This window comes from Bacillus cereus group sp. MG4 (genome assembly GCF_040460055.1).
GTDB lineage: Bacteria > Bacillota > Bacilli > Bacillales > Bacillaceae_G > Bacillus_A > Bacillus_A wiedmannii.
The window spans coordinates 230,686-692,058 of record NZ_JARVGZ010000001.1 but is presented as its reverse complement, the minus strand read 5'-3'; the positions used below and the strand labels follow the sequence as shown (position 1 = coordinate 692,058).

Genomic DNA, 461,373 nt, shown 5'->3' with positions numbered 1-461,373 from the left:
CCCCAATATGGATAAACAGTATGATCTGTTAAACTAGCATATTGAAAAATATTTTCTAAACCGAAAATTCCTATAATGACCGCCAAAAGAAATGCAGCTTTTCCCATAGTCGTATTACAATAGAGGGTAAATAAGTATATTGCACAAATAAGTGGTACGATGATTTGTAGTAAGAGTGTCATAATGAGTCCCCCTAGTTAATTTATAATTATATTATATACAAAATTGTAATAAAAAGGAATGCGAGTTGTTTAATACTAATAAGTCTTCTCTAATCATACTATTCTATTAAAAAGAATAAAAAGGGGTGTACAGTGAATTGACAAAAGTTAAGGTTCGTTTACGGCCCATCGTTCATAACTTAAATTTACCAACTGTAATAAAAACAGCTATACTTCCTGGTGAATCGGCTGACAGACTATTTATTGCAACCCAATTAGGAGAGATTTTTTACATAGGAGACGGAGATATAAAGACATTTTTAAATATTCGTCACCGAATTATTACATTAGGCACATTTGAAGAAGGTGTTTCTAGTAGCGGTTATGATGAACGCGGGTTGCTCGGACTAGCGTTCCATCCACAATTTAATCATAACGGCTTATTTTATCTTCATTATTCTATGGCCGGGTCACAAGGACCTGGTGCGCTTTCAGAACAATTTAAACCGAATCCTTGTGACCCGAAAACTTTAAACTTAAAGTGGATAAATAGAGATACTCAATATGATCATATTGATACAGTGGAAGAATGGGTTTTACAATCACACGGCCAATCTCAAAAACAAAGAACTTTACTTAATATAAGAAGACCATTTTTTAATCATAACGGCGTAAATAGTTTAAACTTTTCACCAGAGACTGGAAAACTTGTTTTTACAAATGGAGATGGCGGTTCGGGCTATGATCCATTTAATTTAAGCCAGGATGATTTAGAAATAGCAGGTAAAATAATTGAAATCGATGTAAGTAAAAATACGTCCATAAATAATCCTCCAGTAGTTACACGTTTTAATGAACTTCCTCTATCTATTCAAGAAACTCTTACATTAATTGCAAAAGGCGTACGTAATATAACAGGTATTTCATTTCAAAGGTTTTATAATCAATATATCAAATATGCCGGAAATGTCGGACAGGACATTGTAGAGTCTATTTTTTCTTTTGTTCAATACAAACCAATACCAGTTACCGAACTTGTTCAAACATATTTAATGAGAGATACTCTAGATCAATATGGATTTATTAATTTTGGTTGGAGAGGATGGGAAGGAGAATTACCAACTTCTTTTATAAGACACTGTTCTGAGAATCCTACTTTGGATGAAAGGATAACGGCTTATTATGATGAAACAATAGTAACATCAGTAAATCGTATTCAACCTCTAATTAGTTATTATCATAAAGATTCCAGACCGGATAAGTTTGGAGGAACTTCACTTACAGGAGTTCAACCATATATGGGGACTGCAATCCCAAATTTAACAGGTAGCGTCGTATTTACTGACCTTGCTAAGAAAGAAAAATCGCAGTCTTCAGTAAAGGGTACTTTAGCTTATTCTAGAGCTGGTACGCATGGTAAACATAATGACTTTCATGTTATTGAAATCGATTATGATTTTGGTACGCAAGCAGCTTATTATATGAGTTTGGGAACAAATTTAGATCAAACTAGATTATATTTAGGGGTCTGTGGTTCTATGAAAGTAACGGATTTTAACAAAGGTACTATTTTTGAAATCGTTCCTTGATATGATAACAACTTTCAGATACATTCTTTATATAATCGTCTATTGTATAATGGCTGATTCCTTTTAGAAGGTAACAAATAAACAATAAGTGTATGAATAAAAATAGAAAGTGATAAATTAGATATCTTTAGGGGGATTTTGATGAATCACTTTAGAAACTATTGGTATCAATCGATGATCGCGCATGATGCGAATTTTGTTCATAAAAGAAAGATGACGCCAGCAAAGAGGTTAGTCATTACAGCGTTACTCGGTTCACTTGCTGCTATTTTTCAATCTGCCGGGAACTTAATCCCTGGTATCGGCTTATTTATTAGTCCTTTTGCGACGCTGCCTATATTTTTCGCTATTTGTTATTCTACTCGCACGGGAATACTTTCTTACATTCTTACTATTCTCGTATTATTTATTATTGAGCCAAGTGAATTAATTGTCTTTCCTTTTACTACAGGTTTATTAGGTATAGCGCTAGGAATTTCTTTTATACAATTCAAGAGGAGGATTTTGATTGTTTCCTTTTCAGCAATATGTCTACTTCTAGGTATTATGATTGTACTTGATGTCTTTCGATTCCCTGTATTAGGTCCTACTATTCATACAACTTTGGATATAAAAGTTATTTTATCGATATTTATACTGAGCTTTCTATATTGTTGGATCTATGCAGGCCTTTGTAGAATAATGTTGAATAGAGTATATAAAGCATGGTCTTAACAATTTCTCATATATTTTTAAAGATTGGAGATTTAAGTCGTGTATAACGTTAAAATTAGAAGGCCGAATTCGGATGATTTAGATGAACTAAACTTGTTTTTTCGTCTTGTTATTACTCATACATTTAAAAATGAAGGGTTATCACAGTTATTAGATGACTTAGAAAATGAAATTAACACGAAAAAACAGTATTTGAAAAATGATTTGGAGAGTAACGGAGAAAATCGTTACTTTTTATTAGCAATTGATACAAGTAACGATAAAATCATTGGAACAATTGAAATCGGTCTAGCAAGTACATTGATTAATAGTTGTACAGGTGGTGTATTTAAAGATTTATATGAAATAGGAACAGTATTTGTACTACCTGAATATCAACGAAATGGCATAGGCAAGTTATTACTTAATGCAATGTATATTACGTTACTTAGCAGAGGAATAACTGAATACTGTTTAGACAGTGGATACAAAAAAGCGCAAAGTATATGGACGAAGAAGTTTGGAGAGCCTAGTTATGTACTGAAGGATTATTGGGGAGAATCAAGTGATCATATGATTTGGAAGAAGAGTTTACATGATCCACCTATAATATTTGAATTATAAAATGAAATATGCCTCTGAACGTAGCTTTTCTTACATATGTATGCTATTATTTATCTTTATAATAAAAGAGGACGTGAATGAACTTGATTAAAATTAATATTCCTGAAACTGATGTTTCAATTACTGAACGTAAACAAGTTATTAAAGGAGACGAGCCAATAATTACTCCAATTAATGGATTTATCGATTTCCACTTGTTCCCTAGAGATAAAGGCGGCATTTTTATGTTTTACAATATTAATGACGAACTTCTTTTCGTAGGTAAAGCTCGTAAAATTAGACAACGTATTAAAAAGCATTTTGAAGACAATGTTTCACCAATTAAAAATCACCGTGATGAAGTATACCGCATCGATGCATGTATCGTAGAAGATCCAACAGAAAGAGAAATTTACGAAACTTACATTATTAATGAATATAAAGCAAAATATAACGTTGATAAAGTATTCTATAAATAAGTAATAAAAAAACAATCCTAGCGCATATACTGGGATTGTTTTTTTATTTAAATTTAGTCCTCATATTTTTCTACTTTTTTTAAATGATTAGCAACAATAAAACAGCATACACCTATACATATAAGTACAATTCCAATCGATTTATGTTTTCCCTCAAAAAAAGGAATATCAGAAATAACATTTGTCATACATAACCCTATAAACACAAGGATAGGTCCTGTCCACAGTAATACATTGCCGAATTTCGTATGTTGCCACATAGTAACCCTCCTTACCTCTTTTTACATATATATCCATAAAATAAAAGTAAATTCATAGAGAAATATAGTTTTTTTCATATCGAAAATTTAACCTTCATATATTGGTACAAGCAAACGAGAAAGGGGACCATCATGAATTGGTTAGAAGCTTTTATATTAGGGATCATACAAGGTTTAACAGAGTTTTTACCGATAAGTAGTACAGGTCATCTTTATTTAGGAAGGCATTTGTTTCAATTAGATGAAGCAGGATTGTTTTTAGATACGATGCTGCACATTGGAACTTTGCTTGCAGTGTTTATTTATTACAAAAAAGAATTTATATATTTAATTAAAAATCCATTTTCAAAACTAATGTTACTACTTATTGTCGGGACGATACCCGCAGTTGTAATCGGATTGTTATTTAAAGACTTTTTTGAGGATATTTCAAAAACAGGTATTACGATTGGTTGGGAGTTTTTAGTGACAGGATTCTTTCTCTACATGGCAGATAAACAAAAGAATGGTCGTAAGAAAATGGACGACATTACATATAAAGACGCATTTATTATCGGTTCATTTCAAGCGGCTGCTATTTTTCCGGCAATTTCTCGCTCTGGTATGACAATCGTCGCTGCATTATGGAGGAAATTAGACCGCGAAACTGCTGCTTACTTTTCTTTTTTATTATCAACTCCAGCCATTGTCGGAGCTATTATTTTACAATTTGCAGATGTTTTTCAAGGGAAAGCAGAATCTATTTCTAGTACATCTTTAATTGTCGGAACGTTATCAGCAGCGTTTTTCGGTTATATAGCCGTTTCATGGATGATTCAATATTTAAAACGTCACTCCTTAAAAGTATTTGCGTATTACGTATGGGGATTAGGCATTTTAATTTTAACGTTGCAATTTACTCATGTGTTTTAATTTAGTAACTATTCGTTTAGATCCTGTTTCATTCATATAAGGCAGGGTCTTTTTTCATTAAGGGGGAAAATATGTTTAATAAGGCTATCGTTATTGGCGGAAGTATAGCAGGAAAACTCGCAGCAAAAGCATTATCCACTACCTTTAAAGAAGTAATCATTATAGAATCTGGTGAAAGATGGGATGGAAAGTCTTCGAGAAAAAGAGTCCCACAAAGTCATCATCCTCATGTGTTATTAAAAGGTGGAGAAAAAGCGATTGAGGAATTGTTTCCTAATATCACTAATGAATTAATCGAAGCAGGTAGTATCGTAAATAACTTTACTCGTGATATAAAATGGCATCAATTTGGTTTATGGAAACAGCAATTTATAGGAAAAGTACATATGATTCAACAAAGTAGGTTTTTGCTTGAATGGCATATTCAAAAACGAATTGATGATATTTCAAATGTTACCACTAAATTTGGAACATTAGTTGATGGGTTATTAGTAGACGGAAAGTTTAACAAAGTATGTGGAGTAAAAGCTAAATGTTTAGAGTCGGGCACACAAGTAGAAATTCAAGCAGATATTGTTGTTGATGCAAGCGGATTTGGTTCAAAAAGTATAGCGTGGTTACGTGAATACAATATTGAAGTGCAAGAAGAGAAAGTGCGCATTGATTTGTTTTACACAACTAGAATGTTTAAACTCAATGAAAATGAGAAATTAGACTGCTGTAATATGCTAATGTCTCCAAGTTTCCCTGACAATCCGTATGGTGTTCTTATTCAAACGATTGAGGATAATCGCTATTTTGTTACTTTCAGCGGATATGCAAATGAGAAAGCACCGCAAACAGATGATGAGTTTTATGATTTTGCTGAAAACCTATCAATTTCTAATGTGACAGATTTTCTAAATAAAGCTGAGGCAATTTCAAATATCAAAACGTACAAAATTCCTTATCAAGTACGTCGGCGATTTGATTTAGTTAATCATTTACCAGAAGGGTTGTTAGTAGTTGGGGATGCACATTGTCGTTTTGATCCTGTTTTCGGGCAAGGTGTTTCAGTTGCTGCTATGGAAGCTCACCAATTGCAGTTACTTTTACAAAGGAGACAAAAGCTTGATAAAACATTTACACAGCGATTTTATAAAAATACTGCTAATATCATACAAACTCCTTGGGAAATGACTACAACGGAAATATCACGTCATCCTCAGTTAAAAAGAAAATTAACGATAAAGCAAAAATTTCAGCTATGGTATACGAAACAAATATATCAACTATCTGCAAGTGACTCTGACGTTTATATTCGATTAGTAAGAGTGATGAATTTAATTCGTAGTCCATTTCACCTATTTCATCCGAGAGTACTACTTGCTGTATTACTGAAGCGAAAGAATTAGCAGGAAAATAATCGATTAAAAAGAATATATAACAGTTAGTATATATAGAAGGGGGAGGGGAGGCGAGATGAAAATATACATAGAACAATTAAAGAAACACGATGCTAAAGATTTATTTACGTTTGAACTTACGAATAAATCTTTTTTTGAAACAATGGTACCAAATCGCGGGTCGCAATATTTCGATTTTGAATATTTCCGAAAGCTACTAGACGATTTATTAATAGAACAAGCGGATGGAGATTCTTATTTTTATTTAATTCGTAATGAAGAAAATGAAATTGTAGGACGAATAAATTTAGTAGATATAGATACGGAAAATCGCAGCAGTTCGTTAGGTTATCGAGTCGGAGAAAAGTTTACTAAAAAAGGAGTTGCAACAGCAGCCGTAAAATTAATTTTAGACGTAGCAAAAAACAATGAAATCACTGAAGTTCATGCTAAAACAACTACTAATAATGTCGCATCACAAATTGTACTAGAAAAAGGCGGGTTTTCTTCTTATCAAAACGAAGCAGATACAACATCTGTAGTGTTAAATGGAGAACATGTGAATTTTGTACATTATATTTGGAGAAATACTTCGCGCTTATAATAAGGGGGACTTATTCATGAATGATTTACGTTATCCAATTGGGCAATTTACATACAAACGTCCTATAACTGAAGAAATGATTGATACATGGATTCAAGAAATTGAAGATTTACCTAATGAACTAACGAAGGCTATCAAAGATTTAGATCAGAAGCAGTTAGACACACCGTACCGCGTTGGTGGATGGACAGTTCGTCAGGTAGTCCATCATGTTGTTGACAGCCACATGAATAGCTATATACGTTTTAAATTAGCGCTAACAGAAAAGAATCCAACGATTAAACCATATAAAGAAGAGAAGTGGGCAGAATTACCTGATTCTAAATTACCAGTAGATGTTTCACTAGTAATGTTAGATTCATTACATAAAAGATGGGTTAACCTTTTATATTCTCTAGAACTACAAGATCTAGAAAAGACATTTAACCATCCAGAGACTGGTGAAACAAAACTTGCTGTTGCAATTGGACTATATGCATGGCATGGTCGTCATCATACAGCTCATATAACTTCATTAAGAAAGCGACTAAATTGGTAAGATGGAGATTACATTTGAGAAGGCAACAGAAAGTGATGCAGCAGTTTTATTTCAAATGCAAATAGACTCATTTAGCTCTTTATTAAATAAATATAAAGACTATGAAACAAACCCAGCAAATGAGTCTATTGAAAAAACTATTTTAAGGATAAATAATCCAAGCAACAACTTTTATAAGATGATAATAGATTCGAACCTTGTTGGAGCGATATGTATATCCCAAAAAGAACTACCTTATAAATTTTGGATCAGTCCAATGTTCATCCATCCAATCTATCAAGGGAAAGGGATCGCTCAAAAGGTACTTATTTTAATTGAAGAGATGTTTCCAGAAGCACGGAGCTTTGAACTTGCAACGATTTTAGAAGAAGAAAGAAATTGTTTTCTATACGAAAAAATGGGGTATAAAAGAACAGAAGTAATAAAGAAATTAAATGATAAAACTACACTTATTTATTACAAAAAAGAAAGGTAAAGCATTTAAAATACGCTTTACCTTTTTATGTTATTTTAGATTAAATATACAAAAACCATGCATATTCTTCCGAAATACTCGGGTTAGTAATTTTAAAAATGAATAAACATACGAAAAGGCGTTATTTCGTCGTATATGTTACTAACGCTTTTTGAATGCTTAAAACACTATCGTCACCTTTAAATTCCTTCGTAATTGGCGTACTCAAACTAGATACCCAAATTTTAAGCTCAGCATCTAAATCAAAATGCCCAGCTGTTTCAATGCTAAATTGTGTAATACTTTTATAAGGAATAGAATGATACTCTGTTTTTTTACCTGATATTCCTTGTTTATCTACTAAAATAAGACGACGATTTGTAAATACGATTAAATCACGAATTAATTTATAAGCATGTTCAACTTTCTCATCGTCTAACATAATCTTCTCTAAATCACGCTCTACACTTTCTGTACTCGCATTTGATGCATTTCCTAAAATACCGCTAAATAAACCCATAAGAAATTCCTCCTCCATTATTTGTGGAATGTGTTACTTATATTGTACCATGCTATTTACTAAGAAATTATGACATTACTTTAGTAGTTTCTGGTTATTATTGCAATTCGTTTATATAACCTCATCTTAAAATCTTGTGCTAACATGTAAGTAAGAAAAAAGAAGCAGAGGGATATAGCATGAAAAATATAGGTTTAGTATTAGAGGGCGGAGGAATGAAAGGGCTATATACTGCAGGAGTACTCGAATATTTTATGGAAAAGAACTTATTCTTTCCGTATGTAGTTGGCGTATCCGCTGGAGCATGTATGGGCGCAACTTATTTATCACGTCAAAAAGGAAGGAATAAAAAAGTAAATACAGAGCTAGTGTCAGATCACCGATATATATCTTATCGAAATTTGATTAGAAAACGTGAATTATTCGGGATGGACTTTTTATTTGATGAAGTCCCTAATAAAATTGTTCCATTTGATTTTCAAACTTTCCTAAATTCCAATGAGCAATTTGTCATAGGAACGACTGATTGTGATTCAGGAAAAGCAGTTTATTACAATAAAATAGAACATGGAAATGATATTTTAAAAATCATTCGCGCATCAAGTTCTGTACCGTTTATAGCGCCTGCTGTAGAATATGATAATCGAAAATTGTTAGATGGAGGGATTATAGATCCTATACCGGTTCTAAAAGCGCAAACTGATGGTTATCAAAAGAACGTCGTGATTATGACAAAGCCAGAAGGGTATGAGAAGCAGCGGAATAAATTTTCTGGTCTGGCTAAAATTTTATATAGTAAATATCCGAAAATCGCAGAACATTTAGTAGAACATTATCGTTATTATAATGAAACCGTAACTTATATGAATGGCAACGAACAGAAAGATAATTTTTATGTAATTCAGCCTAGCTCACAACTTCCTATAAGCGGAATAGAAAGAGATAAAGAAAAGCTAGTTAATTTATATAACCTTGGCTATATAGATGCTCAATATCATTATGAAAAATTATTAAGTTGGATAGAGAAATAAAGGGGTGGAAAGTTGCTATTAGGTAAAAAAGTTATTTTTAATGAATTGCAGAAAATGCATAGTCCACTACATAAACCGTTTCCGTCTCATGCTACAGGAACACTAACAAGACTTAAAAAGTAAATTTACAGATGAGGGCTGTATAAACGCTGATATAAATTATTATTGGATGCATACAGCAGCAACTTTAAGTTCTGTACTAAACGGAAATGAACAGAACATTACGCTTCAGCAAATCAAGTGGTTAAAGCAATCGTTTTTTGAGTGGTTTCCGCAATATCGTTTTATAGAGACAGAAATTGTTAAGTATCCCATTTTGTATAGAGATTTCATGAATTATGAAAAGATCTGAAAGCTATTACTTTATTATCTTACTGAATAAAAATTAAAACGTACAAGTGATGCTGCTTGTACGTTTTTTGTTCATAAAAAAGACAATATCTATCCCTTGTTTATATAGGGATTTTAATGTGCAGAAAGAAGTACTTATAGAATGATATAAAGGAGGAGGGAGGCGTTTAATTTCCATTTCCCTTTAATTTATTGTCCAACTCGAATATAGTTAGTTAATTATGTTAAAATATTTCGAGTAAAATAAAGCACTTATTTTAATAAACATTAAACAAAATAAGTCAGAAGGGACAACATTAACATGGAAATCGTATCAAATATAGATAAATTGGAATCAATAAAATCTTTACAATCGACAATTCGTAAACTTGAAAATGCACTATTACAGATGACTCAAAAAGGTGCAAATACCACATTAGTGAAAAAACGATTTAAAGCTGTTAGCGTAGGATTAGCAGTACTAGAAAACGTTTGGAATCAAGAAAGTCACCAGTATAGTCAAGAAGAGTTAGCAGAAGCTCGTAATGTCCTTGCTGGTTTACTTCCATCAATTGAGAGAGCCTATGATAAGTCTAAAGCTGGTAGTCCTCAAAAGACACTTTTAACAAAGAGGATAAAAGCATTGGAACTTTCTATTCAGGCAATTGATAAACTTTCTAATAAATAACTCATCTAAATACATATCATCCTAATCCTAATTTTTATAAAAGCAATCTAGTGAAAAGAAATACAAAGGAGGAAGATGGGTGACTTCAATAATTAGTCCTAAGTTAGAGGAGCTTAATAATCAATTAAAGAATGGAAATGAGACAGCTTTTTATACTTTTTTACATGAAATAAAGTCGAATAATACGCCACTAATAGAACAATGTCCTGTAGATAATAAGTATAAACTTATAACGTATATTTGGTTAGGGGACCGGAAAACTGAAAATGTTTATGTATTCGGCAGTTTTCCTGGTTGGGATCTGTCTGTAAATCAATTAAAACGATTGTTACAGACAGATATTTGGTATGAAACGTTTAGGACAGATAAGAATTTTATTACAACGTACTATTTTTCAGTAAACGATGTTTTCGAAAATGATTGGATAAAGCGTAGTGAACAGTACCAACTAGACCAATTTAATGGAAATACATTTGGAGAGGGTGCCAATAAAGCGTCTGTATTAAAGATAGGGATGGAAGTGCAGTATAGCAGTCGTTTTCCTTCAAACCATTATCCATCCGGAAAAATTGAAACATATTCTTTTTATAGTACGATTTTAAATAACACACGTAAAATTCATATTTATACACCTCATGATTATTCTCACACTTCACATCTTCAAGAACTTCTCATTGTATTTGATGGGAATTCATTCATTAATAACCTTTCAATCGCAAGAACACTCAATTATTTAATTTACGAAAAAGAAATCCCAACTTGTATTGCTGTTGCTATAGATCCAGTTAATCGGCTAGAAGAGCTAACTTATAACGATAAAATGAATGCATTTTTAACGGAGGAATTACTTCCGTGGATTCAGGCGAAGTATCGTGTGCATCAAGAAGCGAAACATACAACAATTGCTGGATTCAGTCTTGGTGGCTTAGCAGCTTGTTATGCAGCAGTTCAAAATCCACATATTTTCGGGAACGTGTTGTCAATGTCTGGATCCGTTCATTGGAAAAAGGATGGATATGAAAAAGAAATGCCTTGGATTGAAAATAAAATTTCAACTATAGTTTCAAATACAATTCAAACTCATTTTTACATTGCAGCAGGAGAACTCGAAAACATACCTCTTTTAACGGCTAATAGGCGCCTTTATAAAGCTTTAAAAGAAAAAGAGTACCAAATTACTTATGAAGAGTTTCAAGGCGGACATGACGGTGTTTGGTGGCGAGAAAAGTTCTTTGATGGGTTGAAAGCATTAAAACTTATAAAAACAACACTTTAAAAGAAAAAGGAGAGAGAGTCTATGAATCAAGAAGAACTGGATAAAAAACTAAAAAAGCAAGAGATATTAGTAAAAGATGAGAAAGTTTGGTCCTTTACATATGAAGATCATATTAGTTCTATCGTTAAAGAAGCAGAAAAGAAAGGGTCTTTTGATAATTTACCTGGTAAAGGGAAACCTCTTAATCTTGATAATGATCTTTCTTACAATCCTGAAAAGCAACTGTATAGAACGTTAAAGAATAATCATGTTTTACCTAGGTGGATTGAGCTTTCAAAGGAAATTGATGATTTAAAAGAGAGACTAAAAGAAAATACAAATACTGCAGAAGCAGCGGATTTAATTCGAACTATTAATAAAAAGGTTTTAGAACATAATCTACTTTGTTCACCAAGTGCGCAAAAAACGAGGATGAAAACGGACTTTTAACAATTTTTAATGAAGCTATCTCTTGCTATATAATTAAGTAAGGCATTTTCAATTCATTATTAAAAGGAGGCAAATGTAATGAAGAATACGTATCAACTTCAAATTCCGAAAGAACTAGAGCAGTATCGTAGTATTTTAGAAGATAGTGTGAAACCGTATATTAACGTGACTGGAGCGAAAGCAGAGACAACACTTTTTGAGAGTAAGTTTGGTGGTTATCCGTATTTACCTATAGATCAAGAGCATCCTAAAGATTCAAATGGACAACCTATGATGTTACTTGCACAGCTAAACTTTGAAGAAATGCCGCATGTTGAATATATGCCTCAAAAGGGATTGTTACAGTTTTTCGTAAGTGCTGATGATGAGCTTTACGGAGCAGATTTTGATCATCCAACAATCCAAAAAGACTTTCGAATTATTTATCATTCTACAATTATAGAAGATTTAAATAAGGTTATTACTGATTTTAGTTATTTAAACACTTTAGAATTAGAGGACTTTATCATACCTGAAGCAGCGAAACTAAAGTTTGAATTAGGTTATCAACCAGTAACACCAAGGGATTATCGATTTGAAAAGATGTTTAGTGAGGAAATTGATTGGGAAGAAATTGTTGATGAAGAAAATAATACCGAATTAGGCGAACTGTATGATGATTTATGTAAAGATCAAGGGCATAAAATTGGTGGTTATCCATTTTTCACACAGACAGATCCAAGGGAATGGGAAAAAAAATACCAGCAACATGACATGTTATTGTTGCAAATTGATACAGACGATTCATTGAATATTATGTGGGGAGATTCTGGTGTTGCTAATTTCTTTATAAAGAAAGACGATTTATTAAATCTAGATTTTTCCAATGTTATTTACAATTGGGATTGTTATTAAAAACATATAACTAAAATACTAGCAAGCTAAAAAATCTTCCTAAAGGTGAGGGAGATTTTTTTATGTTAAAAATAAACGTTATGTTAACTAGAATAAAAAACAATGAGTGTAATGAAAGTCAAGCGTAAATAACAAAATAACAACAAATAATGTAAAGTTGTAAAATGTGTGTAAATAGCAATAAATTCATTAAGTAAAACATAAAATAAAATTACTAATTTATATTTTGTATAGAAATAATTTTTCTGTATAAAAATTTCTTGCCGATCAAAAATGATTTTGATTCGATAATTCTCATTGGATTATTGATTTGAATTTGCTGTGATGGATTTATAACAATAAAACGATAAAAACTGTAGAAATTCGTTTAGATAAGATTTTATGTAAATCTCACTAAAAATCTCCGTTTCGTCTCATTAAGTATAGTTTACTTGGTTTTTGATACCTGATATCGCTTTGGTTTTATAACTGCCTATAATATATATTATGTCAACTAGTAAAAAGTAATAAACTTATTATATGTTAGCTATATGTTTTACACTTCCCTTTTCTTTATTAGTGATTAGTTCATTGTTTTTGAATTGATGTGATTTGATAGCTTTGGAATTCGTAATTTATATTCTTGTATATAATCGTTAATAAACAAAATAAAAGCAACTTGTTTAATCATTAATTTTAAACAAGTTGCTTTTTAGATTAACTAAACTATATTTATAATTAATTTGATTTCGATTAATAATTCATCGTAGATTTTACTTTTATAATTGAACTTGCTCGTAGATTAGTCGATCATCATGACATTATTCTTTTTGTTGAAAAATATTATATTTACGCTTTAAATGTAAACCTTTATCTTTATAAATCCATTGTGAAAATTTATTAACATTATTTTTACCACTTAGGTAAATACGATATTGTTTTTCTTTGTCAACAAAACTCAATCGGAATTTATTGTCCTCAAGGGTGTTTTTAAAAGAATTCATAAAATTATATGATCCTCCAACAAAGCTAACAAAATATTTATGGGAGTTTACATGACCATCCCCATCAAAATACCCACGAACAAAGTGATGTAAATATTCTTCTGGTACAAAAGGAAATTCAATGTTAAAAGATTTGCATGGATTAATTCCGTGTATGTTCATTAGATCGTCTTTTATTGTTTTGCTATTAATGTTTAGCATATATACGCCTGTTTTTTTATTTTGATAAAGTGGCTGATTAGTGTTTAGTTCCTGTTTTATATCTTCTAAAATGTAATTTTCTTTTTGAGATATACTGACACATTGATTTTCTTTCTGTATAACACCATCTGCTGCTATAAACCCTAATATATAAGACATGTTATTTGACCACGTTTTAAAATAATCTTCTGTTATGTCATACTTTCTCTTCCAACTCCCTATAGCGCGCCCTTGGAACGTTATTGTCTGTTAAAACCATACGAATATACCTAGCAGACACATTAGCAAGTGTAGCTATTTCTGAAGTACTCTTCCCTTCTGCATATAGCTGCGTTATTTCAGATTTTGATAGTTTACATTTTGACTTCTTTTTTCTCTCTATTTGCACGTACGTCCTCTCCTTCCTTTTAATAATTAGAGACCTATTTTCTTCTATAACATATAACGAAACGTATGTTCTTTGTTGATTATAAGAAGAAATTTACTAAATTTAAATAATTTACATTTACTTCATATTAGTTTCATCTGCTGCTGTTTGATTTACATTTTATATATAAGAATAATGAATTTGACAAATTTATGAAATGTACTGCATTTAAGGTGAAAGGTAAAATGATTTCGTTTAAACTACAATTAGCTACAATAACAACATACGTATATTGTTAAACGTAAAAAGGAGAACGAATGAAAAAGAAATATATAAATCAAATTCATACTGATGTAAGTTTTAAACCAAAAGATATTATAGGTTTAATGACTGATTACTTTAAAATGAAATCAAAGCTACGTCCTGTAAAGAATTTACCTATTGTTTTATCGGATAAAAATAATGAGTCTTTAGAGAGTGTGACATGGTTTGGGCACTCTGCTTCCCTTTTGAAAATAGAGGGTAAAAAATTGTTATTAGACCCGATGTTTGGAGATGCCTCTTCCCCATTTCCTGTGTTTACTAGTAAACGTTATAGTGGTGCTTTTTCTTTAGAACGTGAAGACCTTCAGGAAATTGATGCGATTATCATTTCTCATAATCACTATGACCATTTAAATCACAAAAGTATTATGCAGTTAAAAGATCGTGCAAAGCACTTTTATGTTCCAACTGGAGTTGCGCAATATTTAATTAAATGGGGTGTTTCACCTAGCAAAATTAGTGAACATAATTGGTGGGAAGAAATTGCGTTTGATAATATAAAGTTAGTTTGTGCACCTGCAAGGCATTTCTCAGGACGAAGTATGACAGATAGAGATTGTTCTTTATGGTGTTCGTGGCTTATTCTTGGTCAAGAGACTAAAGTTTTCTTTAGTGGTGATAGCGGGTATGCTCCTCACTTTAAGGAAATTGGTGATAAATATGGTCCATTCGATCTTACGTTAATGGAATGCGGACAATATGATCCGAGGTGGTCTGCTATTCATATGTTACCTGAAGAAACGGTTCAAGCTCATATTGACGTGAAAGGAGATCTACTTCTTCCGATTCATTGGGGTGCTTTTACATTGGCATTACATGAATGGAGTGATCCAATTAAACGAGTTACGAAAGAAGCAAAGCGTTTAGGAGTTAATATTGCAACGCCACAAATTGGTGAATCTATTACGTTAAAATCTACAGACTATCCTTCATCAGCATGGTGGCGAGAAATTTAATTTTAAATAAAAAAGAGCGAACCTTCTTATAAGTGATTCGCTCTTTTTCCGTATTTAAGTTTATCTCACTATGTTTGCCTTCTTGCTATCTGAAACTCTACTTTGAGGTGAATTCCTTCTTTTTACAATTGAATTATGTTATCTATAGAACTATTCTGCTTAATCAATTCTGCATTCCTATAATCTATTAATTCATGATTAGATAAAACAAAATTGTGCTCTAATATTAATTCATTGTGGAGTAAATCCGGTAAAAATTTAGGTATCATCTCTCCTACGCCGTAATTATAGTCACTTAGAATCCAAGAAATCTCTTTCCAATCTAAAATTCCTTCTGATACTTTTTTTGGAGTGTGATATGTAAATTCATTATGTAGCTCTACTAAATAAATATACATACCACCAGAGTAAGATGAGTCCTCCCACTTAATAATGCCTTTAAACTGAATTTGTTCATGCGTAACTTCTATATTAGTCTCTTCTTTTATTTCACGAATCGCATTTTCTAAAGGTGTTTCTCCCTTTTCTATCTTTCCACCTACCCCGTTCCATAATCCGTTTACAGGGTCATATTCTCTATTTAACATAAGTATCTCTTCATTTCTCTTTATAAAACATAAAGTGTGCTTGTACATAATGTGATTCCTTCCCTTGTTATTAATAAGCTCTTACTGGAAATATAAGATGTACTGCTGCAGATTGTGTTCCTGCTTCAATTAATATCGGTCTCATAGAACCGCTGAAGCTTAACGTAACCGTTTCTTCTTTTATCGCCCTTAAAGCATCTATCATAAATCGTCCATCGAAAGATATATTTAATTGTTTTTCACCTTGAATCGCATCTATCTGTTGTGTCTCGGATATTTTACCAATCTGAGAAGCGTTAGAAGAAATTTTCAATGTGGATGCGTCTATGATTTCTAAGTTGACATTGTTATTTGCCCATTCACTTGCTAATAAACTGGATCGATCTACACCTTGTAAAATCTTTTTTCTATCTACGTTAATGACTGTCTGAAATTCATTTGGAATTAAACTAGATATATTAGGATATTTCCCTTCAATTAATCTAGAATATAATGTAGTTGTGCCGAATGTAAAAATAATGTGACTTTCTGAAAGATAGATGTATACGAATTCGGAATTACTATTCATTAATTTTAGTAGTTCACTAATAGTTGCACTTGGTACGATACAACTCGCTTTCACATCTGTAGATATTATCGTTTCGCGTATAGCAAGTCTATGTGAATCAGTTGCTACACAAATTAATTTATTATGATCTAACTCTATATGAACACCGGCAAGAACGGGTCTAGATTCATTTTTAGCTACTGCAAAGACAGTTTGTTTAAATGCTTCAATCAATTGTTCGGTTTCTACTTGTATGTTTGCATGATCGTCTATAAGTGGTACATTCGGAAACTCATATGCTGGAAGTCCATTTAAGTTTAATGTGATTTCTTCTGACTGTATCGTAATTATTTGCTCATTCGTACTTTTTATTGATACATCGCTTGGCATTTTTTTTATAATTTCAATGAAATATTTTGCAGGTACTACAATAGTTCCTGCTTTTAATATAGTTGTAATTTGGTCGTCTTCAGTGGAACTAGGGATGAATTTTTCAATGAAAATATTTGAATTACTTGCGATTAAAGTAATTCCAGATTGATCTGCAATTATTTTTATACCAGATAATATAGGGTATTATAGCTTTAGTAGATACAGCTTTACTTACTTCAGAAAGTGCTTGAGTGAAATGTTTATGATTAACGATAAACTCCATTTTTTCCCCGCCCTACATGAAATGATAATGTTATGAAGATTGATGAACGATTGTTCCGTTAAAAAAGTAAGGTACCGTTTCTTTCCTTTGTAATATCTTTAATAAGTGTTCTGGTATACGTAAATACGGTGCTGCTCTATGTAATTCCATCCAGGTAATCTCTTCAATTTCTTTTGGCCTTGTTATATTTGTCTCTCCGTCAATTATTTCACCTAAAAAATTAAAGAAAATTGCATGATGACCTCTCTCTTCGAAAAAAGCTTCGCTAATGGAACAAATACCGTTTACAGTTATATGGAGCCCAGTTTCTTCTTTCACTTCCCGAATTACTGCCTCTTCTAACGTTTCTCCATATTTAACTGCGCCACCTGGTAACGTGTAATAAGAGCCATTCTTCCCTTTGTTTTTTACCATTAAGATTTTTTCGTTTGTTTTATCGTATAAAAGTGCATATGTAACATTTACCTTTTTCATACATACCTCCTCTGTTTTCAATAAAAGGAATTTTCTGTCTTTTTATTATTCTATCATTAACTCGGTTTAATAGTAAGTTCCCTAAGTATTAGAATAAAAATTGATTACATTAATACTAAATAAAAATGCCAGAATACCTCCAAAATTAATAAAAACCCCGCTCTAATTTTGAGACGAGGTTAAACTTATACAACAAATCGGATTCCAAATTAATCTTTCTTTAGATTAATTTGGAATGTATACATATGAGAGCTGTATTTTTTATTAACAACCAAAGATTTTTACTTCCCAATTTCACAAAGTAATTTTATCTCTTTGATTTGTTCTATATGACGTTGTTCATGCAAATAGATCAGTTCTATCCACTGATCAAGAAGTAATTCTCCAAGAGCTGGATGCATCACTGATTTAATCGTTAATATAGATTCATCTTCTATTGTACTAAGGAAACTCATCAATTCTTTTCTTGATTCGTTTAACATATCGATCATTTTCTGCACTTCAAATGGTTCTAAACTTGGTTCAATCATTTCTGGAGCTATAAATTTTATCGATCTATCTTGTAATATAGAACGGATTTCTCGACGCTCTTTTAGGGTACTATCAATCTTTTTTAAGCCAGATGAAATAACCTTTATGACCACTTTATCCAATAAAACTAAGTGATGACATACTTGTGCTATACTCCATTTATTCTTGTCTGGCTTACTATTGAATTGAGCCTCATCCAATATCATAATTTCCTCGAATAGATGTTTTCTCGTTTCATGAAACCTATCATTTACAAATGAATTCATAACATTTCCCCCTTCATCTGAATGCAAATATTTAGATGCCTATTTTAGATATATTCGCTATAAATAATTAGTTTCCCGTAACTAATACTCCACTTCGACCTTTTCTTGCTTTAGAAGTGCCTCTAAATATGAATTCACTCAAGATTCTCCTTTAAATGCATAATCCAAAAGGATAAATTTGTATTCAAAATACTAACGTTAATTCTATATACACTTTATAAACGTTTTTCTAAATAGTAATGATTATGTCCTTTCGGATGATCTTCACTTACTCCAATCACTTTATATCCATGCTTTTTATAAAAATCAGGAGCTTGAAAGCTAAAAGTATCTAAATTGATTAGCCTACACTCATTTTCAATTGCAAATTCTTCAATAAGTTTTATTAACTTGCTTCCGTAGCCTTCGTGTCTATACTCTTCAGAAACCCAAAGGAAATCAACATGTACGTGGTGCCAAAATGTAATTGCAGTTATTACGCCTACAATTTCTTCCTTTTCATTTCTCACTATAAAACTAATTTTTTCTGAAGGCTTTTTGTCTTCATCTGAAATATGTTTTTGGTTATATTCAATTACTTTTTCTCTTATGTAATTACTATCTTCTTGGACCCATTGTTTTACTATTTTCATTTTAATTATCACGCTCCTTTTAAAGTATCTATTCAATTTAATAATCGTAATATCCTGTCTAACTTAATAGTCGTAGGGCACTGTTTCATTTCACTAAAATAAATAAAAGCCCTACTACATTTCATCTGTAATAAGACTTTTATACACTGTATAGAATCAAATTAATCTAAAGAAATGTAATTATCGAAAATATTTATGTTGTTCGATTCTTATTAATTAAAACTTCCGTAAGTTCACACCTTAGTAGAATAATCGAATTGTATCACTGCGAAAAAGAATGAACACTCCTAAACCAATTAGAACGATTGGAACGATAATATGACAATTTCTCTCAAGTACTTTAGCTAAAATAGGAGCTCTTATCAATTTGTAGCTAATAAAACACCATATTGCTATCATGCAAAAAAAGATAATTAATGTAACAATATTTGTTTTAAGATTTTGACTAGCGAACATCGGTATATAAATTGAAATATTATCAGCTCCATTAGCTAATGTAATCGAAGCTACTTTAAATATTGAACCAGAAACGTTATCAATGACTTCATTCCTTTTATAAGAACGAAGCGACAATATTCCTTTCACTCCCATATAAATTGGTACGAATCCTAATAATCCGATCCACGAAACAGGAATGAAAAAAGAGCTTAAAGAACCAATGATGCTCAGAAAAACAATTAAACTAAATCCTAAATATTGTCCAATAACAATATAAAGTTCTTTCATCTTAGTTTTTTCTCGGACATTTCTACCTTCTTTCTTAATTACTTCTGTCCTTACTTGTGAAAATAAAACAAGAAGTATAAAAATATCATCAATATTTGTTGAAGTGAATGCAATAAAAGAAGAAATTATAGTTGTAACCAATAAAAGCCAACTACCTTTATAATAAAATAATGGTATACAAATGAATTGCCTATCTAATAACAAAGGTGGTTAATGTAGTTTTATAACATGATTTCAGTACCTTTATAAAACAATATGAATATTTTACTAATCTGCTACTTAGTTTGTTGAGAAATAAATCACTTTATTACTTTTCAAATCATTTCATTTTGAATTAAGTAACTCTTTTCTTCCTACACATTTATTAAAAAGGGGAAATCAAATATTTTGTAATATAAAAAGAGCCCTTTATTAGGACTCTTTTTCAGAATTAAGCTACTTTCCGATATAAATGTCGTGTTTCTTTTTTGTTTTCTGCTTTTGGTGGACGAATTAATATCGAAATAATGAAGGAAATAACGCTTAAAACACCGATTATAATAAAGGTCGGTTGAAATCCACCCAGTAACGCTCCAATGAACGCTCCTGCAAGTGCACCAAATCCGAAACCTTGATATACAATCCCGTAATTTGTACTATGGTTTTTTAATCCGAAGAAATCTCCAACAATGGCTGGGAAGATTGTGATATTACCACCAAAGCAAAAGGCAACACTTGCTACACAAGCGAAATAAATCCCGTAATTTAGTGGAATGAAACTTAAAGTAAAGACTGACAATCCAATAATAATAAACGTTGCAGAGACAATTTTCATTCGGCCAATTTTATCTGATAACGTTCCAAGAACAATTCTACCTACCGTATTAAAAATTGCAATCATTGCAACGGCGTTAGCTGCAGTTGCTGCACTAAGTCCAACGAGCTGTACCCCAATATCTTTTACCATACCGATTAAATATAGACCGCCCATACACGATGTGAATAACATAAAAAATAAAAGATATACTTGTTTCGTTCGCATCATTTCACGAGGCGTATAATCATTGTGTAATGTCTCAGTTACAGTATTACTCACTATTGCTTCACGTAAGAAGAACGATCCGGTTAATACTAAAAGTAAAACGATGATACCCCAATATAGAAATGCTTGTGATACACCAAGACTATCGATAAGACTTCCGTTTATATATCTAAAGATTAAGCTGCCCATTCCATATGCCGAAACAGATATGCCAGAAATAAGTCCTTTTCGATTTGGAAACCATTTAATTAAATTAGATAGTGATGTAATATTAGCAGTTCCATCTGCATAACCAACAACGACACCAGCTAATAAATATAGTAATGGTAAGGAAGAAACTTGTGAACTAAGTATTAAACCGAGTCCCAGAACAATCCCTGCAGTAGCGATGAGTTTACGAAGTCCTAATTTTTGCTGCAACTTTCCTGCAAATAAGGTTGAGAATGATAATGAAAAACTTGTTATGGAGAAAGTTATCGCTACGGAATTGAGATTCCATCCAAACTTACTAACAAGGGGTTGATTAAATAAACTCCATGTATAAATTGTTCCAAGGCCAATTTGAACAATAATTGTACCTAGAACAATTATTAACGGATTTATAGAAGTTTGTTTCATACTAACTGTCCCCTTTTTTTATCTTGACATGAATTTTCACAGTTAGTATAACCATCATAAAATGCAAGATACTGTGTGAAAAATGGAAATTAAGTTCATATACACAAAAAGACACTTCATAATGAAGTGTCTTTTTGCAGGTTATATTAGATTTACTTAAAGAAAGCTTTGTTAAGATAAGACATTTTCAAATGCTTATGTATATATGATACCAAAAGATTTTTGTTATGTGATGGGACTTAAGATGTATTTTTCATTCATCATATAGTCCGATGAATGAAAAATTAATATTCAATTTCATCAAAATCCTTCGGCTGCGGTACCGTTTGCATATTAGCAGCATCTTTAGGATCACTATAAATTGCATTTTGCTCTGTATTTACATCTTTTATATTTTGCTTTTTATTTTTGCTCACTTCATCTTTCACTTTAAATCACTCCTTTTTGTTATAGAAGTAATTATGCCCTATTACCGTTACTAAATGTATCAGCGACTAAATTACTAAATTCACGTAAATAATATAAGTAATTATCACCGCCGTAGTTATATCTTTTATTATACATTTTTGCAACAACTACATTATATTCAGGTATTACTAAAATAGTCGGTCCAGTAATCCCTAATATTTGATACGACCCTTTTGGAACACGTTCACCAAGTTCACTTAAAAGCGCAGGTTCATTTTGAACAAACCAAAACAACCCGTTTTGTGGTAGTTCATTGTTTGTAAATGTTGGACTTTGCAAACTCGTAGCAATTTTTATAACTTCTTTTGGAACAATTTGTTTTCCGTTTATCACACCTTGATTTAAATGAAGATTGCCCCACTGCGCAAATTCTCTAGCTGAGACAAATAGATTTTTTTCAGTACCATCATCTACTGTACCAATTTCATTAATTGCGTCTTCACTTGGATTATTAACAACTTTAACTAAGTTTTCATCTTGCTGAATTCTCCAACCTGTTTCTTGGAAGTTAGCTAAATCAAATACACGCTCCTTTAACAATTCAGGAAAACTTTTGTTATAGAGCTGATAAATAAGACGTGTCATCATTCTTACATTAATATCTCTATACGCCCACGCTTGTCCAGGTTCAAATTCACGAAAAATTGTCCCGTCGTGCGTTTCTCCTAAACCGTGCGAATGTGTTACTAAATGTCTTATCGTTGTTTTACCAAGTAATACAGGATTAAAGTCTTTAAAATACTTTATCGCTTCCTCATCAATAGAGTTTATTTCCCCCTCGTAAAGCGCATATGCTACCATTAAACCTAAATAACTTTTTCTTGCAGAAGCAACGTTGAATTGTGAAGATGCTGTTACTTTTTTACTTGTAGATGTATTTGAATGATGGCCACTATAATGCTCTAGTACGATTTTGTTATCTTTTATAATGCACAGTGTTGTAGCAGAACTATGATTTTCTTCTTTTATATTTTCTACCCAAGAAATTAACTTATCGTATGTATACAAATAAATCCCCCTTAAAACGAATAAAAAATTACAGCATGAAAGAAAAGTATAAAATAGTATTTACACCTTTCTTTCATGTGGAATATTATTGATTTTCTATACTTAAATGATCCACCAGTTCCAGCAGTTAAAACAACCGAAACATCCAGCGCAGCCTACACAACGTCCACCACAACGTCCACCACAACCTCCGCATCTTCCGCCACCACATCCACCACAGCGTCCACCACAACCTCCGCATCCGCCGCAACGACGCGCGTCATCTTGAATGTAATAGTATGGATATTGATTTTGTTGCAGTTGATCCCAATACACAACATTACCAGATTGATAATCATTAAGGTTTAATGATTGTAGTTCTTGTTGAAACTGATTCATACGAAACCCTCCATTTATAAAAATAAATTCCGTCCCAATGTTAAAGTTTATATATTTTTGCAAACAAAGTAGAAATAAGACTATAGACTAAATGCGTACATCAACAAAATATGAACTTACACTAGGTGATGTACCTTGTTTTTCAGCCTATTTTCTTAATCTCCTTTCGGTGGACGAATTTTTTAAAAATAGAGGTGTTTAAAAATTACTAATCCAACAGTTTACTAGTTCATCACTTAATTTTCTTTCTAGTAACTCTTTAACTGAAGGAACTGGCATGATTTTATACGTATGTAAAGCTTCTTGATTATAATCTATCCAGTGAAATGCTAAATGCGATTCTTTAGATTTTGGTATGAAATCAATATGTAACTCTTGCGAATCTACTTCAAAAATGTGATTGATTTCATGATGAATAACTTCTCGGTCTTCCCATTGGTTTTCTATGACTCCTAAAAAGTATTTTATACTACAGTTTACTCCGAGTTCTTCTCGTAGTTCTCTTATTAATGCATTCTCAGCTGATTCGCCAACTTCAACATGACCACCTGGTAAAAAATAATGATGGCCAATATATTCAGCCACTAACAATTTTTTATCCTTTATCATAACAGCTCGTACAATATGATGAAATTTATTTTTCAATCGCAATTCCTCCCAGTCATTTAATTGCATCTTTCATTTCACATCTTTACTTCGTAATACTTAAACGAACAAACGATATACTTGCTCACCATTATATTCATGTCCCAATTGTTGAAAACCGTAACATTCATATAGTTTCTTTGCAGAGATATTATCTTTATGTACTGTTAATCTAATTTCTTTACACGCCTTACATGTATTTTTTATTAAGGAAATACTTTCTTGTAATGCCGCTTTTCCAAAACCATTACCTTGCTGCTTTTGATCAATAATAAATCCATTTATCCAATACATATCAGTTGTTTCTTTTACAACAGCATGCATAATAAAACCAACCATTAGATTGCCGTCGTATATCGCAAATGGTATGTACTCTACATTGTCACCATCTGGTTTTATATACACTTTAGCTAGTGAAACTGCTACAGCTGGCACAAATTTCGTCTGATTTTCTTTAACTTGTAACTTTAAAGCATCTTCCCAATTATCTCTCGTAACAACCTTTAACTGGACATTCAATATTTTAAGCTCCTTTATAAAGAGAATGTATGTATATATTCAACATAGTAAAATAATTCCCTGTTTCGACAGCGACTTATAACATAGTTTTAATAAAATCTTGAATAAATTTTTCTTCATCTATTTCTAAAGCTATACTGGCTCCTTCTGATATAGAACTATGTCGAAAATCAGCAAATGTTTGTCCTTTCGTATCTCCGTATGTATCTACATTCACTGTACGATGCACAAATTCAAAAAAACTTGGATTTACTAATCCACTTATAGCAACCACATCATGAAGCAAAGGCCCTTCGATAGATGGATTAAGTTTTTGGTATGCAGAAAAATAGTAATCATATATTGGTTTCATTATCGTATGGAATGGATTCTTTGAATTAGCTTGGATATAGTTAAATACATTTGGTGTTAACACGGCTTTGTTTGTTACATTTAAAGGAAATATTAATAAATTCTTTGCTTGCTGAAAAACAATTTTACTTGCAATAGGATCTCCATACACATTTGCCTCTGCTAATGGGGTAACGTTTCCTACTTCTAAAAAGACACCACCCATGAAATATATTCTTTTTACATTTAGCATTAAATCATTCCATAAATTAAAAGCAATCGGTAACGAGGTAGATCTTCCTACATCGACAATTGTTAAATCCTTTGCGTACTTTACAAGAATCGAAGCAATACTACCAAAATTGTATATCGGGATAGACAATACACTTTCTGGCACATGAATAGGGCCTAATCCTTCTGGTCCATGAATTTCAGGATAATATGTTGTGATTTCTTCTGTAAGTGGTTTTGTTGCACCGCTAATCACAGGAATGTCTTGTCTATTTGCTAACTGTAAAATATAAGCTGCATTATGCGCAGCATGTATATGTTCAACATTTCCATATCCAGTTACAATGCCGACAATTTCAATTTCAGGATGCAGTAAACCATACATAATGGCAAACGAGTCATCAATACCTGGGTCTCCGAAAAATAATACTTTTTCCAAGAAATACTCTCCCCTCATAAAAAATAGATTTATCAATAGCTATTTATATGAAAAAAGCAAGTATATCTATGCAAAATTTAAAATGGATAGTGTTTTACAAGATATAAAAAAGGAACTAGCATATGCTAATTCCTTTTTCTAGGTAACTATTCTCAAATTCGATTATTTATCGTATCCTTCATACATTTCATCATTTATTAGATTTTGTGTTTTTTTATCATCAGGTACAGGCTTCCACCAATTTCCCGTAATAAATAGCATAGTTAATAAATTATAACTATCACTAAAGTAGCTTTCTTTCTTATTCTTCATCCAATCCCATCCACTATTTACCCACTTTTGATTATCGCTTTTCGTTGTACTTGCAGCAATAAACGGTGACACAAATACAGCAGTTGGATAACTACCTATATTTGATCCATTTAATTGATAACCATCCACTATTTTAGAAGGATTTCCATTCGTCTTATTTTGAATCCATGAAGAGACTTTGTCAGAGATAACTTTACTTCTTTTCTCTCCATACATCGCATAGTCCATTACAATCCTTAATGATACCCGACTAGCATTGTAATAGTATGCATTTGTATACTGTGACTCATTTAAGAAATCTTTAGGTGCTGGTTGTGGTGGATTTTTCACAACAAAATCTGAAATGAGCCCCGTATTTGGAGAGTATTTATTGCTAAATTGTGTATAAACATCGTACAAGTTATTAATAACAGTAAGCCAAGTTTTATCACCTGTAAATTCATAAAATGCTCTAAGGTGTGACATCATCCAATCTGATGGCCTTGTATTAAGTGAACTTTTAGAATCCCAATCTCCTAAATTTAGTCGGTTATTATTTGTAACATTACTAGCTTTAATACCTTTTGTAATCATGTCTTGTGCTTCTTTCAAATAATTAACCGATCCATTTGATCCCCACTGCTTATGAGCAAGAAGAAGGGAATACGCAATATCTAAATCTCCATCAGTGGCAGAATCAAAATGTCCCTGTGCTTTTTTACTATCTGCTACAACCCACCCCATTAAATTAGGATTTTGAGAGCTTTTAAAAGCCCTTGCTGTTTTAAATAAACCATCATAGATTTTTTGGGCATTCGAATCATAACCAGCCATTAATACAGTAATTACCATCCCATATCCTTGACCTTCTGAAGTTCCAAGTGGCTTAAACCCATCAGCATCACCGGTAATTTCTCCTTTTACATAATAACCACCAGGTAAAGAAGATAAATCATTTTTTAAATATTTCTTTTTCCAATTATCGTAGTAATTTATCACAGAAGCATTTAAGCTTTCCTGTGTAACATGATTAGGTTTTATAACACCTCCATAATTAACTTGCTGGGGAAATGGTTTCATTTCTTTTGCGATCGCTACTTGTTGATTAATTACGGGGATAGAATTTTGTACTGAATTGTCCGTTACATTTGCTGCAAAACTAGAATTAGAAAAACTAGCTAGCCCGATTCCTATAATAGAAATACATGTAAAAACTTTTCTTTTTCCATTCATTATGTTGTCATCTCCTTTTAAAATGCTTACTACATAAAATGTAACATACAATATTTAACTGAAATACAAAATATTATATTTATCAACATAAGAAAGAAACTATATAAAAAAGTATCATAAAATTATTTTTGAATTACATTATACTGATTAATTATTTGCTAGATTTCTGTGTTTTTCTTTTCTTAATACTGGTATATGAACAATCACAATTCCAAGTATAGTAATCCCCCCGCCAATGATTGAAACAACAGTTGGAACTTCTCCTAACCATATCCAAGCAACGAAACATGCAGTTACTGGAGTTAAATATAGAGAACTTGTTGCCTCAGCAGCACCAGAATGAGATATGATATATGCCAATGCGATATATGGGAGTACTGTTGGAAATAAACCTAAATATATAACGCTCAAATTCACTTCAAGAGGAGCTGCTAGTATTTCTGTATACACTCCTGGCGAGAAAATAAGCATACATACAGTGCTAGATAAAATTGTATATATTGTAAATGGCAAGAAGCCATACTTTTTCAAGTAAGAAGTTTGGAAAACGAAAAATAAGCTTTCTGAAATCGCTGCTAATAAATTAAGTAATCCTCCACTATTCAATTGAATAGCATCTCCTTGACTAAATGATATGAAAGCAATTCCTATAAAACTAATTACACCACCGATCCAACCATTTAATTTCATTTTTTCATTCAAAAAAAACAGATGCAAAAATAGCCGTTACTATAGGTGTGACTGAAACAATTAAACTTGCAGATCCAGCATTTACTGTTTTTTCGCCGTAGTTTAATGCAATGTGATAAATAGTAAACCCTAAAGCACCAAATATAAAAATTACTGGGATATCCTTTAAATCCGGCAGCCGTAACTTGTATATAAAGGAAAACAACAGAAGAATAAATGAAGCGATTAATAAACGTAGTAAAGTAAGGTGCTCAGGTGTATAAGATTCGAGCCCCATACGAATTGCCGGAAAAGCAGTCCCCCATATTAAAATCGTAAAAGCATGCGCACAAACAATCCGAAAGTCCCATTTTTTATAATTCATGTTTTTTTCTCCCCCTTCAAACCAACCACTTTATAATTACCAATTATTTCTTTTCATCATATTTAATAGTTGATACAATGTCTTCAACCAGTTAATTATTGTAAAAACCAACCACTTTGCATTTATAAAGTGAACGAGGGAGTTTTTTTGTGACAACTAATAAAAAACTGCCTAAGTATCGGCAGATAGTAGACTATATGAAAGAAAAAATTGAAAATGGAGAATGGCCTATTGGAAGTAAGATTCCTAGTCAACGGCAGTTAGCCAAATTATTTCATGTAAATCGAAGTACTGTAATAACTGCGCTAGATGAACTTATGGCAGATGGATTGATGAACCACCTCCAGCTCCTTTAAAGTCGATAGATAAACACGGACATGTATTATATGTTGGTAGTCTTTCTAAAACACTTAGCCCAGGACTTAGAATTGGATGGATCATTGGACCCGAACCAGTTATTGATAGATTGTCAGATATAAAAATGCAAACAGACTATGGATCGAGCTCTTTATCTCAAAGAGTTGCTGCTGAATGGATAAATAAAGGTTTTTATGAAGAACATGTTGCAAACGTAAGAATTCAATTAAAAGAACGAAGACAATTCATGATACGAGCTTTAAATAAGTACTGCGCAGATGTTGCATCGTGGGATATTCCTAGTGGTGGATTATTTATATGGCTAAAGATTGTACCTAACATTCCGATGAAGAAATTATTTTCAGAGGCGCTATCAAAAGGAATTCTTTTAAACCCAGGACGTATATATGAAGAAGAATCAGATCGGTACATTCGTTTATCATATGGATATGCTTCTCCAGAGCAAATGACTAGCGGAATTAAATTGTTGAGTGAATTAATCCGTAAACTGATGGCATAACAAAAACTCCTCTTTTATTTATAGAGGAGTTTTTGTGTATCATATTTACCACAATCTCATTTCTTGTCCCAATAAAATAAGTTCGTCATAAGGATCTCCGTCAATATTTAATACTTGAGCAAAAGCAGGTTCTGTTTTTAAACCGTTCTCTTTTAAGCGAAGAATTTCTTCCCTTATATGGGGATGCTGTATTAATAGCATGTGCTCTACTATCATATGTCTATATGCATTTTGGTTACGTACTGGCTTAGGCTGAGCAAATAATTCAAATTTAAAACCTTCAAATTCAAAATTTACCTTTATCGATTCTGTAGTTTTAATTTTTTTCTTTTTTATTTTGAATCCTTTATAAGAACCGTATAAAGATTTCATTTCCTGTTCAAAAACATCAAAGTTATGTACTTCCATTACTATATCTAAGTCAGATTGAAGAGTATCAATTCTAATAGGAATTGTCCCGCAAAGAACCGGACTATACAAAGTTAAATCCTCCATAATGTTAAGTTTATTCAAAACATCATACACTTTTTGTTGCTTCTCATTCCCAGATTGTAAATATGTAATAGATGTAAACATGGAAGTCTCTCCTTCTTTTCACGTAATACGTGTCTCGCTAAATTCAAGAAAAATTTGTCCGTTTAAATTTGTTCTAGGAGTACCTTTACTTCGATATATTAAGGCGAATAAACAATATGTTTCAACTTTCCTCCTATACTGCAATACTATAAAAATAAAGAAGGAGGAATTATTATGAGCATTTTTAACATCCTTTTAACCATTCACATATTATTTGGAACGATATGTTTAATCACCGGTATTGTAGCGATGGTTGCTCAAAAGAAGAAAGGAAAACATACGGAATGGGGTGAAATATATCATGCATCCTATGTTGTTATCACCGTTACTGCAATTATATTATCCATTATAAACTGGGATAAAATCGCATATTTATTTTATGTAGCAATTTTCTCTTATTCATTTGCGATATATGGATACCTCGCACGAAAAAAACGTTGGAAAAATTGGCTCCATCACCATATTAGAGGTATGTTAGGTTCTTATATTGGTGCCGTTACCGCACTTTTAGTAAACGTCGGTATTCATATTCCCATAATTAATTTATTGCCGCCTATATGGTTTTGGTTTTTACCTACATTAATCGGTATTCCTCTCGTAGCCAGTGTATCAAAAAAATATAAAAAGCGTAGTTAAAATTCATTACAATTTCGTTACTTTCTGATGGTAATTACAAAAAATCATACTCAATGTAATATTTTATTAAAAAATTCAAATTCATATTGCTTTAAGTTCGTCACTTAGAGCTAAATAAAAAGAATCCAATAAAAATATTGGATTCTTTTTCGGATTTCATTTCAATATCGGCTATATGTATTCAATGATGTTACCATTTGGATGACAAACTATCTTTGTATACTTGTGGGTACTTGTATTATTGATTCAGTGATAATTACACCATTATAGTTTAAGGTTGTAATAATGAATGTAAACGATCTGGGTAATTCGTAAACATCCCGTCAACGCCCCATAAAAGTAACTTTTTCATATCTGTTTCATTATCTACAGTAAATGGATGAACTTCTAAACCGTATTTCTGTATTTTCTTTACATAAGCTGAATCAATATATTTATAGTTCATCCCAAGACCGATACAGTATGTTTTATACTTTTTCATCTCTAATTCAGTTAATTGAGCTGCCTTTTTGTAAGGTATTAATTGTACTAGAGGTATATTAACATCTATACTATGAATCTTTTGTAGACTTGCTTCACTAAATGATTGAATAATAACTTTATCACTTATTTCGTAGTGCTTTATAATTTCTAATAGCTTTTCTTCCATACCAGGATATTCATCTGGCGATTTTGTTTCAATGTAATAATTAGCATTATGCCCAAACGTTTCAATAATTTCTTCTAGTGTTGGAACTTTAGCACCTTCAAATTCTTTCTTCGCTAAACTTGGATGCTTTTCATTAAAAAAAGAACCTACATTTAGTTGCTTTATTTCTTCTAATGTATGTTCCTTAACTAGCCCCGTACCGTTTGTAGTGCGGTTTACTGTTTCATCATGCATAGCTACTAAATGTCCGTCTTTTGTCATTTGGAGATCAATTTCTATATAATCTCCTTTCAATTGTTGTCCTAATTTATAAGCTGCTATTGTATGTTCCGGCGCATACGCAGAAGCGCCTCTATGTGCAATGTTTTTTATATGATTTAATTGATTAATAGCTTTCGTGTACTTAAGTTCATTTGCTTTATGAAAAACAAAAGTACCTATTACTATAAAGGTGCAAATGATTGTAACGATATATATCTTTTTCATAATGATGTTTTAACTCCTACATGAAAGCAATTTGACTTGGATGATTTATTCCATTAAATGTCGATTTTCAAAAACAGTCATTTGTCCTACAGATTGAAAACCAGCCTTTTTATAAATATTAATGCCATCAGGTGAAGCTTGTAATACGCATTGAGCAACTTTTAATTCTTTTGCTTCTTGCAGCAAGTAATTAAACATAGTGGAGCCAAATCCTCGCCCTCTCATTTCTTCTTTAGTTGCTATATCATAAATACCAATACTATCTTTTGTACATACTAATGAACCAACCGATACGACTTCTTCTTTATAAATTCCTAAGTACAGTTTCATTTGTTCACTATTCCATAAATCGAAAGAAGCAGTTTCATTGTAGAACGCTTGTACATGTGTACCTTCCTCTGATGTACCAAATAGATTAGCTAATGTTTCCCCAAACTTTTTAATTTGTCCTGACGAAGATGATTTTTGTATCGTAAAACCTTCTGGCATGTTTATTGTTGGATGAATTGTTTTTAAGTCTGCTACCATCGCGATATTTTGTTCTGCTTCTTTTAAGCCAAGTTTTATTAATTCGCTTTTTATAGTCCGCTCGTGCCTATCATCCCAAAACCAAACACTCATTGGAAATTTCTTTTGATTAAAGCATTCTACCTCCTTATATAATTTCTCGATCCCTTCCGTTACATTACTATTAAGTAGCGTAATGATATTAAATGTATCTGCTGGTAAACCACAGTCGACAGCAATGTAATCCTTCGTTTCTTTTACATCCATTCCATGTACCTGACGCGCAATATATGAAATTTTATATATAAAATTATCTATTAATAACTGTTTATAGTTCATTCATTTTTCTCCGTTCATAAAAATTTGCATTCAAATCCTTCAGTATTAAATATAACACATAAGAAATGTATCTATTTCTATAAAAATATCTCTATACATTACTCTTTTTGCCCTAAAAGAATTAAAAATGATATAACGTTGTCGGAATGAAAAAAGTGGTATATAATAAACAGTAACATTACTAGTAATTATTTTAGGTATTCCTAGAATAAAGGAGCGATACATATGAAAATTACTATTTATTTCGGAAGTCATGAAGATCAAGATGTTCGTACTATGGACTGTCATTTAGATGTAGAAGATGCAGAAGAGATCGTTTCTGTATCATAATATAAATAATTGGGATGAACCCTCTTCCCTACAGCGTTTAAGGCACCTTTTATAGGTGTCTTTTTTGTTATTTTTTCATCAAAAACCCTTTACTTTAGAGCGTTTTAATAGTAAAATATAAATATACGAACAAACGTTCTTTTTACTTTAATTGTACATGAAGGGATGATTTTTACAATGGCTCAAGCAAAGCACAGAGGAAGAAAAAAGCAAACACCTATTATTTCAAATACAGGCTTTATCGGTTCTGTCTTTATTGATACATTGGAGTTACAAAAGAAATCATATTATTTCGCTCGTAAAAAACTTCAAATTGTTCATCACGTACTTGATGGCCTCTCTGGAGCAACAAGTTCTCTATTTAAAGAGCATAACATTTCAGCATACATGTCATGTGTGTATTTACATAAACAAAAGAAAATCGGCTTTGTTCTTTCAACGAAACCATTTGAACAAAGTGATGGTGTTGCTTACTTTATAAATTATTTAATCGAAAAAAATTTTTACGGTAATGAAGAAGTAGAATATCAAGAAGTATTTAATACAGGTTTTATCGGTGTAGTATTCGCTGATTTATGTAGCATAGATCGCTTTAATTTCGAGTTTGAAATGGGTATGTTAACAAAATTAATGAAAGATATGATTATTCCGGTTAAAGAACTCTTTTTACGCCACAATGTACCGGCCTACATCTCCACTTCTCATTTAGAGGAACAAAACAAATTAGGTTTCGTTCTATCTGTAAAACCATATGATGAACGTGCAGAAGCAGATTTATATTTTGAGGCGTATTTAAAAGAACGCGGGTTATTTAATGGTGATGAAGAAGATGATATTGATAAGATTGTTATTAGAAAAACAGCTGAATTTCGATAAAAAAGCGCAGGATAATAATCCTGTGCTTTTTATAATTTATGAAACGGATTTACCAAATAAACGGTATTAGTTTTTTTGTTTTCTGTTTATACACCGTAAATTGTTCACCGTACTTATTCTGTAAGTAATCATCAGATTGCGGAATATAGTCAAAAACAAATACAAAGAATAGGCCTATAGGAATTAACAAACCATAAATTTCGTTTTATAGTATTTGCTTTTCTTAGCTTGAAAGAGGTAGCAGTATCCATTCTATAAATAATCTAAGAATCTACTAAGCACTATAATCTTTCGAATGAACCTCTAACATGAAACGATTTGATGAAACTTTAATTACTATTAAATATAAGAATCCCCCTACAATTGGAATGGTGTACGCTGGGATATAATTTAATAATAGACCGGATAGTGCCATTGCTATAGGGAGCATCATTTTACCTATACTTAATCCAATGCTGAGAACCCTTCCCCTGTATTCATCGGGAATCTCATTTTGCATGAAATAAATTAAAGGAATATCAATTAGCGCTATAATAAGCCCTAAAAAGATCATAACAACACAATACGTAATAACGAATACTAAATCATTCACTTCAAAACTTTTGAATAAAACTGGAATCCCTAAAATAATCATACAAACTGACAACATAGAACTTAGTTTTTTCAAAAGATAAGAGTAAGAAAAACGATCAGTTATCTTTTTTACTACAATTGCACCAATTATCATCCCTACTGGAAAAGTCCCTTGAATGATACCAAATTGCTTAGAACCAAGATTGAGTACTGTGTTAATAATGTATGGCAATGGAACAGTTACAGCAAAACCTAAGAAGAAATTAAACGAAATTAAAATATGAAACGTATTCTTTAAGCTTTCCTTTTCAAGTAAGTAAGAAAACCCCTCTTTTATATCTTTAATAAAATTAACTCCTCTTTTTGAATTTCCCTCATTTATGTTGTACTCGAACAGTCTAAAATGAATAAATAGTAATGCTATCCCTGAAAGAATAAAAGAAATACCATTTATAACTATAAAAGTCTTAATATTAAATATTGAAAAAACGATGCCCCCTAACATAGGGCCGAGAATTAAAGATACAGAATCGATAATTTTACTTATAGAATTAATACTCATAAGCCTCTCTTTAGAGACGATATTTGGTTTTGCAGCCTCTAATCCTATTCCAAAAAAGGTTGTAAACACTGTCATAAGAAAGGTTGTAGTATAAATGATTAATAAGTTTAATCCATAATAGCTGCTTAATATATAAACAGCTATTAATAAGCATCCACTTAGTAAATCCATACAAATAACTAGTTTCTTTTTATCAACCTTATCAGCAATTACACCAGCAAAGGGATTCAAAACAATCATTGGAATCGTTCCTAATATGAGCGTAATCGCGAAATTTAACGCAGATCCAGTTATTTGTAAAACATATAATCCTAGCGCGAAACTATACATAGAGCTACCGAATATTGATACTGTTTTTGCAATTGAATATAAACAAATATTTCTTAGTTCTTGGTTTCTTTTTTTATTTTCTATATGTAATCGTAAACTTCCCATCACTTTTCCCCCTGCCTAATTTTGTGTTACGTACATTGTAAGTTCTTGGGTCAACCCAATAGCAATATGTACTATTTGAAAAGTTTTCAGGGAAAATAAATAAAAGATGGGGTTAACCCCATCTTTTTCCGAAAAATGAATATGTATAAATTTCTTCTCCTTGAACAAAGAAATCCTCGTACTTTCCTCCTCGTTTCAAATAATTTGAAGTACTTTCATCGATGGATTGAAAGTGTAGATTTTGGATTTCTTTCGTTACTTTTGAAAGTGTAAAATTTTCTCGAAAGTTATTTGTAATTTGGCTATTTGAGCTGAAACTTTTAAATAAAATAAATAAACTTACTAAATAACAATCCGTTTTAAAAAGTGGATTTAATTCGCGAAGTAAAAAATCCTCATGCTCAAAACTATAATTGCTCGTACCAGAATGATCAATTACAATATCAACTGACTGATTCTGAATAGGGATATTCAAAAAATCAGCACAGATAAAGAGAATGTTTCTTTTCGGATTTCTTCTCGCTAATACATCTTTTAAAAATAAAAGTTTATTTAAATCTCGATCCACTGCAATGTATAGGCAATCTTCGGGAAGTTCTTCATAAATGTTTCTCAAAAAGAATCCAAGTCCCGATCCTAAATCTAGTATTAATTTGTTATTTAAATTTAAATGTATTAGTTTCTTTTTCGCCCATTCCCCTTCCCTATGCATATTTTCCAAATACGCATTATCAGTTTCATGAATATAATCCGAAATAGTATCTTCAAGTGACGTTTGCTCATTTAATTTAAATGATTTACCAGCAGTTATAATTCCTGAAGTAATAATGTATTCTTCACCACAATTACAAAGTAACCTCCCCTCAGTAATTTGATTGTTAGTAATAATTCCATCTTGAAGAATTAGTTTTTTGCTACAAATAGAACATGTAAGCAAATGAAGTACGCTTAAATCTATCCCTATAATTGAATTCGAAGTTTCATTTGTTAATAATAAATCATGTAACACTTCCTTTAATTTATCCCGTCTCTTCTCCAAAAGTTCTATTTCCTGTTCCATCTGGTCATATTTCAATTTAAATAAAGATTGGTAAAAAGTATCTTTTTTGTAATTCATAGATTTCGCTAAATTTTTATAAAAAAATAGTTCTTTAATTTCATTCAAGCTAAAACCTAGCTCTTTGTAATGTAATATAAGCTCTAAATCTATTTGACAATACTCGTCAAAAAAATTGTGACCGCCCTTTTTTTCAGGAATAATGAGGCCGAGATCCATGTAATGTCTAATTGTATCAATACTTATGTTATTTACTTCTCCAAACTTACCAATTTTCATAACATCCCTACCATTTGTATATATTTTTATATAGATTTCTATTTTTATCTTTAAAAATCCTTTTATCTCTCTATACAACAAAATTTAAGGTATGTATAGGATATTTCAATGCCACATATTTTGTAAGTGTATAATACATGTAAACGGATATCATCACCTCTCCTTTATTTAACCAGTGGAGCAGGACTACTATTCTGATGACACTTTTATTTCTATTTCTGTATGTGATGAATTACACCAACTTGCTCGAGAAAGTTAAAGATTCTCATTTCCAAATACATTACGAAGTTATTGCTAAAATGTTGATTTTGTAGAACGAATCGGTAGAAACTAAGCAGAAGGTTTAATTGATTTATATGTTTGGGTGAATTAAAAAATTGCTAACACCTCTTTCAAATGCATGGAATATACAGGGATTTATAACTTAATATAGAACATAAACAGGAGAAGGTCATCTTGTAAATAACGGGCCATACTTATGGAATTAGAATCAAATGTTAAAGCAATTGTTTTATTAGAAAAGTTAATTGGCACTGGTAACAACAGTAAGGGGTGGATTAGAAAATGAAAATTGCAATAGTCTGTTTTGATAACTTTACTGATATAGATGTTTTTCTACCATGGGATTTATTAAATCGTGTACGTTTAGTCGGCGGTATTTCTGATTGGAACGTTCAACTATTAGGAACGGGAAAAACTCATATATCCATGTCTGGCTTACGTATTCCCATGACAGGAAGCATATCTGATATTCAGTCTGCTGACGCTGTAATATTTGCAAGTGGTAAGGGTGTACAAAATTTATATAAAAATCAAGAGTATCTTAATAGCATTCATGTAGATCCTCAAAGACAATTAATAGGATCTATGTGTTCTGGTTCATTACTACTAGGAGCTAAAAAATTACTAACAGGTAAGAAAGCCACTACATATCCGTCCGTAGTAGAACAGCTTAAAGAATTTGATGTAGACGTTATTGAACAAAGTTTCGTAAACGAAGGAAATATCTCGACTGCTGCAGGCTGTTTTGCTGCTCAAGATCTTTCAGCTTGGATTATAAGAACCCTAATCAATGAAGAAATGGTCGATACTGTTCTAGAAACTGTTCAGCCAGTAGGCAAAGGTTTATATTTTTAATTTCAAATCAAGTTGAGGGATTGGTTGCTCCTCAAAACGATAAAATGAGCCTTTTGCTTGATGGTGACGTGATATGCCTCCAATTTCAATTTAATTAAAAGGAAAACCCGTGAATCATTCACGGGTTTTCCTTTTAATAACTAATTGCTATTGTACCTTCACCTGCATGAACCGCAAATGAAATTGGTAATGGATATAGTTTAAAGTCCATTTCAGGGAATGCTTTTCTAATATCTGAAATCCATTCTTCAGCTCCATCTTTATCGTTAGCATGGAACATATGAAGTACTTTTGGTAATTCTTTTTCGAGTTCATTTTTAATGTATTCTCGACATTTTTGGATTTTGCGAACTTTCTTTTCAAGTAAAAGCTCTCCACCTTTTACTTCTAATATTAAGTTGACACTTAATAAACTTCCAAGTAAAAATTGAACTCCCTTTACACGTCCACTTGCGTAAAGGCCTTTTAAACTTTTCGGGAATACGTGGAAAGGTCTTCTTTTTTCATCTACTAATGTTTTGTGTATATCTTGTAACGTTATACCATCATTGTATAACGATTTCGCTTTTCTAATTAGTTCATCCATTGGATAACTTGTTGTTTCACTATCCAATACCGTTAATGGGAAACCTGCCATGTCTGCAGCTAACTTCATGTTTTGATAAGTTCCACTTACTTTTCCGCTAATAGCAACTGCAAATCCCTCTTCATATTCTTCTTTGCATTTCGAAAATAACTCTACCATTTCCCCTATGTTAGGTTGTGATGTAGTGACAGTTTTACCTTCGTTTAACGCATTATAGACGCGCTCACGCACACCATCTTCACAATCTTTGTACGACACACCATCAATAATAACTTCAATCGGGATAACAAAGTTATCTCCTTCTGTTGTAAAACTCGCAGTTGTACTATCAGTAATCCAAGCAACACGCTTCATGTTGTTCCTCCCTTAATTCAATTCCTCTTTTCTGACTTTTCTATATATTTATGTTACGAAAAGAGAATATCCCTGTAATAGTAACAGGACTTTATTGTTTTGGCTATAGTAGATGGATATTAAATGTGAATATTTTTTGTCATTTTCACGAAAAAAAGAAGAAAATCGAAGTATTTGCCCGATTTTCTTCTTTTTATACATTATTTAAAAGTTTCATTATCTAAAATTACAACATAATCATTCGTCAATCGGCCAGCTTCCTTCGTATAACTAACAAGTCTTTGTACGTTATCACAGCAAAGTTTCGCTCCCCATACGAGTAACGGTACGCCGATGAAGTCGATGTGAAATCTTCTAGAAAACAGACCACCGAAAGTCATTGGTAAAGGCACTGTTGGTGATGTATTAGAAAAAACAATCTTTTCATGACTTTGATAATGTTTTTGCAAAATCTCTCCTAAATGTTTCATCGCAGGTACAACGACTTTTGATGCGCCGCATCCAATTGTATAAACCGGATTACCATTTTCGTCTATTCCATGAAAAATGATTTTGCCCATATCTTCTGTTTTTAATTTATTAAAGTAATCTACATTCAAAATTTCTTCTTTCGTTAACTTACGATCAGTTGGTAATTTATTTAAATGATAAGCAGCAGCGAGTGAAGTTGAATGTGTTCCACCAAAATCTGTATAAATGAATATCATATTATCATCCCTTGTTGTAAAAGTTCAATGTTATTTAGTATTACCGTTCACAGCATTGATAAACAAAGGATGAATGTATTTACAATTTTTTTGTTAATTCATTATATATTTTTCGATTATACTATAATCTATTTATTACAGTACATAATGTAATAGTCGTAAGCGTTATTAATAAAAATAAACAGACGTACTTTTGACTCGTACATCTGTTAGCATCTTTATTCAAAACAAACATATCTATTAACCCGTATGAACTGTCAATTATCAATAGATTCTACACTTTTAGAATTAGTCTTATTTAATACTTGAATATTAAATTTACTAGCTAGCATTAAAGTGATTTTATAAATAAAATATCCTACAATAGAACCTATAACGTTAAAAATCACATCATCAATATCAGTAATACGTCCCCATCCACTAAATAAAGACTCTGTTAGTTGTAATAATTCAATACTAATTGATATAGCTAAACCTAATAAAATAGTGTTTTTAATTTTTTTGAATTTATCCCATATAATTGGTGCTAAAAATCCTAAAGGCATTAATAATAAAATATTTCCACCTACATTTCTTACGATGAGACCAATCATAAATAGAACATCACCATCATAAGCAATTCCTATTTTACCAATATCTTCAATAATTGAAGCAAAGGGGATACTATTGATTGAAAGTCTTATATTCTCGATGCGCGTTGGAAAACCGATTGGTATAGGAAATAAAGTTATTGCAACAACCATACCAATATATATTACGAATAGAAAACTAATTAGTTCTTTCCACCAATTCACACCTTTTTTACTTTTCATTCCAATAAAAATACTTCGTACAATCAAATAACAGATAACTCCTACTATGATAAACACACTACCATTGATCATATACAAACTGTTAACACATCCCTTCATAGTAATATTTTATAAATATTTATATATAAATATGATGTTATTAAATTCACTTGTATAGAATTATATTTCATTCTAGAAAACATTTATTTATAAAATAAATGTTTTCTAGTTAAAATACTTTTCAAAACAAAAACAATCGTGAACTCGTTTAAATTGTTTTCTTATCTCTTCTTTATTTTCACCTGTATAATGAGCAAATGTTTGAACTGGATATAACTGATCAATATTACTTTTCATTACACCTTTTATCTCGTCTGTATGATCGGAATATACATGTAAATATGAATCTACGTTTACAAATCCGTTCTTTTCATACCATTCGTGAACCCATAAATTGTCCCTAGTCCACGCTTCCAATCGATTTAGGTTAAGTTCTTTCGCTAACTTTTCTGCCACATTTAATAGTTGATTAGCAATCTTCATTCTACGAAAATCCGGATGAACTGCAATATGCCAAATCATGCCGCCAAGACCAGTTCCTCTTGAACAAACTGCACGTTCTTCTAATTCATATTCGATATCTATTAAACCCACAATTTGATTTTCATATACTGCTACTAATTCAATAGCAGGATTTTCATATTTTTCTTTCTCTCTAAATACATTATCGTAATATGCTGTATCTAAAAAAGACAACACACGACAACGTACCCAACCAGCTTCATCCTCTTTTCTATACGCTCTAATTTCTATATCCATATAATGAAAAAGCTCCTTCTATTTCTGTCATTAATTTTTCGGGTCCTGCTCCTTTATTTGATGGAATAACTAATGTAATTCCTAAGCCTGGATATACGGCTGAGCGAAAACTGACTCCTGGATCATATCCCATTACATGATATTTGAATATCTTGTTTTCTCTTGTTTCAATCCATATTCCATAGCCGTAAGACTGATTATTATTTACTTGAATATGAGGAGTTAAAAGCATGTTTGTATATTCTCGGCTTATGATTTCATAGTTAAATAACGCTTCCCAGAACTTCAGCATGTCTGGCGCAGTAATAAAAGCACCACCATCAGAACCACCTTTTATTGGTATAGAGTAGGCGTTTGTTCTCCAATTTTGGTTAATTTCGTCTTTTATATATCCTAGAGCTGTGTGTCTTGGTAATCTATCTAAAGAAAAATAGCCAGAATCATTCATACCAATTGGATTGAATATGTTTTTTTCTATATACTCCGTAAATTTAAGTCCTGTCTGTTCTTCGATTATTAATCCAAGTATGATAAAACCTGCATTGTTGTAGTGAAACTTACTTCCAGGTGCAAACATCATATTTCTGTTTTGGAATAATGGTAAGAAGTCTTTTAAATTTTTTAATAGATACATAGGAGTTTGTTCCCAAAGATCTTCGAAGTTATCCATAATACTTTCATCAAAATAATCTGGAATACCCGAACTATGCGTCAAAAGGTGATGTATTGTAATATCTTCATTGAAGTTTGGAAAGTTTATACGTAAACAATCTTTTAACTTTGTTTGAAAAGTAATTATCCCCTTCTCAACAAGTTGACAGATACCGATAGCAGTGAATATTTTACAACCGGAGGCAATTCCAAACCTTGTTTGTAGCGTATTATTTATACATTCATTGCGATTTGCGTAACCAAACGCCTCTTCATAGACTAAGCCTTTTTCTTCTTTTACTAAAATTACCCCAGAGAAATCTATATGCTGATGCATTTCTTTTACAATGCTGTCTATTTGATCTTTTGTTTTCATTACAAAAACCACCCTCGTTTATCAATATTGTTCACCCTTCTTATATTTCCATATATAGGAGGGTAAACCCTCCTATTGAATACCGTAAATCAAAACCAAGATTACTATTTTGAATTGATTGACTCAGAGGAATACACTTTAAAATGTGAGGGCAATAAAGTAAATACACACAATATGATAGTTATAAGCAGCATTACCAATGAGCCTATAATAACCACAAGTTGTATAGAAATAAATTGAGTTGCGACTCCAAACAAAATCGTAATTAAAATGGTGATGCCCGCAATCACAAGCCCATATATACTCCCAATCCGTCCCATCATATGGACAGGGACATTATTTTGATAAAAGGTATAAAATCCTGTATTTGCATACGCCATAGAGAAAGATAAAATAAAGAATCCGATAGCAGCTATTAAAAATTCATTTGAAAAAGCATAAATTAAATAACCGATTGCTATGAATAATGATCCTATTCCAATTAAAAATGAAGGCGCTATTTTTTTGGATAAAATTGTATTTGTTATAGCTCCTAAAATAAACCCGGCTCCAGCGATACTAACTAAAAAGCCATATTCACTATCTGTTAACAATAAAACTTTTTTCGCAAATGACAATTCAAGTGAATCAGTTGCGGCAACTAAAACCATCATCCCTTGAAATAAGAAATACACAAAAACGATATATAAAGATTTTTTACTGAAATTTAAAACAATGTTCCAATCTTTTTTTAGTACAGCTAAAGATAACTTATCATTTGACGTAGTTATATCGGATTTTTTATCAAGATTAGGTAACAGCAATGTAATTACTCCTGATAAGAGAAATGCTATAGCATTTATATATATAGCAAACTCCGGTGTACTTGCTATTAACAATACGCCCGCTATCGCTGGACCAATTAAAGATGCACCAGATCCTATTAAACTACGTAATGAGTTGAAACGTTGTCTTTGCTCTACTGGTACTAATTTTGTCATATACGTCATAGCAGTTGGCTCATAAATCGCACTGGCCATACTTATAAAGAATACGAATACATAAACAATCCAAAGTGATGGAAGTAGAGGTAAAATAGCGATAAATACCGCACGATATATATCGAGGTGAATCATTAACTTCCGTTTATTTAAACGATCAATCATACTTCCTGACCAAGCGTTTGTAAATAAAGCGGCTAATGGTTTAATTACATATAAAGTAGCAACAGCTAAGGCTGATCCCCCCATATTATAGACAAGTACATTTAGTGCTATTAAGTAAATCCATGCCCCTAAATTCGCAATACCAACTCCAGATAGTAGTAATAATGGATATTTCCAATCTTTAAGTAAGTTTTTCATTTTAGGCCCCCGCTTTCCAAATTGTTTTGAAACAATAAAAAAATCCCACCCCCAAGACTTTTAGTCTTAGGGACGAGATTTATCATCGCGGTGCCACCCTAGTTTGTTAATATGTCGCCATATTAACCTTATCAGGTACTGCATTCTAATTCATGCTTATACCATAGCTCTATAACGGGAGCTCCCGTCACACTATCCCCTTATAAAAGGTTCCGATGTGCTGCTCAGAGGCTTGGTTCAATAAAGAATTTTTACTCCTTTTCAGCTAAATGGAGCTCTCTGTGAAAAATTCATTTTATTTACTCTTCTCTTCACTGCATTTGATTTTCCCCATATTATCACAAGTTTATTTAACTGTAAATATAAAATAATCAGATATTTACCGACATGTCACTGGTGATTATCTTATTTATTATTTTTTCAAAAAATTACGGTGCGTGAAATTACTTAAATCTATAAAAAAAGAGCCTATTGTATATAGACCCTTCACTTTGTCCGAATTAGTTTGTATTCGCCTCTGCTAACGGTTGTAACGGTGGTTCTAACTCTATTTCTAATGCATCGCCTTCTTGTATATCTTGTCCCTTTTCAATGCTCTGACTCGTTACATAGCCCGTACCTGTAGTTTTTAAATCTAATTTTAATAATTTAGAGAAATACATAACATCACGCATTGACCAACCTTGTAAATTTGGCATTATTGCGTTCTTTCCTAATAAAAATATACGATCCCCTTCACTCATTACTTCACCAGATTGCGGATATTGTTTTATTATTTTTCCTTCGCCTAAAATTATCGGTTGAAGCTTCTCTTTTTTCACACTATTCTCTACTGTATCCATTGATTGATTGACATAGTTTTGTACTTTTAATTGGGATCGTTTGGTTGCATCTGCCATTTGTTTTTCTGTATATGGTTTCACCTTTAAATATTCAAGGCTATTTTTCACAACTGGTTTAAATATTTCAGCAAGCGGCTGAGCTCCATACTTGTCTCCCTTTAACTTTGGCTGTTTAATAGCTAAGTATACAATTAACTCTGGGTCATCAATCGGAGCCATACCTAAAAATGAAAAAATATAATTTTCTTTCCCTTCCATATATCGTCCATTTTCAGGATTCGGAATTTGCGCTGTTCCGGTCTTACCTCCTATTGGATAACCATCCACTTTATACATTGTACCAGTACCTTTTGATGACGTAATAACACGCTCCATTAAATTCCTTACCTCGTTCGCTGTCTCTTTTTTTATCGGATTCCCAATTTCTTTCGGTTGATTTTCCATAATAACTTGTTTGTTTGTCGGATTTACAACTTTGTCAACGATATATGGTTGCATCATTTTTCCGTCATTTGCTATAGCAGTAGCTGCTTGGATTAATTGAATGGGAGTTACTGTAGAACCTTGTCCGAAAGAAGTTGTGACTTGTTGAATTTGTGTATTTAATAATAATGTGTTTTTACTTTCACCAGGTAAATCTATTCCGGTTTTTTGGTTGAATCCAAATTTATTCATATATTGCTTAAATTTATCCGGTTTCAATAACTGATCTTCTAAAATAGAAAAAGCTACATTGGATGATCTTTCAAACCCTTCATCAAATGTAATAGATCCCCATCCAAATCCACCGTTATGATCTTTTATATCAGATGAACCAACTGAATATTTTCCAGATTGGAAATATTCCTTCCCGTTATATACACCTTCATTAATTGCAGCAGCTAACGTAAATACTTTCATAGTTGAACCTGGTTCAAATGCATTTGCGATTGGGTCATTTAAAAAATATTCAATATCGCCTTTATTAGGATTAAAACTTGGTTTACTAGACATCGCTAAAACTTTCCCTGTCTTTGGATCCGCTATGATTCCTACTAACATAGAAGGATCATAGTGATCTTGTGCCTTATTCATCGCTTCTTCTAAAAAACTATTAATTTGTTTATCAAGCGTAAGGTACACGTTATTTCCATTTTTAGCGGGTTCTATTTTTCCTATATCATTTGTAAGGGGGATGCCTTTTCGTGCTCCCACATATTCTATTTTCCCATTTGTCGAGCGCAAATATTTATCCAGACTCTTTTCAAGTCCGAATTTCCCTTCTGTATTTCCTTTATCGTCAGGTCTAGCAAAACCAAGAATATAAGATGCAAAATCTTCATTTGGATACACTCTTGCTTTCTCTGGCATAAAAGAAACACCCGGAATTTTCATTTTCCCGATTTGTTCTTTCAATTCTCTAGATAAATTCCGACCAACTTTTCCGATTTCAACTTGCGTACGTCCATCATGAAAATTTTTTAATACATCCTCTTTATCAATTTCAAGCGCATCAGCTAATTGCCTTGCGGTTTCATCTTTATTTTTCACTTTATTTGTTCCTTTTAAATTCACAACAACACGATATGTTGTGGTATCTTGGACTAGCACTTTTCCAGCTTGATCATAAATCGTGCCACGATTTGCTTCCAAAACACCCTTTTTATTATGTTGTTCAGTTGCAAGGTCCTTTACATCTACATTATGGACGACCCCTACTGCTTGAATATAGAAAAAACGCAAAAGCATAATAAGAAACAAAACAATAAAAGCAACCATAAAATACCGCGCGCCTTTATTCGTTTGAAGTTTATGCATATTTATCCCCTTTCTTTCACAATTAACTACTGCAGAGGTGTGCTACAAATTATGTAATTTTTGCTTTCAATACTATATGTTTCGAACTTTTCCTTTTAATTCCTTTAAATCGTTCTGAAAGTAGCTGTTGTTTCTGCTGTTGTTTTGCTTTTATTTTTCTATTTACAGTACGGTGCGTGAAATTTACGAATATTATGGCACAAGATGGTTAACTTATACAAATTTAATAGGAACTTATGATGCTAATTCCGTTGTTCTTTCGCCACTCTTTTCATACGCATACCCTTATCTTGTGCATAATAAAAAAGTTCCCCTCTGGATTTCCAAAGGAGAACTTTTTAACAAACCTATAAATAGTTATTTATAAAAATTAAGCTATATGATTATATTTCGCTAAAAAAGGAATTCGTTTCGCTACCAATGCGTACATTTTAAATACAAATTTCGCTATCGGTTCAAACATACGTGCACTTTGCACTACTAAACCGCTCGTAATAAATGTTAAGAAAGCTGCACCAAGTATATCTAGAGGATAATGAACTCCTACGTACATACGTGATACACCAACTAATACTGCCCAAATAAGAGCGACATATTTAAGTTTTTCTCCTCTAAGCAAAAATACAAATGCGATGGAAAATACAAGTACAGAATGATCACTAACAAATGATGAGTCTGCTGCATGTGGCACTAATTGATGTACATTATGTGATACAAATGGACGCGGGTGGTAATATACCGCATGTATCACAACATTTACTAGTAATGCGATAATGACTGAAAGTGTCGTATATAACACTGTGTATTGTTTTTTTATGGCATTGACTTTCTTTCCATTATTAAACCATAAGATAAACATAAACAAAATTGCTACATATACAGCACTATTGGTAATAGCACTCATTAGCGTATCTAATAGTTTGGACGATCCAGCAAAACTATTAAACCATTGAAATACTGTGTAATTCATAATACTCTCTCCTTAAATAAAAGCATTCTTGATTTACACAGTATACAACATCAATATGAAAATGGGCTTAAACTTTTCTCATCTAATTCTCATTTTACTATTACTCATTTGACAATATTGACACTAATTATTACGGCTAATTATGTATAAAGCTGAAAAACCTTTAAAACAATACGAATTACATACTTTTCATATGTAGAATACATAACATTGTTACTTAAATATAGTAGTTGCGAAATCGTATTTTTAATACATACGAAGTGCGATATTACCAAATTGTTCTCCTTGTTCCATACGACTTAACGCCCCAATGGCTTCTTCTAACGAATATACTTTATCAATAATTGGTTTAATCTTATGTTTCTCAATAAACTTAACCATTTCATTAAATTCCTCACGGCTACCCATAGATGTCCCCATAATATCGATTTGGTTATAAAATAATGCACGTAATGGCAATTCAATTTTATCTCCTGAGCTTGCACCAAAATTAACAATTCTCCCATTTGGTTTTAATACATCAAAATATTGTAAGAATGTTGCTGGACCTATACTATCGATTATTAAATCTACTTTCTCTCCGCGTAAACTCTCTTCCCAATTTCCAGAACTATTAAAAGAAAAGTCTGCGCCATATGTTTCGGCAAACTGTCTTTTGTTCTCTACCCTTGATGTAACACTTACTTTTGCGCCAATTGCTTTCGCAAATAACATGGCAAATGTCGCTACACCGCCGCCTATTCCCGGAATTAAAACATGTTCTCCACACTTCAATTTACCCTTTGTAAAAAGCGCTCTATATGCTGTTAATGCCGATAAAGATAAAACTCCAGCCTCATCCCAAGTAAGGTATGACGGTTTTGCCACTACATTTTCAGCTGGCACAATAACAAATTCAGCAAACGTTCCATCTTTCGGTCCACCTAACACCTCTGGTAAATCTGGTACTTCGGTAATATTTTCCCATCCAATGCTAGGATTGATAATAACCTCGCTATTTAATAAATTATTTGAAACACCTTCTCCGATTTCTGTAACAATTCCTGAACCATCTGACCCTATTACTAACGGCAGCTCCATTTCTTTTCTATTGTATATAATAAATAAATCCCTATGATTTAATCCTGCAGCTTTTAACTTTACTTTTACTTCACCGGCATTAAGATTTGTTTCAGGTAAAAATTTATATTCTAATCCTTCTACCCCTTTTTTATATTGATGTACAATAGCTTTCATTGTTTAATTCCCCCTTAATATTTTCAATGTACTAGAAATATCGAAATAAATAAAATAATCCGTCTCCAATAATTAGAAATAATGTATATCGTTATGACAAAAGAAAAAATCCCTCCATATAAATAACGTAGGAAGGGGTTTTTTAAATTTTTCAGATAAGAATCTGTAGTTTTAGTTTTTTTGAGTTTTGGCCAATTCTAAAATTCTTTGAATAAACGGTGCTTTTTCCTTTGTATATGAAACACGATCAAAAGGATATGTAGTTGCAAGTTTCTCTTTTAATTCTCTATATTCTTTACGTGCCCATTCATGTTTTATTAGAAAGTCTCGAAATAAAAGATTGTTTTTCCATTCGTCACTATTATAAATATAAACATGCAAATGATGGGTACCAGCTCTCCATTTTCCCTTTCTAAAAAAACGTCGATTAGGTGTTTCTTTTGGAACATACTCATATCCAATATTTAATAAATCTTCAATCCACTTTTCAGTAATTTGTAAATCCGTTACGCCAATCATCATATCAATTAGAGGTTTCGCTCCTAATCCTTGTACAGATGTGCTCCCTATGTGTTCAATAGCGATACATTCTCCTCCAAATAATGAAATAAATTTCTCTTTTTCTATTCCATACTCTTCATACCAATCTTTTTCATATGGTTTAATAACGATTTGTTGTTCCATATTGTTCACCCTCTTATAAGTGTTTATTATTATATTTATAAAATTTCATGTGATTAACATAGGATTTTTACAAAATATGTCGAATACTGAAATATACAACTTAATTATAATAAATGTGAGGTATATTATGAAAGATATTCCAGTTGAAATTCAATTAAATCAAGTAACATTCCAATTAAAAGAACATCATAATTTTGATTGGCTTATGAAATTAGGAACCATATTTGCGGTTTTTGACCAGCAAGATTCAGGAAATCTATCTTTTGGTGTAGAAAAAGATGGTCATAAGAAATTTATTAAATATGCAGGGGCACATACAATTGCATATAACGGAAAGACCAGCGATGCAATTGATAGATTAAAAAATTCAGTTTCCTTATATGAAGAATTAAAGCATGAGTCACTTATACAATTAATTGAACATTTTCCCGTTCAATCTGGATATGTCTTAATTTTTGATTGGTTTGATGGCGAATGTCTTCATTCACATTGGAGTTTCCCGCCTCCTGAGAAATATAAAAATCCAAACTCTCCTTATTATAAATATAAGCATTTATCTGTTTTGGAGCGAATTCAATCCTTAAATTCTATGTTTTCTTTCCATACATATGTCGAAAAGGAAAACTATGTAGCAATAGATTTTTATGACGGTAGTATTTTATATAATTTCCATACAAATGAGACGAAGATTTGTGATATTGATTTGTATTCTAAAAAACCATACGTGAATAAAATGGGAAGATTATGGGGTTCCTCGCGTTTTATGTCTCCTGAAGAATTTAAGCTAAACGCTATGATTGATGCAAGAACAAATGTATTTAATATGGGGGCGATGGCTTTCGAAATTTTAGGAGGTGGAAAAGATCGTTCCTTTACAAAATGGGAAGCAAGTAGGAATTTATATGAAATAGCGTATCGTGCTGTAAATGAAAGCCGAGCTGAACGATATGAATCAGTTAAAGTATTTTATGAAGAGTGGATAAACGTGGCAAATGCTGAAAAGATATAACCTATATTATTAAAAACATAAAGTTTCTACTATAATCATGTATAATACATATAAAATGGAAATTCAAAATAACGAGGAAAATATTATGAACTTTGTTTATATTAATCAAAACGTATTAAATAATCTTCTTTACATTTTAAGTAGTATATTTATTTTTTATTTTATATATGATAGCGGACGCTATTTAAAGAAATATAAAAAATTACTTATTATCCTTTGTACGAGTATCCCTCTTATTTTATGTATGCGCTATCCAATCTATATGGATGAAAATTGTATTCATGATTTAAGACAAATACCAGTAATAATAGGCACACTTTATGGTGGCTTCCCTGTTGGTATTATTTTGTTTGCTATTTTATTAATTACAAGATTTTCATTTTATGGATTTAGTATGTTAACAATATTAGTTTATGGCACAATGTTTATCGTTACAGCATTCGCATCCGCAAAATTTAATAAGTATAATAGAAAAATTAAAGTAGCTTATGGAATGTTTTTAACATTTTTTCTAGCAATATTTACAACTGTAATTGTATTAACTTTATCAGATTTTGAAGTGAATAATTTGTACATTATTTATTTCATAATATTACCAACCATTTTGATGTTGTTTGTCATTTATTTTAATGAAGTTTTAAAAGATGCAGTATGTATGCGATCGAAGATGATTAAAATGGAAAAAATGGAGATTGTTAGCCAGCTTGCTGCTAGTATATCGCACGAAGTAAGAAATCCCTTAACTGTCGTAAAAGGATTTACTCAACTTTTAAAAACACCTAATTTAACTCCAGAATCAAGAGACGAGTATATTGAACATATACTTGAAGAGTTACATCGTGCACAAGGAATTATTGATGATTATTTAACGTTTGCCAAACCTGCTTCAGAAAAATCAGATCATATTTCAGTAGAACAAGAATTGAACCGAGTTATTAATATGATCTTACCATTATGCAATATGAATACAATACATATTACAAAAGATTTTTCCACGGCAACAATTGTAGGCAATAAACAGCACTTTCAACAATGTTTTTTAAACTTAATAAAAAATGGGATTGAAGCAATGCCTAATGGTGGTACTTTACATATCTCCTCATCTATTAGTAATAATAAAGTTATTATTCGGATTGAGGATAGTGGAATTGGTATGTCACAAGAGCAAGTAAATCGATTTGGTGAACCATATTTTAGTACAAAAACAAAAGGTACAGGTTTAGGTACAATGGTTGCTGTTAAAATCATTGAAACAATGCAAGGTAGTTTGAAAATCCGAAGCGTTATTAATAAAGGTACAACTTTGACAATTACATTGCCGAAATGTAATATGAACTCATCTGAAAACAAATAAAAAAGGAGCAATTATGCTCCTTTTTTATTTGTTTCGATACATAAGTATCTTCTATGTTTTTTAAGTTTACATTTGTGGAAACTAATTAGAAATTAGTACCCTCCGCCCCAGCAGCTGCATCCAACGATAATTAATAAAATAAATAACACAACTAATAACGCGAAACCTCCACCAAAACCACAAGAACCACCGTAACTCATATTTTCTCCTCCTTTTGGTTTGAAAACTAATAGGTAGTTGATCATTTTAACTGGTTCGTATTATACATTATGTAAATATCCCTTTTTTGAGCATGTCCACATAAAAATAAGTAAAAGCACTCATTTGAGAGTGCTTTAAAATGGATACCAAAAGTTTTGAAATACATGTAACTTTAAATACACTGCAACAATTAAAATAAAAACACCTACAAATAAAGCAATGAAATCCCCGCTTTTCGCTTTATTTGTATAAAACCAAGTTCGTGTATTCTTCTTTCCAAATCCTCTTAAATCCATTGCATTTGAAACTGTATCGATTCTATCTAGTGAATGAATAATTAAAGGCCAAAAAATTAAGACACGGTTTTTCATACGAATCCATAAACTTGCTTCTCCTTTTTCAAAAGCTACTCCTTTCGCCTCTTGCGCATGTTTAATAACTTTATATTCGGACTGAATATCAGGTATATAACGTAATGCAATATTTATTGCATATGTAATCTTATAATGAATTCGAAATTTACTTAAGCTACTCACAAATTTGCTTGGATCAGTCGTATATATAAAAATAAGTGTAAATGGTAATAACGTAAAATATTTTAATGAAAGTGTAGCTGCATAAAATAATGTTTCATATGTAATTGTTGCATATCCGATATGTAAAAACGAAGTATATGATTCGGTTAATTCAGATCCATGAGTTGGTGTAATAAATAAAATCATGACAGAATTTAATAAACTAAATGTAAATATAACAGTAAAAACAAGGCAAATTTTACGAAATGGGATTTTAGCAATAAGTAGTCCGATACATCCAATCATAAATACAAATAGCAATATACGAAAATCAAAAAACAAAAAAGTAAGTGTCATACAAAAAATAAATAACAACAATTTCACTGCTTCATCCATGCGATGAAAATATGTACTATACACCTTCCTCCCTCCTAATATCCTCAAAATAATGTTCCATAAACCTTTCAGGATATGAAATTCCACTAAATTTAACTAGTTTGAATAAAGAACTTCCCCTTAGGTTCGCCCTTTGTAACGTTTCTGTATCCCCTAATACAACGGACGCGGAATTATTCGCAATAATTTCCCCTTCATCTAGAACAATCGCTCTGTCTGCATATTCTAAAGCGAGATTCATATCATGTGTGATAAAAATAAAAGATATTCCCTGTACAGCTAGTTTTCTAATAAACGACATAAACTGTTTATAATGATAATAATCTTGTCCCGCTGTCGGTTCATCTAATATGATCAGTTTCGGATTTGCTATTAGTACAGATGCAATCGTTACTCTCTTCTTTTGTCCATAACTTAATGCCTGAATTGGCCAATTTCGAAATGGATACAAACCACAAAGTTTTAATGTTTCTTCCGCTCTAAGCTTAATTTCTTCCTTTGAAAACTTTTTTAATTTTAATGAAAATGAAACCTCTTCTATAACAGTAGGTTGTGTAATCATATGATTTGGATTTTGCATCACATAACATATAACCTCACCACGTTTACGAATAGACCAAGAATTGATATTTACTTCATCAAATACAATCCTATCATTTTTTGTTTTGTTTATGCCTATAAGACTATGAGCTAATGTTGATTTACCGGCTCCATTATGGCCCAAAAGTGCTACAATTTCACCTTCATATATGGAGAAATTTACATTGTCCAATACTTTTTGTTTATTAGGATAGGAGAATGACAAATTCTCTACTTTCAATAATTCTTTTTTTGTAGGAGTACCTTTAAAAGAAACTTGCTTCTCCATCCACTCATTTATTACGCTACGAACACTTTCCCTTTGAAGATTTTCAAGTGGGTAGTATTTTTCAAGTGGGTAGTATATTACGTCATTATTACCATCAAACTGCAATTTCTTTAATACTTCTACGTACATAGGCTCTCTTAAGCCGATAGATGGTAATATATTTGACGCTAAAATCTCTTCTGGTGTCCCTATCGCAACAATTTCCCCTTCATTCATTAAAATGATTTTATCTAAATCCAGGTTTAACATTTCTTCTATTCGATGTTCAATAATTACAATTGTTTTATTATATTGTTTATGTATGCCTTTAATAAGTTCTATCGTATGTAAACTACTTGCTGAATCTAAATTTGCTAACGGTTCATCGAACAATAATATATCAGCATTTGTTGTTAACAAACCTGCTAAAGAAACAGTTTGTTTTTGCCCTCCTGATAATTCATGTGGACTTTGTTTATGAAAAGCATGCATCTTTACCTTTTTTAATGAGTCCGAAACAATCTTTTTCATATCATCTTGATTTACACATTCATTTTCTAAATAAAAAGCTACGTCCTCTTCTACTGTAAGACCAATAAATTGAGCATCTTGATCTTGCAAAATTGTTCCTACCTGTTTACTCAGTTCAAAAACACTCTCTTTCCTCGGGTCTTTTCCGGCAATTAAAATATTACCAATACTAATCCCTTCATAAGAAAAGGGGATTAGCCCATTTATACAATGAGCTAACGTTGACTTCCCTGAACCACTTCGTCCAGCAATTAGTACTTTTTCTCCAGGGTATATATGAAATGTAATGTCTTTTACAGTAGGCTGCGCAGCATGTTCATATTGAAAGCTGAATTGTTCAAAAGAAATGATTGGTTGCATGTTAACATCCCTACTTTTCAATTTTTAAATGTGTATGTTTCTTATTAGATTTAGCTAGACCTATTGTAATTGGCAATCCAAGAACTAAAAATACAATAACATCAGCAATTGTTGCTCCTAATACTTGTATAATAATTTTGTCAAATGGTTCTCCCATCACAATAACATCGAATGCCCCAGCAAATATAATAGCAATGACAATACCAATTAACCCAGTAATAGCTAAATAAGAAATATCCCGCTTATTATACGTCCCGTTTTTCACACTAAAGCTAACTCTTTTTTGAATGAGTCCCATTGCAAAGCCAATAATGCCTGAACTAATAACCCAACCCCACCAAATACCCCATCCAGCGATTGTATCTGTTACGGTATGACCGATAAGTCCTATTAAAAGTCCTGCCACTGGACCAAATAACGCTCCAAAAACGGTTAAAATAGCTAATGCAGGTTTAATAAATGTATTGGGTGCAATAGAAAATCCCCAAAGTCCTAATATCCCGTATAATGCTGCTCCAGTTCCGATTGCTACTACTAACTTTGTTGATAATTTGTTCATTACAATCCCCCTCCCGTATTAGTCAACTTTTATTACTCTATATTTATTTTGAAAATGAATTATGCATCGACACTCCCTTTCTATACAACAAAAAATGACCCCTTACATAAGAGGTCATTTTCTTCACGTTCAAGAATCCTCTTATCTTCAAAAAAACACATCGTGTCCTCTGCGGAATTAGCACCTTCCTATAAATTTATATAGGGGTTGCTGAGGTTTCATAGGGCCGTTCCCTCCACCTCTCTGGATAAGTATTAATTTGTAATTCGTATTATGGCACTAATAAGTATAAATTTCAATACTTTTCTAATTATTTTTATTTTTCATTTAACAGTACATTTAAATCATTGTATTCTTATCGGAATTGTGAAATAATGAATTCAAAATAGTTACGGGAGGAATGTACGATGAAAGTAATCGGTTTAATTGGTGGACTAAGTTGGGAATCTACATCGTTATACTATAAACATATTAATACACTTACACTCTCTCAATATGATCAAAATGCGAAGCTTGTTTTATATAGCATGGACTTTGGTGAAGTAACTACTTTATTACAAAATCATCAATATGAAGAAGTGAAAAACGAATTAGTCACAGTTGCAAAAAAGGTTGAAAAATCCGGAGCTGATTGTTTATTAATGTGTTCCAATACGATCCATTTATTTGCTGAAGAAGTAGAAAATGCAATATCTATTCCACTTCTTCACATTGGTGATGTAAGTGCTAAAGAAATGGTAGAACAGAATATAAAGCGTATAGGACTATTGGGTACGAAACAAACGATGGAACAAGACTTCTATAAATCACGTCTAGCAAATTTTAATATTGAGACAATCATCCCGACTGAAGAGGAAAGAAATTTTATTCATCATGTTATTTTAAATGAATTAAGTAAAGGAATTATTTCAGAAACATCAAAAGAAAAACTTTTACAAATTACAAAATCATTAATTCAAAATGGTGCAGAAGGTATATTGCTAGGATGCACTGAAATACCATTGCTCATTTCCCAAAACGACCTTACTGTTCCTGTTTTTGATACCGCTTTTTTACATGCAAATACTGCTGTGCAATTTGCAGGATAATAATATAAAAGCATAAAGGTTAATCCTCTATGCTTTTATATTGTCCATACTATTTATTTAGAAGAGATTTTATAACTGCAATTGCTTCTTTAGTACCACCACATTCTAAAAAACTATCATTCAATTTTCGTATACCATTCTTATACTTTTCATTTGAAAGAACCTCTGTTACCGCATCTTGTAAAGTTTGCACATTAACATGTTCTTTCAATAGTCGATGTGCTGCTTCCAGCTCAGTTAATCTTTGTGCTATCATCGGCTGGTCTTTATCATGTGGAATGATGACAAATGGGACGTTAAAATAAATAGCATCGTGTACACTATTCATGCCGCCATGTGTAATAAAAACATCTGCTTCACTTAATATTTCTGATTGTGGTACGTATGGAGCAATTATAAAATTGTCTGGCGCCTTCTTAATTTTAGAACGATCGTTTCTATCACCAATTGCCATTACGACTAACCCTTCAAAATTTGAGAAAGCATCAATACATGTATTAAAGAATGGTTCTAGCCCTTCAAGAAGTGTTCCCATTGAAATATAAATAACTTTCTTATCTTTAAGTAATTCAAGTGGAAACTCTACATTTGTTTTACGATTTGAAATACTAGGACCAATAAAAATGTTATTTCTTCCAAATAAATCGCTATTAGGTTGAAAATAGCGACTTGTGTACGCAAGAGTAATATCTCCCTTGTTATGCATAAATTGAAGATTATTTTTAGGCGTTACTTCAAATTCATGTTCCATTTGATATAGTAACTGTTCAGAAATTTTATCAGGTTGGAATGGTATTTCTGCATTTGGATGAAAAGGTAATGTTTCCAAAAAATTTTGAGGAATTAAAAATATAGGAGAAGAAACTATGCCTGGAATATGTAAATACTCCTTTACTAACTCTCCAGCGCCAAATATATCATAAATTACGAAATCAAAATGTATGTTTTCACATAATTGTTTCGTAATTTCTAATATATATAAAGAAGTTTGAACATGTACACGAAAGAAAGAATTCAGCCCATCTGGAGTTTCAGAATCAATAGAAATCTCCTTTAATAAATCTGGATGGGTATATACAGTAGCTCCCAAATCTTCAATTCTGCCTTTAAATTGTTCTGTCGTAATATAATGTACGTGATCACCTCGTTCAGTATAGGCTTTGACTAAACTTAATGTAGGATTTACATGTCCCTCTGCTGGAAAATTAACCACTAAAATATTTAGCACTTATTTCTCACTCCTTACATTTCAATACTCTTATTAATCATACTGTAATTATTACCGTCAATCTTCACCTAATAGTCCTAATATGCTTGCGACTTTAGGTTGATAAATAATTGTTAGTGATTAAATTAAAAAAGGCATCTACATAAGTAGATGCCAAACCGTGATAAGGAGTGTTCTGTGAGGTTAGAATAAGCTTTTCAGCTTGTCCTATGCTATTAATATATGATTTAATTTATAAAATGTGAATAATTGATAGCATGATTTTTCCCTCTCTATCACCCATTTTGAATCTATTCCTAAATAAGGCGACTCTATTTTCTATAACATTTTATATGTTTAATCTTCTTTAGAGCTACCTATATTTGTAGTTTCTCCAGTCAATCGCTTATTTTTCAACTCGAAATAAGCATCTAGAACTTCTTTTCCAATATCAGAATTAATGCCAGATTTATCATTAATAACCCATGGCACAACTACAGAGAACGCTACTTCTGGATTATTATACGGCGCATATCCTGCTAACGTTAAATTATAACATTCTCTTCGCTCACCTTTTTCATTTCTTCCAATATCACTTTCTCCACCGTATACTGTCTGTGCTGTCCCTGTTTTACCTGCTGGCTTATAAGATGCTTTTTGGAACGCCCTTACTCCTGTTCCATCACCTTCTTGGAATACCTTTCTAAATCCTTCTTTTACTTGATTTATATATTCCTCTTTCATATCTATCTTATTTAAAACGATTGGTTCTACTGCATGCACCACTTTACCAATCTCATCTTTTTGCGACGTTTGCTCTCTTACCTCTTGAACAATTTGTGGCTTCATTCGATATCCACCGTTTGCGATTGTTGAAATATACTGTACAAGCTGAAGTGGCGTATAGGTGTCATACTGGCCAATTGAGTAGTCTAGTAAGAAACCAGGTTGATTATCTTTTTTACCAATTTGTCCAGCTGTTTCATTCGGTAAATCAATACCCGTTGGAACACCTAATCCAAATTGCCTGAAATAATACCTCATTTTATCAAAGTACTCCTGTTTAATATTTAATGAACTATTTTTCACATAATCTACACCTGCAATTTTTAATGCTGTATGAAACATATAAACGTTTGAAGAGACTTGTAACGCTCTTAAATCATCGATATTTCCAAACTCTTTCCAAGACTTTTTTTCCTTAGTTCCTTTAAACTTCATAGGTGCATCATAAAAATAAGTACCTGGTGTTATAGCTTTCGTTTCAAATCCAGTTAAAACTGTCGCACCTTTAACTGTTGATCCAAGCTCATAAGAACTAGTCATTGTGCCTAATGCATAGTCTTCAACTTCTGTTTTTCCGTCTTTTTCTACAAGTCTTTTCCCGGCCATGGATAATACTTGTCCGTTTTTCGGATTCATCATTACAACGAAAGCACGGTCCAACATGGATTCTGACGCTTTATATGCCTTTAATATTTTTTCAATACTTTCTTCTACTTTCTTCTGTAATTCCATATCTATTGTTAAAGTTAAATTCTTACCGCTCTTTCCCTCAGAAACGGTTTCCGTTCTAATTGTATTACCTTGTTTATCTGCAACGCTTCTTACTTCTTTTTTTGTACCATGAAGTACATCTTCATATTGCTGCTCGATATAACTTTTTCCAACCCTATCATTTCGGCTATAATCACGTACCAAGTAGTAATCTAATCGTTCACTTGGTAAGCCTTCATCGGAATTAGAAACATTTCCAAGAACAGATCGGAATAATCCATCATTTACATACACTCTCTCCCAATCCACCGATACGTCTACACCTGGGAGATTCGCTAAACCTTCACTAATTATAGTAAATTCCTTTTCACTAACATCTTTTTTAATAATCTGAGGAGCCATTTGATAACCAGAAGTCATCTTACTTTTAATAGCTAACACTTTTATATCTTTCTCTGTTAATTCCTGAAGATTTTTATCTGTAACCCGTTTTCTTTTTAACTCTTCTATTTTTTTATCTAGCTTCTTGCCGCTAATATCCTTTTCTCTAAATGTATCTATTTCTTTTTTCGATACTAGATTTTCAGCCAGTTTCGGATTTAATTGCATCCAAAAATCTTTCTTATCTGTCTCATTTAACTTATCTATATCTTCTTGCGGCATTTCAATTATGTCTACAAGTTGTCTTGCAGTTTTTAATATATCTTCTGATTTTACACCTTTCATCTTTGTGTACGTGATCGTGCGTAAAGATGTATTATCAACAACTGGATTCCCTTCTCGATCAAATATTTTTCCACGTGGGACAGATAGGCTCACAGTTGCATTTTCTCTCTTCTCTACTTCATTTTTATACGTCTCTCCATCAATAATTTGCACTTTACCTAACTGTATAATCATTGCAGAAAATAATAAAAATACACAAAGAAATAAAATATTTAACCGCGTCGGTATTGCTCTACCACTTTTTTTCTCATGCTTTTTCACCTTGTCATAATCTCCTCCTTACAGAATTCCTAATAATAATTGAATCTATATATTAAAAGTAATGCACATTTTCTATACAGTACTTTGCACAAATATTAATATACTGATAAAAACTTAATAGAAATTAAAACAAAGGTTAAGAAAAGGTAAAGTTTACTAAATTAAATATAAAAATCCCCAATAACCGAAAGCTTAACTTTTGGTTATTGGGGATTTAGTAATTTAAGAGTTAATAATTGCGTATTGATTCGAATCTATCATCATAATTTAATAGAGATTTTTCACTCTGAGCTTTCGGCAAGTAAATCGTTACTGTTGTCCCGACTCCAACTTCACTCATAATACTTATATTCCCTTGATGACTCTCGATAATTTTATAACTTAACATTAATCCGATACCGGTACCTTTTTCTTTCGTACTATAAAAAGGCTCACCTAATCTCTTAATTCTATCTTCAGGTATCCCTATTCCTTCATCAATTACATGAATAATGACACCTTCATCGTTTATCTCTTTAATATGAATTGTAATTTTCCCGCCATCTGGCATAGCTTCGATTGAATTTTGCAAAATATTAATAAACACTTGTTTCAATTGATTTTCTGAGCATTCAATGCTTATGTCTTTGTTGTCTGCATATAGTTCCACTTGAATATTCGTCATAATTGCTTTTGTATTCATTAACGATACGACATTATTATAAATTTGATAAATATTTTTTTGTTCTGTATTTATCTCATCTGTTTTAGCAATTGATAAAAACTCTTGAAGAATCGCTTCTATTCTTTCAATCTCAGAAAGCATTAAATCAAAATATTTTTCTTGATCTTCTTTATTAATTTGAAATAACTGTATAAACCCTTTAATGACAGTTAATGGGTTCCTCACTTCATGAGCCACACCAGCTGCTAATTGACCAATTGCTGCAAGTGTATCTGATTTATTTAGCAATTCTTCTGTCTTTTTCCGTTCTGTAATATCGCGTACAATGATCATAATTTTATCATGTAATAATGGTAAGCATCTAGCTTCAAAGAAATCAACACTCCCATTAATTGTAAGTAGATATTCAACAATTACATTCGTCCCTTTTTCCTTCACTTGATGAATTGCTTCCTGAAATTGCTGTGCTACTGGAGATGGTAATACTTCGAAAAACTTTTTTCCCATAAAAGCTTGTGCCGGTACGTAAAATTTCGAAGGGGATCCTGCTTTATAATCTATAATTGTGCCATCATCTTCTGTTAAGAAACATAAATCTGGTAAAGCCTTAAAAATTAATTCCAATTCAGACGTTTGTTGTTTTAACTGGTCTTCTATCGCTTTTAGATGTGTAATATCTACTCCGACAGCCCAGTAGCTATATCCTGTTACAGGAAACTGTTCTGATATATTGGACCACATGATTGTTTTTATTTCACCATTTTTACATGTTAAGTGCATTTCCCAATCCCTGAAATTTTTTCCACAAGTTAAAAATTTCGTTTGTATTTGGTGACGATAATTATGATCTGGGTACAATAATTGTAAGGCATTTGGATTCCCTATTATTTCTTCAGCTGTATAACCTGTTACAATTTCACACTCCCGATTCCACAAAACAAAATCTCCATTATAATCAAGCGCATCAACCATAACAGGCATGTTTTGTAAAATCGTATGCAGTTCCTCCTCTTTTCGAGAAAGCAACGTTGTATTTTTACTTTGAAATACCTTTGTTGCTCCATCTATAATTAGATTTGAAAGCATTTCAAAGTATTTTTGACAATTGAAAATGTCACTTTTGTTTGACCATACTACAAAAGATCCTAAATGTTGATTGTATAAAAAAATGGGGATTTCAATTTTGGGAAGTTTACATATTTTTATCTCATTTATTCCAAAAGAAAATATACATTCTTTTTCAGCATCAAGAAGTTGATGTGATATGTTGGTTAATTTATAAAACTGTTCTGCCATGGTTTCTATTGTACTCACATCAATAAGTTCCATTAGCCGCGCATTCATTCCTTTTTCACCTCAATATGTAAAATTAATACAAATTCAAAATTTATACTTCTCCATTATACGTAGAATGTGCCTTTAGGTATATAGCTGCAGAATAATTATTCGAATAAATTTTATTTTTCAATTAAAATAGAGAAGAATTTTCGTATAAAATGAAGCCTTAATCAGTACGTATTTTGTTCATCACATATTAATTCTGAATGTACAACCAACCTAAAACGGGTACTCATGCAGAAACCGAATTTTAATATCAGAATCATACACATCGATTTTAGTAGTATAAAAATACAAAAAATATAAAGTTCATAAAATTTTCACAATTAATATGAAAAATATAAACATTTATTCCAATATATTCTATATAATAAAAGTAATAAGGCTTCTATGAATCTCATAGAATACCTTACCCCTAATAAAAAGAAAAAAAGAATCCATTTGGATTCTTTTTTTCTTTTTATATTACATTACATATTTATATAAAGCATGTGCAACACCGTGTTCTTCATTTGATAAAGTTTCGTATTTACACATTGCTTTTATTTCTTCGACTGCGTTCCCCATTGCAATTGATATGTTTGCTTTTTCCATCATGGATACATCGTTTAGCCCATCACCTATCGCTACAGTATTTTCAACCGGAATATTCAGATGTTCTGCTAAAGTATATAAGCCATTGCCTTTTTGAGCATCTCGATGATTAATTTCTAAGTTATGCCAATATGAAGATGTAATTGCTAAATCAGTATTATGCAGAAACGCTGCTTTTAACTTTTTTAATTTTTCTATGTCATAAGAAAATGGTAAAAGCTTATGCACATGTATATCAGTTTCTACAATTGATTTACAACTTTCTGCACTATGAAATGCTGTATGCTCAAGGTATAAAGCTGCGATCGTTTCTAATTCTTTCAAGTCAAAATTTTCTTTTGAATTCTTCACATACTCGATTTCATTACGTACACTCTCTACTCCATAATCCGGTACATACACACCTTTATCAGTATAGAGCTGATAATATAAGCCATTCTCTTCAAGATATTCTACAATCTCAAGTGCTTGCATATTTTGAATTGGATATCTCTTCATCATTTTTTTATCTTTATATATAAGCGCACCATTTTCCGCAATAATTGGACACTCTAAATTAACTTCTAACAACAATCTTTCAATGTCGACGATAGAACGTCCTGTACAAATTGCTACAACATGACCCGCTTCCTGACATTTTTGAATTGCTTCTGCATTCTCTTTACTAATCATTTTATTCCCTGAAAGAAGAGTTCCATCTAAATCAATTGCGATTAATTTCATTATTTCTTCACCACTTTCTATAAATACACGAGTTCATTATAAACAAAAGGTATCGTTTTCATACTGATCTCGTGAAGTACTCCTTATTTATAATTTATGAAAAGCGTTTCAGGTCAAGAAATAATTAATAATAAAATCAAAAACTTTTCTTTTTAAAGAAAAGTTTTTGATTTTATACTATGAACTATAACTAATATATTTCGTCTCACACATGTACACATTCTTTTCATCAGTTGGGACATATATTTTAAACTTTTCTAAACGTTTTCCGTAAATATGAATAGTGACAACGCTTTCGTTTTTAGCTATTTCAAGAATATGACAATCAGCTGGTGGAATGACTTTATCTGTTTCTCCTTCTCCCAAATAAAGATTTCCTGTATGTGTTAAATAAACAAGTGAATTTTCAAACTGCTTCGTTTGTATAAAGTTTTGCACCATTATCCTCCTTGTAAAAACGCCTTCTACTCCCCATGTACCATCATGATCATGTAAAGGTGTAGATTGTCCATCTTTCCATACAAGAGCTAATACTTCAAAACGATTAAAAGGATCTTCATATAACAAATGTCGTGCGTATTGAGCCGAATTCGCCTTCTGTTTTTCTAACGGAAGCCATGTTTTCTTTTCTAAAAGTTCTTCTAGTAATTTTTCAATCGCACAAACAATTTGATCTTCTAATAAATTACTATCCATTAAATCCGTTACAGCTTTAATAAATGTTTGAAACGTTTTACTTCCATTACACGTTAACATAAGCGTCCTCCTCCATTCTTTTTCACACACCTCCATACTAAATAACTAACTAAAATTTTACAATTGAGAAATAAAGTGAAACTTTAATCAGTGGGGGTTTTGTTCATCTCCCACTGATTATTAGTTGAACCAATCGGACGTTTACGGACAGTTGATCTCCCACCTAACTTCTTTGCTCCAACTGAATTTTGAGGTGGGAGTTTTACTGTCCGTTAACGCGGGATAAAAAAACAAGGTACAGTAAATTTGTACCTTGCTGATCGATTTACCTATTATTCAAAAGAATAGGCAAGTAATTTAACGTTTGTTCATTTTCCAATAGACATTTTTCTAAATTGAACAATGGAGATAACTCTATTTTTTCAAAAGTATTTATGAAAGTTCTTAATGCAATCTCAGCTTCTAAACGTGCAAGTGGTGCTCCTAAGCAAAAGTGAGCACCTTTACCAAATGTTAAATGCTTTTCATTTCCTATTCGGTGTATATTAAATTTAGAGGCTTGCGAAAACTTTTTCTCATCTAAATTTGCTGCACTTACCCACGCAACAATCATTTGATCCTTTTTCATAAAAGGCCCAAATATATTTGTATCCTCTGTAATCCTCCTAGCTAATGTAACGGGAAAGCGATAGCGCAATACTTCCTCAATTGCCTTTGAAATTAATTTAGGTTCTTCTCTTAATTCTTTATATGTTCCAGGTGAATCCACTAAAAAGCAATAAAAGCTATTAATAATTAAATTAGTAGTTGTTTCATTGCCTGCCGCTAATAAACCTAAAGAAAAAATAACAATTTCTTCATCTGTTAATCTTTCGCCTTCATATTCAGCTCGTATTAAATCCGAAATAATATCATCGGTTAAATGGTATCTCTTTCCCTGAACAATCGGTAGAAGATATGCTTTAAATTCATTTAGTGCTATACCCTTTTCCGCATCCAGATCATTAAACTTTTCTTTACTATACGGCATAAATAAAATATCAGACCATGCTTTAATTTTTTTACGGTCCGTTGTTGGCACTCCTAATAAATCAGATATGACGGTAACAGGTAAAGGTGCAGCAAACTCTTCAACGATATTAACCTCACTATATTTCCCGATATGTTGTACAAGTTCATTTGCGATAGACTGATATGTAAATATAATAAAAGACGAATGATTAATAGAAATATTCTACGCCACTCGTTTTTTATCGGACTTCTTTTTACTGTACTTTTATTTTCTTTATGAGTTATTAGAAAAATAATTGTCTATATAAGTCTTTATTTTTTCAAAATCCTTTTCCATAAATAAGATTGCTGGTACTTCAATTATTGGAAGATTATTTTCATTATCAAAAGGTGGACACGGTTTAGGAACTACCAAATAGTCAACTGAGTTTTTATCCCTAATATAATTAATTGAAACATCATAGTACTTAGAAAAATATTCCTTCAAATCATCCTGATTCCTTAAAAATGGTAGAGAAAATATTGAACCATAATTTATACCAGCGTCGACAATTAATACAAAGCATATTTTTTTCATGATACACCCTCCTCGTATAATAAGTTTTAAATTAATAACTGTTCCTTGAAAATTAAATAGTTTTTATCTTCAAGAGCTACATCAAAAAAATGATGTATGGGTAAAATTTAGTCTTGGATAAGGTAACACTGATAAAAACAGGTTTCCTTTTTCTTTATATTCAATTAAATTATATCATTATTTTACATGAATTTTCAGACTTTGTTTTTTTTATTTTATTGGTAAACTTATGCTTAGCATGAATTGGAGGGATATATATGATAGATTATAGAATAATTTCAAGAGAAAACTATTCAAGTAAGATTGGAGAGCTTGTAACAATGCTTGAACATACAAGAGATGTTACACTGAGCGAAATCTCCAATTTAAACCAAAGTGATTTAGATTTCTTACCAAACGGTAGTTCAAACACTATTGGTTCTCTCTTATCACATATTGCAGCGATGGAGTTTGTTCATCAAGTTATCTCGTTTGAAAAAAGAGATTTAACTGAAAGTGAATATCTAAAGTGGCGAATTTCTTTAGAACTTGGAGACAAAGCAAGGGAAGGAATAAAAAAGCAATCTTTAGATTATTATTTGAATGAATTATCACAAGTTAGAGAAAATACACTAACATATCTGAAATCAAAACAAGATAGCTGGTTATTCGAGGAAAACAAGTGGGATAATGGTGTGCCTTATAATAATTACTACTTGTGGTTTCACGTTATGGAAGACGAAATTAATCATCGTGGACAAATAAGAACAATTAAGCGATTGATGGGAATGAATAAATAAATCTTATTCAACCAAAGGGTGCTTTACTTGAGAAAGTCACTAGAAGAGTCAAATGATAACTATGAACTGCCCCCAATTGCTAAGTTTTGTTTAACAATTGGGGGCAGTTCATTTATAGCGCATAGGTAATCAGCTTTTTGTTAATCATGAGGTAGATATTTTTAACTAAAAAACCAATTATAGAAATATATTACATATTATGACCCGTTTTTACACGTATCTCGGCTGAACCCCATAATACACTGTATCCCGCTCTTCGGCGCTTCGAAAATATGGGGGCTATAATTAAACAAATACATAAACAAGTCGGAAAGCCGAATCGAAATATGTACGACATAACTGAAACAGGAGAAGAAATTTTTTATGAAATGTTAAGAGAGTTTCCCGAAAAGATTGCGACAAATAACGCTGAATTCCTTGTGCGTATCGCGCTATTTGAAAAACTTGATTACGAAGGTAGAAAAGAAATTTTAACAATACGCCAAGACGTACTACATAAACAGCTTACTGCTATTCAATCTTTACGTGTTAGCTCATCTTTTATTACAGAAGTCATTGAATTTAGTAAATCACGTATTGAACACGAATTGCTCTGGATTACATCACTTATGAAGAAAATATAAAAATTAACAAGAAAAGTTAAAAACAATGAATGAAAATGAGATTTATTATCAATACTATAATTAATAAAAGGGCAACCACGATTTGGCTACCCTTCAAAAATTTATACTTCTGGATCGAAAGTTTTGCAATCTGTTTCTTCCGTAGTTGATGCATGTTTCCCTTTATGACTTACTACATAAATTGCATCTGCACTACATTTATTGCCGTTAGCCCAAAATTTACAGTTGTTTACTTCACATAAAACGTCTTGTGCCATAGTATCACACCTCCTTGTTCTATTATCATTAACAAAATTCGGAGGTATGATACTCTTTGTCATGCATTTTTTATTACCTTTTTAGCTTTCTTAATGGTTCAATATTTCCTTGTACAATAGCATCTATATTTTCTGTTATTTTTTCAATGTCAAAATGCCACCATTGAATTTGCAATAACTCTTCTACTATTGTATTTGTAAATCGTTCCTTTATTTTATTTGCAGGGTTTCCGCCAACAATTGTATATGGTGCGACGTCCCTAGTCACAACAGATTTAGCTGCAATGATTGCACCATCCCCTATTTTTATTCCAGGCATAATCGTTGTATCCATACCAACCCATACGTCATTTCCTATAACTGTATCCCCTTTGTAAGGTAAATCAGACAAATTAGGTGTATACTTCTCCCACCCATTCCCAAATATATTAAATGGATATGCCGAAAATCCATCCATCCGATGATTCGCTCCGTTCATAATAAAGGTAACTCCATTTGCAATACAACAAAACTTTCCAATAGTAAGATGATCTCCAAGAAATTCATAATGATGTAATACTCGATCTTCAAATGTTTCTCCATCTTTCGCATCATAATAAGAATAGTCACCAACAAGTATATTAGCTTTCGTTATTGTATTTTTTATAAAATGAACGTTTTGATTTCCTTCAATTGGGTATTTTACATTTGGATTAGGATTCATGTTGCACAGCACTTCCTTTACCATTTATTTCACTTTCTAACGCTATTACTGGCTTTAAATTGTATATAGGTAAAATAAATAATAATCCAATTATAAATAGTATAGCTGTGCCCTCATACATCGTACTTAATGACAACATCTCTTTTAATGAACCAGCAATACTCATTGTTACTACCATTGAACCGGTGAATAGTGGACTTAAAATGCCATTTACACGACCGATAAAATCAGTATCGCTGTTTTGAATAATGAGCGTATTAATACCTATTTGGATACATGGAAGAGCTAACCCACTAAAAAGTTGTGCTGTAAGTGTCACCCATAAGCTCGTCGAATAACCAATAATACCAATGCCGATCGCCTGACCGAGCATCCCTACAATTAACATCTTTTGCGGAGCAACATTTTTCGCAAATACCATCGCTAAAGCGCCGCCAACAATCATTCCTGCACCATTTACTGTTAGTAACCATTGCAAACTCTCTTTTGATAGTCCTAACTGCTCAGTTACAATAAATATACCAAGTGGCTGAATTAAACCGATACCGAGTCCTGCTGCCATAAAACAAAGCCCTAACAAAGTTAATGCTTTTTTCTTTTTTACGTATTTAATACCGTCTAGCATTTCCTGTAACAACGTGATTTCTTTTTTCTCATTTTTATTCTCAAGATCTTTCGGAAGAAATAACAACACAGCTGCTGCCAGTAAAAAAGCGATACCTGTTATGATGATTGAAATATAAATTCCAAAACTATGAAAGATAAATGTTCCAAGAATCGGTCCTAACACCATAAAAATCGCAAATATTGTTTGATATATAGACATCGCTAATTGGATTTGTTCCGTTGATAAATGCTGTTTAAACAATTTCATACCTGATGGTTGAGAAAACTGCGAAAGGATTGCAGAAATAAGCGTGACAAAAAACACGATTTTCCATGTTCCAAACATAAGTGTAATTAATACAGCGAATACTGAAATGGAACTTAACGTTTCACACCATATCATCGTCTTCTTTGGCTTCCACCTATCAGCAAAGGTTCCACCTATAAAGGAAAAGATGAAAATTGGAGCAAACTCAGCAACCGAAATCATTGAAATAGCAAAAGCATCACCTTTTGTCATTTCCATTACGTATAGTAATACCGCAAAGTTTCGAACCCATATTCCAATTTGTAAAAATAATGCTGATGCAAGAATTCCTTGCACAAACCGATTTTTTAATACTTGTGATACCCCATTGTTTTGTTTCGTTACTACATTTGTCGACATAAAAAAGCCCCCTATTTCATGTTCTGAACAGGAGGCAGCACAAATCATATAAAAAGACTATATATTCGCAGAGCGAAATACATCCCTTTTCTATAAATGCACAGACTAATCCTATTCAGAAGAATATTTCGTTTTTGAACGAAGATCTCTTACAAATAGAATTAGTTGATCATTGGGATGTTTTCACCCTTCCGTTTCGAATTTAAATAACACATACATACTCTATGTAAATCAATTTCGATGTATGCATGTCTCCTTTTAACTATTCTAGAAATTTAAAGGCAATTCCTCTAAAGAACGCATTAAATAATTACCTTGCCATTTAATATCTTCACGATTCCCTTTTATTTGTAATTCAGGCATTCGATTAAACAAAGTAGTAATAGCAATCTTTGCTTCTAACTTAGCAAGTGGAGCGCCTAAGCAGAAATGGCTACCATGGCCAAAGGCGATATGGCGATTATTTTCCCGAGTAATATCGAATACTTCTGGGTTTTCAAATACTGCTTCATCACGGTTGGCGGAAGCTAATGCAATGACAACCATATCTCCTTTTTGGATTGTTTGGTCATGGATTTGAAAAGTTTCATCTGCCCATCTTGAAGTTGTAACCTCAACTGGAGAATAATATCGTAACCCTTCCTCAATAGCTGCATCAATTAATTTTGGATTTTCTTTTAATAACTGTAATTGATCCGGATTTTCGAGAAGTGCTAATACCGTATTTGTTATTAAATTTACCGTCGTCTCATGTCCCGCCACAATTAGTAACATGATCATTGAATATAGTTCTCGGGCGCTAAGTTTATGCCCTTCACTTTCCGCAAGTATTAATGCACTCACCAAGTCTTCTTTTGGCTCTTTTCGTTTATTATCAACTAAATATTGTAGATATGTAATAAACTCAGATAGTTGCTTTTCAGTTTCTCTTATTTCTTCTGGTGTTTCTGGGTAAGCAATGACAGCATGAGACCAAATTCTAAATTTCGCCTGATCTTCTTTTGGAATGCCGAGCATTTCACTTATTACAATAATCGGTAAAGGGAACGAGTAATCATCAACAAGATTTAATGAACCTTTGCGCTCGACTTCATTTAACAAATCATCTGCAATATGCTGTATTCTTCCTTCCAATTGCGTGATCATCTTCGGTGTAAAAGCTTTTTGTACGAGTGATCGTAAACGATTGTGGTTAGGTGGATCTGAATTTAGCATGTGTGTCGTTAAATAATCACTATTATCAACAGTAAGAAAGACATTCAATGTATCTTGAGAAAATACATTGGCCGGATCTTTTTTTAAACGATTATCTTTTAAAAGTGGCAGAGCATCTTCATATCTTGTAATAAGCCACTCTGCACCTAATTCAGTTTTATTCACAAATAAGATAGGTTGCACTTTTCTAGATTCTTTATAAATTTCATACGCATCTTCTTTAAACTGAGCTAAAGCTAAATTAATACCATCCTCTATTCTCAACCCAACTTTGTTTTTCATTGACATCGTATTCCCTCACTCTCATTTGTTTTTGAAAACCAACCAACATATGCATTATACTCTAATAAAAACGAGAAAATTGTAAATTTTCATTCAAAATCTTACTTCGTATATTGAAAAATAAAAAGTGAGAGAGTAAAATCCTTCTACTCTCTCACTCTTATTTACGCAAAGCACATAAAATTACTAATTTGCTGATAGCGATAACTTACTTTACGACGGCGACCACCTTGCCAAGTGTAACCTGAAACCCCATTTCTCCTCACTTCAGTCGGAAAGAACCATAAGTCTCTTCCGAAAGGTCCAGGACGATGCAAACGTAAATAGCCCCATCTCCCTAGACAGTTACACATCCATGATTTCATATTCCCTGCTTGTGCTGGAGAAGCAAATGTAGATGGTAACGATGGCGCTTGTGATGGTGGTGGTGACGTTGGAGCATCTTCCGCATCATCTGGTCTATAATCTTCTTGTTCCAATTCTCTCACTTCATTTACAGACTCATACCCGTAGTTTTGTGGATTATAATACATCCCTTGATCATATGAATAATTTTGCTGGTTATACATATTAACAAATCACCTTCTTTTCATTCAGTACTTTTAACATTCATATGTGATATGCCCCCTATAGGAAGCTTATGTATAGCCTAAATTCATAAAAAATGTTGCAAACTACAAATAGAAGAGATCAAAAATAAATCTCTCCCAAAAGTACCAGGTATATTTAACCTTAAAAAGCCCCATCTTCCTAAACAATTGCACATCCATGATCTCATTTGAGATGTTGGTACAGGAGTAGCAAATGTAGAAGGTAAACTGGGGAGGTTCGATGGAGGTAGTAACTTTGGTGCATCATCTGATTGACATGAACAAAACTGATTGTTCAATGAAATATTCCTCCTAATTATTAATAAACTCTATATAATATATGAACTTTCTTTTTATATGAAACTTCCATAAAGGAAAAACTTCTCTTTTATTCCCAAAAAAATCCCCTTCTAATTCTTTATTAGAAGGGGATTTTTGTTTAATTGCTATTTCAACTTCACACTATAATAACGCATTTCATTTAACGAACCTTCAAATTCAAAAACTTCTTTTTTTATTAGTTCCTTTAAGCGATATTCTAAAAATGTATCGCCAACTAACTGATCCGCAAGACCGAGTGCCTCACCAATTACTCTAGGAGCTTTTAGGAACTCACAATCAGCACCTACACTTTTCGCACATTCAATTATAAATTGATCAAAATAATCTTCTTGAACAGAATGCACTTCATTGTCTGTCCAAACTCTTAAAAATTCCGTACTCTTTGATAGACTATCCCACTCATGTTCAAACTTCATTCGCTTCTCTAAAGTTATATACGGCAATTCTACAAAATTTTTTTGAATTAGAGCTAAACTTTCAGGCGCTAACTCTCCAGTTCCACGAATAGCATACTCTTTTTTTAATATTTCTTTACTTGCTTCAGACGTATTAATAACGCGAATATTTTTCTTATCTTTTAATTGTGCCATTACAAAACATAGACCTACATGTTCATGTGCGTTATTGGCTTTCCAAATTGTAATAGGCGTTTCAATAGGAATAGTGTGTAGTTCCTCCATAGTTTCTAAAAACCTTGGTAAATACTCTTCTTCAAAATAATTATCATACGCAGTTAAATTGTTTACTAACCATTTCTGTCTTGCAAGTTGTCCCTCGTTCATATGTAACTTGTTTATCGGTCCAATTGAAAAGAATTCCGAAAAAGCAACAACCCTCTCTTCCAATCGTTCTTCTTGACCAAGCATATGTTTTAAACATCCAGCTGTTGAATCACCAAAAGCAATATGAACATGTGAGCTTTCTTTTACATCTCTTTTATAAGATGTATTACTCGTTAGTTGTTTAGGAATATCCATTAAATTTTTAATGGTATCTTCACTATAGTCTTCTTCTAACAAATTTAACTGAATTAGAATACTTTGAAGTAGATGTTTCGCTTCATCCTCATACATATCCTCTACAACATTTTTGATTTTATCTATCACACAAATCACTCTATTCATTTCATAAATAACGTGTATTATAGTGTATCATTTTAGTATCATTCTTTTAAAGTTTTTTTAAAGTAAAAGCATTTATTATTCAGATGGCTACAACAATCCACATTTCCAACAAAATCTCTCCTACAATTCTTAATTACTACATATCTTTTGTAAATCCTATCATTCAAATGTATAATTATATGGAAAACAAAAAATATAGGAGCTATATGTATGGAGAAAGCGATTACTACTTATAAACATTATTTAAAAAATTGGAAATTTATATTTATTTGTATATTACCTACTATCGCCTTATTATATGTTGTCGATGTCATCTTTGAACTACTATTTCATCAAGATTTCTATTTATCAAACTTAATTTTTGCTATTATATTATTTTTAATATTTTTTAACGTTATAGATAAGTTTAAAATTGAAAGTTAACGAACAGGATAAAAAAGAGCACCCTGCAATTGGATGCTCTCATGTGATAGAGGTTTTTTCTGAGTATTAAGTAGGACACGAAGGTCTTGTCCTACTTAATATTATATGCTTGTACGTATTTTATTGTGCATCTATTTCACATCAAATGTATACGTATTGCTAAAAATCCTGCTCATATATTTATGTACACACTTTTAAGCTTCCATAAACTTAGCCGGTACACCAATTTTTTCAACTACAGAAGATATATTAGTAGGATTAATCATTACATTTTCAATACTAACTAATTTATTTTCTAATAGTCCATTCTCTGTAGTAATAAGTTCTTCAAATCGATCTAGAGTCATCGAGAATTTGTGTTCGCTTCCGCCATTCATACAGACTTTTACATACTTCATAGTGTCACCGCCTTTCATAATAATCTATATTTCGATAAGAAGACGCTTACATCCTTTTATTTCCTACTAAATTTCTCACTTTTACTCCTTGCTAATTCACGTTTATTTATTTTAAAGAAAGAAAGTACTATTTTATGTTCACGTTATTATTGCTAGTAAGAATAATAAAGATAAAAATGCACAAAGTGGTATATATAAAACAGTATCCATTCTAGCAAATTGAGTATCTTTTTTTCGCTTAAAGATACCAAAATAATGAAACTCTCCAATTACTCTTATGAAAAAAACAATCATACAAATCCAAGATCCCAATTGAACAAATATATTAGGAACTGCGAAATGAACAACGTTTGTTTGTTGTAATAAAATCATTGCTGCCATACTTAATAATAGCGCAATGAACAATGTCATCCCTGCACCTGGTATAAATGCCTTTTCTCCGGATTTTGTTGGAATGACACTATTTGTCGCCCACTTACCTCCGAAAGCCCAGTAGACATGTAAAAAGCTAACTAAAAATAATATACAGACAGAAATATATGTAATAATAAGCATTTTGTCCTCCCATTATTTTATTTAAGTCTTCAATTTTAGAGTATGCTATGAATTCCTAATTAGCAATCTATATTTAATTACATAAAAAACCCTTCAATGATAAATCATTAAAGGGTTTACTGAAATTTCTTATGCATTATGCCTGTTTCTACGACGTTCCATTCTCGTTTGTCCTTGAACAGTACCTTCTTTATATTGATGTATTTGCTCTGGCAGTTCATATGTTGCAGTTGCAGCTGGAGCTGGTTCTTTGTAATTATGCTCACGTATTTTTTCTGGCGTTTTTCGTTTTGATGCTTTTCCACCAAACTTAAATAATTTTATCTTTACTTTCGGCAATCTTGGAAGTGGAATCTTAAATGATAATTTTTTACGTTTCTTTTTTTGTTGAAATAGATTAATATTTTCTTTATTATTTTCTTCCTCTTTTCGGTGCAATAACATCGCAAGTAACCCACCTAATATAAGTCCCCCAATTAAAAGGAGAATATACAAGTAATGGCTCGTCATTAAACTCGACATACGTTCAAGTATGATTAATGACTGTACTTCTTTAATATCCCATAGTAAAGCGGCCCATAATGAGACTAAACCGAAAGTAAGTCCATATGTACGAAAACGGAATAGACACGGAATTAAAGCGACACATGCTGCAATTTTCGCGTTCGCTATTATCGAACTTATTGAAATATCTTGATACCAAATGACTAACAGTAGTGTTATAAATGGTGCATACGCTATCCAGCTACATATGCGTGAATATATTTTTTTTGCAAAATAACTACCGAAACTAGTAAAAAATAAAAGGCCTCCAATATATAAAGATTGTTCAAGTGGGATTTGCTTCATAATTCCTGCAACTGGAAAGAGGCCGCTTAATAGCATTAATAACACATCTAATTTCTTCACAATTCCTCATTCCTTTCAAATTTCTTTTGAATCCATTCATATTGCTTTTCCACATGGTGAAGTTTTTCATTTCTAAAAAACATCTTAATCCTGTATGGAAATAAAGTAAATATGTAAAAGAGAAGTTACATGACAAAAGATATCCTTATTTACATGAAAAAATGACAAATCCTGACCTATATAATGAGCAGGATTTGTCTATTATTATTTAAAATAGAATAATTGAATCTTTCTTTTCTATTTTTATAATATCTACATCCAATTCATCATCAAACTCTTTAAACTCTCTTGCATCTATATCCGTCATATAGCTCTTTATTACTTTCGCCATATGCATGGAATATGGCATGTGTATATTCTTTTCCAAAAGCATACTTGAATTACAGCACATATAATGTACCATTTTGGCAATATAATTCCTTTCTACAGCTTTTACACCTAGCGGTAAAATTTCGAGTATGTATCGCTGCAATGTTTCACTACCATTAAACGAATACTCACCAGTGCTATAATACATCCCTTTTTGATCTACATATAAACTTGTACCCTCAGGAACACCATCACGTTCTATCACACCGTATTTTGGTGTATCAAAAGCTGTATTTATTCTTATTACGTTTAAATTAGGAACCTTTAGCTCATCAGGAACAATCTCCGGTAAAATATCTACATCAATTTTTTTATTTTGTAACTCTTTTATCCAATATTTTCTTAAATCCGCATCTACAATGAAATACACTTGCTCATTTTTCTCTTTTGCACGTTGTAAAATTCCCTTTAATGTTTCAAAAACAAATTGTTTAAATTGAATTCCCATATCATTTCTTTTTGAAGGTTGCGGTAAAAAGGTATTATGTTTATTTATATTTAATAATAAGCGATCAATCGTTTGCCACTCTGTATTCCCATATAATTTATATGAAATTTCTTTTCCTTTTATTTGTGAAAAAATAGGTAAGAAATCAAATTTCGAGATTCGCTCAATTGATAAATTAACATATGTACAGGGTAAATTTATTTTATTCCAACTACGTTTCAAAAATCCTTTTTGTTCTAATAAACTAAGAATACAATTTATTATTGTTTTACGGGTTACACTTTGGCCTATAAATAAATTAATAAATGCTGAAATACGGTTTGTTCGTGCAAAGCCTTCTCTAACGATTTGCTTTGGATCAATTTTTTCACGCCCATCACAATTTTTCATTGCGATTAACGCCAATGTCGCATCATTGCGCTCGCCTGCAGTAGCATAAACCGCTTTCATAACATCCTCTACTAAATTTGTTTTGTATTTCTGGCAATATTGCATTTTATATGGATTTTGCAATACTTTTTCAATATTATATCTTACTATTTTTAACAATATTGGAGAATCTGCATTTAATACATATAATGACTCACCGATTTGAGCTAACACAATTTCACTTTCAAATAACGCTTGTTCAACTTCCAACGATATTTTTTCAGACCATATTTCTAACGTTATAGTCTCTAATCCCTTTGGTGCAATTAAAGGAAATAATTCATTTTCATTATTTGTTGCTACCTTTTTACAGTCTGGTAGTAATGTGAAACAAGAGAATTTTTGCTGAAACCCTTTAAATAGATACTCTCTTTCCTTTACTTTTATACCTGGTTTTATTTTAGTACCTTGAACTTTATATATTCTCTCATTGTATGGAAGCAACACCCTAAGGTTTGCTCCTAGCATATAATCTTTCGGATATTGAAGAATATGCTCTAATTCAACTTCTCCACCTATACGAAAATCATCTTTTAAATTTCTAAATATCTTAATCCATTTTATACCGTTTGTAGCTTGCTGTACTTTTAGTTTTACAAACCGAACTTTTTTATTATTCGATGCAAATTCTGGAGTAGAAATTAAAATCATGCCTCGTTTTCTTCTCAAAAGCAAAGGAATATCTGGATGGTTATATTCTTGATAAAACCTCCGAATTCCTATTGAAACATTTAATAACGGAATATTTTCGCCTCCGCGCGTGATACATTCAAACCGATATACATAGGCGAAATAATCTTGAGTTTTTTCATCTTTAATAGGCTCTGACATAGCCTCACAAATATTTTGTGATCTAAGAGGAGAAAAGTATATGTCTTCTTCGTTTATGTTTTCTAATTGTATAGGACGTTCACAAAAAATATGGGAAATTAAAGCGGGTACCCACTTAGAATATATTTCATTATCATGTAGTACTGTTAAATTAGAAATTAAATCGTAATGCCATTCATATTTTGGTGATTCTATTAATTTATTAGGTTTCCAATCATGAATAACCTCATACCAACTTTGGAAAATATAATCGAGCTGTTCTTTTCTAATAGGTTCTTTACATACAATCCATGGTGTATTTTCATTTAATACATACGGATTATGCTGAATAAACAATATATCAGAAAACATATCATATAATCTTTCATTCAACCGTTTCAACTTACTTGTTAATAAAAATGTCTTATAATGTATCTCTACAATATCAAGCCATTCAATAGGAAAATATATAAATGATACACTTTCATTTAAAAGAGGTTCTACTATATTTTCAAATGTTAACAACTTTAATTTTTCCATAAAATCATTACTTCCTTTCTTCATTTTTCTTGATTACAAAAAAACTAAAGTATTATCACATAATCTAATTATCTAAAAGAATAACAAATACCGCTTATCTGACTTACATATTAATGACATGACTCTGATAAAAGTTAAAAGAAATTATCATACATAGCCCCCTTTTAAATCGTAATTATATTACATTCGGATTATACATTATATGTTGCGTATTGTATTTGGGATTTACAATAATTTTACAAAAGATTATAAAAGAGGTATTGACCATACATATGTATATCAAAACCTCTTTTCACTATCCTATTACCTTTTTCGCTTCTGTATTCACTGGCCACTATTCTAATATTAAGAATGAATAAGTATATATAATTGAGCATAGAGAAGATAAAATGGGAAGAGGTTCCCATTTCCATACTGCAGATAATGAAAAAGGATACCCACTGGAAAAAAAAAGATATAATCAACACTCTGGACATTATCCGGAAGATTTTGAAGGATACAAGAAAAAAGGAAGAAATGAAGAAACTAAAGGTGTGAAAAAATTTGAGTAATATGAATAAAAGCCGAATCGAAATTCTAAAAATGAAAGCAAAAAGAAACGCTAGTAGAAAAGAACTGATAGACAAACTTTCTAATATTGTTACGATTTCTATAGACTCATTTATGGATGCCGAATCTAATGATTTATTTTGTAATGAATTATTTAATACGCTAGAACAAAATTCAAACATAAAAAATTTTGGTAGCACTGATTATGAAGAAAATAGAAGACTATCAATAGCGCTGTTAAAAGAAACAGCTAAAACTATTCAATTTCCAGTTAATCAAGGGAGACTCTTTTTCTCTAAGGGTGGTAAATTTGAAGCAGTTAAGCTAAACATTGCTGAAGTATTTGATAATTTAGAAGAATTATCAACCATATCAAGATTTCTAACTGGGTATGCTGATTTTATATTAGTTGGTGATGATTTAGAATACGGCGTATGTATCGAAAGAACAGAATATCATTATGAATTCAGTATGTGGGGAATAACGAAAATCTAAATTGCGAAAATAATCCAACTTCAGATTATGTAAATCAAATCCTATTGGATGAAAACAATTGGCTTGCATCTAAAAATAATTAATTAGAAGGAATTGGGATACCTGCCGCTACTTTGATTCAAATGAAATAGAATGGCATTGAAGATAGCTAAAAAGGTTCTCAGTTAAGAGAACCTTTTTCACTTCATATACACATAGACTTCATTTGCCGTTACATAGTATGTTTTACCTTTGCTATTTTGTACTTTATATTGTGGTGATCCATTGACAGTTACTTTCGCCTCAATTTTAAATCCTAAACCTGCAGCTACTAAACTAGCAACATCTTTTATCCTGCCAAGATGGAGTATTATAGAAACGTAGATTGTTAACTTAAAAAAAGGAATTCATCATGAAAATGATATAAAATTATTTAAACATGAATACTTTGAATCTCGATTTGAAGGAATTTTAAAACTGATTATGTAACAGCACATCGTAAGACAGTTGCTTCAGGACGACCATGGGATCTACCTGAAACTGAGCCAATTTTACCGATTCCAGGTACATTCCCTGTTTCAGTATATTGATATCGCATGGATAAGCTGGTTTGTTGCCACCATAACGAGGAATCCATACAAAGTCAGCTTTTACATTTGCCATACCAAAAGGAGCGTACACATATGATGACCGACATATAAACCAACTTTCTTAGCCCCTAAACGGTATAACTCATCAATGCCTGCGTTCCTGCTCTCATATCATCTATTGTTTTCACTTCTACATCTGCAAACCAAACGGTTGCGCTCTTGTCACCCCGCCCCCAGAAGTCTTGCACTCCTTTCTTTGCATCGGCAATGGAAACAAACGACAAAATGCATAGTTACCAAATGGAATGTTATGCTGCTTCATACTTTGTACATACCCTTTATATAATGGATCAACGTAATTTGAGCCATCCTGCACACGTGCAATTACAAAATCCAAGTACTGTTTTGCGACTGGCCAGTTAATGTTACCGTTCCATTTTGAAACATCTACGATTTGTCCCATTATTGACCCTCTCCTTTTTTCTCTTCTTATCTTTGTTTCCCACCTAAAATTTCAACCGCATTGGTTAGAGCTGAAGGTAAAGGGATTCCAATACGACCAACATTTTCTAACAATGAAAGCAATTCATTCCCGATGAAAAAGAAAATCGTTGCTTCACGAATTGCACTGTTTGTTCCCATAATTGGATCAGCTTGAGTGTCTGCTGCGACCAAAAGAAAAAGCACCACCTTTTTGACGATGCCTTTAAAACCAACTTTACTTTTCAGTTCTCCATTAAATCCTGCTGCGAATACACCGGTAATATAGTCAATTGCTTCCATAATACCAAGAACTTTCAACGTTGTATCCCATCCTCCCAAAGAGTATCCGCAGAAGCCACCGAATGAAACTATAAATGCTTTCAGTAATACATCGATACGATCCATCTTTTCACTCCTTATTTATAATAAAAAAAGAGAGACGCTTGTCCCTCTCTTAATAAGTACTTTTATTTTTATATTTTAAATCATCCCTTTTAATATTAAACCCAAAACTGACATAGTGATTGCGCTAATAATAATTCGCAAAATCCAAGTTGTATTCATGCTAATCTTTTCTAATTGCTTATTAATTGTTGTGCGGGTTTCTAAATTACGAATATCTCGCATGATTTCTTTTTGTTCTGCTTTTAAACTATCAATTTTCACATAAACATCTTCCAATACGTTCACATCCTTTTATCATCTTAATAAAGCAATCTTTACATGATATGAGACAACCTTATTCATGGTGAATTTATCGCAGGAAATCCCATACAAAATCCGTATTTTGTGCAAAATAAAAACAGCTTACGGCTGCTCTGATTTCTCATTTATTAATTTTCGAACTAACTCTTCTAACGTTGCTATCTTGTTGTTTATTAATGTAATCTCTTATAAATAAATTATGAATCGCCTTTAAATAAGGCGATTTTTTATTTTTTAAAATCAATAACAATCACATAAAAACGTTACTATTAATCGGAAACAATAAATTTCTTAACTTGATGGTAATGGATCATTATGTTCCTTTGACGAATTACGCTTCTTTTTATGCCGTTTCTTCACTTACTCATATCTTCTATTTTATGTAACTAAGCCAAATACTTTATCACGGTCTGGACTACGCTGTCTCGCCATCTACATTTCACCTGTCACCTCCCGTTCAAGTTTTTATATTTTCATGAGTTCACTACTTATGCTGATTGCTAAATAAATTTTATTTAAAAATATTTCTCGTTTATTTGTTACGAACTTCCTTTTGGTTTGTATATAGCAATGTAAGATAAAAAAGAGCTAAGGGGGTCGGGACATGAACCTTAAAATCAAAACACCAAACGGATTTAAATCATATTTTTACATTTCACCAGAATTTATTAGCACTATCGGATTATCCATCTTATATCTCCACCTAGCAGGAATCATTTGATTTTTGCTTTTCTTTTTCGTTCGTTTGTTTTGTTAAACGCTAAATCCAATTGAGACTGTGCCTTTCAAATTATTAAGTATTAAAAATCTTAATAAAAAAAGAGTGCTATAAAGATATGCACTCTTTTAAAAGACTTTACCAATCTCGACGATCATCACGATCACGGTCATGATTACGTCTGCGACGACACTCATCACAATCGCAGTCACGTCTACAATGACAGTCGTTAAAATCGTTTCTTCTGCGTCTACGACCGCATCCGCAAAATACTAAATCATCCCAAAATCTATTACAATCTCGAGAATGTCCAAAATTATTGTTGCATCCCATAGATATGATTCCCTCCTCTAAAAATAGAATTCATCATATTCTATGAATAAAAGTTGAAAACAGCTTGTTTACTAGCCTATGTTTTTTGTTTTACACTAATAATATTCCAATTTGCAAGTCTACCTCGCCCCTTATCTTTCCTTAACAACAAACAAGACGCCAACCAGATCATGGCAGCGTCTACGATAATTGATATTGGTCTTATCATTCGGCATCATTCCTATTTCTTAAATAAAACAGAATCAACGATTGTTAAAACTACCCAAGCTATTCCGAGAAACACTGCAATTATTGGCGTCAACCAGAAGTTGTGATACCATTTTGTGTAACTACTCATCTTCCACCATTCATGGAGTGGATTAAGCCCTATCATTTATAACAACCCTCCCCCATTTTGTTCAATAAAAAGAGAGCACCTGCGCCAGTAGATGCTCTTAATGTGATAAAGAGTTTCTTATGAGTATTGAAATAAGGTAGATACAAGCGAGTGAGCCTGTCCTACACTCTTCAATATATGTAAAGGGGCAAACGAAAAAGAGCAATCCCCTATATATAATTAAAGCACCTGTATATCAAACGTTTATACCACCAATCAACCCAGCAAATATACCAGGCTCAATAAGAAACACAAAAGCCACGCCACTCACACATCGTGGCTGACTATATAAATTCAATTGGTCTTTTCGTCCTTTTTGCGGATTCTTACCGCCCTTGCCCGTTCTCCGGTAACGTTTTGATAAAGGGGCTACGCTATCCCCACACTATTCTTCTTTCAAAGAACTGTATAGATATAGAGTAATATTGATTCTGTTTTGAGAAATCCCCGGAAACGTCCCCTTTTTATCGAAAAAAGGACCTGCATTTATGCAGGTCAAATATAAATTAGTGACTTTACTTAGATAAGATTACTGATGGATTTCATATCACTTATTCTGTTGGAGACGGAAATCTTGCAGCTTCAAAATGCGTACTATTTTCTACAGTAGAGATAACTCCAGCTACGCTACTTTGTGCAAAAACTTCGACTACATCCCCAGCATTCAATTGAATTATTGATGAAACGGCAACAACATTAGCAAAGTTTATTGGACCAAAAAAATCATTATCTATTGCAATTGCTGGATTTCCATTAACTCGAATTTCTACCCGCGCTCTATAGTTTACGTTTATATTATTGGGAATGAACGCAATTGTTCCAATAACAGAATAAACACCTCTTGTCTTTGGTATAAAAATGGATGTTGCAGGGTTATATTCATTTGCTAAATCAAATTGTTCATTTTGGAATAAGACTTTTACAAAAGTATTTGCTGGCACATTCTGATTAACTGTGCTCACAGCTCTAAAAGCAGACGCTCTTACAAGATTGTATTGGTTATCATCAGAACAACAATTCACTTTTACATTAACCCAAGGCTTTTCATCATGTTTTTTATCACATTTGTCATAACTCTTACTACTTTTATGACAATCATGATATTTCTTTTTGTTATCCTTACAATGATCATAGTAGGAATAAGACATACTAGATTCCCCCTTCAAATTTATCACTACATACTATGTAAGATAGATTAAAAAAGTTTGGACGAGCTGTTACTATTTTTAATAAAATAAAAAAGCCCCACCATAATGGCAGAACACTACTAAAGTAAAACATGTAAAGTAGAAAAATCTATCTCAACGGTACAAAAAGCCATAATTTTATTTTCACTAGAATTAAAACACATTCATATAATCCCTAAAGCAGTAGCTATCAAACGGATAGCTACTTTTTATTCTCATAAAAATTATCACGTCGCATCATCAACTCGTTATAAACATAGGAATCTTTGACTTTTTCATTCCTCAAATACTTTAACTCAATAATCTGTCGCTGCTCTTTATCAAGTGCATTCTGTAACGTCCGTTCAATTTGTTTAAAGTGTATCTCATGATTCATATCATCACCTTTCATTTTAGGAAAAAGAACAATGCCCTCAGCTTGAGCCTGTTCTTCTTGATTTTTCATTCGGACACACAATGCTTTGTAGTTTTTCAGCTCCTTCACCACAAGTCTTCGCATCTCCTTTTCATTGATGTCTTCAAAAAATAACAATTAATTCATACGATACGGTTCCTCTCAGTTCGATCTACTTACTTGAATGGTTCTCCTTTTTTGGCCAGACTATATTTGTATATCTAGATTGTCACCTTTAGAACGAGCAGTTAGCTTTTGCTAGCTGCACTTTGTTTGTAAAAAAAGAACTCAATTAACTGTACGCACATATAATATTCTGCGTTCCTTTCTTTATAAAATAGTCGTTACAAAATGAATCTCGTCACGAGAGCACTTTATTAAGTGCTCTTTTTTGATTTTTGAATACTTATCAATTAAAATCTTTGTTTGATTTATAAAATAAAACTGCTTGTCCATTTCAACCCATTCACCATCATATATTATCTAACCACTATGATCGTATAATTCTTCTTGCATTTTCCATTCACTTCGATACATTCTTTAATTCCTCTTAACAATCCTTACACTTCTAGATAATTGCATTCCAACTTCATGATTTGCTTTTTGCTACCTTTACCTCCTATAACGAGCAATCATAAGAGGTAAAGGAATGAATGAAGAAAATATTGTTTTACATGGAACTGCTATTAAATCAAGTTTAATCGATTCAACACTTCTATCTATTTTTCGTCATTCACTTTACCAACAGAAGCAACAGGAGAAACAGGTTCAACTGTATTGATTCAGGAATCGAATCTTCATATATATATTAAAAGATTTTTGGAGTGAACCCATGTTCCTTATATATTATGGAATGGGTTTATATTTGTGACATAAGGGCTTATTTTTTTATTTATTTTAATTTTCAAGGGCCTTTTTCTTATACTTGTGTGTTAACCAATTCATAAGTTGTAGTGTGTAAGTGGGTGAATGAGTGATAAGGATGGTGTAAAAATGAGTGAATTTAAAAAGAAATTTCATATTCCATGTGATTGTTTTCTCCCCCCTGTACCCCCACCTCAAGTTGGACCGACTGGGCCGACCGGAGCAACTGGACCAACTGGACCAACTGGAGCAACTGGACCAACTGGACCAACTGCTGTAGGATGTTGTCCATGTAATAATGTTCTCAACAACCCTGGATTTGACATACCACCTGTAGGAGTAGATCCAGTTCCAGGTTGGAATCAAGCTGGTTCTGTTTCAGAAGTAGGTTTTCCAAACGTTCATAGTGGTCGTTTTCTGCCAGATGGGTCATTTAGTCTCTTAGCTGCATCAATTGGTCCAGGTGGAAGTATTAATCAAACAGTTGATGTTGACGAAGGTTGTTGTTATACATTTTCATTTGCTGCAGATGTAAGGGATGGTGCATTTCTTATAGCTTCTGTATCTTTTCCAGAACTTGGGCAAACATGTCCCCCTGCCCCTGCAACTCTTGGTCCATCAAACATTCCACATATTGTACCAGTTATGAATCAACCACAATCTCTTTTCCAACATTATGTTCTTGTTGTGTGTATACCTGCTACTGTGAGTATAGCTTGTATTTCTTTCCAAAATACTGCTACAGGTGGAGAAGGCGCAACAGCTTTTGTTGACAATGTTGTATTTCAACCTACTGGTGGACCTTGTACCTCATGTTCACAAAATTTTTAATGTATTAATATATTTGAAGCTTTTCGTTTTTCTAGCGAATCCAATAACTATTAAAGAGGGCCTTCTGGCTCTCTTTTCACATTAGAAATCAATAAAATCCCGTTCCTCAACCATGAGCCTGCTCACTATATATATTCATTAATAAACATGGGTTACTCTTCATTTTATTCAAATATCTATTTTAGATTAAATCCGCACACACCTTAGAAGCATACATACGATATCATGTGGTATTCTTTTTCAATATTAGTTTTTATCCGAGTGCGCCTTGGATGGCGCTCTTTAATTTTCAAATAACATTTTCAAGTAATTACGAGAGCAAATTTTATAATTTTGTACAAGCACTAATTCGCTTTATTAAATAGACTATATAAACATCAAAAAGAAGGGAGCTATAAATTCATATGGCTGATTATTTTTATAAAGGTGGTAAAAAGTATTATAAAAAACAATCGTATTCTCACCATCAAAAAGATAACTGTTTTATCAAAACCCATACAATAACTGGTTCGAATACAGCTTTAAATTTCAACGTACCAGCTAACACTACAAGAACTGCTTTTGAAGATTTCACCAATAACCACAATAAAACATTACTTGATCTTCGCATTCCTGGTACTTCTCAACCAATTGAAGTAACTATCCGAACAAGAAGTTCTCGTCTGCCGATTACTGTAACATTAGTTGCAGGTGAAACCAAGGTATTCCAAGTAGAGGATTTTCATAGCCTCACTCTCACAAATAATACTAATATCAATAGTAACATTTCTATATTTATTCAAAAAACATTTTGTATCTGCTGCAATAATCAAAATGATTATTGTAAAAAGTATTATAATGAACCATCGTATTCTCATTGTCAAAAAGATAACTGCTATATCGAAACTCATACCATAGCTGGTTCAAATACCACCCCAACTGAAAATTCACCTTTAACTATTATCGTACCTCCGGGCGCTTCAAGAAGAGTTTTTGAAGATTTCACCAATAACCACAATAAAACATTAATTCAAATATCTGTTCCCAGTGATGTTAGCTCGATTGAAGTAACTATTCGAACAAGAAGGTCCCCCACACCAATTATCGCCACCCTTGTCCCAGGTGAAACAAGAGTATTTCAAGTAGAAGATTTCCAAAGTCTTACCCTCACTAATAATACTGAAATCCTTGATTTTATTGATATTTTGATCCAAAAAACTTTTTGCATCTGTTGCAATGATAAGAATGATTCGTACGATGAATATTACCATGAGTGCAAGTAATAGATTAAATCACCAGAAGAACTCTTTAAATAGAGGGTTCTTTTCTTTTCACTCCCCTGATCTCCCCTTATTTTATTAAAATAACTATTTTGTTCATTTTTTTGATACTTCACTTAACTCTTTTCGAAGTGCATCTTTTTCATCAAGAATGATATTTAATCGCTTATACAGCACCCCCTAAAATCTCGATTTCAATACATTCGAATTATATAATGCAATGTATTTATCATTTACAATAACTTTTACAATAAAACTAAAAAAGAACACCTTAAGTCAGTGCCCTTCTTGCAAATAACAACCTTTATGTAATTGAACATACAGATAAAACTAATCCCCCTAATGTAATTGCACCTAGTAATCCTAATACAAATCCAGTTATACAAACACAATCAGCAAGACAAATGGATGACTGTGATAACGGAACAAATGACCTACTTGTACTCGATCCATATTGTTTTATTTTCTCATAATTCATATTTAACATTAATTGTAGACATGCTATACCTTCCTCAATAGAATGAAGAGATTCTTTTTCTAATCGATCCAATAATTTACTATTAAAAGTAATTGGAAGAGGATACCGTTTATCTAATTTCATATGTTGATAAATTAATTGTAAACGAGATAATATATTATTTTTCTTTTTTTCACATGTTACTGTGTGTTTCATTTTATTAAATTCATTTAATAACAGTGTCAATTCATCTCTGTTTCCGTATAAATCCCTTGCTATTTTTCTCTTTAGTTTGTACGAATGGATAATAGATTTAAGTTCAATCATTTTAATACACTTCCTAATAGAATTTTACTTACCCCAATATTTTAAAAATAAACAGTTCTTTTAAATCTTATTTAAAATACACTCAAGTATCTTCATTTACTATCGATTAACATTACATTAACCTTACATAGTTGTAATAATTCCTTTCGCTACCCACTAATTAGAAGCAACAGATCCCTTATTTGATGGTAAAAATATAAAAAAGCAATGATTAGGTTTTAAGTCTAGTCATTGCTTTATATATCTTATCTTGATTTACAACTAAAAATCTAAATATCATTCTTTCACTTGAATGCTACATGTGTTTTTATTAAATTCTTTAATAAAAATTATATAATACTTCACTATTGGATTCCTTTTTTCTCTTATCAATATTCATATGTTACAATAGTACCAGTTGTATCAGTAGTACCATTAAAACCACTAAAACAATTGGAACAATTACCACAACTACCACAGCCGCCACAACCAAAACAACCGAAGCAACCAATACAACGGAATCCACCACAACGAAATCCACCACAGCGCCCTCCACAACCTCCACAACGACCACAACCGCCACAGCGACGAGCAGCATCTTCAATATAATAATATGGATATTGGTTTTGTTGGTCCCAATACACAATATTTCCAGACCGGTAATCATTAAGGCTTAACGCTTGTAGTTCTTGTTGAAACTGATTCATTTTCATGACCTCCGTTTATAAAATACAACCTCATCGATGTTTTCCTATATTTCTGTTCATTACATCTAAGTAGAAATAACGCTTTAAACTAAGTTCAATACATACACCAACAAAGTATGACTTACCACTTGATGATGCACCTTGTTCATATACCTATTTTTACTATGGGCTCATTTTTTAAAATAGAAATTATAAAACGTGAATTCTAGCGTCATATCCTCATGCTTACTAAGTTCAATTCATTTCTCAATAACCATGATGCCGTATCCTGTGTATTCCCGTCTGCAGCTTAGATTTTTCTGTAATGTAAATGCCTCTCGTTATAACACTTCCATATACTTTCTGAGCGTGCCATCACATATTCCTAACCTTGTATATACTTCACTATCCAAATAAACAATCTCGTCCGTAGTAGCTTCTAAACACCTATTAATAACAGGATTCAATAACGGTTAAGAAACTCCTACAAAAAAACCCTGATAAGGTTTTTTTTTTCATTTTTCCAGCAAGCACTCCATGAAATTGCTAATTGAAGAAAATTGAAAAAAGACGCATTTAGATTGATGCGTCTTTTTCTGATACCTCTTTTGTGAAATCATATAAAGCAATTGCACCTATAAGAACAAGTATACCTTGAGGAACATCTATCAAAATAGTTTTCCAAATCCCTGGAATTACCCATTCGATATTTGCTGCTGTTTCAAGATATGTTTGAAATATAGATAGGTATTATCCATACCTATCTATAACATTACTTCTATTCTTTATCCAATTACATCGTTTACTTCTTTTTCCACTGGCCACTTTTCTAAAGTATAAGCCATTTCCCAAAATGAATATTCATATTGACTACTAATAATAAAATGCTGTTTCATTCGCTTACGGTCAGACTCTGTCACCTTTTCAGCGATAGTATCTAATCGTGTAATTTGCTCTTCAACTAATGTGCGGAACCAATCAGATCCATAAGCAGAAATCCATTCGTTATAAATTTGCTCTTCTGGCTGACACTCTTTTAAACGCTCACCAATTTCATAATACAACCAATAGCAAGGTAAAATTGCTGCAATGATATCGCCTAAATGTCCTTCATACGCAGCACGATACATATGTGAAGTATAAGCGTATGCAGTTGGAGCAGGGATAAAATTATCTTTTTCTTCTTGTGTTATCCCTAGTTTCTTCGCAAAATTCTCATGTAAAGATAATTCCGCCTCGTATGTATTTCGAGCATGGTGTGCCATACGAGCTGTCGTTTCTAATTCCAGTGCTTTTGCAGCTCCTAAAGTTTGTACTCTAGCAAAGTGACTCAAATAATATGAATCTTGAAGCACATAATAGCGAAAACTAGCTAAATCTAACGTTCCTTCACCAAGTTGTTTTACAAAAGGGTGATGAAAACTAGCTTCCCAAATTGAATCTACTTCTTGACGTAATGATTGTGAAAATTTCATTTAAACCCCTCCAATAAATTATAAAATTTAAGTATTTATCCACAGTTATTAAATCTGTAAAATAAAAAAACTTTCTTTACAAACGTAAAGAAAGTGAAATTGACAGTATTTATTCATAAAATAGTAATGTCTTCCCACTTCCCTACGCTAGTATTAACCAGATCAGGTACTAAGAGTCTCAAATTTCCATTTGATCTCAGCCTATAATAGGCCCCCCTAGTGGATAAATATTTAATTTTCGTATTGTATTCATCATAACATACTTCATGTTACTGTCAAAAGTATTCATGATACTGCTACTTAAAACCCTTCTTCTTTTCTTACTTTTAATGAAGTTTCAATAATCATATCTAATAGTTTACTATAATGAATACCAGCTGCATCTGCACTTTTCGGTAGTAAACTTGCTTGTGTCATCCCTGGTAATGTATTAACCTCCATTACATATGGAATTCCGTCCTTTACCATCATATCCACCCTTGCATAAACGCTGCATTTCAATGCTTTATAACAAGCCAGTGACGCTTTGTTTACACGTTCCTTCAATTCTCCTGGAAGTTCGATAACTTCTTCAATTGTACTAACATCATCATATTTTGCATTGTAATCAAAGAACTCAGCTGCATGTCGGATTGAAATAATAGGTAACTGTTTTCCATCAAAAATTGAACATGTAATCTCATCACCTTTTATATACTTCTCTATTACTACTTCAGAATCCCATTCAAACATAGTTTCCAGCATTGAAATTAATTCATCTTTATCATATACAATCTTTACCCCAACACTTGATCCACCAGAGTTTGGCTTTACCACTAACGGAAATCCTAACTTATCTAGTTTATCAAGATTTAGATCCGCCATTTTTGTAAGTTCAATCCAATCGGGTGTTTCTATACCTTCATAGCGTAAAATCTTTTTCGAAATATTTTTGTCCATACATATACCGCTAGATAACATATTGCTCCCGCTATAAGGAATACCTAAACTTTCAAGCGTGCCTTGAACCGTCCCATCTTCCCCGTATTTCCCATGTAATGCGAGCAGCGCAAAATCAATGTCTTTCGCTTTTTCGATTAAATCCATTTTTTCATTTAACGTAATTGGTACGATTTCATATTTATTTTTATCTAAATTTGCAATCATTTCATTTCCAGTCATAATTGATACTTGTTTTTCAGAGGATACTCCACCCATAATAACGCCAATTCTCATTTCCTCAACTCCAAATTTCATTTTTTATTGTATCACCGATTATTTTGATTCCACGAACTATTTCTTCTTCTTTCAGACGTGAAAACCCTAATCGAAAAGTAGTCGCTCCTCCTCCATCAGAATAAAAAACATCTCCAGGAGAAAATGTAACCCCTTGCTCATAACACTTTTGTAAAAGTGTGCGGGCATGAATTTTTTCTTCTAACTCTATAAATAAATGAAGTCCACCATCACCGGTCATTCTTTGAAACGGAATGTACTCGTTACACGCCCCAACAGCTAACTCATATTTTTTCTTATATACTGATCTTGCCTTTTTTAAATATTTTTCAAAATATCCTTCATGTAAATATTGAAATAGAACAGCTTGATCTAACGTAGATGTGTGAATCGTTCTTGCTCTTTTTACACTTTCTAAATGATGAATCAGTTCTTTATCTGCGATAATCCAGCCTACACGTAAACCAGGGAAAAGTACCTTTGAAAAGCTACTAATATAAATTACATTATTACCAGCGCCAGCAAAAGCTAATAATGGCGCTAAATGTGAACCTGAATAACGTAACTCTTCATTAAATCCATCTTCTATAATAGGAACTTTATATTTGGAGAATAATCTCATCAGTTCCGTTCTTTTCTCCGAACTCGTAACAATACCGGTTGGATTATGATAGGAAGGAATTAAATATGCGAAATCAAACTCTTTTTCACGCAAACTTTTTTCTACTTCGTTCGTATCGATGCCATCTTCATTCATATTAATTCCGTGAACTTCAAGTCCATGTAAACGGAAAAGCTTCAATGCAGCATGGTGAGTTGGATTCTCACAAATAACCCGCCCTGATTTCTTCGATAACGAGGATAGTACGATGTCTAATCCTTCTGTAAATCCATTTGTAATTAAAATATCTTTGTTCGAAATATCTACACCTTTCATTTCCATATAATGAAGTAGATAATTCATTAAAGGTCTATAACCTTTTGCGTATCCGTAGTTTAATACGACATCCCCTTCAATGGACATACGAGTAAGAAAAGCTCTTTTGAAATTTTCCACATCAAATAGCTTTTCGTCCGGAGCAATGCTATTAAAAACAATCATTCCTTTTTCCCAGCGAACACCATGTTTCATTAAATCTAATTCATCCGCTAATAAGGTAACGGTATTAAGTTTATTTTTCCAATCTATTTCAACAGACGAAGTGTTCGATATATCAACCTTCTCTACAAAATTCCCTTTACCTTTAACTGCATAAATGAGTCCTTCTTGCTCTAAATCTGCATAAGCAGCGAGTACAGTATTTCTGCTCACACTTAGTAATTCACTTAGTTCCCTAGTTGAAGGGATTTTTTGATCCCCGAGCAAATGACCTTTCATAATCATCTTTTTCAAATAATCTTTCAATTGAATATAAACGGGACGATCTTTCACAACTTTAAAATCTTTAAACAATTCCTTACCCCCTGCAATCATTTTTGCATATTTATTTCTTTCTCAAAAGGTCCACTACATATGTATTTTTTATAAAGGGCGGTACGGTCTTATAAAGTGAAGGCTAGTAATCAATGAGGGATATTACCCCTCGTTAATACGGTACAAATCTTTACGATATAAGTTAATAATATCTTTTAAAGCTGCTGCTGCGGCTCCGCGTGGATTAGAAGCACCACCAATTGTAGTAACTTGCCCCATCGTATCTGTAAAGAACGTAATTCCTTTTTCTGTCCCATTTACTTTTGCTAGCGGATGATTTTTATCTATTTTGTACGGTTCCACATGAAGAGACACTTTACCGTCCTTATCCTTATATGCTGAAGCTATTAATTTAATATATTTTTTTTGTTCCTTAGCATTTCTAATTTGTTGTTTTGTAACATGTTCGATTCCTTTTATATGTATATCTGTAAGCGTATTTTCTGTTCCCATTAAACTGTTTGTCAAAAGTAACAATTTACATGCACTATCAGAACCACTTACATCTAATATTGGGTTCGTTTCAGCAATTCCTTTACTTTGCGCTTCTTTCAGTGCTTCTTCAAACGTAATATCTTCCTCATTCATTTTCGAAAGGATATAATTTGTAGTCCCGTTTAAAATCCCTTCTATTTTTTCAATATGGCAACCCGCTAAACTAAATTGACCAATATCAAGTGTCGGTAATGCGGCCGCAGTTGCACCACTATATCGAATTCGTACATTTGCAATTTTTGCCGCTTCATTTATTTCTCGCCAGTTTGTAACGAGTGCGCCTTTTGAAATTGCTACTATATCCATTTGTTTCTCAATCGCTTGTTTTATATATTGTTTCCCTGGATTTCCATCTTTAAGATTTGTAACGGTTGATTCTACTAATACAGTACCACATATGTTATCTGTTGCTCGTTCATTCGGATGATGTTCAATATATTCTTCAATTGCAGCACTACCGCCACCATACATTAATAAGTGCTGAATAGATAATCCGTCCTCATTATGTATTGCAATATTTCTACCTAATACGCCACTTACAACTAATTGAATCCCGTATGTTTCATATATATATGAATATTTTTCGTTTAATAATTTTACAAACTCTCTGCCAACTGTTCCATATCCTGATAATACAACTTGAATTCTCATAATATACCCCCATATTTTTCTACCATATCCCTCTTTCAATATAATATAAAGCGCCCTCGAATTCCATCGAGAGCGCTTTATTAATACCTATTTTGGTAAATGTGCTAGCTTTTCAGCAATTGTTCTATAAAACTCTTGAATGCTAGAAAAACCTAACGTATCTGAAACACTTAATCCTACCATGTCGAGATGGTCCCAATTTGCTTTCGTTTCAATATGATTCCATTTTCCAATCTGTAAAGACTCCTTATTATTTAGTGTAGCATTAGAAGATGGTGCAATCATAGAATTTGTATTTACTACACCGTCATTTTGCCACCAAGAAGTATTAATTAATGGCCGGTTTTCTTCATATCTTGCGTAAGAACCTAAGAAAAATGCATTACCCATTAACACTTTATTCATCGTTATATGAGGCAAATGTAAACCGGTTATTGGTGCAGCTTGCGATGCCTGTCCACTATAGGATAAGTAATATACATTCGATTGCGTCTTTACCCAATTATTTAACTCATTTGCACCATCAGTACTTAAATCCCATTGACTAATGTCTTTTGTATTTTTCCAAATTGAACTATTTAAAATACGATCAATATATTGGAATGGGGACTCTCCAGCATTCTTTTTTAACCCCCATTGATCCAATTTAAAATCGTATAATGATAAATTATTGTTTCCTCCTAAACTTGCAGCTGTAATGAGTAAATCTTTAACGAACGGCAGTAGAAGACTACCATCCGCAAGTGTTGTGCCATTGTGAGGAGTTGCTAATGTTGTCACACTATGAACATATGATTTCTCGCCCTCAAATAGTGGTGATATATTTGTATTCGGATGATTTTTCACATAATTTTTTTCTTCAAAACTGCCTTCTTTTAATAGCTGTACTAATGTTCTAATCGTTTGTCCACCCATGCTATGCCCAACTAAATGAACTTTATTTGTTTCACTCCAATTCGGTGCAAAACCACTATAAGTTCTGCCAAAACGATTATGTCCATGTTTTTCAGCATGTGCGGCACCGTAGTCTACTGTACCACCGTTAATTTGCGCATATAATTCACATGCACGATCCCAGTTACTAGACACAGGTCCAACAGCTGCGGTATGTACCGTATAACCTTTGCGTTTCAAATCTTCCTGTATATCATGAACACCACCCCAATATTTAACCCCTAACATTTCCTCTCTACCCCATCCGGCAAACCCGTTTACTAAAATGATAGGATAATTATTTTGTTGTCTCTCTTCAGCGTATGTTATTTTCGCCGCCAATGAACAAACAGTCACTAATGCAAAAAAACATATTTTTAAAAATAACTTCCCCATACTTTCTCCCCCCTAATTAAACGCTTTCATTTTCTTGAGAATAAATTGACAAAATCAGTTTTAAACTTAAACATAATGTAAAGTATTTTATATACGTTGTATATATAGAAAAGATACATAAATGTTGATAAATATTAATTCAAGTAAGCATTCACTTTTTACAATACAACTTGTAAATCTGATTATTTAAATTTATAATTAAATATAGTTTCCTTATATTAAACTAATCTATAACATTATGAAAAAACTATCTTCATTACATGAAAAGGAGGTAAAACGATATGCAAATCGGATTAAATACTCATACACTATCTCAATCTACTAAGTTAACTCCTACTACTCTTGAGCATAATACTATCTCTTCTACTAAACTTGAAGATAAAAAATCAAATGATCCTATCAAATTTGATATTCGTTCATCTGAAAAAGAAATGAAACAACCTGAGCATAAATTTAACGAATTAGATTTATGGAAGATGTTAAAGGATAAAGGCGTTCCTTTATGGATCATCCTTGAAATGCTACAAAAAGTTCGTAAAGAAAAAGAAGCTCAAAATAATTCGGTTCAAAATTCAAATGCGATTGAAGAAACAAACGAGAGTCGATTAAACGAAGTAATGTAATTTTGTTATATGAATGGTCAATAAATCAAGCTCCACTCCTCACAAATAGTGGAATAAACTAAAAAGAGTTCAAAGTTGATAATATTTCTATCAACCTTGAACTCTTTTTTTAGATTTGCCTCCAATCGTTACAAACTGAACTGATACTTCCCCTTTAAAACCTTCAATTAACTTTCTTACTTTTACTTTTTCATTAATCAACGTATTATCTGTCGATATTTTAGGATTTTCATCACCTAATGACTTTTTCAAGTGTAGAAGTTGCATATTCGTTTCATTTGCCTTTATTTCTTTATACACACTATTTTTCGCCACAATGATATACCATAGTGCTCCATAGTCACGTTTATTGCCAAGCCAAGCATCACTACCATATGTAACAGGTATCTTGCTTCCTTCTATTTCAATACTTTTTATATTCTTTTCTTCTTCATTTATAAATAATAAGGAACTTTCTTTTGGAAAATTCGGCAACGTATCTAACGTTTTGGAAAGAGATGCTTGATCACGTTTACGAAAAATCTTTGCATTAATCATCGCTTGTGCAGTAGATTCATTTATTATCAGAACCCTATTTTGATCAAATCTACCTGTTTTCACTGAAAAAGCTTCATGTTCTTTCGTGTTTCCCTTATAACGATTTATAATTGTTGAAGTATGATTCTCATCTCCAATGATTAATACGCCGTTAGCTGGAAATCTGTTTTCATTTTTAGAGCATGCACTTAAACTTATTAAAATTAATATACTTAATATGAAAATAGAGAGTGTTTTTTTCATCACAGTTCCTTTCATAACTCAAATTGTTTTTTTACATGCTTTTCTGCAATCTTACTTGCTGATATTCTCTACTGTTCCATAGTTTTATAAAGCTTTTGTAAGTAACGCCAACGAGTTATAAAGAAATATAAAACTTGTATACATATAAATGAAATTAAAATTATGATAGAGCTATTCATAATAGAAAAATCGACTAATTGTTGTAATGCCATATAAGCCACCACAGTATGAATCACTGCAACGATAATCGGTAAGAAGAACATTAATACTAATTGTCTTGTTACAACTTTTTTCAACTCTCGTTTACTTAATCCTATTTTCGAAATCATCTTATATTGCTGCTGATCGCGGTCCAAATCAGTATATAACCGGAAATAAATAAAACTAGCAGCGAAAGTAAAGAAGACGATTCCAACTAAAACACTTGCCATAAGTAATAACCCATTCGTTTGTTTTGCACTTAACAACTCTATAGTTAGTGCTCTAAATTCAAAATGTATGTCTCTAGGATCTTGATCGAATATGTCACTTAATTGGTTTGAAATCTCTTTCGTTTTTATCCAATCATCTACAACAAATCCATAAGTTCGATATTGAATAATATTTTCAAAATCTAGATTACTATTAAGCGGAATTTCATCATACACATGATCTTGAATCGCAATGTTAATCCCTTCCGTATCGTGTGGCAAAACTAAATTATCTACAGTTTTTTTCACATGAAATGTCTTTGTCCAATCGCCTTGAATGACTTCAATATTCTTTTTATAATCACCATTTTTAAACTCTTGTTTTTGTGATACGACTCCAGGGATTAATAACATTTCATCTTCTTTTTCAATCGTTTCTTGTTGGTACCCGAGTGCTCTCGCAAGTTCGTTATATTCACTTAACTTCATTACATTTACATTACTTTCTGTATAAATATCTGAAGTGGAAGCCATTCGATATGGAATATTAGAATCAGCAAGATGTTTTTTTATAATCGAGAGATGTTTATCCGTTATTTTATTTTTATCAGGAGCTGTATACAGAAATGTATACGGGTTTGTCATCCTTACCAAATCTTTATTTCCAAGAGCTGCTGTCGTGCCAATTGCTGTAAAAGCAACTGCTGAAATAATAGATACTATAAAAAACATTGTTGCATTATCTTTCATACGGTATATTAATTCTGAAAATGTTAATATATTGGTTCTCTTTAAAAAGAAAGATTCACTCCTTTTCACAAGATGCAATATATAAACGCTACACTGTGTATATAAAAAGTACGTTCCTATAATTACTAGGAGCACACCCATTCCGAGCGTAATAAAACTATAACTTGGGATAAAGCGAAATACTAAAATATAGCCATATCCTATACTAAATAAAGAAAAAATTGATAATAGAATTGACGATTTCGGTTCAGGCTTTGGCTTTTCCCCTGCTTGAATAAGTTCCACAAGTTCTGTTACTTTTATCATTTTAAAAGTAACTAGCGAAACAATTAAAAATAAGAATAGAAACGTGATGCCAGTTAATAATACCGCCTTCACTGGCATATAAAAAGGTAAGCCGTTACTAGGGTGTGTCTAAAAACTATTTCTATGATAGGATTACCTCAAATCATTTAGAGAGGGGTATTTTCTATGACGCCACGCCGCTACGAACTTACAAATGAACAATGGGAACAAATCAAAGACTTTTTCCCACCGTATTTTACTGGTCGTCCGCCTAAAAGGAGTAATCGTGAAATGTTCAATGCTATTTTATGGATAGCTAGGAGCGGCGCTCCCTGGCGTGATTTGCCGGACCATTACGGATTATGGAAAACCGTGTATGCTCGCTTCTGCAAATGGCGTGATGAAGGTGTCTTACTGACTATTTTTCAAGAATTAAATGCTGAACCGGATCTTGAAAACCTCAGCATAGATTCAACCAGTATCAAAGCGCATCAACATAGTGCTGGTGCAAAAAAAAGGCTGTAAATCATGAGTGTCATCAGCATATTGGCATGAGTCGCGGTGGAAAAACTACCAAAATCCATGCAATTGTTGATGGTTTAGGCAACCCCATTTTATTTCATTTGACTGGCGGAAATATTTTTGATAGCACTCCTGTTTGCGAGCTTTTGGATGAAATACCGATTAAGGGCAGCAATATTCTTGGTGACAAGGCCTATGGTTCTCATACGATTCGTAACTATATTACCGATCATGAAGCAACCTATACCATTCCACCCAGGTCAAATGCGAAAGCTCCTTGGAATGTGGATTGGTATTTATATAAAGAACGCCATTTAGTGGAGTGTTTTTTCAATAAAATCAAGCATTTCCGTAGAATCGCAACACGTTATGATAAGCTGGCATCTTCTTTTTTAGCCTTTGTGTATATCGCTGCCATTTTTCGATTAACACAATGAACAACAGTTTTTAGACACACCCTAATCATTAATACACTGGCACTTATTAATAAAACTAGTTTAGAAAATACGAGGCCGATAAGAATCCCAATACAAATCGAACCAAGTCCAATTAACATATTTTCAATTAACAATAACTTCTTAAGCTGTCTCATTGACATACCTTGCATCATTAAAATGCCAAATTCTTTCTTACGCGTTTTTAAAAACGAACTCACTGAATATAGAATGAAGAAGAATGAAAAGACAAAAATCAAACCTTGAGAAACTTCAAATCCTAATGTACCAAATGTACTTATTGTTTTACTTGTCGATTTCAACTCCCCCTGTAAATCAGGATGGAATAATAAAAGAGCATACGTAAAGAAAATCATTATAGAAAATGCACTACTTAAAAAATGGGCAGCATATGTACGCTTATTACGAAAAATATTATTAAATGCGAACTGACGAAAAGTCATGCCTTTTCCCTCCTAACAAAGAAAGGACATCCATAATCTTTTGATAAAATGCTTGCCTGCTTTCACCACAATAAATTTCGTTATATAATTGACCATCTTTTATAAATATAACTCTGCTGCAAAAACTCGCTGCATACGGATCATGAGTCACTAACATCATCGTAGCTTTTTCTTCCTTATTTAGAGTATCTAACATCTCCATTACATCATTTGAAGATTTAGAATCTAAATTCCCTGTTGGTTCATCTGCAAGTAATAATTGCGGCTTATGAACAATTGCACGAGCAATTGCTGTTCTTTGGGCTTGGCCTCCTGATATTTCAAACGTTCTTTTATTCAATATATCTGTAATATTTAATTTCTCTGCGATTTCTTGTACGCGTTTGTTCATTTCTTGCACAGAAACGCCATCTAATGTCATCGGCAATACGATATTTTCCTTCACTGTAAGCGTACTAAGTAAATTAAATGATTGGAAAACAAATCCTAATTGTTTCCTACGGAATAAAGCTAAATCTTCTGATGATAACTGGAAAGGATTTGTACCGTTTATTACTATTTCTCCTGATGTTGGAGAATCGATAGTAGATACCATATTTAATAACGTTGTTTTCCCGCTACCTGATGGCCCCATGATCCCTATAAATTCACCTTCTTGAATTGATAAATCAATATCTACTAATGCCTTAAAAGGTATTTTCCCTTTATATACTTTACTAATATTTTTCGCATGTAAAATTTCCATTTCTATTCTCCCTTCATTTGCACTTCTCACAATAGAGTGTAAATGAATTGTATTACTGCTCATATTGATTCATCTTTCATTTATCTTACACGCTTGTAAGATTTCTAAAAAAACTGATAATAAAACTATTTTCAAACTAAAATTAACGCATAACTATCTTATAATAATTGTATAGTGGCAGGAAATACAATTGTATATCAAATCTTTATTATAAAAACAAGAAAAGACCGATTGCTTTATCGGTCTTTTCCTTCCCAAAGTTATATTTTTATCTAATGCCTTTAGTTGAAATGTTTTTGAGATACCCTTTTTTATTGTCTTCCACTTTATAATAACCTCTACAAAAAATTGAGTTCTTCGGTTTAATCGCAATTAATAATGAATTATATATATCTGAAGCAGAAATGATTGTGTTTATCCAACATACAAATAATAAAATTGATTTAATATTTCCTGATACATACAATGATACAATAGTAGGAACGACCGATAGTACAATAATAGGCAAGCTCATAAAGATCCAAAATCTCGTTTTGGATAAGATTGCATTTGTATTTAGCCAAAAAAATATTCCACTACACGTCAAGCTAATATCACTTTTTTTATTTATAACAATAATATGTAGACATTCATGAACAATGAAAACAAAAATACCTATGATGATGAGATAAAAAATATTAATATGAGTAAAACTTGCTCCAAAATAATACGGTATTAGAAAAATACTGATTTGAAGTACATATACAAACTTCATATAATGTTTTCGGTGCCAATCATTTTGTATAAAAGGAGTCCATTCTGACAAATCCATACTTATTTGTGGTAAGTGACGAAACCAAATGATAATATGCTCTCCCCTCCCTTATTTAAACTATTCCATATTCCTAAAATTTGAAATCCACTAACACTCAACCGCTAATATAAAATGCAAACCTTCGCTTGCCTTCACGTTTGCCGTACATTCTTCTATTTAAGCCTAAAGTGGTTCATGTTTAGGATGATTTGAGTAAGAAATTAATGTTTTCATAGACATATACATTCGACAAAATCCCCCAAATACCTTTTAGATATAATGTTATGAAATAGTTCTCGCATGTACAACTTACTGCATTTGTTTTTGGCGAAAAATACATCCAGAATCTACACTTTAGTATGGTTAACTAGTACTTTAGAATGCAAAAAAGCTTAGAGTTTTAGCTCTAAGCTTTTTTTGCATTCTCGCTCCCCTTAAAGAGCACTATTTTTTATCCATCCGGATTTACTCAATACATAATGATTATAAATTTGATTTTCTATCATCTGTTGACCCAAATAAGTAAACCCGCATTTTTCAATAACTTTATTTGATGGCACATTTTTAATTAAAGCAATTGCGTTAAGGACATCCACATTTGTATTTTCAAATAATTAACCGATCAAGCCTTTTGTCGCTTTCGTTGCATAACCATTATTATGATACTCACTTGAAACAGCATACATAATTTCTCTGTTCGGTGCAGGGAGTTCATCTTTCATGCCTGTGCAGCACCATCCAATAAATTCATTTGTGGTTTTCTTAAATATTCCTAGTCTTAATATGTGATCATCTATGTTAGTCGTAGTTCTCACTGCATTAAGAAACGCTTTATTTTCAGGTATTTCATAATTTACAACCCAATTAACCCTTTGTTCTTTCGTTGATTTCCAGTCTGGTAAAAACTTTTCTATTTCCGGTTGATTTGCTATTTTATAAATACTCTCTGCATCTTTGACCGTAAACTCTTGTAGGTATATATCACCACAATCTATTCTAAATAACTTAGTCAAACTCTCTTCTCCCACCTTAATCCCCCTTCCTTACGTTAAAGCGCCTTAATCTGCTTCGTAAGTTCCATAAACCGTTCATCTAGTTCTTTATATTCTTTGTCTTTAGAAGTTAAAAAGCTTAATTTCCCTAATACTTCTTGTCTTTCTGTTTCTAACGTTAAACGTAGCTCTTCAATTTCATCCCTTGTTTTCGTAGGTTCTTCTAGCTGTTTTTGTATCGTATTGTTTAAAAACACGAGTTTTGTGTTAGTTGTTTTCTCCAGAAAATATCGATCGTGAGAAACGATAACGAGTGTTCCATTATACTCAGCTAATGTATTTTCAAGCTGTTCACGCGAAGGTAGATCAAGGTGATTCGTCGGTTCATCTAAAATAAGTACATCTTTTTCATCTAAAATATAAGCCATGAGCTTACATTTCACTCGTTCCCCCATACTCATATATTCAATCGGCTCTTTCCATTGGGAAGATTCAAATCCTAAATGTTTCATTAAATTTTGGACTTTTCCTCGTTCTTCAAATGTCTCTTTATAAAATAAATCTTCTGGTGTTTTATCAAGTGGTAAATCAAATACTTCTTGTGTTAAATAACCGATGTTTGCTGAAGGTGAAATCCATACGTCTCCTTCAGCAGCTTCTGTCCCCATAATCATCTTTAGTAACGTTGTTTTCCCGCTACCGTTTGGTCCAATAATCGCAACCTTCTCACCGTGCTGGATTGTAAAATTAACGTTTTCAAATAATGTACGTTTATTAAATTCTTTCCGTAATTGTTTTACTTCTAAGAAACGTTTTCCTACTTTTTTACTCGCTTGAATAGAAAATTCAACTGAATACTCTTCTTTCACACGTTCTACTTTCGTTTTCTCCAGCTCTTTTTCAAGACGTTTTCGTTTTGACTTCACTTGCGCATCCATTCGCTTCGCTTTTACACGATAAAATTCTTTCACTCCTTCTTGTTTTGTAGACTGCGCATGTGCCTTTTGTGACCATGAACTTAATTCTTTTATATGATTTTCTACTTGTTCTATCTTTTTTTGTTGTTTTTCATATTCACGTTGCTGCGTCATTCTTTTATGCTCACGTGCTTTCATATAACTCGTATAATTACCGCTATGGTCAATTAATTTCTTATCCTCAATCGACCATATTCTAGTTGCGACAACATCTAAAAAGTATCGATCATGCGATACGACGATAACTGTACCTTTCATATTTTTAATTTGCTTAATGAGAAATTCCGTACTCATCTCATCTAAATGATTTGTCGGTTCGTCTAATATTAAGACATTAGGATTTTCGGCAAATCCTTTTGCTAACCGAACTTTCAGCTTTTCACCACCACTTAACATATGAAAATCGTTCGTTGGCACGCCCCATTTCGCAAGAAGTTCTGCTTCTTTTGCAATCACATCGTTACTAACAAAAGATTCTATTTCTTGTTCTACATATGCGGTTGTCATATTCATTTGCTGCCATTCAACAATGCCTTTTGATGGCTCAATTTTACCATTTATTAATTGAAGTAACGTTGATTTACCAGCACCATTTTTACCGATTAATCCGATAACATCCCCTTGTTTTACTGTCAAATTCATTTTCTCTAACAAAGTATTTTCCTTTATATCAACATAAACATCATTTAATTTTAAAATTTCTTTCATAATACCGATCCCTTTCGTTAAGGGAGAATAAAAAAATCCTCCCAAATAAATTTGGCAGGATTAGTCATTACATTATTTATACCCAAATAAGCTATTGCGCAACATAAATAGCAATACTGTTGTATGGAAATTGGGCAGACTAATCCTATTTTTTATAAATTGAAATTTATTGAATTTCAACATTTAAAAATAAGATTAGTTAATCATCGTCCACCCATCATTCCTTTCCGTCGTTAGTAACCATATTGTACCATGATAGTACTGTATGAGTAAATGCAATTATATGTGCTATTATTATGATTGCTTTCTTCTAGGTCTATTTATCATTTCTTAGCTTTAAATTGAGCAAGCATACTTTACATTTGCTATACTACTTTTCCTTTAGATTTCCCTAGTAATAAACTTTTAAACACTCCCTCTTATATAATTTTTATATAACTGTATGATTAATTTTATATTATACATACTACATTTCAGTTTTTATAATAAAGTTATCATTTTTAAGGAGGGATTCTACAATGGAATATAGCAAACTCGGAAACAGTGGATTAACAGTAAGTAAGATTGCATATGGTAACTGGATAAATCATGGTGGAAAAGTAAATGAAGATATTGCAAATGAATGTGTGAAAGCCGCATTAGATGTTGGAATTACAACGTTCGATACTGCAGATGTTTATTCAGACACTATCGCTGAGGAAGTGCTTGGCCGCTCTTTGAAAGGTATACGCCGAGAAAGTATAGAACTTTGTACCAAAGTATGTCATCCGACCGGACCTGGAAAAAATGATCGAGGTTTATCACGAAAACATATTATAGAAAATTGTAATGCATCGTTACAACGGCTACATACAGACTACATTGATGTCTATTATGCACATCGATTCGATACAACAACACCTCTGGAAGAAACAATGTTAGCTTTCTCAGATCTTGTAAGACAAGGGAAAGTCCTTTATTTAGGCGTAAGTGAATGGACATCGGAGCAAATCACACGCGGTGCAGCACTTGCACGAGAATTGAAAATCCCTCTTATTGCTAGCCAACCTCAATATTCGATGTTGTGGCGAGTTATAGAAACTGATGTGATTCCAACATGTCAACGTGAAGGAATTGGCCAAATTGTTTGGTCTCCCCTCGCACAAGGTATTCTCACTGGAAAATATCAACCAGGTAAACCACTCCCCGCCCAATCACGTGCTAATTCAGATGCAGGAAAACCCTTTTTCAACAAACTCGTGCAACGTTGGATGAGTGATGATGTGCTTACCGCTATCCAGGAAATTAAACCTATCGCACAAGAAATTAACCTTACCTTATCTCAACTCGCAGTTGCTTGGGTATTACAAAATCCAGCTGTTTCCTCTGCAATTATTGGCGCTTCAGATCCAGAGCAAATAAGAGAAAATGTGATTGCTTCTAGTGTTACATTGTCACCTGAAATTATGGGTCAAATTGATAGTGTACTAAAAGGTTTCATTGAGTATGACCCAAGTAAAACAGGTTAAATCGTCAGTGACTTAACAATAAATATAGTACCTTTCCCAAATCACTACTGCCCATCCAATCAAGATGGGCCTTTACTTTTCAAATTCAAATTGTGAAGTCGTGTAAATCTCTCTAACAACTGCTAAGAAGTTCTCGAGCACGACAGACTTTTCATCCTGCCTCCATCCAGCGTATAAGTTTATTTCCGGTGTATGTTCCTCAATGTCTTTATATATGACTCCCGATTTTTTATAACTTTCCACCGATGATGGAACGACAGAAATTCCCATTCTTGCTGCAACTAAATTCACAATCGTTTGCATTTGAATTGCTTCTTGAACAATATTTAAACTTACTCCATGCTCCCAAAAGTAACTAATAATTAAATCATAAAAGTTAGTACCGAAATGACGAGGAAATAAAACAAATGGTTCATCTACTAGTTCTTTAATAGAAATATTAGGTAACGAAACTAATGCGTGATTTTCATGTAAAACCAATTTTAAACGTTCTTTAGAACAAACTTCGGAAGACAATATTTCATTATTCTGCTTAGAACGAATAAATCCAATGTGAATTTGTTTTTCATAGAGTGCTTTTATTTGCTGGTCTGTTGTCATCTCGCGTAATATAAGCTGTATTTTAGGAAATCGTTCTCGAAATGTTTTTAATATGTCTATAACTGTTTCTGTAGAATCGACAAAACCAATGATTAAATGCCCGATCTTCCCTTCATCCGCGAGCTGTGTTTCTTTAATGGCTCTATCTACTTGAAGTAACGTTTGTCGCGCACCTTCTAAAAAGATTTTCCCCGCATCGGTAAGTTCAACCATCCTTTTTGTCCTGTGAAGAAGTTGAACACCTAATTCTTCTTCCAACTTTCGAATTTCTTGACTTAAAGGCGGTTGTGCCATCATAAGCCGTTCTGCCGCACGACTAAAGTTTAATTCTTCTGCCACTGTTATGAAATATTTCATTTTACGAATATCCATTACAATCCCCCTATCATTCGTTTCAACCGTAACACAAATCAGATGGAGCCTTCTTGCCGAAAAGGATAAAAAGAAAATGTTATTCGTTATCCAATAATCACTTATTGTATTTCGATAAATTTTTATTGATTACTCCCCTGTAATAAGCTATTATATGTTTGTAGAAAATATTAATGTAAGGATTGAATTTATGGACAGGACATTAAAAATCACAAAGTTAAATATGTTTTTAAAGATTTTTCTCATCCCGATTATAGTAGGGATAATTGTTGGTATACTAACTAAATTGGGGCAAGGTATACTTCCAGGACATTGGAATTCATTAGCTAATCTAGGAAGTGTTTGGTTAGTTCCATCCTTTTTTGTGGCTAGCTTTAGTTATTCTAAGCGTACAGCTATACTTTCTGGTATCCTTGCACTACTCGGTATGGTATTAGGCTATTATGGTTATGCAATAGTTATTAAAAATGTAGCTCACTCTATTTATTTTATATCTGTATGGATTGTATGTGCATTTATAGGAGGAACTATCTTTGGAATTGCAGGTTTTCTATGGAAAGATACTACAAATCCACTTCATAAATTCGGAAGCGCGCTTATTAGTGGCGTTTTTGTAACGGATGGACTTCACATTCTTTTAAATTTTGAAGACTATAGTCACATGTTACCTGTTGGATATACCGAAGTGATAGTCGGCATTATCTTGATCCTTGTGTTAGAACGCTCTAATGCTAATCGCATTTCTTCTTTCTTAATGATGGTTCCTATCATTATTTTAGGATTAATTGGATATACATTATTAAGTTTGTTTACTTAATTAAAATTCATAAAGCTAGCTCTTTCAAAGGGCGAGCTTTTTTCTTACAAAAAACTATTTATATATTAATAAATTATTAAACCCCTCTCATTTAACAGCCTTATTTATTATTGTGTCATTACACATACTTACACGACCTTTTATTAGAATCATACCCGTCTTTTATATTATTTCATTTAATCGATATAAAGTAAGGCTAAAAAACTTATTTCAAAAGTTTTTTAGCCTAAATCATTTTTACACATTGAAAAATTTAATTCGTACAACGGTACCTTTACCAACTTCTGAATGAATTTCTACACTATGTCCTAATTGTTTCGTAATTTCATATACAAGATATAGCCCCATTCCAGTTGATTCTTTAAAATCTCTACCATTTTCTCCTGTAAAGAAAGGTTTAAATACTCTTGGTAAATCTTGCTTCGGTATCCCTACGCCATTATCGGTAATTTCAAGTATAACGTTATTACCTTCCTTACAAGCTTCCACTTTAATCTTTTCTCGACTACCAGATGAATATTTGATCGCGTTCGATAGTATTTGTCCAATTAAAAATTGTAACCATTTCGCATCACTTTCTACAGTAATATCCTTCTCAATTCTAAGCTCTGGATATACAAAATTCCGGATGAAAAAGCGTTTATGTTCATGTACGGAATCATTCACTATTTTATGTAGTTGTACTCTTTCTACATAAAAATCTTGCGTAAATGCCTCTAAACGTGCGACATACAGAGCCATCTCTAGCCCCTTTTTCAGCCTATCTGTTTCCTCATTTATACTTTCAAACCGTGGATCGACTTCATCTTGTGTAATTAATTCTATTACAGATAAAGGTGTTTTCATTTGATGTATCCATTGATTCATAAAAGTTAAATGATCATTATTTTTTCTCTCTTGTATTTGGAGCTGATTTTGATAATGGCGATATTGTACCTCAAGTAAGTCTTGAAGCGCAGTAGATAAAACTGCAAAATCTGATTTTTGAACAGAATCATCCAAAGAGTACAACGGATTTGCTAATCGTTCATAGAAAGTACGATGAGTAAAATAACGAAATACTAAATAGCCTACCATAAAAAAGACACCTAAAAACATTGCATATAATGCCGTTGCAATATGGTTATGCCCATCAAACCAATATACAAGAAATATGGCTAGTAATTGGATTGCTGTAAAACAAATAAGTGGTATATGATCACGAATAAATAATCTTATCATTTCTCCATACCAGTATCCCAAGTAATATGTAATCTATAACCGACACTACGAATCGTTTCAATCGCATCTTCAATCTGTAACGTTTTTAACTTTTTTCGCACACGTGTCGTATTTACACTTAATGTATTATCATCAACATAGGATTCGCTATCCCATAATTTATTCAACAACACTTCTCTACCCACAACACGCGGATAATTTTTCATTAACATTTCTAATAAAATGGCTTCGTTTCTCGTTATATCAATCTCTTGATTACGCAATTTCAATACAAGCCTTTCAGGATATAAACAAAGACCTTGTTGCTCAACCATCCGTTCTTCTACTTTCGGTGCATAATCTCCGTAAGCACGTCTTAAATGACTACGAATTTTTGCCATTACAACTTCGTAATGGAATGGCTTTGAAATAAAATCATCGCCACCGTTTTCAAGCGCCATAACTTGATCCATTGTGCCTTCACGAGCCGAAATAAATAATATCGGACATGTAGAAACTCCACGAATTTGACGACACCAATAGTACCCATCAAAACTTGGTAAATTAATATCTAATAAAACTAACTCTGGTTGTTCTTCTAAAAAAATGTTTAATACATTTTGAAAATCCGATACAATAATTCCTTCATACCCGTATTTCGCAACATGTGTTGATAATAGTTCTGCAATTTTCATATCGTCTTCTACAATCATAATTTTAACCATCATTTTACTCCTTTTTCGATCCGCAATCTTATATTCAATTATATAAAATAAATACTACCTTTTTTTATATCATTCGTAAATCAAAAAAGGATACTTTTATACAACAGCATCCGTCTTCTATTATTCTTATTTAATATGAAATTTACTCAAATTAAAACCTAGCTTCTCCACATAGTCCATATCTAGTTCCATTCGTGCTGTTTTAAGCGGGTCCACAACTTGGCATACTTTTAGATTACCTGCAGCTGATAATAAAAGTGTTGCATCCGCTTTAGACATTTCTAATTCTTCATGTAAAAATGTCACCATATTACGTACAGCGCGATTCGCTGTATCATCTAACAATTTTTCTGAAGCAATCGTCATAAGTTTTTCTTTTTGGATCGCCATTGGTAGTGGCCATTTCTTTCCTTTTATTATTCGAACTGTTACTGTTACCTCACCAGCAACCTCTACTCCACTAACACCAATTTCACCATCACCCATCGCTGCGTGTAAATCACCTAATGCTAATAGAGCACCAGAAACATTTACAGGTAATAATAATGTTGTCCCTTCTTTTATCTCTTTACAATCCATATTCCCGCCGTGATCATGCGGTGTGCCACATGAAATGCTCTCTTCTTTCGGCGCAGTACCAATTACACCAATCATTGGATTAATCGGGATTTGCAGTTCATTTGAAAATAAAACATGTTCATTATGTATCGGAACAATTTTCACTGTATTTTCATTTAGCTCTTCACCCATTACACCAAGATTTGCACCTGTAGTTAAAACGCCTTGCTCTACAATTTTAATTTTTTCAATCGTTACGGCTAATATATCACCAGGTTCTGCACCAATGATATAAACAGGTCCAGTCGCTGGATTAATTCGGTTCCAATCTAATTCTTGAAACGCAACATTTTCAGAATTAATTTGATTTTCAAAGCAATCATATGTTTCAAATACAAGACGACTCCCAATTTCTACTTCCATACATGGCTTATTATCTGGTGACATTGCGTATATAATATGTTCTTTATGAATGCGATACATTTTATCTCTCCCCTTTTATATTGGTCTACAATTACTAATTAGCTTTTTTCATACAAGCTCCTCTTCATATTTGATTATATTTGCACGTGAAAAAGCACCTAGCTTATTTTCATACATACACTCTTTACTATAACAGGTAAAGAAAGGTGGTAGCACTATGCCCCTTATTCCATATAACGAAAGTGATGTTGATTTACTAGCTCGTTTAATTCGTGCTGAAGCTGAAGGAGAAGGTCGACAAGGTGAACAACTTGTCGGTTGCGTAGTAGTAAATCGTGTATTTTGTGATTGCTTAGATTTTAAACAACTTCGATCTGTACGTGATGCAGTATATCAAAGCCCTGGCGGATTTGAAGCCGTACAATACGGATATTTTTATCAGCGTGCTCGTGATTCAGAAAAAGAAATTGCAAGAAAAGTTTTACAAGGTGAATAGCGCTGGCCAGCACGATGGGCTCTTTGGTATTTCCGTCCAGTTGGTGCTTGTCCACCTGAATGGTATAATCAGCCGTTTGTAGGGCAGTTTAAAAGTCATTGTTTTTATGAACCACGTGGTGATGAATGTCCGAAAATGTATTCACGGTAGCAAAATTTGAAACGCAAGTACTTAGCTGAGTACTTGCGTTTCCTTTATTTTTTTAAAAATCTAATAATGTGATAAATTTTTCGATACCTACTACATGTATTAATAACGGTATACGAGGGCCGCTGGACTGATTTATAATGAGCTCATATATAATAATAAATAATTGTTTTTGATTTTCTTTCATTATTTTTTTATTTTCATCATGACAAATCAAATACAATTGTTCCATTAAGTGAGAGTAATCTTTATTAGAACGAAGTATGGTGCAAGCTTCTACTAGCCACTCTTTCTGCTTTTCATCTAATATGTTGTAAAACTCTATATTTCTCTCTTGATTTACAGCAATTAATTTTTTAGTTTGAAAGTTTCTAACCCAATACTCTGCACGTTTGCTTATCGCTATCGTATCCTCTAATGCATAATTCCTATCTATTTTTTCTAACATACCTTGTAAAATAGATGCATCAAAATTTAATAGCGGTAACGTTCCAGCAACTTGATTAAACTTTGGATACTCTTTAAACCCGCTATCAACTTTAGAGAGTTTAATTGCATCAAATAAATCTTCATTTTTGAGCATTTTATTTTCATAACTTTCTTTTAATCGTTCATACTCTGTATAATTGCGAATCACATCTTCATCAAGACCGATATGAAAAGCTGCGTTTGGTCTATATTTAGCAAACATAAAAAGAATCACTTCGGGCAAATACACTTTTAACAGCTCGCTAGGTGTAATACTATTCCCTGAAGAACTAGACATTTTTTCATGATTCCCTTTAATGCCAATGAAATCATAAGAAACATAATGAGGAGCTTCACAATTGAATATTCCCATCGCAATTTCCTTTGATACATTATAACTACCCGTTTCTGATGAATGATCTCTTCCACCCGGTTCAAAAATAACATCCTCTATCATCCATCTCATCGGCCAATCGATTTTCCAATTCAGTTTCATTATATTTGTATTTAATACCGATAATTCATTTTGATTTCCACATTCACATTCATACCGTACTGTTTTTAATACTTCATCAAAATGTGTAATCGTTGTTGCATCTTTCCCGCATTTCTCACAATATAACGTAACCGGATAAAAGCTCTCTCGCTCTTCTTCACTACACTCTCCAGTTTTAAATCTCATTAATATATCATATATTTCTTTTCTTTTATATAAAGCCTCTAATATGTTTTTGTTATACCTTCCGCTTCTATATTCAACATGTTGATATATGAATTCCACTTCAATCCCAAATACTTGAAGCGATTTCTCAAACTCTTTTTCAAAATGCTCTGCATACGAGTTATGACAGCCATATGGATCTGGCATATCACAGTATGGCATACCAATATATTTTGCAAAAGATGGATCAATATTTTTAGGAACTTTTCTAAACCTATCATAATCATCCCATGAAAATATAAAACGAGTCTTTTTTCCTAAATCTTGAAGTGCTCTTACAACGAAATAAGTCGTTATTATTTCGCGAAAGTTCCCGATATGAATAGAACCAGATGAACTTATTCCAGATGCGCAAACAAAAGTTTCTTTGCTTGGATGTTTTCTTATTAATTCATGTGCTACTTCATACGCCCAATGCATATATTATTCACCTCAATTGATTTTTTATTTTCACGCTTTCAGTTTTATGCAATAAAAAAACTCCCACCCCCAAGATTATTCATCTTGAGGACGAGAGTTGTTAGCTTCGCGGTACCACCTCAGTTTGTTAATACGTCGCCATATTAACCTCTTCAGGTACGGCAAAATATGCTTATACCCTATCTCTATAACGGGAAATCCCGTCGCACCATCCCTAAGAAAATTAGTTCCTTGCGCAGCTCCAAGTCTTTTTTCGTCAAGATATATACTGCTCTTTCTCAGCAACCAGAGCTCTCTGTACGTATTCTTTCTTAACTACTCTTCTCTTCCATGCCATTTTAAATATTAGTTTTTTCATATGATAATTTATAACGCCTTTATTGTCAAACTTTTCCGAATAAAAATTCTATCTAAATAAATGCTTTATCGCTTCTAATTGAATTTTATGACTACATTCCTCGCAACAATATGTCCCTTTCGGTTTCTCTTTAAATCGCTTATATTTTTCACTACCTTCGTAAACACGAAATATATTTTTACAAGAAAAGCAAACAATTTCATAAAACATCATATGCATTTTCCTCTCCATGTTTATACATTTTTTTAATCACTTAAGAAAATCAGTTTTCTATAGTACAAATCTTAATATCCTCTGACTAAAAGGTTTACCTTCATTCTTATCGAATTATATAAATATCTTATAAAGCGAGGTGAAAACCTTGATCAGTAATATAGAATTAGTTTTAGATGCGAAAGCAAGTTTAGCTGAAGGACCATGTTGGAATGAAAAAAAGCAACTTTTATACTGGGTTGATATTGTGGAGAAACAATTGTACATATTTAGTCCTACTGCTAATACAAACCGAGTAATTGCTCTCAATCAACGAATTGGCTGTGTTGTTCCATATTTAGATGACGTACTACTCCTAGCTATGGAAAACGGCTTTTATTCTATTAATGTAAAAACAGAAAAACTAACACATATTTTTGACCCTGAACCACATTTATTTGAAAATCGTTTTAATGATGGAAAATGTGATCCAGCAGGACGTTTTTGGGCAGGTACTACAGATACATACGGTATAAATGCTGCTGGTTCCTTGTATTGTTTAAATAATAATTTAAAGGTAGAGAAAAAAGTTTCACATGTAAATACATCAAATGGCATAGCTTGGTCACCTGACCCTACATACCTTTACTATATTGATACACCTACTAAAAAAGTAGTTCGTTTTCATTATGATATATGCTCTGGAGTAATTCGTAATCCAAGTGATGTAATCATTTTCCCTGAAAATGAAGGTCTACCTGATGGTATGACATTTGACGAGGAAGGTTGTTTATGGATTGCTCATTGGGGAGGTTCAAAGATTACTAGATGGAACCCTTCAACTGGAGAACAAATATTAAGTATTCCAATTCCAGCGCTATATGTAACGTCTTGTACATTTGGAGGACCTAATTTAACAGAACTATATGTTACAACAGCCAGAACAAGAATGACGGATGACGAATTGAAAAAATATCCACATGCTGGTGGTATTTTTCGAATTCAAACAAATATAAACGGTTGTCCTACCCATTCATTTCGGAATAATAATATTGGAGCTGAAACTATATGAACCGTATCGATCACATAAGAAAGGAAGAAAAGAAATATCACGATCTTTGTTATGAACAATATAAACTATTTGAAACTGGCTCTTGGCTTTACAAACCGGTTAAAACAGTTATGGACTTAATGGAGTACTTTGAAGGACAAAATAACTTACAAGTACTTGATCTAGGCTCTGGCGTTGGAAGAAATAGCATTCCAATTGCACAAATAATAAAAAATAATAACGGCACTGTTACTTGTGTGGACTTACTGGATTCCGCTTTAACAAAATTACAAATTTATAGTAAAGAACATGATGTTTTTGAAGTTATAAAAACAGAACAAGCAGCAATTGAAAACTACTACATCCAACCTGATACTTTTGATTATATCGTTGCAATATCAAGTTTAGAGCATGTTCAATCAGTAGAAGATTTAAAAAACGTGCTCCATTCTATGAAAAAAGGTACAAAGACTGGTGGTATCAATTGTTTAATTATTAACTCGAACATACAAGAAATTGACTTACATACGAAAGAAGAATTAGATGCTTTAATTGAAATTAACCTTCCAACTGAACATATGATATATCTATTAAAAAGCATTTATAAGGAATGGCAAGAAATAAAAATTGCAAGAAAAGAATTAGCTTATAATATAGTCCGAAATGACAGACACATTCAATTAAAAACAAATGCCATTACTTTTGTCGTTCAGAAATAATAGTATAATAAAGAAGTGACTCTTTCTCTCAAATTCATTTTTATTGTACAAAATTTGTTACTTTATATATTTATTAATCAAAACACAAAAAACATGCTTCAGTATCATTAGAAACATGGTTTTTATTATTGATCATACTAAATTGCTTAGCTAGTTAATGAATTCATTAACTGGAAGAAATGTTCAGGTTCATGTGTCTTATTTAATTCATACCATGAATGGAGTGTATCTGGCGCAAATACATCTAATTTTTTCAGTACCTCCACTGCAAATTCCAAAGGAGCTACTCCAGATGCAGTAATAAGATTTTCACCAGACGCTACAGGTCCCATTTCATATAAATTTCCCCCTTTATATGTAGGACAAACCATTTTCATATAATCTAAACTATTACTTGTATGCTTTCTAGAATTTAAGTATCCGTAATTTGCAAGGCCTATTGTTGCACCACAAATTGCAGCCACAATAGTACCAATCTTTAAAGCTTCTTCAACTTTTTGCAATATGGGTTTATGTATGTTTTCAGTCCAAGTATTTCCTCCAGGTAAAATCAATAAATCATTACTCTCAAGTACACATTCATCTAGGGAAATATCTGGCTTTACGTTCAAGCCTCCCATTGAAATAACCATTTCTTTATTTATTCCAACTGTAACTACTTTAAAAGGTGCTAAACCCTTTTTAAAATATCTACCTGTATTAAGTTCAGCAATTAAATGTCCGTATTCCCAATCGGACATCATATGAAATACATATAAATAAGCTTTTCTAGTTTGCATTCAATAACACTCCATTCACAACTTAATCTAATCTAGTCTTTTCTAAAAGATAATCTATTTATTATTTATAATTGCTTGTCGAGCTTTTTCTTTATCATCAAAATGAATAGTCGAATCCTTTAAAATTTGATACGTTTCATGCCCTTTCCCTGCAATCAAAACAATATCATTAGAAGATGCCATGTTTATTGCATGTTTTATAGCCAGTTCACGATCTAATTCTACTTTATAATTCAAATAATTATTCTGTAAAAATCCTTTTTCAATATCTTTCATTATTGCCTGCGGGTCTTCCGAACGTGGATTATCAGAAGTAATATAAACAAAATCGCTATAACTGCCAGCAATTCCACCCATTATAGATCGTTTTTTTGCATCTCTATCTCCACCGCAACCGAAAACAGTAATAATTTTACCTTTTGAAAACTCGCTAATTGTAGAGAGGACATTTTCTAACGCATCCGATGTATGAGCATAGTCCACTATTACAAGAAAATCTTGATTTTCGTCTATAATTTCCATTCTACCTTCAATGCTCTTTATGTTACATAAGCTGTCACTAATGTCTGTAAGCGGAATACCTTCAACCAATGCAGCTGTTATTGCTGCTAATGCATTATAGACATTAAAGCGGCCTACTAGATTTAGAATGATTTCTATTTCTCCATTAAAGGAAGAAACTAAAAACTGAATTCCTTTTGAACTTAAAGTTATGTTCTTCGCTTGAACATCTGCAGCATTATTTATCCCATATGTAATCACTTCAGCAGAAGTAACTTTTTTAAAGTATTCTACCGATGGATCGTCTGCATTCAAAATAGCAATTTTTTTATCTGTAGCAGAAAAATCATTTCCTAATCTTGAAAAAAGAAGACCTTTTACGTGCTTATATTCCTCAAATGTTCCGTGATAATCCAAATGATCTTGCGTTAAATTTGTGAAAACAGCAATTTTAAAGTTACATCCTTTAACTCTCTCCATATGTAACCCTTGTGAAGTAACTTCCATAACACAATAATCTACATTTTGATTTTTCATCATTTGCAAATTCCGTTGAAGCGTTGGAGATTCTTGCGTATTAATATCAGTAGGATGCCATTCTGAACCAATTTTGACTCCGTTATTCCCCATAATCCCTGTTTGAAATCCATAATCAGTCAAAATTTTTTCAAGTAAATAGGATGTAGTTGTTTTACCATTTGTTCCTGTAATTCCAATTAGCTTCATTTCATTAGATGGGTAACTATAAAAATATGACGCAATAACTGCCATAGCATACCTAGCATCTTTAACAATTATTTTAGGTATTTCAATGTTTACATCTCTTTCTACAATTAACGCCACAGCGCCATTTTTTACTGCATCTTCAACAAATTGATGTCGATCTTCAAGAAAACCATCAATACCTGATACACATATAAAAAGATTTCCGCTAGTAATCTTTCTGGAATCCATTTCTAATCCCGTAATTTCTACATTCATATCTCCAATCGTTTCTTTAATCAATAACAAATCCGCCAGCTCTTTTAGTTTCAAATCCCTCGCCCCCTTACAAATTCCCCCTACTTATTTTACCACTTCATATAAAATAATGGTTTAAAATTCCATATTAGTCGGGCGAAATTTAATCATCTTCAATAAACAAAAAAATAAAAGAGCACTTGTTTCCGCAAGTGCTCTTTTTGGGGATTTCGAGATACCCTATTAACGAAAGTTACGGTTACTTAAAGTTAATAGGTAATTATATTATATGCTTGTCCTTTTTATTTGTGCGTAATCAACATATAAGAATTTATATTAACACTAAATAATTTTATTAATTACTGTTTTAGAATAAAGGTTATTCAACTCATTGCAAATAGGCTAAAAAAGATAAGCCAAAACTATTTTTAAAATATAAATTTAAAATCATACATTACTTGTTCAGCTACATTATCAGCTAATTGATTAACAAATTGATAAAACAAATACTAAATTTATTTTAAACCTAAATTCGGTAATATTGTGTAATTAATCCTATACCCTTCAAACCCTGATGGCTTCACATCGTATTCCCACTTATCGAAGCATTCTGTTAACATGTATCCTACTTTTCCTTTATTCTCGTCTGTATTATGATTAATATAGCCGCATTGTTGGTGCGAGGTAATGATATCCCCAGAAATTTTCTCCACATTCTTAAAACGGCTAAGATCAGGCGTCACATCTATCCAACTTTGATTTGTTACTTTATCATAACGAGCTTTTAAATGATAAATAATCCAACCATTTGGTTGTTTGGGTGCACTATTCTCTAAAGAGGCCTTACCTGAATAGTAAGTAACTACATCAATCTCAACTTCTTCTTTGTTTTTCATATCTTCCATAAATTGTACAACTTCACTATAATCTGTTTCTTTTAGTTCTTCCTCAAAAACACCAAGTGATACTAAAATTAGTATGGACGCTGTAATTGAAAATAAGGTAATGATTATCTGTTTTCTTGTCATGCAGTTCCCCCTAATTATATTAAACGCTACACATGATATGGCTTTGAATATATTCACTCTAGTGGTCTAACGTTTTTCCTCCATTTTAAATTTCACCAAAATTAACCACATTATTGTTTCTAGAAATACTAAATGAAAATCATATTTTCAACATGGTTAAACTTCATTTCAAACAGACAACAGATAAGGTATACCGCGCTCATTACGATATGACTACCTACTAATCTTTTTCATTTGTACAAGCAATTAATAGCCGTAATTTTCACAAAACATTTTGACGTATTACTTATTCCAATATAAAATTATATGCAAACAATCAAAATTAACCTAAAATATATAAAGGGTATACCATTCTAACAGTTAAATGCTTAGATTTGTCCTTTTCCATAATTAACAAGGATAGAGTAACATGAAAATAGAGAACGAGTACCGTTACTAATCACATGCAGGTTCTTTGAAAATTACATTTGCATACTATAAACATAAATAAAAGGGGTACATACGAAATGAACGGTTTAATGGAAAATAATTTAAGAACCTTGTTCCTTCTCTTTGTAAGTATAATTGTACTAGTATTTCAAACTATTATTTTTGTAAGAATAGTAATAAATTGGTTCAAGACCAAAAATATGGATAAATTAAAAGAAGATAAACAGTATATTAAAAAGCTAACTATATTATACATAGCAATTATGGTAATAGGCGCTATTACAAACTTACCTTTATTCGGATTTATATTGTTAGGCTTTATGTCTAATACTATTATATTAATGTCTTTAAAGATAGAATTGTCTAATACAAAATCAAGTCAGTTGAAAACTGTGAAGAACTCAAAGCTCATGTTATGGTTTGTAATGAACACTATACACTTAGTACTTTTCTTTGTTGAGGGGATAAAACTCATTAAAAGTATTTAAGGCGATACTTTGAGATAACGATACGACTTCTTATGCATCACTTAATTGCATTACATTGACAAATTTATAGAAGCGATCGTATCTTTTAAAAGAAACAGTCGCTTCTATAAACATATATGTATTAAGATTTATATTTTTTTACTGTACAAGGAATAGTTACGATATACAAATCTATAGCATAGATTGTAACCCAAATCCCTTTCCCTTCAGCTTTTAACTATTTATTTAGTTGAGATAAATGCTCTGAAACTTTTCTTTTCCCCCACCTTCTAGGAAATCATTTTTTCTCCTTTTCTTCTTTTTCTGACATTAAAACTCCACAAAAAATATCAAACACATTTTATTTCTAATTTTATCACTGTATTTCCCCATATTTTAAGCGCTATCTAATCTTGTTTCTCTAGATTTATCTCTATTAAGACTTCTAGTTCATTTATAATTCCTAGTATGTTTGCCTTTATTATTTAGGCAGAATACACAATCAATATATACTAATTTTTCACAGGTCTTTTCTACATTTTATCATTAAGAAATTAATTGAAGGTTTATTTTCTACATTCTTATTTGGTTCGTCAATTTCCGAAACTTGTACTAATCCATACTTATTAAAATCTTGTTTTATAGATTCAGAATCATAGAAGAACATTTTTACACCGTCCATTATCTCATAATAGTCTTTATCCAACTGGTTTCCTTTTCCATACATAGGAGCTTTTTTAGAAACTGTTGTGAAAACCATATATCCACCTGGTTTTAACTGATTATAACAATCTTTAATAAAATTCTCTCTTTCCTGCTCATTCAACAAATGAAGAAGTGCATGACTAAATATCCCATCATACAGTTTGTTATCAAAAGGCATTTCGTTTACCGAACCGTGATACATACTAACATCTTCTAGTCCGTTTTCTCTCGCTAAATCAATTGCAGTTTTTGAAATTTCAATACCAGTTACATTTATACCATTTTCGATAAATACCTTTGCGTTTCTACCATATCCAATACCCGGAACTAGTATGTCTTTAACGTTCTTTTGTAGAAAAAAATCTTTTGTCAAAATTGCAGATTCTGTAGGTTCAAAACCCCACATCGTTTGTTTCTCAATAAAGCTTGATTCCCAAAATTCCATTTTATTTTTATCTCCTTATTCTTATCTCATGTATAACATCACATGAAAGACCTATTAATTTTAACGCTGCTTTTTTCCCCACAGTCACTATAGGTCCATTGAATATAGCATATTAATAAGCCTATATCTAATTTAAAAATTGGTTTAAAATCCACCCCATATTAGTGTGTAAAAAAAAAAAAAAACCAATACTTCCATTGTAGTATTGGCTTTTCTTAATAGCAATTATCTTTTTATATTGTACTGATTTATTACCTTTTCTAACATTTCTAAAGTTATCGGTTGCGCCTTCTCTATTAATTGATAACCAATCCGCCCATTCGGTTCAGCTGTAACTTGCTGTAAACTCTTTAAATCATGAATCCCTTTTTCCCTTAATTGCATAAAAAGTTGTTGTTCTGACATTTTTGCCTGCTTCAACTTCTCTTTTACAATCTCTCCGTTTTCAACAATTATAATGCTACTGCCATTCAGGAGTTGTTCCACCTTCTTTGATTTCAATTCAAAGAAATGAATGATGAGAAGTATACTGGCAAATATTACAGCCACAAATATAGATGGGACTACTTTCCTACTTAATACAGGCTCTACAATAATACGTCCAATTGATACTACTATAATGATTTCAGCTCTTGTCATTTGGCTAACTGATGTACTACCTGTCATTTTTAATGCAATCATTCCAATGAGAATTAAAATAATGCTTTCCCAAATCATATTCATAATAGCCCGATCCTTTAATGGTGAATATTATTAGTATTCTAAATGAATTTTAATTAAACTTTTTTGTGAAAATCAAACTTACATATACTGAAAAAGAATCTATTTTGATCAATCTTTTTTCAACAAGGATTTGATGATTCATCTTCCATTGTCAAAAAAATAAAAAGCATCCGCATGGATGCATAGATTAGACTTATTCATTATTACTCTCTCCACTTTCATCATCAACTGACTTCGAGTCTAACATGCTGCCTATATCAGGTGGTAAAGCTAACTCTATACCAGCTACTGGTTGATTATCTTCATTAAACCATTGTTTTTTAAATTTACTCAATTCTTCATTTTTCTTATTTTCATCCATATTATCCCGCCTTTTATGTATGATATTAAGCACTTTACTTAATATGTACATTAAGAAAGATAATATACTATTTTTTCAACTCCCACACTACTTATACTATTTGTACAGAATGAAAGAGCAAAAAACCTCCTCTGTTTACACAACCCGTTGTACCTGTTAAAAAATCCCCGTACATGCTCCCCCTCATTCTGTTATCATATTAGTGATGAAATATATGTGAGCTATGTAACAAGTACCTGGTCATTTTGTTCATTATTAATATGAGACAAATACTTTTAAAGGGGTAATTATTCCTTGACTTAATTCCTCAAAACATTGAATGAGTTCTGTATATTGTATTTCATGTTGAAAAATCCCTTCTATCCATGTTGTTTGTTCTATTTGACTAAAAAACCAATCTGCATGTTTTTGATAATTATATCCGTCACTTGAACCAATAATCCGCAATTCTTTCTCATAAAAATCAGGGGTTAATGTTAGTTCCTCTAAATTCCCATCAGAAAGTATACATATTTCACTATTACTGTTAAGTACTTTTTGTAATGTATAAAACCCGATATTTGTAGGAGAACATTCGAAACCGTAATTATATGTTTCTATTATTTGTTCTTCTGATTCATATATGTTTTTCGCACCAAACTTCTTTGCAAAAACTCTTCTATTTTTATTAGGCTCAACACCTACATAATATTTCAAGAAATAACAAGCGAGTAAACCGATAACTCCCATTCCAGTTATAAGTACTTTTTCATCCTGCCGCAGATTTAGTTTTAATACTCCTTTAGCAGCATCACACGAAAGAATAGATAATAAAGCAACTTTAGGTTTTATATAACTAGGCACTCGAATTACTTTATCCCCCTTAACTATTCCTACAGTTTCATGTCCATAAAAAGAAACTACTTTATCACCTACATTTAAATTTGTTATATTATTCCCAACTCGAACAACTTCACCATAACTTTCATATCCAGTTTTTCTTGGATAAAAAGGATTAATATCTGTAACATCCGATTCTTTATACTGCGGTAACTCTGCTCCAATACTTATTGCACCTGCAATTGTTTTAACGATAATTTCATCATCCTGTATAAACTTAATTTCGCGTATTTTCCACTTAAGCCATTTTGGTCCTTCTAAAACTAATTTATTTTGTTCCATTTATAACCCTCACATTTTATAAAAATATTTTCTCACAAAATTTCAAACAATGTATAATAGATTCAACTAAAATTTAAGCTATAACGTTGGCTAGCACCCCACAGTGATAATATGATAATTGAATTTGATGGGTATGGAATAAATGAGTATGTTATTGGCCGTAACTGTTCTCTAAACGAATTAAGAACAATGTATTTAAATATAAAAAATGAAGTGATGTCTAATGAAGATTTTCTAAGCTTATTTTGTGTACAGTATCATTATGAACAAATTCAAAAGTTACTACAAGAAGACGTCATAAGCGATGTTGTCATTGATTTAGATACGGACTATATTTATATCCCTAATAGATAATAGTAAACTAGTTTGAATGAATAACAATTACGATTCTGCTAAATGTTTAATAAAATAAGTAATTGCCCAAATTAATGTCGCAAATTGAGTGACAAAATACATTGTCCATTCAAAACCAGTCAATTTTCTCTCTCGTTTCACCTTCTTTAAGTATCTGTAAAATATAAATGTACTTAAAAACATAAGTAACAACGATAATTGTTGTAAATCATCGACTATACGTACCGCCATAGACTCCATCACCTTCCTATTTAAAATAAATGCTACACTTTAAGGTTATCATTTATTGGTAGTTCATTTCCATTTAAATACTTATTCCCTAATTAAAAAGAGCACTCAGCTATTGAGTGCTCTAAAAGATATTAATTTAACACTGTTTCCTTGTAATGATTTTATGTAATTACCCTTACTTTTTATAACTCAGTTCTATCACTTTCGGTATATGCTTGCTATCATATTTCCTCGTATAGATTTCTCCATCTGAAGTAACAAATTGCAATACAATTTCACCACAAATACCATGTGGTATTTCAAATTAACCTTGTGCATTTGAAATACTGCGTTCCTTACTTTCAATAGAATCTTCATAAATTTTCACATTAGAAATAGGTTTGTTATTTTGATCTATGATAATACCTCTTGAATACTTAGCAACCGCAATGCATTGATCATCTTTTTTATAATATTTAATTACGACGATAGCTCCAATTATTATAGCGATACACACAAACAAGAGAATTATTTTGCGTCTCACAACAAACCTCCTTATCCATTTTATTCTTTTTTAAATTGAAAGGTTATACGTTCCACTTGTTTGATTTCCTCAATTACTTTACGAATTCCTTCTTCAATCTTATCTTCCTTCACATTCGATACGTTTAACTTTAATAGTCTTTCTTTTGGAAAACCCCTCACATAATTTTTATCAATCGTATCAATACTTATTTGCATTTCACCTAGTCTTTGTAAAAACATTTCTGAAATACTCGTTTTATGTAATTCTAAACAAGTGTGGATTCCAATTGCATTTTGCTTTGTATATGTAAATAAAAGCGGGTTTTCATTATGCATTCTTTCTAATGTTTCTGCTAGTTTTTTAGATCTATCGTGATAGGAAGATTTAATTTTATTTTTATGACGTTCAAACATGCCACTCTTTATATAAATTTCTAAAGCAGCTTGGGATATCATCGGACTATCGATATCTAAAATCTTTTTATATGTATGGAAAGTCTTCGCGATAACCGGTGGAATAATGGCTACACCAACTCGTAAACCTGGAAAAATAATCTTCGAATAACTTTTCAAATATATGACATGATTACCATGATCCAAGCTATATAACGGATCAGCTTTTGAATCCGTTTCTAAATCTGCTAAATAGTCATCTTCAACTATATATACATTATATTTCTTAGCCAATAACACAATTTTTTCTTTCTCATCTTTAGAATAAGAAGTTCCGAGTGGATGATGATATCTTGGTATTGTATAAAAGAATTTTATTTTACCTGTTTGAAAAATACATTCCAATTCATTTAAGTCAATGCCTTCATTCGTGCGTTTAATACCGATAACAGGAATTTTGTTTATTTCTAGATATTCAATATATAAATGATACGTTGGCTGTTCAATTAATATCGTTTCATTTCCATTTGGAAACGATATAGAAGTTAATATTGCTAGCGCCTGTTGTACACCTGACGTTATAAAAATATTTTCTTCTTTAGTGAAGACTTGATAGTTTGCCAGTTGTTTTTGAATAACCGGAATTAAAGACGGTAAACCTTTCGGCGTCCCATATACAAATAAGTCATTTTTATATGTATCAATGGCTTTATTAATACAATGTTGAAAATCTAAGTATGGAAAAACATCTGGATCTGGTGCTGAGGAAGCAAAATCAATTATCTCGTCGTTTTCTATAGCACTCCCTGATTTTCGAACAACGTAGTATCCACTTTGAGGGACGGAATAAATAATATGACGCTTTTCTAATTCATGTAGTGCCCGTATAACTGTCGCCTTATTGCATTCATATTGCGTAACAAGTGATCGTATAGACGGTAATTTCTTTCCTTCTTTTATCACTCCATGTCGAATCATGTTTTCTATATCATTAAAAATATGTAAATACTTATACATCATTACCACCTCAACATTTAATTTGTACCGGTACAGTTTGTGATTATTCACATTGTAGCACTAGATCATAAAGATTACTATGTACGTATACTGGCCAGTAAGAAATCAACTACTATGAGGTGAAATTATGAAACTTACAACAAAGGCATATTTATCTGCCTTACTCTATTCATTTATTATTGGATTCTCCTTTATGTTTGTGAAATTAGCATTAACCGTTACGAGCCCACTTGATACCCTTGCTCACCGTTTTACAATTGCTTTCGTAGTTGCAAGCATTCCCATTGTTTTCGGTTTCGTAAAGTTAAATATGTCATTTAAAAATATACTTCCCCTTTTACCACTTGCAATATTTTATCCAGCACTATTTTTTGCTTTCCAAGCATTTGGCTTAGTGTATACAAGTTCATCCGAAGCTGGAATTATACAAGCGGCTATTCCTATATTTGCGATGATGTTAGCTTCCTATTTTTTAAAAGAGTATACAAATACATGGCAAAAAATATCTGTACTCATTTCTGTTATCGGTGTCATTTATATATTTATCATGAATGGTATAAGGACTCATGAAACTAGTTTCATAGGTGTTATTCTTATTTTGCTATCGGCATTATCATCTGCTTTCTATAATGTGTTAGCTCGAAAAATGACGAAGAAATTCAAACTAATGGATTTAACTTACACAATGACAGTAATTGGCTTTATTAGCTTTAATTTAATCGCAATCGCCAGCCATATAAGCAAAGGTACAATAACGGCATACTTTAAACCGTTTACGAATGGAACATTTCTTATCTCCATCTTATATTTAGGGTTACTATCTTCCTTGCTGACGGCATTGCTATTAAATTATTCCTTATCATATATTGAAGCCGCTAAAATAAGTGTTTTTAGTAACTTATCTACACTTATTACAATTATCGCAGGCGTTATTTTTTTACACGAGCAAATTTCTTATTTTCATATCATTGGTACAATAATGATTATTTTTGGTGTAATAGGCACAAATTTTTTAGGTAAAAAAGGAATTACAGTGAAAAAGAAGAATATCTCCATGAATAAATAAAAAGTGAGGGATATGTCATGCAGTGCTTAAATACGATTGATATTAGTAACGTTCTAGAATTAGAAAACACTCTTTCTACTTTAGAAAATGAAGTGATTTCTTCAAAACTAGAGCTTGAAAACTGGTAAAAAAACAATCTATATTCATTTGGGAAATTGAAGAACAATTAAGATCACACTATATCGCCTTTCAATGTAATACAGATAATAAAGAAATAAAAGATACTTTTGAATATGATCAACAATTTGTCAGGCCTCTTTTGAAACGTTATCAAAATTCATTTGATAATAAATATTTAGAGTCCCCTTTTCGAATGGAACTTGATCCAAAAACGTATAGCTTACTAGATAAAAAAATAAAGAATGCCCAGACTTTATTTTGTGAAAAGAACATTGATTTAGAAATAAACGAAGACAAACTAGTAACCGAGTACTTCGAAATTACAGGTGGTTTAACTGCACTATGGGACGGTGAAGAAAGAACAATTACTGAACTACAGTCTTACTTACAAGATCCGGATCGTCATATTCGAAAAGAAGTAAAAACACTCATTTCTGAAACATTCTTATCTGTTGAAGATAAATTACAAAGTATATTAAATGAATTAATCGTAATCCGTCACCAAAAAGCGAAAAACATTCAATTAGATAATTATCGTGATTATATGTTTAAAAAACATGAACGTTTTGATTATACACCTGAAGATTGCTATGAACTTGCTGAATCTATTCGTAAATACGTAGTACCACTTATCGATAAAATATTTAATGAGAAAACATCTGAACTTCAAGTAGATAGTCTTCGTCCATGGGATCTAAAAGCAACCGCACCAAATCAAAAAGCATTAAAACCTATCGAAGACGCCAGTGAATTAATCGAAAAAAGTTCTCATATTTTACACAAACTAGATCCTGAATTTTCTAGATTACTGGACCGTATGCGTAAAAATAATTGCTTAGATTTAGAAAGTCGTAAAGGAAAAGGACCAGGAGGATTTTGCGAATATTTACCTGCTTCTCGATTATCTTTCGTTTTCATGAATCTCAATCATACACATTATGATGTTACTACTTTCCTCCATGAAATGGGTCATAGTATTCATAATGAATGTATGAAGCAGTTAGAACTTCAAAAATATTTGGAAATCCCTTCTGAATCAGCAGAACTCGCTAGCATGACAATGGAATTATTTTCAATGGAATATTGGGATGCATTTTATGAGGATAGAGAAGAATTTATAAAAGCAAAATTAGATTTCTTTAAAGATATCGTTAAGTATTTACCGCAAATGCTTATCGTAGATCAATTCCAACATTGGATGTATGAAAATCCTAATCATACTGCTAAAGAAAGAAATGAAAAGTATTTAGAGTTACATAACACTTACCAATCGAACATCGTAAATATTGAAGGTTATGAAAATTGGATCGCAACTGGCTGGTTACCTGTACTACACATATTCGAAATCCCATTCTATTATATCGAATATGCTATCGCACAACTTGGTGCGTTGCAAATGTATAAACAATATAAAGAAAATCCTAAACAAGCAATAGAAAATTATAAAAAGGCTTTATCATTAGGTAGCTCTAGATCTTTAACGGAAGTATATGAAGCAGCTGGAATTCATTTTGATTTCTCTGGTGAAAAAATTAAAGAACTAATGTTATTTGTAGAGGGCGAATTAGGGTCACTTGAACAACTGTAAGAAGGAAGCTGTTCCTATATTTTAGGTTCAGCTTTCTTCTTTATTTTATTTATCAGTTCTATGTACTGAGAATCACCATATCCGATTGTCGGAAAGAGTTGAAACAACTTTGTTAATAATTCTTGAGTTGATAAATCTTTATTTTTAGAGATGAATTTCATTACAGTATTATCTTCTTTTAGCATTTCTAAATATAGATTTATAGACTGATACATTACTGGCAGTAATTCAACAGAAGGTTTTTCATGAGTTACCAATACTTCTTTATATGCACAGTGATAGTTTCCTAACTTCATTTCAGTTTGACTTACTTTAAATTCATCTTCTCTGAAGCTATTAAAGTATACTTTCCCTTCATAGCAAGACTGTTCCAGGTATGAAAGTATAGTAAGTAGATTCATTTGGCAAAACATATCTTCACCAAACCATAAAACAATATATTTATACTTTTTCGTAAAAAGATTTTCTAACGGATCTATTACCTTTTTTGTATAACTTTCTACTGAACTGTTGTGTCCTTCTGCTCTTATATTAATAAAATCTTCATTAAAAACTTGTGTAGTAGCCGTATTTACACACATTGCTTCGTTAAATGGAGCATAATCAGACTCACCCATTAGCTTCTCAGCTTTAAATTCTTCATACATCATTTGACCATTCAATATGTTAAGTACGTCTTTATCAAATAGCTCACTATTCTTATTACGTAACTGTTCAACCTCTATTTTTCTAGAAAGATTCATCTTAAACTCCCCTTCTTTATTTATATTGAGTTTAACAAATGGTTGAATAGGCATTTTGTTAAGTTGGTATTCTCTTGGATTCATTCCAAAAATATTTTTGAAAGCTCTACTATAAGCCTCTTGCGAAGAATAATCATAATCCAATGCGATATCTATTATCTTTTTATCATTCGTCAGATCCTCAGTAGATAAATACAATCTTCTTAAAAGAATATAGCGTCTAATACTAATGCCTGTAACCTGGTGAAATTTAAAAGAACAGTAATACGGAGAATATCCCATATAACGGGATAATTCATTTAATGAAAATTCTTCTTTTAAATTGAGCTCAATCCAATCAATCATCCGCTGTATATGTTCATTCATTTTCTTCACTCCTTATTTAAAAGTATAGGAGAAATTCGTTTCTTTCTTTTGATATTTCTTGTGTTTTATAACATGAGCCATTCACTAAAACCCTTAAAATCTATATGTAAATATTAATTTTATGTTTTTTCATCTATCTTATTTTGTCATAACTTCTATTCATTTTTCAATTTAGCGCGAATTAGTATGACGGACACACCTTACCATTTTTTAAAAGTCAATTTACATCATATTTTATTTTAAAGGATTTCGAATATGAAACACGAATTTTGTAAAATGAGACTCTTTAAATTCTCTAATTAAAAAATTAAAGTTTGGAAAGGACATTACAATGAACGAGCTAGAAAAAGAAATACTTCAATTAATAAATGAACGATATCCATTAAATTTTATTAACATTAAATCCATAACGAATGAAATGTATCGTTGTCGCACAGAACAAGGTACTTACTTCATTAGAATTACAAACTACAAAACATATGAAGAACAGATAGAAGAAGTTACATATACAAACTTTTTATATCAAAATGGTTTAGCAGTTCCTCCAATATTACCTTCTCTTAATGGAAATTTAGTAGAGAAATTAACATTAGGCAAAGAGCTATTTGCTGTACTATATAAAGCTGCTCCCGGTATAAATCTACCAAGGCGCGAATGGAACTCTAATATATTTAAAAAGCTGGGTAAACAAATTGGACAATTACATCGTATTTCTAAAAGCTTTGAAAAGACTAAACAGGTTAAACATATAAACGACTGGTATGAGAATGAAGAATATAATTTTCTTAAGTATATCCCTAAAGAAGAAACTACTATAAGAGAAATTGCATCTAACGTTTTAACTTCTATAAATGAGTTGCAAAAATCCACTTCAAATTACGGCTTAATTCACGGCGATTTATGGTTAGAAAACATTTTAGTTGAAAACAATTCAAACTTAACAATGATTGATTTTCAAGACTGTGAAAAACATTTTTATATATTTGATTTAGCTATTCCTATTTATAGTGCGTTAGAATATTCATTTGCTGGAAATGGGAATATCGTTGACTATGAGCATTCTATTACAAAAGCAATATTTGCCGGGTATCAAGAGGAAAATGAACTACCTAAAGAGATGATAGACAAGTTTCCAATGTTTATTAAATTAAAGGAGATTTTTGAATATAGCTTAATGCATATGTACTGGGATAAAGAAGAATTAACTGAGGAACAAGTACGGATAATGAATCTCTATAGAATGAAGATCGAAAATAAATATACCTATATCAATATTTAAAAATGCTGTTGTTTAACTACAAGGAAACTTTAGTTAAACAACAGCATTTATTAATTAGCTACTAGACAACCTTTTTATTTACTTATAAATACTGAATCAATAATCTGTTTAAATACACTTCATTTTGCGGATTTACTTTCTCAGAAAATCTAGCTGTAATAATAATGAGAGCCCACTGAAAAACTTCATCTCTTGATAAGCCGGTACGACTGCAATATATATGTAAATACATTTCAGCTAATTCTAACGAGGATTGTGAGTACAACAAATATGTTCGAAACACATCTGCACGAAAATCACCCGAACTAGCATCAACCCAATCTATAATATTCACGTTCTTATTATTCAAAATTAGATTAAACGGATGGAAATCCCCATGACATAATCTAGGTTCAAATTTGATTGAATGTAACTTATTCAATATATTTCCCTTTTGTTTTTCATCTAATTTATGTACAGATTTAATTTGACGCTCTAGCCTTTTCCTCATTGATTCCATTTCATCCGTATTCACACGTATAGCATGAATCTTTTTTTGCTCATTAACACATATATTTATGTAATGCTCCGCCTCATTTAGATTATTAAGCAGGAGATCACCTATACTGTCCCCTTTTACATATTCCATAATAATTGCCTGTCTATTTTTTATCTTTGTCACTTCAAATACGTTTGGAACTGATAGTCCGCATAAATAAGCATATTTTTGTTTTTTTGCTTCATTAATAGACTCTGTATCAGGCAGATATTCATTAAATAATTTTACAACCTTAGTATCATAGAGATAGATTTCTGCTGTATTCCCTTTAGCTATCGGATTTCCTAAATTCAATTCATTTCTCTCCTTACTGTAAATTAAGCTGACACATTATACTCCCCTATAAATTCAGTGTAATTATGCTGAAACCCTTCTCCACAAAAATATAAAAAACTTATCACTTTCTATCCTTAAATAGAAAGTGGTAAATTTAATTTACTAGGAATATCGGAAAGGAAATTTGGTGTATGCACAATTGAAAATGCATATCCCTGCTCAATAAATGATACTTCATTATGTTTACTTTGAAATGGTACACTATTTTTCTTAAAGTTAATTTGGATTTGCTGTAAAAATGCTTGATCTGTTGTTCCGAAAGATACGTGTACTTTTAGTGGTAAAGCTTTCATCGCAATTGGAATCCAAGGTCGCTGCCACCAAGTTGCGACGACATAGGCAGTTCCACCTATAACAAAGTTGAAAATATCCCCATCTTCCATTGTTTTCATATCTAGATTTAATTTCAACCATTCCGTAAAAACAGGTACACTTTTAACGGGAAGACCGATTTCTCTTACATATAAAACGTTTAATGGTGAATGCGGTACTAATACATCTTCTTTAACATAACTATGTGCGATAATTTCGAGTAGATTTCCATCACCATCTCTGAAATATAAGTTGAATCGGCCGCTCTCTTCATCAATTGTATGACCATCTTTCCATTTCACAATGAGTAATCCAGACTCTTCAAGCCATCTTACAGTTTCATGAAATTTTGAATATGGAATCTCAAAAGCAAAGTGAGCAGGTGCAATTGGTTCGTATACTTCTTGAAAACTAATTGTTGTGTACGGTGTTACTTCAAATTGAATAAATGATGCTGTTTCTTTTTTTATTGGAAAAGATAATATGTCCTTATAAACTTGTTTTACCCCTTCTATGGAAACCGTTTGTAGTTTTATATCTGAAATATGTGTAATCACGTTACATTCCCCCTAATTTCTTATTATCTATTCGTATTGTATTACATTTATAAATAGATAAAATCAAACGGAAGGGTTGATTTTTTATTTAAAAACTACAACTTTAGTATGAATATGTTAGCTTCTTTCATTGTTAGTACAGTAACGTTTCAAAACAATTATCTTCCATATTTCATTTTTTTGATTAACACTTTACTTATTTCTATTTTTTCAAGTTACCCCTGCATTGTTTCTATATAAAAAAACTGCCTTTCCTTAAACGAAAAGCAGCTTTTACAATAAAATACATTAAGATTTCACAGCAATTATCATAAATCTTTTTGAATTCGTACGAATCCCTTTTTCAGAACGATTTGTGTCAATGAACTTTTGCAAAATAGTAAAATCCTCTTCCTCTTCTCCAAAATTAGGAATAATAGGCGTATGTTTTAATAAGAAAATGAGATCTTCAGGAGTACGGAAATAATCAGTAACATCATATTCACGTACTTGCACAAGTTCAAATCCTGCACTAATAAGTTCACTCATATACTTTTCTTTTAAAGTTCCATCTTTTTCACCTAAGCATTGTCCTCTACCAAATGCTTCTTTAAGGTTTAATTTATCATGTTCGCTAACTTGTTGTGTTAAGAAAAAAGCACCTTTTTTCATTACTTTTGATAATTCAGTTGCTACAAATGGTGCATGACAACTTGAAGCAATATCAAAATGCTCATGCGGAAACGCTAAAGCTTCAGAATCCATTTGAGTAAACTCAACGTTTTGCACAGCTGATTTTTTCAAGTTAGAATGTGCCGTTTCAATCATGCCATTAGAATTATCTATTCCAATTAATAATTTGGCTGAAGATGCTATGTTAAGTACATTTTCTCCTCCACCTGTACCAACATCAAGTAAAACGTCCGTTGATTTGCACCTTTCTTTTACTTCGCTATAAAAGTCCCATGCATCTCCTACAGTTTCGCATTTTATTTTACTAAAATCCCATCCATTTAATCTTCCTACTTTATCATAGAAGCTTTTATACTCTAGTTCATTCATTTTATGTGTTCCCCTTTGTTGATACTTATATATTAAAATGTATTATCAATTATTTACTCTATATTTGTAAGCCAAGTTTCATAAAATGCTTGAATAGTACGATACCTTTTATTTTTTTCTTTATGTAGCGCTTTTTTACATATATTATATAATTCTTGAGTGCTTTCCCATTTTTCAAAACTTTTATCATTTTTTCCACCGATAAAGGCAAAAGCAATTCCAGCTAACACATATACATTCGTTTCACTTGTAATTTGTGCATGCAGTTCATATTCCTCCGGTGCTTTGAAGCGACTTGTTCCCCAAAAATCCTCCCCAATTTCATTGAATACAGGTTTTTTTTTGAAAGAAATCAATATCATAAATCGTAAGTTTTGATTGCTCAAAATTAAATAAAATACTGCCGTCATAAAAATCAACCATGACATAGCCTAGTGACTCCACGTAGATTGCAAACTCAAAAATTTGTGTCAATATGTTAAGTCTCTCCGTCACGGATAATTGTCTTAGCTTAACAAAAGGCGAATTTGGTGCATGGTGCTTTTCAAACGGCGTAAAGTCCCAATGATTGTGCATGCATTCCCCATCAACCCAATGAAACCTTAAACAAAATCCATTTTGCATTTGAATAGAATTAATATATGAAACTAGTAAAGGATGTTGAATTTGTTCATACACTTCTTTTGCTTTCTTTAGTCGCTGGATTGCGTTCTCTACATTACCTTTGTACTCTAAATTACAAGCACCGGCATACTTCAAAAAGTACGGTGTCCATTTTCAATAATACCAAAGCTAATATTTCCTGAGTCTTGCTGATCAAAAACAGTAAATACTTCTACACCCTTTAACCAATCAAAATTATGATCCTCAACTAATGTTATTGGGTATTGATTTTTTCCTATTGTAATATTTATCATGCGCTGCTCCTAGCTTTGAACGAACGTAGTTTATAGAGGTATGATACGCATACTCAAATTATTTTTACCTCGTACTTTGTTTTCTTCTGTTTGTTCATAAAACATCACTCCTTTCAAATTAAGGTCGTTTATTCATTCAAAACTGACAAAATGTTCTTAATTTCTATTATATATTATAAAATACAAATTATAAGGAAAATATATTCCATGTGCACTAACAGTTTACATAATAAATTTATATTTCATTTATCTGTATAATCAATATCTCTTCTTCTTCGCCACTATCTAAAACAGTACGGACTGTTTTTACATAATCAAATAAACTATATTTAATGCAAAATACTTTTACTACAGGCAATATACTGTTTCATAATGGAGGATATACACTTAAAAAGAAATTATTTAAAACAAAATCCCCTTTTAAATTTTCCTTTTTGCTGCTAATTTAGAAACTGCTGAAATAATACAGGATCCTCTTTTAAAAGTTCTTCTAAAAACTTAAGTTGCGGGAAAGGTTGTAAGATTAACTCTTTATCCATTTTTTCTTTCAATATAGCCATTCCACCTTGCTTAATATAATCATTTAGTGTTATTTCCTTATTACAAATTAACTTAATATCACTTACTGAAATTAATAATAATCCATTCGTTTCAGAAGAGGGATTGGGTACATTTTTTGAATGCGCCATGTACATAATAGATAAAGTTTCATGTGGACTATCAATAATTAATATTGGATTGATTTCATTTTCTACCTTTATTTTCTTTGATTGTGCACTCCAATTCTTTTTGTAATATATACTTGGCGAACTCAAAATGGTAATATCGATAGCAGCTTCTTCTTTCACTTCTCTTTTAGCTGTTTCTACTGCTGTTTCATCCCCTTCTTTATGTCCTCCGAGCCTTACTACACCTAATGTATCACCTTTATTCGTTGGACCAACTTGAAAAACAAATAAATTCTTATATATTACATACGCACCAGCTGTTCGCACATTCTTATCTATATGTATCAATATTCCCCCTCCTAACGACCTTTGAATAAAATAGTTTACTATAATTTTATTATGTATTTAAATTATCTTCAATCCAACACACAGTATCAAGTAGGTTTTGCGCTATATAAGTAGGCGCCGTTTCTATCCACTAATTTCTATACTTTGTTAATGAGCTTTCTCCCCATCCTGTTCGTACCAAAATCTTTTTCATATTCGCCCTTTTAGCTGCAATCATATCCGTACTCCCTGTATCTCCAATAAGAAAACAGTCTTTTAAGCATAGATTATGTTCTTTCGCTGCTTTTAAAAGTAAATCTATATTCGTTTTTTGGCAGTCGCAACTTGTCTTGATATTTATGGATATATTTATAAAGAAAAAAGGCATATAATTAATGCCATTTTTTTTATCATCATTTAACTGGATAACAAACTTCTGTAACCCACTTATTAGGATCCGATTCCATCGCTGGGCTCACATGATAAATATTAAACATCGGGCCTGCTAATTCATAACCTTCTGACTCAATCCATTTTGCTGCAGCCTCATTTACAGCTGTCATTTGTTCATAACTTCCATTAACTGTTATAGAGGCTACATGAGTTGATTCAATATTTTTAAATGTAACATCATTTTTATTTTCATGTTTACCTAAAATACTTAACTGTATTTCTACATCTACATCATTTTCTTTGTATTCGCGATCATGGAAGACCGCAATACTATAACTCGGATGGGCAATACTAATATTTTTCATATAAATTTCTTGCATTAATATACTCCATACATCCCCTTCGCAATTATATGATGGAATAATCTTTCTAACACTAGCTACATTTCTTTTTGGAATTTCTTTTATTGAAACATGATAGTTCATCTCAACAGCATCCTCTCTCATCATTTTCATTGAGGTTTCGAGAAGACGTAATTGTTTTTGGAGGTTATTCATGTCTTCCATAATTTGAGCACTACGATTTAAAAATTGTTCCTTAATACCATCTATATTATCGGATTCTACTATTTCTTTAATTGTAGCAATATTAAATCCCATATCTTTTAACGTTTGAATTCGATTTACTTTCTTTAATTGGGCTGCTGAATAGTATCGATATCCACTTTGTTCATCAACTTTTACTGGTTGTAATAATTCCACTTTATCGTAGTGTCTCAACATTCGTATACTAATGGAAGATAATTTTGAAAAATCCCCTATTTTAAACATGTTTTCCTCCTATGAATTACATCTACTTCGAAGCTCAACTTTATCTTAAACAATGACATTGTGTGAGAGTCAACTGTTTATAACGCTTAAATTATATTTCTTTAATTATTTACCTTTATATCCTTTTCCTTCTTAAGGCTATAAAGATTGATATTAATCCGTTCACAGCTAATAAAATTACTATAATACTTATAAGTAAAGCTACATCTGCCGCAAAGATTTTAATCGTATGCCATGGTGATCTTGTACTATAAGTAAGAATTGGAATGAAAATAATAGATAATAGTAGGAATAGATTCCCTATAAATAACCAAGTTAGTCTTTTAACAGTTTTCTTATGTTTATATTTTTTAATTAACATAATTGATATAATGAAAAGCGCGAATATAACTATAGACATAACAATTTGTATAAATGGTATGTTTGTTGGAGGATCAACCGGTACTTCTCCATTCAAAATACTAATAATCCCATTTTTCAATACCGATAGTGCTGATTCTTCTAATACATGATTTTTATTTGTTAAAATCACACCACCCCAGCCACTTTTATTTAAAATAAATATTTCTGCACGAGCATCAGGCGTTGATCCTGAATGCCAAATCATCGTTTCGCTTTCATTTATATTTGTTGTTCTTAATCCAAAACCATAACTTTTTTCTGAATTTATTTTATAAAGTGGTGACAGATAAAGATCCATGTTTTCTTGCTTTAAAAATTGAGCATCCTCTGGCCGATTCAAAAACATAATATATTGAATCATATCTTCTAAATTTGCAGTAATATAGCCATACGGTGCCCCTGCATTATCATAGGACACTACACTTTTTCTTGGTATGCCAAACCACGACTGATAACCTGTTAAATAACCTTTTTCATATGCAGTTTCTTTACTTGCTGCCGCGCCATTCATATTTAATGGCTGAAAAATATGCTTTTCCATATATGATGAATATGTTTCATTTGTGACGGCCTCAATAAGCGCACCAAGTATTATATAATTCGCATTACTATATTGATATTTTTCACCTGGTGGAGCAGTTAATTTTATATTTGATAGTTTCATTACATTTTCTTGTAATGCTGTAGACTTTTCGGATTGCTTATCTGATAATGCTAAGCCCTCATATGTACTGATTCCGCTTGTATGAGTTAGTAGATGTTGGATTGTTATAGTTGAGGATATTTTAGGATATTTTAGTTTAAACCAAGGAAGATACCGTTGAACTGGATCCTCTAATTTTAATTTTTTATCTTCTATTAATTTCACTATAGCTAAAGCTGATAAAGATTTACTTATTGAGCCGATTGCAAATGGGGTTTTACTAGTTATCTTTTTTTCAGATTCTCCAGTAGTCCCCATCGTTTTTGTGAAAAACACATCTTTTTTATGTACAATTGCAACAGAAGCTCCTGGAATGTTCTGCTCCTTTATAAATTTTTCAATATACTTATCTAATGCAATTTTAATATTTTGCTGAGCATAAACTTTTGAATCTGTAATACATAACATTAATACACTACAAAGAATATAAATTAGAGACATTTTATAGATCGTATTCTTCATTATGCTTTAGACAGCTTTCGTCTTTTATAACTTACTAAACTAATAAATACTACTGCAGAGAACATAAAACTAATCATTATTAATAATGAATTCCACCATTGATTTTCTGAAATACGATATAAAAGATTATACTGAAATGTATTTTTACTATTAGTTGGATTAAATGATCTAGTTAAAAATATTGTGAATGTAGTTTGCGAGATGAGGTAAGTAATAATTGCGATGAATATGCCGCGTAAGATAGATGTGTTTAATTTCCCCTTTTCATTTTTAAGTTGTTTCATTTTAACTTGTAAATCAATCTCATTTATTTCTAAATAATCTTGAACAAATAACTGAGGTGTACCTAAATCATCTATACTATCTTCACCATGTTCACGACATTCTTGAATATGTTCTAATATTTGTCTCTTAACATTTTCCATTTCTTCTAAACTAATATCGTATTGCTTTAATTCCTTAAGTACATCTGTTAAAAATTGCTTTTCTTTACCTATCAATCTATTCCCCATTTCAGAAGGTCTCCTTTCAAACCACTTTTTAATAATGTTTGAATATCCGATTGCAATTCTAACCACTCGTTAATTTTCTTCTCAAGACGTATTTTTCCGTTTTCATTAATTTCATAATAAATCCTAACTTTACCATTGTCTGTTACTTCTTGATAAGTATTAACCCACTCTTGATTTTTCAACTTAGTTAAAATGGGATAAATGCTTCCTACTCCTTTCAATTTTAAATTGTTTACTTCAAGTTCTTTCATAATCTCATAACCATAACTTTTCTTTTTCGACAAAATAGATAATACACACATTTCTAAATGACCTTTAATTAAACTTGTTCTATCCATAGGATAAATTTAACAGAAATATATACTTCATTCAAGTATATATTTCTGTTAAATTTAAAAAATCAGATAATAAAACAAAAAGATTGATAAGTACAATGTTTACTTATGAACTGTTTTCACCTTTATTCATCATTTTTATAATATAATAATTACATAATATATCAACTATTTATCCCTATTAGTTTTTTATATCTCCTTACCTTCTTATTCTCTTAGTGAAAAATATCGTATGCGGGACATAAAAATAATAAAAGATCCAATTTCTTAATTTTGATATTAAGAAATTGAATCTTCTTTCATTACCTTGTATTAATCATACTGCGTTAATATATACATTATAAAGAATATACGTTTTATATAAGTTATGTTAATAACACATAAACTAATAAAACTTTACTGATTACTCTCAAGACATTCATAAACCGCCATCATATCTCGTTTATCCAATTCGCGAATGCGATTAAAAATTGGTATTTGCGCAACAACTTCTTTTAGTCCTTCGTCATTAATACCAGTTGCATTACAAGTTACACATGAGATTGTTAGTTTAAATACACCATCATGTAGATTATCTTCCGTTATAACTTTCTTTCCTTTACAGAATGGACATGGATTACTTTTTTTAATTTTATTAATTTGGGTAACTAACTTTTTGTATCCAAACGCTTCATATACATACGTAAGTTTTTTATATTTACCATTTGTGAAATACTTATCTATAATATTTTCTCTCGTTTCATAAACATTAGGGAAATCACAAACAGTTACTTGATTATTAACACTAATGGATTCGATATTTCCTTTTATTTCATCCCGGAATGGTAAGACATTTTGTAACACCATTTCGTAGTTTGAAAAGCTTGCCTGTTCTAATTCAAACATTTTCAGTGCAACTTGTGCTTTTCTTGGCAGTAAAGAAACATCTTCTGTCAATATCATATCGCCACTAACAATAGATTTTAATTTTTGAAGTGCAGGTAAATCACCGACTATCTTCAACACTTCATCAATAGGTTGATTGATAATTTCACGAATATCGAAGTTACCAAATTTAAGCGGTTTATGATGATTTAATACCGTCCCTTCACAAATTGGACATGTCATCTTTTCTTTAGAAGTCTTAATTTCTTCTTTAATAGCTGCTTTTGAAATAACAATATATCCACCAATAATCGTATTAAATCCTACCCATGTTCTGCGTGTCTTTCCTTTTTTATCATAAAATGATTTATCAAAATATCCGTACCAAAACGTATGCTTTTCTTCTTCTGACATATCATTATAGCTCTTTGATAAATCGTGACCAAGCTCATTTTTAATTTCTGCAAATAGAAATTCTATTTTTTCATATTGATAAAATTTTAATACTTTCATGATTTCCGGATCGAATAAACCGTCCCAAAATGGAACGTTTTTATCTTGAATTGTAATATCTTTATCGAAAACTTCAATTTGAAGACGTCCAGAACAAGATGGACAATGGTTGTCCTGTGAATAGAAATCAAAACTTCTCGTATCTTTATTAGTTGGATGAGCAGCTACAATATGATTAATTAATCCACCAATTTCATATAAGAAACTATATTGACTATATAAATGTCTTTCAAGATCAATAGCAACAACAGGTGCAATTGTATTAGATTCATATTCACTATAAATTAAACGGGCCATTGATGATAAACTTTTTAAAATACCACCCTTATAAATGTTTTCGGCATTTTTAAAATAGTGAATATGATTTTCTTCTAAATAGTGAACGCCTTCTTTATGCTTAAGTGCTGAAGAAATATGTATTTGCTCAGCATAATTCACACTGCTTTTTTGACGATAATAATCTTCATGACTTACTACATCAAGATGCTTTATAGATTCAAGCTGTCTCTTCCCAAAATCTACAATATAATCAGAGCTTTCTAACATGTAACTATTATGTTCAATCATAATGATAGAAACTGATTCATCTTGCAATATCCCTCTAACACTATCTATAAATTGATTTAAAATATTTTGTGATAACCCCTTTGAAGGTTCATCAAAAATAAATAATGTATGTGGATTTCTTGTGTTTGCAAATAACTCCGAAACTAAGTGAACACATTGAAACTCACCCGTTGATAATGTTTGTGTTTTTCGTTCTAACGTTAAATAGCCAAGTCCTAGTTTAATTAATAGGCTCAAGCGTTTATACGCAATATCTTCATTTGGAAGTTCATCAATAATATCTTCAATCGAGCGCTCGAAAATATCATCGATTTCTTCACTATACTTTGTGAGTTTCTTTTTAATATCTAGGAAAGTGGCTACAGTTGATCGACTTGTAATGGATTGATTTCGATCTTGTCCTACCATAACTAATTTATCTTTTGGATATCGTTTCAAGAAATCTGTAGCTAAACATTCATTGACAAGTGTAGATTTCCCGCATCCAGATTCTCCAGTAACTGTTACAAGCCTATTTTTAGGAATCTGAAACTCCGCCATTTGGATATTACGGCAATATAATTCTTGGAATGTATAATATTCTGTTGGTACTTCTTTATTTAGATCCGACAGTATTGGTTTTGGTCTTGGCGATTCTTTCACAATTTGTCCACCATATTTTCCGCTACCAGGTCCAAAGAACAATTGCTCATCTGTTGTATCCAGTACAGTATCTGAATGATCAATGAGCCAAATTTGATTTTTACACCCTAACTGCTTAATCTCTTCTAATATTTGTAATAATGTTTCATGATCAAGTCCAACTGAAATCTCATCAATAATAATTACAGCATTTTCGCTTACTGCCATGAATTCAGCCAAATATAGTCTTGTTAACTCTCCACCTGACAACGTACCCATAATTCGATTTAATGTTAAATAACCAATGTTCATATTAATTATATTTTGCAGTATATGTTGCTTTGCTTCACTAATATTTAACTCTTCCGCTAACGAAAGAATAGACTCAACACTTAAATCATTAATATTTGAAATTGTATGTGGTTTAGCAAATAAATCTATCGTATGTTGTTCGATTTCTTCGCTATAACGTTTTCCCTTACATTTTTTACACTCAATATTTTTAGTAGTACCTCGGCCTTTACAGCCAGTACACCAGCCTAACTGGTTATTGAATGAAAAAACCTCAGGTGAAAGATGAAATACATCAGCAAGTTTTTCGCGTACCTCTGTGAAAACACCAGTATGTGTACCGATTGTTGAACGTGGATTGGAAGAAATCGATGATTTTCCTAGAAAAAGAACTAAAGGCATATCTTCTATCTTAATAGCACTAAAATTCGTTTCCATAATGTTAGGAAATAAATATTGATATTCAGCCTTTGGCAATAAAGAAACTAATCGTTTTTTTGATTCTTCACCAATCGTTTGACAAAAGGTTGTTTTACCTGATCCTGATAAACCAGCGATTCCAAACGACTTATTAAATGGAATCACTGTATCTAATTTATTTATGTTATTAGCAATTAATTGATTTACTTTCATATTAACCTCTATTCTTATTTTTCTTTAAAATCATTTTTACAGTGTAATAATTACACAATGAATATAATCTTTTATACAATTATCCTCTCACTTCAAGGATCTTATCCTTATATGTTTCAAACCATTGTTGCCATTCATCTTTAGAAAATTCTTTTTCTTTTCCTTCTAGTACGGAGGAAAAAAGATTTAAGCAAATATGCCAACCAGCTATATCTTTCGGAGTATGATCTGTAAACTCATGAATGTACTCTTTAAGAAGTAAAAGAGTACCATTTTCTTCTTTATGTATTTCAAATCGGACACGATCTTTATCCCAACTAAATTCTAGTACTGTGTTTAGTTGACACTCTAAAATATCAATATTTATAAATGAACCGTCCATCATGTCGAACTTTATTATTCCACCCGTTTTAAGACTTTCAATTTGTAAATTAGACATCCATTTTTTTAGCTTACTGTTTTCTGTTAAAACAGACCAAACTTCCTCTATCGTATATGAAAATTGTCGTTCAAACTTTACAATATATCCATCAGTTACTTTTTTAATTTTAGCTACCATATATATTGCCCCCTACTCTTAAACAGAATATATGTTCTTCTTTTATTTTACCCGATTTTATATATAAAATAAATCTTTAATGAAGTATTAATTATCATAAATAATCTCTTACATATTACATACCAATAAAAAAAGCCGCATTTGCGACTCATGAAATTATAATATTAACCCTTGCTTTTATTGAATGACTTACCGCTTATTCGCATCAACAATTAAAGATGGAAAACCAAGCTTATCACCCTTATTTCTAGAATCATATCTTTTCGATCGGAAAATAACACCGTCGTTTGCATCCCATTCGTTGTAATAAAACTGACCATTTTCATCACAATATTCAAGTAAAACTACCTCAAATCCAGCAATTTCAAACATTTTCGTTAATGTTTTATAATTATGAACAATTTTATGACTTGCTGCTGGATGATCTTTCGGGCCAGGTCCGCCTATTTGAACTATATTTTGGTATGCTTCGTCTCGGAAAAATGCATCAGGAACACCACAACGAATATGTCCTGCTGGTTTTAAAAATTGATAACAAATTCCTGCTGCCCTTACACCTTCTTCAAACGTAAGGTGTTCCCATACATGCTCAGCTAAAATAGCTGAAATAGAGTTGTATTCAAATCTTTCTTCCCACGTAGCTTTATCTAGTAAGTTAAGTTCATCTTCTTGCGTTTGAATCCAACCTGGATTATTATTAAACACTCCAGCTCCGACTACTACTTTAATTTCGTCTTGTTTTATTGCCAGCACTTTCACCTCGTAAACATTTTTATTTATTAATATATTCTATGTTTACTATTATCCTTCCTTCTTCAACAAATTTAGTAGCATGAATCTAGTACAATACCGAACTCATGCTGGAAATTTTTCTAACCAAACGATTTTCTAACTTTATGGAATCAGTTCATAATACACAACTGTTTTTATACTATTTATATACGATTTTTCTTATATAAGCATAACACACCAAACATTAGCACAAAACCAATCACGTAAAAACTTGTTGTTCCGCTGCCACCAGTATTAGGAATTATCCAATTATTTTTCACATTTTTCACTGTTAGTTTTTGTGTCCTTACCGCTTCTGTAATTTCTATTTCTATTGGATCTCTAAGTAATATATATCCGTTTGGCGCTTTTATTTCTTTAATCATATACTTTCCAAGTACTAACTGGTTGGAAATCACCTTTCCTTTTTCATCCGTTGTTAATCTAGTAACTTCTTTACCTTCTTTATTTAATACTTGAAATACAGCACCTTTCAGCTTTAAATTAATATCCTTATCATCAACTTTCTCAATTTCAAATTGCCCAGTCGGATCTGGTAATTTCTTATTCCCTATTTTAATTTCTACTACTGTATCTTTTTCTATTTTTACAGCTATTTTATCTTTTAATAAGTCATAACCTTTAGGTGCTTCTGTTTCCACAAGAGTATAATTACCTATTGGTAATTTTTTTGATATCGCTTCTCCTTTTTCATCTGTTACTAACTCACCAACTACTTTTTTATTTGAATCTTCAATATGAAACTTTGCCCCTGCTAGCTTTTTATTTTTATCGCTCGTATCTACTTTTACTAACTTCATTTTCCCCATTGGATCTGGTAATTTCTTATTCCCTATTTTAATTTCTACTACTACATCTTTTTCTACTTTTACAGCTATTTTATCTTTTAATAAGTCATAACCTTTAGGTGCTTCTACTTCCACTAGGGTATAGTTACCTATTGGTAATTCCTTTGATATCGCTTCTCCTTGTCCATCTGTTACTAACTCACCAACTACTTTTTTATTTGAATCTTCAATATGAAACTTTGCTCCTGCTAGCTTTTTATTTTTATCTAACGTATCTACTTTCACTAGCTTCATTTTCCCCATCGGATCTGGTAATTTCTTATTTCCTATTTTAATTTCTACTACTGCATCTTTTTCTATTTTTACAGCTATTTTATCTTTTAATAAGTCATAACCTTTTGGCGCTTCTGTTTCAACAAGAGTATAGTTACCTATTGGTAATTCTTTTGATATCGCTTCTCCTTTTTCATCTGTTACTAACTCACCAACTACTTTTTTATTTGAATCTTCAATATGAAATTTTGCTCCAAGCAACTTTTTATTACCATTATTACTATCAACTTTTTTTATTTTTACTTTTCCTGTACTAGGCTTGTTCCATAGTTGCCAGTTAAATTTGAAATTGTGAAATTCAAATCCACCAGTTTGTTGTACCGTACTGACAAATGCTTGTCCATTAATTGAGCCGCCTTTTGTTTCTAATACAGCATTTGGAGCAAACACACTCCCAACAACACCATATCCCTCTGTTGTGATCTTTTTCGCATTAGGAAAAACCCAAATCACTTTCCCGTATAGCTCAGTGAACGGTGAATTAGGAGAATAGGGCTGAGATGTAGGAATTATATCCGTAGCCCTTCCAATATTGTTCGTGTCATATAGAATGGACCCATTTTTAAATGTAACCTCTATTGCATCCGAATACATAACAATAAAATCTTTATCCTTAGCATTGGGTAAAAATACATCTCTTATATCTAAATTGATTTTCCCGGTCAATTCTGATGAAACATAAATATTAGGATTGTTTATATCTTTTCCAATACCATAACTCATATTTGAAATTGGGGTATCCGTTTTATATTGACCTGCATTTTTACTGACTTGGTTGACTATGTTGCGAAATTCATTAAATTTCGCATCAATTTCTAGTTTTTCTTTATAAACGATACGATCATAAGAAGATTGTATGATACGATCTGGATCACTCTCTTTTGTCATTACGACTATTCCGTTTTGAATAATAAAAGATTCCTCTCTTGATTTTTTAAATTTTCCAGACAATAACAAGGATGGATATCCCTCATCACTCCATTTTTCACCTACTATATTAGATGTTCCTGCTGCTGCACCTACAATCGTATAACCTGATGCATCCATATCACCTTGAACTGCGATTGCTCCTTCAATGTCGCCACCTACTGCTATATGGTTACCAAAGACAACAGCATTATAACGCGATATATCCCCTAGACCTTCTAAGTTAGTCGTGGATCCATATGCTTCTTTTGGTGCATATACGACAAAACTTACACATAACATTAACAAAACCATAAAATGAATACTTACCAACTTTAATTGTAACCTCAATTCCTTTGTTCCCACCTTTACCGTATTTTTTCTACAGTCGAATAAAGTGAAACTTTTTTCAGTGAGGATTTACTTCATCCTCTATATACCCTCTTTGCTTATCTCTGGATTTTCGGTCCCACTGCCCATTAATACAGAATAAATAAATTCATTCTATCGAGTTAATTTTTTCTTATAAATTGCGACTAGTAACACACATAATAATAGGATTAAGACTACTACGGTCCACTTATTAAACATAAATATCTCTTTAAGCATTTTTTGTTTTTCTTTCTCGTTAAACTCCACACGCTCACCTCGAACTAGCAATCTATTTGTGTTTACTCCATAAGGCGTACATGTAATTAATGTTGTATAATCTTTATTTTCTACAATTTGTAGATCGTCTGTTTCGTGTGGTAAAACTACTTTAATTTGATCTACTTTATAAGCAAGAACTTTGTCTAAAGAGTGAATATAAAAACGGTCTCCTTCACTCAACTTATCTAAATCTGTAAATAATTTTGCTGACGGTAAACCACGATGCCCTGTTAAAATAGTGTGCGTATTTTCTCCACCTACCGGAAGTGAAGAATAATCTAAATGACCTACCCCGCGACTCAATACTTCCTCAGAGGTCCCTTGATAGATTGGCAGTTTTATATTAATTTTCGATATTTCAATATACCCCATTACATCACCTAAATTTAAGGCATCGGCATATGCTTGATGATTACTTTTTTCTTCAGAAAATGGATCTGCAAATGTTTTCATGGAAGTTTGAACTTGTTTATTATATTCGGCTGCTTCTTTTTCTCTTCGTTCGATTTCTTGCTTTTGTAGTGCTTTGATCTTCTTATCGTAAGAGCTAACCTCAGAATAATGTGCACGAGTCGCCAACCAATTACTAATAGTAGGATATAAAAAAATACCTAAACCAAATAAAAAAATACCTCCTAAAACAAGATTTCGTTTCATATTTCCACCTCTGTATATACTAAAATATCGAAAAGAGGGAAGCATTTTACTTCTCCCCTTTTCACATCACATGATTACATGTTCCTAAAACCTTAATTATTAGCAAACTTTTTTCTAAAGAAAACAAATGCCGCTGTAGCCATTAACGCAAGGCCTAGTACAGTAAATAGAGTCGTTCCGATACCACCCGTTAGAGGAAGAATCCATCCACTTTTATTATTTTCAATCGATAATTTAACCGTTTGATTATTTTCGCTAATCTTTACATCAATAGGGTCCTTTAATAATTGATATGAAGCTGTTGTACCATCTTCTTTTGTATAAGTTGGTGCTTTCGTTTCAAAAATTTGATAGTCTCCATACGGAATGTTAGTCCATTTAATAACACCATTTTCATCTGATACACCTGTGACTTCTTTACCTGCCACAACAACTATTTTTCCATTTTTATCTTTAAGTACAAACTCCGCACCTTTTAATTTCTTATTATCAGCACCATCAACTTTTGTTAACTCGATAATTCCAGTTGTCGGAACAACAACTACAGGTTTAGATTCCTTTTCTCCAATTACATCATTTTTATTTATAAAATCAATTTTTGCTGTATTTAAAATTTCCGAACCAGATAGTACGCCTTCTTTTACTTGTGATTTAATTTGTAAATGAAATTCTTTTTTACCATCTAACTTTGTGAAATCTTTTACTGTAGCTGTTACTTTTTGGCCTTCTACAGCTACCTCTACAATACTTGCATTTACTTCCGCTCCATCAATTTTCACGACTGGTTTTCCTTGAATCATTAAACGATTGTCTAAAGTATCTGTTACTACATATTTTTTGTATTCTTTAATGTCTTCTGGAATTAATGTTTTAATATCATAATTGTAATTAGTTAACGGATTAATTGGCAGCGCTTCCAAATTCCCGTTAATCTTTTTATCAATATTTGGTTCTTCATAGTTTTGCACTTCTACTTTAACTACTGTACCAGAAGTAATTGTTCCATCTTCGTTTATAGTTCCGGAGGTCTTTATAAAAAACTCGTGTTTAGTCGGATCTAGTACATACCCTTTCGGCGCTTTTGTCTCTTGGAAATAGTATTCCCCATACTCTAATCCTTGCACGCGAATATGCCCATTACCATCTGTCGCTAACTCTTTTTTCACTTCTGTACCATCTTTTTTAAATAAAGAGAATACTGCACCTGCTAATGCTTTTTCATTTGCACCAGTCTTTACTAAATCAACTGCACCACGTTTAATCTCATTTTTCGGATACATATGAACATTATAGTTTAGCACCTTACCCTCTTTATTCGTTAAAGGAATATCCACTGTATACGTATTTGGATTTAGGTTAACATGCGGAGGTCCTGCCACTTCTTTTACTTCATAACGTCCTAGCGGCAGTTCTTTTAATACAGCTTGTCCGTTATCATCTGTTACTACTTGAGTTGGAGTTGCTCCTATTACAGGCTTCACATCTTCTTTCACGATTTCCCCATCGTTTGAAATTTTTTCAAACGACGCAACCCTTTTCACTTCAAAGGTTACACCTTTTAACGGTTTCGCATTTGTTGGTACCTCTTGATTTGCAGAGCCATCACCTTCTAGCCCCAGTGCGCCATCTTTTTCTTGTTCATATTTATGAATCGTTAAAGTACCTTTGGATGGTGAAGCTGCCTTTACTAATACACTAGACCATGTAGAAAATGTTAAGAAAAATACTAAAAGCACACTAAATATTTTTTTCATTTCTCTTATCCCCTTTACAACTTCTATCATTTTAAAAATCCCTTTATTACTATTACCCTCTTAAAAGCAATAGTGTGCCAAGTACCAGATTTAAACGAGGAACCTAAAACATAGTCGTCCAACAATCCATTGTTTACAAACACTTATTCACTCTACTTATTTTCTATTATTACGTTGTTGCTCCGTATGATATATGTAGTTTTCCTCTGAATTACACTTATATCTCTACTTCAAAAATCGTTACACGTTTACTTCTATCGCTAATTTTCATTAATTACTTAACTTAAATTTAATTCATTAATCTCTCCCTTCCTATCCCTATTTAAAATCCAATCTTAATCATTTTTGATACATATAAGCAATGAACAACGAATAAGTGTGACAATTCATATTTTACGTTACTCCCTAAAACTATTACCTGTATATTCAAATAATATGTGCTATTCATGTTAAATTATGGTATTATTCTTAGAAGTTTATAATTTTTATAGATAAAGTTTTTCCGTTTCTACATATGAAAGAAAGGAATATATAAACATTCAACTAATACGCACAACTGTAAGGAGGAATAATATGACTAAAAAGCTCAGTCTAGTTGAGATAGAGTACATTTGTAATATGTTTTTCCGATATTTTGAAATTCCAGTTTGTTTTATAGATTGTAACAAAAATATTCTTTTAGAATTTACATCAAAAGATGATTCACATTCGTTTTATAAATCAAAAATAGAACAGTTACATGTGCTTTTTCAAAAAAATGATTCATATAATTCGCCTATCTTCAGAACTCACCAATATTTAGGGCACTTCATTTTAATTCACATAAAGAGCCATTATATGGTGAACGGTACTGTTATTATTGGGCCCTTGACACATCTAAATTTTTCTACAAGTAAAACGGATAGTAACCTTAATTTTATTTCGAATTATAAAAGAACAAGAGACCATTATTTTTCATTGTCAGTCAAAGATCAAAATTTCTTTGTAAATATAGCAATATTGTTCTATAACATTCTCTATAAAAAAAATTCAGATGTAAGTACCTTTTCAAATAACAGTGACTCATTTCATGTAAGTCATAGCAGTATCTTAAACGAGGATGTATATATTTCAATGCAAAAAAACAAATCCATCTGTCATAATTTGTATATAGAGAACCAACTACTTGGAGCTATAGAACACGGGGATAAAGAAAGCGTACTCAAATATTATTATAAATTCCAACAAGAGACTCTTTCATCCTTATCTTCATTCCATCAATTAAGACGTCATAAAAACATTTGTATTTCATCCATCACACTTGCTACTAGATATGCGATAAAAGGAGGACTTCCTTCCGGGATTGCTTACAAGATTTATGATCTATACATCCAAAAGACAGAGGATTTAAAAGACGCAGAATCTGTTTGGGATTTATTAAGGAATGTTTTCTATACTTTTGCAGACCGTGTAAAAGCACAAAAAGTACAGAAACACTCAAAGACTATCGCTATTTGCAAAAACTATATTTTCGAAAATATTTACAATCAAATATCTGTTAAACAACTTGCTAAATTTGCAAACGTAAATTCGGATTATTTATCTATATTATTCAAAAAAGAAGTCGGTATTACATTAATTGAATACATTCAACGTGAACGAATTGAAGAAGCAAAAAAATTATTAACTTTCACAACCTATCCCCTATCAGACATATGTGCTTCACTCAACTTTAGTGATCAAAGCTATTTTACTAAAATTTTTAAAAAATTCACTAACGAAACACCTGGTAAATATCGAAAATCTCATGTTGTCATATAGAGTTAAACTTTCATTAAAACAAAGTGTTTCTAGTAACTTATCAATGGCAGATTAGAATTACTTTCACACCCATGACCTTTTGAATTCAGGCTATTTTTAAAGCAAAAAAACACGTTACTATTCTTTTATTTGAATGAGAATAGTAACGTGCTTTATATGTAATGTAGGTCTGTAGGTAAAATAGCGTCCAAGCACAAATTTTTATAGAAGCAAAATACACTACTTAAATACTAAAATCTTATTAAGTAAAAAATTCATCTAATAATTATTGTGTGAGAAATAATCCCTACTATTATTTTTATATCTTTCTAAATTTGCGAGCCAAAGTGAGTACTGTACCTGCAATAACCATCCATATGCCCATTGTTGCACTGTTAGTTGTAATGGCACCGGTGTTGGGAAGCTCTTTATATGTAGATTCGCTAGATGTAACCGAATGAGTAAATTCATGGCCCGCTATGTCAAATGCTCTAACCATTGAATCACCATATATAAGCATACTAACATTGTTAACATTAGCACTACATGCATTATTCCAACTTTTAGGATCATCGGTTTCTCCAGAATCCCATGCATGTACAACTGATACTACTTTTTTCCCCTTATTATCAAAACTATTTCGCTTATATTTGTCTTTATAAAAATCATATACCTTTGTTGCTAAAAAATGAGCACTTACCGCCTTTGGATCATAAATGTTGTTGAAGTGCTAGTTGCTAATATACCAGGATAATATTTTTCTTCAAAACTAATATCTCTATAATTCACATCATATGTCTCAATTCCTTGCCCTCTTGTGTAATCTGCAAGCGCATATTTCCCATTACTTTGTTCAGAAATACCAAATGTGCGAGTTATCCCTAAATCATCTTTACCAGTTCCGGTTAATGATATGGAATTGCTTTTTTTAGTTTCCTTTAAAGATTCCACTTGCTCTTCACTTACTTTTAAGATTGACTCTTGCACCATATTTTTCAACATATCACCATTATGAGCATTTACTAAATAAGTTCCAGATACATAGTTTGGTGTTGCAGCGGCAAATGTAACTTGATATGCATTGCTAGCCTTCCCATAAATTCTAATTAACAAAAATAACTTCCTTAACTTCTGGCTCAGAAATAAATTTAATATCGTTCCCGTACTTCGTATAAATATATTGTTTTGCTTCTTCTTTTGATAAATTACTAGCATTCTTTAAATCTTCTTGTGTTAAATTTTGTGCACTTTCTCCTGAAATACTTTTAATAATACCCTTTTTATCTACATGAGCAGTCAATTGGTGTCCATATACTTCTTTACCTTCATGCATACGCACAAGTGTAGTCCCATCATAAGAACTACGTTTTTGAACAACGGTGTAATCTACCCCTTTGTCTCCACTAACTTGTTTTGGTGACAAAGCATGCCCGGTCTTTTCCTTAAGTGCATCTTTCACTACATTCTCTGGCGTCTTTTGTGATGGTTGTGTAAGTTCACCTGTACGGAACGAATCCTCTTGAATTTCAACTTGCATTTGATCCGTTTCTTCTGCATAAGCTACTCAATATGGTGTTACACCTGTTAAAACTAACCCTGTTGTTAATGCAACTATAGCTATTTCTTTTTTATTATTCATTTTATTTTCCTCGTATAATTTCCTAAAATATGAAACTGTTTAAATGTATTCCTATCAAAAATAGAAAAAAATAGAAAAAATAAAAAGTACATCACATTGTGCAAAACCGTATTATAAAAAGATGACTTCTGTCATCAACAAAAGTCACCTCTTCAATATGTCATATCCCTAATTTGTTTTTAATGCATACTTTCTATATGAAAAAGAAAAAGTATTCTTTAACGAGCGTTTTGCAATACTTTTATTAGGTCATTTATATTTTCAACTTTTTGCTGAAACTGATCAAGCCTGTTATGTAGCAATGAAGGATTCTTATCTTCAGTTGAAATAACTTTTTTTAATTCTTGTTCTAATTTATCATATGTATCAAAGAAATTATCAAATTCTACACTTATAAGTTCTTCATTTTCACGATAAAATCTTTTTGCTTCTATATAAGTCATATATGATTTATTTAAAAACCCTAATGAAATTAAATATTTAGAAGTGTTTTCTTGATAAATAGCAATATCACATGCTATTTTAATATCAGAATAAGTCTTTTGAACGAAACAATGCAATTCAAAAATCTTAAACTTTAATCCATTATTCATTTCATCCCCTCCCATCCTATCTATTCTACATAAAAAAAGAATATTATACAAAGTAAAATATCAATATGGCACAAAAATAAAAAGCGAAAGAATGACTCCTTTCGCTTTTTATAACAAAACATACATTTCATATTGTGCTAATGAATTCTTTTCAAATCCAGTTTTCTTTAAAAAACCTTCCAGTAAATTGTTGTTTGGAAACCCAATTGATAAACTTGTTAAATTTAACTCATCTTTTGCTATTTGTAATAATTTTGATCCAATACTACGATTTCTATAGTCTTTGTCTACGAAAATAAAACTAATTTTACCTTGTTCATTCAAACATATAGAACCCTTTAAATCATTATCGACATATGCGCCGTAAAATGTATTATTTGTTTTTTCGATATAATCCATATCATTTTGCCAATTTATATGGAAGTGTAACCATTTCTGAATTGCAACTTTGAAAGCTGGAAATTCTAATTGTTTTACTTCAATTCCCTTACATTCTTTAGTTATTATTTTAGTCATATCTTTTAAATTATAATAAGATAGATCATACACTTTTTCATAGCCTAATTTCGTATAAAAATGAATCGCTCGGTCATTGCCTACAATGACTTCAAGAAAAAGCTGCTTACACTCATTTTGAAGCGCCTCTTCTTTATGCAGTTCAAATAATTTTTGACTCACACCAATACCGCGGTAATTAGGATGAATCGCTAATGTTCCACAACGCATTGTTTTTATGTTTTCATAATCCTTTATCCCGCCAAGTATTACACCAACAGATTGGTTACCGTCTAAAGCAAGAAAGGAATGTTTTAGTGAATTCCCTTCTGGTCCCAAAAACCTTTTTATAAAATCTTCTTTTGAAACTTCCATTTTAATAATGTAATCTGAAAATCCATCTTTAAAAGCTTCATACACTAAATCTATACGTACTTCACTGCATCTTTTGTATTGAATCATATAAAATTCTCCCCCACTTACTCGTGTTAAACTTAGTATTCAAATACGTAAAATGTAATAGTTCCACTCTACCCATCATTCTTTAACATTTAATTTGAAATAAACGGGCACTTCCCTACATAACTCTCACTGTTAATTTGTTTTATAACAAATGGTGCAATATCACTATTTTGAATTTTGATTCCTGGCATATCTACTAAACTCTCTTTTATATTTCCAATGCTCTTCCCTTCCATAACAAATGGTAATCTAACAATTGTCCAATCTACATCACTACCTTTAATAGTTTGCAATTCTTTATATTTATCTTGCATCATCTTTGATAAAAATACTTTAAACAAAGTAGCTCCTATTTTATTTACAATTCCCTTTTGATCTCCTGTAACATCTAAAGAACCTCCAGAAATTAGTATATATCTTTTTATTTCAAATTCTTTCATTGCTTCTAAAATATGCTTCGTTACTGTGCTAAAAATATAAGATTCATTTTTTGGTTGACCTACCGCATTAATTACAGCTCGACACCCTTTAAGTAATTCCCGTATTGAAGCAAAATCACGTGCATCTCCATTAATAATCTCTAAATTTCCATTTGTTATTTTGATATTATTAGAATTTCTTGTTAATATTTTTACTTGATATCCCTTTTCTAACGCTTCGTTTACAAGGAATTTCCCGGCTTTTCCGTTTGCACCCAGAATAGCTATTTTATTTGTACTTTCCAATATTAACCCCTCTTACTATCTATTCTTTACTACATTAATCTCATGTACACGTAAAAAAGCAATTAAATGCTCGCACGCTCGTTCACACGCTAACATTTTAAAGATTTTTTGTTCCTCTTTCGTTTTATCATTTGCTTGATCTGATGCAGCTTTTAAACTAAGAAAAGGTTTGTTATTGATTTGACACACATAAGCAAAAGCTGCCACTTCTTGATCAACCGCTAATGCTCCATATACAGTATGGAGTAAATATCTCATTTCTGAACTACGGATACGTTGATCTCCAGATAAAAATGTACCATAATGAATCGGATCATAAGATCGTATCTTTTTTATTCTTCTTACAAGTGACTTTGTTGTTTCAATAGGTGCTGTCCTACCATTATATAAATTAAAAATATCTTCCCCTGAACCAGCAGCAGTAACGTCGTGTTGTATTGCATTAAGGGCTACTACAATATGTCCATTTTTCACCTTATTTGATAGACTTCCGCATATTCCTGTCATAAACAACTCATCTGGCTGAAACTCACTAATTAATAATTGCACACAACTAGCACAACTTACTTTCCCAACTCCAGTTATTACGGAGATAACTTCCATATTATTAATATAATGAAAATGAAATTCCCAAGCTGCTCGTTTTTCAATACGTTCACTTGGATAATATTGATGCAAATACGTAAGTTCTGGTTCCCATGCGGATACGATTGCAATACGTTTCATTACATGCTTCACTTCCCCTATTGTTATCATGTAAATACTTTATCTATACTTTCTCGTTCATAATCTGGAATCCACTCTTTATATTTCTCATATAAATTTCTTATTGTTTCTTTATTCTTCGCAATTACTTCACATCCTCTATCATCGTAAATAAACATGATAATATCTTTTGTTGCATTTATGAGAAATACATCTGGATAAGAAATTTCTTTTTTGCGTCCAAAACGAGGATAAAGATCTAGAAAATCTTCATGATTTGCAGCTTGAATAAGCGGTGTATACTTTATATCACAAGCAAAACATTTTAATGAAAATTGATAAGTACAATACAAGTCAGCTTCTTCTTCAAATAAAAAAGGTATTGTTTCTTGCCTTATATGATACTTTAAATCTCTATTATGAATAAAACGTCTATATATATTAATTTTCTGCGGATTTTTCACATTTTCCTTTTTAAATCGATAAACATTTGTTACTAAAAAGACTTCATCTTCTTTTGAAAATATATCTTCAAATAAGTGTTTATTATATGTATAAAGTTGAGAGAAATATTCCATATTTAAATCGTCGGTGCCTTCTAGATTTTGATGTTTACCTTTTCCAAAATCAAAATACAAATAATTTTCCCACTGAAAGGATATATGTGGTACTAATGTAACCCCAGGAAATGTTTCATTCATATATTCTTTTAATCGCATTCTTAATTCCTTTCTACTCTACAATTTCTTTTAACTGCCAATATGCTTCTTCTAGCCATGGATGTAAAACTTTCAACGTGTCTTTTCTATCCCACAAATATGAAATATATATAAAAGCAGCATGTTCTAAAGATTTTTCTAATTCTTTTTTTACTTCTACTAAATATGGTGGTGCTCCATTTTGATCCCATTCTATTTTATCAGCAACAAATAACACTAAATCCATTTTCGTTGCATGTTTACGTAGTGTAGTATGGCAGCAAATTGCATTTAAGATTTCTTCATCATCCACTTTAAATATTTCTTTTGCAATTACTTTCGATAACTTTTGATGAATAATCATTGGAAATTCTCGTTCTTCTTGTAATATCTCTATTCCAAATTGTTCAGCAACTGCAACCCGATCTTCATTTGGAAAGATTGCACTAATATCATGTAAATATCCTGCAATCGCTGCCTTTTCTTCATTTACATGATACGTACTCGCAATTTTACGGGCTTCTTTTGCCACCCGAATTGAATGTTTATAAGTAAGTTCTTTATTGTATTTTAATAGAAACGATTTTATATCATTTTCAATTTTTCCAGTTGGAGTAAATGAATATATATCCTTATATAACATCTCAAGTCACCTTTCTTCCTAACTTTCAATATAACGCTGTATTTAAATATCTTTTTTATTTGTATTCGTTATGAATGTTTTAATCCCTTTTTTATACGTTACATGAAATTTTATGGCGAATCATTGCTACAAAATACATAAATGTTTGATATTATAGTAATGTTAATGATTCGTTAGGAAAGGAACTACATAATGAATAAAAACATATTAATTATTGATGATGATAAAGATATTGTTGAGTTACTTGCTGTTTATTTGCGAAATGAAGGCTATAACATTTATAAAGCATACGATGGCGATGAGGCATTGCAAATGATTTCTACATATGAAGTTGATCTTATGATTTTGGATATTATGATGCCAAAGCGAAATGGATTAGAAGTTTGCCAGGAAGTTCGTGAGAATAATACTGTACCTATTCTTATGCTGAGTGCAAAAGCAGAAGATATGGATAAAATATTAGGTCTTATGACAGGTGCAGATGATTATATGATTAAACCATTCAACCCATTAGAATTAGTAGCTAGAGTGAAAGCATTGTTACGAAGATCATCTTTCCAAAATGCCACTTCCTCCAAAAATGAAGATGGTATTATTCGTATTCGTTCTGCTGAAATACACAAACATAATCATACTGTTAAAGTAAATGGAGAATATATTAAACTTACATCTATTGAATTTGATATTTTATATTTACTTGCGAGTAATACCGGAAGAGTATTTAGTTCCGAAGAAATTTTTGAACGCGTATGGAACGAAGATGGTTATGGCTCAAATAAAACTGTAATGGTTCACATTAGTAATTTACGGGATAAACTTGAAACAGGAATGAATGGAGAGAAATTTATTCATACTGTTTGGGGAGTAGGCTATAAAATTGAGAAATGAAGCATTTGATATATTAAAAGATATCCCAAAATGGAAGTTGATTTTTTGGTTTATGTTAGCCATCACACTTACTCCTATTACTGAATTAATTATATATCGCCTTGTTACAAGTGTAATTGAAAGTTCACTTACGTTAAGCGAGCTCGGAAAAGAATTCATTAGAATTTTTGGATATGAAAAATATAAAGGAATAAAGGAATCTCTATGGATGATGATTGTATCCTATTTGTTTTTATTTTCTATTTTCTCATCCTACCTATACATTTTTTATCGTCATGAAAGAAAGGTTTACTATGAAACTTGTATTAAAAAAATGATAGAAGAGATTCGTTATATTGCAGATGGAAACTTCAATCATAAAGTTTCTATCGTAAATCATAATTATCTGGAAGAATTAGCGACCGGAGTAAATCAAATTGTTGAACAATTGAAAGTCTCAATTGATGAAGAGAGACAAGCGGAACAAGCAAAAAGTGAGCTTATTACAAATGTATCGCATGATTTACGTACTCCTCTTACGTCTATAGTTGGATACGTGAATTTAATCCACCATGATAATTATAGAGATGAAGTGGAATTACGCCATTATATACAAGTCATTTACGATAAAGTAACCCGTCTTAACGCATTAATGAATGACCTGTTTGAATATACACGTGTTCAAAATAAAGAGTTAAGTTTATATTCTGTTCCCATTGATATTGTAGAGCTACTTGGGCAATTAACTGTTCAATTCCGCATACAAGTTCAAGAAGCTAATATAGAATGTCGACCTTCTTTCCCATCTCAAAAACTCATGGTATTAGCTGATGGAGACAAATTAGTGCGTGTGTTTGAAAATCTTATTATAAACGCTATCGCTTATGGAAACGACGGTGGATATATCGACCTTGCTGCCTATGAAAGCAATAATATGATTACTATAGATATAACAAATTACGGCCAACCTATTCCTAGTACAGATTTACCTCATATTTTTGAACGTTTTTATCGCGTTGAAAAATCTCGCTCTACAAACACCGGTGGATCTGGGCTCGGATTAGCAATTGCAAAAAGTATTGTCGAATTGCATAAAGGAACAATTGAAGTATATAGTGATGATAAAAAAACAACCTTCACTGTAAAACTTCTCCCGTATAAATGTTAATATTATAATTTTTCAGGTTCAATTTCTTACCATATAAGAAATTGAACCTTTTATTTTCCATTAAAAACCAAATTTAATAATCCTTTATAATTCTTTAGAAATTCTTTACCTTTTCTTTCTTCCTAATTAAGCATTCCTTTTTACAATAGTATTATTGATGTCATAGTAGGAGGATCGCTTATGCAATTCCTGAAAAAGTTCACAATTTTATTATTATCTTTTGTTATTACAGCACTTATCGTTTTATATTTTTACCTCTATGTAAATGGTCCAATTATTCAAGCTAAATCAGCTATTTTAATAGATGCTAATTCAGGTGAAGTTGTTTATAAAAAAAATGAGGAAATTCCTATACAATCAGCTACTTTATCTAAATTAATGACAGAGTATATCGCAATGGAACAACTGAATGAAGGCAACATACAGTTAGATGAATTAGTAAAAATAAGTAACGAAGTTTTCCGAGCAGAAACCAGTCCTTTACAAGTAACTTCGAAAGATCAAACGACAGTTCGTGATTTACTTCATGCATTGTTTCTGACAGGGAATAATCGTTCCGCACTTGCCCTTGCAGAACACATTGCTGGAAACGAAGATAACTTTACACTTTTAATGAATGAAAAAGCAACACAACTAAAGTTATCACAACCATCCCCGTTTCTAAATGCAACTGGAATGAATAACGATACGAATAAACAATCAACTACAACGGCAATAGACGTTGCTAAACTAGCAACACAATTAGTAACAGACTTTCCAGATGTATTGAATATTACGAAACTAACCTCTTACCAATTTACCTTCAAAGATTCCAAAGTTTTCAACACTAATAAAATGATTTATTCCCTTAATAAAAACATTAAACTCCAAGGTGTTGACGGCTTACAAACTAGTTTTTCAACTAATGGTAATTATAGTTTTGTAAGTACAGCAAAACGAGGAGATACTAGATTTATTTCTGTAATATTAGACTCAAGTGAAGAAAATAGTACCTTTATTGAAACAAAAAAGCTACTACAGTACGCTTTTGATCCATCCTCGTACTCTGCACTCCAAGCTTTTAAAGATGCAGTTACATCTTGGACAGTATTGCTTCAGTTTAAAAATTTAATCATACAAACATTGTTGATTTTCTTCATTATTACATTTTTAATGTTTTTACATATACGTCAGAAAAAATCCGAGGATTTCAACTAGGAAATCTTCTTATATATATAAAACGGCTTACATTTATAGTGCAAGCCGTTTTATACATCTATAGTCCCCTTCCAATTAAATTCGCTGAAACAGGCTGAAGATTTAACTCTCTTGCCCATATAGATAGCTGACCAATGTGATGAATTTCGTGTACAATTACATGTCTTAAAACTTCACCGTATGTATATGTTTTATCTGTCCACGAAGCTTTTAATATCTTATATTCTAGGCTAGATGACCATAACTGTAAAAAAACTTCTAATTCTCGTTTATATAAATCAGATAACGCTTTCACCTTTTGGATTGATTGATAATCTTTAAACTGCGGTTCATTATCTTCTTTTCCTTGAAGCGCATTAATCCAGCTGTATTCAACATCGACAATATGGAATAATGTTTCTAAAATACTTCCTACACCACCTACACGCTTGCAGAGCAATTCTTCCTCTGAAAGTTGTTCACACCACTTAAACCAGTCGTCCCTTACTTGCCAATTGTATTGAAATAAAGTGTACATATTTATCTCTCCCCCACCTCAATAATCCACTTAATAGCATCTACTACATAATATGGTTCATCTTTTTGAATATAGTGACCACTTTGTTCTGCAATTACAAATGTATTATTGCTTGATAATCGTAATAAATCTTCTTGCAATTGCAACCATTTCATTTGTTCATCTGGCGAATAAAAAGCTTTTTTACCAGCAGCTAACACGGCAAGTTGAATATTCCCCATTGACTGACAATGTTTATCTACTTCACCTAGACTAAACATAAACTCTTCATAAGAACTTTCATATACAAACTGTTTATTGTAAGCATCTTGAAATTCTGGAGACATGATTGGTAAAAAATCTTCTTTATAATTTTCCGGTGTCGAATCAACTAAAACTATTCCCAACATATCTTTGGGATAAAAAGTCGCAAATAAACGTGCATTTATACCGCCAAAAGAATGTCCTACAAAAATATAAGGTGGTTTCAATTGTAGTTACGCTAAGCAACACCTTAAATCTTTTACCATTTCAGAACTAATACGTCGCTTGGAACTCTTTCCACTTTCCCTAATCCCGCTCGATCATATGTAAGTACCATTCCATATTCAGTCAGCTCTTCAGCAATATGATTCCATGCCTTTGAATAATCGCCATAGCCTGCCTCCATTATAATAACTGGCTGCAACTTCTTTCCTTGGAATACTCTTGAATACATTTTAAAATCATCAACTTGTACATATTCCTCTATACATTTAACCATTGACGATCACTTCTCTCCGATTAAGTTCCTCTACAATTTGATTAATTATTTCATCGACAGATAAAGATCCATCCAAAACAATATCTGAATTTGGCTTTACAGTATGAAGTGCCTCCAAATAAGCTTTTCTAGCATATGTTATATAATTCTTTAAATCATTATGTATTTCACTCAATGTATCTTCCTTAAAATCTCGCATAATTCTTCTAGCCATCGCAATATCTAACGGCGTATCGATAAATATAGTTGCATCAATAAATTCTCGCATTTCACTATTTAAGTATGCAAAAGGATAATCTACAATAATATAATCTACGTTACCCTCTCGTATAAGATGCTGAATATCATGAATTAATGGCGTAAGCACCCAGTCATCATAATTTGCTCCATCATCAATCCATTTACAAATATCAGCAGGACAGTTATCAAAGTTATAACTATCAAAATATAATGCTTTTAAATTTATTAACTTTTGACTTAATCTTTCTGTAACAGTAGTTTTACCTCCTCCTGAAACAGCTGCAATTGTAATGACTTTCGTTTTTTTCATAATTCCTCACCATACCCCATTTAATTTACATAACATAATTATAGATAACTATTATTTTTTAACGCTCCATTCATATTCTAACATACTCATTTCCCATAAATTCCAATACATTTCCCCTACTTTTTTCGATTCTCTTAGTAAGTGTATTTGAGCTTTCTATATATTTTTCTAGTTGCTGTTCATTTAAAGGATATGTAAATGAATTTCCTGACCACTGTATTAAAAATTCTTCGGAATCAATCCAATTTATTAATTGTTTGAAATCGGATCTTTTAAAGGGTTCTAATTTAATCAACTTCATTCTCCTTTCATACACCATTCTATATATCCTCAAACTTATTTCTATATATAGAATATATTCTCCTTTTATACGAAATTAAAATAAAGCCATTCATAAGAATGGCTTTACAAAAAACATAGCCTAATTATGCTATGTTTCCTATGTTAACAATGGTTCAATCGCTTCAATTTTACAAACTGAAATAATTACTGTAACTACCCCAGCACTATTAGCAAGCTTTACAACATCACAAGTGACTGAAGAAACAGTTCCTGCATAATTATTACTTCCTGTTGTAATGCGCACTGATCTGTTTACTAACTTTCTCAGTTCATCTCTAATTCCTTGTACACAGCAACAGTCACATGCCTTATTTTGCTCTTCATGTTCTTTTTTACACTCTTCAAAAACATCCCAACAATCATCCTGTTTACATGAACACTTCTTTCTAGAATTACTATAACGATATCCCAAAATCTCACCCCCTAGTCATTTCTATTAATATAGTATGTCCACTAGCTTCAAAGTGTACGAGGCAAAAACATAAAAAAGAAAAAACAAACAATTGTACTGTATATTTATTTCATTATTAACTATAAAAACAGACTTCTAAAAATTAAAGGCATGCTTAATGAGGGGATTCGGATTTAATTCTGTTGAGTTTAATGTTTAGACACCACTTTCTCAAACAAATCTTTTTTATAGCCGTCTCCTTAAAGATGCACCAGCTTTTCCTATTACTTCACATATACATAGACTGCGTTTGCATTAACATAGTATGTTTTTCCTTTCCTATTGTGAAGTATACATTCAGTAAAGCGTACTCCAAAATAAGATATTATTTATAATCAGAATGTTTTCTTCAACAAGTGTTTATTGATAAATATCTTAACTAGTAGTTCTCTCCACTATCTCTTGAAAATTAGCATAGTTTGAATGAATTCTATACCTAGTAGAAAGCACTCTATCATATAAAGGTAAAATAATAGGTTAATAAACAAGCCACTTTATTATTAAAACATAGAATAATATGAATTCTATTGGAAGGAGGTATAAAAAGATGTCCTGGAAAAATGATTGCTGGAGTTCTCAGAAAAATCATTGTTGTGATGACTGGTGGAAATCTAAAGAAAAATCTCATTGTAATGATGATTGGAGTTCTAAGGAAAAGCATTGTAATGATGATTGGTGGAAATCTAAAGAAAAGCGTCATTGTGATGATGATTGGAGTTCTAAACGAAATAAGTGTCGTTGTAAATGTTTCTTTATTTGTTGCCATTGTAAAAGGAAAAATTGGTAATGTTTTCAATGTCAACTTAAAGGAAATAATATGTCTTTTGGAACCGATAAATACTAGAATGTATTACACAAAAAGCTGACTGAATATAGTCAGCTTTTTGTCAATGAACACGTAAAGATTTCAACAGACATATATATTTACTGATTGGGTGGGGTATTAAGAAAAAACAAGCTGACTCTTATAAGTCGATTTTTAATTACTTCACATACGTATAAAGCTTTATATGCTCTCATTAATTCAGCGAATTTACCAGTATTTTCACCAAAAAATTCATGGAATCTTTAATTAGTCGCGTATTTTCATTGTCTTCAGGAGCCCCACAGACAATCAGGGTTTCTTTTATTTAAATAAAGATTTTGTTTAAACTTTACAAAACTCACCTATATTAAAATATCTTCTAAAATCCCTATTGAACATTTATAATAATTTTAAACGGTTTAAATTCTACAATCAGTAATGGAGGCATTTTAATGGGAAACATCCCAAAAGTATCATCACACCAATCTAATTCTTATATACCCTCACAGCAAGTGAACCCTAATACCCAACAAGGTAATATAAAAAAAACAAGACGCCGTATTATAACTACTTTAGCTTTTATATTACCTATAATTTTTGTCCTTCAGTATTCTCTGAATAACCAACAAGAAATGATTAAAGAAAAACAAATCACGCTTAATACGGAGCAACAAAAATTATCTTCTGTAAAGAAGGATGGTCATTCCCTTAAGAATGATGTTAAGGCTTTAACAAGTAGTGAAGAAGAAATTTTAAAATTCGCAAGGAAACTGTATGGATTTTCCAAACCAAATGAAACTATATTTCAAGTAATTGAATAAAATTACACTGCATTACCCAAAAGGCGATTTGAAGATAATCGCCTTTTTATGTTTAATTTCTAAAGGAATCATACTAATCTCTCTTTCTATCATATAACTACTTTGTTTAATTTGTTAATTTCTCAATGTAATTTGTGTATATAATTCCATTTAGAGATACATAATACCCACGTAACTATTTAAAATCACTTCGTTTTTATATCTAAGTTCAAAAAGGAGCTACATAACATGGATAAAAAAAATATATTAAGTCAACAACCTGATCAAGTGTCATCAGATGCACTAAATACTCCTAGTAAGGCTCAAGAGCAAATGCAAGAAACATCTCAGCAGACACATACTTTAAACAAAAAGGACAGTACTCAATCTTTACATGTTGAAGATTTACCACATTAAAACGTATATAGAACAAATAGTAAATGTTAAGGGGAAAGATCTTAAGAACGGGTTCACTTAATTTCTTCCCTTTTCCTATTAAAAATCACTTTAATTGGAAACCTGTACACATTTTTGATATATCCACTATCACAATCCCCTGAAAATTTGCTATAATATTAATTTGTGAATACCTGTCCCCCAGGGATTTCTCTTTTTATTCATTACTTTTCTCTTCACTAAATTTCAGCCTTAACAAAATTTAATTACTCCAATGAATAAACATACCACAATATCGTATTTTGATAAAAACTATAAAACAGACATACTTAACACTAATAGTAGAATTTTGTTACTTCAATTTTACTTCTTTCCTCGTTTCTTTTATAAACATTAAAAATGAGCTCTATTTACATAGAGCTCATTCCTAATTTTATAATTTACTAGACTGCAATCCCTGAATAAATGGCACTACTTCAGGATTTACAAGTGATGATAAATCACCTAATTCTTTCCCTAAATAAGCAGCCTTAATGACACGGCGCATTACTTTAGAATTACGTGTTTTCGGTAAATCTTCTACAACGTGAATATCTTTTGGACATAATGCTTTTCCAATATGAGAGTTTACTAAACTCATTAATTCTTTCTTTAATTCTCCTGAGAATGTTACATTGTCTCTTAATACTACAAAACAATGACAAACTTCACCTTTTACATCATCTGGTACACCAATCGCAGCAGCTTCTATGACATCATTATGCTTCACAAGAATAGATTCATATTCAGCAGGTCCAATGCGTTTTCCAGCAATGTTTAACGTATCATCTGAGCGTCCTGTAATAATATATTGCTCACCATCATAAACCACCCAGTCACCATGAACCCATTTATTTTCAAAACGTGACCAATATGTGTTCACATAACGCTCATCGTCTTCCCAGAAACTTTTCGTCATACCAACCCAAGGTTTCTCTAAACATAATTCTCCAACTTCATCACGAATCGGATTGCCTTGATCATTGAGCACAACCGCTGCCATTCCTGGTAAAGATGCGTTAAAACTAATCGGTGCAATTGGTTTAATAAGGACGTTTCCGAAAATCCCACCAGAAATTTCAGTTCCGCCTGAATAGTTACAAATTGGTACATTATTTTTTCCAACTGTTTCAAATAGCCACATCCAAGGATCTGGATTCCAAGGTTCACCTGTTGATGCGAATACTTCTAAACTCTTGAGCGAATGTTTATTCACATACTCATCACCCTTTGCCATTAACGCACGAATTAATGTTGGTGATATACCGAGATGTGTAATTTTATATTTATCAACGGTCTCCCATAAGCGATCTGCTTCTGGGAAATCTGGAACACCTTCGTACATAACCATCGTTGCTCCATTAATGAGAGAGCCGAATAATAAAAACGGTCCCATCATCCAGCCCATATCAGTTACCCATAATACGCGGTCACCTTGTTTGATGTTCATTCCAAATCCTGCATCAAATGCAGATTTCAAAGGGAAACCAGCATGTGTATGTACTGTTCCTTTCGGTTTCCCAGTTGTACCTGATGTATAAATGAGCATTAACGGATCATCACTATTCATCTCTTCAGCATGTGTAAATGGTTTTTCTTTTTCTAGCGCACTCCATGGGAAATCATAATTATGTGGTGTAAAATCATTTCCTGCATGACGAACAATAACAACTTTTTCAACAGTTGGACAATGTTCGCAAGCTTTATCTACTTCGTCTTTTAATGAAACAACTTTACCTCGGCGTGAAAAACCATCTGCAGTAATGATCATTTTTGATCCTGCCGCTTGTACACGAGTCATGACTGCATCAGACGCAAATCCTGAGAATATTGGTGAAATAATTGCTCCGATTTTCATAACAGCTAGCATTGCAACAACTGTTTCTGGAATCATCGGCATATAAATTGTTACACGGTCACCTTTTTCAATACCCGCATGTTTCAAACCGTTTGCAACGCGACTTACCCAGTTGTCAAGCTCTTCATATGTAAATGATTTTGAAGTTCCATTTTCTCCCTCGTACTGTAATGCTGGTTGCGTTCTTGTTTCATCCTCTGCAAGCCAGCGTGATAAAACTGATTCTACAACGTTACATGTTCCGCCATTATACCACTGTGCAAACGGCGTACCATTTTCTAAATCTAGCACTTCTGTATAAGGCTTCATCCATTGATAGCCAACCGCTTTCTCAGCTTCTCCCCAAAACCAATCTGTTTCTTCAATAGATTTATTATAAAACGTTTCATAATCTTCATAGCCCAATGATTTCATCCAACCATATAAACGCGTTTTTTCTTTATACTCTTCTGTTGGAAACCAAACTGCTTGTTTCAATGTTTTCCCCTCCTTGACTTTTTGAGCAAGAAAGCCCTAAATAGGGCTTTAAACTGGATAAACAGGATGTTTACGGTCCGTAAATACTTGATATTTACTCATATACATTTCGAATCGTCCTTTTAACTCTTCTCTTAAATTGTTTGGATGAACAATACCATCAATGACCATCTCTGATGCCAAATGGTAAATATCAATATCTTTCTTATACTCTTCGCGTTTTTCAGCAATGAAGCTATCACGCTCTTTTTCTGGTAAAGCTGCAATCTTATTTGCATATACAGCATTGACTGCCGCTTCTGGACCCATTACTGCAATAGAAGCTGTCGGTAATGCTAGGCAGCAATCTGGTTCAAAAGCTGGGCCTGCCATTGCATATAAACCAGCACCGTATGCTTTACGAACAACGATAGAAATTTTCGGTACAGTTGCTTCACTCATTGCAGAAATCATCTTTGCACCATGACGAATAATACCAGCACGCTCTACTTTTGTGCCAATCATAAATCCAGGTACATCTGCAAGGAATAACAACGGAATATGATATGCATCACATAAATTAATAAATTTCGCTGCTTTATCCGCTGAATCGTGGAATAATACGCCGCCTTTCATACGCGGTTGATTTGCAATAATACCAACTGGCTTACCATCAATACGTGCCAAGCCTGTAATTAGTTCTTGAGCAAATAATTTTTTCACTTCATAGAAAGAACCTTCATCAATAACTCTATTAATGAGATCTTTCATATTGAAAGGAGCATTTTGATTTTCTGGAATGATTTGTTCTAACGTTTTTTCGAATTGTTTCGGTTCTTGAGGTGTAACCAATGGAGTCTTCTCTAAGTAGTTGTTCGGAAAATATGAAATGTATTGTCTTGCTTGTGTAATCGCATCTTCTTCTGTTTTACATAAAACATCTCCGCATCCTGATACAGAGCAATGCATACGAGCTCCGCCCATCTCCTCTAAAGTTACCTTCTCGCCGATAACCATCTCTGCCATACGAGGAGAACCTAAGTACATAGATGCATTTCCTTCTACCATCATAACAATGTCACAAAAGGCTGGAATATATGCGCCACCAGCTGCCGAAGGTCCAAATAATAAGCATACTTGAGGAACTTTACCTGATAATTTCACTTGATTGTAGAAGATTCTTCCTGCACCGCGGCGTCCTGGGAACATTTCTACTTGATCTGTAATACGCGCTCCAGCAGAGTCAACTAAATAAAATAACGGAACACGTAATTTTTCTGCCGTTTCTTGAATACGTAAAATCTTTTCAACTGTACGTGCGCCCCATGATCCAGCCTTTACCGTTGAATCATTTGCCATTACGCATGCAGTACGACCATGTATTTTACCCGTTGCCGTTATAACACCATCAGCAGGTAATCCTGTTTGTTCACAATTTGCAAATAATGCATCTTCTACATATTCACCATTATCAAATAAAAGAGCTAAGCGATCTCGAACGAATAGTTTTCCTTTTGCTTTGTTTTGTTCATGATACTTTGGTGCGCCGCCTTGTTTAATCGTTTCAACTCGTTCTTCAAATGTATTCGATTGTTGTTTTTGATCTAACATATTTACTCCCCCTTATACATTGGTGTGCGTTTTTCCTTGAATGCTTGTAATCCTTCTAATCTATCTTTCGTATGGATTACACCTTCATACGCTTGTTTTTCCATTTGTAATCCGGTATGTAAATCAACTTGAATACCGTTTGAAATTGCTTCTTTTGCTAATCGAACAGCAATAGGGCCATTACTAGCAATTTTCTCTGCTATTTCAATCGCTTTCTCTTCAAGTAAATGAGCTGGTACAACAAATTCTACTAAACCATATTCTTTTGCTTCTTGCGCTGAAATACGTCTGCCTGTATAAATTAATTCTTTCGCTCTACCAACACCAATTAATCTTGGTAAACGCTGCGTACCACCTGCTCCTGGTATAATTGCAAGTGTAGTTTCAGTAAGACCAAGACTTGCAGATTCAGCCGCAATTCTAAAATCACAAGCTAAACTTAATTCCGTACCACCACCAAGGGCGATTCCGTTTATAGCAGCAATAACTGGCTGTGGTAATTGTTCAACCATCTCCATAGTAGTGCGAATCATACTAACAGCATGGCGAACTTGTTCCTCATTCATACCAGCACGTTCTTTTAAATCAGCACCAGCACAAAACGCTTTTTCACCAGCACCTGTTAAAATAACTACACGAGTATTGGACTCTTCACTTATTTGAGTTAATATGTTTTGTAACTCTTCTAATAACTCTAAAGATAATGAGTTTGCTTGTCTTTCACGATATAACGAAATCTTTACAACGTGAGGTGTTACATAATTAACTGAAATGTTTTGTAGTTGTAGCATCTTCTCACCTACTTATCGTTTTATGTTGAAGCGCTCTATACACATGACTCGGTAATTGGATATTTAATTTACTTTGAATGAATTGACTCGCTTTCCATAACTTCTCTTCATCAATATTCGTTTGGACCCCTAACTTATGGAGCATATGAACTAAGTCATCGGTTGCAACATTGCCTGATGCTCCTGGTGCATATGGACATCCACCAAGACCACCACAAGAACTATCAAATGTTGTAATACCATATTCTAATGACTTAACTACATTCGCCAAAGCCATTCCATACGTATTATGGAAGTGCATTGCAAACTGCGAAGCATCATATTTCTTTAATAAATGCTCTAATACTCGCTCTACTTGTAGTGGATTCGCTACACCAATCGTGTCACCAAGAGATACTTCATAAATGCCGTATGAAAATAGTTGATTACATAATTCGTCAACTGCTTTGGCACTTATATCCCCTTCATAAGGACATCCAAATACAGTAGAAACATAGCCTCTTACCTTTTTCCCTTCGAATATTGCCTGTTTTGTTATATCTTCAATTACAACTAATGCTTCTTTAATTGATTTATTAATATTACTTTTATTATGAGATTCACTTGCTGATAAAAAAACATTCACCTCATCTACATTTTGCAAAAAAGCTCGTTCCAAACCATTTTGATTTGGAACAAGCGCTGCATAAGTAACATCGGGATCCCTTTTCAGCTCAGAAAACACATCATTTGCATCTGCTAATGCAGGGACCCATTTAGGGTGAACGAATGAGGAAACTTCAACGTACGATAATCCCGCCTCTGTAAGTAGTTGAATCCATTTTACTTTATCTTTTGTGCCAACAATCTTTTTTTCATTTTGTAAGCCATCACGTGGCCCGACTTCTTTAATGACAGCAAAATTAGGTAGTTTCAATTCGCTTCCCCCTATATCTCCCTATTCAATTTCTAGTAATACATCTCCTTCATTTACAAAATCGCCTTCTTGCACATTAATTTTCATAACTGTGCCAGCTTCTTCTGAAATGATTGGAATTTCCATTTTCATAGATTCCAAAATGACGACATCCTGCTCTTCCTCTACTGTATCTCCTACTCCTACAACAATCTTCCATACATTTCCTGCCATCGATGCATATACCTTCGTCATCATTTTTTCCCCCTTAATATTGTTAAATCTTATTTTTTAACAAGTTGTTTCGTTACAAAACCCGTTGTATAAATACCACTTTTGAACACATCGTCTTCCAATACTTGAAGTAGCATTGGCGTGTTCGTTTTAATACCTTCTACTTTTAATTCTTCTAAAGCATCATGTAATTTTGAAATTGCTTCTTCACGAGTTCCACCATGAGCAATAACTTTCGCAATCATTGGATCGTAGAAAGGTGTAATCGTGACTTGATTCTCCAAAAAGTGATCAATACGTACATTTGATGGAAGCGTTAAATTTGTAATTTTCCCAGGTGATGGGAAGAAAGTTTTCGGATCCTCTGCATAAATACGTGCTTCAATGGCATGACCACTACGTTTTACATCATCTTGTGTAAATGATAGTTTCTCACCGTATGCAATTAGAAGTTGTTGTTCTACAAGATCTAAACCAGTAATTTCTTCTGTAACTGGATGCTCTACTTGTAATCTCGTATTCATCTCTAAGAAATAAAAGTTCTTCTGATCATCTACAAGAAACTCAACTGTACCTGCATTTGTATAGCCTAGAGCTTTGGCAGCTTGTACAGCAACTTCTCCCATCGCCTTTCGCGTACCTTCATCTAAAAATGGTGAAGGTGCTTCTTCAATTACTTTCTGATTTCGGCGCTGCACGGAACATTCACGCTCCCATAAATACACTGTGTTACCATGTGTATCTGCTAAAAGCTGAATTTCAATATGATGTGCATCTGCAATATAGCGCTCTAAATACATTTCTCCGTTACCGAAGAAGTTTTGTGCTCTTGTTTTGTTACTTTCAAACGCTTTGGTGAGCGTTTGCTCAGTTTCCATCAACTGCATTCCAATGCCTCCGCCGCCTGCGGATGCCTTCAGCATTAATGGATATCCAATTTGTTTTGCAATTTCAATTGCTTCTTCAGCAGTTTCAATATTTGTAGTAATACCTGGAACTACTGGGACATCTGCAGCTTGCATTGCAATACGAGACTCGATTTTACTTCCCATTTTCGTAATGATTTCTTCTGATGGACCGATAAATACAATCCCTTCTTCTCTACAGCGAACCGGAAAAGACGGATTCTCTGATAATAATCCATATCCCGGATGGATTGCTTCAGCATTTGTCTTCTTAGCTATTTCAATAATTTTTTCAAGGTTTAAATAGCTTTCTTGGACACGCGGTCCGCCTACTAAGTAAGCTTCATTTGCCATTTTTACATGTAGGGCATTTTCATCCGCCTCAGAATAAATAGCAACAGTGCGAATGCCAAGTTTTTGACAAGTTTTCATAATACGAACTGCGATTTCCCCGCGATTAGCAATTAATATTTTTTGAAACATAGTGATTCCTCCTTTTTATCTACATCCTAAATGTCTTGCAATTACGAGACGTTGAATTTCAGAAGTTCCTTCACCAATTTCTAATAGTTTTGCATCACGAATATGTCGTTCCACTTCATATTCACGCATATAGCCGTATCCACCGTGAATTTGTACCGCTTGATTTGCAATACGACTAGCAGCCTCAGATGCAAATAACTTTGCCATAGCCGCTTCTTTACCGAAAGGTTTATCATTATCTTTTAACCAAGCTGCTTTATGTACTAAATTACGTGCAAGTTCTACTTCAGTCGCCATATCAGCTAATTTAAATTGAATCGCTTGGAAATTAGAGATTGACTTTCCAAATTGTTGACGTTCTTTCGCATATTGCAGCGCACGTTCAAATGCAGATTGTGCAATACCTACTGCTAATGCTGCGATTGAAATACGTCCTCCATCAAGTGTATATAAGAATTGTTTAAATCCTTTATTTACATCACCAAGAATATTTTCTTTCGGTACACGTACACCATCAAGTACGATTTCACATGTATTAGAAGCACGAACACCCATCTTATCGTAAGGACTTGAAATCGTTAATCCTTCACTTGTAGTCGGTACGATAAATGCCGAAATACGCTTTCTACCATTATCTTCAACACCGTTGATAGCGGTTACAATAATTGTATTTGCATACTCTGCATTTGTAATCCAACACTTTTCACCACTAATAACATACTCGTCTCCATCTAATACAGCTTTCGTTTGTGTACCACCTGCATCAGATCCAGCGTTCGGCTCAGTTAATCCGAACGCACCTAAAGTTTTACCTGATGCCATTGGAATTAAATATTTCTGTTTTTGTTCTTCTGTACCGAAATAATAAATTGGAGAAGCACCTAATGAAATTGTTGCAGCGTAACTTAACCCTGTCCCACCACAAGCACGACCAATTTCTTCAACTGCTAACGCGTACGATACAGTATCGCCACCTGAACCTCCATACTCTTCAGGGAATGGGATTCCTAATAATCCTAGTTCGCCCATCTTTTGAAATGTTTCATATGGAAATTCCGCAGTTTTGTCATAATATACAGCTTTCGGTGCGATTTCCTTTTCAGCAAAGTCACGTACCATTTCTTTAATCATTTGTTTTTCGCGAGTTAGAGTAAATTCCATTCCGCTACACACCCCTTATCGAATATTGAGTTTCGACAGCGTGCGAGTTTCTACTACAAACATTACGAATTAAAAGACACGAATATTAGTTAGATAATTGTTATAATTCTGTCATAACTTAATTTTAAAACAGATTCTGTACTAATGCACAAAAAAATTCCTACATTGTTCTACAACAACATAGGAGTTTTCTTGTCGAATTATGTAATCTTTTGTTTAATAATCTCTACCTTTTCCCGAATCAGAAATTTCTACTAAAGCTTCAGGATAAGGTTCAAAATATGTTTGTCTTAATAAATACTTTTCGTCAAACCGAATGGCCCATGATTTTAAAATTGCAAGTAAGCTACTAAGCGGGACTTTCTTTTCTATATACTTTTGTATCAAATCTAAAAAATGATCTTTTTCTTGTTTTTTCAGCTTAGTTTTAAAATATCCAAAAATATGCTCACATACATTTACATTCGATGTATAGCGGGGTGTGCGCATAAATAATTCATATAAAGTCTTCTCATAGTTTTCAAATACCACTTCAATCGTTTCATTTTTTTGATTTGCAATAATACGCCCCAATTCCTTCTGTTTCACCTGATTATATGCCATAAATAAATACTTATAGTCTGATTGAAACGATACGAGTTCTTTTATGTTTTTAGTATGTTTAATCATTTTGTAATGCGCGATTGTAAACAGCCTTGTAAAGAAATGTTCTCTAATAATAAAATTCGACAATCTACCCTCTTCTTCAATTGGAAGATGGGAAAAATTTTTTATTACTGCTCCGCCAAATAAGCCAGATCCCTTTCCTTTTGCTGGTGCTTTTTCAAAACCAGAATAAATTTTCACATCACGAGTACCACAACTCGGCGAACGATTCTTTAAAATAAAACCATCCACATCAGATATCGTTTGTAAAAAGACATTTGAAAATTGCTCCATTTTTTCAGTTACATCTTCTCTTGTCGACGGCTGTACAAGCCTATTCACACCATTTTCTTCTACAATTCGTATCGTTTCACGAGGAGTCCCCAATCCGATCTCGACTTCTGGACAAACAGGTATAAATGTAACAAATGGCTGCAAATTTCGTATTGTTACATCTGGTATCATCTCTGCATTATAACGACAGGCATCAAATTCTAAACATTTACTTACAACAATTGTTGGTTTTGCAAATTGCCGCATTTCATTACCTCCATGGTATCAATCCATACAATCTAAATTGTACTGATATTAGTATCTTAAGCAAAGTCTGTTTATATTGATTATTTTTATAATAACTATAAATTTAATGCTATATCAACTACAATTCAAATCTATTTCGTATATGTATTAACAAGTTCTTGTACAAACTTGTTAACACTTTTTTGTCTAAACACAATCCATCTTTACTAGCATAGTTACAGATTCTTTCCTTTCCTCTTTACATTTAAATTAAAATAAGCCTTAATATGAATTTTAATCCCAAGTTATTTAGAATATATTCTTTAAATTTGTACATTATAGACTGAGAAAGTATTACTTGTAGTTAGGGTGTTCCAAATGAATTTTAGAAACCTACTTTCTTTATTACGGAACATTTTCAGAAGTATTTTTTCTTTGGTAAGAAATATTTCAAAAAATCCATTCAGTTTAAGGAGGCATATTAAAATGGGAGTATTAAGTGGTAATCCCCAAAATGAACCAATGCATTACGGAGAAGTCTTTGCAATTTGGAGTTATCTTGCAGGGGCACAAGGTGCAATTGCTGGTTACCAAGTTCTTGTCAATCATACTGGAGACGAGGACTTAAAAAAGTTTTTAGAAAATCTTATAGAAAATGATATCCAATCAGAAGTTGAAGAACTAAAAAACTTGTTAAAATCAAACGGTGTGGCATTACCACCAGCACCTCCAGAGCGTCCAGTTGCATCTATTGAAACAATCCCTCCTGGTGCTCGTATTAATGACGCAGAAATTGCAGCTAAAGTTTCTATGGATCTTGCTGCTGGACTAGTAGCATGTAGCCAAGCGATGGGACAATCACTTCGAGAAGACGTAGGAATGATGTTTGGACAATTCCATATGAAAAAGGCACAAGCAGGTGCTACTTTACTACGGTTAAATAAGAAAAAAGGCTGGATTATTCCTCCCCCTTTACATGTTCTTCAATCTGATCAAGCATAACATGGCATAAGCGGTTAACTTTTGTTAACCGCTTCGTTGTATTTACCTGTCCTTTTAATAATGGAGATTAAAGATAGTTCTAATAATTTTAAATTTATGATTTAGATACTGTGATACGAATAATGTACAAAAGCAATGGAGAAATTAATACATAAGAAAGGAGGGGAAATTTATGAAGAAAAAATTATCATCTATTTTAAGTGTTTTAGCACTATCTATTATGTTTTTAGGCACATCTGCCCAAGCTGAATACGATGGAAATCATATGAATAGAGTTAATAACACTGATATGTCAACTCGAGTTAATGACAATAACTTGAACAGAGTTAATAATGATGTGAGAACTCGAAATGTAAATACGACAAATGATTTAAATAATAATCGTGATAGAAATAATAATTGGGCTTGGCTCGGTTTATTAGGTCTAGCAGGATTATTAGGTCTTAGAAGAAGAGACAAAGAAACACGCTAATTCAAAATATTTTTAGTAAACAAGTACTTATTTATCAAAATTGTATAATGAATATAAATCGCCTTTTTAAAGGCGATTTATTATTTGCTTAAAATAGTATATGTAATTCACACATCAACATATTTTTACTTATGATTAAACCTATTAAATTACATTTATTTAAATACAAAAAACCAAACCCCTAAAATGTTGTTATAGTTAGATTCGTGGCGTTAATCCATACAATATAAATTGAATCGTATTTTCAATTTCCACTTCATCATCCCATTTTTCTTCAGGCAATAATAAAAAGCGTGTTAATAATAAACCTAATACAGCTGATAAAGTAAGACGTAATACAGAAGATGGTGGTATCTCAATAATTTCTCCTTTTTTTTGAAACTTCACAATCAACTTTTTGAAATGTGAAAACAGTTCCGTTTCTACTAATTGTTGTATTTCATTTTTTAGCTCTGGTTGAAATGGTACTTCTTGAATTAATATTTTAATCATAGGAAGGTGCTTTTGAGCAAATTCAAATCTATTATGAATGACAACTCGTAAAAGTCCCTCATATGATTCATACTTCGATTTAAATATTTCCTTTGCAAAGGCTTGTACGAAAAATGGTGCAGCAAACTTTGTTAATGTCGGCATGACGACTGCTAACAATAAATCTTTTTTCGTTTTATAGTAGCGGAAGATTGTTCCTTCCGCTACACCAGCACGCTTTGCAATTTCACTTGTAGAAGTTGATGCATATCCTTTTTCTCCAAACATATCAACAGCTGCCTCTAAAATACGCATTTGACGTTCATTTCGTTTATCCGTACTAGTTGCGGCAATTAATTCTTCTAGCCAATCCTTCTTCATCTATAATGCCCCTTTGTATCATCATTATATTTTCCGATGTTTCTTTAATGCAAATACATTCCCTATTGCAAATAATAGAGAAAAAAGTAGTAATACAGTAAGATCTAATGCAATCTCTGTAAATCCCTGATTTCGAATCATCACTTGTCTCATTGCGTCAGCTCCATATGTGAGCGGAAATAATTTCCCTAACATTTGGAGCCACTTATTCATAGATTCAATTGGAAACAACCCAGAAAAGAAAATTTGTGGCACAATGACTAGCGGTATAAATTGAATCATTTGAAATTCATTATTCGCGTATGCTGATAAAAACGTCCCTAAAGTTAATGCCGTTAAAGAAAGCATGCATGTAATAAGTAGCGTTAGCCATGTGGAGCCAGCTACATACAAGTCTAAAATATAAACTGAAAAATTCACGATTATAATTGATTGTATAAATGCAAAGATTCCAAAACCAATAATATATCCTACAACTATTTCCCATCTTCTCACTGGAGTGGACAATAACCTCTCTAATGTACCACTTAAACGTTCTCTAACAAAGGAAACTCCAGACAATATAAATACAAAGAAAAATGTAAAGAAACCAATCAATACGGGACCAAGCCCATCAAACATTGTAAAGTCTTTAGAGCCATGTAAGTAATTTACTTCAGGCTTCATAACTGATACTTCATTCTTTTCTGTACTCTTTTGTAAAACTTGAAGTACAGCACGATTTTTTGATGAATCACTTCCTTCTAATAAAAGATTCATTTTCCCATTCTCTAAATAAATTACTGCATCTACCTTTTGCTGTTCTAACTCTGAAATTGCTTTCTCTTTGCCGTATTCATAAATTGAGGCTTCTTGAGTTTTCATTGTTTTTACAATAGGAGTAGGCACATCAACTACAGCGATATGCGGTACATAGTCTTTTTGTGTAAACACTAGAGACAATAACCAAAGTAATAACATTGGTGCCCCAAACATCATCGCTAACGAACGTTTATCTCGAAAAAATTGGCGAATAATACGAATGATTACACCAGTAACTCTCATGATAGGGCCACCTCTTCCAACAAAAAGACATCTTCAATCCGTCCTGATGATACCCGTTTTTTCAATTCTTCAGGTGTTCCAGTCGCAACTAGCTTTCCTTCTCTAATCAACCCTAGACGCTCACAAAACTCAGCTTCATCCATAATGTGCGTCGTTACAATAATAGTTGTGCCTTTCTTTTTCAAATCATAAAATTTTTCCCAGATTGTTTTTCTAAGAAGTGGATCTATCCCCACTGTTGGCTCATCTAAAATTAATATTTCAGGTTCATGAAGGAGTGCTATCGCTAATGATAAACGCTTCTTCATCCCACCTGAAAAATGCTGCACTTGCTGTCTTATATGTTGTGATAATTGTACAAGGTCAAAAACCTCTTCGATTCTTTCTTTTTTATGTTTTCCCTTTAATCCATACATCGTTGCAATAAAATCTGCATTTTCATATGCTGATAGTTCTTCATATAATGCATCAGCCTGAGCCATATAACCAATTCTTTTCATTTCATTTAAATTAGGCATGTTCGTGTTGTATACAAGCACTTCACCTTTCGTTGCCTCATTAATACCTGCAATCAATTTAATAAGAGTCGTTTTCCCTGAACCTGAAGGCCCAACTAAACCAAATATTTCTGCTTTTTCAACTTGCAATGAAAGATTGTGTAACACTTCTTTTTTCCCAAAACTTTTTGATACAGTCCGTAAAATAATGGCAGGTTGCTGCACGTATTCTTCCCCCTTATCTAAAATGAGTGAGTACTCACTTTTATTTTACTCTTGCGTAATTATATGTCAAACTTCATTGATTAGTATGTATTTTCAATCTTAAACAATGAAACAGAGTCGACATTAGAATATCATTTCTTAAAGTCGACTCTGTTTCATTTAAATTATATATTTTATTTTACGTTTTCAAATTCATATATTTCCTAATTCTAGCAACATCTAAAGAATATTCGATAACTAATTGCTGTAACGGTAAAATAACTGTGTCAGGATATAAATGTGCATATTGTAATGTTTCTGCATATTTTTCTAACCTTTTTTCTAAATACTTTATAATTTGATCAGGATGACTTACTAATAAACATTTACAATAATAATGTATTTGTTCCTCAATCGCCGTATACTCTTCAATTTCATATTCTTTATGCATGTGTACACCCCTTTATGTTTTTATACAGATTCCTTATCACACTTTTCACTCGACTAATTTTTAATTTTTTTGATTATTTACACTATAACAAACTCTACGGGTCAAATTTTGTTACTTTATGTAACGTAGAAAATTTTTAACAAAATTGTAATGTTAACTTGTATAAAATGCGTACAGCCTTTTTATTTGTTCTTTACATAAAAAAGCCGCACAGTTCAATTTAACTGCACGACTACGAGTTCTGGCCTATTGAAAATTCTTTGCGGAATGATACTATTGCCTAATCCTCTACTCACTACCATTGAAGTATTTTGTTTTTCATATAAACCGGCTGTATATGTAGGGAATATTCCTTGATTCGGAGCAACTAACCCTCCGATAAATGGCAATCTAACTTGTCCTCCATGAGCATGCCCCGATAACACTAAATCTACTTGTTCATCAGCATAGGCTTCTAAAAATTCAGGCCTATGAGATAGTAATACCTTAAAACCATCTGAATTCATTCCATCTTTAGCTTTCCTAATCTCACTTTTAACAATATGTTCTTCATCACGATTTCCACTAGTAAATCCTGGATCATCAATACCTAGCAAGTTTATTTCTTGCCCATCTTTTTGAATGCTTACATGCTCATTTCTTAAAACAGTAACATTGTATTTCTTCAATTCTTTCTCTAAACTATTATATTTCCCTGACCACTTCTCATGATTCCCTGTCACAAAATATACTGGATACACCGTCACAAGTTCTCGTATTACTTGCAAACTAATTTCTGCATCATATGATTTACTGTCAATTAAATCACCGGTAATAACAATGATATCAGGATTCAAGTTTTTTACCTTTTTAATTAAAACGTTTTGATTTTCACCAAATTTTTTATTATGTAAATCTGAAATTTGGAGGATTTTAAATCCTTTAAACGCGGAGGGAATTTTACTGGAGGTTATTTTAACCTCAGTTATACTTATTAAATTGTTCTGTAAATATAAAAAGATACTACTACCTACTAATGTAGCAATAAGTAATATAATTCTTTTAGCCTTCTTGTTCATATTTCCTCCTAAAATTTTGATCAGTACTACAATTCTCAATAAACATTCCGTGCCCTTCGAATTCAGAATAACTGAAACTTTATAATTGCTTTGAAGTATTTTCATAGTGTTATACGTCTCTAATAAACACTTAGCTGTTTTCCAATCCCATTCGTATTAACTGCTATAAAGTGGAGCTTTAATATCCTAGGTTTCCTGCATGAGTGTATGATATCATGCTCATTTTCTATTGAATTTATAGCGAATCACTGGAAGCTCTTCATCATATGATCATTTATCTTACTTAGTTTAATAACGATATAATGATAATTCCTATAGTTTTTTATAAAAAAATTGTGTATTTTTCTCGAAGTATATACGACATTTGCTTGCAAATATATTATTATCACTACTATTTTAATTTATTTAAAACGTACATAGAGAGAATTGAAACACTAAATTCACTTATGAAAAGTGATTATCACAACATTTATTAGAAAATTGAAATAATATGTGTAGATAGATATCATTGTAAATGCATATATAATTGATTTTAATTTTCTGACATGTTTTCACATAATTTTTAAACTAATTTTTGTGTACATTATGAAATAAAATAATGCACCGTGTCAGTCTTTAAAAGATTATATATCATAACTTAAAAGGAGGAAGAAAACTATGAAGAAGAAAAGAAAAGTCATTATGACGACTGCACTTGCAGCTACATTAGCTACAGGTGCACTACCTACTACGTCGGTGTTTGCTGCAGAAAAAGAGGCTCCTATCCAACAACAAGAGGCACAAATGAGTATTCAGCCATTAGCACAAAATAATTTAGAAACAGCTGTTAATGCTGCCTTAAATGGTCCAGAAGTCAAAAAAATAAAAGTGTTTGAGCATGAATTTAACGTAAAAGAAATAGAAGTAGTAAATCTAGGTGCAGGAAAAAAATATGTTAAGGGACAAATTTCTCATCATTTAAGTTTCCGTCCAGATGATCAATTTTATTATGAGTTTACTGTGCAAGATGGAAAAGTAGTAGATAAGCCTGTATTTAATATTGATAGAGGTGGTTGGACACCATTTGCTGCTCCGCTTTTATCAATTCTTGCTGCGTATAATGGAATTCCAGTTAATCCAAATGATTTAAATGCACTTGGTCAGCAGATTGGTATAGTTATAGATGGAAGCTGGGAACATGCAGCTCAATCTATCGCAACTGTAGTTAGTCTAAGTTTTAATGAGTAGAATGTTTTAATTTTTATTAGCATTGTAGAGATCCGCTTTTTGTAATCAGCCTTGTTATAAGAGATTCTGAAACAGCTATAAATAGATTTTTACCACTCAGTCACATTATCTTGATTTGTTAACCACCTTATCATTCATTATATGTCACAAAATAGAAGTCTTTTTTAAGACTTCTGTTTTGTTTGTATACAGTACCGCTGAAAATTTGTTTTTCACCTATCTATGCTTCTATTCTTTAAGAATCCGTTTGGCTATTAGATACAATTTATTACTTTAAGAATGAAAACAATAAATATAATAAAAAATCATTTTATTTTATAATATCTATTATTTAAAAGTCAGGAGAGATAAAATGAACAAAATAAAAATGAGAAATTTCTTTAAAATTAGTATCCTCACTTGTTTTACACTAGCAAGTTTAAGTACACCATCTACTATTTTAGCTGATAGTCATCCAGGTTATTCCTATGAATCCAATATAGGATATCAAAATCCATCTTGGATGTCGAAGGTAGCAGATTCAACAAAATTAAGTGAACTATCTATTCCAGGTACTCACGGTACAATGGCTTTACATGGAGCAAGTTTTCTTGATGAAAATTTGACAAGAAATCAAACTATGAGTCTACCCCAACAATTAAATTCTGGAATTCGATATGTAGATATGCGTGTTAAACGTGTAAAAGATTCTTTTGCAATGTACCATGGGATTGTAAATCAAAAAGCAATGTTTGAAGATGTATTAAAAGAGGCAATTCAATTTTTAAAAGATCATCCTACAGAAACAATTTTAATGCGCTTAAAAGAAGAAACTACTCCTGAAAGCGGCTCACTATCATTCGAAGAAATACTTAAAAAATACAAAGACCTTAATTCCTCCTATTTTTGGGATCCGAGTTCTGTACCAACTTCAAAAAGAAATAATCCTACTCTAGGCGATATCCGAGGGAAAATTGTAATCTTGCAAAACTTTACAGCCCCTCAGCAATATGGCATTAATTACGATAGCTTAAATATACAAGATACATTTGAAATTGAAAACGGACCAGACGGAATGTATGAAAAATGGAATGCGGTGAAAACCCACCTTCAAAATACAAATAATAATTTTAACAATGATAAAATCTATCTTAACCATTTTAGTGGCACAGGTGGTGCTGCTGCATTATTAAATAATGTTTATCCTTGGTTTGTTGCAAGTGGTAAAGAGAGCAGAAATACTGATAGTAACTCCAAAATGATTCAAAAAGCTATAACTAATGCGTGGGAAGATTTCCCTCGTGATATAAATGGTCAAGTATTTTATGGTGGAATGAATACACTTGGTACTGAACTCTTACAACAAGGTGGAATTAAACATACTGGTATCATTGCAGCTGATTTTCCTGGACCAGGTTTAATTGATAGTATCATTAAATTAAATGGTATACATTCGATTGAAAAAGAAATATTAATTTCACAAATTTCATCTGAGTCTAGTCCTTTATCCGGACAAAAAAACCGATCCAGTCAAAACTTTAAAATTGATAGCTTACCTATAGGTACCAAGGAATTAAAATGGGTTATTGATCCTTCAGAAAAAGAGCATCCTTCTACTATTTCTTTCAATGTAATGATTGATGTTTCCCTAGGTTCAGATTCTATTCGTTGGAAAAACATTTCACATGGATCTAGGACTGAAGCTTACACAAATACTAAATATTATATTGCAAATCCAAATGGTGCCACTAACAAATTTACAGTGAAAATATATGCTATTACAAATTAGAAAATAAAGAATCCCAATGAAATTCCATTGGGATTCTTTAATAATTTCATTTCGCATATATTGAGATGGAGATTAAAAACTTCACCCCTGTTTCGGTATTGCACATAGAATTAGTGATAACTACCCTTCCACGCTTATCATTTATTCAAAACTGGCTTCCAAAGCGATAGGGCAAAAATCCAATTTGAGTCGCCATTTCCTTGATGATTTTGAACCGCTTCATACACTTTTCCTTCATGTACTACTCTATCACCTTTAGTATATGCCTTTCTTGCATCCCATTTTTCATATGTGGAATCCTCTGACTTTGTCGTTACATTCAAAACATCACTTCTACTAGATTCATTTCCAGCTAAATCAACCGCCGTCACTACATACTTATACGATGTATTACTTTTCAAATCTTTATCCATAAAGGATGTATTATCAGCTGCCCCAATTTTATTCATAACCCCAGCGCTTTCTCTATATACAATATAATGGTCAACACCTACATTATCTTCAGATGGACTCCACATCAAATCAACAGTTGTCGCTGTTGTACTCATACTATGTAATCCTTTCGGTTGAGTCGGAGCTTCTGTATCTGGAGTTTCATTTGTTGTCTTAACCTTTAGTTTTTCACTTTCTTTTGATATGTTTCCAGCAGAGTCTAATGCCTTTATAGTATAGGTATATTCCGCATTTGCTTTTAGTTTTTTATCAGTAAAAGTTGTACCTGGTACCGTATCAATTACTTCTCCATTGCGTAACACTTGATATTCTTTTACACCTATATTATCAGTAGAGGCCTTCCATGTTAGTGCAACACTATTGGCAGAAACTTTAGACGCATTTAATCCAGTTGGTTGACTTGGAGCTACTGTATCGGGAGTTTCATTATTTACTAGATTTACATCAATTACATTATAAAACGCATTTGACGTATCTGCTACATCCCATACAGCTAAAATAACATGATAACCATTTCGATCAGTTGGTACATTAATTGTATGTGTTAAATTATTTGATGCGGCCGAACCGTCATGGTTCACAGTTCCAATTGGTTCTAATTCAGCACGTGTTAATGGTTTATTAGGATCCCATCCCTTTTTTGTAATGTAATAATGCCATTTACTTGTAGAATGTGCCGCTGTGTATTTCCATGTAAATGTATTTGCTCCCCCCTTTATTGTGTTTTTGAACCAGCGATTTGATGTTTGTTGGTCAAGAATCCCTCCAAACAGTCCTCCTGCCGAAGCGATTTTGCCATTAATCGGTCCACCCTCTGGGAATCCTTTAGGCGCTTCTAGACTTTGAGGTTCGTACATTACATTTCCACAATTTAAATTTAATGCTCCATAATTCTGACTACATAAAGCAGAACGACTACTTGGTTTTTCAACAAACCCATGTGCATATGTACTTTGAGGAATCATTGTAATTGCCATCACCCCTGCAGCTAAAACACAAGCGCCAATTCCTTTTTTACTTTTTCTTAATCTTTCTAATTTAGATGTTAATTTCAAATTCATTCTTATCCCCCCAATATATTGTTTACGCTAATATAATAGCAATATAAGAATAAACGAACAAATTACCTACTAATATATTAATAGTTCAATAACATAAACACATTTAGTTTATTTATTGACTTGCTATGGGGCTAAAATTAGGCAAATTAATTCTATTTTGTAACATTATGTAGTAAAGAGTTAAAAAAAAAACAATAAAGATTCACAAAAAATCCAAATTTTGATTGCGAAATTATTTACAACCACATCTGACACAATTAATACCATGTTTAAACAAATGATGGCCACCAGCATCGACCTGAACTGGAAAGTTAAAAAGGGTATGGAAAATACAGGCGAAAAAACGCCATTTAACTTACTTAAAAAATTTGAAAAGCATACGATGGCAGGAATCTGTCAGTTCATAAATCAAGAAGTATTGCTCCTCGCTGGTGAAGACGATCAGTACGTTCCAATTAGCCGATTACCGCAAATCGAATCGGAGCTATGTAATGCAGCCACCACCACTTCTGTAGTTTTCACTAAGAAAACTGGCGGTGAACAACATTGTCAGTCTGGTAATCGTCACTTAGCTTTTGATGAAATTAAAAGATTTTTGCAACATAAATTATATTGAGAAATATAAAGCGTTTTAGCACTTTTAAAATTTTTCTTTTACTAGTACATTAGAATATGGTGGCACTCTCGCCCTTCTTATAGTGTTCATGGTGACCATCGTATCACTCCTCAAAAAGACTGATATTATTTTCATAAAAGAAATCCCCCACGTATTTGTGGGGGATTATTCTGCGTTTTACTTATAATGAAATGTTTGAAGTTTTGTTTATTTACAAACCTAAAATTCCAACAATCTGAATCGCCTTTAGATTAGTAATATAATACATCTCTAAACCTTTTTTTTAGCCTTTAGCACCTTACCCCTCATTTTCGATAAATGTTGGGAAACAGTGGATTGTTGCATTTTTAAAAGCTTCGTCAATTGTGTAACATTACATTTTTTATACTGAATTAACTCGTTTATAATTTTACTAAATCAAACAAAAAATTTGAGTAGCCCCCTATTTATTGCACTAATTATAACTAGAGCTAGCCCTTTCCTTTTCTTTAAATTCCTACTTTAACTAGAAAATACGGACGTTAAGTGACATGAATTTTTTATAATGGGGGAATTTTTCACCTTTTCTAAACAACTTATTATATTATTTTTATCTAATAAGGCACAGAAACAAATTAAAAAACTTTAGTGCTTCTGAGAAAATCTCTTGAGGAAAAACGTTTTTAGGGTGAAACGTTTTTCAGGGTACTTTTATACTGAGTCTTTTCCTTAAAATGTTTCTGTGCCTAATATTTAAATTAACTTATGTCAAAATATTTCGCAATACAAGTGCTAAATGCTACATGGATATATAGAAAATGACACTTTTATAAGCATCCCCCATCAAATACTTATATTAAATATAGAAAAGTCACCTTACTATTATTAAATTTGTTAAATTAAATAGTGAAAATGGAGAATACTAACTTTATAATTGTCACAATTTAATTTATATATCTACTCTTTTATTACTCATAAAAATCATTTGATGATTCCTTCAATATTAATTTATGAAATGCAGAGATCATCTAAAGCAACAATTTTCTTACATTTGATTGTTTTTCCATCTAATTTATTTTGTCGAAAAAAGTCGATATTTTCATATTTTTTTCATTTAATTATTGTACATTTGCACATTTAATGTTAGGATTATGCCTATTCAAATTAGATCCTATTGATTCCTCTTTAAGATTTCTTTATTTTATTTGTGAAAATTAGTTACTTTCTAGTAAATTCCCAGCAATAATACAGCAAACTACACTAATAATAATTCTAAAATTATATTTTCATCTCGTAAATTCATAACAAGGAATTTAATTCAAACTATAATTTCTATCTGTGTATATTCATTCTTTATTCAAACATGATTAATTATAAGTTCTAACTCGTTAATCAAATTTAAATAACAATTTTGATTCTAAAATAAGTTCAAAATCAAAATAAATATATTGTTATTTTGAAATAATGTTGTAAACTATCTTTAGAATGGAAAGATTTATGTAACAGCATGTTAAGGGGTTACAGGGGGAATAAAAATGAGAAATTTTTTCGATGACAAGTATAAAAATATTGAATTAAAAAGGAGACTATTAAATATAATCAGTGAAATTAGTGAATTAAAAGGAAAATTAGCTGCTTATCAGGAACAAAATCCTGATATATTTACTAGCTTAGAAAAAACCATACCACTTCATTACATAAAAAACTTTACTACTACCTATGAAGATATAAAAGTCCCAAATAAAAGATTAAAAGAACTTATTTTAGATGATATAGTACCTCAAAATATCTCGGAAGATGCTATCTTTTGTTTTTATCAAACACTTACTTTTGTGCATAAGAATTCCTGTGATTTATTAATCAATCCGGAGACTATACAGGAATTACATTTTCAATTAATACATTACATTACCTCTGACAGTGCCAAATGGCGCGAAAAACCGTTTACTATTCCAGGTATTCCTGAAAACGGAATGCACTTAAATAGTTACCGCATTCTTCCACATGAGCTTATTCCACAAGTAATGGAACATTTATGTGATCAATATAACTCATTAAATTCTAGTAAGGGCCATCATTCACTTTTATTAATAGCTCGTTTTATATTTAATTTTTATTGCATAGTCCCTTTTAATCAAGGAAACGGCAGATTGGCACTTATGTTAATGCAATTGCTATTAATTAAGAGTGGAAATACATTTGTAAAATATGTATGTCTGGATAAATACATTAAGAAAAATGAATCTGAATATTACAATTCGATTTATAAATCTTCGGTAAATTGGTACTGCGAGGAACATAATAGTAGCTTTTGGTTAAAAACGTTTTTAACTATTATATTAGAGGCATACAAAGATCTTCATAATACAGTTCTAGATTCTATATGTAAGCATACTAAAGTGGAGAGAATTCAGGATTTTATCCTTAAACAAAAACACCCCTTTACTAAGGAGTGTATTCGTAACACATATCCAGACATAGCAGAGAGTACAATCAGTAAGGCTTTAAATTCCTTGCAATTGTTTGGCCATATTAAGCTAGTGACAAAAGGAAGAAATGCTAGTTGGATTAAAGTTTAACTATACTTGTAAAACACTTACAGTTCAAAAAAGAAAATTATAACATTATCATTTAAATTCATGCCTTTGGACTCTTATTCATTGAATTTCACTTTGATATATTAAGCTATTATTACTAATTTAGTTATTTCTAATTCCTACAAAACGTTTTATAGGAATATTTGTCGAAAAAAGTCGTATTTTAATATTTTTTCTTTATTTTCTGGTTGTAAACGTTTCATTTTCATGTTACCATCTTAATCAAACAATAGATGGTAATAAAAATGAAAATATTTCTTTCTCTTAGAAACATATAAACGTACGGTCATATCAAGAAAATAAGGCCAAAGAAATATTTGATACCTATCCAAATTACCAATAGGAATTTTGCCGCATTAACTTTCTGTTATTTCAGAATAAAACTTCACATTTTGTCCCTAAACAAAATTTGTTAGCGTGCAAAATTCAAATACACTAAAACACCAAAATAAATGAACTGTCCTTTTTTATTGAGCATTGAGGTATGAAAAAATAATTCTTCCTACAAAATTCAACTGAGTAACATAAAGACATCTAAATTACTACCTTTATCGCCATCTATTGTTGACAACATATTTACCAACTATTAAAAAGAACCTATCAAGGGTTCTTTTTTATTATAATCATTCAAATTTCACTTCTATCTTGATACTTAGATTTCTACACAAATTACATCTACTTTTTTACTCTCAATTATTGAATTTATAATATAGTACTTCCATTTTAATTATTCTTGATCTCAATCCGTTTAAATTAGTGAATAAAATTCAAACATATAAAAATAATAACTACAACTAATCGTTATATATTAAAGAGGTGTCAATTTTGTCCTTAAATGAAAAGACCCTAGAAACAAAGACAGATAAAACCATTGAAAAAATCCAAACAAGTAACTTAAAAGAACTTAAAAATACATTAGATAACATCTTTGATATTAGTGCAGATTTGATTGAACATCCTTTGCAATTAAAAACAAACACGAATATTTTACTATATTATTTTGAAGGCCTTACAGATGGTGTTGCATTAAAAGGAAATGTTGTTACACCATTATTACAAGAAGTGAATGAAGACAGTCAAATATTTAATTCTAATATTATTGCTACTCATACCAAAATAGTATATACGTGGAATGAAATTAAAGAAGGATTACTTGAGGGACAATGTGTACTGTTTATGGAAGGAGAAAAGAGGTCCCTTCTAATAAATACAAAAGGCTGGGCAGAAAGAGCGATTCAAGAACCCATTTCAGAAGTTACCATTAAAGGCTCACATGATGGGTTTATTGAGAATGCCACAAAAAACATAGGCTTAATTCGTCGATATATTCCTTCTACTGAATTGAAAATTAAAAAAATGACAATTGGAGAACGCGCTACTTCTTTAGTCTATTTAATTTACTTAGGGGATGTAGCAAACGCAGATATAGTCCAAGAAATAGAAACTAGAATCTGTAAAATTAAAACAGATGCGGTATTGAGTATTGGGGAACTATCTAATTATACAAAAGATCAAAATTGGACTCCTTTTCCACAGGCTTATTTAAGCGAACGCCCAGACGCCATTGCAAATCATATACTTGATGGAAAAGTAGCAGTGTTAATGGATAGATCCCCTGGTGCAATGGTTGTTCCAATGAATTTAATTGGATTTTTTCAAACTCCAGATGACTATAATATTCATTGGCTCATTGCATCATTTTTTCGTTTATTACGATTTGCAGGATTTATTATAGCTATTTTTTTACCCGCATTTTATATTGCTATAGTCTCTTTTCACTTTGAAATCATTCCTATAGATTTATACACTTCTATTGCAACATCTAGAGTCAAAGTCCCTTTCTCTCCCTTATTGGAAGCTTTTATAATGGAAATTACACTAGAAATGCTACGTGAAGCTGGTATTCGCTTACCACAACCCATTGGACAAACCATTGGAATTGTTGGAGGGATTGTAATTGGACAAGCAGCTGTTCAAGCTGGTCTTGTAAGTAACGTTATGGTTATTATCGTATCTATTACAGCCATTGCATCATTTATTGTTTCTAATTATGATTTATCTAGTTCTATACGCCTTATTCGTTTCCCAATGATGTTATTGGCATACTTTTATGGGATTGTAGGTATTGTTAGTGGATTAATGCTCTTATTTGCTCATTTTGTTTCACTAACTTCCTATGGTTCACCATACGGATTGCCAATCGCGCCATTTCGGCTCCAAGAGTTAAAAGATTCTTTTGTAAGATTTCCTATTTCTATGATTACCACCCGCTCGAGTACAGGACAGCCGAAACAAAAAAAGAAAAAAGAAGGTGGTTCGCATGGGGAATCTTAAATTTCAAAACATAACTTTATTCGAATTTATTATTTTCATTCATTCACTGCAACTTGCATCAGGTATGTTAATTATGCCAAGCCCACTTGCTACTACTGCTGGCACAGATGGCTGGATTTCAATCATTCTTGGATGGATAGTTACTTCTATAATAGGCATATGTATTATATTAATGTTACAAAAAAATCCTAACAAAAATTTCTCACAAATCTTAAAAACATACTTTGGGAAATGGATAGGGACAATTCTTTTTCTTTTATATGCCTTTTATCTATTCTTTGCTGGCTTTAATACTTTATTAAAGGCAACTGATATTGTAAAAGTGTGGATATTCCCTTCCACTCCTGCTTATCAAATCACCATATTATTACTATTACCTTTTATTATTTTAGTTCTGAGTGGGTTAAGGGCTCTTACTAGTTATTCTATGCTTGTTTTCTTCTTCACTACTTGGATGCCACTATTTCTTCTTTTTTCACTAAAGACTAACTACACCCCTTTACACCTACTACCTATTTTTAAAGATGGATTATACCCTATTGTAAAGGCAACAAAAGAAACCATTACTCCTTATGCTGGCTTAGAAATTGCATATTATATATACCCGTTCTTACAAAAAAAACAAAAAGCCATAAAAGGACTACTAATAGCGAATACTGGAACCATGTTTTTCTATCTATATGTGACTATTCTTTCTTATATATACTTTAGTCCAGAGGGGATAAAAGACGTAATCTGGCCAGTATTTCATCTATTAAAAGGGGTTCGTTTTTCTTTCATGGAACGATTAGAAATTATATATATCGCTTACTATTTAATTGTATTTTCCACTACGATATATCCGTATTTATTTTTCAGTTTTGAATCTGTGACCATTTCACTTCAAAAAAATGCCCGCAATTGGGCACTGCTTGCTTTTATATTATTTATTGTTGGCTTATTTATTTTACTAAATCCCGATGTGGATCAATATTTATTTATATATTCTCTTATGGATATCTTAAATGTCATTTTCTTTATTCTATTACCAATCTTATTTTTCGCTTACAGTATTCTTTTTACTTGGGTTACTAGGAGGAGGCAACATTGATTCGAAAGTGGATATGGATTGTAATTTGTTGTGTATATTTAATTGGTTGTAGTCAGAGAATTCCTCTTGAGAAGGTTTCATTAATCCTGTTAATTGGCTTGGATAAGGCCCCTAATGGAGACATAAAAGTTGGCACAAGCATACCACTGTTTCATCATAAACAGCCAAAAAGTACTATAGAGCATTGGACACAAGCATCAACTGTATATACTGGATTCAGTAAGATAGATACAAAGTTAACGGGCTATATGACAGCCTCCAAAGCTGAAATCATTTTAATTGGAAAAAAATTAGCAAAAGAAGAGAATTGGTTGCAGGAGCTTGATTCTTCTTACCGTGATCCTTACGCTACCATTAATGCTAAAGTAGTACTTGTAGATGGGCCAACAGAAGAAATTTTTAAAATTCATAAGCCTAGTAAACCATCACTACCATCTTATATCAATGGTGTAATCGAATCCTCAATTCAAAATAACCAATCCATCTCTTCTACAATTCAACAATTAATGAGAGAACAAAATGAGGAAGGAATGACACAAACTGTTCCAATTATCAAAAAAACAAAGAATGAAATCGACACAGTAGGAATTGCATTTTTAAATCGAAAAGGGAAATTTTTAACTCATATCCCTAAAAAAGATGTTAAATTTTTCAATCTTATAAATAACTCAAAAAGTAACGGCCGAATGATACTACACCTTGTGCTTCCTCCTAAAAAGTCCAACAAAAAAACAAACACTTCTATCTTCGTACAGAACGCGACAAGGAAGGTAGATGTTAATTTTCAAAACGGAAAGTTTGTATTTAATTTCAATATATATGCTAATGTAGCTTTAATAGAAAAAACCAATGCAAATTTAATTAAGGAGCATTATGATAATAAAAAAAATATAAATAATTTAAAAAGTGCTATTCAAAAAGAAATGAATAATAATTTACAAAATATGTTGAATGAAATACAGCAGAATAAAATTGATCCAATCGGACTATCCCTATATGCTAGAGCTTTTCAATATAAAGAGTGGAAAAAAGTAAAAGGAGATTGGTTGCAAGCGTTAGCAGAGGCTAAAATAACTGTAAAAACACACGTCAAAATAAAAGATACTGGGACCATTAGAAATTAGATTAGCCTATTCTTTTATTTGACAGCACTTCTCAGTCGAACTTCCCTTCCTCAATAATTATGATGTAAAAGACGCTAATTCAAAGAAAAATCTTTCGGTTAAATGCTAACCAATAGATTTTTCTTTTTTATCTGACCAGTTCTTTTAAAAGGGCAACAATTTAACTACGGTAATCAAGTACAAGTTTCTAATTTAAGGAATTTAAGAACTTATAACTCTATTGCAGTAAATATGCCAGATACCATTTCTATAGCAATTCCATGATATAACATCAAAGCCGAAATTCTTAAGTTAAGGGTAAGGGGTTTCGTTTTTTTGAATTCGTTCGAATATTTTAGTTTTATGTACTTTGATAGAATAGATACACATCAGCATATTCGTGCTTAATTTTATCGTTTAATGCGGCTTTAATAAATCATTTTTAGTTTATATATCCCATACTGATAGCAATTGAATTTTATTATTTATCCCCTTAGATTATTTCAAATGATTCTATTTTCTTTCCATTTGACTCTTTTGATATATTTCAAATTTCTTGATTACATGTTGTATAGGGGAGCCCTTCTTTTTTCCACGCAAGAAATCCCCCCTTTAAATTAACTACTTTCTTTATATCAGCTTTTTGTAAAATGCTAGCTGCTATAGCGGAACGTAACCCCGTTCGACATTGTAAAACTATTGGACAATTTTTCGGTACATCATCTAGCCGTTTAAGTAGATTACCTAAAGTGATATGTATTGCATCATGAAGATGTCCTTCATCCCACTCTTTTTTACTACGCACATCGATAACCTTTACACTTCCATCTTTTATTAACGGATATAATTCATTTGATGTTTTTTCCTTATAAATCTCTAAACTATGGAATCTTTGAATTACCTTTGAAGGTGCAAAAGCAATAATATTATCTAAGCCAATGGACTCAAAGTCTCTAATAACTTCCTCCACTTTAACATTTTCCGCATCTAAAATTATTAAAGTTTCTTTTTTATAATCTAATATCCCCCCACACCAAGTTGTGAAAGAATTGTTATAAGGTATGTTAATTGACTTCTCGATGTGGCCAGCAGCAAAACACTCTACATCCCTTATATCAACTATTTGCTGAACACCCCTCATCACTTCTTGAAGTTCTTCTATTATATGAATAGCAGTAATCTCTCTCTTCTTACGAGTTGGTGGACCATACTTATTTAAATGCTTCATTAATGGAAAATACTTTGGAGGCTCTGGCTGTCCCGTCAATAAATTCGATATAAAATTATCTTCATCATTACATTGAAACGCCCAATTAAACATCTTTTCATAACCTAATGTGGAAGTTGGAATTGCTCCTAATGCTTTTCCACATGCACTTCCTGCACCATGTGATGGCCATATTTGCAAATAATCGGGGAGTATTTTTATTTTTTGTATAGAATCAAATAATTGTTTCGCTCCTATTTTTGCGGTATCTTTAATACCAACAGCAATTTCTAATAAATCGGGTCTACCTATATCTCCTACAAATATAAAATCACCTGTGAATATTCCTATCGGTTTATCATTCGTATAATTATTTTGACTTGTATCGGTTACTAAAAAGGAAATACTTTCAGGCGTATGCCCTGGAGTATGAATGACATTGAATTTTATATGACCAACCTTAAACTCTGTTCCCTCTCTAACCAAATTGTATCGGCCCTCGTTAAGATTTTGATATTTCCAATTACTATCTCCTTCATCTGATACATATAAATTTGCATTAAAAAGAAGGGAAAGTTCTCTAGACCCAGATAGAAAATCTGCATGGATATGAGTCTCAGCCACAGCAATTATTTCCACTCCCTCTTTTTTAGCAAATTCTATATATTGTTCTATATAGCGGCTAGGATCAATAACAATTGCTACGCCTTCCTTCTGACAACCAACTAAATAGGAAGCATGAGCTAATTTTTCATCATAAAAATATTTTAAAAGCATAGCTATTCCCTCCAAATACTTATTTCAAATTACTTCTCGGTTGTTACAACAACTCTCTATCTTTCCTTATAGAATCCCTTTCAACATTAAATTCCAATACATATAGGGCAACATATACCTTTTAAGTAAAAACATACTATACCGTTCTTTCGCTTGATTAAATGGAAACGTTTCTTGAGGCTCATGTTCATAGTTAAATTCAGCGAGTATAAGACTTTTATATCCTGTAACAATCGGACAGGATGTATACCCATCATAATTAGCCTGCAAGTCTCTTCCATTAAGTGCGTCCAAAATATTTTGTTTTAAGACAGGTATTTGTTTTCGAATTGCCGCTCCAGTTTTAGATGTAGGTAAATTGGTACAATCTCCAAGTCCAAAAATATTCTTATATTTTACATGCTGCAAAGTATAAGGACTTATATCTACCCACCCCTGATGATCACTTATCTCACTTTCTTTAATAAAGTTAGGTGGTCCCATTGGTGGAACAACATGTATCATACTATATGGTACTGTTTCTCGTTTCAGTGTTTGTGTATCTTCAAAAATTGCTTCTCTCTTTTCAGCGATAATTTCTACTAAGTTTTTATTATAGTTCGTTATAATTTGCTTTCTTTCTAGTACTTGTTCTAATGTTTCAGCATAACGCGGTACCTGAAATATGTTAGCGTTCGCAGAATAAAACATTACTTCACTTCTGTTTTTCAAACCGCTATTATAAAAATACTCTTCTGCTAAATACATAATTTTTTGTGGGGCGCCACCACATTTAATAGGAGTATTGGGGTGGGTAAAAATCGCATTTCCTCCTTTGAATTTTTCAATTTCTCTCCAAGTAGAATCAACATATTTATAAGAATAATTGCTACAAACCCCATTAGTCCCAATAGACTCCTTTAAGCCTTTAATACCACCCCAATTTATTTGTATACCGGCTGCTACAATAAGAATCTCATATTCAAGTAGCATTCCATCATCTAAAAGTATCTTATTTTGATTTGGAAACAACTTAACAACACTTTTAGGAATCCACGTTGCTCCTTTTGGAATAAGTGATTCTTGATCACGCATCGTACATTCCTTTGAAACAATTCCAGCCCCAACTAAACTCCATAGTGGTTGGAAGTAATGTTTTTTAGATGAATCAATAATAGCTATACTTTCTTTCAATATGGATACATTTCGTAACAAATGTGCAGTAGAAGATAGTCCTGCAGTCCCAGCGCCAATCACAATAATTTTATAATTATCTCTGGTCTTCATTATCCTCTTCCTATCTGAATTTAATTTTTAAGTTAACTAAATATTAGCCTTATTTCATCGTAGTAACAATATTATAAGATAAAAATACTATCATTTCATCTTATCAAAATGAATATTCTGTCAACTTTATCCGTCGACATTACTATATGCGTAAATCCCTTATGTTACTTCTTTAATTTGTTTCAAACTCTACAAACTTTACATTTCTCAATATTAGCCTGTATCCTATCTCACTTTAGTGACATTACACTTCTATAGATAATGAAATTAAGTAAAATCGTATTAACTGGAACCTTGTTATTAGGAAGTATGACTAGCATTGAAATAATTTCACCAATAAAAGAAGTTAAAACCACAGATTCTGATCCTTTTAATGACGATTAAGGATTTAAAACCATTAATGAATTGGAGGAAGCTGAGAATAGTACATACCAATCCGACTGGAATATGGAATACCTCATAACAGGAGATACTTTCTACTTAACTCAACGTTTTGGTAGAGCGCATTTTGGTACCAAAATGAAGATTTTCAAGGTTCACCCTGACGGCACTTTACAACGCTTTATTACAATTGAACCAGAATTTATTACTATGCCTAAAGGATTAGAAATTTGGAGAACACCAATTACAAATGTATATACTAAAGGGACATATATTGCAGTAATTAAGTATAATAGAGAATTTACCTACTCAAATCATTTTCAAATTAATTAACTCTTTCCTACTCAGTAGCTAAAATTGATTAATTAGGTAGCTATGAAGAATTAAGATCTTAACCAGCTTCAATTGGATTTTAACTTTTTTAATATAAACACATTTTACTTTTAATAGAAGTAAGTTAACTATTATATCCACCTACTATTCGTATGCAATATTGCATACGAAGGGCCTTAAATATTTTGGTATACTATGCATGTGGATTTTTCATCCAAAATTCCACTCAAACGCATATTTATGTATATGCCGACCCTAATTGCTAAAAGTGAGAAGAATATTATTCATTCTTCTCACTTTTTTTATTTAAAATGTGTGCTTGTACTTAGGTCTTTAGATATTTTACATTTTGAATCTTAATACTAATCCACGTATGTGAATTTCTTTATAAAAATAAACTCCAAAATAGAATTAATCTTCCAAATTCCACCTATGGAGTCAGTTGTTTTCTAAAAAACATTCCAGCGTTTTTATCAATTGATTTTAGAATAGTTAAATAATAACACCATATACAAGCTCTGCATAAATTATTCATTTTCTCTTATATAATACCTACCTTTTTACTTCTGATAAATCATTAAACATTGAATTATATTTCACTTTTATATAAATAAAAGCCAAATAGCCGTTCATAATGAACGACTATTTAGCATCTTACTAATAATTTGAATGTTTTTCATGTTAATCTATTTTGTTTAATCCCGTAGAAGTAACTTGATAGGTTCTTTTTTTACCTATATATTCTTGTTTATTATTCTCAAGGTTAATAAGTGTAGCACGTGTCTTTTCCTTTACCGCTTCCCCTTCTATATGGGTAAACTCAATATAATCTCCCGCTTTTACGGGCACGGCTTGGCTTTCAGCAGTTTGTTGTCTATTTCCTACTATTTCCTTATTGTACACAACACTACCGGATGAATTCTGTACTTTAATACTTGCATACGTATTATTAAAGTAAGAATGTGGTACACCTGCTTCTAAATTCACCTGCATTTTCTCTGTAGCCCTATTATAATCTACTTTTGCGATTTCTCTATCACTATATCCCTTTAAAGACCAACCAAATTGATTTCCGTCTAAAACCGTTGCTTCTGGCATCTTTTCTACTTTCTTCAGACCTTCTTTTGTAACTTCGTACATTGCTTTTTTTCCAAAGCTCTCTTGTTTACTGTTGTCTACATTTGTGAAAGTAGCTCTATGCACACCTTCTAAATGTGTTAACTCAATATAATCTCCTACTTTAACTGGAACTTTTTGCAATTCAGCATTTTGTTGTTTGTTTCCATAAATGTCTTTATTGTATACTACTTTCCCTGATGCATTTTGCACTTTAATACTCGCATATGTTTCATTAAAATAATGATGCGGTACGCCTGTTTTTAAGTCAACTTGCATTTCTTCTGTCGACTTATTGAAATTGATTTTAGCAAACTCGAAATCACTAATTCCTTTTAGTGACCATGCAAATTGATTTCCGTCTAAAATTGTTGCTTCTGGCATTTTTTCTACTTTCTTCAAGCCTTCTTTTGTGACTTCATACATTGCTTTTTTTCCAAAGCTTTCTTGTTTACTGTTGTCTACATTTGTGAAAGTAGCTCTATGCACACCTTCTAGATGTGTTAACTCAATATAATCTCCTACTTTAACTGGAACTTTTTGCGTTTCAGCATTTTGTTGCTTGTTTCCATAAATGTCTTTATTGTATACTACTTTTCCTGATGCATTTTGTACTTTAATACTCGCGTATGTTTCATTAAAATAGTGATGTGGTATGCCTGCCTTTAAATCAACTTGCACTTCTTCTGTCGACTTATTGAGATTGATTTTAGCAAACTCGAAATCGCTAATTCCTTTTAGTGACCATGCAAACTGCTTTCCTTCTAAAATATTAGAAGAGTTTGGTATATCTGGATTAAAACCTAAGTTATCTAATATAGATTTTAGATTAGGTAAAACACCTATTCTATCATTCCATGGATCTTGAGATTTTGTTCCTGTATTTGGATTACTTAAGATATTTCTTAATTCGGCTGGTGTATAAGGAGAACCTCGGTGTTCTTTAGCAATACCTTGAATCGAAGTTGCTGCCCCAGCAATAATTGGTGAAGCACTTGATGTTCCACTAAATGTTGGTGTATATAAATTTGTAGTATTTTGACTCGGATTTGCAGATGTTGTATCAACATTTTCTCCCCATCCATATACATCTAATCGGCTTCCATAATTTGAAAACCATAAACGTTTGTGTGGAACAGTTGATGATCCCGCCCCAACCATAATAGCACCTGAATCCTTAAAGTCTGGACTATTTCGATTTAAGATTTTTTTCCATTACGATCTTTAAAATTATCTAAGTCGTTTGAACCATTTGCGCCAGCTTCTATAATAATGATGCCTTTATCTGTACCAACACGAATCGCATCAAAAATATCTGGATGTACTTCTACAGGTAAATATTTCTCCCCATACCCATCATACGAAGCTTGTGCCTCTAATAAAAGAATATCCCCTGCTTGTAAATTATGTACAGCACTTAAAATGGCATCCGCTGTATTATAAATTCCATTATCCCTGATTTGGGATATTACTTTTACATTTGCTCTTGGTGCAATTCCAATATTTCCAATTTGATTATCTTCGGATGAAACAATTCCTAATACAGAAGTACCATGAGCTCTATGCTGACTTATATTCTGTCCAGACATTAGCTTTATATTTTTATTGACTAAATCCTCATGGTTCAATAACCATCCATATTCCATATCCACAAAAGTAGTACCCTTTCCGTCACCACCTTTAATGCTCCAAGCATGCGAGGCATTAATTCCCTTTGGTGCCGCTTCAAGATATCCTTGATTTTTAAATCTAGGATCATCGTACGGATTAACAGATAAATCTGGTAACTGTTGTATTTCAGGGGGTGTCAAAATTTGCTTTTCTGGTATATAAGCTTCCTCTACAAGAGGTGATGTTTCAAATTTTTTCAGTAATAATTCTATTTCTATGTTATTAGGAGCTTGTACAATATAATAATTTAATAAATTGTTAGCTGATTGATTAGTAAATGATTTAGAGTGTAATGATAGTTTTTCAATCTCTATCGGATTTACAGATGAGAACAGGCGATTCAAAGTAAGTTCCGTATTTTCGGAAAATAACTTCTTTAAATTGTTATCATAATTCCCATTTTTTATTCGTTTCTCAATACCATCTTCATAAGGTAAGTCAATTTCATTTTTAAACTTTACAATTAATTGTTCTTCCTGTGAATCTGTTTCTTTGTATGTGACATTATAAGATTCCGCGTAAACTTTATTATGAATTCTATCATTTTGTAGTATTAGATCTGTTCCTACAAATGTTGTCATTGCAATTGATGCAATTAGAAAACCTTTAAATATGTTCATACTATACCCGCCAATCTATTTTCTCTTGAGCATTTTTTAATGCGTATAATAGTTAAGATTTTTATATATTATATAAATCAATAATTTAAGTTTTGTAGTGAAATCTATGACTTTATTAATAATCCCATAGAGGTAACCTGATATATCCTTTTATTTCCTATATATTCCTGTTTACTATTCTCAAGATTAGTAAGTGTGGCACGTGTCTTTTCCTTTTGTGCTTCTCCCTCTGTATGAGTAAACTCAATATAATCTCCTACTTTGACTGTAACAGTTTGGCTCTCAGCAGCTTGTTGTCTATTTCCTACAATTGCTTTATTGTACAAAATATTGCCCGATGAGTTTTGAACTTTAATGCTTGCATACGTACTAGTAAAATAGGAATGGGGTACCCCCGCTTCTAATTTAATCTGCATTTTTTCTGTTGCTTTGTTATACTCTACTTTTGCGATTTCTCGATCATTATATCCCTTTAACGACCATGCAAATTGATTTCCATCTAATACTGTTGTTTCTGGCATTTTCTCTACTTTCTTCAGGCCTTCTTTTGTAACTTGATACCTTGCTGTCTTTCCAATGGTTTCATTTTTGTTATTTTCAAGGTTAGTTAAAGTTGCTCGCGTTTTCTCCTTTGTTGCTTCTCCTTCTATATGGGTAAATTCAATGTAATCCCCTACCTTGACTGGCACAGTTTGGCTTTCAGCATTTTGTTGTTTATTTCCCACGATTTCCTTATTGTACAGAACATTTCCAGAAGAATTCTGGACCTTAATACTCGCATACGTACTAGCAAAGTAGGAATGTGGTACACCTGCTTCTAGTTTTATCTTCATCTCTTCTGCCGTTTTATCGTAATCTACTTTTGCAATTTCTCTATCACTATATCCTTTTAATGACCATGCAAATTGATTTCCATCTAAGATTGTTGCTTCTGGCATTTTTTCTACTTTCTTCAGACCTTCTTTTGTAACTTCGTATATGGCTTTTTTTCCAAAACTCTCTTGCTTACTATTATCGACATTTGTAAAAGTAGCTCTATGCACACCTTCTAAATGTGTTAACTCGATATAATCTCCTACTTTGACTGGTACCTTTTGTGATTCAGCATTTTGCTGTTTGTTTCCATAAATCTCTTTGTTATAGATCACTTTACCTGATGTATTTTGCACTTTAATACTTGCATATGTACTATCAAAGTAGTCATGTGGTACACCTGCTTTTAAATCAATTTGCATTTCTTCTGTTGATTTATTTAAATTTACTTTCGCAAATTCAAAATCTCCAATCCCTTTCAGCGACCATGCAAATTCTTTACCTTCAAAAATGTTTGGAGATTCATTTTTGATTTGTACCTTTTTCTCAACAGTTTGATCAAATAAATCCGTTAATACAATTTTTGCATAAGCATTTGTTGATAATGATATAGATTGACTGATTCCATTTTGATAAGATTTAATATCATCAATTACGTTAATAGGTTGGCCCGTCATATTTTCATTGTTATAGATTTCAATTTTCCCCTTAAATTGCGGTGTACTATTTTCTTTTAGTTTCCAAGATACATTTAATTTTTCATTTTCATAATATATAGATTGGATATCAAAATCTAGTTTTCCTATTTCAGGTTGAGTAGGTTGATTTAGCGTGAATATTTTTCCTGATCCAATGGTAGACTGCGTATTACCTCCTGCTTTGACCCATACATATTCTGAAGTGGCTCCTCCATCATATTGATAAGTATTATCATGTGTCCCTGAAATATTTTGATTATTCCAAGAACTCCATTGTTTATCTACTAACTTTCGGCTATAACCATTTTTCAGGCGCGCTTCTCGAACATTCTGTCCACTATCAGCCCAGTCTTCTTGAAACATTCCTAATCCATGATTAAAAGCAACATTAGCAACAGGAAAATCCATAATTGCAATTTGATTCCATTTATTATTTGTTATATCTTTCAGCCATTGTCCAAATTTAGTATGACCATTTTCTTGCCATGAACGCATTGTCATTCTGTACCAATTGTAGTCTTTCCAACCATAAGTTGTTTGAACCTTCATTCCTGTTCCTTCTCCTCCAAAGGGCCCAGCTTGCGAATTCGGAGATAAGTATTCGGCCTTTATTGCTTCTTTAGAGGAAATTGGATCCCATAAAGCAAAATGTAAAGTACGTTTTCCATTTTCATCAAATCCACTTTGTTGTTGAAAACCAGCATATCCTCCAGCTTCACCACCTGCATTCCAGTTGTGTACAGCCCAGTACGTATAAGGTGGAGTCTGAACTGGTGACCAGTCTATACTAATAATATCTGAGGCAGGTATATTCTGGGGACTGACATAAACTGCTGGAGCAGCTGAATGTGTTGCAGCTTTAGTGTGCGAAATAGACGTTCCAAACATAGAAAACATGCTACATGCTGCGGTAATGATAATAACTTTATTGAACCTTTTCTTTGTTTTCTGACTCATCACTAATCTACTTCCTTTTCTTATTTTTATTTTTGAATACTAACTTAATAGAGAAATCTATCAAAATTCAAGCAACATCCAGTAATTCTTTAAAACACTGCCCCCATTTATGTTGTTCTATCTTCACATCTAATTCTTACATATTACTTGATTGTAAGTGGTTTCCATAACGATAAAGCAAATATCCAATTCGGGTCACCATTTCCTTGATGATTTTGAATAGCTTCATACACTTTCCCTTGATGTTCTACTTTATCTCCCTTTGTATACGCCTTCTTTGGATCCCATTTCTCATAAGATGTATTTTGATCTTTTGTTTTTACCGGAAGAATGTTACTTTGAATTGATGTATTTCCAGCTGCATCTACAGCCTTCACTGCATATTTATATTCCTTATTAACTGTTAAGTTTTGATCAGTATACGTCGTTCCTTGTACTGTTTGAATCAATTGTCCATCGCGTAATACCTGATATTCTTTTACACTTACATTATCTGTAGAAGCATTCCATTTTAGCTCTACACTGTTAGAAGTAAGGTTGCTTGCATATAATTCTTGTGGCTGTGTCGGAGCCTCTGTATCTGGTTTCGGATTAACAATTTGATTTACTGTTTTCAGGCCATCCTTTGTAACTTCGTATATGGCTTTTTTTCCAAAGCTCTCTTGTTTACTGTTGTCTACATTTGTGAAAATAGCTCTATGCACACCTTCTAGATGTGTTAACTCAATATAATCTCCTACTTTGACTGGAACTTTTTGCAGTTCAGCATTTTGTTGTTTGTTTCCATAAATGTCTTTCTTATATACTACTTTTCCTGATGCATTTTGTACTTTAATACTCGCATATGTTTCATTAAAATAATGGTGCGGTATGCCTTCTTTTAAGTCGATTTGCATTTCTTCTGTCGACTTATTGAAATTGATTTTAGCAAATTCGAAATCACTAATTCCTTTTAGTGACCATGCAAACTGTTTTCCTTCTAAAATATTATTTCCATTAGGCTTATCTGGTTTAATTGGGTTAGAATCCGTACCTTTCCAAATCTCTGCTGTCAAAATTGGATATCCTAATGCATTCACTTTTTGAATGGTATCGTTATTTGGACGTAATCCCCACTTCTCAAAGAAAGGAATCAAATTTTGTTTGGCTACTTTTGATGCTGAAATCATAAATAATTGTTTTTTATTTTCATCAGTTTGTGGAAGTTCATTTGAAGGCATGTCTCTATACATTTGATGCAATTTAGGATAGAAATCCTCTCCATATGCTAACTGTAGTTGCCAAAGCATAACAAGCTTAACAAAAGCATCACTAATTTCATCATAATTTTTATTAGATTGTTCTAAGTATTGAAACGCCTTAGTATAAGCACCCTCTTGTTGCAATCTAAAAGGTTGATTAGATGTAAATGCTTTTTCTACTGCAAGGCTGTATATATTATTTTGTACTTCTGTCATTTCATAAAATTTCCAAGGTGATTGCTGTCTCAAATGCCCTGCCTCATGCCAGGGACCCCAGCCATCTTTTATAAATTTATTAATATCTAACACGTATTGGATTGCATCTCCTACATAAGCAGTTCGATAAGGATATGCATACATATAATAATCGGGAGAATGATTTTCTTCTACCTAATGAACATAATGTTTATCTACTTGTTCTTCAGATAATCCAGCTACTTTGTCTTGAATTCGAGTAGCTTCATCCATCTTTTTTAAGAGTTGTACAGGATCTGTATTAGAACCTAACAAATATTTCTTAACACGTGCAGGGCTAGCCGTAATTAATACACGTTCTCCTTTTAACTCCACTGCATGTGCATTTGGATATTGGTCCAGCATGTTTATTAAATCTTGTTTCGTATGCTTCCCTAGTTCAAAGAAAGGAGTAGTCGTTCCACCTGTTGTGACTGTTGTTCGAATGGTACCACCTTGTTGTTGATTATAAAAATAAATCATCCCCCCATTTGGAGATTGGATTGTGTTTATACCAGGTTTTAATGTAAATGATTTTATTTTAGAATCTTCTCTCCAAGAAGCATCATACGAATACGTTCCAATGTATGCTTGAATATTTTGATTTCCTTCTACATTAATCGTTATTTGTTCATTTGGCTTTGCATATAAACCAGTTGGTTCATATGGACTAAATGCCATACTTTTTCTTTCCTGTTGTTTCAGTACCTCAACATCCCCTTTTCCTGGGACTGTATATGTTCTGTTTTCTGATTTAACTGACTTTCCCTCTTGCAGTGATGTCGATATTTTTTTTTGCTGCTTTGTTTCCTCTGCAATGATATCTGTTGTAGAAATCATTGCAGTTGCAAGCATAGTTACTGTAGCGGTGGCTGCAAGTATTTTTCTAGTTTTATATTTTGAGTTATTCCCCATATTATCTCCCTCATTTTCCCTTAGTACATGTAAGGACTATTATTTTATTTATCATGTTTTTACCTCAAAAACTATTTACGCTATTTATGTTGTATCTAATACTCTATTTTTTCTCATAATAGTCTCCTTTTCTTTATTTCTAATTGTTTATAAATGTTATTTGATGACACATAAAATAACAACTTTACAATAAACTCATCAATAACAACCTATTATGTTTTGATTTAGTATTCTTAACTTCCATCTAATTGTATAAAAGTATTCAATTAGGAAAATAAGAATATAAAGCTCACTAATCGTAGATTAGGTTTCACGGAAAAATTCATAAAAATCATTCACCTTAAAAATTCAAACTTGTATAACTACTTTCTACATATAGGATGGAATTATAAAAATATTTCAATAAAACAAAAGACAGAGGCCTGATTATACCTCCGTCTTTTCAATTTATAAAGAACAAAAAATCATTTTATAACTGTATAAATGCCCTTGCAACAAATACCGTATTCCGCTATTTTTTTGAAGAAACAGGATCCATTTTTAATGTTTTTATCCCTTCTTTTAATGTAAACGCATCCGCTCTCAATGTTTTCCAACTATCTTTCGCTGCATTCAAATTAGGTTTTAGGAATTTGAATTTATTTTGATCCGCTTTTTGGGATGCTTTATCAATATGACTAAGCACTCCCGAATATTGAGAATCTAAATCATGCCATTGTGCAGACATATAGGTAAGTGCATTAATAGCTGATCCAATCGCATTGTGCATTTCATTAATATTATTATACGCAACACCAACTACACGATTTAATGTTACTTTATAATCTATAGTCTGACGTAATTGTGCTAACATTGGCTCTAACGTACCTAAATTATTTCTTGCTACCCCTATCATTACACCACCAGCAATCCACGTAGGAATTGAGGGAATTGATACAGTTATTATTCCATCTGATTCTACTTGTTTAAAATGTCTTACTTGCTCTAAAACTTCATTTAGGCGCTTTTCATCTTCATCAATTCCAGATGCTTGGTTTTTCAGAATCGAATGCAAAATATCTTTATGACCTCCAAATGCCCTGACATCTTCTCCAATACTATCCCTTAACTTAGCTAGTTCTTGTATTAAATTCTGTGTATATGCTTGATTTTGTTTAATCTCACCTTGTAAATCTGTAATGCCTTCTTTTAATGTGTCTGCATCCCCTTCATTAATCGCTTCTACTAATGTGTCATAATAATTGTCGAATTTAGTATCATACTCTACAATCCCCGTCAGTGTATCTAAAAGTTGTTTTTTTATGTGTGAATCCCATTTCGTAGCATGCTCTCTTGCATTCTTTTGATCTTGTAGAATTTGACTAGGTAGATTTGTATATCCTTTAATGTCAATTCCTTCAAAGTTAACATCTGGGTTTTTAATTAACAAATAAGAGTAATCATTCATAGATTTTGCAAATACCCCAGCATCTTGCAAAGCTTTTTTCATCTTTTCGCTGTTTACAGAAAGAGATATATCTTCGGTACTAGTTTGTTCCATTTTACTTTCACTTGCGAAGGCTGCCACTGGAGAAACTACAGTAGTTGTTGTCAGAGTTAAAAACGTCGATACAGCAAGTAGTTTATAAGGAAAATTTTTATTCATTTCAATTCCTCCTATACGTATATATAAATTTTCAGTTTGTTTTTTCTTGTTTAAAAGCAATGTCTTTTGAAATGAATTCTGCATCCTTATGAATATCATTCCAACTTTGTTTAGCAGCCTTTAAATCGTCAGGTATTAACGAAAGTTTATGTTCTTGCATTTGATCGATATTATCATATAAATCTTTATAATTTGCTCCCATTGTATTCCATTGTTGCTGAATACTTGTTAGAGATATTATTGCTTGATCAACTGTTTGATACAAATATGTTAAAGTGTCTTTTGTATTAGTAAGTGAAATAACTGCTTGGTTAGCTAGATCAGCTTTCATACTTAATTCTCCGATTTTATTCGAAATTTCATTATAGGAGTTCATATGATTAGATGCCTCAACACCAGCGGCTGTTCCTAAACCGATACCCGCGGCTCCTAGAGCTGTAAGGCCACCAACAACAGCTGGTGTCGCTGTGCCACCGGTCACAACAATTACTACCGCTCCTGCAATCGTTCCAATAACTAAAATAGCTGCTCCTAATCCACCACCAATTGACCATGCTAATACATTATCAAAATGTGCTTTCTGCGTAGAACGTAAATTCTCAATTTCGGCCTGAAGTTGTGGGACTAGTGCTTGTTTTCCCGCTAATATAGCCGTTAATCCCCCTTGTCCATCTGGACCTCCAACATTATTTTTAAAATCTACAGTATTTGTATACAACTTTGTTTTGAAAGCTTCTAACATCTTAATAACTTCTGTAACTTCATTTGAATTTGTATGAATTGTACCGATTAAATCCCCTATTCCTTCTTTGAGGCCTGCCTTATCTTTCTTTTTTACAGTATCTACTAGTGTGTCGTAATAATTTTGAAATTGTTCATCATAATTTACAATATTACGTGCTGTCTTTTGAATGTTTGGCTTCGCTGTATCTAGCCAGTAATTTGCATTGATTCGTGACAGTTCCTGATTCAGGTGAATGTTTTTGATTAATTCTCCCCCTCCTGAACCTAAATCAATGTTGGATAAATTTACATTCGGTTGCTTAATCATTGTTTTTGCGTACAAATCCATTACAAGAATATGAGAGCCTGTTTCAGCCAACACTTTCTTTAACCCTTCAGGTCCTAACGCATAATTTTCTATTTTCTGTTCTTGTGCTGTCTGTTCTTGTGCAAGTGCGTGAATAGTACTACCATTCGTAGCAGTTATAACCGTTGCTAAAGTGGCCAAAGTTATGACCTTAAATGGAAATTTCATTATTTGATTCTCCTCCTTATTTTCAATTGAGTTATTATCTTTTTATTAAACCTAAATTCTTAATATTAAAATTTATTAACCTGTTCTTCGAGTTGATTTATTACATTTTTTAGTCGTCTTAATGTATCTTTTTGAGACTGAGTGTTATTCGTATCAACTTCAGTCGATAATTTTGTAATACTATTATTTATTAGATTCAAATCCTCTTTATAACGTTTCATTAGCTCAATTTCTCCATCTACTTGATTAGCAAATGTATGCAAATCATTTTGCATGAAAAGAATCATTGATTTTTGTAAATCTGCTACTGTTAATTTAGTTGTTAAGTCATATAATTTTTGATTTTGTTTCTCTAAATCATTTAAATATGCTCTTTGCTCTGCTGTTAGTTTATTAATTTCGGCAAAGGTACTATACGTTTTTTTTATTTTTTCAGGATCAATCACTTTCATAAGATCATACTCTTTCGTTTTTGTAACTGCAGCTGCAGCAATTTCACCTTTTTTACTTTTCTCGATCGCTTCACGTGCTTCTTTTTTGGCAGCTTCAATTTCTATAGCTGATTTTCCCTTTTCATTTGCTTCTTGCTCTGCTTTCTTCTCTGCTTCTACAATAGCATTATTTATTTCTTTTCCTTTGTTATACGCCACTACTGCTGTTTGAGCAGCCGGTTCAATGATATCTTTTGATAGACTATAAATTTCTTGGAATACCTTTAGCCCTTGTTCATTTAAAGCTCCTGGTAATAATGCTATTTGCTGTAAATCATTTTGAATTGATTTTTTTGTATTTAGCATTTCATTTTTTAACTTATCTATTTTTCCTGTTCCCTCTGAACTAAGTAGACTCTGTGCTTTTACCACATCAGTATCAAGGTTTTTCAGTTTCTTATCTACCTGTAGTTTAAGATCTGTTAACTCATTAATCTGACGTTGCACGTTTTCTTGGTTTGTTATAGTCATATCTTGAAGAACTTCCAGTCTATCTAAAAAACCTTCTTTATCCTCCTTATTATCTACAAATCCTTTTAATGTTGGATAATAGCTATTAAATTTGGTTACAAATCCTTTACTTTTTGAATTTAGTAGAATTAATTTTGGATATAGTTCCGATGACCACTCTTTCATATCTTGTTTAATTAGAAATTGATTTGTATTTAAAGATGGAACTTCTTCAATTTGTACATCCGGACTTGCTAAGGCTCCATCTATAAAGGTTTGTGTTAATTTGGAGTGTGCACCTATTTTTCTTAATGCTGAGGAAATATCTATATTATCTTGTTTCGTTTCCGCCTGAACGATTGGCGTTGCGAGAGTATTGATAGGAATAGTCGCTCCAGTAACAATTGATGTTATTAAAAATCCTGTCATAATTTTATTCTTCATTCCGTACACCTCTTCACTATTGTTTTTTACAGTTTTAATCGTAAATGTTGTACAACCTAACGTTAGGATTTCATCACACACACTTGAGGATAGAAATTTTTTCGAGTAATCGTATCTCGTTTTTTATTTATTTTTGATAGAATATAAGGACCTTACTTCCCCCTCATTTTAAACACTATGTTTTTCATAAGTAAACCTGAAAATCATAGTGTTTAAATTTGATTTTTCAGATATTTATTATTCAAATTTAAAAATATTATATTTAAAAAAGTTTAATACAAATTTCATTTCATAAAGTGAAATAATTATACTATGATAATTTAACATAAAAATTCTTTGATTCCCTTAAATCTAAATGAATCCCCTTACCTAAAAATGATTTCAATATAATTTAATAGTGATTAGCACATATGTGTCTTTTATATGGATATGTAAAATTACATATCCATATAGGAGTATTTAGCTTAACTACTCCAAAATATTATTATCGTATACATAATAATATTATTGCTATGAACACCACATGAGAAAATTTCCCTCATGCACTTTAGGGGATAAATTGTCCATGAAATAATAATTTTCGCTTATATACTTACTATTCATTATAGGAATACAAAAAAGCGATTCTTTTCATATTAAAAAGAATCACTTTCCAAGTTCATATTTTATTACATAAAGAATTGAGAGATTATCACTTAAGAGTCTTAACTATAACTTCAGTTGCCTCTGCAATGAGTTGATTATCATAAGTAGCTTCTTTCTCATCTTTACTAGATAAAATTACGATAATAATTGGTGCTCTATTTGGCGGGCAAACGATAGCAATATCATTTCTTGTCCCATAACTTCCAGCACCTGATTTATCTGCAACTATCCAGTCAGTTGGTACGCCTGCACGAATAAGTTTGTCTCCTGTAGCATTTCCTGTCATCCACCCTGTAAGAATGTTACGTTTATGAACCGGAAGTGCATTTCCGACCGTAAAAGCTTTCAGATTCGTAGCAATTGCTTTCGCTGTACTAGTGTCACGAATGTCTCCTGGAATAGCCTCATTTAATTCTGTTTCAAAGCGATCAGACATAGTAACCCGATCCCCCATCTTTCTAAGCGCTTTTTCATATCCTTTTGGTCCGCCTATTTTGTTAAATAAAATGTTCCCTGCAGTATTATCACTGTAACGAACAGCAGCCTCAGCAATTTCTCCTAGTGTCATTCCAGTATCTACATGTTTCTCGGTAACAGGTGAATAATCCACTAAGTCTTCTTTCGTATAAGTAATAATTTCATTTAATTTCTCAGTAGAGTTTTGCTGTAGTAACACTCCTGCCGCTAACGCCTTGTAGGTTGATGCAAAAGCAAATCTTTCGTTAGGTCGATAAGAGATTGTTTGATTTGTACCAGTATCAATAGCATATACACCTAATCGTGCATCGAATTTTTTCTCAAGTTGAGAGAAGTCTTTATACATCGCATGATTTGGTCCTGTCTTTTCTTTCGCCTCAACTTGCAATGCCCCTCCTTTAAAAACTTCTAAGCTTGTAAGACTTAAACCTAATATACCAACGCATATACCTATTTTTAGCATTTTCTTGTTTTTCAAAACAATCATTCCTTTCCAATTCTTAATACCTTTTTATACGTACACATAATAGACAATCACCGAAACAAATTTGTTCCATAAACTTTATAACTAGTATCAGCGCTATTAACAAAATAAGTGATAGCAACTATAATCGCCACTATCGCTTATTTCACATCTCATCTTTTTACTTATTAATGCCTTTATATAAACATGGGCTCTTCCCCTGAGAAAAGTTTACAAATTTTACTGGTTTTGATTCGAAACATCTATACCAGCAACTTCACCATTTATACGCTGCTTTTTCAAATCAAAGTATACATCTAAAACTTCTTTTCCAATTATAGAATTAATTCCACTTTTATCGTTATGAAGCCATGGAACTACTACTGAGAACGCTACTTCTGGATTATCATATGGAGCATATCCAACTAACGTTAAGTTGTAGCATTCCATACGTTCTCCTTTTGCATTTCTACCAATTGGATCATCTCCACCATATACAGTTTGAGCTGTCCCTGTCTTTCCTGCTGGTTTATATGGCGCGTTTTTGAAATACTTCACGCCAGTTCCATCACCTTCTTGGAATACCCATCTAAACCCTTCTTTTATCCGATCAATATGTTCTGTCTTCATATCAACTCGATTTAATACAACAGGCTCTATAGAGCGTATAACTTTGCCAACCTCTTCTTCTTTTATTGATTGTTCTCGTATTTCTTGTACAATTTGAGGTTGCATTCTATACCCACCATTCGCAATCGTTGAAATATATTGCGCTAATTGCAACGGCGTATACGTATCATACTGGCCAATAGAAAAGTCTAGTAAAAAACCAGGTTGACTATCTACTTTTCTCGTTTGTCCAATTATTTCATTCGGTAAATCAATACCTGTTGGAACACCTAAACCAAATTGCTTGAAATAATAGCGCATCGTATCAAATGCTCCTTGTTTAATATCCAATGTGCCATTTGGTACGTAATTAACTCCCGCAATTTTTAAAGCTGTCTGGAACATGTATACATTCGAAGATACTTGTAAAGCTCGTAAATCATTAATATTACCAAATCCGGATACATTCCACGATTTCTTAGCTTGTGTACCTTTAAATTTCATCGGTGCGTCATAGAATTGATCTCCTGGATGTATTGCCCCTGTCTCATATCCAGTTAATAAAGTAGCACCTTTTACAGCTGACCCTAGTTCATAGGAAGTTGTCATGTTACCTAATGCCAAATCCTCGATCTCTATTTTCCCTTCTTTTTCTACAATCTTTTTGCCTGCCATAGATAAAATCTGTCCGTTATTTGGATTCGTCATGACGACAAAAGCTCGATCGAGCAGCGGCTCTGAACTCTTAAAAGCTCTCAAATTTTTCTCTATACTTTCTTCCACTTTCTTTTGTAATTCCATATCAATCGTTAATGTTAAACTATTACCACTTTTTCCTTTAGAGACTATTTCTGTATTTATAATGTTTCCTGATTTATCAGTAATATTTTTCACTTCTTCTTTTGTACCGTGTAATACATCTTCATATCGTTGTTCAATATAACTTTTTCCGACACGATCATTACGGTTATATCCACGTACCAAATAAGAATCTAAATTTTCTTTCGGTAGTCCTTCTTCACTACTCGTAATATTTCCTAATACAGAACGAAATAAATTACCATTTACATAATTACGTTCCCAATCAACAGTTGCATCTACTCCTGGAAAATTCGCAAGGTTTTCACTTATTCGCGCATACTCTTCATCTGTTACATCTTTTTTAATAATTTGTGGTGTAAGTTGATAACCTGAACTCATTTTACTTTTAATAGCTAGCACATTTAAATCTTGTACTGTTAATTCTGCCAATTCTATTTCTGTAACGCGACTTCGTCTTAAGTCTTCTATTTTTTTATCTAACTCTTTTCCCTCTATACCCTTATCTTTTAATTTTTCTATATCTTTTTTAGTAATCATTGTTTCCGCACGTTTCGTATTCAACTGCATCCAAAAATCTTTTTTATCGATATCTGTTAATTTATTTATATCTTGTTCGGGAATTTCAAGTACTTTTTCTAAGTCTTTTGCTGTTTTTAAAATATCTTCACTAGTAATTCCCTTTACCCTTGTATACGTAATTGTACGAAGAGATTTATTATTAACAACTGTTTTCCCTTCTCGATCTAGTATTTGTCCACGTGGAACTGGAATGCTAGTTGTTGCATTTTGACTATTTTCCACTTGATTCTTATAAGCCTCTCCCTCAACGATTTGTACTTTTCCTAACTGCATAATAATAGCCGAGAATAGCAAAAATATGCAAAGGAACATTATATTTAATCGAATAGATACATATGTCTTCTGCTTTTTTCCTTTTTGTTCTTTCATAAATCCTCCATTAAATCCCTTTTAGGAATTGCTACAAATACTAAGAGCATTCCTTATATATTAGATACCGATAATCGTTTATAAATATCGTCTCAATTTTTTGCCTACTCCTTGTAAGCATCCATTCCTTTTCGTTTAGCTACGTAATTAACACCTCTCCCTTCCTGTTTCTCTCTATTTTTTTCGCTTGCATTAGAAATGCTAAACTGTATAATGACTCTTATTAAACTTACATATAGACTTGCTAGTAAATTTTCATACTGATTGTTCCTTTCTTCATGCTGTAATACTTAATAGACAACCTAAATAATAAAGTTGTTCCACATTTACAAAAAAAAATATTAACTATAAGATGGAATAGGCTAAAAAGGGAGGGTTTTATGTTACATACAAAAATAAAAAAATGGAGATTTATAGCGGTTCTTTCTATTGTAGGTGTGATTTTAATAATTTTGCTAAAAAGCAATTTCGTTTCAATTACTACCGAGACTTCTTCAGCTGAAAGAGGAGAAATTCTTGATCAAAATGGTGTGATACTAGCTACAAATAAGAAAGTTAAGTCTTTATATTGCACTTATAATGATGAAAAGCTATCGAATCATGCTACATCAAGCACATTGGCTTTTTTCAATCAATTTTCAAACAAGTTTCAACATGATATTTCTACAGAGGACATAAAATCTCAATTACAACAATCTTGTAAAAAGAAGACTATGAATGATATACCGTTATACTCTGACATAACTGAAAATGAACTTGCATTCATAAACAAAAACAAACCCAATAATGTAATAATCAAAGATGAAGTGATTCGATATTATCCCAAACATGAAATTGGTTCACAAGTAATTGGGTATGTAGAAAATGCCCTTAATGTACCCGTTGGAAAAAGCGGGATTGAGCTACAATATGAAAATGATTTAAAAGGAAAACCCGGAAAAACTCTTATTTTTAAAATGAATAATAAAAGATTTTTATGGAACATTCAAAAAGTACAAAAAGGAAAAGATATACGGCTAGCTTTAGACTCTAAGTTACAGCAAAAAACAGAGGAAGCATTAAGATCTCAAATTAAGAAAATACCTGATGCTAATGCTGGTTACGCTGTAGTGAGCGATGTTAAAACTGGAGCTATTTTATCAATGGCCAACTCAGCAGTGTTTGATCCAAATACATTATATGAACAAGTATCATCTAAAAAAGAAAACATCAAATCACTTTCGCAAAATAAAGCAATTCAAAAATTAAAGTATGGTGAATCTTATGTAAATATGGCCTCTACTATAAAGCCACTTACTATTTTAATCGGATTAAACGAAAAGCTTTTTCAACCTGAAGATACTTATTTAGATAAAGGTACTTTTCAATATGATAATCAAACTAACATTACGAATGCACCTGGAACGCCAACAGGTGAGATTACACCGAGTCAAGCTATCATTAATTCTTCTAATACATTTATGACAGCAAAAGTAGCTCTACCATTATTCAACCAAAATAATGGGAACATAGAAAAGGTAGCAAATATATGGACAGATTATTTAAAGCAATTCGGTCTTCGCTCTAAAACGGGTATTGATTTACCCTTTGAAGAAGACGGACAATATGAATTTCATCCAACAATCAAGTTTGAAAATGGAGTCTCTGCTTTATTAAATGCCTCTTGGGGAGGAAACGAAGTGCATACCCCTCTTCAACTTGCTCAATATGCAGCGACTTTGGCAAGTAAAGGTGATAAATATAAGCCTCAAATCTTAAGTGCTATTATTGATCAGAACGGTAAGGACACAAAAAAGTTTAAACCGATATTAGAAAGTTCAAATCATTATCCTATGAAATTTTGGAGTGTCATGCAAGCTGGGATGAGTCAGAATATAGAGGAGATTAAAAACTTGCCCTTTCATGTCGCAGGTAAAACAGGTATAACAGGCTTTCCGAACGAGCAAGAAAAAATGATAAATCATTCTCTTTTCATTGCATATGCTCCTACCGAAGATCCACAAATTGCTATTTCTGTTGTAATTCCTGGTGGTAAGACAGAAAAAAACAGTGCCGCTCTCGTTACATCAGAAATTTTAGAATCGTGGAATTCACTTCAAAATGAAAATAAAGACAAAGAGGAAGGTTCACTAAAGTGAACCTTCCTCTTTTACCATATAGATTCTATATTCGCTATTCCCCATATACCTTCATCATTTTTTTCGAACATGAAAGAATATTTAATATCAGTTAAAACATACTCTTTTTGTACATATCCAGTATTACCATTAATAGTCGATATTTTTATATATCCATCATTCTTCACTTTTTCTGGAATCCAAGCTTTTACCATTTCATTAGATACTTCATATAAAACTCGTGCTTCTCGTTTTGGTTCAGCTAAAATTTTCGTTTTATTTCCAGTAACAGTTGCATATATAAAATGTTCTTGCTTTGGTTGGTTACTTTCTGTTAATCCACTTGGTACTTTGTATACTTTCTTTGTATCATTTACAAACTCTCCTCCCATTGTAAGAGCAACTTGCAGCTCATGAAAAATATCTTCATCAAACTTCAATTCATCCTTCTTATAACTCTTCCCTTTATATAAAACTTCATCATTTAATGCTCTATACAAGTCATTTTCATTTTTTGAATTTGTACTTTGATATAGTTCATTCATAAACGGTTTTAATGTTGGATCTTGAGCAGACTCATCTTTTGTTTTAGGCTTAATTTGAGTACTACTTTGTACCGGTGATTTATTATCATCAAGCCAAGGTTGTTGAACAATAAAAAATAAAAATGTACAAGCTAAAACCACTACAATAGGTACTGCTTTTTTATGAAAAGGTCTTTTATATTTTACAAGATCCGCTTCATTATTTTCGTATATAGACTGCTTTATTTTAAAAATAAATTCTTCTTCATCTTTACGATTCTCCATTGGGCCTTTTTTTAATTTTCTATACCAGTCAGGATTTTGTTTATTGTTCATCACTACTACCCTCCCCAATTAATTTTGAAACCTTACTTCTTGCTCTACTTAATCTAGATTTTACAGTTCCAATGGATACGCCTAGTGTTTCAGCCATTTCTTCATAAGATAATTCATATTTTGCGTCTAAAATAATTATTTCACGGTGTTTTTTAGGTAGTTTTAATACAACATCCCACACTTCATTCATTTCCTCTTGCTTAAAAAATTCTCGTTCTGCCGATGGAGATTGCTTATCGTCACTAAAAAAACCTACTAATGATATCCTTTTAAAATAAGAGGATTTCAAATAGTTTATTGCTGTATTTCTTGTAATTTTTAATATCCACGTTTTAATAGATGACTCCTTTCGAAATGAATTCCAATTTTTAAATACCTTTATAAACACATCTTGCGTGATATCATCTGATAAGTGTGGATCTTTCGTAATAATAAATGAATAATTCCATACATCTTGCCAATAGTCTTTTATAATATAGTCCAGCTCATCATGATTACACTTTTTAATAAACGTCTGCTCCATTTCCACACCTCAAACTTTTTTGAATAAACATAAAACTGCCCTCACTTTTATTATGGTTTCAATATATAGACAAGATACAAGTTACATTTGTTCCATTAATAATCTTTTTTGGATAGAAAATTCTTACTTAAAAATATAAAAGCAGGAGATAAAATGAAAAAACCAAGATAAATTTATGAATTTATCCTGGTTTTTCTGTATTAAATATGCTTGCACTATTTTTCTATAATAGAAATTGAATCTATTGCATCTACTTGACTCCCCATAGTTTTAGTGAGTTTTTTCCATTCAGTTTCTGCTTGTACAGCCTTAACATCATCTGAGTTGTATGGTCTATCTTCTCCATACGATTTATTGAAATGTAGGATTTCCATTGATGTTTCATTTACAGGGATTTGATTGAAAGTAGCATTATCAACAATTACAATTAGCTCCTCATAATCTGAATTACGATAGTGACCAAACCAAGTATCGCTAGCATACTGAATATCTATTTTCTTTTCATCAATTATTAATTCCTTAATTTTTTTATTTTTCTTACTAGCTAGTAAGACAGCTTTCCCCTTTGGAACTGCAGGTACTGACTTAATTGGGTCTGAACTCCATACTTCATTATCATTATCTGATTCTCTCAACACACCGATTTCAACCATTTTCTCCGCAGTTTTTTGATCCATAATTAAAACCTGTTTACCATCAATTTCTGCTTTTTTCACTTTATATAAAGTGTTGGTCTTAATTTCACTTTTATGTTGATTTACTATTTCTTTTAATGATTGTTCTCCCCCAATCAATAAAGCGGCATTCCTTGGTTCTTCTTTCTTTCCAAAAGAACAAGCTCCTAACATAGAAATAGATACAATTCCTGCCATGCACATTTTCATTACTTTTTTCATTTCTTTCTCTCCTCGTTGCTTGTTTTATCAATACGCTACATGATTTTTTTATATAACCGTTGTAAATAACGCCAACGGACAGTGAAAAAGTACACACTTTGAATGGATATAAAGGCTAGTATAATTAAAATGGACATCTTTAAAACAGAGTAGTCAATTAACTGTTGCAAGGCTATAAATGCGATACCACTATGAATAATCGCTATAATTAAAGGCAAGAAGAACATTAACATAAGCTGACGCGTTACGATTTTCTTTAGCTCTCTTTTACTTAGACCGACCTTCGCAATCATTTCATATTGTTGTTGTTCCCTTTCTAAATCTGCATATAGTCGGAAATATAAAAGACTGGCTGCAAACGTAAAGAATACGATGCCTACTAATACACTAACAATAAGTAAAATACCGTTCTCTTGCTTCGAAGAAATCCATTCAGAATATAATGCTTTAAAAAAATAATGTGCTTGCACCGAATTATTATTACCCAGTGTTGCTTCTAATTTTTTTGAAACCACACTTGATTTTTCCCAATTCTCCACGACAAAACCATATTGATTTTTCATTACGTAAGAATCGTCTTCCGTCTTTCTGTTAGGGATTTTATCGTACAGAGAATCCGAAACAACAATAATAGCTCCAATTGTATTTGGGAGAACTATATATGGGACTGCTTTCTTGACCCGAAGGGACATCTCTAAGTTTTCCTGTACTACATCTATTTTCTCAGGTATATCTTTTCCTCTTGCATACTTTTCTTTTTGCGAAACTATTGAAGGTACTATGATCGCTTCTTGATCATTATCTACCTTTTCCATTTCATACCCAAAGATTTTTGCAAACTTGTTATACTCTGATACTTTGATTAACACTAAATTATTTTCCGTGAATTTAGGATTCGTAACTGCTACCTGATAAGAGAAATTTGAGCGAGTGAGTTGTTTTTTTATTTCTGTAATGTGCTCTTCTTCTTGTTGATTCTCTCCTAACGAGGTATAGGTAAATGCAAATGGGTTTGTCATTTCGGTTAATCCCTTATTCCCCATTGCTAGGCATGTACCAATCCCTGTGAAGGCCACAGCGGAAACGATTGCTAGCATAAAGAACATGGTTGCATTATCCTTCATACGATAGGCCAATTCAGATATAGTAAGAAGGTTTGTTTTATTAAAAAACACAGTATCTTTTTTCTTTAAGACGCTTATTACATACACGCTCAACTGTGAGAATAGAAAATATGTCCCTATCACTACAAAGACTACCCCTCCAAGTAAGTAAGGCATAATGAAGTTTCTTTCTAGTACGAAATAGAACACACATCCATATCCTAATCCAATGAAGAATACGGAAAGAAATGTTAATGTTTTTGATGCTTTTGGCTCTGTTTTTGGTTTTTCCTCTGATTTCATCAAATCAATCAACTTGTTTCCTTTTACCATCTTAGAAGTGAAGAACGAAATAACAAAAAACAGAATCAAAAATGCGCCAGTTGTCATAAAGACAGCTTTTATAGGAACATAAAAAGGAAGTCCCTTATCAATCGCTAATATATTCTCACTTGCTAATAAATTGAGCTTTGCAAATATCAAACCAATTAAGATACCAAACATAATAGATGCAATTCCAATTAACATATTTTCTAAAAAAATTAATTTATTTAACTGCGCCGGTGTCATACCATGCATAATTAAAATTCCAAATTCTTTTTTTCTTGTTTTTAAAAAAGAACTCACCGAATATAAAAGAAAGAAGAATGAAAAAATAAAAATAAGATATTGAGATATTTGCATCCCCATTGTTCCTAATAGACTCATTGTTTTACTCGTGGACACTAGTTCTCCTTGTAAATCAGGATGGAAAAGTAAAAGTGAATATGTGAAAAAAACCATAACTGAAAATGAACTACTTAGAAAGTGTGCAGCATAAGTCCGCTTACTTCGAATGATATTATTAAAAGCGAATCTTTGAAAAGTCATGCTTACGACCTCCTAGTAATGCAAGTACATCTATAATTTTTTGATAAAACATTTGTTGGCTTTCTCCATTATAAATTTCGTTATACGATTTTCCGTCTTTAATAAATACAACACGATCACAAAAACTTGCAGCCACTGGATCGTGCGTAACAAGCATCATTGTTGCATCTTGTTCTTTATTTAATCGTTTTAATAACTCCATTACATCATTAGCGGCTTTTGAATCTAAGTTTCCTGTCGGTTCATCTGCTAGTAGTAATTTTGGTTTATGAATTAGAGCACGTGCAATGGCTGTTCTTTGTGCTTGCCCACCAGATATCTCATAAGTTCGTTTATGTAATATATCTTGTATGCCTAATTTTTCTGCAATACCATCTACCTGCTGATTCATTTCCTCAACTTTAGTACCATCTAACGTCAGAGGAAGAACAATATTTTCTTTTACAGTTAATGTGGTAAGAAGATTGAATGCTTGAAACACAAAACCTAATTCACGTCTTCGAAATAGTGCCAGTTCATTTCGAGATAGTTGATATGGATTTTCTCCATTAATCAATATTTTTCCTGATGTGGGAGAATCAATAGTAGAAACCATATTCAACAAAGTAGTTTTCCCACTTCCTGATGGACCCATTATTCCTACAAACTCCCCTTTTTTTACACTCAAATTAATGTCGGAGAGTGCTTCATAAGATACCTTTCCTGTATAGATTTTACTCAGTTCACAGACCTTTAATATTTCCATATCATTTTGCTCCTTATTATCTTTTGATAACCTAAGTTTATCTAAACTTCCCTTCTTCTCATATCGATTAACCTTTCATGTATCTAACAGGTGTGTAAGGTTTCTAAAAATTCAAAATAAAATACATTCTAACGATTTGCATAAGGGAAAATGATACGGATTGTTGTTCCACTTCCTACTTCCGACTTTATTTCAATATTATGTTCCAATCTTTTTATAATATTTTTCACAAGATATAATCCCATCCCAGTAGATTCCTTAAATTTCCGACCGTTTATCCCCGTATAAAATGGGCGAAACACTCTCGGGAGGTCTTCTGTTGGAATTCCCACACCATGATCTTGTATTGTAAGGATTACAGAGCGCTCTTCTTCTAATGTAGTAATAGTAACGTTTTTTCTACTTCCTGCTGAATACTTAATGGCATTGGATATCACTTGATGAATAACAAACCGAAGCCACTTTCTATCGGTTTCTACCATAATAGTTTGTTTTACTTTTACTTCTGGATATACATAGTTACGAATAAACAGACGTTTATTTTCACGGATTACTTCTTGAACAATATCCTGTAACGAAACTCTTTCCACATAAAAATCTTGCTCAAACGTTTGTAATCGTGCCATATATAAGACCATTTCTAATCCATACTGCATTTGATCTACTTCTTCTACGATACTTTCAAAAACTTCCCCATTCTCTTCTTGTGTGATAAGTTCAATAACTGATAAAGGTGTTTTCATCTGATGCACCCATTGATTAATAAATGTAAGGTGTTCTTTTTGTTTATACTCCCAATTCTTTAACTGTTGATGATATTGATTATATTGTGCTTCTAATACTCGCTGAAGTGCAACTGATAATGGAGTAGCATCCAGTTCTTCTAAGGATTCCTCTAATGTTTCTGAAGGAGTTGATAATTTTTTATAAAATCTACGATGGCTATAATAGCGATAAACTAAAAACCCAATTAAAAAGCACCCTCCTAAAAACACACTATATAACGCAGTAGATAAATGATTATATCCATCCAGCCAAAAAACAGTTAGAACAACAAATAGCTGAATAATTGAGAAACAGATGAAAGGGATATGTTCACGTAAAAATAAATTCATCATTATACCTCATCATTCTTCCAAGTTATTTTCAATCGATATCCAGCACCACGAACTGTTTCTAATGCATTTTTTATTCCGATTTCTTCTAATTTTTTTCGGACACGTGTAACATTTACACTTAAAGTATTATCATCTACATACGTATAATCATCCCAAAGTTTTTCTAATATTTTCTCGCGACTAACAATGCTAGGAGATTGTTGTAAGAGAGTTTCTAATAAAACAGTTTCTTTTTTAGACAGAATACACATACTATCATTTAGCTTTAATTCCATTTTTTCTGGATAAAGTATTAAACCCGACTGCTGAACAACTCTTTCTTCCGCTTTAGGTGCATATTCCCCGTAGATTCTTCGAAGATGACTTCGGATTTTTGCCATTACAACTTCATAATGAAACGGTTTAGTGATATAATCATCTGCACCATGTTCAAGTGCCATAACTTGCTCCATCTCTCCATTACGTGCTGATATAAATATAATCGGACAAGTTGAGAGCGTTCGAATTTGTCGACACCAGTAAAAACCATCAAAACTAGGTAAATTTACATCTAATAAAACTAAATCAGGTTGAATTTTCACAAAGTTCTCTAAAATTTTTTCAAAATCCTCTGTAATAGCCCCTTCATATCCGTACTTATTAATATGGGATTGAAGTAATTTAGAAATTTTTTGGTCATCTTCTACAATCATAATTTTATACATATATTAAGCTCCTTTTATTTATCTTTTCCGACAGAAGACTCCCTTCTCGGTGTCCGTAGGAATCTCCCACTTCACAACATGCCACGAGTTCGTTAAGCGGTACTAGTTAAAGTATATATTTATTTTCTGTAAGAATATAAAATATACTTTTACCTTTTAGTATAAAGAAATTTCCCTCTTACTTATATTGAATAACCTTACTTCAAACTAACAGATTTGTAATGTTTCTGAAAATACAGTCAAGTGTAACATCTATTATTTTTTAAATTTAACATTTTAAACTTTTTGTTTTATAATTCCCAAATAAAAAATAATCGTATTTAATTGCGTAAAAAACACACAATTAAATACGATTATTAAAATCATAAAATCTACGTTTAGATAAATTGAATTGCTCCTAATATAATCTTGAATCTGTACGGTTTGTATATTTACTAGAAAAGTAAATTTAACCTTCTAATTAAGTATTATTTCTGAAAAACATGTTTTACTTTTTCACCTGGAACGTTACTCCCCCCTCTTCCTTTTACATCTTCAATCATCATAGTTACAATCATGTCTGGCGCATTTGCATCAAAAGCTGCAAACCATCCAAGTTCTTTTCCGTCTGCTTCTTTCGACTCTTTCAGTTCTGCTGTACCGGTTTTACCAGCAAGAGTTATACCATCAACCTTAGCAATTCTCCCCGCGCCATCAGGGTCATTAATGACTTTTATTAATGCGCTCTTTAATATCTCTTGATTCTTTTTAGAAACCACATTTTCTTTCCAATTCCCCGCTACTTTTGCTTCTTTTAAAAGATGAGGTGACGGAATATTCCCTCCATTCACAATCGGTGCATATGTTAACGCTAAATGAAGTGGTGTCATTAATACTTGCCCTTGTCCATATCCCGTGTCTGCTAGCTGAATATCATTTTTTATCCCCTCTCTTGCAATGATTGAAATAGGAAATTCGTATTCGATTGGTAATTTTTCATGAAATCCGTATTTCTTAAATTCATTTACATACTGATCTTTTCCCATTTTCAAAGCTTGTTGAGCAAAATAAATATTATCAGAGTACTTCATTGCCTTATCAAAATCAATTGGACTAGCTTCCTTCACACGTGTTACATAATAATTTCCCCAAGATGAATCTTTTGTCCACTTTAATCCTTGAATTTTAAATTCTTCCTTAGGGTTTATAGTGTTTGTTTCCAAACCAATTGCTCCAGTAATCGTTTTAAATACGGAACCTGGTACAAATGCTTGTGTGAAACGATTCATCATTGGTAGTTTCGAGTCGTTATTCCATGCTTCTCGTTGAGCTTTTGAGGCGCCTCTAACTATTGTATTTGGATTATAAGCAGGGCTACTTACAAGTGCGATAGTTTCACCCGTTTTAGGATTGACCGCTGCACTTGATCCTGCTTCATTTTTCATCTCATTAAAGATTTTTTCTTGCATTGCAGCATCAATTGTTAACGTAACATTTTCCCCTTCTATTGCTTCATTTTTTGCTACATTTTTAATCTCTTTTCCATTCTCATCTTCTATAAATACGCGTCCACCCTTTTCACCACGCAATGTATTCTCTAGTACTTTCTCTAAACCTGTCTTACCTACTAAATCATCTGCTTGATAACCTTTTTTTTGAAGCGATTTTAACTCCTCTGCATTCACTTTTCCTATATAACCAGTTAAGTGTGCCGCTGCTTCTCCTAATGGATACGTACGAATATTTACTGGACGAGATGCAACTCCTTCTAATTCAATATAATCATTCTGTCTGGATCCCTCTTTTAAAATACCAATTGGTACAAAGGAGTCTGGTTTTATCCATTTCGCTGAAAGCTTCTGTTCGATCTCTTCTATAGACATATCAAGTAATTGTGCCACTATTTCTTTTGTTTGCGCTGCCGTTGCGCCTAATTTCTCTGGAATAATTCCAACCTCAGTCGCTTTCCCATTCGTTGCAAGAGCTTTACCCTTTCGATCATATATTTCTCCGCGTTTTCCTTGTTCTATTTGCATACGTACTTTATAATCTTTTTTCATACCTGGAAAAATGAAATCAGGTGTCCAATCTATTTTCCAAGATTCCTTTTCTTTCACAAGTTTTGCTTCATGGATAAATGAAACTATTCCTCCATCCGTCTCCATCTTAACTTCAAAAAGAAAAAGCTCTTTATCTTTATCATTCTCACCTTTCGTTTTAACTTTTAAATTCTTAACTCCAATACCCTCATAGATTTTTTGATATTTCTCGGCAAATTCATTTTTAGAAATTGTTTTTTGAGCATGTTCTGATAAATGATCATACATATTTGCAAATTCTTTATCATTCCATAAATTGATATATTCTTCAAATGTTTGTTTTGGAGGTTCGTTTTTATTACATCCTACCAACATAACTGCAAAACAAAAGAAAAGCAGCATCCATAATTTTTTCAATTCAATCTTCTCCCTTCTTAGTTAAAAATATTTATTCCTTTCTTGATATATTAGATAAAAAATGTTGTAACGCTTAATAGACAGTGTAAGTCATGAAATTGTTCCACATTTACAAAAAAATTTAATTTATGATTAAGCTGCATTCGAAGGAGAAGATTTTAAGATTGTTACAAACAAAACAAGCGAATCTATTTAGCAATCGGTGTCATTATTAGTGCCGTTTTAACAATATTATTTAAAAAACCTTTTAGTTTTGATTCTCCGCTCTTATCTTTTTTGTAGATATTTGATACAAAAAAGAACCCTTATACTAAGGGTTCTGCAAGAGAAAATAACAAGGTATAAACAATAAAAAGAATTACTTAGAGTATAATTTATAGGCGTTGTACATTCTTCTATTTCGCATCAAAACCCCTGTACAGTATGCGACAGGAGTTTTGGTCATTCTACAGCTTATTTAGAAGAGTCATGTACAGGCAAACTACTAAAAATTAATTCAGCAACTTTTACATATCCTTTTGAGTTTGGATGAATCAAATCCGTAGACCAAAGCGTATTATCATTTACTAAATGATGATTCCAAAAATCAACATGATGAAGCTTATACTCTCTACTCAGTGAAAGTATAATTTCATTTGCCTCTAATAATTGTTCTTTTAACACTTGTTTTTTTTCAGAAGAAAAAGGAAGCCGAACTGTAAAATCTGGAAGGCTTGCTATAATAATATCAGCATTTGTTTTACTTAATGTATCTATCATAAATTCCATATCATTGTTATATGCTTGACGATTCCAACGTCCTTTTAAAACATCGTTTGCACCTGCAATGAGACTAACCAAATCTGGATTAAACGTTAATGCCTTTTCCAATTGCTGTGAGCGTATTTCTTTAGTTACTAACCCACGTTTTGCAAAATTAGCATATTCTATATCGTTTACACAAAGTTGAACAAAATGATCTACCCAGCTTTTTAACGTTATTCCCTCAACTTCATCCCCTATGCCCTCTGTAAAACTATCACCAATCGATACAAATCGCTTCCACATATGTAGTCCCCCTTTATTATTAACCATATCTATACTATACAATAGCTCACACCGTAATTGTTATTTCTAATTGGTTTTCGATTTCAATTATATTCCACTTTATTATATTTACATTTAGAATCCAAAATTGACCGATTCCTAAGTATACTTAGGAATCGGTCATATTCGTATATTTACTAAAGAAATAAAATCTCTCTAGGAATTATACTTTTTTCAAAAAATTGGTTGTTCTTTGTTTTGCCCAGTTGATACATTTCTTTTCGATTAAATGATACGAAATTATAGAAAAAAGTAGTGTCATTGCAATGCACAAAGTAAGAAGGAAATAGATAGGTATCTTTGTATACAAAAGTTTAAAAAGTACCATCATGATTGGAAAATGACACAAATAAATACTGTATGAAATTTCTCCTAAATATACAAATACACTCTTATTTAAAAATGCTTTTACTTTTAGGTTACTCATAGCCATTATAATAAATATACTAACCCCCATTACGACACCCCAATCTTTTAATAAGAAAGTAGTATCATTACGGGAAAAACCATAAATTAAAATAGAATATAAATATAAAATAATCCCTAATGCAATAAGAAATCCTTTTTTTAATTTTTTCATATTCCTATATGAGTAAATAAGTTTTTCCTGATACTTAAAAAGTAACATTCCAACCATAAACATAGATGTAAAATGCAGTGTATCAGCATAACCATTATAAAATCCTTCAGCTTTCCCAATATGCAACATATTAAGAAAAACACTAATGAAAGAAAAGCTCAAAGCAAATAGTATCGTTTTCTTCCAATTAAGTTTATAAAAAAGAAGGAATAATAAAGGGAACACAATAGATATACGCATTTCTTGAGCCAATGACCAAATAACTGGATTATAATTTTCCGTAAAAAAGTTATTAAGAAGCACAAAGTGGTTTAGAATATCTAATTTTGTTATAGACCCTTGCCACCTATCATAGAACCAATCCCGTAGTCCTACCACTTCATACGACGAAAATAAAATAAATAAAACAAAGGTAACAATTATCCAAAAATAATAAGGAATATAGATTCTTACAAATCTCTTAATTAAATATCCCCAATAATTTGTTTTTGAATGATAAAGTGCCATAGATAACACAAAACCACTTAGTACAGAGGGTGTTGCAAAACTCATAAATATTCAAAAATAAATGCATAAAAAAATCCGTTTTCCTGGAAGAATGATAGTACCCTAAACTATCTCCAGAAAGGACGGATTTACTAGTATGATAACCAATTTTGATCACAATCAATCCATTTTACACATTTTATTTGCCTACGTAGACAGTTTAACCATTGGAGGCGTTCCGCCTATTACAGGCCGCCCACCTATCTGTAGAAAAGCTTTACTCAAATGTTTTTTTGTGAAAACGGTATTCCAAATCAATTCATTACGTAAGTTAACTCGCTTTTTGCATCAATATCCTTCATTTCGTGTATCTTGTGGTCTTTCCTTTGTTCCTCATATATCCACTTTCTCACGTGTAGGAACTTGGTTTCGCAATGAAGGTATTCCGTTGATTCATAAACAAACTCTTGAAGAAATGAATTTAGGATTAATTCCGTGTGTTTTAATTGATAGCACTGCCTTACGGAGTAGTTTATATGATTCCCAAGCAAAATGGGGGAAATCTACTCGTTATGGTTGGTATAAGGGATATAAAGCTCATGTCTGTTCTACACCAGAAGGTGTTGTATTGTCGTATGCATTTACAACAGCGAACGTACATGATAGCAAAATGGCTCCTGTATTGCTTCAAGATATACAAAATCAAAATGTGTTATTTTCCATTGCAGATGCTGCTTATGATAGTCAGCGCATTTATGAAATTGCAAAAACATGTGATATTTTTGCGGTGAATCCAATTAACCCACGTAATGGCGAACAAAGCAAAAGTACACATCGCCGTGTATTATCTCATTTTGCACAAACCATCTTTGGCAAACAGTTGATGAAAGAGCGTGGGAAAATTGAACAACAGTTTGGTCATCTCAAAGATAAAGGGCTGGAACAGCCACGTTGGTATGGTCAAAATCGCTATTTATTACATGTTCAGCTAGTTTTTCTGATTCATAACATTGCATATTTATTTTAGTTTTGCAACACCCTCAGTACATAAAAAACGATAACAGCTTCCCCACCCGCCCATAAAAACCTAAGCGGGGAAAATTTAATAGAATTAGGCAACGATGGTAGCATTAAACAAAAATGTCCAAATACCACAGTAAGTGCTGCTAACCCTCGTATGGAATCTAATTCTTTTATTCTCTTACTCATAAAATATTCTCCTTGTAAATTGTAGATTTTGCTGTTCATAAAGGCCACTATACTAGTGTAGTGGGAGAATTGTACATAATGTCTATCTAGATCCCAGATATTAACAGTTCAAAGTCAATCTATGCATCTGTTTTCTGGTCTCCATTTCCTTATATAAATAATTTAAAACAAAATATTTAATACAAAGAAAAGATTTTATTAAGTTTTTATAAAATCTAATTACAGAAATAAGTACCGGATATTAATTTTTTATTGTCATTTGATGAAAAAATGGATGTTTTTTCTTCATGTAACTTTATTAAACTAACTTTGTACTAGAATGCTTTGAATCAAAAAATACATAATAAACGCCATACTTTCTGTATATTTCTACAAAAAGAATAGCGTTTTTTGTTTTTATAGATACAAATTTAGTTTAACTTGATTACAATAAGAAAAGTTCCGAAGGATTCAATTTGAAAATTAATACCATCTTCCATTCCAAACTATCTACATAAGAATTTATAAAACTTCGAAACTCTTTTTTTAGATTAATATTTAGTTATATCCTATAAACTTAGCTCTTTACTATATCAACCGCACTATTCCACATACCGCTAAAAAAAGATCCGATGTTACGCATAAAACGTGTAAACCAATTTGCTTGTTCTATATCAGATTTTGTTACAAGGTCTACTTGTAATGATTTACCTAATAAGAACCCCGGATCTGTACTATCTTTAGGCGAGATAATCATTTTACTTATTGTTACACCTTTTTTAATAGGTGCTTCTTGTTCTTCATTCAATACTTTAAATTCTTTTTTATATACGTCTTTGTTGTTCTTTGGTATCGGAAGTGAAACAGCTTGCTTCGTTTGAACAACTACATCTTTGTCTTTCGCATTTGCTACTCGCACTGTTTCATGCCCTTTTACTACTGAGTCTTTTCCATAGGCCTTCTTCACTTCGAAATTTGCAAATCCATAATCATATAATTTCTTCGTTTCATCAAAACGTGCTGTATGAGAGTTTGCTTTTATTACTACAGAGATTAGACGCATACCGTTTCTTTCTACTGTACCAGTGAAGCAATCACCAGCTTCTGGAGTAGTTCCTGTTTTCAATCCATCTACACCTTCGTATTGATTAATTAAACCTTTTAACATCATGTTAAAATTCACCATATCAATTGGATACTTGCCACCTTTTTGGAATGTTTTTTTGGGGATTTTTGCTGTATCTAATATTTTCGAAAAATCTAGAATGAGACGTTGTGCTAAAATCGCACAATCTCTTGCAGACATTTTATTTTTCTCGTCTGGAGTTGTCCCTTCTGGATGATGCCCTTTTAAATCATAGTTTGTTAAACCTGTAGAGTTTACAAATTTATAATTTTTCATTCCAAACTCTTTTGACTTATCATTCATCATTTTCACGAAATTGACTTCTTTTCCAGCAATCTCTTCAGCTAAAGCAATTGTGGCACCGTTTGCAGAATAAATTGCCATTGCCTCATATAACTCTTTGACCGTATAAGAGCCACCATTTTCTAATGGAACGTTTGATAATGAGCGATCTTGCGAAATCTTATATGCATATTCAGAGATTTTAACTTTTTGATCCCATTTAAGTTTTCCTTTCTCCACCGCTTCATGAACTAAATATTCACTCATCATTTTTGTCATACTAGCAATTGCTAATGATTCATCTGCATTTTTTTCATATAAAATTTTCCCGGAATTTGCTTCTACTAAAATTGCTGATCCTGCTTCTACATCTATAGCAGAAACTGTTTCCGCTGTTGCTCTTCCAGATGTAACGACCATGCTACATAATAGTGTAAGCACTGTTACTATTACAATAATTCTCTTGCAAAACATACCTCTCACTTCTGTTACCTCCAATATCTTTGTACTCAAAAAAACGTTGTTTTAACATAATCCTTCAAAAAATAGACAGCATTATCAAATTCTATATACATATAAGACATTAGGACGACTTTCATATAAAACATCTCATCCCATCCTTTTAGGCACACTGACACTTGGTATTCCCACACATATCCCTCTTTTTAATACCTATGTATTTTTCAAAATGATTGGTACTTTCATATTTTTTAGGATTACACTTAATAGACAATATAAGTAATACATTTGTTCCACATTTACAAAAAATAAAACCAGTGTATCCCAATTAAATATCGAGACACACTTGTGGCCCAACATTCGTTTATTAGCTATCAAGGATTTTAATTATTCAATTCAGTTATTTGCTAGACTCATACCATAGATGAATTTTCTTTAGTCTAAACTATTATTTTTTTGTAATAAAAAACTACACCCTTTATAGGATGTAGTTTTTCTAACTGATTTATTTATTTTTCACTTCATTTTTATAAAAAGCAAATAATGGTTCAACGGATGGACTAGATAACAGAGGAATTGCCCTCTCAATCAATTCTCTATCCCAATCAAACCAACGCATTTCCATTAGCATATTCATTTCTGCATCAGTGAACCGTTTCTTTATTTCCTTAGCAGGATTTCCACCAACTATTGTATACGGCGGAACATCTTTACTTACGACAGATCCTGCTGCAACGATTGCACCTTCACCGATTGTAACGCCAGGCATTATAATAGCATTCATTCCAATCCAAGCATCACTTTTAATGACTGTATCACCCTTCGGTTCATATGAATGTTCAATTTGTTCAGCGAATGGATATACTGTAATCCATTCTGAGTGATGATTACCACCCATTAATATGACTACTCCACTGGCAATACAAACATAATTCCCAATTATGAGTTTATCAAGATGCCATCCCATCTGTTCAATTGGATTGAAAAGTGCTCGGGACTTAGCATCCCCCCACAAATACCTTACACAGCCATCTTCAAAATTTTGATGACCATAATACCCTGAGTAATAGGAGTACTCTCCTACCTCAATGAGTGGATTTGTTACTATATCTTTTAAATACTTCGTTTCTGACCAATGATTAAATAATGGATGCTTCATAACTTTATTCCTCGCTTCTAAGTATTGTAGATTTTTGCAATTTACTTAGAAGCTTACTACGACTGCTACATTTTTTAGCTTTCTCAAACGACGAATCATTATCTTCAAGCCTTTCTTTTATAATAAAAAAATCATAACGTGATAAATTACATAAGTCAAATTGTAAAATTATGTACTAAAGTGAATTGAAATTTCAACATTAAAACAATCGAGTTTTCAAATAACAAATCCCAATTACATATAATAAAGATTTATTAGCTATATCTCTAACTTCTTTCTTATATTAGCCATAACTCCCTCTATATAATTTTATTATCTATTGATTTATCTGATAAATCAATAAATGTTAATATGATTATAGAAGGTATTGTCATCCATTAGATTTCACAGCTAGTTTTTCACAAAATGATTTCTGAATCCTTTATTAATTAGGAGGTTGAGAAGATGAAACTTTTAAGGCAATCAACAATTATTGGCGCATTGACGGTTGGAGGATTTTTATTTTCGAGTACAATTAGTACACTCGCACCTGTGTCTGCTGAATCGCAACTAACACAAAATGAATCACGATTTTCAGATACTTGGAGGTGGCAAAACTATTTTTTATTACATCATAATGCAGATTTTATAGAAGAGTTAGCAGTTGGTGACTTAAAGCATGGAGATACATTCGATGTTACTATATATACTGGTGGTAAGGATACTGGTATTGTAAAAATATATCAATTGAGTGGAAATGAAAATGATGAAATAAACTTGCATAGGTATAAAACGATTTATGACTCAGGTCTAAAACATAATTATGGTAGATTTGTAACACCTATTACTAAAGTTTATAATCCAGGAACATATGTAGCCGTTATGAAACTTGGAGAAAATTATTATTATGGGGGCAGCTTTAAAATCTCAAAATAATTTATGTTTATCTCACCAGTAAATAAATATTGGATACTATTTTCTTAAACAAAAACCATTTTAAAAACTCCTCTACCTTATATAAGATAGAGGAGTTTTTTGATTGTTTGCCCTTTTTAAGGTTAGAAAAAATCCTTACTTTCTTTATAAATTATCATTTTTATTCAATAACTGTTTCCACTTCTTTAAGTTCTACAATTCAATATGCAATATTGCATATTCCACATGTTCGATTTAAAAACATGTGATAATTAGCTTATATAAATATCTTACATAAATATTGAAGGGTGAATGCTACATGTCTTTCTTTTCTTGGTCTCCTCTTATTTTCTTAATAGTTGTTGCAATTATCATTTCTATTCAAAAGGCTAAGAAACAATAATTTATTATTTGGAGGTGTAATAATGTCATTTGCAGCATGGAGTGCAATTTTTATGACTTTAATCGGAGCAATATCAGGAGCAATCTTTGGTACAATATCCTCTAGAAATAAGAATAAAACTATCAACTAAAAAACTCATAATAAAGATCAATACAAAAAAGTAGCCTATAAAGTTTTATAGGCTACTTTTCATTTCATCCATATTATTTAGCTAATTCTTTCGTACCCTTCATTACATCAACGAAGAATCCCCAATTATTCACAACAGAAGAAATACTAATATGTTCATCTGGTGTATGAACGTTAAAAATGTCTGGACCAAATGCAATCGCATCTAAGTCAGGCATCTTTTGAACGAATGCACTACATTCAATACCTGCATGTACAGCGAAGATTTCAGCATCCTTGTTGTATTTTTCTTGATGCACTTTTTCAAACAGATTACGAATTTGTGAATTCGGATTGTATGGCCATTCTGGATACTCTGACTCTATTTCAAATGTTGCACCAACTAATTCGGCAACACATTTAATTTCATCTGCAACATGTTGTTTTAAACTACTGACAGAACTTCTCACTTCGTTACGTAATTTAATTTCATCCTGCAACGTTTCAATAACGCCTAAATTTGTTGAACTTTCTACTAGGCCTTTAATATCCATGCTCATACTTTGAATGCCATTTGGAATTAAGAATAATGATGAAATAAGTTGTTTTTGTGTCTCTTTAGCAAATACTTTTTCTACTTTCTCATCCAATTTTGTAAGTGTAACATGAACATCTGGATCAACAGCACGCATTTCATCTTGTAATACTCTTGTCCAAGATTCTAGTTTTTCTTCTACTTTCTCTACATCTTCTGTACGTAATACAATTGTAGCTACACTTTCACGCGGAATTGCATTCGTTTTTAATCCGCCGTGAACTTCACTTATATTAAACTCCGTATTTGCTGATAAATCATGTAATACTCGTCCTAATACTTTGTTCGCATTACCGCGTTGTTTATCAATTTCCATACCAGAATGTCCGCCTTTTAAACCACCAACATATAGACGGTATGCATCTATATTCGCTGGTGCTTCATCCCAAATCACTGAAATTGTTTCAACAGCTTTCGCACCACCTGCGCTACTTACAAGTAATTTATGATCTTCTTCAGAATCAATATTAATAAAGATTTTTCCTTCAAAATGATTTGGATCAACAGCGAATGCCCCGCCCATTGTCGTTTCTTCTTCAGTAGTAATAACTACTTCAAGTGCTGGATGCGGAATATCTTTTGAATCTAATAATGCCATTGCATATGCAACAGCAATACCGTTATCAGCACCTAACGTTGTTTGATTTGCATATAACATATCCCCAATAATTCGTAATTCAATTGGATCTTTTTCAAAATCATGTACGGTTGCTTGGTTTTTTTCACATACCATATCCATATGACCTTGAATGATAATAGCTGGTACATTTTCATAGCCAGCAGTTGCGTCTTTTTTAATAATGACATTCATTGCTGCATCTTGAATCACTTCTAAGTTACGCTCTTTTGCAAAGCCAACTAAATAATCACTAATTTCCTTTTCATTACCTGATCCTCTAGGAATCTTTGAAATTTCTGCAAAATGATAAAATACAGGGTGCTTTGTTAATTGTTCTAAGGTAGAATACATTTTTAAGCTCCTCTCAAAATGACAAAATAATATGTAAGTCTTTTATCATTATAGCATGATTCGTTACTTTCCCTTTCTATTTCACACCTTAAAATCCATTCGTTAAATATTTAATCGTATAAAAAAAACGAAAGAAAATGCACTATGCATTTTCTTTCGTTTTTTTTGCTCTCATATATTTTGAAGTACTATTATTCATTAATTTCTCTAAGCGATTTATATTTTCCGTTAATGCACCTTTCACAAGAGAGAAATCTGTATTTGGTTCTTCTTTTTTTTCTTTAAAAAACGAAGACTTTTGTACATTTACTTCAGCCATCTCTTCTCCCCCTTTTCAAAAAGATACAATCTTCTATTTATATTATATCGCAAATGCAGACAGGGTGTACACGTATCATTTTCTTTTTAATTCATCTTCTAATTCTTCTACTTGCTGCATCGTATCTCCTTTTATTAACGAGAAATCTGTCGTATCTTCATTATCTTCTTTAAAAAAATCATTGTCATAATCTTTTTTCACTACAATCACCTCTACGTGCTAGTGTAGGAATGATTGTCCGATTTTATACAAGTTTGTCTAAATTTGCTTTACCTTTATGTATAAGTGAAAAGGACAGAAAATAAATCCTGTCCTTATTTACTAAAATAACTATGATGTATTGTTAAATTATATACATTTTCAAAATCTCGATCTTGAAGATTATTTTTCTTCCCGTCAATAACAATGAAAACATCACTCACTATTTTTGCTGGTATAATTCCGACATTCTCTACTTGCACTGCTTTCTGCTCATTCAATTGCTCGATGTGTTCAAACGGAACGATAACACTAAATTGAGAGCGAATACCACGAAAGTTTGTATTTAATTCCTTTGCCGCTTCAAATACAACTATTTTCGCCCCAATCTTTTCCCCATATGAATCTAAAAACACGTTTAAGCTCTTTGTATATTCCTCTTCCGTATGCCATTCCATCGTACCGAATACTGCTGGATTGACATTTTGAATAATTGTTGTGTAAATTTCTCCTCTTGCTTTAGAAGCAATTAATGATCGTTTTATCGATTGGACAGTCTTACCGATATCGCTAAATTTCGCTCCCCATATTTCTGAAATATTTGGTGTTAAAATAAATGCGATATCAACAAAAATAACCATTGCAGTAAACATTAAAAGATTTTTCCAGAGGGTTAAATCAATTCCTTTTATCATGAAATACACGGTGACTGATATTATAAATAACCCATACCAAGTCTTTCTAATACGTTGCTTCTTCTCCTCGTACAACTCTTCGTTTTTCCAATAAAAGAAAACAAGTACTAGAAAAATGATTGCTAAAATAAATAAGCCGATTCGAATGTTAGAGATTAACAATGACATCACCCTCCATTCAAAAACTACTCACGATATCATTACATGCACAAGCAACCCTCTTTATGACAAAAGACGTGGACAAGCTTCTAAATTTAGCTACATCGCATATACATTAGAAGGTGCCACGTCTTTTATCTTGAATCTACATTGTATATGTAGACAAGCATGCGTTTCAAATGTTCATGTTAAAAAGTAATATGTTTCGGAATTTCCCCTTCAGGTACTTCTCCGTCCATACTTAAGTAATAATGGCGAATCGGACGTAAATTTTCGTCTAATTCATAGACGAGCGGAATACTCGTTGGAATATTTAATGAAACAACACCATCACTTGAAAGGTTATCTAAGTATTTCACTAGCGAACGAATCGTATTACCGTGTGATGAAATAATTACCTTTTCACCACTTTTTAATGAAGGCGCAATTTCTGAATGCCAATAATCAAGTACTCTTTTCTCCGTATCCACTAAACATTCAGTCAATGGAAACTCACCTTTTTTAAGTGCTTTATATTTTGGATCATTCATTTCATATCTAGGATCATCCTCAGTAAGAGCAGGTGGTCTTACATCAATACTTCTTCTCCAAATATGAACTTGCTCCTCACCATACTTTTTCGCAGTTTCATCTTTATTCAACCCTTGCAATGCACCGTAATGTCTTTCATTTAGCTTCCAAGATTTATGTACTGGAACCCAGGCAAGATCCATCTCATGAAGTACAATCCATAACGTCCGGATTGCTCGTTTTAATACAGATGTATAAGCAACATCAAAAGTATATCCGTTTTTCTTTAATATTGCTCCTGCTTCTCTTGCCTCACTTAATCCATTCTCTGATAAATCTACATCTGTCCAACCAGTAAAACGATTTTCAAGATTCCATAAACTCTGTCCGTGACGAATAAGTACAAGTTTTATCATAATAATTCCCCTCTCGGAAATGTGAATTTTATTGTTCCATTGCGTACACGTATAAAGTAACTAGTAATGTATCTTTTTATCCATTCACTCTATGACCAATCCATAGTTGCCAAATGTATGGATAAAATTTGTTCTTTTTCAAACTATAAAACAGAGATATTTTGTATTATTTTTGATTTATTTCAACTTCCTGTTTCGATATCCAAGCATCAAAACCTAATCGACTATTTGCCATTTCATTCATAACTTGATGCCAATTTTCTTCACACGATTCACCAAATTTCGAAAAAATGGCACTCATTTGTTCTCTTTGTACATCGCTCAGTTTTTTCTCTAAATCGGCACCTTTTTCTGTTAATGATAACTGTTTTACACGACGGTCATGTGTAGCTTCATTACTCTCAATTAAACCCTTTTCCACAAGTTGTCGTAGTGGTCCGTGTAGAGCTTGTTTACTTATTTCTAGCAGTGATAATAACTCATTTACACTTATCCCTGGAAAGCGTGCGATAAAAAATAAAATTCGATGATGGACTCGTTGTATGCCATACTCTTTTATAATTTCATCTGGCTTTTCAGTAAATGTTTTATATGCAAAGTAAAATAATGCTAATGCTTCATTCATCTTTTCTTCTTTATGTTGTGTCATCTACTTTCCCCCTGTATGTAAATTATACCACAATCCAGTAATCTATATTTTAATGAACGTATTGGAACTTCTTTAGTTTATTGAAATATTCGTTGCACAATTAGGAGATGATTCACTTGAACACGCAGTATACCGTAAGTACATATTTATTAGATCGACTACGTGAATTAGGAATCGAGCATATATTTGGTGTTCCTGGTGATTATAATCTTGCCTTTTTAGATGATGTAATGGCACATGAAAATTTAAAGTGGATTGGCAATTGTAATGAATTAAACGCGGCATATGCTGCAGATGGATACGCTCGCATAAAAGGAATTGCAGCTCTTATTACCACCTTTGGCGTTGGAGAATTAAGCGCTCTAAACGGAGTTGCTGGCTCATATGCCGAAAACGTACCAGTTATAAAAGTCACGGGGACACCACCAACAACAGTAATGGAAAATGGAGAGCTTGTTCATCATACTTTAGGCGATGGAAAGTTTGATCACTTTTCCAATATGTATCGAGAAATTACTGTAGCACAAACAAATTTAACCCCTGAACATGCAGCTGTGGAAATCGATCGCGTGTTACGCGCATGTTGGCGCGAGAAACGCCCAGTTCATATTAATTTGCCGATTGATGTGTATAATAAACCAATTAATAAACCTACGAAACCAATTTTACATAAACCGATTTTAAGTAATAAAGAAACGCTGGATAAAATGCTTTTCCATGCAACTTCAAAAATTAATAGTGCTAAAAAACCTGTAATTTTAGCGGATTTTGAAGTAGATCGATTTCACGCTAAAGAATATTTATATCAACTCGTAGAAAAAACAGGGTTTCCTATCGCAACGTTAAGTATGGGGAAAGGAATATTCCCTGAAAAACACCCTCAATTTATAGGAATTTATACTGGTGATGTTAGTTCTCCATACTTACGAAAAAGAATTGATGAATCTGACTGTATTATTAGTATTGGTGTGAAATTAACTGATACTATTACTGGCGGCTTTACACAAGGTTTTACGAAAGAGCAAGTAATAGAAATCCATCCCTATACTGTAAAAATTATAGATAAAAAATATGGACCAGTTGTAATGAAAGATGTTTTACAACAGTTAAGTGATTTAATCGATCATCGAAATGAGGAAATGCTTGAAATTAACCCCTTTATTTCAGAATCACTATTTATTACTGAAGAGTTTAATCCAAAAGCACAAATGGTTACACAAAAACGTTTTTGGCAACAAATATACCATTTTCTACAAAAAAACGATGTTTTAATTGCAGAGCAAGGAACACCTTTCTTTGGCAGTGCCGCTATCCCTTTACCAAACAACACTACATATGTAGCGCAACCATTATGGGGATCAATCGGTTATACATTACCTGCTCTACTTGGTACACAGCTTGCTGATTTATCGAGGCGGAACATTTTAATTATTGGTGATGGTTCTTTCCAATTAACTGTCCAAGAATTATCGACTATACTACGGCAAAATTTAAAACCGATTATATTTTTAATCAATAACAATGGATATACTGTGGAACGTGCAATTCACGGACAAAACCAACCGTATAATGACATACAAATGTGGGATTACACAAAACTAGCGAACGTATTCGGAACAGAAGAAAAAAGCCAAACATTTAAAGTAGAAAATGAAACAGAGTTAGAAGAAGTCTTAACTAAAATAAGTATTGATAAGAATCAACTTACCTTTGTTGAAGTTGTAATGAGCCAAGGGGATCTGCCTGAATTGTTAGCTAAACTTGGGAAAAGATTCGGCCAGCAAAATTCTTAATAAGAAAAAGCGCAGCTATAAATAATAACAGATTCAGCTGAGCGTTGTAAAACTTGTTTTGATACTCAAAATACACAAGGAAAAGGATGGCATTTGCCATCCTTTTCCTTGTGTATTGAACTTCCCCTATTTTTAAGACCATTCCTCAACTAACGTCCTGTGTACAAGCCAAAATTATTAATCCATCTTTAACTTTATAGCTTTTGTAGCAATAAAAGTTTTAATATGCTTATCTAATATCCTAGTTCCACCAAAATCATCCTCATAAAAACCAGTTATAACTAAACCAGCTTCAATTTGACCTTGAATTTGGTCTTCAAGAGTATGTGCATATTCTATTGTTTGATTAGAATTCACATACTCTTGAACTTCATCCTCTGGTAAGTAATCTAGTGTTGAAGAAGGTATAGAATGTTTAACATCAAGTATACCCTTTTGCTCTTGATTGTCATCAAAAATCCATAGTAACGGATTTGTAAATCCTGCAATAAGAATACCTCTATTCTTTAGAACCCTTGACACCTCATTCCATACAAGATGAACATCTTTTACAAACAAATTAGAAACAGGATTTATGACAACATCAAAATATTCACCTTCAAAATCACTAAGGTCTGACATATCACCTTGAACTGTTTTTAAAGTTAACCCATCCCGTTCCGCTACCTTTTTATCTTGTTCTAACTGCTTTCTTGATATATCAGTAACTGTTACATCTGCTCCAGCAGCAGCTAGAACCGGTGCTTGTTGCCCTCCACCTGATGCTAAGCAGAGTATTTTTAATCCTTCTAATGACTTTGGAAACCAATCTCTAGGAACTGATTTTTCTGTGGTAACTGTGATTTCCCATTCACCTGATTTACTTCTTTCAATAACCTCGCTACTTACAGGTTGCGTATATCTAGAACCTTCTTCAACCTTTTTATCCCATGCATTACTGTTTTGTTGAGTTGTATCCATTATAACTATTCCCCCTAGCTATCTTGTTACATTTTAAGTGTAAGATCATTTACTATTTATGCTTTCCTTTTTCTACTAACCTAACCAATAATTAATACATATTTTTCTATATTTATATTAACAGATAAAGAGTAGTAAGAAAAATAAAATATTCTAAATAGAAAAAATATAAATTCATTTAAGCAAATCAATTACATATAAAAAGGCATTCCAAACCTGTTGACGGTTGGAACACCTTTTTGTATATTATTTAAATTTTCACCCTCTGAACTAAACCCATTAAACAAATAAATTACATTTTTTTATTCCGCAAGAGTTAACTGCCAAGACACTCCATACTTATCATTTAACCAGCCAAATTTTTTACTAAATGGATAAGAACCTAAAGGCATTAGTACAGTTCCATCCTGCGCTAACTTATGAAAGACCGCTTCAATTTCTTCTTCTGTCTCACAATTTACATAAAGAGACATAGATGGTGTAAATGTAAAACCATGCTTTACATAACTATCAATGCACATGAATTCTTGCCCATTTAACGTAAAAGTTGCATGAATGACAGAACCCTCTTTACCTGGTCCGTTTTCATCGTAGCGAGAGATATTTACAATTTCTGATTGATCGAATAGCGACGTGTAAAAATTCATCGCCTCCTCAGCTTTTCCCTCAAACATTAAAAACGTAGTAATTTTTTGATTTGTGTTACTCATATAGAGCCAGCCCCTTGCTATGTATTTATGCAAAATATACATCGGTCAACAAAACCGAACGTATATTCTTATAAATATATTGTCTATAAAAACGAAGAGTTTGTCAATTATCTACTTTCTTATTTCTTCTTAAATAATGCTGTCCAAAGAAATGATTCACCAAACATAGTATTTGGTTGTTCAATTTGTTTCATTTTTCTAATTTCAATCACTTCAAATTCTTTAAATATCTTTTTTAATTTTTCTTCAGAATATGCAAGACCACCTTGTAGACTCCATCCTTTATATACATCCCAATCAGTTATTTCTGATCCATTTCGCTCATCTAAATCGCCTGCTGCAAAACATGTTAATCCGAAATAACCACCAGATTTCAATGAGTTTTTAATTAAATCCACATAATTTATTCTTCGTAAAAATATCTATTTTTGAAAAGTTTCACATTTTACTTAAAATTAAATGCAATAAAATACAAATCTCATACATCGCTGTTTTTTCGTTCATTGTGTTCGTTTGTTTTGTTTAAATAGGTTAATCTATTAATTCTATTAAATCCATCAGTTCAACTATTACATATTAACGTTTCCTTCATATACTATAGTAGATTGTTAGAAAGGAGGCGTAACCATGGATAGTTGCGTTGTGTTTGTAAACGGACAACCTTTTTTAGTTCTTTCAGTAGCTGGTATCGAAATTGCTAGATTAGAGATTTCTCTTCAAGTAGCATTAGCTTTAAGAGTGCTTGGAATACCAATCTGTGATTAATTACCGTACCAATAAAAAAGAGGGCATTAGCTCTCTTTTTTATTTTCTCGCTATCTTTCCTTAATAACAAAAAACGCTAACCAAGTTCATGGCAGCGCCTACGATAATTACTATTTATTTAATCCCTTCTCCAGATTATCTACTACTTTTTTATTTAAATAACTATTTTGTTAAAATTTTTCACCTTTTAACTGAACAAGCATATATTATTGTATGAAGGCAATCCACTTATAGAAATCGACCTTTCTTGTTAAAGAGCATGCCTATATGCGTGCTCTTTTTTATTATGTTTTCTTTCATTTCTGATTAACATTTTTAAACCTCTTCATACTATTTTTTCAACTTTAGGTTACAAACTATTTCTGTAAGCGCAGTGTTTTCTTTGTAAAAAAGGCAGTTAGTTTTATCGACTAACTGCCTTTTTTATATAATATTTAAGATTATTTATAGTTTTAACCATAACAGGACCACCTCTGCACTATTCACTATAAATTTTCATATATTGTCTTATGCTTGTCCAAAACGTAAGGTTATTACTCACGCAATCTAAATGAAAGAAAGGAGTGAAAATATGCGCTCATCTAGTCATAAGTTCACAAACTTTAATTGTGGAGCACAAGCCCCTAGTACACTACCAGCTCTCGGTTTTGCTTTCAATGCTACTTCACCTCAATTTGCAACACTATTTACGCCACTACTACTACCTAGTACGGGCCCAAATCCTAATATTACTGTTCCTGTAATCAATGATACAATTAGTACTGGAACTGGTATTAGAATTCAAGTAGCTGGTATTTATCAAATCAGTTATACATTAACAATCAGTCTTGATAACGTTCCAGTAACCCCGGAAGCAGCGCGCTTTTTCTTGACACTAAACTCATCAACTAATATTATTGCAGGATCTGGAACGGCAGTCCGTTCTAATATTATCGGAACTGGTGAAGTCGATGTATCCAGTGGTGTCATTCTAATTAACTTAAACCCTGGTGATTTAATTCAAATTGTACCCGTTGAAGTAATTGGTACAGTAGATATTCGTTCTGCAGCGTTAACAGTTGCACAAATTCGTTAATAAAAACAATATGTTTGGCTAATTAATATTTAATGTTTCTTATACACACCAAAATATATGTTATAGATTTAACACACATTTATATCAAACAAGCATATTTTATTGTATGGTGACTATCTAGTCATACAAATCTAAAGCGTTCATAAGAGCACACTTATATGTGTGCTTTATTTTTTATGAAAATCAAGCTTTAAACACACACCACTCTAAAACAGCATGCATATTATGTCATGTTTTCTCTTTCAATATACATCTTTGTGCAGAGCGCTTTTCTTAAGCACTCTTTAGCTTTAAAATAACTATTTTGTTCACTTTTTGATACATTTATGAAACATTCATTTGTTATCTTCGGTACGTTCTTTTCTTTTTATAATGTCGTGCGAGATATACCATAACTTGAAGCCTTAGCCTCCCCTAATCCTAGGGCTTCTTCATTTAATACACCTTTCACATCAATGACTTCCACATCACCGTTTGGCAAATAGATCATGAAGTCTGCTTTATATGTAATTGCATCAAATCGTTTTCCATTCTTTTTAAAACCTGTATGCAGAACAAACCATGGTTGCAATTCGATTGCCTGTATTTCACCTGCACCTTGCTTTTCTTTTAACAACTCATAATATTTAGACTGGGCTTCTGAATCAAAGATACAACCATCTAGCTCAACCTTTTTATTGTTATATTTACTCATTGTTTTTCTCTTTTGTTTTATAATTAGCTGATTAATTTCATAGAAACCATTTATCAAACATTCCATGTTTCTTCACCCCTTGAATATTTTTCAAATAATAATACATACTATTTTCAAGCCGCCGTATCCACGGCTAATACTTCTTTCTTTTGTTACAGTAAAAGCAGGTAGGTTCTTAACTTATTTGCTTTTACTGTACGTTTTTTAAATATTAAAAATAATAATAAACTTTTTGAATTAGCATCTTCACTCTTCTCGTAATGGGAATGTAATTTATCACAATTTGCTAACTCATTCTACTCGCTGGCAGACAACCAAAATTGTTGTCTGCTTTATGTATGAGATTTTTCATTTTACATATACTAGTTTTGAGCCTGTTACCAATGCAAGCCATTTTGGTGTTTTGAATTCCGACTAAGCTTTTTGTTGCATAGATTATTACATCTTTGACAACACTGATTTAAAGCGCGTTTTCTGGTTATTCGTAGTTCTAATCCAGAATAATTTTTCTCCTATTAAAGGACAGCAGATATGACTGCTAGTCCTTTTTTCTTATACCGCATATTCCCCCTTCTGGTAGCTTCGAACCACATTGCCCTCATCATTGTAATAAGCAATTCCCCAAAAATGATGACAGTTGTGCTTTTCAATTTCTCCCTCGAACAAAACGAACAAATGAGTTTTCCAGTTCCCAGCGATCGTATTACTCGCATACCCATGTAAGCGAAATGGAGGTTGCGATAATTTTGCATTTTCTTGAAAGCCTGCTCTGCACTGTACATGCGCTTGATATCAAAAACACCTTCATTCTCGCACTTTACATACTTCATAAATTCCGCCATCGACATTGTTATAAATTTTGTTCTGAACTGCTGCCAATACAGAAAACTTGCTTTACTTTCCGTTTTAGCAACAATAATTTTCTCGTTCGGCCAATGTTCGAAAATGGTTGTTAATTTAAATTTGTAAATAAGAAATCTCAATCTTCACACGCCCTTATTTTTTTCATCTACCAAAATGAGTTAAATCATTTATAAACTTCTCTTGTTGCATTTCGATAATTGCGGAATGTGTAATGAAAATACTCTCTCGCTTCAATACCTTTTCTTTCAACTAAAGTGTTCTGCAGAAATAGTAAACATAATAAGTTCCGTTCTCTTTTTGCTGCAGCATAACATTCCAATACCGTTTGAATATGTTACGAATTTCTTTCACCAAATCGTCCAATTCTTTGTTAGCAAAAGATGTTTTCGTATCGTTATACCATTTGATTTTTTCATAATCCGTATCATCAGCAGGGGCGCTAGTACAAATTGCTTTCTCTCGATTTTTTTCGATTAAATATTGTTCATACGTAAGTTACACTTGTTTTTGAATTGCGACATGGTAGTCCCTTTCCCTACTGGTTTTGGACTATAAAATTCTTTTTTTAAGTTTTAAAATTTATTTTAAATACGGTAAATGAAATTTTTATTTTTCCTCGGCATCACCCTTGTTGTATACAAACAAAAAAAGAGCCGCAATATTTTGCGACTCTTTTACAATTATAACTATTTAACGGCCACGTCTTTGCTGACCTTGTTTTGCACTACCTTTTTTATTACTTGGCTTATTAAATGATCGATTATTTTCATTTCTCGAACTATTTCTTGAATCACTTCTTGAGCTATTTCTCGAATCACGTCTTGAACCTTCACGGCTATCTCTTTGACGATTTTGACCTGATTTCTTCGGAGCCGGCTTTGGTACCGGTTTTCCATTTTCATCTACACGTTTTATCTTCGGTTGTTCGATTATTTCTCTTTGTATTGGTGCACCAAGCGTTTTTTCAATTTCTTCTAAATGTTTTTCATCTTTCGCTGCAGCGAACGTAATTGCAAGACCTGATCCACCTGCACGTCCTGTTCGGCCAATGCGGTGAATATAACTTTCTACATCTTCAGGGATATCAAAGTTAAATACGTGCGTTACACCATCTACATCCAGTCCACGAGCTGCTACATCCGTTGCGATTAAGTACTGAATTTTAGCTTCGCGGAAACTCTTCATAACTCTTTCACGTTTCGCTTGAGGTATATCACCATGAAGTTCAGCACAATTATAACCTAGTCCTTTTAAATTATCATAAAGCTTACTTGCTCTAACCTTTGTACGACAGAAAATAACTGCTAAAAATGGCTGATCACGATCCATAACAAAACGAAGTGCATCTGGCTTTGCACGATCTGTCGTCTCAATGACACGCTGCTCAATTGTATCTACCGTTACTTCTTCACTTTGTACTTGAATCATTTGCGGCTCATCCATATAACGCTTCGCCAATTTTTTAATATCTTTTGGCATCGTTGCTGAGAATAACATCGTTTGTTTACTACCAGGTGTCTCATCTAAAATATCTTCAATATCATATAAGAAACCGAAATAAAGCATTTGATCCGCTTCATCTAGTACAATCGTTGAAAGATTACTTAAATCAATTGTTTCACGTCGTATATGATCTAATAATCGACCTGGTGTCGCTACAACAATATGTGTATTACCTTTTAATTTTCTCAATTGTTGTGCTACATCTTGTCCGCCATATATCGCTAGTACATTAATATCTTCTCTTTGAACAAGCATTTTTTTAATTTCAGTTGTAATTTGCAGTGCTAGTTCCCTTGTAGGTGCAACAATTAAAGCCTGAACATCACTAGACTTTGGATCGATTTTTTCTAAAATCGGTAACACGAATGCTAACGTTTTACCTGTTCCTGTTTTCGCCTGCCCAATAATATCTTTACCTGACATAATAACAGGAATTGCCTTCTCTTGAATTGGTGTTGCTTCTGTAATTCCATTTTCACGTAATGTATGATTAAAAGTTTCACTAATTCCTAATTCTAAAAAGTTTTTCAAATAGACCACTTCTTTTCCTTATTTTTCACATTAGCTTTCATTGTACCATTTGTTTCGCCAAATATGAAAAATAAAAAAATTCTTATCTTCTTTTTTTATATTCATCCTGTACTAGATGAACAAATTCTTTTTGCTTTTTCTCAGATTTTATTAATGCTTCCATGTTAGTAGAAGACAAAATGAACTTTTTAATTTTTCTATTACTCCAAATTAATTTTGTATACTTTGTATCTTCGTGTAGCCTTCGAAACCACTCAAATTCACTTAATTTTGCAATATGATGTTTTAATTTCATATCATTTCGAGGATAAAATAAAATTATATCCATAAGGATTTAATTCAAATTGCAGAATCTATGAATTAAAAAAACCGATTTTCGATATGGGAAAGATCGGTTTTTTATTATTTTATACAGTAAGCTTTCCTCCATGATAACAATAATACGTTGCTGCTTTAAGGTTTTTTATTCTCTTTAAAGATTCTTCCGCTTTTTCTATATTTAAACAAAAATTCGGATTAGCTATTACTAATTCACAATTATCTTGAACTGCCGCATCCCCTGTGATTACACATTCTAAGTCCGGAAAATATAATGAAATATGCCCCGAAGTATGTCCTGGGGTCGCTACTATTTGACATTCATCATTTAAAATCATTTGACTATCACTTACTTTTTCATCGACGGAAATATGCCTTATATTTTTTAACTGTTGTATAAACCATTCACCAAATTCTTTCTCTTCAATTGGCATATGTTCTAACATTTCTTCAGCTTGAACTAGTCTCTCTGATTTTATTTCACCATTAATGTAGTTGGATTCTATTTCACTAGCAATAATATTAATGTGAGGATATTTCACTTTGAAATCATATAAAGATCCTATATGATCGTCATCATAATGAGTAATAATTATATTTTTTAAGTTTTTCATCTCATACCCATGTTTTACAATTGCATCTTCAATTAAAGGTAAAAAGTTTATATAACCTGTATCTACTAAAGTTAATTCATTGTTTACTATAATTAAGCTCGGATAAATACATTGTTTTTCCCCATTAAATTCGAATTCAATTGGTAGTTCTATTATCTTCATTTTTCTTCCCCCATACTGCTTATTAAACGTTTAATAATAACTAAATCATCCACATACATTTTACTATACATATCACAAATTAATTTGAATCCAAATGTCCATTTTGTTCAAATTCACGTTTAATGTGTAATTTCTATATAACAAAGAAAAAAGCACCCGTTATGGATGCTTCCTTATCTTACCTGCTCAACTACATAAATCAACTTGAGCCTATCCGAAACCTGATATGTATAGTCTTCATTTTTATGCATATATGTTTCTATTCTATTTATCACTTCAAACATTCTGTCTGAATTCGCACTGAAACGAGATACTGAATCACATAAAACTATTGACCCTTTCTTGTAAAAATTTATAATTTCATAAATATCTCGTTCTAAACAAACATCTCCTACTTGCAAATCCTCTTTCGCTTCATAGTTATAAATCCCCATTCTCATTTTCCCCTCAAATTTTATTTTTTCTTACAATATCCCCTTGTTACATAAATAATACCACGATAAAATTCCAAAACTCAAACTCATCGGCTTCATCTGAGAAAATAAAAAAGCCATCGCCGAAGCGACAACTTTCAAAAAGCTGGGAGAACAGAGAGGGAAAAATGGTTCAAAACAAAGTAACACCTGGAATACTATATGAAGTGGCTAATCGTGCAATTCATACCAGAATCACATTAGAAGCTTATGAATCACCAGCAAGTAAAGGGGCTAGTTCTCATCAATAGATATACCATTAGATTATTTAGAAGTAATTCAACATTGTACGAATGCAGAGATTAATGTAAAAAAATGAACTTTAATACGTATTACCACCAAACGTTATCTGCGTAGTAACTTTACTTGGAACAAACACATACACTGTAAGTCGTTACATAACCAACATTCTATTATTTTGAACAGGTAATTTCCTATTTTTATGGAATATACAATAAGAAAAACAATAAAATTGATTATTTCCCTACTTCTTTGTCTATCCTTTTAAAAAATCGATGTTTTTGTAAAAGGAGTGTATATATGGAGAAACAGACACTTTGGAAAAAATTCAAAAAAAGCTCAGCAAACCTCGGTAAATCTAGCGTATATGAAAGTATTATTTTGTACTACACAATGAGAAAAAAAGGGTTACCTACTAAAGCGAAATTCATCATATTAGCCGCTTTATCCTATTACGTATTAACAATCGACTTCATTCCAGATATAGCTGCTATTATCGGGATTGGCTTATTAGATGATGTTTTAGCAATTGCTATAGCGCATAAATTTGTAATGAGGCACGCAGACGCTGAAATTCGAGAAAAGAGTAAAATTAAAATGGAGACATTATTTACTTCAACACAGGCATAATTAAAAAGAGCTAAGACCATTCCTCTTAGCTCCTCATTTATAAAACTATATTTTTTAAATACTATTTCACTTCATTAGCTACAAAAAACTGCTCACAAACACTTGAAATGCGCTGCAAATCTACGTTTCCACCAGATATAACCGCTACTACTTTTTTCCCTTTAATATATGTATCCACTTTCCCTGCAAGTAGAGCAGCAGTAGCTAATGCACCTGCACCTTCTACAACAGCTTTACCACGCTGTAATAAGTCTTTCATCGCTACTTCTAATTCACCTTCTGATACAGTTACAATATCATCTACTAATTCTTTTACAATTTCAAATGTTAGTTCCCCTGGTATTTTAACTGCGCAACCATCTGCAATAGTAGGCGCCTCATAATGCTCTACAATTGTACCTTTATCGTAAGATGCCTTCATTCCATGAACATTATCTGCTTGGACACCAATTATATTAATGGATGGATTAAAAGATTTCAATGCTACAGAAATACCAGAAATAATTCCGCCTCCACCAATTGGTACAATGACAGTATCTACATCCCACATATCATCAAGAATATCCAAACCAATTGTACCTTGACCAGCCATTACCTCTACATCATCATATGGATGTAAGTATGTTTCACCTGTTTCCCTTATTATCTCCTCACATTTTGCCTTTGCATCATCAAAGGTTTCACCGTATAAAATCACTTCTGATCCATATCCTCTAGTTGCTTCAACTTTCGCCTGAGGTGCTGAAATCGGCATCACAATTTTACTCTTAATACCAAGTAAATGAGCAGATAAAGCAACTCCTTGCGCGTGATTACCGGCGGAACAAGCAATTACTCCTCTCTCTTTTTCTTGATCTGTCAACTGTGACATTTTATTAAACGCACCACGGAATTTAAACGAACCTGTTAATTGCATATTTTCTAATTTCAAATGAATTTCTCCACCCGTTTTACTAGTCAAATAAAAAGATTTTACTAATGGAGTTTTACGAGCATTTCTATCCAGAATGTTTTGAGCTTTTTTAATATCGTCTATATGTAATGGTAGTTTTTTAGTTATCATACTAACACCTCTTCCAATGGTCTATTCCTAAGTTTTCGTATGTAGCAACTCCTTTATACGAAACCATCTATATTAAGAAAAAGTCTTTATATATGTACCCCACTCTGTAATACACACATTTGCAAACAATTTAACATCCTCTTCGTATCGCGTTCTTTATAATCATTTAAACATGCAATTTGGATCCAATTATTCTTTTGTAAATAAGATGACTCATAATGAACAATGTATCCTTGTAACGCTAACGCATCGCCAATCTCCTTAGAAGACTGATTTTCATTTAATTGAATGGTAACTATAATTGGCGCGGCATGTTCTTTAGGTGAAACAAGATTTAGACCCATATTAGTAATAGCTTGTTCAATATATGCATACGTCTCGTTTATTTTTTCAAATACTTTTGCATCTTCAAATCTCTTTAATGCTTCTTGCAGTGCATAAATTAAATTCCATGAATGAGAATATGGAATACTTTCATTTTCTTCGTACATACCAACGTCCATATAGGCCGGTAATGTCTCGTTTACTTTCACATTATGATTATAAAAAACGAAAGATAATCCAGTAAACGATTTAATTGCCTTTCCGCTAACACCGCTTGCAAAATATACATCCTTCAAGTCTATCGGTATTGCTCCAATCGAACTGATACAATCTACACATAGCTTCACATTATACTTTTTACTTAAAACATTTAGCTCGTCTAAATCATTTAACATTCCGGTTGATGTTTCATGGTGAACAAACCAAAGCCATTCATAATTGCCAGTTCCCATTATTTTTTCTAATTCGGTATAAATAAACGGTTCTCCCATTCCTTTTTTATACGTATCAAAATGTAATTGCGCGCGTGCTGCATGTCCAACTACTCTATTACCAAATTCCCCATTTGTTAATACTAGTCCTTTCCCTTTTAAAGAACGTAACTGTAAAGCAATGGCCTCATTTGCTAACGTCCCTGTTCCTATCATAAGTTGTACATGCTTTGCTTTTGTCATGTGAAGTAACCGTTTTTTCACATTGTCCATCGTCACTTGAAATGACTTAGAACGATGCGAAATAGGCTTAGTAGAAAATGCCTTTCGAACATTTTCTTCAATATCTACTGGACCAGGTAAAAACGTATATTCTTTCGTCATAATTCCCCCAACACTCGATGCTTCAAACATAGCAGGGGTAACATACATTGGCTGGAAGGCTGCTTCTTCTGTACCAACTAACGTATGGAAAGATTTGAATCCCATTTGCTCATATAAAGGTAGTTCACGTGTTGTAGCAGAAATGAGTGCCAATTCATATCCGTTTAGAAGCAAATAACGATGTAAAAAGCGAATTAAACCTAACAACGCTCTTCCAATTCTATATTCACGTTCTACTGAAAGTAAACGAATTTCATATACGTTTTCTCCATGTTCTTGCAAATAATAATCTAGATTTGGAATTTTATTATCTAACGAGAATGGTCGTTTTCCTCGCAATGTAACCATACCTACTAACTTATCGTCATCTAAACAAATTAAATATGTATTTTCTTCATGGAAACGATCTATACGAACACGCTCTTTCGTTTCTTCATGTTGCGGAATTTCTTCTACAAATGTTTTATAATTCAACTTATGTATACTTTCAAATTCCCAAGCTTGATCAGCAACTTTATAAATTAACCCCATGTTGTATCTCCTTTATGTATTTAATAAAAATTATAAGTGGAGATTAACTCCACTTATAAAAAGTTCATTTCATTCTCGATTTACATATAAAATAAGTACAATTATAAGTGCACTTAAAATAGTCGTAACAATAGAGTAAGAATACAAAATCATACAAACTGGTAAACAAGCGATTGTAATTAGTCCTGGCTTAGTAAATCCTTTAAAGATTAAATAAAATATAATGAAAACAGCAACAAGGGTAAGCGCTATCAAATAATCAAATGCAATTAATCCTCCAATAAATGTTGAAATGCCTTTTCCACCCTTGCCTTTAAATACAATCGGGTAAATATGTCCAAGTAAAACAGCCAGTAAAGCTAACATTACAAATGTAGAATCTTCAAAAAGGTATTTTGCAATAGAAACTACGATTGCCCCTTTGATTGCATCACCTAAAAATGTAGCGACGAAATACCCTTTTCCATATACGCGCCCCATATTTCTTGCGCCAGGATTACCGCTTCCTTCCTGCCGAATATCAACATTATGTTTCCATTTCGTCACTATATAAGCGGTCAATATGTTTCCAAATAAATAAGAAGCCACCAAACACAAAAATTGCATACTATTAATCATGTAATCATTCACTTTCTACATGGGAGTACTTATACAATATTCAATGACTATGTATATTGTACTTTTCTTGCTTTACATCCCTTTATACATTTTAACATCATATATTTACAAATCATACAAAAATTCTCATACAGCTATTTATTAAAATATATATTTTTCATTAAATAATATGTTCCTTTCACTGCTGTTTCTGATTGTGATACAAATGTAACTTCTCCTATACTCTTCTCACAGCATGTCTTAAATTCACCATATATTTCAGGAACGAAATGCAATATGCTGCCACTTACTGCAATTGAAGTTGATAAATCAAACTGCATCTTATTGTAAATATTCACCGTAATTCTCGTTAATTCCGTAGCCGCTTGCAAAATAATTTTAAGTGCGTCATCATTCCCATTTCTCGCTTCCTCAATAATGAATGGTGCAATTGCTGCAACTTTATCTTTTGAAAAACTATATACTAGTCTTTTTAAATGAGACGATGTTAAAAGTTGAAACTCTTCTTGAATTCTTAAGCTTAATGGGCAAAGTGGAACTCCTTGTTCAAATTGATTTGCCATTCTCTTTAAACCTTGTAACGCAATCCAATATCCGCTTCCTTCATCTCCTAAAATATGTCCCCATCCACCGCTATACTCGTACACTTCCCCTTTCTTTCCTAAACAAATCGCACCTGTACCGCCAATTGTTAAAATTCCATCCTTTCCTTTTAAAGCAGCTGCATGAGCAATCATCGCGTCATTAAAAACTTCAATTTGTGTTCCGTACTTCTTTTTTAGACGTAATGTTAATTCATTCGTATTTGCTCCACTTACACCCGCTAATCCTAAACAAATACAAACGCAATCCCCATTTAATAACCCTCTCTGGCATTGATCAATCGCTTCCATAATATGAAAAAGTGCTTCTTCAAAATCTATTAATATATTTCCAAAACCACTCGTAGCCCTTTCAAGTTCACTTCCATCTTGATCAAATGCAATTGCTTCTGTCTTTGTTCCCCCGCCGTCTACTCCAATCATATATTTCATATGTTCGCCTCATTCTCTTCAAATTGGAGGGAATGTTATGTTCCCTAAAACTACAGATTGCTTTGCACCTGTTGCGCTTGGTACATTACTCGGATTACGATGATACGTTTCGTTTGCTAAAATTGCAAAGGCGATTGCTTCTTTCGCCTCTGAAGAATAGCCTATATCTTCTTGAATGAATATGGCGCATTTTTCATCCTTCAATCCATACCGTATCATTTCAACAAGTGTACGATTATAACTGCCGCCACCGCCTAAAATCACCTCATCGATTTCATAATACGGCAGAATAAACTCCTTATACTGATGAACAATTGAACTTGCTGTAAACATCGTGACAGTCGTCAATATATTTTCTTTACTATGCTTTTCATACTTTTTCAACAACTTACTGACAAATTCTTCGCCAAACTGTTCTCTACCAGTTGATTTCGGTGGATTCATTTTCAAAAATGGATGGTTCATACAATAGGTCAATATTTCATCTACAACTACTCCCTGTTTTGCAATCTTACCATTTTGATCATATGACAACTGAAATAGCCTTTGACACATTTCATCAATTACCATATTCCCTGGGCCAGTATCAAAAGCTATAACGTTCTTATCACTTAGGTGACTTGGTATTACGGTAACATTACCGATCCCGCCAATATTTTGTAGTAGTCTATTTTTAGTTGGATGACGATACAAAATAATCTCTGAATATGGTACAAGTGGTGCACCTTGTCCCCCTGCTGCGATATCCATCGTTCGAAAATTAGAAATAACCGTCGTATTCGTTTCATATGCTATAACTGCTGGTTCTCCAATTTGCAATGTGGAAGGAATCATATTACCATCTTGCTTTGGCTGATGATAAATCGTTTGTCCATGAGAACCTATTAAATCTAATTGTTTCAAAGGAAAATTGACCTCTTTACAAACTTCCTTTACAGCGTTGGCGAAACATAAACCGAGTTTGAAATTTAAACTGCATATGAGTTGTACATTTGAATTTTCTATTGATAATGCCTGTTGGATTTCATTTTTCATATCATTACTAAATGGAACTGTAGTAAAATGGATGAGTTCAACTTTAGAATCTACACCGCTTCCTTCTATATGAACGAGTGCTACATCTATTCCGTCTAACGAAGTACCGGACATTACCCCTGCAATATACATAACATGCATAACCTCCTATTTACTAAAAAACAATCATGTAAGTTACAAATGTACAACCGATTGAAAAAAATATGAATCTAAAAAATAACTGAGCTTTTGATGCAAACGATCCATCAATGAAAGAAACAACTACTGTAAGCAAAATACTTGCCGCAATGCTTGTAACGAGCCATATACTATGCATTTGTGATAGATTTAGCATTCTTAATAAAGGTACAAAAAGTAAATTCGCACATATCACTCCAAATAATAATAAAAATACACCTTTATAACTAAATTTTATATTCATTCCAATTCATCCTCTCTGGACTTCATGTGAAAGAAGTGATAGGCAAAATGCTTATCACTCATAAATACAGTATAAAACTTACAGATTAACAGATTCTCCATCGCCATTCTTTTCAATTTCAAGCATATTTTTGTCATACATTTTAAAGAATGGTAGGTAAATAAGGAATGATATTGCTATATTTATTAAAACTAATACAACTGCACGCCAATCTCCCCCTGTAGCTAAATACGCACCAATTGGAGCTGGTAGTGTCCACGGTGGCATAATGTGTGTTGGTGTTACAAATCCCATTGCAGTTGCAGAATAGGCTATAGTAGCTGTTACTAGTGGTGTAATAACGAAAGGAATAATTAAGATTGGATTCAATACAATCGGCAAACCGAATATAACCGGTTCATTAATATTAAAAATACCAGGTACAATACAACTTCTCGATAATGCTTTCGAATATTTTGATCTACCAAAAACGATCATGGCTAATACAAGTCCTAGCGTTGCGCCCGAACCACCAATCCATATAAACCATTGGTATAATGGTTCTGGTGAAATGAATGGTAACTGATTTGCGCCACTAGCAACTGCTTCACCATTTTTCCCTAAATATACTTCCCATAATGGCCGGGCAACAGTTCCAACAACCGACACACCATGGATTCCGAATGACCAAAAAAACGTAATTAAAAATACTGGAATGATTACACCGAAGTAACTATCACCAGCTTTTACTAACGGTGCCGCTAATTTATCAACTACATGATGTAAATCAATACTAAAAACGACAGTTACTAAACTCATTAAAATAATAACGAATGCAGCAGGTATAAGTGCTTCAAACGAACGTGAAACAGACGGTGGTACTTGTTCTGGCATTTTAATCATTACATTTTTCGTCTTACAAAATCTTAAAATCTCAACTGATAAAATAGAAACAATCATTGTCACGAATAATCCATGACCTCCGAGATTTGTCATGGGAAGCATAAACCCTTTTTTATCAATTAATTCAGGCGTTAATGTTAATAGTAATGAACATACTGCAAGCTGTGCTCCTGATAAAGCATCTAGCTTATAACTTTTCGCTAAATTATACCCTATTCCAAATGCTATATATAAAGACATAATAAACATCGTTAAACGATATGGTATTAATATACTCGTTTGATTTTTTAATGCCCAAACAGATATGAAACTATCTTTCGGTAATGGTGGAAATGCTACGATTAAAAAGAAACTTCCTACAATAATAAATGGTAACGCTGAAATAACTCCATCACGGATTGCTTGTAAATGCCTCTGTTCAGAAAGCCTCGCCATCGGTCCAGATAAGTTTCTATCAAGAAACGTGACAAATTTATTCATAACGCTTCCCCCTAACGAATTAAATCATTTACAGTTTTTAATAAAGTCGGTCCGCCAAGCGGCGTGTATGCTTGTGGCGGTATGATACCGCACGGGATAGATTCCTCTTCTGCGAATTTTTTAACAGAGTCAAATCTATGTCTTACTTGAGGTGCAACCATTACAACGTCCCAACCATTCTTTACTTCTTCCTCTATCTCACTTGTTCCAATGGCATGGACTTCCATGTTTACACCTTTTTTCTCCGCCTCTTTTTTTAAAGCGTTTACAACAATTGCACTGGACATCCCTCCAGAACACACGAATAAAACCTTCATTTATTAATCCTCCTATACTTATAAATTATCCCCTTCGGATGAAAGGAAGTTTCACTTTACTAACAAGCATATGAAGAAGTAAAAGAATTTAGTTATATTGAAAGTAAATTTCAGTAAAAATATTTTCCCTATTAAATTAATGTTTCAATATTTATTTTTCTCAATTGTAAGTACAACCTCACCTCGGATATCATATTAGTTAACCATATAATAGGGAGGCGTATAAATTATCATGAAACGTTTATTAATGATATGTTGTATCGTCATCTTTTTTATTCCTTTCTCTTTCATTTCTCCTCACTCTACTTACGCTGAAGTAAATACTACGTATAAAAAACATGAATTACGTGCTGTATGGATCGCATCTGTTCTTAATATTGATTGGCCCTCAAAAACCGGCTTGCCAATTGAAAATCAAAAACAAGAATTTATTAGATTATTAGACGATGTAAAAAACACTGGTATGAATGCAGTCGTTGTACAAATTAAACCAACTGCTGATGCTTTTTATCCTTCAAATTACGGTCCTTGGTCTGAATACATTACAGGTACACAAGGAAAAGACCCTGGTTATGACCCGCTCGCATTTATGATTGAAGAAGCTCATAAAAGAAATATAGAATTCCACGCATGGATTAATCCATACCGAATAACGATGAATCACACTAATATAAATCGGTTATCGGATAATCACCCTGCAAAACAGCACCCGGATTGGGTTGTACCTTATGGAGGAAAGTTATATTACAACCCTGGCATTCCAGAAGTAAAAAAATTTATAACTGAAGGTGCTTTAGAAATCGTGCAAAATTACGATATTGACGCTTTGCATATGGATGATTATTTTTATCCATATAAAGTAGCGGGTGAACAATTCCCCGATCAAAAAACGTACGAAACGTATAATAACGGTAGATTTACTAATATAGAGGATTGGCGACGTGACAATGTAAATGAACTTGTAAGAGATTTAAATACTGCTATAAAACAAGAAAAATCATACGTAAAGTTTGGTATAAGTCCGTTCGGCGTATGGCGAAATATAGCCGACGATCCAACTGGCTCTAACACAACTGCAGGTCAAAGAAACTATGATGACCTTTACGCTGACACACGTGAATGGATACAAAAAGGATATATTGATTACATTACACCGCAAATATATTGGAATATTGGTTTCACACCAGCTGCGTATGACATATTAGTAGATTGGTGGGTAAAAGAAACAAATAATAAACCGATTCACCTATACATCGGTCAGGCAGCCTATAAAATTAATAATAATTCTGTCCCAGCTTGGTCTGATCCAGAAGAATACCCGAGACAAATTGGATTAAATCGGTTATATCCTGAAATAAAAGGTAGTATGCATTTTAGCTTAAAAGATATGAATAACAATCCTCTAGGAATTAAAGATAGACTCACAAACGACATATATAAACATCCTGCATTAATCCCGCCTATGCCTTGGCTTGATCATGATCCACCAAAACAACCGACTTTAAAAGGTGCTATTCCAAGAGATGAAGGTATTGCAGTAGGTATCATTGATAATAGAGAGAATGACTCTGCTTATTACGCCATTTACCGTGTGGATGGAAAAAATGAAGTGGATATACAAAATCCAAAAAATTTACTTACTACTGTAAGAAAAACAAAACTTGGAGAGATTTATGTAGATAAAACAGCTATTTCTGGAGAAACGTATACGTATGTAGTAACTGCAGTTGATCGATTGCATAATGAAAGTGTTCCTTCTAGTAAAACTACAGTTAAAGCAAAATAACATCTAATAAAAAAAGCGCCTTAAAAGCTATGAACTATAGCTTTAAGGCACCTTTTTTATTTATTCTTAAACTTTTCAGTCGCTGCTCTCATTTTCACATTCAAATCGTGATCAATCGAGTCACGAATATCTCGCTCGACTACTTCCATTTCTTTTTGGAAATTTTGCAAGTAGATTTTTAATTCTTCTTCTTTTTCTGGTCGCTGTGAAGGTGGTAATTGTACGACTAACGATAGCATCCCTGTTAAATCTTTCATTAAGAACGTTTCAAGTTTATGTTGTTGTTCAAACATACGCTGCTCCTGATAATACGGCAAGGCATTTAATACGGAAATTGTAATTTCATCAACCGTTCTTTGTAATGAAGGGTTTATTGAGCGTTTATACGTTTGAATTGTATTTAATGCATCTGGATATCGATCATAAAAATACAATTTATAAAACGAAAGGTCTGATGGTTTTACTGTTTGCTGCGTTTCTTGTCTTAAAAAATCTTTTACTTTCATCGCTGCTATATCAATATCTTCATTTGTAAGTTTTTTCGTTGTTTTTGCCATTACATGTACTTTTTTCTGTTTTTCTTTCGGTAACATTGAGAATACTTGCTCTCTCGTACGTTGACCCGATGCACAGAAAAGAGTGTTTAATGTATATTGTTCTTTCTTTCCTTCCGTACGAATCCAGCGATAAAAGAGTGGGTGTTGTGTAAATTCTTGTAGAAACGGTAATGATTTATTCGATAACTTATCTAAAGAATCATGTGCTCTTTTATATGGTTTCGTCCATGAAAAATACAGTTTACGTCCGAAATATACAACTAAAACAACGACAGTAAATGCGATTAAAAGCAATGTACCCAATAGTACTAATACTGTTTGAATGAAACTCATTTTTTCACCTCCTCTAAAAGTCTGTTATTTTCTTGGACGCTGAATGAGTTTTTGTTTCATTTCATCATTAAATGTGTCTAATTCAATTACAAACTTCTTACTTGACTCAATAATACGTTCTGATGATTTCTCAGAAGCTTCAATCGCAGCAAATACATTTTGGAATGATTCACGTAATTTATCCATGCTAATAGCAGGATTTTCAAGAAGTTTTGTTGTTTCTTCTGTATTTTGTTTTAATGCTTGTGAGTTACTTAATACCATAGATTCAATTGCTTCATTTGTCGCATTCACTGCATCAATTGTTTTACGCTGATTTGTTAACGCTAGCTGGATAGCAGCTGAAACTGTTACAACGTTTTGCGTCATCGTAATTGCATTACGAATTGCCTCTGTTAACTTTTCATTATTTTTCTTAATAATGTCTACAGATGCGATAGATTGTAATAGTACACTTTTCGCTTGCTGCATATTTCGTGTACGTACTAGAATTTTTTCTAATGCATCGTTAATTAATGGAATATCTCTTTGACGTTCTGGATTTTGTTTCTCAGCTTCCAGCATACCAGCGAGTTTTCTTCCTAAGTATACTTGTTTATCAAGAGCGTGAATTTTATCGTGCGATTGTTCTTTAAGCATTTCAAGACCAACTGTATCTTCTTGTAAGTTGTCACGACCAATTAGAAGGGATCTTATAATCTCTTCAATTTGTTTATCTATAGATTGATATTTATGCACGTATGTTTCAAGTGGATTTTTCTTGAATACTTTAAACATAATTTTCTTCATACCACTTGCTTTTAATGAATTCGGATCAAGCTCTGATACCACTTTTCGTAATTCTAACAATGTATTTGGAATTTCTTCATTCTTTCCATTCATCATCGCTGTTACAGGACGTTTTAATGCTGATAACGTTTGTCCTGCTGCTTGTTGTTCTTTATCCCCTAAATCTCCTAGCTGTGACAATACTTTTGATAAATCCGTATTTTGCTCGCTATTTAATTTTTGTACATAAAGATCAGCTTCTTTATTCAGTTCCTCTAATTCTTGATCTTTTATAACTGTATCTACCACTACTTCTACATTATTATCTTTCACAATGGATACAGGTTCTTTTTTCTCGAGTTCAGTCAACAAAATCGCTCCTTTATTTATATGTGCGAATTTATATGCACTATATTTCATCTATTATATCGTATTTCATATACATTCTAACTGCTTGAAATCGATTTTTTTAGAAATGCCTGTTTATGCAGTCATTCCCTGTTTCTTAGTATAAGTATACCTGTTCTCAACATTATTTTCCTCAGACTTAAGACCTAGAGAACAACATGCTGAAGGCGGATTCTTCGTATGTTACGTATATAAATTACGTCCTTCCCATCCTACTGTACTCAATCTTTTGACATACAACCTTTTTCAATGTGATAATTATATTACGCTCAATCCTAACTCTTCTTAAGCGCTACAAATGCTCCATTTTGAAATGCCAATAAGACTGTTTCAAACATTTCATCTTCTTCAATCATTTTTCTAAACTCGGCTAACTCACTTGCATGAGAGGTTGCGTTATCAACAACAAGAAAACCCTTTGGTTGTAAAATGCGTTTTATATGCTCAAGCCACCACATGTATTGCGTCCGCTCTGAATCTAGGAAAATAAAATCAAATGAATGATCTAGTTGCACATCTAAAAATGCCCCTGCTTCTTGATTATGAACATCAATCCTTTGTAAAAGATTTGCCTTTTCAAAATTGACAAGTGCCTCTCCAACTCGTTCTGAAGAAAGCTCTACAGTTGTTACATTTCCATTTGTTTCTTCTACCGCGCTAGCTAACCACAATGTAGAATAACCATTAGAAGTTCCAATTTCTAAAATGTTTTTTGCGCTACATCCTTTTACTAAAATTGATAAAAATTGCCCCATCTCACGAGAAATATTCCGTAATTTTTCTTCCCGTGTTTTTTTATTTCGATCATGCTCTTCTCCATATTGTTCAAGTTGAAATAATAATGAATCTAACGTATCCATTCTTTTCATCGCCTTTCCAAGCAATATGATGAAAAAGCTCTTGCTGCCCGTCTACTTTCATTATATGCGAAACGAAATCCTTTTTCTCGTTATATGACAAAGATTTAATTTTTTTTATAGCATATTGTTTCGTTTTTTGGTAAAGTTAATTTCTACGTGCAATTATTCCATTCATACTATTTTTAATTCAATTGCAGTTGTTAAATCATATAAACCCCAATTAAATGAATCGGTATTTCAAATTCAATTAAGCGCCCTTTCCGGACGCATTTTCTTTTGTTTATATATTTCTAGAAGAAAGGATGCTTACAATGAACGTGATTAGCTTAGATGCTGCTCGAAAACGAAAACAGCATAAAAAATTAATGATTACTATACCAATTATTTCACGTATTTATGAAGAAGATGGGGAAATTAAATTTGAGGTAGCAGGCGAAAAAGATGTACCTCTTGAAATGTTAGAGAAATAAAAAAAAGACGCACTTCTAAAGAAATGCGTCTTTTTTTATACAGTTACATTTAAGTGCATAAGTTTTTCAGGATTAACCATCATATAAATATTTGAGATTTTCTCATTCTCAAATGTAAATGAAAGCACATAAGTCACTTTATTATTTACTTTAACAATAACACCTGGGGCACCATTTACCATCTTATAATCAACATTGTACTCTTCCGGGAACTTCTTCCCAATTCCAAAGAATAAACGTATAATTCTATCTGCGGAATAGATTGGATGGATTGCAGTTGTAGCTTTACCACCACCATCCGCTTTTAATATCGCATCTGTTTTTAATACTTCTAACATGCCTTGCGCATCCCCACACTGCAATGATGATACAAATTTCTCCACATAGGTAGCCATCTTCTTCGTACTTAATGTTGAGTGCTTCGGCTTATCCAAAATACTTTTTCGTGCACGTTGAAAGATTTTTCGGCAGTTCGCACTACTCTTATCTACAATTGAAGCGATTTCTTCGTATTTATAACTGAAAACCTCTCTTAATATGAAAACAACTCTCTCTACCTCAGACAATTGTTGTAAAAGTAATAAATATGCCGTAGAAATTGATTCTTTCATTACAAATGACTCTGATGGATCATCAACCTCTTCCACAAATGGCTCTGGCAACCACATTCCGACATATACGTTCCGTTTATGTGCTGCCGAACGTAATTTGTCAATTGATCGATTTGTTACCATTTTACATAAATAGGCTCTCATATTTTCTATAGATTGAACGTCTTCCATATTATTAAGTGATATAAATACGTCATGGACGATATCTTCAGCATCCATAACACTCCCAAGGATTCTATATGCTAACGAAAATAATAATGATTGATACGTTTCATATAATTGCTCCGTTTCCATGATGAATTGCCTCACTTTCGGATTGCTTTAATATGTGTAACGCTGCACGTTTTCCGCTTGCCACCGCAGCATCAGCTAATATTTCATCATGCCCAGCCCAATCTCCTGCAACGTAAACACCTGGCATTCCAGGTATGTTAGGGCCTGGTTTTTCAACACGGTCAATATGAGGAAAATCATATACTACCGTTATTTTCGGTAAATATTGCTGTGCAACAACTTCTCTTTTCCAATTTGGATGTAACAATTCCATTGCATTTTCTAACTGTTCTTTATCTTCTTGAATATGATTCAGCTCTAGTACAGGGTTATGGTATTTAATTAGACTCACTACAATTGATCCATCTTCACTTAATTTAGCTGCTCTCGATTGATTCGTGAAAAATAGAGGTTGATCTAATCCCAATGCAAAATGATGCAAATGATTCGGTAATTGTTTTAAACCAATATCTAACGCTGCCACGGTCACTTGTATAGATTGTTCACACCATTTTTGCAAACTTGTTCCTTCTGCACCTTTTATAATTTTACAAGCCTCTTTCGGTGGAGTTGTTACAATGACTACACCTGCTTCAAATACTTCATCGTCAAAACATTGTATTCTTTGTTTCCCTTCACAATGCTCTATTTTCAAAACATGCTTTTTAGCCAGAAATTGTACACCACTAGTATTCGCTATTCCTCTTAAATTTGTTATTATCGTCTCCCAACCACCATCTACATAAAGTACTCCTTCTTTTATAGAAAGCTGTATTTGCTTTAGTACGGAAGATGCTAATTGTATTGTAGGAGCATACGTATATGTTGTTGTTCGGCATAATGCATAAAATATATTTCGAACCATTGGATCTTTAATTTCATTTTCTGCCCATGTAGTTAGACTCATTTTAGGAACCTTTCCTACATCTAAGTTTCCTAAATGAATCATAAGACGAGCGAACCGGACTTTTGCAGACCATGAAAGTAACGGTGTTGATAAAATGGAGCGAAAATCTGTTGGAATGGCATAAATATCCCCTTTCCATATTCCATGTGCTTTTGTAGATGGGATTCCACCTGGAAGGTTTACTCCTAGCTCATTAAAAGTTATAAACGCTTCTCCACCTCTATATAAAGCATGTGCACCAAGATTCATACAAATGCTGTTTTTATTTATAGTCATCCCTCGACCACCGAAGTGACTGGACTTTTCTAATACAATAACTTTCCTTCCAGCTTTCGCTAAATATATAGATGCTGTTAATCCAGCAAGCCCACCACCAACAATTGCTACATCAAAATGTTTCATAATAAAATCCCTCCTTATACGTTCTACATACAAGACGAACGATTAAGGAGGGATGTGACATTCAGTTACACATAATTTATTTCACCTAACCACTTTATTGCAGTATTAACTGTCAAACAGTTACTCCTTCTACAAACAAACTTATATACATAATAATGTTATTTTCTAATCCATTACATGCTGGTGCCAAATTTCACTTTCTTCTTCAGTCATCCCCCCTATTATTTTTGAAAAATCTATTTTCCTATCAAATGAGTCTTTTAACATAAAAAATTGTTCAAACGATCCTGTAAATATTTCTAATGATCGAGAACAACAAATCGTTTTAAGGTTATCAATTGTTGCGCCATCTAATTCTAATTCCTTTAGTCCTTTCATTTTACCTAATGCCGATACATCTTTTACCTTTGTATCTGTCAACTTTATATTTTGAATTGACGCATTGTGTCGAAAGCAATATAAATTAGCGATGTCGCTATTTTCAAATTCAATTGTGATTAACTTATTTAAATTTTGCAAAACAAGTAAATCCAATTCACTAACATTCTCTAAACCTAAAATATATAAATGCTTTAAATTATCTACTTTCGAAATCGCATAGAGCTGCTCATGATTTGAAATATGTACAGAAAGCGATTCTAATTTTTGAAACTGCGGTAGCAACGAAAAATCTTGAATACTAGTATGTGTAATATTTAATTTTTTTAATGATGACATTTCTACAAGTTCCGATAAATTATTTATCTTCGTATTCTTTATATTCATTTCTTGTAAGTGTTTTAGATGTATGATTGGCGTTAAATCTTGAACCGGATTATTAACTAAATATAACTTCTTTAAAGAATTCATTCGTTCTAATCCTGCTAAATCTCGAATTTCATTTCCGGATAAAATTAGTTCTCTCACTTCTGTACACATCTGTAATGGACTAATATCTACTAACCCTTTTCCACCTAAATATAATCTCTTCTCTCTAATAAACCTGTCTGCTCGTTCAGATGCACCCACTATATATCTCCAATTCTCATCTAAACTATCGTACCAATCATTAACGTTATTTTCAGATTGAAATATAAATTGGGGCTGTAAAACAGGTAATTCAATATTAAATAAAGCGTCTAAAAAATGTATATTATCATTAGCACCATAACTCCAATATAAATAATCTTCCTCTTGATGAATGGTGAAGTTTTTATTTTTTAGCGTTTGTAAAATAAATAGTAACAAATCTGAAATTCTATTTGCAATTACATATTTCACTTCTTCATCTCGTCCAAAATTAATAACTTGTCCCACTTTCCCCTTTTCATCCGGATCAACATCTATTCCTAAATTGTTACCGCCATAATCTTTACTAATAGGTATCCAATTGTGATTCACATATCTTTCCTTAATATATTCTGTTGGTATTGAAAATGCATCAAAATTAAAAAAATTATCCTCTTCAATTCTTTTCCATATTCTCCACTCATCCAAAACTTCATCTAACGAGAGAAATGGCAAACCGAAAAACAACCCTGGTCCTGATTTATCCTCACCGTTATGTGCAAGATAAAGATTACGTAATTCATCTGGAAACGCAATTCCCATTTCACTTTCGGCATATTGTATTTCTTCTATTGTTGCAGGTGCATTCAAAAACGGTTGAAAGTAATTTTTTAATTCAACTTCCAACTCTTTTAAAATAGTATGGTTCATTTTCTGCACTCCCCTTGTACTCCAAATTAAAAAAGCGCTATCTTTTACATTAATTTTAATTAATAGCACCTTTTTTCGCAATGAAACTCTTGTAATTATAGTGCATTCAAACGAACATTTTTATCACTTTACAAACGAAGAGCATCAACGCTTTCACATTTCAATAACTAGACTCATATCCTAAATTCAAATTGCATGAAAATATAAGAAAGGCGGGTAATACAAATGACTTCTAATATCGACTACACTTCCCCCTCAACCAATTTCACCCATGATTTAAATAAAAGTAATTTTTTTAAGAAAGATGCCCAAAATTATATAAACGTACTTGGCATAAAACAATTAAATACTTTAGAAAATACTTCTTTATTAGATATCTATTTAAGTACAGGAAATGTTGTAGAGCCACATATTCATCAAAATGCAGCTGAACTTGTTTACTGTATTTCAGGATCTGCTGTTGTTACTTTACTTAATCCTTTTACAAACCAAATATTAAACTTACCGATAAAACCAGGGCAAGTTGCCAACATTCCACAAGCGTGGTGGCATTATGAAATTGCTACAGTAGATGGTACTCATTTATTAGCTATTTTCGATGCCCCAACCCCAGAAGTTATTTTTGGTTCTGATATTTTAAGATTAACCCCCGCTAATATGATGGCTCATACTTACTGTCTCGATGAACAACAATGGAAACAAGCAATATCCCCTATTCAATCCACTACAGTAATTGGTCCTCCAGCAAACTGTAATCAGAATCGCAGCACGATAAACCCAACAACTCAGCCTCCTAATCCACAACAAAATTTATATTACCAAGATTCATATTATTTCCCTCTTTACTGGGGATATTAATTTAAATACTGAAAAGACAATTATTCATCTCCGCGGAAAATACGCAGGAGATTTTTTATTGTATATCCTCCATTCCTATTTTTTTCGTAACAATTAATAGAGTACATACATATAATATTTATATATTTAATTGGAGGTGATAGTACTATGAGTAATTATAACTATCGAAAAAACTACTCTAATAATAAAAATAGTAGTTCATCAGCATCCTCTCAGTCTTCGAATTCTCAATCTTCCAATTCCCAATCACAAAGAGATTTAGCCGAGCAAGGCTATGTAAAGAAAAAAGGATGTAACTGTAATAAAAACAAATAGTTTATTACTAATTTGAACTATAACATTTCAACGCTCACGATAAATAACCTTCTTCCCTTGTATACCGTTTATGAAATGGATGAATTCTATTTTTAATAGAATTCATCTTTTTTATTTATAGGTAATTTTTTCAAATCATTTAACTTATTCCATAAATAATAAAGTATAAATTATACATTTTGATTTTTCTTATATACCAACTTAACAAAGAGTAATTTCTCAATTAATTTATCACCTATCTTCCCATAAAATATAGCCCCTCCTAATAAACTTAGGAAGGGCTATATACAAATGCCAATTTAAATTTCAAACAGACATTGTAACAAATTAAACGATATTAATACCTGCACTTACAAATCCAGCTACTGCAGCTATTGGACTTGCTGCTGTTAATGAAACATACAACAGTATTTTATCTCCAGCAGCTACTGGAATAGCTTCAGGTATGATCCCTGACGCTGTAGCACCAATCGCTATTACAGCAAATGCTGGTGCTAATAATAGAGGTGCTCCCTGTACTGTAAACGTATTACTTGCTGCTGGTGCAGTTAGTATTTGTATCTGCACTTGAACAGGTGATAATGGAGCTAATGCAGCTGTTGCACTAAAGAAACCTGCTAATGACGTAATAACCCCATCACGTGGTGCTACAAATGCATAATCACCTACACCTAACGCTAAAGTGATACTAGTTCCACCAGTTAAAGCTACACCAGGCTGACTAAATCCAAATCCAAGAAGAGTTCCTGTATTAGCTATTATTGCGTTAACTAACGCAGATGGTGTTGTACCTGAAGCAAATGGAATAATAGCTCCGCCACCTGTTGCTCCTGTTGCTCCTGTTAATCCTGTTGCTCCCGTTGCTCCTGTTGGACCTGTGTCTCCCGTTGGACCTGTTGGGCCTGTTGCTCCTGTCGGGCCTGTGTCTCCTGTTGGGCCTGTCGCTCCCGCTAGACCTGTGTCTCCCGTTGGACCTGTTGGGCCTGTTGGGCCTGCTGCTCCTGTGTCTCCCGTTGGACCTGTTGGGCCTGTTGCTCCTGCTAGACCTGTGTCTCCCGTTGGACCTGTTGGACCTGTTACTCCTGCTCCTGTCGCTCCTGTCGGGCCTGTTGCCCCCGTTGCCCCTGTTGCTCCTGTTGCTCCGCCTCCTGGACCTGTTGGACCTGTTGGACCTGTTGGGCCACCTCCTGGAGTAGCACCAATTAGTTGAACTAATAAGTTTAATAGAAGTTGTAAGCTTGCAGGATCAATAATTAAAGAGAAGAAGAATGGTGCAAGAGCACTGAAGAATTGTTGTAATAAAGAAAGTAATTGACCTAAGTCTGGGTTAGGAGATTGTAGTAAGTTAATAATACTTTGAATTAATTGTTTTAAGAAATTCCCTTCTGGAGAAGGTGCTAATTCATTTAGTAAGTTCAATAGTTGAGTAAACAAATTGAGTAAAGCTAATCTGTTTGCATCACTTGGATTTGCAAAAAACGCTGCAATAGCCGCAATTAAAGAGTTTAGTAAAGTGATTAATCTACCTAATTGTTCGCTAGTAATTGGAACCGTTTGTGGATTGTTACAACAATCTGGAGTGAAAACAATCGGATTATTGCAGTTGTTATGACCAAAACAATTGTTATGTGACATTTATTTCCTCCTTACTTATCTTATATTTGAGTGTTTTCCTATTATAAGAACTATAAAATTGTACATAGGCTTCATTCACTTAAAATAGGAAACATGAATTATAATTAAACTTAAAAAACGTTATTTAATTATGTTCATGACTCACATATTAATTATATGTTTTTAATAATTGACTGCTTAGATTAAACACCTAAACTTAAGAGTTTATTTTAATTTTCCACGTTTATCTCTTAGGTCCAAAAGCACATTTTAATTTAAATATCAAAGCTAAGCATTTGCATATAACCAACAAGTAACAACACCATCTTTTCATATAAGTAACAATATCTTTACTAAAATTATGTTCTCTCAATAATTAAGAAGCCGTTTCTATTATAGAAAACTCTCATACAATATATCGGACAAGTTATTCTATACTTCGTTCAAAAAATAATTTAGGAGGTTAGAATTAATTGCCAATCATCCAACCATTTATGGCATCTAGAAGATTTACATCTACACTAGGAGCTGGAACCGGAATAGGTGCAGCTTTTGCAATTGCTGCTACAGCTTGTTTAAACGATGCTGGTACTACTGCAACTGCTTTTCCGACTTTTACGTATTACAACTTTTATGTAAACGGCATTCTTCAACCTAGTGTGAACTCCAGTATTACTACTGGACCTACTGGTGCTATTACAATTCCTGGCGGAGATGCATTAGACGGCGGAATTCCAATTACAATCGAATTTATCGTCACTTAGTTTAACTACTTTAATGTAGAACAAAAAGACAGATTCTTTTTATTTAAGAATCTGTCTTTTTTAATTAATAATGATGAATTGCAAAATAATTGAAGAACCTTGCGTTGGTGGTTGATTATCCAATAAAGTTAGCTGACCATTACTAACCTGATATAATGGTTGTGGTTGAAGTATTCCATTAATAAACAAATTAATATAGGAAACCTCATCTGAAGGTAATATGTGTGTTGTACCATATTGAGCTATCCCATCTGAATCTGTATATATAAGTTTTTCTCCATCTGAAAAAGTGTAAAATAATAAATTAGTTGTTGTTATTGGTCCAATAACTCCAGTTGGACCCGTTGCCCCTGTTAAACCGGTCGCACCTGTTATTCCCGGTGATCCTGTTAAACCAGTTGGACCTGTTACTCCCGGTGATCCCGTTAAACCGGTCGGGCCTGTTACTCCCGGTGATCCCGTTAAACCGGTCGGACCTGTTATTCCCGGTGATCCTGTTAAACCAGTTGGACCTGTTACTCCCGGTGATCCTGTTAAACCAGTTGGACCTGTTACTCCCGGTGATCCTGTTAAACCAGTTGGACCTGTTACTCCCGGTGACCCTGTTAAACCAGTTGGACCTGTTACTCCCGGTGACCCTGTTAAACCAGTTGGACCTGTTACTCCCGGTGATCCTGTTAAACCAGTTGGACCTGTTACTCCCGGTGACCCTGTTAAACCAGTTGGACCTGTTACTCCCGGTGATCCTGTTAAACCAGTTGGACCCGTCGAACCGGTCATTCCCGTTAAACCAGTTGGGCCCGTTGGAATATAAATTGGGGGAAGAACTGGAAACGTAGGTCCAATGTTTTCAGGTTCTATCATAGCTTTATTTATTGATAATTTATTTTCTCGCTTCACTTTAATACCTCGTTCCACATTTTTGTTTACTACTTAACAAAATAATACATCTATCATTTTAGAAAAATTCCATAACTACTTTTTTCATTCTCGAATGATTTTTACATATAGTAAACTTTTTACCGTTGCTATAACTAGTAGTATTAATATAATAAAATGATAGTTCCATTTCAAAATACTAAATCGGCTACGTTCTAATTTAAAAATGAGGTGATTAATATTCAAGATAAGAATGAAAAAATGAAAAAAGAACTATTATCACTGGCTCTTGAAATTATTCTTCCATACAGACTTACAGGTCCTACTGGGCCCACAGGCATTACTGGACCCACAGGCATTACTGGACCTACAGGCATTACTGGACCTACAGGCATTACTGGACCCACAGGCATTACTGGACCTACAGGCATTACTGGACCTACAGGCATTACTGGACCCATTATTACAACAAACTCTATGTTCGCTAATAATACATTAGGTGGTCCCATCTCAGTCATATTAGGTGGAACTAATATTCCACTTTCTAATAACCAAAGTCTCGGTAATTTTACAGTGAACGCTACAAATGATATATATACAATTCCTGTTACTGGAAGATATTATTTAACCTATCAAATTAATACAACAACTTCTCTACTTGCTGGTACAAGGCTACTATTAAACTCTTCGACTCCACTTCCCGGATCTATTTTTTCACCCGCAATATCAACTTCAAACTATAATAATAATTTAATAACCAATTTAATTGCTGGTAATACAATTTCCCTTCAAATATTCGGCGTATTATCCATAGTTAATTTAGTTGGAGGTGGTTCAACAGGTGCCTCTTTAACAATTATACGAATCGATTAATAAATGATTCATTCTTTTTTATAATAAACATTCTTAGCTGCTAAAGTAGTAACTATTACGTCATTCCTAAAGCTAATAATATTTCAATAATTTCACGACAGTGATTAAGCAATAAAAACAATTTGTACTATACTCATAGTAATAACCATCTATACTAAATTTTCCGTATATACATTATCAATTTACACTTCTCCCTGCCAATGTTACATTGAATAAGAAGACAGTTTCCCAAAATGCGAACCATCTCAAAACGTATTTGAGAAACATACTCCAATCCTATACGCGAGAGCAATACTATGTCGACACTCAAACGAGTGTCTTTTTTTATGAATTTTAAAAAATAAAACCATCTCTTATAGATGGTTTATCAACACACATTTCTTTATATTCTTGATGCAATTGTAAGTTTATGCAGCTGGATAATAAATGGTCATACTTAACCGAGTTAGCGTACTTCCAGAATTATGATAAGAGTGCGGTCTATCCGCCTTAAAGCGAATTGCATCTCCGCTATTTAATGTATATTGACAATCATTTATTTCAATTATCAATTCCCCTTCAAACACCGTTATAAATTCTTCGGTCCCTTCTTTATGGCCTTCCGAACTTAATTTTCCTTCTGTTTCAATTTCAACCGTATAGATTTCAAAGTTCCTATCATCTTGAAAAGGAAAAGAAGAATACACTTTATATCTCCCATTGTCTTCTGATAATACTTGTACATCATTTCGTAAAACCACTTTCGTATCTGGTTGCGGATTATTGATTAAAGAAGTAAAAGACACTTTCAAACCATTAGCGATTTTCCATATCGTTGTTAATGTTGGGCTTGACTCTCCTCGTTCAATTTGTCCAATCATCGTTTTACTCACACCTGTTAATTGCGAGACCTTTTCCAAACTCATTTTTTCTTTCTCTCGTATTGTTTTTAAATTTTTCGCCAAAATAAGTTGAATTTCTTCCATAAGAAACACTCCTACACTATATACAATATAACGACCGTTATGTATAATAAAAAGCACACGTTATATTGTTCTTTTCGGTCATTATAACACACACTAAATAATTAGGGGGTTTTGAAATGCCTATATTTTCTTTTTTGTTATTTGTTTTTATAAGTAGCTTCACACCCGGTCCTAACAATTTTTTAGCTATGACATACGCTAATCAACATGGCTTAAAAAGGAGTATGCAATTTTGTTTTGGAGTAGCTTTCGGGTTTTTCATCCTCACTTCCTTATGTAGCTTCTTTAATATTGTACTAATTAATATCCTACCCATAATCGAATTCCCTTTAAAAATTTTAGGTGTAGCATATATGCTATATTTAGCTTTTAAAATACTTACTAGTAAAACTAGTACAGATCCCGATGAAAAACATAATAAAAACTTATTTACAGTGGGGATTTTTCTTCAGTTTGTTAACCCTAAAGGGATACTATTCGGCCTGACTGTAGTGTCAACTTTTATTCTCCCCTACTATAATTCATATTCAAGTTTTCTACTCTTCTCATTATTTCTAGGTGTAGTCGGGTTAATGAGTACATTTAGTTGGAGCTTATTTGGTTCCATGTTCCAAAAACTTTTATTAAAACATACTAAATCTTTTAACATCATTATGGCCGTTTTATTAGTTTTTAGTGCTTTTTCAATTGTAGTCAATTAAATTCAAATACTAATTTTTTTTGATAGTATATTTTAAAAATATAGCTGAGATGCCCAATGAATCCTCCGCTCCATACATCACTTATTTAGTTTTAGGGCGGTGTCTTGTATATATTCTTATTCATTCTGATAAAAATTTAAAAAAGAGGATTACTCATTAAAAGTTATCCTCTTTTTGGCGCTAATCTATTTTTTAAATGAAAATATCCAAAATAATACTTTAAATTGCGGCATCCACTTTTTTATCGTTCATTTTAAAATCTTTTTATAATAATCCAGAAAAATACGCTATAATAGAAGTTATTGTTCTTTAGGAGGGGTTTAATGGCTGATAAGTATAAATTTTTAATTCTCGTTGCTACAGCATTTTTTTCTTTCTTTTCCTTAATAAAAGATTTCCGTAACATTTCAAAAAGTTTCTTTTGGGAAGCTTTGCAATCCTAACAAGCTTTATATTATTATTAACGCACGCTTTAGAATTAACTCCAATACTTCTCCATTCAGCTCAGATGGCTCTTGAGATTATTACAATACCACGTAAATTATTTCTTCCACCTGTCACTGAAGTTGCTAGTTTTCGCTAACAATTCGTGTATCTAAAAAAATTCAAGTCTATATTTCTAATTATCTTTATAAATATAAAAGTGCGGTTTCTCCTTTCTAGAGAAACCGCACTATATCAAATATTCTTATTAAATTTTAAACTGACTCGTATACAGATCAAAGTAAAACCCTCTATCTTCCATAAGAGATTCATGATTCCCTCTTTCCAAAATACTTCCATCTTTTATAACAAGAATTTGATCTGCTTTTTCAATCGTTTTCAGTCGATGAGCGATTACAAAACTTGTTCGACCTTTCATTAAATTATTTAGTCCTTCTTGAATTTGCAATTCTGTTCTCGTATCAATATTTGATGTTGCTTCGTCGAGAATTAATATATCTGCATCTGCTAAAATCGCCCGCGCAATCGCAAGAAGTTGTTTTTGTCCTTGACTTAAATTCGATCCTTCTGAAACAATTTTTGTTTCATATTGATTCGGTAAATGTTTAATAAAAGAATGTGCAGATGCTGCCTTAGCTGCATTGATTACTTCATCATCACTAGCATCTAATCGACCATAACGAATATTATCCATAATCGTCCCAGCAAATAAGTACGTATCTTGTAAAACTACTCCTATTTTACTTCGCAACGAATTAATATCATAATCTTTTATATCTTTTCCATCGATATGAATTTGCCCTTGCTGTATATCGTAAAAGCGAGTTAACAAATTAATGATTGTTGTTTTGCCCGATCCAGTTGGACCAACTAAAGCAATTGTCTCCCCTGGCTGTGCCTTAAGACTCACTTCTTTTAAAATCGTTTTATTTTCCTCATAACCAAATGAAACATTCTCGAGTGCAACATGCCCTTGTAAATTTTGTACAATGCATGCATCTTTTTTATTTTGAATTTCTGGTACTTCATCCATAATTTCAAAGACACGTTCTCCACCAGCAACTGCCGCTTGAATTGTATTCATTAAAGTTGCGAATTGACTTAGTGGTCTTGAGAATTGACGAGAATAATTAATAAAAGCCGCAATGACACCTACTGTTGTCATTCCATTTAAAACCATAACTGAACCAGTCCCAATTACAAGCCCCATACCTAAGTTATTTATAAAGTTCATACTTGGAAAAATAAAAGCTGAAAATGTATCCGCCTTCGTAGCAGACATTCTTAATTGTTCATTAATTTTATTGAATTTTTGTACGGTTTCTTTTTCTTTCCCATATAACGTTGTAACATCCGCTCCAGTTATAGCTTCCTCAATAAAACCATTTAATTCTCCTAAATCTTTTTGACGCTTTGCAAAGTTTTTACCACTATAAGCAACTAGTTTTTTTGTAACGAAAAACATAATAGGTACTGTAATTAAAGTAACAATTGCTAAAATCCAATCTAATGCGAACATCGCAATTGTTACACCTATAAAGGTTAATGCAGATGAAATAATTTGTACAACACTTTGCGTCAACGCTTGATTCAAATTATCTATATCATTTGTAACACGGCTCATTAAATCCCCTTGAGAACGTACATCAAAGAACCGTAAAGAAAGCGTTTGGACTTTCTCAAAAATATCTTGTCGTATTTTTTGTATTGTTTTTAATGCAACATTAATCATAACAAATGTTTGTAACCATGTTAAAAACACTGTAACACCGTAAATTGCGATAAGTAACATACACATTCTTGCAGTTCCACTTAAATCTTTCGGTACAATATATTGATCTATAATTACTCCCATTAAATAAGGACCTAATAACCCAAGTAACGTCGTAACAAATACTAAAAATATAACGAACGTAAGAGCAGCCTTTTGATACCCCATATAGTTCCATACTCGCAATACAGTTCCTTTAGTGTTTCTAGCTTCACCCATTTTAGGCGCGTTACGCCCACCTTTATTAGCAAATTGCCCTTGAAAATTACGCATGTTCTTTCCCACCTTCTTTATGTAAATTGCCACCTTGGGAAAGATAGATTTCTTGATATACCTCACATTGTTCTAACAATTCTTCATGTGTACCATCACCAACTAATTCACCGTTATCTAAAACGAGAATTTTATCAGCATCTATTATAGATGAGATTTTAGAGGCGATTAATAATGTTGTTGTTCCTTTATATTCTGTTCTTAATGCCGATTGAATGTTAGATTCTGATTTCGCATCAACTGCTGATGTAGAATCATCTAATATAAGAATGGATGGCTTTCTCACAAGTGCCCTTGCAATTGATACACGTTGTTTTTGTCCACCTGATAAATTCGTCGCACCTTGTGTTAAATGATATTGATATGAATCTTCCAACTTGTGAATAAACTCAGTCGCACAAGCTGATGAAGCCGCTACTTCCAGTTCGTCATTCGTTGCATCTTCTTTACCATAATGTAAGTTCTCTTCTATGCTACCTGAAAACAATAATGCCTTTTGAGGTACAAACCCGATTGAAGCACGAAGTTTTTGTAAATCGTATGCTCTAACATTTATTCCATCAATGCATACTTCCCCTTGATCAACATCGTATAAACGCGGTAACAGTTTTGCTAAAGTAGATTTACCACTTCCTGTAGAACCGATAATTCCTACTTTTTCACCTTTACATATGTTAAATGAAATATCTTTTAAAACATATTCATTATTTTTCGTGTAACTATAACTAACATTTTTAAAGTCAATTTGTCCCTCGATTTGCTTAGGTGCAACCGCATTTGTTTCCGTCGTAATATCAACCTCAGTATTTAAAACTTGCTGTACACGATCCGCAGATGGAAATGCCCGCGCGATTTGCATAAATACCATACTTATAGACATAAGTGACATTAAAATAATATTCAAATAGTTTATAAACGCTAAAATAGCTCCTACTTGAAGCGTTCCATCAAATACTTTTTCTCCACCAATCCATAATGTTGCGACAATCCCGCCGCTTACAACTAACATAATGATTGGCATCATTATGGAAATAAGCTGCACCGCTCGAATATTTATCTTCGTTAAATTTGTATTAACATTTCCAAACTGAGTAATTTCATATTTTTGTCTTACATACGCTTTAATAACACGTACTCCAGATAAATTTTCTTGTAGCTTTGTATTCACTTTATCTAATGCTTCTTGCACTTTTTTGAACGTTCCGCTCGCTTTACTTGCAATGAATATAATCGCAAGTAATAAAATTGGAACAACTACAAGTAATATAGGAAATAACTCGCGTGCTGTTACAAAAACAATTATTATACTTCCGATAAATAACAAAGGACCACGAACAAGTACACGTAATGTCATCGTCATCGCCGATTGAATAGAAGTAATATCATTTGTCACAATCGTTAATAATTTCCCAGTTCCAAATGAATCACGATTTTCACTAGAAAATGTTTCTACTTTCGCAAATACATCTTTTCGTATGTCTGTAGCGAAATTAACAGCTGCTTTTGTAGAATACATCATACACCCAAGTCCTCCAACTAAACCGAGTGCTGCAGCTCCTATCATAAGAAGCCCCATTTTTATTACATAATTCAAATCACGATTTGCTATCCCGACATCAATAATATGTTGCATAATAGTCGGTTGAATTAAGTCCATCGCAACCTCAAGTACCATAAATAGCGGTCCAATAATTGCGAAGAACATGTATGGTTTTAAATACTGTAATAATTTGCGAAATGATTTCATACATAATCTCCTTTTTCCTATGAAATTACCATTTAATAATTCATACCCTCCTTACTTAAGCCATATATTTTTTGATTTTTCCAGTACTTCTATTATATTATGCAAATTAATATTTAACATTATTAAATGATAAGCATTAATGACTTTCCGGTCAATAAATGTGCTTTATATTACAAAAATAGAAAACCGTATTCTTAAGTAGAAAGAATACGGTTTTTCATCTATATCTCTTCAATTGTAAAATCTAAAAACTCAGTCTCAAATCCATTGTTTTTAGAAGGACTACACGTGTAAAAACCTATTTTAACAGGCGCATTCCCTATATCCTCCATCAAATGAGCAATTCTTATTTGTTCCCATTGACAGCTATTTTTTACATATATTATATAATCGCCACGTTTACGAACAATTCGAAAACGAAGTTGTTGGGTAGCTAATTCTGTTGGAAAGTCTTGTGTTGACCAATCAGAATATCCATTATTCGTTACGACAGCTCCTAAATGAGAAGGGCCATCTGGAATATACTCTAATGAAGTTTTCAACCAACACTTTTCCGAAATCATAACAAAAAGACCTGCTTGATCGTATTTTGAATTTGGATTCATACACAATTGAACTTCAGCTTGAAAGTCTGTCATCATTTCATTATAAAATACATGACCATTCATTACTTCAAAACCATAATGTGTTTTAAGCCAGAAATCTGTTTCTGCTTTCGAATGGACAATAAACGACCGGTTGTCATTAATTTTATAATATTCAGGGACATTCATTATAGTGAGCTGCTCAACATGTTTAGGTATATACGATATATTCATAGTTCCTCCATAATAATGCCTTTATACAAACATTTAAAACTCCGCTAATACAGGGAATTTATAACCTTTAAAATCTAACTCTTTATTACTTCGAACCATTAAATACTTATTAGACTGTAATTCTGTAAATTGTACATCCTCAATCCCTAATTGATCTGGTGAGAAGTAAAATTCAATTTCTGTAAATCTTTCAGCGATTTCTCCGCATATTTCATCTAAAACTGGAATTACTGGTGCAAATACTCCATATAATTTCAACTTTTCATTATCTACTTCATGCACAATTAGAGCATCTAGTTTCTCTGAATAATACAATTTCTCATTCCATCCCGAATCATACATATTCAAATAAAACGAAGGACTGAAGTTTAATGTTGAAAAATTATTTGAAAGTCTTTGGCTACTATCAATAGTTTCATGTATTAACTTTCTATCCTCTTCCATATAATAATCTAACTTTCTAAGTAAGGAGTCATTATTATTCTTTTTATCATATAGAATAGTCATCAAATACTCCTGCACAACTTTAAACCCAAATGATGCATATAGTTCAGGTTTTTCCGTAAATAATAATGTACATTCACATTTCTTATCAATTTCTTCTATCATTTTACTTATTAATTGTGTCATGAGTCCTTGTCTACGAAAATCAGGGTGAGTCATTACCGTTTGAATGCCGGCTGCATTTATTCTTTCACCATTTACTAGCAATGGTAGCGAAAATACCGCAACATTTGCAATCGCTTTATCATCATGTAAAAATGATAAAGCTTTGTATGTATCATCCCAATAACCTCTCTCTGAAAAATCATTCAATGTTTGAATTGTAATTCCAAACACTTCTTCAAATAAAGGAAATAACTTCTCTCTTTTCGGTTCTTCTAAAAGAAATTTTTCAAAAATTTCAACATTCCCCATGTTGTCCCTCCATACGTTAATTCCATCAAATTAGATTTAGTTATATAACCTGCTCTTAATGTAATAGGTCTTACCAATCAATATACTATCATAAAATATAAAAAAAGAGTCTAATTAATTTTATGTTTTGACTATTCGAAAATAAGTCGAATAAAACAATATTAAGATTTTTGAATATTAATAAGTTTATTATATAAAAATAGTGCTTTCTACTTCGTTTTTACTCATAGAAATGCACCATTTATAAAAAAATATTTTTTATTATTTTTTTCCTTCTAGTCTCTCCCTCGTATTAATTTCTTCTCCTCTCATTCGCTTTTCAAATGTATTTCTCCAACTTGTAGAAAGTGCATATACTTCTAAGATCCTCTTTAGCCCTTCCATATTTTGTTTTTCTTTATGCATAATACGATTAGCAAATGCTACTGTAACACCTTTTGGATCAGACTTTATTAACTTTAACGTATCAACAGGTGATACCCATCCTTCTTTTAATACACGAAAATAAAATCCTGTATATCCTGTTTCTTGAAAATAAAGTGGTAACTTTGGAATATTGTATTTCTTAGCTAATTTAAAACAAGGTTGTCTTGGCTGTGTTACTTGTACAATTGCTTCTCCAATTTGAAATGTATCACCAATACAAACATCCTCTTCACACAGACAATTAATTGTTATATTTTCTCCGAATGCTCCATATACAAGGGCCTGATTCAACTCTTTTTCCCAGTATCTATAATGTTCTCCAGAATACACACAAACTGCTTTATCTACTCCACCATGATGAACTAAGTCCGCTTGCCCATCTCCATTAAATTTTAAAAAGGATAAAAACACCGGTTCCCTTACTTGCTTCTTATTTATACCTGTATGAATTACCTTTCCGCCGTATGTAACCTCTTTTGGTAACCCTATATTTAAAGATAGTACCTCATATACTTTATTCATCTTAATCGCTCCTCTTACTTACCCCACAATTTTTCAATAGATTAATTTATACTTTCAAACTCTCTGTCTATTTTTCATTTAAAATGACAAAAGGTCAGCAAATGTAATAACCACTCAAATATCCTTGCTCCGATACTTATCTATCCTTACTTCAAAAACTTTTCAATCCCTCTCTAATAAAGTGATTATAAGCTCAACAAAATCATTGTTCAATCCAATTGTTTATATAATAATGATAGGTATAACCTATCATTAAACTTGAGGTGATTCCAATCGAATTAAGACAACTTGAATATTTTTTAGCTGTTTCAAAAGAATTACATTTCACAAAAGCAGCTGAGAAACTAAATATTTCACAACCTTCTCTAAGTCAGCAAATACGTGCATTAGAACATGAAGTAGGAATGCCGCTTTTCGATCGCATTGGTAAAAAAATATCTTTAACTGATGCAGGAAGGATTTTATTATTACATAGTAAAACCATTTTTCATGAAGTTGAACAAGCTCGTTCCGCTATTCAAGACTTAAACGGATTACAGCAAGGTTCCTTAACAATAGGCTCTTTGTTAACCGTCGTAAATTATTTACTACCACCAGCTATATTAAATTTTAATCATTTATATCCCAATATAGAGCTTTCTGTATTAGGGCTTCGTACAGGAGATATTCGTGAAAAATTATTACAAAACGAACTAGATATTGGCATTACATTTCTCCCGGTGCAAGATAAGGAGATTATTTCAATCCCTCTATACAAAAGTGAACTTACATTAGTCGTACCAACCGATCATCAATTAGCTGAACGTAATCATGTATTTATTGCTGAATTACAGAACTACCCTTTAATTCTTTTACCTAAAAATTTCTTTTTAACCGAACTAATTACATCTCATTGTCAAAAATTTAACTTTAAACCAAAACCAATTTTAGAAATTAGTACGATGGAATCTTTAATCCAAATGGTTTCAAAAGGAATGGGAATTACAGTGTTACCAAAACCGTATATAGACTTTTTACAAAATAAAAACATTCAAGCAATTAAAATAGAAAATCCTACCCCAACAATAGAAATTGGGCTTATTTATAGAAAAGATAAATATATGTGTGCTGCAACTCGAGAATTTATTGAACAACTAAAAAGAACAGTACGTTCTTTACAAAGCTAAACGAACAAAAGAGATTATCCTATAAAACCGTTTCACAACGCTCTAGTAGAATAATCTCTTTTCAAAACAAAATACAACATAATTTTTAAACTCAAATAAATTTCAATGTACCTTTTTAGATATTGGAATATATTTCGTAAAATATGCCCCCACTAGTAATAAAACAATTGAAATTAACCAAATAAAAATACCGCCAAAGTTAAACCAATATGCAAGCAAATTTAAGATTGCTAGTGTAAAGAAACAAATTGAAGTTAACGCACTCTTCAATCCTTTTACCCCTGCTTTTTTTCTTTTTTCATAAGTAATATACATTGAAACGGCAACAAATAAGATAAGAACAATCGGTAACATTACTTTTAGCAATGGCAATCCCTCCCGTACATACACCTTACTATTACCATTTTATCTCATTTATTCTTCTTGAATCAATTAATAGCATTCTTCTCTCCAAAAGTCAGTATACGTTTTATTATTAAATTTCACATTTACCTGAGAAAATGAAAGACTTCCTCCAACTTTCAATGAGTACCAGTCGTTGAATAGTGGAGATCCGAAGCAAATATTCATTGTACGATTATGCAAATCAAATAAGACAGAATGCAAAGTTCCAAACCATTCTTCATAATTATGTACTGTCAGCCCAGTAGGATACTCTCTTTCTACTAATTCTGTTAAAGAATCCATGCTCACTTGTTTATTTCGATTTAAATGTTCATACAATGTGTAATATCTGTTTGTAGATTGTTCTAATCTTCTATTATTCAATTTTTGAACAGATAAACTAATCGCATGATTTGTTGATACGATAAAATCTTGGTTTTCCTCATCAATTGTAGTTATTGATTTAAAACCGTCAAATATTTCAATACGTGCTGCGTCTAAAGGATCTGCTACAATTAGATTAATATTACTTGCAATTGGCATTTCATCAACTAGTGATATCGCCTCCTGCACATTTTTACATTTCTCCAATAATACTCGAATTACCGCAAAGCATTGTAAACCACTTAACACGGGCTTTCGTAAGCCTTCAATATTTCCTACTGGTTGACCACATGCTGAAAATGTAACAGATAACCCATGCTCGTTAACTCCTTCTGTTCGACCGAAATAAAAAGTAGAAAAGCCACTATGCACATATGCACCTTCAACATGTGTTGAGCAAAAACGCATATCATCTATTTTTGGTGACAAATCATAATTTCTTAAAACATATGTGTGCTTTGAATCTGTCTTTTTAGGTAATACGACACAATGACTACATCCTGCTTTTAATAGTGTTTGATAATAATACATCAGATTTCTAGCAGGAATTTTTAACACTCCACAAAACCCTTCAATTTCTTCATTAATTCCTGGACAATATTGATTTAATATATTTCTAGATTCTGTCCAATAATTATCTGATACTAAATGTTCTTGCTGTATAAATTGTGGAATGAGATACGGATGATTTTTCACAAACTCCCCTTGTTGCTTTCCAATATCATAATGACTTCCTTTTAATGATGAAAGGTACCCCTTTACTTGGTACATCTAAATCCCCCCTTACATTTAATTTATCCATATCATACCAAATGAATTTTATTCATTCTTGATGTTTTTTACTGTCTTTCAAATCAAATTTGGCTGGAATAAAGAAAACAATTATAAAATAAAAATTAGGAAACTGTAATCATTAACAGTTTCCTAATTTACCTATACTATATTATCCCCTCTTCCACCAACGTTTCTGCAATTTGAACCGAGTTCCAAGCGGCCCCTTTTAATAAATTATCGGAAACAATCCAAAGATGGAATCCTTTTGGTGTATCAGGGTCTTTTCTAATTCTCCCGACAAATGTATCTATTTTCCCTTCTGCATATAATGGCATTGGGTACAGCTGTTCACTAGGATTATCTTGCAGTACAACACCTGGTGCATCCAGCAACACTTCTCTTATCTCTGCAACAGTCGCTTCTTTTTCAAGTTCTAAATAAACCGATTCTGAGTGCCCGGATACGACCGGAACACGCACACAAGTAGCTGCCATTTTCAAGTTTTGGTCCTCCAAAATTTTCTTCGTTTCTTGAATCATTTTTACTTCTTCAAATGTAAAATCATTATCTGTAAATATATCTACTTGAGGCAATACATTAAACGCAATCGGATAGTGTTTTTTATCTTTTTTCGCTGGTAATATAATACTCTTTACTTCTTCACCTGTAAGCATAGACTCAGCCTGTTCTTTTAATTCATGAATCGCATGAATTCCTGAACCTGACACAGCTTGGTATGTGGAAACAATAATTCGTTCCAATCCGAATACTTTTCGAATTGGTTGAAGTGCCGTCACCATCTGTAATGCCGAACAATTCGGAACTGCTATGATACCGTTATGCTCCTTTAAATTGTGCGCATTTACTTCTGGAACAACGAGCGGTACATCGTGCGCCATTCGGTATTCACTTGTGTTATCAATTACGATGGCACCACTAGTGACTGCGTGATTAACAAATTGTCTAGACACTTCTCCTCCAGCGCTAAAAAAGGCAATATCAACACCTTCAAAACTATTTATTTTTGCCTCTTTTATAATTATCTCTCGTCCTTTAAATTGTACTACCTTACCAGCGGATCGTTTTGACGAAAGCAATGTAACTTCAACTATATTAAACTTCATTTCATTTTCTAACAGTTCAATAATTTTCTGCCCTACTGCACCTGTAGCCCCAACTACAGCTATATGATAGCCCTTTTTGATCATCTTTTCTCCTCCAATATCACTTAAATGAATATTCCTACAATTTCATTTTATAAAGGATTTAATCATTTGGAAAATTGAAATACGTGATATAATTATTCACAAATCATGATAATAAAAGAGGGATTGCTTATGGAAATGAGACATGTTAAAACATTTTGTGCGATTGTTAAGTATGGTGGTTTTTCTAAAGCTGCTCATGCGTTAGGTTATGCGCAATCTACTGTGACAGGGCATATAAAAGCATTAGAAAACGATTTACGTCTCCCTCTATTCGATCGATTAGGGAAAAAAGTACTTCTTACAAAAGCAGGTCATCAATTTCATCCTTATGCCCTAGAATTACTAGCTATTTATGAAAAAGCGCAAGAAATCCCTCAAAATAGTGATGATTTAGAGGGAACATTAACGATTACATCTAACGAATCATTAGCAGTGTACCGATTACCACAATTATTACGTATGTACAAACAGGAGAATCCGAAAGTAAATATCGTACTGGAAACAACTACAAACGAACAAGCAATGAATAAGCTACGTGAAGGAGAATCAGATGTTATTTTCATAATTGGAGAAAGTATGGAACATAATGATTTTATTACGCGTACTTTTTGTAATGAAGCATTTGGATGGATTTTACCTCCCCATTACTCTACAAACTCTAATCCATTTTGTTTACTAAATGATACTCAATTTATCTTTACAGAACAAAGCTGCGGCTATAGACCGATGGTAGATCGGTTTTTACGTCAAAGCGGAAATATTCCAGCTAAAACATTTGAAACTTCCAACGTTGAAGTCATTAAACAATCTGTGATGTGTGAGTTAGGAATTTCAATTCTTCCTTACATTGTTGTACAAGAAAGTTGTCAAAAAGAACAACTCTGTTTTCAGCCTATCGAAACTTCAACAGTTATTCAAAGCCATGTAATCTATCATAAATCTAGATGGATTTCACCCGTTTTACAATCGTTTCTTTCCTTACTAGAGCGAGACTAAAAGGTGCACAAAAAAAGAGTAACTGCCTAATAAGCACTTACTCTCTTCCAATAGTATCTTATTTATTAGTCTGTCCCCCATCTGCAATTAATTTACTGCCTGAATATGTACCTTTTTGCATAAACACTTGATTAATTAACTCTTTTTGTTCCGCTTCTGACATTACTCCTTTTCCTTCACCTAAATTTCCGCTTTGTAATTTCCAAATCTTGTTGTGATCCGCATTCATCTTTTCATATTTTCCTTGTTGCCATCTCTCTAAAATATCTGCATATGTATTTCCTTGTACTAGGTCATTACTCTTTACAATATCAAGTAAACTTTCAATACGTTCTTGTGTGATAAAAATATAGCCCCACTTTTGATCAGCCTTCGTTTTTTGATGTGCCATTTCATGTAATGCTGTCTGTATGTTTTCATCTGTCCACTTAAAATTTTTATTAAAACCACTATTCGGTAATGAATGATTACCATTTTCTAAAAGCTTTGCATCTTCAGCTTTCACATTACTATCAGCTAGCACTTCTGCCGCCGGTGCGGCTGGTGATGCCTTTTTCGCAGCTGGTTTACTATTATTCAAATAATATAGCATACCATATGTTACACCTACGCCGATTACCGCCATACCAGCTAAAATACCTATTATTTTAAATAATGTTTTCATCTTGCTTGTTTCCTCCCACATATCTCATTTCGTATTTTCTATTTCTTGAACCACATATATATTTCCTTATATTATATTTCTTTTCTTTATTAATTGAAAGATTATTCCGTCAAAACACCCGTCTTTTTCAAATGCAGATCCATCTCTAAGTATTTCGTTTTAATTTTATAAAAATATATGCTAGCCTAAATATAAAGGAGATGAATAAATATGAGTTTATTGTATAGCGGTTTAACTTTTTTAAACTTTGACGATACATATTTATTACAAAATAAACTTCATTCTTATTCACATGAAGATATTGATTTTAGTCATTTAGAGCACTCAAACCTGTATTGCGAGACCCCTTCTTTAAAGCGTATAAAACGGGAGTTATATCGTAGAAAGCAAAGAGGAATCACCTTTATCGGTTCTGGAAATTATCATTATGTATCTTATTTGCTACTAAAAGAAATAGATGAACCATTTAGCCTTATTTTATTCGATCACCACACTGACATGAACTTAAAAGAAGAAAATGAACATACTCTTATTTCTTGCGGGTCATGGGTATCATTCGCTCTTCAAAATAACCCAAAATTAAAGAAAGTAATTATTATTGGACCTTCTTCTTTAACCATTCATTCTAATGATTATTCATGTGTAGAAGTATTCCCGATAGATACAACTTATGAAGTATCTACACATACGATACTTTCGCATATTTATACAGATACTATATATGTAAGCATTGATAAAGATGTTTTAGATTCAAAAGTAACTATTACAAATTGGGATCAAGGACATATGAAACTCTCTACACTATTAAAATATATTCATTCTCTTATTAGGAATAAAAATGTTTATGGTATCGATATTTGTGGTGAACTACCGGTTTATCCTTCTCAGCTCTTTCTAGCTAAATATGCAAATGCTATTAAGAAAAATGAAAAAGCGAACTTGCAAATTTTAAAATCAATATATAATACATAAAAAAAACAACGAGTACCTTATAAGGCACTCGTTGTTTTTATGCACGATGCTCTTTTAACCACTTCGTAATCGCATCTAACTTCGAAACATCAAAACGTCTCTCTTCACACACATTTAAACTGTTTAAACTTTTCACAATTTCTAATTCATTCGATTTTACACTTTTCGCATCAATCATTTTGCAATACCCATCTGTAACAGCATTTAAATTTTCATAATAACGTTGAAACGATTTTGATATATGTAAATGTTTTTCAAAGTTTCTTCTTCTTTTTGTCTCGTCAGATTCTTTCCGTTTTCTAAGTTCTTCATCATTCGTATATAAATAAAAATATTGATCAGGAAAACCAATTTCCTTATTGATCAGCTTTTCTTTATAAAAGTTTTCTATTAAAGATAATGGCTGATTAAATATATCAAAATGGAAACACCAATTATAACTAAGTGGCTGATAAATATCACCATCAAGTATTACTAATTCATATTGCTCTGACTTTTGCACTGCTATTTTCCAGCGCTCTACTTGTTTTTCAAAATACCATGTTCTATGTTCGTTTTTTGGTCTTTCAAATAAAAAATTCACTTCAGGTATAATGTATGCACCATAATTTTTTTCTAATTCATGACACGTGCTGCTCTTACCAACCGCACTCGCTCCCTCAAACGCTATAATCCCCATAGTTTCTCCCACTTTCATTAACTTAAATCTCTTTGCTTCGCATTTTTTCCCCATAACTGTCTACATAAAATAATTGAAGAGATAGAAAGCATGATTGTCGTGATAATTATACTAAGGTTCAATTCAATATAAAGCAAACAAAAAGCCCGTTGTTGCGGCCTTTTCTCTATTTCAAGTTATTTCCTTCAATAAGCCTGTGCATATTATTGATTTCAATCATAGCATCATCAGTGTTTTACAAGGTCAGTCAGTAGTGTTGTGATTGTCCCGTGATTACGCTGAAATTCAAAGATTAAATCCTCAGGCTCTTCAATTTTCTTCATTATGTCCAAGTAAGCATTTGGCCTTTTCAATTTTTTGAATCTGTTCTGTCATCGGTTCTCGCTTTCTTTACTATTAAATCCATTGTATAATAAAAAATTGTCTATACAAATCAATATGCAAATAAAGCTTATAAAAAAGAATTGAAAGATATTCGAGTGATTTTATTTTCTGAATTAAATCCTTGAATCTAAAACTCCTTTCTATTATTGGCACCGACTATTTTTTAAATTAAATCCTAATTGATTGAGAATAACGAGAAATCGACAGAAATAAAAATAATTCCAACGTAACTTCCAAATTTCAGGGAATCCCTTTTTTTGTTTTGCTATAATAATTTCTATGGGTGTACAGCTCGCTACTTTGAAACTCCTGATAAGTTTATATAGTAAATACTGGAACAATTTCACAATTTTTTAAGACTTATCAAGCGGTAGGAATGGCGTTTCTTTTCGCTTTTTGAGTGGATTAGAAAGATTAAATAACAAAGACTACAGAATAAGAAAAAGCTGTGCATGAATTTATTTAACTACATAGCTTATAATAATTTTAGGAAAAATCACCAACAAAAAACTCAAAAAATGTAAAATATATTTTACAAAATAACATAAAAAAAGCCACCCTTAAGGTGGCATAATGAACTCAGCTATTAGATCAAAAATACTTATTCAAATATTTTATTCAATGAGCATTTTGAAACATCGACAAAATTCCCCTTTGAATCTAGCAACCTAACAATAATATGCGTCGGAAAATCATCTTTATTCAAATCAAAACTTATTTGATAATCAGATTCTTTAAATTGATTCCCATCAATTTTAATTCCTTCATTCTTTAATTCTTGCACAATAGCATCATTTACTATATATCCCCAAAAATTTAGGTTTGATGTTCTCTGCATTAACAAAAATGGTACGGTTGACGGATACCATTTTTTAACATATAAACCCTTATTTGCTGTGAAAGATTCATACATTTCATTAAAAAGATTATTTACTCCACTAGTATTTGAGAAGCGGATGCCAATTAAATCAAAAAGTTCTTTTGCAATATCGACCTTGTGGGAATTTATATAGTTTTCCAGTTTTTGATTTTTTAATACTCCTTTTTCTTGAGTGAAAATCTGTTGCCAACCTCCCGCGTTTCCTGAATATCCTATACAATTTTTATAATCAGGATCGAATGGAAGACCATCCTTCGGGGAAGTATGTTTAGCGTACATAGCGCGAGTGGCATTAGAGCAAGAATTATTATTTGCTCCATTTGTAATGCTCACAACACTTCCACAAAATTCACAACAAGCATATTTGCTTCCTTTTTGGTAATAAGGAAATTCTTTATTTGTTATATTTTCAAATTCAGTTACTGAATGTGGTTTATCATTGTTCTCTTTTGATTCATTTATCTTATAGAACTTCTTCATTAATCCGTTCCCTCCAGTATTTTTATTAAGTTAGTAAAATTATACAATGAATTTCCTCATAATACTTAAAATATGGATCTTCGTTAGTTTCTGTGGAAGAAAAATTGAATAAAGGCAGCTACACCAACTAAAATTACATTAGATATTGAAAAAATTGTCATACCTGGATTTAGCAATTGAAGAAAACCAAATAAAAAGGACGTGACAAAAATCCCAAGAAAAACGTTCTCAGTTTAGCATAAACCAAAATTAGGAATAATATATAAATAAAAGAGATGTCTTTGTGCATTTTTTAATTTTTCCCACTCTATTGCACACTGGTATTACCAGCACTTGCTATTTCCCACCATTTGTTGTAAGATAGTAATTAAGGTCAATTTAACACCATATTTCCTTTGCATATTATCAAGTATCAATCAGGATTATTTTGTACTCCTTATGGGTGTTTGATAATATGTGAACTTTTATTTTTCATTCAAATAAGGCCGATCATATTGTAATCTTTTTAAATTTTAGGAGGCATTACCATGACATTAACAGGTAAAGTAAAATGGTTTAACAGCGAAAAAGGTTTCGGTTTCATCGAAGTTGCAGACGGTAACGACGTATTCGTTCACTTCTCAGCTATCACTGGCGACGGCTTCAAATCTCTTGACGAAGGTCAAGAAGTTAGCTTCGAAGTTGAAGACGGTAACCGTGGACCTCAAGCTAAAAACGTTGTAAAGCTATAATTCAAACAATAAAAAGGTTGTTACCAGCTCGGTTAACAACCTTTTTAATATATAACTAAAATTTTTTACATAAAAGGAGTGGTTATATGTATCGCAATCGAAAGAACGATGTAGCTGAAGTACCACCAGAACAAACCCCTGTCTGGGAATGTGAATCAGAGGATTGTTTAGGATGGATGAGAAAGAATTTTTCATTTGAAGAAGAGCCTAAATGCCCTTTATGTAAAAGTAGCATGAAAAGCGGAGAACGTTTATTACCTAAAATAGGTTAATTTTTACTTAACCCCTCTTTTATAAGAGGGGTTTTTTATTATAAATTTATACCCTCTACATCCGTTCAAACTATAGAATACAATAGTGCATCATGTTGCTTATTTCCTTGATGAATATATCCACGTAATAACCCTTCCTTATGAAAGCCTATTTTAGATAACATTTTACAAGAAGTAACATTTTCAGGGTATGTAATAGCTCCAATTCTAAATAAGCCTAAATCTCGAAATCCATAATGAATAATTTCTCGAGCCGCTTCTGACGCATAACCATTCCCCCAATAACGAGGATGTAAGTCATATCCAATTTCAGATCGTTTACTCCATAGTTGTAAATTATTTAATCCAATTGTACCCACTAAAGTATTTGTTTCTTTTAATACAATCCCCCATCGTATTGCCTTTTTCTCAAAGTAATTTTTTGAAAAAGATTCAATCATACGTGAAGCTTGTCCAAACTCCGTAAAAGAATTCATACCGTAATAACACGTTACTTCATCCAATGAAAAGATTTCATATATTTTTTGACAATAAGATTGTTCTATTTCAACTAAACGCAAACGTTCTGTTTCTAATATAGGAAACGCCACAGGATCACTCCTTTCTTTCTACTCATTCATTATAGCAGAAAAAGTATTTATAATTAGGAAAGTCCTCAATGTCCCATTTATCAAATATTTCTAGAGAAGCTTATCCTCTTAATTCAATACGAACTAAAAATAACCCTTCTTGCTTTTGCATGATTAGAAAAAATAAAGAGGTGATCAAAATACTATGATCATCTCTTTACACTCTAATTTTAAAATTAATTGTATTATTTTCATTTCCATCACTCCGCTCGTAATAAGATGTCTTATACTTTCGATTCCTTGCTCACTTTTCCCTGCTAAAACAACACCCTCCCCTATACATTTATGGTAAAATATAGTTAAAATATATATTTTTTATGGAGGTGTATATTTTCTATGTATATATTCATCAGTTTATCCCTCTTACTCATATTACTCATATTTATATTTGCAAAAAAGTTCGCTCCAAACTCATTCATGATGACTAGTTTTAAAGGCAATAGCTTTAAAACATTTTCAATCGGCATTTTAATCGCCGCAACTCTTTCACTTTCCTATGGAATCTACCATGCAGCAACCTATCAACCTAAACATTTAGATATCACATTACAAAATCAAAACTTTACTGTTTTCGGTAATGTCGGAGAGCTTGGATATTTCTCAGAAGTATTACTAAAGAAAGATACAGAAGTTGAACTACATTTTGCCTCTTGGGAAACAATGCAATTAAATAATCCAGAAATAATAGTTAACTATCCTTCGGGTAAACAGGAAACATGGAAACCAAACATAACATCACTTCCAGCCAATAAATTAAAAGAGAAACATGGCATAAAAGAGCTTTATCAACTCTCATCATATTCATTTAAAGAATCTGGGAACATAACATTAACGATTACTGAGAATCATACAACTAATAAAAAAATCTCAATTCAAGTGAAATAAATAAAATGTCCCTCCAATATACTGGAGGGACATTTTATTTATTTATTTATTTATTTATTTATTTATTTTTTTATGTATTCTATGTTAGTTTGACGATTCATTTAATGTTGCAATTATTTCATTTGCAATGTTCTTTCCATTTCCAATACACGCACCAATTCCGACACCGTAATATGAGGCTCCAGCTAAGTATACATTAGGATAAATATCCGTCATTTTTTCTTGTAATATTTGAACAGCTTGATTATGTTCTAAATGATATTTCGGCATTAAATCTTTCCAATTTGTAACTTCAACTACTTCTGGTTCGCCTTTAATTCCGAGACTCTTTTCAATATCATATAAAGCGACTTGTACTAATTCTTCTTCACTATAATTTTTAATCGTTTCATATACTGGATTTGTACTCTTATAAAACATTCTTACTAATAGCTTTTGTTTTCCCGATGTATGCTTCCACTTCCGGCTTGTCCATGTACAAGCATCACAATGTAAATCACTATTTTCCGTTACGATAAATCCTGTGCCGTCCGCCGGTAATTGTTCATCAAGTATATCAAATCCTAAGTAAATACTTATAAGAGATGAGTTTTTAAATTTATGAAACTGCTCGTTTAACTCATTAGACTGTAATAAAGTTTGTGCGATATCATGCGGAGCTGCTAAAACAACATAATCAGCTTGGATTGATTCCTGATTTGCAAAGGAGATTTCATAGCGATCACCTTGTTTCCTTACAGCAGTCGTTACAGCGCCTTTCTTAACGACTGTCCCAGTCAGCATTTCTTCTAAACGATCAATAATCGTAGATAGTCCACCTTTAAATGATACGAATTTTTTGTTTCCTGCTGATTGAAACTGTTTTTTATTCTCTTCAAAACCTTTAATAATACTTCCATATTTATTTTTATAATTCAGTAAATACGGTAATGTCGATGCCATAGTAAGTTCATTCAATTTACCGGAATATACTCCTGAAAGCACCGGAGCAATTTGTCTTTCCACTAACTCTTTCCCTAAAAAGCTTTCTAAAAATACAGCAAGCGAAGTATCTTTTGTAAACTCTTTATTTTTCGTTATGAAATCTTTTAAAGCTACAATTTTCCCTTTCGTTGATACTAGCGTACTGCTAAACAAAGACTCCACACTCATCGGTATCCCAAATATAGTGTCAGATGGAATTGGATGTAAAGTATTATCAGAATATATGTAAGAAATACCCGTTTCGTTATATACCATTTCTTCTTCTAAATTCAAATCTTTTACAAGCGGCATAACATGTTCATTACGAGCAACGATAGAATCCGCTCCTGATTCCATAATAAAATCCTTTTCTTCTACACTATGGATTTTACCACCTAAGTACTCTTCTTTTTCTACAAGGATTAAATTTAAATCGATATTATTATCCTTTTTTAATTTTTCTAAATAAAACATAGTAGAAAGTCCCGTTATACCTCCACCGATAACAACAACTGTTTTCATATGTGCTGCGCTCCTAACCGATACAATTAATAATTCCTTTATTATTATACCCAAAAGTCCTTATATTCGACTAGCAACTTGTGCATTCTGTAAGAAATTAGACAATATATTCGAATAGATTTCCGGTTGATCATTATGCACTAAATGACCAGCAAACGGAATTACAGCAATATGTATATTGTCGTTTAATTGTTTAAACGTTGTAGCAGCTGTAACTTCATCTTCTGAATCTCCCCCAGCTATACAAAGTGTAGGTACTTGAAGATTAGCTACTTCACCAGTTTCACCAAATGGATACCAATCTTTAACTTGCCACGATTCAAGTAATGCTTTCCAATCACTTTTTTCATGAATTTGATTCATATAAGTTACAATTTCTTTATTTTCCATCAATTGCTGATGACACTTCGCTTCATACTCCTGAGACTCCTCCCAATTTTCTCTTTTAATCGGAAAGATACCTGAAAAACTTAATGTTCTCACTCTATCTGGATAGTTTTTTGCAAATAATAAAGCGACTAATCCTCCTAGTGAAACACCAGCTATATGACATCTATCAATTTGTAAATGCACTAACGTATCGTGTAAATCCTTTACAGATCGTAGGAAATAATTCTCCAACGTCCCCCCTGATCTTCCATGTCCTCTTAAATCAGGACGAATGACTTGATAATTTTTTTCTCGAAAAAATGCTACCTGCTCTTCATACTCTACTAAACCTGTCATACCACCAGAGTGCAAAAGCATAATTGGTTCCCCTTCGCCTGAAATGTGCGTATGTAATATCATAAATCTCCCTCCTTCAAAACAGAATATTCTATCTATTATTAGTATATAGAATATATATCTTAATTTCCAAATAAAAAAGAACTATAACATTTTCAAATCATGCCATAGTTCTTTTTATTTTAAAAACATAAAGTAATTAATCAATTTGTCTATTTCTTGACTTAATGCCAATACTTTTTCATGTTGAATTCCGTAATCCGATACTAAATATAAAAGTTCTTCTTTCTTTATTTCAATTACTTTTTCCAATTTTACTAATTCCATGTCGTTTTACTTCTCTCTCCAATACTAAAATATATGTATTTTAGTATAGCCTATTTACATAATTAGTAAAAGTAAAATAAGCATGTAAAATCTTACAAATAAAAAAATAATATACTATCAACAAAAAATTTTAAATTTAACCCTTTATACAGATCATTAGACTTCATTATGTATTAATAACAAATCGGAATTTCTCTAATGTAATATCTTTATATTCTGGAGCTCTCTTTATATGATCAAAATAACTATATGAGAATTTAAAAACATGCCCAAAATCCCAATCAAACGCACTATAGTCTTTTAGCCAAAATTGATTTTCTGTTGGTAATACATAAGCACGTTTTGATTTTATTAAAGGTAAACGATCTATAGGTGAGTGCAAGTTAATTTCAGTATTCGGCATAAGATATTGACTAGCACGTAACACGTATACTAGTCTTAACAGTGGACGTATCCCTCGTTGGAATATATCTCTATGCCCTAAATCATACATAATATTAATTGCATGAGAAAAAGTAAGCAAATGACCAATTAAATCATGATGCGCTTCCGCTCTATAAATAATATTAAATTGCGAGAGCTCCTTTAAAATAAACTTAGATAATTGTTTCGGATTTTTGAATTCACTTTCTATCTCATCGTTTATACTTAATTGTTTTACTTCCCTCGTCGTAAAACCAATCCACGATCTACCAGGAATTGTTTTTCGAAACGATAATATAAGGTTAGTAATCCCTTCAATTGCTTGATTATTCCCCCATTTTTGTAACTCTTTCATAGCTAATAAACTTAATGCAGCATAAATGACATTATGCCCCACCCAATGAAGTTCATCAATTGTATGCTCCATTGATTTTATAATCAGTTTTTCAGCACTTTGAAAATCAATTTCTTTTTTACTATCGATGATTTCACCTAAGTTTTGATTGTTCAACATCATTTTTGTTTGAGAATACATACTACGATTTATCTCTTCTTCCATATTGTTATCTTTCATAAAAAAATAACTAGCAATTGCAGCTGCTCCGAAATGCGCATGCCAAATATCATTTGTTTGTTTTTTACACTGAGAAATAATTGAAAGACCATCTCTTAAAACAGTTTTATTTTCCATCTATTTTTCCCCCGTAATAAAAATCACTTAATACTCACCCTAAAGATGGTGTCAATACAAATAAAATATGATTGGATTCATCACTTTTATTCAAAAAGCGATGTTTCACATTTGGCGGAATACGTACAACATCGCCTTCTTCTAAAAAATATTCTTTTCCTTCTAACTCCACATACACTTCTCCTTTCATAACAACAGCAACCTCTTCTTTATCTTCATGTGAATAGTGACTTTCCGTTGTGTTTGCTTGTTTATTTAAATCCATTATTAACATTTCAATACGTGCTTTCATAAAATCCGGTGTTAATACATCATATACAATGTGATCATTGTTCTCCCGATACACTTTTTTTCGATCTTTTTTCTTAGAAATGAGTGAATCTGTATCAATCTCATTAATAAAAAGTGTAAATAGCGGTACATTTAATGCTTTCGCAATTAATTCCAATACACTTAAAGAAGGATTCGCATATCCTCGTTCAATTTGACTAATTAGTGAAGTACTAATTCCTGCATAATTAGCAAATTCACGAATTGTCATATTATTTTTCTTACGATAACTTAATACAGTTTGTCCGAGTCTATCATGTATCATAAAACCTTCCTTTCGTTCATCATATTGCATGTTTCGTTGTCTTTGTGCTGACATAGTAAACAAAGGCAAATAATCCTTTCCTATCGCCTTAAGGACTTATATACTTACCTTTGTACATTATATCGTATTAATTTTATTATAATAAACATTGTATCGGAGGGACAAACTGTGAAATCACCTATTCTTTCATATTGCATCTTATTTTTCGGCGTATTCGCCCTATCAACTTCAGCAATTTTCGTAAAATTGGCAGATGCTCCTGCGGCTATCATTGCTTTTTATCGATTATTCTTTGCTGCACTGATTCTATTACCGTTATTACTATTTAATAAAAATAATCGAAACGAGCTAAAAACAGTAACAAGAAGACAATGGGGATTCGGATTCATATCCGGGCTATTTTTAGCTGCACATTATGTACTATGGTTTGAATCATTACAATATACTTCTGTAGCGAGTTCTACAGTTATCGTAACGTTACAACCTTTATTTTCAATGATTGGTGGTTACTTTCTATTTAAAGAGAGATTTACGAAAGGAGCGGTTATTGGTTGCCTCATCGCTATTTCAGGAAGTATCGTCATCGGATGGCAAGACTTCCAAATTAGCGGAGAAGCATTATACGGAGATATTTTAGCCTTTATTGCGGCCGGAATTATTACCACTTACTTTTTCATTAGCCAACATGTTCGTAAAGATTTATCACTTATACCGTATTCGGTAATTAGTTATGGAAGTAGCGCCTGTTTTCTCGGTATATTTGCCTACATGCAGCAAGAATCTTTCATCCATTACTCTACACAAACTTGGTTGTGCTTTATCGGCTTAGCATTTATTGCTACAATTTTAGGGCAAACAGTTTTTAATTGGTTATTAAAATGGATGAGTGCTACTGTAATCTCTATGAGTATTTTAGGAGAAACGATTGGAACTTGTATACTAGCGTACTTTATATTAAATGAGACTATTTCTTTACAACAAGGACTAGGTATTACAGTTATTTTTATTGGCTTAGCATTATTTTTAGTGCAACCAAAACTGCCTAACAACAACTAATAAATAAAAAGCATGACAGTATAATGTCATGCTTTTCACTATCCATTATGTATTATTAAACCATCAGGTCTAAAACGACTCATCATAATTTCATTAATAAACTTTCCGTGAGCCTTCAAATTCCCTATCTTTACTCCCTCTTCTACAAACCCAAATTTTTCATATAGCGATTTCGCTTTCGGATTCGTTTCTAAAACACCTAGTTCCACTCGCTCTAACATTAACCAATTATCAGCTAAATCAAGCATTTTTGTAAGAAGTGCTTTCCCAATGCCTTTATTATGATATTCACTATCTACCCCCATAAACAAATCCCCCGAATGAGATCTACGTCCTAGGCTTTGGGTTAACCCAACAAATCCAACAACTTCTCCATCATACTCTGCAACAAATTCAAATTGATTCTGTGCTAAATTTCGAATTCTATTTTCCATTGCATCTACACGCATACTAGGTAAGAAAACCATATAAGGCAAAACCTCATCCTGTATACATATACGGTGAATTGCTCTGGCATCTTGTATTTCTACTGCTCTTAGTTTGATCTCCATATTTTCTCCCCTCCATACTCATAACAATACATATTCATTCTAACCCCCCGCTTGAAATCCCTTCTCTTCTGTATTTCTTTATGTTATTTTTACACAACTATTTCAGTATAATATTAAATTTACGAACAGCTTATCTACAATTTAGCAGGTTAACTTTTTACTTTATTATATAACTCAAGCAGCTTTTCAATTGGAATACCATTTATATCACAATTTTCTATTTTCATATTTTTTAGATTACTATTACTTATCGTACTACCTTCCAAATCACATCTATTAAATGAAATAGGATGTTTACCTTCTCCAATGCTTGTATCTTTAAAATGAACTCCACCTAAAGTCACAAAAGAAAATTTACTACCGGAAAGATTTAAATCGGCATATAAAGAACTTTTAAAATTTATATTTCTAAACTTTGATTGACTCACATTACAATTACTCATCTTCATATTCATCATATTGCTACCAATAAAGGAACTGTTTTTTAAATTCACTTGATAATACTCTGTATTTGCTAGATTACAGTTTTCATATTGGCTATTTTTCATATCATTATTTTTAATCAGGTTCTCTTTAGCTGACTCTACAGTTATTCTTTTTACATAACAATACTCATCTTCAGATTTAAAAATTATTTCATAGCCCATTTTTTTATAAAAATAATGATTATTACGTTGTCTACTAGATGTTTCGAGATCCCAAACCCTTATGCTTGGATATTCCACTTCAATTGATTTAATAACATGTGATCCAATTCCTTTTCCTTGATAATCAGGATCTACAAAAATACGATCAATTCGACCGTATGACTTACCAGAAATCGTAACTATAATTCCTCCGATTATTTTGTCATCCACTATTACCTTGAAAGAATCCAGTTCTTCGATTGAATATCTCATCATTTCAACTGAAGAATAGCTTGGTGGTTGGATGTTATAGTCAATGACATCACCTTGACCGCATAGCCATCGTTTTGCTTCTTCATCAAATGTTCTTGTCATTATTTCTGTTAACTTTTCAGCATCTAAAATTGTAGCTTTTTCTATAGATATTATTATCATTTTTGTTTTCTCCTTCATTGTTAAAAGATAATAAGTTTTACGAACCATATAGTTATAAAATAAAGAAAATTAAATTAATAACTTCATTTACTATTAAACTACAAATCAACCTATATTTTCCACTGTTACTTAGTATTAATGAATAAAAAAGAGACCATGCTATATAAACATGTTCTCCTTTTTTATTCATTTTCAATTGTGTATAATTAAAAGTAACTACTCAGCTTCCTCACGGAGGCTTTTTTCATTTACTAGTCTGATATGTACTTTTTGTGTGAATACTAGATATATCATACAAGGAGGTGGTATTTATGTTGAAAAAACAAGAAATTCTAGCTGTCTATCAAAAGGGACCTCAAGCTATTTGCGATTTTGTTCATCAATTAGAAAGTCAAATACAGAATTTAAAAGAGCGTATAGAAGAATTAGAAAATCGTTCAAAAAAAAACTCTACAAATAGTCATAAACCACCCTCTACAGATGGTTTTCGTAAGCCTATTACAAAAAGTTTGCGAAAATCATCCCAGCGTCAAACCGGTGGCCAGTTGGGCCACAAAGGACATACACTTCATTTGACAACGACTCCTGACCATACGATTACCTATTCTCCTACGCATTGTACTTGTTGTGACATGTCCTTAAAACATGAACCTGTAAAAGGATACCGCATTCGCCAAGTGTATGATTTACCACCTATCCTGATAGAAGTAACAGAACATAAAGTGGAACAAAAAGAGTGCCCACATTGCCATTCTATTCAAGAATCCCAGTTTCCTTCTACTGTCTCTCGTCCTGTTCAATATGGTCCAAATATAAAAAGACTAATCCCCTATTTAACGCATTATCAGTGTCTTTCTTTAAAAAGAACAAAAGAATTCTTTCAAGATTGTTTTGGACATTCTATCAGTGAAGGAACGTTAGTCAATCATACAAACAGTTTTTCGGCTCAATTGCAGCCTTTTCTCCAAGAAGTAAAAGACCAGATCCTTCAGTCTTCTGTTGTCCATTTTGATGAAACCGGTATGCGTGTAGAAAATAAAACACAATGGTTACATACTGCCAGTACACCGGAGGTGACATTGCAACATATTCATCAAAAACGCGGAAAAGAAGCAATGGATGCTGGAGAAATCTTGCCGTCTTTTTCTGGAATCGCGATGCATGATGGTTGGAAATCATATGATGCGTATACAGATTGTCGTCACGTATTATGTAATGCCCACCTCTTACGAGATTTACAAGGAATTATAGATAGTACCGGAGAAAAATGGGCACAACAGATGCAGGAGTTTTTAACGCAAGCCTTAACGCTAAAAAAACAATACAAAGGACTCCTGCCAAAAGCAGAGCAAGAGAATCTGTCGACTGCCTATCAAGCTATATTAAAAGAAAAACAAGTATTTTCTTCAGAACCAAAAAAGAAAGGAAAACAGACGCCTGCTCAAAATTTATGGAATCGCTTCGTCAAATATGCTGACAGAATTCTAGCATTTTTAGAACATCCAGACATTCCATTTGATAACAATCAAGCAGAACGGGATATTCGAATGACGAAAGTCAAACAGAAAGTGTCTGGAACGTTTCGAAGTAAGAAAGGCGCAGAATCTTTTTGTCAGATACGAAGCTTTATAAGCACCATGAAAAAACAAAAACAATCTGTCTTACAAGCGATAGGTCAGGTTATAGAAACCGGAACGGTTCCTTGGAATTGCACGATTTCATAAGAGAAATTCTCGATTCGATCTAGATTCTTTCTCTTATGGGCATATTTTTTTTCATGTTTTCGAATTGGAAACATGTATTTAGCATGCTTTTTTGTCTGAGGAAGCTGAGTAGTTACAATTAAAAATTAGATATTACTTTAGCCACTCGTTGCAACTATTACTTAACTCCTGTAAATCCTCTATAAATCGACTCACATGATATCCATCACAAACCGAATGATGAACTTGTAATGAAACTGGTAGCATAACCTTATTTTCTTCAGTGAAATATTTTCCACAAGTTATAATTGGTAATAGAAAATCACCATCATTATTAATATTAAGGTTAAATCCAGTAAAACTAGCCCAAGGTATGCTAGAAATCGGAAAAACATTGGGAGGAATGTTTTCTTTCGTGAAGAGACCATGAACATTAGCATAGTTTCTCATATCGTCTTCATAATTTTTATAGAAAATGTGGAAATCACTTGAATAATCCGTCCATATACTTGAAAAAGACTTATCATCTTTATGAAAGATTGTATAACTCGGTATCATTTCCTCCCAATAGCCCAAAACTTCTTCTTCATTAAAACATGTTCGAAATTCTTTATGTTTATTTATTATTCTCGAAATTATATAAATAAAAGTCGGATAAAATTTAATTCCCTTTTGATGTACTTTCTCTATCAGAAGCGTAATATCAACATTTACTGTCAGACTAAACGTACATTTTAATTCTAAATAATGTTCAAAATACTGCTCTCTATTCCAATTTTTTCTATCAATTACATGAAACTTCATTTTAATAGCCTCCTAAAATTTTCTTTTTATTTTAGAAGGCTAATTTCCTTGCTTTCACCATAATTGTTCACTCCTAACAGTTTACATTTCACCCTAATTGTTTATTTAATTATATTACATCTATAAGAATCAATTCACATATTTCTGGAAAGCCATCCACATACTATAAATAAATCAAATGAAATTTGGAGGATTCATACATGAATAACAAAAATGTAAATAAAAAAGAAAATGTTATCGAAAACGCTACACCTATTCAAAATAATAATACTGAAAATCTTAATATCGAAGAACAAGCAATGAACGGCTTATACGGAATGCCAGAAACGGATATTGAAGATGCTGATCATGCTGTAACTGATGATTTGACTTCAAAAAATTAATAAGCTACATAGAAGAAAGCCAAGGAAAATATCCTTGGCTTTCTTAACTATGCATCCACCTTTTGTACTTCTTCACTCTTTCTTGAAAGCTTTCCTGGCCAAAAAGCAAAGCGGCCTAACACGACTGTGATTGCCGGTACAAGTAATGGTCTAACAATAAATGTATCTAATAATACACCAATTGCTGTTACAATACCAAACTGAACTAGCACTTGAATTGGAAGTGTACCTAACACTGCAAAAGTTCCTGCTAAAATTAAACCTGCTGATGTAATGACACTACCTGTTTGTATAACGCCATTTTTTACTGCATCCAAGTGATTTTGTGTCTTTCTGTTTTTCCATATTTCAGAAACCATAAAGATATTATAATCTTCACCTAAAGCAACTAAAAATACGAATGCATACAACGGTATCGCACCTTGAATGGCTGGCGCTCCCATACCATAATGAAGTAATAGCCATCCTGCTCCTAGTGCCGAGAAGAACGATAATACAACAGTTACAATTAAATAAATCATCGCGACAATAGATCGTAAGTAAACAAGTAATAATAAAGCTATAATACTAATCATTACTGGAATGATAACTGCTTCATCACGTTCCGTAATTTGTTTTGTGTCATATAGTGACGCTGTTTCTCCACCAATCCACAATTGATCTTCAACATTATTAATCCCAGCATCTTTTAATACTTTTTCTACACTACTTTTCAATTTAGGGATTTGATCTAACGCTTCAATTGAGTATGGATTTTCAGCTAAAGAAACCTCATACATTTGTATTTGCTTATTTTCTTTACCCTCTTTTGGGTCTTTTACTGTATTTACAAAAGAAAATTTCTCTAGTTCTTCTTTAATAGGAAGCTCTTTTCCTTTCGTATCAACAACAACTTTTACTGGTGCTAGTTCCCCAGCTGAAAAATGATCACTAATTAACGTAAACCCTTCACGTGAAGGCATATCTTTCGGAAACGATTCTAATAAGTCATATGTGTATTGAATCCGTGGTACAAATGATGCCAATCCACCTAATACAAATACAGTGAGCATAATTATTGTCCACGGTCTTCGTACTACAACATCCCCAAGTTTTTTACTAAAGGCGCCTTTTGATTTTTTAACTTTTACTACTTTCTTTTTCCTTCTTGCTAATTCTTCATTCATCGAAGTTGTTCTCGGTATAAATGGGAAGAATGCAGTTCTACCGAAAATTAATAAAAATGCTGGTAAAATCGTTAAAGCAGCAATTCCCATTATGAATACAGCTACACTAAATGGCACTGCAAATCGATGAAAGGCACCATAATGAGCAAGTAATAATGTTCCTAATCCAAGTACAACAGTTAATGCACTCATTATAATTGCTCCGCCAGAAGCTTTAATTGCAAGTTGCAATGCCTTATATTTACTTTCTTCTTCTAGCAAGTATTCCCGATATCTCGAAATTAAAAATAGACAATAATCCGTTCCAGCACCAAACAATAGTACAGTCATAATTGATATCGCCTGTGCATCTACTTTAATCCATCCGTGATCAGCTAAAAACCCAAGCGTCGGACTAATAATACCGTATGCAAAGCCAACAACAAGTAAAGGTAAAATTGCTAAAACTGGCGAACGGTACAGTAAAATTAATAGGACTAATACGAGTAGTACAGTTGCAATTAATAATTTCACATCTGCTTGACTAAACAAACTAACTGCATCTGTTTGAATGCCTACTGGTCCAGATAATCGAACATGTAATCCAGAATCACTTATTTTTTGTTTAAATGGATCTACATCCACCTTACTATTCACTATCTTTCGTAAATCATCAAGATTTCCTTTTAATATATCTGTTCCAGCAGCCTTGTTAAAAAATACTGGTGTAACAAATGATGTACCATCTTTTGATGCACTTTTTGATAATATTTGTTCCGGGATTGTATCAAATGGTGGTAATGTTGATTGTTCCTTTAAAGGACTAGCTTTTAACTCTTTATAAACGTCTTGTATGAGTTTATAATCCTGCGACTGTAATCCACCATCTCTATACCATACTACTAATAAAGGATTCCCTGCATTATTCGGAAACTCTTTTTTCATAAGTGCTTCCGCTTGCTGCGACATAGTTGTTTCAGGTAAATTTTTCGGATTCGGTTCTTTCGTACTGTTTACTTGTGGCAACGTAAATGACAGTACCACTGTAATAAGAATCCATACCGATAATGTTATCCATTGCGTATTCTTCCCTGCGACAAGCCTCCCTAACATATGTAACGGGTGCTTTTTCATAAAAACCCACCTTCCTTTTTCCCTCTAATATTAATTATATATACTGGTCGGTTAATTAATCAAGAATGAATAAAACTTTGTGTTATAATTATCTCAACAATACATGTCAGGAGCGAATGGATTTGGAACAAAAACAACGTCCTCTCGGAAGGCCTCGTCAAAATAAAAATACAAAGTCTACAAAAGAAACCATTTTGGAAGTTGCAACTCGGCTATTTCTTACTCAAAATTATCAAGTCGTTTCCATGGATGAAGTTGCAAAAGTTTGTGGTGTTACGAAAGCAACCGTCTACTATTACTATTCAACAAAAGCAGATTTATTTACCGCTACTATGATTCAAATGATGGTACGTATACGCGAGAATATGTCTCAAATCCTTTCTACAAATAAAACTTTAAAAGAAAGGTTATTGGACTTTGCTAAAGTCTACTTACACGCAACAATGGATATTGATATGAAGAATTTTATGAAAGATGCAAAGCTATCGTTATCTGAAGAACAATTAAAACAATTAAAAAATGCTGAAGACAACATGTATGAAGTATTAGAAAAAGCACTCGATAACGCGATGCAAATTGGAGAAATCCCAAAAGGAGACGCTAAGTTTGTGGCTCATGCATTCGTATCTTTATTATTAATTGGGAATTTTAAAGATGAGAATCACAATCCTATTCTTACAAATATAGATGAATTAGCACAAGAAATCGTTTCTTTTTATTGGAACGGATTAGGCCGTTAATATGAATAGATTCCATTTAATAAAAAAGCATGTTTGAAAAATTCAAACATGCTTTTTTATTATTTATATACTCGTAATTAAATTATATTTTAGCACTATTTAACAAAAAAATTTCACTTCCTACCTTTACAACTTTTGAATTTGAATATTTATATTCCCCTTACTTAATCCACCATGATAACAAACTACCGATTCAATATCTAGATTTAAATACTTCTTCAAAGACTGTTGTGCTTCCTTAACATTTAAAGTTGTTGGGGCGTGAATTCCTCCTAACTTTCCATTCACACTATACATAGAGTCACCCGCGATAAGAGTTTTACTTTGCTTCATATATAAACTAATATGACCAGGAGTGTGCCCTGGAGTATGTAGAATTAGTATCCCACCGCAATACGGAAGTTCTTGCCCATCAATCACAGTATCACTCACTTTTCCTTTTGGTGGATTCTTTACTTGTTCATCCTTCAGTAAAGGAAACTCCCCTTCAATATAAGGTTTATCTAGCTCGTGCGCATAAACTTTAATATCACTTACACCATTCTCCAATAAATCAGGAAGGCTACCTATATGATCTATATCCTGATGTGTCAAAATCACAACTTTTAGCTTATCAAAAGATACTCCAACTCTCTCCATCTCTATTTGTATATCTTCAAATTGTCCAGGGAAACCAGTATCTATTAACACTGCCATTTCATCATCCCATAAAAGAATTGGGTGAATAATAAATTCTTGAAACTCAAGTTGTAACATTTCTACCCCTTTAGCAATCTCCATATAGTCAGTCTCCTTTATGATGAAGTTTAAAAATATGCACAAGTACATCGGAAATATAAAGCCACACTATCTTTTAATAGGTTTTGTCATCCCAATAGAGAATGCCTCAAACCCTTTAGATTCATAATAAGATTGCAATTTTTCTACACACATAAGTTGGGGAATAACCTTGTTTTGTTCACAGTGCTGGATTAATCGTTCTACGATTTCGTTTCCAATACCAATGGACTGAAACTTTGGCAATACACATATACCACAAATAACGCCTGTTATTACACCATCTGATATAATACGCCCCATCCCTACTAATTTCTTATCATCAAAAGCATAAATTGCATACCAACTTTGTTTACACATTTGTTCCAATTCATTGAGCGTTAAATTAAGAGAATCCCATCCTAAAGATTCATATAACGCTAATAATCCATTGAAATCTGTTGGGTGTTCAATTGTGTAATTTATACTATTATTCATGTAAATACTCCTTATCCTATCGTTTGTTTGTATTTCATAAAATTACCTTTAACAAACTTCCATAAGAACAAAATAACTCCTTCTCAACATAAAATAAAAAGAAGTTAACCTCACATCAGTTAACTTCTTTTATATAAATCTATCATTATTTTATCAACCAAAAATCATACAACTGCAGACGATAAGAACAAACAAAACTAATAAACTATTTGAGAAATAACCCATAGAATACTACCCCTTTATTTCATTATGTAAAAGATTTTAACATAAAATTATTTACAACATAATAACTGAAAAAGACATTGCATGCGTTAGTTATATATGTTTAGTAATATTTTATTTTTGGTCATATTCTTCTTGCCTAAAGCCACTTCTTATACTCCAATACTTAAGTTCATATAAACTCAAAACAATATAAATAAAGAAGACCTCGACATATCGATGTCTTCTTTTCAACTATGCTAATTGCTAACTCATGTTTTTTATTGAATAGATATAAAACCTTTACAAACAGGGCATATAAGTAAGGCATTCTCTACTACATAAATATTTAATCAGATCATTAACACCTTTCCTTTATATTCTTTAAATCTCATCCTCAGTTATTTTAATAGATTTCTTATTCGAAAAAAGATTTTTAAAAATTCCTATCCCTATAATTAATAGACCTATACCAACTAATTTATTTATTTGTAATGGAATGCTCTCCATTCCAAATAATCCAAATGTATCAATACATAACGCAACTACTAATTGAGTTATGAGACTAATGAGCACCGTATATGCTGGACCTAAGCTCTTTATTGCACCCATTATACAAATAATTAATCCGATACCAAACGACCCACTTACATAAAATAAATAATTTGTAGTGTAAAATTTAACGCTTATACTTTTCTCTGTAATGATATAAAATAGCACTGAACTTATAAGACCTATTCCAAGAACACATGTAGTTGTTAACCACTGCCCTACATTTTCATTCACTTTCGTATTAAAAACAGATTGTAAGCTAATTAATATTCCTGCTAATATAGCTAAACTAAATCCAATCAAAATCTTCCACTCCCTTTCATTACTCATAAATATTATCTTTAGCAACTTCCTTCATTTTAAAAAAGTCTTTAATTACAATAACTCCATTTCTCTTTTCAATTAATTTTTCTTTATAAAATTTTTGTAACACCCGAATTACGTGCCGATAACTTACTCCTATAAAATCCGCAATACTTGATATCGAATTTGCATCCAAATCTTTTTTATACATATTCCCGTTACTATCAGTAGAAATAGAAAGTAAATAACTAGGTACACGTACTTCTACTGGATAAAGTAAATTAAGTGCTGTAAAACGAGTCGATATTTTTAATGTGTTTGCAATGTTTTCAAGCAAGAAGTTCATAAATATAGAATCATGTAATAACTTATTTCTAATTACAGCATGAGAAATAGAGATGGCTATAACATCTGAACAAGCTTCAACGACATTATGCGCTTTGCTATTTTGTATTAATTCAATATCACCAACAACCGCCAATGGATTGATAAAACGAAGGATCAGTTTCTTTCCCTCTGGTGTAATCGTATAAACTTTTACTTTACCTTTAACAACAAAATATAAACGATCCATTGCGTCATCTATATTGCAAATAAACTTACCTTTTTCAAAATGATTTATTTGAAAATAAGCTGTATCTATTTCTGAAAAAATCTCAACCATTTTATTAGTTTTCAAATAATGAATAATTAAATCTGATCTATTCTCCATTCTCATTTCCTCCTTCTATTTACATATTAAATATTACAATCCATATAATCATTACTATTGTTCCCACAATATGATATCTCTCCATCTGTATCTTTTTTATATGGAACAGTCCTTTTATTTCAATGAAAGTTGCTGTTAACAATTGAGCAACCATAAGTGTGCCAGCTGTCAATGTAACCCCCATTGAATATATCGCCATAGTTTCTGCACAAATAATGAATCCACCAAATGCACCGGCTACTAAATATATTTTTTTCACACCCTTTAAATCCGTTACTTTCTCTTCTTTCTTTAACAAAAATATAGTTATTGCAATAAGGAACCCAATTAAATGCGTTATAATACTCGTTGACCATATGCCGATATGTGAACTAAGTTTCGCATTAAAGGTTCCTTGAAGTGTTATACATACACCAGCAAAAACAGCAAATACAATGCCTTTCAAAAAATCATCTCCTAATTTTTTATTTCTAACTTAATTAAAAGCTATGACCCTAAAAGGCATAAGGACAAATGTCACATCACTATGAAAATAATTAGAAATGAACAAAAAACACATCTCAAAAATTTGAGATGTGTTTTTATATTTTTATTAATATATAATTTTTTACATATTATAACTACGCTACATTAACAGTCTTCTTCATAACAAATTTTGCAAATAAGAAACGCACAAGCGGCCCCATAATAATTAATTGTAATGGATAAGCCATAATGAAATTTTTAATAAAAATTGAAAAATAACTTGAAACAAATGATTCCCCTTGTAGTGCACCATGTAAATACATCATAGCCATTCCGTAAAAAGACATAAAGAAAACCATTCCGATTACCATCGTTGTTGCCATCGCAATAATAATATTTACTTTTTTAGATTTATCAAATGGTAATGCGAAGACAAGTTTTTTCGCACAAGGTCCAACGATACATATTTCAATTAATAATGCAATAATGAATCCAATTATTAGTTCTAATGCGATCTCCTTAATATGAATTGGTCCCCCTACTCCATTCAGTAATAAATTATAAAACGTCATTACAATAACCATCCCAAGGCACATCATCATACCAAATTGGAGGTTTTCCTTTCTTGTTGTTGGCAATTTCTATCATCCTTTCTGTTTAAGTCTTTGTCATTATATCGATTATGGAAACCTCTTCGTAAGTGAACATTTTGTGAACAAATTTAAAGCGTTATCATATATTCACTATACTTTCTGATTAAATTCTCACTCTTACTTATAAAGGTTTTATATATTTCAATGTTGAATTACTAAATTTAACATTGAAATATATTACTACTAGGAGGATAACCATGAATGACATAGAATTTTACGTATACCACATCGTTACAAGGAAAAAAATGAATATTGGACAAATCATTCATTTCGATAAAAATCAAACTAATACCCTATATCGGTTCTTTTTTGAAAGAGAACAATTAAATTCTAGTGGTGAAGATGGCATAAAAATTATAAATAACCACTATAAAAATGAAGAATTACATATAAAGAATGAAAATGCTAAAGTAGTTATGAGTTATATCGATCAAACAATTAGAACGGTTAGAGAAACGATTGTAGAAATGGTTAGACTACAAGAATTTCCTGAATACCCTTCAAGATTATCTTGTTTATATGCTGCAAAGAGCTATGAAGATGCTTTAAAATGGAAAGCATTATTTGATTCTTACAATCGAGAAGTTTTGCAGATTGTTAAACTACGAGTAATTGGACATTGTTTTGAAGGTGACGGAAATCTTTTACCGAAAGAAGATGGTATTCCTTTCTCTCAAAAAATTGAACAAGCAAGAGAGTATTGGAAAGGAACTGTAAATAATGAACTTCCGGAATTACTGATCAATGGAAAAATTGAAGTGGTGGAAATCACTGATGATTTTTCCAAACTTCATATTTAATTCCTTACTAAATCATATAGGATGGAGATTACAATGAGGGAAAAAGTGTACTTCAATCATGATGGTGGTGTAGATGATTTAATTTCACTATTTTTATTACTCCAGATGGATAAAGTCAAGCTTACAGGTGTTTCAGTTATCCCTGCAGATTGCTATTTAGAACCAGCAATGTCTGCAAGTCGCAAAATTATTGATCGCTTCGGCAAAGGAAATATTGAAGTAGCCGCATCAAATTCCCGTGCAAAAAATCCATTTCCAAAAGATTGGCGGATGCATGCATTTTATGTAGATGCTTTACCCATTTTAAATGAGTCTGGAAAAGTTGTAACACCCGTAGCAGAAAAACCTGCACATCATCATTTAATTGAAACCCTACTACAAACTGAGGAGAAAACAACTTTATTATTTACAGGGCCTCTTACCGATTTAGCGCGTGCACTATATGAAGCACCTGTAATCGAAGGGAAAATTGAGCGCCTTGTTTGGATGGGAGGAACATTTCGTACTGCCGGCAATGTACATGAACCAGAACATGATGGAACGGCTGAGTGGAATTCGTTTTGGGATCCTGAAGCAGTAGCTCGTGTGTGGGAATCAAAAATTAAAATCGACTTAGTAACGCTAGAAAGTACAAACCAAGTTCCATTAACTATAGACATACGTGAAAGTTGGGCAAAAGAGCGTAAATATATTGGTGTTGATTTTCTTGGTCAATGCTATGCAATGGTGCCTCCCCTCGTTCATTTCTCAACGAACTCTACTTACTATTTGTGGGATGTATTAACTGCTGCCTTTATCGGGAAATCTGACCTTGCAAAATTACAAATAATTAATAGTATTGTTCATACATATGGACCTAGCCAGGGGCGTACAGTGGAAACTGTTGACGGACGACCTGTAAATGTAGTATATGATGTAAACCACAATGGATTTTTTAACTATATAACTGAATTAGCGAAGAAAGCTTCCACTTGAACCACTATCTATACGAAAAATAAATAGAATGGCATTATTTCAGACGATAAACCCCTATTTAGAATTTGTTTGAAACTACATATTTAACTATTGAAAAGAGTATTGAATTAAATTTCAATACTCTTTTTGTGCAATTTAATTATATTTGATTAATGTAGTCTTACTGATTATTCATTTCATAACCATTTACAAAAAACGTAATTGTTTCTAATTCATCTTCATTTAATTCTCTATCTACATCTCGTTTATACGCTTCCTTTATATTCTCTTCATCGCCTTTATGAATTTCTGTATAAGTTCCTACTGTTTTTAGTAAATGTATTTCTTGTAAAAACTCATCCCGACTTATAGCTGTCCCATGAGAAAGAATATAAGTTTCAGCATCAAATGACTCCAATTCTTCAATTAATTTAAACGTTCGTTTCGTCGTATAATTCCATTTTGAAGAAAATATATCTGCATATATACAGTCTCCTAAATATAAGATCTTTTCTTCTTTCACGTAAATAACAACTGAATCATGTGCATGATCTCCGCCGACATGTTTTAACACGCATGTAACCTCACCAAGGTCTAATTCAATTTGATCCTGGAATGTTAAGGTCGGAGGAATAATTTTAATATTTCTCGCTTTTTCTTCAAACTCTTTCTTGATACAATCCGCACAAAATGCAATTTCAGTACCCTCTTTTACACGTGCGTCCAACGCTTCATCTGTCCATTCATAAGATACTAGTGACTGCATTTCTTTTTTCGTTTCAGCATGCGCAATAGTTAATGCATCTTGTAGTACAGGCAATCCAAAAATATGATCCCAGTGCCAATGCGTTAATGCTACGAAATCAGGACTTGATACATTCTGTTCTTTTAGCATTTCTAAAAATAATTGTGTATGTTCTTCTGAATTCCCTGCATCAATCATTAAAGTTTTTTCTTGTCCAACGACCATTCCTAATATAGGTCTATCTGTTTCAGAAACAGGTGTCATATACCAAAATGAGTTTCCTATTTTTTTTATTTGCTGCATAATTAGTTCCTCCATTTACTACTATCCTATTCAACTCTTATTATTTGCAAAAATTCTTTAGAACAAAACTGACTTTTCACTACAGTAAAACCAAGTTTCTACTTAAAAACCCTTAGCTTTCGGATGACAAAATCTATTCATTTTTTAGCTACAAAATAAAATGAATATCTTCTCCCTTTGTTTTTAGAAAATCTCTAGAGAGAACTAGGTTTGTACAATAAAAAAATATACCATTCCACCCAGAAATACTTGTTTTTTATTTTGCTAGTTCATTTGGGATAACCACTTGTGTCATCCAGTGCTTATTTGTTTGTACATGTTCTTTTCGAACAAATTTCCCTACCGATTTTGAAAAGTCATCATAGTGAAACGTATCCGTCAGTCGGAGTACATAACCCTCTTGGATGCCGCCAAAGAGTGATGTTCCGCTGTAGCACGAACGAATCTTTTTTTCGTTATATGGACCACGATATAACAGAGGTACGTGCGCAAGACCTAACTTCTTACACCAGGCTACTGTTTCATTCCACGATAAGCATTCATTCTTCTCATTCCATATAGAAAAGACATAAAAATAGGACGTCAGTGCCGTATAGTGAATACTATGACAGGCATACACATTTTCACCACAGATACGCCATCCTTCTGGAATTCTATAACCAATGCGCCCGTGTAAAGTCTTTACCCATGTTCGCGATGGGTGATGACCACTTGATAATGATCTAGCGTGCATAGCCTCTTTATATAAGGATGTATTTTCTCCATCTAGTTTTTCAAGCACTACCACATCTTGATTTTGAAATCCATCCATATTCTGAAGAACACGGTCGTCACTTGTTACCCCTATCGACCAGGGTACGTGCAACGTTCGGGGATATTTTATAAGCATTTTTTTCACCTCTACTTTGCAAATGCGTCTGCATCACGGAAAAAGTAGAGCTTGGTAAGCATTTCATCACCACAGTAATGATAGATTTCACGCGCTGCTTCTTCTCCGCCATGTAACATTTTCATATGAAATTCTGTAATCATTAATACTTTCTCGATAAATGCCCATTCAAACCCAAGCTCCATAAGAAAATGGCAAGCAATGTGAGTACTGACATATTCGTGACCATAATACGAATGATACCCCTTTAACTTTTTAAATACACGGCAAAACGGTTTCCCTGTATCATGAAGTACAGCAGCAGTTTGTAATACAAACAAATCTTCTCCTTCATAATTCTCTGTTAAATGGGCATATACCATATACGTATGTTGACATAGCGATAAGGAATGATAAGGATTTCCCTGATCGTATTGAAACATGTCAGAAAAAAACGGAATGCTATTTAGTCTTTGGTAGAATTCTTCATAACTTGGATACTCTGTTAAAAGTTCTTGAAATTCCTGTTTTGAAATATTATATGAATCAGGCGTATGCAGAATTTCAATTTGATCCCATCCTTCCTCCATTAATGGGAATTCTACTTTTTTGTACATTTTCTCTAGTATTCGCTCTTCAACCGTTCTTTTACGCTCTTGATTCCTCTTTTGACATTCCTGATATGGTGTGTCCACCACGTAACATCGTTTTTCTAGATTAGGTATATCACGTAAACGATGCAATGCTTTCACACGAAAATCCCTCTCAATGTTAGTCGCATCTAAAATGACATTCCGGCCATCTTCTAGGTGTTCACGAACTCTTTCCATTGCATATCGATATAATATACCCGTTTTGCCCTGTTTCGTTTCGCTATAAAACAACGTTTGGCGAAGTTCATCTGTAGCTACGATTGCAGCACGATATTGTTTTTGAAGCATTTTTGCATACGAACTCTTTCCACTTGCAGGTAATCCAACAAGATATATAAGTGTAGGCATGTCTTCACCTCTCTTCTTTGCGCTATTATCTCATATATTCCAAAATTCTTACATTATAAATATTACTGCGAGGTCAAATCTACCTATGAGGGTGTTGCAAAACTCATAAATATTCAAAAATAAATGCATAAAAAAATCCGTTTTCCTGGAAGAATGATAGTACCCTAAACTATCTCCAGAAAGGACGGATTTACTAGTATGATAACCAATTTTGATCACAATCAATCCATTTTACACATTTTATTTGCCTACGTAGACAGTTTAACCATTGGAGGCGTTCCGCCTATTACAGGCCGCCCACCTATCTGTAGAAAAGCTTTACTCAAATGTTTTTTTGTGAAAACGGTATTCCAAATCAATTCATTACGTAAGTTAACTCGCTTTTTGCATCAATATCCTTCATTTCGTGTATCTTGTGGTCTTTCCTTTGTTCCTCATATATCCACTTTCTCACGTGTAGGAACTTGGTTTCGCAATGAAGGTATTCCGTTGATTCATAAACAAACTCTTGAAGAAATGAATTTAGGATTAATTCCGTGTGTTTTAATTGATAGCACTGCCTTACGGAGTAGTTTATATGATTCCCAAGCAAAATGGGGGAAATCTACTCGTTATGGTTGGTATAAGGGATATAAAGCTCATGTCTGTTCTACACCAGAAGGTGTTGTATTGTCGTATGCATTTACAACAGCGAACGTACATGATAGCAAAATGGCTCCTGTATTGCTTCAAGATATACAAAATCAAAATGTGTTATTTTCCATTGCAGATGCTGCTTATGATAGTCAGCGCATTTATGAAATTGCAAAAACATGTGATATTTTTGCGGTGAATCCAATTAACCCACGTAATGGCGAACAAAGCAAAAGTACACATCGCCGTGTATTATCTCATTTTGCACAAACCATCTTTGGCAAACAGTTGATGAAAGAGCGTGGGAAAATTGAACAACAGTTTGGTCATCTCAAAGATAAAGGGCTGGAACAGCCACGTTGGTATGGTCAAAATCGCTATTTATTACATGTTCAGCTAGTTTTTCTGATTCATAACATTGCATATTTATTTTAGTTTTGCAACACCCTCTACCTATATATTGATTGAATTGGCGTTGCCCTCCAACTTTATCTATCAATCTTGTATAATAATAAAACAACATTATATATTTTTATATCCGAATAACAGAAACACCTTACCATGATTTTCTCTACTACTTCTTAATTTAGTAATTCATCCGTAATTTCAATTTAATAGGTACTGTCTTTTCCTTTTAATAGTAAAAAATTGCTTAATGTTTACTACCCTTTTCTCTTTTGTCCCTTCAGTTGTTGAGGCTTCTTTACTTAATGAGTAATTTTAATATAATGTTTCTACTAAATTTATAACAGTATGTGTTTTTGTGAAAACAAGGAATATTGATGCCACTTTTTACTTACAGATTTTTCATACTATTTTTTCTTCCGGCAAACTACTACCATAGAATAGCAGTCTTCCCCTAACTCATTTCCTTCCCAATCATTATATATATGTAATAATTCAAAACCATTCACTACTAATAATCTTTCTAACTCTTGCGGGTATGTATAGCGAAGATCAATCGTTGTTTTCAGTTCTTCTACTTGTATATCACCCTCATAAAATCTTCTTGTTGTTATGTAATGCTGTATTTGCTGAATTGAATCGTATGTCATTTCAGTATATAGATCGCATTTTCTTCCCTTTTCATCACTAATAGTTGTCCAATATTCTTCTGTAGATAGTTGTATTAATTCTTCTTTTGAAGGAAAACGTGTATCGAATATGAATATACCATTATCAGCTAACACATGATAAATAGATGTTAATAACTTATTTTGATCAGTATTCGTAAGAAAGTGTTGAAATCCATGACCAACCATAAATGCTAATGGAATTGTTTCTTCAATCTTTAATTGTAAACAGTCTTGTTGTAGCCATTTTACTTTTTTACCCCCCGTAGATTTTCTCTTCGCTTCAGCAAGCATACCTTCATGTATATCTACACCAATCATTTGATATCCGTTCTCTATAAAGGGTATCGTAACCCTTCCTGTTCCGCAGGCAATATCTAGAATCCACTCATTTTGTATACTTAGTTTTTGTGCCCATGATAGTAAGAACGGAAAATCTGACAAACTTTTATTTTCTATATCATATCGTTTTGGATTTTCATATTCAGATAGACTCCACTTTGTTTGCAAACTTATTCCCCATTTCATATTTGCACTTAAATTTAATATATAAATTATAACGAATTATTAGTTTTTTCTCTATAATCAAACACAATTACTTGGACTAATCTAACTTTCCTTTTCGTAAGCTAAAAATAAGTGGAAGAATCGGAGTGTGATACTATGGAACGATTATGGATTCCAATGATTGTTACGGTTTTTTCATTCGGTGGATTACTATTAGGCGGTGCTGTTGGCATTGCTACGCGTCAGCTCATTGAAGAAAAAATGCATCGTTTATACGCATTGTGTGGCGGAATTTTGCTTGGGCTTTTATCCCTTGAAATTATTCCTGAAACATTTTCAAGCTATGAAATAATTGGACCTATACTTGGTATAGCTATCGGTATTTTAGTTATGAGCTTATTAGATAACTATTGTCATCATCCAATGATACATAAAAAAGATCAACAAGCATGGCAAACTTTCCTTTTTCTTTCTTTTGCCATATTTATTCATAATTTGCCGAGTGGATTTGCATTAGGTACAGCATTTATAAATCATGCTGACTCTGCCATTCCTTTTTTAATAGCAATTGTCGTTCACCATATTCCAGAAGGATTAGCTTTAATTATTCCCTTTCTCTTTACAAAACATAAATATATTTCCTTTTTATTAACGACTTTATTACTTTCACTTATTCTCGGTACCGGTACTGTTTTTGGTATTTTGATGGAAGGAAAAGCCCTACATTTACAAGGACTCATTATGGGAAGTGCTATCGGTTCCCTTGGCTATGTTACAATTCATGAAATGCTTTGGAAGGCAAAGAAACAGCTCTCTTTCCTTTCATTTTTAACATGGGCAACTAGTGGATTTTTACTAATAACAATATTTACATTATTTACTGGTCATCATTAAAGATAATAATTTTATCATTTGTATATTTTTCCTTTTTCTCCAAAACATAATAGTAACTACCTATTATAAGGAGGAAAAATTATGTTTGAGAAAACAGCCGGTGAAGCACTAGTTGACCTATTAATTGACTGGGGAGTAGAACACATTTACGGAATGCCTGGAGATTCTATCAATTCTATAATTGAAGCTTTAAGAAAAAAACAAGATAAAATCAAATTTATTCAAGTTCGCCATGAAGAAGCTGGCGCACTAGCAGCAGCTGCCTATGCTAAGTTAACAGGAAAACTCGGCGTTTGTATGGCAATCGCAGGGCCGGGTGCTATTCATTTATTAAATGGTTTATATGATGCGAAACTCGATAAAGCCCCTGTTCTAGCAATTTCAGGTCAAGTAGAAACAGATTTACTCGGGACAGATTTTTTCCAAGAAGTAAACTTAGAAAGATTGTTCGATGATGTCGCGGTTTATAACCAGCGCATTATGTCAGCAGAACAGCTACCTGCTGTCGTGAATCAAGCGATTCGAATGGCTTATACGAAAAAAGGTGTATCTGTTCTTACAATTCCAGATGATGTTCCGAAATTCGAAGTAAAAAGTGGTGCTCGTGTTACAAATACTTCTTTTACATTACCTGAGTTATTTCCGCAAGAAGAAGATTTACATGCTGCAAAACTCGCAATAAATGAAGCGAAAAATCCTGTTATTTTAGCTGGAAAAGGTGCGAAACATGCGAGAGAATCTTTACTTACTTTCGCAGAACACATCGGTGCTCCAATTGTACTTACATTACCAGCTAAAGGAATTATCCCTGACGAACATCCACTTTGTATCGGTGGATTAGGATTAATTGGAACGAAACCTTCTTATGATGCAATGAAACATGCAGATACTTTAATTATGATTGGTACTTCTTATCCGTTCACCGGTTTCTTACCCGAAAAAGCAAAAACAATCCATATCGATACAGATCCTGCCCAAATCGGAAAACGTTACGTAACAGATATCGGATTAGCTGGTGATGCTGATAAAACATTAAAATGGTTAATTGAAAATGTAGAAAAACACGAGGACCATTCCTTCTTAGAGCATCATCAAGAAGAAGATGCTTCTACTCCAATTAAACCACAACGCGTTATGCATGCACTGCAACAAGTAGCACATGATGACGCAATATTATCAGTCGATGTCGGAAATGTAACAGTATGGACAGCAAGGCACTTCCGTATGACAAATCAGCAATTTATCATTTCTAGCTGGCTCGCAACACTTGGCTGTGGTTTACCTGGTGCACTTGCTGGAAAAATTGCTTTCCCGGATAAACAAGTATTTGCGGTTTGTGGTGACGGTGGTTTTGGAATGACAATGAACGATTTCGTAACAGCTGTTAAATATAAATTACCAATCGTTGTCGTCGTTTTAAACAATAATAAAATCGCCATGATTAAATTCGAACAAGAAGTTATGGGGAATATCGAATTTGGTACAGACTTAACAAACCCTGATTTTGCAAAATACGCAGAGGCGTGCGGAGGTATTGGATACCGAGTTGAGAATGTAGATGAACTACTTCCTGCTTTCGAAAATGCGGTAAAACAAAATAGACCGTGTATTATTGATATAGTTGTAGATGCAAACGAAGCACCAATGCCAGCAAAAATCACCTTTGGTCAAGCCGCTGGTTATACGAAGCATATGATAAAAGAATTATTTGAAGAAGGTAAGATTGATTTACCACCTCTATAAACAAAAAAGATAGCTGAAAACAATTTGTCTTCAGCTATCTTTTTTATTTTTGTATCTCTCTATAAAAGGAAAAATCATTCACATTAGTTTGTACTCGCTTCTCTTCCTTTACCTCTTTATCCTTGCTCCTTGGTGTTCTTACATTTCCTAGTTTAATCGCATCTTGCATACTATTACTAACTAGATTTCCCGCTAAAATCGTCATACTATAAAAAGCAATTGGTATAAGTACAATCCATGTATGTGTAGTTAAATGGCGGAAGTTTTGACCAATTAGACCAGTCCATTCTTTTGTTACACTATCTGCATCTAATCCAAATAATATCGTTCCTCCAAAAAACAACTTAAGTATTCCAAGATGCAAAAGAAGTAATAGTACACTCACAAATTGTTGGGCTACTAATAAAAGAAATGATGGTAACATATGCGGCCATATATGGCGCCTCAACCTCTGCCACTTACTTCCGCCGAGCACAGTAGCTGCCAACATAAATTCTTCCTTCTTAATACGCTTGACTTCTTGCGCTACATACAGCATAACCGTTGGTACAGCAAGGCATACAAGTACTATAATTTGAAATGCCACACGCAAATACAACGGCACAACTTCCGCTCCACTATCAAACGTTAAAACTTCATTTAACATAAAATAAGAAATCATAACCATCGGTACAATACTAAAAGGATCAAAAAATGATGAAATAACTGGAAAAGAACGTTTACCATACATACCAAGAAGTAAACCAATTCCCCCTCCAACTATAACTCGTAAAATCGCTATAATTATACTCGCTCCAACTGTCCATTTCGCGCCTTCTATTATTAATTGAACAAGGTCGCGGCCTTTCACATCACTTCCAAACCAAAATTTACCCGATGGTGAAAATGGAGCTGCCTCTAGTTCCCCTTTTTCGTTATACATCATCGTAAGTTCGCGAATATTCCCTTCAAAAAACACCGTATATCCAATACTAACAATCATTAGTACACTCAAAAAAGTAATACCTATCCAAAATCTCACATCTCTTTTTACAACTTGCCACATATTACACACGCTCCTTTATAACATTTTGTAAAAGCGTATGTAATATACGAAATAGTATAAAAAGCGGCACGTATAATATAACTAGACTCACTGTAAATATTTCTAATTTAGAATTTTCTTTTACAAAAACAAACATTCCATATGTATTGAAAATCCATTCAATAATATATAAATTTGAAAGCATAAATAAAATATTTGTTTTCGCATAATAAATTGTCGTCAATAAAACATTTCTTGAAATATGATGTGTCAAAATATGCCATAAGCTTAGCCCCTTACTCTTAGCAAACAAACTATATTCTTTCTCTAATTCTTCTTTAAATCGTAATAACAAAAGTTTAATAAATAATAATGTTGTTGGTATTGTAAGACATATAATTGGTAACAAACGTATTCTTTCTTCTCCTAATCCAGCCAGTTTGAACGGCATAAATCCTGTTTTTTGAAACATAATTACGACAAGAAGTTGTGATGATAAAATAAGTAGTATATCCGGTATACTCTCAAGCGTAAGGAAAATCCCATTCCACATTTTCTGCTTTATATGAGAACGTTGCAATACCCAAACGACAAGTATATACGCTATAAGCAAAGATAGTAAAAACGCTGATAGAAATACAATCATCGTTTCAAAATAATGAATCCATATTTGCGGAAATAATTTTCTTGAGTCTCGAAATCCATATGTAATTTCACCCGGTTGTAGTAACTTCCCTCCAAGAAATACAATCGTGTTCCAAAAACCGATTAAATCGATTTGCAATCCCTTAAATAAACGTGGCAACGCACCTAGACAAATTATACATAAAATAGCAGCTACTAGTTGTAAACAAGTAACCCCACACCATTTAACAATTCGCATCAACATAACGATTTCTCCTTACTATCCGATAGAATATTCAGAAATCAAAACCAGATATATTACATCTCTTCAGCTATACCTTGCACCCGTTTCTTCCCACTAGGTAAAATGGCTTGATATAAACACGTAACAAAAAATAATAAACCAAATAAAATAATAAACAACGTATCTGCACGAATCCATTTCGGGAACAACATCGCTATCGCACCGAGAGATAACAGCTGGAATCCTGTCGTTAATGGACTAAGTAAACTTTGAACGCGTCCCATGAATGACTCTTCTACAATTTCATACATCCAGCCCATTATTGCAACATTAATAAATGGTAAAAAGAAAGTAGCAAAAGCGATACATACATAAAAAGACCATACGTGATTTACAAAGTAACACATACCGAAAAAGACTCCTGAGCCCGCCATACCAAATACAATAATAGGCTTAGGTGCATATTTCTTACCTATACTTGTTGCTACTATACTTCCAATTAATAATGAAATCCCTCCAACTACACCGCCCACCATCGCTAAACTTTCATACGTTGCTGGTGCTAATTTGTATTTTAATATGTAAGTAGTGGATACGCTTAAAATACCATTTAATAGTCCAAATACGATAAATCCTAAAAGTAATTTTTTTAAAGTGTCATTTTGATATATATACTTGATCCCTTCTTGAAACTCTGTTATTAACATCTTCAAATTAACTTCTTTCCACTTTGTTCTACCATTTGGCAAACGAACTTTTTCTGGAATGGAGATCGTTTGAATCAAAATACCACTCATAATAAATGTGAGCGTATTTACTAAAATGCTCCCGTAAATTCCAAAAGTCCAATACACCATCGTTGCAATTCCTACCCCAAACAAAGCATACAAACTATTTACCATTTGATTCATACCTGCTGCTGCACCGTATTGGTCTGATTCAACTACTCCTTGTATCATCGACTGTTCTGATGGAGAGAAAAATTGTATACATGCATTTTCCAAAAATAAAAATATAAAGACGAGTATGATCATTCCGTAATAAAGCGAAATTAGAATTCCGATATTACAAAGCGAACAACATATGTTGCTTACCGTACAAATACGTTGTCTATCAAAACGATCCACTACTGTCCCTACTAATAGAAAAAAGATTAATGCGGGTAATGCCATCATAATTTGTGTCATCGTTGCGTAAACTGGTTGTTTTCCGTACTGGTCTAACAAATAAAACATTAAAGAAATTCCAGCAATCATAGAACCGAGTCGCTCTAAAATATTTGCTAGAAAAAAACGTGTATACACTTTGTTGCGAAATAACTGTAGCATTTCTTTCATACTTCTAACCCTTTCTCTCGACAAAATTTTATTTTTTCAGTCATTTATTGGAAGTTATATTATATTTTTCGACCATCATCCAATCTTTTCCTTCTGTATAGAGAACAATATAAAAAAGACTCTTGTTTTTTATCAAGAGTCTTTTTATTTAACTTCGCTTCAGTTAATACTATGCATCTAAATATCTTTATACGTCTCGCTAACTATTATAATTTTCTAAAGTTCGGATACACTTTATTTATTTTACGAATGTATCGCACATCCAATTATAAAATTTTTCTTCCTCTTCAAATTGTGGATAATGAGCTGACTTCTCAAAAGTAATAAATTCTTTTTGACCTGCTTCAATCGTATCAAAATATGTTTTTGCTGCATGATATGAAGTGTTATAGTCATATTTCCCCATAAGGAAATAAAGCGGTAGCTTCATTTTAGTCACCTTAGTAGGCAATGGATTCTTTAAATCCTTTTTTAATAAGACAGTTTGAGAATGTGATAATCCAACGTTATAACGAATTACGTCTAACAAGTTATATTCATTACTGAGTAACATTCCAATGTTATCACCATCTGGATTTTCAATGAGTCTTGATGTTCCACCATATTTCGCAACATAATTTCTCGGAGTGTATGTATCGCCATTTTTAATTTTTTCAGTCAACCCATTTAAATAGGACACCTCATCTGTATTCCCAGCTTTTTGTGCCTGTTCAACCACATAGTTTAAACTATCGATTTCACTTTCTACTGTATCACTCATTTGCCCGATGCCAACATATGCTTCAAATTTTTCCGGGGCTTTATTGGCAGCTTGCATTCCGATATATGTACCGTAAGAATGACCAACCAATATTATTTTTTCTCGACCAAGACGGTTTGAAATATAATCTGTCATAGCTAATAAGTCTTCTACAAGAAGATCTGATGTAAGGTTCGAATAGTCTTCAAAGAAATGATACGACTTCCCGCTCGCTCTTTGATCGTAATTAACAACTGTGAATTTCTCTTCCAATAAGTTTTGGTATTTTTGAGCATATGGTATTTCTGAAGTTCCTGGTCCACCATGTACAAAAATAATAACTGGATTGTTCCTATCTTTGCCGCGTATCATAATTTCATGACCACTGCCATTTATCTCTACTTGCTCTAATATGTTTATACTGTTCTTCCCCTTTATTTGCGAAGTCCATGTAGGAAATATTAGTGCTACGATTAATAATAGTGTAGTGATGGCACCAATAAGTTTTATTAATTTTTTTATCTTCTTCATAAGTAGTCTCCTTTCTTTTAAATTTATAAAAACATCAATTTAATTCTGTAAAACTCCCTCAAAACAATATGAATATATAACAATTTCTCTCTGCAATTTCATCTTGCTCTTTTGCACATACTTAATATCCCATACACTTCTTAACTTTCCGCTATATAAACTCTTAATATTTTCTTAATTTTCAATACTTTCCCATAGAAAGACTCGATCACAAGTATTAGAAATATAGAAAAAAGCCCTTGTTTTCAAAACAAAGACTTTTTTCTTTAACTATTTCGCTACTTCTTCTTTCGGCATTACCATACCTTTATAAAGCTGGACAGTAATCCAGTAATAGATGAAATAAATGACTAAGAAAATCCCTATCGGCACCCACACCTTGACAAACGGGTCAACTAATATAAAGCTGAATAAGTTAAGCCCTACTAACACATGGGAAATTCCAATAATCGCTGGGAAGATAAATAAATATGAAATTTCTTTATATATACTTTTTGTTAACATACTACGTCTCACACCGATTTTTCGTAACATTTCATAACGGCGTACGTCACGAGAAGCACCTGTTAAAATTTTGAACATAAGAGAACTTGCCATCATCGCTAAAAAGGCAATCCCGAGGAAAAACCCCATAAACATTGTTCCGCTCATGAAACTGTTCATAAACTGATAAATTGTCATTTTCGTAAATAAGTCTACTTTTGCACCTGTTGTTTTTTCAATTTGTTCTTTTTGTCTCTTGTCTATTTCAATTAACAACGGTTTATATTTTTTCATATCATCTACTTTTGCTAATGTTACACTATGTTCCGTTCCTTGAACTGCTTTGTAGTGTTCTTCATCAGCAATTCTTACAGGTTTTCCGTTAAATTGATTATGTGTAATTTGTATTTCTCTTACAACAGCATCTTCCCAATCCCTTGGCATACGAGGAAGTTTATTGGCTGCTTCAGGAGCTTCCAAAGCAGAATAAACAGGTTCAGTTAAAGGTTCAGCCACACGTTTACGAGCAGGTTCTTTTAAAGTTTTTGTATCAAAGTGGTCTGAAACAAGTGGTGGTTTCGCAGTTAAGTCGTTACGTAAATAATAAACCGCTTCTCCATCTACTTTATACTTATACTTGCTTTCTTCCACAATTTCCATTTCTTTTAAGGCTGCTTTATCTTGATCATTTGGATCATGAATTACGACATCATATACACGAGAGAAGTCTGTCATAATACCCACATTTTTTTGGAACGCCATCCCTGCCGTCATCGCACCTGCACCTAATGCAATTAACATCGCTACGGTACCTAATACTCTCGATAAACTATTTACTCGAAAGCGTAGCTGTGCATATGTAAAACTATTTAAGCCCGTTTCATTTCGTTTTTTATTCCCTTTAATTTTCATCACAAAAAATGGAAGCAATGAACTAAAGATAAAATATGTTCCGAGTGTTGTAACGATTGTCGCTATTATAAAACCAAGTTCAGCAAACATTTTTATATTTACCATAAAATAATATCCTGTACTTACTAGTAATACACCAAGTACAGTCATTATAATAATGCGAGTTTTACTTTTCTTCACTTCATCTAGTGTTTCATCTTCACGTATTAATTCTAATTCTGTTTTACGTAATAAACGGATGCTATTCATTAAACCAGTAATAAAAAATAGTATTAAGAAGAAAATAGCTGTAACTAAGATTGCTGGTGTATATACAGATGAATAACTACCTTTTGCTGAAATTTCCATACCATTCATTAAAAAGTTTCCTGCTACACTTGCAAGTAACATCCCTACTAAGATCCCGATAATAATACTGACAATACCCATACCGAATGTTTCAATAAATAATAACTGTGCTACTTTTTTCTTTTTCGCACCGAGCATCATGTACATACCGAGTTCTTTTCTTCTTAATGTGAGCAAGAAAGAATTGGCATATATAATATAAAATACAGTAATGAAAGATAATAGTATGGCACCTACCCAGAATACGAGTCTAATACTACTAATAAGACTATTATCTTTCGTAAATTCACTATTCATCGCCATCGTTTGGAACATGTAGAAAATACTAATACTAATAACGAGACCAATAAGTAAAACCATATAATCTTTTAACATCTTTTTCATACTATGACGTGATAATTTGAATAACATAGTCTCGCCCCCTACTTAGACTCAGCAGCTGAGCCCATATGAGCGAGCACACCTAAAATGTCTTGATAGAAATTTTCTCGTGTTCCTTGACACTTTAACTCTTTATAAAGAAGACCGTCTTGAATAAATAAAATACGCTCACAATAACTCGCACTAAATGCATCGTGTGTAACCATCAAAATACTTACATTGTGATTTTCATGTAAATCTTGCATCGCTTCTAATAAGCTTTTTGCATTTTTACTATCAAGCGCACCAGTCGGTTCATCTGCTAATACGATTGCTGGATTATGTACTAAAGCTCGTGCTGCCGCCGTTCTTTGCTTTTGTCCACCAGAAACAGCAGTTGGATATTTCGTTAAAATTTCAGTAATTCCCAATTTTTTTGCAACCTCATTTACCTTCCCCGTAATCTCACTTGAAGGTACGCCTTGCAGAGAAAGTGGTAAAGCGATATTTTCATAAATTGATAAGTTTTCTAGTAAGTTAAAATCTTGAAAAATAAATCCTAATTTTTGAGATCGAAAATCAGATAATGCATTCCCCTTCATAGAAGTAATATTTGTACCAGCTATTGTTACACTGCCACCCGTTGCTTGATCCAATGTACTAATCACATTAAGTAAAGTCGTTTTTCCAGATCCAGAAGGACCCATAATCCCGACGAATTCTCCTTCTTTAATACTTAATGACACACCCCTTAACGCTTTTGACTGATTCTCATTTCTTTTCCCATACGTTTTTTCTACACTTTCTACAGTAACTACATTTGTTGACATCTCTTTCACTCCATCCCTTTTGTATAAAATTAATTTCTCACATATTTCTTATCTTTTTCTCATGTAAATCCTTAATAATTTTTAAATTTTTCAATCAGAAAGGATTACACGAGTTACGTAAACCTTTTTCCTATTCCATATTCTCACTTTTCTAAAACTCGTTCCTTCGATTTCGCTTACATTTACCTTACATTTTTGTAAGGTAAAAATATTACAGACCACTTTATAAGGGAATTTTCTTTGTAATGAAAAAGGCTTTTTATTTTCATCAAAATTAATAGGATACATACATAAATAACAATAATAATAAGTTAAAAAACAATATAATTTTATTTTAAAACAATAAATTATATGATAAAATCATGTTGTCATTAAATAAACGAGGTGCTTTTTATGAAACAAGTTACAACACTCTTTTTAAAACTAGCTATTGTTTTTATAGGTATAGTAGTACTTGCATTGTGCATATTTTTAGTTCCTAAAATCGGGAATTTCGCTGGAGAATTGTATCCAGCTATTGCTTATATGAAATCTCTCGTTTTAATCGATATGTACGTAGCGACGATACCTTTTTACTTCGCTCTGTATCAAGTTTTTAAACTTTTAAGTTATATTGATAAGAACAAAGCGTTCTCGGTATTATCAGTAAAGGCTTTAAAAAATATAAAATACTGTGCCCTCACTATCAGTACCATATACATACTAGGTATGCCACTTTACTATCTAATGGCAAAAAAAATTGATCCTCCAAGTTTTATACCAATTGGGTTGATCATTATTTTCTCCTCTATCGTGATTGCTGTTTTTGCTGCAGTTCTCCAAAAACTCTTACAAGAAGCCATTAATATAAAATCAGAAAATGATTTAACGGTATGAAGTGAAGTATATGGCAATAAATGATGAAGGGATAGCGATTAAGCTATCCCTTCATCATTTATTATGGTTCTTTAATGAGTTTAAATTCAGTAATACATGTTAATGGTGTATTTTATTATCAATCTCTATTTCTTGTTTTTTATTTCCTCTTTTATACTCTCCACAAACCCATTTAGTTCAATAACTTCTGACTGGTCTTCACCGTATTTACGTACATTTACAGATTCGTCCTCCATTTCCTTATCCCCAATAACAAGTACATAAGGAACTTTTTGCATTTGTGCTTCTCTTATTTTATATCCTAACTTTTCATCTCGTACATCTCTTTCAACACGAATGCCAGCTTGTGCTAATTTATCCGCAATCTCATCCGCGTATTGTACATGGACTGCATTCGAAACTGGAATGACCTTCACTTGAACCGGTGCCACCCATGCCGGGAATGCACCTCCAAAATGCTCAATTAATATCGCTAAGAAGCGGTCCAGAGATCCTAATACTGCCCTATGAATGACAACTGGTCTTCTCTTTTCATTCTTCTCATCTATATAATTTAAATCAAACTTCTCCGGCATTTGGAAATCTAGTTGGATTGTCCCGCACTGATGACTTCTATTTAAAGCGTCTTTAATATGGAAGTCGATTTTCGGTCCGTAAAATGCACCGTCACCTTCATTTAGTCTATATTTATAATTCAATGAATGTAATACATTTTCTAATGCCTCTTCTGCTTGCTCCCATAACTTATCATCACCCATTGAATCTTCTGGACGAGTAGAAAGCTCTACTTCATATTCGAACCCAAAAGTTTTATAAACGTAATCAATTTGTGCCATTACGGATTTAATTTCATCTTCAATCTGTTCTGGAGTTACAAATAAATGAGCATCATCTTGGCAGAAAGTACGTACTCTTAATAATCCATTTAATGCCCCGCTAAATTCGTGTCGGTGTACTTGACCGAACTCACACATACGAATTGGCAATTCGCGATAAGGGTGTAATTTATTTTTGAACATTAACATATGTCCTGGGCAGTTCATTGGTTTTAATGCGAAACTTTTATTGTCTACTTCAGAGAAATACATGTTGTCTTTGTAATGTCCCCAGTGTCCTGATTTCTCCCATAATTCTTGGTTCATCATAAACGGAGTACGTACTTCTTGATACTTATACTCTTTTTGAATTTCTCTTAAAAATGCTTCTAATTCATTACGAATAATTTGTCCTTTCGGTAAATAAAATGGCATTCCCGGAGCCTCTTCAGAAAACATAAATAACTCCAGCTCACTACCTAATTTACGATGATTTCTTTTTGCTGCTTCTTCAACGAAATGTAAATAATCTTCTAATTCTTTTTGAGAAGAGAACGCAACACCATATATACGCTGAAGCACTTGATTGTTACTATCACCTCGCCAATATGCACCAGACACGTGAGTTAATTGGAAAGCTTTCAAATAGCCTGTTGACGGTAAATGAGGTCCTCTACATAAGTCTACAAATTCACCTTGTTTATATAGTGTTACACTTTCCCCACTAGGAATTGCTTCTAATAATTCTAATTTCAGGTGATCATTCATTTCTTGAAACAGTTTTTTTGCCTCTTCTCGTGAAACCTCAACTCGCTCTATTTTTATATTTTCATTTATAATTTTTTTCATTTCTTTTTCGATTTCCGGTAAATCTTCTACGTTTACACTACTCGGAAGATCCATATCATAATAAAATCCATTTTCAATAACAGGTCCTACACCAAGGTTTACATTACCATGCATTCTCTTTACAGCTTGCGCTAAAATATGTGCCGCAGAGTGTCTTGCAATTTCTACCCCTTCATTTGAATCTATAGTAACGATTTCTACTTCCGCATTTTCTTCAATATTTCGGCGTAAATCATATAAATGATCATTTACTTTCCCTGCGACTGCTTTCTTTTTTAAACTACTGCTAATGGATCCAGCAATTTCTTCTAAAGTAATTCCTTTTACAAATTCTTTAACGCTTCCATCCGGAAATTTCATTTCAATCATCTGTTCTTTCATTTTTCATCTCTCCATTTCATAATAAAAAGCACACTCATCCCTAAAATAGGGACGAGCGTGCTTTTACCCGTGGTTCCACCCAGATTCCCATTGTAAATATACAATGGCTTCTTTTACGGTAACGTCGTTTACACGGCACTAGATACTTAATTTCCCCAGTGCAGCTCTAAGGTGGTAAGTTATTTTTCTGCGTTAGGAAGTTCTCAGCTTTCCTTCCTTCTCTGTATAACCGGATAAAATAACTCGTGTCCTTTTCTTCGCTTATTATGAAATTGAATACAAAAAAGCATATTCATCCCTAAAATAGGGACGAATATGCTTATATCCGTGGTTCCACCCAGATTCCCATCACAAAAAACATAATGGCTTCTTTTGCGATAACGTCGCTTACACGGCACTAGATACTTAGTTTCCCTAGTGCAGCTCTAAGGTGGTAAGTTATTTTTCTGCGTTAGGAAGTTCTCAGCTTTCCTTCCTTCTCTGTATAACTGGATAAAATAACTCGTGTCCTTTTCTTTGCTTTTAAAAGTACATCCATTAATTGTTATTTACTATATCTTATTCATTTTATTTTTGCAAGTGTTTAAAAATAATTTTTTATTAAATAAAAAAAGAAACCAAAAATAGATTTTTGGTTTCCTCTTCTCAATTTTACCAATCTTGTGGTTCGTAATTTAAGTCTGAAAATAGACGTCGTTTCTCTTTCTTCGATAAATCTCTCCACTGTCCAACAGGTAAATTATTTAATTCTATATTCATAATTCTTGTACGCTTTAACGTGTATACTTGATAACCTAAAGCTTCACACATACGACGAATTTGACGATTCAACCCTTGAGTTAAAATAATTTGGAATTCATATTTTGATAACTGTGTTACTTCACAAGGAAGCGTTTTCGTTCCTAAAATTTTCACACCAGCTGCCATTTTCTCTAGAAAATCAGGTGTAATTGGCTTATCTACTGAAACAATATATTCTTTTTCATGTTTGTTTTCAGCACGTAAAATTTCATTAACGATATCACCATCATTCGTTAACAAAATTAAACCGTCTGAGTCTTTATCAAGACGTCCAATGTGACTAATTCGTAATGGATGATTCACTAAATCGATAATATTACCTTTTACAGCTTTTTCACTCGTACATGTAATACCTACTGGTTTATTTAAAGCGATATATACGTGATCTCGAGCAATACGAAGTTGCTCTCCATTTACGCGTACATCATCACCTGGATTTACTTGGTCACCAATTTTTGCAACCTTACCGTTAATAATTACTCTTCTCTCATTAATTAATTTATCTGCTCCACGTCGAGACGCTTTTCCAGCTTCACTAATAAATTTATTGATACGCAAATTAGGCACATCCTTTTCTAAACAAAATTTCAAGCTCACACTGCTTCTACCGTACAATACAAAAGGGTAAGCCTTTTATTATAACTTAAATATATTAACATGAAAGGGTATATAACGTCTTCTATTAATTACTCGTTTATAAGAAAATATCTTTATTATACATTCATTTATGCACGTTTTGAACACTTAATATACAAGCCACTCTTCCTTACATACAGCTTGTTTACCTCTTATATCTTTTAAATCCTCATGCATATTAGCTACTTTATACAACTCAGGGAAAATCTCTTCTACATAATTTTGATGCGCCATTTCATCTTTCCAATACGTTAACACTATGTAACGATTTTCAGTTTTTAAAGACTTCCCAACAACTCCACCTAGCATTTCTTTTGCATTTTCCATCCCTTTATTCCAAATTGTTTCTTGCTTATGTAAAAAATGCTTTTCTTTTTCCTTCTTTACATCACATATAGCAACTCTTACAAATGATCCTTTTGTAACAACGCCATTCAAAGGCATATCAGTTATATCATACAACGTTTGAAATAGTTCAATTTCACATGAAAGAAACGTACCCTCTTGATTACTATTCACATAAATTGTATCGTGAGCACCATTCATAAATGATTGATATGCACTTCTATCTTCCCATAAAGTAAATACACAAGCTTCATCTTCATTCCATCCACCAAATTGTCCATGAAAACCATCTAAATGCTTTATATCACGCCATTTTTCTTGTGCGATTGAAAATAACTCTTTTTTCTCTTCTTCCACTTTACAATAGATTGTTTTTAGTAACATTATTAATTCCCCCTTATCTTATATCCCAGTTCCCATTTGCAATACTTTCTACATTTCCACCTAAAATAACATTAATTTCAATTTCTAACCCTTTTTTGTTTACATAATATTTTTATGTTATTCTATTTATCTATAGTATTCAAAAAATCATCCGCTCTTTCTATCAACCATTCACCAAATGTATCTAAAAACATTAAAATTTCATTTATATCATTTACTGGTTCAATTACATATTGTAACGCCTTTCTCATATTTTTTTCTTGTTCGGGAAAATGCTTACTAAATAGTATATAAGCTGGGTATAAGTCTCTAGAGTAGAGTCCTTCTCTATCAATCGTTAGCGCAAGACCTGCCCTGATTATAATCTTCATTATCCAACGGCAACAATCCACTATATCATCCACGCCTTTATTATGAATTAACTCTTTACGAGCTTGTCCAATTTGTGTCTGCAATTGAATAAGATGTTCATAGGCTAACTCCTGGCTTACTTTATATTTAGGTAAAGACAATTTTATGTCTTCCCCCAGTATACAAACACCATGTGTCTGTATAATAAAGCTTATAAAAGAAAAACGATTGGGATTTGTCACTTCTTTTTCACTGAAAAAACTTAACTCCACTCCTGATATACAATTAAACTTTTTTAAACTTTGAACTTCTAGCTTCTCTCGCCAACTCAAGTCTATTAATTTTGGATCCTTTCGCACTAATATAATTACATCTATATCAGCAATTCCTTCAATTCCAATCCCTCTTGGAATTGAACCTCTTATATAAACACTGTGTAAATCATCCTGTAACAATTCACAACAAGTATTTTTTACTTCTTGAATTACCTCCATAAATGTAGGTTGCACTTTGTCAATATGTGAATCATTTATAATATATCCCTCATCATCTGTAAGACAAAAGCGACCTATTTTTTTTATAGTTGGCAAATAATCAACTCACTTCCATACAAAAATTATTTTATTCCATACGTATATTACAATCCGAATAATTCAGAATTATAAACAAAAAAATTGGACGTAAACACTCTTATAAGGGCGTTTACATCCTTTCACTTTTATCGTCATTTATTTTTCAAATCATACCGCATATCTTTCCATATGCTGTCTATATAACTTCCACCCATCCATTTCTTTCTTAAAAACTTCTATCGCTAAAACCGATGCTACTTTCTTATCATGTAAATAAAAATCTACAATGGCAGATAACACTAGTTCGTTCTTTTTCCTTAAACTATGTGTTAAATCTTTATACTTCCAATAGGGGTTTTGCCCTTCATAACTCTTTAATGTTTCAATATTATCTTCTTTATATGTATCGCCTCGGTATACCTCATAGTCTCTATCACTGTAATACCCAAAGTAACCTATAAAATCATCTGATACTCAACTATTTATTTTCTCAATGTTACCAGCATTTAAATCTTTACGATATTCCTCAACCGCACGTATGCCTTCTTTCTCCATTGAATATATCTCCTTTTATTTTCTTATACCCTTTTTTATTCTCTTTTATAAAACAAAACACCTTCTTATTTATAGATTGAACCTCTTTTTTAAATACAATTAGCCATAAACAACTTAGTGAAACCGCATTGTTTATGGAGCATTCCATTTACTTTTCAATTAAATAATACGTAAGTCCTCCCGGATAATGTATTACAGTTACCTTCCGCTCCCCTTTTTTAAAACTAACAGTATGCCCGTTTTCCCCTAAGTTCTCCCATCCACTTGCCTTTGTAATAGGCATTACACTTATATATTGATAATCCTCTTCCTTATCATCGTTAATATGTATTGCTGACATTGGCACTGGAAAATCTTTAATTTTAGATTCTTTATTCATAAATATGAATGCAATTAAGCCAACTAATAACATAGCCATTGAAATATTTGAAACTAGTTTTCTTCTATTCATTTTCAATAAAAACCCTCTTTTCTCACATATTACTTTCATCATTTTACTAATTTTAATTATTTATTTATAGAAAAAATATAATTAAAATCAACGATAGACTATATTCTCTATCATTAATAATATTATTGTTGTATATTTTAATTATAAGATATTAATATCCGGAGGTATTACCCATTGAAAAACTTATTTTTTAATAAATGGACAATAGTTATTTCTATTTTTATTATTACCTGTACGATTTTTTACACAACTAAAGATACAAATAATAACGAAAAAACTACCGTAGAAACAATTGATACAAAAACTTTTAAAACTAAATTACAACCAAAAATTGATGAATTAACTACAAATTATAATGACATCATCGAAAAAGATTGGTTGCCTGCCTGGGAAGAGATTAACACGAACGGAGATTCAGTAGACAGAGATAAACTATTAGTTACAATGACTGCTATTTCCAAACAATATGAAAAAATTATGAACGAAATAGATACTTTGAAAATTAATGAAAATATATCAGAAGTACAAATACAAGAACAACTAGTTTATTTCACAACTGCTTTTAAGACTGCTTCTAAATTTATGAAAAACGCAGCAGATTTAATTATAGACGGAGCAAGTAACTCTACTCCATCCAATGAAACAATTGAAAATACTAAACATGCTTTAGGACTTGCGGACCAACATATTGTTCTCGCTTTATCTACGTTAAATGAAGTTGAAGTTAAATTAGGACTTGCAAAAAAATAAAACTGGTTACTATTTTAAAATAAAAAAAGATTGCAATTCATATTTTGTCTGTCTATAATGTTTTTATTGATTTACAATCAATGTTTTTATAAATTTTATAATTCGGATGAACCATTCAGGAGAAGGTCTATTGATCTACCGACGGGGCAAAAAGTTGCTGAATCAACTTTGAAACTCTCAGGTCTTGTTTACAAGTAGAACTGCATGGGGACGAATCTCTGGAGAGACTCCCTCTCGCTTTTATATAGCGCAGAGGAAAAAGAGCACCGAAGGAGCAAATCCGCTACTATAGCGGATAATCTCTCAGGTAAAAGGACAGAGACAAGCGAAAGAAAATGCCGATTTGTATCGGTTTATTTTTCTATCCCTTGTTTCTCCAGAGACCATTTCATTTACTTGAAGTGGTTTTTATTTTTTCATAAAAAGGAGAATACAGATGGAGACAGTAAGTACAGTATTAGAACAAATCAATCACTATGTGTGGGGATTACCAACGTTGTTGTTACTCGTTGGTACTGGTATCATTCTCACAGTGCGTTTAAAAGGGTTACAGTTTAGTAAACTATTATACGCTCACAAACTAGCTTTTAAAAAATCAGAAGATACATCTTCCTCTGGAGATATTAGCCACTTCCAAGCACTTATGACAGCTATGGCGGCAACGATTGGTATGGGGAATATAGCCGGTGTTGCAACTGCTGTAACAATCGGTGGACCCGGTGCGATCTTTTGGATGTGGATTACTGCTTTGTTCGGCATGGCAACAAAGTATGCCGAAGCAATTCTTGCGGTGAAATACCGTGTTAGTAATGAAAACGGTGAATATTCAGGTGGACCAATGTACTATTTAGAACGTGGTTTAGGTAAGAAATGGCTTGCTGTTTTATTCGCTATATTTGGCACAACTGCTTCTTTCGGTATCGGTAATATGGTGCAATCTAACTCAGTTGCAGAAGCAATGCGAATTAATTTCTCTTTCCCTCCTGCTTTAACTGGTATATTCATGTCGTTTTTAATCGCCATTGTTATTTTAGGCGGTGTGAAAAAAATCGGGAAAGTGACAGGATATATCGTTCCTATTAAAGCTTTCTTTTATATCATTGCTGGGCTTATTATTATTTTCTATCACTACGATCAAATTCCAGAAGCATTCTCACTTATTTTTTCTGGCGCATTCAATGGGACTGCAGCTGCTGGTGGTTTTATTGGCGCAACAATTGCATCTGCAATTCAAATCGGAATGGCGCGCGGTGTATTTGCGAACGAAGCTGGTTTAGGGAGTGCCCCTATTGCCGCAGCTGCCGCAAAAACTGATTCACCTGCAAAGCAAGCTTTAGTTTCTATGACTGGTACTTTTCTAGATACGTTTATTGTATGTACAATTACAGGGCTAGTATTAATTACTACAGGTGCATGGAAATCAGGTAAAACTGGCGTTGAAGCGACAACACTTGCGTTCCAATCTGTATTTGGCACTGCTGGTAGTATGATTCTTGGTATCGCAATTATATTATTTGCCTACTCTACTATTTTAGGATGGTCGTATTACGGCGAGAAGTGCGTGGCTTATTTATTTGGAGAAGGTGCTGTTAAATATTATAAAGCAACCTTTATCGTCATGATTGCTATTGGGGCTAATTTAAAACTAGGTATCGTATGGACATTTGCTGATATTGCAAATGGACTTATGGCGATTCCAAACTTAATTGGCCTTATTGGGTTAAGTGGTATTGTTGTTGCTGAAACGAATCGCTTTTTACAAGCAGAAAAATTGAAAGAAAGTCATAAAAAACAGGCAAGTTAATCTAAAAAAAAGGAATGACTCATACATAATGAGCATTCCTTTTTTCGTTTTCTAACTCAGTAAGTATCACTAAAAATATATTTATATCAATCTTTCCCTTTTTTATTCCACTAAAAATTTTTCACATAAATGACATAAATCGTATTGTCTAACTATATAGTTGAAAAGGAATGCGACATTAAAGTGTCGCCGAAAAACTCATCCGAGAAAAGGGAGGAAAAATCTTTTGAAAAACAAAATCATTGTTTTCCTATCTGTTTTATCATTCATTATCGGTGGTTTCTTTTTTAACACAAATACTTCAAGTGCTGAAACATCATCTACTGATTACGTCCCTAACCAATTAATCGTTAAGTTCAAACAAAATGCTTCTTTAAGTAATGTTCAATCTTTTCACAAATCTGTCGGTGCTAACGTTTTATCTAAAGATGATACGTTAGGTTTTGAAGTCGTTCAATTTTCAAAAGGTACTGTCAAAGAAAAAATAAAAAGTTATAAAAATAATCCAGATGTGGAATATGCAGAACCGAATTATTACGTTCAGGCCTTTTGGACTCCGAACGACCCATTTTTTAAAAATCAATATGGATTGCAAAAAATTCAAGCTCCACAAGCTTGGGATAGTCAACGAAGTGATTCTGGTGTAAAAGTAGCTATTATTGATACAGGAGTTCAAGGTTCACACCCTGATTTAGCTTCGAAAGTAATTTACGGACATGATTATGTTGATAACGACAATACATCCGATGATGGTAATGGTCATGGTACGCATTGCGCTGGAATTACTGGAGCACTTACGAATAATAGTGTTGGAATTGCTGGTGTTGCCCCACAAACTTCAATTTATGCTGTCCGCGTATTAGATAATCAAGGGAGTGGTACTCTTGATGCTGTAGCGCAAGGGATTAGAGAAGCTGCTGATTCAGGTGCAAAAGTAATTAGTTTAAGCTTAGGCGCCCCAAATGGTGGGACTGCTTTACAACAAGCCGTTCAATATGCATGGAATAAAGGCTCTGTTATTGTTGCAGCTGCTGGAAATGCTGGAAATACAAAAGCTAATTACCCTGCTTATTACAACGAGGTGATTGCAGTTGCTTCTACAGATCAATCAGATAGAAAATCTTCATTTTCTACTTATGGTAGCTGGGTAGATGTTGCAGCACCAGGTTCAAATATCTATTCCACATATAAAGGAAGCACGTATCAATCATTAAGTGGTACATCTATGGCAACACCTCATGTTGCAGGAGTCGCTGCTCTTTTAGCAAATCAAGGATATAGCAATACACAAATCCGCCAAATTATTGAGTCAACGTCTGATAAAATTAGTGGTACAGGTACGTATTGGAAAAACGGTAGAGTCAATGCATATAAAGCTATACAATACGCTAAGCAATTACAAGAAAATAAAGCCTCTTAAGAAATAATGTAAAACTTTAATCAGTCGATCTGCCATTAGTGCGGGATAAAACAGAAGGAGAGACTTTTACAATTAAAGGCTCTCCTTCTTACAAACTATATTACTCCCCCTCCTTCTGCACCATATGTAAATACAGTACAAAATCCATCATTGTCGACGAATGACCAAGTTGACGAATCATCGCTGTTATATTTCCTCTATGATATGTCCCATGATTTACGACATGTTGTACTAACTCTAAAATTGAAGTTTCTAATTTCCCTGCATATGGATTCTCGATAACAAATACAGCATTCACGTCTTGTATTGTAATTAAAAAGTCTTTATATTGATTTGCCATGTTTTCAAACATTTTTTCTAATTCATGTAACGATTTAGTTTCGATTTGTTTTCGTAAATTTTCTCGGTCTTGTATTGCTTCATTCATACTTTTACCATGCAATATATGTAACCACACTTGATCTGTAATATAAATATGCGCAAAAGTATCCTTAATTGATGGAAATACACTCTGTATCTGTTCATTAAAAATAGTCTCATAGCTTGGTAACTCTTTTAATCGATTGAATAACCGTGTATTAGCCCAATCATGGTAATCAAACTGTTTTAACATGTACTCTTTCAATCTAAATCGCCTCCTTATTGTACGAAACGAATGTTTTGTTTCTCCATTTCCGATTCTCTATCAGCTTTTACAATCCCTTTTTCTTCAATTTCACGTTTATTTATTGTTTTATATTTTACATACGTATGAAATTCCGTTTGAAATGGAAACGGTGTAATCCGAATTGTTTCCTCGTCCACCCATTCAGCTTGAATAGGTTTCTCCACCTTACTATTAAACATTTCTGTTCCTTCAAAACCATCTTTAAACAAATCAATTTCATCTTCCTTTTCTGCGCCAGGTTTATTCATACACACATATAAAGAAAGTTCATCGCAAAACTTTAATAACCTATAATGTTTATCGAACATCGCAAATTGTTCTTTTGTTAACGTTTTCAATATTCTTTTTTGTCGTTCCAATTCATGTTTATAAAAAGACATCATTTCTTCGTCTTCGTCATTTAATGGGAATGATAAAAAATGTTTACTACAAAGTAATGCTCCGTATGGATTCGAATCTTCAATTTCATTCAAACCAATCGTATAAAAAACAAAACGCAATGAACTTGGACAATCCATAAATGTATATGGAATATTTTTAGCATCATTCAAAATTGGTACTTTATCAAGTTCTATCCATCCTCTATCATGCTCATATACTGCGTCAATTGTCTCTTTTAAGTATGTTTCATCTTCAAAAAAATCTTCTTTTATATGCTTTGCAATCTCTCCAGCTAAAAAACCATGATCATGTTGACGAATTAATATACTTTCTTTCTCATTCTTTTCACGAAAAATCATTCATATACTCCCCCTCATCCTCATATTACAGCGTTTTCTATACATCAATTCTTAATTAATCCCTAATTATTAGCAGGGATTCAGTCTCTTACAACGAAATTAACATAACTATATAGTATTCTTTCTAACCATATACATAGCTTTCTCCATACTATCCATTATACTAAAACATTCATTCTAAAAAACTTTTTATGAGGTGAAAACATGAACAAAACAGAATTAGTTAAAAACGTGGCACAATCCGCTGATATTTCTCAAAAGGAAGCTTCTGCAGCGGTACAATCCGTATTTGACACAATTGCTACTGCATTACAATCTGGCGATAAAGTTCAATTAATCGGCTTTGGAACTTTTGAAGTGCGCGAAAGATCTGCTCGTACAGGACGTAACCCGCAAACTGGCGAAGAAATTCAAATCGCTGCTGGTAAAGTTCCAGCATTTAAAGCAGGTAAAGAGTTAAAAGAAGCTGTTAAATAAACAAGAAACCAGCCATTTTATAGGCTGGTTTCTTGTTTTATTTAAGTAATTCCTTTATATTCTCCGCATGATATACTTCACAAATATAAAATATGCATTTGCAGTTACTTACAATTTGATATTTTCTAGTTGGATACACATTCGCCGTAACAGAGCATCCATCAAACAATTCAATAATATTCCCAGATGGCTGATATCCTTCGTATAATACGTTTCTTCTTACTTCCATCCCTTCTATAAGTTTTTCAACTGGAATATTTCCACTCTCTAATTCCGTCTTAATTGTATTTGGTAAAAACGAAGTGTCCGCAAAAATTAGATTCTCAGATAACACTTTTCCTTTATAACTAACATTGGATACACGGTAAAGAAATGTTCCGTTTTTATCAAAGAAATTCTTTGCTTCTTTCGGGATGTACTGTCTATCAAGTACCTCTTGTTCGAGAACATCAAACTGAACTGTATCATTCAAAAGCTTTTCTAAAGCATGAATAGATGATGTATCTCCAGAAAATAAAATATTTTTAATTGCTTGTACATTATAAGTGAATTCATTTGTTCTATTTTCCGCTACTAACATGAGGAACACCTCTTCTATAAGATTTTTTATTTAACTTATTTATAATTTAAAAGCGCTACTGCATCTAACTGTGTGATTTCAGTTACTTCTTTACTAAATATTGCAATTGAAGCCATATAATCTACACTAGGCCTTATATCTGCCATCATTGTATTTTCTACTAATTCTTGCCTATCCTTAAAAACTAACAAATTTGGAGGATCATTTGGAGCTGATACAGTAATATGTACTGGCGGAATCATTAGTCCTTCACCTGTCGCTTTTAGTACCGCTTCTTTTCGAGTCCAATATGTTAAAAAACCTTCTATTTTCTGTTCATTAGGTAACTTCATAACTTGTGCTATTTCAATGTCTGTTAATACGCCCTCTGCCATTTTCAGAACATCTACATATGGATTCATTTGTTCAACATCAACGCCTACAGATGCAGACTTTGTAAATGCAACAACAACCCACTCACCCGAATGTGAAACAGATATTTGTGGCATTCCTTTTGGTAATTGCGGTCTGCCATGTTGTAACTTACATACTGGGCACATCCTATCAATTGGCACTTGAACTGGTAACATAGAAAGTATTTTACCAAGAACTAACCTACTAATTACACAACCTATTATAAATCGTGCACGATCTGCCGAATGATGATATGAATTTGCTTTCTCTCGTTCAACATCGTTTAGTAAATTGTAATGCCATGATTGTAAATCTGAAATTCTTGCCCACCATATTTGACAATCATTCTCAGTCAAAGTTGGAATAGAATCTACAACTTTACTTTCTATCATGTAAACTCTCCTTTATACAATGAATATCAATTTTCATTAAAAAAGCTTACGTAAATTGTTATTCATTGACAAGTACTTTCTCTTTTTTTGATACAGATAACATTTTTTCTTTCTTCTTTGACATTACTTCTTTATCAGAAATACGTAAAGAAAATAGTAATGCTATAAGTAAAAATATTGCAGATCCAATTAATGCAGCTTGATATGGTAAGAAATCTGACTGTGCATTATTCTGTATTTCATTACTTCCAAATCCAGATAATATGGTAGCTAAAACAGCAACTCCTATCGCTGAACCTATACGGTTTTGCACATTGAATATAGTAGTCGCTCTCCCCATAGAAGGTGGCGTGATATTATTAAATGCCGAAAATTGAACTGCTCCAACAGACTGACCTAAGAAAATACCGATACCAAACAATAATGCCCGAATTTGCCATGGGTTCGTATCGTGATTTACAAAACTTAATAAAACAAAGATAATCGCTGTACAAATTAATCCAATAGAAATTACCTTTCGAGCTCCTAATTTCTTATATGACCATGGCACAATCTGTGACGATATCATTAACCCAATTGCCTCTGGGAACGTCGTAAGGCCTGATTCCAATGCGGAAACTCCTATTACATTTTGATACATAAGTGGAAAAACAAATAACATTCCTAGTAAACCAGCGGATGAAAACAATGAAATAAGACTCATTTTTCTAAAGACTGGTTCTTTTAATAAGCGTAAATCTAACATCGGTTGCTTTACTCTAAGTTCTACAATGATGAACAATATAATGAATACAATCCCAGCTATTCCAGTACTTATAATCTCTGAAGAACCCCAGCCTTTTGACGGCCCTTGACTAAGTGCATAGATAATCATCGCGAATCCTGGTGCTGAAAGAACAAAACCGAGAGAATCAAAGCGACCAGCTGATTTTTCAATATGCTCTTTTAAAAATAGTAGACCGAATAGTAACGCTACGATTCCAAACGGTAAATTAATATAAAATGCCCAGCGCCAAGACATTTGATCTACAAAGAAACCGCCAATAATTGGTCCGATAGCTGGTGCCACAGCAATTGGTAACACAATAAACCGTGAAATTTTCGGCCTTTCCTCTGGTGAAAATGTTCGGAATAACATTGCCATCCCAACTGGTGTTAAAAGCCCCCCACCAGCCCCTTGCATGATACGAAAAATATTCAATGAAGTAATATCGTTTGCTATTCCACATAATACAGACGCAGCTGTAAATACGAAAAGAGCGGTTAGAAATACCCTTTTCGTACCGAAGCGATCTCCTAACCAACCAGAAATCGGCAGGAAAACAGCTAAGCTAACTAAATACCCAACATTAACCGTCCCCATTGCAGATGGAGGCACTTGTAGTTCTTTACTTATCGTTTGGAGTGCTACATTCACAATCGTTGCATCCATCGCAGCCATAAACATCGCTGTTATATATACGATACTTACAACTACTTTTGGATTTATTTTTGCCTTCATTATCGTTTTCCTACTAATATTTTTTCGCCAACTTGATTACTTTTTGGATTCAAATCTTTCCAGTTATTTTCAACATATTGTAAACAATCATTCCTACTAGCCTCTTCATGTACGACATTCCAACCAATAGGTACATCAAGAAAGACAGGCCAGAGAGAATACTGGCCCTCCTCATTTTTTAATACTTTGTATGTGTAATTATCATTTTCAAACGGATTCGTCATACTGTACTTACCCCTTTCTTATTCTGCAAATATTTCGCTAATACTTGTCCAATTTCTGTAAGTGGTCCTGGTTGACATAAATCTTTATGTCGACAGTCAATATCGTGTTGCACAATTTGCCCATCTAAATAATTTAGCCACGTATTTGGAGAAATAGGATCAAACCAGTCTGGTATAACAGTAGATCTAAAGAATAAAATATCTCCGTTATACACTTTCGGTACATATTTCCCTAACAATCCTACCGAATTTACATATGTTTCTTTCAAGTTCAAAATAGTCTCTTCTTCAAGACTTGCTAATGCACTCCCATCTTTACGAAGTATTTCTACTGCACTTTCCATCGTAAGTGGTTTACCATCCATGTTATCTGGATCGTATCCACCTAAAGCAAGTAATGCGATTAACGCTTCTTCTTCAGTAGGTGCTTCCGTATTCGGTAAGAAGTGACCAGGGTAAGAATCTAGCATAACGAGTAATTCTACTTCTTCCCCTTCACTTTGTAGTTGCGCCGCCATTGCATGAACAACATTTCCTCCGAGCGACCAACCGAGTAACCGATATGGTCCGTGAGGCTGTACTTCACGAACGTGTTTTAAATAATCCGCCGCCATCTCCTCTAAACTTCTTGGAAGTTCTTCATTTTTAGCGATACCACGTGCTTGGACACCGTAGATTGGATAATCTGTTCCTAAAGATTTCATAAGTCCTGCATAACACCAACTTAATCCACCTGCTGGGTGCACACAAAATAGTGGTAATTGGTCTCCGCTTGCTCGTAATGGAAGTAACACATCAAGTGCACTTTGTCTATTTCCCACCTCAAGTCTTTCAGCAAGACCCGCAACAGTAGGTGCTGCAAATAAAGTTCCGATATTTAGTTCAACCCCAAGTGCTTCTTTAATACGACTCATAAGCTGCACTGCAAGAAGTGAATGGCCACCTAGATCAAAGAATCCGTCATCAATTCCAACTTGCGGCACACTTAAAACTTCTGTAAACAAGTCACATAACATTTCTTCTTGCGGTGTTCTTGGTCCACGACTAGAAGATGATGCGATAAATTCTGGAGCCGGCAATGCCTTTCTATCTAATTTACCGTTTGGAGTTAAAGGCAACTCATTTACTACTAAAAAAGCGTATGGAACCATGTAATCTGGTAAACTACCTCGAGCATACTTACGCATTTCATTCGTATCAATCATTTCATTATTTGATGCGACGATATAAGAAACTAACCGTTTATCCCCTGGTTGATCTTCCCGTACAATAACGGCTACTTGCTCAACTTTAGGATGTTTCATTATTACCGCTTCTATTTCCCCTAATTCAATTCGGAATCCACGAATTTTTATTTGATGATCTGCACGTCCTATATAATCTAGCGTCCCATCTTGACGCCAACGTGCTAAGTCCCCAGTACGATACATTCTTGTACCTGGCTTACCAAATGGATCTGCAATAAAACGTTCTGCAGTTAAGCCTGCTCTTCCTAAATATCCACGAGCAAGCCCTGCACCTGCAACATACATTTCTCCAACTACTCCAGGTGGCACCGGTTGTAAATAGTTGTCTAATACATACACTTTAAGATCAGGTACACTACACCCAATTAAACTATTTGCTCGTAAAGAGACGATTGTTTCATCTAATTCAATATAACTAACATGTACTGTCGTCTCCGTAATACCGTACATATTAATAAGTTTTGGTGCGTTATGAGAATGTCGACTATACCAATCTTCTAATCGACTTAGCTCAAGTGCTTCTCCTCCAAAAACAACATATCGTAAAGATAATTTTTGGCCAATTTCTTCATTTTCACGATCTGCTTGCATCAATTGATAGAACGCTGATGGAGTTTGGTTTAAAACAGTTACCTTTTCTTTAACAAGAAGTTGTAAAAATTCTTTCGGCGAGCGACTTACAGTATGTGGTACTACGACTAAACGTCCACCATATAATAAAGGCCCCCAAATTTCCCAAACCGAGAAATCAAAAGCATATGAATGAAACATTGTCCATACATCGTTCTCGTCAAATTGGAACCAATGATCAGTTGCTCCTAAAAGTCTTACTACGTTTTGATGAGGTATCATAACGCCTTTCGGTCTACCTGTTGAGCCTGACGTATAAATAACGTAAGCAATATGTGAAGGAGATAATGGCTTCATGCGCTCCATTTCATCAATATTATCTTCACTATACTTCTCAATTTCTTCTATTGTCTTCACATCATCAGCTAAAATTTTCAGTTCCTCATCACATTCAATTTCCACATCTGAATTTGTTAACACACATGATGGTTTCGCATCGTGAAGCATAAATGAAATACGATCTGACGGATAATCCGGATCTAACGGAAGGTATCCCGCACCAGCTTTCAGAACAGCTAGTAAGCTTACAACCATATTTAAAGATCTCGGCATCGCTAAAGCAACGAGTTGATCAGGGCCTACTCCTTTTGCTATTAGCAATCGAGCTATTTTATTCGCTTTTTTATTCAACTCTTCATAAGTTAACTTTTCATCTTCAAAGACGACAGCAATAGAATTTGGATTTATATGAGCCTGCTTTTCAAATAATTGTGGCAATGTCATTTCTGGTACAATTTGAAAACCACCATTCCACTTTTCTAACACTGTATTTTTCTCTGCTAAAGTTAATATTTCTAATGTGCCAATTGATTGATCCTGATGTTTCGCTGCATCATCCAATAACAAAATGAATCGTTCAACCAATTTTTGAATCGTTTCACGTTTATATAAATCCGTACTAAATTCTAGTAACCCGTTTAAACCGTCTGGCGTACCATCAACTCCGTTACTCTCGCTAATTTCAAATGTTAGATCAAATTTCGCAGAACCAACGCTTTGAATTTCAAGGTTTGCTTCTATATCCGGAGCATCAAATGTTGCTTCTGGCGTATTTTGGAAAGCTAACATAACTTGAAACAGCGGATGACTATTTCGAGTACGTACTGGATTTAACACTTCAACGAGTCGTTCAAATGGAACATCTTGATTTTCATAAGCTGCAAGATTTGATTGCTTCACTCTATCCAATAATTCTTTAAAGCTTGGATCTCCTGATGTATTTGTACGTAACACTAATGTATTTACAAATAAACCAACTATGTCAGAGAGTGCATCATCGTTTCTTCCAGCAATCGGACTACCGATTGGTATATCAGTACCTGCACCTAATCTTGTAAATAGCGCACTAAGTCCTGCTTGCAACACCATAAACAAACTAACTCCGTTTTTCCGTGCAAGCTCTACTAACCTACTATGCATACCCGCATCTATTTGAAAATGAATTGTTTCTCCGTGATAACTCGTTTCAATTGGACGCTGGTAATCTGTAGGTAACTCCAGCTGATCTGGTAAACCTTCTAGCTCTTTCTTCCAAAACTCTAATTGTGTTGAAATAAGACTCTCTTCTGTAGTTTCATCACCAAGCAACTGTTGTTGCCAAAGTGCATAATCTGCGTATTGAACTGGAAGTGTCTCTAGCTGCACTCTGTTACCTTGACATCGTGCTTTATATGCCGCTGTAAAATCTCTCGTTAACGGTTGTAATGACCAGCCATCCCCAACAATATGGTGCAATAGTATTAGTAATACATGTTCGTTTTCATTCACTGTAAATAGTTGCAAACGAACTGCTGGTTCAACATCAAGGTTAAAACTATATCTTACGGCCTCTACAAGCACACTTTCTAATTCATCTTTACATGTTTTTGTTAGTATCATTTCTAGATTTAAATTTTCCATATCTAAAATTTTCTGATAGGAACTACCTAATACGTTAGGGAAAATCGTTCTAAGCGTTTCATGTTTCTCAACTACATCATAAAAGGCACCTTGCAATGCTTCCTCGTTCAACTTTCCAGAAATACGAACGACTAATGGAATATTATAAGTAGGACTTGGACCTTCTAAACAATTTAAGAACCATAACCTGCGCTGTGCAAATGAAAGTGGAACTTCATTTGGTCTACTTACTTTCTTAATAGCTGGTCTTGCAGTTTTTGCTTGATCCAATTGTTTCGCAAGTTCAGCAACAGTTGGCGATTCAAATAGTTTTCCTATTCCTAATTCAACACTTAACGTTTCACGAATTCTTGCCATTAGACGCGATGCAAGAAGCGAATGGCCACCCATTTCAAAGAAATTATCATCAATGCCAATGCGAGAAACACCAAGTACTTCTGCAAATAAATCACATAATATTTCTTCTTTCGGATTTCTAGCAACTCTCTCCTTGTTCATTTCATTAAAATCAGGAGCAGGTAATTTCTTTCTATCAACCTTATCATTTGGCGTTAATGGTAATTCTTCTAGCACAACAAATGCCGATGGTACCATATAATTCGCTAAACTTTCTGAAACATAAGTACGAATTTCTGAAAGGTTAATCCCTTCATCCCCTTCGGCAACGATATACGCAATGATTCGTTTATCGTTTGGGCGATCTTCTCGTACCATTACTACAGCTCGTTGAATATACTCATGTCGTTGTAAAACCATTTCAATTTCAGCTAATTCAATTCGGAAACCACGGATTTTTATTTGATGATCTGCTCGGCTCATGTATTCCAGCACACCATCGTTACGCCATTTCACAAGATCACCTGTGCGGTACATGCGCTTCCCTGGTTTTCCATAAGGATCTGCAACAAACCGTTCAGCCGTTAACTCTGGTTTTCCTAAATAGCCGTTCGCAACCCCTTCCCCTGCAATATATAATTCACCAATTACTCCAGGTGGTACTGGTTGTAAACCTGCATCTAATACATACACGTCTGTACTCCAAATTGGCTTTCCAATAGGAGGTATACCAATTTCATTTTCATCAATGTTCATGACAGTAGACCAAATAGTCGTTTCAGTTGGTCCATATAAGTTTGTAATAGAGCAACCTAATTCTTTTAATGTATTTGCTAAATGGGCTGGAAGAGCTTCACCACCAACGAGCACATTTAACCCTTTTAGCCTTTCTGGATATTCAGTTACTAATGCCTGCCATAACGTCGGTGTAGCTTGCATAACTGTCACTCTTTCTTCTTGTAACAGTGCCGTTAACGCAGAAGGCTCTTGAATTACCTCTTTTTGTGCAATTGTTAAACTTGCACCACTAATAAGAGGTAAATAAATCTCTAGAGCAGAAATGTCAAACGCAAATGTTGTAACTGCTACTAAATGATCGTTCTCATTTAGTGAAAACATATCGTCCATAGCCAATAGAAAGTTACTTAAAGCTTTCATAGGAACAATTACACCTTTTGGATTTCCGGTTGAGCCTGAAGTGTAAATTGTATACGCAGGCTTTAAAAGTGATTCTTCATTTCTAAATGGTAGATTCATATGAGAATATGCTTTTAATGCTAGTTCTGTTTCTTTTCGATCTAATTCGATTTTTTTTATATCATTTTCTATAACTAAAGTAGATGAAACAGATGAATGTGTGATGATATAAATTGGTTTTGCATCATTTACTATATAATTTATTCGCTCAGCTGGATATTCTGGATCTATCGGTAAATACGCTGCACCAGCCTTTAAAACTGCTAACATACTAACTACCATTTCTATTGACCTTGAAAATACTAAAGCTACAAACTGATTTGGCCCTATTCCTTCTCCTACTAAATAGTGCGCTAGTTCATTCGCCCGTTCATTTAACTCTTTATACGTAAGGTCTACTCCGTTACACGTAACCGCTATTTTATTTGGATTTTTTTGTACTTGTTTTTCAAATAATAAAGGTAGAGTGATGAAATCCTCAGCTTCCTTAGTTTCATTCCATTCGAATAAAACTTTATGATTTTCTTCTGGAAGAGTAATGTTTATATTTCCAATCGACAAGTCTTTTTGATAATCATTTATCACTAATTCTAATACATTCATAAATCTCTCTTTATGCAACGCTAGTTCCGAATCACTATATACCTCCGGGTTCGCATCAAAATGAATCATTAACTCATTTTCATCGAAACGTTTATAAACATTTATCGATAAATCATCGACAGGTCCTGCTGATAAATTATGTGTAATACCACGATTCCCAGCAAAATTAAGCCCGTAATCAAAAGGCATCACATTCACTAACGGCCCGAATAACCTTTGATTTTCACCTAGTAACTTTAAGTCTCTTCTTAATTCTTCATGACGGTATTTATGATGACGACGTACTTCTCGAATCTCTTTAGAAACTTGCTGTAATAATTCCGCAAGAGTTATATTTGGAGTTACTGTAATACGAAGTGGTACTAAATTCATTACCATGCTCGGTGTATAAATAGATGCAGAACCGAGACGCCCCATCATTGGTAAACCTAAAACAATATCATTTGCACCTGTTAATTTATGCATATAAATACTTGTTACAGCGACAATAAATTCCGGCCAATTTGTTAACGAAACATTGATATCTTCTAGTAAAGTTTTCGTACTCGAACTGGATAAATAAGCTGTTTTTCGTAAAAATCCATTTGATGTTCTCGGCGCTCGTTCTGCTAAACTTATGACATCCGGTTCATCTGCAAACTTTTCTAACCAAAAAGTACGATCTTCCTGAAATTGTTTAGACTCACGATACTCCATATCTTCTTGTACAATTTTTGCAAGAGAACCAAATGGCTTTTCATTCTTTCTTGTTTCTTCTATTAGTGATGTATACTCTTTCGCTACCTTTTGGCTTAGAAGTGAAAATCCATAGCCATCCATCACAATGTGATGGATGCGCTGATACCAAAAGAAACGATTATTTTCAACTTGAATAAGTGCTTCAGTAAATAAAGTATCTCTTTTCAAATCGACTGGCATAGATAAATCATTTTTCATCCATATTTTAGCAGCCTCTTCAGGATCTTCTTCTTTACGAACGTCAATTAAATGCATATGAAAATTTGACGATTTCTCAATAACTTGCCACGGGCCAATTTCATCTTCTTCGAAACGAACATGTAGTGCTTCTGCTTCTGTTACAACTTTGCGTACTGCTGATTCGAAAATTTCTTGATTAATATTTCCATTTATTTCAACATATTCCCCAGTATTATAAATCGGATTAAGCGGATCTAATTGTTGCGCAAACCACATACCAGACTGCGCAGATGATAACGAATGACGAACCTTTTGACTATTAGGCATTCTTTACTACCCCTTTATTATGTAGTCTATATTAAAGTACATGTTCTGTTTGCGGAGATAATAAGCGGTACCAATCAACAACGGTTGGATTCTCTGCTAAATCCGCAAAAGTGATTTCTTTTCCTTCGCGACGCCACTTCTCTACTAAACTCATAATTCTGACCGAATCAAGTCCTCTATTTAATAAATCTTCATCAGTCTCAACACTTTCTACTGGTTCACGAAGTAGTTGTGCAACTAATTCATGCACTTCCTGTAAAGTGATTCCTTCACTCTCATCACTTTTTACACTTTGTAAATCTTTTAACAGTAAGTTTGTTGATGTCGTTACTGCACATCTATTAGATGCATACTCCAATGCTTGTTTATGATGGTCTAGTGAAAAATCAGCAACTGCATCTGCTACAAAAAATGGCTCTATACCATCCATAAATGCTTCGCAAGCTGTTAAAAGGCAGCCGATATGCGCATAAATACCGCAAATAATAAGTTGATCTCTTCCCTGTTCATTTAAAATTTCTAATAGATTTGTCTTTTTAAATGCACTATATCTCCATTTTGTTAAGAATATATCATCCTCATCAGGAGTAAGTTCACCGACAATTTTCTTTTTATCTGGTCCAGCAGGAATACCGTCCCCCCAGAAATCTTGTAATAATCCTCGTTGTTCTAACGTTTGTCCACCTGGTTGTGCTGTATAAACAACTGGTATACCAAGTTCCTTACATTTTTCTCTTATCACCTTAATATTTGAAATAAGTTCTAATTTTGGTGATTCTTTATCGCTATATGCATCAAGAAAATATTCTTGCATGTCATGGATTAGAAGAACCGCACGTTTCGGATCTGGTGTCCAGTTCACTTTATTTTTTGGTAGTTCTGATTCAACTGGCATTTTGTATACTGAAATAGATGGGATAGCCATCTAATCACTTCCTTCCAATTTTTATATTATTTATCGTTTTACCGTAATAAGTTTTTCAGCAATGACTTTACGTAACTCTTTTTTGCTTACCTTTCCAACACCTGTTTGCGGGAATGATTCAATAAATTCAATTCGATCTGGAATCTTATAAGCTGCTATACCGCGTTCTCTTAAAAACATTTTTAATTCACTTACAGTCGGAGCTTGTCCGCGAGCTATAACAAATGCACAAGTACGTTCCCCTAAATAATCGTCAGGCATTGATACAATGGCTACATCATGTACTGTATCGTGTGCTAATAGATGATTTTCGACTTCTTCTGCAGCAACTTTCTCACCACCACGGTTAATTTGATCTTTATCCCTACCTTCTACAATGATGTAACCTTGTTCATTTACTTTTACAAGATCACCTGTGCGATAAAATCCATCCTTTGTAAATGATCGTGCATTATGCTCTTCTGCTTTATAATAGCCACGAATTGTATATGGCCCTCTTGTTAATAAACTACCTACTTCACCAGGTTTCACATCGTTATCATTTTTATCAACGACCCGTACTTCATCGAATGTAGACATCGGTCTCCCTTGTGTATGAATAATGATTTCTTCCGGATCATTTAATCTCGTGTAATTTACTAACCCTTCTGCCATACCGAACACTTGCTGTAACGTACATCCAAATGTAGGGCGAATACGCTTCGCAACTTCAGCACTAAATTTCGCACCACCTACTTGAATCACTTGCAAGCTCGATAAATCGTTATTACGAGAAGAAGCTGCATCAAGCCAAATCATTGCTAATGGTGGAACGAGCGCTGTAATCGTAACTTTTTCTTTTTCTATAAGAGCAAATGCCTCATCTGGGCTACCACCAGTTGCTAACACTACTTTTCCACCCGCATAGAAAGTTCCAAATGTCCCTGGAGAACTCATCGGGTAATTGTGCGCTACTGGAAGAACTGCCATATAGACGCTATCCGTATTCAAATTACAAATTTCAGCGCTAACACGTAAACTATAAATATAGTCATCATGTGTTCTAGGAATTAATTTAGAAAGCCCTGTTGTCCCTCCAGACAATTGGAGAAACGCAGCATCACTTGGCTGAACTTCTGGTAATGGAACGGGATCTATATACAGATCACTTATGTTCACAAATTCTTCTTCTTCTCCCACTACAATTACATGTTGTAAAGTTGGCACTTTCACTTTTACTTCTCTTGCTAGTTTTCGATAATCAAAGCCGAGAGCCTTATTTGAAATAACGTAAGCACTCGCCTCACCAAACTCACAGAAATAACTAATTTCACTGCTTCGATGTGAAGGTAGTGCAAAAACAGGAAGTGCTCCAATTCGAAATAGTGCAAAGCATATTTCGAAAAACTCGATAATGTTGGGTAACTGTATTACAACTCGATCCTCTTGCTTTATTCCTAAATTCAGTAAACCTGAAGCTAAGCGATCTACTTTTTTATCAAGCTCACTATACGTCATATGCATATTACCACTTACAACTGCAATTTCATCTCCATACTTTTCAGCACGTTCTCTTAACAACGAACCAAATGTTTCTCCAAGCCAACATCCTTCTTCTCGATAACGATTTGCAAATTCTTCTGGCCATTCCGTGAAACCTGATAACATTATTTCTTCCCCCTATTTTTCATTCAGCGAATTATCTCTTAATCCTAAAGCCTTCAGCATTGTTTGGAACTTAGCTGATGTTTCTGCTAGCTCATCTTCTGGTTTTGACTCAGCAACAACTCCTGCTCCTGCATATAAACGAAGTGTATTTTCTTGCACTTCAGCACAGCGAATTGTAACAATCCATTCACCATCTCCATTTAAATCGCTCCATCCTAGCATTCCTGTAAAGAATTCACGGTCAAATGGCTCAATTTTTTGAATCGCCTCTCTTGCTTCTTCCATTGGCGTTCCGCAAACTGCTGGCGTAGGATGAAGAGCAATTGCTAATTCCAAAGAAGTAGTATTCGGATCCTTTAGTTCACCTTTCACTTCAGTAGACAAATGCCACATCGCTTCACTATGAATAACGGATGGTTTTTCCGGAACATGTAATGTATGACAGTATGGACGAAGTGCAGCAGCAACCGCTTCAACTACTACCGCATGTTCATGTAAATCTTTTGGTGAAGAAATTAATTCCTCTGCTCTTCTCTTATCTTCCACTGGATCATCACTACGTGGTCTTGAACCAGCTAACGGATTAGAAATAACTTGCATACCATTACGTGAAACGAGTAATTCAGGACTTGCTCCAATTAATGTTTTATTACACTCGTTTTCATCTTCCGGTAAATTCACAGCAAATGTATAACCGTGCTTATTATGCTCTGCCAATTCGCGAAGTAGTTTTTGTTTATCAATCTTCTCTGAAGATTCAACATCTAACGATCTAGATAGAACGATTTTCTTTAAATCTCCGTCCTGAATTTTTTCAATCCCTTGCTTCACACCATTCATATAAACTTCAGGAGCTGGAACCGGTGTCATTTCAAATGTCAGTTTCTCATTTCGTTTTATCTCATTTGTTGTCTCTAACTGTAAACGCTCAGTAATTCTACTATGTTCTGGTACGATAAGTTGAACTTCTTTTCTACGATCAAAAGGCAAAGCACCAACAACGATAGGATTCGGATTTCCAGCTTGTTTTGCATTGCTTAATACCGCTTGTACAAGTTCTGTAAAACTTTCAATTTCATGATGTTTTACTGTAGTAAACTCTCCTTCTGTCAATATCGTTCGAGTTGGTGAAGCGAAAAAGAACGAAGATTCAGTTTTATAATCTTCTAATAATTTTTCCGACAGTTCCTTTACGGCTATAAGTTCATTCATAGTATGAAAACCTCCTGAATTTTTTATTAAACTCCTAATGTAGCTCCGCCATCGACACATAAATTGTGCATTGTAATATGACTCGCTTTATCAGAGGCTAAAAACAATACTGCTTCAGCAATTTCTGAAGGTTGTGCAATTTTTTGTAACGGAATACCGAGTCTATATGTATTTTGAGAACCAGCAATTATATTTTCAGCTCCATTCTCATCAGCCCATAATAATCTTTGCATTTCAGTTTCAGTAGAACCTGGAGAAACTAAGTTACAGCGAATATTGTATGCTGCAAGTTCTAACCCTAAACATTTCATAAACATCGTCGTTGCAGCTTTTGATGCAGCATACGCAGCCATCTCCATTCTCGGAGTATTTGCCGCATTTGAGCCAACTGTAACAATTGCCCCTGACTTTCTTTGCATCATATATTTACTTACTGCTCGGCACATATAGAAAACCCCTGTAGAATTGAAGTGAACCCGAATAGTGGTACATGAAAAAAACACCTCCTGAATTCGCATACTAAGTATGCAAATTCAATGGAGGTGTTTTTTCGTATGACGACAAGAGTTCATTACCCAGAAGAAACAAAGTGGAAAGTAATTGAAATGAAGAAAGATGGTTATTCAAATCGTACAATTATGGAGAAACTCGGAATTAAAAATGTTTCCCAAATTAAGACATGGATGAAATGGTATCGTACAGATCAAACGTATCGTTTTCAACAACCTGTAGGAAAACAATATTCTTATGGAAAAGGACCAAAAGAGCTCAGTGAATTAGAACAACTACGTTTAGAAAATAAGCATCTAAAAACAAAATTACTTGTATGGGGAAAGTATCTGGAAATCGAAAGGGGCTGAAACCAGAAACTGTAGTTACTTTATGGAAAAATGTAAAAACAAAAATAACGATAAAAGAATTGTGTAACGTATTAGAATTACCCCGTTCCACATTTTATCGCTGGTTACAACGAACGGAAGATCGGAAAGATGATATAGAAGAGAAAGTAAAGGACGTCTGTCTTAGGCATAAATTTCGGTATGGATATCGAAGAGTGACGGCTACTCTTCAAAAAATGGGACTGTGTGTTAATCATAAAAAAGTATTACGAATCATGAGACAAAATCACATTCTTTCAAAAGTACGTCGAAAGAAAAAGAAATATATCAATGGTGCGGAACCAATGGTAGCCCCTCATCGATTGGAGCGTGAATTCGATGCATCCAGACCAAATGACAAGTGGTTTACAGATGTGACGTATCTCTTATTTGGAGAGCGTACCTTGTATTTATCAACGATCATGGATGCCTTTAATCGTGAAATTATTAGTTGTGTCATCAGCGAATCACAAACACTGGCATTAGCGATGAAGACATTGAAACAAGCAATGAGAGGGCGAAGAGTAAAAGATGTCCTTCTTCACTCGGATCAAGGAAGTATTTATACAGCAAAAGAATTTCAAGCGTATGCCAAAGAAAACGGCATTATCACCAGCATGTCCCGGAGAGGAAATTGCCATGATAATGCCGTCATGGAAAGCTTCTTTGGTCATTTGAAAAGTGAAGCTTTCTATTCACAAGAGATAACAAAAGTATCCAACACAACTGTGCGAAAGATTGTGCTAGAATACATTCATTACTACAATTGTGTGCGAATTCAAGAAAAATTAAACCACCTATCCCCTAAAGAATTTAGGGAACAAGTGGTTTAGGTGTTTTGATTGGTGTCCCGTTTTCGGGGTTCACTTCAAATTTACAGAGAATGTTTTATTCCAATCTTCATCACTTAAAGAGTGAATCGCTCCCATACGTAAAACCCCTGCAACATTTACTAATATATCTATCGGTGCTATATCATTTTCAATCCGTTCTACTACTTCTTCAACAGCGGCACTATCACTCACATCTAAATGAAACGTTTTCACACGTGTTTCATTTAATTCATTTTCATTTAAGAGTACGTTTAACCCCTCTTCAGTTTGATCAGCCCCAATAACTGTAGCTCCTCTTTCTAAAAACATGTTTGCTACAACACTACCTATACCTTGCGCTGCACCAGTTACTAAAACCGTTTTCCCATCAAATTCCCCTATGTTCATTTCATCTATCCTTTCATATAAAAATTAATCAAATTCAACATCATAAATGATAACGATTTTCATTATCACTTATGATGTTAAAAATAATACACTTACTAAACTAATTGGTCAAGTGTACTTTTCATCAAAATATTGTTCATTGATAATGTTTTTCATTTAACATTCTTACACCTAAATGATAATCTTTCTCAATAAACTTGTCAACCTATTTTTATTTTTCAGATAAAATATCTTAATGATTCTCAACACAATTACATCTAAAAGCATTAATAAGTACCTTACATTACACCTTTAATTCATACTCCTCTTTTTAAACTTGTAGAAGACTAACTGTAGATACCTTCATTTACAAAGTCTTATCAAAAAACAAAGTATATATTTTCTCAACATTTTTCTGAAAATATCGAGAAAGTATATCTTGCAATTATCGATGCATGTTGTGTTTATAATTTAAGATTTAATACGTATTTAGAATATAATGTATCACCTTTTAATATTCCAATATAATCCAAACGGGTATTTCACTCACTCTTTTGTCTCAAAAAATTCCACAGATTATATAACCTCGTTACAATTATTCATAAAAAAGCACCCTATTTAATAGGATGCTTTTTCGTATTTATAGTGTGATAGAAGATTTATATACTTATGCTACGCTGCGATACTCTTCTTCTTGTTCTTTTTTCTGCTTAGGTGCTTGAATTAAAATTGCGATAACAAATGATACGACACATAATACACCGATCACCATGAAGGTTGGTTTGAATCCACCTAGAAGTGCACCGATAAAGGAACCTGCAAGTGCTCCAAATCCTTGATACACAATGCCGTAGTTCTTACTATGGTTTTTCATACCGTAGAAATCACCAACGATAGCTGGGAAAATAGTGATATTTCCACCAAAGCAAAACGCTACGCTTGCTACACATACGAAGTAGATACCATAATTTAAATCTACGAAACTTAAAACCAAGACTGAAGCTGCCATAACAACAAATGTACCAGTAACGATTTTTAAACGGCCGATTTTATCTGATAACGGTCCTAAAATAATACGACCTAACGTATTGAAGATTGCAACCATAGCCACCGCATTAGCTGCTGTCGCTGCGCTAAGCCCTACAAGTTGAACACCAATGTCTTTTACCATACCAATTAAGTATAAGCCACTCATACATGATGTAAATAACATAATAAATAATAAGTATACTTGTTTTGTGCCTAACATTTCTTTCGTTGTATATTCCTGAGTTTTTGTTTCATGAACTGCTCCTTGATCTGCAGCTTGATGGATTAAACAAGCGCCAATTACAATCATAGCTGTAACAATTAAACCCCAGTATATAAACGCTTGTGATACACCAACTGATTCAATTAACTGTGCGTTAACATATTTAAAGATTAAGCTACCCGAACCATATGCAGAGACAGAAATACCAGCAATTAAACCTTTACGCTTTGGAAACCACTTTATTAAATTGGATAGTGAAGTGATATATGCTGTACCATCTGCATAACCTACAACAACCCCTGCTAGTACATAAAGCAATATTAATGAGGAAGCTTGTGAACTAAGTATTAATCCTAGTCCTAATGCTAGTCCAGCTATCATAATAAGTTTACGAAGTCCCCATATTTCTTGCAATTTACTCGCAAATAAAGTCGAAAACGCTAAGGAAAGACTAGTAATTGAGAATGTTATAGCAACTGCGGTAAGACTCCAACCGTATTTACTAACTAAAGGCTGATTAAATAAACTCCATGTATATATCGTTCCAAGTCCCATTTGTACTATGACTGTACCAAGGACAACAAGCCATGGATTAACATTTGATTTTTTCATACCTTTCCGCCTCCTCTTTCTATTTCAATGCTTTTCGCTAAATTTTCTTTTTTTATGTTCATATTGGCCACCTCATTTGATTTAACACCTTCATTGTATAAGATGTTTCTGTTTATGTAAGCACTTACAAGATAGAGCGTCAAAAATATGGAATCAGTTACAGAAAACGAAGGACGAAATACAAAAACAAATTATTAAATACGTAAGTAGCTATTATAATGTTTTGCATCAATACGACTTACAGCTGTTTTATCATCTCTCTTTATAAAAATTATGTCTCAAGTTATATGATACCTATATTGCAAGATTTTGATTTTCCTATACATACAGAAAAACTATTTTCACACTACGATGCACTTTATTTTTTATAAAATAAAAAATATTTTATTGATAAATAAAACTAAATATTCACTAATATATCTATACGTGGTTTAATATATATAATAAAAAAATATTTCTGTCTTTAATGAGGAGGTACTATGAAAGCAAACGTAGGGGATACTATACTTTTTCAACGAAATAATTTAAAGATTACAGGATCTGTACTAAAACTTTATACTGAATCGGTCTTAGTTGAAATTACAGATGTAAGCGGTGGTACTTTTGAATTTGATCGAACAATTGTAAATCATAAAAACTATAAAATTTTAAATACGAATACATAAAACAACAAAAAATAGCCCCTGCTCACCAGCAGCGGCTATTTTATATGAAAACACTTCATTAGTTTATATATCCTAAAACACTTACAATCTTACTCGCTTTTAAATTATTAATGTGATAATAAATTTCTAAACCTCTTCTCTCAGCTCGTAACACTTTACCTTTCATTTTTGATAAATGTTGCGAAACAGTCGATTGTGGAATATTTAGTAATTCTGTTAATTGTGTTACGTTACAAGTTTTTCTCGTACTTAATTCATTTACAATTTGTAATCGGATTGGGTGAGCCATAATTTTCAAAATATCTACATCTTCTTCCGAAACTAAACTTTTTCTCATTTCACTCGTATATGTTGTCATAAGACATTCCCCTTTTATATGAATTCCTCTTATTTAGATCTATTTCCAAAATATTTAAAACTCCGATGTGAAACCTTTATATAAAAATAATAGAATTTTAAATTTTTAAAAACAGAACGAAATACAATTCACTTTATTTATTTGGTACATATACATAATACAATGTTAATATGTGCTCTATGTGAAGTTAGCATATATTTATAATGAAGATTTTTCAAACAATTCACATCTAACTATATACTTCCTCATAACACTATCCAGTGATTTTAACATATTTTAGGCGTTTGTATATACTATCTACAAAATAAATGTTGTTTAGGGGGATTTCAAATGCCAACAATGTTACAAGAAGAAGTTGAAGAAGCACGCGAAACATATGTCAGTCGTATCATATTAGTCAGTGGATCAGCTTTATTTTTAGTAGGTGGTATTATTTCGACAATTTCAGCTTTTAAAGCTTATAATCGTTTGGAGAATACACCGCCTTCTCCAGATAACTCGTAGGTGCATTGTCTAATTCTGAATAACAAACAAATGCCACCTCTATAAAGAGGCGGCATTTGTTTTATCATAATTTTTATACTAGAAACTCGCAAACAATGCTTTAAGTATGAATTACAATTGAACTTACTTCACCACAAACCGAGTCTGACTACACCCATCCTTCTGCTTCGTTACTTCTAATACAGCTGGCATTGCGTTTTTCAGCTCTTGAACGTGTGATATAACACCGATAAAGCGGCCTGATTTTTGTAAGTCAATTAAGGCGTCAACTGCTTTTGTTAATGACTCCTCGTCTAATGAACCGAATCCTTCGTCGATAAACATCGTTTCGATGGAAATACCGCCTTCATATGCTTGAATGACGTCTGCCATTCCGAGCGCTAAGCAAAGCGATGCATTAAATTTCTCGCCGCCAGATAATGTTTTTACATCGCGTGTTTGACCAGTATATGCGTCGTATACATCTAATCCTAATCCACTTTGACGATTTCTTTTTTCAACTCGTTCACTTCGTTTTAAATAAAATTGTCCATTTGATAATTTACGTAATCGTTCGTTTGCAATTTGAACAATTTGTTCTAAATACTCAATTAAGATGTAACGTTCAAATGATATACGGCTTTCGTTATCACCTTTCATTACTTCATATAAATCAACAAGTTCTTGGAAAGCTTTTTCTTCCTCATGAATTTGCTCATCAATACGTCTAATATTTTCATGTAAATCAAAAATATATGTTACTGCATTTTGCGCACGTTGACGTTTTTCTTTAATGATATCGAGATTAATTTGTAATTCTGTTATGTGGTCACCTAACGCTGTAATATCCATATACTCTTTATCTTTTAATTCAGCTTGTAACTCTTCAATTTGTTTTGCAAGCACTTCAAGAGATGAATAATAGCTTTGAATTTCTTTTTGTAGCATCTCCATCTCGGCATCACTTAATTTAGCTTCTTTATACGTTATTTGATTTGTAAACCCGCTCTGTTCAAGTTCTTTCATAAAGCGCGCGAAAGTCTCTTCTTTCTTCAATTTTGTACTTTCAAATTGAGTAGAAGCACCTTCCTGTTCTGCTTGAATACGTATATTTTCATTTTGCCAATGTTGATACGCTTCCTGCACTTTCTTCCATTCGTCCTCCATTAACCTAAGTTGTTGCATCGCCTGATCAAACTGTACTTTCCAAGCTTGTACTGTTTGTAGGTTTTCAGGAATATTTTTCTTATCATGGTCATATGAAGTACGAAGTTGCATACACTCCATTTCTGTACGGTGCTGCTCTGTTTCTACCTCACGTTTTTGTTTCTGCAGTGCATCTACTTTTTCTTCTACGCTTTTTATATTCACAGCTGTTTGCTTACGCGTTTCTTCACTTGCCTTTAACGTATTCACTTCAGTTGCTAATTGTTTTCCCTTGTGAACAAGTGCACTATATGTTTCATCTAATTTCTCTGAGCGATAGCCTTGCTTCTTAACCTCTGCTATTATCTGTTCATATTGAAGGTGATAGAAATTCCATTTCTCTTCTAACTGAACATGTAATTTTTCAGCAAGATTCTTCTTGTCTCTTAAATCATTTAACTCTTTTTCATCGATCGCATCACTTTGCTCTGTAGCTTTTTTCGGATGGTTCGTACTACCACATACTGGACAAGATTCGCCATCATGTAGATGAAGAGCTAATATACCAGCTTGTTCACTTAACCAGCGATGTTCCATATTTTCATATGCGTTAACTGCCAATTGCATCTTATTATATGCCGCTTCTTTTTCTTTCCCGTACTTTTGTTTTTCTTGCCAAACATCATATGCTTGCTTTAAAACTTTTGCATCTTCTCGCATATTCGTTAGTTCTTCTACTTTAGCTACATATTGCTCAAGTGCTTGTTCTAGTTGTTGTAATTCACTAGACATTAGCTGTTTTTGATTTGTATGCTCTTCTAATTGTCGATCTAAGTTTTGCATACTTCCCTTTAATTTCCCTATTTGAATTTCTGCATTTTGTAAATTCAACTGTTTCTCAGCTAACGATGCAATAATCGATTGTAACTCTTCTAATCTTTGAACTAGTTTTTTTGCATTTTCTCTCTCAGGTTCTTTATTCTTTACTGCTTCATATTTCTTCTGAGCAAGTTCAAAGTTATTCGTTATATTTTCTTGTTTTGCGATTATTTGTTTTAACAAACTTTCAGCCTTCTGCTCATTTTGCATTGCTTCTTCGTACCATTGTTCAAATGGTAATAAGCGCTTCGCTTCTTCCGCACGTTTAAAAGATGTTTCTTTCCTTTCAATCACTGTACGGTTTTCTTGTAAAGTGTTATATTTCTCATTCTTTTGTTGTAAATCTATAAATTTCTCATTTATGGATTTCGCTGCATGAAAACGTGTTTCGGCATCCTTTAATTGCTTCGTTTGAACATCTTGTTCTACTTGTAATTGCTCAACCTCTACCTTATACGCCGCTGTTTCTTGTTCTAATGCTTCTACTACTTGATGCGTATTTACATGTTCTTGTTCCACTAATGTCTCTAATAATGCTCCATTGCGGATTGGTAATTTAAAAACATTACGGAAGTATAGCTCTCGCTCTTTCTGTTTTTCTTGTAAAACGTCTTTCCATTGTTTTCGTTTTTGATCAAGTAACTCACGCATTAACTTATAACGATCCGTTTTAAAAATACGACGTAAAATTTCTTCTTTATTTTCTGTCTCAGATGTTAATAGTTTTCGGAATTCCCCCTGTGGCAACATAACAATTTGGCTAAATTGATGTTTACTTAAACCGATTAAATCTTCCACTTTTTTATTTACATCCGTTACATGGAAACGATCAACAGCTGGAACATTCTCTTCATCAATCACTTCATATAGTTCTACTGCATGTCCCGTAATCGTCTTGTTCCCTTGTTTTTTATGTCCAAGTTGTCGTTTTATTTCATAACGTTTCCCTTTTAACTGAAAGGTTAGTTCTACACTTGTATACATATTATCATCAGCAAATTGACTGCGGAGCATGCTCGTATCACTACGTTCTTCTCCACTTGCCTCACCAAATAGCACATAACAAATTGCATCAAAAATCGTTGTCTTTCCAGCACCTGTATTCCCAGAAATGGCGAAAATGCGATGATCTCCAAGATCGTTAAAATCGATTACTTCTTTCTGTTTATATGGCCCAAATGCTGTCATAATTAGCTGAATCGGTCTCATCCTCGTTCACCTTCCCGTTCTTGCACTGTTTGTAATACTTCTACAAATAGACGTTCTTTCTCTTCTGATAAATCTAAGCCTTTCATTTCTTTATAAAAAGCCTTTAGAAGAGATAAATCATCCGTTTTATGTCTTGAAACAGTTACTTCATTTGACTCTGTGAACTCTCGTCTTTGAATAGATCTTTCAACATGCATTGCATTTGGATATACAGAGCGTATTTTTTCCATTGGCTGCAAGACAGGATTTTCATCTAATAATTTTACAAACACGTAATCTTCACTTACTGGATGTTGTAATAACTCATCTATTTTCGCTTCTACTGTTCGCATTTTACGGCGTGGTGCAAGTAACCTTTTTTCAATTGTTGCTTCACCTGTTTCGTTCAGTTCCACAATATAATAACCTTTTTTATGTTTTTCTTCAGAAATAGAATACGCAAGTGGCGAACCAGAATATCGAATGGTCTCATTACGTACGAAATGCGCTTGATGTAAATGTCCAAGCGCTGTGTAATGAAACTTATCAAAATAATGACTATTTACGTATTCAGCACCACCAATTGAAAGTGGTCGTTCTGCATCACTTGTATTCTCCTCCGCTTCTCCCGCAGAAGTTACAAATGCATGACCAACAAATACGTGTCTAGCTTCTTTATCCATCGTTTCAGAAAGCTCATTCATAAAAATACGCATCGCATCATCATGAGAACGTACATCTTCGTTTTTCAAAACATGTCTAACTATGCTTGGATCCGCATATGGAATGAGATGGAAGTGAACCTCGCCATATTCATCATTTAATATAATTGGCTCATATGGAAATTGAAATTGTCCCACAATAAATAATCCTTGTTTCTTCATTAAACTACTTCCAAAATGAATACGATCTGGACTATCATGGTTTCCTGCAACCGCAATAACTGGTGTTTGTAAATCAATCACTATTTTTTGTAAAACATCATTTAATAAGTCTACTGCTTCCGTAGGTGGAATTGCTCGGTCATATAAATCCCCTGCAATAATTACCGCATCTGGTTTTTCTTCTTCAACAGCTTGTACAAACTGATCTAATACAATCTTTTGATCTTCAGTCATATACACGCCATGAACGAGCTTTCCTAAATGCCAATCCGCTGTATGAAATAACTTCATAGTTTCCTGCTCCTTTTAATTTACTGATTTTAGTGATACGAGTTGATAGTTTATTGTAGTTTTTCCGTTTTCCCACTCTAACTTTTGTATCATTGCACTACCAATTCTTTCTTCATTTGATTTATATAAAGGCAATATTTCTTGAACTGTAAATAAGTGATAACCATCCAATGTTAATTGAAATATGTTTTCTTCTATATGTAATCTTATTTCTTTTTCATTTGAAATAATTTTTGTGTGCATCTCAAATTTCATGACAGATACAACCCCTTTTTCTAATCTCTACATTATTAATAGTATATTGGCTATGCAAGATTGACAAGTAAATACACGGCAAAGTACACACTTTTCTACTACTATATGTTTTTTATTTTTACATATAATACGGTATGTGAAATTTTCTTTATTTTAAAAATAAAAATGTCTAATGTGACATCTTTATTTTTGTATAAAGTCTTTCATTACATAATATAAAACTGTAATGAAAACGATCGCTACAAAAAATGAAAATACTGCGATAATGTACCCATCCTTATTTAATAAAATGCAAAAAGAAATAGATATGATGAAAATCGGAAATACAAGTCGTACTTTATCCTTCACTTCCTCTGTCGTATCTGTATGATGAAAATACTGCGTTATCCCTATCATTAAAGAAGACAAAATAATTACCGACAATAGTAAAGGTACTGGCATTCCGATTTCTCCTTTCTCTATTTCTAATGAAAAGCAATTTTTCTTTCATCATAATCGCTTCAAATACTCTTTTTGAAGTAATTATGTACAATTTACACATATATAATAGCGTGTTTATCATGATAATTTCAAATAATTACAATTACAGTAATGTTGTAATATTCATTTTCAACCTCAGAAATCCTGCAAATATATCTCGTCAAAATATGCGATATACAAATTAACACGTACCGTCAAGTTTAGACAAAATTTATAAAGGACATTTCAATACGTATCAAGAATTAAGAATAAGAAGATATGTAAGGGAGGATGAATTATGACTGAACACGTTTTATTTTCTGTTAGTGAAAACGGCGTTGCATCAATTACTTTAAACCGCCCAAAAGCGCTTAATTCTTTATCTTATGACATGTTGCAACCAATTGGGCAAAAACTGAAAGAGTGGGAAAATGATGAGCGAATTGCGCTTATCGTATTAAAAGGAGCTGGCACAAAAGGTTTTTGTGCAGGCGGCGACATTAAAACTCTTTATGAAGCGCGTTCAAATGAAACTGCATTGCAGCATGCGGAACGTTTTTTTGAAGAAGAGTATGAAATTGATACATATATTTATCAATATAAAAAACCGATCATCGCTTGTTTAGATGGAATTGTAATGGGCGGTGGTGTCGGTCTTACAAATGGTGCGAAATATCGAATTGTAACTGAGCGTACGAAATGGGCAATGCCTGAGATGAATATCGGCTTCTTCCCAGATGTCGGTGCTGCTTATTTCTTAAATAAAGCTCCAGGGTTTGCTGGCCGTTATGTTGCTTTAACAGCATCTGTTTTAAAAGCTGCTGACGTATTATTTATAAACGCCGCTGATTACTTTATGACATCTGATTCATTACCAATTTTCCTTACTGAACTTGAAAGTGTAAATTGGCATAAACAAGATGATGTACATACTAATTTAAAAGAAGTCATTCGTACATTTGCAACTGCTCCAAACTTAGAAAGCGAACTTTCTACTTCATTAGAAGAAATTAATTCACATTTTGCATTCGATACAATTGAAGAGATCACCGATTCATTGGAGAAAGCTCAAAGTTCCTTTGCTTTAAAAACGAAAGAAACGCTATTATCAAAATCCCCTATTTCATTAAAAGTAACATTAAAACAGTTTATTGATGGACAAGATAAGTCCGTTGAAGAATGTTTTGCTACCGACCTTGTACTTGCTAAAAATTTCATGAGACATGCGGATTTCTTCGAAGGAGTACGTTCTGTTGTCGTTGATAAAGATCAAAATCCGAATTATAAATATAAGCAGTTAAGTGATGTTTCAGAAGAAGATGTAAATCGATTCTTTAACTTACTTAATGCATAATTAGGTGAAACATTAATAAGTGGGGGTTCATTACCCGCTTATTATTAGCCCTCACCGATCGTCCGGTCATGCGGGATAAAATTGAGGCTATATAGTAGTGGAATTCCACTACTATATAGCCTCTTTCTCATTTAATACTTTTTAATAAAATTTAATTTTATTAAATCAAAATGTGTGCTACACTATTTTTAATCAAATATTCTAAAAATAAAAAGGAGGAGCAACTATGATTGAAAATTATTTTCTTTTCATCATTATGTCTATTTGTCTTATTATTTTACCCGGTCCTGATACTGCAATGGCGACGAAAAATACATTGGTTGCCGGTAAGGTCGGTGGAGTGAAAACAGTGTTCGGTACATGTGTTGCACTTTTAATTCATACTTTAGCAGCAGTAATCGGACTTTCCGCAATTATTGTAAAGTCAGCTCTTTTATTTTCTATTTTCAAGTACGTTGGAGCTCTATATTTAATTTATATTGGCATTAAAGCCCTTTTAGCGGTAAGAAACAAAGAAGGCTTTGATACGAATGATATATCTTTAAATAATGAAGATGAACACACTTCTTGCTTTCGCCAAGGGTTTCTTACGAATTTATTAAACCCTAAAGTTGCAGTCTTCTTTTTAACCTTTTTACCGCAATTTTTAAATCCAAATCATAATACGTTTATTCAACTTCTCGTAATGGGTCTTACTTACCTCGTTTTAACAGTTATTTGGTTCGCTTTTTATATATTTTTAATTGATAAAATTAGTGCTTTTATGAAAAAACCGAGGACGCAACGTTATATTCAAGGCTTAACAGGAATCGTCTTAATTGGTTTTGGTATTAAACTAGCTTTTGAAAAAAATAATTAACAAGACGAAAACCACCACTATTAATAGTGGTGGTTTTCATTTAACAACTGATTTGGCTGTTCACTCTCTATTAAAACCAGCGCTCAGTTACAACTTTTTTACGTGTATAGAATTGAACGCCATCTGTACCATTTGTACCTAAATCACCAAAGAAGGAAGCTTTATTTCCTGCAAATGCGAAGAATGCCATTGGTGCTGGAACGTTTACGTTTACACCGATCATACCAGCATCGATATTATCACGGAACGTTTGTGCATGTTTACCATTTGACGTATAAATAACCGCACCATTTGCAAATTTAGATTGATTTGTCAGTTTAATACCTTCTTCTAAATCTTTAACTCTTACAATGCTTAATACTGGAGCAAAAATCTCATCTTGCCAAATTTTCATTTCTTGATTTACACCATCAAAGATTGTCGCACCTACAAAGTAACCTTCTCCAACTTCTTCCTTAATTTTGCGGCCATCAACTAATAAAGTTGCTCCATCTGCTACACCGCTATTAATATAGCCTAATACGCGCTCTTTATGAGATTCACGAATTAATGGTCCAACATAATTATCTTCGTGGAAACCGTCACCTACTTTTAACTTCTTCGTCTCTGCTACTAGTACGTCGATGAATTCATCAGCAATTTCATCAACTACTGCTACTACTGAACATGCCATGCAGCGCTCTCCACTACTTGCGAATGCAGATCCAATTACACCTTGCACTGTTTTCTCAAGATTGCAATCTGGCATTACAATCGCATGGTTTTTTGCACCAGCTAACGCTTGTACACGTTTCCCGTGTTTCGTACCTGTTTCATATACGTAACGAGCTACTGGCTCAGAGCCAACGAACGAAACAGCTTGAATATCTTTACTTTCTAAAATGCTATTTACAACATCTTTTCCGCCTTGTACTAAATTTAATACCCCTTTTGGAAAACCAGCTTCATAGAATAACTCTACAAGTCGCTCTGCTAAAAGTGGCGTTCTTTCAGATGTTTTTAATACGAACGTATTACCGCAAGCAATTGCAAGTGGGAACATCCATAATGGAATCATCATTGGGAAGTTAAACGGTGTAATACCAGCAACAACTCCAATTGGATAGCGCCAAATCGATCCATCAATGCCGCTAGCAATATTTGGAAGAGCTTGTCCCATCATTAAATTTGGTGCTGATGTTGCAAGTTCTACCGCTTCAATCCCGCGCTGCACCTCACCAGTTGCATCCGTTAATGTTTTACCATTTTCTAGCGTAATGATTTTAGCAAGCTCTTCTTTGTTTTCTTGTAAAAGCTGTAAATATTTATACAATTGTCTTGAACGATTCGGAACTGGTACTTTAGACCATGTTTCGTATGCTACTTTTGCCGCTTCAACAGCTTTTTCAACATCTTCTTTCGGAGATAGCGGAACGTAAGCGATAATTTTTCCAGTCGCCGGATTCGGAACTGCTTCTACTTCTGTACCAGTAGATTCTACCCACTCACCATTAATATGATTTTTTACTCGTTTAATTTCAGTTGTAATCATTATATTCTCTCCTTTTTTATGATGTATATAAGTCTATTATTTTTGATTAGAAATTAATTGTTCACTAACTTTCTTATATAAAGCAGCCATATCGTTTTCACCATACCCTGCTTCACTTGCTTCTTCATATACGTTTAATAGCATTTCGCTTACTGGTAAGTGAAGTTCGCTTTCTTTCGCTAAATCTACTGCAAATCCTAAATCTTTCTTTAATAAATTCACAGTAAAGCCTGGATCGTAGTTTTCAGTTGCAATGAAACTTTTATAATTACGCTCATAAATTCTACTTTGACCGTAACTCACATTTAAAATATTAAACATTTTATCTAAATCCATATTATTCTTTTTTGCTAATGTTAAAGCTTCACTCACACCAGCTGTATAAAAACCAATTAATAGGTTATTAATTAATTTAACTGTTGTGCCACTATCGATCTGCTCACTAACATGGAAAACATTCGCGCCTAGTACGCCCATGATAGATTCCGTTTTCTCATATACTTCTTTCGATCCACCAACCATAAACGTTAATGTACGGTTTTCGGCTCCAATTACCCCACCGCTAACTGGTGCTGCTAAAAAGTCTACTTTCTTTTCCTTTGCAGCTTCCTCTAACTGTTTGTTTAATTGTGGAGATACAGTACTTGTATCAATTAAAACTACATTCGAGTGGCTATTTTCAAACAATCCTTCTTCCCCAAAATACACCGCTTCAACAGCGCGAGGTGAAGGTAAACTTGTAAAAATCACATCGCATGTTTCTGCTAGTTTTGAGATTGATAAGCCAATAATTCCTCCTTCATTTTCAAAGGAAGCTTCAGCCTCTTTATTTAAATCCACACCGTATACTGTGTAACTTGATTTAACTAAATTTTTAGACATTGGAAGACCCATGTTACCTAAACCGATAAAGCCAATCTTTTTCATATCGCTTTCCTCCTATTTACACAATATACTTTCCGCGATTTATAATAGCTTTCGCAATTTCTCTCTTTTTCGTAAACACATTCGTGTATAAAGGCACTAATAATTGACGAATTTCAGCTAAAATTACGTGTCTATCTTGTTCTTCTGTGACAGCCGCTGAAAGTATAGAAATCGCTGCTTCTTCTACTTTACGATAGCCTTCTTCACAAATAACGTCAGTTATCATTTGTTTCGTACGCTCTTTCTCTTCACCATTTTTACTAATTGCTTTACTCGTACGTAAAAATGCTGATTCCATGACGTACACGTCCGTTAACATATTTGATAATACACGTGAATATTCTTGTTCTTGGTCAATTTTTAACCCTGGAGTTTTAGAGAGCGTTTTCAAAGATTGTTTCAACAATTGTTTCGCTAATAAAATGTAACGATGGTTTCTTTCAACGTTTGCTACATCAACTTCTACTACAGTATCTTCAATTTGTTCCATTTGCTTCATTAACATTTTAGCAACTGTTAATCTATTAATTTCGTTCGTTCCTTCAAAAATACGACTAATTCTAGCATCACGATATAATCGTTCTACCTCGTACTCTTGCATATAACCGTAACCACCATGAATTTGTACAGCTTCATCTACGATATGACCAAGTGTTTCAGAAGCATTTACTTTATTAAGTGCACATTCAATTGCAAATTGAGACATTTTCTTCATAAGATCTTCATCACTCTCATGAATTGCTTCATCAATGACACCTGCTGTACGGTAGGCTGCACTTTCTGCTCCATATGTAGCAATGATCATATTTGCAATTTTCTCTTGAATCATCGTAAAATCTACTAATTCCGTTTGGAACTGTTTTCGCTCTTTTCCATATTGAACCGACAAACCAATTGCTTGTTTTGCTGCTCCAATATTTCCAAAAGCCAGCTTTAGTCTAGCGAAGTTAAGAATATTAAGAGCTACGTGATGCCCTTTTCCAACTTCCCCTAAAACATTTTGAGCAGGGATGACAACATCTTCTAAAATTAGGGTAGCCGTTGAAGAACCTTTAATCCCCATTTTCTTTTCTTCTAATCCAATGGATACACCTTCACATGTTCTTTCGACAATAAACGCTGTCATTCCTTTATTTGTCTTCGCAAAAACAACGTATACATCTGCCATATGAGCATTTGTAATCCATTGCTTCTCACCATTTAACTTCCAAGCAGTACCATCTTCATTTAATACTGCACTCGTTTTTGCACTTAAAGCATCAGAACCAGCATTTGGCTCAGTTAAAGCATAAGCCCCAATCCATTCTCCAGACGCAATTTTCGGCAAATATTTTTCTTTTTGTTCTTTCGTTCCGTAATATATGTAAGGCAATGTACCTACACCAGCGTGTATATTAAAGGAAACACTAAATGCACCAGCGTATCCCATTTTTTCTGCTACAAGCCCTGAAACTGCCTTTCCTAACTCAAATCCGCCGTACTCTTCTGGGACTTCAATACTTAATAATCCAAGTTCTCCAGCTTTCTCAAATAATTGACGAGAAATTTTATAGTTATGTTGTTCTATATTGTCCATTTGTGGAACAATTTCTTGTTTAACGAATTGTTCTGTCGTTTTTGCGATTAAATCTTCATCTCCTGAAAAATCTTCTGGCGTAAAGAAAGTATAATTCACATCTTTATTAAGTGAAAAAAATTCATCCCACGGTAACTTTGTTTTCTCCATCTGAATCCCCCTATCATTTCGGCCTGACTTGCTACTACGTATGCTCGTCTACGATGAGTGGAATTTCTTATTTTTGAAAACAGAAGGCGATGAATTGTCACATCAAGCAGTTCGTTTTGCCAAAGATGTATTCTCATCGCCTTAGTTGTTTTATCTATTGATCCTCTGATAATACTGTTTTTGCAATTCCAGTATCTAGTTCTTCAAAGTCATGATATGAAATTGTTTCATATAACTCACTTCTCGTTTGCATACTTGAAAGTGCATCTTTTTGAGAACCTGTTTCCTTAATTAAAGTAAACACATTCTCATATGCTTTCGCTGCAACACGAAGTGAAGTTACAGGATAAATAACCATTTGGAAGCCCATATTTGCAAATTCCTCTGCACTATAATACGGCGTTTTCCCGAACTCAGTCATATTCGCAAGTAAAGGCGCATTTACTTTACTATTAAATAGACGGAACTCTTCTTCTGATTGAAGCGCTTCAGGGAATATTGCATCTGCACCTGCTTTTACATAAGCGTTCGCTCTTTCAATTGCTTCATCTAAGCCTTCTACACCACGAGCATCTGTACGTGCCACAATATATAAGCTTGGTGCAACTTCTTTAATCGCTTTAATCTTTTGAACTAACTCTTCTGTAGTAACGAGTTTCTTACCATTTAAATGTCCACATTTCTTCGGTAATTGTTGATCTTCAATTTGAACAGCTGCTACTTTCGCTTCCACCATTTCTACTGCTGTTCTCGCTACGTTTAATACACCGCCAAATCCTGTATCAATATCAACAAGAACCGGTAAATCTGTAGCTCTTACTAGATCTCTTGCTCTCTCTGTTACTTCAGTAGACGTCACGATTCCTAAATCTGGTAGCCCTTTACTTGCAGTGTAAGCAGCTCCCGATAAATATAAAGCTGAAAAACCTGTATTTTTCGCAACAAGAGCAGCCATTGCATCATGAGCACCTGGAATTTGCAAAATTTCATTTGCTTCTACTAAAGCTCGGAAGCGATTCGCAAGCTCCTCTTGTGTTGACTGTTTATTCACAACCCAAGCCATTCTAAATTCCCCCTATTATTAATTTAAGAATAGATCTACAAATTCGTTTACATTCATATTTTCTAGTTTTTCTTCATTTAGACAAACTTCATGAATTTGTTCTTGTTGCTTACTAGAATAATGACCTGCCATATTTGCAGTGAATTTTTGAACAACTTTTGGAATTGCTTCGTCTCTACGGAAACGGTGACCAAGTGGATATTCACATTCCACATTTTCTGTTACAGTGCCATCCTTGAAATGAACTTGAACAGCGTTGGCGATTGAGCGCTTGTTCGGGTCAAGGTAATCTAAACTGTACTGTTTGTTTTCAACAACAACCATCTTATTACGTAATTCATCTACACGTGGATTATTTGCTACTACATCCTCATAATCATCCGCAACGATATCTCCTTTTAATAAACCAATTGCCGTAATGTATTGTAAGCAATGATCACGATCAGCTGGGTTATTTAATGGACCTTCTTTATCGATAATACGAATTGCTGATTCATGAGTTGTAATCGTAATACGATCAATTTCATCTAATCTTTCTTTAATTTCTGGATGTAATTTCACAGCACACTCTGCAGCTGTTTGTGCATGGAACTCTGCTGGATATGAAACTTTAAATAATACATTTTCCATTACATAAGACTCTAATGGTCTTGCTAACTTTAATTCTTGTTTATTGAATAATACATCTTGGAATCCCCAGCCTGGTGCAGATAATGCTGTTGGATATCCCATTTCACCTTTTAGAGCAGTCATTGCAAGATGAACACCTCGGCTTGTTGCATCACCTGCTGCCCATGATTTACGTGAGCCTGTATTTGGTGCATGACGATATGTACGAAGACTAGAATTATCAATCCATGCATGTGATAATGCATTAAAGATTTCTTCACGTGTTCCGCCGAGCATTTTTGCAACTACAGCAGTTGTTGCTACTTTTACGTATAATACATGGTCAAGACCAACACGATTCAAACTATTTTCTAAAGCTAGTACACCTTGAATTTCATGTGCTTTAATCATCATTTCTAATACTTCACGTACTTTTAATGGTTCTTTTCCTTCTGAAATACGAACACGGCTAATATAATCTGCAACTGCTAAAATACCGCCTAAGTTATCAGATGGATGTCCCCACTCTGCTGCAAGCCAAGTATCGTTATAGTCTAACCAACGGATCATACATCCGATATTAAATGCACCTTTCACTGGATCAAGCACATATGACGTACCTGGTACACGTGTACCATTCGGCACGATCGTTCCTGGTACAACTGGTCCTAGTAATTTCGTACACTCTGGATATTGTAGTGCTAAAATTCCACATCCAAGTGTATCAAGTAATACGTAACGAGCAGTACTGAATGCTTCTGCGCTATTTACCTCTTTATTTAATACATAATCCGCAATTTCTTCTAATAATGCATCTTTTTGTTTAATTTCATTTGTTTTAATCATACTATTCTTCCCTTTCTGTCGAAAATTCGTTATTATTAATGATGGGTGTCGGTCAAACACCCATCTAGCGGGCGGCGCTAACAACTCCCCAGTTGTTCTTATTTACTAAGTACATGTCGCTCGCCAACATAATTTACACGTGGACGGAACAATCGATTGTTCGCATGTTGCTCAATTACGTGCGCACATAGTCCTACTGTTCTAGAGCTAAAGAAGATTGGTGTGTAAAGTTGAATTGGAATACCAAGCATCCAATATACTGGAGCTGCATAATAATCAAGGTTCGGATAAATTCCTTTTTCCTTCTCCATAATCTTTTCTCCAGCTTCACACATTTCATATAGTGTATAATCACCTTTTACATCACATAACTGCTTTAAAGCTTCCTTCATCATCAGTGCTCTTGGATCCATCTTCTTCATATACACACGATGTCCAAAGCCCATAATTTTTTCTTTGTTATATAGTTTCTTCTGTAACAACTCTTCAAACTTCTCAACATTACCAGCTTCTAAAAGCATGTACATAACAGCTTCGTTTGCACCACCGTGTAAGCTACCTTTTAAAGATGCAACTGCACCTGTTAAAGCACCATATAAGTCCGATTGCGTTGATGCAATAACGCGCGCTGTAAATGTAGAGTTTGGCATTTCATGTTCACTATATAAAACAAGGGAACGATCAAAGATCTTCTCCTCAAGTTCAGTTGGTTTTTTACCTGTTAACATATAGAAGAAATTCGCGCTATATGTTAATTCTTGAAGAGGCTGAATTGGCTCTTCATTATTTAAAATATGATAGCTATTCGCTACAATGTTTGGTACTTTGCTCAATAATTTGTACCCGCGGCTTTTGTTTACTTCTAACGAGCGGTTTTCGATATCATTATCGTAACCAGCTAATGCGGACACACCTGTACGCAATCCATCCATCGGGTGCGTTTCTTTCGGTAATGCCTTTAATACGTTGAATACACCTTCTGGTACCGCGTATTCTTCTTTTAATTTCTTTTCGAGTTTTGCTTTTTCATCCTCATTTGGTAGATGTTCTTCCAATAAAAGGTGCACAATGTCTAAATACTCTTTTGTTTTTGAGAGTTCGATTAAATCATACCCTTGAATTACAATTTCACCTTTCACTGTGTCAAGAAACGAAATTTTCGTCTCCGCTGCCACTATACCATCTAATCCCGGGGAAAATTTTTCTTCAGCTTTCATCATTATTTCCTCCAATCCTAATAGATCTTCGTGCACATAACTGTAAGCCTTTACAAAATCGTGAAACTACATTTCTATTTCAATGTATCAGAGTTTTTAGAAGATTTCAATTTATTTTATAATGATAAGTTTCCTATACTTTTACCGATGTAGCAATACAATTTTCTAAAAATAATTTTCACATTTTATAAAGAAAGGACTGACTTCTTTATGTGTCTTATTAAAACAAAATATAAGGATGACTCAGAAAATCCCACAGAATATATCATTCAACCAATTTTTTTAAGAAAATAAAAAAAACGAGCTGTACACATATACAACTCGTTTCTACATGATATCTATTTCACTATCTCATCAATATAATTCTTATATAAAACTTATTTATTTTTAAAAAAGTTATTATTTCACATAATTAAATTGAATTTCTTCCGTTTCCTCATAGTAACATTTAACTAAATGATAGTTTTTAAAGTACCAAAGATTATAAACATCTCCCAAAATAGAATGACTTTTTTCTCAACTGACACGATTTCCCCATCTGATTTCTCAGAAACTATCCCTAAAGAATAGTCCGGCTGAATTGAACTATTATTATGTTATCCTTTAACCATTGTAAATCGTTAAGTTCAATTGAAATTTTCATCTTTGTTACTCCCGTTTACGCAAATTCTTTTTTATCTAATCTCTGTTTTACAAAAACGACAAAAATAATGAATGCGATTAGTCCTGAAATTGCACTACCTGCAAATAAAATACGGTAACCAAACATTTGCGAAACAATTCCAAGTAAAATCGCACCAAGTCCAATCCCTAAATCAAATGCAGTAAAGAATGAAGCGTTAGCAACTCCTCTCTTACTCGGGTCAACAATTGTAAGCATCGCTGCTTGTAATGCGGGCTGTGCTGAACCGAATCCAACACCGTATAATGCAGCTGCGATAACTACCCCTATTAAACTATTTGAAATCATTAATACAACTATCGCGATAACAGTAATACATAATGCCGGGAGTATGATAAATACTTCTCCATACTTATCTAATAGTTTTCCTGAAATTGGTCTTACAATCGTTAAAGCAACTGCATATACAAGAAAGAATGTCCCAGGATTCACATCGATTGAAGATGCAAATAGCGGTAAAAACGTCGTAATCCCTCCATATGCAAATGATAAAAAGAAAACTACAATTGTAATGGATAGAACCGATTTTTCAAACAACTGCATTTTCCCTTTTTCTTTTTGTGGTGTGAATGGCGTTTTCGTCATGGACGATAATAGGACTGCCATAAAGGATAAAAGAGTTGCCAACAAGAATAGGCCGTGAAATGAATAATGTTGTACAACCGATAATCCAATCATTGGGCCGATTGCCATTGCAATTGTCATAGCTATCCCGTACCAACCCATACCTTCACCACGGCGTGAATCTGGAATAATATCAGTTATCGCTGTTCCAACAGCTGTTGTAGAAACAGCCCATGTCACCCCATGAATTACCCGTAAAACAGCTAAAAGAACAATAGTCGATGCTAAATTATAAGAATACATCGTTATCCCAAAAAAGACGAGTCCGAAAATAATAAAAGATCTTCTCCCATATTGATCTAACATTCCTCCGATAATCGGTCGTATTACAACTGCTGCTATTGTAAACATTCCCATCATAAGTCCAACTTGTGATTCATTGCCGCCTATCTCTTTAATAAAGAGCGGGAGCGTTGGTACAAGTAAATAAAATCCTGTAAATAAAAATAACATTGCGAAAGTCATTTGAATAAATGATTTCGTCCATAATCGTTCCATTAAAATTCCTCCATAAACACGTATATTCTTGCAATTAACACCTCCATTTTACATTTTCTTAGTCCCTTTTCCCTCCGTAAATAGACGTAACTTTTTATAATAATGGTCCACCATCAATATAAATTGGTCTTACAACTTTATAAGTATACATTAGCCTAAAGTCCTATCTATATGTACCTTTATACGCGTGAAAAGAATATACTACTTTATTATCACAACTTAGGAGTGATTATGTTATGTGGGTATCTTCAAGAGTAACAGCCGTCGTTCCTTCGACTCCTGGGATACACGTTCCAGCCGTTCATACAGCTAGTTCCGATGTAGGAATTGAACTTCCTGCAACTTGGCAACAATATCAAATTCCAGGTCAAGTTACTCCCTCATTTTGGCATCATGGCGCACATCCAAGTAGTACCACCTTTCAAAGCCAAAGTTATCCTCCATTACCTCAGGCTCAAGTTTTTTATCATTTCCCTTCCATTTATTTTTAAAATTTCTATGGTACTTTTAACATTTAAACGAAAAAAGCACTTAAGATTTGTAATGTTTACAAATCTTAAGTGCTTTTTAATATTATTCATAAAATTTTCTTATTGCCCATTATTAGCAGGAGCCTCTCCTGTATTCCCACCAGTATCTGGTTGTGTGGTCGCTGGTGGCGTTGTATTTCCTTGACCTCCTCCGTCATTCGCTGGAGGTGTCGTATTTCCTTGGCCTTCTCCATTATTCGCTGGAGGTGTTGTATTTCCTTGGCCTCCTCCATTATTCGCTGGAGGTGTCGTATTTCCTTGACCTCCTCCGTTATTCGCTGGAGGTGTCGTATTCCCTTGGCCTCCTCCGTTATTTGCTGGAGGTGTCGTTCCTTGGCCATTTCCATTATTTTGTTCATTTTGTTTCTTTTCTTCTTCTTGTTTCTTTTGCTCTTCTAGTTTCTTTTGTTCTTCTTGCTTCTTAAGATCCTCTTGTTTCTTTTCTTCTTCTTGTTTCTTTAATTCTTCTTGCTTTTTCTCTTCTTCAGTTTTTTGCTGTTGATCTTGTTTTGGTTGTTCCGTTGTATCCGGTACGCTCGTATTTGGAGAAGAATCACGTTTTTCCCCTTTTATACGTAGCTCACTACCTTCTTGAATTACACTACTTGGCATTTTAAATCTTGATTTATCTGTAGCCATCTCGCTCATCATTTCTTTAAAGATCAACTGTGCAATTTTCGTATTTTTACTACTAATATACTCGTCTTTACCATCTTTCATATACCCAGTCCATACTGCCATCGTATATTGCGGCGTATAACCTGCAAACCAACTATCACGAGTTGCACTTTCTGGGATTTTATATTGAGCTAATTGTTTTGAAGCATAGTTTGTTGTACCTGTTTTTCCAGCTACATCTAAAGAACTTATATTTGCCGCTGTACCAGTACCTGATGTCACTACTGAACGAAGCATATCAGTAATCATATATGCTGTAGAGTCAGCTATAACTTGTTTTGGTTTTTGCTCAAAACTTTGTGACTTGCCGTCTGGATAAACTATTTTCTTAACAAAATGCGGTTTTGCATACTTTCCACCATTTCCAAATGTCGCATAAGCACCCGCCATTTCAGTTGGTGATACTTCGTTTGTACCAATAGCTGTAGATTCTGCCAGCGGTTTATTAAATGTAATACCTAATTTCTCAGAGAATTCCTTTGATTTATTAAGTCCTACTTCTTTTGCAGTTTTAACTGCTGGAACGTTACGTGACATTTTTAACGCTTCACGCATAGTAATTGGGCCTAAATGACTTCTGTCCGCATTTCGAAGTTCTTGTCCAGTTGAATATTTAAATGGAGAATCATCAATTTGATGATACGTAGCCCATTTTAAGTATTCAATTGCAGGACCGTAATCAAAGATTGGCTTCATCGTCGAACCAGCTGCACGATCTAATTCAATTGCCATATTATGCCCTTTAAATACTGCTTTATTTTCACCGCGTCCACTACCTATAGCACGAACCTCACCTGTTTTCGTATCCATAAATGTGAAAGCACCTTGGAATTTATCATTTGGATAATTAATAATATTTGTATTTAAAATATTATCAGCTAATTTCTGTGCTTTTGGATCCAATGTTGTATGAATTTCTAAACCATCTGAGCCAATATTAGCATCGGGCAATTCTTTTTCTACTTCTTTCACAACTGCATCCATAAATGCAGGGTATGGCATTGCTTGAAGTTCAGTTGCAGGTTTAAGACCATCCGTTACTGAAACTTTCGATGCTTCTTCCATTTCTGCTTTTGTAATATAACCATGTCGATTCATTAATCCTAGTACAACATCTCTTCTTTCTGTTGCCCTTTTAACATTTTCTGTTTTCGTTGGATCGTAATTGTTTGGTGCTTTCGGTAAACCTGCAAGCATCGCAACTTCTGGTAATGTTAACTCTTTTAAATCTTTATCATAATAGTTTCGTGCTGCTGTTGCGATACCATATGAACGGTTTCCTAAATTAATTTTATTTAAATACATTTCTAAAATTTCATGTTTTGAATACTGTTGTTCTAGCTTATACGCTAAATATATTTCCTGAACTTTACGTTTTGATGTTTTTTCCATCGATAAGAAGTAGTTTTTAATAACCTGCTGCGTTATTGTACTTCCACCTTGTGAACCGTAATCTCCTTTAAGACTCACCAAAACAGCACGGGCAGTACCTTTAAAGTCTACTCCACTATGCTCATAAAAACGTGCATCTTCAGTTGCTAAAAATGCATTTTCTACTAATTTAGGAATTTGATCATACGTAACATTCGTCCGTTTTTCTTTCCCGTATTCATATACCAAATCGCCATTTTTATCATAAATTTTTGAGGATAACGGATTAACAAGTTTTGCTTTCTCAAGTTTTGGTGCATCCTTAATCATTACGAAGAAGGTAGCAACCCCCGCCACTAAACCAACAATACCAAGTAATAAACAAGTAATCAAAAACTTACGAAAGAATGATGTTTTACCTTTTGGTTTTTGTGTTTTAGACGCTGGCTGTTTTTTCTTTTTAACTTGTCGTCGCTCCTCTCGAGAACGATAATTTTCTGACATGTTACTTTCTCCTGCCTTTCAATTCTCCCGTTGATTTACTTAAAAATATTGAGGTCACTTTCTAAAATGAATTTAATTAAGAAAGTATATTGACCTGGAGCATTCAATATTTTCCTAATTCACAGATTATAAATTTTAGAATTCTTCTTATACAAACTATTTTCACTTCTATTTTCCTAATAATGCTGCCCCTTGAAGCATAGAATGTAAAAAGTGAATTTTTCATACCTCGTATAAATAATATACCTTTTTTTCAAATGGTCAATATTTTCTTATTTATAAATCAAAGGTGAAATAAAAATAGCACAATGATATGTACTTCGTGTGAACTTTCTTATCATTACGTATAACGAACATTTAATATATTGTATATAAGTATAATACCGCTTTAATTATAAGGATTTCAACACTACAACCTCAACATCTACAAGAAATTGTTAAAAATGAAAAGTGAGGAGTTGCATAATGATGAAGTTATCTCCCGTGAGTTCCAAAAATATTGTTGCTGTTGGCTATAATCCTTTTTCTATGATTTTACGCATTCAATTAAAGAATGGAACGTATGATTTCTTTAACGTGCCTGAAAACATTTACACCGGTTTATTAAGCGCACAGTCTAAAACTAATTATCACAATACTTATATTAAAAATTCTTACCGCTATACTAAAATTTAAACAGAATGAAAAAAAGAAAGGAGGTAGTCCCCCTTTCTTTTTACAATCATTTCACGACTTAGCTACCTTCTATCCCTCTTATTCATTTCACCATATGCTCGAATTTGTTTTTTTAAACGCCGATCTGCTTTTTTATCATGTACAACTAATATCGCATGTATAACTCCTGGAACCCAAAATATTAATGTTAATAGGAAGTTAATTATCGCTTGAAATGGTTTGCCGCAAAATAATACGGCTACAGGTGGCAGAAGAATTGCCAATAAATACATCATCTCTTGAAAACTCCTCATTTTGTATTTTTATCTCTCTTCTTTTCAAACGCTCACAAAACCAATTATTTTTATATTTCATACATTCCAATTAAGCATGAAAAACTTTTCTACTCTTATATATTCTATTCATATGCCTAAAAACCTACTACTTCAATCTTACCACGTATGTAAAATTGAAATTTCCCTACCTTTATCAAATGTGTATTTTCATACATTTATTTTTTCTAATTTTTCTTCTTCCTCTATTATAGTTAATCCAATTGCAGAAATAATAGTTCCTATTGCTTGTATCCAAATACCAATGAGTGCTATTATCTTCTCATTCTTCTTATCAACCATACTGCCTTCATTTTCTATTTCATTCTTTGATACATTAATAATACCTTGATACGCTTGAAGTCCCGCACCTAAACTTTGCAAAGAATTACCTAGTATTATAATTCTCTGTATTGCTTTCATCTGAAGCAAAGCTGCTTCTACTCCTAAAAAAGCACCAATCGATTGTAAACTGTTCCCGACAATTATGAGATAATCATTCTCTTTCAATTGTTTATTTATATTAAAATATGTTCCTATTACATTTGATATATTCCCTAATGCTAATAATTCAATACCCATTTTATCAAGCATTTCACTTTTATTCTCCAAACACATATTTTGATTTTCTCTTTCAGCTTCATCTCCGGTATCATTACTCGCTATTATTTGTAATATATAACCGAGGGCTTGTAATGCGCTTCCTACAATTACAATCTTCGATTCAACTTTCTCTTCTCCAATAAATCCTCTTGTCGCCCCAATAGCCGCAGTAAGATTTCCTCCTACTTGAAACCATGCTCCTGTCACTTTTAAACCGCTTGGATTCATTTTTATCACCTATTTAGAAATTTTCTAGTGCTTTTTTCGCCATACACAAACGGCATCCTTTATCTCATATTTATTTTCTATATGTAATTTTGTGCATTCTAAAACGTGTTAATCATACAAAAAAGCGTATATCACTGAAAATATGCTAATTAAAAGATACGTATACAATTCAAAATATATTTACATACATTCTGGGCATGTCAATGAAGCTCCATTTTTATCTATTGTTATATTTAATATATATTGAATCGCATGATGCGACCACATTTCAGGTGTGGGTGATTCATTTACATACTCTGGTGCACATGAATACAGCATTGGGGTCCTGATACTTCCGCCCGGATCTAAAGCAACAACAGCCATACCATAGGGTAATTCAAGTGCCATAGATTTCGTGATACCTTCAATTGCAAACTTTGAGGCACAATATGGCGCCAGCTCAGCTTCTCCCTCTCGGCCCCAACTAGAACTCATATTAATAATCATTCCTTCTTTCCTAGCTACCATCGCTGGGACAAATGCCCTAATTACATTTACTACACCATTTATGTTTACATTCATTACATTTTCGAATTCTTGAGCTGTTACTTTCCACAGTGGCGCATTTTTATTAACAATCGATGCATTATTTATTAACAAATCAGGTGCTCTATATCTATGAAGTATATAATTCGCCCAATTACTTACTTGCTGGGAGTCTGAAACATCGATTATTTGAAAATCATGTATATTACCGTAATATTTTTTCAATTCTTCAATTTTATCTTTTGAACGTCCACAGCCATATATATTCCATCCCAATTCATGAAATCGATCAACCACTGCACGACCTAATCCTTGCGTCACTCCTGTAATCATTACAATTTTTCCAGTTTCGTTTCGCTGCATATACCTCTCCTCCTTTATAAAATTTTACACTCTCCCTTTTCATTCAGCCATTTACTAAAGTATCAACTCATTTCATACTTTAGTAGGAGTTTTTATGTAAGCAAAAAGAGTAACCATAACAGTTACTCTTGCTTATATATCAAAAAAGTCATTATTTATTTCGTTATTGCTTTTATATTTCAGCTTCTCTTTCCCGCATTTCTCACACCGATACATAAAAGCTACACCTAGATTACTTCTTTTAAAATCTTCATTATCCTGCATCTTAATAAAACCATATTTATGCTTACAGTGAGATTCATCTGAAAAAATTTCAAACTAATTTTTCATCATAGAACAGTTCACCTCTATGAAAGAATCTTCATCTAGTCTGATTACCTATTTTTATTTAAATTCTCAATCTCATTTTGCAACTTTTTGAATTGTTCAAAATGCATAGTGATAGATTGACTATTTCCATAATCAACACTATGCTTCACAAATAAAACACCAGTGTCATGAAAAATTGCTTCCAGTTCTTTTCTGATGGATACTTTCATTATATGTGCTGTTTTAATAGCCGATAAAATTGCAATTTCATTAAACTTTAATTTTATTTCATTTGGACAAAATGCTTCTTCAACCAATATAACTTCATTGCTATAAATAAGTGCAACAAGATTACTTGATTTTGCATCTGTTAAATCTACTTTTTTTATAACATTATTCATTACATTTTGCCTCCTTTGATTTTATATATATTAATTATACAATTGTTTTTTAAAATTAATCGACCTTACATTAATTTTAACATACTTTTATTGTAGGATTAAGCTACACTTCAAACGTTTTACTATTCCACAATTTTTGTTACATGAACCATTTGGACTATAACACCATATAGTAGTATTAACAAATGATTGTAAAGCGGGTGAAAACTATGCCCTCAGTTGTAGGGAATTTAGTTGTACAAAATAGTAACGGTTCATTTAATTTAGGCGATTTCTACAATGTTTCTCCGAAAGAAAATACGAAGGCTTATAATGGATCTGGTGCTTCAAATGTTGGTTTTGTTGTTAATACTTTTAATGGTGTGAGCGCAACCAATACTTTTGATTCTGACCTTGCAGATCAAAACCAAGTAGGTACAGCTTAGTCCTATTTTTTTCATCGTACTGTTTAGGAATAATAAATTTGTCTATACTATAATCAGGCTGTTACACAGCTATTATTGATTTTTGGAGTACCCTATCTTTTTCTCCCTTTCCCTGGGGCTTAGCAGCTAGTGTGAAGCTAGCTGCTTTTTCTTTTCATTATTTACATAACGTAAAGGAAGCTAAAATTGAAATTCCAGCTTCCTTTACGTTATTTCAATAATATCAGAAGTATTAAATACGTAAGTTTTATAAAATGCGTCAGTACATATTACAATGCACTTTAGCGGGTTTATATGCACTACTGTCATATAACTTGTAAGGATGTAACCATCTTCAAAATATGTCACCAATATTTCTTTCTCAGACAATAATGACGTTAATAATTTATCAGAAATTCTCTCTTTTGCTTCGTTTGTTAAGAGCGGTTTTTGTACTTTAAACTTCTCTCTAACAATCTTTCGCATACTTAACAACTGTTCCGACATTACTGTAAATGGAACCCACTCTCTTTCTGCTTTCTGCACCTTTACATCATTCATTTCTTTATCTCCTTGATCATTTATCCATTCTATTTCACACATATTGTTCCTCGATTATTCGTTAATAATTGCTAGGCTGATATTTATCCCGCATTAACAGGTAGTGAAGCTCCTACCTCAAAATCCGCTATATGCGAGGAGGTAAGACGAAAATCAACTGCCCGTAAACGCTTAATTGGTGAAAGCTAATACATAACGGACGATGAACACCCCGCTAATTAAAGTTTCACTTTATTTCTTATTCGTATACTATCTGCAAACACAAGAACATTCGTTCTAATTATACACGAACCTACGTTCTTTTGGAATGATTTAAATTATATTTTTATCCATCATTTATTTTTTCTTCATCAAATGAGCTTTTCACTTCTTATATAAAAGTTTTAATTTTTCAAGTTTATTAACCAACTATAAATGAAAGCATATATTATAAAGAACGAACTCACAAAATTTCTATAGAAAAGAGAGCAATCTAAACACTCTCTTTTCGTACATACTGTTTAAGAATACATAATCTCCCCTTACTACATATATTTTGGTTGTACTATTATATGTAATTCCCTCTCCGTTACTGCTTTTTTTGGGTTACGAAAATACCCTAATTCGTATTTTAATACTTCATAGTCAACCATCCCAATCTTAATCCCTTTCGTTTCTTTTAAAATAGCTAATAAGTTACTTATATCTTCATCATGCGATTCAAAAACCTTCCCTCCGCCTTCTCTCTGAAAAATTACTTTCATATTTTCTCCTCCTACATAATATATTTATCTATTAAGTAATTCGTTTAAAAGCATTCTTTCTTTATCCTAAAAATTTCATACTAAAAAGAACATCCTTTTTTAGTAGAATGCTCTGCTTTTCACTTCATTTCGCATCAATATTTTTTCAATACTATTGTATGTTTCATTCTGCAAATTATGTTTATCCACTTCAATAAAGAAAAACTTAAATCAATTCAGGTTTTAATTAGCCCACGCCAATCAGACTACATGCAAATAGTGGGCTAAAATTAATAAATCCACTTTATATTTAATGAAATTAAGCAAACGAAACATTATAATATCAACATTCTATGAAGCATTGATCATTCCTATTTAAAATAATTACATAAATTCCCATTGTAATTCTTAATATTTAAATGTAATATTACATTGTCTTACTATCCATTTATAACTCACACACTAATTAGAAAAGGGAACCTATATAGGTTCCCTTTTCTAATTACAATCATTATTTCTTTTCTAGAAATTCAAATGTATTTTTAAATTCTTTATCATTCACTTTAATATCAGCATCTTTCAATAAATCATTAACTACTTGTTGTTTCCATTTTCCAGTCGTATCTTGTAGTCTTTGCTGTTCTAAATCTTTACGAATTTGATCTTTTACTTCATCAAATGGCTTCAATTCTTTTTTATCTGTCACTTTAATAATATGGTACCCGTAAGTTGTTTTTACTGGCTCACTTACTTGTCCTGCATTTAATTTATATGCAGCTTCCTCAAATTCTTTCACCGTTTGTCCTGGAGCAAAACCAGTTATTTCTCCGCCTTGTTCTTTTGAACCAGTATCCTCTGAATATTGCTTCGCTAAAGCTGCAAAATCTTCTCCATTATTTACTTTCTCTTTCACTTCTTTAGCAGTCTTTTCATCTTTCACTAAAATATGACTTACCTTCATTTCTGGTTTATAGTTATCTTTTACATCTTTTTCTGTGACAGTCGCTTTAATCGCTTTCTCAAATGCGATTTCTGGCTTCATTTTTTCTTTTAATTCATCTTCATTTTTTAATCCAACTTGCTCTAAAGTCGATTTGAAGTTGTCACCCATTTTATCTTTTGCTTCTTCTACTTGTTTTTTTGCTTCCTCATCTGAAACTTTATATTTATCTAGCAACGCCTTACTTAACACCATTTGGTATAAAGTACTTTCCCCATATTTTTGTCTTAATTCTTTACTTAACTCTTTCTCTGTAACATTTCCTACTTTTGATGTTACTACATTGTCTGAGGAACCACATGTCGATAATGCCAGTACTACGCATGAAATAATTGTTCCTAAAAATAGCTTTTTCTTTTTCAATTCAAAATACCTCACTTTTATTATTATATAAGAATAACTATACAATGTACTTGTGTTAACAATGTGTTTTCCACATGTAATTCATTTCATTTGAATAAACTATGTATCTTGTTCTTTTTTGTTCAAATATTAAAGGTCATCTTACTATGTATCAGTAAAATGACCCTTTACGTATTCCTATAGATTCTTAATAGTTACATGTTCTTCCAGTATCCAATTATTTTGCCCGATATCTACCGCATTTTTGGCTCTGCCCCACACACGAAAAGATTTTGATCCATCAATATTTCCTTTATAATTTATACATTCAGGCTCTGCATAGTAATTAACTCCATACCCAACGGGATATTTTGAAGATGCATAAAACCATTTCACATCAAAATGTTTTACATATACCCACTGTTTATCATTGCCTAAGCAAATCATATCTTTATTTGCGCCTCCCCAATAACCATGTAAGACTAAATATGGAGTTTTTTGAGTGATTGTACCTGTAAACTGAGGATTCGCAGGATTTTCATATAGATTTATGCCATATCCATCAGAATATTTTGAAACCGCAATACCGATACCAGTTGATCTTTGTGTATCCTCTTTGCCGGATTGAACAGATTGATTTACTTGATCCGATCCTATAAACCAAGAAAGCGACTTTTTTCCTATTAATTGATTTAAATCACATTTCCCAATACCAGGAACATTTCCCGAATCAGTATACTGCCAAATATCACACGGATATGCTGGCTTATTTCCTCCATAACGAGGAATCCATACAAAATCAACTTCAATATTACGTGCTCCAAATGATACATACGTGTGATGCCCCACGTATAGCCCTACTTTTTTCGCACCTAAACGGCGTAATTCATCTATAAACGCTTGTGTCCCCCCTTGCATATTCATCATCGTTTGAATTTCTACGTCCACCACCCAAAACTTAGCAGATTTATCGCCACGACTCCAAAAATCTTGTGCCTCTTTCCTTGCATCAGCAATAGATATAAAACGACAAAATGCATAATTACCAAATGGAATACTGCGTTTCTTCATTTCATTCACATAATTTTGATACATAAAATCTACCGTATTCGAACCATCTTGAACTCTAGCAATAACTAAATCTAGCTGAGATGCTGCAATATCCCAATCAATAGTTCCATTCCATTTTGAAATATCGATAATATACCCCAATACAATTCATCCCCTTTTTAATATCATATTCAAAGCTTGTCTTATTAAAAGCCCCTTATGCCTAATACTAGCTATCTATAATATAAATAAGGAGAATCTATATTATTTTTCAAAACATATAATCTTTTAATTAAACTTCCACTAATTTTATTTATTTTTCATACAGTTCATTCACAAATACGAGATATGCACTATCATCTATTAGTAAATAATATCAATTAACCTTTCATTAGCGCTATTATTAGAAACGTTTTCATTATTACTACTCATCGATATTAATCTTCTTTAGACTAATAAACATATGTATGACAGCTAACTTTCTGTGTTTCTTACGGTTACTCTATATTAATGAAAATAATTTACCTTTCATTTCTTATATATTTTCGCATCAAACATACTATCTTTATACGCTATATATTTATCAGTGGAAATTTCAGTCACCATCCGCAATTAGCTAGACAATGTAACGTTAATACATATAAAAAAGACATTTTCTATTAAAGAAAATGTCTACTTACAATCTAGTAAAACAGTTTTGGTGTTAAATCTGTATTTTGTAATTGTGCACTCTCACCGCTCGGAACACAGCTTGTGGAGAATAAAATTGGGATATCACAAATGTCATCGTTCATTACATCATGAAATACATTTGCAGCAACACCAGTAAATGTTTGACATAAATTTGAAATATCATCATTAAAAAATTGAATCACTTGCGCAGCAAAAACTGGAAAGACAACATTTGATCCTCCAGGAAGCTGCGGTTGTACAACAACTTGTTCAAAATAAGGATTATTTTCTAACGCCACTTGAAATAAATGAGCAATTTCGAATGCATCTAGTGGACATGGAAGTGGATTTACAATGTTATTTTCATTATTAGTTACAATAACTGTTACACTTACATTCCCAAATTCTACAAAAGATTTTAGAAGCGTTGCTAACGCTATCGCTTTTTCATTACTTAACGCATGCACTAATATAATATAATTCCCGCCAACTGGAATTAGCGGACCAACTGAAACAGTTGGATCAGCACCAATTGAATTTTTTAACTCATTGAAATATGTGATCCATGGTGGTGAAAGCTGAGCTTGTACATTTTCTTGCACTCTTTCATTACCTCCTAATACAAGTCTTACTACTATAATATGTATCAAGGAAAAAAGTGTATTAGATAAATTACTTGTTTTTTGCTTTTACCTATTATATCGATTAAACATTTTATAGAACATTCTCAGTTTCCAATGCATTTCCCCCATTTTCACCACGCCATAAAACCCCATATTATTATCAACTCAACTAAAATTTCATATTATATTAATACGCCTTTATAATCTGAACGAAAAAGTGCAGAATAAGATACTGCATATGAGGAGCTGATTTCATGGAAAAAAAACCTATCGTGGTCAAAGTTCCACCAAACTCAAAACTACAAATCACATTTTTCGGTCCTTGTAACGAGGTAATTACAAATGTTTCTATAATTAATCAACTTTCCACACCTAAGTGTCAAACTATTACGCAATATCCACACTATAAGAAATACGAAACTGAAGTACGATCATTATCCAATTGTTAATCCGTTCTATCCATATTTTGATTAGCTAAACGACTTCAGTAAAAGACTAAAATTACTCATTTCATGATATTCTATTGATAATCTATTGATTTTTCACACATTTTTGTTAACCGAGCATATATTATCGTATGGAGATTATCCACTCATAAAACCTATCTTTCTTTAGAGCGTACTGTTTATGTATGCTCTTTTTTTATTCATCCCTCATCCTGTACATATAAACCTGTTTACTTTTATATTTCACAGGCGATCCCCCATCCTGCTTACTTATAAACAATTTAATAAATGTGTAATCATTCAAGCATTATATTCATCTAATATATTTCCCTTCTAAATTGACCATAGATGTATTAAAATTCTTTATATACTCAAGGAGGTCAAATATGTTCAAGTTGCATCCCATACTACTCATCTTAGGATTTATTTTATTTTTATATAGTGTAATCGCCTTAATGTTATTCCTTTCCATACAATAGTAATACCTACATATACGTATGTTAAATATGTAATTTCTATATAGTAAAGAAAAAGCCCGTAATTATACGGACTTTTATGCATTTATAAATTAAGATGTCTTTTCTATTCCATAAAACGACTAGCAAATGTAATGCCAAAGAACTTTCACAACCATGTTACTTGTTTCGTTGTACTCTTTTTTTACCTGTAGAAAATCCAATACTCAAAATAAGATACCCATTTCACCCTTACATCCTAGCATGTGAAATGCTCCTGAAAAAAACTACATTTAACCTATTTACTTATATATTTTAGAAAAACAATAATAATCCCCCACCATTTGGTAAAGGGGATTAACTAAACCTACTGAAAAGTAATTTATTCTATTCGTTATTTAATTGGAGAAGGAAATCTTGCCGCTTCAAAATGTGAGCCGTCTTCTGAAGGACTTAAAACTCCGTCTATGCTACTTTGTGCATAAACCTCAACTTGATCTCCTTCATTTAATTGAATAATCGTCGAAACACTTACTACATTTCCAAAACCTATTGGACCGAAAAAGTCATTATCTATAGCTATCGCTGCGTTTCCATTTACACGAATTTCTACACGAGCTCTATAATTTAAGCTAGGATCGTTTGGAAAGAAACCAATCGTTCCAATAATAGAGTAAACTCCCCTAGTCTTCGGAATAAAAATAGACGTTACTGGATTATACTCATTTGCTAAATCAAATTGTTCATTTTGGAACAATACCTTTACAAAAGTATTAGCAGGAACCGTTTGATTCACCGTATTTCTAGCTCTAAATGCAGATAACCTAACAAGCTTCCCCTCGTTGTCATTACACTTACTCTTGCTCTTACAACAATCATGCTGTTTCTTTTTATACTCTTTACAATACTTACAGTAGTAATAGCAAGACATACTAGTTCCCCTTTCATGCTTATTACTACATATTATGTAAGAGGGATTCGCAATGTTTGGACGAGCTATTGTTTTAGCACTATACTTATCGCCTATTTATATACACTTGAGAGGAAAACATATTAATAAAAACACAACCTAGATGTATAGTGCAATCCATTCAAATTTAATGGATTCTTCTCTTAGCTATTTTACTTTCAATACAAAAAAGAGAGAATCTACATTCGCTCTTTTTTATGGCCCAAAGCTTATCATCCAACCTAACATAAATCCAAATACAGAAAACAGAAAACAGAAACATAAAAATAAATAAACTACATGCCCACAATGCATATTTTCGACTTTTGCTTTTTGTGATCATACCTATGACTGAGCACACCACTCCAATACCAACTATTTGCAGAAAACTTTTATCTATAAATGTTTCTTGAATAAGCAATATAATGTTCAAATACAATAACGCTAGAAAAGCAATAATTAATGAAATAGTCCCCATCCACGTTTCCTGTTTATACATATGATTCTTCCCTTTTTTTAAGAATGCCAATTCCATAACCTTGCTTCACCTACTTTCAATTTTCTAACTTTTTCGTGGCTCATCAATTTTTCAACTTCTACTTTAGGCCCAGTTACAACTGCCCCGTATGTTTTTATCCCATTTTTTTCAAGGAAAGAAATACGCTTTGACAACTCTAATACTTTCGCTCTAGATAGCTTCACTGCTAAATCTTCATGCTTCTGTAATGACTTTAAAACATCAATAAATTGTTCCTCATGAGGTGAATCACTTTCAAAGGCACCACTTGGCCTTGAGATCATTTCTGCTGGAAAGCCAATCGGGGCTACATACATACCCTCTTCGTACGTTAATTGATGTACGTCACATAATAAAATAGATTGTGCCTCTACCACTGGTAAAGTATGAATAATCTGAATTAATTTTTCGTAACTATTTTTTGCGACTACATAATCTTCTGTAGATTCCCCTGCTTGTATTGTCTCTAATTCTTCCGTTCCTACAAAAGTTACTTTTTTCTCTTTCCTAACAAAATCAATAAACGTATGATATGCCACTTTAAATAGCCATGATTTTACCTTTTGGTTTTCATAGTCTTCTAGATAAAGATACGCCCGATAAAAAGTCTCCTGCATCAAGTCCTCCGCTACGTGATGGCTACGAGAAAGGGAAAATAAATACCGGTACACATCGTTTATATAAACCTTATATATTTCTTCAATCTCCATCCCCCTCCTCCTTTCATATATAACACGAATAAACAAATTAAAAAGTTGCATTATTTTTCCTTTTTTCTTTTTTATTATATAAAAGAAATATCATTTATACATTTTAATAACTATTTACAATTATAAATAAAATATGTGATGTTATGGCTGTAAATATCTTTCAAGATTAGAAAAAACGGGTCGAATCTTCTTTGTAGGTTAATAGTTATAAGACAATCGTCCTATTCGATATAACCACAAATAGGACTTCGTTGCTACATCTCGATCTAATCCACGTAAATAAATGTTCATGTATCCTTTCATACAGAGCCATTAACCATCATTTTTCATGATAAAATAATCCCTATTTTTTCTTTAATCGGTATCATCTCATCAAAAAACACTTGTAATATGTACGGAGATTATCTCATCGACTATTTACAAATTGTAGTTGAGAACTATTTGACGCTTACATATCCCCCTCTCCATTGCGGGTAATAAGACTCCCAAAAAATTTCGGAACATGCAAGAAAGATAGGTAGGAGCCGGATCGTCCGTATATGTCCAATTGGTGAGGACTAATAATCGGTTTGGGATACCTGCCCCCTACTGATTAAACTTTTAATTTATAGATTAAATACAGTGCCATACGGGATAGTAAGAAAAGAACTTCCATACGGTGTGATTTGATGCACTGGGTAAAAATACTCCATAGATGAATAATACGGCTGGATACCTTGTTGCTGCATTTGCATTTGTTGTTGCATTTGTAACGCTTGTTGAACAGCTTGAACTGTACTTTGTGCTCCGCTAAACGTTATTGATGTACCATACGCTGGTCGCATACCTGCTTGGGTAGTAAAATATGAATAAAACATTATTTTCATCTCACTTCCGTAAAAGTAATTACAATTTATGTTATGATTTTTTATTTCAGTGGGTGTGGAGAATTAATCTATTAGCTTTGATTAAGTTTAAAAAATTTTTATTATCTGTTACACTTGCATATTTCGTTTACAAGGTTCATCTACTAATACTAATTTAATTTTTGAAGGGGCATTTCATTAACAGGTTTCTGATAACTATTTTTTAAATTCGACCACTTTCAAAATTTTAGAAATGAATGTTCAAGATTACTAAAAATAGATTACTTATCTATACAACCTTCACAAAATACAAACACCCTAAACGGATGCTTTATTTTTCACTACTTTTATTCATTAACAATAATTCAATTGTCCTCGTATTTCACCATTAGAATGTTGTACTGTATGAACATTAATATATATGTTTCCAGATATGATTTCATTTACAAGAGTACCTAATGTTTGACCCGTTAACGGCCCGACCAAATCTTCTTGAGTAATCATTCCCGTAAGAGTTGCAAACTCTATTGAAACTGGATTTATTATAGGTCCAAATAAAAAAGCTACAACAGGACCGTTCGTTCCTTTTGACCCAAGATGCAGATGGGCAGCTACTACATCCTCTATATCGAATAAATCTAACTTAAATTTTAAGCTAAGCTTGTCCGGGCTTAATTTAAAGAAAGCCTCTCCTCGAGCATCTGTCTCTACTGGTGGAACTTCATTCCTACCGCGTAACTTTGCAAAGAACATATTTACCACTCCTACGTTTTTATATACTCCTAATATATTCTTGTCCTTCATATATGGTGTTAATAAATCAGGTATTAGTTTACTTAATTTTTTTATACTATAGGTTAAATTATCAATTCTATTAAATTCATTAATCTGACTATTACGTATTGATTTTTTATCCATATACTATATTAGATTACTCGAAAGGAGGCGAAAATATGGAAAGCTGTGTTTTGTTCGTTAATGGACAACCTCTTTTAGTGGTCTCAGTCGCTGGAATCGAAATTGCTAGATTAGAACTTTCTCTTCAAGTAGCATTGACCTTAATAGCATTAGGAATTCCAATTTGTGCATAAACGTTAGGTATCTATTCAAAAGAGAGCTTAGGCTCTCTTTTTTATTTATATCTTTCCTTCACAACAAAAAAGACACCACTAAAAGCATGGCATCGCATAAAATAACTGCTATTTGTTTAATCATTTCTTCACTAGCAACCCTAATTCATGTAGAATTTCTGAGAACGAATAGCCATATGCAAAACCTACAATACGAATCCCTGGAATCCATCTATGTTCTAAATTTTCATTGTATGTTTTCTTATAATACTTTAATTTAGAATCTATACTATATTTGTCGTCAATAATTACTTCATCGCTATGAAATCCATCCGTTTCAATCTGAACAGCTACGTACTCTGCTCCCTTAATAAAGGCTTTATTATAACACTTTTCTAATTCTTCTAATGTCACTCCCATTATTAACCTCCTTTCCAAATGGGTGTTTTGTTCAATAAAAAAGAGTATCTGGATCAGTAGATGCGAAGATATATAAAAGGTAAGCTCTTTGAGTATTTAATAGATTATAAGCTGGTTGCTTGTCCTACAATATATTATATGATTTTCATATAAAAATGGTTCATCAAAAAACAAGGTAAAAATTACTCATTGTCACTTTGGAAAATAGTTACATTTCTTAAAAGCTAGTCTATTAATCGCTCCCTTCCAACTCCTCATTTTCTTCACGTGTTTGTCCAATTAATGAAATTACGGAACCTACGTTTTGTATCCAACTTCCTGCTATTTCTATCAGCTGTCTTCCTTTATTTTTTCATTCGGTTCGCTATTTATTTGAGTGTTTAAATTTTTTCCATTTATATTACTTTTCCTATAAAACAAAGTAGTTTTTGCAAATAGATGATTTCTTCACTAGAACACTTAATAAATTACTCTTTTATGTTTTAAGTTAATAAAAATATATTTCCATTTTGTTTTCTAGCCTTACTTACACTTCCTGTTAATAACCAAGTATTGATTATACGTCCCATAAGAACGTCTCGATTTTCTAAACATATACTTAGAAGAAAAATATTCCTGAACATCACACAAATACTTACAAATCCTTTAAATGCAGAAGAAAATATAAACTCTTAAAGCATACTTAACGATGATAAAATTTTAAAAAGGAGGTAATTATGAAAAATAATCAAAACTCAAACGATCCGTGCAAAAAATTCCAATTCCCCTGTTTTTTTCTCATTTTCTCAGCAACAAGAATTATTGTCCCTCATTAACCAATTAAATCAAGCTATCCTTTCTTTCTTTACCACGCCAAATCCGACAACTATACAAATACTCCAATCATCATTACAAGCGTTAAATGATTTAATCATTGCCGTACAACCAAATACTCCAAATAAAAATTTAGTTATACGAACTATCACTCAATTAATCAATTCTTTGCCTACTGCATCTCTTACTCAAATCTCTGCATTATTCCAATTTCTATTCCAAAATTTATCTTCGCTCATTAGTTGTTCCAATATATCGGACCCATTGTTACAACAAACATTCAACTTAATTTTGCAAGGAATATTGAATAGTTCTCTATTAAATATTATCGGAATACCCGGTCCTACTGGAGCGACAGGACCTAGAGGATTTCCAGGACCTAAAGGAACAACTGGTCCTCAAGGGGTGCAAGGTATTCAAGGGCCAGAAGGACCAGAAGGACCTACGGGACCTCAAGGGGTGCAAGGGCTTCAAGGACCGGAAGGACTTGCAGGAGCTACTGGACCTCAAGGCGTGGAAGGTATTCAAGGCGTGGAAGGACCAGAAGGACCTACGGGACCTCAAGGGGTGCAAGGCATTCAAGGACCACCTGGACCACCTGGACCCACTGGTTCTGGGACTGGAATGGGTGTTCCTGGACCACCTGGACCTACGGGACCTCAGGGTGTGCAAGGAATCCAAGGGCCGGAAGGGCCGGAAGGACCAGAAGGACCGACTGGACCTCAAGGGGTGCAAGGGTTTCAAGGGCCGGAAGGAATCGAGGGGCCGACTGGACCTCAAGGGGTGCAAGGCATGCAAGGACCAGAAGGACCGGAAGGACCGACTGGACCTCAAGGGGTGCAAGGTATTCAGGGGCCAGAAGGACCACCAGGGCCCACTGGCGATTGTGAGTGTCCACCGGGGCCGACTGGACCGACTGGGCCTACTGGACCGACTGGGCCTACTGGGCCTGCATGTAATTTCCTAGTATATGTTACAAATGCAGGACTCATAGATGACCCTACAAATGATACAGTATCTGTAATTAACACCGGAACAAATACTGTGGTTGATACAATTACTGTAGGTAATGCACCTCTTGAAGTAACAGTTTCACCAAATGGCGCTCGTGCTTATGTTACTAATATTTTTTCTGATACCGTTTCTGTAATTGATACTGCTACGAATACAGTTATTGCTACCATTCCTGTTGGGGCTGATCCAATTGGCGTAGCTGTTTCACCAAATAACACAACTGTTTATATTGGAAATCACGCGAGTGATAATGTTTCTGTTATTAATGCCGCTACTAACACGGTTATTGATACCATCCCTGTTGGTAACGATCCGCAAGGAATCACTGTTTCTCCAAATGGAACTTTTGCATATGTTGCAAACGAACTAAGCAACAATATTTCTGTTATTAATACTGCTACTAATACAGTTAGCGCTACCATTTCTGTTGGCATTCGTCCTAGAATAATCGTCTTTACACTAGATGGTACTCGTGCGTATGTCACAAATCAAAACAGCAATACTGTTTCTGTTATTGACACCGCTACTAATTCCGTAATTAATACAATTAACGTAGGTACTGAACCGGTTGGTATAGATATTACACCAGATGGCACACGTATTTACGTTGTAAATAAAGTTAGTAATAATGTATCCGTAATAAGCGTGGCGACAAATACTGTAATTAATACAATTCCTGTTGCCTTATCCCCGGATCAAGTAACCATCATACCAGATGGCACTCTCGCCTACGTTACAAACCAAGGTAGCAATACTGTTTCTGTTATCAATACTGCTACCAACACGGTTATAGATACGATGCCAGTAGGTATTGCTCCAACTGGTATAGCAACTGGAACTATTTGTGAATAAAAAAAACAGAGAGCCAAAAATATATGTCTCTCTGTTTTTTTGCGTTCCTTAAAAACTTCATATTCATAGCCCCGCTTGTATGAAATGAAGTAACTGATTAACTTTACGAACTTGAAAAACAGTCACAAATTATCTATATCACTCTCTAATCATATTTTCTAATCTTCTAAAATTCTTTTACAAAATAAAAAAGCAGCTGTTAAGCTACTTTACATTCGTTTTATCCCCAAGTGAAATGATATATATATTCTCCCGTTACCCTTTGATTAATCCCATTAATTCTAGCAAACCGCATTAAGTCCGCTCCTTGAAGAAAATACATCGCAAGCATTACTGGAACTTGCGACCACATAAACTGATAAAGCTCCTCGACTCTCAAGTTTGTCGAAACAATTAAATCATTTACAGGTCCTTGATTCCATACAGAAGTTCTAACTGAAATAAACGAAAGATCCTTTCCATTAACCACTATTCTTGCCATGCTTTGAGTTATGTCCACATCAATTCCCTCCATCATTACAAAAATCGGACCTGTGTATTTACTCCTATGGTTATAAATATTCTCAGCTTTCATAAATGACTAAGGCAAACCTCTATTTTTCACTTCTATTCAAATGAATTTATTTATTACAGTAAAAAACAAATGAAATTTTAATATTACTCTCCCTCAACTTCCATGTGTATGAACATAGGTTTTTCTAGCATCTAGTTCACCTCCTTAAAAATGCAGGATTTCCCTTTCCGCTATCGAATTAGTAATGTTCGGAAAGGGGGTGTCACATGGCGGAAATTAAAGTGGGACTTACACAATTTTTAGACTTTACACTGAAAAGTAGTGCAGCAAAAACAAATTTTGTAAAGAATCTAAAATCTCAACCTGAATATCACCCGATTTTTGATTACTGGAAACAATTACGAGAAACTGTTATTAAATTTCATAAAAACGAACTACCTTTTGAATGTTTTGAAACATTAGTACAAACTGTTGACCAGAAGAAAAAGCAAAACTACATTGATGTTATAAAGCAGTACAAAAAATTTATTAAAAACAAAGATGTCTCTTGGTTCGATCCAGGTAAATCACATTGGTTATCAGATAATTTAATCGTCCGCTCATCACCTGAACTCGGTTTGCTCATTAATGATGAGCCACATCTTATTAAACTGTTTTTCAAAGGAAAAAAAGAGCGAATTGATAAATATAACATCAACTCAACACTGACATTATTAAATGAATCAACATTTTCAAATGAATATAACGATGTGAATTATACAGTCCTTAATATCCAGAAGAACAGAATGTATACGAATAACTCTATTAATAATGATCATTTAATAGCTCTTGAATCAGAAGCCCACCAGCTTTCTTATTTATGGAATAAGGTGTAAAAGGGTATTTGTATCTATTTCAATACCTTGTTCATGCGTAATTTGGGCACAATTTTCACAAATCCATTTCGTTTCCTTTAAGTGAAGCTCACCTTCTTGTTTCTCACAAACAATGCAAGGTGGGCGTTTTTTGAAAACAGTTTCTTTACCCATTTCAACATCCTAATTCCCCCTCTGAAAGAATAATATAATGATCTTTTTCTACCACATCTACATCCCCCCCTTGTTAGTCACGCTTCTTTCACCCACATTTCTTTATTTGGTTGTGATTATTGCTGGAACTCAGCTAACACCGCCCTAATCTCTTCTCTCACAACTTCACGAATAAGTTCTTATAACGATTCCTCTAAATTCATATATGCATCCCCTACATCTTTTTTGAATTTCCTGCTTGTTGTTTTATTCACTCATAAAATTTATGAGTGATCATCCACCGTTTACCTTCTCTAAGTACCGGAAAGAGATTGCTTGTTTTATCCGACATCACATTACGGGCACTTCATAAACTTCTCCTAAAAATATGTGAGAAAAGAACGTTATAGCGATGGCTATCATGAATACACTTTGAATTACCCTACTTATAATAGTAACCTTTCAATTCAGAAGTTTGACACAACCCTAGAAAAAGCTTATAAAGAAAAGTGAGGTTCCTAATATTCGTTTCTAGTTTCTAAGGTATACATCCGAAGATCATTAGCGAACGTTTAGGACTTAACAGAGTAGGTATCACATTAGACAATTACTTCCATGTTGTACCAGGACTTCAAGAAACTGCGGTGGATCAATTTGCAAACGAATTATTCAGAAAGAAAACTCTCGTTAGAAGTTTTCATTTCACAGCAAATACACCAACTAAACAATCAAAAATATTGATAGTGAAAAAGGAGCAACAAAACATGAAAGAAATCAAATCAGAACAGGAATTCAAAGACATTATCGCAAGTGAGGAGCCAGTAGTTGTTAAGTTCTTTACTACATGGTGCCCAGATTGTGTGCGTATGGACAACTTTATCGGAGATGTAATGGAAGAGTTCAATAAGTTTGAATGGTATTCTATTAATAAAGATGAGTTCCCAAGTATCGCTGAAGAGTATCAAGTAATGGGTATTCCAAGTTTACTTGTATATCAAAATGGTGAGAAGCTAGGCCACTTACATAGTGCTAACGCAAAAACTGAAGAGCAAGTTACTGAGTTTTTAGAAGCATACTAAGATTAAAACCCTCTGAAAAATAATTTCTAGAGGGTTTTAATCTTTTTTCACAATTATCTTTCGTAGTTGTTTCGTCATTTCTTCAGAAGTGTAATAAACAGTGTCTTCATGACCAATGTACATAATTACACTCCTTTCCCCTTCATCTCCGAGGTATAAATGGATACCCTTCGTATCACTATTTTCATATGTAATTAGTATATCGTATTGTGGTGTTTCGCCTCTTTTCTTTGGTTTTTTCATGCCATTAAACATATTATTAATTCCATTGATTATTTGTTTGTCTTCCATGTTTAGAAAATAATTTTCATTTAATCCACCGTATCCATTAAAAGTAGATATGGATACTTTAGAAATATTATGTTCCTTCACATTTTCGTTATTTGATGAATTACACCCAATCATTATAAGAACAATACATAGTAAGAAAAATATTAGTTTTTTCATCCTCTTACCCTCCCACCCTTTAATTGTAAATGAATCCCAATTAATTTCACACCCTAACTTTGCACTTTACAACATATTTTTCCTTCACGAAACTTTGTTATCCCCTTCTTAAAAACCTAAAAAACGTCAACAATGTTTGTATAGACCCACACGAGTTTCGTTTGGTACTCTATTTATAGAAAGAAATTCCTTGTAGAAAGGTGAGTGATTAAAATGGATACTCTTTCTCATAAAGAAGCTGATAAAGGTGCTATTGTCAGCATTATGGCCTACATATTTTTATCCTCTATGAAAATCATCATCAGTTATATTACCCTCTCTAGCGCATTACGTGCTGACGGTTTAAATAACTTAACGGATATCGGTGCTTCTTTAGCTATATTAATTGGTCTAAAAATCTCTCGTAAACCTCGTGATCCAGATCATCCTTATGGGCATTCGCGCGCAGAACAAATTGCATCACTTGTTGCTTCTTTTATTATGGCAACGGTCGGTTTAGAAGTTATTATTAGTGCTATTCAATCTTTTTTAAATCCGAAACAAGCAGCACCTAATGTACTTGCTGCATGGGTAGCCTTATTTTCTGCTGTCGTTATGTACTTTGTGTATTTGTATACGAAAAAGATTGCAGCGCGCACAAAAAGCAAATCATTAGAAGCCGCTGCAAAGGATAATTTATCAGATGCACTCGTAAGTATTGGTACAGTAGTAGGTATTGTCGGTTCGCAATTCCAAATGCCTATTTTAGATCCTATTGCCGCTTTAATTGTCGGCCTTATTATTTGTAAAACTGCATGGGAGATTTTCGTAGAAGCTTCTCATATGTTAACGGATGGAATCGATCCAGATAAGATGGAAGAGTACGCTGGTGCTATTGAACATATTGGTGGCGTGGAAAACATCGTAGACATTCGCGCGCGTATGTACGGGAATCAAACGTACGTTGATATTACAATCGAGGTAGATGCTCGTATGGATGTTGGTGAAAGTCATTGTATTACTGACAACATCGAGGCTATGCTTCGGAAAAAGTTTGGCATTTACCATGCACACATTCATGTTGAACCAATGGAAAAAGAACCTATTATGACATAGGTTCTTTTTTAATGAACGCTTTATGAAATATAACACATAAAACGAGCCAGCTACCGCCAGCTGCCCATCCTGCTAATATGTCAGATGGATAGTGAACGCCAAGATATATTCGGCTAACTGAAATAGATAATACAACAAAGCTCGCTATAAAAATAATCAACAATTTTTTATGCAATGTAATACGTTCTTCAGTAATTGTGACGTATGCAATAAATCCTAAAAAAGCAGTAGCATTCATCGTATGACCGCTCGGAAAACTATATCCAGTTGCAGTAACAAGCTGTGTTACATCAGGTCTTGCTCGTTCGTACCATAGTTTAAGCATACTGTTTAAATAACGAGATCCATAATAATTAATTGTTAGAAGTAATGCACTAAGCAACTTTTTTCTAACGAGAAAATACATTACAAGAATGATGAGTAACGGAAAATATATTCTTTTGGAACCGATAAAAGATACCCAAGTAAAGTAGGCTGTCAAGTAATCGTTTCGAAAGCTTTGAATAAAATGCGCGACTATATTGTCAAATTTCTCAATACAAGCGGTATGATACGAAAGTGATAATACGACAAAACAAATGAGTAGCGTAAAACTTAACAAGTATAAATGTCGATATCGTTTCACATACATAACCTCACTATACAAAAAAATGGAGCGGTTGTTTTAGTTTTCCTCTCCATTTCTTTTTTATGCATAGTTTATTTAAAAATATAATTATTAATTTTTTCTTGCATTGTTGGAATATCTTCATTCGTTACTGTAAAGCGAATCACTTTCTCGTCAAGATCAAGCGCTTCTGCAAATAAACCTGCTAATCCGCGAGATTTTCTGTCTACTTCCATAATAATCTCTAGGCGATCGTAAGCCCTTGGTAAGATTAATAATTCTAGTTCATCTAATTTCCCATAATACTCTCCGGAAACAGGAACAAACTCAAATTCTTGTGCAAACGGAACTTGCTTACGTAATCGATACGGTAATTCTTCACATTCTATATGACGCGCTTTAAAACCTAATTGATTTACACTCTCTAACACACTATTTAATAGTGCATTAGGCAACACTTGAATGTAATCACGATCACTTGGATCTATACTGCGTTTAATATCAAGACCTGTATGCACCCAAACTGTTTTCATTCCAAGTGTAAGCGGCGTTTCAACTGGCATTATAAATGAAAATGGAATTTCTTTTTTTTCATTCGGCTCAACAGAAAAAGGTTCTGTTAAACGAACTCGCTCTAAATCATATGTTGCTGTTACTTTTTTATCATCCACTTCTCGTACATACGACGTCGATAACGTTAAGTAAATGCTTTCAATTTGTTGGCTAACTGAACCACCAGTTATATGAACCTTCCCTAGTATCTCTTCTCCAACAATATACTCATCTTTTTCAAGAACTGTATCTACTTTTGCATTACCAATACCAACACTTGCTAAAAACTTTTGAAACATGGAACCTCCATCCTTTCTAAAGCAAAAGCTATATCTTTTTTTAAATCTTGTACATTCTCATAGTACGGCGTTTTTATTTGTAACATTCGCATAAGCATTTCACGGTTATAATTTTCCAAAGTTAATTCGTCATACCATGGTTTTTCATGTTTTTCATTAGATTCATAGCCTGCATATAATAAAAATAACGAGAAGTGACCAAGCGCATAAAAATCGCTACGAAAGTGAACTTCTCGCATCAAAGCTTGTTCACCTTCATAAGCTGTAGCTCTTTCATCACCTTCACCCTTCAATTTAGCTAATCCAAAATCAATAATACTAATTTGGTTTTCTTTCATTAATATGTTCGGAATACGTAAATCTCGGTGAATTATACCTTTATTATGAAACACCGATACAATTTCTAATATTTCATATAAAATTTTTAAAACTTCACGTTCTGTATATGCATGCCCATCTAAGAAAATATAATCTTCAAAATTTTTACCAGGCATATATTCCATCACGAAAAAGCTTTTTTTCTCCCATACGAAATGATCATATAAACTAGGAATTGCATGATGATTTAATGTTTGTAAAATCATTTTCTCTTGTTCAAATGATTTTCTACCAGACTCATATCTTTGTTTACTTTGTCTTAATTGTTTTAAGACTTTATATCTATTTATTTGTAAGTCATTAACGACATATGTAAGCCCATAACTGCCCATTCCAATTACTGATTCAATTTTATAACGTTCTGCAACGATTGTATTTTTTCGCAGTGGTCTATCAAATAAAGCTAGTATACGATGCCATTTCATCAGCTACTTGAAAAGAAGCTACGACTTTTACGTTTTCTTTTATAATGCTGATGCCCATAACCGGATGAACGTCGTTTATAATCGCTACTTGAATAAGAGCGACCTCTATGGCGATAATCACTACTAGAATGCGAACGATACTTTTTCCTACCTAATAAAGAATCAATAATTTTTTTGAACATCCCTTCACCTCTTGAGTAAAATTTTCTTTTAATTATACCAATAATTTCCGACTATATTTGTGACAAGTTTGTAAAGAGTAAAAAACGACGAGTTAAGCCCGCCGTTACTTTCACTCATCCTCTTCATCAAAAACTTCATCAATCATACATTTCTCTAATAAATACTCGAATGTAATATCTGCGAGATCTTCAATTTCTTCTCGTTTTGGGACGTACCCTCTTTCAATTAGTTGCTCATAAAAAAACTCCGCAATCTCTTCCGTATCAATTACGACCTCAATTTCCTTCATGAGCATCACTCCTTTATTTCTGTTTTATGAAAAAATCTCAAAATTATGTATATGAGATTAGAAAAATAGTTTTTCTTTTTTTATAGGTCATATCCTTTGGACGAGATGCATACGATGGTAGTACAAGCTATCAAAAAAGGGGGATTTAATTATGGAATACCAATATGAGGTAGAACAAGAAGTAGGGCAAACAAAAGAAGAGTTCATGCATGAAGATCAATGGGCAGACTCTCTTATTAAATGGCTTTTTATTTTTTTAATAATTGTAGGCATACCTTATACTGCATATGTTGTTGTTCAATTCATTCTCTCTTTCTAGTTAACTATTTTTTCTCTGTCAATTTAACTAAATAATTATGAACAACATCCATAACAATTTTGTATTCTTCATCTTTAAATGTATCGAATAACAATTGATAATCGTTATAAATATCAAGTAATCCATCAATGATCTCTTGACGATTTGTCTTAACACTCACTTTTTTTGAGTTGTTAATTGACTTTAATTTCCCTAAATCTAATTTATTCATACCAGCTTTATCTTGTTTCATTTTCTTCAAAATTGCATTTGCCGTTTGAGCATTAGCAAGTAACGTTAAATCTGATTCATCCGCTTCTAACCATTCTCCATCCGTAATTCGTGACAATTCGTATATAGTATCTTCCCATGCGTCATTTTTATATCTCCATACTTCTGTACGAAAACCAACAATTCGAAACACATCTTTATCGTATCCTGTTACTTGCACGAGATCACCAAATGTGAAATTATAATTTAATTCGATCCACTCAGTTTCACCTTTTTTCATATCTTGCTCTGAAACGTGCTGCAACGTTTGCTCTACGTAAAACCCATCGTGATTATTGACTTCGTAAACGTAAACTCCATCTAAAACCTTCATATTTGTGATTTTACCAACGGTTCCATATAGCGTAATCACGACTATGTCCCCTACGTTATATTTAGGTTGCTTTTTTCTCGCCATCTATATCTCTCCTTTTTTTGACGTCGTGATTTTGATAACAGTATATGCAACCTACATAAAAACGCTTATCACAGAAGCGTATATTCATAAATTTTTTCAATAAAAAATATCACCGTATAAAAAAATTATTTACAACGTAAAAAAAGCTAGCAAATAGACTAGCTTCACGTCAAAAATTTCATATAGTTCTTATCTCTCTTGTATGTATAAATCCCAAGCTTCATCAAATATAGACATACTTTCTAGCAATCCACTTAACTCTAAGTATGAACTAATTTCATCATAATCTTCAGATTGCTTTGGAAAGCTTAAATCATCATACATTGCTTCTGCTAAATTCGATACTTCATTACTAAATAAAGCTGCACGATGCTTCATCATATAGTGGTAAAATGTCTTTTTCAAAAATATTCCCTACCTTTCTAACTTGGATACATTATACAAGGCAAAAAAGAAAAAAACCAGCATAAATGCTGGTTAAAAGTCGAAATAATTTCTTTTTAATAGACGTGGTCTTCCCATTAATTCTTCATATGTTAGTTGTTTTGGTAAATCTTTCGTATAAATTAGAAACAATTGATCTTCTATTTCTTTCACTGTTTGATCTGCTTGATAGTCCATACCACATGAGGAACAAGAAATGCATGGTGTCTCTTGGATTTCAATGGCTTTCGTACCATCTGGTAATTCCCAATATACAGTATTCAGGCTTTCTTTCGCTTCTGTACTGTCACACCACATACAATTCATACTGCATCATCCTCATTTTTTTTGTCGTTTTCTTCTAATTTAGCCATTTGCGATTGATACTTTTTATCTTTAAGTTGATCACGCTTATCACGTTTATCTTTTAGTGATGCATGAGTGTCATTATCTTCATAGTCTTTACGACGGCTCATACGCTGTAAATCGTCTGGAACAAGGTTAAATTTCTTATCACTCATAAGACCTGCGATACCAACATCTGAACGTTTTTCTTCGTAGTTTGGATAGATTTCTTTAAAGTACCCTTCTGCTCTTCCTGGGATATAGCTCTCTGGCTCTGGATACGTTGTAATAACACCTTCAAAGTTACGAAGCACAACTTTATCTGCACTTTGCGAAATTAAATAGTTTGGTTGAAGCGCAATTTTCCCGCCGCCTCCTGGTGCATCTACAACGAATGTTGGAACCGCATAACCAGATGTATGACCGCGTAAACCTTCAATAATTTCAAGACCTTTAGATACTGGTGCACGGAAATGACCAATACCTTCAGATAAGTCACATTGATAAATGTAGTATGGACGTACACGGATTTTTACTAAGTCATGCATAAGTTTTTTCATAATTGGAACGCTGTCGTTAATACCAGCTAAAATTACTGCTTGGTTTCCGACTGGAACACCAGCATTCGCTAGCATTTCACATGCTTTTTTCGATTCCTCTGTAATTTCAATAGAAGTATTGAAATGTGTATTTAACCATACTGGATGGTATTTTTTAATAATGTTACATAAGTTTTCTGTAATACGCTGCGGGAATACTACCGGCGCTCTCGTTCCGATACGAATAATCTCGACATGCGGAATCTCTCGTAAATTTTTTAATACATATTCTAAAATTTTATCGTTAATAAGAAGACCGTCTCCACCAGAAATTAATACATCTCGTACTTGTGGTGTATCACGAATGTAACCGATCGCATCATCTAATTGTTTCTTCGGCACACCCATTCCAATTTGTCCACTAAAACGACGGCGTGTACAGTAACGACAATACATAGAACATTGATTCGTTACTAAGAACAATACGCGGTCTGGATAACGATGTGTTAGCCCTGGAACTGGTGAATCTTCATCTTCATGAAGCGGATCTTCTAAATCATATTTTGTTTTATATAACTCTTCCGAGATCGGTACAGATTGCATCCGAATCGGACAGCGTGGGTCATCAGGATTCATTAGCCAAGCATAGTACGGTGTAATATTTAACGGGATCGTTTTTGTTGAAATTTTAACGCCTTCTTCTTCTTCAGGTATTAAATTAATCACTTTCTTTAAGTCATCCAAAGTTTTGATCGTATTCGTTAATTGCCAAACCCAGTCATTCCATTGCTCTTCAGTAACATCCTTCCACAACTCGATATCCTTCCAGTGACGATTTGGTTTGTATACATCATGTAACATTGCTATTCCCCCTTTTTATACGCTCATCCTTTATATAAGCAATAGTTATGCCAACTTTACATTATTGATAAGTAAATGTACGGAGAACGCTATTACATAAACAAAAAAATATTTGTAAGAACTGTATGAAATCCATACATACTATCATATTCATTACTTTTTATATATGTAAACACGCTTTTATTGGTGCAAACACACAAAAACCGCCAATTATTCGGCGGTTTTGTCGTACTTACTCAATTTATATTGAAGCGTTTGGCGAGGGATACATAACATTTTTGCAGCTTGTAATATATTCCCTTCCGTTTCAATTAACGCTTGATCTATTAATTCCTTTTCCGTTTGATGAAGTGCTTCTCTAAGTGGCAATATGTTCTTCTTCTTTGGCAGATTCTCTTTCCGAAATGTACGCGGTAAACAATTGGCTGTTAGTGTATCCCTTTCTGCAATAATGACAGCATGTTCAATCGTATGTTTTAGCTCACGAACATTGCCAGGCCATTGATAAGCTTGTAGTCTTTCTTTCGCTTCCTTATCCATTTGAAGTACACCTTTTTTATAGCTTTTATTATATTCGTTCAAAAAATAAGACGCTAATAATAATACATCCTCAGTTCTTTCACGTAGCGGCGGAATATATAATGAAAAGACATTTAATCGATAATATAAATCCGTACGAATTTTATTCTCTCTTAAACATACTTCTGGTGGCTGATTCATTGCGGTAATAACGCGAACATCTACTTTTCGCGTCTTATTATCACCAATTCGACGAATTACACCATCTTCTAATACACGTAGCATTTTCGCTTGTAAATCGAGAGGCATTGAATTCAGTTCGTCTAAAAACAATGTCCCACCATCTACAAGTTCAAATAACCCTGCTCGTTCAATTGCCCCAGTATAGCTACCTTTCGTCGTTCCGAACAATAAACTTTCTAATAGCGACTCTGGCAAAGCTGCGCAGTTTTGTGCAATAAATGGCTTGTTCTTCCGTTTAGAAGCTTCATGAATCGCTTGTACAAATAGCTCTTTCCCTGTCCCTGTTTCCCCATATATTAAAACATTTGCATCAGTTGGCGCTACTTTTTGTGCTAATTCTTTCGTCTGTTTAAACCGAGCATCATTCGTCACGATTGTCTCAAATGCAACATGCTTTTTGATTGCTTTCTTTCTAGATGACCGCTTTATTTTTGACTGCAAATCTACAATTGTATCCGTAAGTTTTTGAACTGTGGAATAATCCTTTGCAATTTCAACAGCCCCAGCAATATTTCCATCTATAAAAATAGGTAACGTCGTATTTACTGTACAAATGTCTTCCCCATTTAAATTTTGATAATGCTGAACTTGATGAACGATTGGTTTTTTTGTATCTAACACTTTCATTAACGTACTTGTTTCCCTAGATAAAGAAGGAAACGCTTCTAACAAATGTTTTCCTAACACTTTTTCAATTTTTGACCCATCGTGTTTTGCAGCTACAGTATTATAGAAAATTGTAATACCATTTTCATCTACTGCGTGTATAGCCTCATCAATACTGCCCAAAATCGCTTCAATGACTTCTTGTGTCGAAACTGCTAGCAATGTCATCCCCCCTTTTGCCGAAAATCCAGCAATCACATGCTGAATTTCCGGCATACCTATATGCGATTATAAGCATGACGATTCCGTTCTATTTTTTATACCGTACTATTTAGACAAATCTTTCACCCATATATTCATATCTTCCAGCTTATCGAAAATGTAGCAATTGTTCGCCAGTCTTCCTGTATACGTATAACCTAACTGATGAAAGGCCGCATTCATTCCGAAAGAAAGTGATCGAGCAATTGTATAGGAGCAGAAAATCGATTTTTCTTGCAGTTCTTCTTCTAACTTAATTAGTAAACTTTTCATAAACCCATGCTTACGATATTCGGGTAAAGTAGCACAATTCGTTAATTCTGCATTTCCTTCTTTTATATTCATTTCTGCAGATGCTGTACTAATTATTTCCCCCTCGAATTCGTACACATAGTATATTGTATCGTCTTCCTTCATCGTTTGTTTTACATAACTCGCTTCGTTTAAAGGAGTCGGATAAACTTCAAATACTTTTCCAAAGACAGCCGCTAATTCTTCCGCATCCTCTTCTGTCGCTTTTCTTAATAAAAATTTCTCTGGGACTATTTTTTCCTTTACTTCTTTCGCTTTAACACCGCTTAAAATAGTATCTTCCTCAGCCCAATGAATACTATTCCGTCTTTCATCATTAATAAATTTCACGAAGAAGTATGCATCGTGACCTTGAAAATAATGCGGTATTGTTGCTTCCAATAAAAAACCGAAAGAGAGCCATGTAGAAACATGCTCTCCCTTTCCTTTAATAATACATTTAGTGAAAGAATGCTTCTCTGCTAATTCGTCAATTGTTTGGATAATCCTCTCAATATTTCCTGTGTAGTGGTCTACTCGAATACGTTTATTAAAATAATCTAAAACGCCTTCTACTGTATAGTCATTCGTCTGTTCTCTAAAAGATTCATAGTATTTCATTTTTTCACCTCACACCAATCTAGTAATGTACATGCAATAATTTTTGCGGCAGCTATCATTTTATCAACTTCTATATATTCGTTTGGATAATGTGCTACTTTCGTCTCTCCTGGACCAAATACTATCGTTGGTACACCTGCGATTTGTGTAAATAAACCTCCATCAGTCCCCCACGGAGATGCTTCAATAATCGGTTCATTCCCTTCGATTTCAACAAAGTTATGCTCTAGTGTCGTAATTAACTCATGATTTTCTTCTAGTTCACCAGGAACCCATCTCGCTCCAAACCATTCTACTTCTACAGGATTTTCAACAAACCAATTGTCCACATTATTTAATTCAGCGATCCAATTCTCGAACTCTTCTTTTGCTGCCTCTATAGTCTCATTCGGCGCAATACCACATCTTCCTTCTAAATTTAATGAATCAGGAACAGAACTTGGCCAGCTCCCACCTTCAATTTTCCCAATATTAATTGGAATTGGAATCGGGATTCCTTTAAATAACGGGTCTGTAATTCGGTCATTTCTCTTCACTTCCAATTTTCTCAAATGATCTACAACAAACATACTTTTTTCAATTGCACTTACTCCTTCATAACGCGTTCCACCGTGTGCTGCTTTGCCTTTCACATGTAGACGAAACCACATGGACCCTTGTTGTTTCGGGAAAAACTTCATATTAGTTGGTTCTGGAATAATGACACCATCTGCTTTATATCCTCGTAATATAGTCGCTAATGTTCCTGCCCCGCCGCTTTCTTCTTCAATTACACTTTGAAAATAAATATCTCCTTTTAATTCAATACCAGATTCAATAATGGCTTCCATCGCAAGCATCAGTGCGACATTGCCGCCTTTCATATCCGTTGTTCCACGACCATATATACGATTCCCTATTTGCTCACCACTATAAGGGTGATGGTCCCACTGATTCACATCTCCTTCTGGTACGACATCAATATGTCCATTTAATATCATAGATTTCCCGTCGCCACTTCCTTTTAAAGTTGCCACTATGTTCGGGCTATCTGAAAAACTTGTACGCGGTGATACAAAATAAGGATGATCTTTCATTTTAGAAAATGAAGGTTCCCAAATATCAAGATCTAAACCTAGCTCACGTAATTTTTCAATTACAATTGCCTGCGCACCACTTTCATCACCAGATACGCTTTTTTCTTGAATTAATCGTTTTAAAAATTTTACGCTTTCCTCTTCATGACTCTCGATATAATCACAAATTTTCTTTTTTAATTGCTCCATATATTACATCTCCCCTCATTCGATTACTAGTAAGTTAGAGCCAATTTTAAAATCAGCTTCTGTATGTTGTTTTATATCTTCCACTGTGTATGGACTCATTAATTCTTGTAAAACGAGTCCACCCTGCGTCACTTCCATAACTGCCATATCCGTAATAATTAAATCTACACATTTCTTTGAAGTTAATGGTAATGTACACTCCGAAACAATTTTTGCATTTCCGTATTTATCGACATGATTCATCACAACAACGACCCGCTTCGCTTTTTGTGCCAAATCCATCGCTCCCCCAATACCTGGAACGCGTTTTCCTGGTACAATCCAGTTCGCTAAATCACCATTCTCACTTACTTGTAATGAACCAAGAATCGTTATGTCTAATAAACCTTTTCGAATCATCCCAAACGCTGTGCAACTATCAAAATAACTCGCTCCTGTAATAAGAGAAGTCGGTAAACCTGCTGCGTTACATAAATTTTCGTCTTCGTTCCCTTTTCTTGGCGTAGGTCCCATACCTACAATTCCATTTTCCGCATGAAACATAACGTTTATATCGTCAGAAAGATGATTCGGTACAAGCGATGGTATACCAATACCTAAATTTACAATCATACCATTTTGTATTTCTTTCGCCGCGCGCCTAGCAATCTTATCTCTCACTTCTATGCCCATACCCATTTCCAATTCACTCCTTCCGACGGTACGATATAATTTACAAATACTCCTGGGACAACAATTTCTTCTGGATCTAAACTTCCAAGTGGAACGATTTCTTCTGCTTCTACAATCGTTATATCCCCTGCCATAGCTACGTGAGGATTCATATTACGAGCACTTTTATCAAACACAAGATTACCAAACGGATCCGCTTTTTTCGCATATACAATTGCAACCTCAGCAGTTAATGCTGTTTCAACTAAATATGTCTTGCCATTCATTTCAACTGTACGTTTTCCCTCTTCTACAATCGTATCAACACCTACATCAACTAATACACCTCCAAGTCCTACACCACCAGCGCGAATACGCTCTGCTAATGTTCCTTGAGGAGAAAACTCGATTTGTAACCTTCCTTCGTTTAGCTGTCTTCCTGCATTTGGATTTGAACCAATATGTGAAGTAATTAATGATTTTACTCTTTCATTCGTAACAAGACGACCGATTCCTACATCAGGAAATCCCGTGTCATTTCCTATTAAATTTAAATTTGTAACTCCTTTTTCTAAAATCGCCTGTATTAAAGATGGAGGGGATCCAATCCCCCCAAATCCTCCAAACATTAATGTCATATCATCGTGGAACAAAGAAATTACTTCCTCTATCTCTTTTAATTTATCGAATGTATTCGTAATAGTTGTCATGCGATACTATGCCCTCCTTTTTGCATCATTTCTTCTACACTTTTTGCAAAAATTGAAAGTAATTCATCTAACTCGGAATATGTAGTTGTCATCGGCGGTGCTACAAGCAGTGCACTATCTTCTTTTCCTGCTTGCCCTGAAACAGCTTGGTATAAAAGAAGACCATTTTTAGCTGCAACCGAAATAAGTTCCGACGCTTTTGTAAACGGTTGCAATTCTACTCCAATCAGCAACCCTTTTCCGCGCACATCAGCAATGATTGTCGATTGTTGCTGAATTTTCTGTAGTCCTTTTATTAAATACTCTCCCTTTTCTGCTGTTTTTTCAGGTAGATTATGTTTCTCCATATATTCAATAACAGCTAGAGCTGTTGCTGCAGATAATGGATTTGCACTTAACGTATGCCCACTCATTACAGAACGCGATCCACGTAAAATTGGCTCCATAACACGGTCACTTACAATCGTCGCTGCCATCGGTGTATATCCAGCTCCTAAACCTTTACCAAGAGTCATAATATCCGGTTCTACACCCCAATGCTCCATCGCAAACCATGCGCCAGTACGACCAAGCCCTGTCATTACTTCATCAGCAATAAATAAAATATCGTAATGACTACAAATATCTTTAATGACTTTATAATATTCTTTCGGCGGAACGACTGCTCCTCCAGCTGCTCCGATAATCGGTTCAGCGATAAAAGCTGCGATATGTTCTGCACCAATTCTTTCAATTGATCTTTCTAGTTCAGTCGCACAAGCAAGCTGACAAGTTGGATATACCTTTTGCACCGGACATCTAAAACAATATGGAGCTGGAATAGTTGGATAATCTTCTAAAATTGACACGAAACGTTGTCTGCGCAGTGGATGCCCAGACATTGATAAGGCTCCCATCGTAATACCGTGATAACTCATCCATCGTGACAAAATTTTATGCTTCCCTTGAATACCTCGCTCTTGAAAATGCTGGATTGCAATTTTCATAGCTGTTTCATTTGCTTCCGTACCACTATTCACAAAAAAGCTCCAGTTCAAATCTCCTACACTTAAATCGCTTAATTTCTTCGCTAATTTTTCAGCTGGTTCACTCGTGAACTGTGATCTATAAACGAAAGCAATCTCCTCTGCTTGCTTTTTTATAACATCTGCAATCTCCTTTACGCCATGCCCAATACCTGCCGTAATTGCCCCTGACGAGCCATCAAAATATTTATTTCCGTTTTGATCATACAAATACACACCTTTTCCATGTGAAATCATTGGATACGGCTGACCAACAAGTGGTTTAATTAAGTAATCGCGCATAGCGCTCCCCCATTTCTCCAATTTGTATATATATATGAAGAAAATTGACGTTTCTTTCATAAAAAAGAACCTTCTGCGAAAGCAGTGATTTTATCAAAAAACTATTATAAAATATACAAATGAGTGCTAAATATTAATTTAGAAAACAGAAAATTCGGAACTTAAAACGAAGACCAACCCTTATCTATACGCTCCAATAACCCTCCTTTATATAAAATAAACGCTTCACTACATATTTTCTTAACATAATATCAGCTTCCCTCAATTGCCGACATTCTGTAAACTTCGACGAAACTCCCTTTAAACTCCTTCCTATTCTCCTACTTTATATTGCATATTTTCAAACAAATATCGACAATTAATCCTACTAAATGCATAGCAATTATTTTTATAGAAACCTATATTTCACATACATTCTCCTCCGTTTTATACAATAAAAAAAGAACCGATTAACCACATTAATCAGTTCGGCACGACGCTCTTTTATCGGTTAATACTGCCACTTGCTAACGTAAATAGAAAAAATAATGTTACAAATTCAAAATTCATCCTACATCGTAAAGCACAAAACCTTCCATAACTCCATTCACAATTCCTTTTTGGATATCCCCATCCCAATATTTTATTCCTTTCCTTATATTTAAACTACCTTTCCTTTATAATTTATGTAGGACAATTATCACTTTGTATGTGTATTTGCCCATTATTAAAAAAATCCCTAGTTTCCTAAGGATTTTTGGACATGTTTTCGATATGTTACTTCATACGCTCTTAAGTTTTTTTATTTCGAAATATACATTGTAATCGGTACATCATCATCCAACATAGATGATATATTGCTGTATACTCTAGAAAATTATAAGGCTCTTTCGCCTAAAAAACACTTATCCATAAGCAATACTCTTTATTAATTTTCAACTTTTCTCCTTCAAAAAACAATTTTTTCGCATAACCTCTTTCTTGTTAAGCATATAGTTTTAATGATGACAAAGGAGGAATATTCATGTCTCAATCTGAAATCGAAAAATATGGACAAGAAGCTGCACGTTACGAACAGCTCGCTCGTTACTATCAATTTAAAAATCCGAAAAAATATGTAGAACTATATATGAAATATTACGATGCGCTTACGAAACTGGTACAGGCGTATGAAAAAAGAGATTCACAAGAAGCTGCTTTACCGTCACACATACGTTTTTTTCACTCTGCTTCAAATACACCTGCGGTTGACATTTTAGTAAACGGGCAAAAGGTTATTAAAAATATTTCATTTATACAATTTAGTCCCTATTTAACATTAGTGCAAGGTAAATACCGTATAGATATTGTCCCTGTTGGAAATGAAACTCCCATCTTTTCAGCTTTAGTACCAATAATGGGGAATCACACTTATACTTTTTCCGCAATAAATAGTGATAATCATCTACAATTACAACCTATGCTTGATAATACACATTTACCAGCTGGTCAAGCAAAAATACGCTTTGCACATTTTTCTCCAGATACCCCTGTTGTAAATGTAGATTTAAAAGGTGGAGATCATTTATTTGAAAATGTACTCTTTAAACAAATAACAGATTTTTTGGAAGTTAGTCCTGGTACAGCAGATATTGAAGTTTCACTCGCCGATAATCCCAGCGTCTTACTAACTATACCGAATTTCAAAGTCGAACCGAACATCATATATACAATTTCACTTTTAGGTTATTCAACTAAAGATCCTAAATTAGAAGCCGTTATACTTACGAATTAAAACAGTCTACACCATTCATTTGGTGTAGACTGTTTATTTTTGAAATACAATTTGAAATTCTGTCCATTCGTTATCTGAACGGCACATGATAGACCCATTATGTTTTTCTACAATTTGTTTACATACAAATAATCCAATACCAGTTCCTAACTTTTTAGTAGTTACAAATGGTTCGAAAATCATTTCTACACTTTCAGCTGGAATCATTGGCCCATTATTTTTTATCACAATTCGAATCGATTGATCTTCTTCAAATACATCAATGATAATTTTCCGTTCTTCTTTCATTGATTCTAGAGCGTCAATTGAGTTCATTAATATATTTAAAAATACTTGTCTCACTTCACTCCGATAGCCAACAAGTGGAATTGGATACGGTAAATTCTTTTCAATTGAAACATTTGCATTGACCAAACTCGGATATAAGAACTGTATAATATCTTGAAACAAATCATTAAGCCAAAATTGTTCTGATTCATTCCACATTTCTTTTTTCGATACGAGTAAAAATTGCGAAATACGAAAATTTAATTGGTCTAATTCATGCGAAATAATATCTAAATAAGATAAACTTGGATGATCTGCCTTTAATAATTTAACAAATCCCATAATTGAAGTGAGTGGGTTACGGAATTCATGTACAAAACTTGCTGACATTTGCCCTAAAATCGTCAGCCTTTCTTTATGTGTTTCGTTAATATATTGCTGTTTTTCCTCTAAATTTTTTGATATAATTTCCGAGTATTTTAAAACAGTATAATAAATTAATTTATCAAAACAAGTATGTATTTGGGCCATAATCGGTTTCAATTCACGTGCGCTAACATCTAATTCACACATCGCTTCGAAAAGTTCATTTCTTCCCACATTTGCATTATAAACAAAGTCTCCAATATTCGCATCTGCCCCTGCACGTTCAATAGCAATTTTCTCGCATAATGGCTGAAGATAATCTATATCTTTTTCTTCCATAGTAAGTTCGATAATTAACTCTAATAAATCCTCTCCATTTTGAACTGCTTCTAGTTTAAATGGATCTTTATCGGAAATTATCATTTTGTTTTTCCAGTTCTCAACGAATTGGTGCCTGTTGTTTTTCAAGTGCGAACAAAATACTTCTTTAATATCCTTATCGATTGGAAAAACCCCCATTCCCTCCATTTCCATGCGACGAACACCCTTTATATTTTGAATATTAACACAAAAAATGCGATTCGTTAATAGATTATTGTCACATTTTGTTAATATGTGTTGATAAAATTTTTAATGTCTTTATTAATTGTTTAGATTGATACATTCCATTTTCCTTCCTTTCATTCAAAGTTTTTTACATTCGATGCGACTTTTTTTTGCATCCTGCTTCATTCTTTCGTACAATAGAAAATGAAAGGTGTGAAAAATATGGTAAATAAAAATGTGGAAGATTATCTCCAAGAAGGCATTTACGGCCAAAAGCAGAACAAACCAGAAGAACGTAATATGTATTTAACTACGTTACGTGAGCGTGTAGAAATCGCTTTAACTATCGGTCAAGTAATGCAAAGTAATGTATATTCTGAAGTAGCTAGTAGCATGCGCTCTTCTCAATCATTACAAATATTCCTAAATGGTGGCATTGCTTACCCACATTTATCAAAATACATTAAATTAGCAAATGAAAAAAATGTTCCTTTTACAATTGTTCAAAATAAAGGCATAGAAACACCAATCGGTTTAGTATTATCTCATAGCACTGCTGTTGACAAAGAACAAATTTATGTAGAAGATGCTATTTTCAAACAAGAAATGAAGTAAAAGGTACACTTGGTTAAATTAAATCGTTCCGAGAAATGTAAAACAAACAATAAAAAAACGAGTATGGAATCGTAAACATTTCCAGCTCGTTTTTTATTAGGATGTTTAAGCTCGATCTACTTTATTTTTTAATACACACTAATTTCATTTCTGTCATTTCTTCTATTGCATATTTAATTCCTTCACGCCCAGTACCACTTTCCTTAACACCACCGTAAGGCATATGATCTACCCTAAACGTTGGAATATCATTAATCATGACACCACCAACCTCTAGCTCATCAATTGCACGCATTGCTTTAAACAAATTATTTGTAAACACACCTGCTTGTAGACCGTAACGTGAATGATTTACTTGCTCAATTGCCTCATCAAATTCTTTAAATGTATTTACTGTCATGAGTGGACCAAATACTTCTTGGCACTGAACAGATACATACTCTGGAACATTTGTTAATACAGTTGGTTCAAAAATCCTTGCATCACGTTTCTTACCACCGTATAAAACAGTAGCACCTTCCTTAATAGCTTCTTGCACCCAAATTTCTATTCGCTCTACATCTTTTTTCGAAATTAAAGCCGATACGTCCGTTTCTTCCAGCAATGGATCACCAACAACAACTGTTTCCATCGCTATCTTTAGCTTTGAAAGAAATTCATCCATTCTCTTTTCATGTACAAAAACACGTTGTACCGAAATACAAACTTGTCCATTGTTTACATATGCTCCCCATTTTACACGTTCAATTACTTCATCTGTTAATTCTACATCTTCATCAATAATAACAGCAGCATTTGATCCCAGTTCCAACGTAACTCGCTTTAACCCAGCCTTTGCCTTAATTCCAATTCCAACTTTTGGACTTCCCGTAAAAGTAATGGAAGCAACATCATCATTTGTAACTATCGCCTCACCTACAGTTGAACCGGGACCAGAAATAATATTTAAAGCTCCTTTTGGCAATCCTGCCTCTTCAAATAATTCAACTAATGCGTAAGACGATAATGGCGTTTGATCAGCTGGTTTTAACACAACTGTATTTCCGGCAGCAATTGCAGGGCCGACTTTATGTGCCACTAAATTTAATGGGAAATTAAATGGTGTAATAGCTCCTATAACCCCTATCGGTTTTCGTATTGTGTATGCAATACGCCCATCTGCACCAGGTGCTGCATCAAGTGGCAGTGTCTCGCCGTATATACGCTTCGCTTCTTCCGCTGCAAATTTGTATGTCTGAACGGTACGATCTACTTCTCCCCTCGCAGCACGAATTGGTTTTGCAGCCTCTTTTGCAATAATCTCTGCAAATTCTTCTCTTCTTTCATCCATTTTTTGTGCAACCTTCTCTAAAATAGTCGCACGATCATATGCAGATAATGTATTCATTTTTTTCATTGCATTTTTTGCAGCAGTAACAGCCTCTTGTACATCTTCTTCCGTTCCTTGTGCAATTTCCGCTAACGTTTCTTCAGAATATGGTGCGTATAATGGTTTATAAGTGTTTACAGACTTCCAATCTCCATTTATATATAAATGCTTTTTCATAACTCTTCCCCTTCCAAATATATGTATACAACAATATTTCACCTAGTGAAAGGTCTGACTTATGCCATTGTATCATAGCTCTTATTCTGCCAAAAACATTATGCTCAAAAAAACCCTGCCATATAGCAGAGTCTACGAACTAATTTGTTCTTGAAATGGAATTTGTTTTTCATCTTCTAAAATAACAATTGATTCTACAGTTTTTGTAACTTCTAATCTCTTTATATAGTGTCCATCTAATTCTTTTACACAAAACTTATAATTTTCAATTTCAATGAAATCCTCTTCAGCAATTTCTATATTCTTCGTTAAAATCCAACCACCGATTGTATCAACACCATTATCATCAATTGTTAAACCTAATAACGTATTCACTTCACTAACAAGCACTTTTCCCTCTAGTATTGTTTTCGTTTCACTAACTTGTTGAATTTCTGGCTGTTCATCCGTATCAAACTCATCTTGAATATCTCCCACTATTTCTTCTAAAATGTCTTCAACTGTAACAAGTCCAGACGTACCACCATATTCATCTATCAATATAGCAATATGCGTTCTTTCTTTTTGCATTTTTAAAAATAAGTCGTGTATTGGGATAGAGTCGATAACTAAAATGATTGGCCTAATATATTGCTCTACTTTCTTATTACTTACTGCATTATGCTGCACAAAATCTGTGAAAATATCTTTAAAGTTTACAAAGCCTATTACGTGATCTTTGTCCCCATCTACAACTGGATATCTCGTATATTTTTCCCGAGACATTTTTTGCAAAGCTTCTTCAGCAGGCATTTCTTTACTTATAATATGCATCTCAGTTCGGGGTACCATTATTTCTTTCGCTATACGATCATCAAATTCAAAAATTTTATTTACATATTTATATTCAGATTGATTAATCTCTCCGTTTTTGTAACTTTCTGAAACTAACAACCGTAATTCTTCTTCTGAATGAACCTCATCGTGCCCTTTCGGTGGTTTCAGCCCTAACAACTTCGTAATAATTCGGGCTGATCCATTTAGGATCCAAATAAATGGAAACGCCATACGATAAAAGAAAATTAACGGTTTAGCAACAAACAAACTCACTTGTTCAGCTTTTTGAATCGCGAATGTTTTTGGGGCCAATTCCCCTATTACAACATGTAAAAATGTAATAAACAAAAACACTAAAATTACAGCAAAAATGTCTGCTAGTTGAGTAGAAATGTTCAAATTTACAAAAAGCGTGTCAAACATTTGCTTTAACGCCGGTTTACCAAACCACCCAATCCCCAGAGCTGTAACTGTTATTCCTAGCTGACAAGCAGATAAATATTCGTCTAAGTTTGTAATGACTGTTTTGACAGATGTTGCGCGATTATTTCCTTCTGCAATTAAATAGTCAATTCGTGAACTTCGCACTTTAACAATTGCAAATTCTGCTGCGACGAAAAATGCCGTTAAGGCAATTAAAACAATCACTATACTTATACTATATATGTCCAAATACTTCTCCTTACCTACATTGTAAGCAAGGAAGCCACCTCCTACTTAATTTTATTCAAGTGAAGTAAGCATTCTAATACTCTAAAAAAATTCTACATTAGCAACCACCTTTTTATATATTATATGCATACATAAAAAAGATATTTATCATTATGATAATCTAATTCATTTCCCTTAGTCAAATAGTTCTAAATCTTAAGACAAAGTATTTTATATAAACGATATATTCTTCACAGCTTCATTTCGTGAAAAAACACTTTCTTTGCCGATTCCACACTTCTTTTGTCACACTAGAAGGGAACTTCCTTCATAGATCGAAATCATTCAACAGGATATATATAGGAGGGATTATTTTGGAATATAAAACACCATTTATCGCAAAAAAATTAGGTGTTAGCCCAAAGGCTGTTGTCCGGATTGCACAACAATTAAATCTTACGATAGAAAAAAATAAATATGGTCACTTTATTTTCACACAAGAAGATTTAGATCAAATGTTAGAATTCCATCTTTCACAAATAGAGCAGTCTCAAAACTCTCACCCTACTCAAAAAACATCATCAAATGATGTTGAAGAATTAAAAACTCAAGTAAATACAATTGTTCAAGACAAATCATCACATGAATTTGAGCAATTAGCAGCTCAATTAAACACTATTACGAGAAGGCTAGATCGAATGGAAGAACAAATGCAAGATAAGGCAAATGATGTTGTTACGTACCAACTTTTACAACATCGCCGTGAAATGGAGGAAATGTTAGAGCGAATTCAAAAGCTAGAAGCTTCCCTGAAGAAAGAAGAACCAATATATATTACTCCCGATTCAAAACCAGCATATGAACGAGAAAAGAAGCCGAAGCGCCGCAAAATGATTTTTAGTATATTTGGATTATAATTTTTAGACCCTTATTAAAATAATAAGGGTCTTTTTTCATGAAGAATGACTTCATATTAAAATAGCATTCTCTTTATTATATATATTCATTTCGCTTTATTTTGTTAACATAATATTTTTACTGTATTCTGCGATTAATGCCTGTGCATGAGCATTCCCTTGAATCACATCTCGAAATTCTTTTAAAGAATACAAATGCGTAGCCCCTTTTCGGGCATGAATTCGCACTGGTACACCTTGTAAAGTATCATGAAACTGAAATGGCTTATCTACCGGTTCAATTGGGAAACTGAGTGTTAATAAATACATATACATTCTTTTTGTCACTGCTGCAATATACCATTCTGCTTTCGTTTCTAATGCATGCATAAATAAAATAGCTGTTAGTCTTTTGAAGTGTCCTCTCCCACGAGACGTTTTCGCAATACTCAACTTGCCTATTTCATACACATTTTTCAAATCTTTCACTAAATCATTTTTAGAAAACGGATAGAAAAACTCAGAATTCGATTGCTCTGGTTCCGTATACTTAATACATTCTACTGTACCAATATGATGTTCATCTTCTATTAATAAAAATCGTGATGGATTTAAATTACGTTCTACGAACATTAAGTTTCTTTCTTCACAAAAATCTCCCCATAGTTGCTCGAACCAAAAATGTTCTTCTTTTGTTTGAACACGCTGGAACATATTTACCCGCCTTTCCCATCGCCGCTCTGTTTTTGATAACGCTTTCACTATCTATCATATAAGAACAAATCTTCGTATGCAACTAAAAATATTTATGACTTATTATATTCTGTAAAACGAATTAAATTCCATCTTAATCGTCTTTTATCCCTCATGTACCGTTCTTCTAACAACATACTTATATTACTTTCAAATTCAAATCGTATAAAGTTGTCTTCCATACAGCATATATTTCTTCTTAATCTAAAAAAATCCTTTATAAAAAAGGATTTTTTTACTTCTTCATGCTTTTTAACCACTTCTCAAAAATTTGTACCATTCCATGTTTTCCGGCTAATTTCTCTTCCCCTTGTTTCGTTTTATATGGATATAATTGCAAAAACACACCACATCCAGACTCAATTTTTTTACTATGCATATGACTTCCTGGATATACACAAATAACTTCATAAATGGCCCTTCGATAATAGACTCTCTTTCCATCCTGTTCTTCTACATATTTTATAGACCAGTACTTATACATTTGCTCAGTTGCCTTCGTATTTCCAACGTGCTGAAAAATGTTGTACATGGGGCTATACTTCACTTCAATAATAATAGAAGATTGATATACGTATTTCCCTTCTTCCTTTACATAACAGTCTAAGCGAATGTCTGGCTTCTTCGTATCTTCTCCATTATAAAAATTACTCCCTTTACTTAATGCAATAAGGGGATGAGTTTCAATTAAATCATTAAATGCGACATGTACTCTAATATCATCTCGGTGTAAAACTACTGTCGTTCCATCCTGTAATCCATCTACATAAAAATGTTCTTGAATTTGTTCACGAATGGAATTTCTAGCCTCAAAACCAATTTGCTCTAACATGGAAATAACGATAAAAAAAGCGTAATATTCATACACTAAAAATGTTGGTTTATAAACAAATAATAAAGATGGAGATTGTTCTGTATATTGTGGAAGTACATCTAAATGCTGTAGTAGTTGTTGATGTGGTATCGGTAAATTATGTGAGTACATGTTACCTGTTTCGGAAACTTCTCTCCAAAATGGAGAATGCATTAAAGTTTGAAAGTATTGTACACTTTCATGTACAAAATGCGCTAATATTTTATATTCTTGTATCTTCATAGAGCTTTTTCGCAAATCCGCCTCTTTTAGTAAATGAATATTTTTATACTTTTGTTTCTCTCTATCGGTCACTGATCCATTACGCTCAATTGTTTGTATAATCGTTTTTACAGCTTGAAATTCTTCTGATTTCTTTCTTTTTGCTCTTTCTAATATTTCAATTGTTTGGCTCAAAAAACTTTCAGCTTCAAGTAAATAGAAATAAAATTGCATCGCTTTAAATTTAAGAAATGCATTTTCCTTACTATTTTTTTGTTCTATAAACTTACGATTATAATATTTTGCATACGGTTTTCTTTCCGCCACTATGGCTCCTTTTCTCGTTGCTTTCCGCTCTTTTTCTTCCCATTTATATTCATGTATAAATTTTGAACTCGATTCTATTTTCTTAAAAATTTGCTTTATCTTTTTCATTTTTTGCGGCAACTTTCTAAGTAACACTAAATAAGAAGAATCTTCAATATCACTAAGTGCAGAGAAAGTCTTTTTATAATAACCTCTATCTAAAATCAACTCATTCAAAATTGACTTTACATAGTTTTGAATCATTTCAAATTGATCATCAAAAAAATTTTTGGGAACGATTTGAAATGCGCCATAATACGTTCTATCTTCTATATTCACTTCAAAATGATATAATCCACAACGCCATGGATAAAAGAATTCCGTTTTTCCATGTTCATATATTAATACCTTTTGTTTTTTTTCATTTATTTCATATTTTGACTCTTTTATATTTTTCTGTCCCTCATATACTTTATTCCATATAAAAGTAATATTCATTGGACTTTCATAATGGTAATGTAATCTAATTGGTTTTAATTCTTGTACTTTATAAATACATTGAACTAATGCTGTAGTAGATGTACAAAGACGATTTAATAAAATATATTCCCCCTTTGCCTCAGTTCCAATAATTAACTTTAATACAAAAGGGAGCGTTTCTTTCGTATCAACGATTTCTGTTTCATATCGCCCTTCATTTTGCATAGCCATACAGCTCCAGTTCTCTACGCTTTTCTCTTATATATGCTAAAGAGTGTTCAAATGTAGATACTCTGTTTGCAAGTGGCGATTGCAAAAGAGGTAGTAATGTCGCCCCCCTTTTTACGTCTTCAGAAAGTAAAGACCCAACCATCATTTCAGTACCTCTTATTTTCGTCAATACACGTTGCTTAATTTGTAAATCAAATCCCTCTTCTCTACTGATCATATAGGAATGATTATTTTGGAACGGTATATTTTGCAAGTAAGTAGCGATTGCGTTTGCACATCGAAATGAAATTCCCTTTGACATATCATGTGATGACAATACAACATGTAACTTATCTAATAGTTCTAACTCTTCTTCAGAAAACACCTCAATCATCGCTTTATTCCTGACCCAGCTTATACGAAATTCTCCTGCAGTTACTTTCAGAGGTGGTTGTAATACAATTTTCTCTTGTTCCATACACATCTCACAAAACGGAATCTTTTGTAACGTTATTAAATTTGTCCGATCTAATAATCGATCTGAGAGTTCTTTCGTTGTTTCATCAAAATTTACTGTACCTACAAATATAATATTCTCACCAATTTCAATTGTTGATGGAATTGGATTTTCTTTTCCTTGTACACCTTCATACAAATTTAGAATACGGTTTTGCTTTTCAAGTTGAAGAACAGATAGAAATGGAGTAAACCAATGCTCAATATGTGACATATTCATTTCATCAAAAACGATTATATATAGTTGATTTTGATTTTCTTTTGCCTTCATTAACGCCCTAACTAATTTTGTTTCACTTTCAATAAAAGTACCATTTGGGTGAAGGTAACCAAGTAAATCATGTGGTTCTTGATACGATGGTGAAATCGGAATCCAAACCAATTCTTCCCCATACTGTAATCCAAGTGCTTCTGCATAAGCTTGCACAAATCGGGATTTCCCAGCGCCTGGTATACCACCTAGAATCGTCAACATATTTGTTTTCGCACTTATATGGAAATTATAAATGTCCGTTTCATCCAAATATAGCCCTTTATTACGTACAAAACTTTTTACATACTGTAAAAAGACGGATTCACGCTCATCCCATTCCCATTCATCCTTGTGCACTTTTATTTCCTCTACTTCTACATGCTTACCTTCCTCAGTCATTCGTTTTTTTAATTGCTCATACATGTGATTGCTTACAAAATACAATTGATCTTCTACCGCTATTTCCACATACTTCATCCAGTCATTTAAGTCTATATACTTACATTCCCGCTGCTGTTCAAAATATGCGATTGAACTAATTGATGATGACTTTAAAGATATATTTCCATATAACCTTCCATCTTGCCACAATAATTCGGGAGGCTCAAAGTCTTTCGGATATTTTGGCATTAGAAATGACAAATAGCCATTTCCAAGTTTTCTTTCTAAAGACTCTCCTTTTTTGTATTCGGAAACTTTAGGTACTGGAATCATTTTATAGCCATTGGCCATTTCTCGTGGTTCTTCTGCACAAATTAACTCCACGTATATATGTCCTCTTTCATAATAGAGACGAAACATAACCAATTGCTTTTCTAATTTTCTTTTCTTTAATTCCGAAAAGACTTTTTCATTCTTTTTATTGTTACATAAACCTTCAAATACGTATGGTTCATTTTTTAATTGCTCTTGTAACGTGAATGGTATTGGCGATAGGCATTGTACAAAGAAGTTCTCTCCATTCTTCTCTCTCTCTGCTTTTGTAAACTTTCCGATAAACCTCATATAGTACATTCTTTTTATAAAACTTGGTTGAAGAGCTTTATGTAATCTCACCTTCGTCACCTTCTTTTTTTCATACTATTCTTAGTGTATGAAAGAAACGAAAAACTAGAAACAAAAAACCTGACGTTATCCGTCAGGTTCAAAATTAAAACGTATATTAATGAGATGGAAATGCTTTTTTCTCTTGTAAAATGGCATTATGAGCAATTTTCATTTTAGCAAGTACATATCGCAATCGATTTTCAGCGTTTTCATCTGTATTTTGCTGTAATTCCGCCAAATTCTCTACAGCACTCGCTAAATTTTCAATCACTCCTCGTAGTTCAGGATGATGATTAAAAAAGGATTCTTGCACTAATACTTTCCTTACTTCACTCGCTAAATCAACAATTCTGGTTAACTGTTCTTTTTCTTCCATTTTCATCCCTCCTGAATATCTTATGTATTAAATATTCTCTAGACAAAGAAAAAAGCCCTTTATTTAAAAGGACTTTTACATTTTTATATTTCCAGTTAATAACATATAAAGTGATGTGATAGCTGCGATAACAATTGCCCACATTACATATCTCTCAATACCTTTAAAACAACGATTTCCTTTTTCTTTTCTTGCATACATGTAAACAATAATCCCAATTCCATACACGATTGAAACAAGTAATAAATTTTTCAAACCCGCTGCATATAGAAGCCATACAGAATAAGTAGAAGCAATTAAAGCTAACGAGCCGTTTTTTACTTTTGCATCTTTTAGTTCGTTTGTAATAACTAATTTAAATTGGAATAACGCTGATAATAAATATGGTACTAAAATTGATGTTGAAGCAATGAAATACATAATTTGATATGTTGATTCTGAAAACAGAACGATTATAAATATAATTTGGGCAACGCCATTTGAGATCCATAATGCCATATGTGGCGTTTGTTTTTTATTTGTTTTCGTAAAGACTTTCGGAAACACGCCATCTTTTCCTGCTACGTGGGAAATTTCAGAAACAAGTAAAAACCAGCCTATTAATGTACCTACAAGTGAAGCAACTAACCCAATGTTAATCGCAACCGCGCCCCAAGTCCCAACAACATGTTCTAATACATGTCCCATTGACGGGGTTTCTAACACGGAAAGCTCTCCTCTTGTCATCGCTCCCATAGACAAAACAGAAATTAAAATATAAATAGACATTACTAAAATAAGTCCAAGTACTGTCGCTTTACCAACATCTCGGCTATTTTTCGCTCTACCAGATAATACAACCGCTCCTTCAACCCCAATGAAAACCCAAAGAGTTACAAGCATTGTATTTTTCACTTGACCAAGTATAGAGGAAACTGAGATCGTTCCTTCTCCCCAAAAATCATGTGTAAATGTATCCCAGCGAAACGCTGTTACCATTACAACAATAAATAATACGATTGGAACTAATTTCCCTATCGTTGCAATAACATTCATAATAGATGCTTCACGAATTCCAAATAAAATTAGAAAATGAAGTGTCCATAATAAAAGTGATGCACCAACGATAGACGCAACATTATTTCCACCTTTAAAAATGGGGAAGAAATAACCTAATGTACTAAACAGTAACATGATTGTTGCAACGTTTCCTAAAATTCCTGCTAGCCAATATCCCCAAGCACTGTTAAATCCGATATATTCTCCGAAACCAGCACGTGCATAACTATAAATCCCGCCCTCAAGCTCTGGTTTTTGTCTTGCTAACGTTTGATATACGAGCGCGAGTGGAATCATTCCCATCGCTGTAATACACCAGCCAATTATTATAGAGCCGCTATTTGCTCCTACTGCTAAATCATGCGGTAAACTAAAAACACCGCCACCAACCATTGTTCCGACTACTAATGCAATTAATGGAAAAAATCCTAACTTCTTTTCTATTTGTACCACCCCATCTGTCATTCTAGGTGTTATGTTCGTTCAACTATTAAAGTCACCTTTTTCTCTAATAGACGTTTCTCTTATATTTTTTCAGGAAAACATTACTTATTCTAAAAGAAAATGAAGAAAAATGGAATACTTTTTTGAAAAAATGTATAAGTATGCACAAAAAAACCGGTCATTTTGTAATGAACGGTCATTTCATACATATAAATTTGTATATTTCTTGTAAAATTAACGAAGTAAATTCTCTTTTTGTAAAAATTGTTTCGCAACTTCTTCACTACTTTTTCCATTCACATTTACTTCATAATTCATTTTTCGCATTTCTTCATCTGTAATCTTCCCAGATAATGTATTTAATACTTTTTCAAGTTCAGGATATTTCTGTAACGTCTCTTTTCTTAATAATGGTGCACCTTGGTACGGTGGGAATAACCCTTTATCATCTTTTAGCACTGTCAGTCCATACTGCTCCAGTTCACTATCAGTTGAATATGCATCGATTACGTTAACATCCCCTGATTGAATTGCACTATAACGTAGTTTCGGTTCCATCGTTTTCACATTTAAAAACTTATAGTTATATAATTTTTGCATTCCTTTATAACCGTCTTCACGATCAGCAAATTCTAATGTGAATCCTACTTTAGCATCCTGTGCCATTTTTCCTAAATCAGAAATTGTATTTATATTACTTTGATCTGCTATTTTTTTCGGCATAGCTAGTGCATATGTATTGTTATACTCCATCGGCTTTAACATAACCATATTATATTTCTTTTCCATTCCAATGCGAGCCTGCTCATATACTTCATCCCGATTTGTGCTTTTTGGCTCTTCTTTCACGAAAGTAGATAAAGCTGTTCCCGAAAACTCAGGGTATATATCTACTTCTCCTGATTTCAATGCTTCAAATACAAATGCTGTTTTTCCAAGACCTGGTTTTAATTCTACATGTAAATCAGTATCCTGTTCAATAAGCTGCTTATACATTTGAATTAAAATTTCAGGTTCTGATCCAAGTTTTCCGGCAATAACAATATCTTTCTTTTGTGTGTTCCAAAGAAAGGGAGAAGCAATCATTATACAAGTAATACATATCGTCAATATAATACGCTTAGAAGAGCGTTTTGGACTCTCAAGTACTCGAAGTACTACATCAAAGAATAAAGCGAGTAACGCGGCTGGTACGGCCCCTAAAATGATAAGCGCATGATCATTTCGATCGATACCAAGTAATATGAGTTTTCCGAGCCCACCAGCACCTATAAGAGCAGCTAATGTAGCTGTTCCAACAATTAATACCATCGCCGTACGAATACCGGCCATAATAATTGGTAATGCAAGAGGAAGCTCTACCTTCCACAGTCTTCTCCAGCTATTCATCCCCATAGCTCTCGCTGCTTCGATTAAAGATTCATCTAACTCCCTTATTCCTGTATATGTATTTCGTAAAATAGGTAATAGTGCATACACAACTAATGCAATAATGGCCGGAAGTTTTCCAATTCCTACTAACGGAATTAAAAGTCCGAGTAATGCAAGTGATGGCACTGTCTGCATAACTGCAGAAGTTCCTATTATAAATTCAGCCATTCGTTGTTTTCTCGTTAATAAAATGCCAAGTGGCACCGCAATAATTACTGCAAAAAATAGTGAAATAAGCGATATTTGTAAATGCTCACTTAATGCAGTTAGTAATTCTATTTTTCGCTCTTGGAACGTTTGTATAAAATCAGTCACTGTTTAGCCTCTTTCCTTCATTTGTTCAACAATGTAATTAACAATATGACGACTTGTTAAAGCTCCAACATATTGACCATTTTCTTCAACTGGCACTGATTCTTCAGTTTGTAAGCGGATTAGTGCTTCTTGTAAAGGGGAATGCAAAGATATAGCAGTCCCTTCAACTCGTATACGATTGTCTAACGACATTACATCTTCTATATTCATGCCCTCATACCAAGGTCGTCTACGATTTCCAATGAACTCTTCTACAAATTCATTTTTCGGATTATGTATAATACCTTCTGGTGTATCTAATTGAACTACTTTTCCTTCTTTCATAATACAAATACGATCTCCAAGTGATAATGCTTCTTGCATATCATGTGTTACGAATACAATTGTTTTTTGAATCTTTTTTTGCAATTGTACGATATCCTTCTGAAGCTGTTCCCTACTTAATGGATCTAACGCACTAAACGGTTCATCCATAAGAACGATTTTCGGGTTTGCGGCTAATGCCCTTACGACACCAACGCGCTGCTTTTGCCCTCCTGACAATTCATCAGGCATACGATCGCGATATACGTCTGGATCTAGCCCGACCATCTGTAGTAACTCATCGACACGGGCTTTTATTTTTTCTTTATTCCATTTTCTCATTTCAGGAACAACTGCAATATTTTCTGCAATTGTCATATGCGGAAACAAAGCGATTTGCTGCAGCACGTACCCTATATCCCAACGTAATTCATTAATATTATATTGTTGAATATCTTTTCCATCAATTAAAATTGAGCCTTCTGTCGTTTCAATTAAACGATTAATCATCTTCATTGTCGTTGTTTTCCCGCAACCACTCGGACCAATGAGAACAAAAAATTCTCCCTTTTTAATTTCTAAATGCAATGAATCCACTGCTTTCGTGCCATCTTCATACGCTTTTGACACATGATTAAATTGAATCACAAATACAACTCCTTTAATGTTGTTTCCTTTATTTTGATGGAATATGGCATTCATTTCAAATGATACGCTTTATAATTAAAAAAGAGCTCTAATTTGAGCTCTAACGGTCGAACAATATTGTTTTCATTATTGCAGCATATTCGCGAACATACATTTTTCTCTTAGAACGCATTGGCGTTTCAGCAGCTAGTGCCTCCATCTTCATGCCTAAACGCTTTGCAATTATTTTTGTTCGATATAAATGATACGTATTACTTACAACTACCGCATGTTCCACATTATATAAATCCATACTAAATTTTAAGTTTTCATACGTATTTGTAGATTGATCTTCTATTAAAATACGACTCTCATCTATACCATGTACCATTAAATAGTTTCTCATACTTTGAGCTTCCGGTATATCTTCATCTTCTCCTTGACCACCTGAAACAATTACTTTCGCTTCAGGATGGGAAAATAAATACTCCAACGCTACATCCAAACGATTTTGAAGAGATAAAGACGGTCTATCTCCAAATAACTTTGCACCCAGTATAAGAACGTACGGAGAGTGATAGCTCAATTTTTCACGAGCAACTTCCTTCATTCGAAAGGTCATATAAAGGATGTATAGCGGAGGTAATAATACGATTATAAGTAAGATCCATTTGTTCATATATACGTTTGCACTCCCTTTCTTTTTATTATATGAACACTCCCCCACTTAGCAAAGCTTGAAGTGGGGGTTTCTAACGTTTCGACCTAACGGACGATTAACGTCAGGGGAGTTAACACATTAGCGAGCTGTTTCACGCCTAACCCCTCTATCCCATTTGTCCATGCATTTGGGATTACTTTTCGTAAAATGTTAACCGCAGCATTTACATCTGCATGAATTAAAGTTTTATTTGCTGAACGATATATGCCGCGCTTTATTCGTTTTCCTGAAAAAGTTGTATTTTGGTCATTTTCTCCATACGTTGGAATGAAGTCGTTATCCAGAAAACTTGCTTTCGATGTATATGATTCTTCAGTTACAACAACTTGAATGCCTACAGCATTTGCTTTGTATGTAATCATTTGAATCAGTAAATTATGCGGGATATGACAAAACGATTGGCTATTTCTTTTTCCCATATTCGTTTCTTGTTTCCAACTTTTGTTTTGACCAATAACGATTTTACAAACTTCTTCTTCTTGAGCTAGTTTTACGATATGGTGACTAACTTTATGGAAGACGTCTTTTATTTTCAAGTAACGTTTTTGATGAAGTTTTTCTATCCTTTTAGAAGTAAAAGGTCCTTCATTAGTTTGTTTTCCATTTCTAAGAATGCTTGTAAAATGACTCTTCATTTTGTTGTAATATTGATTTATGCTTTTGACATGTTTGCCCTTAACAAGGACAGGTTTCATACCTGTGTTTGTTACGATGGTTGCAAGGTTATCAATCCCTAAATCAATACTCATATAACGAGCATTCTCTTCAATAATTTGTTCTTCAGAAGGAACATCAATTACCAATTCCACTACATATTCATTGTATTTTGGAATCACACGAACTTGTTTCAGTTTACCTTCAGTGAAACCTAGTTTCCCAATATTTAATTGTAATTTCGTCTTTGGAAACTTTAAAAATCTACCGTTTTTAATGATGCAATCTTGGTTTGTATACAGAATCTCTTTTTCAGAAGAACGAATATACTTTGGAATCCTAGGCATTCCAGCATATTTGTTTGGATTCTTTTTATAGTCTTTTAAACTAGCAAAAAAAGATTTCCAATTTTGGAACAAACCTTTCATGATGGACTGGCTACATTGCGTAGGCATAGCTCGATAATCATTTTGAATCATAGCCTTAAATAGTGCATCTAGAAAGTTGTAATCTGCATAAGGTTTTTCAAAATTAGGTTCTGAAAACAAATTACATTTAATCTCTTTCTGTTCCTCTTTAGGCTTTAATTTCTCTTTTTCCAATTTCTTCTGATAGGCAAGACGTTGTATGTCATTCATCTTACCAATATTTTTATGAATATTATCCAGAACTTCTTTTTGCAAAGGCTGTAACTCTTTTTCTTGTGTTAATCCAGTGTACACCTGGCGTATATAAAAGTTTGTGGTGTTGTACATGTTCTTAGCGTTATGACAACATTCTTGAAAATAAGAATACATACGATGCCCTTTTTTAATCCAGATTTGAAGAGTTTTATAGTTTGATGGATTTTCCTTTGTCATTTTATTCACCTCCATGTTAAGGATATTATAGCAAAAAGAACATACGTTTTCGTTTTTTCTCGAAAATAAAATATTTCTTTCGATTCACCTCACCACCTTCACTTACGTTTAGAGGTGGGAGTCCTCTCGAAAGGAATGATAGAAAAAGATAGGAAGGCAGAAGTACTTTTTATATGATTGATTTATTAGAAACGTTCGTTCTTACTTTACGTTGTGATAGTACATAATAAATAGCGATTCCTAATGAGAAGATCAATATACAGCTTAATACGTAAAACGGCAGCATCACTCCGGCTTTGGATACACCAGCTGTAAACAGCATTAATAATACAATTCTTATTCCTGTACCAATTAATCGAAATAAGCTGTCTACACGTCCCATTACTTCGTTTGGAATTTCTTCCATCATCAATACATTTCTCGCCACTCTTGTACCCGCATTTCCGATTGCATGAAAGATTGCAAGTCCATATAAGAAAATTATGGAAGGTTCAATAATCATTGCGGTAATTGAAATTATATAAATGCACATCGTCATAACAATTGAAACTTCTGTTTTCACATATTTCATTATGAGTGGAATACAGATTCCTGCAACAACCGCTCCGACACCGTACATCGTGCCCTCTATTGCGTATACAGAGGCATTGGCTTTGAGTATATCCGAAATATACACGGGTATTAAATAATTTGCTATCATAACACCTATAAACGGCATATAAGTGGCCAGTAAGAACCAAAAGAGCTTAGGACGTTTTTTCATAAAGTGAATTCCTTCAAACAATTGCTTCTTAAATGTTATTTTTCTTTTCACTTCTTTTTTCTTTACGTACGGTATACATAAGAAAAGAAAAAATGCTCCAGCAAAAGTTAACATGTCTACTAACAAAATCCACTTCAAAGATACAATTTCAATTAAGAAGCTTGCGGCCGCTCCAGAAATAACTTGTGTTAACTGTCCTTGTATTTCCATCGTTCCACTTAAACTTTTATAATGTTCTGCTTGAAATATCTCTTGGTTGAACGCAAATATTGTAGGGTAAAATAATAAATAGTAGAATGATCCGGCTATATAAATAAGAATATAGTGAATAGAATGATAAGGTTGCCCAGTAAATCCCCATATAGCCATCATTCCTATAACGACTATCCCGATACCTTCGTTACATAATAATAAAGATTTTCTTGAAAAACGATCAATACTTTGCCCGATAAACGGTGTTAATAAAAACATAATAAGAGTTGCGATAATGGAAACATAACCAAACGTTGCCTCTCCTCCACTCTCCTTAATTAACAACCACGGAATCGTTATCATAACAATACCAGAACCAATAGCTGATAGACTATTGGCCCCTAGAATGAAATACAAGCGTGAATCTTTATGCAGAGATGGCATATCACTCCACTCCTAGTTGTTTTTTCACCTCTTTATATACGCTCATATATGCTTTCAATTCTTTAACTAAATCATGAATTAATGGTTTTGCATCTTCCCCAAGTTCACCATCTTGCACATGTAATCCATCAAGCACAACTTGTTTTGGGATTGCATTTGCATAAACACCTCTAGCGACCGTTCGCATGCTGTTTAATGCATTTATTCCACCTTTACCGCCACCAGCAACCGCTAATAACGCAACTGGTTTATGAATAAATTCACTACTACTTAAGTAATCTAAAGAGTTTTTCAGCGCACCGCTCATCGCATTATGATATTCTGGTGTACATAATACAACCCCATCCGCAGCTTTCACTAACGTTTTTAATTTTTTCACTGCCTCTAAATCACGTTGTGACTCTTCTCCATTGTATAAAGGTAACTCCTCAATTGCTAAATCATATAATTCCCCTTCAAATTGATTCGCAATATATTTTGCCACCACGCGAGTTCTACCAAATTTTCTTGGTGTACCGTTAATAACAACTAGTTTCATAATTATTTCTCTCCTTTGTTTTTCAGTTATACTTATATATTATCAGAAATTTCTATACAAAACACAATATAAAGAGGGAACTAGCTTGATAAAATAGTATGATAGACGAAAAAAAGAACTCATACGAAAGTATGAGTTCTTCACAATTATTTTTCTTCCCCTTTATCGCTCAGTATGTCTATGCTTCTTTTTGCTTCAAAATGGTTATACGCTTTTTCTGCTAATTTAATACGTTCTTCTGGTAATTCTATATATTTCATAACGTTTTCTATTATTTTTTCATACGGAGTAAACACAATTCCTGGCCACTCTATCTCGTCCTCTCGATTACTATTTTCCGAAATAATAAACTTCTTATTTGCCACCGCATAAGAAACTCGAGGTGTTTCAAGAATTCCTGATAAATAAAAATGAATATTTAATATAATTTTAGACCTAGCAATTAACTCATTTCTAACTATTCCCCACGCATTATTTTTAAAAACAATATTTAAATTCGGGGCAACTACTTTTAATTGATTAAAAATAGCTTGTCGCCTTGGGTTAAGAGCACCTATAAACAGTATATCAATGTCTTCAGTTAACTCTTCATCAAATGCATCTTTTTTTATTTCTAGAGTTGGGGCATAGTTCATTCCTATATGTCTTATTTTTTTTCCTACACCTTTTTGTTTTAACCATGCTATATTTTGTTTACTATAATCCCAAATTTCCTTATCTTTTAATAACATTAAATATAGGGGATGCGCATAAGGGCTTCCTTCATATAGCTGTTCTAAATTATAAATAATTGCATTTTTCGGAAGCAGATTCGGATTATGTGCATATGTATGCGCTCCAAAAACAATTGTATTTTTCACATTTTCTAGTATTGTTTCTGATATGATTGCTGTATTTCCCTCCTGCTCCAATCGCCATTTCAAAGCTCGCGCGACATCTATGAAACTACCATACGTCTTTGGGCATATAAAAAGACAATAATCATATTCTTTATTCAAATAAGCTTCCATTAGCCTTAAATTATTTTTATACAAATCCACATCCGGATATTTAATTAAAAGCTCATTTGCATGTTTTTTTGCTACTTTATATAATCCAGCATAATAAGCAGCAATGCACCTTCTTAATTCAATTCTTTGCCGATGCTCATCTGCTACGTCCATGTCTAAAAGAAGAGTTGCGATACAATACGCTTTTAAATGATCACGATCATAATAATAATCTAGTAGTGGCATCAATTCTTCATACGTATTTCCATGCACAGATTCTCCTAATTCTAGCGCCCATCGTATTAATTCCATTATTACTCCACTACTCCTTTAACCGAAATTGTATTTAATAAAATTTCGCATTACTTTCAACCATATTTGCTATATGCAACGGTAGATCTTCTTTTTTCGATTCCAAAATTTTTTGTGATACAGCACCTAAATGCTTTTTATGTGGTATATAAAAAGCACTTATAGAAATCTCATAGTCAAATAAGTAATCATACACATGATAATCTACAAATAGAAGATCATTTTTTGGAAAAGGAATTTCCTTCCCTTGCAACGCATACATCAAGGCAATATTATTTTGAGATTTTAATCGATACATTCTTGCAAGTTGGTATAATGGCTCAGCCCGAGTTGGTCTATATTCCCACGCTTTTTGAAAATAAAAAATAGCTAATGCTGTATATCGCTCTTCTTGCATCTTAGCATTTTCTTTTTCCTCCGCTTCTGTTACTTCAAGTTGCTTATTTGCTGAACGGTTTGCTAATTGTTCATAACAAAATCCTATTCGCAATAACGAATAGAAAACTTCTTCAACCCATCCCCCTGCTTCCACTCTTTTTTTGTACCATTTAATCGAATCTTCAAATTGACTTAAATGAAAATAAGTTTGGGCTAAATAAAATAAATATCTTATATGCAAATCTGGCGTTGTTTCTGGATCACTCAATCCTTGTAACAACAACCTCTCATCTCTCTCAAATTTATCAGCCTTACTACCACCATCCCCAGGATCGTTAACGACAAGCGTCTCTAACCTAGCTACCCTCGTATTGTAATCCGTGCCAACCTTGGAGCGATCTATATCCCAATACTCATGAGTAACACCGACAGACTTCCATGGTAAAGAAGCTTTCAGAAGGCGTGTAAGCCAATACTTAATATGAATATCATATTGCAATGTAAGATAATGGTCTTCCGTTAAACTAGTCTTATCAAACTCGGGATCAACTTCTAATATCATATCTGCATCTAATATTAATAAATAATCTGCTTCTGGATATGTTTTTTGTGCCAATGACACTGCTAAACTTCTGTTATAACCAAAGTTTTTAAATGGTTCATGATGAACTGTTCCTGGGATTTCATTTTCTTTACACCAATTTCCAATAATTTCGGGTGTATGATCAGTTGATCCCGTATCACAAATAGAAACAAAGTCTACAATTGATTTTGTAGCATTTAAACATCTTTCCATAATTCTAGACTCGTTCTTAACAATCATACAAAGACATAACTTTTTTTCTTCCCCTGCATTCTTCACTTGCTCATTTCCCATTTAACCACCTCATATTTTATTAACACGCTCTTTTCATATGTAACACCACTTCATAGCTACATTGATGACATAATCACCCTTTTACTATTTATGAAAACTTCATTTTATTTATTCTTACTTTTATGTTAGGACATCTTTCATGCTTCACTATATATTTGATACAATCAGTACAAATAAACAGTGATTGATCGGTGTTTTTAAAGTAGAGATTTCTTACACTAAAAAAAAGAAACTTGCGCCTTTGCACAAGTTTCTTTTCGAAAATCATTTCCTATTTTTTCACAACTTCATGTCCACCGAACTGATTACGAAGAGCTGAAACTACTTTTCCGTGGAATGTATCATCTTCTTGAGAACGGTAGCGCATAAATAATGACATCGCGATTACCGGTGCCGCCGCTTGAAGTTCAAGTGCCGTTTCAACAGTCCATTTCCCTTCTCCTGAAGAGTTCATCACACCTTTAATGCCATCTAGTTTTGGATCATCTGCAAATGCCTTTTCAGTTAAGTCCATTAACCAACCACGGATAACCGATCCGTTTGCCCATACTTTTGCAACATCTTCATAATTGAAATCAAAATCACTTTTATCTAACACTTCAAAGCCTTCAGCGATTGCTTGCATCATACCGTATTCAATACCGTTATGGACCATTTTTAAGAAATGACCACTTCCGACGCGACCAGCATACGAATACCCATTCTCTACTGCTAAATCTTTAAATAAAGGTTCTAATTGATCGTAAATTTCTTTTTCTCCACCAACCATTAAGCAAGCACCGTATCTAGCTCCTTCTACACCGCCTGATGTACCGATATCTACGTAATGTAAACCAAATTTTTCCGCTTCTTCAGCACGGCGTAACGTATCTTTATAGAATGAATTTCCGCCTTCAATAACGATATCGCCTTCTTCTAATAATGGATATACATCTTTTAGTACCGATTCAACAACTTCTCCCGCAGGTACCATTATCCAAATTGTACGAGGAGCTTCTAGTTCAGCAATCATTTCTTTTAATGTATGACGAGCAGTAATCCCTAAAGCCCCTGCTTTTTCAACAAGTTCTTTATTAACGTCATATACAACTACTTCATGCTTGTCTTCATATAAATGTTCTGCTAATGGGAATCCCATTTTTCCTAATCCAATTAAACCTAGTTTCATATTCATCAATCTCCCATTCTATACAAATATATTTAATAACGAAATGAGTCCAAGTGCTACAACAGATAATATCGTCTCCATTGCAGTCCATGTTAATAATGTTTCTTTCACAGTCATTCCAAAATACTCTTTAATCATCCAAAATCCAGAATCATTTACATGTGATAAAATTAATGACCCTGCACCTGTTGCAAGTGCTAGTAGTTCAACATTTACACCTGGTGTACTTGCTGCAATCGGTGCTACAATTCCAGCTGCTGTCATCATAGAAACTGTAGCAGATCCAGTCGCAATTCGGATAAGTGCCGCAATTCCCCAACCTAATAATATCGGTGAAATATGAGATTCTTTCGCCATTTCTGCGATTGTCGTTCCAATTCCAGAATCTAATAATACTTTATTAAACGCACCGCCTGCACCGATAACTAACAGTATGTTCGCAATTGGCCCAAGGCAATCGTTTGTAAATTGTAATACTTTATCTTTTGAGAAACCTTTTGCATAACCAAGACTAAAGAAAGAATATATCGTTGCAATTAATAACGCGACTATTGGATCTCCAATGAAGTGCAATACTTGTGCAAGTTGACTTGTTTTGCTTAGCCCTACTTCCGCAATCGATGCACCTAGCATAAGAAATACTGGAAGTAAAATAGTAAACAATGTATTTCCGAAACTAGGAAGTTCCTTCTTCTTATCTCTTTCAATAAATTGCTCCGCTATATCTAATGGTACTTCTTTATGTATACGAGCACCGATCCATTTCCCGTAAAGCGGACCTGAAATGATTGCAGTTGGAAGTCCGACAATTAATGCATATAAAATTGTTTTCCCTACATCTGCTTTAAAAATACCTACCGCTGCCATCGCTGCTGGATGCGGTGGAACGAGTCCGTGTACAACAGATAGTCCTGCTACTAGTGGAATACCGATTGTAATAAGTGATACCCCTGTTTCTAACGCAATTGTAAATACTAATGGAATTAACAGTACAAATCCAACTTGGAAAAACACTGGAATCCCTACTAAAAATGCAACGAACATCATTGCCCAGTGAACACGTTTCTTCCCAAAACGATCAATTAATGTGTTAGCAATTCGTTCAGCACCGCCAGATTCGGCCATCATTTTTCCAAGCATCGTTCCTAATGCTAAAACTATCGCTAAAAACCCTAACGTATTACCAAGCCCTAGTTTAATAGAATCGATAATCCCTGGATCTTTTGGTGAAGTTCCAATCAATGGCATTCCCATTGCTAGCCCTACACCAATTGCTGTTAATATTAACGCGACAAACGGATGCCATTTTACTACTGTAATAAGTAAAAGTAGTATGACAACTGCCGCTAGTACGATTCCAACTACCATTTCTCCCAATCCCCCTATTGTTTACGTTGGAAAGCAGCTATACAATCAAATTCTTCTTTCAAGCGATTGTAAAGTCGTTCATACATATAAAACATTTCTAAATATATAGCCGTATTTTCTTTATTCGGTACATGATGATGAACAATATCAATCCAACCCTTTACCTCTTCAAGAGAATCAATTTTTCCTACAGCATATAAAGCAACTGCCGCTGCCCCAAGCGCAGATGCTTCATGACTTTCAGGAACAAGCAATTCTTTTCCCATCATATCGGATAACATTTGTCTCCAAAATGCAGATTTCGCAAAACCTCCTGAAACGCGTATTTCAGTAAGTGGCCCTGTACAATCCCTGATTGCGAGTGCAACAGAATATACGCTCATACAAACACCTTCCATGACTGCACGTATAAAATGTTCTCGTTTATGCTGAAGGTTTATTCCAAAGAATGTACCACGAGCATTTGCATTCCAGTAAGGTGCACGTTCTCCAGATAGAAACGGTAAAAATAGCAATCCACCCGCTCCAGCTGGTACACTTTCCGCATACTTAATTAATAAATCATACGGATCAATGCCAAGCTTCCTTGCAACTTCTTGTTCCGGGCTACCAAATTCATCACGTAACCATCTCAGTAATATTCCCCCGTTATTCGTTGGTCCGCCGATCACCCAGTGCTCGTCTGTTAATGCATAACAAAACGTTCTTCCTTTTTCATCTGTATTAACACTTGATGAAATTGTTCGAACTGCACCACTTGTACCAATTGTAATTGCAGCTGAGCCAGGTGATATTGCCCCAACGCCTACATTCGCAAGAACACCATCACTTGCACCAATAACAACTGGCGTATCTTCACGAATGCCCATCTTTTGTGCTAATTCAGGTTTCATACCCGATAAAATATATGTAGTTGGCACAGGTTTTGATAATTGTTCTGGTGACATATGTAACATCGTTAAAACTTCTTCATCCCAATTTAATGTTTCTAAATTAAATAACCCAGTAGCAGATGCTATTGAATAATCCACTACGTAACGTGAAAACAATTGATAAATAACATACTCTTTAATGGAAATAAATTTATAAGCGCTCGCATATAAATCTGGCTCTTCCTCTTTCATCCACAATAATTTAGAAAGCGGCGACATCGGATGAATTGGTGTGCCTGTTCGTCTATAAATGTCATGCCCATTCATATGTTGTAATAATTTTTCCGATTGTTTCGTACTTCTATTATCTGCCCAAATGATAGAACGCGTTAATGGTGCACCGTTTTTATCTACTGCAATTAATGCGTGCATTGCTGTACTAATACCGATTGAAGAAATATCCTCTGGTAACACGTTACCCTTTTCAATGGCGACGCTTACAGTTTTATATACAGCAGCACATATTACATCAGGATCTTGCTCAGCCCATCCGACCTTTGGTTGAATAATTGGATAATCAACTGCATGTGACGCAACGACTTTTCCTTTTTCTGTAAACACAACCGTTTTTGTACTTGTGGTACCGATATCAATCCCGATTACTCTCCCCCTTGTTTCCATGCGAATCTTCCCTTCGTTTCTAGCAAAATACGATCTAGTAAACCGTTTACATGAATTAGTATATAAAATATTTTTTCGTTAATCAAGTTTTAAAAAGAAAATTTTTTTCATAATAAAAAATATATCCCCCTCATTCCATTTCACTTACATACTAAATTTAGATTTTCCCCGTGGTAAAGTTGCGAAATATTCGTTACGCAACACACTCTCTTTTTCTTTCATTAACAACACATACATAGTCCTTCCTTACGTTCTACTCATTTGCATGAAAAAGGAGTTGTACAGCAACTACCTCCGCAATGGAAATTTTGTGCACTTTGCTCATTTTTATTGTATGAAGTTCACTTGTCCTTTTATCTTAATAGTCTTTGAGTGCGGATCCTACTATCACTTTATTAACTTGTAATTATAGGTTCCTTACTATAAAATCTAATATTATTTTTATTTTTCAGAAAAATAAAACAATATTTCAGACTTTATTGTATAATGTTGTAAAAAGATGTCGGAGGGATTTAATGTTACATAAAATATCTCAATTCACAATTAAGCTTTCATCCATTCTTTTATCACTGTTACTATTATTAAATTTACCTTATTTATTTATCACTCAACAAGGATTCACCTTTCAACCAATTTATTTTTTTAACCAGATCGTTACTATGTTAAAACTGGTTTTCTCACCTGAATCATTGTTGGTTATAGGATCAGACCCAAAGTTTGGTCATTTAAAAACAACACCATTATTTCCAACTGTTTTAGAACCTTATCTATATTCATTTACTATATTATTTTTAGCCTTTTTGCTTGCGCTCTTTTTATCATCTAGCATGGCATTTTTTTATTTTTTGGCAAAAGATTATATAAAAAAATGGATAAACCGAATTGTGTTCATATTAGAAGCTGTCCCTGATATGATGATGATGATTTGTTTGCAAATATTTTTCATATGGGTACTTCAGAAATTCGGGGAAGCTCCTTTCACCATTATTTCTTTTAATGAAAATCGAGCTTATTTACTCCCTATTTTATCTTTATCTGTTTTACCTACATTACAAATGTTTCGAATGATGGTGTTATACATAAAAGAAGAACATGGAAAACATTACGTAGAGGTTGCATATGGCAAAGGCCTTTCATCAAGTTATATACTTTGTATTCATTTATTCAAAAATATATCTATCCACTTCTTCCACCATTTAAAAACGATTTTTGTTTTCTTACTGTCTAACTTATTCATTTTAGAATTTGTTTTTAATATGCAAGGCATTATTCAATTTTTATTTAAAAAGGCGTTTATTTCACCTCCAGCTGCATTTATCATACTTGTCATGATTATCTTACCGTTTTATGCCATTTTTCAAATAATCTCTTTCATGATGAATAGATGGCAAAAGCAATTGAAAGGAGCAGCTTTATGAAATCTATTTGGAAATCAAAACGCTTTTTAATCGGCTTTACTTATTTATTCATACTTGTTTCAGCTAGTTTTATTTATAGTTGGTTCTTTAAAGATAACATCCCAAAACCTCCTCAGTTACTTTACAATGACAATAACGAATTACTTGGAAAGGCCCCCTTTCCGCCATCGTTAATACCACCTTTTGGATCTGATCGTTTTGGAGAGTCTGTTTTCTTACAAATTATAGAAGGAGCAAAATTCACTATCTTATTAGCTGTGGCAATTAGCTTCTTTCGAATTTTATTCGGAACATGTATAGGAATCCTCTTAAGTTTATATGTTCCAAAATTCAAGAGATTTTTCCAGGCATGCTCAGAAGTTTTTTACTATATTCCTACTTTATTTATCGCATTTATACTCATCACGCCCGTTAATATTGTAATCATATCAAATGCTGATAGATTAGATCCAAATATTTCATTTGCGTTTTATCAAGTACTCGTACTTATTTTCGTCGCTCTGCCTACACTTTCTTTATATATATCCTCAGAGGTTGATGAATTTATGAAACAAGATTATATTTTAAGTTCACAATTACTGGGTGCTAGCCGTTTTCATATTATCAAAAAACACTTACGAGTCTTATTACTTGACCGCTTATTTGTGTTATTTATGGAACATATCGTCCAAACTCTCATACTCGTTATCCATTTAGCGTTGCTTGATATTGTAATTGGTGGGATACAAATGCGTGAACTCTATGACGGAGTGCTCAAACCCGTTTCTCTATCTAATGATTGGGCAGGCCTTATTGGATTAAATCGTAATGAAATGAATCTTTCATGGTGGATTATTTTTTATACTCTCGCTTCATTCTTTATTACGATTCTATTTATTAAGCTTATGACAATCGGGATTCAGGATGCACTGAAAGCAAGAGATTCGCAAGTTGTAGCAATTCAAACCGTTCCAAATCATAAAAAATTTGTTAAAAGTAAAGATTCTTTTTCGTTTGTAGATAAAGTGAACCTTTAATCCTTTCTCATTAGTCGACATTGATGGTAGTGGAATGAAAAGAAGATGATTCCTGTTGAATACGAGGGATCATCTTCTTTCTGCTGTCTAACTTTTTTACATGTCTTTAGCTAGACTCATGCTTTTTATATTTAAAGTGAATTATTTGCAATCACAATTATGCTGTTTAAAATCGATTACCATACGTCCTTGAATTCTACCTTGTTCCATTTCTTCGAATACATTTTGTACTTTATCTAGAGAACAAGTTTGAACAACCGGCACTACTTTTCCTTCTGCACCGAACATGAATGCCTCTTCTAAGTCTTTACGAGTACCGACTAGAGAACCAACTACTTCAATTCCATCTAGTACAAGTCGCGGAATGTTTAAATCCATAGTTTCTACTGGTAAACCTACTGCAACGACTTTACCACAAGCACGTACTGCATCAACTGCTGAGTTGAATGCTACTTTAGAAACGGCTGTTACTACAGCAGCATAAGCACCACCAAACTCATCTTGAACAATCTTATCAGCAGGGCCTTGAGAAATTGGATTGATAGTCATATCCGCACCAACCTCTTTTGCTAACGCTAATTTATCGTCATTAATATCTACTGCAATTACCTTTGCACCAAATACGTTTTTAGCATATTGGATAGCTAGGTTACCTAATCCACCACAACCATAGATGACGATAGGTTGACCAGGTTTAATGTCTGATACTTTTATTGCTTTATATGTAGTTACGCCCGCACATGTAATTGATGATGCTTGAGCAGGATCTAATCCTTCTGGTACTTTCACCGCATAATCAGCTGTAACAATACATTGTTCTGCCATACCACCATCTACTGAATAACCAGCATTCTTAACTTCACGGCAAAATGTTTCTCTACCTGTTACGCAATATTCACAACGTCCACAAGATTGGAACATCCATGCAATACTTACACGGTCACCTACCTTTAGTGAAGTTACATCATCAGCAATTTTCGTAACAATACCTACACCCTCATGACCAAGAATACGGCCATCTGTGTTTCCAAAATCATGATTTGCAACGTGTAAATCAGTATGACAAACCCCACAATACTCTACATCTACTAGCGCTTCACCTGAGTGTAACGGACGTAATTTCTTTTCAATAACTTCAATGTTTGCTTTACTATTTTTATTTACCACTACTGCTTTCATATGTGATCTCCCCTTTAGTGTTTTAGAATTTTAATGAGTTCATCTCACAACTTCTGTCTTCACTGGTTTGGCTAATTATTATGCCAAATTTAAATGTTCAATCATCATTACACGTTCATCATAACATGTAATTTTAAAAGCCTATTGTTAAATATTGAACAATATTTGAATTATTAACCAAATGTTTATTTGAAGGGAAAACCGAAATTGCATCTATGTATAGTTTATTAGAACTCTACGCGAGAGTAAAAAACTCAATTAATAAAGATTTTTTAAAACAGGAAATTATAATCATCAAATTTTCACAAAAAACTATTGACCAATATAAAAAGCCCTTCAACTGAAGGACTTTTTATATTCGTTTCATCGAAATTGTTTCACGTATACTTTGTAAATTTTGCAGCGTCTCTTCTTGGCGTTGTAACGATAACCCAACGTATAAAGTATCTAACAAACTTAACTGTGCTAATCTTGATGAACTTGCTTCTGTACGGAATTCTGTCTCACGTGTTGAAGTATACAAAGTAATATCAGCAAGTTGACTTAATGCCGATTTCTGATAGCTCGTAATTGCAATAATGTGAGCTCCTCTTGCTTTTGCTACTTCTAACGCTTCCAGTAACCCTTTATTGCTACCAGAATGAGAAATTGCAATGACCACTGCTTCTTTAGTAAGTAAACCCGCACCCATAATTTGAAAATGTGAATCTGTATGAGCAATACAAGAAATACCCGTTCTCATAAATTTATGATATGCATCCATCGCAATAATACCAGAACCACCATTTCCATAAAACTCAATACGACTTGCATCTTGCAATACCTTTACGGCTTGCTCTAGCGCTGTATCATTTAACAAATGCAATGTATCTTGCAGTCCTGTAATATGCGAATGAAAAACTTTTTTAGCAACAGTTACCATACTATCTTCTGCCGATACTTCTTCATGAATATTTTGCATCGGAGTATGTACAATTTCACGAGCTAATGTAATCTTTAAATCTTGAAACCCTTGAAAACCGAGGTGCTTACATAAGCGGAATATCGTAGCTTCAGAACTATTCGTAACTTCAGCTAATTCTGTAATAGATTTATGTACAACATCTTGTGGATGTTTCAATATATGTTCGGCAATACTTCGCAATTTCGGTGATAAACCGTTTAACGAAGCCTGAATCTTTCCAATCCCACTTCTTGTACCTGGCATAGCATATCTTCCCCTTCCATCGTAGTTTTATTGTACCTAATTATAGAAAGAAGAAAAACCTTTATTTAGCACTACTATAAATTGAAACTTTAATTAGTGAGAGTATTGTACATCTCCCACTAATTATAAGCCCGCAATTAGCGGGATAAATTTTAAATACTCCTATGTATTCTGTCGTAACAAGGGACATAATTATTCATACTTATTATTTCCCCCGTGCTTCACCGCATATAATGCAGCTTGCGTACGATCATCTACTTCCAATTTAGCTAAAACATTTGAAACGTGTGTTTTCACAGTCTGTTCTGTAATGTGAAGCTCTGCTGCAATTTCTTTATTACTTCGCCCTTTCGCAATTTCACGAAGTACTTCTTGCTCTCTTTTCGTTAACATGGAAAAAGGGTTTTCTTTTTCTTTCTTGACTGCTGACCGTCCGAATAGTGCTGGTGTTACTTTCGGATGAAAATTCGCATTTCCTTCATGTACTGCAATGATAGAAGCAACAAGTTGCTCTGGTTGTACTTCTTTTAATTGATAACCATCTGCTCCAGCTTCCAATGCCGGTAAAACATAATCTTGCTCTGAAAAACTGCTTAATATAAGTATCTTTATTGTTTCATCATATTGTTTTATCCGTTTTGTTGCTTCTATACCATCCATCTTCGGCATTGATAGATCCATTAATACTACATCTGGTCTTTCCGTTTGAATGAATGTTAATGCCTCTTCACCATTTTCTGCTTCCCCAACTATTTCAAATTCTTCTCTCGTTTTTAAAAAGAATACAAGTCCTCTTCGAACGATATGATGATCCTCAACTAGTAGTAATTTAATCTTCAATCTTCTTCTCCCCTTTAAACCGGCAATTGAATTTCAATTTTTGTACCCTTTTTCAGCTCAGTTTTTATTTGAAATGATCCCCTCATTAACTGAATACGTTCCTTCATACTTTTTAAACCGAGTGCTGACTCTCTTACGTGATCTTGTATAAATCCTATTCCGTTATCCTCTATGTAAAAATACAACTGGTTATTTTCTATTTTTAATAGAACATTTACCTTTTCACATGAAGCATGTTTTTTACAATTATGTATTGCTTCTTGACTAATACGCCATAAAACTTCTTCTATTTCATCTCCAATTGAAACCATACCATCAATTCGAACTTCCACGTGGATCCCTAACAACTTTCCGTAATTTTTAATTGCTTCTGCTAAACCTTTCTCTAATCCTTCCGGTCTTAATTGCCAAATTAAAAGTGTCATTTCTTGTAATGCTTCCTGTGATAATTCTCCAATATAGCTCAACATCTCCTGCAAGTCTCTATCTTGCGTCATATTTAAAGTACCTTTTGCTGTCAGCATAATAGAAAATAACAATTGTTTTACTGAATCATGTAAATCACGTGCAAGTCGATTTCTTTCAGCTACCACTACATATTTACGTTCTTTCTCCACTAACTGAATACGTTGTATTGTCGTTCCTATTTGAAATGCAATTGATTCTAGTAATGCTAATTCTTCCTCTGAAAAATGTGTTTTTTGAGGCGAGGCCACATTTAATAGACCAAACTTCTCCGATCCAGACCTAAGGGGAATTGTCGCATGATGCGTAACATCTTCGGTCTCTCCCCAATTACATTCAATCGCATCCTCTATTCGCTTACATTCAATAATATTTGTCGCTTTTTCCAATCTGCCATTCACAAAACGCTCTACACACCAACAGTCTCCTTCACACATCGGCTTCTTCTCTTGCCACGTAAGAGCTGGCGGTAAGTTTTCATCTACAAGCATACGGTGCTTTCCACTTTCATCAATAAAAAAGATCCACCCTGTTTGTAAATTCATAACTTGTAACAATGTATGTAACACTTTTTCTAACATGACTTGTAAGTCTGTTGCTTCATTTAATAATTCTGCAATTGCTTTTAATGCTTCTAAACGATGCATCTCTTTTTCTTCAAAGTTCATTTTCATCACCATCTATCATTATAACATTAAGAAATTTCAAAATTCTACAAATAAGAAAGAACTGAATTCCTTCAGTTCTTTCTTTATATTAATCATTTTATTATTGTTTTTCTATCCAATGTTGGAAGCTAGATTTTTGTTAACAAACTATTCTATTTTAGCTGTCCGATAAAGATTGTCCACCATGGGCATGCTGTATACTTTCAGTAGTAATGAACATATTTGCTGATGGCATTTGCACTTGATTCTTATGGAACATAGACATTAATTCAAATCTTACTTGTCTAGAAATTTCAAAATAATCTTCTGGCTTTATTAAACCTGTAATACAAAATTCATATCCAACATATTTAAGATTCGGGTTTAAATCTGTGACACCAACATATTTAAACGGTTCAACAGCTTCATCCTCTACTTTATAAAGACTCGAAGCCAATTTTTCATTACAATTAACACAAACTTCTTCTAACAATTCCTTAACTCTTGTAGGATCTTCCTGATAACTTACCGTAATCCGTTCAATTACGCGCATCCATCCTTTATTAAAATTTTGTATCGTCCTAATCTCTCCGTGTGGTATCGTAAGAAGTTTTCCTGACCATTCACGAATTTGCATAAAACGAATACTAATTTCCTCAATCGTTCCTGAATTTGTGCCGTTAAAAGTAACAAAATCGCCAACACGAAACTCTTTGTCCGCTAATCTCGCAAAGCCTAATATAACATCTTTTAACATCTGTTGTGCAGCAAAACCGATAACAACACCCGCTATCCCTGCACCTGCAATGATACTTTTTATATCTACAAATTGGCTAATTAAATATATGATTAGACTGATGATAATGATATATCTAAAAATAGATCGAATCACACTTTGAATCGTTTGCTCTACCTCTTCATCAAAAAAGCTTGATTTCCTAAAAAACCAATCAATAATACGGTTGATTACAAAAGAGATAATGATTAAAACTAATGCAAATAGTAAAAATCTTAAAAGTAAAAAATCACGTACATAATTAAAAAATTCTTCAGTATACGTTAATAAACTCATCCATCCACACCCTTAACTAATGAAAATTTCATGAAAAACTAATTTATTGTCATACCTTTTGATTTCCTTAAAACTTGTTACACTTTCTTCTATAAATATACCCTTTTTCATTATCTAAAGGGAGATTACATTAGAATTTTTTTATAAACGACTTTATTTTATGACTGCGCTACATATCTCAAAAAAAAGGAAAATATTAATACAATACCGAATAGTTCATTTTTAAATATTTTGACTCGCGGGGGTTAACTAACAATGGGCTATATCGAAGAACTAAGAGAAGTTATTGGATCAAGACCACTCAATCTAGCTGGCGTTGCTGTAGCTGTTTTCAATGAACAAGGACAAATATTACTACAACAAAGGTGAAATGGTGATTAGGGTGCTCCCGGTGGATTTGTTGAACTTGGTGAATCAACGGAAGAAGCCGGAAGACGGGAAGTGCTTGAAGAAACAGGGATTGAAATAGGCTCTTTACAGTTAATAAGCGTATTTTCCGGAAAAGAATTTTTTGTGAAATTACCGAACGGAGATGAATTTTACCCTATAACAATCGCATATCTTTGCAAAGATATTACAGGTGGTACGTTAAAAGCTGACGGAGTTGAATCATTACATGTACAATTTTTTGATTTAAATGGGCTACCAGAAAACATTAGCCCGTTCATAAAAAAACTAATTGAGCAAAATGTCGTCTCAATTTAAACGTAAAAAGAGGCCTTTTCAAAGGCCTCTTTTTTTCACTTCACTTCTGCATGTAAGCATGACTTAAAATGTCCAAGTGCATATTCATGTCCTTGCGCATTAAAAGATGCAACTGCCTTTTCATATACAACAATTTTAAATCCTTTATTATAAGCATCTACTGCTGTATGAAGAACACAAATATCAGTGCACACCCCTACAAGATGAACTTCTTCTATTCCTCGTTCTCTCAACTTCATCTCTAGATCTGTTCCAGCAAATGCACTGTATCGCGTTTTATCCATATAATATACATTCGCATCATTTTTATATTTTTCGTATACATCTTGTAATTCACCGAATAAGTCTCTTCCATTTGTACCTGCTATATTATGAGGAGGGAACAACTTTACTTCTGGATGATATTCATCATTTTCTTCATGTTTGTCGATTGCAAACACTACATAATCTCCATTTTTAATATATTGCTTCGTTATATGTACAAGTTCCTTCTCAATTTCTTGACCTGGTTTCCCGCAAGTTAAAGCACCTTTTTCAGCTACAAAATCATATGTATAATCGATATTAATAAGAGCTCGTTTCATAACTACTATCTCCCCTTCTTCTGTTTCACAGTAAACAATAGAAAATTTGTTATTACGACATCGTATGTACTATTCGACATTTCAAATGAAATACCTACATTTTTCATGTAAAACTTACCTTAATCTGAGTTTATCATATGATAGATAAACAATGGTAAAACAAATAGCTCCTATTAACAAATCATGAATTTGTTAATTGAGCGTAATTTGAGTCACCTCTTGGATCATAAACAAAATGACTGACATCGTTAAAATAATCAAGACGATACGAATACACCGATTCACATCTTCAGCCTCTTTCTCTATCATAGTAGAAACAAGTGATTTCTTCCTACTTAATCGTATTAGAAAACGAAACAAGTTATTCACTGTTACATCCTCTAGTATAAACAAAAAAGCACACTACTTTTTGAGTAATGTACTTTTTATTCTTCTTATGACGCTGGTTTTGTTTCGAATGTTGCTTGATTTAAACTAATAACCTTTCCTTTTGGATCATTGTTTTCATACTGAACTGCAGTAATCGTATGACTACCTGTCTCAAGTGTCTTTTCTTTTAATTGTACTGTTGTCTGTGTTGTACTAGTGACTTGATGTTTATCTGCATATACTTGATCTACAAATATAAATGTTTCTTTATCATTTTGAAAATTAGAAAGCTCTAATTCAACATGTTGAATTAAAGTATCCTTTTTGATGAATACAGTTGGTATATTGCCGTTTTCAGAAGTACCATCTGGTGTAATAACTTTTACTTTTCCTTCACCAACTGGTACTGCACCTCCAGGGAATACTACTATATTCTCATTACTTGCATTTACAACTCGTTCTTCCTGCTTTGATTGCGCATCCTCCTTTTCTTGTGGAGCACCGCAACCAACTAATAACAATACAGACAATCCAGTGATTATGAATTTTTTCAAAATTCATCCCCCCTGTCATTTCATTATAATTTATTATACAAAAATACCTTTTAAATTTTAAGACTATTTTCAACACTTTCATGAACAAATAGAATCTTGCTCACGATTAATGTATCATACTTTCCTTAATAGAACATTAATTTTTTTTATGAAATAAATAGTAATTCCCTCTTATCTATCATTTTAGCCCAACAAATTAATTACATACCTGTCCAAAATAAAAAGACATTGTTCATTCAATGTCTTTTTATTTTAAGCTTTAAAAAACAAATGTTGTAATCTCATCTACTTCTTTTCTTGCAAGTTTCTTCGGCTTATCTTTCGGAAAACCGAGTGAAATAACCATATTTATTTGTTTTTCAGACTCAATTTGTAAATATTGGCGTAGTTCATCTTGAGCTAACAATACCGGTCCTGTCATTGGACAAGTACCCAGCCCTTTCGCATGTGCAGCCAACATTAAGTTTTGTGCCGCTAAACAGCTACTCTTAATTCCTTCTTCTTCCCAAACTGAATCTGGAACAAAAGCAATTGGATCAAATATCTTTTCGCGAAATTTTGATTCATATGGTGTTGCCAAACACACGATTAATACAGGTGCCTCTGAGAAAGCTGTTGCATATGGTCCAAATGAACGGGTAAGTAATTTCCCTGCTTTCTCTTCTCCGTTTTCTGCCGCTTTTGCCGCAAGTTTATGTAATGCATCCCAAGTCATTTGCTCAATTTCTTTAATTTTCTCTCGGTTCATAATGACCAAGAACTCCCAAGTTTGTGAGTTCGTATCACTCGGTGCATAACGAGCACAATCAATAATTTCTTTTATGTCACTAATGGATACTTCTTGTTCTGTGAACTTCCTAACACTTCGTCTACCGTGAATTACTTCTTTAAAATCTTCATAATTCATACATTAAATCCCCTTTTTACAACGTTTTCAAATCTTGTCCTATGTTTGAATTATATCATGAAAAAAAGCTGGAGGAATACCAGCTTTTTTCTTCAATATTAGTTCGTAACTTTAAACAAACGAATACTTTCTTCATATGCAACTTGGAGTTTCTTTGTAATTGGTCCTCTTTCGCCGGTTCTAAACTGTTCATCACCTATTTGAACGACTGGGAATATTTCAAGTGGTGTCGCTGTAAAGAAGCACTCATCAGCCTCATATACTTCTTGTAGTGAAAATTCTCGTTCTTCTACTTCAATATGTAACTCTTTCGCTAATGTAATAACGAAGTGACGTGTAATGCCGTGTAGAATGAAGTTGTCAGCCGGATGTGTAATCAATTTATTATTCTTCACCATAAAGAAATTTGAATGACACCCTTCAGTTACAATTCCATCTCGTACTAATATCGCTTCTTGATAGCCTTGTTCGTTTATTTTATTTTTAATCATAATATTAGGTAGCAGATTTAAAGATTTTATATGACAAAACTTCCACCGTATATCCTCTTCTACCGTAACTTTTATTCCCAGTTCCATAGCAGCAATTGGTCTTGGAAACGAAACAATATTTGCAAAATATGTTGGTTGCATATTTGACTCATATACATGATTACGTGCTTGAGCACCTCTTGATATTTGCAAATATACATTCCCATCTTCTTGAAATTGATTTTTTTCAATCATTTGATGCAACTCTTCCACTAACTCCTCCTTAGCAAAAGGTGGAATTAGTTTTATTTCTTCCATAGAATTAAAGAATCGTTCCAAATGTAGATCTAATAAATGTGGCTTCCCATCATATAGTCTGAATACCTCGTATATACCATCACCAAATTGAAAGCCTCTCTCCTCTAATGGAATCATCGGCTGTTCTTCCTTCGTATTTACAATTCTTCCGTTAAACAAAATCCAATCTTTATGAGTAGCTTTCATTCATTCCCACTCCTTTATTCCATAATTGGTTTAATTGTACAACTTATCCACACTCAAAAGAAGGAATTTTCTGTATTTTTACAAATAAAAAAGTACATCACCCATTTAAGGTGATGTACTCGACCATTCATTTACTTTAAAAAATATTTTTCAATATCATCTAACATAAGGTTTGCAGCTACAATACCACCTGCTGTATTCCAAATCACTTCATCTACTTCGAATACTTTATTATCTTTAGAAGCCTGTAACTGCTTAAAGAGCGGATCTTCTGTCCATTCTTTCGCTAACGTGTTTCCTTCATTATTCTTATCCGCATCTTTATCAGATGTGAAATAGAATAAGTAGTCCCCGTCCATATTTGGAATTTGTTCTTTTGTAATTCCTTTTATCGCAAATTCATCTTTATCTTGTAGTGGTGGTCGTTTAAATCCAATATCATTTAATACAACGCCTGAGAATGAATTTTTTTGATAAATACGAACATCACCTGGGACGAAGCGAATAATTGAAACTTTAGAGTTAATTTTATCACCTAATTGTTCTTTTATTCCTGCAATACGCTTTTTATAATCATTAAGAGCATTTTGCCCTTCTTTTTCTTTATTTACAGCCTTTGTATAGAGCGTAAAGTTTTCCTTCCAATCTCCACGCAATGTTTCCGCGTATACAGTTGGCGCGATTTCTTTCAATTGTTCATATATTTTTTCATGACGCATTTTATTCCCGATAATTAAATCCGGCTTAAGCTTCATTACTGCCTCTAAATTAATATCACACTCAGTTCCTACAACCTTCGTATCTTTTAACTCTTTCGCTAAATGAGGGTACCATTCATCACCCGCACGCGGTTTCGTAGTTCCAACTGGCGTTACTCCCACAGCTAGAAGAGCCTCTGCACCTTCATTTGTTAAAACAACAACTTTTTTAGGTGTACCATTTACTGTTGTTTCCCCCATTGCATGCTTTACAGTATAAGAATCTTTCGCTTTAGCTGATGGATCATTTTCTTTTTTTTCTTCTTTACTACACCCTGCGATTATAACCATAAGTATCATAATGCAGAACATAAACATTTTTTTAGTATGTACCATATGTCCTCCCTAGATGAAATCGATTATCATTAACAATTAAAGGTTAATGTATATTACATACATTGTCAATGTATATCAGAGAACTTTTTTAATATATACTATTTAGATTCTATCCGTTATTCAAATGTTTCTTTTTGAAACTATCTGTATAAGTATGTAAATAATGGCCGTTCTTAAAATGCGTATCTATGTTATATATAGATACGCATTCATATTACATTATAAATTTATTTCCTAATATTGATTATATTTAATATATGATGGATCATTATACACCCACTGATTTCCACCAAGGTTCAACCAACTGTTTTGATTAATAAATACTAAATAAGATTCTGGTTTATTTAATTTACGAATTACTGAAGAAGATGTTGATGGACCACTTCTTAAATTCACATTCGTTCCTTGTATATATGCGACACCGATTGCGCTACCATCACTATTGCTCGTCTTTACAAAATTAATGTAAGACGGGTCATAATACACCCACTGTCCGTTACCTAAGTCTAACCATCCGTTACTTTCTTGATATACGACATACGATTCTGGAGAGTTTAATTGGCGAATTACTGAAGAAGATGTTGATGGGCCACTTCTTAAATTTACATTTTTCCCAAGTATATAAGCAACTCCCTTCGTTTGTGGTGTTGGCTGAGGGTTTGGAGGTTGTGGATTTGGAGGATTCGGATTCGGAGCTACTCCAAAAATAGCTGCTATTCCGTTTGCATATGCTTGACATAGATCTTCAATAAATTGTGGATTTTTCAATAAATTTGCATCAAACGTTGTATCAATAAAAGCAGTCTCAGTTAAAATTGCATCCATTGCAGTCTCTCTTAGTACTGCATAATTTGCTTTTTTTGCCCCTCGGTCACGAAGGCCGTATTTTGTTAATACAGGATTGACTGCTGCATGAATTTTTTGTTGCTTTGCATATGCGGAGCTACTGTTAGATAACCCATTATAAATATAACTTTCAAATCCAGTTCCACCGCCACTATTTATATGAAATGAGATAAAGTAATCTGCTCCAAAAGAATTAGCGATATTAGCACGTTCTGATAAAGAGATAAATACATCACTATCACGTGTCATTTTAATAGTAATTGGGTAGTTTGCAGATAGAATGTCTCGCACACGTCTCGCTATTCGAAGTGTTAAGTTTTTTTCTACTAAACCATTACCAACAGCACCAGAATCATATCCACCGTGACCTGCGTCTATTACAAGTTTCATATCACTGTCTCGTTCCTTTCTTTCGTGTAATTGGGTTTACATTGCTACTCGTCCTATTTTATGTGAAATGTACAAGTTCCGTTACAATTACAAATAAAAAACCACCTTATGTAAGGCGGTTTCTATCATCTTGCTTTAACCAATTTAAAATAAATATATACGATTGATAGTGAATATAACGTATGCAAAATAAAATAAATAAAAGACCCATTCCAACACCGCTGTATAACAAACCGAACTTTAAAAAAATGTTCAAAAGTGGCGGGAAATTAGTAATATTTTGTAATGTAACAAGCATGCAAAACAAAATAAAAAACACAGGTACATATTGTAATTCGTACGGCTTTCTTTTCTTACTAGCTCTTTTCCGAATGAACTTATGGCTTAGTTCTGCCAAAATAAAACATCCTCCAATTAATACCAGACCAGAAGTCATTATCATGTATCCACCTGCCTTATATTTATTTTAGCACATTACTAATCATCGTTATATTTTCTTCACGTATGTTCCATCTTCTTCATTAAAGCCAAAGCTCTCTATGAAAGTTTTTGCTTGTTCTGTTAATTCCTTTTGTAACACTTTTATCTCTTTCACACCTCTTTGTTTCATCATCTCTTCAAATGTAAAATACGTATTTGTTCCATATCCGTAACTTTGATAATCAAAATGAATTATTAATTGAGATAAAACTACACTCTCTTCTTGAACACTGTAATCTATTACACCAATATATGTATCATCAACTTTTACGCAATACTGCACCTGTTTCTCACTTACATTATGCGAGCGAAACATTTCTTTAACAACGCTTTCATTATCTACAGTTACTTTTTCAAACGTAATCATATGTTGTCCATCCTTTTACTATTATTGTATCAATAATACGTCCTATTTATGAAAAAAACCTTAAGACCATATGCGATCTTAAGGTTTTTCTAATTAAACTAAGCTATATGCACGTTTCGTTTCTTCGTGGAACTTATTCGTATCGTATTTATGCTCAACATAAATTTGATGCCATACCATAAACGCAAGTACAGTCCAAATTTTACGGCTATAATCGCCTTTATCTGCACAATGTGCTTCCAGTAAGTTTAATACATACTGTTTGTCGATTAAATGCTCTGTTTTACTCTCGTTTATAATATTGATAGCCCAATCATGCATTTCGTCTTTTAACCAGTGACGAATTGGTACTGGGAATCCAAGTTTTTTACGATCTAATACGTGATCTGGAACGATTCCGCGTGCCGCTTCACGTAAAATAGCTTTCGTAGTTCCGTTAGCAATCTTAAATTCAGTTGGAATTTTAGATGCAACATCAAATACTTCTTTATCTAAGAACGGTACACGAAGTTCTAATGAGTTTGCCATTGTCATTTTATCAGCTTTTAATAAAATGTCACCGCGTAACCATGTGAACATGTCAATGTACTGCATTTTGCTTACATCATCATAATCTTTAATCTCGTTATACAATGGTTTCGTGATATCCATATAGTTAACACTTTCATTGTAATACTTCATTAATTCAACTTTCTCTTCTTCACGGAAGATTTTCGCGTTTCCATAGTAACGCTCTTCAATTGGCGTACATCCACGCTCTAGGAAGCTCTTTCCTTTAAAGCCTTCTTTAAGAGCACCACTTAATGCTTTTAGAACGCTCTTACCTGGGCTAGGAATGTAAGAGAACATTTTTAGTGAGTTTGGCTCACGATAAATGTTATAACCACCAAATAGCTCGTCTGCACCTTCACCTGAAAGAACAACTGTTACATGCTTACGTGCTTCTTTTGCAACGAAGTACAATGGTACAGCTGCTGGATCTGCTAAAGGATCATCCATATGCCAAATGATTTTTGGGAACTCATCCATAAACTCTTTCGCTGAAATGAATACGTTATGGTTTTTAACGCCTAATTTCTCAGCAGTTTCTTTGGCAACATCAACTTCACTGAAACCACGTTGTTCAAAACCAATAGAGAATGTTAAAAGATTTGGATTCATTTCTCTTGCGATAGAAGCGATAATAGATGAATCAATACCACCAGATAAGAATGAACCTACTGGTACATCACTGCGCATATGCACTTTTACTGAATCATATAACACATCACGAATTGCTTGGATATGCTCCTCTTTCGTTGCGCTTGAAGCATTGAAATAAGGTTTCCAGTAGCGATGGATTTCCATCTCTTTACCGATTTCTTTTACGAAATAATGACCAGGCTCGATTTTATTAACATCAATTGTTAATGTTTCTGGCTCTGGACCATATTGGTACGTAAAGTAATGTTGTAGTGACGTTGGATTAACGCCTTTATCTTCCATCACATGCATAATACTTTTCTTCTCAGATGCGAAGAATGTAGTATCACCTTGTTGTGCGACGTATAAAGGTTTAATACCGAAATGGTCACGTGCACCGAAAAGTTTCTTCTCTTCACGATCCCAAATCATAAATGCAAACATACCACGAAGATAGTCTACACATTTTTCTTTCATATGTGCATACAATGCAATGATAACTTCTGTATCAGATTGTGTTGCAAACGTTGCACCTTTTTCAAGTAACATTTCACGTAATTCTACATAGTTGTAAATTTCACCATTAAAAATAATTACATATCGATCATTTTCATAAGTTAGCGGCTGATGTCCTGCCTCTAAGTCAATGATGCTTAAACGGCGGAAGCCAAATTGTACATGTTCATCACGAAAATATCCTTCGTCATCTGGACCGCGGTGGAAAATCATCGTGTTCATATTTTCAAATTGATGTTTTTCTGTTTCTGAAAACTCTCTAGGGTTTTCACATAAACATCCTACAAAACCACACATACTTCTTACCCTCTTTCAGTTTTCATTCTGTCTATATACTACTATATCAACCCTATTTATACTAGCATAATCAATTGAATATGGCGACCAAAAACTATAAAAAAATCACTCCATTTCACATTTTTAACAATTTTTTATGAAAACATGAAAACTAGGCAATCACCTTTCTCCGCTTTTGTCATATGATATTGCAAATTGATTTCTAGGAGGGAATACCATGAGTGAAGAAAAAAAAGACTCTTCTCGCCCACCGGTTCGCAATTATTTAAAGCAAATTGATGATTTCTTCGAGCAAACACCACTTCGCAATGTAATTGCTGATTTAAATCATTTTTTCCAAAAAGGAAATCGTTTATTAACATTCCCCGTAGATTTATATGAAGTTGGTGAAGAACTCGTTGTTACAGCTGAACTACCAGGTATACAAAAAGAACAAATTCAAATTGAAATACAAAGTGAATACTTAAAAGTCTCTGTAAAAGAAGAGATACTTGAAGAGGTCGAGGAAGAAACATCTCATAACTATTATCGCCGAGAACGTTCCATTTCAGAAGCATCAAGATTGATTAAATTACCGTACTCAATTAATAAAAAAGCAGCGAAAGCTTCGTATCAAAACGGCGTGTTAGAAATTCGGGCACCAAAACTTCCACAACAGCATGACATTTTATCCATAGACTAATGTAAAAAAAAGAAGGGTGCTGTGCACCCTTCTTTTTAATCCACTAGTCTCTTCATATCACGTATAATGTCTTCATACGGCGTATTACTAATACCACTATACTTTTTCATTACTTTTCCGTTTTGATCAATTAAATAAAATGATGTACCATGTATAACTTGACCATCCTCAGGTTTATCTACAAGTGATTGGAAATTATCTTTTGAAAACTTTGTAATATCTTCTAATGAATAACCCGTTAATAAATTCCAGTTACTTGTATCCTCTGTAAACTTTTGAATGAAAGCCTTCAAATTCTCCGGCTTATCAAGGTCTGGATCTACACTGAACGAAACAAACTGAACGTCTAATTTCTCTTCTTTGGCCATCTTTTGCAGTTTTGCCATATTAGCAGTCATTGGCGGACAAACTGTTTGGCAATTTGTGAACATAAAATCTGCAACCCAAACTTTCCCTTTTAAATCTTTTGTACCAAATGACTTTCCATCTTGATTTGTAAATTGGAAAGTTTCTAAATCCCAATTCAATGGTTTACGAAGCTTTGAACCCGATCCACTACATCCAGCAAGTACAAAGAGACAAAATACAACCATAAGACCAATTATTTTTTGATAACGCTTCATTTATAAACCTCTTTTCTCTATCCTAAATTTAAATAGGTTATGTTTATCATAACAAAAGTTAACACTACGAGAAAATTGTTTACTACATTTGTTCACGAAATCGTACGAATTTACGTATGTTACTTCTTTATTTCAAGCCAATTACTAGACAAAATTTATTTTTTACTATTATTTCTCTAAATAGAAGTTGCAAAACTAATTTTATTGTTACTTTTGTAAACGCATCCCCCTATTTTTTAACAATTCCTTAAACATTCATCCATGTTATACACTGTATTCCTTAACAACATTTCGGTACAATACAATTACAACGATTTTAAATGAGGTGATGTTCATGACAAAACGTTATGAAAACATGGATAATGTGAGTACAAAAAAATCAATTCGTTCCTTTATACGTTGGCGAAAAGAACGAAAACAAAATAAAAAGGATTTTTCTTTTTTAGTAGAACAATCACCTGTTAAACAAAGTAAATTCCTACAAAACAACTTTGAAAAGACGTCTGTAACTTGGATTGGTCATTCCACATTCCTTATCCAAACGAATGGGCTGAATATATTAACAGATCCAGTATGGGCTACTAAATTAAAATTAGTTCCAAGACTTACTGAACCTGGTCTTTCTATACAAGAACTACCTAAAATTGATATTGTCCTCATTTCACACGGTCATTATGATCATTTAGATTTTTCATCGCTTCGCCAGCTAAATGATGATGTTTTATACCTTGTACCTATTGGACTGAAAAAACTATTTACTCGCAAAAAATTTACTCGTGTAGAAGAGTATAATTGGTGGGAAAACACGATCATTAATGATGTTTCCTTTCACTTCGTACCTGCTCAGCACTGGACGAGAAGATCCTTATTTGATATGAATACATCTCACTGGGGTGGATGGATTATTAATAATGAACTAACGAAAGAAACCGTTTATTTTTGTGGTGACAGTGGCTATTTCCAAGGTTTCAAAGAAATTGGCAGACGCTTTTCAATTGATATTGCCCTTATGCCAATTGGCGCTTATGAACCAGAGTGGTTTATGAAAGCATCTCATGTTTCACCTGAAGAGGCAGTGCAAGCTTATTTAGATTTAAACGCTACACACTTTATACCGATGCATTACGGAGCTTTTGCCCTCGCCGATGAAACACCCCGCGAGGCAGTAACAAGACTTCGAAATAATTGGAATTTACGTATGTTACCGTGGGAACAACTGCATGTACTCTTTTTAGGCCAAACCTTTACTTATAATAACGCAACAAACGGTAAGCAAGTAAATGAAAAAATTGAAACATTACACGTATAACGTAACTACTTATTTTCTATATCCAACATATACTATAGAAAATCATAAAGTAAAACTTTAATCAGTGGGTGTTTTCTATGAATGAATATTTACAGACTCGCTATATCATTAGCGGGAGTGCCTGTATAACCCTTCTTATTTCTTACTTTCTATTCACATAAAAAAAGCTACTTGAAAATTCATTTCAAGTAGCTTTTTTATTACTCTGCTAAATACATAAATCCAATTGCACCCGGACCTGTATGAGTACTAATAATAGGCGTTGTAAAGAAAATTTCTGATTGAGCAAATCCACTCACTTTTTCAACAGCCGCTTTTACATTTTCAGCTAAAGGAATTGCTTTCGCATGCGGAATTGCAACAGCTTTTACAACTTTTCCAGCTGTATCTTCCTCAAATAACTTAGCTAACGTTTTTACAATTTGACCTTGGCTACGCACTTTCGTTACAGGGTTATAAACACCATCTTCAAGGCTAGCAATTGGCTTTATATTAAGTAGCGAACCGATAAACGCTTTTCCTTTACCGATACGCCCACCCTTCACTAAATTTTCTAATGTATCTACTACTACATATAAACGAGTATTCTTTCTCACTTCATCTACACGTTTTAAAATTTCTTCTAGTGAGCGTCCTTCATTTGCCATTTTTGCAGCTTCTATTACTTGATATGCTAAAGCATGTGTAATAAATTGAGAATCAACAACTGTTACTTTTGTGTCGGTCATTGATGCAGCACTATTGGCAGTTGCCACAGTACCACTCATTCCACTTGTCATATGAATGGAAAGTACTTCACTTCCATCTTCACCTAACTTGTCATACATTTCTACAAATGTACCCATTGCCGGTTGTGATGTTTTTGGTAATTCCTCTGATTTAATCATTTCTTCAATAAATTCATCAGGTTGTAAATCAACGCGATCTAAATATGTTTGTCCATTTACAGAGATTGATAATGGTAGCACATGAATGCCATACTTTTCGATTACATCCTGCGTTAAATCTGCAGTTGAATCTGTTACAATTTTAATTTTTTGCATATTATATTCTTCCCTTTCCAATACGCTCTCCTTGTTATTATACTAGCATTCCCTGTGCTTTCAACAATTTCGAACAAATTTCACCAAATTAATTATATTTTTATACCTAAAATGAAAAAGACAGAGTTTACTAACCCTGTCCATACTCTGTATCATGCATTTTTTTCAAGGGTATTTGTTTTATATACATTTAAATAATCATTCCACTTCAAACAATTTTGCAAATATTCACGGAAAGAATACGAAAATCTTGGGTGCTTTTGTTTTTGAATTTTTGCAATAAATAATTGAAGACGAGACTGAATTAGAAACGATAATGGATGCTGTGCCTGTAGGACAGGGATTTCGAATATTTTAATACAATCCCCTGTTGAATGAGTGAAATAAAAACTTTTCGTAATCACAATATCAATCCTCTTTTTCATTGGATTTTTGAACTTCCTCTACTTTACGCTAAAACACGTTGTTTAAAGTGGAGACTTCTATGAATACAAAAGTATCCTTAGTCAATCCCTGTAGTCCTTTTGGTTAGAAGATTTATACTCTATTCATCCTCCGTCCTAAATATCCGATCAGACAGGAATCCCGTTATCCGTATATTGCTTAATAATTTTAGTATAAACTTAGCAAAGTGCAAAGTTTGTCTAAATTTTGGAGATTCTATAATTTTTTTCTTCTATATATTGTATACGTTTATGTCTAAAGTATAACAAATAAATAAAAAAAGTGCCTTTATAACGAGGCACTTTTCGACTGTATTTCTTCTTCTCTTTTCTTTTTCCGCTTACTGACAATCTTTGATAAAGCGATACTAATTTCATAAATACAAATAAGTGGTACCGCTACTAAACTATGTGATAAAAAATCCGGCGGTGATATACACGATGCAATGATAATCAATGCTACGTAAGCATACCTTCTTATTTTTATTAGCAATTCCGCCGTTAACAGTCCAATACTCGTTAAAAACATGACAACTACAGGTAATTCAAAAATTACAGCAAATGGAACTGTTAAATTAAGAACAAAATGAAAATACTTTTCTGTCGTAAACATCGTATTAAACATTTCATTACCTATCGTAGTTAAAAAATGAAATAAAAACGGCATTACAACGAAATATCCAAAACATAAACCTGCAATAAATAATATAGACAATACCGGTATATACATTACTGTCATTTTTTGTTCATTTGGATGTAAACCCGGTTTTACAAATAACCAAATTTGTATAGCAGCAAAAGGAATTGTACAAACGATAGCAAATACTGTAGCAATCGAGAAAAAAATCCATAATACATCACTTGGACCGAGAACAGTTAATTTCATTGGTAAATCTTTTACTAGCCAAAAATAAATATCCTTCGTAAAAGTAAATCCGATAATTAAAAATAGAACAAAGGATAGTACTGTATATATTACTCGTTTGCGAAGCTCAACAATATGTTCTACTACGCTCATTTCCCGATCTTCCATCTCGTTCACCACACTTTATTTATCCATTTCGAGGAAAATTCATTACATTTTTTCTTTCTTTTCCTTCTCTTGAAATGCATCATCAGTCAATTCTTTCGTTGATTTTTTGAATTCTTTTAACGTTTCCCCTAAAGCCTTTCCGATTTCTGGCAATTTTTTCGGCCCAAACAAAATGAGTACAGCTACTAAAATTAAAATTAATCCTGGAAAGCCAATATTTGAAAACATTTCTCCATCCCCTTTATTAGTAGATTCCTTGTCCTACTATTGCATAATTTTATTTTGTCAAAAAAGTTTGAAAACGTCAACAAATCCATTGCCTTTTGTCAAAAAAATTCAAAAATATAATCAATTATACAAATTTCATTTTCTATTGCCCTTGTGTATGATATGGTAAGGGAAATGGCATATTATTTTATGATAGTAGAAAGGATTTGCATTATGACTAAAAAAATGACACGAATGACGCATTTTGTGAAAGAAGAAATTGCAAATGCAATTACACATGGTATCGGTGCCATTTTAAGCATCCCTGCCTTAATTATATTAATTATTCATGCCTCTAAGCATGGTACCGCATCTGCTGTAGTTGCATTTACGGTTTATGGTGTAAGCATGTTTTTACTGTACTTGTTTTCGACCTTGTTACATAGCATTCATCATCCAAAAGTAGAAAAATTATTTACTATACTTGATCACTCAGCCATTTATTTATTAATCGCTGGCACATATACTCCTTTTTTACTTATTACGCTTCGCGGACCATTAGGCTGGACGTTACTCGCTATTATATGGACACTAGCACTCGGAGGTATCATCTTCAAAATTTTCTTTGTACGTCGCTTTATTAAGGCATCAACATTATGCTATATCATAATGGGATGGCTCATAATTGTTGCTATTAAACCACTTTATGAAAATCTAACTGGACATGGTTTTTCACTACTTTTAGCAGGTGGAATTTTATATTCTGTAGGGGCTATATTCTTCCTTTGGGAAAAGTTACCTTTCAATCATGCCATTTGGCATCTTTTCGTTTTAGGTGGTAGTGCGATGATGTTCTTCTGCGTACTCTTTTATGTCTTACCTACAGCATAAAAAAGGTTTCAGCTTATATTAAGCTGAAACCTTTTTTATTACTTATGTAATTGTGATGCGATAACATCCTGTGTATGCTTCGTTAATTCTTTAATATCCATATTCGCATACTCTTCAGGTGTAATCGGCTTAGAAATTGTTACTGTTGCATGAGCTGGTTTCATACGGTTTCCATTCGCTTCAAACATTTTATATGTACCATCTAACGTTACAGGTAAGATTGCTACACCTGACTTTACTGCAAGGTGAAAACTCCCAGCCTTAAACTCTCCAATTTCGCCACCCTTACTTCTCGTCCCTTCTGGGAAGATTACGATAGAATGCCCGTTCTTTAACAGCTCAATTCCATCTTTAATCGCTTGAAGAGATTGACGACGATCATTACGAACCATAAATACACAATTCATAAGTTCCATCCAAGTTGGTACAACTGGAAACTTCTTAATCTCTGCTTTTGAAACAAATCCAATTGGTTTATTTAAGTAACCTAGTAAAACAGGAATATCCATATTACTCTGATGATTACTTACAACTAGTACCGGCTTATCTTTTGGAACATTTTCCAGACCATTTACTTCAATTGCCCCACCAGCTACACGTACCATTTTCTTACCAAACCAATTTGTCGTTTTATACACAACATTATCTTTTTCTTGTGGCGACATCGTATTTACTTGTCTTTTCAGACGCCACATTCTCGGTGTAATCGCAATTACGATTAAAATTAAATAAAAGATTTTAAAAAACGTTTGAATCATACAGAACCCCCACCTATTATCATTCCGACCTTCATTATACTAGACAAACGAAGGAAAAAGAAGAAAAAATGTCCAAACAGCAAGTGCTTGGACATTTTTAAGTATTCTATATTAGAAACGTTTTGCTAATTCACGAGCATTAGCAATTGCTGCTTCTTTAATTTCTGGTGCTTTTTCAGGGTTTGCATTCATACCTTCAACTGCAATGTATTCAGTTTCATTTACACCGATGAATCCTAATACTGTTTTTAAGTGATTGCGGCCGAAGTCTACAGCTGCGTATGCTCCTTCAGAATAAACGCCACCTGTTGCTTGAATGTGAAGTGCTTTTTTGCCTTCTAATAAGCCAACTGGACCATTTTCAGTATACTTGAATGTTTTACCTGCGATTGCTAAGTTATCTAAATATGCTTTTACTACTGGTGGATAGCTAAAGTTCCACATTGGAGTTACGAATACATAACGATCTGCATGCATAAATGTTTCTAAGTTTGTGTTCATTGCTGCAACTTTTTGTTGTTGAACTTCAGTTAAAGTTTCAAAACCTTCACCTGCTGCAAATTTACCCCAAGCAGCGAATACATCTGCATCGATTGCTGGGACTGTAGTGTTGAATAAATCAATTGTTACAACTTCGTCTTGTGGATGTTCGTTTTTATAAGCCTCGATGAAAGCTTCCCCTACTGCCACTCCGAAAGAACCTTCTGCTGAATTTGGATTTGCTGTAATAAATAGTACTTTTGTCATTGTATTCTCTCCCTTTTACACATTTTATCTTTAATTTGAGATTTATATTTCGAAAGTAAATAACTTACCTTATGTAAGTATAATACAAAAAGTTATGTTCAATGTCAATAAAAAATAGCTACTTTTTTTTCGTAAGTTAATAAACACTATCTTTTCAATACGTTTTGGTGAAACAAAAAACTACCTCCACATTCCATGGAGATAGTCTTCATCATTTTCTATTTTTGAAACACATGTTTCACTTTTTCAGCTGGAATATTACTTCCGCCTCTACCTTTTACATCTTCAATCATCATTGTAATGACCATATCTGGTGAATTCAAATCAAATGCAGCGAACCAGCCTAGTTCTTTTCCTTCGGCCTCTTTCGATACTTTTAATTCCGCTGTCCCTGTTTTTCCAGCAAGAGTCATTCCATCAATTTTAGCAATTTTCCCTGTACCGTCTGGATCATTAATTACTTTCGTCATAGCAGTTTTTAATATATCCTGATTTCCTTTAGAAATTACATTTTCTTTCCAAGCTTTTGGTTGTTTATCTGTTTTAATAATATACGGTGATGGAATCGTTCCATCATTTACAATTGGCGCATACGTTAAAGCTAAATGAAGAGGAGTCATTAATACTTGTCCTTGTCCATATCCTGTATCTGCCATTTGAATATCATTTTTAATACCATCATTTGCGATTTTAGAAGCTGGGAATCCATATTCAATTGGTAATTTCTCATCGAATCCGAATTTTTTCGCTTCACTCATAAACTTGTCTTTTCCGATTTTCAAAGCTTCTTGTGCGAAATAAATATTATCCGAGTATTTCATCGCCTTATCCAAATCAATCGGATTTGCATCTTTCACACGTGTTACATAATAATTACCCCAAGAAGAATCTTTTGTCCATTTTAATCCTTCAATTTTCAACTCTTCTTTTGGATCAATCGTTTTCGTTTCAAGACCAATTGCAGCTGTAATAGGCTTAAATACAGATCCTGGAACTGATAATTGTGTAAATCGATTCGTCATCGGTTTTTTCGGATCATTATTCCATGCTTCGCGTTGTGCCTTCGATGTCCCTCGTGCAATTATATTAGGATCATATGCTGGACTACTTACTAGTGCAATTGTTTCTCCACTTTTCGGATTAATTGCTGCACTTGAACCAGCTTCGCCCTTCATTTCATTATACGTTTTTTCTTGAACAGCACTATCAATAGTTAAAGTTACATTTTCTCCATCAACAGCATCTGTTTTTGCTAAATTTTTAATTTCTTTTCCTTGCGCATCTTCTACAAAGACACGGCCACCTTTTTTACCGCGTAGCTTTTCCTCTAATACTTGCTCTAAACCGGCTTTACCAACTGGATCATCAGCTTGATAGCCTTTCTTTTGTAGCGTTTTTAAATCTTCAGCATTTACCTTTCCAATATAACCAGTCAGATGAGCTGCCGCTTCCCCTAACGGATATGTACGAACATTTACAGGTTTTGTTGAAACACCTGGTAAATCAATGTACGTATTTTGCGTTGCCCCCTCAGGCAAAATTCCAATTGGTACGAGATACCCTGGTTTTACCCATTTAGCAGCTAGTTTTTGATCAATTTCTTCTACAGACATATTTAATAACTTCGCTACTGTCTCTTTCGTTTGCGGAGCAGTATCGTCTAATTTTTCTGGAACTATTCCAATTTCAGAAGCTTTCCCATTCGTTGCAAGACCTTTTCCATTACGATCGTATATTTCACCACGTTTTGGCTCTGTCGTTTGCATACGCACTTTACTATCTTTTGTCATACCTGGGAATATAAAATCAGGAGTCCAATCTATTTTCCAAGATTCTTTATCTCCATCTTTTTCTTTCACCATTTTTGCTTCATGGGCAAAATTGATTTTACCACCGACTGTATCCATACTTACTTTAAAAGGAACAGGCCCTTCATCTTTTTTATCTTCTTTTACTTCTCCTGCTTCTACTTTTAAGTTTTTCACTTCAATGCCAGAATAAATTTTTTCATATTTCTCAGTGAACTCTTTCTTCGAAATATCTTTTTTTGCCTTTTCTGATAATTGATCATACATTTCTGCAAATTTTTGTTTATTCCATGCTTTTGTATATGTATCAAACGCTTCTTGTGGTTTTTCTTCTTTACCGCATCCAACTAACATGAACGTTAAGCAAAGAAAAAGAATCCCCCATATCTTTCTCAATCAATTCTCCTCCTCTTTCTATATGAATACTTTTGAAAATTTTAGCATTTTTACATGCTAGATTTCATTAT

The 461,373-nt window shown here is 33.0% G+C and carries 426 protein-coding genes, 42 pseudogenes, 3 riboswitches and 4 other annotated features (1 of these 475 only partly in view); of the genes and pseudogenes, 120 read left to right on the top strand and 348 right to left on the bottom strand.

From position 1 onward, the window contains the following. Positions 1-182, bottom strand: partial view of a hypothetical protein gene (locus tag QCI41_RS03535; protein WP_353838313.1) — the 5' portion only. It extends 76 nt beyond the left edge of the window; 182 of the gene's 258 nt are visible here — the first part of the coding sequence; it begins with the start codon at positions 180-182; its stop codon lies off the left edge, out of view. 137 nt (positions 183-319) lie between these two features. Between QCI41_RS03535 and QCI41_RS03530 the strand changes: the two genes are divergently transcribed. The 4 genes from QCI41_RS03530 to QCI41_RS03515 all read left to right on the top strand — a co-directional run bounded on the left by QCI41_RS03530 (position 320) and on the right by QCI41_RS03515 (position 3,525). Beyond that, positions 320-1,750, top strand: coding sequence for a PQQ-dependent sugar dehydrogenase (locus tag QCI41_RS03530; protein ID WP_353838314.1), 1,431 nt, complete (start codon positions 320-322; stop codon positions 1,748-1,750). A 141-nt stretch (positions 1,751-1,891) separates the two neighbouring features. Then, positions 1,892-2,464, top strand: a complete 573-nt coding sequence (locus QCI41_RS03525) for a YybS family protein (RefSeq protein ID WP_353838315.1) — start codon at positions 1,892-1,894, stop codon at positions 2,462-2,464. A 39-nt stretch (positions 2,465-2,503) separates the two neighbouring features. Next, positions 2,504-3,067: a GNAT family N-acetyltransferase gene (locus QCI41_RS03520; RefSeq protein WP_353838316.1), complete on the top strand. Its 564-nt coding sequence runs from the start codon at positions 2,504-2,506 to the stop codon at positions 3,065-3,067. 77 nt (positions 3,068-3,144) lie between these two features. Then, entirely contained in the window at positions 3,145-3,525 is a 381-nt protein-coding gene (locus QCI41_RS03515; RefSeq protein WP_076538045.1) for a nucleotide excision repair endonuclease, read from the top strand. Positions 3,526-3,578: 53 nt separating this feature from the next. Here the strand turns inward: QCI41_RS03515 and QCI41_RS03510 are convergent, their stop codons facing one another. After that, positions 3,579-3,785 carry a hypothetical protein gene (locus tag QCI41_RS03510; protein WP_353838318.1) on the bottom strand — a complete coding sequence of 69 codons (207 nt, stop codon included), beginning with the start codon at positions 3,783-3,785 and terminating at the stop codon, positions 3,579-3,581. Positions 3,786-3,917: 132 nt separating this feature from the next. On the opposite strand from QCI41_RS03510, the gene QCI41_RS03505 reads away from it, so the two are divergent. From QCI41_RS03505 to QCI41_RS03485, 5 genes and pseudogenes are all read left to right on the top strand, one after another. Beyond that, positions 3,918-4,697, top strand: coding sequence for an undecaprenyl-diphosphate phosphatase (locus tag QCI41_RS03505; protein WP_088033764.1), 780 nt, complete (start codon positions 3,918-3,920; stop codon positions 4,695-4,697). 71 nt (positions 4,698-4,768) lie between these two features. Further along, on the top strand, positions 4,769-6,091 hold the full coding sequence (locus QCI41_RS03500) for an FAD-dependent oxidoreductase (protein ID WP_353838319.1): 1,323 nt from the start codon (positions 4,769-4,771) through the stop codon (positions 6,089-6,091). Between the two features lie 67 nt (positions 6,092-6,158). Next, positions 6,159-6,686, top strand: coding sequence for a GNAT family N-acetyltransferase (locus QCI41_RS03495; protein ID WP_353838320.1), 528 nt, complete (start codon positions 6,159-6,161; stop codon positions 6,684-6,686). A gap of 16 nt (positions 6,687-6,702) precedes the next feature. Continuing rightward, complete coding sequence (locus QCI41_RS03490) at positions 6,703-7,224, top strand: YfiT family bacillithiol transferase (protein WP_353838321.1); 522 nt, start codon at positions 6,703-6,705, stop codon at positions 7,222-7,224. A 1-nt stretch (position 7,225) separates the two neighbouring features. After that, positions 7,226-7,699: pseudogene (locus tag QCI41_RS03485) on the top strand (GNAT family N-acetyltransferase); the annotation flags it as partial. Between the two features lie 121 nt (positions 7,700-7,820). Here QCI41_RS03485 and QCI41_RS03480 read toward each other — a convergent pair. After that, positions 7,821-8,198 (bottom strand): PH domain-containing protein, encoded by a 378-nt coding sequence (locus QCI41_RS03480; RefSeq protein WP_000522465.1) that lies wholly within the window; start codon positions 8,196-8,198, stop codon positions 7,821-7,823. Positions 8,199-8,377: 179 nt separating this feature from the next. On the opposite strand from QCI41_RS03480, the gene QCI41_RS03475 reads away from it, so the two are divergent. The 6 genes and pseudogenes from QCI41_RS03475 (at position 8,378) to QCI41_RS03450 (ending at position 12,846) form a co-directional block, all read left to right on the top strand. Next, positions 8,378-9,229: a patatin-like phospholipase family protein gene (locus tag QCI41_RS03475; RefSeq protein WP_046959578.1), complete on the top strand. Its 852-nt coding sequence runs from the start codon at positions 8,378-8,380 to the stop codon at positions 9,227-9,229. 12 nt (positions 9,230-9,241) lie between these two features. Beyond that, positions 9,242-9,581 (top strand): annotated as a pseudogene (locus tag QCI41_RS03470) (YxiJ-like family protein). 300 nt (positions 9,582-9,881) lie between these two features. Then, positions 9,882-10,247 carry a hypothetical protein gene (locus QCI41_RS03465; RefSeq protein WP_353838322.1) on the top strand — a complete coding sequence of 122 codons (366 nt, stop codon included), beginning with the start codon at positions 9,882-9,884 and terminating at the stop codon, positions 10,245-10,247. Positions 10,248-10,326: 79 nt separating this feature from the next. Beyond that, the gene (locus QCI41_RS03460) at positions 10,327-11,523 is read left to right on the top strand and encodes an alpha/beta hydrolase (RefSeq protein ID WP_353838323.1); all 1,197 of its coding nucleotides are present in this window, start codon (positions 10,327-10,329) and stop codon (positions 11,521-11,523) included. 21 nt (positions 11,524-11,544) lie between these two features. Further along, positions 11,545-11,952, top strand: coding sequence for a DnaJ family domain-containing protein (locus tag QCI41_RS03455; RefSeq protein WP_353838324.1), 408 nt, complete (start codon positions 11,545-11,547; stop codon positions 11,950-11,952). 78 nt (positions 11,953-12,030) lie between these two features. After that, positions 12,031-12,846 (top strand): YwqG family protein, encoded by an 816-nt coding sequence (locus QCI41_RS03450; RefSeq protein WP_353838325.1) that lies wholly within the window; start codon positions 12,031-12,033, stop codon positions 12,844-12,846. A gap of 800 nt (positions 12,847-13,646) precedes the next feature. On the opposite strand, the pseudogene QCI41_RS03445 reads toward QCI41_RS03450, so the two are convergent. Continuing rightward, a pseudogene (locus QCI41_RS03445) lies at positions 13,647-14,418 on the bottom strand (LAGLIDADG family homing endonuclease). Positions 14,419-14,714: 296 nt separating this feature from the next. Here QCI41_RS03445 and QCI41_RS03440 point away from each other — a divergent pair. Further along, complete coding sequence (locus QCI41_RS03440; protein WP_097916977.1) at positions 14,715-15,677, top strand: MBL fold metallo-hydrolase; 963 nt, start codon at positions 14,715-14,717, stop codon at positions 15,675-15,677. A 122-nt stretch (positions 15,678-15,799) separates the two neighbouring features. Here QCI41_RS03440 and QCI41_RS03435 read toward each other — a convergent pair whose 3' ends face one another. The 15 genes and pseudogenes from QCI41_RS03435 to QCI41_RS03365 all read right to left on the bottom strand — a co-directional run bounded on the left by QCI41_RS03435 (position 15,800) and on the right by QCI41_RS03365 (position 28,330). Further along, complete coding sequence (locus QCI41_RS03435) at positions 15,800-16,312, bottom strand: NUDIX hydrolase (protein ID WP_353838326.1); 513 nt, start codon at positions 16,310-16,312, stop codon at positions 15,800-15,802. 22 nt (positions 16,313-16,334) lie between these two features. Beyond that, positions 16,335-17,466, bottom strand: a pseudogene (gene dnaN, locus QCI41_RS03430) (DNA polymerase III subunit beta). Between the two features lie 30 nt (positions 17,467-17,496). After that, positions 17,497-17,940, bottom strand: a complete 444-nt coding sequence (locus tag QCI41_RS03425) for an NUDIX hydrolase (protein WP_353838327.1) — start codon at positions 17,938-17,940, stop codon at positions 17,497-17,499. A 281-nt stretch (positions 17,941-18,221) separates the two neighbouring features. Beyond that, on the bottom strand, positions 18,222-18,737 hold the full coding sequence (locus tag QCI41_RS03420; protein WP_353838328.1) for a DinB family protein: 516 nt from the start codon (positions 18,735-18,737) through the stop codon (positions 18,222-18,224). Between the two features lie 215 nt (positions 18,738-18,952). Then, positions 18,953-19,369 (bottom strand): GNAT family N-acetyltransferase, encoded by a 417-nt coding sequence (locus tag QCI41_RS03415; RefSeq protein WP_353838329.1) that lies wholly within the window; start codon positions 19,367-19,369, stop codon positions 18,953-18,955. 240 nt (positions 19,370-19,609) lie between these two features. Beyond that, entirely contained in the window at positions 19,610-20,236 is a 627-nt protein-coding gene (locus QCI41_RS03410; protein ID WP_353838331.1) for a cadmium resistance transporter, read from the bottom strand. A 289-nt stretch (positions 20,237-20,525) separates the two neighbouring features. Next, positions 20,526-21,734: an L-lactate MFS transporter gene (locus tag QCI41_RS03405; protein ID WP_353838332.1), complete on the bottom strand. Its 1,209-nt coding sequence runs from the start codon at positions 21,732-21,734 to the stop codon at positions 20,526-20,528. A 284-nt stretch (positions 21,735-22,018) separates the two neighbouring features. After that, positions 22,019-22,162 carry a hypothetical protein gene (locus QCI41_RS03400; RefSeq protein WP_353838333.1) on the bottom strand — a complete coding sequence of 48 codons (144 nt, stop codon included), beginning with the start codon at positions 22,160-22,162 and terminating at the stop codon, positions 22,019-22,021. A gap of 31 nt (positions 22,163-22,193) precedes the next feature. Continuing rightward, on the bottom strand, positions 22,194-23,210 hold the full coding sequence (locus tag QCI41_RS03395) for a serine hydrolase domain-containing protein (protein WP_353838335.1): 1,017 nt from the start codon (positions 23,208-23,210) through the stop codon (positions 22,194-22,196). Between the two features lie 102 nt (positions 23,211-23,312). After that, positions 23,313-23,588, bottom strand: a complete 276-nt coding sequence (locus QCI41_RS03390) for a heterocycloanthracin/sonorensin family bacteriocin (RefSeq protein ID WP_353838336.1) — start codon at positions 23,586-23,588, stop codon at positions 23,313-23,315. Positions 23,589-23,786: 198 nt separating this feature from the next. Then, positions 23,787-24,233 carry an NUDIX domain-containing protein gene (locus tag QCI41_RS03385; protein WP_353838337.1) on the bottom strand — a complete coding sequence of 149 codons (447 nt, stop codon included), beginning with the start codon at positions 24,231-24,233 and terminating at the stop codon, positions 23,787-23,789. A gap of 60 nt (positions 24,234-24,293) precedes the next feature. Then, positions 24,294-24,752, bottom strand: coding sequence for a GNAT family N-acetyltransferase (locus tag QCI41_RS03380; protein ID WP_353838338.1), 459 nt, complete (start codon positions 24,750-24,752; stop codon positions 24,294-24,296). Positions 24,753-24,828: 76 nt separating this feature from the next. Continuing rightward, the gene (locus tag QCI41_RS03375; protein ID WP_353838339.1) at positions 24,829-25,752 is read right to left on the bottom strand and encodes a nucleoside hydrolase; all 924 of its coding nucleotides are present in this window, start codon (positions 25,750-25,752) and stop codon (positions 24,829-24,831) included. 162 nt (positions 25,753-25,914) lie between these two features. Beyond that, entirely contained in the window at positions 25,915-27,276 is a 1,362-nt protein-coding gene (locus tag QCI41_RS03370; protein ID WP_353838340.1) for a family 8 glycosyl hydrolase, read from the bottom strand. Positions 27,277-27,423: 147 nt separating this feature from the next. Beyond that, positions 27,424-28,330: pseudogene (locus QCI41_RS03365) on the bottom strand (DMT family transporter). 149 nt (positions 28,331-28,479) lie between these two features. Between QCI41_RS03365 and QCI41_RS03355 the strand changes: the two are divergent. Continuing rightward, positions 28,480-29,207: pseudogene (locus tag QCI41_RS03355) on the top strand (aminotransferase class I/II-fold pyridoxal phosphate-dependent enzyme). A 45-nt stretch (positions 29,208-29,252) separates the two neighbouring features. Here QCI41_RS03355 and QCI41_RS03350 read toward each other — a convergent pair. Further along, positions 29,253-29,783: a DUF4269 domain-containing protein gene (locus QCI41_RS03350; protein ID WP_353838341.1), complete on the bottom strand. Its 531-nt coding sequence runs from the start codon at positions 29,781-29,783 to the stop codon at positions 29,253-29,255. A 174-nt stretch (positions 29,784-29,957) separates the two neighbouring features. On the opposite strand from QCI41_RS03350, the gene QCI41_RS03345 reads away from it, so the two are divergent. Beyond that, positions 29,958-30,419, top strand: a complete 462-nt coding sequence (locus tag QCI41_RS03345) for a DUF2306 domain-containing protein (protein ID WP_097917004.1) — start codon at positions 29,958-29,960, stop codon at positions 30,417-30,419. 271 nt (positions 30,420-30,690) lie between these two features. On the opposite strand, the gene QCI41_RS03340 is transcribed toward QCI41_RS03345, so the two are convergent. After that, complete coding sequence (locus QCI41_RS03340) at positions 30,691-31,554, bottom strand: glycerophosphodiester phosphodiesterase (RefSeq protein ID WP_353838342.1); 864 nt, start codon at positions 31,552-31,554, stop codon at positions 30,691-30,693. Positions 31,555-31,599: 45 nt separating this feature from the next. Beyond that, positions 31,600-32,400, bottom strand: coding sequence for a GNAT family N-acetyltransferase (locus QCI41_RS03335; protein ID WP_353838343.1), 801 nt, complete (start codon positions 32,398-32,400; stop codon positions 31,600-31,602). Positions 32,401-32,907: 507 nt separating this feature from the next. On the opposite strand from QCI41_RS03335, the gene QCI41_RS03330 reads away from it, so the two are divergent. Then, positions 32,908-33,606: a hypothetical protein gene (locus tag QCI41_RS03330; RefSeq protein ID WP_353838344.1), complete on the top strand. Its 699-nt coding sequence runs from the start codon at positions 32,908-32,910 to the stop codon at positions 33,604-33,606. Between the two features lie 49 nt (positions 33,607-33,655). Here QCI41_RS03330 and QCI41_RS30630 read toward each other — a convergent pair. From QCI41_RS30630 to QCI41_RS03320, 3 genes and pseudogenes are all read right to left on the bottom strand, one after another. Beyond that, positions 33,656-33,811, bottom strand: a pseudogene (locus QCI41_RS30630) (methyltransferase family protein); the annotation flags it as partial. 69 nt (positions 33,812-33,880) lie between these two features. Further along, positions 33,881-35,176: an MFS transporter gene (locus QCI41_RS03325; protein ID WP_353838345.1), complete on the bottom strand. Its 1,296-nt coding sequence runs from the start codon at positions 35,174-35,176 to the stop codon at positions 33,881-33,883. A gap of 112 nt (positions 35,177-35,288) precedes the next feature. Next, positions 35,289-36,512 (bottom strand): methyltransferase domain-containing protein, encoded by a 1,224-nt coding sequence (locus QCI41_RS03320; protein ID WP_353838346.1) that lies wholly within the window; start codon positions 36,510-36,512, stop codon positions 35,289-35,291. A gap of 564 nt (positions 36,513-37,076) precedes the next feature. On the opposite strand from QCI41_RS03320, the gene QCI41_RS03315 reads away from it, so the two are divergent. Beyond that, entirely contained in the window at positions 37,077-37,649 is a 573-nt protein-coding gene (locus tag QCI41_RS03315; protein WP_353838347.1) for a DJ-1/PfpI family protein, read from the top strand. Positions 37,650-37,782: 133 nt separating this feature from the next. On the opposite strand, the gene QCI41_RS03310 is transcribed toward QCI41_RS03315, so the two are convergent. The 10 genes from QCI41_RS03310 to QCI41_RS03265 all read right to left on the bottom strand — a co-directional run bounded on the left by QCI41_RS03310 (position 37,783) and on the right by QCI41_RS03265 (position 48,805). Then, positions 37,783-38,589 carry a DegV family protein gene (locus QCI41_RS03310; RefSeq protein WP_353838348.1) on the bottom strand — a complete coding sequence of 269 codons (807 nt, stop codon included), beginning with the start codon at positions 38,587-38,589 and terminating at the stop codon, positions 37,783-37,785. 200 nt (positions 38,590-38,789) lie between these two features. Further along, positions 38,790-39,296 carry a DUF3189 family protein gene (locus QCI41_RS03305; protein ID WP_087956226.1) on the bottom strand — a complete coding sequence of 169 codons (507 nt, stop codon included), beginning with the start codon at positions 39,294-39,296 and terminating at the stop codon, positions 38,790-38,792. A gap of 257 nt (positions 39,297-39,553) precedes the next feature. Then, entirely contained in the window at positions 39,554-40,207 is a 654-nt protein-coding gene (locus QCI41_RS03300) for a VanZ family protein (RefSeq protein ID WP_353838349.1), read from the bottom strand. Positions 40,208-40,312: 105 nt separating this feature from the next. Further along, the gene (locus tag QCI41_RS03295; RefSeq protein ID WP_353838350.1) at positions 40,313-40,906 is read right to left on the bottom strand and encodes a GNAT family N-acetyltransferase; all 594 of its coding nucleotides are present in this window, start codon (positions 40,904-40,906) and stop codon (positions 40,313-40,315) included. Beyond that, complete coding sequence (locus tag QCI41_RS03290; protein ID WP_353838351.1) at positions 40,890-41,933, bottom strand: serine hydrolase domain-containing protein; 1,044 nt, start codon at positions 41,931-41,933, stop codon at positions 40,890-40,892. Before QCI41_RS03290 ends, QCI41_RS03295 begins: the two co-directional genes overlap by 17 nt. Before the next feature lie 104 nt (positions 41,934-42,037). After that, complete coding sequence (locus QCI41_RS03285) at positions 42,038-43,276, bottom strand: MFS transporter (protein WP_353838352.1); 1,239 nt, start codon at positions 43,274-43,276, stop codon at positions 42,038-42,040. 65 nt (positions 43,277-43,341) lie between these two features. Beyond that, positions 43,342-43,600: a binding site (T-box leader), on the bottom strand. Between the two features lie 176 nt (positions 43,601-43,776). Next, positions 43,777-45,915, bottom strand: coding sequence for a penicillin-binding protein (locus QCI41_RS03280; protein ID WP_353838353.1), 2,139 nt, complete (start codon positions 45,913-45,915; stop codon positions 43,777-43,779). 370 nt (positions 45,916-46,285) lie between these two features. Further along, entirely contained in the window at positions 46,286-46,885 is a 600-nt protein-coding gene (locus QCI41_RS03275) for an undecaprenyl-diphosphatase (RefSeq protein WP_353838354.1), read from the bottom strand. Between the two features lie 246 nt (positions 46,886-47,131). After that, complete coding sequence (locus tag QCI41_RS03270; RefSeq protein WP_098191403.1) at positions 47,132-48,121, bottom strand: zinc-binding dehydrogenase; 990 nt, start codon at positions 48,119-48,121, stop codon at positions 47,132-47,134. Between the two features lie 171 nt (positions 48,122-48,292). After that, positions 48,293-48,805, bottom strand: coding sequence for a GrpB family protein (locus QCI41_RS03265; RefSeq protein ID WP_353838355.1), 513 nt, complete (start codon positions 48,803-48,805; stop codon positions 48,293-48,295). 127 nt (positions 48,806-48,932) lie between these two features. Here QCI41_RS03265 and QCI41_RS03260 point away from each other — a divergent pair, with 127 nt between their 5' ends. Continuing rightward, on the top strand, positions 48,933-49,814 hold the full coding sequence (locus QCI41_RS03260; RefSeq protein WP_353838356.1) for a protein kinase domain-containing protein: 882 nt from the start codon (positions 48,933-48,935) through the stop codon (positions 49,812-49,814). Between the two features lie 85 nt (positions 49,815-49,899). Next, on the top strand, positions 49,900-51,168 hold the full coding sequence (locus QCI41_RS03255; RefSeq protein WP_172554847.1) for a sensor histidine kinase: 1,269 nt from the start codon (positions 49,900-49,902) through the stop codon (positions 51,166-51,168). A gap of 92 nt (positions 51,169-51,260) precedes the next feature. On the opposite strand, the gene QCI41_RS03250 is transcribed toward QCI41_RS03255, so the two are convergent. The 4 genes from QCI41_RS03250 to QCI41_RS03235 form a co-directional block, all read right to left on the bottom strand. Then, complete coding sequence (locus QCI41_RS03250; RefSeq protein ID WP_000120182.1) at positions 51,261-51,368, bottom strand: YjcZ family sporulation protein; 108 nt, start codon at positions 51,366-51,368, stop codon at positions 51,261-51,263. A gap of 135 nt (positions 51,369-51,503) precedes the next feature. Continuing rightward, the gene (locus QCI41_RS03245; protein WP_353838357.1) at positions 51,504-52,304 is read right to left on the bottom strand and encodes an energy-coupling factor transporter transmembrane component T family protein; all 801 of its coding nucleotides are present in this window, start codon (positions 52,302-52,304) and stop codon (positions 51,504-51,506) included. Next, complete coding sequence (locus QCI41_RS03240; protein ID WP_353838358.1) at positions 52,297-54,018, bottom strand: ABC transporter ATP-binding protein; 1,722 nt, start codon at positions 54,016-54,018, stop codon at positions 52,297-52,299. Before QCI41_RS03240 ends, QCI41_RS03245 begins: the two co-directional genes overlap by 8 nt. A 10-nt stretch (positions 54,019-54,028) precedes the next feature. Then, positions 54,029-54,577, bottom strand: coding sequence for an ECF-type riboflavin transporter substrate-binding protein (locus QCI41_RS03235; protein ID WP_353838359.1), 549 nt, complete (start codon positions 54,575-54,577; stop codon positions 54,029-54,031). A 138-nt stretch (positions 54,578-54,715) separates the two neighbouring features. Next, positions 54,716-54,831, bottom strand: a riboswitch (SAM riboswitch). A gap of 153 nt (positions 54,832-54,984) precedes the next feature. On the opposite strand from QCI41_RS03235, the gene QCI41_RS03230 reads away from it, so the two are divergent. Beyond that, entirely contained in the window at positions 54,985-55,665 is a 681-nt protein-coding gene (locus QCI41_RS03230; RefSeq protein WP_353838360.1) for an aspartate/glutamate racemase family protein, read from the top strand. A 49-nt stretch (positions 55,666-55,714) separates the two neighbouring features. On the opposite strand, the gene QCI41_RS03225 is transcribed toward QCI41_RS03230, so the two are convergent. The 7 genes and pseudogenes from QCI41_RS03225 to QCI41_RS03195 form a co-directional block, all read right to left on the bottom strand. Beyond that, entirely contained in the window at positions 55,715-56,893 is a 1,179-nt protein-coding gene (locus QCI41_RS03225) for a macrolide family glycosyltransferase (protein WP_353838361.1), read from the bottom strand. A 336-nt stretch (positions 56,894-57,229) separates the two neighbouring features. After that, positions 57,230-59,356 carry a peptidoglycan D,D-transpeptidase FtsI family protein gene (locus tag QCI41_RS03220; RefSeq protein WP_353838362.1) on the bottom strand — a complete coding sequence of 709 codons (2,127 nt, stop codon included), beginning with the start codon at positions 59,354-59,356 and terminating at the stop codon, positions 57,230-57,232. 229 nt (positions 59,357-59,585) lie between these two features. After that, positions 59,586-61,364 (bottom strand): ATP-binding protein, encoded by a 1,779-nt coding sequence (locus tag QCI41_RS03215; RefSeq protein WP_353838363.1) that lies wholly within the window; start codon positions 61,362-61,364, stop codon positions 59,586-59,588. A gap of 459 nt (positions 61,365-61,823) precedes the next feature. Continuing rightward, positions 61,824-62,675 (bottom strand): Cof-type HAD-IIB family hydrolase, encoded by an 852-nt coding sequence (locus QCI41_RS03210; protein ID WP_353838364.1) that lies wholly within the window; start codon positions 62,673-62,675, stop codon positions 61,824-61,826. Between the two features lie 177 nt (positions 62,676-62,852). Further along, positions 62,853-63,431 (bottom strand): cysteine dioxygenase family protein, encoded by a 579-nt coding sequence (locus QCI41_RS03205; protein ID WP_353838365.1) that lies wholly within the window; start codon positions 63,429-63,431, stop codon positions 62,853-62,855. A gap of 265 nt (positions 63,432-63,696) precedes the next feature. Beyond that, positions 63,697-64,563, bottom strand: a pseudogene (locus tag QCI41_RS03200) (cytochrome P450); the annotation flags it as partial. 93 nt (positions 64,564-64,656) lie between these two features. Beyond that, on the bottom strand, positions 64,657-64,959 hold the full coding sequence (locus tag QCI41_RS03195; RefSeq protein ID WP_000717614.1) for a hypothetical protein: 303 nt from the start codon (positions 64,957-64,959) through the stop codon (positions 64,657-64,659). A gap of 257 nt (positions 64,960-65,216) precedes the next feature. Here QCI41_RS03195 and QCI41_RS03190 point away from each other — a divergent pair, with 257 nt between their 5' ends. Beyond that, positions 65,217-65,738: a DinB family protein gene (locus QCI41_RS03190; RefSeq protein WP_353838366.1), complete on the top strand. Its 522-nt coding sequence runs from the start codon at positions 65,217-65,219 to the stop codon at positions 65,736-65,738. 218 nt (positions 65,739-65,956) lie between these two features. Further along, positions 65,957-66,361, top strand: a complete 405-nt coding sequence (locus tag QCI41_RS03185; protein WP_353838878.1) for a PadR family transcriptional regulator — start codon at positions 65,957-65,959, stop codon at positions 66,359-66,361. Between the two features lie 101 nt (positions 66,362-66,462). Here the strand turns inward: QCI41_RS03185 and QCI41_RS03180 are convergent, their stop codons facing one another. The 7 genes and pseudogenes from QCI41_RS03180 to QCI41_RS03150 all read right to left on the bottom strand — a co-directional run bounded on the left by QCI41_RS03180 (position 66,463) and on the right by QCI41_RS03150 (position 72,129). Further along, on the bottom strand, positions 66,463-66,618 hold the full coding sequence (locus QCI41_RS03180; protein ID WP_000046089.1) for a DUF1540 domain-containing protein: 156 nt from the start codon (positions 66,616-66,618) through the stop codon (positions 66,463-66,465). A gap of 73 nt (positions 66,619-66,691) precedes the next feature. Further along, complete coding sequence (locus QCI41_RS03175) at positions 66,692-67,321, bottom strand: Vat family streptogramin A O-acetyltransferase (protein WP_001069228.1); 630 nt, start codon at positions 67,319-67,321, stop codon at positions 66,692-66,694. Next, positions 67,311-68,594: an MFS transporter gene (locus QCI41_RS03170; RefSeq protein WP_353838368.1), complete on the bottom strand. Its 1,284-nt coding sequence runs from the start codon at positions 68,592-68,594 to the stop codon at positions 67,311-67,313. The genes QCI41_RS03175 and QCI41_RS03170 overlap by 11 nt, the downstream gene beginning before the upstream one ends. Positions 68,595-68,861: 267 nt before the next feature. Next, complete coding sequence (cypA, locus tag QCI41_RS03165) at positions 68,862-70,097, bottom strand: cytochrome P450 (RefSeq protein WP_353838369.1); 1,236 nt, start codon at positions 70,095-70,097, stop codon at positions 68,862-68,864. 158 nt (positions 70,098-70,255) lie between these two features. Continuing rightward, on the bottom strand, positions 70,256-70,660 hold the full coding sequence (locus QCI41_RS03160) for a hypothetical protein (RefSeq protein ID WP_353838370.1): 405 nt from the start codon (positions 70,658-70,660) through the stop codon (positions 70,256-70,258). A gap of 125 nt (positions 70,661-70,785) precedes the next feature. After that, positions 70,786-70,980, bottom strand: a pseudogene (locus tag QCI41_RS03155) (hypothetical protein); the annotation flags it as partial. 147 nt (positions 70,981-71,127) lie between these two features. Continuing rightward, positions 71,128-72,129 carry a DUF1835 domain-containing protein gene (locus QCI41_RS03150; RefSeq protein WP_353838371.1) on the bottom strand — a complete coding sequence of 334 codons (1,002 nt, stop codon included), beginning with the start codon at positions 72,127-72,129 and terminating at the stop codon, positions 71,128-71,130. A 228-nt stretch (positions 72,130-72,357) separates the two neighbouring features. Between QCI41_RS03150 and QCI41_RS03145 the strand changes: the two genes are divergently transcribed. Beyond that, on the top strand, positions 72,358-72,570 hold the full coding sequence (locus QCI41_RS03145) for a hypothetical protein (RefSeq protein WP_353838372.1): 213 nt from the start codon (positions 72,358-72,360) through the stop codon (positions 72,568-72,570). A gap of 194 nt (positions 72,571-72,764) precedes the next feature. Here QCI41_RS03145 and QCI41_RS03140 read toward each other — a convergent pair whose 3' ends face one another. The 4 genes from QCI41_RS03140 to QCI41_RS03125 all read right to left on the bottom strand — a co-directional run bounded on the left by QCI41_RS03140 (position 72,765) and on the right by QCI41_RS03125 (position 77,028). Then, positions 72,765-72,968: a hypothetical protein gene (locus tag QCI41_RS03140; RefSeq protein ID WP_000878362.1), complete on the bottom strand. Its 204-nt coding sequence runs from the start codon at positions 72,966-72,968 to the stop codon at positions 72,765-72,767. Positions 72,969-73,106: 138 nt separating this feature from the next. After that, positions 73,107-73,523: a DUF3995 domain-containing protein gene (locus QCI41_RS03135; RefSeq protein ID WP_353838373.1), complete on the bottom strand. Its 417-nt coding sequence runs from the start codon at positions 73,521-73,523 to the stop codon at positions 73,107-73,109. Between the two features lie 129 nt (positions 73,524-73,652). After that, on the bottom strand, positions 73,653-74,432 hold the full coding sequence (locus QCI41_RS03130) for a DUF3959 family protein (RefSeq protein WP_353838374.1): 780 nt from the start codon (positions 74,430-74,432) through the stop codon (positions 73,653-73,655). Between the two features lie 208 nt (positions 74,433-74,640). Continuing rightward, positions 74,641-77,028 carry an RNaseH domain-containing protein gene (locus QCI41_RS03125; protein ID WP_353838375.1) on the bottom strand — a complete coding sequence of 796 codons (2,388 nt, stop codon included), beginning with the start codon at positions 77,026-77,028 and terminating at the stop codon, positions 74,641-74,643. A 365-nt stretch (positions 77,029-77,393) separates the two neighbouring features. Here QCI41_RS03125 and QCI41_RS03120 point away from each other — a divergent pair, with 365 nt between their 5' ends. Beyond that, a complete protein-coding gene (locus tag QCI41_RS03120; protein ID WP_353839244.1) occupies positions 77,394-77,579 on the top strand; it encodes an HNH/endonuclease VII fold putative polymorphic toxin in 186 nt (61 codons plus the stop codon). Further along, positions 77,572-78,072: a YxiF family protein gene (locus tag QCI41_RS03115; RefSeq protein ID WP_353838376.1), complete on the top strand. Its 501-nt coding sequence runs from the start codon at positions 77,572-77,574 to the stop codon at positions 78,070-78,072. Before QCI41_RS03120 ends, QCI41_RS03115 begins: the two co-directional genes overlap by 8 nt. 179 nt (positions 78,073-78,251) lie before the next feature. Here the strand turns inward: QCI41_RS03115 and QCI41_RS03110 are convergent. The 8 genes and pseudogenes from QCI41_RS03110 to QCI41_RS03075 form a co-directional block, all read right to left on the bottom strand. After that, positions 78,252-78,444, bottom strand: a pseudogene (locus QCI41_RS03110) (N-acetylmuramoyl-L-alanine amidase); the annotation flags it as partial. A 157-nt stretch (positions 78,445-78,601) separates the two neighbouring features. Next, positions 78,602-79,104 (bottom strand): annotated as a pseudogene (locus QCI41_RS03105) (glycoside hydrolase family 25 protein); the annotation flags it as partial. A gap of 26 nt (positions 79,105-79,130) precedes the next feature. Then, positions 79,131-79,529: a phage holin family protein gene (locus QCI41_RS03100; protein WP_353838377.1), complete on the bottom strand. Its 399-nt coding sequence runs from the start codon at positions 79,527-79,529 to the stop codon at positions 79,131-79,133. Positions 79,530-79,604: 75 nt separating this feature from the next. After that, positions 79,605-79,805 (bottom strand): hypothetical protein, encoded by a 201-nt coding sequence (locus tag QCI41_RS03095; RefSeq protein WP_353838880.1) that lies wholly within the window; start codon positions 79,803-79,805, stop codon positions 79,605-79,607. Positions 79,806-80,685: 880 nt separating this feature from the next. Beyond that, positions 80,686-80,880, bottom strand: a complete 195-nt coding sequence (locus QCI41_RS03090; RefSeq protein WP_080000129.1) for a hypothetical protein — start codon at positions 80,878-80,880, stop codon at positions 80,686-80,688. Positions 80,881-81,100: 220 nt separating this feature from the next. Further along, on the bottom strand, positions 81,101-81,253 hold the full coding sequence (locus QCI41_RS03085; RefSeq protein ID WP_353838378.1) for a hypothetical protein: 153 nt from the start codon (positions 81,251-81,253) through the stop codon (positions 81,101-81,103). Between the two features lie 554 nt (positions 81,254-81,807). Then, the gene (locus tag QCI41_RS03080; protein ID WP_353838379.1) at positions 81,808-82,404 is read right to left on the bottom strand and encodes an ABC transporter permease; all 597 of its coding nucleotides are present in this window, start codon (positions 82,402-82,404) and stop codon (positions 81,808-81,810) included. 241 nt (positions 82,405-82,645) lie between these two features. Next, complete coding sequence (locus QCI41_RS03075) at positions 82,646-82,930, bottom strand: ArpU family phage packaging/lysis transcriptional regulator (RefSeq protein WP_353838381.1); 285 nt, start codon at positions 82,928-82,930, stop codon at positions 82,646-82,648. Between the two features lie 556 nt (positions 82,931-83,486). Between QCI41_RS03075 and QCI41_RS03070 the strand changes: the two genes are divergently transcribed. From QCI41_RS03070 to QCI41_RS03060, 3 genes are all read left to right on the top strand, one after another. Then, the gene (locus tag QCI41_RS03070) at positions 83,487-83,618 is read left to right on the top strand and encodes a hypothetical protein (protein ID WP_001001490.1); all 132 of its coding nucleotides are present in this window, start codon (positions 83,487-83,489) and stop codon (positions 83,616-83,618) included. 212 nt (positions 83,619-83,830) lie between these two features. Then, positions 83,831-84,532, top strand: a complete 702-nt coding sequence (locus tag QCI41_RS03065; RefSeq protein WP_353838382.1) for a collagen-like protein — start codon at positions 83,831-83,833, stop codon at positions 84,530-84,532. 404 nt (positions 84,533-84,936) lie between these two features. Continuing rightward, positions 84,937-85,794, top strand: coding sequence for an exosporium protein D (locus QCI41_RS03060; RefSeq protein ID WP_120340851.1), 858 nt, complete (start codon positions 84,937-84,939; stop codon positions 85,792-85,794). A gap of 301 nt (positions 85,795-86,095) precedes the next feature. On the opposite strand, the gene QCI41_RS03055 is transcribed toward QCI41_RS03060, so the two are convergent. The 9 genes and pseudogenes from QCI41_RS03055 to QCI41_RS03015 form a co-directional block, all read right to left on the bottom strand. Further along, positions 86,096-86,575 (bottom strand): homoserine dehydrogenase, encoded by a 480-nt coding sequence (locus QCI41_RS03055; RefSeq protein WP_353838383.1) that lies wholly within the window; start codon positions 86,573-86,575, stop codon positions 86,096-86,098. A gap of 368 nt (positions 86,576-86,943) precedes the next feature. Next, a complete protein-coding gene (locus QCI41_RS03050; RefSeq protein ID WP_353838384.1) occupies positions 86,944-87,267 on the bottom strand; it encodes a heterocycloanthracin/sonorensin family bacteriocin in 324 nt (107 codons plus the stop codon). Between the two features lie 236 nt (positions 87,268-87,503). Beyond that, positions 87,504-87,695, bottom strand: a pseudogene (locus QCI41_RS03045) (hypothetical protein); the annotation flags it as partial. A 121-nt stretch (positions 87,696-87,816) separates the two neighbouring features. Next, a pseudogene (locus QCI41_RS03040) lies at positions 87,817-87,987 on the bottom strand (DUF3937 family protein); the annotation flags it as partial. A gap of 38 nt (positions 87,988-88,025) precedes the next feature. After that, the gene (tenA, locus tag QCI41_RS03035) at positions 88,026-88,715 is read right to left on the bottom strand and encodes a thiaminase II (protein ID WP_353838385.1); all 690 of its coding nucleotides are present in this window, start codon (positions 88,713-88,715) and stop codon (positions 88,026-88,028) included. Positions 88,716-88,837: 122 nt separating this feature from the next. Then, positions 88,838-88,943: riboswitch (TPP riboswitch) on the bottom strand. A 72-nt stretch (positions 88,944-89,015) separates the two neighbouring features. Beyond that, the gene (gene ddlB / locus QCI41_RS03030) at positions 89,016-89,930 is read right to left on the bottom strand and encodes a D-alanine--D-alanine ligase (RefSeq protein WP_353838386.1); all 915 of its coding nucleotides are present in this window, start codon (positions 89,928-89,930) and stop codon (positions 89,016-89,018) included. Between the two features lie 4 nt (positions 89,931-89,934). Then, entirely contained in the window at positions 89,935-91,383 is a 1,449-nt protein-coding gene (pdxR, locus tag QCI41_RS03025) for a MocR-like pyridoxine biosynthesis transcription factor PdxR (RefSeq protein ID WP_353838387.1), read from the bottom strand. Between the two features lie 123 nt (positions 91,384-91,506). Continuing rightward, positions 91,507-92,550 (bottom strand): homoserine dehydrogenase, encoded by a 1,044-nt coding sequence (locus QCI41_RS03020; RefSeq protein WP_353838388.1) that lies wholly within the window; start codon positions 92,548-92,550, stop codon positions 91,507-91,509. 87 nt (positions 92,551-92,637) lie between these two features. Further along, entirely contained in the window at positions 92,638-93,879 is a 1,242-nt protein-coding gene (locus tag QCI41_RS03015; RefSeq protein WP_353838389.1) for an esterase/lipase family protein, read from the bottom strand. Between the two features lie 281 nt (positions 93,880-94,160). Here QCI41_RS03015 and QCI41_RS03010 point away from each other — a divergent pair, with 281 nt between their 5' ends. Further along, on the top strand, positions 94,161-94,502 hold the full coding sequence (locus tag QCI41_RS03010) for a DUF3914 domain-containing protein (RefSeq protein WP_060488496.1): 342 nt from the start codon (positions 94,161-94,163) through the stop codon (positions 94,500-94,502). Positions 94,503-94,592: 90 nt separating this feature from the next. Here the strand turns inward: QCI41_RS03010 and QCI41_RS03005 are convergent, their stop codons facing one another. Further along, positions 94,593-95,282, bottom strand: a complete 690-nt coding sequence (locus QCI41_RS03005; RefSeq protein WP_353838390.1) for a lipoprotein BA_5634 family protein — start codon at positions 95,280-95,282, stop codon at positions 94,593-94,595. Between the two features lie 68 nt (positions 95,283-95,350). Next, positions 95,351-96,847: pseudogene (locus QCI41_RS03000) on the bottom strand (ABC transporter permease); the annotation flags it as partial. 66 nt (positions 96,848-96,913) lie between these two features. Between QCI41_RS03000 and QCI41_RS02995 the strand changes: the two are divergent. Next, a protein-coding gene (locus QCI41_RS02995) for an IS5 family transposase (RefSeq protein WP_483299041.1) occupies positions 96,914-97,686 on the top strand; the annotation gives its coding sequence in 2 pieces (ribosomal slippage) (positions 96,914-97,244 and positions 97,244-97,686; 774 coding nt in all). Between the two features lie 23 nt (positions 97,687-97,709). Here the strand turns inward: QCI41_RS02995 and QCI41_RS02990 are convergent. From QCI41_RS02990 to abc-f, 5 genes and pseudogenes are all read right to left on the bottom strand, one after another. Further along, positions 97,710-98,147 (bottom strand): annotated as a pseudogene (locus tag QCI41_RS02990) (FtsX-like permease family protein); the annotation flags it as partial. Continuing rightward, positions 98,122-98,892 (bottom strand): ABC transporter ATP-binding protein, encoded by a 771-nt coding sequence (locus QCI41_RS02985; RefSeq protein WP_353838391.1) that lies wholly within the window; start codon positions 98,890-98,892, stop codon positions 98,122-98,124. The pseudogene QCI41_RS02990 and the gene QCI41_RS02985, both read right to left, overlap by 26 nt. Before the next feature lie 268 nt (positions 98,893-99,160). Then, positions 99,161-99,703, bottom strand: a complete 543-nt coding sequence (locus tag QCI41_RS02980; protein ID WP_353838392.1) for a DUF3267 domain-containing protein — start codon at positions 99,701-99,703, stop codon at positions 99,161-99,163. A gap of 416 nt (positions 99,704-100,119) precedes the next feature. Further along, positions 100,120-100,713 (bottom strand): annotated as a pseudogene (locus tag QCI41_RS02975) (GNAT family N-acetyltransferase). 20 nt (positions 100,714-100,733) lie between these two features. Then, positions 100,734-102,362 (bottom strand): ribosomal protection-like ABC-F family protein, encoded by a 1,629-nt coding sequence (gene abc-f, locus QCI41_RS02970; RefSeq protein WP_353838394.1) that lies wholly within the window; start codon positions 102,360-102,362, stop codon positions 100,734-100,736. 518 nt (positions 102,363-102,880) lie between these two features. Here abc-f and QCI41_RS02965 point away from each other — a divergent pair. Then, positions 102,881-103,870 carry an aldo/keto reductase family protein gene (locus QCI41_RS02965; RefSeq protein WP_353838395.1) on the top strand — a complete coding sequence of 330 codons (990 nt, stop codon included), beginning with the start codon at positions 102,881-102,883 and terminating at the stop codon, positions 103,868-103,870. A 72-nt stretch (positions 103,871-103,942) separates the two neighbouring features. On the opposite strand, the gene QCI41_RS02960 is transcribed toward QCI41_RS02965, so the two are convergent. After that, entirely contained in the window at positions 103,943-104,842 is a 900-nt protein-coding gene (locus QCI41_RS02960; protein WP_353838396.1) for a LysR family transcriptional regulator, read from the bottom strand. A 190-nt stretch (positions 104,843-105,032) separates the two neighbouring features. Between QCI41_RS02960 and QCI41_RS02955 the strand changes: the two genes are divergently transcribed. Beyond that, entirely contained in the window at positions 105,033-105,659 is a 627-nt protein-coding gene (locus QCI41_RS02955) for a DUF6518 family protein (RefSeq protein WP_060488488.1), read from the top strand. Between the two features lie 237 nt (positions 105,660-105,896). Here the strand turns inward: QCI41_RS02955 and QCI41_RS02950 are convergent, their stop codons facing one another. The 3 genes from QCI41_RS02950 to QCI41_RS02940 all read right to left on the bottom strand — a co-directional run bounded on the left by QCI41_RS02950 (position 105,897) and on the right by QCI41_RS02940 (position 108,625). Further along, a complete protein-coding gene (locus QCI41_RS02950) occupies positions 105,897-106,880 on the bottom strand; it encodes a sensor histidine kinase (protein WP_353838397.1) in 984 nt (327 codons plus the stop codon). Then, positions 106,877-107,584 carry a response regulator transcription factor gene (locus QCI41_RS02945; protein WP_000238985.1) on the bottom strand — a complete coding sequence of 236 codons (708 nt, stop codon included), beginning with the start codon at positions 107,582-107,584 and terminating at the stop codon, positions 106,877-106,879. The genes QCI41_RS02950 and QCI41_RS02945 overlap by 4 nt, the downstream gene beginning before the upstream one ends. Positions 107,585-107,710: 126 nt before the next feature. Then, complete coding sequence (locus QCI41_RS02940; RefSeq protein ID WP_353838398.1) at positions 107,711-108,625, bottom strand: acetamidase/formamidase family protein; 915 nt, start codon at positions 108,623-108,625, stop codon at positions 107,711-107,713. A gap of 157 nt (positions 108,626-108,782) precedes the next feature. Between QCI41_RS02940 and QCI41_RS02935 the strand changes: the two are divergent. Beyond that, positions 108,783-109,211, top strand: a pseudogene (locus QCI41_RS02935) (cell wall hydrolase). A 52-nt stretch (positions 109,212-109,263) separates the two neighbouring features. On the opposite strand, the gene lysS reads toward QCI41_RS02935, so the two are convergent. Both lysS and QCI41_RS02925 read right to left on the bottom strand, forming a co-directional pair. Beyond that, the gene (lysS, locus tag QCI41_RS02930) at positions 109,264-110,817 is read right to left on the bottom strand and encodes a lysine--tRNA ligase (protein WP_353838399.1); all 1,554 of its coding nucleotides are present in this window, start codon (positions 110,815-110,817) and stop codon (positions 109,264-109,266) included. 83 nt (positions 110,818-110,900) lie between these two features. Then, positions 110,901-111,157: a binding site (T-box leader), on the bottom strand. A gap of 66 nt (positions 111,158-111,223) precedes the next feature. After that, positions 111,224-111,394 carry a DUF2197 domain-containing protein gene (locus QCI41_RS02925; protein ID WP_000551044.1) on the bottom strand — a complete coding sequence of 57 codons (171 nt, stop codon included), beginning with the start codon at positions 111,392-111,394 and terminating at the stop codon, positions 111,224-111,226. 142 nt (positions 111,395-111,536) lie between these two features. Between QCI41_RS02925 and QCI41_RS02920 the strand changes: the two genes are divergently transcribed. Beyond that, on the top strand, positions 111,537-112,439 hold the full coding sequence (locus tag QCI41_RS02920; RefSeq protein WP_353838400.1) for an SMP-30/gluconolactonase/LRE family protein: 903 nt from the start codon (positions 111,537-111,539) through the stop codon (positions 112,437-112,439). Continuing rightward, positions 112,436-113,137 carry a class I SAM-dependent methyltransferase gene (locus tag QCI41_RS02915; protein WP_353838402.1) on the top strand — a complete coding sequence of 234 codons (702 nt, stop codon included), beginning with the start codon at positions 112,436-112,438 and terminating at the stop codon, positions 113,135-113,137. The genes QCI41_RS02920 and QCI41_RS02915 overlap by 4 nt, the downstream gene beginning before the upstream one ends. A gap of 146 nt (positions 113,138-113,283) precedes the next feature. Here QCI41_RS02915 and QCI41_RS02910 read toward each other — a convergent pair whose 3' ends face one another. From QCI41_RS02910 to QCI41_RS02900, 3 genes are all read right to left on the bottom strand, one after another. After that, a complete protein-coding gene (locus tag QCI41_RS02910; RefSeq protein WP_353838404.1) occupies positions 113,284-113,916 on the bottom strand; it encodes a type 1 glutamine amidotransferase family protein in 633 nt (210 codons plus the stop codon). A gap of 54 nt (positions 113,917-113,970) precedes the next feature. Then, the gene (locus QCI41_RS02905; RefSeq protein WP_353838405.1) at positions 113,971-115,452 is read right to left on the bottom strand and encodes a UDP-N-acetylmuramoyl-L-alanyl-D-glutamate--2,6-diaminopimelate ligase; all 1,482 of its coding nucleotides are present in this window, start codon (positions 115,450-115,452) and stop codon (positions 113,971-113,973) included. Between the two features lie 440 nt (positions 115,453-115,892). Then, positions 115,893-116,405: a hypothetical protein gene (locus QCI41_RS02900; protein WP_060488478.1), complete on the bottom strand. Its 513-nt coding sequence runs from the start codon at positions 116,403-116,405 to the stop codon at positions 115,893-115,895. 506 nt (positions 116,406-116,911) lie between these two features. Here QCI41_RS02900 and QCI41_RS02895 point away from each other — a divergent pair. Further along, positions 116,912-117,322, top strand: a complete 411-nt coding sequence (locus QCI41_RS02895) for a hypothetical protein (RefSeq protein ID WP_353838406.1) — start codon at positions 116,912-116,914, stop codon at positions 117,320-117,322. A gap of 499 nt (positions 117,323-117,821) precedes the next feature. Here the strand turns inward: QCI41_RS02895 and QCI41_RS02890 are convergent, their stop codons facing one another. The 4 genes from QCI41_RS02890 to QCI41_RS02875 form a co-directional block, all read right to left on the bottom strand. Beyond that, positions 117,822-118,451 (bottom strand): class I SAM-dependent methyltransferase, encoded by a 630-nt coding sequence (locus QCI41_RS02890; protein WP_353838407.1) that lies wholly within the window; start codon positions 118,449-118,451, stop codon positions 117,822-117,824. Positions 118,452-118,676: 225 nt separating this feature from the next. Next, positions 118,677-119,174, bottom strand: coding sequence for a DUF421 domain-containing protein (locus QCI41_RS02885; protein ID WP_353838408.1), 498 nt, complete (start codon positions 119,172-119,174; stop codon positions 118,677-118,679). A 193-nt stretch (positions 119,175-119,367) separates the two neighbouring features. Further along, positions 119,368-119,535, bottom strand: coding sequence for a hypothetical protein (locus tag QCI41_RS02880; RefSeq protein WP_283885982.1), 168 nt, complete (start codon positions 119,533-119,535; stop codon positions 119,368-119,370). Positions 119,536-119,790: 255 nt separating this feature from the next. Beyond that, entirely contained in the window at positions 119,791-120,696 is a 906-nt protein-coding gene (locus QCI41_RS02875) for an MDR/zinc-dependent alcohol dehydrogenase-like family protein (protein WP_353838409.1), read from the bottom strand. 111 nt (positions 120,697-120,807) lie between these two features. On the opposite strand from QCI41_RS02875, the gene QCI41_RS02870 reads away from it, so the two are divergent. Next, on the top strand, positions 120,808-121,050 hold the full coding sequence (locus tag QCI41_RS02870; protein ID WP_353838410.1) for a hypothetical protein: 243 nt from the start codon (positions 120,808-120,810) through the stop codon (positions 121,048-121,050). Positions 121,051-121,077: 27 nt separating this feature from the next. Here the strand turns inward: QCI41_RS02870 and QCI41_RS02865 are convergent, their stop codons facing one another. The 3 genes and pseudogenes from QCI41_RS02865 to QCI41_RS02855 form a co-directional block, all read right to left on the bottom strand. Further along, positions 121,078-121,281 (bottom strand): hypothetical protein, encoded by a 204-nt coding sequence (locus QCI41_RS02865; protein ID WP_000290886.1) that lies wholly within the window; start codon positions 121,279-121,281, stop codon positions 121,078-121,080. 175 nt (positions 121,282-121,456) lie between these two features. Continuing rightward, positions 121,457-121,804, bottom strand: a pseudogene (locus tag QCI41_RS02860) (carboxypeptidase regulatory-like domain-containing protein). 20 nt (positions 121,805-121,824) lie between these two features. Beyond that, positions 121,825-123,195, bottom strand: a complete 1,371-nt coding sequence (locus tag QCI41_RS02855) for an aminotransferase-like domain-containing protein (RefSeq protein ID WP_353838411.1) — start codon at positions 123,193-123,195, stop codon at positions 121,825-121,827. 127 nt (positions 123,196-123,322) lie between these two features. Between QCI41_RS02855 and QCI41_RS02850 the strand changes: the two genes are divergently transcribed. Together QCI41_RS02850 and QCI41_RS02845 are read left to right on the top strand one after the other, a co-directional pair. Then, the gene (locus tag QCI41_RS02850) at positions 123,323-124,261 is read left to right on the top strand and encodes a DMT family transporter (protein ID WP_353838412.1); all 939 of its coding nucleotides are present in this window, start codon (positions 123,323-123,325) and stop codon (positions 124,259-124,261) included. A gap of 17 nt (positions 124,262-124,278) precedes the next feature. Next, positions 124,279-125,969 (top strand): annotated as a pseudogene (locus QCI41_RS02845) (M3 family oligoendopeptidase). A gap of 14 nt (positions 125,970-125,983) precedes the next feature. On the opposite strand, the gene QCI41_RS02840 reads toward QCI41_RS02845, so the two are convergent. Continuing rightward, positions 125,984-127,078 (bottom strand): helix-turn-helix domain-containing protein, encoded by a 1,095-nt coding sequence (locus QCI41_RS02840; protein ID WP_353838413.1) that lies wholly within the window; start codon positions 127,076-127,078, stop codon positions 125,984-125,986. Between the two features lie 331 nt (positions 127,079-127,409). On the opposite strand from QCI41_RS02840, the gene QCI41_RS02835 reads away from it, so the two are divergent. Continuing rightward, positions 127,410-128,357, top strand: a complete 948-nt coding sequence (locus QCI41_RS02835; protein WP_353838414.1) for a phosphotransferase enzyme family protein — start codon at positions 127,410-127,412, stop codon at positions 128,355-128,357. 82 nt (positions 128,358-128,439) lie between these two features. Here the strand turns inward: QCI41_RS02835 and QCI41_RS02830 are convergent, their stop codons facing one another. The 17 genes from QCI41_RS02830 to QCI41_RS02755 form a co-directional block, all read right to left on the bottom strand. Then, entirely contained in the window at positions 128,440-129,189 is a 750-nt protein-coding gene (locus QCI41_RS02830) for a phosphotransferase family protein (protein WP_353838415.1), read from the bottom strand. 116 nt (positions 129,190-129,305) lie between these two features. Next, a complete protein-coding gene (locus QCI41_RS02825) occupies positions 129,306-130,100 on the bottom strand; it encodes a VOC family protein (protein WP_353838416.1) in 795 nt (264 codons plus the stop codon). A 288-nt stretch (positions 130,101-130,388) separates the two neighbouring features. Beyond that, entirely contained in the window at positions 130,389-131,141 is a 753-nt protein-coding gene (locus QCI41_RS02820) for a class I SAM-dependent methyltransferase (protein WP_353838417.1), read from the bottom strand. A 53-nt stretch (positions 131,142-131,194) separates the two neighbouring features. Then, positions 131,195-131,569, bottom strand: a complete 375-nt coding sequence (locus tag QCI41_RS30625) for a hypothetical protein (RefSeq protein ID WP_483299058.1) — start codon at positions 131,567-131,569, stop codon at positions 131,195-131,197. Between the two features lie 327 nt (positions 131,570-131,896). Further along, positions 131,897-132,058, bottom strand: coding sequence for a hypothetical protein (locus tag QCI41_RS30620; RefSeq protein ID WP_483299059.1), 162 nt, complete (start codon positions 132,056-132,058; stop codon positions 131,897-131,899). A 440-nt stretch (positions 132,059-132,498) separates the two neighbouring features. Continuing rightward, the gene (locus QCI41_RS02810) at positions 132,499-133,074 is read right to left on the bottom strand and encodes an NUDIX hydrolase (RefSeq protein WP_353838418.1); all 576 of its coding nucleotides are present in this window, start codon (positions 133,072-133,074) and stop codon (positions 132,499-132,501) included. 130 nt (positions 133,075-133,204) lie between these two features. Next, a complete protein-coding gene (locus tag QCI41_RS02805; protein WP_353838420.1) occupies positions 133,205-133,441 on the bottom strand; it encodes an HAD hydrolase-like protein in 237 nt (78 codons plus the stop codon). A gap of 25 nt (positions 133,442-133,466) precedes the next feature. Then, positions 133,467-134,276 (bottom strand): MerR family transcriptional regulator, encoded by an 810-nt coding sequence (locus QCI41_RS02800; protein WP_353838422.1) that lies wholly within the window; start codon positions 134,274-134,276, stop codon positions 133,467-133,469. Positions 134,277-134,391: 115 nt separating this feature from the next. Further along, on the bottom strand, positions 134,392-135,843 hold the full coding sequence (locus tag QCI41_RS02795; RefSeq protein WP_353838425.1) for a serine hydrolase domain-containing protein: 1,452 nt from the start codon (positions 135,841-135,843) through the stop codon (positions 134,392-134,394). Further along, positions 135,843-136,355, bottom strand: coding sequence for a hypothetical protein (locus tag QCI41_RS02790; protein WP_353838427.1), 513 nt, complete (start codon positions 136,353-136,355; stop codon positions 135,843-135,845). The genes QCI41_RS02795 and QCI41_RS02790 overlap by 1 nt, the downstream gene beginning before the upstream one ends. Further along, positions 136,340-136,693, bottom strand: a complete 354-nt coding sequence (locus tag QCI41_RS02785; RefSeq protein WP_353838429.1) for a PadR family transcriptional regulator — start codon at positions 136,691-136,693, stop codon at positions 136,340-136,342. The genes QCI41_RS02790 and QCI41_RS02785 overlap by 16 nt, the downstream gene beginning before the upstream one ends. Before the next feature lie 393 nt (positions 136,694-137,086). Continuing rightward, the gene (locus QCI41_RS02780) at positions 137,087-140,179 is read right to left on the bottom strand and encodes an ATP-binding cassette domain-containing protein (protein WP_353838430.1); all 3,093 of its coding nucleotides are present in this window, start codon (positions 140,177-140,179) and stop codon (positions 137,087-137,089) included. Positions 140,180-140,258: 79 nt separating this feature from the next. Then, positions 140,259-140,738 (bottom strand): SRPBCC family protein, encoded by a 480-nt coding sequence (locus tag QCI41_RS02775; RefSeq protein WP_353838431.1) that lies wholly within the window; start codon positions 140,736-140,738, stop codon positions 140,259-140,261. Positions 140,739-140,927: 189 nt separating this feature from the next. Next, complete coding sequence (locus tag QCI41_RS02770) at positions 140,928-141,488, bottom strand: class I SAM-dependent methyltransferase (protein ID WP_353838881.1); 561 nt, start codon at positions 141,486-141,488, stop codon at positions 140,928-140,930. Positions 141,489-141,673: 185 nt separating this feature from the next. Continuing rightward, positions 141,674-143,908 (bottom strand): MSCRAMM family protein, encoded by a 2,235-nt coding sequence (locus QCI41_RS02765; RefSeq protein WP_353838432.1) that lies wholly within the window; start codon positions 143,906-143,908, stop codon positions 141,674-141,676. A 153-nt stretch (positions 143,909-144,061) separates the two neighbouring features. Then, a complete protein-coding gene (locus QCI41_RS02760) occupies positions 144,062-144,865 on the bottom strand; it encodes a class C sortase (RefSeq protein ID WP_353838433.1) in 804 nt (267 codons plus the stop codon). 92 nt (positions 144,866-144,957) lie between these two features. Continuing rightward, positions 144,958-146,619, bottom strand: a complete 1,662-nt coding sequence (locus QCI41_RS02755) for a SpaA isopeptide-forming pilin-related protein (RefSeq protein WP_353838434.1) — start codon at positions 146,617-146,619, stop codon at positions 144,958-144,960. Between the two features lie 573 nt (positions 146,620-147,192). On the opposite strand from QCI41_RS02755, the gene QCI41_RS02750 reads away from it, so the two are divergent. Then, positions 147,193-148,419 (top strand): AraC family transcriptional regulator, encoded by a 1,227-nt coding sequence (locus QCI41_RS02750; RefSeq protein ID WP_353838435.1) that lies wholly within the window; start codon positions 147,193-147,195, stop codon positions 148,417-148,419. 298 nt (positions 148,420-148,717) lie between these two features. Here QCI41_RS02750 and QCI41_RS02740 read toward each other — a convergent pair. From QCI41_RS02740 to yqeK, 7 genes and pseudogenes are all read right to left on the bottom strand, one after another. Beyond that, positions 148,718-150,037: pseudogene (locus QCI41_RS02740) on the bottom strand (LPXTG cell wall anchor domain-containing protein). Between the two features lie 218 nt (positions 150,038-150,255). After that, complete coding sequence (locus QCI41_RS02735; RefSeq protein WP_001059012.1) at positions 150,256-150,630, bottom strand: hypothetical protein; 375 nt, start codon at positions 150,628-150,630, stop codon at positions 150,256-150,258. Between the two features lie 108 nt (positions 150,631-150,738). Next, a complete protein-coding gene (locus tag QCI41_RS02730) occupies positions 150,739-151,587 on the bottom strand; it encodes a GNAT family N-acetyltransferase (protein ID WP_106101797.1) in 849 nt (282 codons plus the stop codon). Between the two features lie 89 nt (positions 151,588-151,676). Continuing rightward, positions 151,677-152,312: an SDR family oxidoreductase gene (locus QCI41_RS02725; protein ID WP_353838436.1), complete on the bottom strand. Its 636-nt coding sequence runs from the start codon at positions 152,310-152,312 to the stop codon at positions 151,677-151,679. 15 nt (positions 152,313-152,327) lie between these two features. Next, positions 152,328-153,065, bottom strand: a complete 738-nt coding sequence (mtnN, locus tag QCI41_RS02720; protein WP_117584477.1) for a 5'-methylthioadenosine/S-adenosylhomocysteine nucleosidase — start codon at positions 153,063-153,065, stop codon at positions 152,328-152,330. Next, entirely contained in the window at positions 153,065-153,736 is a 672-nt protein-coding gene (locus QCI41_RS02715; protein ID WP_353838437.1) for a DUF3885 domain-containing protein, read from the bottom strand. Before QCI41_RS02715 ends, mtnN begins: the two co-directional genes overlap by 1 nt. A 13-nt stretch (positions 153,737-153,749) precedes the next feature. Then, positions 153,750-154,358, bottom strand: a complete 609-nt coding sequence (yqeK, locus tag QCI41_RS02710) for a bis(5'-nucleosyl)-tetraphosphatase (symmetrical) YqeK (protein ID WP_215563305.1) — start codon at positions 154,356-154,358, stop codon at positions 153,750-153,752. A gap of 192 nt (positions 154,359-154,550) precedes the next feature. Here yqeK and QCI41_RS02705 point away from each other — a divergent pair, with 192 nt between their 5' ends. The 3 genes from QCI41_RS02705 (at position 154,551) to QCI41_RS02695 (ending at position 157,590) form a co-directional block, all read left to right on the top strand. Then, the gene (locus QCI41_RS02705; RefSeq protein WP_001038798.1) at positions 154,551-155,246 is read left to right on the top strand and encodes a response regulator transcription factor; all 696 of its coding nucleotides are present in this window, start codon (positions 154,551-154,553) and stop codon (positions 155,244-155,246) included. After that, positions 155,236-156,393 (top strand): sensor histidine kinase, encoded by a 1,158-nt coding sequence (locus QCI41_RS02700; RefSeq protein ID WP_353838438.1) that lies wholly within the window; start codon positions 155,236-155,238, stop codon positions 156,391-156,393. Before QCI41_RS02705 ends, QCI41_RS02700 begins: the two co-directional genes overlap by 11 nt. Before the next feature lie 180 nt (positions 156,394-156,573). Then, complete coding sequence (locus tag QCI41_RS02695; RefSeq protein ID WP_353838439.1) at positions 156,574-157,590, top strand: D-alanyl-D-alanine carboxypeptidase family protein; 1,017 nt, start codon at positions 156,574-156,576, stop codon at positions 157,588-157,590. Positions 157,591-157,648: 58 nt separating this feature from the next. Here the strand turns inward: QCI41_RS02695 and QCI41_RS02690 are convergent, their stop codons facing one another. From QCI41_RS02690 to exsK, 5 genes and pseudogenes are all read right to left on the bottom strand, one after another. Further along, on the bottom strand, positions 157,649-158,107 hold the full coding sequence (locus QCI41_RS02690; RefSeq protein WP_353838441.1) for a DinB family protein: 459 nt from the start codon (positions 158,105-158,107) through the stop codon (positions 157,649-157,651). Between the two features lie 2 nt (positions 158,108-158,109). Then, positions 158,110-158,849, bottom strand: a pseudogene (locus QCI41_RS02685) (alpha/beta fold hydrolase). Continuing rightward, positions 158,842-159,402, bottom strand: coding sequence for a nucleoside/nucleotide kinase family protein (locus QCI41_RS02680; protein WP_353838883.1), 561 nt, complete (start codon positions 159,400-159,402; stop codon positions 158,842-158,844). The pseudogene QCI41_RS02685 and the gene QCI41_RS02680 overlap by 8 nt, the downstream one beginning before the upstream one ends. A 48-nt stretch (positions 159,403-159,450) precedes the next feature. Next, a pseudogene (locus QCI41_RS02675) lies at positions 159,451-159,718 on the bottom strand (hypothetical protein). Positions 159,719-159,838: 120 nt separating this feature from the next. Next, positions 159,839-160,153 carry an exosporium protein ExsK gene (gene exsK / locus QCI41_RS02670; RefSeq protein ID WP_048529942.1) on the bottom strand — a complete coding sequence of 105 codons (315 nt, stop codon included), beginning with the start codon at positions 160,151-160,153 and terminating at the stop codon, positions 159,839-159,841. Between the two features lie 599 nt (positions 160,154-160,752). On the opposite strand from exsK, the gene QCI41_RS02665 reads away from it, so the two are divergent. From QCI41_RS02665 to QCI41_RS02655, 3 genes are all read left to right on the top strand, one after another. Beyond that, complete coding sequence (locus tag QCI41_RS02665; protein WP_353838443.1) at positions 160,753-161,058, top strand: hypothetical protein; 306 nt, start codon at positions 160,753-160,755, stop codon at positions 161,056-161,058. A 391-nt stretch (positions 161,059-161,449) separates the two neighbouring features. Beyond that, complete coding sequence (locus tag QCI41_RS02660) at positions 161,450-161,818, top strand: FtsB family cell division protein (protein ID WP_353838444.1); 369 nt, start codon at positions 161,450-161,452, stop codon at positions 161,816-161,818. Positions 161,819-162,046: 228 nt separating this feature from the next. After that, positions 162,047-162,214, top strand: coding sequence for a hypothetical protein (locus tag QCI41_RS02655; RefSeq protein WP_353838445.1), 168 nt, complete (start codon positions 162,047-162,049; stop codon positions 162,212-162,214). A gap of 412 nt (positions 162,215-162,626) precedes the next feature. Here the strand turns inward: QCI41_RS02655 and QCI41_RS02650 are convergent, their stop codons facing one another. The 8 genes from QCI41_RS02650 to QCI41_RS02615 all read right to left on the bottom strand — a co-directional run bounded on the left by QCI41_RS02650 (position 162,627) and on the right by QCI41_RS02615 (position 171,811). Beyond that, a complete protein-coding gene (locus QCI41_RS02650) occupies positions 162,627-164,567 on the bottom strand; it encodes an AMP-binding protein (protein WP_137014510.1) in 1,941 nt (646 codons plus the stop codon). Between the two features lie 48 nt (positions 164,568-164,615). Then, a complete protein-coding gene (locus QCI41_RS02645; RefSeq protein ID WP_060488922.1) occupies positions 164,616-166,157 on the bottom strand; it encodes an acyl-CoA carboxylase subunit beta in 1,542 nt (513 codons plus the stop codon). 2 nt (positions 166,158-166,159) lie between these two features. After that, positions 166,160-166,948 (bottom strand): enoyl-CoA hydratase, encoded by a 789-nt coding sequence (locus QCI41_RS02640; RefSeq protein WP_000939827.1) that lies wholly within the window; start codon positions 166,946-166,948, stop codon positions 166,160-166,162. Positions 166,949-166,952: 4 nt separating this feature from the next. After that, positions 166,953-167,864, bottom strand: a complete 912-nt coding sequence (gene mvaB, locus QCI41_RS02635) for a hydroxymethylglutaryl-CoA lyase (RefSeq protein WP_353838446.1) — start codon at positions 167,862-167,864, stop codon at positions 166,953-166,955. A 21-nt stretch (positions 167,865-167,885) separates the two neighbouring features. Further along, positions 167,886-168,101 (bottom strand): acetyl-CoA carboxylase biotin carboxyl carrier protein subunit, encoded by a 216-nt coding sequence (locus QCI41_RS02630; protein WP_001987345.1) that lies wholly within the window; start codon positions 168,099-168,101, stop codon positions 167,886-167,888. Positions 168,102-168,127: 26 nt separating this feature from the next. Then, a complete protein-coding gene (locus QCI41_RS02625) occupies positions 168,128-169,465 on the bottom strand; it encodes an acetyl-CoA carboxylase biotin carboxylase subunit (RefSeq protein ID WP_046959454.1) in 1,338 nt (445 codons plus the stop codon). Positions 169,466-169,480: 15 nt separating this feature from the next. Then, positions 169,481-170,626, bottom strand: coding sequence for an acyl-CoA dehydrogenase (locus tag QCI41_RS02620; protein ID WP_000397260.1), 1,146 nt, complete (start codon positions 170,624-170,626; stop codon positions 169,481-169,483). 216 nt (positions 170,627-170,842) lie between these two features. Next, complete coding sequence (locus QCI41_RS02615; protein WP_046955914.1) at positions 170,843-171,811, bottom strand: YbgA family protein; 969 nt, start codon at positions 171,809-171,811, stop codon at positions 170,843-170,845. Between the two features lie 465 nt (positions 171,812-172,276). Here QCI41_RS02615 and QCI41_RS02610 point away from each other — a divergent pair, with 465 nt between their 5' ends. Continuing rightward, positions 172,277-172,792: a DUF3231 family protein gene (locus tag QCI41_RS02610; RefSeq protein ID WP_000538613.1), complete on the top strand. Its 516-nt coding sequence runs from the start codon at positions 172,277-172,279 to the stop codon at positions 172,790-172,792. A gap of 172 nt (positions 172,793-172,964) precedes the next feature. Further along, positions 172,965-173,264 carry a WGxxGxxG family protein gene (locus QCI41_RS02605; protein ID WP_064056238.1) on the top strand — a complete coding sequence of 100 codons (300 nt, stop codon included), beginning with the start codon at positions 172,965-172,967 and terminating at the stop codon, positions 173,262-173,264. Positions 173,265-173,462: 198 nt separating this feature from the next. On the opposite strand, the gene QCI41_RS02600 is transcribed toward QCI41_RS02605, so the two are convergent. The 5 genes from QCI41_RS02600 to QCI41_RS02580 form a co-directional block, all read right to left on the bottom strand. Next, on the bottom strand, positions 173,463-174,116 hold the full coding sequence (locus QCI41_RS02600) for a TetR/AcrR family transcriptional regulator (protein WP_353838447.1): 654 nt from the start codon (positions 174,114-174,116) through the stop codon (positions 173,463-173,465). Positions 174,117-174,140: 24 nt separating this feature from the next. Further along, positions 174,141-175,160 (bottom strand): ABC transporter permease, encoded by a 1,020-nt coding sequence (locus tag QCI41_RS02595; RefSeq protein WP_353838448.1) that lies wholly within the window; start codon positions 175,158-175,160, stop codon positions 174,141-174,143. Beyond that, positions 175,157-175,882: an ABC transporter ATP-binding protein gene (locus QCI41_RS02590; RefSeq protein ID WP_064056237.1), complete on the bottom strand. Its 726-nt coding sequence runs from the start codon at positions 175,880-175,882 to the stop codon at positions 175,157-175,159. Before QCI41_RS02590 ends, QCI41_RS02595 begins: the two co-directional genes overlap by 4 nt. Before the next feature lie 178 nt (positions 175,883-176,060). Further along, positions 176,061-176,312: a hypothetical protein gene (locus QCI41_RS02585; RefSeq protein ID WP_000548621.1), complete on the bottom strand. Its 252-nt coding sequence runs from the start codon at positions 176,310-176,312 to the stop codon at positions 176,061-176,063. Positions 176,313-176,527: 215 nt separating this feature from the next. Beyond that, a complete protein-coding gene (locus QCI41_RS02580; RefSeq protein WP_353838449.1) occupies positions 176,528-177,370 on the bottom strand; it encodes a metallophosphoesterase in 843 nt (280 codons plus the stop codon). Between the two features lie 657 nt (positions 177,371-178,027). Between QCI41_RS02580 and QCI41_RS02575 the strand changes: the two genes are divergently transcribed. Further along, positions 178,028-178,597: a methyltransferase gene (locus tag QCI41_RS02575; RefSeq protein WP_353838450.1), complete on the top strand. Its 570-nt coding sequence runs from the start codon at positions 178,028-178,030 to the stop codon at positions 178,595-178,597. Positions 178,598-178,949: 352 nt separating this feature from the next. Further along, entirely contained in the window at positions 178,950-180,365 is a 1,416-nt protein-coding gene (locus QCI41_RS02570; RefSeq protein ID WP_353838451.1) for a phosphatidylinositol-specific phospholipase C, read from the top strand. Positions 180,366-180,502: 137 nt separating this feature from the next. On the opposite strand, the gene QCI41_RS02565 is transcribed toward QCI41_RS02570, so the two are convergent. Further along, the gene (locus QCI41_RS02565; RefSeq protein WP_353838452.1) at positions 180,503-181,879 is read right to left on the bottom strand and encodes a lytic polysaccharide monooxygenase; all 1,377 of its coding nucleotides are present in this window, start codon (positions 181,877-181,879) and stop codon (positions 180,503-180,505) included. Positions 181,880-182,126: 247 nt separating this feature from the next. On the opposite strand from QCI41_RS02565, the pseudogene QCI41_RS02560 reads away from it, so the two are divergent. After that, positions 182,127-182,495 (top strand): annotated as a pseudogene (locus QCI41_RS02560) (alpha/beta hydrolase); the annotation flags it as partial. A gap of 211 nt (positions 182,496-182,706) precedes the next feature. Here QCI41_RS02560 and QCI41_RS02555 read toward each other — a convergent pair. Further along, positions 182,707-182,906 (bottom strand): annotated as a pseudogene (locus QCI41_RS02555) (ArsR family transcriptional regulator); the annotation flags it as partial. 1,103 nt (positions 182,907-184,009) lie between these two features. On the opposite strand from QCI41_RS02555, the gene QCI41_RS02550 reads away from it, so the two are divergent. The 4 genes from QCI41_RS02550 to QCI41_RS02535 all read left to right on the top strand — a co-directional run bounded on the left by QCI41_RS02550 (position 184,010) and on the right by QCI41_RS02535 (position 189,619). Beyond that, complete coding sequence (locus tag QCI41_RS02550) at positions 184,010-185,053, top strand: Fic family protein (RefSeq protein WP_353838453.1); 1,044 nt, start codon at positions 184,010-184,012, stop codon at positions 185,051-185,053. Between the two features lie 843 nt (positions 185,054-185,896). Beyond that, positions 185,897-187,405: a spore germination protein gene (locus tag QCI41_RS02545; protein WP_353838454.1), complete on the top strand. Its 1,509-nt coding sequence runs from the start codon at positions 185,897-185,899 to the stop codon at positions 187,403-187,405. Then, positions 187,392-188,495 (top strand): GerAB/ArcD/ProY family transporter, encoded by a 1,104-nt coding sequence (locus QCI41_RS02540; RefSeq protein WP_353838455.1) that lies wholly within the window; start codon positions 187,392-187,394, stop codon positions 188,493-188,495. Before QCI41_RS02545 ends, QCI41_RS02540 begins: the two co-directional genes overlap by 14 nt. Then, the gene (locus QCI41_RS02535; RefSeq protein WP_353838456.1) at positions 188,492-189,619 is read left to right on the top strand and encodes a Ger(x)C family spore germination protein; all 1,128 of its coding nucleotides are present in this window, start codon (positions 188,492-188,494) and stop codon (positions 189,617-189,619) included. Before QCI41_RS02540 ends, QCI41_RS02535 begins: the two co-directional genes overlap by 4 nt. 526 nt (positions 189,620-190,145) lie before the next feature. Here the strand turns inward: QCI41_RS02535 and QCI41_RS02530 are convergent. After that, positions 190,146-191,582 carry an MBL fold metallo-hydrolase gene (locus QCI41_RS02530; RefSeq protein WP_353838457.1) on the bottom strand — a complete coding sequence of 479 codons (1,437 nt, stop codon included), beginning with the start codon at positions 191,580-191,582 and terminating at the stop codon, positions 190,146-190,148. A 66-nt stretch (positions 191,583-191,648) separates the two neighbouring features. Continuing rightward, entirely contained in the window at positions 191,649-192,848 is a 1,200-nt protein-coding gene (locus QCI41_RS02525) for an NAD(P)/FAD-dependent oxidoreductase (RefSeq protein WP_353838458.1), read from the bottom strand. Positions 192,849-193,295: 447 nt separating this feature from the next. On the opposite strand from QCI41_RS02525, the gene QCI41_RS02520 reads away from it, so the two are divergent. Beyond that, positions 193,296-193,562 (top strand): DUF5065 family protein, encoded by a 267-nt coding sequence (locus QCI41_RS02520; protein WP_483299069.1) that lies wholly within the window; start codon positions 193,296-193,298, stop codon positions 193,560-193,562. Positions 193,563-194,243: 681 nt separating this feature from the next. Here QCI41_RS02520 and QCI41_RS02515 read toward each other — a convergent pair. From QCI41_RS02515 to QCI41_RS02480, 10 genes and pseudogenes are all read right to left on the bottom strand, one after another. Then, positions 194,244-196,969 (bottom strand): annotated as a pseudogene (locus QCI41_RS02515) (putative mucin/carbohydrate-binding domain-containing protein). Positions 196,970-197,073: 104 nt separating this feature from the next. Beyond that, positions 197,074-199,440, bottom strand: coding sequence for a putative mucin/carbohydrate-binding domain-containing protein (locus QCI41_RS02510; protein WP_353838460.1), 2,367 nt, complete (start codon positions 199,438-199,440; stop codon positions 197,074-197,076). Positions 199,441-199,580: 140 nt separating this feature from the next. Then, positions 199,581-199,769 carry a carbohydrate-binding protein gene (locus QCI41_RS30615; protein WP_483299550.1) on the bottom strand — a complete coding sequence of 63 codons (189 nt, stop codon included), beginning with the start codon at positions 199,767-199,769 and terminating at the stop codon, positions 199,581-199,583. A 15-nt stretch (positions 199,770-199,784) separates the two neighbouring features. Next, positions 199,785-199,988, bottom strand: a pseudogene (locus QCI41_RS30610) (fibronectin type III domain-containing protein); the annotation flags it as partial. Positions 199,989-200,033: 45 nt separating this feature from the next. Next, positions 200,034-201,827, bottom strand: a pseudogene (locus QCI41_RS02505) (M60 family metallopeptidase); the annotation flags it as partial. Between the two features lie 511 nt (positions 201,828-202,338). After that, positions 202,339-203,472 (bottom strand): hemolysin BL binding component B, encoded by a 1,134-nt coding sequence (gene hblA / locus QCI41_RS02500; protein WP_353838461.1) that lies wholly within the window; start codon positions 203,470-203,472, stop codon positions 202,339-202,341. A 31-nt stretch (positions 203,473-203,503) separates the two neighbouring features. After that, the gene (gene hblD, locus QCI41_RS02495; protein WP_353838884.1) at positions 203,504-204,733 is read right to left on the bottom strand and encodes a hemolysin BL lytic component L1; all 1,230 of its coding nucleotides are present in this window, start codon (positions 204,731-204,733) and stop codon (positions 203,504-203,506) included. 62 nt (positions 204,734-204,795) lie between these two features. Further along, positions 204,796-206,115 (bottom strand): hemolysin BL lytic component L2, encoded by a 1,320-nt coding sequence (gene hblC / locus QCI41_RS02490; RefSeq protein ID WP_353838462.1) that lies wholly within the window; start codon positions 206,113-206,115, stop codon positions 204,796-204,798. Positions 206,116-206,806: 691 nt separating this feature from the next. Further along, positions 206,807-207,724 carry a class A beta-lactamase Bla1 gene (bla, locus tag QCI41_RS02485; protein WP_353838463.1) on the bottom strand — a complete coding sequence of 306 codons (918 nt, stop codon included), beginning with the start codon at positions 207,722-207,724 and terminating at the stop codon, positions 206,807-206,809. Between the two features lie 216 nt (positions 207,725-207,940). Beyond that, the gene (locus QCI41_RS02480; RefSeq protein WP_353838465.1) at positions 207,941-210,079 is read right to left on the bottom strand and encodes a peptidoglycan D,D-transpeptidase FtsI family protein; all 2,139 of its coding nucleotides are present in this window, start codon (positions 210,077-210,079) and stop codon (positions 207,941-207,943) included. A gap of 380 nt (positions 210,080-210,459) precedes the next feature. On the opposite strand from QCI41_RS02480, the gene QCI41_RS02475 reads away from it, so the two are divergent. Then, positions 210,460-212,217 carry a peptidoglycan D,D-transpeptidase FtsI family protein gene (locus tag QCI41_RS02475; protein ID WP_353838466.1) on the top strand — a complete coding sequence of 586 codons (1,758 nt, stop codon included), beginning with the start codon at positions 210,460-210,462 and terminating at the stop codon, positions 212,215-212,217. Between the two features lie 11 nt (positions 212,218-212,228). On the opposite strand, the gene QCI41_RS02470 is transcribed toward QCI41_RS02475, so the two are convergent. The 10 genes and pseudogenes from QCI41_RS02470 to QCI41_RS02425 form a co-directional block, all read right to left on the bottom strand. Continuing rightward, a complete protein-coding gene (locus QCI41_RS02470) occupies positions 212,229-213,056 on the bottom strand; it encodes an SH3 domain-containing protein (RefSeq protein WP_353838467.1) in 828 nt (275 codons plus the stop codon). Further along, complete coding sequence (locus QCI41_RS02465; RefSeq protein WP_353838468.1) at positions 213,046-213,579, bottom strand: RNA polymerase sigma factor; 534 nt, start codon at positions 213,577-213,579, stop codon at positions 213,046-213,048. The genes QCI41_RS02470 and QCI41_RS02465 overlap by 11 nt, the downstream gene beginning before the upstream one ends. Before the next feature lie 215 nt (positions 213,580-213,794). Continuing rightward, on the bottom strand, positions 213,795-214,475 hold the full coding sequence (locus QCI41_RS02460; protein WP_353838469.1) for a lipoprotein BA_5634 family protein: 681 nt from the start codon (positions 214,473-214,475) through the stop codon (positions 213,795-213,797). Positions 214,476-214,510: 35 nt separating this feature from the next. Next, positions 214,511-216,448 (bottom strand): FtsX-like permease family protein, encoded by a 1,938-nt coding sequence (locus QCI41_RS02455; protein ID WP_353838470.1) that lies wholly within the window; start codon positions 216,446-216,448, stop codon positions 214,511-214,513. Next, complete coding sequence (locus QCI41_RS02450) at positions 216,423-217,193, bottom strand: ABC transporter ATP-binding protein (RefSeq protein WP_353838471.1); 771 nt, start codon at positions 217,191-217,193, stop codon at positions 216,423-216,425. The genes QCI41_RS02455 and QCI41_RS02450 overlap by 26 nt, the downstream gene beginning before the upstream one ends. Before the next feature lie 128 nt (positions 217,194-217,321). Further along, positions 217,322-218,308, bottom strand: coding sequence for a sensor histidine kinase (locus tag QCI41_RS02445; protein WP_353838472.1), 987 nt, complete (start codon positions 218,306-218,308; stop codon positions 217,322-217,324). A 2-nt stretch (positions 218,309-218,310) separates the two neighbouring features. After that, a complete protein-coding gene (locus tag QCI41_RS02440) occupies positions 218,311-219,015 on the bottom strand; it encodes a response regulator transcription factor (RefSeq protein WP_353838473.1) in 705 nt (234 codons plus the stop codon). 467 nt (positions 219,016-219,482) lie between these two features. Next, entirely contained in the window at positions 219,483-221,450 is a 1,968-nt protein-coding gene (locus QCI41_RS02435; protein ID WP_353838474.1) for a penicillin-binding transpeptidase domain-containing protein, read from the bottom strand. A gap of 453 nt (positions 221,451-221,903) precedes the next feature. Next, positions 221,904-222,524, bottom strand: coding sequence for an SGNH/GDSL hydrolase family protein (locus QCI41_RS02430; protein ID WP_353838885.1), 621 nt, complete (start codon positions 222,522-222,524; stop codon positions 221,904-221,906). 175 nt (positions 222,525-222,699) lie between these two features. Further along, positions 222,700-223,647: pseudogene (locus QCI41_RS02425) on the bottom strand (acyltransferase family protein); the annotation flags it as partial. A gap of 112 nt (positions 223,648-223,759) precedes the next feature. On the opposite strand from QCI41_RS02425, the gene QCI41_RS02420 reads away from it, so the two are divergent. Further along, a complete protein-coding gene (locus QCI41_RS02420; RefSeq protein WP_353836336.1) occupies positions 223,760-224,629 on the top strand; it encodes a transposase in 870 nt (289 codons plus the stop codon). 14 nt (positions 224,630-224,643) lie between these two features. On the opposite strand, the pseudogene QCI41_RS02415 reads toward QCI41_RS02420, so the two are convergent. The 3 genes and pseudogenes from QCI41_RS02415 to QCI41_RS02405 form a co-directional block, all read right to left on the bottom strand. Beyond that, positions 224,644-224,850: pseudogene (locus QCI41_RS02415) on the bottom strand (acyltransferase family protein); the annotation flags it as partial. 517 nt (positions 224,851-225,367) lie between these two features. Beyond that, positions 225,368-226,681, bottom strand: coding sequence for a D-alanyl-D-alanine carboxypeptidase family protein (locus QCI41_RS02410; protein WP_353838475.1), 1,314 nt, complete (start codon positions 226,679-226,681; stop codon positions 225,368-225,370). A 481-nt stretch (positions 226,682-227,162) separates the two neighbouring features. Continuing rightward, positions 227,163-227,816, bottom strand: a complete 654-nt coding sequence (locus QCI41_RS02405) for a CatB-related O-acetyltransferase (RefSeq protein ID WP_353838476.1) — start codon at positions 227,814-227,816, stop codon at positions 227,163-227,165. Positions 227,817-228,260: 444 nt separating this feature from the next. Between QCI41_RS02405 and QCI41_RS02400 the strand changes: the two genes are divergently transcribed. Next, on the top strand, positions 228,261-228,731 hold the full coding sequence (locus QCI41_RS02400) for a DUF5065 family protein (RefSeq protein WP_353838477.1): 471 nt from the start codon (positions 228,261-228,263) through the stop codon (positions 228,729-228,731). A gap of 585 nt (positions 228,732-229,316) precedes the next feature. On the opposite strand, the gene pepD is transcribed toward QCI41_RS02400, so the two are convergent. The 6 genes from pepD to QCI41_RS02370 form a co-directional block, all read right to left on the bottom strand. Continuing rightward, positions 229,317-230,786, bottom strand: a complete 1,470-nt coding sequence (pepD, locus tag QCI41_RS02395; protein WP_353838478.1) for a beta-Ala-His dipeptidase — start codon at positions 230,784-230,786, stop codon at positions 229,317-229,319. A gap of 142 nt (positions 230,787-230,928) precedes the next feature. Beyond that, positions 230,929-231,105: a stage II sporulation protein SB gene (gene spoIISB, locus QCI41_RS02390; protein WP_353838480.1), complete on the bottom strand. Its 177-nt coding sequence runs from the start codon at positions 231,103-231,105 to the stop codon at positions 230,929-230,931. Positions 231,106-231,180: 75 nt separating this feature from the next. Further along, the gene (locus tag QCI41_RS02385) at positions 231,181-231,306 is read right to left on the bottom strand and encodes a D-alanyl-D-alanine carboxypeptidase (RefSeq protein WP_353838481.1); all 126 of its coding nucleotides are present in this window, start codon (positions 231,304-231,306) and stop codon (positions 231,181-231,183) included. Positions 231,307-231,419: 113 nt separating this feature from the next. Continuing rightward, positions 231,420-232,166 (bottom strand): type II toxin-antitoxin system SpoIISA family toxin, encoded by a 747-nt coding sequence (locus QCI41_RS02380; RefSeq protein ID WP_353838482.1) that lies wholly within the window; start codon positions 232,164-232,166, stop codon positions 231,420-231,422. Between the two features lie 179 nt (positions 232,167-232,345). After that, complete coding sequence (gene gpmA, locus QCI41_RS02375; protein WP_098276021.1) at positions 232,346-233,083, bottom strand: 2,3-diphosphoglycerate-dependent phosphoglycerate mutase; 738 nt, start codon at positions 233,081-233,083, stop codon at positions 232,346-232,348. A 166-nt stretch (positions 233,084-233,249) separates the two neighbouring features. Further along, the gene (locus tag QCI41_RS02370; protein WP_353838483.1) at positions 233,250-233,732 is read right to left on the bottom strand and encodes a MarR family winged helix-turn-helix transcriptional regulator; all 483 of its coding nucleotides are present in this window, start codon (positions 233,730-233,732) and stop codon (positions 233,250-233,252) included. A 107-nt stretch (positions 233,733-233,839) separates the two neighbouring features. Between QCI41_RS02370 and QCI41_RS02365 the strand changes: the two genes are divergently transcribed. Then, positions 233,840-235,525, top strand: a complete 1,686-nt coding sequence (locus QCI41_RS02365) for an alpha-keto acid decarboxylase family protein (RefSeq protein WP_353838484.1) — start codon at positions 233,840-233,842, stop codon at positions 235,523-235,525. 177 nt (positions 235,526-235,702) lie between these two features. Here QCI41_RS02365 and QCI41_RS02360 read toward each other — a convergent pair whose 3' ends face one another. The 3 genes and pseudogenes from QCI41_RS02360 to QCI41_RS02350 all read right to left on the bottom strand — a co-directional run. Then, entirely contained in the window at positions 235,703-236,485 is a 783-nt protein-coding gene (locus QCI41_RS02360) for a class I SAM-dependent methyltransferase (protein WP_353838485.1), read from the bottom strand. Between the two features lie 302 nt (positions 236,486-236,787). Continuing rightward, positions 236,788-237,195, bottom strand: coding sequence for a VOC family protein (locus QCI41_RS02355; RefSeq protein ID WP_353838486.1), 408 nt, complete (start codon positions 237,193-237,195; stop codon positions 236,788-236,790). Positions 237,196-237,314: 119 nt separating this feature from the next. Further along, positions 237,315-237,608, bottom strand: a pseudogene (locus QCI41_RS02350) (SAM-dependent methyltransferase); the annotation flags it as partial. Between the two features lie 214 nt (positions 237,609-237,822). On the opposite strand from QCI41_RS02350, the gene QCI41_RS02345 reads away from it, so the two are divergent. Together QCI41_RS02345 and exsF are read left to right on the top strand one after the other, a co-directional pair. Next, a complete protein-coding gene (locus QCI41_RS02345) occupies positions 237,823-237,960 on the top strand; it encodes a DUF3956 domain-containing protein (protein WP_000376554.1) in 138 nt (45 codons plus the stop codon). A 571-nt stretch (positions 237,961-238,531) separates the two neighbouring features. Next, entirely contained in the window at positions 238,532-239,035 is a 504-nt protein-coding gene (gene exsF / locus QCI41_RS02340; protein ID WP_353838487.1) for an exosporium protein ExsF, read from the top strand. Between the two features lie 367 nt (positions 239,036-239,402). On the opposite strand, the gene QCI41_RS02335 is transcribed toward exsF, so the two are convergent. The 6 genes from QCI41_RS02335 to QCI41_RS02310 all read right to left on the bottom strand — a co-directional run bounded on the left by QCI41_RS02335 (position 239,403) and on the right by QCI41_RS02310 (position 244,155). Continuing rightward, positions 239,403-239,795 carry a DUF1064 domain-containing protein gene (locus QCI41_RS02335; RefSeq protein ID WP_353838488.1) on the bottom strand — a complete coding sequence of 131 codons (393 nt, stop codon included), beginning with the start codon at positions 239,793-239,795 and terminating at the stop codon, positions 239,403-239,405. Positions 239,796-240,244: 449 nt separating this feature from the next. After that, positions 240,245-240,712 (bottom strand): hypothetical protein, encoded by a 468-nt coding sequence (locus tag QCI41_RS02330; RefSeq protein ID WP_353838489.1) that lies wholly within the window; start codon positions 240,710-240,712, stop codon positions 240,245-240,247. A gap of 571 nt (positions 240,713-241,283) precedes the next feature. Beyond that, positions 241,284-242,636, bottom strand: coding sequence for a DEAD/DEAH box helicase (locus tag QCI41_RS02325; RefSeq protein ID WP_353838491.1), 1,353 nt, complete (start codon positions 242,634-242,636; stop codon positions 241,284-241,286). A gap of 73 nt (positions 242,637-242,709) precedes the next feature. Further along, positions 242,710-242,955, bottom strand: a complete 246-nt coding sequence (locus tag QCI41_RS02320; protein WP_264462418.1) for a hypothetical protein — start codon at positions 242,953-242,955, stop codon at positions 242,710-242,712. 79 nt (positions 242,956-243,034) lie between these two features. Beyond that, on the bottom strand, positions 243,035-243,721 hold the full coding sequence (locus QCI41_RS02315) for an MBL fold metallo-hydrolase (protein ID WP_088080033.1): 687 nt from the start codon (positions 243,719-243,721) through the stop codon (positions 243,035-243,037). Positions 243,722-243,894: 173 nt separating this feature from the next. Beyond that, a complete protein-coding gene (locus QCI41_RS02310; RefSeq protein ID WP_000513510.1) occupies positions 243,895-244,155 on the bottom strand; it encodes a hypothetical protein in 261 nt (86 codons plus the stop codon). 167 nt (positions 244,156-244,322) lie between these two features. Between QCI41_RS02310 and QCI41_RS02305 the strand changes: the two are divergent. Next, positions 244,323-244,507, top strand: a pseudogene (locus QCI41_RS02305) (hypothetical protein); the annotation flags it as partial. A 227-nt stretch (positions 244,508-244,734) separates the two neighbouring features. Beyond that, positions 244,735-245,064 (top strand): YkvA family protein, encoded by a 330-nt coding sequence (locus QCI41_RS02300; RefSeq protein ID WP_000415075.1) that lies wholly within the window; start codon positions 244,735-244,737, stop codon positions 245,062-245,064. Positions 245,065-245,125: 61 nt separating this feature from the next. Here QCI41_RS02300 and tdcB read toward each other — a convergent pair whose 3' ends face one another. The 8 genes from tdcB to QCI41_RS02260 all read right to left on the bottom strand — a co-directional run bounded on the left by tdcB (position 245,126) and on the right by QCI41_RS02260 (position 252,584). Continuing rightward, positions 245,126-246,127, bottom strand: a complete 1,002-nt coding sequence (gene tdcB, locus QCI41_RS02295) for a bifunctional threonine ammonia-lyase/L-serine ammonia-lyase TdcB (RefSeq protein WP_088080030.1) — start codon at positions 246,125-246,127, stop codon at positions 245,126-245,128. Positions 246,128-246,213: 86 nt separating this feature from the next. Next, complete coding sequence (locus tag QCI41_RS02290) at positions 246,214-247,797, bottom strand: aminotransferase class V-fold PLP-dependent enzyme (RefSeq protein WP_353838492.1); 1,584 nt, start codon at positions 247,795-247,797, stop codon at positions 246,214-246,216. 69 nt (positions 247,798-247,866) lie between these two features. After that, positions 247,867-248,415: a glycerol-3-phosphate 1-O-acyltransferase PlsY gene (plsY, locus tag QCI41_RS02285; protein ID WP_088080028.1), complete on the bottom strand. Its 549-nt coding sequence runs from the start codon at positions 248,413-248,415 to the stop codon at positions 247,867-247,869. A 134-nt stretch (positions 248,416-248,549) separates the two neighbouring features. Further along, a complete protein-coding gene (locus QCI41_RS02280) occupies positions 248,550-249,449 on the bottom strand; it encodes a BadF/BadG/BcrA/BcrD ATPase family protein (RefSeq protein WP_353838493.1) in 900 nt (299 codons plus the stop codon). 18 nt (positions 249,450-249,467) lie between these two features. After that, positions 249,468-250,616: an anhydro-N-acetylmuramic acid kinase AnmK gene (gene anmK / locus QCI41_RS02275; RefSeq protein ID WP_353838494.1), complete on the bottom strand. Its 1,149-nt coding sequence runs from the start codon at positions 250,614-250,616 to the stop codon at positions 249,468-249,470. Between the two features lie 22 nt (positions 250,617-250,638). Continuing rightward, positions 250,639-250,905 (bottom strand): hypothetical protein, encoded by a 267-nt coding sequence (locus QCI41_RS02270; protein ID WP_001021976.1) that lies wholly within the window; start codon positions 250,903-250,905, stop codon positions 250,639-250,641. A gap of 78 nt (positions 250,906-250,983) precedes the next feature. Continuing rightward, positions 250,984-252,267: a PTS sugar transporter subunit IIC gene (locus tag QCI41_RS02265; protein ID WP_353838496.1), complete on the bottom strand. Its 1,284-nt coding sequence runs from the start codon at positions 252,265-252,267 to the stop codon at positions 250,984-250,986. An 11-nt stretch (positions 252,268-252,278) separates the two neighbouring features. After that, entirely contained in the window at positions 252,279-252,584 is a 306-nt protein-coding gene (locus QCI41_RS02260; protein WP_000865894.1) for a PTS sugar transporter subunit IIB, read from the bottom strand. A 226-nt stretch (positions 252,585-252,810) separates the two neighbouring features. Between QCI41_RS02260 and QCI41_RS02255 the strand changes: the two genes are divergently transcribed. Further along, positions 252,811-254,370, top strand: a complete 1,560-nt coding sequence (locus QCI41_RS02255; RefSeq protein ID WP_353838886.1) for a glycoside hydrolase family 10-like protein — start codon at positions 252,811-252,813, stop codon at positions 254,368-254,370. 56 nt (positions 254,371-254,426) lie between these two features. Here QCI41_RS02255 and QCI41_RS02250 read toward each other — a convergent pair whose 3' ends face one another. From QCI41_RS02250 to QCI41_RS02240, 3 genes are all read right to left on the bottom strand, one after another. After that, the gene (locus QCI41_RS02250) at positions 254,427-255,260 is read right to left on the bottom strand and encodes a DUF3974 domain-containing protein (RefSeq protein ID WP_353838497.1); all 834 of its coding nucleotides are present in this window, start codon (positions 255,258-255,260) and stop codon (positions 254,427-254,429) included. A gap of 24 nt (positions 255,261-255,284) precedes the next feature. Continuing rightward, positions 255,285-256,397, bottom strand: a complete 1,113-nt coding sequence (locus tag QCI41_RS02245; protein ID WP_000137410.1) for a toxic anion resistance protein — start codon at positions 256,395-256,397, stop codon at positions 255,285-255,287. 314 nt (positions 256,398-256,711) lie between these two features. Next, positions 256,712-257,305: an O-methyltransferase gene (locus QCI41_RS02240; RefSeq protein WP_088080050.1), complete on the bottom strand. Its 594-nt coding sequence runs from the start codon at positions 257,303-257,305 to the stop codon at positions 256,712-256,714. A gap of 302 nt (positions 257,306-257,607) precedes the next feature. On the opposite strand from QCI41_RS02240, the gene QCI41_RS02235 reads away from it, so the two are divergent. Further along, entirely contained in the window at positions 257,608-257,766 is a 159-nt protein-coding gene (locus QCI41_RS02235) for a hypothetical protein (protein ID WP_001100983.1), read from the top strand. 35 nt (positions 257,767-257,801) lie between these two features. Here QCI41_RS02235 and QCI41_RS02230 read toward each other — a convergent pair whose 3' ends face one another. From QCI41_RS02230 to QCI41_RS02220, 3 genes are all read right to left on the bottom strand, one after another. Beyond that, the gene (locus tag QCI41_RS02230; protein WP_353838498.1) at positions 257,802-258,671 is read right to left on the bottom strand and encodes a sigma-70 family RNA polymerase sigma factor; all 870 of its coding nucleotides are present in this window, start codon (positions 258,669-258,671) and stop codon (positions 257,802-257,804) included. Then, positions 258,649-259,959 carry a phytoene desaturase family protein gene (locus QCI41_RS02225; protein WP_353838499.1) on the bottom strand — a complete coding sequence of 437 codons (1,311 nt, stop codon included), beginning with the start codon at positions 259,957-259,959 and terminating at the stop codon, positions 258,649-258,651. The genes QCI41_RS02230 and QCI41_RS02225 overlap by 23 nt, the downstream gene beginning before the upstream one ends. Positions 259,960-260,124: 165 nt before the next feature. Continuing rightward, a complete protein-coding gene (locus QCI41_RS02220) occupies positions 260,125-261,657 on the bottom strand; it encodes an SMI1/KNR4 family protein (protein ID WP_353838500.1) in 1,533 nt (510 codons plus the stop codon). Between the two features lie 225 nt (positions 261,658-261,882). On the opposite strand from QCI41_RS02220, the gene QCI41_RS02215 reads away from it, so the two are divergent. Together QCI41_RS02215 and QCI41_RS02210 are read left to right on the top strand one after the other, a co-directional pair. Beyond that, the gene (locus QCI41_RS02215) at positions 261,883-262,515 is read left to right on the top strand and encodes a cupin domain-containing protein (RefSeq protein WP_353838501.1); all 633 of its coding nucleotides are present in this window, start codon (positions 261,883-261,885) and stop codon (positions 262,513-262,515) included. Positions 262,516-262,662: 147 nt separating this feature from the next. Next, entirely contained in the window at positions 262,663-262,830 is a 168-nt protein-coding gene (locus QCI41_RS02210; RefSeq protein WP_002096615.1) for a hypothetical protein, read from the top strand. 327 nt (positions 262,831-263,157) lie between these two features. Here QCI41_RS02210 and QCI41_RS02205 read toward each other — a convergent pair whose 3' ends face one another. Further along, positions 263,158-264,465 carry an exosporium glycoprotein BclB-related protein gene (locus QCI41_RS02205; protein ID WP_353838502.1) on the bottom strand — a complete coding sequence of 436 codons (1,308 nt, stop codon included), beginning with the start codon at positions 264,463-264,465 and terminating at the stop codon, positions 263,158-263,160. Positions 264,466-264,917: 452 nt separating this feature from the next. On the opposite strand from QCI41_RS02205, the gene QCI41_RS02200 reads away from it, so the two are divergent. Continuing rightward, complete coding sequence (locus QCI41_RS02200; RefSeq protein ID WP_353838503.1) at positions 264,918-265,208, top strand: DUF4183 domain-containing protein; 291 nt, start codon at positions 264,918-264,920, stop codon at positions 265,206-265,208. A 60-nt stretch (positions 265,209-265,268) separates the two neighbouring features. Here the strand turns inward: QCI41_RS02200 and QCI41_RS02195 are convergent, their stop codons facing one another. After that, the gene (locus QCI41_RS02195; RefSeq protein WP_353838504.1) at positions 265,269-266,108 is read right to left on the bottom strand and encodes a DUF4183 domain-containing protein; all 840 of its coding nucleotides are present in this window, start codon (positions 266,106-266,108) and stop codon (positions 265,269-265,271) included. Between the two features lie 210 nt (positions 266,109-266,318). Here QCI41_RS02195 and QCI41_RS02190 point away from each other — a divergent pair, with 210 nt between their 5' ends. After that, positions 266,319-266,960 carry a BclA C-terminal domain-containing protein gene (locus QCI41_RS02190; protein ID WP_353838505.1) on the top strand — a complete coding sequence of 214 codons (642 nt, stop codon included), beginning with the start codon at positions 266,319-266,321 and terminating at the stop codon, positions 266,958-266,960. 407 nt (positions 266,961-267,367) lie between these two features. Here the strand turns inward: QCI41_RS02190 and QCI41_RS02185 are convergent, their stop codons facing one another. After that, positions 267,368-267,982, bottom strand: coding sequence for a helix-turn-helix domain-containing protein (locus tag QCI41_RS02185; RefSeq protein ID WP_353838507.1), 615 nt, complete (start codon positions 267,980-267,982; stop codon positions 267,368-267,370). 59 nt (positions 267,983-268,041) lie between these two features. Here QCI41_RS02185 and QCI41_RS02180 point away from each other — a divergent pair, with 59 nt between their 5' ends. Both QCI41_RS02180 and QCI41_RS02175 read left to right on the top strand, forming a co-directional pair. Next, positions 268,042-268,626: a LysE family transporter gene (locus QCI41_RS02180; protein WP_098802075.1), complete on the top strand. Its 585-nt coding sequence runs from the start codon at positions 268,042-268,044 to the stop codon at positions 268,624-268,626. Positions 268,627-268,949: 323 nt separating this feature from the next. Next, positions 268,950-269,209, top strand: a pseudogene (locus tag QCI41_RS02175) (hypothetical protein). Between the two features lie 108 nt (positions 269,210-269,317). Here the strand turns inward: QCI41_RS02175 and QCI41_RS02170 are convergent. The 5 genes from QCI41_RS02170 to QCI41_RS02150 form a co-directional block, all read right to left on the bottom strand. Further along, positions 269,318-271,114, bottom strand: a complete 1,797-nt coding sequence (locus QCI41_RS02170; protein WP_353838508.1) for an ABC transporter ATP-binding protein — start codon at positions 271,112-271,114, stop codon at positions 269,318-269,320. Next, positions 271,107-272,861, bottom strand: a complete 1,755-nt coding sequence (locus tag QCI41_RS02165; protein WP_353838509.1) for an ABC transporter ATP-binding protein — start codon at positions 272,859-272,861, stop codon at positions 271,107-271,109. The genes QCI41_RS02170 and QCI41_RS02165 overlap by 8 nt, the downstream gene beginning before the upstream one ends. A gap of 221 nt (positions 272,862-273,082) precedes the next feature. Continuing rightward, on the bottom strand, positions 273,083-273,679 hold the full coding sequence (locus QCI41_RS02160) for a DUF1349 domain-containing protein (RefSeq protein WP_353838510.1): 597 nt from the start codon (positions 273,677-273,679) through the stop codon (positions 273,083-273,085). 33 nt (positions 273,680-273,712) lie between these two features. After that, positions 273,713-274,597 carry a GNAT family N-acetyltransferase gene (locus QCI41_RS02155; protein ID WP_353838512.1) on the bottom strand — a complete coding sequence of 295 codons (885 nt, stop codon included), beginning with the start codon at positions 274,595-274,597 and terminating at the stop codon, positions 273,713-273,715. A 261-nt stretch (positions 274,598-274,858) separates the two neighbouring features. Further along, on the bottom strand, positions 274,859-275,545 hold the full coding sequence (locus tag QCI41_RS02150; protein ID WP_353838513.1) for an MOSC domain-containing protein: 687 nt from the start codon (positions 275,543-275,545) through the stop codon (positions 274,859-274,861). A 263-nt stretch (positions 275,546-275,808) separates the two neighbouring features. Here QCI41_RS02150 and QCI41_RS02145 point away from each other — a divergent pair, with 263 nt between their 5' ends. Then, positions 275,809-276,711, top strand: coding sequence for a LysR family transcriptional regulator (locus QCI41_RS02145; RefSeq protein ID WP_353838515.1), 903 nt, complete (start codon positions 275,809-275,811; stop codon positions 276,709-276,711). 102 nt (positions 276,712-276,813) lie between these two features. Here the strand turns inward: QCI41_RS02145 and QCI41_RS02140 are convergent, their stop codons facing one another. The 3 genes from QCI41_RS02140 to QCI41_RS02130 form a co-directional block, all read right to left on the bottom strand. Beyond that, positions 276,814-277,077 (bottom strand): hypothetical protein, encoded by a 264-nt coding sequence (locus QCI41_RS02140; protein ID WP_116867800.1) that lies wholly within the window; start codon positions 277,075-277,077, stop codon positions 276,814-276,816. A 66-nt stretch (positions 277,078-277,143) separates the two neighbouring features. Continuing rightward, positions 277,144-278,250 (bottom strand): C45 family autoproteolytic acyltransferase/hydrolase, encoded by a 1,107-nt coding sequence (locus tag QCI41_RS02135; protein ID WP_353838516.1) that lies wholly within the window; start codon positions 278,248-278,250, stop codon positions 277,144-277,146. Positions 278,251-278,417: 167 nt separating this feature from the next. Further along, a complete protein-coding gene (locus QCI41_RS02130; protein ID WP_353838517.1) occupies positions 278,418-279,461 on the bottom strand; it encodes an aspartate-semialdehyde dehydrogenase in 1,044 nt (347 codons plus the stop codon). Positions 279,462-279,566: 105 nt separating this feature from the next. Between QCI41_RS02130 and QCI41_RS02125 the strand changes: the two genes are divergently transcribed. Beyond that, complete coding sequence (locus QCI41_RS02125) at positions 279,567-280,457, top strand: LysR family transcriptional regulator (RefSeq protein ID WP_353838518.1); 891 nt, start codon at positions 279,567-279,569, stop codon at positions 280,455-280,457. Positions 280,458-280,515: 58 nt separating this feature from the next. Here the strand turns inward: QCI41_RS02125 and QCI41_RS02120 are convergent, their stop codons facing one another. Further along, positions 280,516-281,142, bottom strand: a complete 627-nt coding sequence (locus QCI41_RS02120; RefSeq protein ID WP_353838519.1) for a PRK06770 family protein — start codon at positions 281,140-281,142, stop codon at positions 280,516-280,518. Positions 281,143-281,331: 189 nt separating this feature from the next. Here QCI41_RS02120 and QCI41_RS02115 point away from each other — a divergent pair, with 189 nt between their 5' ends. Beyond that, positions 281,332-282,093, top strand: coding sequence for an arginase family protein (locus QCI41_RS02115; RefSeq protein WP_353838520.1), 762 nt, complete (start codon positions 281,332-281,334; stop codon positions 282,091-282,093). 37 nt (positions 282,094-282,130) lie between these two features. Here QCI41_RS02115 and QCI41_RS02110 read toward each other — a convergent pair whose 3' ends face one another. From QCI41_RS02110 to QCI41_RS30605, 3 genes and pseudogenes are all read right to left on the bottom strand, one after another. After that, complete coding sequence (locus QCI41_RS02110) at positions 282,131-282,772, bottom strand: AAA family ATPase (RefSeq protein ID WP_046959917.1); 642 nt, start codon at positions 282,770-282,772, stop codon at positions 282,131-282,133. 985 nt (positions 282,773-283,757) lie between these two features. Beyond that, positions 283,758-284,516: an NUDIX hydrolase gene (locus tag QCI41_RS02105; protein WP_353838521.1), complete on the bottom strand. Its 759-nt coding sequence runs from the start codon at positions 284,514-284,516 to the stop codon at positions 283,758-283,760. 113 nt (positions 284,517-284,629) lie between these two features. Then, positions 284,630-284,740 (bottom strand): annotated as a pseudogene (locus QCI41_RS30605) (CPBP family intramembrane glutamic endopeptidase); the annotation flags it as partial. A 303-nt stretch (positions 284,741-285,043) separates the two neighbouring features. Between QCI41_RS30605 and cspD the strand changes: the two are divergent. Both cspD and QCI41_RS02095 read left to right on the top strand, forming a co-directional pair. Then, entirely contained in the window at positions 285,044-285,247 is a 204-nt protein-coding gene (gene cspD, locus QCI41_RS02100) for a cold-shock protein CspD (protein ID WP_000176365.1), read from the top strand. 86 nt (positions 285,248-285,333) lie between these two features. After that, complete coding sequence (locus QCI41_RS02095) at positions 285,334-285,519, top strand: cold-shock protein (protein WP_000286202.1); 186 nt, start codon at positions 285,334-285,336, stop codon at positions 285,517-285,519. Between the two features lie 65 nt (positions 285,520-285,584). Here the strand turns inward: QCI41_RS02095 and QCI41_RS02090 are convergent, their stop codons facing one another. Beyond that, on the bottom strand, positions 285,585-286,109 hold the full coding sequence (locus tag QCI41_RS02090) for a GNAT family N-acetyltransferase (protein WP_353838522.1): 525 nt from the start codon (positions 286,107-286,109) through the stop codon (positions 285,585-285,587). Between the two features lie 375 nt (positions 286,110-286,484). Here QCI41_RS02090 and QCI41_RS02085 point away from each other — a divergent pair, with 375 nt between their 5' ends. Continuing rightward, positions 286,485-287,033 carry a hypothetical protein gene (locus QCI41_RS02085; RefSeq protein WP_000275261.1) on the top strand — a complete coding sequence of 183 codons (549 nt, stop codon included), beginning with the start codon at positions 286,485-286,487 and terminating at the stop codon, positions 287,031-287,033. Positions 287,034-287,117: 84 nt separating this feature from the next. Here the strand turns inward: QCI41_RS02085 and QCI41_RS02080 are convergent, their stop codons facing one another. The 5 genes from QCI41_RS02080 to QCI41_RS02060 form a co-directional block, all read right to left on the bottom strand. Then, the gene (locus QCI41_RS02080) at positions 287,118-288,518 is read right to left on the bottom strand and encodes a protoporphyrinogen oxidase (RefSeq protein WP_353838523.1); all 1,401 of its coding nucleotides are present in this window, start codon (positions 288,516-288,518) and stop codon (positions 287,118-287,120) included. Between the two features lie 60 nt (positions 288,519-288,578). Further along, complete coding sequence (locus QCI41_RS02075) at positions 288,579-289,307, bottom strand: alpha/beta fold hydrolase (protein WP_353838524.1); 729 nt, start codon at positions 289,305-289,307, stop codon at positions 288,579-288,581. A 114-nt stretch (positions 289,308-289,421) separates the two neighbouring features. After that, positions 289,422-289,571 carry an aspartyl-phosphate phosphatase Spo0E family protein gene (locus tag QCI41_RS02070; protein ID WP_000424361.1) on the bottom strand — a complete coding sequence of 50 codons (150 nt, stop codon included), beginning with the start codon at positions 289,569-289,571 and terminating at the stop codon, positions 289,422-289,424. A gap of 166 nt (positions 289,572-289,737) precedes the next feature. After that, complete coding sequence (locus tag QCI41_RS02065) at positions 289,738-290,685, bottom strand: hypothetical protein (protein WP_353838525.1); 948 nt, start codon at positions 290,683-290,685, stop codon at positions 289,738-289,740. A 34-nt stretch (positions 290,686-290,719) separates the two neighbouring features. Further along, positions 290,720-291,280, bottom strand: a complete 561-nt coding sequence (locus QCI41_RS02060) for a helix-turn-helix domain-containing protein (RefSeq protein ID WP_353838527.1) — start codon at positions 291,278-291,280, stop codon at positions 290,720-290,722. 168 nt (positions 291,281-291,448) lie between these two features. On the opposite strand from QCI41_RS02060, the gene QCI41_RS02055 reads away from it, so the two are divergent. Next, positions 291,449-292,336, top strand: a complete 888-nt coding sequence (locus tag QCI41_RS02055; RefSeq protein ID WP_137052918.1) for a DMT family transporter — start codon at positions 291,449-291,451, stop codon at positions 292,334-292,336. 38 nt (positions 292,337-292,374) lie between these two features. On the opposite strand, the gene QCI41_RS02050 is transcribed toward QCI41_RS02055, so the two are convergent. Next, a complete protein-coding gene (locus QCI41_RS02050; RefSeq protein WP_353838528.1) occupies positions 292,375-292,887 on the bottom strand; it encodes a GNAT family N-acetyltransferase in 513 nt (170 codons plus the stop codon). 149 nt (positions 292,888-293,036) lie between these two features. Then, the gene (locus QCI41_RS02045; protein ID WP_353838529.1) at positions 293,037-293,948 is read right to left on the bottom strand and encodes a GNAT family N-acetyltransferase; all 912 of its coding nucleotides are present in this window, start codon (positions 293,946-293,948) and stop codon (positions 293,037-293,039) included. Positions 293,949-294,259: 311 nt separating this feature from the next. Between QCI41_RS02045 and tnpC the strand changes: the two genes are divergently transcribed. Then, positions 294,260-295,672 (top strand): IS66 family transposase, encoded by a 1,413-nt coding sequence (gene tnpC, locus QCI41_RS02040; RefSeq protein ID WP_353838530.1) that lies wholly within the window; start codon positions 294,260-294,262, stop codon positions 295,670-295,672. A 132-nt stretch (positions 295,673-295,804) separates the two neighbouring features. Here tnpC and catA read toward each other — a convergent pair whose 3' ends face one another. Continuing rightward, positions 295,805-296,455: a type A chloramphenicol O-acetyltransferase gene (gene catA, locus QCI41_RS02035; RefSeq protein ID WP_353838531.1), complete on the bottom strand. Its 651-nt coding sequence runs from the start codon at positions 296,453-296,455 to the stop codon at positions 295,805-295,807. Positions 296,456-296,655: 200 nt separating this feature from the next. Here catA and QCI41_RS02030 point away from each other — a divergent pair, with 200 nt between their 5' ends. After that, a complete protein-coding gene (locus QCI41_RS02030; RefSeq protein WP_353838532.1) occupies positions 296,656-296,838 on the top strand; it encodes a DUF4021 domain-containing protein in 183 nt (60 codons plus the stop codon). Between the two features lie 47 nt (positions 296,839-296,885). Here QCI41_RS02030 and QCI41_RS02025 read toward each other — a convergent pair whose 3' ends face one another. Continuing rightward, a complete protein-coding gene (locus tag QCI41_RS02025) occupies positions 296,886-299,117 on the bottom strand; it encodes an MMPL family transporter (protein WP_353838533.1) in 2,232 nt (743 codons plus the stop codon). Between the two features lie 116 nt (positions 299,118-299,233). Between QCI41_RS02025 and QCI41_RS02020 the strand changes: the two genes are divergently transcribed. Further along, positions 299,234-299,857, top strand: coding sequence for a TetR/AcrR family transcriptional regulator (locus tag QCI41_RS02020; RefSeq protein WP_353838535.1), 624 nt, complete (start codon positions 299,234-299,236; stop codon positions 299,855-299,857). Positions 299,858-299,983: 126 nt separating this feature from the next. On the opposite strand, the gene QCI41_RS02015 is transcribed toward QCI41_RS02020, so the two are convergent. The 6 genes from QCI41_RS02015 to QCI41_RS01990 form a co-directional block, all read right to left on the bottom strand. Further along, positions 299,984-300,637: an MBL fold metallo-hydrolase gene (locus tag QCI41_RS02015; protein WP_353838536.1), complete on the bottom strand. Its 654-nt coding sequence runs from the start codon at positions 300,635-300,637 to the stop codon at positions 299,984-299,986. 66 nt (positions 300,638-300,703) lie between these two features. After that, positions 300,704-301,111 carry a GNAT family N-acetyltransferase gene (locus tag QCI41_RS02010; protein WP_353838537.1) on the bottom strand — a complete coding sequence of 136 codons (408 nt, stop codon included), beginning with the start codon at positions 301,109-301,111 and terminating at the stop codon, positions 300,704-300,706. 585 nt (positions 301,112-301,696) lie between these two features. Then, on the bottom strand, positions 301,697-302,167 hold the full coding sequence (locus QCI41_RS02005) for a DMT family transporter (protein ID WP_353838538.1): 471 nt from the start codon (positions 302,165-302,167) through the stop codon (positions 301,697-301,699). A 19-nt stretch (positions 302,168-302,186) separates the two neighbouring features. Next, positions 302,187-302,879: a Crp/Fnr family transcriptional regulator gene (locus QCI41_RS02000; protein ID WP_353838539.1), complete on the bottom strand. Its 693-nt coding sequence runs from the start codon at positions 302,877-302,879 to the stop codon at positions 302,187-302,189. Positions 302,880-302,898: 19 nt separating this feature from the next. Continuing rightward, positions 302,899-303,324 (bottom strand): DMT family transporter, encoded by a 426-nt coding sequence (locus QCI41_RS01995; protein ID WP_353838540.1) that lies wholly within the window; start codon positions 303,322-303,324, stop codon positions 302,899-302,901. Positions 303,325-303,499: 175 nt separating this feature from the next. Then, positions 303,500-303,982 (bottom strand): DUF2798 domain-containing protein, encoded by a 483-nt coding sequence (locus QCI41_RS01990; protein ID WP_353838541.1) that lies wholly within the window; start codon positions 303,980-303,982, stop codon positions 303,500-303,502. Positions 303,983-304,194: 212 nt separating this feature from the next. On the opposite strand from QCI41_RS01990, the gene QCI41_RS01985 reads away from it, so the two are divergent. Beyond that, complete coding sequence (locus tag QCI41_RS01985; RefSeq protein ID WP_353838542.1) at positions 304,195-304,797, top strand: DUF2441 domain-containing protein; 603 nt, start codon at positions 304,195-304,197, stop codon at positions 304,795-304,797. Positions 304,798-304,830: 33 nt separating this feature from the next. After that, a complete protein-coding gene (locus QCI41_RS01980) occupies positions 304,831-305,772 on the top strand; it encodes a nucleoside hydrolase (RefSeq protein WP_353838543.1) in 942 nt (313 codons plus the stop codon). 160 nt (positions 305,773-305,932) lie between these two features. On the opposite strand, the gene QCI41_RS01975 is transcribed toward QCI41_RS01980, so the two are convergent. The 3 genes from QCI41_RS01975 to QCI41_RS01965 all read right to left on the bottom strand — a co-directional run bounded on the left by QCI41_RS01975 (position 305,933) and on the right by QCI41_RS01965 (position 308,668). Next, entirely contained in the window at positions 305,933-306,799 is an 867-nt protein-coding gene (locus QCI41_RS01975; protein WP_353838545.1) for an MBL fold metallo-hydrolase, read from the bottom strand. A gap of 256 nt (positions 306,800-307,055) precedes the next feature. Continuing rightward, the gene (locus tag QCI41_RS01970) at positions 307,056-307,688 is read right to left on the bottom strand and encodes an RNA ligase family protein (protein WP_002007639.1); all 633 of its coding nucleotides are present in this window, start codon (positions 307,686-307,688) and stop codon (positions 307,056-307,058) included. Between the two features lie 11 nt (positions 307,689-307,699). Continuing rightward, entirely contained in the window at positions 307,700-308,668 is a 969-nt protein-coding gene (locus tag QCI41_RS01965; protein ID WP_046954328.1) for an ATP-binding protein, read from the bottom strand. Between the two features lie 198 nt (positions 308,669-308,866). On the opposite strand from QCI41_RS01965, the gene QCI41_RS01960 reads away from it, so the two are divergent. Further along, the gene (locus QCI41_RS01960; RefSeq protein WP_353836336.1) at positions 308,867-309,736 is read left to right on the top strand and encodes a transposase; all 870 of its coding nucleotides are present in this window, start codon (positions 308,867-308,869) and stop codon (positions 309,734-309,736) included. A 377-nt stretch (positions 309,737-310,113) separates the two neighbouring features. Here QCI41_RS01960 and QCI41_RS01955 read toward each other — a convergent pair whose 3' ends face one another. Further along, the gene (locus QCI41_RS01955) at positions 310,114-310,902 is read right to left on the bottom strand and encodes a class I SAM-dependent methyltransferase (RefSeq protein WP_353838546.1); all 789 of its coding nucleotides are present in this window, start codon (positions 310,900-310,902) and stop codon (positions 310,114-310,116) included. Between the two features lie 135 nt (positions 310,903-311,037). On the opposite strand from QCI41_RS01955, the gene QCI41_RS01950 reads away from it, so the two are divergent. Both QCI41_RS01950 and QCI41_RS01945 read left to right on the top strand, forming a co-directional pair. After that, positions 311,038-311,775 (top strand): ZIP family metal transporter, encoded by a 738-nt coding sequence (locus QCI41_RS01950; RefSeq protein ID WP_046959374.1) that lies wholly within the window; start codon positions 311,038-311,040, stop codon positions 311,773-311,775. A gap of 81 nt (positions 311,776-311,856) precedes the next feature. Continuing rightward, entirely contained in the window at positions 311,857-313,518 is a 1,662-nt protein-coding gene (locus QCI41_RS01945) for a pyruvate oxidase (protein ID WP_353838547.1), read from the top strand. Between the two features lie 43 nt (positions 313,519-313,561). On the opposite strand, the gene QCI41_RS01940 is transcribed toward QCI41_RS01945, so the two are convergent. The 6 genes from QCI41_RS01940 to QCI41_RS01915 form a co-directional block, all read right to left on the bottom strand. Continuing rightward, on the bottom strand, positions 313,562-314,563 hold the full coding sequence (locus QCI41_RS01940; protein WP_353838548.1) for an ABC transporter permease subunit: 1,002 nt from the start codon (positions 314,561-314,563) through the stop codon (positions 313,562-313,564). 1 nt (position 314,564) lies between these two features. After that, positions 314,565-315,431: an ABC transporter permease subunit gene (locus QCI41_RS01935; RefSeq protein ID WP_353838549.1), complete on the bottom strand. Its 867-nt coding sequence runs from the start codon at positions 315,429-315,431 to the stop codon at positions 314,565-314,567. Between the two features lie 53 nt (positions 315,432-315,484). Then, the gene (locus tag QCI41_RS01930) at positions 315,485-316,771 is read right to left on the bottom strand and encodes an MFS transporter (protein WP_080345474.1); all 1,287 of its coding nucleotides are present in this window, start codon (positions 316,769-316,771) and stop codon (positions 315,485-315,487) included. A 214-nt stretch (positions 316,772-316,985) separates the two neighbouring features. Beyond that, positions 316,986-318,017 carry an alpha/beta hydrolase gene (locus QCI41_RS01925; protein WP_215563203.1) on the bottom strand — a complete coding sequence of 344 codons (1,032 nt, stop codon included), beginning with the start codon at positions 318,015-318,017 and terminating at the stop codon, positions 316,986-316,988. Between the two features lie 270 nt (positions 318,018-318,287). Then, on the bottom strand, positions 318,288-320,171 hold the full coding sequence (locus QCI41_RS01920) for an FtsX-like permease family protein (RefSeq protein WP_098085374.1): 1,884 nt from the start codon (positions 320,169-320,171) through the stop codon (positions 318,288-318,290). Positions 320,172-320,182: 11 nt separating this feature from the next. Further along, positions 320,183-320,950 (bottom strand): ABC transporter ATP-binding protein, encoded by a 768-nt coding sequence (locus QCI41_RS01915; RefSeq protein WP_071719873.1) that lies wholly within the window; start codon positions 320,948-320,950, stop codon positions 320,183-320,185. 393 nt (positions 320,951-321,343) lie between these two features. On the opposite strand from QCI41_RS01915, the gene QCI41_RS01910 reads away from it, so the two are divergent. Next, the gene (locus tag QCI41_RS01910) at positions 321,344-321,826 is read left to right on the top strand and encodes a DUF2975 domain-containing protein (RefSeq protein ID WP_353838550.1); all 483 of its coding nucleotides are present in this window, start codon (positions 321,344-321,346) and stop codon (positions 321,824-321,826) included. 125 nt (positions 321,827-321,951) lie between these two features. Here the strand turns inward: QCI41_RS01910 and thrS are convergent, their stop codons facing one another. From thrS to QCI41_RS01880, 6 genes are all read right to left on the bottom strand, one after another. Next, complete coding sequence (gene thrS / locus QCI41_RS01905) at positions 321,952-323,871, bottom strand: threonine--tRNA ligase (RefSeq protein WP_353838552.1); 1,920 nt, start codon at positions 323,869-323,871, stop codon at positions 321,952-321,954. A gap of 44 nt (positions 323,872-323,915) precedes the next feature. Continuing rightward, positions 323,916-324,138: a binding site (T-box leader), on the bottom strand. Positions 324,139-324,173: 35 nt separating this feature from the next. Continuing rightward, positions 324,174-324,397 (bottom strand) — a binding site (T-box leader). Positions 324,398-324,522: 125 nt separating this feature from the next. Next, positions 324,523-325,230 (bottom strand): 23S rRNA pseudouridine(2604) synthase RluF, encoded by a 708-nt coding sequence (rluF, locus tag QCI41_RS01900; RefSeq protein WP_001222161.1) that lies wholly within the window; start codon positions 325,228-325,230, stop codon positions 324,523-324,525. 186 nt (positions 325,231-325,416) lie between these two features. Beyond that, the gene (locus tag QCI41_RS01895) at positions 325,417-326,037 is read right to left on the bottom strand and encodes a DUF4937 domain-containing protein (RefSeq protein ID WP_353838553.1); all 621 of its coding nucleotides are present in this window, start codon (positions 326,035-326,037) and stop codon (positions 325,417-325,419) included. Between the two features lie 122 nt (positions 326,038-326,159). Continuing rightward, complete coding sequence (locus tag QCI41_RS01890; RefSeq protein WP_353838554.1) at positions 326,160-326,978, bottom strand: nucleotidyltransferase family protein; 819 nt, start codon at positions 326,976-326,978, stop codon at positions 326,160-326,162. Between the two features lie 150 nt (positions 326,979-327,128). Next, complete coding sequence (locus QCI41_RS01885) at positions 327,129-327,260, bottom strand: hypothetical protein (protein ID WP_353838555.1); 132 nt, start codon at positions 327,258-327,260, stop codon at positions 327,129-327,131. Positions 327,261-327,663: 403 nt separating this feature from the next. Then, the gene (locus QCI41_RS01880) at positions 327,664-328,008 is read right to left on the bottom strand and encodes a hypothetical protein (protein ID WP_353838557.1); all 345 of its coding nucleotides are present in this window, start codon (positions 328,006-328,008) and stop codon (positions 327,664-327,666) included. A gap of 132 nt (positions 328,009-328,140) precedes the next feature. Here QCI41_RS01880 and QCI41_RS01875 point away from each other — a divergent pair, with 132 nt between their 5' ends. The 3 genes from QCI41_RS01875 to QCI41_RS01865 all read left to right on the top strand — a co-directional run bounded on the left by QCI41_RS01875 (position 328,141) and on the right by QCI41_RS01865 (position 331,940). Further along, positions 328,141-328,716, top strand: a complete 576-nt coding sequence (locus QCI41_RS01875; RefSeq protein WP_353838558.1) for a hypothetical protein — start codon at positions 328,141-328,143, stop codon at positions 328,714-328,716. 208 nt (positions 328,717-328,924) lie between these two features. Then, positions 328,925-329,045, top strand: a riboswitch (glycine riboswitch). A gap of 107 nt (positions 329,046-329,152) precedes the next feature. Further along, the gene (locus QCI41_RS01870; RefSeq protein WP_353838559.1) at positions 329,153-330,520 is read left to right on the top strand and encodes an alanine/glycine:cation symporter family protein; all 1,368 of its coding nucleotides are present in this window, start codon (positions 329,153-329,155) and stop codon (positions 330,518-330,520) included. A 226-nt stretch (positions 330,521-330,746) separates the two neighbouring features. Beyond that, complete coding sequence (locus QCI41_RS01865) at positions 330,747-331,940, top strand: S8 family peptidase (protein ID WP_353838560.1); 1,194 nt, start codon at positions 330,747-330,749, stop codon at positions 331,938-331,940. A gap of 100 nt (positions 331,941-332,040) precedes the next feature. Here QCI41_RS01865 and QCI41_RS01860 read toward each other — a convergent pair whose 3' ends face one another. Further along, positions 332,041-332,565, bottom strand: coding sequence for a DinB family protein (locus QCI41_RS01860; protein ID WP_353838561.1), 525 nt, complete (start codon positions 332,563-332,565; stop codon positions 332,041-332,043). 14 nt (positions 332,566-332,579) lie between these two features. Further along, complete coding sequence (locus QCI41_RS01855) at positions 332,580-333,347, bottom strand: DUF3891 family protein (RefSeq protein ID WP_353838563.1); 768 nt, start codon at positions 333,345-333,347, stop codon at positions 332,580-332,582. Between the two features lie 204 nt (positions 333,348-333,551). Here QCI41_RS01855 and QCI41_RS01850 point away from each other — a divergent pair, with 204 nt between their 5' ends. Beyond that, positions 333,552-333,824, top strand: a complete 273-nt coding sequence (locus QCI41_RS01850; RefSeq protein WP_001043960.1) for an HU family DNA-binding protein — start codon at positions 333,552-333,554, stop codon at positions 333,822-333,824. Between the two features lie 37 nt (positions 333,825-333,861). Here QCI41_RS01850 and QCI41_RS01845 read toward each other — a convergent pair whose 3' ends face one another. From QCI41_RS01845 to QCI41_RS01805, 9 genes and pseudogenes are all read right to left on the bottom strand, one after another. After that, a complete protein-coding gene (locus tag QCI41_RS01845; protein ID WP_353838564.1) occupies positions 333,862-334,404 on the bottom strand; it encodes a cold-shock protein in 543 nt (180 codons plus the stop codon). Positions 334,405-334,439: 35 nt separating this feature from the next. Beyond that, positions 334,440-335,189 (bottom strand): 4'-phosphopantetheinyl transferase Sfp, encoded by a 750-nt coding sequence (sfp, locus tag QCI41_RS01840; RefSeq protein WP_353838565.1) that lies wholly within the window; start codon positions 335,187-335,189, stop codon positions 334,440-334,442. 58 nt (positions 335,190-335,247) lie between these two features. Next, entirely contained in the window at positions 335,248-336,690 is a 1,443-nt protein-coding gene (locus tag QCI41_RS01835) for an MDR family MFS transporter (protein ID WP_353838566.1), read from the bottom strand. Then, on the bottom strand, positions 336,690-336,914 hold the full coding sequence (locus QCI41_RS01830) for an MbtH family protein (protein ID WP_000184070.1): 225 nt from the start codon (positions 336,912-336,914) through the stop codon (positions 336,690-336,692). Before QCI41_RS01830 ends, QCI41_RS01835 begins: the two co-directional genes overlap by 1 nt. Beyond that, positions 336,911-344,071 (bottom strand): amino acid adenylation domain-containing protein, encoded by a 7,161-nt coding sequence (locus QCI41_RS01825; protein ID WP_353838567.1) that lies wholly within the window; start codon positions 344,069-344,071, stop codon positions 336,911-336,913. Before QCI41_RS01825 ends, QCI41_RS01830 begins: the two co-directional genes overlap by 4 nt. Positions 344,072-344,102: 31 nt before the next feature. Beyond that, complete coding sequence (gene dhbB / locus QCI41_RS01820; protein ID WP_353838568.1) at positions 344,103-344,996, bottom strand: isochorismatase; 894 nt, start codon at positions 344,994-344,996, stop codon at positions 344,103-344,105. Positions 344,997-345,026: 30 nt separating this feature from the next. After that, entirely contained in the window at positions 345,027-346,643 is a 1,617-nt protein-coding gene (locus tag QCI41_RS01815; protein ID WP_353838570.1) for a (2,3-dihydroxybenzoyl)adenylate synthase, read from the bottom strand. Positions 346,644-346,655: 12 nt separating this feature from the next. After that, positions 346,656-347,855, bottom strand: coding sequence for an isochorismate synthase DhbC (gene dhbC, locus QCI41_RS01810; RefSeq protein ID WP_353838571.1), 1,200 nt, complete (start codon positions 347,853-347,855; stop codon positions 346,656-346,658). Between the two features lie 26 nt (positions 347,856-347,881). Further along, positions 347,882-348,322: pseudogene (locus tag QCI41_RS01805) on the bottom strand (SDR family oxidoreductase); the annotation flags it as partial. Positions 348,323-348,409: 87 nt separating this feature from the next. On the opposite strand from QCI41_RS01805, the gene QCI41_RS01800 reads away from it, so the two are divergent. Further along, positions 348,410-349,566 (top strand): IS3 family transposase gene (locus QCI41_RS01800; protein ID WP_353838573.1). Its coding sequence is split into 2 segments (ribosomal slippage): positions 348,410-348,662 and positions 348,662-349,566, totalling 1,158 coding nucleotides; the frame shifts between segments, so codons are not numbered across the junction. A gap of 39 nt (positions 349,567-349,605) precedes the next feature. On the opposite strand, the pseudogene QCI41_RS01795 reads toward QCI41_RS01800, so the two are convergent. Together QCI41_RS01795 and QCI41_RS01790 are read right to left on the bottom strand one after the other, a co-directional pair. Next, a pseudogene (locus tag QCI41_RS01795) lies at positions 349,606-349,953 on the bottom strand (SDR family NAD(P)-dependent oxidoreductase); the annotation flags it as partial. A 646-nt stretch (positions 349,954-350,599) separates the two neighbouring features. Then, positions 350,600-351,796 carry an L-lactate MFS transporter gene (locus QCI41_RS01790; RefSeq protein WP_353838574.1) on the bottom strand — a complete coding sequence of 399 codons (1,197 nt, stop codon included), beginning with the start codon at positions 351,794-351,796 and terminating at the stop codon, positions 350,600-350,602. 479 nt (positions 351,797-352,275) lie between these two features. On the opposite strand from QCI41_RS01790, the gene QCI41_RS01785 reads away from it, so the two are divergent. Then, on the top strand, positions 352,276-352,461 hold the full coding sequence (locus QCI41_RS01785; RefSeq protein WP_000646788.1) for a YkvS family protein: 186 nt from the start codon (positions 352,276-352,278) through the stop codon (positions 352,459-352,461). A gap of 58 nt (positions 352,462-352,519) precedes the next feature. Here QCI41_RS01785 and QCI41_RS01780 read toward each other — a convergent pair whose 3' ends face one another. Next, the gene (locus QCI41_RS01780) at positions 352,520-352,819 is read right to left on the bottom strand and encodes an ArsR/SmtB family transcription factor (protein ID WP_000214798.1); all 300 of its coding nucleotides are present in this window, start codon (positions 352,817-352,819) and stop codon (positions 352,520-352,522) included. A 330-nt stretch (positions 352,820-353,149) separates the two neighbouring features. Here QCI41_RS01780 and QCI41_RS01775 point away from each other — a divergent pair, with 330 nt between their 5' ends. Next, complete coding sequence (locus tag QCI41_RS01775; protein ID WP_353838576.1) at positions 353,150-353,323, top strand: hypothetical protein; 174 nt, start codon at positions 353,150-353,152, stop codon at positions 353,321-353,323. 123 nt (positions 353,324-353,446) lie between these two features. Here the strand turns inward: QCI41_RS01775 and QCI41_RS01770 are convergent, their stop codons facing one another. From QCI41_RS01770 to QCI41_RS01755, 4 genes are all read right to left on the bottom strand, one after another. Further along, positions 353,447-356,536, bottom strand: a complete 3,090-nt coding sequence (locus QCI41_RS01770; RefSeq protein WP_353838577.1) for an AAA family ATPase — start codon at positions 356,534-356,536, stop codon at positions 353,447-353,449. Next, the gene (locus QCI41_RS01765) at positions 356,533-357,690 is read right to left on the bottom strand and encodes an exonuclease SbcCD subunit D (protein ID WP_000765140.1); all 1,158 of its coding nucleotides are present in this window, start codon (positions 357,688-357,690) and stop codon (positions 356,533-356,535) included. The genes QCI41_RS01770 and QCI41_RS01765 overlap by 4 nt, the downstream gene beginning before the upstream one ends. A gap of 15 nt (positions 357,691-357,705) precedes the next feature. Then, entirely contained in the window at positions 357,706-357,945 is a 240-nt protein-coding gene (locus QCI41_RS01760; protein ID WP_353838579.1) for a DUF2584 family protein, read from the bottom strand. Positions 357,946-358,128: 183 nt separating this feature from the next. Beyond that, positions 358,129-358,386: a hypothetical protein gene (locus tag QCI41_RS01755; protein WP_001145039.1), complete on the bottom strand. Its 258-nt coding sequence runs from the start codon at positions 358,384-358,386 to the stop codon at positions 358,129-358,131. A gap of 316 nt (positions 358,387-358,702) precedes the next feature. Here QCI41_RS01755 and QCI41_RS01750 point away from each other — a divergent pair, with 316 nt between their 5' ends. Together QCI41_RS01750 and QCI41_RS01745 are read left to right on the top strand one after the other, a co-directional pair. Further along, positions 358,703-359,758, top strand: a complete 1,056-nt coding sequence (locus QCI41_RS01750; RefSeq protein ID WP_353838580.1) for an enoyl-CoA hydratase/isomerase family protein — start codon at positions 358,703-358,705, stop codon at positions 359,756-359,758. A 226-nt stretch (positions 359,759-359,984) separates the two neighbouring features. After that, positions 359,985-360,617 carry a LysE family translocator gene (locus QCI41_RS01745; RefSeq protein WP_000572331.1) on the top strand — a complete coding sequence of 211 codons (633 nt, stop codon included), beginning with the start codon at positions 359,985-359,987 and terminating at the stop codon, positions 360,615-360,617. A 70-nt stretch (positions 360,618-360,687) separates the two neighbouring features. Here the strand turns inward: QCI41_RS01745 and QCI41_RS01740 are convergent, their stop codons facing one another. The 8 genes and pseudogenes from QCI41_RS01740 to QCI41_RS01705 form a co-directional block, all read right to left on the bottom strand. Further along, on the bottom strand, positions 360,688-362,148 hold the full coding sequence (locus QCI41_RS01740) for a CoA-acylating methylmalonate-semialdehyde dehydrogenase (protein ID WP_087980356.1): 1,461 nt from the start codon (positions 362,146-362,148) through the stop codon (positions 360,688-360,690). Positions 362,149-362,184: 36 nt separating this feature from the next. After that, entirely contained in the window at positions 362,185-363,075 is an 891-nt protein-coding gene (locus QCI41_RS01735; protein ID WP_353838581.1) for an NAD(P)-dependent oxidoreductase, read from the bottom strand. 16 nt (positions 363,076-363,091) lie between these two features. Beyond that, the gene (locus tag QCI41_RS01730; protein ID WP_353838583.1) at positions 363,092-364,801 is read right to left on the bottom strand and encodes an acyl-CoA dehydrogenase family protein; all 1,710 of its coding nucleotides are present in this window, start codon (positions 364,799-364,801) and stop codon (positions 363,092-363,094) included. Positions 364,802-364,955: 154 nt separating this feature from the next. Beyond that, positions 364,956-365,864, bottom strand: a complete 909-nt coding sequence (gene prpB, locus QCI41_RS01725) for a methylisocitrate lyase (RefSeq protein WP_353838584.1) — start codon at positions 365,862-365,864, stop codon at positions 364,956-364,958. Between the two features lie 18 nt (positions 365,865-365,882). Continuing rightward, entirely contained in the window at positions 365,883-367,319 is a 1,437-nt protein-coding gene (prpD, locus tag QCI41_RS01720; protein ID WP_353838585.1) for a 2-methylcitrate dehydratase, read from the bottom strand. A 98-nt stretch (positions 367,320-367,417) separates the two neighbouring features. After that, positions 367,418-368,539: a citrate synthase gene (gene mmgD / locus QCI41_RS01715; protein ID WP_116867973.1), complete on the bottom strand. Its 1,122-nt coding sequence runs from the start codon at positions 368,537-368,539 to the stop codon at positions 367,418-367,420. A 396-nt stretch (positions 368,540-368,935) separates the two neighbouring features. After that, positions 368,936-369,126, bottom strand: a pseudogene (locus QCI41_RS01710) (hypothetical protein); the annotation flags it as partial. Positions 369,127-369,194: 68 nt separating this feature from the next. After that, a complete protein-coding gene (locus QCI41_RS01705) occupies positions 369,195-370,340 on the bottom strand; it encodes an MFS transporter (RefSeq protein ID WP_353838586.1) in 1,146 nt (381 codons plus the stop codon). Positions 370,341-370,576: 236 nt separating this feature from the next. Between QCI41_RS01705 and QCI41_RS01700 the strand changes: the two genes are divergently transcribed. Then, complete coding sequence (locus QCI41_RS01700) at positions 370,577-370,831, top strand: hypothetical protein (protein ID WP_353838587.1); 255 nt, start codon at positions 370,577-370,579, stop codon at positions 370,829-370,831. Positions 370,832-370,930: 99 nt separating this feature from the next. Here the strand turns inward: QCI41_RS01700 and QCI41_RS01695 are convergent, their stop codons facing one another. Then, positions 370,931-373,423, bottom strand: a complete 2,493-nt coding sequence (locus QCI41_RS01695; RefSeq protein ID WP_353838588.1) for a transglycosylase domain-containing protein — start codon at positions 373,421-373,423, stop codon at positions 370,931-370,933. A gap of 465 nt (positions 373,424-373,888) precedes the next feature. Between QCI41_RS01695 and QCI41_RS01690 the strand changes: the two genes are divergently transcribed. Next, a complete protein-coding gene (locus tag QCI41_RS01690; RefSeq protein ID WP_046955725.1) occupies positions 373,889-374,098 on the top strand; it encodes a KTSC domain-containing protein in 210 nt (69 codons plus the stop codon). 62 nt (positions 374,099-374,160) lie between these two features. Here the strand turns inward: QCI41_RS01690 and QCI41_RS01685 are convergent, their stop codons facing one another. From QCI41_RS01685 to QCI41_RS01665, 5 genes are all read right to left on the bottom strand, one after another. Beyond that, positions 374,161-374,373, bottom strand: coding sequence for a YqaE/Pmp3 family membrane protein (locus QCI41_RS01685; RefSeq protein ID WP_353838589.1), 213 nt, complete (start codon positions 374,371-374,373; stop codon positions 374,161-374,163). Between the two features lie 207 nt (positions 374,374-374,580). Continuing rightward, the gene (locus QCI41_RS01680; RefSeq protein ID WP_353838590.1) at positions 374,581-375,240 is read right to left on the bottom strand and encodes a DUF6944 family repetitive protein; all 660 of its coding nucleotides are present in this window, start codon (positions 375,238-375,240) and stop codon (positions 374,581-374,583) included. A gap of 180 nt (positions 375,241-375,420) precedes the next feature. Further along, a complete protein-coding gene (locus QCI41_RS01675; RefSeq protein ID WP_353838591.1) occupies positions 375,421-376,128 on the bottom strand; it encodes an SDR family oxidoreductase in 708 nt (235 codons plus the stop codon). A gap of 132 nt (positions 376,129-376,260) precedes the next feature. Then, positions 376,261-376,440, bottom strand: coding sequence for a hypothetical protein (locus QCI41_RS01670; RefSeq protein WP_223266021.1), 180 nt, complete (start codon positions 376,438-376,440; stop codon positions 376,261-376,263). Positions 376,441-376,502: 62 nt separating this feature from the next. Further along, positions 376,503-376,838 carry a hypothetical protein gene (locus tag QCI41_RS01665; protein ID WP_001066867.1) on the bottom strand — a complete coding sequence of 112 codons (336 nt, stop codon included), beginning with the start codon at positions 376,836-376,838 and terminating at the stop codon, positions 376,503-376,505. 209 nt (positions 376,839-377,047) lie between these two features. Between QCI41_RS01665 and gerPF the strand changes: the two genes are divergently transcribed. Continuing rightward, the gene (gerPF, locus tag QCI41_RS01660) at positions 377,048-377,263 is read left to right on the top strand and encodes a spore germination protein GerPF (RefSeq protein WP_001141565.1); all 216 of its coding nucleotides are present in this window, start codon (positions 377,048-377,050) and stop codon (positions 377,261-377,263) included. 204 nt (positions 377,264-377,467) lie between these two features. Here gerPF and QCI41_RS01655 read toward each other — a convergent pair whose 3' ends face one another. From QCI41_RS01655 to QCI41_RS01635, 5 genes are all read right to left on the bottom strand, one after another. Beyond that, positions 377,468-377,803: a YolD-like family protein gene (locus QCI41_RS01655; protein WP_353838592.1), complete on the bottom strand. Its 336-nt coding sequence runs from the start codon at positions 377,801-377,803 to the stop codon at positions 377,468-377,470. Between the two features lie 524 nt (positions 377,804-378,327). Then, a complete protein-coding gene (locus QCI41_RS01650; protein WP_353838593.1) occupies positions 378,328-378,546 on the bottom strand; it encodes a hypothetical protein in 219 nt (72 codons plus the stop codon). Between the two features lie 490 nt (positions 378,547-379,036). Then, on the bottom strand, positions 379,037-379,888 hold the full coding sequence (locus QCI41_RS01645) for a peptidylprolyl isomerase PrsA (protein ID WP_353838594.1): 852 nt from the start codon (positions 379,886-379,888) through the stop codon (positions 379,037-379,039). Between the two features lie 177 nt (positions 379,889-380,065). Continuing rightward, positions 380,066-381,079 carry a glycoside hydrolase family 25 protein gene (locus QCI41_RS01640; RefSeq protein ID WP_353838595.1) on the bottom strand — a complete coding sequence of 338 codons (1,014 nt, stop codon included), beginning with the start codon at positions 381,077-381,079 and terminating at the stop codon, positions 380,066-380,068. Positions 381,080-381,600: 521 nt separating this feature from the next. After that, on the bottom strand, positions 381,601-382,191 hold the full coding sequence (locus QCI41_RS01635; protein WP_001157700.1) for a hypothetical protein: 591 nt from the start codon (positions 382,189-382,191) through the stop codon (positions 381,601-381,603). A gap of 275 nt (positions 382,192-382,466) precedes the next feature. Here QCI41_RS01635 and QCI41_RS01630 point away from each other — a divergent pair, with 275 nt between their 5' ends. Continuing rightward, positions 382,467-382,661: a hypothetical protein gene (locus QCI41_RS01630; RefSeq protein WP_353838596.1), complete on the top strand. Its 195-nt coding sequence runs from the start codon at positions 382,467-382,469 to the stop codon at positions 382,659-382,661. Positions 382,662-383,507: 846 nt separating this feature from the next. Here the strand turns inward: QCI41_RS01630 and QCI41_RS01625 are convergent. From QCI41_RS01625 to QCI41_RS01600, 6 genes and pseudogenes are all read right to left on the bottom strand, one after another. After that, positions 383,508-384,044: a C1q-like domain-containing protein gene (locus QCI41_RS01625; protein ID WP_353838597.1), complete on the bottom strand. Its 537-nt coding sequence runs from the start codon at positions 384,042-384,044 to the stop codon at positions 383,508-383,510. A 234-nt stretch (positions 384,045-384,278) separates the two neighbouring features. Beyond that, positions 384,279-384,597 (bottom strand): annotated as a pseudogene (locus QCI41_RS01620) (hypothetical protein). Beyond that, positions 384,579-384,902 (bottom strand): annotated as a pseudogene (locus QCI41_RS01615) (anti sigma factor C-terminal domain-containing protein); the annotation flags it as partial. The pseudogenes QCI41_RS01615 and QCI41_RS01620, both read right to left, overlap by 19 nt. Continuing rightward, positions 384,888-385,289 (bottom strand): annotated as a pseudogene (locus tag QCI41_RS01610) (sigma-70 family RNA polymerase sigma factor); the annotation flags it as partial. The pseudogenes QCI41_RS01610 and QCI41_RS01615, both read right to left, overlap by 15 nt. 605 nt (positions 385,290-385,894) lie before the next feature. Further along, positions 385,895-386,146, bottom strand: a complete 252-nt coding sequence (locus QCI41_RS01605) for a DUF3947 family protein (protein ID WP_000500107.1) — start codon at positions 386,144-386,146, stop codon at positions 385,895-385,897. Positions 386,147-386,488: 342 nt separating this feature from the next. Beyond that, complete coding sequence (locus QCI41_RS01600; RefSeq protein ID WP_353838599.1) at positions 386,489-386,887, bottom strand: CHRD domain-containing protein; 399 nt, start codon at positions 386,885-386,887, stop codon at positions 386,489-386,491. A gap of 200 nt (positions 386,888-387,087) precedes the next feature. On the opposite strand from QCI41_RS01600, the gene QCI41_RS01595 reads away from it, so the two are divergent. Further along, entirely contained in the window at positions 387,088-387,225 is a 138-nt protein-coding gene (locus QCI41_RS01595) for a DUF3956 family protein (RefSeq protein ID WP_000443219.1), read from the top strand. Between the two features lie 120 nt (positions 387,226-387,345). Here QCI41_RS01595 and QCI41_RS01590 read toward each other — a convergent pair whose 3' ends face one another. Both QCI41_RS01590 and QCI41_RS30600 read right to left on the bottom strand, forming a co-directional pair. Next, complete coding sequence (locus QCI41_RS01590) at positions 387,346-387,624, bottom strand: hypothetical protein (protein ID WP_353838600.1); 279 nt, start codon at positions 387,622-387,624, stop codon at positions 387,346-387,348. A gap of 232 nt (positions 387,625-387,856) precedes the next feature. After that, a pseudogene (locus tag QCI41_RS30600) lies at positions 387,857-388,008 on the bottom strand (DUF6944 family repetitive protein); the annotation flags it as partial. 339 nt (positions 388,009-388,347) lie between these two features. On the opposite strand from QCI41_RS30600, the gene QCI41_RS01585 reads away from it, so the two are divergent. Continuing rightward, a complete protein-coding gene (locus QCI41_RS01585; RefSeq protein WP_483299071.1) occupies positions 388,348-390,303 on the top strand; it encodes a collagen-like repeat preface domain-containing protein in 1,956 nt (651 codons plus the stop codon). Positions 390,304-390,523: 220 nt separating this feature from the next. Here the strand turns inward: QCI41_RS01585 and QCI41_RS01580 are convergent, their stop codons facing one another. Further along, complete coding sequence (locus QCI41_RS01580) at positions 390,524-390,877, bottom strand: hypothetical protein (protein WP_353838601.1); 354 nt, start codon at positions 390,875-390,877, stop codon at positions 390,524-390,526. Between the two features lie 206 nt (positions 390,878-391,083). Between QCI41_RS01580 and QCI41_RS01575 the strand changes: the two genes are divergently transcribed. Further along, positions 391,084-391,692 carry a hypothetical protein gene (locus tag QCI41_RS01575; RefSeq protein WP_353838603.1) on the top strand — a complete coding sequence of 203 codons (609 nt, stop codon included), beginning with the start codon at positions 391,084-391,086 and terminating at the stop codon, positions 391,690-391,692. Here QCI41_RS01575 and QCI41_RS01570 read toward each other — a convergent pair. Continuing rightward, the gene (locus tag QCI41_RS01570; RefSeq protein WP_353838604.1) at positions 391,675-391,845 is read right to left on the bottom strand and encodes a hypothetical protein; all 171 of its coding nucleotides are present in this window, start codon (positions 391,843-391,845) and stop codon (positions 391,675-391,677) included. The two genes, QCI41_RS01575 and QCI41_RS01570, sit on opposite strands and share 18 nt — an antisense overlap. Before the next feature lie 743 nt (positions 391,846-392,588). Between QCI41_RS01570 and QCI41_RS01565 the strand changes: the two genes are divergently transcribed. Further along, complete coding sequence (locus QCI41_RS01565; RefSeq protein WP_000658777.1) at positions 392,589-392,903, top strand: thioredoxin family protein; 315 nt, start codon at positions 392,589-392,591, stop codon at positions 392,901-392,903. Positions 392,904-392,939: 36 nt separating this feature from the next. Here the strand turns inward: QCI41_RS01565 and QCI41_RS01560 are convergent, their stop codons facing one another. Continuing rightward, on the bottom strand, positions 392,940-393,350 hold the full coding sequence (locus QCI41_RS01560; protein ID WP_353838605.1) for a YhfM domain-containing protein: 411 nt from the start codon (positions 393,348-393,350) through the stop codon (positions 392,940-392,942). A gap of 213 nt (positions 393,351-393,563) precedes the next feature. Here QCI41_RS01560 and QCI41_RS01555 point away from each other — a divergent pair, with 213 nt between their 5' ends. After that, positions 393,564-394,445 (top strand): cation diffusion facilitator family transporter, encoded by an 882-nt coding sequence (locus tag QCI41_RS01555; protein WP_046959341.1) that lies wholly within the window; start codon positions 393,564-393,566, stop codon positions 394,443-394,445. On the opposite strand, the gene QCI41_RS01550 is transcribed toward QCI41_RS01555, so the two are convergent. The 5 genes from QCI41_RS01550 to QCI41_RS01530 all read right to left on the bottom strand — a co-directional run bounded on the left by QCI41_RS01550 (position 394,435) and on the right by QCI41_RS01530 (position 397,178). Then, positions 394,435-395,070 (bottom strand): phosphatase PAP2 family protein, encoded by a 636-nt coding sequence (locus QCI41_RS01550; RefSeq protein WP_000833364.1) that lies wholly within the window; start codon positions 395,068-395,070, stop codon positions 394,435-394,437. The genes QCI41_RS01555 and QCI41_RS01550 overlap by 11 nt on opposite strands. A gap of 74 nt (positions 395,071-395,144) precedes the next feature. Continuing rightward, entirely contained in the window at positions 395,145-395,903 is a 759-nt protein-coding gene (locus tag QCI41_RS01545) for a sporulation protein (RefSeq protein ID WP_353838607.1), read from the bottom strand. Then, positions 395,885-396,706, bottom strand: a complete 822-nt coding sequence (locus QCI41_RS01540) for a serine/threonine protein kinase (RefSeq protein ID WP_046959338.1) — start codon at positions 396,704-396,706, stop codon at positions 395,885-395,887. The genes QCI41_RS01545 and QCI41_RS01540 overlap by 19 nt, the downstream gene beginning before the upstream one ends. Continuing rightward, positions 396,706-396,888, bottom strand: coding sequence for a hypothetical protein (locus QCI41_RS01535; RefSeq protein WP_046959337.1), 183 nt, complete (start codon positions 396,886-396,888; stop codon positions 396,706-396,708). Before QCI41_RS01535 ends, QCI41_RS01540 begins: the two co-directional genes overlap by 1 nt. 110 nt (positions 396,889-396,998) lie before the next feature. Further along, positions 396,999-397,178: a YozD family protein gene (locus QCI41_RS01530; RefSeq protein ID WP_000658451.1), complete on the bottom strand. Its 180-nt coding sequence runs from the start codon at positions 397,176-397,178 to the stop codon at positions 396,999-397,001. Positions 397,179-397,329: 151 nt separating this feature from the next. On the opposite strand from QCI41_RS01530, the gene QCI41_RS01525 reads away from it, so the two are divergent. Then, complete coding sequence (locus QCI41_RS01525; protein WP_000456535.1) at positions 397,330-397,497, top strand: DUF3930 family protein; 168 nt, start codon at positions 397,330-397,332, stop codon at positions 397,495-397,497. 4 nt (positions 397,498-397,501) lie between these two features. On the opposite strand, the gene QCI41_RS01520 is transcribed toward QCI41_RS01525, so the two are convergent. The 10 genes from QCI41_RS01520 to QCI41_RS01475 all read right to left on the bottom strand — a co-directional run bounded on the left by QCI41_RS01520 (position 397,502) and on the right by QCI41_RS01475 (position 406,806). After that, positions 397,502-398,164, bottom strand: coding sequence for a hypothetical protein (locus QCI41_RS01520; RefSeq protein WP_000101496.1), 663 nt, complete (start codon positions 398,162-398,164; stop codon positions 397,502-397,504). Between the two features lie 189 nt (positions 398,165-398,353). Then, complete coding sequence (locus QCI41_RS01515; RefSeq protein ID WP_000750728.1) at positions 398,354-398,569, bottom strand: YozE family protein; 216 nt, start codon at positions 398,567-398,569, stop codon at positions 398,354-398,356. 72 nt (positions 398,570-398,641) lie between these two features. Next, positions 398,642-398,914, bottom strand: a complete 273-nt coding sequence (locus QCI41_RS01510) for a YokU family protein (protein ID WP_000995761.1) — start codon at positions 398,912-398,914, stop codon at positions 398,642-398,644. Continuing rightward, on the bottom strand, positions 398,911-400,332 hold the full coding sequence (kamA, locus tag QCI41_RS01505) for a lysine 2,3-aminomutase (protein WP_000902133.1): 1,422 nt from the start codon (positions 400,330-400,332) through the stop codon (positions 398,911-398,913). Before kamA ends, QCI41_RS01510 begins: the two co-directional genes overlap by 4 nt. Positions 400,333-400,542: 210 nt before the next feature. Next, positions 400,543-401,928, bottom strand: a complete 1,386-nt coding sequence (rocR, locus tag QCI41_RS01500; RefSeq protein WP_353838608.1) for an arginine utilization transcriptional regulator RocR — start codon at positions 401,926-401,928, stop codon at positions 400,543-400,545. Between the two features lie 99 nt (positions 401,929-402,027). Continuing rightward, positions 402,028-402,873, bottom strand: a complete 846-nt coding sequence (gene ablB / locus QCI41_RS01495; protein WP_046955708.1) for a putative beta-lysine N-acetyltransferase — start codon at positions 402,871-402,873, stop codon at positions 402,028-402,030. Next, positions 402,870-404,138 carry a peptidase gene (locus QCI41_RS01490; RefSeq protein WP_046955707.1) on the bottom strand — a complete coding sequence of 423 codons (1,269 nt, stop codon included), beginning with the start codon at positions 404,136-404,138 and terminating at the stop codon, positions 402,870-402,872. Before QCI41_RS01490 ends, ablB begins: the two co-directional genes overlap by 4 nt. A gap of 15 nt (positions 404,139-404,153) precedes the next feature. After that, a complete protein-coding gene (locus QCI41_RS01485; protein WP_353838609.1) occupies positions 404,154-404,816 on the bottom strand; it encodes a CoA transferase subunit B in 663 nt (220 codons plus the stop codon). Next, positions 404,801-405,499: an acetate CoA-transferase subunit alpha gene (atoD, locus tag QCI41_RS01480; RefSeq protein WP_000208097.1), complete on the bottom strand. Its 699-nt coding sequence runs from the start codon at positions 405,497-405,499 to the stop codon at positions 404,801-404,803. Before atoD ends, QCI41_RS01485 begins: the two co-directional genes overlap by 16 nt. Next, positions 405,496-406,806, bottom strand: coding sequence for an aspartate aminotransferase family protein (locus tag QCI41_RS01475; protein ID WP_353838610.1), 1,311 nt, complete (start codon positions 406,804-406,806; stop codon positions 405,496-405,498). The genes atoD and QCI41_RS01475 overlap by 4 nt, the downstream gene beginning before the upstream one ends. A gap of 1,003 nt (positions 406,807-407,809) precedes the next feature. Between QCI41_RS01475 and QCI41_RS01470 the strand changes: the two genes are divergently transcribed. Beyond that, positions 407,810-408,559, top strand: coding sequence for a DUF4397 domain-containing protein (locus QCI41_RS01470; protein WP_353838611.1), 750 nt, complete (start codon positions 407,810-407,812; stop codon positions 408,557-408,559). Positions 408,560-408,592: 33 nt separating this feature from the next. On the opposite strand, the gene QCI41_RS01465 is transcribed toward QCI41_RS01470, so the two are convergent. Further along, positions 408,593-409,726, bottom strand: coding sequence for a BA2291 family sporulation histidine kinase (locus tag QCI41_RS01465; protein ID WP_000425100.1), 1,134 nt, complete (start codon positions 409,724-409,726; stop codon positions 408,593-408,595). 234 nt (positions 409,727-409,960) lie between these two features. On the opposite strand from QCI41_RS01465, the gene QCI41_RS01460 reads away from it, so the two are divergent. Then, entirely contained in the window at positions 409,961-410,353 is a 393-nt protein-coding gene (locus tag QCI41_RS01460; RefSeq protein ID WP_000247570.1) for a YueI family protein, read from the top strand. A 121-nt stretch (positions 410,354-410,474) separates the two neighbouring features. On the opposite strand, the gene QCI41_RS01455 is transcribed toward QCI41_RS01460, so the two are convergent. Both QCI41_RS01455 and QCI41_RS01450 read right to left on the bottom strand, forming a co-directional pair. Beyond that, positions 410,475-411,899: an aldehyde dehydrogenase family protein gene (locus tag QCI41_RS01455; RefSeq protein ID WP_046955704.1), complete on the bottom strand. Its 1,425-nt coding sequence runs from the start codon at positions 411,897-411,899 to the stop codon at positions 410,475-410,477. 132 nt (positions 411,900-412,031) lie between these two features. Next, on the bottom strand, positions 412,032-413,387 hold the full coding sequence (locus QCI41_RS01450) for a hemolysin family protein (protein WP_002108356.1): 1,356 nt from the start codon (positions 413,385-413,387) through the stop codon (positions 412,032-412,034). A gap of 353 nt (positions 413,388-413,740) precedes the next feature. On the opposite strand from QCI41_RS01450, the gene racA reads away from it, so the two are divergent. Next, positions 413,741-414,283, top strand: coding sequence for a chromosome-anchoring protein RacA (gene racA, locus QCI41_RS01445; RefSeq protein WP_088081104.1), 543 nt, complete (start codon positions 413,741-413,743; stop codon positions 414,281-414,283). Positions 414,284-414,379: 96 nt separating this feature from the next. Here racA and QCI41_RS01440 read toward each other — a convergent pair whose 3' ends face one another. The 16 genes from QCI41_RS01440 to gntK form a co-directional block, all read right to left on the bottom strand. Next, the gene (locus QCI41_RS01440) at positions 414,380-414,976 is read right to left on the bottom strand and encodes a hypothetical protein (RefSeq protein ID WP_353838612.1); all 597 of its coding nucleotides are present in this window, start codon (positions 414,974-414,976) and stop codon (positions 414,380-414,382) included. A gap of 274 nt (positions 414,977-415,250) precedes the next feature. Continuing rightward, entirely contained in the window at positions 415,251-417,101 is a 1,851-nt protein-coding gene (locus tag QCI41_RS01435) for a hypothetical protein (RefSeq protein WP_087980314.1), read from the bottom strand. Then, complete coding sequence (locus QCI41_RS01430; RefSeq protein WP_353838613.1) at positions 417,091-418,911, bottom strand: AAA family ATPase; 1,821 nt, start codon at positions 418,909-418,911, stop codon at positions 417,091-417,093. Before QCI41_RS01430 ends, QCI41_RS01435 begins: the two co-directional genes overlap by 11 nt. A gap of 106 nt (positions 418,912-419,017) precedes the next feature. Continuing rightward, positions 419,018-419,278: a hypothetical protein gene (locus QCI41_RS01425; RefSeq protein ID WP_060488652.1), complete on the bottom strand. Its 261-nt coding sequence runs from the start codon at positions 419,276-419,278 to the stop codon at positions 419,018-419,020. Between the two features lie 75 nt (positions 419,279-419,353). Further along, positions 419,354-420,781, bottom strand: a complete 1,428-nt coding sequence (locus tag QCI41_RS01420) for a basic amino acid/polyamine antiporter (RefSeq protein WP_000129474.1) — start codon at positions 420,779-420,781, stop codon at positions 419,354-419,356. Positions 420,782-420,994: 213 nt separating this feature from the next. Beyond that, complete coding sequence (locus QCI41_RS01415) at positions 420,995-422,506, bottom strand: ABC transporter permease/substrate-binding protein (protein ID WP_353838614.1); 1,512 nt, start codon at positions 422,504-422,506, stop codon at positions 420,995-420,997. Positions 422,507-422,509: 3 nt separating this feature from the next. Next, a complete protein-coding gene (locus QCI41_RS01410) occupies positions 422,510-423,457 on the bottom strand; it encodes an ABC transporter ATP-binding protein (RefSeq protein WP_353838615.1) in 948 nt (315 codons plus the stop codon). 100 nt (positions 423,458-423,557) lie between these two features. Then, positions 423,558-424,115: a YdcF family protein gene (locus tag QCI41_RS01405; protein WP_353838616.1), complete on the bottom strand. Its 558-nt coding sequence runs from the start codon at positions 424,113-424,115 to the stop codon at positions 423,558-423,560. Positions 424,116-424,201: 86 nt separating this feature from the next. Next, complete coding sequence (locus QCI41_RS01400) at positions 424,202-425,671, bottom strand: RNA-guided endonuclease InsQ/TnpB family protein (protein ID WP_353838617.1); 1,470 nt, start codon at positions 425,669-425,671, stop codon at positions 424,202-424,204. Positions 425,672-425,840: 169 nt separating this feature from the next. Continuing rightward, positions 425,841-427,070 (bottom strand): MFS transporter, encoded by a 1,230-nt coding sequence (locus tag QCI41_RS01395; RefSeq protein WP_353838618.1) that lies wholly within the window; start codon positions 427,068-427,070, stop codon positions 425,841-425,843. 1 nt (position 427,071) lies between these two features. Continuing rightward, a complete protein-coding gene (locus tag QCI41_RS01390; protein ID WP_353838619.1) occupies positions 427,072-427,608 on the bottom strand; it encodes an NADPH-dependent FMN reductase in 537 nt (178 codons plus the stop codon). A gap of 146 nt (positions 427,609-427,754) precedes the next feature. Beyond that, positions 427,755-428,909: a CgeB family protein gene (locus QCI41_RS01385; protein ID WP_353838620.1), complete on the bottom strand. Its 1,155-nt coding sequence runs from the start codon at positions 428,907-428,909 to the stop codon at positions 427,755-427,757. A gap of 34 nt (positions 428,910-428,943) precedes the next feature. Beyond that, positions 428,944-430,164, bottom strand: a complete 1,221-nt coding sequence (locus tag QCI41_RS01380) for a tetratricopeptide repeat-containing glycosyltransferase (protein ID WP_353838621.1) — start codon at positions 430,162-430,164, stop codon at positions 428,944-428,946. A 271-nt stretch (positions 430,165-430,435) separates the two neighbouring features. Further along, a complete protein-coding gene (gene gnd, locus QCI41_RS01375) occupies positions 430,436-431,332 on the bottom strand; it encodes a phosphogluconate dehydrogenase (NAD(+)-dependent, decarboxylating) (protein WP_353838622.1) in 897 nt (298 codons plus the stop codon). 18 nt (positions 431,333-431,350) lie between these two features. Next, positions 431,351-432,700 carry a GntP family permease gene (locus tag QCI41_RS01370; RefSeq protein ID WP_000260195.1) on the bottom strand — a complete coding sequence of 450 codons (1,350 nt, stop codon included), beginning with the start codon at positions 432,698-432,700 and terminating at the stop codon, positions 431,351-431,353. A gap of 14 nt (positions 432,701-432,714) precedes the next feature. Further along, positions 432,715-434,253, bottom strand: a complete 1,539-nt coding sequence (gene gntK, locus QCI41_RS01365) for a gluconokinase (RefSeq protein WP_353838623.1) — start codon at positions 434,251-434,253, stop codon at positions 432,715-432,717. 515 nt (positions 434,254-434,768) lie between these two features. On the opposite strand from gntK, the gene QCI41_RS01360 reads away from it, so the two are divergent. Together QCI41_RS01360 and QCI41_RS01355 are read left to right on the top strand one after the other, a co-directional pair. Next, the gene (locus tag QCI41_RS01360; RefSeq protein WP_060488641.1) at positions 434,769-435,671 is read left to right on the top strand and encodes an ABC transporter permease subunit; all 903 of its coding nucleotides are present in this window, start codon (positions 434,769-434,771) and stop codon (positions 435,669-435,671) included. Further along, positions 435,668-436,687 (top strand): ABC transporter permease, encoded by a 1,020-nt coding sequence (locus QCI41_RS01355; protein ID WP_116892074.1) that lies wholly within the window; start codon positions 435,668-435,670, stop codon positions 436,685-436,687. The genes QCI41_RS01360 and QCI41_RS01355 overlap by 4 nt, the downstream gene beginning before the upstream one ends. 141 nt (positions 436,688-436,828) lie before the next feature. Here the strand turns inward: QCI41_RS01355 and adhP are convergent, their stop codons facing one another. From adhP to QCI41_RS01330, 5 genes are all read right to left on the bottom strand, one after another. Continuing rightward, entirely contained in the window at positions 436,829-437,866 is a 1,038-nt protein-coding gene (gene adhP / locus QCI41_RS01350; protein ID WP_000649133.1) for an alcohol dehydrogenase AdhP, read from the bottom strand. A 352-nt stretch (positions 437,867-438,218) separates the two neighbouring features. Next, positions 438,219-439,073: a MurR/RpiR family transcriptional regulator gene (locus QCI41_RS01345; protein WP_001119633.1), complete on the bottom strand. Its 855-nt coding sequence runs from the start codon at positions 439,071-439,073 to the stop codon at positions 438,219-438,221. A 192-nt stretch (positions 439,074-439,265) separates the two neighbouring features. Next, positions 439,266-439,913, bottom strand: coding sequence for a two-component system response regulator CasR (gene casR / locus QCI41_RS01340; protein WP_000694651.1), 648 nt, complete (start codon positions 439,911-439,913; stop codon positions 439,266-439,268). Positions 439,914-439,927: 14 nt separating this feature from the next. Beyond that, the gene (locus tag QCI41_RS01335; RefSeq protein ID WP_001008446.1) at positions 439,928-441,046 is read right to left on the bottom strand and encodes a GAF domain-containing sensor histidine kinase; all 1,119 of its coding nucleotides are present in this window, start codon (positions 441,044-441,046) and stop codon (positions 439,928-439,930) included. Positions 441,047-441,203: 157 nt separating this feature from the next. Next, the gene (locus QCI41_RS01330) at positions 441,204-442,097 is read right to left on the bottom strand and encodes a mechanosensitive ion channel family protein (protein ID WP_353838624.1); all 894 of its coding nucleotides are present in this window, start codon (positions 442,095-442,097) and stop codon (positions 441,204-441,206) included. Between the two features lie 255 nt (positions 442,098-442,352). Between QCI41_RS01330 and QCI41_RS01325 the strand changes: the two are divergent. After that, positions 442,353-442,802 (top strand): annotated as a pseudogene (locus tag QCI41_RS01325) (NUDIX hydrolase). 35 nt (positions 442,803-442,837) lie between these two features. On the opposite strand, the gene QCI41_RS01320 reads toward QCI41_RS01325, so the two are convergent. From QCI41_RS01320 to asnB, 10 genes and pseudogenes are all read right to left on the bottom strand, one after another. After that, a complete protein-coding gene (locus QCI41_RS01320) occupies positions 442,838-443,386 on the bottom strand; it encodes a cysteine hydrolase family protein (RefSeq protein ID WP_098709028.1) in 549 nt (182 codons plus the stop codon). 114 nt (positions 443,387-443,500) lie between these two features. After that, positions 443,501-443,755: pseudogene (locus QCI41_RS01315) on the bottom strand (hypothetical protein). A gap of 65 nt (positions 443,756-443,820) precedes the next feature. After that, complete coding sequence (locus tag QCI41_RS01310; RefSeq protein WP_353838626.1) at positions 443,821-444,309, bottom strand: putative periplasmic lipoprotein; 489 nt, start codon at positions 444,307-444,309, stop codon at positions 443,821-443,823. 259 nt (positions 444,310-444,568) lie between these two features. Beyond that, positions 444,569-445,216 (bottom strand): nitroreductase family protein, encoded by a 648-nt coding sequence (locus QCI41_RS01305; RefSeq protein ID WP_001105295.1) that lies wholly within the window; start codon positions 445,214-445,216, stop codon positions 444,569-444,571. A 98-nt stretch (positions 445,217-445,314) separates the two neighbouring features. Then, on the bottom strand, positions 445,315-446,190 hold the full coding sequence (gene dat / locus QCI41_RS01300) for a D-amino-acid transaminase (protein ID WP_046955686.1): 876 nt from the start codon (positions 446,188-446,190) through the stop codon (positions 445,315-445,317). A 131-nt stretch (positions 446,191-446,321) separates the two neighbouring features. Next, a complete protein-coding gene (locus tag QCI41_RS01295) occupies positions 446,322-447,284 on the bottom strand; it encodes an ABC transporter substrate-binding protein (RefSeq protein ID WP_353838627.1) in 963 nt (320 codons plus the stop codon). Between the two features lie 234 nt (positions 447,285-447,518). Continuing rightward, a complete protein-coding gene (locus QCI41_RS01290) occupies positions 447,519-448,520 on the bottom strand; it encodes an N-acetylmuramoyl-L-alanine amidase (protein ID WP_353838628.1) in 1,002 nt (333 codons plus the stop codon). 106 nt (positions 448,521-448,626) lie between these two features. After that, on the bottom strand, positions 448,627-448,956 hold the full coding sequence (locus QCI41_RS01285) for a hypothetical protein (protein WP_353838630.1): 330 nt from the start codon (positions 448,954-448,956) through the stop codon (positions 448,627-448,629). A gap of 51 nt (positions 448,957-449,007) precedes the next feature. Beyond that, complete coding sequence (locus QCI41_RS01280) at positions 449,008-449,367, bottom strand: GNAT family N-acetyltransferase (RefSeq protein WP_060488629.1); 360 nt, start codon at positions 449,365-449,367, stop codon at positions 449,008-449,010. A gap of 93 nt (positions 449,368-449,460) precedes the next feature. Further along, the gene (gene asnB / locus QCI41_RS01275) at positions 449,461-451,362 is read right to left on the bottom strand and encodes an asparagine synthase (glutamine-hydrolyzing) (protein ID WP_000333826.1); all 1,902 of its coding nucleotides are present in this window, start codon (positions 451,360-451,362) and stop codon (positions 449,461-449,463) included. Positions 451,363-451,579: 217 nt separating this feature from the next. On the opposite strand from asnB, the gene QCI41_RS01270 reads away from it, so the two are divergent. Then, positions 451,580-452,044: an Hsp20/alpha crystallin family protein gene (locus QCI41_RS01270; RefSeq protein ID WP_001288088.1), complete on the top strand. Its 465-nt coding sequence runs from the start codon at positions 451,580-451,582 to the stop codon at positions 452,042-452,044. A gap of 35 nt (positions 452,045-452,079) precedes the next feature. Here QCI41_RS01270 and QCI41_RS01265 read toward each other — a convergent pair whose 3' ends face one another. After that, on the bottom strand, positions 452,080-452,667 hold the full coding sequence (locus QCI41_RS01265) for an SCO family protein (protein ID WP_046959312.1): 588 nt from the start codon (positions 452,665-452,667) through the stop codon (positions 452,080-452,082). 334 nt (positions 452,668-453,001) lie between these two features. Here QCI41_RS01265 and QCI41_RS01260 point away from each other — a divergent pair, with 334 nt between their 5' ends. Next, positions 453,002-453,976: an MBL fold metallo-hydrolase gene (locus QCI41_RS01260; protein WP_060488628.1), complete on the top strand. Its 975-nt coding sequence runs from the start codon at positions 453,002-453,004 to the stop codon at positions 453,974-453,976. 200 nt (positions 453,977-454,176) lie between these two features. Here the strand turns inward: QCI41_RS01260 and QCI41_RS01255 are convergent, their stop codons facing one another. The 4 genes from QCI41_RS01255 to QCI41_RS01240 form a co-directional block, all read right to left on the bottom strand. Next, positions 454,177-455,019: a DegV family protein gene (locus tag QCI41_RS01255; RefSeq protein ID WP_033657798.1), complete on the bottom strand. Its 843-nt coding sequence runs from the start codon at positions 455,017-455,019 to the stop codon at positions 454,177-454,179. 152 nt (positions 455,020-455,171) lie between these two features. Continuing rightward, positions 455,172-455,423, bottom strand: coding sequence for a DUF2535 family protein (locus QCI41_RS01250; protein ID WP_000629012.1), 252 nt, complete (start codon positions 455,421-455,423; stop codon positions 455,172-455,174). Positions 455,424-455,751: 328 nt separating this feature from the next. Then, entirely contained in the window at positions 455,752-456,495 is a 744-nt protein-coding gene (gene tatC, locus QCI41_RS01245; protein WP_000390128.1) for a twin-arginine translocase subunit TatC, read from the bottom strand. A gap of 42 nt (positions 456,496-456,537) precedes the next feature. Continuing rightward, positions 456,538-456,723: a twin-arginine translocase TatA/TatE family subunit gene (locus tag QCI41_RS01240; RefSeq protein WP_000492443.1), complete on the bottom strand. Its 186-nt coding sequence runs from the start codon at positions 456,721-456,723 to the stop codon at positions 456,538-456,540. A gap of 213 nt (positions 456,724-456,936) precedes the next feature. Between QCI41_RS01240 and trhA the strand changes: the two genes are divergently transcribed. Continuing rightward, on the top strand, positions 456,937-457,593 hold the full coding sequence (trhA, locus tag QCI41_RS01235; RefSeq protein WP_353838631.1) for a PAQR family membrane homeostasis protein TrhA: 657 nt from the start codon (positions 456,937-456,939) through the stop codon (positions 457,591-457,593). A gap of 38 nt (positions 457,594-457,631) precedes the next feature. Here the strand turns inward: trhA and QCI41_RS01230 are convergent, their stop codons facing one another. The 3 genes from QCI41_RS01230 to pbpC all read right to left on the bottom strand — a co-directional run bounded on the left by QCI41_RS01230 (position 457,632) and on the right by pbpC (position 461,302). After that, positions 457,632-458,351, bottom strand: a complete 720-nt coding sequence (locus QCI41_RS01230) for a lysophospholipid acyltransferase family protein (RefSeq protein ID WP_000616595.1) — start codon at positions 458,349-458,351, stop codon at positions 457,632-457,634. Between the two features lie 111 nt (positions 458,352-458,462). Then, positions 458,463-459,098 (bottom strand): FMN-dependent NADH-azoreductase, encoded by a 636-nt coding sequence (locus QCI41_RS01225; RefSeq protein WP_000170043.1) that lies wholly within the window; start codon positions 459,096-459,098, stop codon positions 458,463-458,465. A gap of 218 nt (positions 459,099-459,316) precedes the next feature. Beyond that, entirely contained in the window at positions 459,317-461,302 is a 1,986-nt protein-coding gene (pbpC, locus tag QCI41_RS01220; RefSeq protein ID WP_001227226.1) for a penicillin-binding protein 3, read from the bottom strand. Positions 461,303-461,373 lie beyond the last annotated feature (71 nt).

Excerpts from the sequence above, each read along its gene's own strand:
- QCI41_RS03515 (WP_076538045.1), top strand. The coding sequence starts at position 3,145 with ATGAACTTGATTAAAATTAATATTCCTGAAACTGATGTTTCAATTACT.
- gerPF (WP_001141565.1), top strand. The coding sequence starts at position 377,048 with ATGCCCTCAGTTGTAGGGAATTTAGTTGTACAAAATAGTAACGGTTCA.
- QCI41_RS01345 (WP_001119633.1), bottom strand. The coding sequence starts at position 439,073 with ATGCCAGGTACAAGAAGTGGGATTGGAAAGATTCAGGCTTCGTTAAAC.
- QCI41_RS01230 (WP_000616595.1), bottom strand. The coding sequence starts at position 458,351 with ATGATTCAAACGTTTTTTAAAATCTTTTATTTAATTTTAATCGTAATT.
- QCI41_RS02655 (WP_353838445.1), top strand. The coding sequence starts at position 162,047 with ATGGATAAAAAAAATATATTAAGTCAACAACCTGATCAAGTGTCATCA.
- QCI41_RS02180 (WP_098802075.1), top strand. The coding sequence starts at position 268,042 with ATGCCTATATTTTCTTTTTTGTTATTTGTTTTTATAAGTAGCTTCACA.
- QCI41_RS03055 (WP_353838383.1), bottom strand. The coding sequence starts at position 86,575 with ATGATTGAACTTAAATCTATTATCCATTCGTACAAACTAAAGAGAAAA.
- QCI41_RS02620 (WP_000397260.1), bottom strand. The coding sequence starts at position 170,626 with ATGGAATTTACTCTAACTCGCGAAAAACAAATGATTAAAGAAATGGTA.
- QCI41_RS02530 (WP_353838457.1), bottom strand. The coding sequence starts at position 191,582 with ATGCTTTTAAAATATTTTTATGATGAAAAATTAGCTCATGCTTCCTAT.
- QCI41_RS01940 (WP_353838548.1), bottom strand. The coding sequence starts at position 314,563 with ATGTGGCAAGTTGTAAAAAGAGATGTGAGATTTTGGATAGGTATTACT.
- QCI41_RS01625 (WP_353838597.1), bottom strand. The coding sequence starts at position 384,044 with ATGTCTTGCTATTACTACTGTAAGTATTGTAAAGAGTATAAAAAGAAA.
- QCI41_RS02585 (WP_000548621.1), bottom strand. The coding sequence starts at position 176,312 with ATGCATAAAGAATATGAAATTGAAGAGTATACGGCGATTGAGGAACAA.
- QCI41_RS02115 (WP_353838520.1), top strand. The coding sequence starts at position 281,332 with ATGAGTTTATTGTATAGCGGTTTAACTTTTTTAAACTTTGACGATACA.
- QCI41_RS01765 (WP_000765140.1), bottom strand. The coding sequence starts at position 357,690 with ATGAAGTTATTTCATACAGCGGATTGGCATTTAGGAAAGCTCGTTCAT.
- QCI41_RS02315 (WP_088080033.1), bottom strand. The coding sequence starts at position 243,721 with ATGAAGATAATAGAACTACCAATTGAATTCGAATTTAATGGGGAAAAA.
- QCI41_RS03265 (WP_353838355.1), bottom strand. The coding sequence starts at position 48,805 with ATGGAACAACAAATCGTTATTAAACCATATGAAAAAGATTGGTATGAA.
- QCI41_RS03300 (WP_353838349.1), bottom strand. The coding sequence starts at position 40,207 with ATGAAGGGATGTGTTAACAGTTTGTATATGATCAATGGTAGTGTGTTT.
- QCI41_RS02965 (WP_353838395.1), top strand. The coding sequence starts at position 102,881 with ATGGAATATAGCAAACTCGGAAACAGTGGATTAACAGTAAGTAAGATT.
- rocR (WP_353838608.1), bottom strand. The coding sequence starts at position 401,928 with ATGACATTGCTAGCAGTTTCGACACAAGAAGTCATTGAAGCGATTTTG.
- QCI41_RS02885 (WP_353838408.1), bottom strand. The coding sequence starts at position 119,174 with ATGAATATGATTTGGGAAAGCATTATTTTAATTCTCATTGGAATGATT.
- plsY (WP_088080028.1), bottom strand. The coding sequence starts at position 248,415 with ATGATTAATAGTATGCAATTTTTGTGTTTGGTGGCTTCTTATTTATTT.
- QCI41_RS02820 (WP_353838417.1), bottom strand. The coding sequence starts at position 131,141 with ATGAATGAACTAGAGTATAAAAGCTTCTATGATAAAGTAGGAAGATTA.
- QCI41_RS02925 (WP_000551044.1), bottom strand. The coding sequence starts at position 111,394 with ATGCATATGATGTTTTATGAAATTGTTTGCTTTTCTTGTAAAAATATA.
- QCI41_RS01390 (WP_353838619.1), bottom strand. The coding sequence starts at position 427,608 with ATGAAACTAGTTGTTATTAACGGTACACCAAGAAAATTTGGTAGAACT.
- QCI41_RS03505 (WP_088033764.1), top strand. The coding sequence starts at position 3,918 with ATGAATTGGTTAGAAGCTTTTATATTAGGGATCATACAAGGTTTAACA.
- QCI41_RS02595 (WP_353838448.1), bottom strand. The coding sequence starts at position 175,160 with ATGAGAGTTACTGGTGTAATCATTCGTATTATTCGCCAATTTTTTCGA.
- anmK (WP_353838494.1), bottom strand. The coding sequence starts at position 250,616 with ATGTATATTGCAGGGGTAATGTCCGGTACTTCGTTAGACGGAATAGAT.
- QCI41_RS02980 (WP_353838392.1), bottom strand. The coding sequence starts at position 99,703 with ATGGATTTGTCAGAATGGACTCCTTTTATACAAAATGATTGGCACCGA.
- QCI41_RS02420 (WP_353836336.1), top strand. The coding sequence starts at position 223,760 with ATGATAACCAATTTTGATCACAATCAATCCATTTTACACATTTTATTT.
- QCI41_RS03475 (WP_046959578.1), top strand. The coding sequence starts at position 8,378 with ATGAAAAATATAGGTTTAGTATTAGAGGGCGGAGGAATGAAAGGGCTA.
- QCI41_RS02690 (WP_353838441.1), bottom strand. The coding sequence starts at position 158,107 with ATGTACACTTTATTTCAATACAATTGGCAAGTAAGGGACGACTGGTTT.
- QCI41_RS03050 (WP_353838384.1), bottom strand. The coding sequence starts at position 87,267 with ATGAAAATGAATCAGTTTCAACAAGAACTACAAGCGTTAAGCCTTAAT.
- tatC (WP_000390128.1), bottom strand. The coding sequence starts at position 456,495 with ATGGAAGATCGGGAAATGAGCGTAGTAGAACATATTGTTGAGCTTCGC.
- QCI41_RS03195 (WP_000717614.1), bottom strand. The coding sequence starts at position 64,959 with ATGAAAAAAATATGCTTTGTATTAATTGTCGACGCTGGTATAAATTAT.
- QCI41_RS01835 (WP_353838566.1), bottom strand. The coding sequence starts at position 336,690 with ATGAAGGCAAAAATAAATCCAAAAGTAGTTGTAAGTATCGTATATATA.
- QCI41_RS02070 (WP_000424361.1), bottom strand. The coding sequence starts at position 289,571 with ATGGAATTAGTAAAATTGGAAAAAGTAATTGAAATAAAGAAAGAAGAA.
- QCI41_RS02475 (WP_353838466.1), top strand. The coding sequence starts at position 210,460 with ATGTTACATACAAAAATAAAAAAATGGAGATTTATAGCGGTTCTTTCT.
- QCI41_RS01385 (WP_353838620.1), bottom strand. The coding sequence starts at position 428,909 with ATGGAATTAATACGATGGGCGCTAGAATTAGGAGAATCTGTGCATGGA.
- QCI41_RS02445 (WP_353838472.1), bottom strand. The coding sequence starts at position 218,308 with ATGAATTTATTTTTACGTGAACATATCCCTTTCATCTGTTTCTCAATT.
- QCI41_RS02030 (WP_353838532.1), top strand. The coding sequence starts at position 296,656 with ATGAATAACAAAAATGTAAATAAAAAAGAAAATGTTATCGAAAACGCT.
- QCI41_RS01360 (WP_060488641.1), top strand. The coding sequence starts at position 434,769 with ATGTTACATAAAATATCTCAATTCACAATTAAGCTTTCATCCATTCTT.
- QCI41_RS02310 (WP_000513510.1), bottom strand. The coding sequence starts at position 244,155 with ATGGGGATTTATAACTATGAAGCGAAAGAGGATTTGCAAGTAGGAGAT.
- QCI41_RS01750 (WP_353838580.1), top strand. The coding sequence starts at position 358,703 with ATGACTGAACACGTTTTATTTTCTGTTAGTGAAAACGGCGTTGCATCA.
- QCI41_RS02095 (WP_000286202.1), top strand. The coding sequence starts at position 285,334 with ATGTATCGCAATCGAAAGAACGATGTAGCTGAAGTACCACCAGAACAA.
- QCI41_RS02045 (WP_353838529.1), bottom strand. The coding sequence starts at position 293,948 with ATGATAATAATATCTATAGAAAAAGCTACAATTTTAGATGCTGAAAAG.
- QCI41_RS01580 (WP_353838601.1), bottom strand. The coding sequence starts at position 390,877 with ATGAAAGCTGAGAATATTTATAACCATAGGAGTAAATACACAGGTCCG.
- QCI41_RS01330 (WP_353838624.1), bottom strand. The coding sequence starts at position 442,097 with ATGAGTTTATTAACGTATACTGAAGAATTTTTTAATTATGTACGTGAT.
- QCI41_RS01260 (WP_060488628.1), top strand. The coding sequence starts at position 453,002 with ATGACAAAACGTTATGAAAACATGGATAATGTGAGTACAAAAAAATCA.
- QCI41_RS02205 (WP_353838502.1), bottom strand. The coding sequence starts at position 264,465 with ATGTCACATAACAATTGTTTTGGTCATAACAACTGCAATAATCCGATT.
- QCI41_RS01460 (WP_000247570.1), top strand. The coding sequence starts at position 409,961 with ATGGTAAATAAAAATGTGGAAGATTATCTCCAAGAAGGCATTTACGGC.
- sfp (WP_353838565.1), bottom strand. The coding sequence starts at position 335,189 with ATGATAGAAAGTAAAGTTGTAGATTCTATTCCAACTTTGACTGAGAAT.
- QCI41_RS02890 (WP_353838407.1), bottom strand. The coding sequence starts at position 118,451 with ATGGAATTTTGGGAATCAAGCTTTATTGAGAAACAAACGATGTGGGGT.
- QCI41_RS02220 (WP_353838500.1), bottom strand. The coding sequence starts at position 261,657 with ATGAACCATACTATTTTAAAAGAGTTGGAAGTTGAATTAAAAAATTAC.
- QCI41_RS02465 (WP_353838468.1), bottom strand. The coding sequence starts at position 213,579 with ATGGAGCAGACGTTTATTAAAAAGTGTAATCATGATGAGCTGGACTAT.
- QCI41_RS03340 (WP_353838342.1), bottom strand. The coding sequence starts at position 31,554 with ATGAAAAAGATATATATCGTTACAATCATTTGCACCTTTATAGTAATA.
- QCI41_RS03135 (WP_353838373.1), bottom strand. The coding sequence starts at position 73,523 with ATGCTTATTATTACATATATTTCTGTCTGTATATTATTTTTAGTTAGC.
- QCI41_RS02880 (WP_283885982.1), bottom strand. The coding sequence starts at position 119,535 with ATGGATGAAAATAAGAAAAATGAAGAATTGAGTAAATTTAAAAAACAA.
- QCI41_RS01945 (WP_353838547.1), top strand. The coding sequence starts at position 311,857 with ATGTTTGAGAAAACAGCCGGTGAAGCACTAGTTGACCTATTAATTGAC.
- QCI41_RS02085 (WP_000275261.1), top strand. The coding sequence starts at position 286,485 with ATGTATATATTCATCAGTTTATCCCTCTTACTCATATTACTCATATTT.
- QCI41_RS02950 (WP_353838397.1), bottom strand. The coding sequence starts at position 106,880 with ATGATAAGATTATTTATTCGTGATCATATACCACTTATTTGTTTTACA.
- QCI41_RS03070 (WP_001001490.1), top strand. The coding sequence starts at position 83,487 with ATGAATGAAGAAAATATTGTTTTACATGGAACTGCTATTAAATCAAGT.
- QCI41_RS01915 (WP_071719873.1), bottom strand. The coding sequence starts at position 320,950 with ATGTCAACAAATGTAGTTACTGTAGAAAGTGTAGAAAAAACGTATGGG.
- lysS (WP_353838399.1), bottom strand. The coding sequence starts at position 110,817 with ATGCATTGGGCGTATGAAGTAGCACATGAATTAATAAGAAAACATCCA.
- QCI41_RS03255 (WP_172554847.1), top strand. The coding sequence starts at position 49,900 with ATGAACTTTGTTTATATTAATCAAAACGTATTAAATAATCTTCTTTAC.
- QCI41_RS01395 (WP_353838618.1), bottom strand. The coding sequence starts at position 427,070 with ATGCCATCTCTGCATAAAGATTCACGCTTGTATTTCATTCTAGGGGCC.
- cypA (WP_353838369.1), bottom strand. The coding sequence starts at position 70,097 with ATGTCAATGAAAAACAAAGTTGGGTTGAGAATAGAGGATGGTATTAAT.
- QCI41_RS02610 (WP_000538613.1), top strand. The coding sequence starts at position 172,277 with ATGGGAGTATTAAGTGGTAATCCCCAAAATGAACCAATGCATTACGGA.
- QCI41_RS02300 (WP_000415075.1), top strand. The coding sequence starts at position 244,735 with ATGGAGAAACAGACACTTTGGAAAAAATTCAAAAAAAGCTCAGCAAAC.
- QCI41_RS02775 (WP_353838431.1), bottom strand. The coding sequence starts at position 140,738 with ATGGTAGCTAAAATTAAAAAAGTAACTGATGGATATATTGTAAAGTTT.
- QCI41_RS01290 (WP_353838628.1), bottom strand. The coding sequence starts at position 448,520 with ATGAAACTTGTAATAGACGCAGGTCACGGTGGATATGATTCTGGTGCT.
- QCI41_RS01525 (WP_000456535.1), top strand. The coding sequence starts at position 397,330 with ATGGAATACCAATATGAGGTAGAACAAGAAGTAGGGCAAACAAAAGAA.
- QCI41_RS01970 (WP_002007639.1), bottom strand. The coding sequence starts at position 307,688 with ATGCTTATAAAATATCCCCGAACGTTGCACGTACCCTGGTCGATAGGG.
- QCI41_RS01790 (WP_353838574.1), bottom strand. The coding sequence starts at position 351,796 with ATGAAAAAATCAAATGTTAATCCATGGCTTGTTGTCCTTGGTACAGTC.
- QCI41_RS02705 (WP_001038798.1), top strand. The coding sequence starts at position 154,551 with ATGAATAAAAACATATTAATTATTGATGATGATAAAGATATTGTTGAG.
- QCI41_RS02875 (WP_353838409.1), bottom strand. The coding sequence starts at position 120,696 with ATGGAACAAAATAAATTAGTTTTAGAAGGACCAAAATGGCTTAAGTGG.
- QCI41_RS01675 (WP_353838591.1), bottom strand. The coding sequence starts at position 376,128 with ATGCAGCGAAACGAAACTGGAAAAATTGTAATGATTACAGGAGTGACG.
- QCI41_RS02785 (WP_353838429.1), bottom strand. The coding sequence starts at position 136,693 with ATGGATAGAACAAGTTTAATTAAAGGTCATTTAGAAATGTGTGTATTA.
- QCI41_RS02565 (WP_353838452.1), bottom strand. The coding sequence starts at position 181,879 with ATGAATTTGAAATTAACATCTAAATTAGAAAGATTAAGAAAAAGTAAA.
- QCI41_RS01485 (WP_353838609.1), bottom strand. The coding sequence starts at position 404,816 with ATGGGTATGGGCATAGAAGTGAGAGATAAGATTGCTAGGCGCGCGGCG.
- QCI41_RS03085 (WP_353838378.1), bottom strand. The coding sequence starts at position 81,253 with ATGATAGGGCTTAATCCACTCCATGAATGGTGGAAGATGAGTAGTTAC.
- QCI41_RS01595 (WP_000443219.1), top strand. The coding sequence starts at position 387,088 with ATGGAAAGCTGTGTTTTGTTCGTTAATGGACAACCTCTTTTAGTGGTC.
- QCI41_RS02855 (WP_353838411.1), bottom strand. The coding sequence starts at position 123,195 with ATGTATAAGTATTTACATATTTTTAATGATATAGAAAACATGATTCGA.
- QCI41_RS02870 (WP_353838410.1), top strand. The coding sequence starts at position 120,808 with ATGATAATTGAATTTGATGGGTATGGAATAAATGAGTATGTTATTGGC.
- QCI41_RS02840 (WP_353838413.1), bottom strand. The coding sequence starts at position 127,078 with ATGAATGAACATATACAGCGGATGATTGATTGGATTGAGCTCAATTTA.
- QCI41_RS01510 (WP_000995761.1), bottom strand. The coding sequence starts at position 398,914 with ATGAATTGTATGTGGTGTGACAGTACAGAAGCGAAAGAAAGCCTGAAT.
- abc-f (WP_353838394.1), bottom strand. The coding sequence starts at position 102,362 with ATGAAAGAAATTTTAAAATTAAATGATGTTTATGTTGATATAAAGGAA.
- QCI41_RS02265 (WP_353838496.1), bottom strand. The coding sequence starts at position 252,267 with ATGAATAAATTTGTCACGTTTCTTGATAGAAACTTATCTGGACCGATG.
- QCI41_RS02550 (WP_353838453.1), top strand. The coding sequence starts at position 184,010 with ATGAGAAATTTTTTCGATGACAAGTATAAAAATATTGAATTAAAAAGG.
- QCI41_RS02625 (WP_046959454.1), bottom strand. The coding sequence starts at position 169,465 with ATGTTTCAAAAAATATTAATTGCTAATCGCGGGGAAATCGCAGTTCGT.
- QCI41_RS03100 (WP_353838377.1), bottom strand. The coding sequence starts at position 79,529 with ATGGATCGTATCGATGTATTACTGAAAGCATTTATAGTTTCATTCGGT.
- QCI41_RS03080 (WP_353838379.1), bottom strand. The coding sequence starts at position 82,404 with ATGTCTTATTCCTACTATGATCATTGTAAGGATAACAAAAAGAAATAT.
- QCI41_RS01920 (WP_098085374.1), bottom strand. The coding sequence starts at position 320,171 with ATGTTATTCAAATTATCACGTCATAGTATGAAAAAGATGTTAAAAGAT.
- QCI41_RS02135 (WP_353838516.1), bottom strand. The coding sequence starts at position 278,250 with ATGTACCAAGTAAAGGGGTACCTTTCATCATTAAAAGGAAGTCATTAT.
- QCI41_RS02290 (WP_353838492.1), bottom strand. The coding sequence starts at position 247,797 with ATGGGGTTAATTTATAAAGTTGCTGATCAAGCTTGGGAATTTGAAAGT.
- QCI41_RS02790 (WP_353838427.1), bottom strand. The coding sequence starts at position 136,355 with ATGGGGAATAGATTGATAGGTAAAGAAAAGCAATTTTTAACAGATGTA.
- QCI41_RS02405 (WP_353838476.1), bottom strand. The coding sequence starts at position 227,816 with ATGAAGCATCCATTATTTAATCATTGGTCAGAAACGAAGTATTTAAAA.
- QCI41_RS01530 (WP_000658451.1), bottom strand. The coding sequence starts at position 397,178 with ATGAAGGAAATTGAGGTCGTAATTGATACGGAAGAGATTGCGGAGTTT.
- QCI41_RS02915 (WP_353838402.1), top strand. The coding sequence starts at position 112,436 with ATGAACCGTATCGATCACATAAGAAAGGAAGAAAAGAAATATCACGAT.
- QCI41_RS02615 (WP_046955914.1), bottom strand. The coding sequence starts at position 171,811 with ATGCGGCAATTTGCAAAACCAACAATTGTTGTAAGTAAATGTTTAGAA.
- QCI41_RS01560 (WP_353838605.1), bottom strand. The coding sequence starts at position 393,350 with ATGAAAAAACTAATATTTTTCTTACTATGTATTGTTCTTATAATGATT.
- QCI41_RS02660 (WP_353838444.1), top strand. The coding sequence starts at position 161,450 with ATGGGAAACATCCCAAAAGTATCATCACACCAATCTAATTCTTATATA.
- QCI41_RS03295 (WP_353838350.1), bottom strand. The coding sequence starts at position 40,906 with ATGGATATAGAAATTAGAGCGTATAGAAAAGAGGATGAAGCTGGTTGG.
- QCI41_RS02240 (WP_088080050.1), bottom strand. The coding sequence starts at position 257,305 with ATGAAAAGAATGGATACGTTAGATTCATTATTATTTCAACTTGAACAA.
- QCI41_RS01285 (WP_353838630.1), bottom strand. The coding sequence starts at position 448,956 with ATGACTTCTGGTCTGGTATTAATTGGAGGATGTTTTATTTTGGCAGAA.
- QCI41_RS03440 (WP_097916977.1), top strand. The coding sequence starts at position 14,715 with ATGAAAAAGAAATATATAAATCAAATTCATACTGATGTAAGTTTTAAA.
- QCI41_RS02755 (WP_353838434.1), bottom strand. The coding sequence starts at position 146,619 with ATGAAAAAAATATTTAGTGTGCTTTTAGTATTTTTCTTAACATTTTCT.
- QCI41_RS02575 (WP_353838450.1), top strand. The coding sequence starts at position 178,028 with ATGAAGAAGAAAAGAAAAGTCATTATGACGACTGCACTTGCAGCTACA.
- QCI41_RS03140 (WP_000878362.1), bottom strand. The coding sequence starts at position 72,968 with ATGAAGTATGTAAAAGTCTGTATGAATGGCGGAAGCGAACACAAATTC.
- QCI41_RS03065 (WP_353838382.1), top strand. The coding sequence starts at position 83,831 with ATGAGTGAATTTAAAAAGAAATTTCATATTCCATGTGATTGTTTTCTC.
- QCI41_RS01435 (WP_087980314.1), bottom strand. The coding sequence starts at position 417,101 with ATGCAAAATGAAGGGCGATATGAAACAGAAATCGTTGATACGAAAGAA.
- QCI41_RS03465 (WP_353838322.1), top strand. The coding sequence starts at position 9,882 with ATGGAAATCGTATCAAATATAGATAAATTGGAATCAATAAAATCTTTA.
- QCI41_RS02570 (WP_353838451.1), top strand. The coding sequence starts at position 178,950 with ATGAACAAAATAAAAATGAGAAATTTCTTTAAAATTAGTATCCTCACT.
- QCI41_RS02795 (WP_353838425.1), bottom strand. The coding sequence starts at position 135,843 with ATGAAGAATACGATCTATAAAATGTCTCTAATTTATATTCTTTGTAGT.
- QCI41_RS01880 (WP_353838557.1), bottom strand. The coding sequence starts at position 328,008 with ATGATGAAAGTAATATGTGAGAAAAGAGGGTTTTTATTGAAAATGAAT.
- QCI41_RS01855 (WP_353838563.1), bottom strand. The coding sequence starts at position 333,347 with ATGATTTTTCGTGAAAAGAATGAGAAAGAAAGTATATTAATTCGTCAA.
- QCI41_RS01755 (WP_001145039.1), bottom strand. The coding sequence starts at position 358,386 with ATGCCAGTACCTTTACTATTGTCGGTAATTATTTTGTCTTCTTTAATG.
- QCI41_RS01400 (WP_353838617.1), bottom strand. The coding sequence starts at position 425,671 with ATGACAAAGGAAAATCCATCAAACTATAAAACTCTTCAAATCTGGATT.
- QCI41_RS02780 (WP_353838430.1), bottom strand. The coding sequence starts at position 140,179 with ATGAAAGTAAATCAATTAATTGCTAATAACATAAATAAATTAGATACA.
- QCI41_RS03510 (WP_353838318.1), bottom strand. The coding sequence starts at position 3,785 with ATGTGGCAACATACGAAATTCGGCAATGTATTACTGTGGACAGGACCT.
- QCI41_RS01980 (WP_353838543.1), top strand. The coding sequence starts at position 304,831 with ATGAGGGAAAAAGTGTACTTCAATCATGATGGTGGTGTAGATGATTTA.
- QCI41_RS02600 (WP_353838447.1), bottom strand. The coding sequence starts at position 174,116 with ATGAAGAAGGATTGGCTAGAAGAATTAATTGCCGCAACTAGTACGGAT.
- QCI41_RS01370 (WP_000260195.1), bottom strand. The coding sequence starts at position 432,700 with ATGGTAGTTGGAATCGTACTAGCGGCAGTTGTCATACTACTTTTACTT.
- QCI41_RS03315 (WP_353838347.1), top strand. The coding sequence starts at position 37,077 with ATGAAAATTGCAATAGTCTGTTTTGATAACTTTACTGATATAGATGTT.
- kamA (WP_000902133.1), bottom strand. The coding sequence starts at position 400,332 with ATGTTACATGATGTATACAAACCAAATCGTCACTGGAAGGATATCGAG.
- QCI41_RS01700 (WP_353838587.1), top strand. The coding sequence starts at position 370,577 with ATGTGGGTATCTTCAAGAGTAACAGCCGTCGTTCCTTCGACTCCTGGG.
- QCI41_RS02110 (WP_046959917.1), bottom strand. The coding sequence starts at position 282,772 with ATGGGGATTATAGCGTTTGAGGGAGCGAGTGCGGTTGGTAAGAGCAGC.
- QCI41_RS02630 (WP_001987345.1), bottom strand. The coding sequence starts at position 168,101 with ATGATGACGAAGGTATATGCATCGATGGCAGGAAATGTATGGAAGATT.
- QCI41_RS01690 (WP_046955725.1), top strand. The coding sequence starts at position 373,889 with ATGATGAAGTTATCTCCCGTGAGTTCCAAAAATATTGTTGCTGTTGGC.
- QCI41_RS30620 (WP_483299059.1), bottom strand. The coding sequence starts at position 132,058 with ATGATAAATATTACAATAGGAAAAAATCAATACCCAATAACATTAGTT.
- QCI41_RS02580 (WP_353838449.1), bottom strand. The coding sequence starts at position 177,370 with ATGAACAAGAAGGCTAAAAGAATTATATTACTTATTGCTACATTAGTA.
- QCI41_RS02805 (WP_353838420.1), bottom strand. The coding sequence starts at position 133,441 with ATGCCTTTTTTCTTTATAAATATATCCATAAATATCAAGACAAGTTGC.
- QCI41_RS01950 (WP_046959374.1), top strand. The coding sequence starts at position 311,038 with ATGGAACGATTATGGATTCCAATGATTGTTACGGTTTTTTCATTCGGT.
- QCI41_RS02075 (WP_353838524.1), bottom strand. The coding sequence starts at position 289,307 with ATGATATTACATACGCACATTTCAGGCGAAGGGGAACCAATTATGCTT.
- mmgD (WP_116867973.1), bottom strand. The coding sequence starts at position 368,539 with ATGATGAAAGCTGAAGAAAAATTTTCCCCGGGATTAGATGGTATAGTG.
- QCI41_RS02360 (WP_353838485.1), bottom strand. The coding sequence starts at position 236,485 with ATGGATACAACTCAACAAAACAGTAATGCATGGGATAAAAAGGTTGAA.
- QCI41_RS01935 (WP_353838549.1), bottom strand. The coding sequence starts at position 315,431 with ATGTTGATGCGAATTGTTAAATGGTGTGGGGTTACTTGTTTACAACTA.
- QCI41_RS01760 (WP_353838579.1), bottom strand. The coding sequence starts at position 357,945 with ATGAAATTTGAGATGCACACAAAAATTATTTCAAATGAAAAAGAAATA.
- QCI41_RS01780 (WP_000214798.1), bottom strand. The coding sequence starts at position 352,819 with ATGACAACATATACGAGTGAAATGAGAAAAAGTTTAGTTTCGGAAGAA.
- QCI41_RS03330 (WP_353838344.1), top strand. The coding sequence starts at position 32,908 with ATGGCTCAAGCAAAGCACAGAGGAAGAAAAAAGCAAACACCTATTATT.
- cspD (WP_000176365.1), top strand. The coding sequence starts at position 285,044 with ATGACATTAACAGGTAAAGTAAAATGGTTTAACAGCGAAAAAGGTTTC.
- catA (WP_353838531.1), bottom strand. The coding sequence starts at position 296,455 with ATGAAGTTTCATGTAATTGATAGAAAAAATTGGAATAGAGAGCAGTAT.
- QCI41_RS02015 (WP_353838536.1), bottom strand. The coding sequence starts at position 300,637 with ATGGAGATTGCTAAAGGGGTAGAAATGTTACAACTTGAGTTTCAAGAA.
- QCI41_RS03190 (WP_353838366.1), top strand. The coding sequence starts at position 65,217 with ATGATAGATTATAGAATAATTTCAAGAGAAAACTATTCAAGTAAGATT.
- QCI41_RS01225 (WP_000170043.1), bottom strand. The coding sequence starts at position 459,098 with ATGACAAAAGTACTATTTATTACAGCAAATCCAAATTCAGCAGAAGGT.
- QCI41_RS02080 (WP_353838523.1), bottom strand. The coding sequence starts at position 288,518 with ATGAAAACAGTTGTTGTTATCGGTGGAGGTATAACGGGACTTTCTACT.
- QCI41_RS02230 (WP_353838498.1), bottom strand. The coding sequence starts at position 258,671 with ATGGAAACGGAGCAATTATATGAAACGTATCAATCATTATTATTTTCG.
- QCI41_RS03215 (WP_353838363.1), bottom strand. The coding sequence starts at position 61,364 with ATGAATGCGCGGCTAATGGAACTTATTGATGTGAGTACAATAGAAACC.
- QCI41_RS30625 (WP_483299058.1), bottom strand. The coding sequence starts at position 131,569 with ATGTCATGGTTGATTTTTATGACGGCAGTATTTTATTTAATTTTGAGC.
- thrS (WP_353838552.1), bottom strand. The coding sequence starts at position 323,871 with ATGAAAGAACAGATGATTGAAATGAAATTTCCGGATGGAAGCGTTAAA.
- QCI41_RS01320 (WP_098709028.1), bottom strand. The coding sequence starts at position 443,386 with ATGAAACGAGCTCTTATTAATATCGATTATACATATGATTTTGTAGCT.
- QCI41_RS03275 (WP_353838354.1), bottom strand. The coding sequence starts at position 46,885 with ATGAATTACACAGTATTTCAATGGTTTAATAGTTTTGCTGGATCGTCC.
- QCI41_RS02455 (WP_353838470.1), bottom strand. The coding sequence starts at position 216,448 with ATGACTTTTCAAAGATTCGCTTTTAATAATATCATTCGAAGTAAGCGG.
- QCI41_RS03230 (WP_353838360.1), top strand. The coding sequence starts at position 54,985 with ATGAAAGTAATCGGTTTAATTGGTGGACTAAGTTGGGAATCTACATCG.
- QCI41_RS01540 (WP_046959338.1), bottom strand. The coding sequence starts at position 396,706 with ATGAAATGGCATCGTATACTAGCTTTATTTGATAGACCACTGCGAAAA.
- QCI41_RS02215 (WP_353838501.1), top strand. The coding sequence starts at position 261,883 with ATGACTTCTAATATCGACTACACTTCCCCCTCAACCAATTTCACCCAT.
- QCI41_RS02640 (WP_000939827.1), bottom strand. The coding sequence starts at position 166,948 with ATGCTACAACTACAAAACATTTCAGTTAATTATGTAACACCTCACGTT.
- QCI41_RS02470 (WP_353838467.1), bottom strand. The coding sequence starts at position 213,056 with ATGAACAATAAACAAAATCCTGACTGGTATAGAAAATTAAAAAAAGGC.
- QCI41_RS01465 (WP_000425100.1), bottom strand. The coding sequence starts at position 409,726 with ATGGAAATGGAGGGAATGGGGGTTTTTCCAATCGATAAGGATATTAAA.
- QCI41_RS01895 (WP_353838553.1), bottom strand. The coding sequence starts at position 326,037 with ATGTTACTAAAAACAATCTATTGTAAAGTGGAAGAAGAGAAAAAAGAG.
- QCI41_RS01295 (WP_353838627.1), bottom strand. The coding sequence starts at position 447,284 with ATGGTACATACTAAAAAAATGTTTATGTTCTGCATTATGATACTTATG.
- QCI41_RS01925 (WP_215563203.1), bottom strand. The coding sequence starts at position 318,017 with ATGAAGAAGATAAAAAAATTAATAAAACTTATTGGTGCCATCACTACA.
- QCI41_RS01680 (WP_353838590.1), bottom strand. The coding sequence starts at position 375,240 with ATGAATCCAAGCGGTTTAAAAGTGACAGGAGCATGGTTTCAAGTAGGA.
- QCI41_RS01825 (WP_353838567.1), bottom strand. The coding sequence starts at position 344,071 with ATGCCTAATAGTCAAAAGGTTCGTCATTCGTTATCATCTGCGCAGTCT.
- QCI41_RS01265 (WP_046959312.1), bottom strand. The coding sequence starts at position 452,667 with ATGAAGCGTTATCAAAAAATAATTGGTCTTATGGTTGTATTTTGTCTC.
- QCI41_RS02835 (WP_353838414.1), top strand. The coding sequence starts at position 127,410 with ATGAACGAGCTAGAAAAAGAAATACTTCAATTAATAAATGAACGATAT.
- QCI41_RS01545 (WP_353838607.1), bottom strand. The coding sequence starts at position 395,903 with ATGTTTCAAAAGTTTTTAGCAAGTGTTGGTATTGGTAATGCAAAAGTA.
- QCI41_RS01570 (WP_353838604.1), bottom strand. The coding sequence starts at position 391,845 with ATGGGTAAAGAAACTGTTTTCAAAAAACGCCCACCTTGCATTGTTTGT.
- QCI41_RS03370 (WP_353838340.1), bottom strand. The coding sequence starts at position 27,276 with ATGAATGGAAAAAGAAAAGTTTTTACATGTATTTCTATTATAGGAATC.
- QCI41_RS01965 (WP_046954328.1), bottom strand. The coding sequence starts at position 308,668 with ATGCCTACACTTATATATCTTGTTGGATTACCTGCAAGTGGAAAGAGT.
- QCI41_RS02155 (WP_353838512.1), bottom strand. The coding sequence starts at position 274,597 with ATGGGGAATGTTGAAATTTTTGAAAAATTTCTTTTAGAAGAACCGAAA.
- QCI41_RS02730 (WP_106101797.1), bottom strand. The coding sequence starts at position 151,587 with ATGATTCAATACAAAAGATGCAGTGAAGTACGTATAGATTTAGTGTAT.
- QCI41_RS01910 (WP_353838550.1), top strand. The coding sequence starts at position 321,344 with ATGAAACAAGTTACAACACTCTTTTTAAAACTAGCTATTGTTTTTATA.
- QCI41_RS03290 (WP_353838351.1), bottom strand. The coding sequence starts at position 41,933 with ATGAAAACAAAAGATCAAATAGACAGCATTGTAAAAGAAATGCATCAG.
- exsF (WP_353838487.1), top strand. The coding sequence starts at position 238,532 with ATGCGCTCATCTAGTCATAAGTTCACAAACTTTAATTGTGGAGCACAA.
- QCI41_RS01520 (WP_000101496.1), bottom strand. The coding sequence starts at position 398,164 with ATGGCGAGAAAAAAGCAACCTAAATATAACGTAGGGGACATAGTCGTG.
- QCI41_RS01425 (WP_060488652.1), bottom strand. The coding sequence starts at position 419,278 with ATGGAAGAAAAAGAACAGTTAACCAGAATTGTTGATTTAGCGAGTGAA.
- QCI41_RS02050 (WP_353838528.1), bottom strand. The coding sequence starts at position 292,887 with ATGGAGATCAAACTAAGAGCAGTAGAAATACAAGATGCCAGAGCAATT.
- QCI41_RS03180 (WP_000046089.1), bottom strand. The coding sequence starts at position 66,618 with ATGGCACAAGACGTTTTATGTGAAGTAAACAACTGTAAATTTTGGGCT.
- QCI41_RS01705 (WP_353838586.1), bottom strand. The coding sequence starts at position 370,340 with ATGGAACGATTATGGACGAAATCATTTATTCAAATGACTTTCGCAATG.
- QCI41_RS02150 (WP_353838513.1), bottom strand. The coding sequence starts at position 275,545 with ATGAATAAAGTATATGAGGTACTATCTTTAAATATAGGGTTACCAAAA.
- QCI41_RS02060 (WP_353838527.1), bottom strand. The coding sequence starts at position 291,280 with ATGATACATGATAGACTCGGACAAACTGTATTAAGTTATCGTAAGAAA.
- trhA (WP_353838631.1), top strand. The coding sequence starts at position 456,937 with ATGACTAAAAAAATGACACGAATGACGCATTTTGTGAAAGAAGAAATT.
- QCI41_RS02430 (WP_353838885.1), bottom strand. The coding sequence starts at position 222,524 with ATGGTTAATAATAAAGGGGGACTACATATGTGGAAGCGATTTGTATCG.
- QCI41_RS01535 (WP_046959337.1), bottom strand. The coding sequence starts at position 396,888 with ATGTTCAAAAAAATTATTGATTCTTTATTAGGTAGGAAAAAGTATCGT.
- QCI41_RS03210 (WP_353838364.1), bottom strand. The coding sequence starts at position 62,675 with ATGAAATTAATCGCAATTGATTTAGATGGAACTCTTCTTTCAGGGAAT.
- QCI41_RS02020 (WP_353838535.1), top strand. The coding sequence starts at position 299,234 with ATGGATTTGGAACAAAAACAACGTCCTCTCGGAAGGCCTCGTCAAAAT.
- prpB (WP_353838584.1), bottom strand. The coding sequence starts at position 365,864 with ATGGCTTGGGTTGTGAATAAACAGTCAACACAAGAGGAGCTTGCGAAT.
- QCI41_RS02520 (WP_483299069.1), top strand. The coding sequence starts at position 193,296 with ATGGAATACCTCATAACAGGAGATACTTTCTACTTAACTCAACGTTTT.
- QCI41_RS02665 (WP_353838443.1), top strand. The coding sequence starts at position 160,753 with ATGATTGCTGGAGTTCTCAGAAAAATCATTGTTGTGATGACTGGTGGA.
- QCI41_RS01420 (WP_000129474.1), bottom strand. The coding sequence starts at position 420,781 with ATGACAGATGGGGTGGTACAAATAGAAAAGAAGTTAGGATTTTTTCCA.
- prpD (WP_353838585.1), bottom strand. The coding sequence starts at position 367,319 with ATGATTAAAACAAATGAAATTAAACAAAAAGATGCATTATTAGAAGAA.
- QCI41_RS03260 (WP_353838356.1), top strand. The coding sequence starts at position 48,933 with ATGAAAGATATTCCAGTTGAAATTCAATTAAATCAAGTAACATTCCAA.
- pepD (WP_353838478.1), bottom strand. The coding sequence starts at position 230,786 with ATGTATTCTACCTTAGAACAATTAACAAAGCACCCTGTATTTTATCAT.
- QCI41_RS02365 (WP_353838484.1), top strand. The coding sequence starts at position 233,840 with ATGATTCACTTGAACACGCAGTATACCGTAAGTACATATTTATTAGAT.
- QCI41_RS01475 (WP_353838610.1), bottom strand. The coding sequence starts at position 406,806 with ATGCGCGATTACTTAATTAAACCACTTGTTGGTCAGCCGTATCCAATG.
- QCI41_RS02320 (WP_264462418.1), bottom strand. The coding sequence starts at position 242,955 with ATGGATATAATTTTATTTTATCCTCGAAATGATATGAAATTAAAACAT.
- QCI41_RS02345 (WP_000376554.1), top strand. The coding sequence starts at position 237,823 with ATGGATAGTTGCGTTGTGTTTGTAAACGGACAACCTTTTTTAGTTCTT.
- QCI41_RS03405 (WP_353838332.1), bottom strand. The coding sequence starts at position 21,734 with ATGAAACAAACTTCTATAAATCCGTTAATAATTGTTCTAGGTACAATT.
- QCI41_RS02450 (WP_353838471.1), bottom strand. The coding sequence starts at position 217,193 with ATGGAAATATTAAAGGTCTGTGAACTGAGTAAAATCTATACAGGAAAG.
- QCI41_RS03345 (WP_097917004.1), top strand. The coding sequence starts at position 29,958 with ATGAGCATTTTTAACATCCTTTTAACCATTCACATATTATTTGGAACG.
- QCI41_RS02865 (WP_000290886.1), bottom strand. The coding sequence starts at position 121,281 with ATGGCGGTACGTATAGTCGATGATTTACAACAATTATCGTTGTTACTT.
- QCI41_RS01600 (WP_353838599.1), bottom strand. The coding sequence starts at position 386,887 with ATGTTCTTTGCAAAGTTACGCGGTAGGAATGAAGTTCCACCAGTAGAG.
- ddlB (WP_353838386.1), bottom strand. The coding sequence starts at position 89,930 with ATGAGAATTGGCGTTATTATGGGTGGAGTATCCTCTGAAAAACAAGTA.
- QCI41_RS03420 (WP_353838328.1), bottom strand. The coding sequence starts at position 18,737 with ATGAATTCATTTGTAAATGATAGGTTTCATGAAACGAGAAAACATCTA.
- QCI41_RS01605 (WP_000500107.1), bottom strand. The coding sequence starts at position 386,146 with ATGTTTTATTCATATTTTACTACCCAAGCAGGTATGCGACCAGCGTAT.
- QCI41_RS01785 (WP_000646788.1), top strand. The coding sequence starts at position 352,276 with ATGAAAGCAAACGTAGGGGATACTATACTTTTTCAACGAAATAATTTA.
- spoIISB (WP_353838480.1), bottom strand. The coding sequence starts at position 231,105 with ATGGCTGAAGTAAATGTACAAAAGTCTTCGTTTTTTAAAGAAAAAAAA.
- QCI41_RS02025 (WP_353838533.1), bottom strand. The coding sequence starts at position 299,117 with ATGAAAAAGCACCCGTTACATATGTTAGGGAGGCTTGTCGCAGGGAAG.
- QCI41_RS01270 (WP_001288088.1), top strand. The coding sequence starts at position 451,580 with ATGAGTGAAGAAAAAAAAGACTCTTCTCGCCCACCGGTTCGCAATTAT.
- QCI41_RS02900 (WP_060488478.1), bottom strand. The coding sequence starts at position 116,405 with ATGACAAGAAAACAGATAATCATTACCTTATTTTCAATTACAGCGTCC.
- QCI41_RS03495 (WP_353838320.1), top strand. The coding sequence starts at position 6,159 with ATGAAAATATACATAGAACAATTAAAGAAACACGATGCTAAAGATTTA.
- QCI41_RS01685 (WP_353838589.1), bottom strand. The coding sequence starts at position 374,373 with ATGATGTATTTATTGGCAATTCTTCTGCCACCTGTAGCCGTATTATTT.
- dat (WP_046955686.1), bottom strand. The coding sequence starts at position 446,190 with ATGAAAGCTACTCATAAAGATTGGATTTTGTTTAACGGAAGAATTGTA.
- QCI41_RS02210 (WP_002096615.1), top strand. The coding sequence starts at position 262,663 with ATGAGTAATTATAACTATCGAAAAAACTACTCTAATAATAAAAATAGT.
- QCI41_RS02910 (WP_353838404.1), bottom strand. The coding sequence starts at position 113,916 with ATGCAAACTAGAAAAGCTTATTTATATGTATTTCATATGATGTCCGAT.
- QCI41_RS03205 (WP_353838365.1), bottom strand. The coding sequence starts at position 63,431 with ATGTTAACGTGTAATGGAAGTAAAACGTTTCAAACATTTATTAAAGCT.
- QCI41_RS02760 (WP_353838433.1), bottom strand. The coding sequence starts at position 144,865 with ATGAAACGAAATCTTGTTTTAGGAGGTATTTTTTTATTTGGTTTAGGT.
- QCI41_RS01985 (WP_353838542.1), top strand. The coding sequence starts at position 304,195 with ATGAATGACATAGAATTTTACGTATACCACATCGTTACAAGGAAAAAA.
- QCI41_RS02000 (WP_353838539.1), bottom strand. The coding sequence starts at position 302,879 with ATGGAGAATAGATCAGATTTAATTATTCATTATTTGAAAACTAATAAA.
- QCI41_RS02940 (WP_353838398.1), bottom strand. The coding sequence starts at position 108,625 with ATGTATCGCATTCATAAAGAACATATTATATACGCAATGTCACCAGAT.
- QCI41_RS02280 (WP_353838493.1), bottom strand. The coding sequence starts at position 249,449 with ATGAAATATATGATTGGAGTAGACGGCGGGGGAACAAAGACAGAAGCA.
- QCI41_RS03450 (WP_353838325.1), top strand. The coding sequence starts at position 12,031 with ATGAAGAATACGTATCAACTTCAAATTCCGAAAGAACTAGAGCAGTAT.
- QCI41_RS03305 (WP_087956226.1), bottom strand. The coding sequence starts at position 39,296 with ATGATATTCATTTATACAGATTTTGGTGGAACACATTCAACTTCACTC.
- QCI41_RS03455 (WP_353838324.1), top strand. The coding sequence starts at position 11,545 with ATGAATCAAGAAGAACTGGATAAAAAACTAAAAAAGCAAGAGATATTA.
- QCI41_RS03435 (WP_353838326.1), bottom strand. The coding sequence starts at position 16,312 with ATGTACAAGCACACTTTATGTTTTATAAAGAGAAATGAAGAGATACTT.
- QCI41_RS03335 (WP_353838343.1), bottom strand. The coding sequence starts at position 32,400 with ATGAACTATAAACAGTTATTAATAGATAATTTTATATATAAAATTTCA.
- QCI41_RS03480 (WP_000522465.1), bottom strand. The coding sequence starts at position 8,198 with ATGGGTTTATTTAGCGGTATTTTAGGAAATGCATCAAATGCGAGTACA.
- QCI41_RS03090 (WP_080000129.1), bottom strand. The coding sequence starts at position 80,880 with ATGGGATGCAACAATAATTTTGGACATTCTCGAGATTGTAATAGATTT.
- QCI41_RS02715 (WP_353838437.1), bottom strand. The coding sequence starts at position 153,736 with ATGCGATTAAAAGAATATATGAATGAAACATTTCCTGGGGTTACATTA.
- QCI41_RS02065 (WP_353838525.1), bottom strand. The coding sequence starts at position 290,685 with ATGGAAAATAAAACTGTTTTAAGAGATGGTCTTTCAATTATTTCTCAG.
- QCI41_RS01575 (WP_353838603.1), top strand. The coding sequence starts at position 391,084 with ATGGCGGAAATTAAAGTGGGACTTACACAATTTTTAGACTTTACACTG.
- QCI41_RS03320 (WP_353838346.1), bottom strand. The coding sequence starts at position 36,512 with ATGAAAATTGGTAAGTTTGGAGAAGTAAATAACATAAGTATTGATACA.
- QCI41_RS01960 (WP_353836336.1), top strand. The coding sequence starts at position 308,867 with ATGATAACCAATTTTGATCACAATCAATCCATTTTACACATTTTATTT.
- QCI41_RS03235 (WP_353838359.1), bottom strand. The coding sequence starts at position 54,577 with ATGAACAAATTATCAACAAAGTTAGTAGTAGCAATCGGAACTGGAGCA.
- gnd (WP_353838622.1), bottom strand. The coding sequence starts at position 431,332 with ATGAAACTAGGTTTAATTGGATTAGGAAAAATGGGATTCCCATTAGCA.
- QCI41_RS03010 (WP_060488496.1), top strand. The coding sequence starts at position 94,161 with ATGCAAATCGGATTAAATACTCATACACTATCTCAATCTACTAAGTTA.
- QCI41_RS02800 (WP_353838422.1), bottom strand. The coding sequence starts at position 134,276 with ATGTTTAAAATAGGGGATTTTTCAAAATTATCTTCCATTAGTATACGA.
- asnB (WP_000333826.1), bottom strand. The coding sequence starts at position 451,362 with ATGTGTGGTTTTGTAGGATGTTTATGTGAAAACCCTAGAGAGTTTTCA.
- dhbB (WP_353838568.1), bottom strand. The coding sequence starts at position 344,996 with ATGGCTATCCCATCTATTTCAGTATACAAAATGCCAGTTGAATCAGAA.
- QCI41_RS02645 (WP_060488922.1), bottom strand. The coding sequence starts at position 166,157 with ATGTTAGATCAAAAACAACAATCGAATACATTTGAAGAACGAGTTGAA.
- QCI41_RS02235 (WP_001100983.1), top strand. The coding sequence starts at position 257,608 with ATGAACGTGATTAGCTTAGATGCTGCTCGAAAACGAAAACAGCATAAA.
- QCI41_RS01280 (WP_060488629.1), bottom strand. The coding sequence starts at position 449,367 with ATGATTACGTTTGAAAAAGTAACTGTAGATAATGAAAGCGTTGTTAAA.
- QCI41_RS01405 (WP_353838616.1), bottom strand. The coding sequence starts at position 424,115 with ATGAACAAATGGATCTTACTTATAATCGTATTATTACCTCCGCTATAC.
- QCI41_RS01565 (WP_000658777.1), top strand. The coding sequence starts at position 392,589 with ATGAAAGAAATCAAATCAGAACAGGAATTCAAAGACATTATCGCAAGT.
- QCI41_RS02400 (WP_353838477.1), top strand. The coding sequence starts at position 228,261 with ATGAAACTTTTAAGGCAATCAACAATTATTGGCGCATTGACGGTTGGA.
- QCI41_RS01440 (WP_353838612.1), bottom strand. The coding sequence starts at position 414,976 with ATGTTCCAGCGTGTTCAAACAAAAGAAGAACATTTTTGGTTCGAGCAA.
- QCI41_RS01730 (WP_353838583.1), bottom strand. The coding sequence starts at position 364,801 with ATGGAGAAAACAAAGTTACCGTGGGATGAATTTTTTTCACTTAATAAA.
- QCI41_RS02370 (WP_353838483.1), bottom strand. The coding sequence starts at position 233,732 with ATGACACAACATAAAGAAGAAAAGATGAATGAAGCATTAGCATTATTT.
- QCI41_RS02605 (WP_064056238.1), top strand. The coding sequence starts at position 172,965 with ATGAAGAAAAAATTATCATCTATTTTAAGTGTTTTAGCACTATCTATT.
- QCI41_RS01775 (WP_353838576.1), top strand. The coding sequence starts at position 353,150 with ATGCCAACAATGTTACAAGAAGAAGTTGAAGAAGCACGCGAAACATAT.
- QCI41_RS01665 (WP_001066867.1), bottom strand. The coding sequence starts at position 376,838 with ATGAATAATGTTATAAAAAAAGTAGATTTAACAGATGCAAAATCAAGT.
- QCI41_RS02260 (WP_000865894.1), bottom strand. The coding sequence starts at position 252,584 with ATGAAGGTTTTATTCGTGTGTTCTGGAGGGATGTCCAGTGCAATTGTT.
- QCI41_RS03020 (WP_353838388.1), bottom strand. The coding sequence starts at position 92,550 with ATGAGAATTCAAGTTGTATTATCAGGATATGGAACAGTTGGCAGAGAG.
- QCI41_RS02335 (WP_353838488.1), bottom strand. The coding sequence starts at position 239,795 with ATGGAATGTTTGATAAATGGTTTCTATGAAATTAATCAGCTAATTATA.
- QCI41_RS02895 (WP_353838406.1), top strand. The coding sequence starts at position 116,912 with ATGAACGGTTTAATGGAAAATAATTTAAGAACCTTGTTCCTTCTCTTT.
- QCI41_RS02250 (WP_353838497.1), bottom strand. The coding sequence starts at position 255,260 with ATGAGTTTCATTCAAACAGTATTAGTACTATTGGGTACATTGCTTTTA.
- QCI41_RS02125 (WP_353838518.1), top strand. The coding sequence starts at position 279,567 with ATGATAATAAAAGAGGGATTGCTTATGGAAATGAGACATGTTAAAACA.
- QCI41_RS01355 (WP_116892074.1), top strand. The coding sequence starts at position 435,668 with ATGAAATCTATTTGGAAATCAAAACGCTTTTTAATCGGCTTTACTTAT.
- QCI41_RS01555 (WP_046959341.1), top strand. The coding sequence starts at position 393,564 with ATGGATACTCTTTCTCATAAAGAAGCTGATAAAGGTGCTATTGTCAGC.
- hblA (WP_353838461.1), bottom strand. The coding sequence starts at position 203,472 with ATGAATAAAAATTTTCCTTATAAACTACTTGCTGTATCGACGTTTTTA.
- QCI41_RS03250 (WP_000120182.1), bottom strand. The coding sequence starts at position 51,368 with ATGAGTTACGGTGGTTCTTGTGGTTTTGGTGGAGGTTTCGCGTTATTA.
- QCI41_RS02955 (WP_060488488.1), top strand. The coding sequence starts at position 105,033 with ATGGACAGGACATTAAAAATCACAAAGTTAAATATGTTTTTAAAGATT.
- QCI41_RS01590 (WP_353838600.1), bottom strand. The coding sequence starts at position 387,624 with ATGGGAGTGACATTAGAAGAATTAGAAAAGTGTTATAATAAAGCCTTT.
- QCI41_RS03005 (WP_353838390.1), bottom strand. The coding sequence starts at position 95,282 with ATGAAAAAAACACTCTCTATTTTCATATTAAGTATATTAATTTTAATA.
- QCI41_RS01455 (WP_046955704.1), bottom strand. The coding sequence starts at position 411,899 with ATGAAAAAGCATTTATATATAAATGGAGATTGGAAGTCTGTAAACACT.
- QCI41_RS02850 (WP_353838412.1), top strand. The coding sequence starts at position 123,323 with ATGAAACTTACAACAAAGGCATATTTATCTGCCTTACTCTATTCATTT.
- QCI41_RS03125 (WP_353838375.1), bottom strand. The coding sequence starts at position 77,028 with ATGGAAAAATTAAAGTTGTTAACATTTGAAAATATAGTAGAACCTCTT.
- QCI41_RS03285 (WP_353838352.1), bottom strand. The coding sequence starts at position 43,276 with ATGAAAAACTTACTTAAAGATTGGAAATATCCATTATTACTACTATCT.
- QCI41_RS02460 (WP_353838469.1), bottom strand. The coding sequence starts at position 214,475 with ATGAAAAAAGTAATGAAAATGTGCATGGCAGGAATTGTATCTATTTCT.
- QCI41_RS02695 (WP_353838439.1), top strand. The coding sequence starts at position 156,574 with ATGCAATTCCTGAAAAAGTTCACAATTTTATTATTATCTTTTGTTATT.
- QCI41_RS02010 (WP_353838537.1), bottom strand. The coding sequence starts at position 301,111 with ATGAATAATAGTATAAATTACACAATTGAACACCCAACAGATTTCAAT.
- dhbC (WP_353838571.1), bottom strand. The coding sequence starts at position 347,855 with ATGAATGAACTTATAGCCGTAAAGGAACTGTCGGAAAAATTATTAGAA.
- QCI41_RS01470 (WP_353838611.1), top strand. The coding sequence starts at position 407,810 with ATGTCTCAATCTGAAATCGAAAAATATGGACAAGAAGCTGCACGTTAC.
- QCI41_RS01770 (WP_353838577.1), bottom strand. The coding sequence starts at position 356,536 with ATGAGACCGATTCAGCTAATTATGACAGCATTTGGGCCATATAAACAG.
- QCI41_RS03415 (WP_353838329.1), bottom strand. The coding sequence starts at position 19,369 with ATGAAAATAGTAAAACAATGGGTCCAAGAAGATAGTAATTACATAAGA.
- QCI41_RS02960 (WP_353838396.1), bottom strand. The coding sequence starts at position 104,842 with ATGGATATTCGTAAAATGAAATATTTCATAACAGTGGCAGAAGAATTA.
- QCI41_RS02735 (WP_001059012.1), bottom strand. The coding sequence starts at position 150,630 with ATGAATAATGGATTAAAGTTTAAGATTTTTGAATTGCATTGTTTCGTT.
- QCI41_RS03170 (WP_353838368.1), bottom strand. The coding sequence starts at position 68,594 with ATGTCGACAAATGTAGTAACGAAACAAAACAATGGGGTATCACAAGTA.
- QCI41_RS01255 (WP_033657798.1), bottom strand. The coding sequence starts at position 455,019 with ATGCAAAAAATTAAAATTGTAACAGATTCAACTGCAGATTTAACGCAG.
- QCI41_RS02440 (WP_353838473.1), bottom strand. The coding sequence starts at position 219,015 with ATGTATAAAATTATGATTGTAGAAGATGACCAAAAAATTTCTAAATTA.
- QCI41_RS03270 (WP_098191403.1), bottom strand. The coding sequence starts at position 48,121 with ATGAAAGCTATTGTACATCAATATAAAAAAGGGGTAGAAGGATTAGAA.
- QCI41_RS02120 (WP_353838519.1), bottom strand. The coding sequence starts at position 281,142 with ATGTGGGAGGAAACAAGCAAGATGAAAACATTATTTAAAATAATAGGT.
- atoD (WP_000208097.1), bottom strand. The coding sequence starts at position 405,499 with ATGACAACTATTACGAATACATTCGATAAATTAAAAGAGATAGAGGAA.
- QCI41_RS03015 (WP_353838389.1), bottom strand. The coding sequence starts at position 93,879 with ATGGGGAAGTTATTTTTAAAAATATGTTTTTTTGCATTAGTGACTGTT.
- QCI41_RS03525 (WP_353838315.1), top strand. The coding sequence starts at position 1,892 with ATGAATCACTTTAGAAACTATTGGTATCAATCGATGATCGCGCATGAT.
- QCI41_RS02945 (WP_000238985.1), bottom strand. The coding sequence starts at position 107,584 with ATGGTTAAAATTATGATTGTAGAAGACGATATGAAAATTGCAGAACTA.
- adhP (WP_000649133.1), bottom strand. The coding sequence starts at position 437,866 with ATGAAAGCAGTAGTGGTAAATAAAAATAGTAAAGCAAACATTGAAGTT.
- QCI41_RS03390 (WP_353838336.1), bottom strand. The coding sequence starts at position 23,588 with ATGAATCAGTTTCAACAAGAACTACAATCATTAAACCTTAATGATTAT.
- QCI41_RS02130 (WP_353838517.1), bottom strand. The coding sequence starts at position 279,461 with ATGATCAAAAAGGGCTATCATATAGCTGTAGTTGGGGCTACAGGTGCA.
- QCI41_RS02165 (WP_353838509.1), bottom strand. The coding sequence starts at position 272,861 with ATGAAATCATTTCGCAAATTATTACAGTATTTAAAACCATACATGTTC.
- QCI41_RS02480 (WP_353838465.1), bottom strand. The coding sequence starts at position 210,079 with ATGAAAGAACAAAAAGGAAAAAAGCAGAAGACATATGTATCTATTCGA.
- QCI41_RS01380 (WP_353838621.1), bottom strand. The coding sequence starts at position 430,164 with ATGGGAAATGAGCAAGTGAAGAATGCAGGGGAAGAAAAAAAGTTATGT.
- QCI41_RS03425 (WP_353838327.1), bottom strand. The coding sequence starts at position 17,940 with ATGAAAAAGGTAAATGTTACATATGCACTTTTATACGATAAAACAAAC.
- QCI41_RS01740 (WP_087980356.1), bottom strand. The coding sequence starts at position 362,148 with ATGATTACAACTGAAATTAAACGAGTAAAAAATCATATTAATGGTGAG.
- QCI41_RS02540 (WP_353838455.1), top strand. The coding sequence starts at position 187,392 with ATGGGGAATCTTAAATTTCAAAACATAACTTTATTCGAATTTATTATT.
- gpmA (WP_098276021.1), bottom strand. The coding sequence starts at position 233,083 with ATGATAAAACTTGTACTTATTCGTCACGGACAGAGTTTATGGAATCTT.
- yqeK (WP_215563305.1), bottom strand. The coding sequence starts at position 154,358 with ATGTTATATAAGGATATATATTCATTTACTCCAACTGGAAAAATTGAA.
- QCI41_RS03350 (WP_353838341.1), bottom strand. The coding sequence starts at position 29,783 with ATGTTTACATCTATTACATATTTACAATCTGGGAATGAGAAGCAACAA.
- QCI41_RS01830 (WP_000184070.1), bottom strand. The coding sequence starts at position 336,914 with ATGACGAATCCGTTTGAAAATGATAATTACACATACAAAGTATTAAAA.
- QCI41_RS03160 (WP_353838370.1), bottom strand. The coding sequence starts at position 70,660 with ATGTATAACCAGCAAAATTATTCATATGATCAAGGGATGTATTATAAT.
- QCI41_RS02355 (WP_353838486.1), bottom strand. The coding sequence starts at position 237,195 with ATGAGTAACACAAATCAAAAAATTACTACGTTTTTAATGTTTGAGGGA.
- QCI41_RS02160 (WP_353838510.1), bottom strand. The coding sequence starts at position 273,679 with ATGAATATATCGTATATACCTAAACATGTTGAGCAGCTCACTATAATG.
- ablB (WP_046955708.1), bottom strand. The coding sequence starts at position 402,873 with ATGAAATACTATGAATCTTTTAGAGAACAGACGAATGACTATACAGTA.
- QCI41_RS02985 (WP_353838391.1), bottom strand. The coding sequence starts at position 98,892 with ATGGAAATTTTACATGCGAAAAATATTAGTAAAGTATATAAAGGGAAA.
- gntK (WP_353838623.1), bottom strand. The coding sequence starts at position 434,253 with ATGGAAACAAGGGGGAGAGTAATCGGGATTGATATCGGTACCACAAGT.
- QCI41_RS03240 (WP_353838358.1), bottom strand. The coding sequence starts at position 54,018 with ATGCAACCAATCATTTCTTTTGAACAATTCAGCTTTCAATATGAACAT.
- QCI41_RS01870 (WP_353838559.1), top strand. The coding sequence starts at position 329,153 with ATGGAGACAGTAAGTACAGTATTAGAACAAATCAATCACTATGTGTGG.
- QCI41_RS01335 (WP_001008446.1), bottom strand. The coding sequence starts at position 441,046 with ATGAACTTTGAAGAAAAAGAGATGCATCGTTTAGAAGCATTAAAAGCA.
- QCI41_RS01240 (WP_000492443.1), bottom strand. The coding sequence starts at position 456,723 with ATGTTTTCAAATATTGGCTTTCCAGGATTAATTTTAATTTTAGTAGCT.
- QCI41_RS01305 (WP_001105295.1), bottom strand. The coding sequence starts at position 445,216 with ATGAATTATGAAGATTTTAAAGAAGTAATTCACGGTAGACGAAGTGTT.
- QCI41_RS03145 (WP_353838372.1), top strand. The coding sequence starts at position 72,358 with ATGGAGAAAGCGATTACTACTTATAAACATTATTTAAAAAATTGGAAA.
- QCI41_RS01695 (WP_353838588.1), bottom strand. The coding sequence starts at position 373,423 with ATGTCAGAAAATTATCGTTCTCGAGAGGAGCGACGACAAGTTAAAAAG.
- QCI41_RS02750 (WP_353838435.1), top strand. The coding sequence starts at position 147,193 with ATGACTAAAAAGCTCAGTCTAGTTGAGATAGAGTACATTTGTAATATG.
- QCI41_RS02270 (WP_001021976.1), bottom strand. The coding sequence starts at position 250,905 with ATGAATATAAAATTTAGTTATAAAGGTGTATTTTTATTATTATTTGGA.
- QCI41_RS03060 (WP_120340851.1), top strand. The coding sequence starts at position 84,937 with ATGGCTGATTATTTTTATAAAGGTGGTAAAAAGTATTATAAAAAACAA.
- QCI41_RS03280 (WP_353838353.1), bottom strand. The coding sequence starts at position 45,915 with ATGCATAAACTTCAAACGAATAAAGGCGCGCGGTATTTTATGGTTGCT.
- QCI41_RS03325 (WP_353838345.1), bottom strand. The coding sequence starts at position 35,176 with ATGGGAAGTTTACGATTACATATAGAAAATAAAAAAAGAAACCAAGAA.
- QCI41_RS01845 (WP_353838564.1), bottom strand. The coding sequence starts at position 334,404 with ATGTTAGTAGCGGAAAATAGAACAAATGAATTCACTTATAATGTACAA.
- QCI41_RS01975 (WP_353838545.1), bottom strand. The coding sequence starts at position 306,799 with ATGCAGCAAATAAAAAAAATAGGAAACTCATTTTGGTATATGACACCT.
- hblC (WP_353838462.1), bottom strand. The coding sequence starts at position 206,115 with ATGAAGAATAAAATTATGACAGGATTTTTAATAACATCAATTGTTACT.
- QCI41_RS01650 (WP_353838593.1), bottom strand. The coding sequence starts at position 378,546 with ATGAAAGTAATTTTTCAGAGAGAAGGCGGAGGGAAGGTTTTTGAATCG.
- QCI41_RS01735 (WP_353838581.1), bottom strand. The coding sequence starts at position 363,075 with ATGAAAAAGATTGGCTTTATCGGTTTAGGTAACATGGGTCTTCCAATG.
- tdcB (WP_088080030.1), bottom strand. The coding sequence starts at position 246,127 with ATGATAACTAAAAAACTACCATTACATATAGACGATATTAAAAAAGCT.
- QCI41_RS02170 (WP_353838508.1), bottom strand. The coding sequence starts at position 271,114 with ATGCGTAATTTTCAAGGGCAATTTGCTAATAAAGGTGGGCGTAACGCG.
- QCI41_RS02380 (WP_353838482.1), bottom strand. The coding sequence starts at position 232,166 with ATGTCATTGTTAATCTCTAACATTCGAATCGGCTTATTTATTTTAGCA.
- QCI41_RS03175 (WP_001069228.1), bottom strand. The coding sequence starts at position 67,321 with ATGAATCCTAATCCAAATGTAAAATACCCAATTGAAGGAAATCAAAAC.
- QCI41_RS03500 (WP_353838319.1), top strand. The coding sequence starts at position 4,769 with ATGTTTAATAAGGCTATCGTTATTGGCGGAAGTATAGCAGGAAAACTC.
- QCI41_RS01745 (WP_000572331.1), top strand. The coding sequence starts at position 359,985 with ATGATTGAAAATTATTTTCTTTTCATCATTATGTCTATTTGTCTTATT.
- QCI41_RS02225 (WP_353838499.1), bottom strand. The coding sequence starts at position 259,959 with ATGAAACATTTTGATGTAGCAATTGTTGGTGGTGGGCTTGCTGGATTA.
- QCI41_RS03490 (WP_353838321.1), top strand. The coding sequence starts at position 6,703 with ATGAATGATTTACGTTATCCAATTGGGCAATTTACATACAAACGTCCT.
- QCI41_RS01630 (WP_353838596.1), top strand. The coding sequence starts at position 382,467 with ATGGAAAAAAAACCTATCGTGGTCAAAGTTCCACCAAACTCAAAACTA.
- tnpC (WP_353838530.1), top strand. The coding sequence starts at position 294,260 with ATGTTGAAAAAACAAGAAATTCTAGCTGTCTATCAAAAGGGACCTCAA.
- tenA (WP_353838385.1), bottom strand. The coding sequence starts at position 88,715 with ATGAAATTTTCACAATCATTACGTCAAGAAGTAGATTCAATTTGGGAA.
- bla (WP_353838463.1), bottom strand. The coding sequence starts at position 207,724 with ATGATTGTTTTGAAAAACAAGAAAATGCTAAAAATAGGTATATGCGTT.
- QCI41_RS03310 (WP_353838348.1), bottom strand. The coding sequence starts at position 38,589 with ATGAAGCGTGTTGCTTGGATTACTGATAGTACAACTGCGAGTTTTACA.
- QCI41_RS01815 (WP_353838570.1), bottom strand. The coding sequence starts at position 346,643 with ATGTTATCAGGTTTCACGGAATGGCCAGAAGAATTTGCAAATCGTTAT.
- QCI41_RS02525 (WP_353838458.1), bottom strand. The coding sequence starts at position 192,848 with ATGAAGACCAGAGATAATTATAAAATTATTGTGATTGGCGCTGGGACT.
- QCI41_RS01655 (WP_353838592.1), bottom strand. The coding sequence starts at position 377,803 with ATGAATGATGTAAAGGTGCAGAAAGCAGAAAGAGAGTGGGTTCCATTT.
- QCI41_RS02105 (WP_353838521.1), bottom strand. The coding sequence starts at position 284,516 with ATGAAGAAGTTCTATAAGATAAATGAATCAAAAGAGAACAATGATAAA.
- QCI41_RS01490 (WP_046955707.1), bottom strand. The coding sequence starts at position 404,138 with ATGGAGCAATTAAAAAAGAAAATTTGTGATTATATCGAGAGTCATGAA.
- QCI41_RS01955 (WP_353838546.1), bottom strand. The coding sequence starts at position 310,902 with ATGAAATGGGGAATAAGTTTGCAAACAAAGTGGAGTCTATCTGAATAT.
- QCI41_RS01850 (WP_001043960.1), top strand. The coding sequence starts at position 333,552 with ATGAACAAAACAGAATTAGTTAAAAACGTGGCACAATCCGCTGATATT.